The organism is Halomonas sp. A020 (genome assembly GCF_027943625.1).
GTDB lineage: Bacteria > Pseudomonadota > Gammaproteobacteria > Pseudomonadales > Halomonadaceae > Vreelandella > Vreelandella piezotolerans.
This window is the reverse complement of sequence record NZ_AP022850.1, coordinates 915,961-1,377,333: the sequence shown is the minus strand read 5'-3', so window position 1 is coordinate 1,377,333 and position 461,373 is coordinate 915,961. Positions and strand designations below refer to the sequence as shown.

The 461,373-nt window shown below is 58.7% G+C and carries 418 protein-coding genes, 1 tRNA gene, 3 rRNA genes, 1 other RNA gene, 4 pseudogenes and 2 other annotated features (1 of these 429 only partly in view); of the genes and pseudogenes, 251 read left to right on the top strand and 176 right to left on the bottom strand.

Annotated elements, in window-relative coordinates:
• Positions 1-83 precede the first annotated feature (83 nt).
• Positions 84-1,247, bottom strand: a complete 1,164-nt coding sequence (gene lldD / locus FRH_RS06320; protein WP_139528551.1) for an FMN-dependent L-lactate dehydrogenase LldD — start codon at positions 1,245-1,247, stop codon at positions 84-86.
• A gap of 322 nt (positions 1,248-1,569) precedes the next feature.
• On the opposite strand from lldD, the gene FRH_RS06315 reads away from it, so the two are divergent.
• Genes FRH_RS06315 through FRH_RS06305 form a run of 3 tightly spaced genes read left to right on the top strand, consistent with a single transcriptional unit; the run spans position 1,570 to position 5,625 of the window.
• Positions 1,570-2,340, top strand: a complete 771-nt coding sequence (locus FRH_RS06315; RefSeq protein WP_139528552.1) for a GntR family transcriptional regulator — start codon at positions 1,570-1,572, stop codon at positions 2,338-2,340.
• Complete coding sequence (locus tag FRH_RS06310; RefSeq protein WP_139528553.1) at positions 2,337-4,250, top strand: ATP-binding protein; 1,914 nt, start codon at positions 2,337-2,339, stop codon at positions 4,248-4,250. Before FRH_RS06315 ends, FRH_RS06310 begins: the two co-directional genes overlap by 4 nt.
• Positions 4,243-5,625 (top strand): sigma-54 dependent transcriptional regulator, encoded by a 1,383-nt coding sequence (locus tag FRH_RS06305; protein WP_139528554.1) that lies wholly within the window; start codon positions 4,243-4,245, stop codon positions 5,623-5,625. Before FRH_RS06310 ends, FRH_RS06305 begins: the two co-directional genes overlap by 8 nt.
• Here FRH_RS06305 and FRH_RS06300 read toward each other — a convergent pair.
• The 3 genes from FRH_RS06300 to FRH_RS06290 form a co-directional block, all read right to left on the bottom strand.
• Positions 5,601-6,272: a metal-dependent hydrolase gene (locus FRH_RS06300; RefSeq protein ID WP_139528555.1), complete on the bottom strand. Its 672-nt coding sequence runs from the start codon at positions 6,270-6,272 to the stop codon at positions 5,601-5,603. The genes FRH_RS06305 and FRH_RS06300 overlap by 25 nt on opposite strands.
• Before the next feature lie 90 nt (positions 6,273-6,362).
• The gene (locus FRH_RS06295) at positions 6,363-6,914 is read right to left on the bottom strand and encodes a gamma carbonic anhydrase family protein (RefSeq protein ID WP_139528556.1); all 552 of its coding nucleotides are present in this window, start codon (positions 6,912-6,914) and stop codon (positions 6,363-6,365) included.
• Positions 6,915-6,966: 52 nt separating this feature from the next.
• Positions 6,967-8,307 (bottom strand): sodium-dependent transporter, encoded by a 1,341-nt coding sequence (locus tag FRH_RS06290; RefSeq protein WP_139528557.1) that lies wholly within the window; start codon positions 8,305-8,307, stop codon positions 6,967-6,969.
• Positions 8,308-8,509: 202 nt separating this feature from the next.
• Between FRH_RS06290 and prlC the strand changes: the two genes are divergently transcribed.
• The 4 genes from prlC to FRH_RS06270 all read left to right on the top strand — a co-directional run bounded on the left by prlC (position 8,510) and on the right by FRH_RS06270 (position 14,435).
• Positions 8,510-10,558: an oligopeptidase A gene (gene prlC, locus FRH_RS06285; protein WP_281997978.1), complete on the top strand. Its 2,049-nt coding sequence runs from the start codon at positions 8,510-8,512 to the stop codon at positions 10,556-10,558.
• A 57-nt stretch (positions 10,559-10,615) separates the two neighbouring features.
• The gene (locus FRH_RS06280) at positions 10,616-10,864 is read left to right on the top strand and encodes a YheV family putative zinc ribbon protein (RefSeq protein WP_139528559.1); all 249 of its coding nucleotides are present in this window, start codon (positions 10,616-10,618) and stop codon (positions 10,862-10,864) included.
• Positions 10,865-11,153: 289 nt separating this feature from the next.
• A complete protein-coding gene (locus FRH_RS06275; protein WP_139528560.1) occupies positions 11,154-12,134 on the top strand; it encodes a TAXI family TRAP transporter solute-binding subunit in 981 nt (326 codons plus the stop codon).
• Positions 12,135-12,233: 99 nt separating this feature from the next.
• On the top strand, positions 12,234-14,435 hold the full coding sequence (locus FRH_RS06270; RefSeq protein WP_139528561.1) for a TRAP transporter fused permease subunit: 2,202 nt from the start codon (positions 12,234-12,236) through the stop codon (positions 14,433-14,435).
• A gap of 91 nt (positions 14,436-14,526) precedes the next feature.
• Here the strand turns inward: FRH_RS06270 and FRH_RS06265 are convergent, their stop codons facing one another.
• Positions 14,527-15,738, bottom strand: coding sequence for an SLC13 family permease (locus FRH_RS06265; protein ID WP_139528562.1), 1,212 nt, complete (start codon positions 15,736-15,738; stop codon positions 14,527-14,529).
• Positions 15,739-15,887: 149 nt separating this feature from the next.
• A complete protein-coding gene (gene metF / locus FRH_RS06260; RefSeq protein WP_139528563.1) occupies positions 15,888-16,727 on the bottom strand; it encodes a methylenetetrahydrofolate reductase [NAD(P)H] in 840 nt (279 codons plus the stop codon).
• A gap of 140 nt (positions 16,728-16,867) precedes the next feature.
• Between metF and FRH_RS06255 the strand changes: the two genes are divergently transcribed.
• Positions 16,868-17,803: an AEC family transporter gene (locus FRH_RS06255; RefSeq protein ID WP_139528564.1), complete on the top strand. Its 936-nt coding sequence runs from the start codon at positions 16,868-16,870 to the stop codon at positions 17,801-17,803.
• Here FRH_RS06255 and ligB read toward each other — a convergent pair.
• Together ligB and metK are read right to left on the bottom strand one after the other, a co-directional pair.
• Entirely contained in the window at positions 17,800-19,461 is a 1,662-nt protein-coding gene (gene ligB / locus FRH_RS06250) for an NAD-dependent DNA ligase LigB (RefSeq protein ID WP_281997977.1), read from the bottom strand. The genes FRH_RS06255 and ligB overlap by 4 nt on opposite strands.
• Before the next feature lie 211 nt (positions 19,462-19,672).
• Positions 19,673-20,893 (bottom strand): methionine adenosyltransferase, encoded by a 1,221-nt coding sequence (gene metK / locus FRH_RS06245; RefSeq protein WP_139528566.1) that lies wholly within the window; start codon positions 20,891-20,893, stop codon positions 19,673-19,675.
• Between the two features lie 246 nt (positions 20,894-21,139).
• On the opposite strand from metK, the gene tkt reads away from it, so the two are divergent.
• The 7 genes from tkt to FRH_RS06210 all read left to right on the top strand — a co-directional run bounded on the left by tkt (position 21,140) and on the right by FRH_RS06210 (position 28,136).
• Positions 21,140-23,131 carry a transketolase gene (gene tkt, locus FRH_RS06240; RefSeq protein WP_139528567.1) on the top strand — a complete coding sequence of 664 codons (1,992 nt, stop codon included), beginning with the start codon at positions 21,140-21,142 and terminating at the stop codon, positions 23,129-23,131.
• A 36-nt stretch (positions 23,132-23,167) separates the two neighbouring features.
• The gene (locus tag FRH_RS06235) at positions 23,168-23,521 is read left to right on the top strand and encodes a CidA/LrgA family protein (RefSeq protein ID WP_139528568.1); all 354 of its coding nucleotides are present in this window, start codon (positions 23,168-23,170) and stop codon (positions 23,519-23,521) included.
• The gene (locus tag FRH_RS06230) at positions 23,511-24,233 is read left to right on the top strand and encodes an LrgB family protein (RefSeq protein WP_139528569.1); all 723 of its coding nucleotides are present in this window, start codon (positions 23,511-23,513) and stop codon (positions 24,231-24,233) included. Before FRH_RS06235 ends, FRH_RS06230 begins: the two co-directional genes overlap by 11 nt.
• 59 nt (positions 24,234-24,292) lie before the next feature.
• Positions 24,293-25,321, top strand: a complete 1,029-nt coding sequence (locus FRH_RS06225) for a glyceraldehyde 3-phosphate dehydrogenase NAD-binding domain-containing protein (protein ID WP_139528570.1) — start codon at positions 24,293-24,295, stop codon at positions 25,319-25,321.
• Positions 25,322-25,379: 58 nt separating this feature from the next.
• Positions 25,380-26,549, top strand: coding sequence for a phosphoglycerate kinase (locus tag FRH_RS06220; RefSeq protein WP_139528571.1), 1,170 nt, complete (start codon positions 25,380-25,382; stop codon positions 26,547-26,549).
• 64 nt (positions 26,550-26,613) lie between these two features.
• On the top strand, positions 26,614-27,678 hold the full coding sequence (gene fba / locus FRH_RS06215) for a class II fructose-bisphosphate aldolase (RefSeq protein WP_139528572.1): 1,065 nt from the start codon (positions 26,614-26,616) through the stop codon (positions 27,676-27,678).
• A 116-nt stretch (positions 27,679-27,794) separates the two neighbouring features.
• On the top strand, positions 27,795-28,136 hold the full coding sequence (locus tag FRH_RS06210) for a hypothetical protein (RefSeq protein WP_139528573.1): 342 nt from the start codon (positions 27,795-27,797) through the stop codon (positions 28,134-28,136).
• A gap of 6 nt (positions 28,137-28,142) precedes the next feature.
• Here the strand turns inward: FRH_RS06210 and FRH_RS06205 are convergent, their stop codons facing one another.
• On the bottom strand, positions 28,143-28,475 hold the full coding sequence (locus FRH_RS06205) for a hypothetical protein (protein WP_139528574.1): 333 nt from the start codon (positions 28,473-28,475) through the stop codon (positions 28,143-28,145).
• A gap of 248 nt (positions 28,476-28,723) precedes the next feature.
• Here FRH_RS06205 and FRH_RS06200 point away from each other — a divergent pair, with 248 nt between their 5' ends.
• From FRH_RS06200 to FRH_RS06190, 3 genes are read left to right on the top strand one after another with little or no spacing between them, the layout of a single operon-like run.
• Positions 28,724-29,422, top strand: a complete 699-nt coding sequence (locus FRH_RS06200) for an HAD-IA family hydrolase (RefSeq protein WP_139528575.1) — start codon at positions 28,724-28,726, stop codon at positions 29,420-29,422.
• Position 29,423: 1 nt separating this feature from the next.
• Complete coding sequence (locus tag FRH_RS06195) at positions 29,424-29,798, top strand: translation initiation factor Sui1 (RefSeq protein WP_139528576.1); 375 nt, start codon at positions 29,424-29,426, stop codon at positions 29,796-29,798.
• Positions 29,799-29,847: 49 nt separating this feature from the next.
• Positions 29,848-30,756, top strand: coding sequence for a nuclease-related domain-containing protein (locus FRH_RS06190; protein ID WP_139528577.1), 909 nt, complete (start codon positions 29,848-29,850; stop codon positions 30,754-30,756).
• A gap of 9 nt (positions 30,757-30,765) precedes the next feature.
• On the opposite strand, the gene FRH_RS06185 is transcribed toward FRH_RS06190, so the two are convergent.
• From FRH_RS06185 to FRH_RS06170, 4 genes are all read right to left on the bottom strand, one after another.
• Complete coding sequence (locus FRH_RS06185) at positions 30,766-32,097, bottom strand: deoxyguanosinetriphosphate triphosphohydrolase (RefSeq protein WP_139528578.1); 1,332 nt, start codon at positions 32,095-32,097, stop codon at positions 30,766-30,768.
• A 222-nt stretch (positions 32,098-32,319) separates the two neighbouring features.
• Positions 32,320-32,435 (bottom strand): 5S ribosomal RNA (gene rrf, locus FRH_RS06180).
• Positions 32,436-32,590: 155 nt separating this feature from the next.
• A 23S ribosomal RNA gene (locus FRH_RS06175) occupies positions 32,591-35,481 on the bottom strand.
• Positions 35,482-35,774: 293 nt separating this feature from the next.
• Positions 35,775-37,307: ribosomal RNA gene (locus tag FRH_RS06170) — 16S ribosomal RNA — on the bottom strand.
• Together the 16S, 23S and 5S rRNA genes form the textbook arrangement of a ribosomal RNA operon.
• Before the next feature lie 595 nt (positions 37,308-37,902).
• Between FRH_RS06170 and pyrB the strand changes: the two genes are divergently transcribed.
• On the top strand, positions 37,903-38,928 hold the full coding sequence (gene pyrB, locus FRH_RS06165; protein ID WP_139526262.1) for an aspartate carbamoyltransferase: 1,026 nt from the start codon (positions 37,903-37,905) through the stop codon (positions 38,926-38,928).
• A gap of 5 nt (positions 38,929-38,933) precedes the next feature.
• On the opposite strand, the gene ruvX is transcribed toward pyrB, so the two are convergent.
• From ruvX to FRH_RS06130, 7 genes are all read right to left on the bottom strand, one after another.
• On the bottom strand, positions 38,934-39,389 hold the full coding sequence (gene ruvX / locus FRH_RS06160) for a Holliday junction resolvase RuvX (protein WP_139526211.1): 456 nt from the start codon (positions 39,387-39,389) through the stop codon (positions 38,934-38,936).
• 28 nt (positions 39,390-39,417) lie between these two features.
• On the bottom strand, positions 39,418-39,975 hold the full coding sequence (locus FRH_RS06155) for a YqgE/AlgH family protein (RefSeq protein ID WP_139526210.1): 558 nt from the start codon (positions 39,973-39,975) through the stop codon (positions 39,418-39,420).
• Between the two features lie 67 nt (positions 39,976-40,042).
• Positions 40,043-40,999: a glutathione synthase gene (gene gshB / locus FRH_RS06150; RefSeq protein ID WP_139526209.1), complete on the bottom strand. Its 957-nt coding sequence runs from the start codon at positions 40,997-40,999 to the stop codon at positions 40,043-40,045.
• A 69-nt stretch (positions 41,000-41,068) separates the two neighbouring features.
• Positions 41,069-41,773, bottom strand: coding sequence for a S1-like domain-containing RNA-binding protein (locus tag FRH_RS06145; RefSeq protein WP_139526208.1), 705 nt, complete (start codon positions 41,771-41,773; stop codon positions 41,069-41,071).
• A 137-nt stretch (positions 41,774-41,910) separates the two neighbouring features.
• Positions 41,911-42,678 (bottom strand): 16S rRNA (uracil(1498)-N(3))-methyltransferase, encoded by a 768-nt coding sequence (locus FRH_RS06140; RefSeq protein WP_139526207.1) that lies wholly within the window; start codon positions 42,676-42,678, stop codon positions 41,911-41,913.
• Between the two features lie 3 nt (positions 42,679-42,681).
• Positions 42,682-43,191, bottom strand: coding sequence for a protein-export chaperone SecB (gene secB, locus FRH_RS06135; RefSeq protein WP_139526206.1), 510 nt, complete (start codon positions 43,189-43,191; stop codon positions 42,682-42,684).
• Between the two features lie 63 nt (positions 43,192-43,254).
• Positions 43,255-43,677 carry a rhodanese-like domain-containing protein gene (locus FRH_RS06130; protein ID WP_139526205.1) on the bottom strand — a complete coding sequence of 141 codons (423 nt, stop codon included), beginning with the start codon at positions 43,675-43,677 and terminating at the stop codon, positions 43,255-43,257.
• A gap of 254 nt (positions 43,678-43,931) precedes the next feature.
• On the opposite strand from FRH_RS06130, the gene gpmI reads away from it, so the two are divergent.
• From gpmI to FRH_RS06115, 3 genes are all read left to right on the top strand, one after another.
• Positions 43,932-45,494: a 2,3-bisphosphoglycerate-independent phosphoglycerate mutase gene (gene gpmI, locus FRH_RS06125; protein ID WP_139526204.1), complete on the top strand. Its 1,563-nt coding sequence runs from the start codon at positions 43,932-43,934 to the stop codon at positions 45,492-45,494.
• Complete coding sequence (locus FRH_RS06120) at positions 45,494-46,636, top strand: peptidoglycan DD-metalloendopeptidase family protein (RefSeq protein WP_139526203.1); 1,143 nt, start codon at positions 45,494-45,496, stop codon at positions 46,634-46,636. Before gpmI ends, FRH_RS06120 begins: the two co-directional genes overlap by 1 nt.
• 117 nt (positions 46,637-46,753) lie before the next feature.
• Positions 46,754-48,055, top strand: coding sequence for a S41 family peptidase (locus FRH_RS06115; RefSeq protein WP_139526202.1), 1,302 nt, complete (start codon positions 46,754-46,756; stop codon positions 48,053-48,055).
• Here the strand turns inward: FRH_RS06115 and FRH_RS06110 are convergent.
• From FRH_RS06110 to FRH_RS06095, 4 genes are all read right to left on the bottom strand, one after another.
• A complete protein-coding gene (locus FRH_RS06110) occupies positions 48,052-49,308 on the bottom strand; it encodes a UbiH/UbiF/VisC/COQ6 family ubiquinone biosynthesis hydroxylase (RefSeq protein WP_139526201.1) in 1,257 nt (418 codons plus the stop codon). The two genes, FRH_RS06115 and FRH_RS06110, sit on opposite strands and share 4 nt — an antisense overlap.
• 63 nt (positions 49,309-49,371) lie before the next feature.
• Positions 49,372-50,610 (bottom strand): 2-octaprenyl-6-methoxyphenyl hydroxylase, encoded by a 1,239-nt coding sequence (ubiH, locus tag FRH_RS06105; RefSeq protein WP_281997976.1) that lies wholly within the window; start codon positions 50,608-50,610, stop codon positions 49,372-49,374.
• A 90-nt stretch (positions 50,611-50,700) separates the two neighbouring features.
• A complete protein-coding gene (pepP, locus tag FRH_RS06100; RefSeq protein ID WP_281997975.1) occupies positions 50,701-52,038 on the bottom strand; it encodes a Xaa-Pro aminopeptidase in 1,338 nt (445 codons plus the stop codon).
• Positions 52,039-52,061: 23 nt separating this feature from the next.
• Positions 52,062-52,640, bottom strand: coding sequence for a YecA family protein (locus FRH_RS06095; RefSeq protein WP_139526198.1), 579 nt, complete (start codon positions 52,638-52,640; stop codon positions 52,062-52,064).
• Positions 52,641-52,807: 167 nt separating this feature from the next.
• Here FRH_RS06095 and FRH_RS06090 point away from each other — a divergent pair, with 167 nt between their 5' ends.
• From FRH_RS06090 to FRH_RS06080, 3 genes are all read left to right on the top strand, one after another.
• A complete protein-coding gene (locus FRH_RS06090) occupies positions 52,808-53,113 on the top strand; it encodes a cell division protein ZapA (protein ID WP_139526197.1) in 306 nt (101 codons plus the stop codon).
• Positions 53,114-53,171: 58 nt separating this feature from the next.
• Positions 53,172-53,354, top strand: a non-coding RNA gene (ssrS, locus tag FRH_RS06085) — 6S RNA.
• A 6-nt stretch (positions 53,355-53,360) separates the two neighbouring features.
• Entirely contained in the window at positions 53,361-53,996 is a 636-nt protein-coding gene (locus FRH_RS06080; protein ID WP_231125627.1) for a 5-formyltetrahydrofolate cyclo-ligase, read from the top strand.
• Positions 53,997-54,406: 410 nt separating this feature from the next.
• Here FRH_RS06080 and ilvA read toward each other — a convergent pair whose 3' ends face one another.
• Complete coding sequence (gene ilvA, locus FRH_RS06075; RefSeq protein WP_139526195.1) at positions 54,407-55,921, bottom strand: threonine ammonia-lyase, biosynthetic; 1,515 nt, start codon at positions 55,919-55,921, stop codon at positions 54,407-54,409.
• 158 nt (positions 55,922-56,079) lie between these two features.
• On the opposite strand from ilvA, the gene rpiA reads away from it, so the two are divergent.
• The 9 genes from rpiA to pelG all read left to right on the top strand — a co-directional run bounded on the left by rpiA (position 56,080) and on the right by pelG (position 70,498).
• A complete protein-coding gene (gene rpiA / locus FRH_RS06070; protein ID WP_281997974.1) occupies positions 56,080-56,754 on the top strand; it encodes a ribose-5-phosphate isomerase RpiA in 675 nt (224 codons plus the stop codon).
• Between the two features lie 239 nt (positions 56,755-56,993).
• The gene (locus FRH_RS06065) at positions 56,994-57,965 is read left to right on the top strand and encodes an NAD-dependent epimerase/dehydratase family protein (protein WP_153843607.1); all 972 of its coding nucleotides are present in this window, start codon (positions 56,994-56,996) and stop codon (positions 57,963-57,965) included.
• Between the two features lie 39 nt (positions 57,966-58,004).
• On the top strand, positions 58,005-60,815 hold the full coding sequence (locus tag FRH_RS06060) for a bifunctional glycoside hydrolase 114/ polysaccharide deacetylase family protein (protein WP_281997973.1): 2,811 nt from the start codon (positions 58,005-58,007) through the stop codon (positions 60,813-60,815).
• Entirely contained in the window at positions 60,802-64,491 is a 3,690-nt protein-coding gene (locus tag FRH_RS06055; RefSeq protein ID WP_281997972.1) for a tetratricopeptide repeat protein, read from the top strand. Before FRH_RS06060 ends, FRH_RS06055 begins: the two co-directional genes overlap by 14 nt.
• Before the next feature lie 2 nt (positions 64,492-64,493).
• Positions 64,494-65,105, top strand: a complete 612-nt coding sequence (locus FRH_RS06050) for a hypothetical protein (protein WP_281997971.1) — start codon at positions 64,494-64,496, stop codon at positions 65,103-65,105.
• A gap of 11 nt (positions 65,106-65,116) precedes the next feature.
• Positions 65,117-66,478: a PelD GGDEF domain-containing protein gene (locus FRH_RS06045; RefSeq protein ID WP_153843609.1), complete on the top strand. Its 1,362-nt coding sequence runs from the start codon at positions 65,117-65,119 to the stop codon at positions 66,476-66,478.
• On the top strand, positions 66,465-67,520 hold the full coding sequence (locus FRH_RS06040) for a hypothetical protein (RefSeq protein WP_281997970.1): 1,056 nt from the start codon (positions 66,465-66,467) through the stop codon (positions 67,518-67,520). Before FRH_RS06045 ends, FRH_RS06040 begins: the two co-directional genes overlap by 14 nt.
• Positions 67,517-69,094 carry a GT4 family glycosyltransferase PelF gene (gene pelF / locus FRH_RS06035; protein ID WP_281997969.1) on the top strand — a complete coding sequence of 526 codons (1,578 nt, stop codon included), beginning with the start codon at positions 67,517-67,519 and terminating at the stop codon, positions 69,092-69,094. The genes FRH_RS06040 and pelF overlap by 4 nt, the downstream gene beginning before the upstream one ends.
• 21 nt (positions 69,095-69,115) lie before the next feature.
• Complete coding sequence (gene pelG / locus FRH_RS06030) at positions 69,116-70,498, top strand: exopolysaccharide Pel transporter PelG (protein WP_281997968.1); 1,383 nt, start codon at positions 69,116-69,118, stop codon at positions 70,496-70,498.
• A 34-nt stretch (positions 70,499-70,532) separates the two neighbouring features.
• On the opposite strand, the gene waaA is transcribed toward pelG, so the two are convergent.
• From waaA to FRH_RS06015, 3 genes are read right to left on the bottom strand one after another with little or no spacing between them, the layout of a single operon-like run.
• A complete protein-coding gene (gene waaA / locus FRH_RS06025) occupies positions 70,533-71,825 on the bottom strand; it encodes a lipid IV(A) 3-deoxy-D-manno-octulosonic acid transferase (RefSeq protein ID WP_281997967.1) in 1,293 nt (430 codons plus the stop codon).
• Positions 71,825-73,255: a bifunctional D-glycero-beta-D-manno-heptose-7-phosphate kinase/D-glycero-beta-D-manno-heptose 1-phosphate adenylyltransferase HldE gene (gene hldE / locus FRH_RS06020; protein WP_281997966.1), complete on the bottom strand. Its 1,431-nt coding sequence runs from the start codon at positions 73,253-73,255 to the stop codon at positions 71,825-71,827. The genes waaA and hldE overlap by 1 nt, the downstream gene beginning before the upstream one ends.
• Positions 73,245-74,342 carry a glycosyltransferase family 9 protein gene (locus FRH_RS06015; protein WP_153843614.1) on the bottom strand — a complete coding sequence of 366 codons (1,098 nt, stop codon included), beginning with the start codon at positions 74,340-74,342 and terminating at the stop codon, positions 73,245-73,247. The genes hldE and FRH_RS06015 overlap by 11 nt, the downstream gene beginning before the upstream one ends.
• Here FRH_RS06015 and FRH_RS06010 point away from each other — a divergent pair.
• Positions 74,341-75,084 (top strand): 3-deoxy-D-manno-octulosonic acid kinase, encoded by a 744-nt coding sequence (locus tag FRH_RS06010; protein ID WP_281997965.1) that lies wholly within the window; start codon positions 74,341-74,343, stop codon positions 75,082-75,084. The two genes, FRH_RS06015 and FRH_RS06010, sit on opposite strands and share 2 nt — an antisense overlap.
• Here the strand turns inward: FRH_RS06010 and FRH_RS06005 are convergent.
• A complete protein-coding gene (locus FRH_RS06005; protein WP_281997964.1) occupies positions 75,066-76,184 on the bottom strand; it encodes a glycosyltransferase family 4 protein in 1,119 nt (372 codons plus the stop codon). The two genes, FRH_RS06010 and FRH_RS06005, sit on opposite strands and share 19 nt — an antisense overlap.
• An 84-nt stretch (positions 76,185-76,268) precedes the next feature.
• Between FRH_RS06005 and FRH_RS06000 the strand changes: the two genes are divergently transcribed.
• Positions 76,269-77,363: a glycosyltransferase family 9 protein gene (locus tag FRH_RS06000; protein ID WP_153843617.1), complete on the top strand. Its 1,095-nt coding sequence runs from the start codon at positions 76,269-76,271 to the stop codon at positions 77,361-77,363.
• Here FRH_RS06000 and FRH_RS05995 read toward each other — a convergent pair.
• Complete coding sequence (locus FRH_RS05995) at positions 77,274-78,035, bottom strand: glycosyltransferase family 2 protein (RefSeq protein WP_139526181.1); 762 nt, start codon at positions 78,033-78,035, stop codon at positions 77,274-77,276. The genes FRH_RS06000 and FRH_RS05995 overlap by 90 nt on opposite strands.
• 142 nt (positions 78,036-78,177) lie before the next feature.
• Here FRH_RS05995 and FRH_RS05990 point away from each other — a divergent pair, with 142 nt between their 5' ends.
• Entirely contained in the window at positions 78,178-79,830 is a 1,653-nt protein-coding gene (locus tag FRH_RS05990) for a sulfatase-like hydrolase/transferase (protein WP_139526180.1), read from the top strand.
• On the opposite strand, the gene waaF is transcribed toward FRH_RS05990, so the two are convergent.
• Positions 79,827-80,837, bottom strand: coding sequence for a lipopolysaccharide heptosyltransferase II (gene waaF / locus FRH_RS05985; protein WP_139526179.1), 1,011 nt, complete (start codon positions 80,835-80,837; stop codon positions 79,827-79,829). The two genes, FRH_RS05990 and waaF, sit on opposite strands and share 4 nt — an antisense overlap.
• Entirely contained in the window at positions 80,830-81,786 is a 957-nt protein-coding gene (rfaD, locus tag FRH_RS05980) for an ADP-glyceromanno-heptose 6-epimerase (RefSeq protein WP_139526178.1), read from the bottom strand. The genes waaF and rfaD overlap by 8 nt, the downstream gene beginning before the upstream one ends.
• 109 nt (positions 81,787-81,895) lie before the next feature.
• On the opposite strand from rfaD, the gene glyQ reads away from it, so the two are divergent.
• The 3 genes from glyQ (at position 81,896) to gmhB (ending at position 85,660) form a co-directional block, all read left to right on the top strand.
• Positions 81,896-82,867 (top strand): glycine--tRNA ligase subunit alpha, encoded by a 972-nt coding sequence (gene glyQ, locus FRH_RS05975; RefSeq protein ID WP_139526177.1) that lies wholly within the window; start codon positions 81,896-81,898, stop codon positions 82,865-82,867.
• The gene (gene glyS, locus FRH_RS05970) at positions 82,867-84,933 is read left to right on the top strand and encodes a glycine--tRNA ligase subunit beta (RefSeq protein WP_281997963.1); all 2,067 of its coding nucleotides are present in this window, start codon (positions 82,867-82,869) and stop codon (positions 84,931-84,933) included. The genes glyQ and glyS overlap by 1 nt, the downstream gene beginning before the upstream one ends.
• Before the next feature lie 166 nt (positions 84,934-85,099).
• Entirely contained in the window at positions 85,100-85,660 is a 561-nt protein-coding gene (gmhB, locus tag FRH_RS05965) for a D-glycero-beta-D-manno-heptose 1,7-bisphosphate 7-phosphatase (RefSeq protein ID WP_139526175.1), read from the top strand.
• 114 nt (positions 85,661-85,774) lie between these two features.
• Here the strand turns inward: gmhB and gyrB are convergent, their stop codons facing one another.
• From gyrB to dnaA, 4 genes are all read right to left on the bottom strand, one after another.
• The gene (gyrB, locus tag FRH_RS05960; RefSeq protein WP_139526174.1) at positions 85,775-88,195 is read right to left on the bottom strand and encodes a DNA topoisomerase (ATP-hydrolyzing) subunit B; all 2,421 of its coding nucleotides are present in this window, start codon (positions 88,193-88,195) and stop codon (positions 85,775-85,777) included.
• Between the two features lie 39 nt (positions 88,196-88,234).
• Positions 88,235-89,338 carry a DNA replication/repair protein RecF gene (recF, locus tag FRH_RS05955; RefSeq protein WP_139526173.1) on the bottom strand — a complete coding sequence of 368 codons (1,104 nt, stop codon included), beginning with the start codon at positions 89,336-89,338 and terminating at the stop codon, positions 88,235-88,237.
• Between the two features lie 102 nt (positions 89,339-89,440).
• A complete protein-coding gene (dnaN, locus tag FRH_RS05950; RefSeq protein WP_139526172.1) occupies positions 89,441-90,544 on the bottom strand; it encodes a DNA polymerase III subunit beta in 1,104 nt (367 codons plus the stop codon).
• Between the two features lie 60 nt (positions 90,545-90,604).
• Positions 90,605-92,074, bottom strand: coding sequence for a chromosomal replication initiator protein DnaA (gene dnaA, locus FRH_RS05945; RefSeq protein WP_281997962.1), 1,470 nt, complete (start codon positions 92,072-92,074; stop codon positions 90,605-90,607).
• Between the two features lie 534 nt (positions 92,075-92,608).
• On the opposite strand from dnaA, the gene rpmH reads away from it, so the two are divergent.
• The 4 genes from rpmH (at position 92,609) to mnmE (ending at position 96,447) form a co-directional block, all read left to right on the top strand.
• Positions 92,609-92,743: a 50S ribosomal protein L34 gene (gene rpmH, locus FRH_RS05940; RefSeq protein WP_009723348.1), complete on the top strand. Its 135-nt coding sequence runs from the start codon at positions 92,609-92,611 to the stop codon at positions 92,741-92,743.
• A gap of 13 nt (positions 92,744-92,756) precedes the next feature.
• Positions 92,757-93,158, top strand: a complete 402-nt coding sequence (gene rnpA, locus FRH_RS05935; protein ID WP_176558221.1) for a ribonuclease P protein component — start codon at positions 92,757-92,759, stop codon at positions 93,156-93,158.
• Between the two features lie 115 nt (positions 93,159-93,273).
• Positions 93,274-94,956: a membrane protein insertase YidC gene (gene yidC / locus FRH_RS05930; protein ID WP_139526169.1), complete on the top strand. Its 1,683-nt coding sequence runs from the start codon at positions 93,274-93,276 to the stop codon at positions 94,954-94,956.
• 120 nt (positions 94,957-95,076) lie between these two features.
• On the top strand, positions 95,077-96,447 hold the full coding sequence (gene mnmE / locus FRH_RS05925; RefSeq protein WP_239296682.1) for a tRNA uridine-5-carboxymethylaminomethyl(34) synthesis GTPase MnmE: 1,371 nt from the start codon (positions 95,077-95,079) through the stop codon (positions 96,445-96,447).
• A 19-nt stretch (positions 96,448-96,466) separates the two neighbouring features.
• Here the strand turns inward: mnmE and rlmJ are convergent, their stop codons facing one another.
• The 4 genes from rlmJ to rdgB all read right to left on the bottom strand — a co-directional run bounded on the left by rlmJ (position 96,467) and on the right by rdgB (position 99,891).
• Positions 96,467-97,312: a 23S rRNA (adenine(2030)-N(6))-methyltransferase RlmJ gene (rlmJ, locus tag FRH_RS05920; RefSeq protein WP_281997961.1), complete on the bottom strand. Its 846-nt coding sequence runs from the start codon at positions 97,310-97,312 to the stop codon at positions 96,467-96,469.
• 83 nt (positions 97,313-97,395) lie between these two features.
• On the bottom strand, positions 97,396-98,067 hold the full coding sequence (locus FRH_RS05915; protein ID WP_139526167.1) for an OmpA family protein: 672 nt from the start codon (positions 98,065-98,067) through the stop codon (positions 97,396-97,398).
• Positions 98,068-98,114: 47 nt separating this feature from the next.
• The gene (gene hemW / locus FRH_RS05910) at positions 98,115-99,290 is read right to left on the bottom strand and encodes a radical SAM family heme chaperone HemW (RefSeq protein ID WP_281997960.1); all 1,176 of its coding nucleotides are present in this window, start codon (positions 99,288-99,290) and stop codon (positions 98,115-98,117) included.
• Entirely contained in the window at positions 99,283-99,891 is a 609-nt protein-coding gene (rdgB, locus tag FRH_RS05905; RefSeq protein ID WP_139526165.1) for an RdgB/HAM1 family non-canonical purine NTP pyrophosphatase, read from the bottom strand. The genes hemW and rdgB overlap by 8 nt, the downstream gene beginning before the upstream one ends.
• Positions 99,892-100,176: 285 nt before the next feature.
• Here rdgB and FRH_RS05900 point away from each other — a divergent pair, with 285 nt between their 5' ends.
• From FRH_RS05900 to FRH_RS05875, 6 genes are all read left to right on the top strand, one after another.
• Complete coding sequence (locus tag FRH_RS05900) at positions 100,177-100,869, top strand: LuxR C-terminal-related transcriptional regulator (protein WP_139526164.1); 693 nt, start codon at positions 100,177-100,179, stop codon at positions 100,867-100,869.
• Positions 100,870-100,888: 19 nt separating this feature from the next.
• Positions 100,889-101,398, top strand: coding sequence for a CsgE family curli-type amyloid fiber assembly protein (locus FRH_RS05895; protein WP_139526163.1), 510 nt, complete (start codon positions 100,889-100,891; stop codon positions 101,396-101,398).
• Positions 101,398-101,826 carry a curli assembly protein CsgF gene (locus tag FRH_RS05890; RefSeq protein ID WP_139526162.1) on the top strand — a complete coding sequence of 143 codons (429 nt, stop codon included), beginning with the start codon at positions 101,398-101,400 and terminating at the stop codon, positions 101,824-101,826. Before FRH_RS05895 ends, FRH_RS05890 begins: the two co-directional genes overlap by 1 nt.
• A gap of 79 nt (positions 101,827-101,905) precedes the next feature.
• Positions 101,906-102,736: a CsgG/HfaB family protein gene (locus FRH_RS05885; RefSeq protein ID WP_139526161.1), complete on the top strand. Its 831-nt coding sequence runs from the start codon at positions 101,906-101,908 to the stop codon at positions 102,734-102,736.
• Positions 102,737-102,973: 237 nt separating this feature from the next.
• The gene (locus FRH_RS05880; RefSeq protein WP_153843627.1) at positions 102,974-103,495 is read left to right on the top strand and encodes a hypothetical protein; all 522 of its coding nucleotides are present in this window, start codon (positions 102,974-102,976) and stop codon (positions 103,493-103,495) included.
• Positions 103,496-103,553: 58 nt separating this feature from the next.
• On the top strand, positions 103,554-104,336 hold the full coding sequence (locus FRH_RS05875) for a curlin subunit CsgB (RefSeq protein ID WP_153843628.1): 783 nt from the start codon (positions 103,554-103,556) through the stop codon (positions 104,334-104,336).
• A gap of 57 nt (positions 104,337-104,393) precedes the next feature.
• Here FRH_RS05875 and FRH_RS05870 read toward each other — a convergent pair whose 3' ends face one another.
• The 5 genes from FRH_RS05870 to FRH_RS05850 all read right to left on the bottom strand — a co-directional run bounded on the left by FRH_RS05870 (position 104,394) and on the right by FRH_RS05850 (position 109,243).
• Positions 104,394-104,663, bottom strand: a complete 270-nt coding sequence (locus tag FRH_RS05870; protein ID WP_231125630.1) for a hypothetical protein — start codon at positions 104,661-104,663, stop codon at positions 104,394-104,396.
• Positions 104,664-104,857: 194 nt separating this feature from the next.
• Complete coding sequence (hemL, locus tag FRH_RS05865) at positions 104,858-106,138, bottom strand: glutamate-1-semialdehyde 2,1-aminomutase (RefSeq protein ID WP_281997959.1); 1,281 nt, start codon at positions 106,136-106,138, stop codon at positions 104,858-104,860.
• Between the two features lie 36 nt (positions 106,139-106,174).
• On the bottom strand, positions 106,175-106,984 hold the full coding sequence (locus FRH_RS05860) for a hydroxymethylpyrimidine/phosphomethylpyrimidine kinase (RefSeq protein WP_139526157.1): 810 nt from the start codon (positions 106,982-106,984) through the stop codon (positions 106,175-106,177).
• Positions 106,984-107,415, bottom strand: coding sequence for a protoporphyrinogen oxidase HemJ (hemJ, locus tag FRH_RS05855; RefSeq protein WP_058577321.1), 432 nt, complete (start codon positions 107,413-107,415; stop codon positions 106,984-106,986). The genes FRH_RS05860 and hemJ overlap by 1 nt, the downstream gene beginning before the upstream one ends.
• Positions 107,416-107,443: 28 nt before the next feature.
• On the bottom strand, positions 107,444-109,243 hold the full coding sequence (locus FRH_RS05850; RefSeq protein ID WP_139526156.1) for a chloride channel protein: 1,800 nt from the start codon (positions 109,241-109,243) through the stop codon (positions 107,444-107,446).
• Between the two features lie 170 nt (positions 109,244-109,413).
• On the opposite strand from FRH_RS05850, the gene argC reads away from it, so the two are divergent.
• From argC to mgtE, 19 genes are all read left to right on the top strand, one after another.
• Entirely contained in the window at positions 109,414-110,448 is a 1,035-nt protein-coding gene (gene argC / locus FRH_RS05845) for an N-acetyl-gamma-glutamyl-phosphate reductase (protein WP_281997958.1), read from the top strand.
• A 215-nt stretch (positions 110,449-110,663) separates the two neighbouring features.
• Positions 110,664-111,017 (top strand): iron-sulfur cluster insertion protein ErpA, encoded by a 354-nt coding sequence (gene erpA, locus FRH_RS05840; protein ID WP_058577324.1) that lies wholly within the window; start codon positions 110,664-110,666, stop codon positions 111,015-111,017.
• Positions 111,018-111,165: 148 nt separating this feature from the next.
• Complete coding sequence (locus tag FRH_RS05835) at positions 111,166-111,933, top strand: transporter substrate-binding domain-containing protein (protein WP_281997957.1); 768 nt, start codon at positions 111,166-111,168, stop codon at positions 111,931-111,933.
• 106 nt (positions 111,934-112,039) lie between these two features.
• Positions 112,040-112,711 (top strand): amino acid ABC transporter permease, encoded by a 672-nt coding sequence (locus FRH_RS05830; protein WP_058577326.1) that lies wholly within the window; start codon positions 112,040-112,042, stop codon positions 112,709-112,711.
• 10 nt (positions 112,712-112,721) lie between these two features.
• Positions 112,722-113,480: an amino acid ABC transporter ATP-binding protein gene (locus tag FRH_RS05825; protein WP_281997956.1), complete on the top strand. Its 759-nt coding sequence runs from the start codon at positions 112,722-112,724 to the stop codon at positions 113,478-113,480.
• Positions 113,481-114,058: 578 nt separating this feature from the next.
• On the top strand, positions 114,059-115,963 hold the full coding sequence (gene mnmG, locus FRH_RS05820; protein WP_281997955.1) for a tRNA uridine-5-carboxymethylaminomethyl(34) synthesis enzyme MnmG: 1,905 nt from the start codon (positions 114,059-114,061) through the stop codon (positions 115,961-115,963).
• Positions 115,960-116,625, top strand: a complete 666-nt coding sequence (gene rsmG / locus FRH_RS05815) for a 16S rRNA (guanine(527)-N(7))-methyltransferase RsmG (protein WP_058577329.1) — start codon at positions 115,960-115,962, stop codon at positions 116,623-116,625. Before mnmG ends, rsmG begins: the two co-directional genes overlap by 4 nt.
• Positions 116,625-117,392 carry a ParA family protein gene (locus FRH_RS05810; RefSeq protein ID WP_058577330.1) on the top strand — a complete coding sequence of 256 codons (768 nt, stop codon included), beginning with the start codon at positions 116,625-116,627 and terminating at the stop codon, positions 117,390-117,392. The genes rsmG and FRH_RS05810 overlap by 1 nt, the downstream gene beginning before the upstream one ends.
• A 55-nt stretch (positions 117,393-117,447) precedes the next feature.
• Complete coding sequence (locus FRH_RS05805; protein ID WP_058577331.1) at positions 117,448-118,374, top strand: ParB/RepB/Spo0J family partition protein; 927 nt, start codon at positions 117,448-117,450, stop codon at positions 118,372-118,374.
• A gap of 218 nt (positions 118,375-118,592) precedes the next feature.
• The gene (locus FRH_RS05800) at positions 118,593-118,985 is read left to right on the top strand and encodes an ATP synthase subunit I (RefSeq protein WP_153843635.1); all 393 of its coding nucleotides are present in this window, start codon (positions 118,593-118,595) and stop codon (positions 118,983-118,985) included.
• A gap of 16 nt (positions 118,986-119,001) precedes the next feature.
• A complete protein-coding gene (gene atpB, locus FRH_RS05795) occupies positions 119,002-119,829 on the top strand; it encodes a F0F1 ATP synthase subunit A (protein ID WP_058577370.1) in 828 nt (275 codons plus the stop codon).
• Positions 119,830-119,894: 65 nt separating this feature from the next.
• A complete protein-coding gene (gene atpE / locus FRH_RS05790) occupies positions 119,895-120,122 on the top strand; it encodes a F0F1 ATP synthase subunit C (RefSeq protein WP_007112217.1) in 228 nt (75 codons plus the stop codon).
• A gap of 76 nt (positions 120,123-120,198) precedes the next feature.
• Entirely contained in the window at positions 120,199-120,669 is a 471-nt protein-coding gene (locus FRH_RS05785; protein ID WP_044628601.1) for a F0F1 ATP synthase subunit B, read from the top strand.
• 11 nt (positions 120,670-120,680) lie between these two features.
• A complete protein-coding gene (locus FRH_RS05780) occupies positions 120,681-121,214 on the top strand; it encodes a F0F1 ATP synthase subunit delta (protein ID WP_058577333.1) in 534 nt (177 codons plus the stop codon).
• A gap of 16 nt (positions 121,215-121,230) precedes the next feature.
• Complete coding sequence (gene atpA, locus FRH_RS05775; RefSeq protein ID WP_058577334.1) at positions 121,231-122,775, top strand: F0F1 ATP synthase subunit alpha; 1,545 nt, start codon at positions 121,231-121,233, stop codon at positions 122,773-122,775.
• Between the two features lie 65 nt (positions 122,776-122,840).
• Entirely contained in the window at positions 122,841-123,728 is an 888-nt protein-coding gene (gene atpG, locus FRH_RS05770) for a F0F1 ATP synthase subunit gamma (RefSeq protein WP_058577335.1), read from the top strand.
• Between the two features lie 76 nt (positions 123,729-123,804).
• Complete coding sequence (gene atpD, locus FRH_RS05765) at positions 123,805-125,184, top strand: F0F1 ATP synthase subunit beta (protein ID WP_058577336.1); 1,380 nt, start codon at positions 123,805-123,807, stop codon at positions 125,182-125,184.
• A 24-nt stretch (positions 125,185-125,208) separates the two neighbouring features.
• Positions 125,209-125,637: a F0F1 ATP synthase subunit epsilon gene (locus FRH_RS05760; protein WP_044628606.1), complete on the top strand. Its 429-nt coding sequence runs from the start codon at positions 125,209-125,211 to the stop codon at positions 125,635-125,637.
• A 120-nt stretch (positions 125,638-125,757) separates the two neighbouring features.
• On the top strand, positions 125,758-127,140 hold the full coding sequence (mgtE, locus tag FRH_RS05755) for a magnesium transporter (RefSeq protein ID WP_058577337.1): 1,383 nt from the start codon (positions 125,758-125,760) through the stop codon (positions 127,138-127,140).
• A 16-nt stretch (positions 127,141-127,156) separates the two neighbouring features.
• Here mgtE and FRH_RS05750 read toward each other — a convergent pair whose 3' ends face one another.
• Positions 127,157-128,350: a cation diffusion facilitator family transporter gene (locus FRH_RS05750; protein ID WP_058577338.1), complete on the bottom strand. Its 1,194-nt coding sequence runs from the start codon at positions 128,348-128,350 to the stop codon at positions 127,157-127,159.
• A 193-nt stretch (positions 128,351-128,543) separates the two neighbouring features.
• On the opposite strand from FRH_RS05750, the gene FRH_RS05745 reads away from it, so the two are divergent.
• The 5 genes from FRH_RS05745 (at position 128,544) to nhaD (ending at position 135,360) form a co-directional block, all read left to right on the top strand.
• The gene (locus tag FRH_RS05745; RefSeq protein WP_058577339.1) at positions 128,544-129,344 is read left to right on the top strand and encodes an undecaprenyl-diphosphate phosphatase; all 801 of its coding nucleotides are present in this window, start codon (positions 128,544-128,546) and stop codon (positions 129,342-129,344) included.
• Positions 129,345-129,370: 26 nt separating this feature from the next.
• Positions 129,371-130,489, top strand: coding sequence for an FAD:protein FMN transferase (locus tag FRH_RS05740; RefSeq protein ID WP_058577340.1), 1,119 nt, complete (start codon positions 129,371-129,373; stop codon positions 130,487-130,489).
• A 1-nt stretch (position 130,490) separates the two neighbouring features.
• Complete coding sequence (glmU, locus tag FRH_RS05735) at positions 130,491-131,858, top strand: bifunctional UDP-N-acetylglucosamine diphosphorylase/glucosamine-1-phosphate N-acetyltransferase GlmU (RefSeq protein WP_281997954.1); 1,368 nt, start codon at positions 130,491-130,493, stop codon at positions 131,856-131,858.
• A 53-nt stretch (positions 131,859-131,911) separates the two neighbouring features.
• Positions 131,912-133,738 (top strand): glutamine--fructose-6-phosphate transaminase (isomerizing), encoded by a 1,827-nt coding sequence (gene glmS, locus FRH_RS05730; RefSeq protein WP_058577342.1) that lies wholly within the window; start codon positions 131,912-131,914, stop codon positions 133,736-133,738.
• Positions 133,739-133,893: 155 nt separating this feature from the next.
• A complete protein-coding gene (gene nhaD / locus FRH_RS05725; RefSeq protein WP_058577343.1) occupies positions 133,894-135,360 on the top strand; it encodes a sodium:proton antiporter NhaD in 1,467 nt (488 codons plus the stop codon).
• A 137-nt stretch (positions 135,361-135,497) separates the two neighbouring features.
• Here nhaD and FRH_RS05720 read toward each other — a convergent pair whose 3' ends face one another.
• The 3 genes from FRH_RS05720 to FRH_RS05710 all read right to left on the bottom strand — a co-directional run bounded on the left by FRH_RS05720 (position 135,498) and on the right by FRH_RS05710 (position 138,307).
• On the bottom strand, positions 135,498-136,115 hold the full coding sequence (locus tag FRH_RS05720) for a CBS domain-containing protein (RefSeq protein WP_058577344.1): 618 nt from the start codon (positions 136,113-136,115) through the stop codon (positions 135,498-135,500).
• A gap of 120 nt (positions 136,116-136,235) precedes the next feature.
• Complete coding sequence (locus FRH_RS05715; protein ID WP_281997953.1) at positions 136,236-137,636, bottom strand: ATP-binding protein; 1,401 nt, start codon at positions 137,634-137,636, stop codon at positions 136,236-136,238.
• Positions 137,633-138,307 carry a response regulator transcription factor gene (locus tag FRH_RS05710; RefSeq protein WP_172515142.1) on the bottom strand — a complete coding sequence of 225 codons (675 nt, stop codon included), beginning with the start codon at positions 138,305-138,307 and terminating at the stop codon, positions 137,633-137,635. The genes FRH_RS05715 and FRH_RS05710 overlap by 4 nt, the downstream gene beginning before the upstream one ends.
• 59 nt (positions 138,308-138,366) lie before the next feature.
• Between FRH_RS05710 and FRH_RS05705 the strand changes: the two genes are divergently transcribed.
• On the top strand, positions 138,367-139,254 hold the full coding sequence (locus tag FRH_RS05705; RefSeq protein WP_281997952.1) for a GNAT family N-acetyltransferase: 888 nt from the start codon (positions 138,367-138,369) through the stop codon (positions 139,252-139,254).
• A 277-nt stretch (positions 139,255-139,531) separates the two neighbouring features.
• The gene (locus tag FRH_RS05700) at positions 139,532-140,356 is read left to right on the top strand and encodes a c-type cytochrome (RefSeq protein WP_281997951.1); all 825 of its coding nucleotides are present in this window, start codon (positions 139,532-139,534) and stop codon (positions 140,354-140,356) included.
• 114 nt (positions 140,357-140,470) lie between these two features.
• Here FRH_RS05700 and rep read toward each other — a convergent pair whose 3' ends face one another.
• Positions 140,471-142,540: a DNA helicase Rep gene (gene rep / locus FRH_RS05695; protein ID WP_281997950.1), complete on the bottom strand. Its 2,070-nt coding sequence runs from the start codon at positions 142,538-142,540 to the stop codon at positions 140,471-140,473.
• A 108-nt stretch (positions 142,541-142,648) separates the two neighbouring features.
• On the opposite strand from rep, the gene FRH_RS05690 reads away from it, so the two are divergent.
• Complete coding sequence (locus tag FRH_RS05690; RefSeq protein ID WP_153843646.1) at positions 142,649-143,119, top strand: tRNA (cytidine(34)-2'-O)-methyltransferase; 471 nt, start codon at positions 142,649-142,651, stop codon at positions 143,117-143,119.
• A 2-nt stretch (positions 143,120-143,121) separates the two neighbouring features.
• Here the strand turns inward: FRH_RS05690 and pyrE are convergent, their stop codons facing one another.
• Positions 143,122-143,787, bottom strand: coding sequence for an orotate phosphoribosyltransferase (pyrE, locus tag FRH_RS05685; protein ID WP_239296686.1), 666 nt, complete (start codon positions 143,785-143,787; stop codon positions 143,122-143,124).
• A gap of 151 nt (positions 143,788-143,938) precedes the next feature.
• On the opposite strand from pyrE, the gene FRH_RS05680 reads away from it, so the two are divergent.
• On the top strand, positions 143,939-144,706 hold the full coding sequence (locus tag FRH_RS05680; protein ID WP_139526142.1) for an exodeoxyribonuclease III: 768 nt from the start codon (positions 143,939-143,941) through the stop codon (positions 144,704-144,706).
• A 69-nt stretch (positions 144,707-144,775) separates the two neighbouring features.
• On the opposite strand, the gene rph is transcribed toward FRH_RS05680, so the two are convergent.
• The gene (rph, locus tag FRH_RS05675) at positions 144,776-145,513 is read right to left on the bottom strand and encodes a ribonuclease PH (protein WP_281997949.1); all 738 of its coding nucleotides are present in this window, start codon (positions 145,511-145,513) and stop codon (positions 144,776-144,778) included.
• Between the two features lie 116 nt (positions 145,514-145,629).
• Here rph and FRH_RS05670 point away from each other — a divergent pair, with 116 nt between their 5' ends.
• Positions 145,630-146,508, top strand: coding sequence for a YicC/YloC family endoribonuclease (locus FRH_RS05670; RefSeq protein ID WP_281997948.1), 879 nt, complete (start codon positions 145,630-145,632; stop codon positions 146,506-146,508).
• Positions 146,509-146,712: 204 nt separating this feature from the next.
• On the opposite strand, the gene FRH_RS05665 is transcribed toward FRH_RS05670, so the two are convergent.
• The 8 genes from FRH_RS05665 to FRH_RS05630 form a co-directional block, all read right to left on the bottom strand.
• Positions 146,713-150,258: an AAA domain-containing protein gene (locus FRH_RS05665; RefSeq protein WP_281997947.1), complete on the bottom strand. Its 3,546-nt coding sequence runs from the start codon at positions 150,256-150,258 to the stop codon at positions 146,713-146,715.
• A gap of 323 nt (positions 150,259-150,581) precedes the next feature.
• Complete coding sequence (locus FRH_RS05660; RefSeq protein WP_281997946.1) at positions 150,582-151,208, bottom strand: hypothetical protein; 627 nt, start codon at positions 151,206-151,208, stop codon at positions 150,582-150,584.
• Between the two features lie 79 nt (positions 151,209-151,287).
• Positions 151,288-154,689 (bottom strand): DEAD/DEAH box helicase family protein, encoded by a 3,402-nt coding sequence (locus tag FRH_RS05655; RefSeq protein WP_281997945.1) that lies wholly within the window; start codon positions 154,687-154,689, stop codon positions 151,288-151,290.
• A 3-nt stretch (positions 154,690-154,692) separates the two neighbouring features.
• A complete protein-coding gene (locus FRH_RS05650; RefSeq protein ID WP_281997944.1) occupies positions 154,693-155,886 on the bottom strand; it encodes a restriction endonuclease subunit S in 1,194 nt (397 codons plus the stop codon).
• Positions 155,883-157,367, bottom strand: coding sequence for a class I SAM-dependent DNA methyltransferase (locus tag FRH_RS05645; RefSeq protein WP_281997943.1), 1,485 nt, complete (start codon positions 157,365-157,367; stop codon positions 155,883-155,885). The genes FRH_RS05650 and FRH_RS05645 overlap by 4 nt, the downstream gene beginning before the upstream one ends.
• A 254-nt stretch (positions 157,368-157,621) precedes the next feature.
• The gene (locus tag FRH_RS05640) at positions 157,622-158,908 is read right to left on the bottom strand and encodes a type II toxin-antitoxin system HipA family toxin (protein WP_281997942.1); all 1,287 of its coding nucleotides are present in this window, start codon (positions 158,906-158,908) and stop codon (positions 157,622-157,624) included.
• Complete coding sequence (locus tag FRH_RS05635; protein WP_281997941.1) at positions 158,898-159,191, bottom strand: helix-turn-helix transcriptional regulator; 294 nt, start codon at positions 159,189-159,191, stop codon at positions 158,898-158,900. Before FRH_RS05635 ends, FRH_RS05640 begins: the two co-directional genes overlap by 11 nt.
• 130 nt (positions 159,192-159,321) lie before the next feature.
• Complete coding sequence (locus tag FRH_RS05630; RefSeq protein WP_281997940.1) at positions 159,322-159,801, bottom strand: Lrp/AsnC family transcriptional regulator; 480 nt, start codon at positions 159,799-159,801, stop codon at positions 159,322-159,324.
• 137 nt (positions 159,802-159,938) lie between these two features.
• Between FRH_RS05630 and FRH_RS05625 the strand changes: the two genes are divergently transcribed.
• The 7 genes and pseudogenes from FRH_RS05625 to FRH_RS18570 all read left to right on the top strand — a co-directional run bounded on the left by FRH_RS05625 (position 159,939) and on the right by FRH_RS18570 (position 166,623).
• The gene (locus FRH_RS05625; RefSeq protein ID WP_281997939.1) at positions 159,939-160,979 is read left to right on the top strand and encodes a zinc-dependent alcohol dehydrogenase family protein; all 1,041 of its coding nucleotides are present in this window, start codon (positions 159,939-159,941) and stop codon (positions 160,977-160,979) included.
• A 38-nt stretch (positions 160,980-161,017) separates the two neighbouring features.
• The gene (locus tag FRH_RS05620; protein ID WP_281997938.1) at positions 161,018-161,593 is read left to right on the top strand and encodes a histidine phosphatase family protein; all 576 of its coding nucleotides are present in this window, start codon (positions 161,018-161,020) and stop codon (positions 161,591-161,593) included.
• Positions 161,594-161,691: 98 nt separating this feature from the next.
• Complete coding sequence (locus tag FRH_RS05615; RefSeq protein WP_281997937.1) at positions 161,692-162,567, top strand: pirin family protein; 876 nt, start codon at positions 161,692-161,694, stop codon at positions 162,565-162,567.
• A 218-nt stretch (positions 162,568-162,785) separates the two neighbouring features.
• Positions 162,786-163,247 (top strand): (2Fe-2S)-binding protein, encoded by a 462-nt coding sequence (locus FRH_RS05610; RefSeq protein WP_281997936.1) that lies wholly within the window; start codon positions 162,786-162,788, stop codon positions 163,245-163,247.
• Positions 163,244-165,577 carry a molybdopterin cofactor-binding domain-containing protein gene (locus tag FRH_RS05605; protein ID WP_281997935.1) on the top strand — a complete coding sequence of 778 codons (2,334 nt, stop codon included), beginning with the start codon at positions 163,244-163,246 and terminating at the stop codon, positions 165,575-165,577. Before FRH_RS05610 ends, FRH_RS05605 begins: the two co-directional genes overlap by 4 nt.
• 2 nt (positions 165,578-165,579) lie before the next feature.
• Positions 165,580-165,726, top strand: a pseudogene (locus FRH_RS18575) (XdhC family protein); the annotation flags it as partial.
• Between the two features lie 360 nt (positions 165,727-166,086).
• Positions 166,087-166,623 carry an XdhC family protein gene (locus tag FRH_RS18570; RefSeq protein WP_348773463.1) on the top strand — a complete coding sequence of 179 codons (537 nt, stop codon included), beginning with the start codon at positions 166,087-166,089 and terminating at the stop codon, positions 166,621-166,623.
• A 9-nt stretch (positions 166,624-166,632) separates the two neighbouring features.
• Here FRH_RS18570 and FRH_RS05595 read toward each other — a convergent pair whose 3' ends face one another.
• The gene (locus FRH_RS05595) at positions 166,633-167,244 is read right to left on the bottom strand and encodes a DNA-3-methyladenine glycosylase 2 family protein (protein WP_281997933.1); all 612 of its coding nucleotides are present in this window, start codon (positions 167,242-167,244) and stop codon (positions 166,633-166,635) included.
• Between the two features lie 207 nt (positions 167,245-167,451).
• Here FRH_RS05595 and FRH_RS05590 point away from each other — a divergent pair, with 207 nt between their 5' ends.
• Complete coding sequence (locus FRH_RS05590) at positions 167,452-168,663, top strand: MFS transporter (RefSeq protein ID WP_239296343.1); 1,212 nt, start codon at positions 167,452-167,454, stop codon at positions 168,661-168,663.
• A 93-nt stretch (positions 168,664-168,756) separates the two neighbouring features.
• Positions 168,757-169,005, top strand: coding sequence for a hypothetical protein (locus tag FRH_RS05585; protein ID WP_139526129.1), 249 nt, complete (start codon positions 168,757-168,759; stop codon positions 169,003-169,005).
• A 9-nt stretch (positions 169,006-169,014) separates the two neighbouring features.
• On the opposite strand, the gene FRH_RS05580 is transcribed toward FRH_RS05585, so the two are convergent.
• A complete protein-coding gene (locus FRH_RS05580) occupies positions 169,015-169,710 on the bottom strand; it encodes an extensin family protein (protein ID WP_281997932.1) in 696 nt (231 codons plus the stop codon).
• 135 nt (positions 169,711-169,845) lie between these two features.
• Between FRH_RS05580 and gmk the strand changes: the two genes are divergently transcribed.
• The 4 genes from gmk (at position 169,846) to FRH_RS05560 (ending at position 173,469) form a co-directional block, all read left to right on the top strand.
• Positions 169,846-170,478: a guanylate kinase gene (gene gmk, locus FRH_RS05575; protein WP_281997931.1), complete on the top strand. Its 633-nt coding sequence runs from the start codon at positions 169,846-169,848 to the stop codon at positions 170,476-170,478.
• Positions 170,479-170,566: 88 nt separating this feature from the next.
• On the top strand, positions 170,567-170,827 hold the full coding sequence (gene rpoZ / locus FRH_RS05570) for a DNA-directed RNA polymerase subunit omega (protein WP_139526126.1): 261 nt from the start codon (positions 170,567-170,569) through the stop codon (positions 170,825-170,827).
• Positions 170,828-170,853: 26 nt separating this feature from the next.
• Positions 170,854-172,986, top strand: coding sequence for a RelA/SpoT family protein (locus tag FRH_RS05565; RefSeq protein ID WP_139526125.1), 2,133 nt, complete (start codon positions 170,854-170,856; stop codon positions 172,984-172,986).
• Positions 172,987-173,079: 93 nt separating this feature from the next.
• Positions 173,080-173,469: a RidA family protein gene (locus tag FRH_RS05560; protein ID WP_139526124.1), complete on the top strand. Its 390-nt coding sequence runs from the start codon at positions 173,080-173,082 to the stop codon at positions 173,467-173,469.
• Positions 173,470-173,560: 91 nt separating this feature from the next.
• Here FRH_RS05560 and FRH_RS05555 read toward each other — a convergent pair whose 3' ends face one another.
• A complete protein-coding gene (locus FRH_RS05555) occupies positions 173,561-174,442 on the bottom strand; it encodes an SDR family oxidoreductase (protein ID WP_139526123.1) in 882 nt (293 codons plus the stop codon).
• A 144-nt stretch (positions 174,443-174,586) separates the two neighbouring features.
• Here FRH_RS05555 and FRH_RS05550 point away from each other — a divergent pair, with 144 nt between their 5' ends.
• Both FRH_RS05550 and recG read left to right on the top strand, forming a co-directional pair.
• Positions 174,587-175,516: a hydrogen peroxide-inducible genes activator gene (locus FRH_RS05550; RefSeq protein ID WP_139526122.1), complete on the top strand. Its 930-nt coding sequence runs from the start codon at positions 174,587-174,589 to the stop codon at positions 175,514-175,516.
• Positions 175,513-177,591, top strand: a complete 2,079-nt coding sequence (recG, locus tag FRH_RS05545) for an ATP-dependent DNA helicase RecG (protein ID WP_281997930.1) — start codon at positions 175,513-175,515, stop codon at positions 177,589-177,591. Before FRH_RS05550 ends, recG begins: the two co-directional genes overlap by 4 nt.
• A gap of 39 nt (positions 177,592-177,630) precedes the next feature.
• Here recG and yccS read toward each other — a convergent pair whose 3' ends face one another.
• Positions 177,631-179,838 carry a YccS family putative transporter gene (gene yccS / locus FRH_RS05540; RefSeq protein ID WP_139526120.1) on the bottom strand — a complete coding sequence of 736 codons (2,208 nt, stop codon included), beginning with the start codon at positions 179,836-179,838 and terminating at the stop codon, positions 177,631-177,633.
• 198 nt (positions 179,839-180,036) lie between these two features.
• On the opposite strand from yccS, the gene FRH_RS05535 reads away from it, so the two are divergent.
• The 5 genes from FRH_RS05535 (at position 180,037) to FRH_RS05515 (ending at position 185,062) form a co-directional block, all read left to right on the top strand.
• Positions 180,037-180,855, top strand: a complete 819-nt coding sequence (locus tag FRH_RS05535; RefSeq protein WP_139526119.1) for a DUF3100 domain-containing protein — start codon at positions 180,037-180,039, stop codon at positions 180,853-180,855.
• The gene (locus FRH_RS05530) at positions 180,842-181,336 is read left to right on the top strand and encodes a hypothetical protein (protein WP_139526118.1); all 495 of its coding nucleotides are present in this window, start codon (positions 180,842-180,844) and stop codon (positions 181,334-181,336) included. Before FRH_RS05535 ends, FRH_RS05530 begins: the two co-directional genes overlap by 14 nt.
• A 12-nt stretch (positions 181,337-181,348) precedes the next feature.
• Positions 181,349-182,506, top strand: a complete 1,158-nt coding sequence (locus FRH_RS05525) for a M20 aminoacylase family protein (RefSeq protein WP_139526117.1) — start codon at positions 181,349-181,351, stop codon at positions 182,504-182,506.
• 103 nt (positions 182,507-182,609) lie between these two features.
• Complete coding sequence (locus FRH_RS05520; RefSeq protein ID WP_239296340.1) at positions 182,610-183,515, top strand: NAD(P)-dependent oxidoreductase; 906 nt, start codon at positions 182,610-182,612, stop codon at positions 183,513-183,515.
• On the top strand, positions 183,512-185,062 hold the full coding sequence (locus FRH_RS05515; RefSeq protein ID WP_281997929.1) for an aldehyde dehydrogenase family protein: 1,551 nt from the start codon (positions 183,512-183,514) through the stop codon (positions 185,060-185,062). The genes FRH_RS05520 and FRH_RS05515 overlap by 4 nt, the downstream gene beginning before the upstream one ends.
• Here the strand turns inward: FRH_RS05515 and FRH_RS05510 are convergent.
• From FRH_RS05510 to FRH_RS05495, 4 genes are all read right to left on the bottom strand, one after another.
• The gene (locus FRH_RS05510) at positions 185,041-185,979 is read right to left on the bottom strand and encodes a LysR family transcriptional regulator (RefSeq protein ID WP_153843574.1); all 939 of its coding nucleotides are present in this window, start codon (positions 185,977-185,979) and stop codon (positions 185,041-185,043) included. The genes FRH_RS05515 and FRH_RS05510 overlap by 22 nt on opposite strands.
• Positions 185,980-186,041: 62 nt before the next feature.
• Positions 186,042-186,398: a hypothetical protein gene (locus tag FRH_RS05505; RefSeq protein ID WP_044629301.1), complete on the bottom strand. Its 357-nt coding sequence runs from the start codon at positions 186,396-186,398 to the stop codon at positions 186,042-186,044.
• Positions 186,398-186,670 (bottom strand): HU family DNA-binding protein, encoded by a 273-nt coding sequence (locus FRH_RS05500; RefSeq protein WP_018918476.1) that lies wholly within the window; start codon positions 186,668-186,670, stop codon positions 186,398-186,400. Before FRH_RS05500 ends, FRH_RS05505 begins: the two co-directional genes overlap by 1 nt.
• A 102-nt stretch (positions 186,671-186,772) precedes the next feature.
• A complete protein-coding gene (locus tag FRH_RS05495; RefSeq protein ID WP_153843573.1) occupies positions 186,773-187,969 on the bottom strand; it encodes an FAD-dependent oxidoreductase in 1,197 nt (398 codons plus the stop codon).
• 86 nt (positions 187,970-188,055) lie between these two features.
• Here FRH_RS05495 and FRH_RS05490 point away from each other — a divergent pair, with 86 nt between their 5' ends.
• The 6 genes from FRH_RS05490 to FRH_RS05465 all read left to right on the top strand — a co-directional run bounded on the left by FRH_RS05490 (position 188,056) and on the right by FRH_RS05465 (position 193,195).
• Positions 188,056-188,613: a chorismate lyase gene (locus tag FRH_RS05490; RefSeq protein WP_231125625.1), complete on the top strand. Its 558-nt coding sequence runs from the start codon at positions 188,056-188,058 to the stop codon at positions 188,611-188,613.
• Between the two features lie 38 nt (positions 188,614-188,651).
• Positions 188,652-189,542 carry a 4-hydroxybenzoate octaprenyltransferase gene (gene ubiA / locus FRH_RS05485; protein WP_239296353.1) on the top strand — a complete coding sequence of 297 codons (891 nt, stop codon included), beginning with the start codon at positions 188,652-188,654 and terminating at the stop codon, positions 189,540-189,542.
• A 111-nt stretch (positions 189,543-189,653) separates the two neighbouring features.
• Positions 189,654-190,343 (top strand): phosphate regulon transcriptional regulator PhoB, encoded by a 690-nt coding sequence (phoB, locus tag FRH_RS05480; RefSeq protein WP_159343598.1) that lies wholly within the window; start codon positions 189,654-189,656, stop codon positions 190,341-190,343.
• Between the two features lie 2 nt (positions 190,344-190,345).
• Positions 190,346-191,638, top strand: a complete 1,293-nt coding sequence (gene phoR, locus FRH_RS05475) for a phosphate regulon sensor histidine kinase PhoR (protein ID WP_281997928.1) — start codon at positions 190,346-190,348, stop codon at positions 191,636-191,638.
• 357 nt (positions 191,639-191,995) lie between these two features.
• Positions 191,996-192,295: a hypothetical protein gene (locus FRH_RS05470; protein WP_348773459.1), complete on the top strand. Its 300-nt coding sequence runs from the start codon at positions 191,996-191,998 to the stop codon at positions 192,293-192,295.
• 579 nt (positions 192,296-192,874) lie between these two features.
• On the top strand, positions 192,875-193,195 hold the full coding sequence (locus tag FRH_RS05465; RefSeq protein ID WP_139526111.1) for a hypothetical protein: 321 nt from the start codon (positions 192,875-192,877) through the stop codon (positions 193,193-193,195).
• Positions 193,196-193,266: 71 nt separating this feature from the next.
• On the opposite strand, the gene cysZ is transcribed toward FRH_RS05465, so the two are convergent.
• The 6 genes from cysZ to FRH_RS05435 form a co-directional block, all read right to left on the bottom strand.
• Positions 193,267-193,998, bottom strand: a complete 732-nt coding sequence (gene cysZ / locus FRH_RS05460) for a sulfate transporter CysZ (RefSeq protein WP_281997927.1) — start codon at positions 193,996-193,998, stop codon at positions 193,267-193,269.
• Between the two features lie 66 nt (positions 193,999-194,064).
• Positions 194,065-194,790, bottom strand: coding sequence for a phosphate signaling complex protein PhoU (phoU, locus tag FRH_RS05455; protein ID WP_139526109.1), 726 nt, complete (start codon positions 194,788-194,790; stop codon positions 194,065-194,067).
• 30 nt (positions 194,791-194,820) lie between these two features.
• A complete protein-coding gene (gene pstB, locus FRH_RS05450; RefSeq protein ID WP_139526108.1) occupies positions 194,821-195,633 on the bottom strand; it encodes a phosphate ABC transporter ATP-binding protein PstB in 813 nt (270 codons plus the stop codon).
• Complete coding sequence (gene pstA, locus FRH_RS05445) at positions 195,627-197,039, bottom strand: phosphate ABC transporter permease PstA (protein WP_281997926.1); 1,413 nt, start codon at positions 197,037-197,039, stop codon at positions 195,627-195,629. The genes pstB and pstA overlap by 7 nt, the downstream gene beginning before the upstream one ends.
• Positions 197,039-198,157, bottom strand: coding sequence for an ABC transporter permease subunit (locus FRH_RS05440; protein ID WP_139526106.1), 1,119 nt, complete (start codon positions 198,155-198,157; stop codon positions 197,039-197,041). Before FRH_RS05440 ends, pstA begins: the two co-directional genes overlap by 1 nt.
• Positions 198,158-198,253: 96 nt before the next feature.
• Positions 198,254-199,150 carry a phosphate ABC transporter substrate-binding protein gene (locus FRH_RS05435; protein WP_281998152.1) on the bottom strand — a complete coding sequence of 299 codons (897 nt, stop codon included), beginning with the start codon at positions 199,148-199,150 and terminating at the stop codon, positions 198,254-198,256.
• Positions 199,151-199,353: 203 nt separating this feature from the next.
• On the opposite strand from FRH_RS05435, the gene FRH_RS05430 reads away from it, so the two are divergent.
• Positions 199,354-199,767 carry an acyl-CoA thioesterase gene (locus tag FRH_RS05430; protein WP_139526105.1) on the top strand — a complete coding sequence of 138 codons (414 nt, stop codon included), beginning with the start codon at positions 199,354-199,356 and terminating at the stop codon, positions 199,765-199,767.
• Between the two features lie 71 nt (positions 199,768-199,838).
• On the opposite strand, the gene FRH_RS05425 is transcribed toward FRH_RS05430, so the two are convergent.
• The 3 genes from FRH_RS05425 to hexR form a co-directional block, all read right to left on the bottom strand.
• Positions 199,839-200,927: a TRAP transporter substrate-binding protein gene (locus FRH_RS05425; RefSeq protein WP_139526104.1), complete on the bottom strand. Its 1,089-nt coding sequence runs from the start codon at positions 200,925-200,927 to the stop codon at positions 199,839-199,841.
• A 144-nt stretch (positions 200,928-201,071) separates the two neighbouring features.
• Positions 201,072-203,270 carry a DNA helicase II gene (uvrD, locus tag FRH_RS05420; protein ID WP_281997925.1) on the bottom strand — a complete coding sequence of 733 codons (2,199 nt, stop codon included), beginning with the start codon at positions 203,268-203,270 and terminating at the stop codon, positions 201,072-201,074.
• A 91-nt stretch (positions 203,271-203,361) separates the two neighbouring features.
• Positions 203,362-204,216, bottom strand: a complete 855-nt coding sequence (gene hexR / locus FRH_RS05415) for a transcriptional regulator HexR (protein ID WP_139526102.1) — start codon at positions 204,214-204,216, stop codon at positions 203,362-203,364.
• Between the two features lie 255 nt (positions 204,217-204,471).
• Between hexR and FRH_RS05410 the strand changes: the two genes are divergently transcribed.
• Entirely contained in the window at positions 204,472-204,690 is a 219-nt protein-coding gene (locus FRH_RS05410) for a hypothetical protein (protein WP_016915471.1), read from the top strand.
• A gap of 49 nt (positions 204,691-204,739) precedes the next feature.
• Here the strand turns inward: FRH_RS05410 and FRH_RS05405 are convergent, their stop codons facing one another.
• A complete protein-coding gene (locus FRH_RS05405; RefSeq protein ID WP_281997924.1) occupies positions 204,740-206,083 on the bottom strand; it encodes a sodium-dependent transporter in 1,344 nt (447 codons plus the stop codon).
• A gap of 155 nt (positions 206,084-206,238) precedes the next feature.
• Positions 206,239-207,108 (bottom strand): DUF72 domain-containing protein, encoded by an 870-nt coding sequence (locus FRH_RS05400; RefSeq protein ID WP_281997923.1) that lies wholly within the window; start codon positions 207,106-207,108, stop codon positions 206,239-206,241.
• Between the two features lie 196 nt (positions 207,109-207,304).
• On the opposite strand from FRH_RS05400, the gene FRH_RS05395 reads away from it, so the two are divergent.
• Together FRH_RS05395 and aroQ are read left to right on the top strand one after the other, a co-directional pair.
• Positions 207,305-208,675 carry a VOC family protein gene (locus FRH_RS05395; protein ID WP_281997922.1) on the top strand — a complete coding sequence of 457 codons (1,371 nt, stop codon included), beginning with the start codon at positions 207,305-207,307 and terminating at the stop codon, positions 208,673-208,675.
• A 54-nt stretch (positions 208,676-208,729) separates the two neighbouring features.
• Positions 208,730-209,167 carry a type II 3-dehydroquinate dehydratase gene (gene aroQ, locus FRH_RS05390; RefSeq protein WP_281997921.1) on the top strand — a complete coding sequence of 146 codons (438 nt, stop codon included), beginning with the start codon at positions 208,730-208,732 and terminating at the stop codon, positions 209,165-209,167.
• On the opposite strand, the gene FRH_RS05385 is transcribed toward aroQ, so the two are convergent.
• Positions 209,160-209,939, bottom strand: a complete 780-nt coding sequence (locus FRH_RS05385; protein WP_281997920.1) for an IclR family transcriptional regulator C-terminal domain-containing protein — start codon at positions 209,937-209,939, stop codon at positions 209,160-209,162. The genes aroQ and FRH_RS05385 overlap by 8 nt on opposite strands.
• A gap of 216 nt (positions 209,940-210,155) precedes the next feature.
• Here FRH_RS05385 and FRH_RS05380 point away from each other — a divergent pair, with 216 nt between their 5' ends.
• From FRH_RS05380 to FRH_RS05370, 3 genes are all read left to right on the top strand, one after another.
• A complete protein-coding gene (locus tag FRH_RS05380) occupies positions 210,156-211,142 on the top strand; it encodes a tripartite tricarboxylate transporter substrate binding protein (protein WP_239285770.1) in 987 nt (328 codons plus the stop codon).
• A 76-nt stretch (positions 211,143-211,218) separates the two neighbouring features.
• Entirely contained in the window at positions 211,219-211,719 is a 501-nt protein-coding gene (locus FRH_RS05375) for a tripartite tricarboxylate transporter TctB family protein (RefSeq protein ID WP_281997919.1), read from the top strand.
• A 26-nt stretch (positions 211,720-211,745) separates the two neighbouring features.
• Positions 211,746-213,242, top strand: coding sequence for a tripartite tricarboxylate transporter permease (locus FRH_RS05370; protein WP_281997918.1), 1,497 nt, complete (start codon positions 211,746-211,748; stop codon positions 213,240-213,242).
• 41 nt (positions 213,243-213,283) lie between these two features.
• On the opposite strand, the gene FRH_RS05365 is transcribed toward FRH_RS05370, so the two are convergent.
• From FRH_RS05365 to FRH_RS05335, 7 genes are all read right to left on the bottom strand, one after another.
• Positions 213,284-214,012: an SDR family oxidoreductase gene (locus FRH_RS05365; protein ID WP_281997917.1), complete on the bottom strand. Its 729-nt coding sequence runs from the start codon at positions 214,010-214,012 to the stop codon at positions 213,284-213,286.
• A gap of 33 nt (positions 214,013-214,045) precedes the next feature.
• Positions 214,046-214,996, bottom strand: coding sequence for an AEC family transporter (locus FRH_RS05360; RefSeq protein ID WP_281997916.1), 951 nt, complete (start codon positions 214,994-214,996; stop codon positions 214,046-214,048).
• A 71-nt stretch (positions 214,997-215,067) separates the two neighbouring features.
• Entirely contained in the window at positions 215,068-215,946 is an 879-nt protein-coding gene (locus FRH_RS05355) for a shikimate dehydrogenase (protein WP_153843555.1), read from the bottom strand.
• On the bottom strand, positions 215,943-217,820 hold the full coding sequence (locus FRH_RS05350; protein ID WP_281997915.1) for a sugar phosphate isomerase/epimerase and 4-hydroxyphenylpyruvate domain-containing protein: 1,878 nt from the start codon (positions 217,818-217,820) through the stop codon (positions 215,943-215,945). The genes FRH_RS05355 and FRH_RS05350 overlap by 4 nt, the downstream gene beginning before the upstream one ends.
• A 28-nt stretch (positions 217,821-217,848) precedes the next feature.
• Positions 217,849-219,114 (bottom strand): TRAP transporter large permease, encoded by a 1,266-nt coding sequence (locus tag FRH_RS05345; RefSeq protein ID WP_281997914.1) that lies wholly within the window; start codon positions 219,112-219,114, stop codon positions 217,849-217,851.
• A complete protein-coding gene (locus tag FRH_RS05340; RefSeq protein WP_153843552.1) occupies positions 219,111-219,608 on the bottom strand; it encodes a TRAP transporter small permease in 498 nt (165 codons plus the stop codon). The genes FRH_RS05345 and FRH_RS05340 overlap by 4 nt, the downstream gene beginning before the upstream one ends.
• 85 nt (positions 219,609-219,693) lie before the next feature.
• On the bottom strand, positions 219,694-220,740 hold the full coding sequence (locus FRH_RS05335) for a DctP family TRAP transporter solute-binding subunit (RefSeq protein ID WP_153843551.1): 1,047 nt from the start codon (positions 220,738-220,740) through the stop codon (positions 219,694-219,696).
• 165 nt (positions 220,741-220,905) lie between these two features.
• On the opposite strand from FRH_RS05335, the gene FRH_RS05330 reads away from it, so the two are divergent.
• From FRH_RS05330 to pcaG, 8 genes are all read left to right on the top strand, one after another.
• Positions 220,906-221,592 (top strand): TetR/AcrR family transcriptional regulator, encoded by a 687-nt coding sequence (locus tag FRH_RS05330; RefSeq protein WP_196781569.1) that lies wholly within the window; start codon positions 220,906-220,908, stop codon positions 221,590-221,592.
• A 172-nt stretch (positions 221,593-221,764) separates the two neighbouring features.
• Entirely contained in the window at positions 221,765-223,093 is a 1,329-nt protein-coding gene (locus FRH_RS05325) for an adenylosuccinate lyase family protein (RefSeq protein ID WP_281997913.1), read from the top strand.
• A 187-nt stretch (positions 223,094-223,280) separates the two neighbouring features.
• Entirely contained in the window at positions 223,281-224,099 is an 819-nt protein-coding gene (locus FRH_RS05320; RefSeq protein ID WP_219862274.1) for a CoA-transferase, read from the top strand.
• Positions 224,100-224,104: 5 nt separating this feature from the next.
• Positions 224,105-224,872 carry a CoA-transferase subunit beta gene (locus FRH_RS05315; protein ID WP_348773462.1) on the top strand — a complete coding sequence of 256 codons (768 nt, stop codon included), beginning with the start codon at positions 224,105-224,107 and terminating at the stop codon, positions 224,870-224,872.
• 10 nt (positions 224,873-224,882) lie between these two features.
• Complete coding sequence (pcaF, locus tag FRH_RS05310; RefSeq protein ID WP_281997911.1) at positions 224,883-226,085, top strand: 3-oxoadipyl-CoA thiolase; 1,203 nt, start codon at positions 224,883-224,885, stop codon at positions 226,083-226,085.
• 11 nt (positions 226,086-226,096) lie between these two features.
• Positions 226,097-227,266, top strand: coding sequence for an alpha/beta fold hydrolase (locus FRH_RS05305; protein WP_281997910.1), 1,170 nt, complete (start codon positions 226,097-226,099; stop codon positions 227,264-227,266).
• A gap of 32 nt (positions 227,267-227,298) precedes the next feature.
• Positions 227,299-228,030, top strand: coding sequence for a protocatechuate 3,4-dioxygenase subunit beta (gene pcaH, locus FRH_RS05300; RefSeq protein WP_239296323.1), 732 nt, complete (start codon positions 227,299-227,301; stop codon positions 228,028-228,030).
• Positions 228,031-228,045: 15 nt separating this feature from the next.
• Entirely contained in the window at positions 228,046-228,690 is a 645-nt protein-coding gene (gene pcaG, locus FRH_RS05295; RefSeq protein WP_281997909.1) for a protocatechuate 3,4-dioxygenase subunit alpha, read from the top strand.
• Between the two features lie 146 nt (positions 228,691-228,836).
• On the opposite strand, the gene FRH_RS05290 is transcribed toward pcaG, so the two are convergent.
• Positions 228,837-229,946, bottom strand: coding sequence for a 2-dehydropantoate 2-reductase (locus tag FRH_RS05290; protein ID WP_219862262.1), 1,110 nt, complete (start codon positions 229,944-229,946; stop codon positions 228,837-228,839).
• A 227-nt stretch (positions 229,947-230,173) separates the two neighbouring features.
• Complete coding sequence (locus tag FRH_RS05285; protein ID WP_219862261.1) at positions 230,174-231,073, bottom strand: LysR family transcriptional regulator; 900 nt, start codon at positions 231,071-231,073, stop codon at positions 230,174-230,176.
• A gap of 99 nt (positions 231,074-231,172) precedes the next feature.
• Between FRH_RS05285 and mdlC the strand changes: the two genes are divergently transcribed.
• The 6 genes from mdlC (at position 231,173) to FRH_RS05255 (ending at position 238,548) form a co-directional block, all read left to right on the top strand.
• Entirely contained in the window at positions 231,173-232,759 is a 1,587-nt protein-coding gene (gene mdlC, locus FRH_RS05280) for a benzoylformate decarboxylase (protein WP_219862259.1), read from the top strand.
• Positions 232,760-232,832: 73 nt separating this feature from the next.
• Positions 232,833-233,852, top strand: a complete 1,020-nt coding sequence (locus FRH_RS05275) for a TRAP transporter substrate-binding protein (RefSeq protein WP_219862257.1) — start codon at positions 232,833-232,835, stop codon at positions 233,850-233,852.
• Between the two features lie 51 nt (positions 233,853-233,903).
• The gene (locus FRH_RS05270; protein ID WP_219862255.1) at positions 233,904-235,355 is read left to right on the top strand and encodes an aldehyde dehydrogenase; all 1,452 of its coding nucleotides are present in this window, start codon (positions 233,904-233,906) and stop codon (positions 235,353-235,355) included.
• 348 nt (positions 235,356-235,703) lie between these two features.
• Positions 235,704-236,729, top strand: coding sequence for a TRAP transporter substrate-binding protein (locus FRH_RS05265; protein ID WP_139526065.1), 1,026 nt, complete (start codon positions 235,704-235,706; stop codon positions 236,727-236,729).
• A 12-nt stretch (positions 236,730-236,741) separates the two neighbouring features.
• On the top strand, positions 236,742-237,269 hold the full coding sequence (locus FRH_RS05260; RefSeq protein WP_219862253.1) for a TRAP transporter small permease subunit: 528 nt from the start codon (positions 236,742-236,744) through the stop codon (positions 237,267-237,269).
• The gene (locus FRH_RS05255) at positions 237,259-238,548 is read left to right on the top strand and encodes a TRAP transporter large permease (RefSeq protein ID WP_219862252.1); all 1,290 of its coding nucleotides are present in this window, start codon (positions 237,259-237,261) and stop codon (positions 238,546-238,548) included. The genes FRH_RS05260 and FRH_RS05255 overlap by 11 nt, the downstream gene beginning before the upstream one ends.
• Before the next feature lie 6 nt (positions 238,549-238,554).
• Here FRH_RS05255 and FRH_RS05250 read toward each other — a convergent pair whose 3' ends face one another.
• A complete protein-coding gene (locus FRH_RS05250; protein WP_219862250.1) occupies positions 238,555-239,457 on the bottom strand; it encodes a helix-turn-helix domain-containing protein in 903 nt (300 codons plus the stop codon).
• A 143-nt stretch (positions 239,458-239,600) separates the two neighbouring features.
• Here FRH_RS05250 and pobA point away from each other — a divergent pair, with 143 nt between their 5' ends.
• Both pobA and mscL read left to right on the top strand, forming a co-directional pair.
• Positions 239,601-240,785: a 4-hydroxybenzoate 3-monooxygenase gene (gene pobA, locus FRH_RS05245; RefSeq protein WP_153843543.1), complete on the top strand. Its 1,185-nt coding sequence runs from the start codon at positions 239,601-239,603 to the stop codon at positions 240,783-240,785.
• A gap of 154 nt (positions 240,786-240,939) precedes the next feature.
• Positions 240,940-241,431, top strand: coding sequence for a large conductance mechanosensitive channel protein MscL (gene mscL, locus FRH_RS05240; RefSeq protein ID WP_153843542.1), 492 nt, complete (start codon positions 240,940-240,942; stop codon positions 241,429-241,431).
• Between the two features lie 78 nt (positions 241,432-241,509).
• On the opposite strand, the gene FRH_RS05235 is transcribed toward mscL, so the two are convergent.
• From FRH_RS05235 to hemC, 4 genes are read right to left on the bottom strand one after another with little or no spacing between them, the layout of a single operon-like run.
• Positions 241,510-242,772 carry a heme biosynthesis HemY N-terminal domain-containing protein gene (locus FRH_RS05235; RefSeq protein WP_139526059.1) on the bottom strand — a complete coding sequence of 421 codons (1,263 nt, stop codon included), beginning with the start codon at positions 242,770-242,772 and terminating at the stop codon, positions 241,510-241,512.
• Positions 242,769-244,199 carry a uroporphyrinogen-III C-methyltransferase gene (locus FRH_RS05230; protein WP_239285778.1) on the bottom strand — a complete coding sequence of 477 codons (1,431 nt, stop codon included), beginning with the start codon at positions 244,197-244,199 and terminating at the stop codon, positions 242,769-242,771. Before FRH_RS05230 ends, FRH_RS05235 begins: the two co-directional genes overlap by 4 nt.
• Positions 244,200-244,242: 43 nt before the next feature.
• Entirely contained in the window at positions 244,243-244,995 is a 753-nt protein-coding gene (locus FRH_RS05225) for a uroporphyrinogen-III synthase (RefSeq protein ID WP_219862247.1), read from the bottom strand.
• Positions 244,992-245,936 (bottom strand): hydroxymethylbilane synthase, encoded by a 945-nt coding sequence (hemC, locus tag FRH_RS05220; protein WP_139526057.1) that lies wholly within the window; start codon positions 245,934-245,936, stop codon positions 244,992-244,994. Before hemC ends, FRH_RS05225 begins: the two co-directional genes overlap by 4 nt.
• A gap of 137 nt (positions 245,937-246,073) precedes the next feature.
• Between hemC and FRH_RS05215 the strand changes: the two genes are divergently transcribed.
• From FRH_RS05215 to FRH_RS05180, 8 genes are all read left to right on the top strand, one after another.
• Complete coding sequence (locus FRH_RS05215) at positions 246,074-248,521, top strand: EAL domain-containing protein (protein ID WP_219862244.1); 2,448 nt, start codon at positions 246,074-246,076, stop codon at positions 248,519-248,521.
• A gap of 97 nt (positions 248,522-248,618) precedes the next feature.
• Complete coding sequence (gene argH, locus FRH_RS05210) at positions 248,619-250,022, top strand: argininosuccinate lyase (protein ID WP_139526055.1); 1,404 nt, start codon at positions 248,619-248,621, stop codon at positions 250,020-250,022.
• Positions 250,019-250,147 (top strand): lipoprotein, encoded by a 129-nt coding sequence (locus FRH_RS05205; RefSeq protein ID WP_139526054.1) that lies wholly within the window; start codon positions 250,019-250,021, stop codon positions 250,145-250,147. The genes argH and FRH_RS05205 overlap by 4 nt, the downstream gene beginning before the upstream one ends.
• Entirely contained in the window at positions 250,147-251,418 is a 1,272-nt protein-coding gene (gene lysA / locus FRH_RS05200; RefSeq protein WP_153843538.1) for a diaminopimelate decarboxylase, read from the top strand. The genes FRH_RS05205 and lysA overlap by 1 nt, the downstream gene beginning before the upstream one ends.
• Positions 251,418-252,251: a diaminopimelate epimerase gene (gene dapF / locus FRH_RS05195; RefSeq protein ID WP_219862240.1), complete on the top strand. Its 834-nt coding sequence runs from the start codon at positions 251,418-251,420 to the stop codon at positions 252,249-252,251. Before lysA ends, dapF begins: the two co-directional genes overlap by 1 nt.
• A gap of 16 nt (positions 252,252-252,267) precedes the next feature.
• Positions 252,268-252,993, top strand: a complete 726-nt coding sequence (locus FRH_RS05190) for a DUF484 family protein (protein ID WP_139526051.1) — start codon at positions 252,268-252,270, stop codon at positions 252,991-252,993.
• The gene (locus tag FRH_RS05185) at positions 252,986-253,900 is read left to right on the top strand and encodes a tyrosine recombinase XerC (RefSeq protein WP_219862238.1); all 915 of its coding nucleotides are present in this window, start codon (positions 252,986-252,988) and stop codon (positions 253,898-253,900) included. The genes FRH_RS05190 and FRH_RS05185 overlap by 8 nt, the downstream gene beginning before the upstream one ends.
• Entirely contained in the window at positions 253,897-254,634 is a 738-nt protein-coding gene (locus tag FRH_RS05180; protein ID WP_139526049.1) for an HAD family hydrolase, read from the top strand. The genes FRH_RS05185 and FRH_RS05180 overlap by 4 nt, the downstream gene beginning before the upstream one ends.
• 5 nt (positions 254,635-254,639) lie before the next feature.
• On the opposite strand, the gene yihA is transcribed toward FRH_RS05180, so the two are convergent.
• On the bottom strand, positions 254,640-255,287 hold the full coding sequence (yihA, locus tag FRH_RS05175; RefSeq protein WP_281997908.1) for a ribosome biogenesis GTP-binding protein YihA/YsxC: 648 nt from the start codon (positions 255,285-255,287) through the stop codon (positions 254,640-254,642).
• A gap of 309 nt (positions 255,288-255,596) precedes the next feature.
• Between yihA and FRH_RS05170 the strand changes: the two genes are divergently transcribed.
• The 11 genes and pseudogenes from FRH_RS05170 (at position 255,597) to dtd (ending at position 264,357) form a co-directional block, all read left to right on the top strand.
• Positions 255,597-256,226, top strand: a complete 630-nt coding sequence (locus FRH_RS05170; RefSeq protein ID WP_219862236.1) for a c-type cytochrome — start codon at positions 255,597-255,599, stop codon at positions 256,224-256,226.
• A gap of 118 nt (positions 256,227-256,344) precedes the next feature.
• Positions 256,345-256,977, top strand: coding sequence for a thiol:disulfide interchange protein DsbA/DsbL (locus FRH_RS05165; protein WP_219862234.1), 633 nt, complete (start codon positions 256,345-256,347; stop codon positions 256,975-256,977).
• 2 nt (positions 256,978-256,979) lie between these two features.
• Complete coding sequence (locus FRH_RS05160; protein ID WP_139526045.1) at positions 256,980-257,828, top strand: endonuclease/exonuclease/phosphatase family protein; 849 nt, start codon at positions 256,980-256,982, stop codon at positions 257,826-257,828.
• A gap of 96 nt (positions 257,829-257,924) precedes the next feature.
• A complete protein-coding gene (locus tag FRH_RS05155) occupies positions 257,925-258,485 on the top strand; it encodes a TRAP transporter small permease subunit (RefSeq protein WP_219862232.1) in 561 nt (186 codons plus the stop codon).
• Positions 258,485-259,222 carry a TRAP transporter large permease subunit gene (locus FRH_RS05150; protein ID WP_281997907.1) on the top strand — a complete coding sequence of 246 codons (738 nt, stop codon included), beginning with the start codon at positions 258,485-258,487 and terminating at the stop codon, positions 259,220-259,222. Before FRH_RS05155 ends, FRH_RS05150 begins: the two co-directional genes overlap by 1 nt.
• The gene (locus FRH_RS05145; RefSeq protein ID WP_281997906.1) at positions 259,171-259,905 is read left to right on the top strand and encodes a TRAP transporter large permease subunit; all 735 of its coding nucleotides are present in this window, start codon (positions 259,171-259,173) and stop codon (positions 259,903-259,905) included. Before FRH_RS05150 ends, FRH_RS05145 begins: the two co-directional genes overlap by 52 nt.
• A 172-nt stretch (positions 259,906-260,077) precedes the next feature.
• The gene (locus tag FRH_RS05140; RefSeq protein WP_139526042.1) at positions 260,078-261,187 is read left to right on the top strand and encodes a TRAP transporter substrate-binding protein; all 1,110 of its coding nucleotides are present in this window, start codon (positions 260,078-260,080) and stop codon (positions 261,185-261,187) included.
• Positions 261,188-261,267: 80 nt separating this feature from the next.
• Positions 261,268-262,144 (top strand): annotated as a pseudogene (locus FRH_RS05135) (bifunctional hydroxymethylpyrimidine kinase/phosphomethylpyrimidine kinase).
• Positions 262,145-262,293: 149 nt separating this feature from the next.
• Positions 262,294-263,139, top strand: coding sequence for a universal stress protein (locus tag FRH_RS05130; RefSeq protein ID WP_239285781.1), 846 nt, complete (start codon positions 262,294-262,296; stop codon positions 263,137-263,139).
• Positions 263,140-263,243: 104 nt separating this feature from the next.
• Complete coding sequence (locus FRH_RS05125; RefSeq protein WP_219862226.1) at positions 263,244-263,825, top strand: chalcone isomerase family protein; 582 nt, start codon at positions 263,244-263,246, stop codon at positions 263,823-263,825.
• 94 nt (positions 263,826-263,919) lie between these two features.
• Positions 263,920-264,357: a D-aminoacyl-tRNA deacylase gene (gene dtd / locus FRH_RS05120; RefSeq protein WP_219862225.1), complete on the top strand. Its 438-nt coding sequence runs from the start codon at positions 263,920-263,922 to the stop codon at positions 264,355-264,357.
• 4 nt (positions 264,358-264,361) lie between these two features.
• On the opposite strand, the gene FRH_RS05115 is transcribed toward dtd, so the two are convergent.
• Positions 264,362-266,308: an ATP-binding cassette domain-containing protein gene (locus FRH_RS05115; RefSeq protein ID WP_153843530.1), complete on the bottom strand. Its 1,947-nt coding sequence runs from the start codon at positions 266,306-266,308 to the stop codon at positions 264,362-264,364.
• 29 nt (positions 266,309-266,337) lie between these two features.
• Here FRH_RS05115 and FRH_RS05110 point away from each other — a divergent pair, with 29 nt between their 5' ends.
• The 7 genes from FRH_RS05110 (at position 266,338) to FRH_RS05080 (ending at position 272,682) form a co-directional block, all read left to right on the top strand.
• A complete protein-coding gene (locus FRH_RS05110) occupies positions 266,338-266,910 on the top strand; it encodes a TIGR02444 family protein (protein ID WP_153843529.1) in 573 nt (190 codons plus the stop codon).
• Between the two features lie 196 nt (positions 266,911-267,106).
• Positions 267,107-268,156, top strand: a complete 1,050-nt coding sequence (dctP, locus tag FRH_RS05105) for a TRAP transporter substrate-binding protein DctP (RefSeq protein ID WP_153843528.1) — start codon at positions 267,107-267,109, stop codon at positions 268,154-268,156.
• A gap of 270 nt (positions 268,157-268,426) precedes the next feature.
• Positions 268,427-269,005 carry a TRAP transporter small permease gene (locus FRH_RS05100; RefSeq protein WP_139526035.1) on the top strand — a complete coding sequence of 193 codons (579 nt, stop codon included), beginning with the start codon at positions 268,427-268,429 and terminating at the stop codon, positions 269,003-269,005.
• 28 nt (positions 269,006-269,033) lie between these two features.
• Positions 269,034-270,317, top strand: a complete 1,284-nt coding sequence (locus tag FRH_RS05095) for a TRAP transporter large permease (protein ID WP_139526034.1) — start codon at positions 269,034-269,036, stop codon at positions 270,315-270,317.
• A 21-nt stretch (positions 270,318-270,338) separates the two neighbouring features.
• A complete protein-coding gene (locus FRH_RS05090) occupies positions 270,339-270,782 on the top strand; it encodes a universal stress protein (protein ID WP_139526033.1) in 444 nt (147 codons plus the stop codon).
• Between the two features lie 148 nt (positions 270,783-270,930).
• Entirely contained in the window at positions 270,931-271,611 is a 681-nt protein-coding gene (locus FRH_RS05085) for an FKBP-type peptidyl-prolyl cis-trans isomerase (RefSeq protein ID WP_139526032.1), read from the top strand.
• Positions 271,612-271,620: 9 nt separating this feature from the next.
• Positions 271,621-272,682, top strand: a complete 1,062-nt coding sequence (locus tag FRH_RS05080; protein ID WP_239285820.1) for a PHB depolymerase family esterase — start codon at positions 271,621-271,623, stop codon at positions 272,680-272,682.
• Positions 272,683-272,719: 37 nt separating this feature from the next.
• On the opposite strand, the gene FRH_RS05075 is transcribed toward FRH_RS05080, so the two are convergent.
• Together FRH_RS05075 and FRH_RS05070 are read right to left on the bottom strand one after the other, a co-directional pair.
• Positions 272,720-273,316, bottom strand: coding sequence for an SCO family protein (locus FRH_RS05075; protein WP_139526030.1), 597 nt, complete (start codon positions 273,314-273,316; stop codon positions 272,720-272,722).
• A 3-nt stretch (positions 273,317-273,319) separates the two neighbouring features.
• Positions 273,320-273,823 carry a hypothetical protein gene (locus tag FRH_RS05070; RefSeq protein WP_139526029.1) on the bottom strand — a complete coding sequence of 168 codons (504 nt, stop codon included), beginning with the start codon at positions 273,821-273,823 and terminating at the stop codon, positions 273,320-273,322.
• Positions 273,824-273,944: 121 nt separating this feature from the next.
• On the opposite strand from FRH_RS05070, the gene FRH_RS05065 reads away from it, so the two are divergent.
• On the top strand, positions 273,945-274,859 hold the full coding sequence (locus tag FRH_RS05065; protein WP_139526028.1) for an AEC family transporter: 915 nt from the start codon (positions 273,945-273,947) through the stop codon (positions 274,857-274,859).
• A 272-nt stretch (positions 274,860-275,131) separates the two neighbouring features.
• Here FRH_RS05065 and trmB read toward each other — a convergent pair whose 3' ends face one another.
• The 3 genes from trmB to thiS are packed head-to-tail and all read right to left on the bottom strand — an operon-like array spanning position 275,132 to position 276,937.
• Positions 275,132-275,881, bottom strand: coding sequence for a tRNA (guanosine(46)-N7)-methyltransferase TrmB (gene trmB, locus FRH_RS05060; RefSeq protein ID WP_139526027.1), 750 nt, complete (start codon positions 275,879-275,881; stop codon positions 275,132-275,134).
• Positions 275,882-275,893: 12 nt separating this feature from the next.
• A complete protein-coding gene (locus FRH_RS05055; protein WP_139526026.1) occupies positions 275,894-276,688 on the bottom strand; it encodes a thiazole synthase in 795 nt (264 codons plus the stop codon).
• 27 nt (positions 276,689-276,715) lie between these two features.
• Complete coding sequence (gene thiS, locus FRH_RS05050) at positions 276,716-276,937, bottom strand: sulfur carrier protein ThiS (RefSeq protein ID WP_139526025.1); 222 nt, start codon at positions 276,935-276,937, stop codon at positions 276,716-276,718.
• A gap of 142 nt (positions 276,938-277,079) precedes the next feature.
• Here thiS and FRH_RS05045 point away from each other — a divergent pair, with 142 nt between their 5' ends.
• Positions 277,080-277,460, top strand: a complete 381-nt coding sequence (locus FRH_RS05045; protein WP_219862220.1) for a DUF423 domain-containing protein — start codon at positions 277,080-277,082, stop codon at positions 277,458-277,460.
• Between the two features lie 6 nt (positions 277,461-277,466).
• On the opposite strand, the gene FRH_RS05040 is transcribed toward FRH_RS05045, so the two are convergent.
• Positions 277,467-278,222, bottom strand: a complete 756-nt coding sequence (locus FRH_RS05040) for a glutaredoxin (protein ID WP_219862217.1) — start codon at positions 278,220-278,222, stop codon at positions 277,467-277,469.
• A 161-nt stretch (positions 278,223-278,383) separates the two neighbouring features.
• Between FRH_RS05040 and FRH_RS05035 the strand changes: the two genes are divergently transcribed.
• On the top strand, positions 278,384-278,824 hold the full coding sequence (locus tag FRH_RS05035; protein WP_139526023.1) for a DUF411 domain-containing protein: 441 nt from the start codon (positions 278,384-278,386) through the stop codon (positions 278,822-278,824).
• Here the strand turns inward: FRH_RS05035 and FRH_RS05030 are convergent.
• Both FRH_RS05030 and FRH_RS05025 read right to left on the bottom strand, forming a co-directional pair.
• Positions 278,811-281,300, bottom strand: coding sequence for an EAL domain-containing protein (locus FRH_RS05030; RefSeq protein WP_219862215.1), 2,490 nt, complete (start codon positions 281,298-281,300; stop codon positions 278,811-278,813). The two genes, FRH_RS05035 and FRH_RS05030, sit on opposite strands and share 14 nt — an antisense overlap.
• A 135-nt stretch (positions 281,301-281,435) precedes the next feature.
• A complete protein-coding gene (locus tag FRH_RS05025; protein WP_239285783.1) occupies positions 281,436-282,077 on the bottom strand; it encodes a nucleotidyltransferase family protein in 642 nt (213 codons plus the stop codon).
• Between the two features lie 164 nt (positions 282,078-282,241).
• On the opposite strand from FRH_RS05025, the gene FRH_RS05020 reads away from it, so the two are divergent.
• From FRH_RS05020 to paoC, 3 genes are read left to right on the top strand one after another with little or no spacing between them, the layout of a single operon-like run.
• On the top strand, positions 282,242-282,808 hold the full coding sequence (locus tag FRH_RS05020; protein WP_219862212.1) for a 2Fe-2S iron-sulfur cluster-binding protein: 567 nt from the start codon (positions 282,242-282,244) through the stop codon (positions 282,806-282,808).
• Positions 282,805-283,755, top strand: a complete 951-nt coding sequence (locus FRH_RS05015) for a xanthine dehydrogenase family protein subunit M (protein ID WP_219862210.1) — start codon at positions 282,805-282,807, stop codon at positions 283,753-283,755. The genes FRH_RS05020 and FRH_RS05015 overlap by 4 nt, the downstream gene beginning before the upstream one ends.
• Positions 283,756-283,758: 3 nt before the next feature.
• On the top strand, positions 283,759-285,942 hold the full coding sequence (gene paoC, locus FRH_RS05010; protein WP_219862208.1) for an aldehyde oxidoreductase molybdenum-binding subunit PaoC: 2,184 nt from the start codon (positions 283,759-283,761) through the stop codon (positions 285,940-285,942).
• Between the two features lie 37 nt (positions 285,943-285,979).
• Here paoC and FRH_RS05005 read toward each other — a convergent pair whose 3' ends face one another.
• Complete coding sequence (locus FRH_RS05005; RefSeq protein ID WP_219862206.1) at positions 285,980-286,396, bottom strand: PaaI family thioesterase; 417 nt, start codon at positions 286,394-286,396, stop codon at positions 285,980-285,982.
• 244 nt (positions 286,397-286,640) lie between these two features.
• Complete coding sequence (locus FRH_RS05000; RefSeq protein ID WP_281997905.1) at positions 286,641-288,815, bottom strand: malate synthase G; 2,175 nt, start codon at positions 288,813-288,815, stop codon at positions 286,641-286,643.
• A gap of 219 nt (positions 288,816-289,034) precedes the next feature.
• On the opposite strand from FRH_RS05000, the gene FRH_RS04995 reads away from it, so the two are divergent.
• Together FRH_RS04995 and FRH_RS04990 are read left to right on the top strand one after the other, a co-directional pair.
• A complete protein-coding gene (locus FRH_RS04995; RefSeq protein WP_153843513.1) occupies positions 289,035-290,003 on the top strand; it encodes an alpha/beta hydrolase in 969 nt (322 codons plus the stop codon).
• Positions 290,004-290,022: 19 nt separating this feature from the next.
• Positions 290,023-290,610, top strand: coding sequence for an NAD(P)H-dependent oxidoreductase (locus FRH_RS04990; protein WP_139526015.1), 588 nt, complete (start codon positions 290,023-290,025; stop codon positions 290,608-290,610).
• A gap of 10 nt (positions 290,611-290,620) precedes the next feature.
• On the opposite strand, the pseudogene FRH_RS04985 reads toward FRH_RS04990, so the two are convergent.
• Positions 290,621-291,286: pseudogene (locus FRH_RS04985) on the bottom strand (ATP-binding protein); the annotation flags it as partial.
• A gap of 139 nt (positions 291,287-291,425) precedes the next feature.
• Here FRH_RS04985 and FRH_RS04980 point away from each other — a divergent pair.
• The 4 genes from FRH_RS04980 to FRH_RS04965 all read left to right on the top strand — a co-directional run bounded on the left by FRH_RS04980 (position 291,426) and on the right by FRH_RS04965 (position 297,411).
• Positions 291,426-292,106 carry a TnsA endonuclease N-terminal domain-containing protein gene (locus tag FRH_RS04980; RefSeq protein WP_281997904.1) on the top strand — a complete coding sequence of 227 codons (681 nt, stop codon included), beginning with the start codon at positions 291,426-291,428 and terminating at the stop codon, positions 292,104-292,106.
• On the top strand, positions 292,099-294,027 hold the full coding sequence (locus FRH_RS04975) for a Mu transposase C-terminal domain-containing protein (protein ID WP_281997903.1): 1,929 nt from the start codon (positions 292,099-292,101) through the stop codon (positions 294,025-294,027). Before FRH_RS04980 ends, FRH_RS04975 begins: the two co-directional genes overlap by 8 nt.
• Positions 294,024-294,908 carry a TniB family NTP-binding protein gene (locus FRH_RS04970; protein ID WP_281997902.1) on the top strand — a complete coding sequence of 295 codons (885 nt, stop codon included), beginning with the start codon at positions 294,024-294,026 and terminating at the stop codon, positions 294,906-294,908. The genes FRH_RS04975 and FRH_RS04970 overlap by 4 nt, the downstream gene beginning before the upstream one ends.
• Before the next feature lie 1,738 nt (positions 294,909-296,646).
• The gene (locus FRH_RS04965) at positions 296,647-297,411 is read left to right on the top strand and encodes a hypothetical protein (protein WP_281997901.1); all 765 of its coding nucleotides are present in this window, start codon (positions 296,647-296,649) and stop codon (positions 297,409-297,411) included.
• Positions 297,412-297,491: 80 nt separating this feature from the next.
• On the opposite strand, the gene FRH_RS04960 is transcribed toward FRH_RS04965, so the two are convergent.
• The gene (locus FRH_RS04960) at positions 297,492-298,925 is read right to left on the bottom strand and encodes an ATP-binding protein (protein WP_281997900.1); all 1,434 of its coding nucleotides are present in this window, start codon (positions 298,923-298,925) and stop codon (positions 297,492-297,494) included.
• Positions 298,922-299,584: a response regulator transcription factor gene (locus tag FRH_RS04955; protein WP_058579755.1), complete on the bottom strand. Its 663-nt coding sequence runs from the start codon at positions 299,582-299,584 to the stop codon at positions 298,922-298,924. The genes FRH_RS04960 and FRH_RS04955 overlap by 4 nt, the downstream gene beginning before the upstream one ends.
• Before the next feature lie 292 nt (positions 299,585-299,876).
• Between FRH_RS04955 and FRH_RS04950 the strand changes: the two genes are divergently transcribed.
• From FRH_RS04950 to FRH_RS04930, 5 genes are all read left to right on the top strand, one after another.
• Complete coding sequence (locus FRH_RS04950; protein ID WP_281997899.1) at positions 299,877-301,016, top strand: glycosyltransferase family 9 protein; 1,140 nt, start codon at positions 299,877-299,879, stop codon at positions 301,014-301,016.
• A 308-nt stretch (positions 301,017-301,324) separates the two neighbouring features.
• Positions 301,325-301,702 carry a diacylglycerol kinase gene (locus FRH_RS04945; protein WP_281997898.1) on the top strand — a complete coding sequence of 126 codons (378 nt, stop codon included), beginning with the start codon at positions 301,325-301,327 and terminating at the stop codon, positions 301,700-301,702.
• Entirely contained in the window at positions 301,684-302,370 is a 687-nt protein-coding gene (locus tag FRH_RS04940) for a phosphatase PAP2 family protein (RefSeq protein ID WP_281997897.1), read from the top strand. The genes FRH_RS04945 and FRH_RS04940 overlap by 19 nt, the downstream gene beginning before the upstream one ends.
• Before the next feature lie 22 nt (positions 302,371-302,392).
• Positions 302,393-304,066, top strand: coding sequence for a phosphoethanolamine--lipid A transferase (locus FRH_RS04935; protein WP_281997896.1), 1,674 nt, complete (start codon positions 302,393-302,395; stop codon positions 304,064-304,066).
• A 75-nt stretch (positions 304,067-304,141) separates the two neighbouring features.
• The gene (locus tag FRH_RS04930; protein WP_281997895.1) at positions 304,142-304,510 is read left to right on the top strand and encodes a hypothetical protein; all 369 of its coding nucleotides are present in this window, start codon (positions 304,142-304,144) and stop codon (positions 304,508-304,510) included.
• A gap of 156 nt (positions 304,511-304,666) precedes the next feature.
• On the opposite strand, the gene FRH_RS04925 is transcribed toward FRH_RS04930, so the two are convergent.
• From FRH_RS04925 to FRH_RS04915, 3 genes are all read right to left on the bottom strand, one after another.
• Positions 304,667-305,374: a hypothetical protein gene (locus FRH_RS04925; protein WP_281997894.1), complete on the bottom strand. Its 708-nt coding sequence runs from the start codon at positions 305,372-305,374 to the stop codon at positions 304,667-304,669.
• A 164-nt stretch (positions 305,375-305,538) separates the two neighbouring features.
• Complete coding sequence (locus FRH_RS04920) at positions 305,539-306,666, bottom strand: hypothetical protein (protein ID WP_281997893.1); 1,128 nt, start codon at positions 306,664-306,666, stop codon at positions 305,539-305,541.
• A 97-nt stretch (positions 306,667-306,763) separates the two neighbouring features.
• A protein-coding gene (locus FRH_RS04915; RefSeq protein WP_281997891.1) for an IS3 family transposase occupies positions 306,764-307,989 on the bottom strand; the annotation gives its coding sequence in 2 pieces (ribosomal slippage) (positions 306,764-307,704 and positions 307,704-307,989; 1,227 coding nt in all).
• Positions 307,595-307,711: a sequence feature (AL1L pseudoknot), on the bottom strand. Its footprint overlaps the gene before it by 117 nt.
• A 64-nt stretch (positions 307,990-308,053) precedes the next feature.
• Here FRH_RS04915 and FRH_RS04910 point away from each other — a divergent pair.
• On the top strand, positions 308,054-308,575 hold the full coding sequence (locus FRH_RS04910; protein WP_281997892.1) for a hypothetical protein: 522 nt from the start codon (positions 308,054-308,056) through the stop codon (positions 308,573-308,575).
• A 126-nt stretch (positions 308,576-308,701) separates the two neighbouring features.
• Here FRH_RS04910 and FRH_RS04905 read toward each other — a convergent pair whose 3' ends face one another.
• From FRH_RS04905 to FRH_RS04890, 4 genes are read right to left on the bottom strand one after another with little or no spacing between them, the layout of a single operon-like run.
• Positions 308,702-309,745 (bottom strand): L,D-transpeptidase family protein, encoded by a 1,044-nt coding sequence (locus FRH_RS04905; protein WP_035539261.1) that lies wholly within the window; start codon positions 309,743-309,745, stop codon positions 308,702-308,704.
• 53 nt (positions 309,746-309,798) lie between these two features.
• A complete protein-coding gene (lnt, locus tag FRH_RS04900; protein WP_027957957.1) occupies positions 309,799-311,331 on the bottom strand; it encodes an apolipoprotein N-acyltransferase in 1,533 nt (510 codons plus the stop codon).
• A 4-nt stretch (positions 311,332-311,335) separates the two neighbouring features.
• Positions 311,336-311,839 (bottom strand): signal peptidase II, encoded by a 504-nt coding sequence (gene lspA, locus FRH_RS04895; protein ID WP_027957956.1) that lies wholly within the window; start codon positions 311,837-311,839, stop codon positions 311,336-311,338.
• On the bottom strand, positions 311,836-314,022 hold the full coding sequence (locus FRH_RS04890; RefSeq protein ID WP_027957955.1) for a heavy metal translocating P-type ATPase: 2,187 nt from the start codon (positions 314,020-314,022) through the stop codon (positions 311,836-311,838). Before FRH_RS04890 ends, lspA begins: the two co-directional genes overlap by 4 nt.
• Positions 314,023-314,108: 86 nt before the next feature.
• Here FRH_RS04890 and FRH_RS04885 point away from each other — a divergent pair, with 86 nt between their 5' ends.
• Positions 314,109-314,567, top strand: a complete 459-nt coding sequence (locus FRH_RS04885; RefSeq protein WP_027957954.1) for a helix-turn-helix domain-containing protein — start codon at positions 314,109-314,111, stop codon at positions 314,565-314,567.
• Between the two features lie 28 nt (positions 314,568-314,595).
• Here the strand turns inward: FRH_RS04885 and FRH_RS04880 are convergent, their stop codons facing one another.
• From FRH_RS04880 to FRH_RS04865, 4 genes are all read right to left on the bottom strand, one after another.
• A complete protein-coding gene (locus FRH_RS04880; RefSeq protein ID WP_016916429.1) occupies positions 314,596-315,378 on the bottom strand; it encodes a ZIP family metal transporter in 783 nt (260 codons plus the stop codon).
• Positions 315,379-315,490: 112 nt separating this feature from the next.
• On the bottom strand, positions 315,491-316,480 hold the full coding sequence (locus tag FRH_RS04875) for a M23 family metallopeptidase (RefSeq protein ID WP_016916430.1): 990 nt from the start codon (positions 316,478-316,480) through the stop codon (positions 315,491-315,493).
• Positions 316,480-317,157: a thioredoxin domain-containing protein gene (locus FRH_RS04870; RefSeq protein WP_016916431.1), complete on the bottom strand. Its 678-nt coding sequence runs from the start codon at positions 317,155-317,157 to the stop codon at positions 316,480-316,482. The genes FRH_RS04875 and FRH_RS04870 overlap by 1 nt, the downstream gene beginning before the upstream one ends.
• A gap of 113 nt (positions 317,158-317,270) precedes the next feature.
• Positions 317,271-318,185: a cation diffusion facilitator family transporter gene (locus FRH_RS04865; RefSeq protein ID WP_016916432.1), complete on the bottom strand. Its 915-nt coding sequence runs from the start codon at positions 318,183-318,185 to the stop codon at positions 317,271-317,273.
• Between the two features lie 204 nt (positions 318,186-318,389).
• Here FRH_RS04865 and FRH_RS04860 point away from each other — a divergent pair, with 204 nt between their 5' ends.
• Positions 318,390-319,310 (top strand): bile acid:sodium symporter family protein, encoded by a 921-nt coding sequence (locus FRH_RS04860; protein ID WP_027957952.1) that lies wholly within the window; start codon positions 318,390-318,392, stop codon positions 319,308-319,310.
• A gap of 110 nt (positions 319,311-319,420) precedes the next feature.
• Here FRH_RS04860 and FRH_RS04855 read toward each other — a convergent pair whose 3' ends face one another.
• Positions 319,421-321,190 (bottom strand): hypothetical protein, encoded by a 1,770-nt coding sequence (locus FRH_RS04855; RefSeq protein ID WP_027957951.1) that lies wholly within the window; start codon positions 321,188-321,190, stop codon positions 319,421-319,423.
• A gap of 79 nt (positions 321,191-321,269) precedes the next feature.
• A pseudogene (locus FRH_RS04850) lies at positions 321,270-322,118 on the bottom strand (magnesium chelatase domain-containing protein); the annotation flags it as partial.
• A gap of 481 nt (positions 322,119-322,599) precedes the next feature.
• Between FRH_RS04850 and FRH_RS04845 the strand changes: the two are divergent.
• Positions 322,600-323,825, top strand: a protein-coding gene (locus tag FRH_RS04845) for an IS3 family transposase (protein ID WP_281997891.1) whose coding sequence is annotated in 2 segments (ribosomal slippage) — positions 322,600-322,885 and positions 322,885-323,825 — 1,227 coding nt in all. Because the reading frame shifts where the segments join, the coding sequence is not laid out codon by codon here.
• Positions 322,878-322,994 (top strand) — a sequence feature (AL1L pseudoknot). It overlaps the preceding gene by 117 nt.
• Before the next feature lie 36 nt (positions 323,826-323,861).
• Here FRH_RS04845 and FRH_RS04840 read toward each other — a convergent pair.
• From FRH_RS04840 to FRH_RS04815, 6 genes are all read right to left on the bottom strand, one after another.
• Positions 323,862-324,836, bottom strand: a complete 975-nt coding sequence (locus tag FRH_RS04840; RefSeq protein WP_281997890.1) for a hemolysin family protein — start codon at positions 324,834-324,836, stop codon at positions 323,862-323,864.
• The gene (locus tag FRH_RS04835; protein WP_281997889.1) at positions 324,833-326,209 is read right to left on the bottom strand and encodes a hemolysin family protein; all 1,377 of its coding nucleotides are present in this window, start codon (positions 326,207-326,209) and stop codon (positions 324,833-324,835) included. The genes FRH_RS04840 and FRH_RS04835 overlap by 4 nt, the downstream gene beginning before the upstream one ends.
• A gap of 491 nt (positions 326,210-326,700) precedes the next feature.
• On the bottom strand, positions 326,701-327,570 hold the full coding sequence (locus FRH_RS04830; RefSeq protein ID WP_281997888.1) for an ABC transporter substrate-binding protein: 870 nt from the start codon (positions 327,568-327,570) through the stop codon (positions 326,701-326,703).
• Between the two features lie 118 nt (positions 327,571-327,688).
• Positions 327,689-329,785 carry a TonB-dependent siderophore receptor gene (locus tag FRH_RS04825; RefSeq protein WP_281997887.1) on the bottom strand — a complete coding sequence of 699 codons (2,097 nt, stop codon included), beginning with the start codon at positions 329,783-329,785 and terminating at the stop codon, positions 327,689-327,691.
• Between the two features lie 137 nt (positions 329,786-329,922).
• Entirely contained in the window at positions 329,923-330,858 is a 936-nt protein-coding gene (locus tag FRH_RS04820) for an AraC family transcriptional regulator (RefSeq protein WP_281997886.1), read from the bottom strand.
• Between the two features lie 134 nt (positions 330,859-330,992).
• Positions 330,993-331,349, bottom strand: coding sequence for an accessory factor UbiK family protein (locus FRH_RS04815; protein WP_219862197.1), 357 nt, complete (start codon positions 331,347-331,349; stop codon positions 330,993-330,995).
• Between the two features lie 358 nt (positions 331,350-331,707).
• On the opposite strand from FRH_RS04815, the gene FRH_RS04810 reads away from it, so the two are divergent.
• The 3 genes from FRH_RS04810 to glnK all read left to right on the top strand — a co-directional run bounded on the left by FRH_RS04810 (position 331,708) and on the right by glnK (position 333,983).
• Complete coding sequence (locus tag FRH_RS04810; RefSeq protein WP_058579766.1) at positions 331,708-332,046, top strand: P-II family nitrogen regulator; 339 nt, start codon at positions 331,708-331,710, stop codon at positions 332,044-332,046.
• 87 nt (positions 332,047-332,133) lie between these two features.
• On the top strand, positions 332,134-333,381 hold the full coding sequence (locus FRH_RS04805) for an ammonium transporter (protein ID WP_139526009.1): 1,248 nt from the start codon (positions 332,134-332,136) through the stop codon (positions 333,379-333,381).
• 263 nt (positions 333,382-333,644) lie between these two features.
• Positions 333,645-333,983, top strand: a complete 339-nt coding sequence (gene glnK, locus FRH_RS04800; protein ID WP_009098335.1) for a P-II family nitrogen regulator — start codon at positions 333,645-333,647, stop codon at positions 333,981-333,983.
• Between the two features lie 171 nt (positions 333,984-334,154).
• Here the strand turns inward: glnK and FRH_RS04795 are convergent, their stop codons facing one another.
• The gene (locus FRH_RS04795; protein ID WP_139526007.1) at positions 334,155-334,931 is read right to left on the bottom strand and encodes a ferredoxin--NADP reductase; all 777 of its coding nucleotides are present in this window, start codon (positions 334,929-334,931) and stop codon (positions 334,155-334,157) included.
• Between the two features lie 192 nt (positions 334,932-335,123).
• Here FRH_RS04795 and FRH_RS04790 point away from each other — a divergent pair, with 192 nt between their 5' ends.
• Positions 335,124-336,050 carry a LysR family transcriptional regulator gene (locus FRH_RS04790; RefSeq protein WP_281997885.1) on the top strand — a complete coding sequence of 309 codons (927 nt, stop codon included), beginning with the start codon at positions 335,124-335,126 and terminating at the stop codon, positions 336,048-336,050.
• Between the two features lie 3 nt (positions 336,051-336,053).
• On the opposite strand, the gene FRH_RS04785 is transcribed toward FRH_RS04790, so the two are convergent.
• The 7 genes from FRH_RS04785 to phnD form a co-directional block, all read right to left on the bottom strand.
• Positions 336,054-338,159, bottom strand: a complete 2,106-nt coding sequence (locus tag FRH_RS04785; protein WP_239296270.1) for a methyl-accepting chemotaxis protein — start codon at positions 338,157-338,159, stop codon at positions 336,054-336,056.
• 144 nt (positions 338,160-338,303) lie between these two features.
• Positions 338,304-340,172, bottom strand: coding sequence for a methyl-accepting chemotaxis protein (locus tag FRH_RS04780; RefSeq protein WP_281997884.1), 1,869 nt, complete (start codon positions 340,170-340,172; stop codon positions 338,304-338,306).
• A gap of 102 nt (positions 340,173-340,274) precedes the next feature.
• A complete protein-coding gene (locus FRH_RS04775; RefSeq protein ID WP_139526245.1) occupies positions 340,275-340,706 on the bottom strand; it encodes a host attachment protein in 432 nt (143 codons plus the stop codon).
• Positions 340,707-340,797: 91 nt separating this feature from the next.
• The gene (phnE, locus tag FRH_RS04770) at positions 340,798-341,607 is read right to left on the bottom strand and encodes a phosphonate ABC transporter, permease protein PhnE (RefSeq protein WP_139526004.1); all 810 of its coding nucleotides are present in this window, start codon (positions 341,605-341,607) and stop codon (positions 340,798-340,800) included.
• The gene (gene phnE, locus FRH_RS04765) at positions 341,601-342,407 is read right to left on the bottom strand and encodes a phosphonate ABC transporter, permease protein PhnE (RefSeq protein WP_139526003.1); all 807 of its coding nucleotides are present in this window, start codon (positions 342,405-342,407) and stop codon (positions 341,601-341,603) included. The genes phnE (FRH_RS04770) and phnE (FRH_RS04765) overlap by 7 nt, the downstream gene beginning before the upstream one ends.
• On the bottom strand, positions 342,394-343,200 hold the full coding sequence (gene phnC / locus FRH_RS04760; RefSeq protein ID WP_139526002.1) for a phosphonate ABC transporter ATP-binding protein: 807 nt from the start codon (positions 343,198-343,200) through the stop codon (positions 342,394-342,396). Before phnC ends, phnE (FRH_RS04765) begins: the two co-directional genes overlap by 14 nt.
• Positions 343,201-343,257: 57 nt before the next feature.
• Positions 343,258-344,247 (bottom strand): phosphate/phosphite/phosphonate ABC transporter substrate-binding protein, encoded by a 990-nt coding sequence (gene phnD / locus FRH_RS04755; RefSeq protein WP_281997883.1) that lies wholly within the window; start codon positions 344,245-344,247, stop codon positions 343,258-343,260.
• A 158-nt stretch (positions 344,248-344,405) separates the two neighbouring features.
• On the opposite strand from phnD, the gene FRH_RS04750 reads away from it, so the two are divergent.
• Positions 344,406-344,999, top strand: a complete 594-nt coding sequence (locus FRH_RS04750; RefSeq protein WP_281997882.1) for a histidine phosphatase family protein — start codon at positions 344,406-344,408, stop codon at positions 344,997-344,999.
• Here FRH_RS04750 and FRH_RS04745 read toward each other — a convergent pair.
• From FRH_RS04745 to hemE, 8 genes are all read right to left on the bottom strand, one after another.
• Positions 344,996-345,388, bottom strand: coding sequence for a Rid family detoxifying hydrolase (locus tag FRH_RS04745; RefSeq protein ID WP_139525999.1), 393 nt, complete (start codon positions 345,386-345,388; stop codon positions 344,996-344,998). The genes FRH_RS04750 and FRH_RS04745 overlap by 4 nt on opposite strands.
• Before the next feature lie 97 nt (positions 345,389-345,485).
• The gene (locus FRH_RS04740) at positions 345,486-346,262 is read right to left on the bottom strand and encodes an amino acid ABC transporter ATP-binding protein (protein ID WP_269202181.1); all 777 of its coding nucleotides are present in this window, start codon (positions 346,260-346,262) and stop codon (positions 345,486-345,488) included.
• Between the two features lie 38 nt (positions 346,263-346,300).
• Positions 346,301-347,401 carry an amino acid ABC transporter permease gene (locus FRH_RS04735; RefSeq protein WP_281997881.1) on the bottom strand — a complete coding sequence of 367 codons (1,101 nt, stop codon included), beginning with the start codon at positions 347,399-347,401 and terminating at the stop codon, positions 346,301-346,303.
• Positions 347,402-347,421: 20 nt separating this feature from the next.
• Positions 347,422-348,612 (bottom strand): amino acid ABC transporter permease, encoded by a 1,191-nt coding sequence (locus FRH_RS04730; protein ID WP_139525997.1) that lies wholly within the window; start codon positions 348,610-348,612, stop codon positions 347,422-347,424.
• An 84-nt stretch (positions 348,613-348,696) separates the two neighbouring features.
• Positions 348,697-349,722 (bottom strand): amino acid ABC transporter substrate-binding protein, encoded by a 1,026-nt coding sequence (locus FRH_RS04725; protein WP_139525996.1) that lies wholly within the window; start codon positions 349,720-349,722, stop codon positions 348,697-348,699.
• A gap of 213 nt (positions 349,723-349,935) precedes the next feature.
• Positions 349,936-350,958: an amino acid ABC transporter substrate-binding protein gene (locus FRH_RS04720; protein WP_281997880.1), complete on the bottom strand. Its 1,023-nt coding sequence runs from the start codon at positions 350,956-350,958 to the stop codon at positions 349,936-349,938.
• 87 nt (positions 350,959-351,045) lie between these two features.
• Positions 351,046-351,906 (bottom strand): polyamine aminopropyltransferase, encoded by an 861-nt coding sequence (gene speE / locus FRH_RS04715; protein ID WP_139525994.1) that lies wholly within the window; start codon positions 351,904-351,906, stop codon positions 351,046-351,048.
• Entirely contained in the window at positions 351,906-353,018 is a 1,113-nt protein-coding gene (hemE, locus tag FRH_RS04710) for a uroporphyrinogen decarboxylase (RefSeq protein WP_139525993.1), read from the bottom strand. The genes speE and hemE overlap by 1 nt, the downstream gene beginning before the upstream one ends.
• Positions 353,019-353,239: 221 nt before the next feature.
• Here hemE and ribA point away from each other — a divergent pair, with 221 nt between their 5' ends.
• From ribA to FRH_RS04695, 3 genes are all read left to right on the top strand, one after another.
• Entirely contained in the window at positions 353,240-353,875 is a 636-nt protein-coding gene (gene ribA, locus FRH_RS04705) for a GTP cyclohydrolase II (protein WP_139525992.1), read from the top strand.
• A gap of 165 nt (positions 353,876-354,040) precedes the next feature.
• On the top strand, positions 354,041-355,210 hold the full coding sequence (locus tag FRH_RS04700) for a zinc-dependent alcohol dehydrogenase (RefSeq protein WP_139525991.1): 1,170 nt from the start codon (positions 354,041-354,043) through the stop codon (positions 355,208-355,210).
• Between the two features lie 20 nt (positions 355,211-355,230).
• Positions 355,231-355,767 carry a hypothetical protein gene (locus FRH_RS04695; RefSeq protein WP_231125645.1) on the top strand — a complete coding sequence of 179 codons (537 nt, stop codon included), beginning with the start codon at positions 355,231-355,233 and terminating at the stop codon, positions 355,765-355,767.
• Here the strand turns inward: FRH_RS04695 and FRH_RS04690 are convergent, their stop codons facing one another.
• The 5 genes from FRH_RS04690 to FRH_RS04670 all read right to left on the bottom strand — a co-directional run bounded on the left by FRH_RS04690 (position 355,768) and on the right by FRH_RS04670 (position 360,370).
• The gene (locus tag FRH_RS04690; protein ID WP_139525990.1) at positions 355,768-356,397 is read right to left on the bottom strand and encodes a glutathione S-transferase family protein; all 630 of its coding nucleotides are present in this window, start codon (positions 356,395-356,397) and stop codon (positions 355,768-355,770) included. It lies immediately after the preceding gene.
• A gap of 68 nt (positions 356,398-356,465) precedes the next feature.
• Entirely contained in the window at positions 356,466-357,227 is a 762-nt protein-coding gene (djlA, locus tag FRH_RS04685) for a co-chaperone DjlA (RefSeq protein ID WP_139525989.1), read from the bottom strand.
• A 43-nt stretch (positions 357,228-357,270) separates the two neighbouring features.
• Positions 357,271-359,205, bottom strand: coding sequence for a 1-deoxy-D-xylulose-5-phosphate synthase (gene dxs / locus FRH_RS04680; RefSeq protein ID WP_139525988.1), 1,935 nt, complete (start codon positions 359,203-359,205; stop codon positions 357,271-357,273).
• A 2-nt stretch (positions 359,206-359,207) separates the two neighbouring features.
• Positions 359,208-360,101 (bottom strand): (2E,6E)-farnesyl diphosphate synthase, encoded by an 894-nt coding sequence (gene ispA, locus FRH_RS04675; protein WP_139525987.1) that lies wholly within the window; start codon positions 360,099-360,101, stop codon positions 359,208-359,210.
• Positions 360,095-360,370: an exodeoxyribonuclease VII small subunit gene (locus FRH_RS04670; RefSeq protein WP_139525986.1), complete on the bottom strand. Its 276-nt coding sequence runs from the start codon at positions 360,368-360,370 to the stop codon at positions 360,095-360,097. The genes ispA and FRH_RS04670 overlap by 7 nt, the downstream gene beginning before the upstream one ends.
• A 275-nt stretch (positions 360,371-360,645) precedes the next feature.
• Here FRH_RS04670 and serA point away from each other — a divergent pair, with 275 nt between their 5' ends.
• Positions 360,646-361,890, top strand: a complete 1,245-nt coding sequence (serA, locus tag FRH_RS04665) for a phosphoglycerate dehydrogenase (protein WP_139525985.1) — start codon at positions 360,646-360,648, stop codon at positions 361,888-361,890.
• A 99-nt stretch (positions 361,891-361,989) separates the two neighbouring features.
• Here serA and FRH_RS04660 read toward each other — a convergent pair whose 3' ends face one another.
• Positions 361,990-362,679: a pirin family protein gene (locus FRH_RS04660; protein ID WP_139525984.1), complete on the bottom strand. Its 690-nt coding sequence runs from the start codon at positions 362,677-362,679 to the stop codon at positions 361,990-361,992.
• A 225-nt stretch (positions 362,680-362,904) separates the two neighbouring features.
• On the opposite strand from FRH_RS04660, the gene FRH_RS04655 reads away from it, so the two are divergent.
• From FRH_RS04655 to ybiO, 5 genes are all read left to right on the top strand, one after another.
• Positions 362,905-363,864 (top strand): rhodanese-related sulfurtransferase, encoded by a 960-nt coding sequence (locus FRH_RS04655; RefSeq protein WP_139525983.1) that lies wholly within the window; start codon positions 362,905-362,907, stop codon positions 363,862-363,864.
• Positions 363,865-363,971: 107 nt separating this feature from the next.
• The gene (locus FRH_RS04650; protein ID WP_139525982.1) at positions 363,972-364,772 is read left to right on the top strand and encodes an enoyl-CoA hydratase; all 801 of its coding nucleotides are present in this window, start codon (positions 363,972-363,974) and stop codon (positions 364,770-364,772) included.
• A 112-nt stretch (positions 364,773-364,884) separates the two neighbouring features.
• Complete coding sequence (locus tag FRH_RS04645; RefSeq protein WP_139525981.1) at positions 364,885-365,709, top strand: IclR family transcriptional regulator C-terminal domain-containing protein; 825 nt, start codon at positions 364,885-364,887, stop codon at positions 365,707-365,709.
• Positions 365,710-365,728: 19 nt separating this feature from the next.
• On the top strand, positions 365,729-366,160 hold the full coding sequence (locus FRH_RS04640) for a YqaA family protein (RefSeq protein WP_139525980.1): 432 nt from the start codon (positions 365,729-365,731) through the stop codon (positions 366,158-366,160).
• Between the two features lie 201 nt (positions 366,161-366,361).
• Positions 366,362-368,725 (top strand): mechanosensitive channel protein, encoded by a 2,364-nt coding sequence (gene ybiO, locus FRH_RS04635; RefSeq protein ID WP_139525979.1) that lies wholly within the window; start codon positions 366,362-366,364, stop codon positions 368,723-368,725.
• 55 nt (positions 368,726-368,780) lie between these two features.
• Here the strand turns inward: ybiO and FRH_RS04630 are convergent, their stop codons facing one another.
• Positions 368,781-369,563, bottom strand: a complete 783-nt coding sequence (locus FRH_RS04630) for an SDR family oxidoreductase (RefSeq protein ID WP_139525978.1) — start codon at positions 369,561-369,563, stop codon at positions 368,781-368,783.
• A gap of 233 nt (positions 369,564-369,796) precedes the next feature.
• Between FRH_RS04630 and folK the strand changes: the two genes are divergently transcribed.
• Both folK and FRH_RS04620 read left to right on the top strand, forming a co-directional pair.
• Positions 369,797-370,243 (top strand): 2-amino-4-hydroxy-6-hydroxymethyldihydropteridine diphosphokinase, encoded by a 447-nt coding sequence (gene folK / locus FRH_RS04625; RefSeq protein ID WP_168444476.1) that lies wholly within the window; start codon positions 369,797-369,799, stop codon positions 370,241-370,243.
• A gap of 114 nt (positions 370,244-370,357) precedes the next feature.
• Positions 370,358-371,179: a flagellin gene (locus FRH_RS04620; RefSeq protein WP_139526241.1), complete on the top strand. Its 822-nt coding sequence runs from the start codon at positions 370,358-370,360 to the stop codon at positions 371,177-371,179.
• A gap of 14 nt (positions 371,180-371,193) precedes the next feature.
• Here FRH_RS04620 and FRH_RS04615 read toward each other — a convergent pair whose 3' ends face one another.
• Positions 371,194-372,753 (bottom strand): BCCT family transporter, encoded by a 1,560-nt coding sequence (locus tag FRH_RS04615; protein ID WP_139525977.1) that lies wholly within the window; start codon positions 372,751-372,753, stop codon positions 371,194-371,196.
• A 411-nt stretch (positions 372,754-373,164) separates the two neighbouring features.
• Here FRH_RS04615 and FRH_RS04610 point away from each other — a divergent pair, with 411 nt between their 5' ends.
• Genes FRH_RS04610 through FRH_RS04600 form a run of 3 tightly spaced genes read left to right on the top strand, consistent with a single transcriptional unit; the run spans position 373,165 to position 375,796 of the window.
• Positions 373,165-374,232, top strand: coding sequence for an ABC transporter substrate-binding protein (locus FRH_RS04610; protein WP_139525976.1), 1,068 nt, complete (start codon positions 373,165-373,167; stop codon positions 374,230-374,232).
• Complete coding sequence (locus tag FRH_RS04605) at positions 374,232-375,014, top strand: ABC transporter ATP-binding protein (RefSeq protein ID WP_281997879.1); 783 nt, start codon at positions 374,232-374,234, stop codon at positions 375,012-375,014. Before FRH_RS04610 ends, FRH_RS04605 begins: the two co-directional genes overlap by 1 nt.
• Before the next feature lie 11 nt (positions 375,015-375,025).
• Positions 375,026-375,796, top strand: coding sequence for an ABC transporter permease (locus tag FRH_RS04600; RefSeq protein ID WP_139525974.1), 771 nt, complete (start codon positions 375,026-375,028; stop codon positions 375,794-375,796).
• A 13-nt stretch (positions 375,797-375,809) separates the two neighbouring features.
• Here the strand turns inward: FRH_RS04600 and FRH_RS04595 are convergent, their stop codons facing one another.
• Positions 375,810-376,532 carry a DUF481 domain-containing protein gene (locus tag FRH_RS04595; protein ID WP_139526240.1) on the bottom strand — a complete coding sequence of 241 codons (723 nt, stop codon included), beginning with the start codon at positions 376,530-376,532 and terminating at the stop codon, positions 375,810-375,812.
• Between the two features lie 153 nt (positions 376,533-376,685).
• Here FRH_RS04595 and FRH_RS04590 point away from each other — a divergent pair, with 153 nt between their 5' ends.
• From FRH_RS04590 to FRH_RS04535, 12 genes are all read left to right on the top strand, one after another.
• Positions 376,686-378,380 carry a sensor histidine kinase gene (locus FRH_RS04590; RefSeq protein ID WP_139525973.1) on the top strand — a complete coding sequence of 565 codons (1,695 nt, stop codon included), beginning with the start codon at positions 376,686-376,688 and terminating at the stop codon, positions 378,378-378,380.
• Between the two features lie 31 nt (positions 378,381-378,411).
• Complete coding sequence (locus FRH_RS04585; RefSeq protein WP_239296803.1) at positions 378,412-379,143, top strand: response regulator; 732 nt, start codon at positions 378,412-378,414, stop codon at positions 379,141-379,143.
• Positions 379,144-379,387: 244 nt separating this feature from the next.
• Positions 379,388-380,383 carry a tripartite tricarboxylate transporter substrate binding protein gene (locus tag FRH_RS04580; protein WP_139525971.1) on the top strand — a complete coding sequence of 332 codons (996 nt, stop codon included), beginning with the start codon at positions 379,388-379,390 and terminating at the stop codon, positions 380,381-380,383.
• A gap of 107 nt (positions 380,384-380,490) precedes the next feature.
• The gene (locus FRH_RS04575) at positions 380,491-380,973 is read left to right on the top strand and encodes a tripartite tricarboxylate transporter TctB family protein (RefSeq protein WP_239296804.1); all 483 of its coding nucleotides are present in this window, start codon (positions 380,491-380,493) and stop codon (positions 380,971-380,973) included.
• A gap of 48 nt (positions 380,974-381,021) precedes the next feature.
• Positions 381,022-382,521: a tripartite tricarboxylate transporter permease gene (locus FRH_RS04570; RefSeq protein ID WP_139525969.1), complete on the top strand. Its 1,500-nt coding sequence runs from the start codon at positions 381,022-381,024 to the stop codon at positions 382,519-382,521.
• 379 nt (positions 382,522-382,900) lie between these two features.
• Positions 382,901-384,253 carry an urea ABC transporter substrate-binding protein gene (urtA, locus tag FRH_RS04565; RefSeq protein ID WP_281997878.1) on the top strand — a complete coding sequence of 451 codons (1,353 nt, stop codon included), beginning with the start codon at positions 382,901-382,903 and terminating at the stop codon, positions 384,251-384,253.
• Positions 384,254-384,349: 96 nt separating this feature from the next.
• Positions 384,350-385,960, top strand: a complete 1,611-nt coding sequence (gene urtB, locus FRH_RS04560) for an urea ABC transporter permease subunit UrtB (protein WP_281997877.1) — start codon at positions 384,350-384,352, stop codon at positions 385,958-385,960.
• 3 nt (positions 385,961-385,963) lie between these two features.
• The gene (urtC, locus tag FRH_RS04555) at positions 385,964-387,109 is read left to right on the top strand and encodes an urea ABC transporter permease subunit UrtC (protein ID WP_139526239.1); all 1,146 of its coding nucleotides are present in this window, start codon (positions 385,964-385,966) and stop codon (positions 387,107-387,109) included.
• Positions 387,106-387,942 (top strand): urea ABC transporter ATP-binding protein UrtD, encoded by an 837-nt coding sequence (gene urtD, locus FRH_RS04550; protein WP_139525966.1) that lies wholly within the window; start codon positions 387,106-387,108, stop codon positions 387,940-387,942. Before urtC ends, urtD begins: the two co-directional genes overlap by 4 nt.
• Positions 387,942-388,649, top strand: coding sequence for an urea ABC transporter ATP-binding subunit UrtE (gene urtE, locus FRH_RS04545; protein WP_239296807.1), 708 nt, complete (start codon positions 387,942-387,944; stop codon positions 388,647-388,649). Before urtD ends, urtE begins: the two co-directional genes overlap by 1 nt.
• Before the next feature lie 175 nt (positions 388,650-388,824).
• Positions 388,825-390,198: a diguanylate cyclase gene (locus tag FRH_RS04540; protein ID WP_281997876.1), complete on the top strand. Its 1,374-nt coding sequence runs from the start codon at positions 388,825-388,827 to the stop codon at positions 390,196-390,198.
• A 45-nt stretch (positions 390,199-390,243) separates the two neighbouring features.
• Positions 390,244-390,777 (top strand): copper chaperone PCu(A)C, encoded by a 534-nt coding sequence (locus FRH_RS04535; protein WP_281997875.1) that lies wholly within the window; start codon positions 390,244-390,246, stop codon positions 390,775-390,777.
• A 29-nt stretch (positions 390,778-390,806) separates the two neighbouring features.
• On the opposite strand, the gene FRH_RS04530 is transcribed toward FRH_RS04535, so the two are convergent.
• Together FRH_RS04530 and FRH_RS04525 are read right to left on the bottom strand one after the other, a co-directional pair.
• The gene (locus FRH_RS04530; RefSeq protein ID WP_281997874.1) at positions 390,807-392,171 is read right to left on the bottom strand and encodes a PepSY domain-containing protein; all 1,365 of its coding nucleotides are present in this window, start codon (positions 392,169-392,171) and stop codon (positions 390,807-390,809) included.
• Between the two features lie 126 nt (positions 392,172-392,297).
• The gene (locus FRH_RS04525; RefSeq protein ID WP_281997873.1) at positions 392,298-392,669 is read right to left on the bottom strand and encodes a DUF2946 family protein; all 372 of its coding nucleotides are present in this window, start codon (positions 392,667-392,669) and stop codon (positions 392,298-392,300) included.
• Between the two features lie 340 nt (positions 392,670-393,009).
• Between FRH_RS04525 and FRH_RS04520 the strand changes: the two genes are divergently transcribed.
• From FRH_RS04520 to FRH_RS04485, 8 genes are all read left to right on the top strand, one after another.
• Complete coding sequence (locus tag FRH_RS04520) at positions 393,010-393,894, top strand: urease accessory protein UreD (RefSeq protein ID WP_281997872.1); 885 nt, start codon at positions 393,010-393,012, stop codon at positions 393,892-393,894.
• Between the two features lie 33 nt (positions 393,895-393,927).
• On the top strand, positions 393,928-394,230 hold the full coding sequence (gene ureA, locus FRH_RS04515) for an urease subunit gamma (RefSeq protein ID WP_239296813.1): 303 nt from the start codon (positions 393,928-393,930) through the stop codon (positions 394,228-394,230).
• A gap of 23 nt (positions 394,231-394,253) precedes the next feature.
• Positions 394,254-394,562, top strand: a complete 309-nt coding sequence (locus tag FRH_RS04510) for an urease subunit beta (protein WP_281997871.1) — start codon at positions 394,254-394,256, stop codon at positions 394,560-394,562.
• A gap of 111 nt (positions 394,563-394,673) precedes the next feature.
• Complete coding sequence (gene ureC / locus FRH_RS04505) at positions 394,674-396,389, top strand: urease subunit alpha (protein ID WP_281997870.1); 1,716 nt, start codon at positions 394,674-394,676, stop codon at positions 396,387-396,389.
• A 210-nt stretch (positions 396,390-396,599) separates the two neighbouring features.
• Positions 396,600-397,175 (top strand): urease accessory protein UreE, encoded by a 576-nt coding sequence (gene ureE, locus FRH_RS04500; RefSeq protein WP_281997869.1) that lies wholly within the window; start codon positions 396,600-396,602, stop codon positions 397,173-397,175.
• Entirely contained in the window at positions 397,165-397,860 is a 696-nt protein-coding gene (locus FRH_RS04495) for an urease accessory protein UreF (protein WP_281998151.1), read from the top strand. The genes ureE and FRH_RS04495 overlap by 11 nt, the downstream gene beginning before the upstream one ends.
• Positions 397,861-397,887: 27 nt before the next feature.
• The gene (gene ureG / locus FRH_RS04490; protein ID WP_239296821.1) at positions 397,888-398,520 is read left to right on the top strand and encodes an urease accessory protein UreG; all 633 of its coding nucleotides are present in this window, start codon (positions 397,888-397,890) and stop codon (positions 398,518-398,520) included.
• Positions 398,521-398,816: 296 nt separating this feature from the next.
• Positions 398,817-400,604: a methyl-accepting chemotaxis protein gene (locus FRH_RS04485; protein ID WP_139525954.1), complete on the top strand. Its 1,788-nt coding sequence runs from the start codon at positions 398,817-398,819 to the stop codon at positions 400,602-400,604.
• On the opposite strand, the gene FRH_RS04480 is transcribed toward FRH_RS04485, so the two are convergent.
• From FRH_RS04480 to FRH_RS04470, 3 genes are read right to left on the bottom strand one after another with little or no spacing between them, the layout of a single operon-like run.
• The gene (locus tag FRH_RS04480; protein WP_281997868.1) at positions 400,601-402,565 is read right to left on the bottom strand and encodes an aconitate hydratase; all 1,965 of its coding nucleotides are present in this window, start codon (positions 402,563-402,565) and stop codon (positions 400,601-400,603) included. The two genes, FRH_RS04485 and FRH_RS04480, sit on opposite strands and share 4 nt — an antisense overlap.
• Positions 402,566-402,625: 60 nt before the next feature.
• Positions 402,626-403,534, bottom strand: a complete 909-nt coding sequence (locus tag FRH_RS04475) for a hydroxymethylglutaryl-CoA lyase (protein WP_281997867.1) — start codon at positions 403,532-403,534, stop codon at positions 402,626-402,628.
• Between the two features lie 12 nt (positions 403,535-403,546).
• Complete coding sequence (locus FRH_RS04470) at positions 403,547-404,743, bottom strand: CoA transferase (protein ID WP_281997866.1); 1,197 nt, start codon at positions 404,741-404,743, stop codon at positions 403,547-403,549.
• A 182-nt stretch (positions 404,744-404,925) separates the two neighbouring features.
• On the opposite strand from FRH_RS04470, the gene FRH_RS04465 reads away from it, so the two are divergent.
• The 6 genes from FRH_RS04465 to FRH_RS04440 all read left to right on the top strand — a co-directional run bounded on the left by FRH_RS04465 (position 404,926) and on the right by FRH_RS04440 (position 411,648).
• Complete coding sequence (locus FRH_RS04465) at positions 404,926-405,837, top strand: LysR family transcriptional regulator (RefSeq protein WP_139525950.1); 912 nt, start codon at positions 404,926-404,928, stop codon at positions 405,835-405,837.
• Positions 405,834-406,559 carry a haloacid dehalogenase type II gene (locus FRH_RS04460; RefSeq protein ID WP_281997865.1) on the top strand — a complete coding sequence of 242 codons (726 nt, stop codon included), beginning with the start codon at positions 405,834-405,836 and terminating at the stop codon, positions 406,557-406,559. Before FRH_RS04465 ends, FRH_RS04460 begins: the two co-directional genes overlap by 4 nt.
• Positions 406,556-407,464, top strand: a complete 909-nt coding sequence (locus FRH_RS04455) for a LysR family transcriptional regulator (protein WP_219862188.1) — start codon at positions 406,556-406,558, stop codon at positions 407,462-407,464. Before FRH_RS04460 ends, FRH_RS04455 begins: the two co-directional genes overlap by 4 nt.
• Before the next feature lie 202 nt (positions 407,465-407,666).
• On the top strand, positions 407,667-408,644 hold the full coding sequence (locus tag FRH_RS04450; RefSeq protein WP_139525947.1) for a TAXI family TRAP transporter solute-binding subunit: 978 nt from the start codon (positions 407,667-407,669) through the stop codon (positions 408,642-408,644).
• A gap of 98 nt (positions 408,645-408,742) precedes the next feature.
• Positions 408,743-410,698 carry a TRAP transporter fused permease subunit gene (locus FRH_RS04445; RefSeq protein ID WP_281997864.1) on the top strand — a complete coding sequence of 652 codons (1,956 nt, stop codon included), beginning with the start codon at positions 408,743-408,745 and terminating at the stop codon, positions 410,696-410,698.
• The gene (locus FRH_RS04440; RefSeq protein ID WP_139525945.1) at positions 410,698-411,648 is read left to right on the top strand and encodes a D-2-hydroxyacid dehydrogenase family protein; all 951 of its coding nucleotides are present in this window, start codon (positions 410,698-410,700) and stop codon (positions 411,646-411,648) included. Before FRH_RS04445 ends, FRH_RS04440 begins: the two co-directional genes overlap by 1 nt.
• A gap of 73 nt (positions 411,649-411,721) precedes the next feature.
• Here the strand turns inward: FRH_RS04440 and FRH_RS04435 are convergent, their stop codons facing one another.
• From FRH_RS04435 to FRH_RS04415, 5 genes are read right to left on the bottom strand one after another with little or no spacing between them, the layout of a single operon-like run.
• The gene (locus FRH_RS04435) at positions 411,722-411,967 is read right to left on the bottom strand and encodes a formate dehydrogenase subunit delta (RefSeq protein ID WP_139525944.1); all 246 of its coding nucleotides are present in this window, start codon (positions 411,965-411,967) and stop codon (positions 411,722-411,724) included.
• An 11-nt stretch (positions 411,968-411,978) separates the two neighbouring features.
• Positions 411,979-412,899 carry a formate dehydrogenase accessory sulfurtransferase FdhD gene (gene fdhD, locus FRH_RS04430; RefSeq protein WP_231125646.1) on the bottom strand — a complete coding sequence of 307 codons (921 nt, stop codon included), beginning with the start codon at positions 412,897-412,899 and terminating at the stop codon, positions 411,979-411,981.
• A complete protein-coding gene (fdhF, locus tag FRH_RS04425) occupies positions 412,824-415,709 on the bottom strand; it encodes a formate dehydrogenase subunit alpha (RefSeq protein WP_139525943.1) in 2,886 nt (961 codons plus the stop codon). Before fdhF ends, fdhD begins: the two co-directional genes overlap by 76 nt.
• Entirely contained in the window at positions 415,706-417,262 is a 1,557-nt protein-coding gene (locus FRH_RS04420) for a formate dehydrogenase beta subunit (RefSeq protein WP_139525942.1), read from the bottom strand. The genes fdhF and FRH_RS04420 overlap by 4 nt, the downstream gene beginning before the upstream one ends.
• Positions 417,259-417,753, bottom strand: coding sequence for a formate dehydrogenase subunit gamma (locus FRH_RS04415; RefSeq protein WP_139526236.1), 495 nt, complete (start codon positions 417,751-417,753; stop codon positions 417,259-417,261). The genes FRH_RS04420 and FRH_RS04415 overlap by 4 nt, the downstream gene beginning before the upstream one ends.
• Positions 417,754-417,891: 138 nt before the next feature.
• On the opposite strand from FRH_RS04415, the gene FRH_RS04410 reads away from it, so the two are divergent.
• Positions 417,892-418,968: a substrate-binding domain-containing protein gene (locus tag FRH_RS04410; protein WP_139525941.1), complete on the top strand. Its 1,077-nt coding sequence runs from the start codon at positions 417,892-417,894 to the stop codon at positions 418,966-418,968.
• A gap of 85 nt (positions 418,969-419,053) precedes the next feature.
• Positions 419,054-420,067 (top strand): GlxA family transcriptional regulator, encoded by a 1,014-nt coding sequence (locus FRH_RS04405; RefSeq protein ID WP_231125647.1) that lies wholly within the window; start codon positions 419,054-419,056, stop codon positions 420,065-420,067.
• Between the two features lie 26 nt (positions 420,068-420,093).
• On the opposite strand, the gene FRH_RS04400 is transcribed toward FRH_RS04405, so the two are convergent.
• Genes FRH_RS04400 through FRH_RS04390 form a run of 3 tightly spaced genes read right to left on the bottom strand, consistent with a single transcriptional unit; the run spans position 420,094 to position 422,872 of the window.
• A complete protein-coding gene (locus FRH_RS04400) occupies positions 420,094-421,356 on the bottom strand; it encodes a TRAP transporter large permease (RefSeq protein WP_153843747.1) in 1,263 nt (420 codons plus the stop codon).
• Positions 421,353-421,874, bottom strand: a complete 522-nt coding sequence (locus FRH_RS04395) for a TRAP transporter small permease (RefSeq protein WP_139525938.1) — start codon at positions 421,872-421,874, stop codon at positions 421,353-421,355. The genes FRH_RS04400 and FRH_RS04395 overlap by 4 nt, the downstream gene beginning before the upstream one ends.
• A complete protein-coding gene (locus FRH_RS04390) occupies positions 421,874-422,872 on the bottom strand; it encodes a TRAP transporter substrate-binding protein (RefSeq protein WP_139525937.1) in 999 nt (332 codons plus the stop codon). The genes FRH_RS04395 and FRH_RS04390 overlap by 1 nt, the downstream gene beginning before the upstream one ends.
• 154 nt (positions 422,873-423,026) lie before the next feature.
• Here FRH_RS04390 and FRH_RS04385 point away from each other — a divergent pair.
• Positions 423,027-423,103, top strand: a tRNA-Arg gene (locus FRH_RS04385).
• Between the two features lie 158 nt (positions 423,104-423,261).
• Here FRH_RS04385 and FRH_RS04380 read toward each other — a convergent pair.
• Positions 423,262-423,534: an antitoxin gene (locus FRH_RS04380; RefSeq protein WP_044630232.1), complete on the bottom strand. Its 273-nt coding sequence runs from the start codon at positions 423,532-423,534 to the stop codon at positions 423,262-423,264.
• Positions 423,535-424,206: 672 nt separating this feature from the next.
• Here FRH_RS04380 and FRH_RS04375 point away from each other — a divergent pair.
• From FRH_RS04375 to FRH_RS04365, 3 genes are all read left to right on the top strand, one after another.
• On the top strand, positions 424,207-425,724 hold the full coding sequence (locus tag FRH_RS04375; protein ID WP_331272617.1) for a DASS family sodium-coupled anion symporter: 1,518 nt from the start codon (positions 424,207-424,209) through the stop codon (positions 425,722-425,724).
• 111 nt (positions 425,725-425,835) lie between these two features.
• Complete coding sequence (locus FRH_RS04370; protein WP_139525934.1) at positions 425,836-426,657, top strand: 3-keto-5-aminohexanoate cleavage protein; 822 nt, start codon at positions 425,836-425,838, stop codon at positions 426,655-426,657.
• A 38-nt stretch (positions 426,658-426,695) separates the two neighbouring features.
• On the top strand, positions 426,696-427,097 hold the full coding sequence (locus FRH_RS04365) for a nuclear transport factor 2 family protein (RefSeq protein ID WP_139525933.1): 402 nt from the start codon (positions 426,696-426,698) through the stop codon (positions 427,095-427,097).
• Positions 427,098-427,167: 70 nt separating this feature from the next.
• Here FRH_RS04365 and FRH_RS04360 read toward each other — a convergent pair whose 3' ends face one another.
• Genes FRH_RS04360 through FRH_RS04350 form a run of 3 tightly spaced genes read right to left on the bottom strand, consistent with a single transcriptional unit; the run spans position 427,168 to position 430,148 of the window.
• Positions 427,168-428,469: an amidohydrolase gene (locus FRH_RS04360; protein WP_139525932.1), complete on the bottom strand. Its 1,302-nt coding sequence runs from the start codon at positions 428,467-428,469 to the stop codon at positions 427,168-427,170.
• A gap of 19 nt (positions 428,470-428,488) precedes the next feature.
• Complete coding sequence (locus tag FRH_RS04355) at positions 428,489-429,943, bottom strand: sodium:solute symporter family protein (protein WP_139525931.1); 1,455 nt, start codon at positions 429,941-429,943, stop codon at positions 428,489-428,491.
• Entirely contained in the window at positions 429,936-430,148 is a 213-nt protein-coding gene (locus FRH_RS04350; protein ID WP_139525930.1) for a DUF3311 domain-containing protein, read from the bottom strand. Before FRH_RS04350 ends, FRH_RS04355 begins: the two co-directional genes overlap by 8 nt.
• Positions 430,149-430,315: 167 nt before the next feature.
• Here FRH_RS04350 and FRH_RS04345 point away from each other — a divergent pair, with 167 nt between their 5' ends.
• A complete protein-coding gene (locus FRH_RS04345) occupies positions 430,316-431,203 on the top strand; it encodes a LysR family transcriptional regulator (RefSeq protein ID WP_139525929.1) in 888 nt (295 codons plus the stop codon).
• Between the two features lie 40 nt (positions 431,204-431,243).
• On the opposite strand, the gene FRH_RS04340 is transcribed toward FRH_RS04345, so the two are convergent.
• Positions 431,244-432,149, bottom strand: coding sequence for a LysR family transcriptional regulator (locus FRH_RS04340; RefSeq protein ID WP_139525928.1), 906 nt, complete (start codon positions 432,147-432,149; stop codon positions 431,244-431,246).
• 203 nt (positions 432,150-432,352) lie between these two features.
• On the opposite strand from FRH_RS04340, the gene salA reads away from it, so the two are divergent.
• From salA to FRH_RS04245, 19 genes are all read left to right on the top strand, one after another.
• Positions 432,353-433,651 (top strand): salicylate 1-monooxygenase, encoded by a 1,299-nt coding sequence (gene salA / locus FRH_RS04335; RefSeq protein WP_139525927.1) that lies wholly within the window; start codon positions 432,353-432,355, stop codon positions 433,649-433,651.
• Positions 433,652-433,990: 339 nt separating this feature from the next.
• A complete protein-coding gene (locus FRH_RS04330; protein WP_139525926.1) occupies positions 433,991-435,106 on the top strand; it encodes a muconate/chloromuconate family cycloisomerase in 1,116 nt (371 codons plus the stop codon).
• 48 nt (positions 435,107-435,154) lie between these two features.
• Complete coding sequence (catC, locus tag FRH_RS04325) at positions 435,155-435,445, top strand: muconolactone Delta-isomerase (RefSeq protein WP_044630238.1); 291 nt, start codon at positions 435,155-435,157, stop codon at positions 435,443-435,445.
• 63 nt (positions 435,446-435,508) lie between these two features.
• Positions 435,509-436,483, top strand: coding sequence for a catechol 1,2-dioxygenase (catA, locus tag FRH_RS04320; RefSeq protein WP_139525923.1), 975 nt, complete (start codon positions 435,509-435,511; stop codon positions 436,481-436,483).
• Positions 436,484-436,565: 82 nt separating this feature from the next.
• Positions 436,566-437,933: a Rieske 2Fe-2S domain-containing protein gene (locus FRH_RS04315; RefSeq protein WP_139525922.1), complete on the top strand. Its 1,368-nt coding sequence runs from the start codon at positions 436,566-436,568 to the stop codon at positions 437,931-437,933.
• 32 nt (positions 437,934-437,965) lie between these two features.
• Positions 437,966-438,454, top strand: coding sequence for a benzoate 1,2-dioxygenase small subunit (benB, locus tag FRH_RS04310; protein ID WP_096921910.1), 489 nt, complete (start codon positions 437,966-437,968; stop codon positions 438,452-438,454).
• A gap of 24 nt (positions 438,455-438,478) precedes the next feature.
• Entirely contained in the window at positions 438,479-439,504 is a 1,026-nt protein-coding gene (gene benC, locus FRH_RS04305; protein ID WP_139525925.1) for a benzoate 1,2-dioxygenase electron transfer component BenC, read from the top strand.
• A complete protein-coding gene (benD, locus tag FRH_RS04300; protein ID WP_231125687.1) occupies positions 439,501-440,301 on the top strand; it encodes a benzoate diol dehydrogenase BenD in 801 nt (266 codons plus the stop codon). Before benC ends, benD begins: the two co-directional genes overlap by 4 nt.
• A 74-nt stretch (positions 440,302-440,375) precedes the next feature.
• Positions 440,376-441,623, top strand: coding sequence for a benzoate/H(+) symporter BenE family transporter (locus tag FRH_RS04295; protein WP_281997863.1), 1,248 nt, complete (start codon positions 440,376-440,378; stop codon positions 441,621-441,623).
• A gap of 503 nt (positions 441,624-442,126) precedes the next feature.
• Positions 442,127-443,101: a catechol 1,2-dioxygenase gene (gene catA / locus FRH_RS04290; RefSeq protein ID WP_281997862.1), complete on the top strand. Its 975-nt coding sequence runs from the start codon at positions 442,127-442,129 to the stop codon at positions 443,099-443,101.
• Between the two features lie 82 nt (positions 443,102-443,183).
• Positions 443,184-444,551, top strand: a complete 1,368-nt coding sequence (locus FRH_RS04285) for a Rieske 2Fe-2S domain-containing protein (protein ID WP_139525922.1) — start codon at positions 443,184-443,186, stop codon at positions 444,549-444,551.
• A 32-nt stretch (positions 444,552-444,583) separates the two neighbouring features.
• Complete coding sequence (gene benB, locus FRH_RS04280; protein WP_096921910.1) at positions 444,584-445,072, top strand: benzoate 1,2-dioxygenase small subunit; 489 nt, start codon at positions 444,584-444,586, stop codon at positions 445,070-445,072.
• 101 nt (positions 445,073-445,173) lie between these two features.
• Positions 445,174-446,346 (top strand): ABC transporter substrate-binding protein, encoded by a 1,173-nt coding sequence (locus FRH_RS04275; RefSeq protein WP_139526233.1) that lies wholly within the window; start codon positions 445,174-445,176, stop codon positions 446,344-446,346.
• Positions 446,347-446,410: 64 nt separating this feature from the next.
• The gene (locus FRH_RS04270) at positions 446,411-447,271 is read left to right on the top strand and encodes a branched-chain amino acid ABC transporter permease (RefSeq protein WP_281997861.1); all 861 of its coding nucleotides are present in this window, start codon (positions 446,411-446,413) and stop codon (positions 447,269-447,271) included.
• Between the two features lie 12 nt (positions 447,272-447,283).
• Positions 447,284-448,339 (top strand): branched-chain amino acid ABC transporter permease, encoded by a 1,056-nt coding sequence (locus FRH_RS04265; RefSeq protein WP_231125581.1) that lies wholly within the window; start codon positions 447,284-447,286, stop codon positions 448,337-448,339.
• Positions 448,340-448,341: 2 nt separating this feature from the next.
• Complete coding sequence (locus FRH_RS04260; protein WP_139525921.1) at positions 448,342-449,109, top strand: ABC transporter ATP-binding protein; 768 nt, start codon at positions 448,342-448,344, stop codon at positions 449,107-449,109.
• Positions 449,106-449,837: an ABC transporter ATP-binding protein gene (locus FRH_RS04255; RefSeq protein WP_139525920.1), complete on the top strand. Its 732-nt coding sequence runs from the start codon at positions 449,106-449,108 to the stop codon at positions 449,835-449,837. Before FRH_RS04260 ends, FRH_RS04255 begins: the two co-directional genes overlap by 4 nt.
• A gap of 78 nt (positions 449,838-449,915) precedes the next feature.
• The gene (locus tag FRH_RS04250) at positions 449,916-451,103 is read left to right on the top strand and encodes a benzoate/H(+) symporter BenE family transporter (protein WP_139525919.1); all 1,188 of its coding nucleotides are present in this window, start codon (positions 449,916-449,918) and stop codon (positions 451,101-451,103) included.
• Positions 451,104-451,137: 34 nt separating this feature from the next.
• Positions 451,138-451,944, top strand: a complete 807-nt coding sequence (locus FRH_RS04245) for a universal stress protein (protein WP_139525918.1) — start codon at positions 451,138-451,140, stop codon at positions 451,942-451,944.
• Between the two features lie 20 nt (positions 451,945-451,964).
• On the opposite strand, the gene FRH_RS04240 is transcribed toward FRH_RS04245, so the two are convergent.
• The gene (locus tag FRH_RS04240; protein ID WP_096921917.1) at positions 451,965-452,867 is read right to left on the bottom strand and encodes a LysR family transcriptional regulator; all 903 of its coding nucleotides are present in this window, start codon (positions 452,865-452,867) and stop codon (positions 451,965-451,967) included.
• A gap of 174 nt (positions 452,868-453,041) precedes the next feature.
• Here FRH_RS04240 and FRH_RS04235 point away from each other — a divergent pair, with 174 nt between their 5' ends.
• Complete coding sequence (locus FRH_RS04235) at positions 453,042-453,482, top strand: universal stress protein (protein ID WP_139525917.1); 441 nt, start codon at positions 453,042-453,044, stop codon at positions 453,480-453,482.
• A gap of 128 nt (positions 453,483-453,610) precedes the next feature.
• On the opposite strand, the gene FRH_RS04230 is transcribed toward FRH_RS04235, so the two are convergent.
• The 3 genes from FRH_RS04230 to FRH_RS04220 are packed head-to-tail and all read right to left on the bottom strand — an operon-like array spanning position 453,611 to position 456,728.
• Positions 453,611-454,654, bottom strand: a complete 1,044-nt coding sequence (locus FRH_RS04230; protein WP_281997860.1) for an ABC transporter substrate-binding protein — start codon at positions 454,652-454,654, stop codon at positions 453,611-453,613.
• Positions 454,654-456,063: a sensor histidine kinase gene (locus FRH_RS04225; RefSeq protein ID WP_281997859.1), complete on the bottom strand. Its 1,410-nt coding sequence runs from the start codon at positions 456,061-456,063 to the stop codon at positions 454,654-454,656. Before FRH_RS04225 ends, FRH_RS04230 begins: the two co-directional genes overlap by 1 nt.
• Positions 456,060-456,728, bottom strand: coding sequence for a response regulator (locus FRH_RS04220; protein WP_139525914.1), 669 nt, complete (start codon positions 456,726-456,728; stop codon positions 456,060-456,062). Before FRH_RS04220 ends, FRH_RS04225 begins: the two co-directional genes overlap by 4 nt.
• A 139-nt stretch (positions 456,729-456,867) precedes the next feature.
• On the opposite strand from FRH_RS04220, the gene FRH_RS04215 reads away from it, so the two are divergent.
• The 4 genes from FRH_RS04215 to FRH_RS04200 all read left to right on the top strand — a co-directional run bounded on the left by FRH_RS04215 (position 456,868) and on the right by FRH_RS04200 (position 460,944).
• A complete protein-coding gene (locus FRH_RS04215; RefSeq protein WP_044630600.1) occupies positions 456,868-457,860 on the top strand; it encodes a tripartite tricarboxylate transporter substrate binding protein in 993 nt (330 codons plus the stop codon).
• Positions 457,857-458,306, top strand: a complete 450-nt coding sequence (locus FRH_RS04210) for a tripartite tricarboxylate transporter TctB family protein (protein ID WP_281997858.1) — start codon at positions 457,857-457,859, stop codon at positions 458,304-458,306. Before FRH_RS04215 ends, FRH_RS04210 begins: the two co-directional genes overlap by 4 nt.
• 12 nt (positions 458,307-458,318) lie before the next feature.
• Positions 458,319-459,824 carry a tripartite tricarboxylate transporter permease gene (locus tag FRH_RS04205; RefSeq protein WP_239296874.1) on the top strand — a complete coding sequence of 502 codons (1,506 nt, stop codon included), beginning with the start codon at positions 458,319-458,321 and terminating at the stop codon, positions 459,822-459,824.
• 223 nt (positions 459,825-460,047) lie between these two features.
• Positions 460,048-460,944, top strand: a complete 897-nt coding sequence (locus FRH_RS04200; RefSeq protein ID WP_139525910.1) for a LysR family transcriptional regulator — start codon at positions 460,048-460,050, stop codon at positions 460,942-460,944.
• A gap of 2 nt (positions 460,945-460,946) precedes the next feature.
• Here FRH_RS04200 and FRH_RS04195 read toward each other — a convergent pair whose 3' ends face one another.
• On the bottom strand, positions 460,947-461,373 hold the 3' portion of the coding sequence (locus FRH_RS04195; protein ID WP_281997857.1) for an AbgT family transporter. The gene runs 1,079 nt beyond the window's last position; only the last 427 of its 1,506 coding nucleotides appear in the window; its start codon lies beyond the right edge, outside the window; it ends in the stop codon at positions 460,947-460,949.

Sequence of the window (461,373 nt, the reverse complement as noted above, 5' to 3'; positions counted from 1 at the left end):
TTTACGGATTCGATGCCGGGTTGGCAAGAGGGTTTTGTAAAAAAACTCCAACATCTTTCTGCCAAGCTGAAATGCTGTCCTCCTTAGGCTGGAGGAGTCATCGCGCCCATCGCCCCAGCTACTAGCGACTCAGAACTCAAATCGGCAATCGTACGAGCCCCTGTCAGGGTCATGGCTACCTTCATCTCTTTCTCGAACAGATCGAGCAGGTGAGCAACTCCGGCCTCGCCTGCCGTTGCCAGTGCATAGATGAAGGCACGACCAATGAGCGCAGTGTCCGCCCCCATGGCAATCATGCGCACGACATCGAGACCACTGCGCACGCCAGAATCGGCCAAAATCGCCAGATCACCTTTCACCGCATCCGCAATGGCAGGGAGCGCACGCGCGGTTGAAGGCACGCCATCTAACTGCCGGCCGCCGTGATTGGACACCACGATCCCATCGGCACCAAAGCGCACGGCATCCCGCGCATCTTCCGGATCCAGAATCCCCTTGATGATCATCGGACCGTCCCAAAACTCCCGAATCCACTCTAAGTCCTTCCAGGAAATCGCCGGATCGAAGTTATTCCCCAGCCAAGCGATATAATCCTCCAGCTCGGTGGGCTTACCCCGGTAGTCGGACACGTTGCCCAGATCATGGGGCCGACCTTTGACACCGACATCCCAAGCCCATAGAGGATGCAGCGCTGCTTGAAGTATACGTCGTGTCGGACCGTGCTTGCCGCTCATGCCGGAGTGCGCATCGCGGTAGCGCGCGCCGGGCACCGGCATATCGACGGTAAAAATCAGCGTTTTCACACCTGCCGCCTTGGCGCGCTCAAGAACATGTTTCATGAAGCCCCGGTCTTTTAGCACGTAGAGCTGGAACCAAATGGGGCGATCGACGGCAGCGGCCACTTCTGCGATGGGGCAAACCGATACGGTAGAGAGTGTAAAAGGAATCCCTTTCTTGGTCGCGGCACGCGCCGCCTGGACTTCTCCCCGTCGAGCATACATACCCGCCAACCCGACGGGCGCCAGCGCCAGCGGCATCGCTAGCTTCTCACCCAGCAGCTCGGTTTCCAGTGACAGCGACGACATGTCTTTGAGCACACGCTGGCGTAGCGCGACGTCACGCAGATCGTCGACATTTCGCCGCAATGTATGCTCGGCATACGACCCACCATCGGCATAGTGAAAGAGGAAGGGGGGAAGGCGGCGCTTGGCAGCCTGCCGATAGTCCGTAGAAGCAGAGATGATCATGACGGGCCCTATGCACGAAAGACGTTATTGTAAGTAGCCATTAAAAGTAGGCGCGAATTCGCTGATGATGGCGTTACACTCCGACCGACCGCAAACAGCGACACGCCTGTCATCAAGCCAATATTGGTAATACCAATTTACAAATAATGATCAATAACGTTAATGACAAGCTGGTGGTATGTCAAACGAAGATCCCTTCTGACGTGCAAACCAACTTTATACTTTAGTTTACTCGCAGTCGCTAACACGGTGGGTATTCGCTGCTTGAGTAGCGCTCTAAAACACCTTACTATTGGTCTTACCAATTAAGGGAGCCCCACCAATGACCTACCCTCCGCTCCGTCAACAGCGCCTTGCCGACGTGATAACGGAACGCCTGGAAGCCATGATCTTGGAAGGCAGCCTCAAGCCCGGCCAACGTTTACCGCCAGAAAGGGAGCTTGCCGAGCGTTTCGGCGTATCGCGCCCTTCGCTGCGCGAAGCCATTCAGAAGCTAGCGGCTCGCGGCCTGCTCATCAGCCGCCAGGGAGGCGGCACCTTCGTCAATGAAACGCTGAATAGTGGTTACACTGATCCGCTGCTGGAAATGCTCTCGCGCCATAACGAATTCCATTTGGACCTGCTGGAATTTCGTGACGCCATGGAGGGCATTTCCGCCTATTATGCGGCCCTTCGCTCCACGCCTGCCGACAAAGCCGTGCTCATTCAGCGCTTCGAGGAGCTGGACGGTGGCTTCGTCGGTGCCGATCCTGCGCAGGAAGCCAAACTAGACGCCGCGTTTCATCTTGCCATTGCGGAAGCAGCGCACAACGTGCTGCTGCTGCACACCATCCGCGGCATTTTCCACCTGCTCGAGCAGAGCATCGTGGATAATCTGGCCCATCTGTTTGCCAAGCCCGACTCGCGCACGCAACTCATGAAACAGCACCGTGCTTTACTGGACGCCATCTTAGAAGGCCGTGCCGAAGACGCCCGCGCCCGCGCCCATGAACACTTGGTGTACGTAGAGGAGGGCTTGCTGGAGATGGCCAGAGCCGAGACTCGCGCCCAGCGCGCGTTACGCCGTGCCCAGGGCACCAGCAGCCCGGCATGAACAGTCATGTCAGTCCTACCGCGCGGCGCTGGCGGCTGCTATGGCTGATCGTCATTCCCCTAGGGCTACTGCTATGTATGTGGCAAGCGTCCCAGCTCGCTCGTGAGCAGGCACTCTCGAATCTTCAAGATGATGCCGAAAACGAGCTGCGCCTTTCTGCAGCCAACTTGAACGGCTATCTGCTGCGCTACGACTACCTGCCACAAATGCTGGCCACGCGGGAAGGCATCCAACGCTTCTTGGACTCCCCCGAAAGCCAGGACCCCATGCCACTCAACCTGCTGCTGGATCGTTTTCGTTTCACTTCAGGCGTCTCGGACGTTTACCTGCTTGATCGCGATGCCGACACCATCGCGGCTAGCAACTGGCATCGCCCCAACACGTTCATTGGTCAGAACTACGCGTTTCGCAGCTACTACTCCGATGCCATCGCGGGTGGCCAGGGACGCTTTTTTGGGCTAGGGATCCAGTCGTTAGAGCGCGGCTACTACTTTTCCTCTCCGGTGTGGCTGGACGACACCTCTCCCGATGCCAAGCCCGATGGTGTGATCGTGGTAAAAGTGCTGCTCGATGACGTCGAGGAGAGTTGGGCCGAGCAGGACGCCGAACTGTTCGTCACCGATAGCGACAACATCATCTTCATGGCCAGCCACCCCGAACTGCGCATGAATGCCCTCTACCCATTGAGCGACGTCCAGCGCAACGCACTGCGCGCTACTCGCCGTTACGCCATGGAGCCGCTATCGCCCTCCGGCATTCAGCTGGATACTCCTTACGCGCCCGGCAGCTATTTGGTGAGCTTCGCGCATGGCCCACTGAGCGGGGGTCGCTATTTAAGCCTCACCCGGCCAATTCCTGAGTTTGGCTGGCAAATGCATATTCTCAAACCGCTGACGCCGGTCATCAATGCTCAGTGGATTGCCGCTTTTATGGCAGGGGGGCTCTATAGCGTTATCGCCCTGGCAGGCGGCATTGGCTGGCAGCGCCTAAGGTTACGTCGAGAGCGTGAAGCGTTTGCCGAGCGAGAGCGTCAAACGTTGGCCCGGGTGCGCGATGAGCTTGAAGTCAGCGTCGAGCGTCGCACCCGGGATCTGGTCGCCAGTAATCAGCGTCTTTCGGATGAAATCGAAGAGCGGCGGCGAGCAGAGGCCAACTTGCGTCAAACCCAGGATGAACTGATCCAAGCCGCCAAGCTCGCCGTGCTAGGTCAACTGGCGGCGGGCATCAACCATGAGCTCAACCAACCCCTCGCCGCCATTCGCGCCTACGCCGAAAACGCCCGGCGCTTTATCGAGCTGGCACGCATCGAGCGCGCTGACGCCAACTTGGCGCATATCGTCGAACTCACTGAACGCATGGCCGACATTAGCGCCCAACTGCGCCAATTCTCTCGCAAAAGCAGCGATCGTCAAGAAACGATTTCGGTTCAAGCATGCATCGAGTACGCCCTGCGCCTGTTTCATAGTCGCCTGCGCGATGACGCTATCCACGTGGTTCATCAGTGGCCCGAAGAGACCCTCTGGGTAGAGGGCGACTTAGTGCGCCTTGAGCAGGTACTCGTGAACCTGATTGGCAACGCGGTTCAGGCAATGAAGGAGGCCGAGGCACCTGTTCTGACGCTGAGTGCCCAAATAGACGACGCGCACATCGTCATCAGCGTGGCAGATAATGGCCCAGGCATTGCGACGGATCATCTAGGCCATATTTTCGAGCCCTTTTTTACCACCAAAGCGCCGGGCAGCGGACTAGGGCTAGGACTCTCGATCTCCTCGCGTATTATGGAGGACCTGGGAGGCAAGCTACAGGCCCGCAATCTTGTCGATGGCGGCGCCTGCTTTACGGTAACTCTGCCACGTTCGCCAGCGCCTTCCGCCTCCCGCCATGAAGAGGAGAACCCTTCCCATGCATGAGCCGTCGACACTGCCGGTCATGGTGATCGACGACGAGCCGCATCTTCGTATCACCGCCAGTCAAACCTTAGAACTCGCCGGTTATACGCCCCACTGCTTCGAGTCGGCCGAGCAGGCACTGGCCGCACTGCCAGCCAATTTCCCCGGCGTCATCGTCAGCGATATTCGAATGCCAGGCATGGACGGCATGTCCCTGTTGCATGAACTGCATAGCCGCGACGCCACGCTGCCGATCATTCTGATTACCGGCCACGGCGATATCTCCACCGCCGTGGAGGCAATGCGGGCAGGCGCTTGGGACTTCCTGGAAAAGCCTTTCGCAGGCGACCAGCTGCTGGATGTGGTGAGGCGTGGCATCGAAAAGCGCCAGCTCAGCCTCGAAAACCTGCGTTTGAAAGCCGAGCTAGAGGTGCAGCAAGCCGCACTAGGGCCACGTCTGGTCGGGAGAACGCCAGTGATCTCACGTCTCGCCGCGATGATTCAGCGCATCAGCCAAGTGGAGGCCGACGTGCTGTTGTTTGGCGAGACCGGCACCGGCAAAGACCTGGTTGCTCGGGCGATTCATGAGCGTAGCGCCCGGCGTAACAGCCCCTTTATGGCCATCAACTGCGGCGCGGTGCCAGAAAACACGATCGAATCCGAACTGTTTGGTCATGAGAAAGGGGCATTTACTGGCGCAGTGGAGCGGCGCATTGGCAAATTCGAGCATGCCAACGGTGGCACGGTCTTTTTGGATGAGATCGAATCGATGCCGCTGGCGCTGCAGGTGAAACTGCTGCGCGTATTGCAAGAGCGTAGCGTGGAGCGCCTCGGCGCCAACGAAGCAGTGCCGCTCGATATTCGTGTGATCGCTGCCACCAAAGTGGATCTAAAAATGGCCGCGGAGGAAGGGCGCTTTCGTGAAGACCTCTACTACCGACTCAACGTGGTCACGCTGCCCCTTCCCGCTCTGCGTGAGCGGCGCGAAGATATTCCCCTGCTGTTCCAGCACTTTGCCGTCGTCGCCGCCAACCGCAGCGGTTTGGAAGCGCCTACCCTGGATAGCCATGCGGTTGCGGCCCTGTTGGCCCACGATTGGCCTGGCAACGTTCGCGAGCTGCGCAATTTAGCAGAGCGTTACGTGCTGTTAGGCGCGGCGTTCGACTACCGTCTGGATGTCTTGCTCGAGGGGGTCACCGCAGATACGCAAGAACCCACGCTGCCACGCCAAGTAGAGTTGTTCGAAAAAAGTCTGATCAGCCAATCCCTGGCACGTCATCATGGCCGAGTGACCGATGTGTGTCGTCATTTAGGGATTCCGCGTAAAACGTTTTACGACAAGCTAAAGAAACATGGCCTCAGCGCCGATGACTATCGCCACAGCAGCGAGCCTTGATGAAATAACTCCAGCAGCACGCTCCAGGGGGGTACCCAAGGCATCAGCACCAACAGGGCGATCAGCATCAATAGGTTGGATAGCGGACGGCGGCTATCCCCCAGCTTCAGCGCTGTCCCGAACGAGCGCTTGAGCCGTGCACCTTCCAAATCGACACTAAACAGCTCGTCCAGGCCCAAGTGGATGATAAAACCCAACAACACCGCCGCTCCATGGGACCACGCCAGCCAGGCAGGCTGCGCCAATACGTGGTAACTGATAGCGGCGGCGGCCAGCGCACAGAGCCCTGCCGCCATCAGCGAGTGCCAGATACCACGATGCACGGTCAGGCGCGAAAATAGCACCGCCGCTAAATAGCGCACCGAAAAATAGATGCCCCCGCAGGCCACCAGCAGCAACCCAGGCGTCAGCCAGGGCTGGAGCAGCAGCACGCCCAACACCAGCGAAGGAACGGATAATAGATTGAAAATCAGTCGTATAGAGCGAGAGCGGTCGGCGTCGATGTCAGGCAGGATCCCGCCAAACGCCACCAGCGCAATGACCAGCAGTGCTTGAGGCGCTCCCCACCACTGGGCTTGCCAGCCAACGTAAGCCATTAGCGTGCCGCCCGCTGCTGCTACCGTAATATGCGTGCGAAAATTAGCCATGTCGCGGCACCCTAGAAAACTGGATAAATTACCAGATTTTTAGAGAGCGCAACATGGCTATTTTAGAAAAAAGAGTGGTTAGGCAAGCGCTTAGCGTCCGCTGTCGGTATCACTGAGAAACCGGTCTTTTAACTTGACATAATTACCCGCCGTGTAAGGAAAGAAGGCGCGCTCTTTCTCTTTCAGCGGGCGCAGCGCTTTTGCCGGGTTGCCTGCATAAACGAAGCCGCTCTCCAGCCGTTTCCCGGGTGTCACCACGGCGCCAGCGGCTATGATGACCTCATCTTCGACGACGGCCCCATCCATGACGATTGCCCCCATTCCCACCAGGATACGGTTACCCAGCGTGCAGCCATGCAGAATGGCTTTATGGCCGATGGTCACGTCGTCACCAATGGTCAGCGGAAAACCCTCCGGATTGAAGTCGCTCGCATGGGTGATGTGCAGCACGCTGCCATCCTGAACGCTGGTCCGCGCGCCAATGGTGATACGGTGCATATCGCCACGAATCACGGTCATCGGCCATACAGAACAGTCGTCGCCTAGCGTGACATTGCCGATCACCACGCTAGCGGGGTCGATATAGACACGCTCACCCAACTGCGGCGAGACGCCTTGATAGGTCCTTAAGGCACTGCTCATGGCACACTCCTCTGAAGCATTTCGCGTTTCGTAACGACACATGATGAGGGAACTATAACAACCCACCCAGTAGAACGATAAACGTCAGTGGAATCGATACCCAGCGGACGATAGTGCGCCACAGGACATAACCACCATCGCCCACGCCCAGCGCTTTCACGACCAGCGCTTGCGGCATCACCCAGGCGGCAAAGGTGGCAATCAGCAAACCGCCCAAGGGTAGAAAGATGTCAGGCGGAATACTGCTCACTAGCTCGAACACGTTACGGCCAAGCAGTGGCCGGAACTCGGCCAGCGTGGAAAATGAAAACGCCGACAGCAGGCCGAGAAGCCAAACGCTGATGGCCACCACGGCGGTGGAAACACTGCGTCGCCAACCCAGCCCTTGCAGCGTTGCCACCATTGGCTCGGCCAAGTTGATCGCCGAGGTCCACGTGGCGAGCAGCAGCAGTAAGAAAAAAACGCTGAGCCAGAGCGAGCCCCACGGCAGCTCGGAAAACGCGATCGGCAGCGTCACGAACATCAGTCCTGGGCCATCGGCAGGGTCCATGCTTTGCGCAAACACCACCGAGAAAATCGCGATGCCCGCCAACAGCGCCACACTGATATCCAGCACTGCCACAGCGAAAGCCGCTTTGGGCAGGCTCTGCTCATCGGGCATATAAGCACCGTATGCCATCAACGCGCAGGCCCCGACAGCCAGGGTAAAGAACGCGTGACCCATGGCGTGCAATACAACCGCGGGCGTCACGTCGGTAAAGGAGGGTAGAAAGAGCCAGGACAGCGCCGTGCCAAAACCTGTGGTGGTAGTGGCGTAAACGGCCAATAGCAGCAGCAAGCCGTAAAGCAGCGGCATCAGCAGGTTGTTGAGACGCTCGAGTCCCTTGGCGACGCCCGCGGCCACCACCGTCATGGTCATGAACAGAAACAGCGAGTGATTGAAGATCAGCAGCCCTGGATTCGCTAGAAAGGCTTCGAACCCCGCGCCGATCTCGGCAGCGCTGGCGCCGTGGAAATTGCCGTTCACCGAGGCGACCAGAAACTCGATCGACCAGCCGGACACCACCGAATAAAACGACAAAATACAGAACACGGTGAACGCACCAAACAGCCCCAGCCAACGCCAGTACCGTGACGCCCCGGCTTCGGATGCCAACACGCCGAGCGCCTGCATCGGCCCGCGCCGCCCGGCACGCCCGATGAGAATTTCCGCCATCATCACGGGAATCCCAAGTAGCAACACGAACGCCACATAAATCAGCAAAAAAGCAGCGCCGCCGTTCTCTCCCGCCACATAGGGGAAGCGCCAAATATTACCCAGCCCAACCGCAGCACCTGTTACCGCCAAGATAAAGGCCCGCTTCGACCCCCAGCGCTCTAGCGTTTCACTCATTACTTGCTCCTGCCATGGGTGGCATTGTTTGGTGACACTTGCAAATTAAGGATATGGAAAGGCGGCAAGACTAGCAGGCACCCGCCCCCAGGCCAAACGCTTGCAGCGGGCCGAGCATTGAAACAGCGCCCTACTGCCCGCACTGTGTCATCATCAGTGCATGCATTGTGTGCACCTTCACTTGATGACTGCCGAGGTACTTATGTCCCGCAACCCGTTGCTAGAGAGTCACGAGCTTCCCCCTTTCGCCGACATTCGTGCCAACCACGTAGTGCCCGCCGTAGAAACGCTGCTCGATGAAAGCCGCGAGGCGATTGATCGACTCGCCCAACAGGCCGCTACGACGCCACCCACATGGGAGAATTTTGCCGCCCCACTGGAAGGCGTGAATGACCGTCTTTCCCAAGCCTGGTCGCCGGTATCGCACCTCAACGGCACCATGAACACGCCAGAGCTGCGCGACGCGTACCAAGCCTGTCTGGAAAAACTCTCTGCGTTTGGCACCTGGGTTGGCCAGCACGAAGGGCTGTTCAAAGGCTGGCAGGCGCTAAAAGAGAGCGAGAGTTGGTCAACGCTGACGGCCGCCCAACAGCGTACGGTGGATAACGCCCTGCGCGATTTTCGCCTGGCCGGGGTCGATCTCCCTGCGGATAAGAAGGTTCGCTACGGCGAGATTCAATCCCGCCTCTCGACGCTGTCTAATCAGTTCTCCAACAACGTGCTGGATGCCACTCAGGCGTGGCACAAAGACATTCAGGATCGTGCGTCGTTGGCTGGCGTTCCTGAGAGCGCCCTGGAAACCCTCAAAGCCCTGGCAGATGCCAAAGGCGTGGAGGGCTACCGTATTACGCTGGATTTCCCGAGTTTCTTCCCCATCGTCAGCTACGCCGACAGCCGTGAACTGCGCGAGGAGGTGTATACCGCCTTCGTGACCCGAGCCTCCGACCAGGGTCCCAACGCGGGTAAGTTCGACAACGCGCCCATTTTGGAAGAGATTCTAGCCCTGCGTCAGGAGTTGGCGCAGCTGCTGGGCTTCGCGACCTACGCCGACTACTCGCTGACCACCAAAATGGCGGACTCCCCCACGCAGGTGTTGGACTTTCTGGAAGATCTCGCCCGTCGCGCCAAGCCTCAAGCGCAAGAGGAGTTTGCCGAGCTCAGCGCTTACGCCCGCGACGAGCTCGGCATCGAGACGCTCAAACCCTGGGATGTCGCCTACGTCAGTGAAAAGCTTCGCGAAGCGCGTTACGCTATCTCCCAAGAGCAGCTGCGTCCCTACTTCCCCGCGCCACGGGTCGTCGATGGCTTGTTCCAGGTCGTCGAGCGTCTTTATAACGTGCATATCGAAGCGGATGACAGCGCCCCGAGCTACCACGACGATGTCCGCTTTTACCGCATCAGCGAGCACGGCAAGTCGATTGCCGGTTTCTATCTAGATCTCTACGCCCGTGAAGGGAAACGTGGCGGCGCGTGGATGGCCGACTGCCGGGTACGCCGCAAAACCGATAACGGCGTGCAGCTCCCCGTGGCCTTTTTGACCTGCAACTTCACCGCGCCGGTGGGCGGCAAACCTGCGCTCCTCACCCATGACGAAGTGACCACGCTGTTCCACGAATTCGGCCATGGCCTGCATCACATGCTGACCAAGCAGGAGGTGGCCGACGTCTCAGGCATCAATGGCGTCGCCTGGGATGCGGTAGAACTGCCCAGCCAGTTCATGGAGAACTACTGCTGGGAGCGAGAAGGCCTCGACCTGCTAGCCAAACACGTAGACACCGGCGAACCGCTGCCAGACGTTCTGTTCGAGCGTCTGCAAGCGGCCAAAAACTTCCAGTCTGCCATGGGCATGGTGCGACAGATCGAGTTTTCACTGTTCGACCTGCGCCTCCACCATGAGCTGGAAGCACCTTCGGCTAGCGATGTACAAGCGCTGCTCGACGACGTGCGTCGCCAAACCTCCGTCGTACCGGTGGTCGACTTCAACCGCTTCCAAAATAGCTTCAGCCACATCTTTGCAGGCGGCTACGCCGCTGGCTACTACAGCTATAAGTGGGCGGAGGTCCTCTCTGCCGATGCCTGGAGTGCCTTTGAAGAGGCGGGTATCTTTGATCCCACCACTGGCCAGCGCTTCCGCGAGGAAATTCTTGAGCAAGGCGGCGCTCGGGATGCCGCCGAGCTATTCCGTGCTTTCCGGGGCCGTGAACCCAGCGTCGAGCCGCTGCTACGCCATAGCGGTATCCGCGCGGCCTAAACCGACCGTTTCGATACGGTGCGGCGGCTCAGCCGTCGCACCTTGGGAGCCAAACCGATGTCGAGTGTTAAACGTTTTATCGCGGGGGTGACTTGCCCACGCTGCGCCGCCATGGACCGTATTCGCGCTTGGGAGCAAAACGGTATTCGCTACCGGGAGTGCGTCAGCTGCGATTTTTTCGAACAGTTGCCCATTGAGGACGACGCAGCCCCTGAACTCACCACTCGTGTGAATCAAGTGCGCGATGAGCAAAAAGTCCAGGACGTGCAGCCTGTGCGTATTCTGGATCCTGGCAAAAAGAAGTAACGCCCTCGCCGACCCATCGACCAACCCCGGGTAGCGACTAAGGCGCTGCCCACTCAAGGTGTGCGGAATTCCGCACATCACCCCGCTTACCCCGTGCGAAAAGCCAGACACTTACCGCGTTTTGCATTTCAACCAAAGTTGAAGACCATTTTCTCAATCTATTGATTTAAAAATAAAAATACGTACATGGCACGAGTATCGCTCTGTATAAGCTGCTTAATGATGAAGCACTGGCGGTGTCCCACACGCGCCAGACGATAATCCCAATAACAGCTTAGGAAAACTCGCCATGCGCAATACGATGCCCAAAACGATTGCCCTGCTCGCTGGTGGCGCGCTACTCGCCGCCGGTACTGCCCACGCGGACCGCTCCGAGTGGCCAACCAACTTCACGGTGGGTACGGCCAGTCAAGGCGGCACCTACTTCGTTTACGGCTCTGGCTGGGCAAACTTCATCGCCGATGAGCTCGGTGTTTCAGGCGGCGGCGAAGTGACTGGTGGCCCTACCCAAAACCTGGCGCTAGTACATAGCGGCGATATGGCGTTCGGCCTAACCACCATGGGACCGGCTTCCGATGCCATGAAAGGCGAAAGCCCGCTGGCCCCAGGCCTAGTAATGGACAACGTGTGCGCGCTGTTCCCGATGTACGAGACTCCGTTCTCCATCGCAGCGCTCTCGAGCTCTGGCATTACTTCCATCTCTGAGATTCCTGACGGTGCGCGCATCGGCTTCGGCCCGGCGGCATCGACGTCTGACACCTACTTCCCAGCCATGCTGGAAACACTGGGCGTCAACTTCGAGCGCCGTAACGGCGGCTGGTCGGATCTGGGCGGTCAGCTTCAGGACGGCTTGCTGGACGTCGTCGCGTTTGCTGCAGGTATCCCGATTCCGGCGGTTAGCCAGTTAGAAGTACAAACCGACGTGAACATCATCGAATTTACCGAAGAAGAGCTGGCCACCGTGCTGGAAAACTATCCGGTTGCTGAATTCACCATTCCGGCCAGCACCTACACCACACTGGAAGAAGATGCGCGCGCCGTCTCCATGTGGAACTTCGCCATTGCCGGTTGTGACCTGCCGGAAGACTTCATCTACGAAGTCACCAAGGCGACCATGGAAAACAACGATCGGATGCGTGACGTACACCGCAGCGCTGAAACCAGCATCCCGGAGAACATCGTTCATAACAACGTACTGCCCTTCCACCCGGGTGCAGCACGCTGGTACGAAGAGAACGGTTACGACATCTCTGACGATATGATCAAGTAAGTACGCCGCACCATCGCGCTGCCCCGTCACCGACCCTGTCGGGCGGGGCAGCGTTCGCTACTGCCCCTTTCTCTGCTTTTGCTGTGAGGGTGACCTCTGATGAGTCACAATACCGACCAAGACCCCAACGGCCTCAAGGATGACGCCCTAGCTGGTTCATCAACGCCCGAATCGATTGCCGATGGCGTCGATGAGGAAGTCGTTGAGCCCAACCGCCGCCTATTCGTCGGCTGGCAGTTCCTACTATTTGCAGCACTGGCGATTGCCTACTCGGGTTTCCACCTGTTTTCACTCAACGTGTATCCCATGGAGACCTGGTCGTTTCGCATCGTTCACATCGCCGGTGCGTTGATTTTGGGTTACGGCCTGTTTGCCGGTGCCCGCTTTGCCGAAGATGCGCAGCAAGCGTCACCTGCTTGGTTGAAATGGGTGAGCTACGCGCTGCTGGTGCCTGCGGTTTACGCTCTGGTGCAGGTCTTCTTGATGCAGCAGACCATTAACGGCGGTGCCATGCGCATCGACCCGACCATCGAGACGCTGCACTTTGGCTACCCACTGATGGCGACTACCGCCGTCGCGATCGTACTCTCCTGGTTCTATCGTCAGGAGCGCCACCGCTTCAACGCCGCTGACCTCGTGCTCATGGTGTGTGCACTGGCCAGCGCAGGCTACCTGCTGATGGCGTTCAACACCACCATGCGGATGTCTACCGGCACCTCGTTTGCGCCTCCCGGCATTTCGTGGGCGGCCATTGCAGGTTCGCTACTGATTCTCGAACTGACCCGCCGCGTCGCTGGCTTGGCGCTGGTCGTCATTTCCGCCGTCTTCCTGACCTACGTGTTTGCTGGCCCCTATCTGCCGGGTTTCCTAGGCTACCCGGGGCTGTCGATTCAGCGTTTCTTTAGCCAGGTCTACACCGATGCGGGCATTCTCGGCCCGACCACGGCGGTCTCTTCTACCTATATCATTCTCTTCATCATTTTTGCCGCCTTCCTACAGGCCTCCAAAGTAGGTGATTACTTCGTCAACTTCGCCTTTGCCGCGGCAGGCCGTGCCCGCGGCGGCCCGGCGAAAGTCGCCATCTTTGCCTCTGGCTTGATGGGCATGATCAACGGCACGTCGGCCGGTAACGTGGTCTCCACGGGTTCTCTAACCATTCCGCTCATGAAAAAAGTGGGCTACCCCGCACGTAGTGCAGGGGCCATCGAGGCCGCCGCGTCTACCGGTGGTCAGATCATGCCGCCCATCATGGGCGCAGGTGCGTTCATCATGGCGGAAGTGACCGGTATCCCTTATACCGAAATCGCCATTGCCGCTGTCATCCCGGCCATTCTCTACTTTGCCTCGATCTACTTCATGGTGGATTTCGAAGCCGCCCGTAAAGGCATGCGCGGCATGCGCAAAGACGAGATTCCGCTGTTCTCCAAGCTGGTAAAACAGGTCTATCTGTTCGCGCCGATCATCATTTTGATCGTAGCGCTATTCATGGGCTACTCGGTGATTCGTGCAGGTACGCTGGCCACCGCCTCTGCGGCCGTGGTGAGCTGGATTTCGCCCAACAAGATGGGCCTGCGCGCCATTTTGAGAGCGCTGCAGCTAGCGGGCACCATGTCGATTCAGATCATTGCCGTGTGTGCCTGCGCGGGTTTGATCGTTGGCGTCATCTCGCTGACCGGTGTGGGTGCGCGCTTCTCTTCTCTGCTGCTGGGCTTGGCGGGCGTTAGCCAGCTGCTGGCGCTGTTCTTCGCCATGCTGATCAGCATTCTGCTAGGCATGGGCATGCCGACCACGGCGGCTTACGCGGTGGCGGCCTCGGTCGTGGCACCGGGGTTGATCAACATCGGCATCGAGCCGCTGATTGCTCACTTCTTCGTGTTCTACTTCGCCGTGGTCTCGGCCATTACGCCGCCGGTGGCGCTGGCCTCTTACGCGGCGGCGGGTATCTCTGGGGACAACCCCATGGGCACGTCGGTGGCGTCGTTCAAGATTGGCTTGGCCGCATTTATCGTGCCGTTCATGTTCTTCTACAGCCCGGCGATGCTGATGGAAGGCTCTGCCATGCAAATCCTGCGCGTTGGCCTCACCGCTACGCTGGGTATCGTGCTGCTCTCAGGCATGGTGCAGAAGTGGTTCTTCGGCCCGGTGAACGTCATCCAGCGTGTGGTCATGCTGGTGGGCGCACTTTTCTTGATCTACGGCGGTATCTATACCGATATTGCAGGCCTCGCCATTGGTACAGTGCTATTTGTCATGCAGCGCAAGCAGCACGGTGGCAAAGGCAAGATTGCCAACGCAACCTAAGCAATAACGACTCCTCCTCGAGCAACAGCCGGAACCCTTGGGTTCCGGCTGTTTTTTCTCCAGCGTAGCGTACCTCGCTGCGCAATGCCGGTCAGCGCAGCGTGAACCAAAGCGCCGCCGCCAGCATCGATAGCAACGTTACCGGCACGCCAACTTTAGTAAACGCCACGAATCCTAGATGAACCCCATGGCGTTTCGCGCCCTCTGCCACGATCAAGTTCACCACGCTGCCGATCAGCAGCAGGTTCCCCGCCAAGGTCGACATCACCGCCAACATGACGAGGGTGGACTCCGGCAACCCAGGAAACAGCCCCAACAGCAGCACTACAAAGGGCACGTTGCCAATCACGTTACTGGCCATCAACGCGATGCCCGTCATACTCCACGCACCGCTAGGCAGCCCGTCTTCGCCTAACAGACGATTCACCACCGCGCTGGCCTCGGGCAGCGATGCCACGCTCCCCGTAACGATGAAGAGGCCCACGAACAGCAGTAGCAGGTTCCAATCGACGGCTTGGGTATAACGGTGGCTGGCCACCCGGCGCGACATCATCAGCACCAGGGCCACGGCCAGCGCCGACCACTCGCGGGGGAGCGGCGTCGAGAACAGTACCAACAAGGCAACGGCAGCCAACAGCGGCTTATAGCGAAGGCTTTCTGTCATAGGCGCCGTTGCCAATGGCGCCGAAGCGGGGCCACTGAGCCACCAGCGCCGCCGCCAGACGAGCCAGATGACGCTGTAGGTAGCCATCAGCGCGACCAGCGCAGGGACGGCGGCTTGCAGGCTGTAATCCCAAAACGCTAAGTCGCCCGCCTGACCAATCAGAATATTTTGCGGGTTGCCAATTAGGCTCGCCGCCGAGCCTGCATTGCAGGACATCGCCAGGGCCAGCAGGAACGGCCGAGGGTCCAGCCCTCGAGCCAGCAGCGCCTGGCATAGCAGCGGCGTCAGCGCGAAGGCGACGATATCATTGACCAACAGCGCCGATAGCCCTCCGCCCAACAGCACCACCCCCAGGAGCAGCTTGGTCGGCTGGGCGGCATGCCGAGCCATCCACTCCGATAGCCGATGATACACTCCTGAAAAACCAAACTGCGCCGAGACCAACATCAATGCCATCAGCAGCACCAGCGCGCCAATATCGATATGGCTGGCAATCTCTTCCAACCGGACGGTGCCGGTTATCAGCAACACACATGCCGCCGCGAGGGCCATCCAAGAGCGGTCGACCTGCAGGCCGGGTAATCGGCCCACTGCCATGCCCAGGTAGGTAAATGCGAACACGGCAGTGATCAACCACATCGTGTGGTGCTCCTTCTCTATGCGCGAATCGAGCAGGCATCATACGGCGCTTGCCGATCGCCACAAAGCGCTAAAAATTTGTTAGAGACCCATAAAAAAAGCCGGCCTGCATCAAGGATGCAGACCGGCATGACTAACAGACGACAGTGTTAACTCAGGTTATCCATCACCTTCAATACCGGGGCTGCCTGGTTAAGCGTGTAGAAGTGTAGGCCTGGCGCACCGCCGTCAAGCAGGCGTTCGCACAGGCGCGTCACCACATCGGTGCCGAAGGCGGCAATCGCATCGCTGTCATCGCCATAGGCTTCCAACTGCTTACGGATCCAGCGAGGGATTTCGGCACCGCAAGCGTCGGAGAAGCGCGCCAACTTGGTGTAATTAGTAATCGGCATGATGCCGGGAATGATCGGCTGCTCGACGCCCAGCGCCCGCGCTTTATCGACGAAGTGGAAGTAAGCATCGGCGGTAAAGAAGTACTGGGTGATCGCCATATTGGCGCCCGCCTTCATTTTACGCGCGAAGTTTTCCACATCCTTGTCGAGGTTAGGCGCCTGTGGATGAGATTCCGGATAGGCTGCGACGGCGATATCGAAGTGATCCCCCGTTTCCTCACGAATGAATTCCACTAGCTCGTTGGCGTAGCGCAGCTCGCCGATACTGCCCATACCAGAGGGCATGTCACCGCGCAGCGCTACGAGACTATCGACCCCTTCTTCGCGGTACTTGGCAAGCAAATCACGAAGCTGGGCTTTCTCGCTGCCAATACAGGAAAGATGCGGAGCCGTGGTAATGCCGCTTTGGCTGACGGTCCGGACGATATCTCTAGTGCGCGCCTGGGTGGAGCCCCCTGCACCGTAGGTCACCGAGAAGAAACGCGGATGACGTGCGGCCAACTCATCGCGTACATGAATTAGCTTCTCCCGGCCAGCATCGGTGTTGGGCGGAAAGAATTCGAAGCTAATACCTAGCGGATGCTCTTGGCTGCTCATGGTTTATCCTCGCAGGACGGTAACGTGATCATTATTTGAGGTATTCTCGCTGCTTCACCGCGCAGCGGCTAATGAAAGATTCCACGGTCGACCTTCAATTCGGCTCATGTTAGCTCTACCGCGTCTATCAAGGAGGAGAAATGGACTTAGCACCCAGTGCTTTAATGGGCCCGTTGCTCATGCTGTTGGGGTATGTGGGACTAGGCTTTATTGCCGCTCAACGGTTGCAAATAGACCCGCGCCCCATCGCCACCCTATTGGTCTACTTGATTGCACCGCTCACGATATTTCGTGCACTCATGAACGGGGGCCCCACCGCTGAGTATTTGGTGCTGACCTTCGCGATGTTCCTGTTAGTCAGTAGTATGGCGCTGGCCGTACGCTGGGCAACACAGCACCGCTTTGGCCCCCAAGAGGGAGCGCTGCTGGCGTTCTCCTCCGGCACCGGCAACACCGGCTACTTCGGCCTGCCGGTGGCGCTGATCTTGCTGCCCCCCGAGGGTGTGACGCTGTACCTGTTTTGTATGCTAGGCATCAATTTATACGAGTTTACGGTGGGGTTTTACTTAAGTGCCCGCGGCCACTTCTCGGTGCGCCAGAGCCTCGCCAAAATTGCCCGCCTGCCGCTGGTGTATGCCTTTTTAACGGCACTGCTACTAAACGCGCTCAACGCCACCCTTCCGGCGTCGCTGATGAGTTCATTAGCGGTCTTTCCAGCCACTTATACGCTGCTGGGTATGATGATCATCGGTATGACGTTGAGCCAAGTCACGCTCGCCGCGTGGGATACGCGCTTTGTCGCCACCTGCGTGGGGCTGCGCTATGTACTCTGGCCGCTGGCGATGCTGGGGGCGGTGCTGATACTCCAGCAGTTCACGCCGCTCGCCCCGGAGCTGGCGATGGCGCTGCTGCTACTGGGCGTGGTGCCCATGGCCTCGAACGTTGTCGTGGTGGCCATGGAGTTGGGCATTCAGCCACAGAAAGGCGCGCTGGCAGTGCTCACCACCACACTGCTGGCACCGCTGCTGATCCCTCTCTATTTGGGCCTGATGCTGCGGCTCACTGGCCTGGGTTAGAACCCGTCGACGCCAGCCTGCTGTAGCTGGCGGGCCATGCGCGCTACGTCTGGATGGTGGAAGAAAGCGACGAGCGCTTCGCCGCGTACCGGGCCTACGCTGGGAACGGCTTGCCAATCCGCTCGAGAGTAACTCGCTAGGGTGTACCAATCACCCAGTCGTGCGTCGCCCCCAGGCGGCATGCCCAGCGCCGACAGCCAAGCAGCATAGGGCGCTTGTCGCGCTGCATCGAACTGTGCCGCCAGCGAGTCGGCGGTGGTCGCGCCAATACCGTGGGCCTGCTGCAGTTGCTCTGGCGTCAGCGCTAGCCAACCTAGTAATTCCGTGACCACCCCGGCATCCATTAGCGCCTGCCACGTGCCTTCGCCGACCCCTCGCATGCCCAGCTGTTCGCCAAGGTAGGTTAATCGCGCCAGCAGCTGGGCGCTGCATTCTGACGTTAGTGTAAAACAGCTCAATAGATGATAGCGCTCGGGCGGCGGAGCGCTAAGCGCGGCTCTTTCGCGCGTGTGCCACACCACGCTGGCTACCTGGGGAATCGTCAGACCTGCCAGCGTCACCGCCACCTGGTCGCCTGGGCGCACGTCCCACGCTTCCCAGCGTTCCAGCGAGCCCAACGACACGCGGCTGATGCGTCGTCCTTCCAAGGTAACCGGATAGAGCCACAACAGCGGCGTTACGCGCCCGGTGCGCCCCACGCGGAACTCGACCCCGCGGACCTGGGCCAGCACCTGCTGGGCAGGATACTTCCAGGCCACCGCCCACTCAGGGGGTGATGACGACCAGCGCCGCAGGCCGGGGCGCTCTGCTTGCTTCAACACCACGCCGTCGGTAGCAAACGGCAGCGGGCCGTTGAACCACCGCTCACGCCACTCGGCGGCCGCCTCTCGCCCGCTGATCGGATGGGTGTAGTCGGCCGTATCGAACCCCAGCGCCGTCAGTTGCGCCAGCCGTTCGGTCATCTGTGTCTGGCCATCCGGCCAGTCCCACACGAATAAACCAATGCGACTCAGCGTCTCTTGGCTCGGTTCGCGCTGTGCCATGGCGCCGGCCACGGCGCCACGAGCGCCTGAATCCGGCTGGCGCGCCTGTACGTGGTTATCCAACTGCCAATAGAGCTCGCCTTGCAGCACTGCAGAGACAGCGTCAGGAAGCGAGTCGGGCACACCGGGCAACTGCTGAACGCGCGTCGTCCAATCCTGCCCACGCTCGCCGTCTCCTCGACTGACGGCTTCTACTAGCTCCCCATTCCGATAACGCAGCGTCACCGCCACACCATCTACCTTGGGTTGAATCCACAGATCGTCACGGCGGCTGGTAAAGCGTCGAACGCCTTCGTCGTCGACTTTATTGAGCCCGGTTTGAACGGCCGGATGCATGCGGGTGCCATCGCTACGGGTCACTCGGGTAAGCGGCCGGTGGGGTGTCGTATCACCCTGGCAGGCTTGCCAACTTGCCAGGCGTGCTAGCGCCTGATCGTACAGCTCATCAGCAATCAGCGATTCGCCGCCATCATGGTAAGCGCGGTCCCAGACCTCGATGTGTTCGGCTAGCGCCTGGGTTTCCAGCGCCAGCCGCTCAGCAGGCCAGTCGGGGCAGCTATCCGCCTGTGCAGAAAAGGTGACACCCATACACCAAGCGGCCACTAAACCCGCCATTGTGATCGTTCGACAACCCGGCATACGCATCCTCTCGTGGTGAACGGAAGATCTTTCAATCCTTATTAAAGTTAACTTATAGGAAACAGATAGAGATGCAATGCGCATCTAGCCACTCGCACAGTGTTTCGATACATAAAAAAGCGCCCCCTGACATAAACCAGGAGGCGCTTTTGGCTAACCGGTGGCGCTCGTCGCGCTCTCGAAAAGCTTATAGACCGGCGGCCTGACGCAGCGCGTCCGCTTTATCGGTTTTTTCCCATGGAAACGCAGTGAAGGTCTCTTTATGCTCTTCGCCTTTGTCGTCCACCCAAGTGTAGCTGTGTTCGAACGGCGCGCGGCCGAAGTGGCCATACGCAGACGTGAGGCGATACATCGGATGCAGCAGGTCGAGCATGGTGGTGATCGCGTAGGGGCGCAGATCGAAATGCTCGCGCACCAACTCGACGATCTTGGCGTCGTCGATTTTGCCGGTACCGAAGGTGTCGATGGACACAGAGGTCGGCTCTGCCACGCCAATGGCATAGGAGACCTGAATCTCACACTTGTCTGCCAGGCCCGCGGCCACGACGTTTTTCGCCACATAACGGCCAGCGTATGCGGCGCTACGGTCTACTTTCGACGGATCCTTGCCCGAGAACGCGCCGCCACCGTGGCGCGCCATACCACCATAGGTATCGACGATGATCTTACGGCCGGTCAGGCCGCAGTCGCCCACCGGGCCACCAATCACGAACTTGCCGGTCGGGTTGATGTGATATTGGGTATCGGCGTCCAACCACTCCGCAGGAATCACTTGTTCGATGATCTCGCGCTTGACCATCTTACGCAGGTCTTCTTGATCGATCTCCGGATCGTGCTGAGTCGACAGCACTACCGCATCGACGCCACAAGGCTGCCCGTCTGCATTGTAGCGGAACGTCACCTGGCTCTTGGCATCCGGGCGCAACCACGGCAGCAGGCCGTTTTTACGCAGCTCCGCCTGACGCTCGACCAAGCGGTGCGAGTAGTGGATCGGGGCCGGCATGAACGAGTCGGTTTCGTTGGTGGCGTAGCCGAACATCAGGCCCTGGTCGCCCGCGCCTTGATCTTCCGGCTTGGTACGATCGACACCCTGCGCAATATCGACACTCTGCTTGCCAATCAGGTTGATGACGCCGCATGTGGCACCGTCGAAGCCCACCTGAGACGAGGTGTAGCCAATATCGGTAATCACATCACGCACCAGCGTCTCGAGATCCACCCACGCGGACGTGGTGATCTCACCGGCAATAATGGCTACACCGGTTTTCACCATCGTTTCACAGGCAACACGGGCCTGTTTATCCCGGGCGATAATGGCATCTAGCACCGCGTCTGAAATCTGGTCGGCAATCTTATCGGGATGGCCTTCGGAAACGGACTCGGAGGTAAACAGGGAATATTCGCTCATCGCGCACTCGACCCTCTGTATGACGGCTGCTTCGTTATGACCGCAGCATCAGCAGGAAATCATGGCAGGAGGTTCCCTGCCCGTATAAAGAAGCGGCACCGTGACGTTCACCACCACTTCGGGAGGCAGAGTCTACACGCTGTTGGGGGTTCTTCCCACAACGTACCCCTGAGAATTTGCCGCCGCCGGGGAAGTCAGCGACAATAGCGCCTTTATTCTTTCCGTTTTCAGGCGAGGAGCACCCCCATGCCGTCCCGTTTTGAGCTGGCCAATGCCATTCGCGCCCTTTCCATGGATGCCGTTCAGAAGGCCAAATCCGGCCACCCTGGCGCCCCCATGGGTATGGCTGATATTGCCGAGGTGCTGTGGAATGACTACCTCAAGCACAACCCCGAAGACCCCAAGTGGGCCGATCGCGACCGGTTCGTGCTGTCGAATGGCCACGGCTCCATGCTGCTCTACTCGCTGCTGCACTTGAGCGGCTACGAACTCAGCCTGGAACAGCTGCAAAACTTCCGCCAGCTGCACTCGCCCACCGCTGGCCACCCGGAGTTCGGCTACGCTCCTGGCATCGAAACCACCACTGGCCCGCTGGGCCAAGGCTTTGCCAACGCGGTCGGTTTCGCCATTGCCGAGAAAACGCTGGCCGCGCAGTTCAATCGCCCCGGCCACACCATCGTCGACCACCACACCTGGTGTTTCCTGGGTGATGGCTGCTTGATGGAGGGTATCTCCCACGAAGCGGCGTCTCTTGCGGGCACTCAGCAGCTAGGCAAGCTCATTGCGCTATACGACGACAACGGCATCTCCATCGATGGCGAAGTCGACGGCTGGTTCACCGACGATACTGCCAAGCGCTTCGAGTCCTACGGCTGGCACGTGGTGCCCAACGTCGATGGCCACAAGCCTGACGAGATCAAAGCAGCCATCGAACTGGCGAAGAGCCACGACGACAAGCCAACTCTGATCATCTGTAAAACCATCATTGGTTTTGGGGCGCCCAACAAGCAGGGCAAAGAAGAAGCTCACGGCGCACCGCTGGGTGATGACGAAGTAGCCCTGGCGCGCCAACAGCTGGGTTGGGAGCACGCGCCGTTCCATATCCCCGAGCCGATCTACTCTGCCTGGGATGCTCGCGACGCTGGCAAACAGCGTCAGCAAGAGTGGGACGCCCGCTTTGCTCGCTATGCGGACGCCTTCCCGACCGAGGCGCGAGAGTTCGAGCGCCGCATGAAGGCACAGCTGCCCGCCGAGCTCTCCTCGACGGCATTGATCGAGCAGGCGCAAGAAAAAGGGGACAGCATTGCCTCGCGTAAAGCATCGTTCGAAGCACTGAACGTGATTGGCCCGCAAATGCCGGAACTGCTCGGTGGCAGCGCTGACTTGGCGCCCTCCAACCTGACGTTCTGGAAGGGCGCCAAGGCGATCACTCCAGACGATGCCAGCGGCAACTATCTCCACTACGGCGTGCGTGAATTCGGCATGGGCGCAGTGATGAACGGTATCGCTCTACACGGCGGTTTCGTGCCTTATGGCGCAACCTTCTTGATTTTCATGGAGTACATGCGCAATGCCGTGCGCATGGCGGCATTGATGGGCCAGCAGGCTATCTACGTATTTACCCACGACTCCATCGGCCTGGGTGAAGATGGCCCGACCCACCAACCGATCGAGCAGCTCACCAGCCTGCGTACTACGCCGAATTTGAATACCTGGCGCCCCTGTGACGCAGTGGAAACCGCTGCCGCCTGGGATGCCGCAATCAAGCGCCACTCCGGCCCGACGGCGCTGGTGCTCTCACGTCAGAACCTACCGCATCAGGCGCGCACCAAGGCGCAGTTGGCGTCCATTCAGCGCGGTGCTTACGTACTCAAAGAGTGCAACGGCACGCCGGACCTCATCCTGATCGCGACCGGCTCCGAAGTCGCCTTGGCGATGGATGCCGCGGCCGAGCTGGAGCAGCAAGGTAAAGCCGTGCGCGTGGTCTCCATGCCGTCCGCTTACCGCTTCAACGGCCAAGATGCCGACTACCGTGAAAGCGTGTTGCCCAAAGCCGTGACCAAGCGTATCGCCATCGAAGCGGGCCACGCCGACTACTGGTACAAGTACGTGGGCCTCGACGGCCGCGTGATTGGCATGACCACCTACGGTGAGTCGGCACCCGCGGGCGAGCTGTTCAAGCACTTCGGCTTTACCGTTGAGAACATCGTCAAACAAGCCAATGAGCTGCTGGGTTAACTCCTCGCTCAAACGGCGCCTGGTGCGGGCATTACGATGCCCGCGCTAAACGGCCTTTTATGGCTAATTAGCTACTGGTTAATCGGAGAAGTCGTGATCCACTTCTCCGGTTTACCTATTTCTTCTGGAGTGGTGGGCATGCTATTGCTGTGCATCACTCTTGCCGTTATCGGTAGAGTACCTGCTAGCCTTGCCGCCGCCGCCCAACCGCTGATTGCACTTTTGGCCATGCTGATCATGCCAGGCGTGGTAGGTGTGTTCTTCATTCTCGATGAACTGGCCAGCCAGTGGCTGGCCATCGTGGCGGCCCTGCTGCTGGGGACGCTGCTGAGTGTGCTCACGACACTGTGGCTGCTCAAGCGATTGATGGGGCACCGCCATGCCGACTAGCTTGCTGCCCACCTTGACCGCCACGCCGTTATTGGCCGTTGGGCTTACCTTGGCCGCATACCTTGTGGGCAGCGCCCTTTTCACGCGCTTGGGTAAACCTTCCTGGCTCCCGGCGATTTTGATCGCTGCTCTGCTGCTGGCCGCGACGCTGGCCTTGTTGGGCTTGTCGTATGCCACCTATCAGCAAGGCGCAACCTGGCTGACGGTCCTGCTAGGTCCAGCCACCGTGGCCTTGGGCATGCCGCTTTACCAACAGCTACCGCGCATTCGTGCGCTGTGGCAGCCGTTGGCGGCTTGCCTGCCTATCGCTGCCACTCTGGCCGCTTGTTACGCTCTTGGCATTGCTTGGCTTCTCGGCGCGGGTCCGGAGATCTTGGCCTCGATCGCGGCCAAATCGGTGACGGCGCCCATCGCCATCGGCATCACGGAACAACTTGGCGGCAGCGTGGCACTCCTCATGGGCGCGCTTCTGGTGACGGGGGTGCTGACCATTCCTTTCGTGAGTCTATTGGCGAGGCTACTGCACATTCATGACGAACGTATCATCGGCTTTGCGCTGGGGCTCAATGGTCACGCCATCGGCACCGTGCGCGCGTTCGATATCAGTCCGACCGCCGGAGCGTTCGCCTCGCTCGGAATGAGCCTCACCGGGATTTTTACCGCTCTGCTGCTACCGCTTGCTTGGCAACTGGTGGGGCTAGGGGCGGGATAAGCAACCCCCGATGAAATGCGTTATCATCGGGCCACTTTGTTCAAGAGCTGCATCGCATCATGGCGAACGCTTCCGCTAAATATCGCATTGCCATCAATGGTTATGGGCGCATCGGCCAATGCGTGCTGAGAGCCTTGGTGGAGCGCCAGCACCCGGCGCTTGAAGTCGTCGCGATCAACGAGCTGTCCGACCTTGCCACCATCACCTATCTCACCCGTTACGACACGACTCATGGTCGTTTCCCGGGGGAGGTGGACAACGATGGTAGCGCCCTGTTCGTCAACGGCCAGCGCATCCAGGTATTGTGCGAACGCGACCCTCGCGCACTGCCCTGGGAAGCACTAGGGATCGACCTAGTGCTCGAGTGCTCGGGCAGCTTCAAGGACCGCGCTACCGCTGAGCAGCACTTGGCGGCAGGGGCCAAGCGACTGCTGTTCTCCCAGCCCGCGGAAAACGATGTGGATGCCACCATCGTATGGGGCATCAACGAGCATGAGCTCGCGCCCACGCAGCGCATCCTCTCTGCGGCGTCCTGCACCACTAATTGCTTGGTGCCGCTGCTCACCGTACTGGATGAAGCGCTCGGCTTGGAGCATGGTGTTACCACCACGATTCACTCGGCCATGAACGACCAGCCGGTGATCGATGCGTACCATCGCACCGATCTGCGCCTGACGCGCTCCGCCATGCAGTCGATCGTACCGGTGGATACCGGCTTGGCGGTCGGCATCAGTCGCCTGATGCCCAGCCTGACTGGACGTTTCGAGTGCCTGCACGTGCGGGTGCCTACCATCAACGTCTCGGCCATGGATGCCGCGTTGACCGTGCGACGCGATACCAGCGCCGCGCAAGTCAACGCGCTGCTGCAACGCGCTAGTCAGCAGCGCTTGCATGGCGTGCTAGGCTATACCGAAGCGCCCATGGCATCGATCGATTTCAATCATGATCCCCGCTCTGGCATCCTAGACGCCACCCAAACCCGCGTGGCCGGCACGCGTCTGATCAAACTGCTGTGCTGGTTCGATAACGAGTGGGGCTTTGCCAACCGCATGCTGGACATCAGCCAGCGCTTGGCAACGTTTCGCTAACGAATGGGTCCCCCCATTAGCGCACTGACATTCGCTTGAACACGAGGAAACCGCTCACATGAACGTGCAAAAAATGACCGACCTGCCCCTGGAAGGGCAGCGTGTGCTGATTCGTGAAGACCTGAACGTGCCAATCAAAAACGGCCGTGTTTCCAGCGATGCCCGCCTTCGCGCCGCGCTGCCGACCATTCAAGCAGCGGCCAGAGCCGGCGCCAAAGTGCTGCTCATGAGCCATCTCGGCCGCCCCACGGAAGGCGAACCCGCCGATGAGTTTTCGCTCGCCCCTGTGGCCGAGCATCTGAGCGAGCTGCTGGGCAGCCCCGTCAAACTGATCACCGACTACCTCGACACCGCCCCTACGCTCGACAACGGCGATGTCGTACTGCTCGAGAACGTACGCTTCAACAGCGGTGAAAAGAAAGACGACGAATCTCTCGCCAAGCAGTACGCCGCGCTCTGCGACATATTCGTGATGGATGCCTTCGGCACCGCCCACCGTGCGCAAGCCTCCACCCACGGCGTCGCCCGCTTTGCACCCACCGCCTGTGCAGGACCGCTACTGGCCCAAGAGCTGGACGCGCTGGAGAAAGCACTGGCAACCCCAGCACGCCCAATGGCGGCTATCGTGGGCGGCTCCAAGGTCTCCACCAAGCTCGACGTGCTGACCGCCCTCTCTGACAAGTGCGACCAGCTCATCGTCGGCGGCGGGATCGCCAACACCTTTATCGCAGCGGCGGGCTATAATGTGGGCAAATCGCTCTACGAAGCCGACCTGATCGGTCAAGCCAAAGCGCTGATGGAGAAAGTCTCCATTCCGCTGCCCACGGACGTCGTCGTGGCAACGGAGTTCTCGGAATCCGCCGATGCAGTGGTCAAGCCGGTGGACCAAGTGGCCGATAACGAGATGATTCTGGATATCGGCCCAGACACCGCCGCCCACTTGGCCAGCCTGCTGAAAGACGCCGGCACGATCTTGTGGAACGGCCCCGTGGGCGTTTTCGAAATCGATCAATTTGGCAAAGGCACCGAGGTGCTCTCGCATGCCATTGCCGAGAGCAGCGCGTTTTCGATTGCCGGCGGTGGCGACACCCTGGCCGCTATCGACAAGTACGCTATTGCCGAACGTGTTTCCTATATCTCCACCGGCGGCGGCGCGTTCCTAGAGTACGTCGAAGGCAAACAGCTACCGGCGGTAGCCGCATTAGAAGCCGCAGCAAAGCGCGGCTGAAGCGACACGATAACACTACACGCTCACTGCACCCGTTCACACCGACAACCGACAAGGTGACCCCATGGCTTTAATTAGCATGCGCCAGATGCTCGACCACGCCGCCGAATACGGCTACGGCATCCCTGCATTCAACGTCAACAACCTCGAACAGATGCGGGCGATCATGGAAGCCGCCGATGCCACCGACTCTCCGGTGATCGTGCAGGCTTCCGCTGGCGCACGCAAATATGCAGGTGCGCCTTTCCTGCGCCACCTGATTCTGGCGGCGGTGGAAGAGTTTCCGCACATCCCGGTGGTCATGCACCAGGATCACGGCACCAGCCCCGCTGTCTGCCAGCGCTCGATCCAGCTGGGCTTCTCCTCCGTGATGATGGACGGTTCGCTAGGCGAAGATGGCAAGACGCCGATGGATTACGACTACAACGTCGACGTTACCCGTCGCGCGGTCGAGATGGCCCACGCCTGTGGCGTATCGGTCGAGGGCGAGCTGGGCTGCTTGGGTAGCCTGGAAACCGGCATGGCCGGTGAAGAGGACGGCATTGGTGCCGAAGGTAAGCTGGACATGGAACAGCTACTGACCGACCCCGAAGAAGCCGCCGCCTTCGTCAAGGCGACTCAGGTCGACGCGCTGGCGATTGCCATTGGTACCAGCCACGGCGCTTACAAATTCACCAAGCCGCCGACCGGCGACACCCTCTCCATCCAGCGTATCAAAGAGATCCATGCGCGCATTCCGGATACCCACCTGGTCATGCATGGCTCCTCCTCCGTTCCGCAAGAGTGGCTGGAAGTGATCAACCGCTACGGCGGCCAGATCCCAGAAACTTACGGCGTCCCGGTCGAGGAAATCGTCGAAGGCATCAAGCACGGCGTTCGCAAGGTCAACATCGATACCGACCTGCGCTTAGCCTCCACCGGTGCCGTGCGTCGCTTCATGGCGGAGAATCCGTCGGAATTCGATCCGCGCAAATTCTTGAAAGAGACCGTCAGCGCCATGCGCGATCTTTGTATCGCCCGCTACGAAGCGTTTGGCACGGCGGGCAACGCAAGCAAAATCAAACCGATCAGCCTGGAAGCAATGTTCCAGCGCTACGAGCGCGGCGAGTTGGCACCCAAAATCAAATAAACGGTACACCCTTTATATAAAGGCGGCCTGCAGGCCGCCTTTTTTATTGCAATGCAGCAAAAATAGACTATGACTAAAGACAGTCAGCCATCATTTCTCATCAGATAGGTCTCACCATGAAGCACTCTCCACCCTCTTTTTACACTACGACAGCCCTATTCGACCTGTGGAAAGCCAGCATGATGGGGATGGAGCTGTGGAGCTCGTCATTGTCCACCATCGCCAGACGCCAACAGCTTTGGCAAACACAGCCCTTTTTTAGCCCTTCCATGATGCGAGAAAATCAGCGCATGGTGACTGAAAAAATGGAGGCCAGCATGGAAGCTGGCCTTGTGGTGCAAAAAGCGTTGCTCAACGCCATGAGCGGGCGCTATGCGCCCTGGTGGATTACCAGCCAGAAAGCCATGCAACCTTACCATCGACGCAGCAGCGCCAACTCACGACGCCTTTCTCGCTAAGCGCGGTCACTCGTTATCGTCGTTACTCTGCTCATCCTCGCCGTTCTCGATGGCATCCTCGGCGCTTCCGGTACCGCCGGTACCACCCTCGGTGTTGTCACGCTCTTCACTACCGTTGTCAGCAGTGTCTTCCGACTCTTCCGTTGCCGCCGTTTCGGTGGCTTCATCACGCTGAACGGCACCGGCCTTGATACCGTATTTCTCTTCCAGAGCCGCATCATCCAGCGCCTGGTGCTGCTCGCTACTGGCGTCGGTTTCCGGCTCTGCCAATACGCTGCCCGCAGAGGTCATGAGCACAGTGCCCACCACTAATGATAGGAACCAAGGGGTAAGTCGCATATATATCTCCATTTTATGGTTATTGCGGCGTCGCCTACCTACTATAGCCGGTCTCATAGCGATTCACATGGAGTGCCTGAAAACTGAAGCGTTGCCATCATATCCGTAGCGGGCAGCGCTTCCCTTGAGCAGACACACTGTAAAAAATTATAAAACAGTGTTCACAAAGCTCGAAAAATCTCGTTCAATAGTGGCCTAGTCGGCTTAAACTAACGTGAGTAGCGCTTGTCACGCTGCAAGGAACTCTCATGCCGCTTCCACTTCTGCTGTTTGATTGTGATGGCACTCTCGTCGATAGCGAACCCTTGTTGGCCGAAGAGATGGCTCGTGGCCTCAACACGGTGGGCCTGCCATTTGCCTCTTCCGATTATTTAGGGGAGTTTCGAGGTGCCCGCTTCCGACGCATCGTGGCAGAACTGCAAACGCGTCATGGCGAAGTCGATGGCGAACGCTTGGACCGCATGGAGCGAACCATGCGCGCCAACTTGGCTGAGCGTCTTGCCCGCGAACTCACCACCATACCCGGCGCCCGGGAGTCGCTCGACGCCTTGGCACATTACCCCAGTGCCGTCGTCTCCAACGGACCTGAAACCAAGATCCGCACTGCGTTGAACGCCACCGGCCTCAGCGCGTATTTCGGTCACAGGCTGTTTAGCGGCTACACCGCCAACTGTTGGAAGCCAGAGCCCTGTTTACATCTTCACGCAGCCAGTATCATGGGCTTTGCGGCACACGACTGCATTGCCATTGATGATGCGCTCGTTGGCGTACAGGCAGCCCTGCAGGCAGGTATGACCGTCATTCATCTGAATCGCTTTCCCGATGCCGAGGCAACGCCGGAAGGCGCTATTATGATTAGCAACATGTATCAGCTACCTGCGGTCGTTGAACAACTGACTCACGAGCGATGGCAGGCGGCAATGCCCCATCACTCAACAGAGAAATAGTATGGCCTCATTACGTGATCAGCTCGGTGGCCTCGTTTACTCCACTGAGCATGGCAAGACGTGTCCCGACTGCCGGGCCCCGATCGATGACTGTCGCTGTGAAGACACCAGCGAACAAGCGCGCCTGGCCGAACTGGACGGTATCGTGCGCATCCGCCGTGAAACCAGCGGCCGAAAAGGCAAGGGCGTCACGACCATCCGCGGCGTGCCTCTGACTCAGGCAGAACTCAAAGTACTCGCCAAAACCCTCAAGCAGCGCTGCGGTACCGGTGGAGCTGTCAAAGAGGGCGTCATAGAAATCCAGGGTGACCATCGCGAAACTCTGCGCGATGCCTTAACCTCAATGGGTTATCAAGTGAAATTGGCTGGCGGTTGACGCGTCCAACGCATACTCTCAGCTCCTGGCGAAAGGGCAAGGCACGACAATGGTTTGGTTGGAATACCTGCTACCGCTGATCTTTTTGTTTCCCATGGCAGCCATGGGCGGCATCGTATTAGCCCTGCGTAGCCTTCACGATGCCCGCGTTCACTCCCCTTTCGATGCACCGCTGCGCGAACCGGGCCAAGCGCTGCGTCACAGGCTCGATCAAGCCTTTTCCAGCTTGTTTCTTAACGGTACATTGGGGCCCTTGGTCAGCCTTGCACCGCTCGTCTATGGTATGGGACGGATGCTCTTCGTCGATAAACAGGACTGGGTCGAATGGGCGCTATATGGGCTGCTGAGCACGCTCTTGGTGCTGGCATTTTCACTGCTGCTGGTGCGTGACTATCAGCGCATTCGCCGCTTGAAGCTCGGTCTTGCCTGCGAACTTGCCGTGGGCCAAGAGCTGGAGCGTTTAGTACGTCCCGAGGCGCATCCCTATTACGTCTTTCACGACGTTCCCACGGATAGCTTTACCATCGACCATGTCGTGGTCACGCCCCATGGCGTGTTCGTCGTGGAAACTCGCGCAAGGGCACTGGCCATTGGCAGCGATGGCAAAGAGCTGAACTGCGTCGCAGTCGAGCGTGAGCGACTGCGCTTCCCCCATTGGCAGGAGCGGCGACCCCTACATAAAACGCGCCAGGGCGTTAGCTGGCTCAGCCAGTGGCTCGAACGGCGTTGCGGCGTGCCCGTACCGGTAAAAGGCGTTCTGGTGCTGCCGGGCTGGGAGATCGACACCAGCGAGGCCTCACCGGACATTCTGGTCGTTAGCGGAGAACAGCTGGCACGCCAGCTGACGGAGCTCACGCCTGGGCAAATGAGCGATGCCATTCATGACAAGGTTATCCATATTTTGCTAGAGCGGGCACGGCTGATGGAACTCAAACACCTTCGCCAGCCATCCGTGTGAGGGCCGGGCTCAATCGCCGCGCAGCCGCCCGCCCATCTCCTGAGCAAGATCGACTGCATAGTGGTCGGTCATCCCCCCAATGAAGTCCAGCATGCGACGGTAGCTGTCATAGAGCGTCCATGACGGCAGTGGCGTGTTCTCACCGATCAGTGCCAGTACCCGCTGGTGTTTGAAAGAGCTGTGGCCCGTGTGATGCAACTCATGAGCCGCGCCGATAAAGGCTTCCAACAAAATTCCCAGCGTGGTGTAGGCACCAATTTCCAGCTTTGCCTTACGCTCATTTTGAAATATCCGCTCACGAGCCAGCTGCTTGGCCGACTGCACCCCCCAGCCCAAATCCGGGTGACACAGCTCTAACAGATCTTCGCTGAGGGTACCGCTGAGTAGCGCCTGCTCATGCTGCACGAATACCGCACCTACATCATTCACGGCCCGCTCCATGGCAGCGCCCCTGAGCAAGGCAATACGGCGGCGTTGCGAGACATTTTTACGCTGCATCTCGGCATACTCCGGTGGGAACTCACCGGCAATTTGGCGCAAAATCTCGACCACTTCCTCGTAGCGCAAAATGCCCATCTCCAGACCGTCTTCCAGGTCTAGCAAGGCGTAGCAAATATCATCTGCCGCTTCGACAAGCCAAGCCAACGGGTGGCGACACCAGCGCTGCTCCCCTTGAGGAAGTAACCCAACCGCATCTGCTACCTCGGTTAACAGCGCCTGTTCGGACTGATAGCAGCCAAACTTACCCGCTCGCCCGCCATAGCGCACCGTCCATGGATACTTCAGCAGTGTGCCCAAGGTGGCGGCCGATAGGCGCATGCCACCGTTGAACTGGTTGTACTCGATCTGGGTAATCACCCGAAAGCCTTGCGCATTGCCTTCATAGGTCAACAGGTCTTCACGCTCGGCCTCGGACAGACCATCCAGAAGCCCGCTTCCTTGGGCGCGACGGAACCAGTCGCGGATAGCGTACTCACCGGCGTGACCAAAGGGCGGGTTACCAATGTCGTGCCCAAGGCACGCGGTTTGCACGATGACACCAAGATCGGCAGGCGTTATCCAATCGGGGAGACGGTCACGCAGTAGTTCACCGACGATCATCCCCAGCGAACGGCCAACGCAGCCAACTTCGAGGGAGTGAGTCAAACGCGTGTGGATATGATCATTTTCCGTCAGAGGATGAACCTGGGTTTTACGGCCCAAGCGTCGGAAAGAGCCGGAAAAAACAATGCGATCATGATCTTTATGAAAGGGGCTGCGCCCAATTTCTCGGGTGCTGTCTGTTCGTTTATCGTGAAGGCGTCGAGGGGAAAGTAATTGATCCCATTGCATTTGTGTCATAGCGCTCCTCCTTGGAGTGCACATTCTGACATAAAAAGGCTGACATAAAACGACGGGATCGATGGACAAACAAAAAACCCAGCCGGTTGGCTGGGTTCTTTGCGGTATAAGTGCCTGATTATGTTCGGGCCGGCCACCCGGCGGGCGGCGCTCCGCTACTCTTCAGGGGGAGACCCCTAAAAAGCAAAACCCCGACCAGATGGCCGGGGTTTCGTAATAAGTGCCTGACGATGACCTACTCTCGCATGGGGAGACCCCACACTACCATCGGCGCTAAGCGGTTTCACTTCTGAGTTCGGCATGGGATCAGGTGGTTCACGCGTGCTATGGTCGTCAGGCGTAACGGGTAATGCATATCATGCTGAGTGCGTCGTTGACGCGGTAAGTGATCGTCTCATGTCCGCCAGCGTCTTGGCGGGCGAATGCGTATCCGGTTTTCCGAGTGGCTGTCCACTCGATCGTTATCACGGCGACCAGACCCCTTGGGTGTTATAGGGTCAAGCCTCACGGGCCATTAGTACACGTTAGCTCAACGCCTTGCAGCGCTTCCACACCGTGCCTATCAACCAGCTGGTCTCGCTGGGCCCTTTAGGAGACTCTAGGTCTCAGGGATGTCTCATCTTGAAGGGGGCTTCCCGCTTAGATGCTTTCAGCGGTTATCCCGTCCGACCATAGCTACCCGGCAATGCCACTGGCGTGACAACCGGAACACCAGAGGGTCGTCCACTCCGGTCCTCTCGTACTAGGAGCAGCTCTTCTCAAACATCCAACGCCCACGGCAGATAGGGACCGAACTGTCTCACGACGTTCTAAACCCAGCTCGCGTACCACTTTAAATGGCGAACAGCCATACCCTTGGGACCGACTTCAGCCCCAGGATGTGATGAGCCGACATCGAGGTGCCAAACACCGCCGTCGATGTGAACTCTTGGGCGGTATCAGCCTGTTATCCCCGGAGTACCTTTTATCCGTTGAGCGATGGCCCTTCCATACAGAACCACCGGATCACTAGAACCTGCTTTCGCACCTGCTCGACGTGTCTGTCTCGCAGTCAAGCACCCTTATGCTCTTGCACTCATTGCACGATGTCCGACCGTGCTGAGGGTACCTTCGTGCTCCTCCGTTACGCTTTGGGAGGAGACCGCCCCAGTCAAACTACCCACCACACACTGTCCTCGATCCGGATCACGGACCTGAGTGAGAACGCCAATGATGCCAGGCTGGTATTTCAAGGTTGGCTCCACCCGAACTGGCGTCCGGGTTTCAAAGCCTCCCAGCTATCCTACACAGGCAACATCAGCGTCCAGTGTGAAGCTATAGTAAAGGTTCACGGGGTCTTTCCGTCTAGCCGCGGGTACACCGCATCTTCACGGCGATTTCAATTTCACTGAGTCTCGGGTGGAGACAGCGTGGCCATCATTACGCCATTCGTGCAGGTCGGAACTTACCCGACAAGGAATTTCGCTACCTTAGGACCGTTATAGTTACGGCCGCCGTTTACCGGGGCTTCGATCAAGAGCGTCGGCCGAGGCCTAACACCATCACTTAACCTTCCGGCACCGGGCAGGCGTCACACCCTATACGTCCGCTTGCGCGTTAGCAGAGTGCTGTGTTTTTACTAAACAGTTGCAGCCACCTGGTATCTTCGACCGGTTCGGGCTGAAGGAGCAAGTCCTCTCACCCTACGCCGGCGTGCCTTCTCCCGAAGTTACGGCACCATTTTGCCTAGTTCCTTCACCCGAGTTCTCTCAAGCGCCTTGGGATTCTCACCCTGACCACCTGTGTCGGTTTGGGGTACGGTCGCACATGATCTGAAGCTTAGAGGCTTTTCCTGGAAGCGTGGCATCAATGACTTCGACACCGTAGTGTCTTCGTTTCGTGTCTCGGCCTTGAGCACCCGGATTTACCTAAGCGCTCAGCCTACTCACTTTCACCAGGACAACCAACGCCTGGCTCACCTAGCCTTCTCCGTCCCCCCATCGCAATCATGTCCGGTACGGGAATATTGACCCGTTTCCCATCGACTACGCCTTTCGGCCTCGCCTTAGGGGCCGACTCACTCTGCTCCGATTAGCGTCGAACAGAAACCCTTGGTCTTCCGGCGAGGGAGTTTTTCACTCCCTTTATCGTTACTCATGTCAGCATTCGCACTCGTGATACCTCCAGCATGCTTCTCAACACACCTTCATCGGCTTACACGACGCTCCTCTACCGCTCACACATAGTGTGAACCCGTAGCTTCGGTACCTGGTTTAGCCCCGTTACATCTTCCGCGCAGGCCGACTCGACTAGTGAGCTATTACGCTTTCTTTAAAGGATGGCTGCTTCTAAGCCAACCTCCTAGCTGTCTGAGCCTTCCCACATCGTTTCCCACTTAACCAGGATTTGGGGACCTTAGCTGACGGTCTGGGTTGTTTCCCTTTTCACGACGGACGTTAGCACCCGCCGTGTGTCTCCCACGCTGGCACTCACCGGTATTCGGAGTTTGCCTCGGGTTGGTAAGTCGGGATGACCCCCTAGCCGAAACAGTGCTCTACCCCCGGCGGTGATACGTGAGGCGCTACCTAAATAGCTTTCGAGGAGAACCAGCTATCTCCGAGCTTGATTAGCCTTTCACTCCGATCCACAAGTCATCCAAATCTTTTTCAACAGATCCTGGTTCGGGCCTCCAGTTGATGTTACTCAACCTTCACCCTGCTCATGGATAGATCGCTCGGTTTCGGGTCTATATCCAGCGACTGTGTCGCCCAGTTAAGACTCGGTTTCCCTACGGCTCCCCTATACGGTTAACCTCGCCACTGAATATAAGTCGCTGACCCATTATACAAAAGGTACGCAGTCACGGAACAAGTCCGCTCCTACTGCTTGTACGCACACGGTTTCAGGATCTATTTCACTCCCCTCTCCGGGGTTCTTTTCGCCTTTCCCTCACGGTACTGGTTCACTATCGGTCAGCCAGGAGTATTTAGCCTTGGAGGATGGTCCCCCCGTCTTCAGTCAAGGTTTCTCGTGCCCCGACCTACTCGATTTCACGTGATCAGATTTTCGACTACGGGGCTATCACCCGCTATGGCCAGACTTCCCAGTCTGTTCGCCTAATCTTTCACACGCTTAAGGGCTGGTCCCCGTTCGCTCGCCGCTACTAGGGGAATCTCGGTTGATTTCTTTTCCTCAGGGTACTTAGATGTTTCAGTTCCCCTGGTTCGCCTCTTACGCCTATGGATTCAGCGCAAGATACTCATCTTGTGATGAGTGGGTTTCCCCATTCAGAGATGTCCGGGTCACAGGTCGTTTGCCACCTCACCGAACCTTATCGCAGGCTACCACGTCTTTCATCGCCTCTGGCTGCCTAGGCATCCACCGTGTGCGCTTCATTGCTTGACCCTATAACCCGAAGGGGTCTGGTGTCTCGCAATGATAACGATTGCCGGATACGCTTGAGACGTATCACTTAACAATTACGTATGAACGTTATAAAACGTTCATGTCAGCATGATATACATTGTTAAAGAGCGACTGCTATGCGCAGTGATAAGCGGATGCTTTTTTCACTTCAAAAGAAAAGGAAAGACCTTTTTTCTTTTTTTAATGTGAAGAAAACGCTTATCACTGCGTAACGACAGCATTCTGATCAGGTAATTCATTGTGAGCGCTTACCGCGAGGATGAGTCATCGGTTAAGGAGGTGATCCAGCCGCAGGTTCCCCTACGGCTACCTTGTTACGACTTCACCCCAGTCATGAACCACACCGTGGTGATCGCCCTCTTGCGTTAGGCTAACCACTTCTGGTGCAGTCCACTCCCATGGTGTGACGGGCGGTGTGTACAAGGCCCGGGAACGTATTCACCGTAGCATTCTGATCTACGATTACTAGCGATTCCGACTTCACGGAGTCGAGTTGCAGACTCCGATCCGGACTGAGATCGGCTTTTCGGGATTGGCTCACTCTCGCGAGTTGGCAACCCTTTGTACCGACCATTGTAGCACGTGTGTAGCCCTACTCGTAAGGGCCATGATGACTTGACGTCGTCCCCACCTTCCTCCGGTTTGTCACCGGCAGTCTCCTTAGAGTTCCCGCCATTACGCGCTGGCAAATAAGGACAAGGGTTGCGCTCGTTACGGGACTTAACCCAACATTTCACAACACGAGCTGACGACAGCCATGCAGCACCTGTCTCTGCGTTCCCGAAGGCACTAAGGTATCTCTACCAAATTCGCAGGATGTCAAGAGTAGGTAAGGTTCTTCGCGTTGCATCGAATTAAACCACATGCTCCACCGCTTGTGCGGGCCCCCGTCAATTCATTTGAGTTTTAACCTTGCGGCCGTACTCCCCAGGCGGTCGACTTATCGCGTTAACTTCGCCACAAAGTGCGCTAGGCACCCAACGGCTGGTCGACATCGTTTACGGCGTGGACTACCAGGGTATCTAATCCTGTTTGCTACCCACGCTTTCGCACCTCAGTGTCAGTGTCAGTCCAGAAGGCCGCCTTCGCCACTGGTATTCCTCCCGATCTCTACGCATTTCACCGCTACACCGGGAATTCTACCTTCCTCTCCTGCACTCTAGCTTGACAGTTCCGGATGCCGTTCCCAGGTTGAGCCCGGGGCTTTCACAACCGGCTTATCAAGCCACCTACGCGCGCTTTACGCCCAGTAATTCCGATTAACGCTTGCACCCTCCGTATTACCGCGGCTGCTGGCACGGAGTTAGCCGGTGCTTCTTCTGCGAGTGATGTCTTTCCTAGCGGGTATTAACCGCTAGGCGTTCTTCCTCGCTGAAAGTGCTTTACAACCCGAGGGCCTTCTTCACACACGCGGCATGGCTGGATCAGGGTTCCCCCCATTGTCCAATATTCCCCACTGCTGCCTCCCGTAGGAGTTCGGGCCGTGTCTCAGTCCCGATGTGGCTGATCATCCTCTCAGACCAGCTACGGATCGTGGCCTTGGTGAGCCGTTACCTCACCAACTAGCTAATCCGACATAGGCTCATCCGATAGCGGGAGCCGAAGCCCCCTTTCTCCCGTAGGACGTATGCGGTATTAGCCTGGGTTTCCCCAGGTTATCCCCCACTACCGGGCAGATTCCTATGCATTACTCACCCGTCCGCCGCTCGTCAGCATCCAGCAAGCTGGATCTGTTACCGCTCGACTTGCATGTGTTAGGCCTGCCGCCAGCGTTCAATCTGAGCCATGATCAAACTCTTCAGTTTAAGATCAATGCGGTTCTTACCTGTCACCGAAGCAACAGAAGCGAACCAAACTTGGCTCAAGGGTCAAACGAATTCATTCATTAGGCCGAAGCCTGTTTGACGAGTCGCTTGCCTTGATAATAGGTGATTTATCACCCTCATCGGCAAGCGCCCACATGAATTACCTGATCAAATTGTTAAAGAGCAACTTTCTTAATATCGCTGCGGCGGGCTCGATGACCTGACCCGTGTTGCCTCAGCGAGGAAGGCGTATTCTACGCATTCCGTGGTGTTTGTCAACCGCTGTTTTCAGCGGGCGAAGCGAGCGATCTGACCAACCTACCACAGAGCTCTAACTTCCTGACAAACAAGAGGTTTTTCAACCTCATCACCGCTGGTAACGCTGGGCGTCCCCGGCAGCGGATGCGTACTTTACGGGCTCAAAGCCGGGTTGGCAAGGGCTAATTATCTAATAGTCGAAAAAAGTCTCGGCCAGATCATCTGTTCTCTCATATCAGGGGGCGGAAACCGCTTCGGCACGTCTGGTTTGGCGGTTACACTTAGCGCTTTATACGGCGGCCACCTTCACCCACGCCCACTAATGATGAGGTCCATGATGAGCCAGCACCTATTAACTGTCGATTCATTAAACCGCGATAGCGTCGATCACCTATTGCGCGTAGCAGCTCGCATGGAGCCGATTGCGAGTCGCCGTCAGGTGACGCGGGTGCTGGAAGGAGCGGTTCTGGGCAATTTGTTTTTCGAGGCGAGCACCCGTACGCGGGTGAGCTTCAATGCCGCCTTCTGCCGACTGGGGGGAAGCGTATGCGACACCACGGGCTTTACCTTCTCGTCCATGGCGAAAGGCGAGTCGCTGTACGACACCAGCCGCGTCATGAGCGGTTACTGCGATGCCATCGTCATGCGTCACCCTGACCAAGGGTCGGTCGCCGAATTTGCTGCGGCAACTCACGTTCCGGTCATCAACGGTGGCGACGGCCCAGGCGAACATCCCAGTCAGGCACTGTTGGATCTCTATACGATCGATAAGGAGTTTCAGCGGTTGGGCAAGCGCTTGAGCGGGGCACACATTCTGTTGACCGGTGATTTGAAGTACGGGCGTACGGTGCATTCGCTCATCAAGCTGCTGTCGCTCTATGACCCGCTGCGCATAACGCTGGTGTCCCCACCGGGGTTGGAGATGCCCACCCATCTGATCGATCTAGTGACGTCGCGCGGTCACCGCGTCGAACAGCGGGACTCGCTGGCCAGCGATTTCAGCGACCTGGACGTGGTGTACACCACACGTATTCAGAAGGAGCGTTTTACCGATGAGATGAACGAGAGCTTCCAGGGGCTCTCCGATGACTTCATGGTCAATCGTGATTTTCTTGACCAGCGTTGCAGCCAAAGCACGATCGTGATGCACCCGTTGCCCCGTGATAGCCGCCCGGGCGCCAACGACTTGAACGTCGATTTGAACGGCGACCCTCGGCTGGCGATTTTCCGCCAAACCGATAACGGTATTCCCATGCGGATGGCGATCTTTGCCACGCTGCTAAAAGTAGACGAGTTGATTGAAAAGGATCTGCGGCCCGTGCGTTGGTTTGTGCCATCACAAACCGGCACGCTGGACCGCTAATCGCGTTAATGTGTCGTGCGCCCGCCGGGAAGGCCTTCCTGGTGGGCGAACCAGCCTTCCAAAATCAGCACCGCCGCAATGCCATCCACGCTCTCTTCTCGGTAATTCCCTCGGTGCCCCGCCCCGTGGGCAATTCGCTTGGCTTCTTGGGTGGAACCACGCTCATCGACCATTTCGCATGGTTTGCCGTAGCGACCATGCAAACGGTTGCCGAACTTGCGCGCCCGCGTGCTCATGAGCGACTCGCTGCCATCCATATTGAGCGGCAAGCCGACGACGAACAGATCGGGCTGCCACTCGTCGATGAGGCGCGTGACCACGTTCCAGTCGGGTATACCGTCACGCGCAGGCAGCGGCGCCAGCTCCCGCGCACTGTGAAGCAGCTCGTTGCCCACGGCCACGCCGATGCGCCGCGTTCCAAAATCAAATGCCAAGATCAGACGCTGCCCGTTACTTGCCATGCGTCTTACGCCTCATCCAGCCACACGCTCACGCGTGCCCTGCATTGCGTGTCATGAGGTTTAGGTCGACCCCAAGGATACCTGCAGCGGCCGCAAGACGTTCAGCCGGTGGCGTATCAAAAAGCACGTTGCTGTGGCCCTCTACGGTGAGCCAGGCGTTCTCTTTCAACTCATCCTCTAATTGACCCACATCCCAACCGGCACAGCCCAAGCATACTAAGAAGTGCTCAGGTCCGTTACCATCGGCAAGCGCTTGGAGGATATCCATGGAGGTCGTCAGGGCAATGCCGTCTTCCACCTGAACGCTGGAGTCCCACGCCTGACTGTCGCCAACATGGAGAATGAAGCCGCGATCTTTATGCATCGGGCCACCGTAGTAGACCGGCGCATTGCGGTAGGGGCTGTCGTCGCCTCCCAATGAAAGCTGCTCGAACAGCGCATCCAGGGTGATTTCCATCGGGCGATTGACGATCACGCCCATGCAGCCGTTGTGGTCGTGATCACATAGATAAATCAGGCTGCCCGCGAAGTTGGGGTCTTCCAAGTGGGGCATCGCCATCAAAAAGTGGTGTTTTAAACTTTGCATGCGTCTCCTGCGGCTTGCCAATCGCTCGGCAAGCCTTGCGTCATAGGGCGGGTTGAGCCGTCACCGGTTAAGCCAAGCGACGCTCGATCGCGTCCAGCAGCATTCCGGCAATGTCGGTGCCGCGCTGGTCGTCGATTTCACGAACACAGGTAGGGCTCGTCACGTTGATTTCGGTGATATAGTCGCCAATCACGTCCAAACCGACGAACATCAGTCCTTTCTCGCGAATCATCGGCTGCACCTGCTGAATCAACCAGTGGTCGCGTTCGGTCAGTTCGCGACTCACGCCGCGCCCGCCGGCAGCCAGGTTGCCGCGGGTTTCGCCCGCCGAGGGAATGCGCGCAAGGCCAAACGGCACCGGTTCCCCATCGACCAAGAGAATCCGCGTATCGCCATCCTTTATGGCCGGCAGATAGCGCTGGGCCATGATTTGACGCTGACCGCGCAGCGTCAGCTGCTCGATCACCGCGCCAATGTTGCGGCCCTCGGGGCCGATATGAAAAATTCCTGTACCCCCCATGCCATCGAGCGGCTTGAAGATCACATCGCCATGCTCGGCATGGAACGCGCGCAGCACGTCATCGCGGCTGGCGACGACCGTCGGCGCGCAGCACTGGGGAAACTGCTGGGCAAAGAGCTTCTCGTTACACTGTAGCAGGGCTGCCGTGGGATTGACGATCAACACGCCCTCACGCTCGGCAAAGCCCAGCAGATGCACCGCGTTGATGAATTCGGCATCCACCGGCGGGTCTTTCCGCATCAGCACTACGTCCAGTTCGGCCAGCGGGCGTTGAGTCGCCTCGCCTAGGTCGTACCAGTGTTCGGGGTTTCGGTGCACTGTGAGAGGGCGCATCCGCGCATAGGCCTGGCCCGCTTGCAAGAAAAGATCCTCCTGCTCCATATAGTGAAGCGTGTAGCCACGCTCTTGGGCAGCCCACAGCATGGCCAAGGTAGTGTCTTTCTTGTACGCGATGTCGCTGATGGGATCCATCACCACACCGAGGTGCAACGTTGATTGGCTCATCGAAATACAGTCCATGCAGGATCAATAAGTCATCAGTATGCCGCACTGCAGGCACGGCTCCAACCGCGGCTATTGATCCGACGTATCGGAGAGCGCACCGGGTACCAGGCGGATCGCATCCGGCGCCAGGGTGATCAACTGCTGTTTATAGAGTCGGCCAATCGCCTGTTTATACGCGCTTTTGCTCACGCCCAGTCGCGTTTTGATATCGTGCGCCGAACTTTTATCACCTAACGGTAAATAGCCGCCGCTTTCGCGCAGCGCCTTCAGCACTTTATCCCCCACGACGTCCAGGCGTGCCGCGCCGGGCGGTAGCAGCGAGATATCCACGCGACCATCCTCGCGGCGCTGTTTCACAAAGCCTTTTAGCGACTGCCCACGACGCAGCGGCTGGGTAATGTCGTCCTGATAGATCAAACCCCAATAGCGGTGATTGACCACCACTTTCATGCCTAGGTCCGTGCGGTCGGCCACTACCAAATCGACTTCGTCGCCCTTCTCTAACGCCCAGGCGTCATCCGTCAGAAAACGATCGAGGCGCATGGTAGCGACCGGGCGCCCCTGATCGTCACTGTACAGCATCACCAACACCCGCTTGCCAGGGTCGGGGCGAAAACGCTGTTCGCTGTAAGGCAGCAGCACGTCTTTGGGCTGCCCCCAGCGCAAAAAGGCTCCGGTACTATTCACCGCCGTCACGGTTAAATAGGCCACATCGCCCAGCTGGGCCGACGCATCGCTGACAGATCGAGGGGTGGCGTGTGATTCACGGACCATGGGTGCTGTCCTTACTGGAAGTAGAACGTCATTATGGTACCTTGCCAAAGCTAGGCAAAGCGGCGTCGGATGAAGAGAGCGCCAGGTACAAAAAACCGCTGCCGAAGCAAACACGGCAGCGGCTTGATAGTAAGCGCTTACATATCGCCGAAGTGATGCTGTAGAAGCGTTAGCGCAACGACAGGGGCCGTTTCCGTACGCAGCACACGCGGGCCCAGCGTCAGAGGCATAAAGTGGCTGGCGGTCGCGGCCTGAATATCTGCCTCGCTCAAGCCGCCCTCCGGGCCGATCAGCAGCGCGGCAGACGCCGGGCACTCTGACTGAGCAAAGCCATTACCCGTCGCTAGGTGCAGCATCAAGCGCAGGGGCTCCTGGCGCTCGGCCAGCCACTCGCCTAACGTCTGCGGGGGGTGCACGGGTGGCACTACCGCCCGGCCGCTCTGCTCGCAGGCGCTGGCCGCCACGGCCTGCCAATGCGCCAGCTTCTTTTCTTCACGGTCGCCTTTCAAACGTACATCGCCCCGCTCGGTATAGAGCGGGGTAATCGCCGCCACGCCGAGTTCGACGGCTTTTTGAATGGCGTAATCCATGCGATCGCCCTTGGAAATCGCTTGCCCAAGATGCACCGCCAGCGGTGACTCGCCGCTACCCGCCCATACCGCTTCCACGGTCACGGTCGTCTGCTTGCGGCTCACCTCGGCTAACCGCACGCCTGCTTCTTGGCCACGGCCGTCGAATACGATCAGCGGCGCGCCTTCGCCCATACGCAGCACGCGAGTCACGTGCTTGGCCGGGCCGTCGGGCAGCGCTAGCGTCGTGCCCGCCAACAGCTCGGCAGGCACATAGAGACGGGGCATTTTACCGTGTCGGGCCTGCCAATCGGCGGCGGTCAGCGTGTCCGACATGGCTTAGTGCGTGTTCTCAGCCGCTTGGCTAGCCTGCTGCGCTTCGCGCTGCTTGCGCTGGGCATACATGGCTTCGAAGTTGACCGGTGCCAGCATCAGCGGCGGGAAACCGCCACGGTTGACCAGGTTATCGACGCACTCACGGGCATACGGGAACAGCAGATTGGGGCAGAACGCACCCAATGTCTGATCGAGCTGCGCGCCTTCGATACCCGCAATACGGAACAGGCCCGCCTGCTCGACTTCCGCCAAGAACGAGGTCGTGCCGGTTTCGCTGTCGTTGACCTGCGCGGTCACTTTCACCACGACTTCGTACTGGTCGTCGGCCACTTTCTGGCTGGTGGTGTTGAGGTCCAGGTTGACCTTGGGCTTGAACGCTTGCTTGAACACGGAGGGAGAGTTCGGCGCTTCGAAAGAGATGTCTTTCACGTAGATACGCTGTAACGAGAATTTCAGCTGAGGTTTTTCGCCTTCTGCGGCGCCTGCCTGCGGGGTGTTGTTATCTTCCGCCATGGGATACTCCTAATCGTTCTTCCATTAAAAAAGGTGCGGCGTTACCGCGACGTATGCTCTCGTTTACTTCTTGACCACCGGGAGGCCATCCGCCTGCCACTGCGCCATGCCACCACGCAGCTTCATCGCCCGCTCGAATCCGGCTTTGGCGAGCTTCGCTTGGGCAGCGCCAGAGCTTTGGCCATGCTTGCACACCACGATGATTGGCTGGCTTTTCACTTTATCCAGCTCGCTCATGCGGCTGTCGAGGCTGCTTTGGGGAATATTGCGAGCGCCAGCGATATGCCCGGCTTTGAAGTCTTTGCTCTCACGAATGTCCAGCACTACCGCATCTTCACGGTTGATGAGCTGAGTGGCCTGCGTGGAGGACACCGCATTCGAAGCGGCGCTGCGCGTTTCATAAACGATCCACGCTATGAGCACCAGCAAAAATGCCCCCACGAGGAGGGGGTGGTTCATTACGAATTCGAACAGCTGATCGATCATCGCGAACACAATCTCTTGGTCTATGCAGAAAAAAGCGGCCTAGCCGCCCTCAGAAACACGACGAGTATACACGTCACAGGGCATACCGCGCAGGCCATGACGCCCGACGGCTGCCTGCGTTATGATGCCCCAAGCGCGCGCCTGTCGCGACCCCGATTATCAGGTGCTGTCTGAAAACTGGTAGAGCCGCCCTCGCCAGGCTTTCAAACCGTACCTCACGTCGCTTGGCTGACCCACAAAAGAGGGATTCTTTCATGGCATCATCTGCACCGCGCCCCGTGGCGCTGATCATCCTAGACGGCTACGGCCACAACCCCGATAGCGCTCATAACGCCGTGGCAGCGGCCAACACACCGGTGATGGACGCACTGTGGGCCAACCGTCCCCACGCCTTCGTGCATACCGATGGCCGCCATGTCGGGCTCCCCGACGGGCAGATGGGTAATTCCGAAGTCGGCCATATGAACTTGGGGGCCGGACGCATCGTTTACCAGGACTTCACCCGCATCACCAAAGCCATCGAAGAGGGCGACCTGGACACCAACGAGGTGCTCACCAAGCCGATCGACGACGCCGTTGCCAATGGCCGCGCCGTGCATCTGCTCGGCTTGCTCTCACCAGGCGGCGTGCACAGCCACGAAGATCACTTCATCGCCCTGGCCGAGCTGGCAGCGCGGCGCGGTGCCCAGCGCATCTACGTGCACGCCTTTCTAGACGGTCGCGACATGCCCCCACAGAGCGCGTTGGCGTCCATCGAGCGCGCCAACGCACGGTTATCCGAACTCGTCGGCGCCGATAACGGTTTTGTCGCCTCCATCATTGGACGCTTCTTCGCCATGGACCGCGACAACCGCTGGGAGCGCGTCGAGCAAGCCTACCGGTTGCTCACCGGCGGCCACGCGGAGTACACGGCCACCAGCGCGGAAAGCGGCTTGCGTGATGCTTACGAGCGCGGTGAAACCGACGAATTCGTGGCCGCAACCAGCGTGCCGGTCAACGGTCATGCCGTGACGTTACACGATGGCGACGCGGCGATCTTTATGAATTTTCGCTCCGACCGCGCCCGCGAACTCACGCGCGCCTTTACCGAATCGGGGTTTACCGGCTTCGAACGTCAGGCACGCCCAACGCTGGCAGGCGATGGTTTGGTGATGATGACCCAGTATGCCGCCGACATCGATGCGCCTGCCGCGTTTCCGCCCACCGATCTCACCGATACGCTGGGTGAGGTAGTGGCCAAGCGCGGCCTCACTCAGTTACGCATTGCGGAAACGGAGAAGTACCCCCACGTAACGTTCTTCTTCTCTGGCGGTAACGAGGCCGAGTACGAAGGGGAAGAGCGCATTTTGGTGCCCTCCCCTCGCGACGTCAAAACCTACGACGAAAAGCCCGAAATGAGTGCGTTCGAGATCACCGACAAGCTCGTTGAAGCGATCGATAGCGGCCGTTTCGATCTCATGGTGTGTAACTACGCCAACGGCGACATGGTCGGCCACACCGGGGATTTCGATGCCGCCGTGAAAGCGATCGAGACCGTCGACATTTGCGTTGGTCGCGTGGTGGAGGCCATCGAGCGCGCAGGCGGTGCCTGCCTGATTACCGCCGATCACGGCAATGCCGAACAGATGGTCCACCCGGACACCGGCGCCCCACAAACCGCACACACCACCTTCGTGGTGCCTCTGGTATACGTGGGTGAGCGGGCGGCAGAGCTCGACGACGGCCGCCTGTGCGACCTGGCCCCCACGCTGCTGACCATGATGGACCAGCCGCAGCCTGAGGCGATGACGGGCAAGCCGCTGCTGCGTTTTACCTAATGCCCATGTGGCGACCACTCGCCCTCGCCGCTCTGCTGCTGGCCTTGAGCCAGCAGCCCGCCTTGGCGCAGCAGAACGAACGCGCCGCCCGGGAGCAACTCGACGCGCTCGGGCAGGAGATCGACGCCATGGCCGAGCGGCTCAGCGCGACCGGTCAAGCCCGCGATAGCGCTCAACGCGAGCTGCAGGCCGTGGAAACCGAGCTCGCCGAGACGCACCAGCGGCTGGATCAACTTCAGGCCGAGCGGCGTCAACTCAACGATGAAACTACTCAATTACGCCAACATCGCGAACGCTTGCAGAGCGAACGGGAGTCTCAGTATCAGGCGCTCGGTCAGCAGCTCGCCGCGCTCTACCGGTTAGGGCCGACGCCCCAACTCAAGCTGCTGCTCAATCAAAGCGACCCTGCCGAACTGGACCGCATGCAGGCCTACTTGAATCGGCTGACGCAGGCGCGCCAGCAGCGTCTCACCGATATTGCGCGGCTGGACACGGCGCTTGCCGATACCGAACGGGCACTGGCGGAGCGCCAAGCGCGTTTGGATACGTTGGCGAACGAGCTGGAAACCCAAAGCGCTCTGCTCGCCGAGCGCACCGAAGCGCGCCGTGGCGTGGTGGAGACGCTGGATGACCGCTACGGGAGCGAGGCGGACCGACTGGCCGACCTGAACCAGAGTCGCGAACAGGCCGAGCAACAGCTCCGCGCGATTCAGGCCGAACTGGCCCGCATGGCAGAGCCCACGCCCACCACGCACATCACCCGCACGCAAGGGGATTTGCCTTGGCCCGTGCAAGGCAGCATCACCGCCAGCTTTCAGCGGCGGAACGGGGTTCACTACAACGGCATCGTGATTCAGGCCAGCGAAGGCACGGCGGTCACGGCGGTTCATTCGGGCCGTGTGGTGTTTGCCGACTGGATGCGAGGGTTCGGTAACTTATTGATCATCGACCACGGCGATCAGATCATGACGCTGTATGCGCACCTGCAACAGTTCAGCGCCCGTCCCGGTCAACAGGTGAGTCGTGGCGATGCCATAGGCCGAGTGGGCAATAGTGGAGGACAATCCCGACCCGCCCTCTATTTCGAAGTGCGACGAGGCGGAGAACCTATTAATCCGCAACGTTGGATTGCGCGCCGTTGACGGGATAAGCTGGTGCTACTCTCTTTATAGTCACGTTCTTTATTGTCGCTCTCTTTACCATGAACCTCACAACCCGTGCAGTGCCACTGGCACTGCCTTTCGCCTAGCGGAGTCCGCATGACGCTATCTGTTACCGAGGTATCGGCCCCTGCCAAGCGCTTATTGGCCACCCTGCTACCGCTCGCGCTGCTGGCGGCCCCGCTCCCTCTGGCAGCCCAGCCGTCGAACAGCGCCGCTGATGATCTGCCGTTGGAAGAGATTCAAACGTTCGCCGAGGTCTTCGAGCGTATCAAGCGCGGCTACGTCGAAGAGGTCGACGACCGTACGCTGCTGCGTAACGCCATGCGGGGCATGCTCAGCGAGCTCGACCCTCATTCGGCCTACTTGGATGAAGAGGAGTACCAAAGCCTGCGGGAGTCTACCCAAGGCGAGTTTGGCGGCATCGGTATCGAAGTCGGCACCCAAAATGGCCAACTGATGGTCGTCACGCCCATCGATGACACGCCCGCCTCCCGGGCAGGCCTGCTGTCTCAGGACATCATTGTGGCCATCGATGGCACCCCCACCGATAGCCTCTCACTGCAGGAAGCCGTCAATCTGATGCGCGGTGAGCCAGGCACCACGCTGCGCCTGACGATTTTGCGTTCTGGCGAAGAGGCACCACGGGAGTTTACCCTCACCCGTGAAGTGATCCGCAGTGAGAGCGTCAAACAGGAGACGCTGGAACCCGGCTACGGCTATTTACGCATTAGCCAATTCCAGTCCCGCACGCCCGAGCAGGCTCGCCGAGCCTTGGAGCGCATGGCGCGAGAGCAGCCTCTGGAAGGGTTGATTCTCGATTTGCGCAATAATCCTGGCGGCGTCTTGCAGGCAGCGGTCGGCGTGGCCGATCTGTTCCTCGATGACGGGCTCATCGTCTATACCGAAGGACGTCTTTCGGACACCGAGATGTCGTTTTCGGCGTCTCCCGACACCCCCGCCGGTGACGTGCCGCTCGTGGTCCTCATCAATAGCGGTAGCGCGTCGGCTGCGGAAATCGTCGCGGGCGCCCTGCAAGACCAGCGCCGGGGTGTCATCATGGGAACAGAAAGCTTCGGTAAAGGCTCCGTGCAGCAGATCATGCCGCTGGGCAATGGCGAAGGCTTAAAGCTGACAACCGCGCTGTACTACACCCCCAATGGCCGCTCGATCCAGGCGCAAGGTATCGAACCCGACGTAGAAGTGGTGCGTGGCCGCCTGGAAGTGGCGGAGGCGCGACGCGCCATTCGTGAGGCGGACTTGGACGGACACCTCGGTAGCCAAAGCGACATGCCTCCCGAGCGTGCCGCCATGTCTCAGCGGTTACGCGACGACTACCAGCTTAGCGAGGCGCTTAATTTGCTGAAAGCGCTGAACGTCGTGGATCGCCGCCGCGGCTAACGGCAGGAGATCGGCAGGCGACCCCGCTCTCCGGTCGCCTGCCGCATCACCAAGCGCTTAAGCGGTACGAACTTGTTCATGCCGCTCATCCCGACGTTGCGCGCCAGCGTCAGCACCGGCTGCTGGCTACCAAACAGCTGCTTGAAGCCTTTCATCAGCCCCAGCATGGTGGCGTTATCCAAACGCCTTCGACGCTCGAAACGGCTGAGTGTCGTTACGTTGCCCCAGGGCGCGCCGCGCCGCCACGCCCCAACGACTTCTTCCGCCAATACCGCAGCGTCCATCAAGCCCAAATTAACGCCCTGCCCGGCCAGCGGATGCAGACTGTGGGCGGCATCACCTACCAACGCGAAGTTGGGCTGCACATAATGCTGGGCGTGGCGCTGGACCAGCGGGAAACGGTAGGCACGATCCACAGGCACGACCTCCCCCAAACGATGCTCGAACGCCTCGCCGAGCGCCTTCCCCAGCGCTTCTGGCGAGTGCTCGGTCAGCCCTTGGGCATGCTCGGGCGTGGTGGACCAGACAATGGAACAGTAGCGGTCGTCTCCGTTCACGGTGAGCGGTAAGAACGCCAGCGGACGGCCGCCCAGGAAAGCTTGTCGTGCGGTACCGCCGTGGGGATGAGTACAGCGCACCGTGGTGACCACCGCCTCTTGCGCCATCGACTCCTCGGCCACCGGGATGCCCGCTAGCGCTCGTAGCGCAGAGCGCGCGCCATCGGCGGCGACGAGCAGCGGCGTCTGTAGCTGCCTGCCATCGTCGAGCACCAGCCAGCGGCCACGCGCCGTGGTTTGCAGCGCCTCCACCCGCACACCATCCAACCGCGTCAACGTCGGCTGCTTGGCCACTTGCTCGTTAAGCGCCGCCAGCGTCACCTCGTTCTCGACGATGTGCCCCAGCGTGGCGGTGCCTGCCTCGTCGGCCGAAAAACGAATACGACCGCTGCCCTCGGCATCCCACACCTCCATGTACCGGTAAGGTGTGACGCGCGCCGCCTCCATGGCGGGCCAAGCCCCCAAATGGGTGAGCAGCCGCTGTGACACCGGCGTCAGTGCGCTAACGCGTGGGGCGGGAACTCCGTCGGCCACATCCTGCAAGCGCAGCGGTGACGGCTTGGCTTCTACTAGCGCCACCTGCATACCCGCCTCGGCCAATAGCCCGGCCAGCGCCGTGCCCACCATGCCCGCTCCTACGATCACGGCATCGAAAGGGATGATGGAAGGCTTAGCCGCGTCTGCTGACGTAGTCATAACACTCCTTGGCTTGGGTAGATGAGAGCCATCGTTGAGGGATTCGTGCGCTGTCGCCGCGCATCAGCGTTCTAGCCCCATAGCTCGGCGTGCCAAACGGCGGCGCAGCGGGCCGATCAAATTGAGGCCTATCAGCCCTGCTCCCCGCGCGTGCGGTAGCAGCGGCAGCGAGTAGCCAAACAGGCGCACCAAGCCATCGCTAAAACGAATCACGTTGGCGCGGTCTTGAGCTCGGCGTCGCTCGAACGCCTGCAGCGTCGCCATATCTCCCAGGGCGCGCTGCTGCTCGGCACCTTGGGCAAGGGCTTCGACCAAATCCATCACCGAGCGCAGCGCCAGGTTGAAGCCTTGGCCTGCCACAGGATGCAGCGCATGGGCGGCATTGCCTAACACAGCCAAGCCGGGCCGCACGGGCTCCTCCGCGGTCACTAGCGAGAGCGGATAGCTAAACCGCTGGCCCACCTTGGTAAATCGGCCGACCCGGTCGCCGAACGCCCGCTGAAGCGCTCTCAAGAACGCCGCGTCAGACAGCGCCATTCGAGCGGTTTCGCTACCGCTGGCGTGCGTCCAGACCAGCTCCATGGCTTGACCTGGCAACGGCAGTAGTGCAATGGGTCCTTCCGAGGTAAAGCGCTCGTAGGCAATGCCCTGGTGGGGCTGACTGATGCCCACATGGGCAATCACGGCGGTTTGTTCATAAGAGTGGCGGCGACTGGCGATACCGAGCTGCTCTTTCAACCCAGAGCGGCCGCCATCGGCCAAAATGGTCAACGCCGCCGTCAGCTCACTGCCATCGGAAAGCCGTAAATGGTGGCCGCTGGCCGTGGGCGTTAACCGTGCCACCGTGGCCGGACAGTGCCACTCGATAGGCAGTTGCTGCAGCTTCTGATACAGCACTCGCCCCATCCAGGCATTGGGAATCACGTGCCCCAAGGCAGCAACGCCTAGCTCTTGCGCATTGAGGCGCGTCGCGCCCAACCGGCCCCGCTCGCTGATATGGATACGCTGAATCGGCGTGGCCTCGGCCTGCATCGCTTCCCACACCCCTAGCTGACGAAAGCGCTGGGCCGAGCCTTCGGCGATGGCACTCGCCCGGGCATCGAAGCTCGGTTGCCACGTCGCGCCTTCCGTACTTTGCGATAGCGCATTGGCTTCGATGATGGCGACCCGCCAGCCATAGCGCTCGATGAGCGGTGCCAATGCACAGCCCAAACTGGCCCCCACCAACCCACCGCCCACGATCACGACGTCATGGGTGGGCGACGGCGCTTGTGGACGTGATTCCTGCTCAGCCCTATACATTGGCCTCTCCTCCTTCATACAGCGCGACCACAGCGATTCGTAATTCCGTAATGTAGATTACATAAACTTCCAGGCGTCTAACGAAGCTGATTATTTATTAGCCATTAGTTTCTCGATATCTTCCACCTGCTTCGGTACGTCGGCGGTCAAAATGTCATGGCCCTGTTCGGTGACCACTACGTTATCCTCGATACGAATGCCGATACCGCGATAAGCTTCTGGAATATCGTCGTCGCAGGGAATGTAAAGACCGGGTTCGACGGTCAGCACCATGCCTGGCATCAGTGGCCGTGGTGTGGCCTCATCGAGGCGATAGGTACCTACGTCGTGCACATCCAGTCCTAACCAGTGAGACGTGGAGTGAAGGTAGAAGCGCCGGTAGCTCTCGTCATCGATACGCGCTTGCACGTCGCCCGTCAGCAGGCCTACCTCGATGAGGCCAGCGGTAAGGTCCTCCACAACGCCTTGGTGGATATCTGCTAGCGTAGCGCCTGGAGCAATGGCTTTCACCGCCCGCTCCTGTGCGCCTAACACCACGTGGTAGAGTTCCCGCTGGGCGTCGTTGAAGCGCCCACCGACCGGAAAGGTGCGTGTGATGTCGCCTGCGTAGAGATCGAATTCCGCCCCAGCATCGATCAGTACGAGCGTGTTCTCTTCCAGCACATCGCTGTTTTCAATATAGTGCAGCACGCAGGCATTGGCCCCGCCGCCCACGATAGTGCTGTAGGCTGGCCCGCTAGCCCCGTGCCAAACAAAGGTGTGTTCCAGCTCGGCCTGGAGCTGATACTCATACACTCCTGCCTGGCAGGTGCGCATGGCGCGAACATGGGCCTGAGCGGAAATCGCCGCCGCATGGCGCAAAAGCGCAATTTCGGCGGGGCTTTTGATCAGGCGCATTTCGTGAATCAGCGGGCGGCTATCCAACCAACCCTTCAACGGCGGTTTGCCCCGACGCATACCCGACTGAGCCTGAGCCAGCGCTTCTTTGGCAATGCCCAGCGCGTCGGGGTTATCCAGCGGCGCATAGAGCAGCTCACGACCTTCGAGCAGCGAGGGTAGCCGTGCGTCGCGCTCGGCATTTTCGAATGCCTGGTCGAGACCATGCTGGCTGACAACGCCCTGAGCCCCCAGCCGACGGCCGGTCCAAGCTTCCAGATGGGGGTCGCGATCTTGGCAGAACACCACGCTTTGCCCTTCGCCACGGCCCGGCAACAGCACCAGTAGCGCGTCCGGCTCCTGAAAGCCGGTCAAATAGTAAAAGTCGCTCTGCTGGCGGAACGGGTACTCGCTGTCGTGGGAGCGAGTCACCAAGGACGCCCCAGGCACCAGCAGCGCCGCATGGCTTGGCAGCTTGGCCAGCAGCGACTCTCGGCGCTGACGGTACTCTTCAGGCGAAATGGCAGCAGGGCGAGGCAATGGCGTGGGCATAACGGCTCCTATCGCGTGGTGGCTCAATGAACGGGGGCGTCGGTTTGCTCTACTTGGGGCTGACCGGGATGCTGTTCGGTGTAGAGCAACATGGCCGCCATTCGCGCGTGTTCCGTCAGCGCAAACAGGTCGTTCTCGTTCTCCGGGCTATCGTCGATGTCGGTCTCGATCTGGCCGAGGCCTTCCAGATCATCGATCGCTTCTTTCAAGGTCTGCGACCAGCGCTCCCGAAGCGCGTCGTCGACGACGTCCTCGATGACTTCCATGAAGCCCAACGTCCACTCTTTCAGCCCTTGCGCCTGCTCGGCAAGAGAGAACAGCTCGTCGGGCAGCAGCGGTGCGTAATTCATGTCGCTCGCGCTCAGCGCTTCCAGCGTCTGGCGGCGCCAGCCCAACAGGCGCTCGGCGCTAGCCTGATCACGGGGTTGCTCGACCCCCAGGCTTAGGCACACTTCTTCCAGCCATGCGTCGGCAGTGACATCCCGCAGTGCCAACAAGCCGCACAGCCGTCCGTCCAGAAAGGCAGGAGACTGCATGCTGCCGTGGAGTAAAAATACATCCGCTACGTCAGAAAAATCCTGCCGTTCGTCAATCAATGACATGATTCTTGCTCGCTTTACCAAAGATAAGGGTATGACCAAAGGGATAGGGCGGGAAGCCTTCGCGTTGACCCCGCACAAGCGGCTCTCTTATAGTGAACGCCGTCTATCCTTCCTATGTAGTGATGTTAACGCATCGGGACCCTTGCTGGCCCGTGCTGGAGTCTTTGATGAGTCACGCAAAGCGGCCAACGAAAGAGATTACCCTACTGGGTCGCAGCTATATGATTGCTTGCGACACCGGCGAAGAAGCCCAGCTCGAACGCGCTGCTCGCTATTTGGACCGCGCGATGCACGGCATACACGCCCAAAGCAGCGTCCTGGGAAGTGAGCGCATCGCCATCATGGCCGCGCTCAATATTACCCATGAATTGCTAGAAGCGCTGGATGAGCACCGGGCCGGTGAAGCCAATCTGAACCGTTTGAGCGAGCGGCTCGAGCGTGCTCTAGCGGGCACTCGGCGCAATGCGCCTTGAACCACGCCTTCTTGCAACCGAGACTTTGGCATTAGCTGCGGCTCTGTTAGGATAGTGGTGTTCTCTGGGATGTACGCCAGTCGTTATAGTCCCTCGAGCCTATGCGCAGTACCCAGGGGGCCAAATGCTAGCCAGACCCGTGTGCATGTCCGTGCGTCGGAAAGCCTGACGGTTTGGCTGCGGCCACCCACCTGAACCAGTAGGTTCAGGGCCAGAACGACAGCGGCATTCTGGGGAACACTTTGCCATGACGTCTTATGAGATGAGCCTTACCTCACCTAATGACAAGCCAGCCCTCCGGCGCGAGCTGAAACGTCGTCGTCGCGCGCTCTCCGCCGAACAGCAGCGGCAAGCCGCCTTGGCGCTATGCCAGCGCTTGAAGCAGCTCCCTGAAATCCGTCGCGCCAAGCGCATCAGCCTCTACCTGCCGGTCAATAGCGAGATTGACCCTACGCCACTCATTCCTTGGCTACGCAAACGGCGTGTGGCCATCTACTTGCCCGTGCTTCGCCCGTTTAGCGCCAACAGCCTTTGGTTCGTGGCGTACGACGCCAACACCCCTATGATCCACAATCGCTTCGGTATTGCCGAACCTTGTCCGCGATTTGCCGTTCAGCGCCGCCATCGACTGCCCGCCTGGGCACTGGACACGCTCATCGTGCCGCTAGTGGGTTTCGATCGTCAGGCGAATCGAATGGGCATGGGCGGTGGATTTTACGACCGCAGCTTGTCGTTCATGCGTCATCCCGGGCCAGCCCCTGCGCTGATTGGCGTGGCTCATGCCTGTCAGCAAGTAGCATCGCTGCCCGTTGAACCTTGGGATATTCCTCTCACTGCGGTCGCCAGCGATACCGGCGTGGTACGCCCAATAAAAACGGGCTGATCACAAGGATCAGCCCGTTTTTATTGTCTATTCACCCAGTAGGTGCAGCATGGTTGCCAAGGACGCTCACATTAACCGTTGGTTAACTTCCTGATAGCGCCTGTGCATATCCAGTGGCTAATACGCCGAGTAAAAACACCACTGTTAACGCCATCACCATATCAGGCTTTCTACGCCGCATGCCTCTTCTCCAACGTCTTTCGCAGTTGCCAAATACCCTTAAGTGCGCCACCAAACTTTTCATGTCGAGAAGATGACACACCTCATTAATTTCGTTCACGACTATAGGGCCATAAGGGGCTCGATGACAACTGCTAAAAGCACTATTTTAAGCCCTCAATTAAACGTTTCAGTCACTCTCACCTGCCTAGCAGCTCTAGCCCATACTGTTAGCGCTTACTTACATTAGGTTACGCCATAAAGAGTCGATAGGCGGGGTTATCGCTCTCTTGCCAATAGCGGTAGCCAATGGCATCCAAGTACTCAGTGACGTGCGTGCGATCCTCGCTCGGCACTTGCATACCCACTAATACACGCCCATAAGCAGCACCGTGATTACGATAGTGAAATAGAGAGATATTCCAATCGTGTGGCAGTTGAGTTAAAAAATTCATCAGTGCACCAGGACGCTCTGGAAACTCGAAGCGATAAAGCTCCTCTTCAAAACGCTCGCTGGGGCGTCCGCCACTTAAATGGCGAATATGCAGCTTTGCTAATTCATTATCGGTTAAATCTTCCACCTGATAACCACCTTCGCGCAATTTATCGATCACCGCCTGTCGATCCTCACCGCCCGGCTTGATTTGAACGCCCACGAAGATATGCGCGTCGCTATCATCGGCGTAGCGGTAGCTGAATTCGGTCACCATCCGTTTCCCCAGCGTGCGGCAGAACTTCTTGAAGCTGCCGGGTTTTTCGGCGATGGTGACGGCCAAGATGGCTTCGCGCTGCTCGCCTAGCTCGGTACGTTCGGCAATGTGCTGCAGTCGGTCGAAGTTGGTATTGGCCCCCGAATTGATACACAGCAGCGTCTCGCCTTCAGCCCCCGTCTGCTGAACGTACTTTTTGAGACCTGCCAACGAGAGTGCGCCAGAGGTTTCAGCAACGGCGCGAGTATCTTCGAAAATATCCTTTACCGCGGCACACATCTCATCGGTATTCACGGTAATCACGTCGTCGACGAGGTCGCGCACCAGCGAGAACGGCACTTCACCAATTTGCGCTACCGCAACGCCTTCGGCAAAGACACCGACCTGATCCAACACCACGCGCTCGCCGGCCTCCATAGCGGCTTTGAGACAGGCGCTATCCTCGGCTTCCACGCCGATGATTTTGATGTCTGGACGCAGGTACTTTACGTAGGCTGCCACGCCGGCAATCAGGCCACCGCCGCCGACGGGGATGAAAATCGCGTCCAAACGCCCCCCGTGCTGGCGCAGAATTTCGACACCAATGGTGCCTTGCCCGGCCACCACGTCGATGTCGTCAAACGGTGGAATATAGGTGTAACCGTGCTCGTTGATCAGTTCCTGAGCATGCTCGGCAGCCGCCGCGAAGGCATCGCCTTTGAGGACTACCTTGGCGCCACGAGCACGCACCGCTTGAACCTTGATATCCGGCGTGATACGCGGCATGACGATGACTGCTTTCACGCCCATCAGCTTGGCGGCCATAGCCAACCCCTGAGCGTGGTTGCCCGCCGACGCCGCGATGACCCCTTTGGCCTTCTGCTCATCGGTCAACTGGGCCATTTTGTTGTAGGCTCCACGAATTTTGAACGAAAAGACCGGCTGTAAATCCTCGCGTTTGATCAAAATCTGGTTATTGAAGCGACGCGACAAAAAGGGAGCGGGCGAAATGGGCGTCTCACAAGCGGCTTCATAAACGCGGGCTTGGAGGATCTTTTTGACGGTGGCTTCGAGCATGCTGACATCCCAGAAAAATGACGTGCCCCTGGCGGGCGCGAGAAAAGCCTTTATTGGTAGCAGATGACAATGGGCAACGTCCAGCGGCGTTTCCATCGGCACTGGACGCTTGGCCCGTTATACTAAGGGCGACTGCCTCTCCGACTATTGGACCCATCATGACACAAGATGAATTGAAAGCGGCGGTAGCCGACGCTGCTATCGACGAGATTACGCCTCACTTGGAAAAAGAGACCGTACTGGGTATTGGTACCGGCTCGACGGCCAACCTGTTTATCGACCGCCTAGGCCCCTTACGCGACCGTTTCAAAGGCGCCGTGGCCAGCTCAGAAGCCAGCGCCGATCGACTAAAAGGTCTCGGCATCGAGGTGTTCGAGCTCAATCATGTGGGCGACGTGCCTTTTTATATCGATGGCGCGGACGAAGTAAATGCACACTTACATATGATCAAAGGCGGTGGTGCAGCGCTCACGAGAGAAAAAATCGTCGCTGCCTGCGCCAAGCGTTTCATCTGTATTGCCGATGGTTCGAAATACGTGGCACAGCTAGGCCAGTTTCCGCTACCCGTGGAAGTCATTCCCATGGCGCGCTCCTGCGTCGCCCGTGAGCTGGTCAAGCTAGGGGCAGAGCCGGTGTATCGCCAAGGCGTGGTGACGGATAACGGTAACCATATTATTGACTGCTTCAACTTTATGATTGAGGACCCGGTGGCAATGGAAGCGCGTATCAACGCTATCGTCGGTGTCGTGACCAACGGTCTATTTGCCGCGCGTGGCGCCGATGTGCTGCTACTGGGTAAGACGGATGGCGTAGAGCGCAAGGCGTTACGCTAACCTTGAGTCACCCATCTCATTAAGGGGCCAGCCCAGTGCTGGCCCTTTCTTTTATTCAAAGGGGCTTGCCACTCATTCAATGAGACTTAGAAGAAGCCTCTTTTACTGAGGAGAAATATCAGCCTTTCTCTCCTTGTATCTCAATGTAAATCAATTAAACATTAAGATACATTCTGTTTCAAAGCACGAATCCTTAGTGTCACACTATCGGGTGTTTTGGGCCTCACGGGAGAAAGACCATGCTAACGTACCCACATCATGTATTGGTGACTGGCGGCGCAGGATTCATCGGCTCCCATACCGTCGAGCGACTGTTGCAAGACAACCATCGCGTCAGGGTATTAGATAACTTCTCCACAGGGCGTTTAAGCAACCTCCCTACACACCCTTTACTAGACGTCGTCGTCGGCGATATTCGCAGCGTAGAGGATGTTCAAACCGCCATGAAGGGGGTGACACATTGTTTGCATCTCGCTGCCCAAGTCTCCGTGGCAAGCTCCGTTGCCGATCCTGTGGGCTCTGCCACCCATAATATTTTAGGTGCCCTCAACGTCATGCATGCGGCATCTATGGCCCATGTGAGTAAACTCGTCTACGCCTCCTCGGCTGCGGTGTACGGTATTCCTGCACAACTGCCATTGCCAGAAGAGGCCGAACTGCAGCCCTTATCACCGTATGGACTAGAGAAGTGGGTCGATGAGCGCTATGCGGCCCTATTAGGTAGTCTGCATGGCCTACCCAGCCTAGGGCTTCGCTATTTCAATGTGTATGGTCCCCGCCAAGACCCTAACTCCCCGTATGCGGGCGTCATTGCACGCTTCCTCGACCGTCTTCTCAGCCATCAGCCCCCCCTAGTGTTCGGGGATGGCTTGCAATCGCGGGATTTTATTTATGTGGGCGATATTGCCCGGGCAAACGTGGCCGCCTTATTTAGCCCCCAGTGCGGCATCTGCAACGTAGCCACTGGTCAGCAGATTGATTTGCTTACGTTAATTGATCTGTTGGGACAACTGACCCACTGCCATTTGACCCCGCAGCACCTGCCCGCCAAAGCCGAGGATATTCGGGACTCGTGCGGCAACAACCGACGTTTATCCGAGTGGTTAATGATCGAGCCAACGTGGACCTTGACAGAAGGCTTAAGCGAGCTGATTAGTTATGTAAGCCCTGCGCACGGCTATCTTGATGAGCCCTCGCGCATAAACGCTTAGCCCCTTCTTCACCGACTTTTGACACGACAGGTGGCACCGATGGCGAAGCTTTTTATGCGCACGCTGACATGGCTGCTTCTCGGGCTTGTCGGCTCTGCTGTTTACGCAAACTCCCCCGTCCAACAGCCTAGCGTTGCGTTTTACTACGGTAACGAGCCCCCGGTTGAACTGCTCTCTCAGTTTGACTGGATCGTGGTGGAGGCCGCCAATGTCGACAGCGCCGAGCAGCGCCTGCTGGCCCAGCATGGAGGCCAGCCGTTTGCCTATGTCAGCATCGGTGAGCTCGACGCCTGGCGGGGGGCTGCCACCTCGCTGCCCGCTGATGCACTCGTCACCTCTAACACCGCCTGGAATAGCCAAGTGGCCGATCTCACCCACTCGGCGTGGCGTACTTACCTAATTGAGGAGCACATTCGTCCGCTCTGGGAGTCAGGCTATCGCGGCCTGTTTCTAGATACCTTAGACAGCTATCGCTTATTTGCACCTGATGGTCCGGCCGCCGAGCGTCAGCAAGCCGCACTGGTGGACATCATTCATTCCATCAAGCAGCAGTTTCCCGACATGCAGCTGCTCCTCAACCGTGGGTTTGAAGTGCTGAACCAGGTGCAAGGGCAGATCGTTGGCGTCGCGGCGGAGTCGCTTTATCGCGGCTGGAACCCGGCCACCCAAGTGTATGGTGCCGTCCCCGACAACGATCAAGCCTGGCTGTACACGCAGCTCGCCCGCGTGCGCGACCACTATGGCCTACCGGCCATTGCCATTGATTATGTTCCCGCCAATAACCGTACGCTTGCCCGAGAAACCGCCCAACGGATTCATGTTGAAGGGTTTATTCCCTGGGTCAGCGTGCCGCAGCTCAATCAAATGGGTGTGGGACTCATTGAGCCCATCCCACGCAGAGTGCTGATCTTTTTCGATAAGGCTAAAACGGAAGCTGGGGAGCTGGCCTACACCAACGCGCATCGCTACTTGGCGATGCCACTGGAATACCTGGGTTATGGAGCAGAGTATCTGGACGTCAATGGGCCACTACCCAGCGATCTGCTACATGGCCGTTACGCCGGTGTCGTGACTTGGTTCAACGAACCTATTGCGAACGCTCCCCGCTACAGCGCCTGGTTACAGCACCAGATGGAGCACGGCTTGCGAGCCGCGATAGTGGGTATACCGGGGATCCCGATTTCCGGTACGCTAGGCCGCTTGATGGGGCTGCGTGAGGTGTACGGCATCAACCCTCAAGGCCTCACCCTGGCCAGTCATGATGACGTCGCCAATTTCGAGGGCATGCCATTGCCGCCGCCCGTGCCACAAACCAGCTACGAAATTGTGGGCAGTGGGCTCACCGCCCACCTCACCATTCGCGACAGCACGGGCCGCCAATTTTCGCCCATTGTGACCGGCGCCTGGGGAGGCTTGGCCAGCCACCCATGGGTGGTTGAAGAGGCGAACGAGTATCAAAAACGCTGGAACATCGACCCGTTTGTCTTTTTGCAGCGCGCCCTGGCACTTCCCGATATGCCAGTGCCCGACGCCACCACAGAGAACGGCGCACGTTATTGGATGACCCAGATCGATGGCGACGCCTTTGTCAGCCGAGCCGATCTGCCGGGCACGCCCTTTACCGGCGAATTGATGCTGTCCGATATTCTGATGCGCTACCAAGTCCCTACGACGGTATCGATCATCGAGGGTGAAATAGGCCCAGACGGCCTGTACCCGCAGTACCGCTCGGTACTCGAGCCCTTGGCACGTCGTATCTTCGCGCTGCCTTGGGTAGAGGTGGCGACCCATACCTTCAGCCACCCCTTCGAATGGGAAAGCCTCAAAGAAAATGATTTAGCGGGTCAGGGAACCACCACCGCAGGCTTCAACTACAACCTGCCGATACCCAACTACCGGTTTTCATTACGTCGAGAAATTGAAGGTTCTGCCCGCTACATCAACCGCGCGCTAGCCCCCACTGACAAGCCGGTCAGCGTCGTGCTCTGGACAGGCAACGCGTTGCCGCCGGAAGAAGCCTTGGCCATTGCCGATGAGCTGGGGCTTCGCAATATCAATGGCGGCAACACCAGTGTTACCCATAGCAACCCCACTATGACCCGGGTGTCTCCGATGCTGCGCCCCGTGGGCCACTACCTGCAGGTCTACGCGCCGCAAATCAATGAAAACGTCTACACCAACAATATGCTTGGCCCGCTCTGGGGCTATCGGCGCGCCATTGAAACCTACCAGATCACCGATCAGCCTCGCCGCTTAAAGCCCATCGATATCTATTACCACTTTTATTCGGCCGCCAGTCCCGGCGCGCTACGGGCACTGCACCAAGTGTACGAGTACGTGCTCGCCCAAGAGACACTGCCAGTCTACACCAGCACCTGGAGCGATGTGGCCACCCAGTGGTACCACACGGGTGTTGCACGCCACCTGGACGGCGGCTGGGTGATTCAGGGTACCCAACACATGCGCACCCTGCGCCTGCCGACATCGCTTGGCTGGCCCGATCTGCAGCGCTCAACGAATGTGGCGGGTGTTCGCGAGATTGCGTCAGGTCGCTATGTGGCACTCTCAGGTACAAACGACGCCCAGCTGTATCTCACCCCTCATGCCCCGCAAACACCGCACTTGCGCTATGCCAACGGCCGTATTGATACATGGCAGCGCTTCTCTCCAGGCAACATCACCCTCTCCTTGGCAGCTGAGCAAGTGCCTCTGCAGGTGGAGCTTGCGGCCACCCAGGGCTGCCAGGTCTCAGCACCGAATGCGCGCCTAGAACAGCGTGGTACCAGTACCGTCTTACACTATGGCAGCGCTCGGGGTGAGCGTATCGAGGTGCGCTGTGCTGACCGATAAGCCTGCTACCACCGCGCGTAAGGGGGTGGCGCTACCCTCGCGGCGGCTCATTCGACCGCTCACGCTACGGCTCATTGCTGCCGTCGTGGCCTTGATACTGGTACTGCTTTTTCCGGCGCATCATCTGCTCACGCTGGAAAATAACGACAGTATGCCAAGCCGGATATCGATCCTTTACGCCCAGGCGCTGCTCAACGCTAACCCTGGCAATATCGAGCTGCGTATCAGCCTCGCCAACAAACTGTTTCAGGTGGGCGAGTTTGCGCTCGCAAACGCAACCTTAGAACCGCTGCATGACAGTCCTGATACAGCAGTGCAGTGGTTGCGACTCAGCATCGAGTGGCAGTTGTTGGCGGCTATTGCTCCCGACCATTCAGACCGGTTGAACGCCGTTCAGCACTTTCAGCACTTGCTGATGGCCTTTCAACGTCATGCGGTTCTGTCCTCGGATTATTTGGAAACCATGGCTACGTACTGGTTGGCCACGGAGCATCCAGCCCATGCAGCGGCCCTGTATGAGCGGCTAGGAGAACAGGACCGGGAACGTCAATACCACTGGCTTTCACTGGCAGGCCATTGGTGGCTGCGTGCGGGACACCCTGATCGTTCCGCTGCGGCTTGGCACCGCGCTTACCAAGTGGCGGAAACATCCGTGATGACACTCGGCTGGCTAGGCTGGCTGGTGAGCCCTGCCTACGCTCAAGCTGGCGAAGCATCGCCCGAGTCACTGAGACGGGCCGCGGCGCTTGAAGCGCTGCGCTCAGCACAGCAAAGCCAGGACGACGACGGCGTTGGTTACGCCCGCGAATACCTTAGTGTGTTTCCCAACGATCCTGAGCTGCTGGACCTGGGCATTCGTTTGGCCCTTGCCCACGGCCAGCCTCTACAGGCGCTAGCGTGGTCGCAGCGGCTCATCGACGTACGGCCCGGCACTGCAACGCTGGAGCGTCATGTCACCATCGCGCTGGGGCTTAACGAGCTCGCCGTTGCGCTTGAAGCGCTGACTTTTCTCCGCCAACGCCACCCAGAGCAGCCGCGCTATTTAGAGCAGTTTGCGCAAACGCAGCAGTGGGCGGGCGATGCGGCGGGGGCCATGCAGAGTGCCCAAACATTAGCGAGACTGACAGGTGAAGAGCGGCATGATCGATGGGTCGTGGCGCTGGCTCTCAGCGTGCGTGATCGCAACGCCGCCCTGCAGGCGCTCACCCGCCTGGAGAGCAATGGCACCATCACGCTAGAGGATCGCCGTCTCTGGGCAGACCTGCTGGAACAGCTGGGCGATCCAGATACCGCTATCGCCCGCATTCAATCCTGGCAAGCCGCCGGCATTCGCGACCAGGCGCTGGCCATCCGCGCCGCTACCTGGCTAGAGCAAACTGGACGCTTGGACGAAGCAGACGAGGCCTGGACCGCCATCACTGCGCAGTACGGCGCTCAGCCTGCGTTTGTTCAAGCACAGAGCAACGTATTGGCACAAAACTGGCGGCTGGATAGCGCATTCGACGTGCTTGCCAACGCGCCATCCACTCCCCAAGACGCCGCCACCGGCTACTGGCAACAGCGGGCCGCCTTGGCATGGCAGTTAGGTGACAGTGCGGCCAGCTTAGAAGCCTATACCGCCCTGTTTGAGCAAGGTGCCCTTGATGCAGACGGCACCTCACGCCTTATCCAGACCGCCGCCGATCAGCAACAGTTAGACCTCGCCATGCGCGTATCGGAACAGCGCTGGACACAAGCGAAAGATGGCGATGCCTTAATCCAAATGCTGTACCTCGCCCAGCGTGAGCGCCAGCCTGCGCTGACACAAACGCTATTGGCCATGGCCGATCAAGCCCCAGAACAGTTTGCGCAGTCGCCCGATTACTGGGGAGCCGTCGCGCAGCAAGCCTTTTTGCAGCGAGCTCCAGGCGAGGCCATGGCGGCTTATCAGCGCGCCTTGGAGCTCTCAACCGATAACCCAAGCCTACAAGCGGGCATGCTTTACGCCCTGGCCGCAGCAGGCGAGTCGGACGTGCTGCGCCAACGCCTCGTAGAGTGGCAGCCCACCGCTGCCAATACGCCCGCCATGATGAGCGCCATGGCGGAGGGCCATCGCTATTTAGGCAATTTGGACCACGCATTGACGTGGTACGCCATGGCCAGCGATGCCCGCGTGCTGGATGACTGGCAGCAGCTTTATTACGCCGACGCACTAGACCAAAGCGGCCAGCATCACGTTGCCTTTACCCGCCGTATCGCCGCCCTTAACCAACTCTCCCCTGGGCTGATGAAAGATCTCGACGCACCGCTGAGCAGTGAGCAACGCCGTGAACAGATACAAGTGATGGCACTGGTTGCCCAGCGCCAGGGGCCAGACAGCCTACACGGCTGGTATCGCCATATAGTGACCGACGCGTTTGCGACCACACCCGCCCAAGCCAATGATAGCGAGTGGCTCTTCGATGCCCAAATCGCCCTGCAGCGTCCGCTACATGCCCGCTATTTACTGCTGCGTGCCCAGGCACTGGGCTATCCCAGCCCACCATGGCAAGTGCTTGCGGTGGCGATGGAAAAAAATGATCGCGATACGCTAAAACAGCTGCTGGAGAGTGATCTAGGCCGCACGCTTTCTGCCACCGACCGGCTGGCCATCATGCGCCAGCTTGACCGCCGCCAGGATGCCCGTGCACTGGCAGAAACGCTGACCCAGGCAGGGGAAGACCATCGCCAAGACCTTGTGGAGCTCGCCCAGGACATGCCCCATCGGCTATCCAGCAGCGCTTCCTATCAACGCCTGGGAGAGCTGGAGATTGCCGAACAAGAAGCCGTTTACCAACTCAGCGGCGAACGCTTCTGGGGCCAGCTAACGCTGGTACAACGCCAGTTGGATGCTCCTTCTAATGACGTTGATAGCAGCGGTATCACCGATGAGCGCGGAGGCGAATTAACCCTGGGCTGGAATGGCCCCAGGCTCGATACCCAGCTCAACGTGGGCCAACTACAAACGGACCGGGTCAATCGCACCTATGGCAGCGCGACGCAGCGCTGGCAAGCTACGTCACGCCTTGCCGGTACGCTCTATGGCGAGATTAGCCAAACCTCAGAGATCAATGAGCGCCTACGGTTGCTGGCCATTGAGGATCGCGTGGGAGCCCAGCTGGAGTGGACACCCACCGCCCGCGATACCCTGACCCTCAACGCCAGTCATATCGACCTGCGTAGCCGGGAAACCCGCGCAAGCCTGGGAGAGGGTTACCGCGTCGATGCCGCCTGGCGACATGCGCTGATCAAAGGGGCAACGCGGCAGCTAGAGATCAGCCTGCTCGCTAACCACGCCGACTACCGTGTCAACGACGCTCTGCCTGACGATATTCAGCGGCGGCTCGCAGCAGACACCCAAGCCACCGATTTACTCACCGACACCAGCAGCTTTATGGGGGTGGGCGTCACACTGCGCCGCGGCAACCCGTACGCCACATCGCCAACGCTGGCCTCCCCCATGCTGGAAGTCGGGTTAGAGGCCGGCTACCGGCTGCCCGATAACGATATTGGGCTAAACGCTCGCCTGGCTGTCGGTAGTCGCCTATTTGGCAACGATGCGCTCAGCCTGCAGTTAGAAGCGGATCAAGGGTCTGGCAGCGAGGGTGACACTAGCCTGGGCGTGTCACTGACCTATCACTACTTTCTGGGGCACTAACCATGTCACAGGTAAACCAGCGGCCATGCCGTTACTCCACCCACTGCTTGCAGCGCCGCTCGAGCGCCCTCGGAGATACCGCTATGCATACCTACCTATCAAAGCCTCTTTTGTGGCTTGTGCTGCTGAGCCTTTGGTTGAGCGGCTGCGCTGTTACCGATGTGCATCGCTCTGACCCCGTCAGCCGACAAGCCAGCTGGGCCCTGCTGCCCCTCGCCAATCACTCTGAAACACCGCTTGCGGGACACAAAGCGGAAGCTAGCCTGATGACCCTGTTACAGCAACGCGGCATTCACTCGCTCCGCCAAGCGCCACGGCCAGACGCCATGGACTTACTCAGCCTGCCCAGCGACCAGGATTACCAGGCAGCGCTTGCCTGGGCGCAGCAGCATGGCGTGCGCTACGGCGTCACCGGCTCGGTGGATGAGTGGCAATACAAAGCAGGATTAGATGGCGAACCGGCGATTGGTATGAGCCTGCGAGTGGTGGATGTGAATAGCGGCGACATCGTGTGGAGCGCCAGCGGCGCGCGCACTGGCTGGGGGTTTAGTACCACTAGCGGCGTCGCGCAGAAACTCATGGCGGATCTCCTAGACACGCTGCCTTTGCAATAGAGGGGTCTGCCATGGCCACCCATATAGACGAACTGCAACCCGCGCTTGCTCCCCGCTGGCTGCGCTATCTGGAAACCCTCATCATCACCCTAGCGCTGCCAGTGATTGGCTGGATCATTAATCCAAACGATCCGCTGCTTTTGGGTAGTGGCCTGACGTGGCTGCTGGCCATTGCCCCCCTGCTCGTCGGGATGCGCTACGGTTTCGCCCTGGGCTTTGTCAGTGCCTTGCTCAGCGTCACCATCATGGGGTTGGAAGGTGTTTGGTATCACGGCGACTTGTTCGTCGAGCGTGCCCAGCGGCTGCCGATTGCCATCGCGCTCATTTTGGTGGGCATGGTGGCAGGTGAAATGGCGGATGTGTGGCGGCGGCGTCTTCAGCAAATGGCCATTCTGCACCGTGCGCAATCAACACGCCTGGAGGAGTTCGTGCGCCACTATCAGCTGCTGCGTGTCTCCCACGATCAGCTGGCAGAGCGACTGGCTGCCAACCCGTTTACCTTGCGTGATGCGCTGCGAGCACTGGAAGAGAAGTTCCTATCGCTTGCCTCACACCAGGATCCACTGGCTCAGCATGGTGATGAACTGCTGGGTTTTTTAGCGCTTCACGCGCGCATTCAGCAAGCCGTGCTGTTGCCCGTGGATCAGCAGCAACGGCTTATGCCTCAGGCCGCAATGTGGTTCGGAGGGGAAACAGCCCTGGATTGGCATGACCCCATGCTAATGGCCTGCCTTGAACAGCGCCGTATGATCTGCCTGAAAAGCGCCATGGCCCAGGGCATCAATATTGATAACGCTCCCCTGCTTGCCGTCGTACCGCTCATGGACGTTGAAGAGCAAATTCACGCCGTGGTGGCGGTGACGGCGATGCCGTTCATTGATTTTCATCGCGGTCATTTACATCTCCTGGCGGTATTAGGTGCCCAGCTAGGTGACATGCTTCGACACACCCAGCGCTCTAGCCAAGGCAGCGGGGGCCATCAGCGCTCGCTGGTGGCGCAGTGGGTGCGGCATGCCCGAGAGCATCAGCTCACCTCACTGCTCGTAGCCATCGATTTTGCGGAGTCATTAAGCGACGCCCAGCTGCACCAGGCCGTTGATAACGTCGCTCAGCAGCAGCGCGGTCTGGATCGCAGCTGGATGGTGTGTCAGGCAGGTCTCCCAAGGCGCCTGTATGTGCTGCTCCCCTTAACCCAGCCACGCGCATTTACCATATACGCAGAGCGCCTGCAGGAACGCTTGGCCTCTGAACCTGGTCTTGGCGAAGCCTGTCAGGCCATTCGCCTCAGCTACCAAGTGATTGACGGACGACTATCGGCCAAAAAACTCCTCTCGCGTCACGATCACGCCGAGGTGTCCCATGTACCGTCCTAATGCGCGCCCCCATATCGGTTGGCGCGTGCTGACAAGCCTGTGCTGGCTGTTAGCGGGCTTGGGGGTAGAAGGGTGGGTGGCCAATCGCTGGGTAATGGATAACGGGATAGTGGATAGCTGGGGCGCAAGCGTTGGGGCACCCTCACTAACGCATCTGGCCGGGTACGCGGCGGGAAGCGTGTTACTGGCCGAAGGCCTTCGGCGGGCGCTCCCCCTCAACTATCAGCAACCCGTACTGGGCGCTCTAGTGGTGCTGTTCTTGCTGCTGTTTCTGCTGCCTGGCATTGCCTTTATCGGCTTACTGCTAGCCGTCGTGCCCGCGCTCTATTTATCCGCCCCGGCACGCCCTAGCGCTTGGCAACCGCTAGATTTACCCTCCCTTCCCTATCGGCCGCTGACACCCCCGAATGCTGATTCGATGGCTATGCGCGAAGGGCTCACTAGCGTCCTGAACGTCTCCGATAGCCCGGTGGCACGCCAAGAAGCAATTCTAGCTTGCCGCCATTTACCACCCAGGCAGGCCGTTGGCCTACTGCGCTTAGGGCTGGCAGACCCAACCGATGATGTGCGTTTGCTGGCTTACTCCATGCTAAGCAACATTGAGCGCGATTTAGACGAGCGTATTCAGCGGCTGACGGCCACCCGTGACCAACACGGTGACCCTCACGGCCATCATGCCGAAGCGCTCGCCATGCTGAACTGGGAGTACGACTATCTGCATCTCGCCCAAGGCAGCACCGCACACTTTTATTTGACCCAAGCACTGAGTGAGATCGATACCGCCATTCGGCTTGCCAACTCCGCCCATCGCCAGCTGTTACGCGGTCGCTTGTGCTTGGCACTGAAAGCGTTCGATGACGCAGACGCCGCGTTTACACAGTGCGCATTGCTAGGCATGGAGGACGATGACCTAGCCGCTTACCGCGCGGAGCTGGCCTTCCAAACCCGGCGTTACCACGCCATGCAAGAGCAGCTTGCCCGGCTGAGCCCCAGCGCCGCGCAGCACCCTGTATTACACCCCGTGATGGAGTATTGGCGATGACATGGCCCACCCTGGGTAAACGCGATACACCGGCAGATGTCATTTTACTGCTCGAGGGCACCTACCCCATGGTACGAGGCGGCGTGAGCGCTTGGGTGGATCAGCTCATTCGAGGGCTGCCCCAACTGCGCTTTGCATTGGTTTTCTTGGGCGGTCGACCGGATCACTACCAGGGTATTTTGTTCGAGCGGCCCGCGAACGTGGTGCATCTGGAGTGCCACTATCTAATGGACGACCTGCCCTCGTTATCGGCCATCAAAGCGCGTCGAGGCAATCTCAGTACGTTCGACACCGTACATGCGCTGCACGAGCATCTGCGCCACCCTGAGCAGCAAGACCCGCTACGTGCCCTGTGTGATGTGGCGCGAATGATTGGCCAACGGGGCGGCTTGAGCCGCGAGGATTTTCTACATAGCCAGGCGGCTTGGCAGCAAATCGTTGACCACTACCTGACCCACGTCACCGAGCCCTCGTTCATCGACTACTTTTGGTCGGTGCGCAATATTCATGCCCCGCTCTTTTTGCTGGCCAGCATTGCGCAAAAACTGCCTAAAGGGCGCTGCCTACATGCCATCTCCACCGGTTATGCGGGATTTCTCGGCGCGCTGGCGCACCATATTCACCACCTCCCCTTCGCGATTACCGAACATGGCATTTATACCAAGGAGCGGCAGATTGACCTGTTAGAGGCAAAGTGGATCAAAACCTCCACCGATGCGCTATCCCACGGTTTTCAGATCGATACGGGCTACCTGCGCCAGATGTGGATTCGCTTTTTCCAGGGCCTTGGCCGAATGACCTATGCCAGCGCTTCGCACATTACCACGCTACACGAAGGCAACCGCCTACGGCAGATACAAGACGGTGCCGAGAAGGCGCGCACGCGGATTATTCCCAACGGGATTCAGATCGAGCGCTTCGCCCCGTTGCGCAGCGCGACCGCCCACAACCAGCAACCGATCGTGGCGCTGCTGGGCCGCGTGACCCCCATCAAAGATATCAAGACCTTCATTCGCGCGATGCGCCAGCTTATCAGCCAAGTCCCTGACGCTCAGGGCTGGATTGTCGGACCCGACAGTGAAGATCCTGTCTACGCCCAAGAGTGCCGCGATTTAGTCCAGCAGCTAGGCATCGAGAAGCAGGTGCGGTTTCTCGGCTTCCAACGTACCGAGGAGATACTGGCCCAGGTGCGCTTAGTGGTGCTGACCTCCATCAGCGAAGCCCAGCCGCTGGTGGTACTGGAAGCCATGGCGGCGGGTATACCGGTGGTGTGCAGCGATGTGGGCGCCTGCCGGGAGCTGGTCATCGGCGACCCTGCTCAACAGCAGGCAGCGGGCCATATTGTGCCTATCGCCAACCCGATGGCCACCGCCCATGCCATGGAGCAACTGCTAACGCAGCCCGCTAGATGGCTGGACGCTCGCGCAGCAGGCATCGCCCGCGTAGAGGCCGACTATACCGAGGCCTTAATGATGGCGCGCTATCAGCAGCTGTATGACGATGTTATTACCCCACCCGCCAACGCACCGATGACAGCGGCGTCTCGCTTATTCACCGCGCTCAGCAGGCACTAGCCACGTATCCGAGGAGGCTTTATGGCAGGCATTGGTTTTGAGCTTCGGCGGTTACTGCGCCAGGACAGCTACGTCAGCCTGCTGCGTGCCTATGGCTACGCAGGCTTGATCAGTTCCGGGCCCTGGGTGCTGTCGATACTGGCAGTCATGGCGCTTGGGGTGTTGTCCGCAGCGACCCGTCCCAGTGGCAGTGCCCATGTAACGGAGTTTTTGGTCTCGGTGACTTGGCTGGTTGCAAGCTCACTGCTGCTAACGTCACTGGTGCAGCTGCTGTTTACCCGCTTTGTGGCCGACCGCCTGTTTGAAAAGCGCGACAGCGCGATTCTGCCGAACCTGTTTGGTCTGCTCACGCTGGTGGTGCTCGTCGCGGCCAGCGTCGGCGTGAGCCTTCTATGGTTCACCTTTCAAGGCACGTCATGGCTTTATCAGCTTGAAATGCTGATGAGCTTTATCGTGCTGAGCATGATCTGGTGCGTCACGGTGTTCGTTGCCGGTGTTAAGGCCTATCGCCAAGTCCTGTGGGCCTTTGCGTTTGGCTATGGCGCCACCTTCGTGGGTGGCATGCTGCTGAGCAGCTACGGATTGATCGGGTTACTGGGGGGCTTTGTGCTGGGCCAGAGCCTGCTGCTCTTTACGCTGCTGGCGATGGTGATTCGCCACTACCCAAGCGATCGGCTATGGGCCTTTGACCTGCACCGCGCAGGGCAGTGTCAGCGGGCGCTGATGGCCATTGGCTTGTTTTATCAGCTCGGTATCTGGGCAGACAAGCTCGTCTTTTGGTTTCACCCTGGCACCTCGGAGACCATTATTGGCCCGCTGCGCGCCTCACCCATTTACGACCTGCCGATCTTCTTGGCGTACCTCTCCATCGTACCGGGCATGGCCGTATTCATCATGCGTATGGAGACGGATTTCGCAGAGCGCTGCCAAGCGTATTACGACGCCATACGCCAAGGCGATACGCTGCTGCATATTGAGGACCTGCGCGGTGAGATGATGGCCAGCGTGCGGCACGGCATTTATGACATCTTTAAAGTGCAGGGCATAACGGTCGTGGCCTTACTGCTCAGCGGACCGATGCTTTTTTCCTGGCTCGGTTTTTCCCACTGGTATCTGCCGCTATTTAATATCGACATCGTGGCAGTCGCCATACAAGTACTGTTTATGGCAATCCTCAACGTGCTGTTTTATCTCGACCGCCTAAAACCCGCGCTGTGGCTATGCCTGCTATTTTTCATCGCCAATGTGCTTCTCACCCTGCTCAGCCAGATGCTGGGGCCAGTGTTTTACGGCTATGGCTATGCGCTGTCACTGCTGTTTACGTCGCTGGTGGGGCTTGCGGTACTCGATTATGAGTTTGAGCAGCTGACGTTCCAAACGTTCATGCTGCAGCCCCATAAGTAGGCCGCCAGGGCAAGAAGGGAGTGAATGCTTACTATCAAGAAGGCATCGAGATCATCTGCTCAATACCCGTTAAGGTACGCGCGAGCGCCCCGCGCTGGGCTTTAATGACCGCCTTACCCGCTTGGCCCGCCTGCAGGGCGCGGGCCGGGTGGGTAAAGGCATCTACCAGCGCATTGGCGAGTGCATCGTGGGAAGCTACCACCGTCAGTGTCTTGGCCACCAACAGCGGCTCGGCAACATCACTGAAGTTCTCCAGCGACGGCCCGCACAGTACGGGCTTACCCAGTGCGGCAGGCTCCAATACGTTGTGCCCGCCCAGTGGCACCAAGCTTCCGCCTACGTAAGCCACGCTCCCCGCGCCGTATAGCATCGCCAACTCGCCCAGCGTGTCTCCCAGGTAGACCTGGGTGGTGGGCGTGACGGGCTGTTGCTGGCTTCGACGACTCACCTTGAACTCTTCACGCTCACACAGGGTCGCCACCTCGTCAAAGCGCTGAGGATGGCGAGGCACCAGCACCAGCAGTGCGTCTGGAAAGCGTTCAAGCAGTTGGCGGTGGGCCGTGAGCAGCAGCGCTTCTTCACCATCGCGTGTTGAGCCCGCGACCCAGACGGGACGCTGACCCCACGTATAAAGTAAGCGCTCACTCTCTTCCAGTGCCCTTTCGGGTAAGGCTTGCTCGAACTTCAGCGATCCCACCACGGAGATCGATTCAGCGGCACAGCCCAGCGCTTGAAAACGCTCGGCGTCTTCTGATGATTTAGCGGCCAGCCACGTCACGTTGGCTAAGGCGCTGTGCATCAGTGGGCGAAGACGCTGGTAGCGGCTAAACGCGCGGGGCGATAGCCGACCATTCACCACCGCGACGGGCACCGCCTGCCGGTGGCAGGCGTGAAGCAGATTCGGCCACAGCTCGGTTTCAAACAGAAGGGCAAGCTCCGGCTTCACGCGGGCCACAAAACGCCTGGCCGCGCCGGGGAAATCCAGCGGAAGAAAGCGGTGGGCAAGGCGCGTCTGGTCGGCAGTACCCTGCTCTGCTATCAACGCCTGTGCCTGTCTGGCGCCGGTAGCCGTCATGGTGGTCAGCAGCAGGCTGTGATGAGGAAAACGCGCAAGCAGCCCTTCGATCAGCGGGCGGGCAGCGCGTACCTCGCCTACCGAGGCACAGTGCAGCCAAAGGCGCGGTTCGGGTGGCAGTGGTTCAAGGCGCAGCCCCAACCGCTGGAGCCGTGAGTAAGTGGGCACTTGCTCACGCCAGATGCGCCAGCCAATCAGCGGCGCTAAGCCATACAGCGCCGCTGAGTAGGCCAGCCGTGGCCAGCGGGCCATTAGCTTTCGCGATCCAGGATCGAGCTGATCATTGCCGTGGTGGACACGCCATCTTCGAAGCCCAGCACCTTGACCTCGCCACCGTTGGCGATCACGGCGCTGCCGCCAGCAATGTCCTCGGGGCGGTAGTCACCGCCTTTGACCAGGATATCCGGCAGTACCTGCTCGATCAGGGCGGCAGGCGTATCGTCACTGAACGGCACCACCCAATCCACCGCGCCAAGCCCGGCCAGCACCTGCATTCGCCGGTTCAACGGGTTGATAGGGCGCTTCGGCCCTTTCAACCGGCCGATGGAGGCATCGTCGTTCACCGCGACGATCAGCCGGTCGCCCAGGCGTTTGGCCTGTTCCAAGTAGGCCACATGGCCAGCGTGGAGAATGTCGAAGCACCCGTTGGTCATCACCACCCGCTCGCCACGCAGCTGCGCAGCGCGAACGGCATCGACCAACGGCGCTGGTTCGATCACGCCGAACTCGGCCAGTTTGTCACCATGCAGCGCGGTGTAAAGCTCGGCAATCGAGAGCGTGGCGGTACCCGGCTTCGCCACCACTAGGCCCGCCCCCAGGTTCGCCAACATCATCGCTTCCGGCAGCGCATGGTGAGCGGCCAAGGCCAGGCCCATCAGACCAATCACGGTATCGCCTGCGCCGGTCACATCGAAGACCTCTTGAGCACGGGTGGGCAGATGCAGCGGCGCATGGCCTTCACGGATCAGCGTCATCCCTTTTTCGCTGCGGGTAATCAGCAGCGCTTCGAGTTCGAGTTCGGCACGCAGCGCTTCGCCATGCTCGGCAAGAATGGCGTCCGTGGCGCAAGGCCCCACCACGGCCTCGAATTCGGTGAGGTTGGGGGTAATCAGGCTAGCCCCTCGGTACTTGGTGAAATCCTGCCCCTTGGGATCGATCAGCACCCGCTTGCCGTGCTGACGCGCCATGTCGATTAAATGCTCCACTTGATTGAGCGTGCCCTTACCGTAATCGGACAGGATCACCACGTCGCATTCGGGCAGTGCCTGTTCAACTTGTGCCAGCAGGGCGCTGGTATCCACGCTGTCGAGACGCTGCTCGAAATCCAGGCGCAGCAGCTGCTGGTTACGGCTCATCACGCGTAGCTTGGTAATCGTGGGTATATCAGGGCTGCGTTGGAAGTAAGTGCTTACATTGGCTGCCGCCAAGCGCTTTGAGAGTAGCTCGGCATTGTCATCCTCGCCCACCAGACCCGCCAGCGCGGCGTGCCCGCCCAAGGACGCCACGTTGAGCGCCACGTTGGCGGCGCCGCCGGGCCGGTCATCGGCATCTTCCACGCGCACCACGGGCACCGGCGCTTCCGGGGAGATCCGCGAGGTGCCGCCGTGCCAGTAGCGGTCGAGCATGACATCCCCGACCACCAGTACGCGGGCATGTTCCAGGGCGGTTAGATCAACTTTCATCCGAGAGTCCTGTTGTAGTGTGCGCTGCGCTGTGCGCCAGCAGCGCGTCTAACTTGGCAATGACGTCGTCCGCTTTGATCAGGTCCATCGCATCGGCATGGCGCACCCGCTGTCCCCAGCTCACTTCGTCCACCGATTTATGCAGATAGGTGCGTACCGCATCGGGGTAGGCATCGACGGCAAAATCGCGCCACAGATAGGGCGCAGCCCGTTGAGGGTTAGTGGTGGCATAGAGGCCAAGCGTCGGCGTGCCCATGGCATTACCCATATGGGCAGGGCCGGTATCCGGAGCAATCACTGCGCGGGCGTTATCGATCAGCGCCAGGACACCTTTCAATGAGGTGCCGCCGATGGCGTTGATGACGCTACCCGACTGGCAGAGCGCTTCGATCTGGTCGCCCATTTCGCGCTCCAAGGGGCTGCCGCCCCCCGTGAGTACGCTCTTCAGACCGTGCTGTACCCAGGCGTGTTCAATCACGCTCGCATACCCTTCCACCGACCAGTTGCGAAAATTACGTAGCCGCGCATTACTACAGGGGTTGATCACCAAGTAAGGCGTGTCACCACTGATCCCTCTGGCTTCTTCGTAGGCGATGGCAGGCACCGCAAGATTCCACTCCAAGCGGTCGTCTTCGACGCCCAGCAGACGGGCAAAATCCATGAACGACTCCAACACATGGGCATTCGCATGGGGAGCCAACTGGTGCTGGGTGAACCAGTGCTGAGCGTCCTTGGCACGGGCCTTGTCATACCCTACCCGGACGTTGGCTTTGAGACCAAGCGAGAGCACGCTGGCGCGAATGGCCTGTTGCATATGCAGCAGTACGTCGAAGCGGGTATCGGCCAGCTCACGCCAGATGGCCCGCATGCCGGTAAGCCCGGTCGCTTTGTCGTACACGACGAACTCGACCCCGGAAAGCCCGGCCAGTAAACTGTGCTCCCCCTTGCCGATAATCCAGGTAATGCGCGCATGCGGCCACTGGCGCTGCAACGCTCGCACCGTTGGCACGAGATTGCACACGTCTCCCAACGCGGAGAGGCGCAAAATGGCAATATGGTTTGGTTGAACAGGCAGAGAGGGCTTCATGCGCTTAGCGGCACTCCGGCAGAAAAATGGGCTGATTCTACACGATGCAGACAGTTTAAGTGACGCCTGCGCAACACACCAACTCTCCTCCCCGGTTCACCCTCTAAGCGCGGCGCTGTTCGAGGCAGCGTACTGGCGAACGCGGGGTCTGGTGGTCGGCGAAGCGCCGGGCCGAGGTAGCAGCCTGTTCCTGAAGGCGCGCGACGACGAGCAGTGGGTGCTGCGCCCTTACCAGCGCGGCGGGCTCATCGCCAAGCTTAGCCAGCAGCGCTATGTGTGGCTGGGGGCCGAGCGAACCCGGGCGTTTCGTGAAATACGTTTGACCGCCGCACTGTATGAGCAAGGCCTGCCCGTCCCGCGTCCGGTGGCCTGCTGTGTCACCCGGTTTGGGCTGACTTATGAGGCGGCACTGCTGACCGTGCGCATCCCCGGCGCTCGGGCCCTCGCCTCACTCCTCACCAATGAAGAGGCTGACGAGGCGCTATTAAAGCGCGTTGGCGCAATGATCAAGCGATTTCATCAAGCGGGCTTGGACCATGTCGACCTCAACGCCCGCAACATTCTGGTGGATGAGGCTGGCAAGCCCTGGCTGATCGATCTCGACCGCTGCCGACTGCGCCCGCCTGGCAAGTGGCAGGCACGTAACCTACAGCGGCTGGAGCGCTCGGTGGCGAAGTTTGCCCCTGGCCAAGAGAAGCGTCTGATGGCGCCGCTTTACTCAGGCTATGCCGACGCCGAGTAGATCTCGATCAAGCGCTTTACGTGCTGCTTGTTGCTGAAGCGCTCTTCGACTCGTCGCCGAGCGGCCAGTCCCATGGCCTTACGTGTGTCGGCATCGCGAATCAACGTGGTCATGGCATCGCGCCAGGCGGGCACGTCAAACGGGCCTACCAACACCCCGGAATCAGCATCTACTAGCTCCGGCAACGACCCGGTATTCGAGCCTATGATCGGCATACCGCAGGCCATGGACTCGATGATCGTCAGACCGAACGCTTCGTTTTCCGAAGGAATACACACCACGTCCAGCACGGGTAGAATCTCCGTTAGGTCACTGCGATGCCCTAGAAAGGCGATCTTATCCGCCAGCGGCGTGCCCGCGATGGTGCGCTGCAACTCGGCATAAAATGTCTCCACCCCCCCCGAGGCATAGTCCGTACCACCGATCGAGAGCGCATAGAAATGGAGCGAGGGGTCTAATTCCTGCAGCGCCTGCACCCATATGTCCTGGCCTTTACCCGGCGTCACCCGGCCCGGTAGCCCGATAAGCACCGCATCCATCGGTACACCCAGTGCTTCGCGCTTAGCCGTGATGACTGCGGGGTCACGATTGGGCTGGTACTTATCGATATCGACGCCGTGGGGCAAACACACCACCCCCTCCTGGGGAAGCGGCAAATTACGGATATTGCGCTGGTATGTTGCCTGGCTGATAGACAGCACGCGGTCCACGCAGCCATAAGCCATTCGATGATAGGGGCTTTTTTTCGGCCGCTGCCCGCCCACGTGGTCCGTGTAGATGATCCTTAGTGTCGGCAGCAGTGCTTTCAACAAGGTGGTGAGGCGCAGATCACTCGATTTATGGCAGTGAATGACGGAAATGCCCTCCTCGATGAGCCAGCCGCGGATCGAGAATAGCTGGGACAGCGCCTGGCCGTTGCTCGAAAAGGCTTTATAGGGCACTTCGTTACGCTGCATATAGCTCTCTACCTTGGTATCTTTCAGGCAGATGCCTCTGACCTCCCAGCCTTCCGACACTAGGTCTTCAATCACCCGATCGACATACAGCTCCATTCCGCCTTTGCCATCAGAAAGACACAGTTGCAATACCTTCTTCGCCATCGCATGCCCTACCTAGCCGCGCACCGTTAAACAATCCTTACAATCTCTTGTAGTATACAGGCTGCTTTTAACGGGGCCTAAATCATGGCGCAGAAACTGCTTGTCGTCCGTAACGACAAAATCGGCGATTTTATGCTGGCGTGGCCAGCGCTAGCGTGCTTGAAACAGGCCTCGCCTATGCCCCACGTGACCGTGCTGGTGCCTGCCTATACGGCCCCCTTAGCCAAGGCGTGCCCATGGGTCGATGACGTCATCATCGACCCCGGTAGCCAGGCTGATAAAGCGACGCAGCAGGCGCTATTGTTTCACGTGAAACAATCGAAATTCGATGCACTGCTAACGCTGTTTTCGACACCGCGTATCGGTTGGCTAGGCATGAAAGCAGGCATTCCGCTGCGCGTTGCCCCTGCAACCAAGTGGGCACAGGTGTTTTATAACGTGCGAATACGCCAACGCCGCTCCCATTCCGCCAAACCCGAGTACCAGTACAACGTCGACTTGGCCTGTGAACTGTTGGCTCGACTGTCGTTAACGCTGACCACCCTGCCTTCGCCCCCGTTCTGGCCGATGGATGGCGCGCAGCGTCTTGTCCAACGCCAAACGTTGGCCAACGACACCTCAGAACGCGTGGTGGTGGTTCATCCTGGCAGCGGCGGCTCGGCGGTCAATCTATCGGTTGCGCAGTACGCCGAGCTGATCGCTCACGTTCACCGACAGTGCCAGCCTCTGCCACTACGCTGGCTCATCAGCGCTGGCCCCAGTGAACAGCCACAGGCACAAGACTTGAGGAAACAACTAGCCGAAAAAGGCGTCGAGGCAGACCACTTTCCAGCAACTCCCAGCGTGGATGCCTTTGCACTGCAGCTTGGCGGAGCGGATATGCTGATTGCCGGCTCGACCGGGCCGCTGCATATTGCAGGCTGTCTCGATATCGCCACGGCGGGTTTTTATCCAGCCAAACGCTCCGCTACGCCGCTGCGCTGGCAAACCTGCAACCGAGCGGAAAAGCGCCTAGCGTTTAGCCCCCCTGCTGATGCCGACCAACAGGATATGACCACGATCGACCTCGGCAACGCCGCCGAACGGATTTCAGCGCTGCTTGTCGGCAGTGCGGGTACGCACCCAGAGATCGGCGTACTTGGCGAAAGTGGAATGTGCGGAGAGCAGCGCCAGCAATAGCCCCTGCTTGCCATCTTTAAAGCCTGCTTTCAGCACGTACATCTTGAGGAAGCAAGCCAGTCCGTGACCCATGCCCTGCCCTAGCGTGGCCGTTTTCCCCTGGGCGGCGCGCTGCTCTGCCCAAGCCTGGGCGTAATGTGCCGATTTTTCAAGATAGTGGCGCAGGTCGCGATAGGTGTAGTGCAGCAAGTCACCGGATAGCGGCTTTTCGGCCAAGCCTTCGTTGAGTACTAGCTTTTCATGCACCAGCGCGGCGTTATAGCCCGCCTGACCTCTTGGGTAGAGACGCAGCACGCGGTCTGGGTACCAGCCCGAGTGGCGGATGAAGCGGCCGAAGCACCACGATAGGCGGCTCACGCTATAGGCAGCGGGAGGCTGCTGAATGGCCGCCTCAATGCTGTCACGCAATTCAGGCGTCACGCGCTCGTCGGCATCGACCATCAAAATCCACTCACCGTTTGCCAGGGCTTCTGCCCGCTGGCGCTGAATGCCAAACCCCTGCCAGTCGGCGTTGACGTTCACATTCTGGGTGAACTCTCGCGCAATCTCGCACGTGGCATCCTGGCTGCCCGCATCCAGCACGACGATTTCATCAGCCCACGTCAGCGTTTCCAGACACTCACGTAAGTGGTGCGCTTCGTTTTTGACAATCAACACAGCGGAAATAGACACGTCTCACCTTTACCCACTCAGTTTGAGGCATACACGGCTCGTCCGTGATCCTGCCCATTTTAGTGACATGCTAACACGGCCACGGGGCGCGACTTTTGATAAGCTGACGCTTCATTTAGCACGTTCTGAAAAGGGATACAGGATGTTCGCTTCACGGTCACTCAAACTCACCCCTTGGCTACCGCTCGTCGTCATGGGTCTTAGCCTTGGCTATGCCGTCACCGTACTCACGCGTCTGCCCTGGTGGACGCTCTTTTTGATAGCAGCGGCTTGGATTGGGGTGGGGCTCAAGCTGCGCTGGGGCGCGCCGATCAACGCACGCTACCGTCCAATGTGGCCATGGTCGCTGCTGCCACTTAGCCTATTCAGCGTCTATGTTTATTTGGCCGACAGCTTCGGAAACGTCGACCTCGGGGCGGTGTTTTTTCATTTACAGGCGGGCATGGCGGAGCATGGCGGGGCAGGTAAAATGCTGCTGGCACTGACCTACACGCTCACCGTGTTGGCGGTGCTGGTATCGGTGACGTGGTTGTCGCGCCACGATCAGCGCTGGCGTTTGACCGAGCGCTTCTTTGCCATCGCGCTATTGGCGGCCAACCCACTGCTCTACGGCATTGGTCAACGCAGCGCCGCGATAGTGACGGACGATGGCGCTTGGCTAGATCGGCGCTATGTTGCGCCACCCACCGGCGACCAACCCAATGCACCCAACCTACTGCTGATGTACCTGGAGAGCATGGAGCGCACCTATAGCAACGAGCTATTTGGCGACGCCTACGCAGATTTGGCGGCACTGGGCGAGCGCGGGTTGGTGTTCGAGGGCATTCAGCAGATGGAGAATACGGGCTGGACCATGGCTGGGATGATCGCCAGCCAGTGCGGCGTCCCCCTCATGCCCGCCGGCCTGCTGCACGATAGTCAGTTCGAACCGCTCAGCCAAGTCGTACCCGGCGTTGAGTGCCTGGGAGACGTGCTGGCCGGTCAGGGCTACCGGCTCAGTTTTTTGGGAGGCGCCAGCACGCAGTTTGCTGGTAAAGGGCTTTTCTATCGTGGTCACCAGTTCGATACCGTCAAAGGTAAAGAAGAACTGCTACCGGATCTCGAGGATCCTGAGTATGTGAACAGTTGGGGTCTTTATGACGATACACTATACGATGTGACCGTCGACGAAATACGTCGACTGAGCGAGGAGGATGACGGTCCTTGGGCCGTGGTGAACCTGAGCATTGCGGGCCATGCGCCCAGCGGTTTTCCCTCGCAAACCTGTCTGGACCGCCAGGGCGAATTCGATGGTCAGGATATTCTCTACTCGGTAGAGTGCTCTGCGCGCCAAGCCCGAGACCTCGTTGAACGGTTAGAGCAAGAAGGACTGCTGGAAAACACGCTAGTGGTGGTACTCAGTGATCATCTCACCATGCGCGTGTCGGTGTGGGATCAGCTCACCACCTTGGATCGCGACAATACGCTCATCATGCTGGGCGAGGATATCCGTCCGCAGCGAGTAAGGCGAGGCGCCACCATGCTAGACGTTTTCCCCACGATCCTCGACGCTATGGGCCTCACATTGAACGATCACCGCGCGGGCCTTGGCGCTTCACTACTTGGCAGCCAACCCACGCTGGTCGAGATTCATGGGCTGGAGGCGCTGAATGAACGTCTACGGGAGGAGACCGCGCTGCAGCATCGCCTTTGGGACGGGCTAACCCCTCAGCGGCGTGCGCCTGAAGAGAGCGCCACCGATCAGATCATCGAAACACCCGCCGATCAAGCTGACGAAATGGAGATCATGCGCTAGGTGCGCATGGCCTGATACACCCGTTCTACGCCTAGCTCGTTCAAGCAGTTCGTATGGCCTAACGGGCAGGTACGCTGAAAGCACGGCGAACAGGAGAGCCCAAGGTAGTGGATGTCCGCGTTATCCGTTAGCGGTGGCGTATAGGCGGGCGATGACGAGCCATATAGCGCTTGGATGCGTACCCCTACCGCCGCCGCGACGTGCATGAGCCCTGAATCGTTGGTAACGACCTGGCGACAGTCGGCCAAAAGGTCCACGGCATCGGCCAGCTGTGTTTTTCCGCATAAATTATGCGCATGCGGCAAGCCATTCACGATGCTCTGCCCTGCCGGGTGATCTTTCGCTCCGCCTAGCACGCGAATCTCGAAACCGTCGTCGATCAGTCTCGCAGCCAATTGATGAAAATATGCCAACGGCCACTGCTTGGCAGGACCATACTCCGCGCCGGGCATCATGCCGATGGCGGGACGAGAGGACAGCGTATGGCTCAGGCGCAAATTCACCAAGTTATCACGGTCAATGGTGAGCCGTGGCTTGGGAATCGAGAACTGCCCGCTTTGTGCCTCTTCCAATGGCAGCCCCAGCGAGACGAACCGTTTGACGGTTTGATCCAGCACCTGCTTGTCGAGCTTGCGACGCTCTTTTAGCAAGCCGTAGCGGTGCTCTCCCAAAAAACCCACGCGCTCAGGAATGCGGGCCATGAAGGGCACCAAGGCCGCCTTCCAAGAGCGCGGCAGAACGATGGCGCGATCGAAGCGACCGCGTAGCCGTGCCGCCAGCTCGCGACGGCTGGCAAGGCCAAACTCTCCGTGGCCTACCGCCAGCGGTAGCACTTCGTCCACTTGAGGCATGCGCTCTAAGATCGGCTGGGACCATCCCGGAGCGACCACACCTAGCGTGGCGCCTGGATAGCGCGCCTTCAACGTCATGAACAGACTCTGCGCCATGACCATATCGCCGACCCAGGAAGGACCGACGACCAGCAGCCGCTTGGCCGAGTTAGCCATTCAACCACTCCAAGTACGCCTTGACGCCCTGGGCGACGGTTTTGAATTCCACGTCACAACCTGCCGCACGCAGTTGGCTAATATCAGCACGCGTGTAGCTTTGGTAGCGCCCTTTCAACTCTTGGGGGAAGGGAATGTAATCGATCTCGCCCTGACCGTAAAAATCGATGACCGCTTCGCCAATCGCCTTGAACGGCTCGGCACGCCCGGTGCCCAAATTGAAGATGCCTGATGCGTGAGGGTTATCCAAAAACCAGAGATTCACATCAACCACATCGCCCACGTAGACGAAGTCGCGGCTCTGCATGCCCGCCTCATAGCCACCGTAAGCACCGAACAGCTTCAGCGTTTCGCCGTTACGGATCTGCAGATGGTTGTGATAGGCAACGCTGGCCATCTTGCCTTTGTGCTGCTCTCGCGGCCCGTAAACGTTGAAGTAGCGGAAACCTACCACTTGAGTCGTCAGCTCGTTCCAGCGCGAGCGCACGTGCTGATCGAACAGTAGCTTGGAGTAGCCGTAGACGTTGAGCGGCTTCTCATGCTCCGGCGCTTCCTTGAACACCTCGCTGCCACCGTAGGTCGCCGCCGACGATGCGTACAGAAAAGGGATGCCCAGTTTTTCACAGTAGTTGAGCAGCACTTTGGAGTACTCGAAGTTATTCTCCATCATATAGTGCCCGTCCCACTCGGTGGTGTCCGAACAGGCCCCTTCATGGAAAATCGCATCGATGGTGGGCAAGTCCACTGTTTCACCACGTAGCGCGGCTTTCACGCGGGCGATGAAATCGTCTTTATCCAAGTAGTCAGCCAGCGTGCAGTCCGCCAAATTGACGAATTTGGTGCCATCGCGCAGGTCGTCGACCACCATCACATCGTCACGGCCGCGAGCATTTAGCGCTTTGACAATATTGGCGCCGATGAACCCGGCCCCGCCTGTTACCACGATCATCTCGTTCTCCTTACCAAAAGCGGCTCTTTGGCTAACGTGCCTATAACCCATCTGCCTGTGATTGTATACTTGACGGCTTATGAATTCATGGCCAACGGTGCTTTCCGCGATGAGTGTTTCGACAAACCAATCGACACCCGATGTGTCGACCTTTCAAGGCTTGATCCTTGCTCTGCAACAGTATTGGGCAGAACAGGGCTGCGTCATCCTTCAGCCCCTCGATATGGAAGTCGGCGCGGGCACCTTCCACCCCGCCACGTTCCTGCGGGCGATTGGTCCAGAAACCTGGAATGCTGCCTACGTTCAGCCTTCCCGCCGCCCAACCGACGGCCGCTATGGCGAGAACCCCAATCGCCTGCAGCACTATTACCAGTTTCAGGTGGTAATGAAGCCTTCGCCCAGCAACTTGCAGGATCTGTATCTGGGTTCGCTGAAGCGTTTAGGACTTGACCCGCTGATTCACGACGTGCGCTTCGTAGAAGATAACTGGGAATCCCCGACGCTCGGCGCTTGGGGATTGGGCTGGGAAGTATGGCTCAACGGCATGGAAGTGACCCAGTTCACCTACTTCCAGCAGGCGGGCGGTATCGAGTGCTACCCCGTCACCGGCGAGTTGACCTACGGACTCGAGCGTATCGCCATGTACCTGCAAAACGTGGAGAGCGTTTACGACCTGGTATGGGCCATCGCGCCGGACGGCAGCAAAGTCAGCTACGGCGATGTCTACCTGCAAAACGAGCGCGAGCAGTCGGCGTATAACTTCGAGCACGCCGACGTCGAGCAGCTCTTTGCTGCCTTCGACCATCAGGAAAAAGAGTGCAGCAAGCTGCTGGCCGCGAGCCTCCCGCTGCCCGCCTACGAGCAGGTGCTCAAAGCGTCGCATACCTTCAACCTGCTGGATGCGCGCCACGCCATTTCCGTGACCGAGCGTCAGCGCTTCATTTTGCGCGTGCGCACCATGGCGCGTGATGTTGCCACTGCCTACTTCGAGTCTCGTAAAGCAGCAGGATTCCCCATGGCATCGGAGGAATTGCGCCGTGAACTGTTACAAGATGAGCTCGCCGAGCAGGGAGACGCATAATGGCCGTTGATACGCTTTTATTAGAACTGGGCGCAGAAGAGCTTCCGCCGACCGCGCTAGACACGCTCTCAGACGGCTTTGCCTCGGGCATCGAAAAAGGCTTACAGGACGCCGAGATTCCCTTCGAGGTGGTGACCGCCTACGCCACCCCGCGGCGCCTAGCCGTGAAGGTTACCGGACTCGCCGACAAACAGCCGGATCGCGAAGTAGAGCGTCGCGGACCCGCGCTAGCCGCCGCTTTCAAAGACGGCGTCCCCACAAAGGCGGCGGAAGGCTTTGCTCGCTCCTGCGGTGTCAGCGTGGAGGATCTGATCCATCTGGAAACCGATAAAGGCACCTGGCTTGGCTACCGCGAGCAGCAGCAAGGTGACAGCGTTCAAGCGCTGCTACCGGAGATGGTGCGCAAGACGCTACACTCGCTTCCAGTGCCCAAGAATATGCGCTGGGGCGCGTCCCGCGTCGAGTTCTCGCGCCCCGTGCACTGGCTCGTGGCCCTGTATGGCAAAGACGTCATTGCAGCAGAAGCGCTGGGGCTGGAAGCCAGCCGTACCACCTACGGCCACCGTTTCCACGCGCCGGATGCCATCCAGCTCGAGCACGCCGATGACTATCTAGCGGCACTCGAGAATGCCTACGTTCTGGCCGACCGCCAGCAGCGCCGCGAGCGTATTCGTGAGCAGGTGCTCGCCGAGGCCGAGGTTCAGGAAGCAAACGCCGTCATCGATGAAGACCTGCTGGTCGAGGTGAGCGGTTTGGTGGAGTGGCCCGTGGCGCTCACCGGCAGCTTCGACGAGCGCTTCCTGGAAGTACCTGCCGAGTGCCTGATTTCCTCGATGAAGGCCAATCAAAAATACTTCCACCTGCTGGATGATCAGGGCAAGTTGAAGCCGCTGTTCATCACCATCTCGAACATCGAGAGCCAGGATCCCGACCAGGTGATCTCCGGTAATGAAAAGGTCATTCGTCCGCGCTTGGCGGATGCCGCCTTCTTCTACGACACTGACCGTAAGCAAACGCTGGGCTCACGCATACCGCAACTGGAAAGCGTAGTCTTCCAGCAGCAGTTGGGCACGTTGGCGGACAAGGCCCGCCGCAGCACGGCCATCGCCACTTTCATCGCTGAGCGCATCCAGGGTGACGTGGCTCATGCGCAACGCGCCGTGGCCCTGGCCAAATGTGATCTCGTTACCGAAATGGTGCTCGAATTCCCCGAGCTGCAGGGCATTATGGGCTGCTACTACGCCGAGCAGGATGGCGAACCGGCGGAGGTTGCCCAGGCGCTGGAGGAGCAGTATCTACCTCGCTTTGCCAGCGATGCGATTCCGCAAAGTTTGACCGGCCAAGCGCTGGCTCTGGCCGACCGCCTTGATACGCTGGTAGGCATTTTCGGTATTGGTCAACGTCCCACCGGCGCCAAGGACCCCTTCGCCCTGCGCCGCGCGTCCATTGGCGTATTGAACATCCTGGTCAAAGGCGAGTTGAACCTCGACCTGCGCGAGCTGCTGCAGATCACTGCTGACCAGCACCAGAATCTCCCGAAAGCCGAGGGCCTCGTAGAAGACGTGTTGACCTACATGCTCGACCGCTTCCGCGCCTGGGGCCAGGAGGAGGGTATCTCTGCTGAGATGTATCTCGCCGTTCGTGCTCGCCCGGTGACCAAACCGCTGGATTTTGCGCGCCGCTTACGTGCCGTGAAAGCCTTCGCCCAGCGTGAAGAAGCCGCGGCATTGGCCGCTGCCAACAAGCGTGTTTCCAATATCTTGAGCAAGCAGGAGCACGACGGCAGCACCCAGGTAGACACCTCGATTCTTCAAGAAGCGGCGGAAAAAGACCTGTTCGAAGCGGTTACGGCTAGCCAACAGCAGGTGGCGCCGCTGTTTGCCGCAGGCAATTACCAGCAGGCGCTAGACGCGCTGGCCACCCTCCGCGAGCCTGTCGATGCTTTCTTCGATCAGGTCATGGTCATGGCGGACGACGATGCCATTCGCCGTAACCGCCTTGCCCTGCTGGCCAGCCTGCAAGCGCTGTTCCTGGAAGTAGCCGATATCTCTCAGCTACCCCAGTAAGACGGTGAAGGATTGAGCGCATCGACTGCTCTAGAGGTACAACCGACAGCCCGGCTTTTGACAAGCCGGGCTTTCTATTGAGTAATGGAGTGTTTCACGTGAAACACTCGTTCATTGCCTCGTCAGCGCTTACGCTAAGCAGAGACGTTTTCTTGAAGGGAGCCTTATGATCACCGCTCAGCAACTCGTGATACTGGACCGCGATGGCGTGATTAATCACGACTCGGATGCCTATATCAAATCCTTGGACGAGTGGATCCCCTACCCGTCTGCCATTCGCGCGATTGCGCGGTTAACCCAGGCAGGCTTTACCGTGGCAGTGGCCACCAATCAATCCGGCATCGCTCGTGGTTACTACGATGACGCCACGCTCAGTGCCATGCACGAGCGTTTGCATACTCTGGTGCAGGCGGAAGGTGGTCATATAGCGCATATCGCTTACTGCCCTCATGGGCCAGATGATCAGTGCGGCTGCCGTAAACCACTGCCCGGGCTGTTGACCGACATACGTGACAAGCTGACGCTTCCCAGCCTGACAGGCAGTTGGATGGTGGGTGACAGCCTTCGCGACCTGCAAGCGGGTGAAGTGATGGGCTGCCGTAGCGTTCTCGTGAAGACAGGTAAAGGCGAAAAGACCCTCGCAAATGGGAACGGGCTGGAGCACGCCTTGGTCTACGCTGACTTGGCTGCATTTGTTGACGACTTATTAGCAGAGGCCTTGGATTAATCTTTCGATACGGTTTTCACGCTGGCCTTGATACTACCCATAAAAAAACCGCAGGCACTTTGCCTGCGGTTTTTGCTTTTCAATGTTTCACGTGAAACACAGTGAAGAAGCCACTTAGATGTCGAGGTTAGCAACGAGCGCGTTGGTCTCGATAAAGTCGCGACGCGGCTCCACTTCGTCACCCATAAGGGTGTTGAACATCATATCTGCTGCTACCGCATCTTCGATGGTAACCCGCAACATACGACGGCTATCCGGGTCCATGGTGGTTTCCCATAGCTGGTCCGGGTTCATCTCACCTAGCCCTTTATAGCGCTGCACAGAGAGACCACGCTGGCCTTCCTGCATCAGCCACGTCAGCACTTCAGAGAAGTGTCCAACGGGCTTCTGGCGCTCACCACGGGCGATGTAGGCGCCTTCGTCCAGCAAGCCGTTGAGGGTGTCCCCTAACCCTGCCATGGCGCGGTAATCGGCGCTTTCGAAGAAGTCCAGGCCCCACACGTATTCCGTGGTGACGCCGTGGGCAATCAGCGATACCGCCGGTAGATGCAGGCCACGCTCGGTGTCTTCTTGCAGGTAGAACTGATAGCGCGGGCCGCCCTCATAAGCCACCCTGTCGTCCATGGCTTTTTGCAGCTCGGCGATCCAGTTCTCCATGGTGACGCGATCTTTCAAGCTGGTCTCACCCTGCAACGCTGTCGCATTGACGGCTTGCTTGAGCACTTCGATGGGGTACACCCGTGCCAAGCGATCGATACGTTTCATCACGTTGCGGTACTGATTGACCAGTGCTTCCAACTGCGACCCGGTAATGCCAGGCGCGTCTGCATTGACGTGCAGCCCTGCTCCATCCAGTGCGGTGGTGGTCAGGTAATCGATCATCGCCTGCTCATCTTTCAGATAGAGCTCTTGCTTACCGCGCTTGATTTTGTAAAGCGGCGGCTGCGCGATAAAAATGTGGCCACGTTCGATAAGCTCGGGCATCTGACGGAAGAAGAACGTCAGCAGCAGCGTGCGAATGTGGGAACCATCGACATCGGCGTCGGTCATGATGATGACCGAGTGGTAGCGCAGCTTGTCAGGGTTGAACTCTTCGCGTCCAATGCCGCACCCCAGCGCCGTAATCAGCGTCCCTACTTCAGCGGAAGAGAGCATCTTATCGAACCGCGCTTTTTCGACGTTCAGGATTTTACCTTTCAACGGCAGAATGGCCTGGGTACGACGATCACGCCCCTGTTTGGCACTCCCCCCCGCCGAGTCACCCTCCACCAGGTAAAGCTCCGACTGGCTCGGGTCTTTCTCCTGGCAATCGGCTAGTTTGCCCGGCAAACCCGCGATATCCAGAGCGCCTTTGCGGCGGGTCATGTCTCTAGCTTTTCGCGCCGCCTCGCGGGCACGTGCCGCGTCCAGCATCTTGTTGACGATGGCTTTGGCTTCGTTAGGTTTTTCGATCAGGTAGTCGGCAAACAAGCGACCCATCTCCTGCTCCACCGCCGTCTTCACCTCGGACGAGACGAGCTTGTCCTTGGTTTGCGATGAGAACTTCGGATCGGGCACTTTGACGGATATGATCGCCGTCAGGCCTTCACGGGCGTCGTCGCCCGACGTGTTCACTTTGGCTTTTTTCAGCAGGCCTTCCGCTTCGATATAGTGGTTTAGCGTACGCGTTAGCGCAGCGCGGAACCCTGCCAAGTGGGTACCGCCATCCCGCTGAGGAATGTTGTTGGTGTAACAGAAGATGTTCTCTGTGAAGGCATCGCTCCACTGCATGGCCACTTCGACTTCCACGCCATCATCACGCCCAGCGTTGAAGTGGAATACCGGGTTCAGAACGGTTTTGTTTTTGTTCAAGTGGTCAACGAAGGCTTTCAGACCACCTTCGTAATGGAACAGCTCCTCTTTGCCGCTACGCTCATCCATCAGGCGAATGGCTACACCCGAGTTGAGGAAGGAGAGCTCACGCAGGCGTTTCGCCAGAATATCGTAGTGGAATTCGATGTTGGCAAACGTCGCCGGAGACGGGCGAAAATGCACGCGGGTACCGCTTTTTTCCGTTTTGCCTACGACGCCTAGCGGCGCTTGCGGCACGCCATGGTGATAAATTTGCTCAAACACCTCCCCTTGGCGCCAAATCGTCAGGCGCAGCTCTTCGGAGAGTGCGTTCACCACCGATACACCCACACCGTGCAAGCCGCCCGATACTTTATAAGAGTTATCGTCGAACTTGCCACCCGCGTGGAGCACCGTCATGATGACTTCCGCCGCAGAGACACCCTCGCCCTCGTGTAGCTCGGTCGGAATCCCTCGACCATTATCGCTTACGGTTACCGATTCATCCGGGTGGATCACCACACGAATTTCGCTACAGTGGCCGGCCAGAGCTTCATCGATGGAGTTATCCACCAGCTCGAAAACCATGTGGTGCAGCCCGGTGCCGTCGTCGGTGTCACCGATATACATGCCTGGACGCTTACGTACTGCGTCTAGCCCTTTGAGCACCTTGATGCTTGATGAATCGTAAGCCTGCTCGCTCATTGACCACTCCGTCGTGAAGTCTGTCTCGTTCCGTGTCGTCTACCCATCTGGCTGACATTGGCTAAGCCCTTGCGTGGAGTGTTTCACGTGAAACAACTCCACGGCTGTAGAAGGCTGCCAGACGTCGCTCAGCGCGGTGGGTTCGACGCTGGTAATAAATGCTTGGCACTGCATCTCTTCGAGTAACGTACAGAACTGGCGGCGGTGATGCTCATCTAGCTCTGCCGGTAAATCGTCAATCAAATAAATACAGTGCCGCTGTGCGGTACTTTCCAGAAGCCTACCTTGAGCAAGCTTCAATGCACTCACCACGAGCTTCTGCTGGCCTCTGGAAAGCACCTCAATGGCAGGCTGTTTATTCAGCCGGATGCGCAAATCCGCACGCTGAGGGCCTTGCTGGGTAAAGCCCATCTGCTGGTCCGTGTTACGGCTATCGTGCAGCACTTCTGCCAACGAGCGCTGTCTATCCCAACCACGCGCATAGCGCAACGTTAATCCCGGTAGCGGCAATAGTGTCTTCAGGGTCTCGTTGAACACGGGAAGAAATTCGTTAAACCATGCTTGGCGGAGCGCATCCATTTGTTCGCCCCAGAGTGCTAACTCTTGCTCCCAAACCGCTATTTCATTGGGCACTATTCTACCACGCCTGAGAAGCGCATTCCGATGTTTCACCGCACGCCGGGTCCGACGCCAAGCATCCAGAAAGTGGTGTTTCACGTGAAACACTCCCCAATCCAAAAACTCGCGACGGCCGGCGGGTGAACCTTCCAGCAAACGAAACGCATCCGGGTTGATGAGCTGTAGCGGCATGGCTTCGACGAGCTCGGCTAACCTTACGCCTTTCTCTCCCCTCAGACGTAGCTCCAGCTCACGCTGAGCACGCATACGCCTGACACCAAGCGTCACCTCAGGATCCCCCGCTAAACGTCCATATAGCGTCATATAAGGGGCGTCCATTTGAATAGCATTCTTGAGCTGACGCGTGCGAAAAGAGCGTCCCATGCCGAGGATGTGAATCCCCTCTAGCAAGCTAGTCTTTCCGCTACCGTTCACGCCATGGATCACGTTGATACGCGATGAGGGATGAAGCGTGACTGGCGCTAAATTGCGCAGTCCCTGAAAAGTGAGTTGTGTCACGCTCATCCGTCAATGCACCTTGTAAGACCGTTCCAATCGCCAGACGTGCCCTATGCGAAAACGGCGCTTCTGCAACCAGAAGCGCCGTTCTTCATCCCATTCCTTGCGTTATAAGCGCATCGGCATCACGACGTAAAGCGCATCGCCGCCGCCCGGCTCTTCCAGCAGTGCGCTGCTATTGGGGTCGGCTAACGTCATCTGTACGCGGTCTTCATCCAATACGGAAAGCACGTCTACCAGATAACCCACGTTGAAACCGACCTCCATGGCGCTGCCATTGTATTCGACGGCGACATTCTCCTCGGCCTCTTCCTGTTCAGGGTTGTTCGCCATGACCTTGAGGTTGCCCTCCTCCAGATAGAGGCGCACCCCGCGATACTTTTCGTTGGAGAGAATGGCGGTACGTGACAGCACTTGACGAAGCTCGGCACGCTCGGCGATGAGCACTTTATCGCCGTTACGCGGCACCACGCGTTCGTAGTCCGGAAACTTGCCGTCGATCAGCTTCGACGTAAACGTGAAGTCACCCGTGTGGGCACGCACATGGGTCGAACCAAGCGTCAGGCTAACCGGCTCGTCGCTGTCATCCAGAAGACGGGACAGCTCCAAGATACCTTTGCGAGGCACGATGAGTTTTTGGGCTTGGCTCACCGCGACCTCGATAGGACGCGAGCACATCGCCAATCGGTGTCCGTCAGTAGCGACCGTGCGTAGCAGGTTGCTCTGAATCTCTAACAGCATACCGTTGAGGTAATAGCGTACGTCCTGCTGAGCCATGGCGAAGGAAGTGGATTCGATCAGATGCTTGAGCGTGCCACGGGGAACGCTAAGCTCCTGACTTCCATCGGCATCTTCGATATTAGGAAACTCTGCCACAGGAAGTGTAGAAAGTGTAAAGCGCGAACGACCACTACGTAATACGGCGCGTCCCTCTTCGACGGCTAATTGAATGTCGGACTGATCGGGCAGCGACTTACAAATATCCATCAGCTTTCTAGCCGGTACGGTTGCCGCCCCTGCTTGGTCCACTTGGCTGGCCACCGTGCGGCCTACCAGCTCGACTTCCAAGTCGGTGCCGGTCAGCGCGACCTGGTCACCTTCCACTTGAATCAAGACGTTAGAGAGCACAGGCAGCGTTTGGCGCCGTTCCACTACGCCCGCCACCAGAGTCAGCGGGCGAAGCAGCGCCTCTCGGGAAATGGTAAATTTCATCGAAACTCCGGTTTTCTATCCTGAAAGGCCTGCCGCTTGGCAGGCGTAAACGAAAAAAGGTTAACTTGTTAGCAGGCGAAGAAGATTTTTGTAATCCTCGCGAATATCCGCATTCTCTTCTTGCAGCGCTTTTACTTTTCGGCAGGCATGCAGCACGGTGGTGTGATCACGGCCACCAAACGCATCGCCAATTTCCGGCAAGCTATGATTGGTGAGCTCTTTTGCCAGTGCCATCGCCACCTGCCGGGGGCGCGCCACCGAGCGCGAGCGTCGCTTGGAGAGCAGATCCGCCACTTTGATTTTGTAATATTCAGCCACCGTGCGCTGAATATTATCCACCCCGACCTGCTTGTCCTGTAGCGCCAAAAGATCTTTCAACGATTCACGGATGAACTCTTGGGTGATGGTCTTGCCCATGAAATGTGAATCAGCAATGACTTTCTTCAGCGCACCTTCCAATTCACGCACATTAGAACGAATCTTTTGGGCGATAAAGAAAGCCGCATCGTGGGGCAGGTCCACCTTGGCCTGATCGGCTTTCTTCATCAGAATCGCCACGCGCGTCTCGAGCTCTGGCGGTTCGATGGCGACGGTGAGACCCCAGCCAAAGCGCGACTTCAGCCGCTCTTCGACACCACTGATCTCTTTTGGATAGCGATCAGAGGTCAAGATCATCTGCTGACCGCCCTCTAGCAAGGCATTGAACGTATGGAAGAACTCTTCTTGGGAGCGCTCTTTACCGGCAAAGAACTGAATGTCATCGATCAGGAGGGCATCGACACTGCGGTAGAAACGTTTGAAATCGTTGATCGCATTGAGCTGCAGCGCCTTCACCATGTCAGCCACGAAGCGCTCAGAGTGAAGATAAACCACGCGGGCATTTTCCCGACGACCTGCCAACGCATTGCCTACGGCATGCATCAAGTGGGTTTTACCCAAGCCCACGCCACCGTATAAGAACAGTGGATTATAGGCACCGCCAGGATTTTCAGACACTTGGCGAGACGCCGCACGTGCCAACTGGTTAGATTTACCTTCCACAAAGGTATCGAACGTGAAATTGGGGTTTAGGCCGCTATTGTGTTTCAAGCTGCCTTCTACCTGCACCTGACGCTCGTTGCCACGACGAGGAGAGGCACTCTCTTCACGCAGCTGATCGATTTCACGCTCGTCGGCAATATCACCCCGGGGCGGGGTATGTACGGCGGGCGACGTCGGCTGAGCCGGGGCGGCTGACACCGGATTACCCAGATCGCGAGGCTGGGGAGCTGGAGCAGCGGCCCGGCGGCTACCTACCGTCAAACTGACCTTAGGGGGCTTGGAGGGTGCAAGCTCGCGCATTAATTCACTAATACGCTTGGCGTACTTATCACTCACCCAGTCGCGCACAAAGCGATTCGGCGCCAACAAGCGCAGCTCATTGGTGTCTCCTTCTTCTGCCTGCAGCGGACGTATCCAGGTATTGAACTGCTGTGAATTCAGTTCGTCCTGCAGGTAGTCCAGGCACTGTTGCCAAAGCGCGAGTGACACTCATCTCACCATCGGTTGAAAACGGCCGATCATTGTAGCGCCCAACGACACGGTTATCCACACGAGCTAACGGCTCTTTTTCGCCTGTGGACAACTTTCCGTAAGGGCTTAGGAAAACCCGGTGACGCCATGGGTACAACCCTCCTTTCGAGCAAGTTGTCACCGCCTGACCACACCAAATTCACAGTTTATTCGCGCGTTATTCGATGCTTATTCACAGATTTTTTATTACTTCAAGTTGTTGATAAAAATGTCTTAAAATGACTTATCCACAAATAGTATCCCCACTATTAATAACAGCAGGTTTTAAATAACTTCATTAGTAATAGTAGTGCGATGCAAGAAAACGAGTGGTGAGCGCCAAGCCGCGCCGCCATTGCCTTTTTCGAGCTTTTTATGCAAGGAAAAATTGCACCCAGCGCGGGAAGTCTCTACAATTTCCGGTCTTGAATTGAAACTCCCCGGCTAGTTCCTCACTGGACCGGGTCTTTTGGAATTCACTTTCCGTCCTAAACCACGTGGGAATAACGAGTTATGAAACGCACTTTTCAACCCAGCGTTCTCAAGCGCAAGCGCGCGCATGGCTTCCGTGCTCGTATGGCAACCAAAAACGGCCGTGCCGTGATCGCACGCCGCCGTGCCAAAGGCCGCAAGCGTCTGAGCGCCTGATCTCGGATTGCGTGTGTCGCCTCAAGGGTTTCCCCGGTGCTTGCGGTTGCTAACTGCCGGGGATTTCAGTCACGTGTTTGAGCAGGCTGACCTCAAAGTCCATGGCAAAGGTATGATGGCGCTAGCGCGCATGACTACCCGGGGATACCCCCGCATCGGACTGGTCGTTAGCAAAAAAAATGTAAAGCTTGCTGTCGATCGTAACCGCTTCAAGCGACTCGTTCGCGAATCCGTTCGTCTGCGTCAAGATCACTTACCCTCTGTGGATATCGTGATATTGGCAAAGCGAGGCGTGCAGGATGTCGATAACGAAACGCTCAGCCGTCAACTATACGGCATGTGGAAACGGCTTCAGCGCGACGCACAGGCGGCATCAACACCTCTCCCGCCTCATGGCGTAACACGTGACGCTTGACGACACACCTCGCCGCTCGACCTCGGCCTGCCGCTTGGCAGGCTTTCGTGTGTCATGGGTCGAGTAAATGACACTGCGCCATTAGCATGTTCACCACCCATCGGGCAGAACCCTCATGGACGTAAAACGACTTTTATTACTGATTCCACTGGCCGTACTAGCCTACCTTCTGGTTGTACAGTGGAATCAGGATTACGGGCAGACCACCTACGATTCGACGCCAGAGATCACCCAAAGCAGCAATGGGGCTCCTGCGAACGAAAGCGGTAGCGACGATCTCTCCGTGCCCAGTACTTCGGCGCCTAACAACGCTATTAGCGAAGGCGTTGGCGATGAGCAAAGCGACACCGCCAGCCGTGATTTCATTGCGGTCACCACGGACGTTCTGGACGTACGCATCGACCCCTTCGGTGGCGATATCGTCTACGCAGCCTTGCCGCAGCACAAACTGACGCTGGATTCCGACCGTAATTACGTGCTGCTGTCAGATAACGCCACGCGCAGCTATGTTGCTCGCTCCGGCCTTCAACTGGATGGTCAGGCAAGCCGCATTGCTTTTACTCCCGAGCGTAACGAGTACCGCTTGGGCGATGACGAAGAGCAGATCAGCGTCGATTTGACAGCTGACGTGAATGGTGTCGACGTCATCAAGCGTCTGACATTCGATCGCGGTAGCTATGCGGTCAATGTGAGTTACTACCTGGCCAACAATACCGAAGCACCGGTTTCCGCTCGATTCATTGGACAGCTAGCCCGTGACAATAGCCCTGACCCCTCTAGCGGGGTGGCCATGGGGATGAATTCTTACCTAGGGGCTGCTTATTCCACGCCTGAAGCGCGCTACGAGAAGATCGATTTCGATACGATCCAAAAACGTAACTTCGAGAACCGCGAGGCCCAAGGCGGGTGGATAGCGATCATCCAGCACTACTTTGTGTCCGCCTGGGCACCGCCTCAAAACCAGCAGAATCTCTACTACGTCACGACCGATTCTCGAGATCGTAACGTAGTGGCCTTCGCTGGCCCCACCAGCAGCGTGGCTGCCGAGGGTGAAGCCACGCTAAGCGCAACGCTTTACATGGGCCCGAAGGTGCAAGACTACCTCGAGCAAGTCGCACCGAACCTCAAGCTCACCGTGGATTACGGTTGGTTGTGGTTCATTGCTAACCCGCTGTTCTGGCTGCTGGATAAGATCCACGACATCGTCGGTAACTGGGGCTGGTCGATCGTTCTGCTGACCGTGCTGGTAAAACTGGTGCTCTTCCCGCTGTCTGCCAAAGCCTACAAGTCCATGGCGCGTATGCGCAAACTGGGCCCAGAGATGCAGCGTCTCAAAGAGATGTATGGCGACGACCGCCAGAAAATGTCTCAAGAGATGATGAAGTTCTACCAGAAAGAGAAGATCAATCCGCTGGGTGGCTGTTTGCCGATTCTGGTACAGATGCCGGTATTTATCGCCCTGTACTGGATGTTGCTGGAATCTGTCGAGCTGCGCCACGCGCCGTTCATGTTCTGGATCCAGGATCTCTCGGTGAAAGACCCCTACTTCATCCTGCCGATTCTGATGGGTATTTCGATGTTCGTTCAGCAGATGCTGAACCCGACACCGCCAGACCCCATGCAGGCGAAGATCATGAAGATGCTGCCGATCATCTTCACCTTCTTCTTCCTGTGGTTCCCGGCAGGTCTGGTCATCTACTGGGTGGTCAACAACATCATCTCGGTGGCGCAGCAGTACTTCATTACGCGCAGCATCGAGAAGGATCCAAGCGTCGGCAAAGGGATGCGAACCAAGTAATCGCTCTCCTCTGCTACTCCCAGACCCCCGCCTTTGCGGGGGTCTGGCGTTTTAGGGCGAACGTGCTCATCATGAGCGCCATCGCGATACACTCTCCCTTTTTCGTCTTTAGGAAGCGTCATGGCCGACCGACTCTATACCCAAGACACCATTACCGCCTTGGCAACCCCACCTGGCCGTGGCGGTGTGGGCATCATTCGCGTATCAGGCCCCGCCTGCCGCTCGATAGCCGCTGAGATACTGGGTGATTGCCCTGCTCCCCGTTACGCCCACTACGGTCCGTTTCACGGCGCTGAGGGCATTATTGACGAGGGCATCGCGCTCCTGTTTAACGGCCCCCACTCCTTCACCGGTGAGGACGTGCTGGAGTTGCAGGGCCACGGCGGTCCCATCATCATGGATATGCTGCTAGAGCGCTGCCTGCAGCTCGGTGCTCGTCTGGCCCGGCCGGGGGAGTTCTCCGAACGGGCGTTCCTCAACGACAAGCTGGATTTGGCCCAGGCAGAAGCGATTGCCGATTTGATCGATGCCACTTCCCGATCCGCTGCTGAAAACGCCGTGCGCTCGTTACAGGGCGAATTCTCCCAGCGCGTATCGGCTCTGGTAGAACGGCTGATCGAACTGCGCGTTTACGTGGAAGCCGCCATCGATTTCCCAGAGGAAGAGATCGACTTTCTCGCCGATGGCCATGTCGCTACGCATTTGGAGAGCGTTCAGCAAGCACTCGTCGCCGTTCGCAAAGCCGCTGGGCAGGGCGCGCTACTACGCGAGGGCATGAGTGTAGTGATTGCAGGGCGTCCCAATGCCGGTAAATCGAGCCTGCTGAACGCGCTGACCGAGCAAGATACCGCCATCGTCACGGATATCGCGGGTACGACACGGGACGTCCTTCGGGAGTACATCCACCTAGACGGTATGCCGCTGCACATCATCGATACCGCTGGCCTGCGCGATACGCCCGATGCGGTAGAGAAAATCGGCGTTGCCCGGGCGTGGGAAGAAATCGAAAAGGCCGACCGGGTACTGCTCATGGTGGATGCTTCCACCACGGATGCCACCAACCCAATGAGCATCTGGCCAGAGTTCGTGGAGCGCCTTCCGGATCAACGGCGGCTAACGCTGGTGCGCAACAAGATCGACGCGAGTGCAGAAACGCCAGGCATTGACTTATCCACAGCCACACCGATCATCCGCCTATCGGCGAAAACCGGAGAGGGTGTGGATAGTTTGAGAACGCACCTAAAGGAGGTGATGGGCTTCTCTGCTACGACCGAAGGCCGCTTCTCTGCCCGCCGACGTCACCTGGATGCGCTTGACCGCGCCATGGCGGCGCTAGACACCGGGCGAGCCCAACTGGATGGCTACGGTGCTGGCGAGCTTCTTGCCGAAGATTTACGAGATGCGCAGCAAGCACTAGGAGAGATCACTGGTGAGTTCAGTGCCGATGACCTGCTGGGTGAAATCTTTGGCAGCTTCTGTATCGGTAAATAGTCCCCACCACTCACCGCCACTACTCACCTACGAGCCATTTAGCGCGGTAGTGGCTGTCACTCCCCAGCAGCGGTGCCACCTGAGCCATCGCTGCTGACAATTGCTCATCCAGTCCCCAGGGTGGATTGATCACCACCATGCCGCTTCCATACATGCCATGCGTGCCCTCCGCCGAGGCGCGTAACAGCAGCTCACTGTGCCAAATCTTGCGAATTCCGCTCGCTTCAAGGCCGCTGAGCAACGTGTAATGATGCCCGGCGGGCAGTAGCGGGTACCAGATCATCACCACGGCGTGGCGTGCTTTTTCGAGGTTGTAAGCCGCCGCGTCGACGACCTCTTTATACTCCACTTTGCGCTCGTAACTCGGATCTATCAACACGCACAGCCGTGGCGTTGCCACCGGCAACAGCTGCTTCAGGCCCAGCAACCCATCCCCATAAACGCGTCGGGCCTGTTTGGGCAACGCTTGCCCGCTCAAATGCTCGTGCTCACCAGGGTGCAGCTCAAATAGGCGCAGTGAGTCCTGCTCACGCAGTCTTTGAGCCAGCCACCAGGGTGAGCCAGGGTAGTGCGAAAGCACAGTCGATTGGGGCTGCGCGCTTTCCAACGACGCCATCCATTTACCAAGCAACGGATCACTCAACTGCTGCCGAACCTGCCAGAGCGGTGCGACGCCCTCTCGATACTCTTGAAGCCGCTGAGTCTCTTTCGTGGCGAGCGGGTAGAGCCCTCTGCCTGCATGGGTATCAATATATGTAATTGATGATTTTTTACGTAATAAATAATCTGTCACCGCGTAAAGCGTTAAATGCTTATGAACATCGGCAAAGTTACCGGCGTGGTAGGCGTGTTGATACGACAGCATGGCAGCTCGCTAGCAATTGAACAAAAAAAGCCCGCTATGTGAGCATAGCGGGCGTTGGACGGCAATGCCGGGATTAACGCATGTTACTGGCCGTTGCCGGTAGGCGTCAGGGTGATTTCTACGCGACGGTTCTGCGCGCGGCCCTGCTCGGTAGCATTGCTAGCCACCGGCTGATTAGCACCGTAGCCCATGGTATTCAACCGCATGGAAGAGACGCCATTTTGGCTCAGGTAGCTGCCGACCGATTGGGCACGACGCTCTGAGAGGCGCTGGTTGTAGCTGGCATCCCCAGTGCTATCCGTATGGCCAGCAATGTTTACGCGGGTATCGGTGTACTGAGTGAGGACATTCGCCACTTCGTTTAGAGCGCTGCGCGCATCCGAGGTGAGCTCGGCAGAATCGAATCCGAACGTAACGCTGCTGGGCATGTTGAGCACGATATCGTCACCGCGCCGATCGATCTCGATACGCGATCCTTGCAGGTTATTGCGAAGCTGCTGCTCTTGACGGTCCATATAGGCACCCACGCCTGCACCGGCGGCCGCACCCACAGCGGCACCAATTAGCGCACGGTCACGACGGCTCGTACTGCCATCACCGGATAAAGCGCCCGCCGCTGCACCAATCGCTGCACCAATGCCGGTGCCCATGGCGGTGCTCGAGCGCTGCGTTTGACCGCCGTAAGGATCGGACGTCGCGCAGCCAGCCAGTAATATCGCCGCTGCCAGTGGGGTCAGTAGTCGAGAAATACGCATCACTCTCTCCTTGTTTATGATTGAGGGTGTACCGAATCGATCGCTGGTCACTCTTCGCTGATCAAGGCCAGCAACTCGTTCAAGAATAATAGACCTTGGGGCGATGCACGCAGCTTTTCAGGCATTTCCATTAAAAGTCCTTTTTCTTGAGCACTGTGTAAACGCGCAAGTAACAGTGCCTCTGGCTGGCCAGTGTGAGCCGCCCAATCCGCCAATGGTACCCCTTCGGTCAGTCGGAGCGCGTTCATGGCAAACTCCAGTGGTAGTTCGCGGGGCTCGATGAGTTGCTGGCCTGCCAGGAAGCCACGCGGGTCATTGGCACGGCGCAAGTACGCATTAGGTTGGCGCGTCTTCCAACGCCGTTCGATCTGCCACTTCCCTTGGGAATCTATGGAGGAGAGCTTTGCATGAGCGCCTGCCCCAATTCCTAGGTAATCGCCAAATCGCCAGTAGTTTAGGTTATGGCGACTCTGACATCCCGGACGGGCGTAGGCCGATATCTCGTATCGACGCAGCCCGGCTCGCTCCAGGCGCTGGTGCCCCGCCTCCTGAATGTCCCACAACGCCTCCTCCTCTGGCAAAGGAGGAGGGTGAGAAAAAAACGCCGTATTGGGCTCCAGGGTGAGTTGGTACCACGAAAGATGCTCAGGATCGAGGGCAAGCGCCTGATCGATATCTTCCATGGCTTGCTCAGGTGTTTGTTGGGGCAAGCCGTGCATGAGATCGATGTTGAGGTTATCGAATCCCGCCGCTCTGGCTTCACCGATGGCAGTCACCGCTTCGTTGCCGGTATGAATTCGCCCCAACGCACTCAGTTGAGTGGGGCGGAAACTCTGCACCCCCAAAGACAATCGATTGATACCGGCTTCCCGATAACCAATGAACCGCTGCTGCTCGGTCGTGCCTGGATTGGCTTCCAGGGTGATTTCAATGCTAGGCGAAAAGGCGAGCCGCTCACGAATGCCATCGAATAACTGTCGATAAAACGTCGGCGATAGCAAGCTAGGCGTGCCGCCGCCAATAAAAATGGTTTGAAGAGTACGGCCAGACGCCAGCGCCAAATCGCCGTCCAAATCACTCAGCAAGGCGGCCAAATAGGCCGCTTCGGGTAGGTCATTGGCGCCAGATTCAGGTTCGTGAGAATTGAAATCGCAGTAAGGGCACTTGCGTACACACCAAGGTGTATGAATATAAAGCGAGAGCGGCGGCAATCGATTAGCCATGCGCCACCTTCAGAATGTCCACCAACGCGTGTAACGCACGTCCGCGATGGCTCAAGCGGTTCTTCGTTTCACTGGGCAGTTCTGCCACGCTCATCCCCTGATCGGGTAGCCAGAACAGCGGATCGTAGCCAAAACCGCCCTCTCCCCGGGGATGAGCCAATACTTCTCCTTCCCAACTTCGTTGAACGATCACAGGTACCGGGTCTGCTGCATGGCGTAAATAGACCAAGACACACCAATAACGGCCCGTGCGCTGGCCTTCCGCGCACTCACTGAGTGCTGCCAGCAGTTTCTCGTTGTTACGCTCGTCACTTTTCGGCTCACCGGCATAGCGAGCAGAGTAAATGCCAGGCGCTCCATGCAACGCATCGACCTCCAGACCTGAGTCGTCGGCGAGCGCCGGTAACCCGCTTACGCGACTCGCTTCACGGGCCTTTAACAGCGCATTTTCAACGAACGTCAGTCCTGTCTCTTCGACATCGTGCACACCAAACTCAGCCTGGGGGCGTACATCCAGTCCAAGGGGCGATAGCAACTGATTGAATTCTTTTAATTTTCCAGAATTTCCACTGGCTAAAACGAGCGTATTGGCTGCATTCATAGGGGCGACCTCTTCACATGATGGGGCCAGTTTACGCCTATCGAGAACACAGCTAAAGGCAACACAATGTTACTCAGTGTATCTTGTCACTCAGCGCAATCATTGACCATTATCCACTAGTAAATGTATATAAAAACAATAGCTTGAACTATATATTCCAAAAAGTAATAATAAAGTGCAAATTACTTTTATAATTATTTTGATAACAAATCTTTACGAAATGTAGCTTATAGGCAACACTCATTTAGTCACCTGCTCACGCTTTACGCTCATGAGGCCTCCCCAATGTCCCAAGAAAAAACGCACGGCTTGGTGTACATCATCACCGAAAAAAGCCCACAGGCGCAGCTTTTTGCCGATTACTTACACGAACACACAGGGTGTACGGTAAGCATTCACTCACCTAAAAGTTCACTACCCACGATCATTCCAAACAAGCTGTTAATACTCATCGATAGTGACCATATCGGCGTAGAAGAGCTACCCGAGTGGCAGGAAAATCTTCCTGATAACTTGGCCAAAACCTCGCTGGCCGCCTTCAATATTCGCGATATGGACCATGCACTGGAAGCGCTGTCATGCGCCCAGCTCAAAGGCGTCTTTTACCGTGACGAGAGTCTTGAAGTGATCTGTAAAGGGATTCACGCGTTACTCGAAGGTGAGCTTTGGATGTCACGCGATTTGATGGCCCGTTTGATCCTTTTTTACCGCAAATATCAAAGCAACGCGTTTCGACCTGCCTGCGGCTTGACCAATCGAGAAATGGAGATCATTTCGCTACTTAGTGCTGGCTCCTCCAATCAACAGATTGCCGACAAACTCTTTGTAAGTGAGCACACGGTTAAATCACACCTTTACAATATTTTTAGAAAAATCAATGTGCATAACCGTATACAAGCGCTGAACTGGATTCACCAAAACTTAGGCCCCATTTTACCCAATATCGAAACAGCGCGCAGTTTGCAGCGCCATCGTTAGCTAAATGAAGGTTGATGACATGTTAAAAACCCTCCTAAGTCATTCAGCCAACGTATTGGGATTACTTTTTTTTGTACTCCTAATGGGTAGTGCTAACGCTAGCGAGGAAGAGTCTGTTAGCGATACCCAAGCTGTTGATGACATTAACCAGCTATCAAGCCCTGATGGCCCAGAAATACAGAACCGTCTGCATGGCAGCAGTGAGCTGACCGGCATCATGGTGGATCGCACGATCACAATGGCAGGTAAGACCTTTTATCGTGCATTTAGTCAACTTGCCATGGACAACCGCATTATAGGGAACGCAACACTCACCATACAGGAACGCCCCGATGCACGCTGGGGTAGCCAACTATGGATAATGGAAGGCAATAAAATGTACTTCAGAACCCAGCTCTCTCCTCGTATTAGCGAGGCTGATCGCGTCGCAGGAGAAGCTGTACAAGTTGTCCAAGAAGCGCTTCTGCAACAGCAGCTCACGGCAGCGCTTACCTCAGACAAAGACCTAGGAAAAGAGGAGTTAAACTAATGAGTGCTAACCTTAAAAAAAGCACATTGAGTGCCTTGATAATATCTGGTTTGGCAGCGTCGCTCTCTCTTAAAAGCACCGCTGGAGAACTTATTTACGAGCCTCTCAACCCATCTTTTGGCGGTGACCCCTTCATGGGTAGCTATTTACTAGGAAAGGCACAATCACAGGACACCAATAGCGACCCTAATGCAAGAAGCATCGAACCTCTATCCTCTACTGAGCGGCTTATTCAAAGTCTTGAAAGCAGACTCATCTCGCAGCTCATTAGCGATGTAGGCGCCGGCGAAATTGGTGAAGGCTCTTTCGATAGTGGAGAATTCAGTGTCGTTGTACGCGATGAAGGTGGACAGCTTATTGTAAGAGTAGTTGATAAAGTAACAGGGGATGTCACCAACATTAGCGTGGGTGGATTATTTAATCCTTAACAACAAAACAGGCACTTAAGAAAATCAAAACGGTTTAACAACCGAACACTGACGCTATAAGTGTCGCCAGGGGATCAACATGAAAATCATCGCTTCAATTATAATGGTCAGTCTCCTAAGTGGGTGCGCGGGGATGGTGGCTACGTCCGAAAATCTAGAGGGTGCACAGGCAACCCTGACGCCCCGTGGAGCGACCTATCAAGATTTAGTCTCGTTACCTCCACCGGCAGGGAAAATCTTCGTCTCTGTGTATGATTTTCGAGACCAAACGGGTCAGTACCGCCCTGCTCCAGCCAGTACTTTTTCCACCGCCGTGACACAAGGTGCCGCAGCGATGTTGACAGGCGCATTAGCTGACTCTGGTTGGTTTATCCCTTTGGAGCGCGTGGGGCTGCAAAATCTGCTGACCGAGCGACGTATCATTCGTGCTGAATTTGAGCGCTTTAATCAACCCGATACTTTGCCCTCGTTAAGAGCAGCATCGGTCATGCTTGAAGGAGGCATCATTGCTTATGAGTCCAACGTCAGAACCGGTGGTGCGGGTGCAGAATATTTCGGCATTGGAGCATCAGGGCAGTATCAGGTGGATCAGGTAACGGTCAATTTACGAGCCGTCGAGATATCCACAGGCGAAATACTGGCTAACGTGACGACGACCAAAACCATTTACTCTAAAGAGCTTCGGGCAGGAGTGTATCGCTTTATTGATTTTAGGCGGCTCCTGGAAGCGGAAGCCGGCATTACGACCAATGAACCTGTCCAGCTTGCCGTCATGTCAGCCATAGAATCTGCCGTTATCCACTTAATTGCTCGAGGCGTAGAGAATAACCTATGGAATTTATCGAACGGGGCTAGCTTGCAAAACTCAGTATTGGCCGATTATTTAAATGCCCCCACGCCGCTTTTATAAGAATTACTGAACTTATCACCAAAGAAACGCAATATAAAACTATTGACGGCTTTGCCACCACGCAAAGCCGTTTTTATATGCCAATAAAAGTATGAGTTTTCTCATACTATTCTTTCTCGATTTAACTAAAAAAATCGCCTGCAACATACATTTTTTACTTATGGCGTCAAAATATAAATCAGCCAAACTCAACGCATGAAATACAAAAAGATACAAATTGTTGCAGAGGGAATAAAAATGAAACCTAACGATTCGAAGCAAAGCACTGCAACATTTCGCTTAGCGACACCTATTGCTGCTTGCTTGATTGCTTCTGCAGTTTCATTACCTACCTTTGCAGACTCTTTTAGCCATCGCATTGAGCAGTATTTCAACGATACCAATGCGCAGAGCTATCAAGGTAACTTCAGCATTATCCAACAGATTGGTAACAACAATCGTACGAACGTAACCCAGTCGTATTCTGCGAGTTATCAAACAGGTAACTTCTCTCGCATTAGCCAGCGAGGAGATTGGAATAACGCCAATATCGAACAAGTGGGTGGCAATAATGCAGGTGTCATTTTGCAAAAGGGCAATTATCACACCGCTAATGTCATCCAGTCAGGCAACGATCAACCGCTTGAAACCTACGTGACTCAGTTGGGCCAACGTAGCGATGTTCAAGTCTCTCAATCGGGGAGTGGCTATCGCAGCATTAGCGTCGAACAACGCGCCTACTCAGGCAATGCGCGCCCAGTCACCGTCGACACCTACTGAGCAGTCGATACGGCCTCAGTAATAACTAAAGTAAGAGCATCATAAAGGGGATGTAACCATGAAAACTCAAATGACCACTATCGCTGCTGCCGTTGCTCTGACCATGAGCGCTGCTGCAATGGCTCAAACTGCACCGAGCTGGCAGTTCAACGGCTCGCGTGCCGATATCGACAGCATGGGTGGTTCTCTCTACAACGGTAGCGCCGTGGGTAGTGACTCACAAATCGAGCAAAATGGTAATTTTAACAGTACATCCGTAACACAATGGGGTACACAAGACTCTCGCATCAAGCAAGAGGGTACTTCAAACAAAGCCAACGTCACTCAAGACGATGTTGTAGGTCAGGCCCTTACTTCACCAGGCAATAACTACTCCAGCATTGATCAAGACGGCTTTAAAAATACCGCCTATGTAACTCAAGAGGGCATTACCAACGATTCCATTGTTGTTCAAGAAGGTCGATTTAATATGGCTAATGTAATGCAAGAGGGCCGACTAAACGACTCTTGGGTACAACAGGAAGGTTGGTTCAACGAGTCGAATGTCGTCCAGGACGGCGAGCTAAACGATAGCTACGTGAAAGCTGACGGTAGCTTTAACCGGACATATACCACCCAAACAGGTGATGAGCTTGACAGCGACATCATCCTCGACGGCGACTTTAACTATGCAGCGGTGACCCAAACGGGTTACGGGCATGACTCCTTCATCAGTACCAATGGCAATGGCAACACCCATTTTGTAAACCAAAGTGGTGCGTTCGGGGGGGCTGGACAGCACTTCTCGCAAATCTTAACCACTGGTAGTGGCAACTATAACGTGGTCAGTCAAGGCAACTAACATTTGGCCTTGTCGTCAAAACCGCCCCTTCCGGGGGCGGTTTTTTTGTGCTGTCACCTAACGTACCACAACCGTCAGCGTCCCGCCTTTGCCTTGGGTAGAAGAGCGCGAACGGTTGCTGCCTTTGACGATATCGACTTCCAACCGCTCATCGTCGCTCAGGAGTTTAACGGTACCTTCTAGGGTATCTCCTTCGAAGGTGAACTCTGCGGGCACCGTGCCTCGAGTTTCAGGATGTTCGATGGTGTCGCCGTCCTGGGTAATGCGCCACTCGGCCGAAAACTCAGCGCCGGGAGAGCCGCTCATGGTGATGTGGATTTGGGTCATATCCTGCTCCTGTGCGGCTAGCCCTGGGAAAGACAAGCCAAGGGTAAGAACGGTGGTCAACCACGCACCGTATCGTCGTGACGAGTGCCAAGCCGATAATCGTTTCATGTTAGCTACCTCGGTAACCACAAGAGCCGCTCGATAAGAGCGGCTCTTGCAGTGTAGCAGGCACTTGGCCAGATAGTTACTTAACGTTACATAACGGCAAAGGCTTTCTCGGCCGCATCCAGCGTGAGCTGGATATCCTCGGGCGTGTGTGCGCTAGACATAAAGCCGGCTTCATAGGCAGAAGGCGCAAGGTACACGCCATGATCCAGCATCGCGCCAAAGAAGCGACGAAAAGCATCGGGGTTACACGCCGTGGCTTGAGCAAAGTTATCCACACGGGATTGTGAGGTGAAGAACACACCGAACATGCCGCCTGCGGATTGCGTCATCATCGGCACGCGAGCTGCATTGGCGCGCTCTTGTAGACCGTTACACAGCGTTTGTACGCGCTGGCTCAAGGCATCGTGGAAGCCCGGCACCTGCAGCTTGGTGAGTAGTGCCACCCCGGCGGCCATGGCCAGCGGGTTCCCCGACAGCGTGCCCGCTTGATACACCGGCCCCAGCGGCGAGATGTTCTGCATGATGTCGCGCTTGCCGCCAAACGCACCGACCGGCATACCACCGCCGACGATCTTACCCAAGCAGGTCAAATCCGGCGTGACACCGTAGTACGCCTGGGCTCCGCCCAACGCTACGCGGAAACCCGTCATCACCTCATCGAAAATCAGAATACTACCGTACTCGTTACAGACATGGCGCAAGGTTTCCAAGAAACCTGGCTGAGGGGGAATGCAGTTCATATTGCCCGCCACCGGCTCGACGATGATGCAGGCAATTTGCTCACCGATCTCGGCAAAGCACGCTTCCACCCCCTCCGGGTCGTTATAGGAGAGTGTAATGGTGTGTTCGGCCAACGACGCCGGAACGCCCGGTGAGCTGGGCTCGCCGTGGGTCAATGCACCGGAGCCCGCTTTCACCAGTAGGGAGTCCGAGTGGCCGTGGTAGTTACCCTCGAATTTGACGATCTTATCCCGTCCCGTGGTGCCCCGCGCCAGCCGAATCGCTGACATGGTGGCCTCGGTGCCCGAGCTGGTCATGCGCACCATTTCCATGGAGGGCATCATGTCGCAGATCAGGTCTGCCATGGTGGTTTCCACGGCCGTGGGGGTACCGAATGAGAGCCCATTATCCAACCGCGCACGTACGGCCGCCAATACGTCTTGATCGGCGTGACCGGTAATCATCGGTCCCCAGGAGCCGATGTAATCGACGTAGCGGTTGCCCTCGACATCGAAGAGGTAAGCGCCCTGCGCACGTTCCATGAAGACCGGCGGGCGGTGCAACCCTTTGAAGGCACGGACGGGAGAGTTCACGCCCCCAGGGATATGGCGACTCGCGAGGTCGAACAGTTCAGCAGATGTGGTCATGGCATCCTCTGTATAAATGACTTACTACCAATGAGATCAAAAGCGCACGGGACGTGGCAAGCGATTCGGCAAGCATTGGCCACTCGGGGGCTGGTAGCCGTGAGACAAGCTCTCCCAGGTAAAGTGCTGGGCCTGTTCACACGCTGTTGGTAAGCGCTCACCAACCGCTAATCGGGCTGCTAGGGCAGACGCGAGCGTACAGCCGGAACCATGAAAGACGTCCGGTAGGCGCGGCCATTGCCACTGGCGAGTGGTATCGGGCGAGTGCAGCGTATGCACCACCTGCTCGGCTGAACCGGGTAAGGGGTCATCCGTTGCCGTCACCAGCACCGCTTGGCAACCTTGTGACAGCAGTGACACCGCCCGGGCAGTGTCGTCATGGGACTCTAGAATTTCCGGTGTCAGCGCCGCCAACTCAAAGCGGTTCGGCGTCAAGATATCCACAAGCGGCAACAGCCGGTCTCGGTAAAGCGTCTGTAAAGCGGCTGTGGATAACACAGCGCCCCCTCCTGCTTTCAGCACCGGATCGGCCACCACCGGCACGCCAGGAAAACGGCGAATGATCTGCTCGGCAGCGCGCAGCGTGGCCTCGTCTGCCAGCAGCCCCAGCTTGATCGCCGCAATCTGCATGTCACTGACGGCTTCGGCCATTTGCCGCATGGACCCAGGGTCAGCGGGCATCACGCGGGACACGTTATGACAATTTTGTACAGTCAGCGCCGTGGGGATGGTGACGGCCCACCCGCCACAGGCAGCGACGGCTTCGCTATCGGCCATCAGCCCGGCACCGCCCGTTGGATCATGGCCTGCTAACACTAAGACGACAGGGGGAAGGGGACGACGCATCAAAAGGGCTTCACTACCGCCAGTAAAATAATCGCGACCAGTGCAATCACCGGGGCTTCATTGAACCAGCGAAAGAAGACATGGCTCTTGGTGCAGCGCGACTGATCGAACTGTTTTAAATAAATCAAGCAAACGTGGTGATAGGCAATCAGCAGCGCCACGAGCGTGAGCTTGGCATGCATCCAGCCTTGGCTAAACCATGCGGGCACCAAATAGAGCATCCAGCCCCCAAAAATCAGCACCAGGATCATCGATGGCGTCATGATGCCACGATAGAGTTTGCGCTCCATGGTCTTGAAGTAAGTGATCGCTTGCTCATCGCCTTTGTCGCGTGCCATGGCGTGGTACACGTACAGTCTTGGCAAATAGAACAGTGCGGCAAACCAGGTCACAACGGCCATCAAATGAATGGCCTTTACCCATTCGTACATGGTCTCTCCTTAGGCGGTGGGCTCTTTATTAGGGATCAGTATCACGGACATCCGGCTGTCGAGCGTCAGTGTAGTGGTAATAACGCTCGATCGCGCCACGAGTAATGATACCTGAAATTCGCTGCTGCTTTGGTCGATAGCCATGTACGACGTACAGTGCCCCAAGCGCGCTGTCTTGAAGCTTCAAAAACGCCTCGGATAGTGTGGCCTGTAGCCCAATCGGGGCCATTTCCAACCGTTGGCCGGGAATCTCCAAGAGATCCACCAACTCATCTTCCGGCGGTGCTTCGCCATTGAGCGCTTCGTCATGCTCCAAGAGCCAGCGAGCAAGCTCTGCCGCCTTCAGCGCCAGCACGGGCTTGTCATCACTGGAGCGCTCGATCACCAGCCACATGGGGTTGGTTTCCAGCAAGCGGCGGGCTTGGTCAGGTGTGATCATTCGTTCAGTGCGCACTAAGCGACGCTCCATGACCGCTGGGACCGAGACCCGGGAAAGCGCCTGCATCAGCGGCTGCTGAAGGGGGTGTAACCCGTAGCGTACCGAGCTAATGAAGAAACCTTCACAGCCCGTCAGCTGGCGCGACGTCAAGCAGGCCACCACCACGACCAGCATTCCCGGCAACATGATATTGGGGGTATGCGTCAGCTCTAGTAGCGCCATCAGCGCCGCGAGAGGCGCCTGTAGAACAGCCCCCATCATCGCTGCCATGCCGAGCATGGCGTAAATGCCCGGGTCAGCGGCTTTCTCGGGCCATAGCCAGCCGCCGAGCATGCCACCCAGGGCCCCAGTGGCTGCCCCCGCCACCAGTACCGGGCCAATAATACCAATCGGCACACCGCCTGCGACGGTTATCGCCGTGATCAACAGTTTGGCCACCATCAGCGCCAGCAGAACGTTGATAGCCAACTGATTATTCAGTGCCGCGGCGACACTGTCATAGCCAATTCCTTGAATCTCCGGAAACCACCACGCCAATACCCCGGTGCCGACACCCACGACGCCCAATCTCAACCACAGCGGCAGGGTTTGTAGGCGCTGACTTCGTGAAATATGGATGAAGAGCCCTGCCATCAAACCTATGACCAAGCCAATCACCACGATCCAAGGCAGATTCATCAGCGAGCCTAACGCCACCTCGGGAATGCGAAACGCAGGCTCGTTGCCATACATCACCTGCGCCACCAGCGCGCCCATGGTGGAGGCCAGGATCACCGGCATGAAGCTCATCAGGGTGTACTCCATCATCACCACTTCCATGGCAAAGATGACCCCCGCAATGGGCGTATTGAACGAAGCGGAAATACCCGCCGCCGTGCCGCAAGCCACCAACACCCGCAAGCTATTATTGGGCAGCCGCAGCTTAAGCCCTAACCCGCTGGACGCCGCCGCGCCCAAGTGGATCGCCGGGCCTTCGCGCCCGGCGGACAAACCACCAAGCACCGAAACCACACCCACCCACCATTGATTCAGCCAGTTGCGCAGCGGGAAGCGACCCTGATGATAGGTCAGTCGCTCGATCACATGGCTGACGCCGAGTTTGCGTGCGGTAGACCGCTGCCGATAGAGCAACAGACCAATCAACGTGACGGCCATGATCGGCAGAAGTGCTCTTAGCCAAGGCGTCAACCCTTCGAAGGCTTCCGGATCACCGTCCGGCATGTAGAGCGCCGCCCCCGCTTCCAGCAGCAGGCGAAACGCCACCATCACCGCCCCGGTAATCACCCCGGACACCAGCCCCAGCACACATAGCTGCGGCAACGCATCCACGTTCGCCAATTGGCGGCGAAAGCTCTCTAGGGTGAAGTCTGACCGAGAAAAACGTGCCACAACGTCCGTCCTTGCGTTTGTTGTTCGTTTCACTGTCTCGTGCTGTGCAGCGCTCTCAAGCGCTGCCTCTCTTGTGTATCATAGCTGGATACACTTCGACAGCCTGGTCACACTCATTAGGCTGTTAATTATTCAAGCGTCGATTGCGCGAAGCGCACAAGGAGTGGTTTGTGATAAACGTTGGCATCGTGGGCGGCACCGGTTATACCGGCGTCGAACTTCTCAGACTGCTGGCTCAGCACCCTCAGGTAAACGTCAAGGCCATTACCTCGCGCTCGGAGACGGGCGTAAAAGTGTGCGACATGTACCCTAATTTGCGCGGCTACTATGACACCTTGGCGTTTAGCGAACCCGACGCTCAGGCGCTGGGCGCGATGGATGCGGTCTTTTTCGCCACGCCCCATGGCGTTGCTCACGCGCTTGCCGGCGAGCTGCTGGCCAACGGCACTCGGGTGATCGATCTCTCCGCCGACTTCCGGCTGCGCGATGCCGACGAGTGGAGCCGTTGGTACGACCAACCCCACGGCGCGCCCGAACTGCTCGAAGAAGCCGTCTACGGCCTCCCTGAAATGCATCGCGAAAAGATCAAGACAGCGCGCCTGATCGCGGTGCCCGGCTGCTATCCCACGGCGGTTCAGCTTGGTTACTTACCGCTATTGGAGGCTGGCTTGATCGATCCGAGCCAGCTGATTGCCGACTGTAAATCCGGCGTAACCGGCGCTGGTCGCGGTGCCAAGGTCGGCTCGCTACTGGCCGAGGCCAGTGAATCCATGAAAGCCTACGGCGCGGGCGGCCACCGCCATCTGCCGGAGATCCGTCAAGGCTTGGGCGACATGCAGTCCCATCCAGTGGGGTTGACCTTCGTCCCCCATTTGACTCCCATGATCCGCGGCATTCACGCCACGCTCTATGGCACGCTTACCACAGAGCACGGCGACTTACAGGCACTGTTCGAGCAGCGTTACGCCAACGAGCCGTTCGTCGACGTGATGCCTGCCGGCAGCCATCCAGAAACCCGCAGTGTCAAAGGCAACAATACCTGCCGGATCGCCGTCCACCGCCCGAATGACGGCAATACGGTCGTGGTCCTGTCGGTCATCGATAACCTCGTGAAGGGTGCCTCGGGTCAAGCCATCCAAAACCTCAACCTGATGTTTGGCTTCGACGAACACATGGGCCTGAACGCTCCTGCGCTGATGCCTTAAACAACTCGCAAAACCAGCATGCAGAGGGCAGCTCAGAGAGGAGGTCATTTGCCAAGGAGGGCAAATGTAGCTTCCATGGAAGGATTCACAGCGCCTCCTCGGCGAGCTGCCCTCTGCTTGATATGCCGATGCAATAGTTGACCAATTTGCTGGGAATTACCCATAATCGTCCCTCATTGCGGATTATTCGTTTTTAAAGCTCGCGGGAGGTACCCATGAGCGGTGCAGAAGCTTTTGTTCCAACCCCCCTGTTACTGTCGGACAGCGCACGCAAACGTATCAAAGCGTTGATGGCCGAAGAGAGTAACCCGGCACTGAAACTGCGCGTCTACGTCACCGGTGGCGGCTGCTCGGGTTTTCAGTACGGTTTCGACTTCGCGGATAGCGTTGCCGACGACGACACGCTGATCGAGTTTGGCGACGCCACGCTGGTGGTCGACCCGCTCTCCTACCAGTACTTGGTCGGCTCCACGGTCGATTATGAAGAGGGCCTGGCGGGTGCGCGTTTTCGTGTCCAAAACCCCAATGCCACCACCACTTGCGGGTGTGGCGCCTCGTTTATGGTGTGACCAGCGTTGGTGACAACCGCTCCCCATGACTTGACGCCTTGGCGGTTTCTCGCCAAGGTTGAAAGGTCAATAACGGTTGCCTAGCCGATTTATAAGAAAAAAAATTCTATAAATTGCGTGGCTAACCACATAAAACATGGGGAAACTAATGAAACACCTATTCACTACCTCTGCGATCGCCACGGCCATTACACTGGGCTTGGGCAGTACCACTGCGTTTGCGCAAACGCCTACCGTCAACGTGGCCACTGACCCAAGCTTTGTGCCTTTCGAAATGCTCGACCCCGATACCGGTGAAATGATCGGCTTCGACATGGACATCATCAACGAAGTGGCCGAGCGCGCTGGCTTCGAAGTCAATCTCACCACCATGGAGTTCTCGGGCATCATTCCTGCGGTGCAAACCGGCAGTCAAGAAATCGCCATTGCGGGCACCACTATCACTGAAGAGCGCGCTCAAGTCGTCGACTTCTCCGATCCCTACTACGACTCCGGTCTGCAAATCATCGTACGCGCCGACAACGAAGAGGTCTCCTCCATCGAGGATCTCGAAGGGCTGTCAGTGGCCACCAAAATCGGCTCCACCAGCTACGACTTCCTACAACAAGAGCTAGGCAAGAACGCCGACATCACGCCCTATCCCGGCACCGCCGATATGTACATGGCACTGCTGGGCCGTAACGTCGATGCCGTACTTTACGATGCGCCCAACGTAGCTTACTTCTCACAAACCCGTGGTGAGGGACGTACTAAGGTCGTCGGCCCGCTATACGAAGGTCAGCAGTACGGCATCGTCTTCCACAAAGGCAGCGAGTGGGTAGAGCCGACCAATGAGGCACTAGCCGCTATGCGTGAAGATGGCACCTACGACGAGATCTACACCAAATGGTTCGGTGAAGCCCCTAGCGCTGACTAAATCGCGCAATAGCTCATCGCCAACGCTTGAAGCGATTCTCACCACAGGGCCGGGCGGCCATTTCCCCCGGCCCTGTGTCGTTGTTTTCTTTACCTGGAGATAACGCGTGGACGTTAACTTTCAGTTCGACTGGTCGGCTGCGTTTAGCTCGATCCCCTATTTATTACCCGGTATTCCCTGGACGCTACTGATCTCCTTTGGCGGTCTAGCGATTGGCTTTTTCATCGGTATTTTCTTCGGCCTGCTGCGCATTAGTCCCGTGCGCTGGTTGCGCTGGCCTGCCATCGTATACGTCGAGGTATTCCGCGGCACCCCCATCTTAGTCCAGGTGCTTTTCATCTTTTACGGCTTGCCGCAACTGCTGGGTGGGCCCATCAATGCCCTGGTCGCGGGTATTGCCGCCATTGCCGTCAACTCTGGGGCTTATATCTCCGAGATCGTTCGCGGCGGCGTGCAATCCATCGAACGCGGCCAGCGCGAAGCATCGCTTTCACTTGGCCTCTCTAGGGTACAAGCCTTCCGCTATGTCATCTGGCCTCAGGCACTGCGCCGCATGATTCCGCCGCTCGGCAATCAGGGCATCATCAGTATCAAAGACACCTCGCTCTTCTCCGTCATCGGGGTGAGTGAGCTAGTACGCCAAGGGCAAATCTATATCGCGACCACCTTCACCGCGTTGGAGGTCTACTTCATGGTGGCGCTGATGTATCTCGCCATTACCTGGACCCTTTCCCTGGTGCTGCGTCAACTAGAGCGCCGTGGCCTCGCCGGACAATAAGGAGCGCACGATGACTTCAACTCAAACGCCCATTGTGCGTATGCAAAAGCTCCACAAGCACTTTGGCAGTCTGCACGTTCTCAAGGATATCGACCTGGACATCGTCCCGGGTGAGGTCGTCGTGGTCATCGGAGCCAGTGGTTCCGGCAAGTCCACGTTGATCCGCTGTATCAACGGTCTGGAAGAGTTTCAGTCAGGTAGTTTAGAGGTCGACGGCAACACGCTGTTGCCCAACGGTAAAAGCAGCCAGGCGCTGCAAACCATCCGTACCGAAGTGGGCATGGTGTTCCAACAGTTCAACCTCTTTCCCCATCTGAGCGTGCTCGACAACATCACGCTGGCGCCGATGAAGGTGCGCGGCTGGAGCCGCCAAGACGCCGAAGAGACCGCCAAGCGGCTGCTGGAGCGCGTCGGCATTGCCGATCAGGCCAACAAGTATCCCAGCCAGCTCTCTGGCGGCCAGCAGCAGCGTGTGGCGCTGGCGCGTGCGTTGGCGATGGAGCCGCGCCTCATGCTGTTCGACGAGCCAACGTCGGCGCTCGATCCCGAGATGATTGGTGAAGTGCTGGATGCCATGCGGGAGCTCGCCAAAGAGGGCATGACCATGGTGATCGTGACCCACGAAATGGGCTTTGCCCGTGAGGTAGCCGACCGTATCATCTTTATCCATAAGGGCGAAATTGCCGAACAAGGCCCCCCCGAGCAGCTCTTTGATACGCCTCGACACGAGCGCACCCAATCGTTTTTGGCGCGCGTACTCAAGCACTGATGCGCCCTCGATCTTTGCTCCATTCGAGGTAAACAGAGCACAAAAAACGACCCACCCAATGGCCTGTCTTGCTGACAGGCCATTTTTTTTGCCTGTGGATACTATTTTTTACAAGCACACTCTTACATCGCCACAGCCCCCAGCATGGGTACCTCTTCAAGCGATACGGCCGTATCGACCGGCTTGTTCACAGGTACGGTAACAAGCACGGTATCCATAGGTGGATAACCCGTTGTCAGGCAGCGTTGTGGGTAAGTCGATGTTTCATCCACAGCTCCGCCACCGCTTCTACGCAGGCACTCCGCCCTTTAATCACGTAAAGGTCAACAATATAAGGTCATAAAAAATATAGAGAATATTGACTTATCAACAGATTTTGTCCACACCAATAGTTACAACATCAACAGAACTTCTCTTATATATTTTTATTTTGTTATTAATAACGGCACTGCGTTCCATACGGGGTGTGGAAAAACCTGACGGTTACCCACAGGAGGTTTATACTGGCGGGCTAATTTCATCAGCGGCGAATCGCTGACCACATCATCCGTGCCAATAGGCGCAAGACGAGGTGTCTCTTGAATTACCCCGACCGCTTTGACGTGATTGTCATCGGCGGTGGCCATGCGGGAACCGAAGCCGCACTGGCCTCTGCTCGTATGGGCTGTCAAACCCTATTGCTGACCCACAACATCGAGACGCTCGGCCAAATGTCGTGCAACCCGGCCATCGGTGGCATTGGCAAAAGTCATTTGGTCAAAGAAATCGATGCGCTCGGCGGTGCAATGGGGCTAGCCACGGATTTAGGCGGCATCCAGTTTCGCGTGCTCAATGCACGTAAAGGGCCCGCGGTACGCGCAACTCGTGCCCAGGCTGATCGCGTCCGCTACAAAGCCGCCATTCGCGGCATGTTGGAAAACCAACCCAACCTGACGATTTTTCAGCAGGCGGCTGGCGATCTCATTGTGGATAACGACACCGTGCGTGGCGTCGTGACCGAGACGGGCATTCGCTTCTACGCGGAATCCGTCGTGCTCTCGACCGGTACCTTCCTGGGTGGGGTTATTCACATTGGACTCGATCAAAGCCGCGGCGGCCGCGCCGGTGATCCGCCTTCCAACGCACTGGCTGAACGACTGCGGGCACTGCCATTTCACGTTGATCGGCTCAAAACCGGTACGCCGCCGCGTATCAACGCCAAAACCGTCGATTTTTCCCAATTGGAAGAGCAGCCAGGCGATACGCCAACGCCGGTGATGTCTTATCTCGGCTCGCGGGAAATGCACCCCCAGCAGGTGAGCTGCCATATTGCGCACACCAACGAGCGCACCCACGAGATCATCTTGGGTAACCTGGATCGCTCGCCGATGTACTCCGGCGTGATCGAGGGCATCGGGCCACGCTACTGTCCGTCGATCGAAGACAAAGTGCACCGCTTTGCCGACAAATCGAGCCATCAGGTATTCATCGAACCGGAAGGCTTGGATACCCACGAGCTCTACCCCAACGGCATCTCGACCTCGCTGCCTTTCGACGTGCAGTTGCAGGTGGTACGCTCGATCAAAGGACTCGAAAACGCGCACATCACGCGTCCTGGTTACGCCATCGAGTACGATTTCTTCGATCCACGGGATTTGAAACACTCGCTGGAAACGAAATTTATCCACAACCTGTTTTTTGCCGGACAGATCAACGGCACCACCGGTTACGAAGAAGCCGGCGCGCAAGGTCTGTTGGCGGGCTTGAACGCCGCTCGCCGCGCCAAGCAGCTCGAGGCGTGGTACCCGCGCCGTGATGAAGCTTACTTGGGCGTACTGGTAGACGACTTGATCACCATGGGCACCAAAGAGCCCTACCGTATGTTCACGTCCCGTGCGGAGTACCGTTTGCTGCTGCGTGAAGACAATGCCGATCTGCGCTTGACCGAGAAAGGCCGCAGTTTGGGTTTGGTCGACGATGCTCGTTGGGCAGCCTTTAGTCAAAAGCGTGACGCCATCGAGCGTGAAACGGCGCGTCTGGCCACTGCTTGGGTACAGCCCAACAGCCCGGCCGCTGCGAAAATTGCCGAAAAGACCGGTAAACCGCTGCCGCGTGAGTACAATCTGAGTGATCTACTGAAGCGGCCCGAGCTAACCTATGCCGATATCGCCGAGCTACCTGGCATGGAGAGCGGCGATATCGACGACGACGCGGTCGCCGAGCAGGTGCAGATTCAGGCCAAGTATCAGGGCTATATCGACCGTCAGCAGGATGAAATCGATAAGCTGAAGCGCCACGAAGCGACCCCGTTACCCGCCGAACTGGATTATCAGACGGTGGAAGGGCTCTCCCATGAGATCCGCCAAAAGCTCAGCGCTGCGCGCCCGGAAACCCTCGCGCAAGCCGCACGTATTTCCGGTGTGACGCCAGCGGCGGTATCGATTCTGTTGATTCACCTGAAAAAGCGCCGTTTGGTCAGTCATACCGAGGTCGCCAACGGATGAGCGCACTGCAGCCATTGATCGATCTGCTGCCCAGCGGCGTTGCGCCCAAGTTGGACCAGGGGCTGGCCGACCTGGGCGTATCCGTGACGACGACGCAACGAGAGCAACTGCTCGGATTACTAGCGCTGTTGCACAAGTGGAATCGGGCTTATAACCTCACTGCAGTGCGCGATGTCGAGGAGATGGTCTCCCGTCATGTGCTGGATAGCGCCGCCGTGGCGCCCTACGTTCATGGTCCTGAGCTTCTCGACGTAGGGGCGGGGCCAGGCCTGCCGGGCTTGGTACTGGCCATCATGAACCCGGAGCTTCGGGTAACGCTGTTGGATAGCAATGGCAAAAAAGTACGTTTCCAGCGTCAAGCAGTGATGGAGCTGTCACTGACGAACGTGACCCCGACCCAAGCCCGCGTCGAGCAGTTTACCGGGCAATCGTTCGATCAAGTGATTTCGCGGGCGTTTGCCAGTCTGGTCGACTTCGTGACGTTGACCCATTCACTGCCTGCCGCCGACGGTCAGTGGCTAGCGATGAAAGGTCCCGGTGCCGATGATGAGCTGCGCGAATTGCCCGACGGCATTGCACTGAGTGAACGCCACTTGTTGAATGTACCCTTCGAAACCGCCGAGCGGCAGCTGTTGATCCTGACCCCAAAAGGAGTTGCGTAGTGAGCCAGATCATTGCCCTGACCAACCAAAAAGGCGGCGTGGGCAAGACCACTTCAGCCGTTAACCTGGCCGCGAGCCTGGCGGCTCTGGATCGCCGCGTACTGTTGGTGGATCTCGATCCCCAGGGACACGCCAGCATGGGCAGCGGGATCGATAAATACGATCTTGAAAAAAGCGTACTCGACGTGCTGCTTGGCGAGGCCTCCGCTGGTGACGTCATCGTGCGCGGGCAAACGGTGCGCTACGATGTGCTCCCTGGTAACGGTGACCTGACGGCAGCAGAAGTGGAACTACTGGATAGCGACCAACGCCAAAGTCGCTTGTCACTAGCGCTCGCCAGCGTTGCAAACGACTATGACGTGGTGCTGATCGACTGCCCCCCGTCGCTGAACATGCTGACCGTGAATGCTCTGACGGCAGCCCACGGCGTGCTGATCCCGCTGCAGTGCGAGTTTTATGCGCTGGAAGGCCTCTCGGCATTGCTGGATACCGTGGAGCAGATCAAGCAAAGTGTGAACCCCGAGCTTGCCGTGTCGGGCATTCTGCGCACCATGTACGACAAGCGCACCAGCCTCACTCGGGAAGTGGATAAGCAACTGCGCGACTTTTTCGGTGATGCGCTGCTCAAAACGACCATTCCGCGCAACGTCAAAGTCGCTGAAGCGCCGAGCCATGGTGTTCCTGTGACCCAATATGCGCGTTTCTCGCGGGGTAGCCAAGCCTATCGCGTGCTGGCCAAAGAGATGATTCGGCGCCTATCGTTGTAACGGTGGCTACCGTAGCGTTAACAGTACGTAACATAAAAAGTACGAGGGAAAGCGAATGACGCGTAAACGCGCGCTAGGACGTGGCCTGGATGCCCTGATTGGTGCGGGCGCCCGTCGTCGTGACAGTTTGGATCTCACCGGCGAGACAACGCTGGACAACGCTGAGGCGTCCCTACCCGAGGGCATGTCGGATGACGCCCCCGAACGTTTGGAGCGCCTGCCGCTGGGTCAATTGACACGTGGCAAGTATCAACCTCGCCGCGACATTCAGCCCGAAGCGCTGGAAGAGCTTGCCGACTCCATTCGCGCCCAAGGGGTCATGCAACCCATTGTCGTTCGTCCCATTGGCCAAGAGCGTTACGAAATCATTGCCGGTGAGCGGCGCTGGCGAGCGGCGCAGTTGGCCGAGCTAGACGTCATTCCCGCCGTCATTCGCCACGTTAGCGATGAGGTAGCGCTGGCGCTGGCGCTGATCGAAAACATTCAGCGGGAAAATCTCAACGCGATCGAAGAGTCATTGGCCTTGAAGCGCCTGGGCGACGAATTCGAGCTAACGCAGCAGCAGATCGCCGATGCAGTAGGAAAATCCCGGACCCAAGTGGCCAATCTTCTGCGCCTGCTCGCCCTCGACCCGGAAGTGCAGACACTGCTGGAGCGGGGAGATCTCGATATGGGCCACGCCCGAGCGCTGCTATCGCTGTCCAGTGCCCAGCAGCGTCAGGTGGCCCACGAAGTGGTCAATAAAGATCTTACGGTGCGCGACACCGAGGCATTGGTAAAAAAAGTTCAGACTCAACAGGCGTCTACCTCATCTCCCAAGCAGGTCTCCAAAACACCGGACGTTGCTCGGCTCGAGACGCATTTAGGCGAACTGCTGGGTGCCCCGGTGTCGATCGACCATGGCCAAAAGGGCAAGGGGAAGGTCACCATTCGCTACACTAGCCTCGAAGAGTTGGACGGAATCCTGGCGCATATTAAATAGCAGGCTAATGGAAGATGCGGCCAGTTTTTCACCCTTTGGTCGCAAGTCGGCGCTGAAACGCGCGAAATCCGTGCAACTTCGGTTGAAGGTGTGATAGCGCTTCCCTATAATCGCGCAAGATTTGTGCAGGTTGCTTATAGGTATGCCAGAAGGCACCGTGAGCAACCCGCTTAACGCGCTGGGGAATCGTTGGCGAACAGGCACGATGTTGAAAGCATATGCAGCGAATTGAAACCCAGCGCAGGCGAGCCTATGTAGTCCGACTTATCTGCGCCCAGCTCGTTGTCATGCTAGTCGGCGCAATGCTTGTTTACCCCTTTGCTCAGATGCCAGGGGTCGTGTCGGTCATAACGGGAGCGTTGGTAGCACTGCTACCGCATGCTTTCTTCATACAGCGGTTAGGAATTTTTCGCAATACGCGCCGAATATCGGGCGCAATGGACCTGTTTCGTGCCGAGGCAGGCAAGTTTGGTTTGACGGTGGCGCTGTTTGCGCTGGTGTTCGTGGTAGTGCCCCCCTCAAACCCCGCTTTCTTTTTTAGTGCTTATGTTGCGGTTGTTCTGACGCATTGGCTTGCGCCTTGGCTAATGCCTGGGAAATCGCACAACTGATTGAGGTGACATGTCTATGGCCGCAGGAAACGAAGTCTCATCGACTTACTATATCCAGCACCACTTGCAGAACCTGACCTTTGGTAAACACCCAGAAAATGGCTGGTCGCTGGCGCACTCCGCCGAAGAAGCCCGTGAAATGGGCTTTTGGGCCATTCACTTGGACACCATGGGCTGGTCCATCGCCATGGGCCTTCTGTTCATCTGGATTTTCCGTAAAGCCGGTAAAGCGGCGACCACCGGCGTTCCCAGCGGCCTGCAAAATGCTGTTGAGATGGTTGTCGAGTTCATCGAAAACCTCACGCGGGCCACGTTCCATGGCCGCAACCCCATCATTGCGCCTCTAGCGCTCACGCTGTTCGTGTGGATTCTGCTCATGAACACGCTGAAGATCATCCCGGTCGACTATGGCCCCGAGCTCTTCAAGCGACTGGGCGTCGAGTACATGAAAATCGTACCGACCACGGACCCCAATGCCACGCTGGGTATGGCGCTAGGCGTGTTCTGTTTGATCATCTACTACAGCATCAAAGTCAAAGGTGCCGGTGGTTTCGCCAAAGAATTGTCACTAACGCCGTTCAATCACTGGGCGCTAATCCCCTTCAACCTGGTACTTGAAGTGATCGGCCTGCTGGTGAAGCCGCTGGGTCTCGGCCTGCGTCTGTTCGGTAACATGTTCGCCGGTGAAGTTATCTTTATCCTGATTGCGCTACTACCGTTCTGGGCAATCTGGCTGTTGGACGTGCCATGGGCCATCTTCCACATCCTCGTGGTAACGCTGCAGGCCTTTATTTTCACCACGCTGTCGGTGGTTTACCTCAGCGCGGCGCACGAACACCACTAAACCAAGCAACGACGTTTTCATTAACCCTCAACCCTTAACCAAAACTTAAACTCAGGAGCAACATCATGGAAATGGTTTATCTCTCAGCTGCTATCATCATCGGTCTGGGCGCACTGGCTACCGGCATTGGCTTCGCTCTTCTGGGCGGCAAACTGCTCGAGTCGACTGCACGTCAGCCGGAACTGGGTGACCAGCTGCAAACCAAAACCTTCATCATGGCTGGTCTGCTGGACGCCGTTCCGATGATCGGTGTTGGTATCGCGATGTACCTGATCTTCGTAGTCGCCGGTTAATGCAGCTTGACCGAGCGGTCATCCGCTCGGTTTTGTTTCACTCCGGTCGCCACGAACTTGTCAGAGGTACATCCCTGTGAATATCAACATGACGCTTATCGGGCAGACGATCGCCTTCGCGATCTTTGTCTGGTTTTGCATAAAGTATGTGTGGCCTCCGATCAGCAACGCGCTTCACGAGCGTCAGAAGAAAATTGCTGATGGCTTGGACGCAGCCAGCCGTGCGACGCGCGACCTTGAGCTTGCTCAAGAGCGTGCTGAGCAAACGCTGCGTGAAAGCAAGGAGCAGGCTTCTCAAATTCTCGAGCAAGCCAACAAGCGCTCTGCTCAAATGATCGAAGAAGCACGCGAACAGGCTCGCGCTGAAGGCGAACGCCTGATGGCAAGCGCTCGTTCCGAAATCGAGCAAGAAGTGAATCGTGCAAAAGACGAGCTTCGTGCCCAGGTTTCTCACCTCGCCATCCTAGGTGCCGAGCGTGTCCTTGAAGCTTCGGTCGACGAGAAAGCACATCGCAAGTTACTTGATGAGCTTGCTGCTGAACTGTAAGGAGGTGACCCATGGCGGAATTATTGACCGTCGCTCGTCCTTACGCTAAGGCGGCGTTTGAATACGCGCGTGATCATGAGGCGCTTGATAGCTGGTCCAAAGCGCTGGGTTTTTTAAGCGCAGCGGTTGCCAACAGCGATGTACGTCGCCTGCTGGGCAGTCCAAAGCTCGAGAACGACAAAAAGGTCGCTCTGCTCTCTGATATGTTGCCGGAGCAGAGCACCGACGTGTCGCGCTTTCTGGATACCCTGGCCGACCAAGGTCGTCTGTTGGCTCTGCCTTTCATCGCTGAACAGTTCGAGCACCTGCGTGCCGATCATGAGCAGCGAGTCGAGGTATTGGTCACGTCCGCCTACGAGTTGGACAGCCAACAGCAGACCAAGCTAGCAAACGCGCTCAAGAAACGTCTGAATCGCGAAATCTCCATTACTACTCAGGTGGACAAGGCGCTGATTGGCGGTGTCATCCTGCGTGCCGGCGATACCGTCATTGACGGTTCGGTGCGTGGTCGATTGAACCGACTTTCCGAAGCGCTGACCGCTTGAGTCTGAGGGACATGGCATGCAGCAACTGAATCCTTCCGAGATCAGCGACATCATCAAGCAGCGAATCGAGAAGCTTGACGTCGCATCCGAAGCCCGTAATCAGGGCACCATCGTCAGCGTTTCCGACGGTATCGTGAAAATTCACGGCCTCGAAGACGCGATGTTCGGTGAAATGATCGAATTCCCCAACAGCATCTTCGGCATGGTACTCAACCTGGAGCGTGACTCCGTGGGTGCCGTTGTCCTGGGTGACTACCTGCAGCTCGAAGAAGGCATGACCGCCCAGTGTACCGGTCGCATTCTGGAAGTGCCGGTAGGCCCCGAGCTGGTGGGTCGTGTGGTCGATGCGCTGGGTAACCCCATCGACGGCAAAGGCGACATCAACGCCAAACAGACTGACGCGGTCGAAAAAGTGGCGCCTGGCGTTATTACCCGTCAGTCCGTTGACGAGCCGATCCAAACCGGTCTGAAATCCATCGACGCCATGGTACCGATCGGTCGTGGTCAGCGTGAGCTGATCATCGGTGACCGTCAGATCGGTAAATCCGCCATTGCCATCGATGCGATCATCAACCAGAAAGGCAAAGGCGTGACCTGTGTCTACGTCGCCATCGGTCAGAAGCAGTCGACCATTGCCAACGTGGTGCGCAAGTTAGAAGAGCACGGCGCGATGGATCACACCATCGTCGTGGCCGCGGGCGCTGCCGACCCGGCACCGATGCAGTTCTTGGCCGCTTACTCTGGCTGCACCATGGGCGAGTACTTCCGTGACCGCGGTGAAGACGCACTGATCGTGTATGACGATCTTTCCAAGCAGGCCGTTGCCTACCGCCAGGTATCGCTGCTGCTGCGTCGTCCGCCGGGCCGTGAAGCTTACCCGGGTGACGTGTTCTATCTCCACTCGCGTCTGTTGGAGCGTGCCGCTCGCGTCAACGCCGACTACGTCGAGAAGTTCACCAACGGCGAAGTGAAGGGCAAAACCGGTTCCTTGACCGCACTGCCGATCATCGAAACACAAGGTGGTGACGTATCGGCGTTCGTTCCGACCAACGTTATCTCTATCACCGATGGTCAGATCTTCCTGGAAACCAACCTGTTCAACTCCGGTATTCGTCCCGCGATCAACGCAGGTCTCTCGGTTTCTCGTGTCGGTGGTGCTGCGCAGACCAAGATCATCAAGAAACTGGGGGGCGGTGTTCGTCTGGCCCTGGCTCAGTATCGTGAACTGGCGGCGTTCTCGCAGTTTGCCTCTGACCTTGATGAAGCGACGCGCAAGCAGCTCGAGCACGGCCAACGCGTGACCGAACTGATGAAGCAGAAGCAGTACTCGCCGATGTCAGTGGCGGAAATGGCGCTGTCTCTGTACGCCGCTAACGAAGGTCACCTGGACGATGTGAGCGTCGACAAGGTGCTGGACTTCGAACGTGCCCTGCACGACTACATGAAGTCCGAGCACAGCGAGCTGCTCGATAAGATCAACCAGACCGGCGACTACAACGGTGAGATTCAGGACGGCTTGAAGTCAGGTCTCGAGAAGTTCAAGGCGACTCAGAGCTGGTAATGTCCGGCCCGCCTACGGGCGGGCTTGCATGCTTTCTGAGAGCCACGAACGAAAGGTAGATCGCTATGGCAGCTGCAAAAGAGATACGCACCCAGATCGGGAGCATTAAAAATACGCAGAAGATTACCAGCGCCATGGAAATGGTGGCTGCATCGAAAATGCGTAAAGCGCAAGATCTGATGAAGGCTGGCCAGCCGTACGCCAAGCAGATTCGTAACGTGGTAGGCCACATTGCCGACGCGAACCCCGAGTACAAGCACGACTATATGGTCGAGCGTAACGAGGTAAAGCGTGTTGGTTACATTGTGGTCTCCACCGATCGTGGCCTGTGTGGCGGCTTGAACGTCAACCTGTTCAAGGCAGTGGTGAAAGACGCCGTTGCCTGGAAACAGCAAGGCGCTGAGCTGGACTTCTGTGCCCTCGGTTCGAAAGCCGGTGCTTTCTTCCGCAACTATGGCGGCAACTTGATTGCGGCCAAGAGCGGACTAGGGGAAGCACCGACCGTCGAGGGTCTGATCGGTAGTGTCAAGGTCATGCTCGAAGCGTATGACGAAGGACGCCTGGATCGTCTGTACGTGGTGTATAACGAGTTCGTCAACACCATGACCCAGCGGCCCGTCGTGCGTCAGCTTCTTCCGCTGTCGCCTGACATGGGCGCTGACGCTAAGCATGACGAAGAAAACGCCCGTCCCGGAAGCTGGGACTACCTGTATGAACCGGATGCCAAGGCGTTGCTAGACAGCCTGTTGGTTCGATTCATCGAATCGCAGGTGTATCAGGCGGTAGTCGAAAACGGTGCGTGCGAACAGGCCGCCCGAATGATCGCTATGAAGAGTGCCACTGATAACGCGGGCAACCTGATCGACGATCTGGAAATGGTGTACAACAAGGCCCGTCAGGCCGCCATCACCCAGGAAATTTCCGAGATCGTCGGCGGCGCTTCAGCCGTATAACGCCAAGGGAGCCTGCCATCGCTAAGGTGGCTCCCGGCAAACAGGTTTCATTTGCAGGTTTTTGAGAGGAACCAAGATGAGCGGACGTATCGTACAAATCATCGGCGCGGTGATTGACGTAGAGTTTCCGCGGGACTCTGTGCCCAAGGTCTACGACGCGCTGAAGGTCTCCAACGTTGAGACCATCCTCGAAGTCCAGCAGCAGCTGGGCGACGGCGTAGTACGCGCCATTGCCATGGGCTCCACCGAGGGCTTGAAACGTGGCTTGGACGTAACCAACACAGGTGCCGCGATTTCCGTACCGGTCGGTAAGGAAACGCTGGGTCGCATCATGAACGTACTCGGCGAGCCGATCGACGAAGCAGGTGAGATCGGTGAGCAAGAGCGTATGCCGATCCACCGCAAAGCGCCGAGCTATGCCGATCAGGCAGCGTCTAACGAGCTGCTCGAGACCGGTATCAAGGTCATCGATCTGGTCTGCCCTTTCGCGAAAGGCGGTAAGGTCGGTCTGTTCGGCGGTGCGGGTGTTGGTAAAACCGTTAACATGATGGAGCTTATCCGCAACATCGCCACCGAGCACAGCGGCTACTCTGTCTTCGCTGGTGTCGGTGAGCGTACGCGTGAGGGTAACGACTTCTATCACGAAATGACCGAATCCAACGTTATCGACAAGGTAGCGCTGGTCTACGGTCAGATGAACGAGCCGCCCGGTAACCGTCTTCGCGTGGCGCTGACCGGTTTGACCATTGCGGAAAAATTCCGTGATGAAGGCCGCGACGTTCTGCTGTTCGTCGACAACATCTACCGTTACACCCTGGCCGGTACCGAAGTATCCGCCCTGCTGGGTCGTATGCCGTCTGCGGTAGGTTATCAGCCGACGCTGGCCGAAGAGATGGGCGTTCTGCAGGAACGTATCACCTCGACCAAAACGGGCTCTATCACTTCCGTACAGGCCGTTTACGTCCCGGCGGATGACTTGACCGACCCCTCGCCAGCCACCACCTTCTCGCACCTGGATGCGACCGTGGTACTGGCGCGTTCCATCGCCGAGCTGGGTATCTACCCCGCGATCGACCCGCTGGACTCCACCTCGCGTCAGTTGGATCCGCTGGTCGTCGGTGAAGAGCACTACGACGTAGCGCGTGGCGTTCAGAACGTTCTGCAGCGTTACAAGGAACTGAAGGACATCATCGCGATTCTGGGTATGGACGAGCTGTCTGACGAAGACAAGCTGGCCGTTGCCCGTGCGCGTAAGATCCAGCGCTTCCTGTCGCAGCCGTTCTTCGTGGCCGAGGTCTTCACGGGCTCGCCCGGTAAGTACGTGTCGCTGAAAGACACCATTCGTGGCTTCCAGGGCATCCTCGCGGGTGACTACGACGATCTGCCGGAACAGGCCTTCTACATGGTCGGCTCCATCGACGAAGCTGTCGAAAAAGCCAACCAGATGAAGAAGTAATCCCGTCCATTAGGGGGATTCGCTATGGCGAATAGCTTCACTTGCAATATCGTCAGCGCAGAAGCATCCATCTTCTCAGGTAAGGTTGAGCAGGTGATTGCTTCCGGGATTATGGGTGACCTCGGCATTTTGCCGGGGCACGCCCCGCTGCTGACCGAGCTTCAGCCGGGCCCGATCCGCGTGATCCACGATGATGGCAAGGAAGAGAACTTCTTTGTCTCTGGCGGCTTCATGGAAGTCCAGCCAGATGTCGTGACGATCCTGGCAGACGCTGCGGCGCGTGCCAGCGACCTCGACGAGGCCGCTGCCGAGGAAGCGCGTCAGCAGGCGCTGAAAGCCTTTAACGAGAAGTCAGCGGAGCTGGATTATACCCGTGCTGCCGCTGAACTTGCCGAAGCCGTTGCTCAGCTGCGAACGATTCAGCAGCTGCGTAAAAAGGCGGGTAAAGGCTAGTTAGACGCTCTGCGTAATCAAACGCCCCTTAAACCCGATTCAGGGTTTAAGGGGCGTTTTTTTTTTGTCTGTTAATATGCGGGTGAGTTATCCCAGAGTTGAACGTCTCAGGAGCGAGCGATGGCGCTAAACGAAGAAGCCTTACAGGCGTTGAAGACCGAGCTGCTCGATGAGCTGGTCAAGGAAGATCCCAGTAAGTCGCAATTGGCGGAACGCCTCGCCGAAATCCGCTCGGCTGACATCGGCGAAGTGCTCGAAGAGCTGATCGAAGAGGATGAAGAGTTAAGCGCCGCTTTGACGGTGTTGGACATTCTCTCCACCGAACGAGCCGCCAATGTGTTGGGCTATCTACCCAAAGAGAGCCAGCTCGAGGTCGTAGGTGAACTGTCCGATACCCAGGTGCTCAAGCTGCTCGAAGAGATGGGCTCCGATGAGCGGGCGGATTTGTTCAACCGGCTTGGGGAAGACCGTCGCGAAGCGCTGTTGCGTCGTATGGCGCACCAGGAGCGCGAGGATCTCAAGCGCTTGGCGAGCTATGAAGAGGGCACTGCCGGCGCCATCATGACCTCTGACTATGTTGCCATAGCCAGTGGCATGACGGTGTCACAAGCAATGATGCGCGTGCGCCAAACCGCGCCCGATGCGGAAACGGTCTACCAGCTCTATGTGTTGGACAGCGACGGCCATCTGATCGGCACCATGTCGCTGCGTCAACTCATGGTCGCGCGTCCTGGGGCAGTGGTCGACGACATCATGATTAAAGACGTCATCAACACGCCCGTGGACAAAGCGCAGGAGGAGGTGGCGCGTATCGTGGCCCGCTACGATTTGCTGGCGCTGCCGGTGATCGATGCCGATGGGCGTATGGTAGGGATCGTGACCCACGACGATGCCATGGACGTCGCTGAGTCGGAAGCCACCGAAGATATCCACAAAGGGATGTCCATCGGTCAGCTAGAGGATGGCGTGAGCCGGGTACCGCTGTGGAGTCTTTACCGCAAACGCGTGTTTTGGCTGGTCTTACTGGTCTTTGCCAACCTTTTTTCGGGGGCTGGCATCGCTTATTTCGAGGAGACCATTGCTGCTCAGGTGGCGCTGGTATTTTTCTTACCGCTGCTGATCGGTAGTGGCGGTAATGCCGGAGCGCAGGCCGCCACGCTGATGGTGCGCGGCATGGCCACCGGCGATGTGGGCGTGAAGGATTGGAGCAAGATGCTTGGGCGTGAGCTGTTGGTGGCCGGTTCATTGGGTTTGACCATGGCCATTGCCGTCGCCCCCATTGGGATTTTTCGCGGCGGGGAAGCGGTGGCCATCATCGTGGCGCTCAGCATGGTGACCATCGTGCTGTTTGGCAGCTTGATCGGCATGTGCTTACCGTTCGTTTTGGAGCGCTTCAAAGTAGACCCCGCGACGGCCTCGGCTCCGCTGGTGACCACGCTGATCGATGCCACCGGCGTACTGATTTACTTCAGTATTGCAACGGCCATACTTGCCGGCGTCTGATCTGGGTTAGGGTAGCCTAGCGCATGGCGCTGCTGGCCGCCCGGGTGATGAACATGACCTCCACATGACCCAGCCACTCGATGTCGCTGGCGAGCGCCTTGAGCTGGCTCGCCAAACACTGAGGCGGCTGGTGAACGGCGTCGCCAATGATCAGCGACACCGAGACCTTATCGTCCAAGTAGTGAAGCTGTAGGTCATTCAGCGTGCGCCACACCGGATGGCGGTACCATCGCTCGTTCAGCGCCGCTTCCACTTCTGGACGCAGCGGCAGGCCGGGTAGGCGGCTCGGGTCGCCTTCACCAGCGTCATCTTCTGGGTCGACGTGGAAGATGACGTCGGTCAGCAGTGGGAATTCATGGCGCAGGCGACGGCTCACTTCGTTGCCGATTTCATGGGCTTCCGACACGGTGATCTTCGGCCCGACCACCACGTGCAGATCCACCATCACCCACCCGGCAGACTGGCGAGTGCGCAGGTCGTGGACACTATCCACCCCCGGCACGCTGCAGGCGACGTCGTGCATCTGCTGCTGAATATCTTCGGGCAGCGCGGTATCCACCAGCTCGCGTGCGGACTCCCACAATAAATCCCAACCCACCTTACCCACTAACAGCCCGACGATGATCGCGGCGATGGCGTCTAGCCAACCCAGGCCAAACTGAGCGCCTACCAGTGCCACCAGTACCACGGCAGTCGACAGGGCATCGCTGCGCGAGTGCCAAGCGTTGGCTTCCAGCAATTTGGATTTCACCCGCTTTGCTACTCGCATGGTGTAGCGGAAGATCCACTCTTTGCTAAGCAGGGCCAAAACGGTAATGGCAATGGCGATCAGGCCAGGGGCATTGACTTCCGTGCCGCTGAACAGGCGATCCAGGCTCGACCAGGCAATACCCCCGGCCACGAAAATCAGCACGCTACCGAGCAGCAGCGTGGTCAGGGTTTCGATCCGGCCATGGCCGTAGTGGTGGTCGTTATCGGGCTCTTGGCGGCCATAGTGAATGGCTGCCAGCACGAACCCATCGGTCACGAGGTCGGAGAGCGAATGGATACCATCGGCAATGAGGGCTGCCGAACCGACCAAAAAGCCCACAGCGACTTTAATGACGCTCAGGAAACCGTCTAGCCAAGCGCCGATATAGGTCACACGCTTGGCTTCTTGGCTATCTAGCTCGTGGTTGGGAACCACTGGCGTTTCTACGGTCTGAGTCATGAGGTACCTGCAGGGACGCACACTTCCATTAGATGCCCATTGTAGCTTACCGCCGGGCAAGCTCTATACCCTCTTGTGCATTCTCAGGCGTTACCGGTGCGGACAATGAAAGTTGGGATGTGTATCCTAAGCGCCGCTGCAGGTGAGACGACCTCATTTCATAACGCAACACAGAACATAGACAGGACGACCTATGGATTGGCTCCAAGTGGTAGTATTGGCGGTGGTGCAGGGGCTCACTGAATTTCTTCCGATTTCCAGCTCCGCTCATCTGATTTTGGTGCCGGTGCTCACCACCTGGGAAGACCAAGGTCTCGCGTTCGATGTGGCACTCCACTTGGGTAGCTTGAGCGCCGTCGTCCTCTATTTTCGCCAGGAAATTTGGCAAATGATCGCTAGCAGCCTCACGGCGGTAAGAGGCAAAGGCGTCAATGAGGATGCGCGTCTGGCGTTTTGGGTGGTCGTGGCCACCTTGCCGGTGTGCATCGTCGGCTTTCTTCTCCATGACCTGATCGCAGGCTACATGCGCTCGACGCTGATCATCGGCCTTAGCCTGATCGGGTTCGGCTTACTGCTAGGCTACGCCGACTGGAAAAAGCGTGGTATCCGCAGCGAGTATCAGTTGACGCTAAAAGACGTGCTGATCATCGGCGGCGCTCAGGTATTAGCGCTGATCCCCGGTACGTCGCGCTCGGGGATCACGATGACCGCGGCGCTGATGGTTGGCATGAATCGAGAAGGCGCCGCGCGCTTCTCGTTCTTGCTCTCGATTCCCGTCATCGTGCTTGCCGGTGGCCTCGAAGCGGTGAATCTCTTCAAAGCGCCTCACTCGATCGACGTACCCGCTATGCTAATAGGGGCGCTTTTATCGGGTATCAGCGCCTTCGTGTGTATTCACTACTTTCTCGTCGTAATCAAAAAGCTGGGGATGCAGCCGTTCGTGGTATACCGCGTGCTGTTTGGTGCCTGGCTACTCTGGTTTTTTCATTTTTAACCCGCGCGTTCAATGAAGGACATCGGATGAAGGGCTATCAAACCGCGTGTAGGCGACTGGGCGTCGTGGCACTGCTCGGCACGCTATTGGCAGGCTGTTCGGAAAGTGATCGGCCACTGGAGTCTCCGGTGCGCTTCGAGGGCGGTATTTTTGGTACGTATTATCAAATGACTCTGGTCGACCCACTCACCCAGGGCGACGCGAACGCATTGGAAGAGGGCATCCTAGCCGAGATGGAAGACGTGGACCACGCCATGTCGACCTACCGCGACGACTCCGAGCTGGTCGTTTTTAACGAAGCGCCGCTTGGCGAGTGGCAGCCGCTCTCCAACGAGCTGATCGAAGTGCTGGCGATTAGCCGTTCGGTGTCGGAAGCAAGCGAAGGGGCCTTCGATATCACCATTGGCGATGTGGTGAATCTATGGAGCTTTGGGCCCGAGGCACGTCCCGAAGAGGTGCCCAGCGATGCCGAACTCAGCGAGCGTATGGCCACCATTGGTTTCGATGCGGTGGAAGTCGATACCCAGCGCATGCAAGCACGTCGCCTGCGTGATGTCTTCGCCGATCTCTCCGGCGTCGCCAAAGGCCACGCCACCGACCGCGTGGCGGCGTATCTGGATCAGCAGGGCATCGATAATTATCTGGTCAATATCGGTGGCGGACTGATTGCCCGCGGTTACCGGGACATCGAAGATCAAACGCCTTGGCGTGTCGGCATTGAAGTACCGCAAAGCGGCGTGCCGGAAGCGCAGCACGTGTTGGCGCTGGAGGGGATGTCAGTGGCCACGTCGGGCGATTATCGCAACTACTTTGAAGTCGATGGCGAGCGCTTTTCTCATCTTCTGGATCCGCGAACCGGTCAGCCCATCAAGCATCAGCTAGCGTCGGTATCGGTGTTCCACCCCTCCAATGCCTGGGCCGATGCTTGGGCCACGGCGCTCACCGTCGTGGGGAGCGAGCAGGGTATGCAGCTGGCCGTCGAAAACAACCTCAATATTTTGATGTTAGTACGTGAGGGGGAGCGTTGGCGTAGCTTGGCGAGCCCCGCCTTCGTCAACTATTTCGGTGATGCGCTGATCGATGAACTGGGCATCGAGCCCTGGACGGCCTCCTCAGCGAATCGCCAAATGCAAACAGGTGAATGACATGCACGACCTCGATATCGTCATCTTAGCCGCAGGTAAAGGCACACGGATGCGCTCTCAGTTGCCCAAAGTACTGCACACGCTAGCGGGTAAGCCCATGGTAGAGCACGTACTGGCAACGGCCAGTGGCCTGAACCCGAGTCGTACCCACGTGGTGATTGGCCATGGTGCTGACCAACTTCGCGACGCGTTGGCGGAGTATGATGTCTCGTTTGCACTGCAGGAAGAGCAAAAAGGCACCGGACATGCGGTGGCTCAGGCGCAGCCTCAGTTGGGCAGCGGTATCGTGTTGGTACTATATGGCGACGTGCCGCTGATTCGTCGCGATACGTTGGCCGACTTGCTGGCCAAGGTGGATGAGCAGCACATGGGCCTGCTCACCGTCACGCTGGAAGACCCCAGTGGCTATGGGCGTATCGTGCGCGATGCCGAGGGCCACGCCGTGGCGATCGTCGAGCAGAAAGATGCCAACGAGGAGCAGCTGGCGATTAACGAGTGCAACACCGGCATCATGGCCATGACCAGCGCTCAACTGAAGCGTTGGCTGCCCCAACTCTCGGCAGAGAATGCCCAGGGAGAGTACTACCTGACCGACGTGATCGCCATGGCGGCCAGTGAGGGCATCAAGGTCGCCACCGCACAGCCACACGCTGCCACAGAGGTGGAAGGGGTCAATAATCGCGTGCAAATGGCCCGTCTAGAGCGTGCCTACCAGCAGCAAACGGCGGAGACGCTGATGGCTCAAGGCGTTGCCTTGGCCGACCCCGCACGCATCGACGTGCGCGGTAAGCTCACCTGCGGTCACGACGTCTTCATCGACGTAGGCTGCGTGTTCGAAGGGAACGTCGAACTTGGCGAAGGCGTGCGGGTCGGGCCCTACTGCGTCATCAAGGACAGCACCATTGGCGCGGAAAGCGAGATTCACAGCCACAGCGTGGTCGATACGACCGTGGCGGCAGGCCTTAACCAGGTGGGACCCTACGCGCGGCTGCGCCCCGGAACCCGCTTGGCAGTCAAAGCCAAGGTCGGTAATTTTGTCGAAACCAAAAACGCTGACGTGGGTGAAGGAAGCAAAATCAATCATTTGAGTTACGTGGGGGATGCTCGTCTGGGGCGCGATGTGAACGTGGGCGCGGGCACCATCACCTGCAATTACGACGGCGTGAACAAGCACCGCACCGAGATTGGCGATAATGCCTTCATCGGTTCCAATACCGCGCTGGTGGCACCCGTCACGGTGGGCAAAGGGGCCACCGTCGGCGCGGGATCCACGATTGCCAAAGACGTCGCCGAGCACGCGTTGGCCGTGACCCGCAGCCGACAGCTAGAGAAGCCCGACTGGCCGCGCCCGGTGAAAACGACTAAATAAGTGCATCGACACGTTGAATAATGCGGCGTGCAAACGCCCTAGGAGAAAGAGTTATGTGTGGCATCGTCGCAGCGGTTGCACAGCGCAATGTGCAGGGAATTTTGCTGGAAGGACTCAAACGTCTGGAGTATCGCGGTTATGACTCCTCTGGCATGACGGTGCTGAACGACGGTGCCTTAACGCGACACCGTGCCTTGGGTAAGGTCTCGGCACTGGCCGAACGATTGGATATTGCGGCGTTACCGGGCAGTAGCGGTATTGCGCACACTCGCTGGGCCACGCACGGTAAACCCTCCGAGGCCAATGCGCATCCGCATCACAGCAGCGATACCGTTGCCGTGGTTCATAACGGCATTATCGAAAACTACGAGCAGATCAAAGAGACGCTGCAAGGTAGCGGTTACACGTTCACTTCGGAAACCGATACCGAAGTGATCGCCCACTTGCTGGCGGAAACACTCGCTACGGGCAAAACGCTGTTCGAGGCGACGCAGGAGATCGTGCATGGTCTTGGCGGTGCTTACGCACTGGGCGTGATGAGCGTGACCGAACCCAATGTGGTGGTGGGCGCGCGCCAAGGAAGCCCGCTAGTCGTGGGTGTCGGGATCGACGAAGCCTTTTTAGCCTCTGACCCGCTGGCGCTTTTACAGGTGACCGATCGCTTTATCTATCTGGAAGAGGGCGATGTAGTCGAGCTGCGTGAGGGCGGTGCCCTTCGCATCGTCGATCGGCAGGGCGATACGGCTGAGCGCCCGGTGCATACCTTCGAGCATGGCGACGGCGCGGCCAGCAAGGGCGAGTATCGTCACTACATGCTCAAGGAAATTTTCGAGCAGCCCAAGGTTATCGAAGCCGCTCTGGAAGGTCGGCTGAGCGCCAGCAGCGTACTGGTCGAAAGTTTTGGGCCAGAGGCCCAGGCGTTGTTCCAGAAAGCCCGGCAGGTGCATATCATTGCCTGCGGCACCAGCTATCATGCAGGCTTGGTGGCGCGTTACTGGTTGGAGCGCTACGCCGGGGTGCCGGTACAGGTCGAAGTGGCCTCCGAGTATCGCTACCGTCACCCAGTCGTGCCGGAAGGGACACTGTTCGTCACGCTCTCCCAATCTGGAGAAACCGCCGATACGCTGGCGGCGCTGCGCTTTGCCAAGACGCTGAACTATGTCGGCTCGCTGGCGATCTGCAACGTGCCCGGAAGCTCCCTGGTGCGGGAGTCCGACATGTCGCTGATGACCCGCGCGGGCCCAGAAATTGGCGTCGCCTCGACCAAAGCGTTTACCACTCAGTTGATTGCGCTGATGCTGCTGACGCTATCGGTCAGTAAAGCAAAGGGCCAGCCAGCGCAGCCAGAGATCATTGGCGCCCTGCAGGCACTGCCCGCGCTCTGTCAGCAGGTGTTGGGTCTCGATCGGCAGATCGAAGTGCTTTCTCAGGCATTTGCAGAGAAGCATCACGCGCTCTTCCTGGGTCGTGGGGCGCACTACCCCATTGCTTTAGAAGGCGCGCTGAAGCTCAAGGAGATTTCCTATATCCACGCGGAAGCCTATCCGGCCGGCGAGCTCAAACACGGCCCGCTGGCGCTGGTGGATAGCGAGATGCCGGTCATCTCGGTAGCCCCCAACGATGACCTGCTGGAAAAGCTAAAATCCAATCTCCAAGAAGTACGCGCCCGTGGGGGACAGCTATTCGTATTTGCCGATCAAAAGGTAGGGATTAACTCCCAAGACGATATTCACGTTTTGGAGCTACCGAATGTTCACGAAGCGCTGGCACCGCTACTCTATACCTTGCCACTGCAGCTTCTGAGCTATCATGTGGCGGTCCTGAAAGGCACCGATGTGGATCAACCGCGTAACCTTGCCAAGAGCGTGACCGTTGAATGATCGAAGCGTCACAATTAATTGCAATCGAATGAATAAAGCGCTTTACAAGATGCGGCAAATGGCCGCATCTTATGCGCCATCGCTGCGTTGCAGCACATAGTTAGTGTGCTTATGATCGTGGCGGTACTCTCTAACCCTGCCAGGATCACGCTGCTATGAAACCACCTAACGTCCTTGCAACTCGGCATCCCGCTTGCCGCGTTGCTTGGTTGTTGACCGCACTCTGCCTCTTCGCTTTTCCTTCTCTTGCTTTTGCTGCTGCTGGCCCCCTCGATCTCACCACCTCGCTTGCCGGTATCGCCTCCGTGACCATTTTCATTCTGGCCTATGCCCTGGTCATGAGTGAAGAAATCATCCACATGCGTAAATCCAAACCGGTTCTGGTGGCCGCTGGCCTGATCTGGGCCATGGTCGCGTGGGTCTACGTACAAGCGGGTATGCCCCATGAGGCAGAGAGCGCCTTCAAAGAGACGCTGCTCGAGTATACCGAGCTGCTGCTGTTCCTCCTGGTGGCGATGACGTACATCAACGCCATGGAAGAGCGTCGTGTGTTCGATGCACTGCGTGCGTGGCTGGTGCGCAAGGGGTTTAGCTACCGGAGCCTATTCTGGATTACCGGCTGTTTGGCGTTCGGTATTTCGTCCATCGCCAACAACATGACGACTGCCATGCTGATGTGTGCGGTGGTGCTAAAGGTCGCCGAGGGGGATAACAAGTTTATCAGCCTCTGCTGTGTCAACGTGGTGGTGGCCTCCAACGCCGGTGGTGCGTTCAGCCCGTTTGGCGATATCACCACACTGATGGTGTGGCAAGCCGGTCAGGTGCCTTTCGAAGGCTTCTTTGCACTGTTGGTACCTGCCATCGTGAATTTCATGGTGCCTGCGGTGATCATGAACTTTTTCATCGTCAATCGTCAGCCCGCTGCGCTCACCGAAAACGTGTGGTTGAAGCGGGGCGCCCGGCGCATCATCGTACTGTTCTTGATCACCGTGGCGATCTCGGTGCTGTGCCACTCGATTCTGTACCTGCCGCCCGCTATGGGCATGATGTTTGGTCTAGGCCTGCTGCAATTCTTTGGCTATTACCTGCGTCGCAGTTTGCCCCGTTCGCTGGAGCGCAAACGTGAGCGTTACTCCCGCCGCGGAGATTGGAAAAAGCTGGAGCAGCTAGGCAGCGTGGTGCCGTTCGATATCTTCAGCCGTATCGCCCGTTCCGAGTGGGACACGCTGCTGTTCTTCTACGGGGTGGTGATGTGTGTGGGTGGCCTGGGGTTCATGGGCTATCTCAGCCTGCTTTCGGAAACGCTTTACGGCGGCTGGGACCCGGTGTGGGCCAACGTCGTGCTGGGGCTGATCTCAGCGGTGGTGGATAACATTCCAGTGATGTTCGCCGTGCTATCCATGGCGCCGGATATGTCGGAAGGCAACTGGCTGCTGATCACTCTGACGGCCGGTGTGGGGGGCAGCCTGCTCTCCATGGGATCGGCTGCCGGGGTAGCGCTGATGGGGCAAGCCCGTGGTATCTACACGTTTGCGGTGCATTTGCGCTGGGTGCCCGCTATTTTGTTAGGTTACGTAGCCAGTATCGTGGCACACCTGCTGATCAACGCCAGTCTTTTCTAAGGCGGTTGGCTATCCTGCCTAGCCGTTTGGTTAGGCAGGCCAATAAAAACGCCCCTTATCGCTGGATAAGGGGCGTTTCGTTAGGAGCCTATATGTCGACAGGCGGCGTGGCACTTAAGACCACGCGCCTTGGTGGCTTATAAGTCGTGGCCGGTAATGACTTGGCAGATATCGGCGAAGCTGCGCGCCATGGGAACCACCGTCGTGGGTGGTTGGGTATTCAAACGGCTGCCCATGGCCGACTGGATATCAGTGGCAGAAATGATGCCTCTTACGCTGAGCTCCTGGTTTGGCTTGCGCTCGGTAATCAACAGATGCTGCTCGGTAAAGCTTTCCATGGAGAGGACGAGGTCTTCGATGGTGAGCGACGCGAGCTGCTCCAGCGGCATGGCGCTGAGTTTCTCCCAGGGTGTCATGATCATGGCGGCGGTCACTTCGGAGCGCTCTAGGTTACGCTGCTGCATGGCCAGATTGATGCGCCGGGTACCGATGACCTCTTTGGCGGTGAGCACGCCCACGCAGTGGGACTGTTTGTCCATCACGAATAGTAAACGAATACCGCCATGGCGCATTTTCAGATGAGCGTCATCGATGGGCGTGTCGCCTGCGATCGATTGCGGCATGACATGAGTAAAGTCGGTGAGTACCGACATGGCCGGGCTATCGGGCGTCAACTGCTTGGGCGTCGGCGTCGTGAGCAACGGAGTCGCACCAAACTGAACGAGCGGCTTATGTGAGTGCATGAGTTGGTTCATCGAGGGGTACCTCCGTGGTTGTGAAGAAGCAGGTCATTCACCACGCGCCTGCTTTGTACCTTCACATTTGCACGGAATTCTTATCACAATCTTAAGACATCCCCCGTGTTACATTTTTTCTCATTCTTTTGCCTGGCGCTGCGTCAACGCATCTCTTGCCACGACCGCTCTCACCCGCAGGCCGCCGTTTGGAGCCTCTTCCAACCGCAACAAGCCTTCGTGGCGTTTGACCACACGCTCGACGATGGAAAGCCCAAGTCCCGCGCCTGCTCCCGGGCCTGCACGCTGGAAGCGTTCGATGACCCGACTGCGTGCTTGGACAGGGATGCCGGGACCTTGGTCATCGACCATGATCGTGATGCCCTGGGAAGCGGCTTCGAGCGTCACCGTCACGATGCTCTGAGCCGGGGAGTGTTGCATGGCATTGCCGACCAAATTCTGTATGAGTGTTTCGATGGCGCCAGGCTCCTCTTCCATCTGCCAGTCGGCATGCTGATCGACATTGAGCAGCAGCTGCTGTTGGCGTTCGGCGGCCAGTGGCGAGAGCTTTGCCAGGGTTTCCTGAGTTTCCTGCAGCACGTTGGCGAAGCGTATTTCTGGCAGCGGCTCCTCTTCGGGGTCGAGGCGCGCCAGGGTGAGTAACTGGGACACTAGACGCGTCGAGCGAGCGACACCGCTACGCAAGTAGTGCAGCGACGCTTCACGATCTTCGGCGTTATCGGCCGCTAGCGCATTCTGGGCGTGAAGATCCAGCACGGCCAAAGGGGTGCGCAGTTCGTGGGCGGCGTCGGCAATAAACCGTTTTTCGCGTATTCGCAGTTGACGCAGCCGCTCTAACAGCCTGTTCAGTGCGCCAGCGATGGTGCCCAACTCCTGTGGCATCGGATAGAGCGGTAATGGTTTGAGATTGTGCGGATCTCGACTACGAATCTGCTCTGCCAGGCGAGACAAAGGTGCCAATCCCCAGCCAATGGACCACCATAGCAGCAGCGTCAGGAAGGGCAGCCCGATGAGGTCGGGCAGCAGCGTGCGAAGCGCCACGGCGCTGATTAGCTCGCCGCGCACGTCCTCGCGCTCGCTGACCACCACGCGTTTGGGGCTGTTAGGAACATCCAGGACGTACACGCGCCACTCGTACTCGTCCACCGTGATCGTCGAGTAGCCAGCCGGTTGCTGAACCAGCGGCGTGCTCGGTCCGCTGGCAGAGCGTAGAAGCAGACGGTCCTCTTCCCACAATTGAAAGGCGAGTTCACGCAGGGTGTCAGCTGTCGCAGAGGTAACACGTTGGTGGGGGGCCGATAGGGCTTTTTCTAGGCTACTAATCAGCAATGACTGTTCGTATTCGGGCAAAGGGGCTTGAAGTAGTCCCTCTAGCAACACGGCATTTTGCGCCAAGCTCCTATCATGCAACGCCTCGATTTCGCGAGCGGCATAGCGATAGCTGATATAGCCAATGATCAGCATGCTAATGCCAAAGACGAGTAGGACGAGGCCTAACGTGCGACGGCGAATGGAGGTCATGGAGCTACCTGCTCGGGTTTATCCATGACATAACCAATCCCTCGTACCGTTCGCACCACATCGGGAAATAGCTTGCGCCTTAAATGATGGATATGAACTTCAATGGCGTTGCTCTCTACCTCCTCTTCCCACCCATAAATCAATCGAGTGAGCGTATCGCGGGTGAAAACACGTCCTGGATGACTCATAAACTCTTGAAGCAACGCGAGTTCACGACGTGACAGGGGAACCGTCTGGTGTTGATAGGTCACGATCAAGGATTGAGGATCCAAGCTAATGCCGCGAAATCTCAACACGTCATTCGTGTGGCCTTGGCTACGACGTAGCAGGGCGCGTAAACGTGCCTTGAGTTCATCCACCTCAAATGGCTTGGTGAGATAGTCATCGGCGCCTGAATCGAGTCCTTCAATGCGATGATCCACGGCATCACGGGCAGTGAGTACTAAAATGGGCACGTGATTGCCGTGACGTCTAATTGTCCGTAATACCTCTATACCATCCACGTTGGGTAAACCGAGATCCAGTATGACGGCATCAAAGGGTTCGCTTTGGAGTGCGTTGAGCGCACTCTCTCCATCGGTAAGATGATCCACCGTATAGTGTTCGGGTTTTAGGGCGATGCGAATTCCCGATGCTAAGCTGGGGTCGTCTTCTACTAATAACAGGCGCATAACGTAGGGGGACCCTCCTTGACTCATAGGGGCTATTTCATATTACCCGGTTATCTAACATGACACGTCGTTCGCCACTCAGCCACCTTGTCGTTCGACCCTGCTCCGACCACCGTCGGCGCGAGGCGCTGCTGCATTTGGCAGCCGTTCAAAACGCTACCCAGCAGGCGGATTTGCAGCACGCCCTGACCACGGCCAGCTCGGCCGATTGGCGAGGCCTATGGGTGGCCATGGCGGGCGAGCATATTCTCGCGGCTGCTTGGGTGCAGCCGCTGTCGAGCCAAACGGCGCAGCTATGGTTGCCCAGGCACGTCGATGCCGCGCTGCCCTTGTTAAACGCCCTACGAGAGTGGGTAAGGCGCGAGCCCATCGCGTTGTGCCACGTGGTACTACCCGCGCCGTGGGACGCATGGGAAAGAACGCTGGTTCATGGCGGAATGCGGGCTATGGCCACGCTGGAGCATCGGGTATGGACATGCCAAACTTCCGTTGCTCCCCAGCCATCGCTGGGGTTACGTCCGTTCACGATGTTTCCTCTGGCTGAGCAGCATGCGCTGTTGGCGCGGGTGGGGGAAGCGTCGTTGGATTGCCCAGCGCTGCGCGATGCACTGCCCGTGACGACTTTGCTGGCGGGGTTCCAGGCTCAGGCGGGGTCGTCTCAACCATCGCATTGGTTTGGGTTGACGTACCAGCAGCGAGAGGTGGGGGTATTGTTACTGGGCACCTCTTCCTCGCACTGGAGCCTGCAACTGATGGGGCTGGTGCCCGAATGGCGGGGCCAAGGGCTGGGGAGAGCCATCATCGGCCATGCGCAAACGTTGGCCGCCGAGGCTGGGGCGAAGAGCCTGAGCTTAACGGTCGATGCGCAAAACACACCCGCACGGCGTGTATATGACCACACAGGCTTCGAACTACAGGGGCGCGAGCGCCTGTTAGGGTGGTATTGAAGTCGTCTTCAGCGGTCGCAACGAATGAGTACCATTACCGTGGGTTGAATTGCCGCGCTTAGTAGCATTTTCTTACCCTTTATGTTCTCGGTATACTAACTCTATACGTATGTCTTGGCGTTTCGGTGTCCCGGTGGCAGAGTTCATCGACAGTGGCATGGCCGCACTTCGGCAAGAGCGGTGTCTCCAAGCGCTAGGTAGTCAGCATAAGCAAAAACGGACGCACTCGTTTTGAAACGCAACGCGTTTATTACATAAAACTCAAGAGGTGGTGAGAGTGAAATCTAAGCTGATCATGAGCGGGCTGGCGGCCCTCGGCGTCATGGCAGGCACATCCGGTGCTTATGCCCAAGATGCAGCGCGTGACGCAATCGCTGAGCGCCTAGCGCCGGTAGGACAACTCTGCCTTCAAGGCCAAGACTGTGGTACGGCCGCAGCACCGGCCGTGGCCAGCAGTGGCGGTGGTGGTGAAATTGACGGTGCCGGTATTTACAACAACGTCTGTATGGCGTGCCACGAAACGGGCGCAGCCGGTGCCCCGGTACGTGGCGATGAAGCGGCCTGGGCCGAGCGCACCGAGCAAGGCTTTGCCACCCTGCTAGACCACGCCATTAATGGTATTGGCGCAATGCCTGCCCGTGGCGGCAACCCCAACCTCTCTGACGAAGAGGTGGAAGCCGCCGTTGCTCACTTGGTCTCTCCCGTGATGGAAGTCCCGGAGCTGGGCGGCGGTGAAGAAGCGTCAGCAGAAGCCGCCGACGAAGGCGCGAGCGACGATATGGCGGCTAACGAAACAACCGCTGAAGCGCCCGCTGAGGATACCGCCGCCAGCGATGTCGAAGCATCCGGTGGTGACAGCGGTTTAGACGGTGAAGCCCTCTACGCCAGCATTGGCTGCGCAGCGTGTCACGCCGCTGGTGTGGCGGGTGCCCCCGCCATCGGTGATGCGGAAGCCTGGGGCCCGCGCATTGAGCAGGGTACCGACGCACTCTACCAAAGCGTCTTCAACGGTAAAGGCGTGATGCCGCCGCGCGGTGGCAGCAGCGCGTCCGATGAAGAGATCATGGCCGTCGTCGACTACATGGTCTCGCAAGTACAGTAAGTGGATACCTCACCCTAACCGTAGGGTGGGGGCATCATTCTTTATAAGATATCCACAGGTGGGCATTCAAAACCCCCTGTGGATATTTTTATGTGCGCCCTTTGCTTCGTACGCTCATCCCAGCAGCGAACGCAATCCGGCAATGGCATCTTTACCGCGTGCCTGCTTCTTCTCCGGGTCCTCTTTATCGGCGCGGCCCTCCCACTCCAAATCATCCGCGGGCAACTCATCCAAAAAGCGGCTGGGCTGGCAGTCCATCAGCTCGCCATAGGCCTTGCGCTGGCGGGCCAGCGTCAGCGTTAGCGTGCGTCGGGCGCGGGTAATGCCCACGTAGGCTAAACGCCGTTCTTCTTCTACGGTATCCATCTCGATGGCGTTGCGGTGGGGCAGTAGATCCTCTTCCAAACCCATCAAATACACGTGCGGAAACTCCAACCCTTTGGAGGCGTGCATGGTGAGGAGCTGCACGCGGTCCGAGTCATCCTCTTCTGCCTGCTGTTCGAGAATGTCGCGCAGCACCAGGCGGGAGATAGCCGCTTCCACGCCGTCGGTTTCTGTCTCGGTGGAAGCTGTGGCGTCTTCCGGGTCGCGGTCCAGCGATTTTTCCAGTTGGTCGATCAAGATCCACACGTTGGCCATGCGACGCTCGGCGATGGTGGGCGCGCTGGCGTTTTGATAGAGCCATGCTTCGTAATCCATCTCCCGCAGCATGTCGCGGATGGCGGCAATCGCATCGCCCTGGTCCATCCGTTTGCGCACGCCGTCGATGAAGTGGGTAAAGCGCGAGAGCCGCTCCACGGCGCGGGTGGGCAGCGTTTGCTCGAGCCCTAGTTCGTGGCAGGCGGCAAACAGCGAGATCGAGCGCTCGGTGGCATAGTTGGCGAGTTTCTCCAGCGTGCCGGGGCCAATTTCCCGGCGCGGCACGTTGACGATACGCAAGAAGGCGTTGTCATCGGCGGGGTTGATCAGCAGGCGCAGGTAGGCCATGGCGTCCTTGATCTCGTTACGCGAGAAAAACGACGTACCGCCGGAGAGCTTGTAGGGGATTTGATAGTGCTGCAGCTTCAGCTCCAGCAGACGCGCCTGAAAGTTGCCCCGGTAGAGCACCGCAAAATCCCGCCACTCGGCGTTCTCTTTGATGCGCCGGGTGAGCATTTCGCTAGCCACCCGCTCGGCTTCGGCCTCTTCATGGCGGTTCACCACCACGCGAATCGGCGCGCCGTCGCCCATGTCCGACCACAGGGTTTTATCGTAGACGTGGGGGTTGTTGGCAATCAGCGTGTTGGCGGCACGCAGTATCGTGCCGGTAGAGCGGTAGTTCTGCTCCAGCTTGATGACCTTCAAACGGGGAAAATCCTCCCCTAGCGTGACCAGATTCTCCGGCCGCGCGCCCCGCCAGGCGTAAATCGACTGGTCGTCGTCGCCCACCACGGTAAAGGTGGCCCGTTCCGCCATCAGCAGTTTCACCAGTAGGTACTGGGAGACGTTGGTGTCCTGGTACTCATCCACCAGCATGTAGTGGATTTTACGCCGCCAGCGGGCCAGCGCCTCGGGGTCGCGCTGTAGAAGCACCACCGGGAGCAGGATCAGGTCGTCGAAATCCACCGCGTTGTAGGCTTTCAGGTGGCGAACGTAGGCTTCGTACACCCGCGCGGCGAAGTGCTCGTCATCGTCCGCCGCGAACGAGAGCGCCTCCCCCGGCAGTACCAAGTCGTTCTTCCACTGGGAAATCTTGGCCTGCACGGCGTTGATCTGCTCGGCATCGACCTGAGCGTCTTTATTCATCAAGTCGCGCAGCAGCGCCTTGGCGTCTTCTGGGTCGAAGAGTGAAAAGCCCGGCTTGTAGCCCAGCGTCTTTAGCTCGCCGCGAATGATGTTGAGCCCCAGGTTGTGGAAGGTCGAGACCGTCAGCCCGTGGCCCTCTTTGCCTTTCAGCATTTGGCCCACCCGCTCTTTCATCTCTCGGGCGGCCTTGTTGGTAAAGGTCACCGCCGCGATTTTGCGGGCGCTCATGCCGCACTCTTGCACGAGGTAGGCAATCTTGGTGGTGATCACGCTGGTTTTGCCCGACCCCGCGCCCGCCAACACCAGGCAGGGGCCATCGATGTAGCGCACCGCCTCTTGCTGGCGTGGGTTGAGCCCTTTGATACGGCTAAGAATGCTCTTTGGCGGTTGGGGCGTCATGGCGAAGGGTGACCTCTACAAGTGTTTCGGAGCGATTTCCATTACAATCAGCGGCGCTGACGAAGGCGCAGCGGGCAAATACAGCAGGTAACTCATAGGCAGGTGGTGATGTTTGAAGTAGCGCTATTCGAGCCGCGGATGGCTCCCAATACGGGCAACATTATGCGCCTGGTGGCGAACAACGGCTGCCGACTCCATTTGATCGAGCCGCTAGGCTTCGATCTCGAAGAGAAAAAGCTGCGCCGCGCGGGATTAGACTACCGCGACCTCGCCAACGTAACCCGACACGCGGATTTTACGGCGTTTTACACCGCCATGCAGGGGCGCACCATCTGGGCGATCACCACCAAGGGCACCCGCGCCCACAGCGATGCCAACTTTGCACCGGGGGATGTGCTGCTATTTGGTTCGGAAACCGCCGGGCTTTCCCCTGAGGTGCACGCCATGCTGCCCGCCGAGCATAAACTGCGTATTCCCATGCAGCCCAATAACCGTAGTTTGAATCTCTCCAACGCGGTAGCGGTGGTGAGTTATGAGGCGTGGCGCCAGCAGAATTACGCTGGCGCCCTCGCGATCTAGCTTTACCCGGCAATACCGTACTGGTCGCGGTAAGCGCGTACCGCATCGGCGTAGGCGAGCATCTCGCCGCCTGCGTGCTCTTCCAAATACGTGAGCACTTGTTCGAGGGTGACGATGCTGACCACCGGCATGCCGTACTGCGCCTGCACTTCTTGAATGGCGCTCTGTTCCCCCTGGCCGCGCTCCTGTCGGTCGAGGGCGATGATCACCCCGCCTGCCCGCGCGCCGCTTTGCTCGATCAGACTCATCACTTCACGGATGGCGGTCCCTGCGGTGATCACGTCATCGATGATCAAGATATCACCGGCCAGCGGAGCCCCTACGATGTTGCCGCCTTCGCCGTGGGTCTTGGCCTCTTTGCGGTTGAACGCGTAGGGCATGTCGCGGTCATGGTGGTCGGCCAGGGCCGCCGCGGTGACCGCCGCTAGCGGAATGCCCTTGTAGGCCGGGCCAAACAGTACGTCCGTTCGTAAACCGCTATCGACGATCGCCTGGGCGTAAAAGCGGCCCAGCTTGGCCAGCGCGCGGCCCGTTTGGAACAGCCCGGCGTTGAAAAAGTAAGGGCTTACTCGCCCCGACTTCAGCGTGAACTCGCCAAACTTGAGCACGCCCTGCTCAATAGCGAAGGCAATGAAATCGCGTTGGTAGGGTTGTAGAGTGGTGGCCACGGCGGTGTTCTCTTGTCGGTAGGGGTGGTCGATAAGAATGTAAGTCAAACGCAACAATAAAACGGGGCTAAATAGCAAGATTTGGTTTGTCTATTTACCCAAACGTCTAAACGTCGGGTATCATACAGCAGCGACGCAAAAGGGACGATTTATGAAAATTGCCAGCATCAATGTCAATGGTATACGTGATGCCGTCGACCGTGGCTTCCTGGACTGGCTGGCTCAGCAGGATGCCGACGTGGTCTGCGTGCAGAACATCAAGGCGAAAAGTTTCGAACTGGGTGACCACATCCTCTATCCGGAAGGCTACGAAGGCTACTTCCTGGATGCCGAGGAGGATGGTTTCGCCGGCGTGGCACTCTATTGCCGCAAAATCCCCAAAGCCATCATGTACGGCCTGGGGTTCCCTCAGTGCGACCACGAAGGGCGCTTTCTGCAGGCGGACTACGACCGCTTCAGTATCGCCACCTTCCTGATGCCCGATGGCAGCGACCAAAAAGCCAAACAGGCGTTCATGGAGCAGTACCAAGAGTACCTGACGAAGATGTCGCGCAAACGCCGCGAATACATCATCTGCGGGACCTGGCACATCGCCCACAAGACCGTCGATTTGGCCAACTGGTCGGACAACCAGCTCACCTCCGGTTTCCGCCCGGAAGAGCGTGCCTGGATGGACCAGGTGCTTGGCCCCACCGGTTTTATCGACACCTTCCGCGAAATCAATCGCGACGCTGGCGAATACACCTGGTGGCCCAAGCTTGACCAAGACGTGCCCCGTGATCGCCAAGAGGGCTGGCGGATCGACTACCAGCTGGTCGGCCCCAACTTCCGTCGTCACGTGGTCGATGCGTGGATCGATTACGATGCGACCTTCTCCGAGTTCGCACCGCTGATCGTCGAGTACGATCTAGCGCTTTAAGCGTTAGCTACTTCCCGCGTCGCACCGCCAACAGGCCAGCTTACCGCTGGCCTGTTGCGTTTGGCTCGCTCAAGAGCGAATGCCCAGCGCTTCACGCTGCTTCTCGCGCAGCTCATTACCGGCTTTTTCAGCTAGGTCCAGCATGGCATTCAGCTCTTTACGGCTGAACGCGCCCGCTTCCGCCGTGCCTTGCACTTCGATCAGCTCAGCGTCTTCAGTCATCACCACGTTCAGGTCGGTGTCGGCCTTGCTGTCTTCGGGATAGTCCAGGTCCAGCACCGGCACGCCCTTGTAAATACCCACCGAGATCGCGCTGACCAGCTGCTTGAAGGGGTCGCCTTTGATCTTCTTCTCCCGCTGCAGATAGCGAATCGCGTCCACCAGCGCCACGCAGCCACCGGTAATCGCCGCCGTACGCGTGCCACCATCGGCTTGGATGACATCGCAATCCACGGTAATGGTGAATTCGCCCAGTTTCTTCAAATTCACCGCCGCGCGCAGGCTGCGGCCAATCAGCCGTTGAATCTCCAGCGTGCGGCCACCCTGTTTGCCGCGGGTCGCTTCGCGGCCGCTGCGGGAGTGGGTGGCGCGGGGTAGCATGCCGTACTCGGCGGTAATCCAGCCCTGATTCTTACCGCGCAGCCAGCGCGGCACGCCCGCTTCCACGCTCGCGTTGCACAGCACCTTGGTATCGCCAAACTCCACCAGCACGGAGCCTTCCGCATGGCGGGTGTAGTCACGGGTCAAGCGAATCTCACGGAGCTGGTCGGCCTCGCGACCGCTGGGGCGAACAACATCAGGACGCATAGCACCTCACATCATGTTAAAAGTGGAAAGCCCTCTATTGTACACGTCTGAGCGTGCGTGGATGGGCCTATCGGTTAGACTGTCCGGAATCACATTGATGGATAGGATGCTCACTTATGGCCGCTTCCCGCCACGTACATAGCATGACCGCTTTCGCCCGCACCGAGCAGGCCGCCCCGTTTGGCACCCTGCAGGTCGAGATTCGCTCGGTGAACCAGCGCTACCTAGAGCCGCACTTTCGCCTACACGAAAGCCTGCGGGATCTAGAGCCGGTGCTGCGCGAAGCGCTGCGCACGCGCCTGGCGCGTGGCAAGGTGGAGTGCAGCGTACGCTTTGAGAGCGCTGATACCGCCCAAGCACCGGCCGTGAACGCCCAGCGACTAAAAGAGATAGCCGATGCCCTGGTCGCCATTCAGCAGCAGGTGCCCGGCGCCGTGCCGCCCACCACGCTAGCACTGCTCAACCAGCCCGGCGTGATGGAAACCCAGCACCTCGACCAAGACGCCATCAAAGCCGCCGCCAACGCGCTGTTTGACCAAGCCCTGGACGAGCTGATCGACGCCCGCGCCCGCGAAGGCGACAAGCTCGCCGAGATGATCACCACCCGCCTGGAGGCGGTCAGCGAGCAAGTGGCCACCGTACGCAGCCTGCTGCCGCAGATTCTGGAGCGCCAACGCGCCCAACTGCTAGAGCGTTTAGACATCGCCAAAACCGAACTCGACCCCCAGCGTCTGGAAGCCGAGCTGGTACTGGTGGCCCAAAAAGCCGACGTGGACGAAGAGCTGGACCGCCTCACCGCGCATATCGAAGAAGTGCGCCACCAGCTCGCCCAAAAAGGCCCCAAAGGCCGCCGATTGGACTTCCTGATGCAGGAGCTCAACCGCGAAGCGAATACGCTCTCATCGAAATCCGTGGTGGCAGAGACCACCCGCTGCGCGGTGGAACTGAAGGTGTTGATCGAGCAGATGCGGGAGCAGATCCAGAATATTGAGTGAAAAGTAGGAGCCGAGCGACAGCTTGGAGTGCAAGGGTGGTAGAGGCAACCTTTGCTACCTACCAGCAGATGCTAGTAGCGGGTCTGAGTGGGCGTGAATGTATTGGGCCAGATGTTCGAGCCAAGCAGCGAACATCTGGCACTGGAGGCGTTTGGTTAAATCCATTCATTTGATTTTATGAAGATAAACCCCAACGCAGGTTTCTTATACAGTGTTTTCGGGATGCTGATTTCTGACGCGTTTCTCCAGAGCCGCGCGCTGAAGCTTCAATTCCTCTACCAGTTCGCCGCTGTAAAGTATCGATGTTTCCATGTTTCGGTACGGCCCGTGACGCGCAGCGCAGGCCCAGTTGTAGGAGCCCGCACACATAACGTAATCATCGACCATGACGAGTTTGCTGTGAACTTGGTTGACCACCTTCACTGTCACCTTGTCCTCGGCGAGTGCTTCACAGCACCTTTCGAAGCGAGCCGCTTTCTGGGTATCCGGCTGATCACCGTTAGCGGTATTGAAGCGATGGTCGGTATAGATCGTAATGGCAATGCCACGGGCAGTTGCCTTTTGAAGTGCTGTCAGTATTCCGGTTTCATCCAGGCGTCTGTAAGAGATCCAGGGCGAAACTATATCGAGGCGTGAGCTGGCGTGTTCAAGTAACTCTTTTATGCAGTCGTCATGCTCCTCGGCATCGTTGATCACTCGTGGCTTTCGACAAAGTTCGAGCAGGTCGGGGCGTGAAATGCTGGCAGTAAACAGTAGCTCGTTTTCTTCACGACTGAACAGGTACCGCCCCAGCAGGTGACGTGGCGTTCCCCGTGGGGCAGCATCAATAACGTCCATGTCGCCAAATACGAGAAAGCTGTCTTTCGCGCGTGATACCGCTACGTTCAAAATCGAAGGGTCATTGTCGATAAAACTGCCATCGTCGTGGCGCGAATAGACCGCAGAAAAAAGCACGACCGTGCGCTCCGCCCCTTGCAAAGCGTGTACTGTGCCCACCGTCATCGCCGCACTGCCCGCGCCGACCTTGATATCCCGCGCCTGGCACTCCTGCTCGATCAGCTTGGCCTGGGCCTTGAAGGGCGTGACGACGCCGACGATCTGTTCAAGCGGCTTGCCGTGCGTAGATTCCAGCTGCTCGCGCTGGGTGGCCAGCCACTCGGCCACCGTAATGGCTTCCAGCCGGTTGATGCGGCTTCCCGAAGGTGGCGTTTCCGCCCGGCCATCCACCTGCACGTAGCCAAAGGGCGGCAGTTCGGTATCGGTGGCTGGTTTGTCGCGCAGCGGCTGCAATACCCCCTGGTAGCAGAGGTCGTTGCAGTAGGCGATGATCTCGTTGAGGCAGCGCCGGTGCTCGCGCAGGAACATGCCCGGCTCGGCCTGCTCTAGGTAATGGTAGCGGCTGGCCTGCTGGGCAATGCGCATTACGCTGCCGTCCATCACCGAGCGGCCGCCCTCGCGCAGTTCTTCATACTCATCGACGGTGGTAAGCAGCCCCTGATGGGATAAATTGCCCACATCGACGGTCGGCGACTGGGTGGCCACCGGCTTGATCTGGTGCACATCGCCAATCGCCAGCACGCGTTTGGTCAACGCCATGGAAGCGCCTGCCACATCCGGCGCGACCTGGCCCGCTTCGTCGATGATCAAGAGATCGATTTCATTCACCAGATAATTAGGCCGGAACTGGCCTGGGCCTTCGAACACCTTGTGGATCATGTGCGACGGCAGCGAGTGCAGCGTCGAGACGATACAAGGGGTCAGCATCATGCGTCGACGCCAGCGCGGGCGCACTGAAGCAAGTCCCTGTTTCTCATTGCCCTTGGCCGTCTGCTCGGCCAGCTCGTCAGCGCGTTCGGCGCACGCTTGTAGCCAGCGCGCTTCCCAGTAGTGCACCGCCAGTTGAAAGAGGGTGAAGCGAAGCGTGGTATCCAGCGCCTGATCGAAGGCGTCGAACGTCGCCGGTAGTGGCTTGCCGATGTGTTCGCGAAAGGCCGCCTCCAGTGCTGCCGTGGCCTGCTCGATCGCCCGCATGGCTTGTTGGCATTTGGCAACGAAGACGTGCTTCTCGTCCAGCGCGGCGCGCTGCTGATCGCGCCGTGCCTTCAGCACCGCCTCGGGAGGCTCTGCCGACTGGTCGATCAGATGCTGCCCGTCACTGCTCAGGTGCTCGCTGATGAACAGATCACGCCGCATGCGCCGCCTTTTGGCCACCGGCGGCAGCACGGCCAGCAGGGAGAGCCACATGGGCTCGTCGGCGCAAAAGCGCTGCCAACGCTTGAGATCCGCCTCGAACGTATCGAACTCGCCTTGTAGCGCGGTGATCGCCGCTTGCTCGCGCTCAAGTGCTTGGTCGGGCGCCTCGCCCAGCTGCTCGGCAAGCTGTGCCTGAAGCGTTGCCCGCCCCGCCCAGCGCTGGTGAAAATCATCAAGCTGGGCCTGGTGCGCTTTTAACCGCTGATGAAGCCGCTGGCGAACGGCGTCTACGTCGGTGAGCGCGTCATCGTCGAACGCTTGGCGGGCATGTGCCAGAAACGCTATCTTGGCGCGCTCGAGATATGTCGGGGATTCGACCTCGCGATAAAACGACGGGGTCTGGTAGTGCTGCGATGCGTCGCCTTCCCGGCTGCGCGCGCAGTAGAAACCGCCGTAGCTGTCAATGCCCGGCAGCCAGCGTCCGCCGAAGGCGTCCTCGGTTTCCTCGAAATCCTTGGCAAAGGCCTCGAGCACGTTGGTTACGGCCTGGTTGTTGGTGGAGGCGGCCATGATCAGCGGCGGTTCGCGTTCACCGAGGGCAGCGTTCACCCACAGCGAGGCCACGGCCGAGAGCACGAAGGTGGTCTTGCCCGTGCCCGGCGGGCCGTTGACCGCCAGCACCTCGCCTTCCTCCATGGCCATGACCTGTGCCAGCGCATCGCGCTGGGCAATGGCCAGCGGGTACTGGCTAGTGGCATGGCCCAGCCGATGGGGCATGCCGGGCAGAGGCGCAACGCAGGGCTGGTACGTCTCGTTGCGTGAAAGCGCGTAGCTTTCCAGCAGCGGCAGCGCTGGCTTGTTTTCCGAGAGCCAGTCGTAGAGGCCGATGATCTTCTCAGCCGCGCCCAGCTGTTCATCGACCTTGGCAATGCGCGCCTCGTCGGCGCTGATGTATACCTCTTTCAACCGATCCGTCGGGCAAAGCGCTTCGAATAGTTTTTGCGACAGCGCGTAGTACGGCTTCCAATACTCGCTGTGCGCCTCGAATGTGGTGGCCTCGAGCAATGCCTGCGCTTCGCTTTCCGACCAGACCCGCGGCTCGGCCTTGCTAAGAAAACGATCCTGCTCGGCGACATCATTGAGTGTGAAGCGGTCGTCGGCCTGGGGCGCCAGCAGGTCGCGGGGAATCACCGGCGGCTCGGCGGGAATCAAGCGGCCGTCGCGGGCGACCCACAACCCGCAGATCAGCGGCGTGATGATCGCGGGGTAGAGCGCGAGTTTTTCCACGCCATGCTCCTGCAGCCCTTTGTACACCGCTGGGCGTAGCGCTATCCGCACCAGCTGAGTCGCTTCCTTTTCCCCCTCGAACAGCCGCTTGAGTACCGGGTGGTTGGAGGGCAGGTAGCCATCGCGATAAACCGTCCGCTCAAGGTACTCGGTCTGATCCAGCGCCTTTTGGGTCAGCGCGCCTTGCCCGCTTTCGGCATCCGCCAGCGAGTTGCGCCAGTAGCGAAGCCAGCGTTGGGCCGCGGGCTGGAGAGTCTCTGCCTGACTCATATCGTTGCCTTCTTTCGCGTTCGTTTTTTCGGTGCCTGGGCGGCGAGCTCGATCTGGATGCGCCCGAACAACGCCCGGTTTAAAGCACTCAACTCGGCCAGCTTGCTAATCATGGTTGGTCCCTGGTGTAAATAAGACGCTTCTCTGCGTATCTAGGGTAAGTGTGCTGCTGCTAGACGTTGACTTATTACCTTAGAGGTAACTCACTTCTTGTTAAATGGACTGGAAGAGCCCGGTCGGCGTCTAAACCTCGGTGAGTTTCATCAGGGTTTTTCGCTATATAGGAATCGGCTGTCGAGCTCAGAAATACTCTACGAGTATATTTATTCGAATGAGGGTGGCTCAAAGTCGCTAGGCATTGCCTCTCCCACTGTGAGCGGAACACCCATACTTGAAAGTTCCGAAGTGAATAGCGCCACGCTTTTCGTCAGAAGGATACATCCCGCGATAATCAGCTTAATTCGGTTACTGCTAGTCGCATATTCCAACTGCTGTGTGGCGGCCTCACCCGATGGCAATATGCCGCCAATCCCAAGGTGCAACTTCCTGACTTTCAAGTCATCGTTTTCCTTGATCCCCGTGACTATATTGTCCGTTAAAGCAGCCATCGACTCGACTTGAGCGTCGGATAGCTCTTCGGTTTTGGCATGCGCAATCTGATTTCTAACCTTGTTGATATGACCATAGGCTTTGGCAAGGTCTTGTGGCAATCCACTCCCTTCAGCCAGTGCCAATTTATGCGCAAAGCTGAACCTCCCGTGCGCCAGAATCTCAGGGTGCTGAGTGGCCTTGGAAACCCAGAGCTCGAGAATGTTTTCAATAACCAGGTGCAACCTGAGCACTGTAGCTATATCGTCGTTCACATTGACGAGCTTTAAAATTCTTTCGTACCTGAACGCTTTCTCGAAGTCACCTCCGATAGCCGTGTATCCTTGTCGCGCACTTTCCATATCGATGCTCCAGGATCAGCTTTAGTCCCATCCATAAAATTCGACTCAAAAAATGAGCATTCTGGACGAAAATAGTGACTTATCCTGCTTTCGTGGAAGTCACCGGCTTCGTTTTTTCCAATGCACCGAAGATGCCATCGATAACGTTCTCTCGTCCCGCGAATAGTCCATCCGGGCCGCCGGCGTGCAGGTGGCTGAATGGTGCCTCGTAAAGCGCATTCGCCTCCATGACGCCCCGCGAGGTTAGCTGATCGATAATCAGCTCGATGAATCGCATCTGAGCGGAGGTCAGCGTGCGATCAGAGAGAAACTCGGAAAACTCAGCCTGAGCGGCTTCGCGATCCATGCCCACCAAACTGCGAATGAAGTAGGCAAGCGAAGGCGCCTGACGCTGCTCCAGAAGATTCGCCAGCAGCGTTTCGCCATCCTCTTCGCCAATCTGTTTCAGCGTGGCCTCGAGGCTTTCCAGATCCGTGGGTGTCAGCGGCTGATTGGTGCGAAGTTTGTGCACGACGATGTTGTTCCAGTGGCTATTCAGGTAAGCCTCGACCTTCTTGGCGTACTGAACGCCGGTCATCTTTGGCATTTCAAAAACCGTCTCCTCGCGCACGTCCAGTATTTCGTCCTTGAAGTTCGTATAGACGATCTCGCGGCGCCCCTTGTCGATGAACGGCACCAGCCCCCGCAAACGCAAGCGCATCTCTTCGAGTATCGCAACGTCGATATCTTCCCAGAAGCCGGGCTCTTGCATGGCCTGAAGGTAGCCAAGCTGCTCCTTGACCAAGGGAATGGTGGTTTTCTCTTCCAACATGGCGGCGATATCCATTACCCGAGCGCGCAGCCTGTTAAAGCTCCCGGCATCGGCCTCGATCAACGCCAATTGCATGCGCAGCGCCGTGAGATCGAACATACGGGACTCGGTATCGTCGGTCGGCATTTCACTGGGAAGATCGGCAACCTCGTTGAGTAGCGTTTCCTGCGCGTGCAGATCCAACTGATCCCACCGCTTGCGATCCTGAAAGCGCTCCACGGCTTCCCGATGCAGCCGCACGATGAAATTGTCCGAATTCATGGCGGCGACCTCACCATGAAGCGTTGAGGCGAGCTCGGTCGTCACGGCGCTATCGGGGTCGAGAGCCGGAGTCGACTGCAGGTGGCTGAGAAGCTGGACGCGCGAGCGAAACAGCCGGGTGCCTAGCGCGGCATTACCGCTCGCCTCGATGCCGTCCGGGTTCTCGCGGAAGAAGTCGAAGTTGAAGCAGAAGTCGAAGACCCGAAAGTCTTTCTTGTCGTCTTCTTCACCCCCGGGGCCGAAGAGGCCCGGGCAGAGCCGCGTTCCGCGCCCGATCATCTGCCAGAACTTGATCTTCGAGAACACCGGTTTGAAAAACACCAGATTGGCGACTTCCGGCACGTCGATACCGGTATCCAGCATGTCGACCGAAATGGCGATATGCGGCGGTTTGTCGGGCTGGGAAAAGTCATCAATCAGGCTCTGGGGGTACTTGGCCTGGTTGTCGATGACTCGGGCGAAATGCCCGGCGAAGTGCGGGTAGTGATGATTGAAGCGTTCCTCGATGAACGCGGCATGCTTATGATTGCGCGCGAAGATAATGGTCTTGGCCAGACGGTCGCCGCCTTCCACGCGATAGCCGTTCTCCATCAGGTGCTTGAGCACCTTGTCAGCCGTATCGGTATTGAACAGCCAGTTATTGATGGCGGAGGCGTTCACCTCGACCGGCATCACCGCTTCGCCCGCTTCGTCTCCCCAATCGAGGCTCTCCCACTCGGCTTTCTCGTCGTCGCTGAGATCTTCATAGTCGATCCCTTCCCGCGGGAACTTCAGGTCCACCTGTTGCACCTTGGGCGGGACCAAAAAGCCATCCTTCACCGCGCGATCCAGCTCATAGGCGTCGGTTGGCACGCCCGGCTCCAACTCGAAGAGATCGTAGGTGTTCTTGTCCACCTGCTCTCGTGGGGTGGCGGTGAGACCGACGAGCAGCGAATCGAAGTAGCGAAAAATCGCCCCGTACTTCTGATACACCGAGCGGTGGGCCTCATCGATGACCACCAGATCGAAGTGACCCACGCCAAAGCGTGCTTCATCGCCCTGGGTGTCATCGATCAGCCCCATCATGGTCGGATAGGTGCAGACGTAAACGCGTCCTTCCTTGTGCTTCTCGGTCACCAGATTGACGGGGCTGGAGTCCGGTAGGTGCGCCTTGAAGGCATTGGCGGCCTGATTGACCAGCGAAACGCGATCGGCCAGAAACAGCGCCCGTTTCACCCAGCCAGCGCGCTGCAACACATCCACCAGTGCCACGGCGGTCCGCGTCTTGCCGGTGCCGGTGGCCATCACCAATAGCGCCTTACGCCGCGCCTGGGCGAACTGCTGGAAGATGCTGGCGATGGCACGCTTTTGGTAATAGCGCCCGGCGATCTCATCCTTTACCGCGTGGGCCGCCAGCACGCTGCGCTGATCGCGCCGACGAATCAGGCTCGCCAGTTCGCTGCGCTTGTAGAACCCGGCGACGCTGCGCGGGGTGTAAAAGGTGTCATCCCACAGCCAGGTTTGATAGCCGTTGGTATAGAAGATCAGCGGGCGCTGGCCGTGCATCACCTCCAGACAATCCGCATAGAGCTTGGCCTGCTGACGGCCGTTTTTGGCATCGGCCGTGGTCTTTTTCGCCTCCACCACCGCCAGCGGCTTGCCGTCCTCCCCCCACAGCACATAGTCGACGTAGCCCACGCCCTGCGCATTGGGCATACCGCTGACCTTATACTCCCGGTCCTCGATGTTATCCAACAGCCAACCGGCGCGGCGCAACTCGACATCAATCAGATAGTCCCGTGTCTCGGCTTCGGAGTAGTCGTGGGTATCCGGCGTTGCCTCCGCCGCCGCTTTCGCCTCGGCGATCTGCTCGCGTAGCTTTCGCACCTCGGCATCCAGCGCATCGCGCGCCTGCTGCTGCTTGAGCGCTGCCTTGTTCTGCTCGGCCAACTGCTGCTCCAGCGCCTCCAATTCCTGTCGTGGCACAACATCATCAGAGCTGACAGGCTGGGGAATTCGCGCATCCTGCCACGCAGCCCCGTCGCGGGGGGCCTGTGGCGTATAGGTACGCGTCAGCCAGTAGCCAATATGATGCAGCTCCTTCACCACCTGTCGCGCATCGCTCTCCTTGACCGGGCGCGCATCATGCACCGCCTGATTGCCCATCTTTTGAATCACCCGCGCCTTCTGGAATACCGCCTGCGGCAGCAGGTTCTGAAAACTCGGCTCGTGCAGCAGCGCGCCCAGGTTACGGTCGTAGGGCATGGTGAGCGCGGCGTCATGCCGGTAAAGCCAGTGCACCGCCGCCTCCAGCGCAAAGCGGGCGTGAAAGCAGGACGCCCGTGGATCACCCACGATATGGCCTTCCGCCCGAATAGCGGACTCGGCAACGGTGCTGAATTCACGTGGCAGGAAGGCGAAGTTGGTCATGGGCTACAGCTCCCCGTTAAAGGCGCGGTGTTGGAGTGAGGCGAATAGCGTATCCAGCTCGGCGAGGTGAACATTAAGCAGAGATTTTTGATGTTCGATAGAAGCGACGATCTCTTCAAAATGGGATTGGATATCTATAGGAGGTAAATTAATTACGATTTTACGCAGATGGGAAGGCCCAAAATTAGGCTGAGCAGACCCAGTAATCAGTCGACTAATCTGCCGCCTAAAAGCCTGTGACTCTACAAATGCACGAATGAACGCGTGTGTAATCCTGCCTCCCTGCGGACGCAGCCTGATCATACTTGTATTTAAACTCAATGGTAGATGTTGCTGCTTAACATAGGCGATTTTACCCCACGTTACACCCGAGCTTGACATCACAAGATCACCCGCATCAAGAAGGAAGTGTGAATATGTTCTGCTAACCTCATCAGGATCGAGATATTTTTCTGTATTGGTTAATACCAGCTCACCATCAACAATATTCCGAATATTGACAAGCTTTATCCCTTTATTTCGAAACTGCCATTTACGTATTCCAGGACCTTCCTGGAAATAGACGGCATCTTCAAAATTAACTACTGGCCACCCCTTCGGATTGGTAACCGGATCACCAAACATCTCGATAAAAGTCGACTGCAGAAAAACGTCGAGCTGGGCAATCGCCTCGCGGCGCTTGGCGCGCAACTCATCGGCCGCATCGAGAATCGCCGCGATGCGTTTTTGCTCGGCGAGGGGCGGGAGCGGAATAGTTAATCTAGTAAAAAAATCTACCGGTACACGCCGCTGGCCAGCAGCCCCTTTCATTTTCAGCTTGCCCGAGGCTCTAACAAAGGGCGAGCGAAGCAAATGAAAGAGGTACCTCGGAAAAATTCTCTTTCCGGGCCTAAAAACATGAAACTCAGTCGAACCAAACCCAAGCTCTCTTGGAAGATTTTCTACTAACGCCATTTTCCCATTTTCAAAGCATGGGGTTATCTTGGCAATAAGAACATCCCCGGTCTTGAATGGAGTAAACCCTTTCCTTACCTCATGGTATGGTCGATCAATAGTCTCAGTTATCGATAAGGTCTTTTCTGAAACCGAAGACATGGGTACAAAACTTACGAGCTCTTCTTCAGAAGGTTTGTCTCCCTTTTCAAACCTTGGGTTAGCTTCCAATAGATCGCCGAGTATAGCGGAAGGATATTTCATCCCAGCATCCCCTCCAGCGCCTTCTGCCCCTCAGCAATCTCAGCCTCCAGAGCCGCCAACCGCTGCAGAATCTCCTGCGGAGCTTCGTGCTCGACCGCTTCGTATTCGACTTCCTTGTAGCGGTTGATCGAGAGGTCGTAGTCGTGGCTGGCGATCTCCGACTTGGGCACCAGGAAGCTCTGTTCGGTGCGCTTGCGGCCCATCTCCCACCCGGGGTTTTGCCAGCGGGCGATGATGTCCGGCAGGTCGCTCTTGTCCGGCTGGGGGGTGCGCTTGTCGTCCAGCGAGAAGCCGTCGGCCTTCATGTCGTAGAACCAGACCCGATCTGTGCCGCCGGAGTTGGTCTTGGTGAAGAGCAGAATCGCGGTGGAGACACCGGCATAGGGTTTGAACACGCCGGAGGGCATCGAAATGATGGCGTCGAGCTTCTGCTCTTCTACCAGCATCTTGCGCAGCGATTTGTGCGCCTTACTGGAGCCGAACAACACGCCATCCGGCACAATGACCGCCGCGCGTCCGCCAGTCTTGAGCAGGCGCAGAAACAGCGTCAGAAACAGCAGTTCGGTCTTTTTGGTCTTGACGATCTGTAGCAGATCCTTCGCCGTCGATTCAAAATTAAGGCTGCCGGCAAACGGCGGGTTGGCGAGAATCAACGAGTATTTTTCCGCATCGCTTTCGTCCGCCTGGGCCAGCGAATCCTTGTAGCGAATATCCGGATTTTCCACGCCGTGCAGCAGCATGTTCATGCTGCCGATACGCAGCATAGTGGAGTCGAAGTCGTAGCCGTGGAAGGTCTCGTCGTTGAAGCGGCGGCGGGAGGCCTCGTCGCGGTAGATCTCGCCGCTGTGGTGGCGCTGCAAATACTCGGAGGCGGCGTTCAAGAAGCCCGCCGTGCCGCAGGCCGGGTCGCAGATCACGTCGCTCGGCGTCGGCGCGGTCATCTCCACCATCAGCTTGATGATATGGCGCGGGGTGCGGAACTGGCCGTTCTGACCGGCGCTGGCGATCTTGCCGAGCATATATTCGTAGAGATCGCCCTTGGTATCGGCGTCGTTCATGTCGATGCCATCAAGCTGGTCGACCACGTTGGAGAGCACCCGCGGCGTCGGCATTAAAAAGAGCGCGTCGCGCATGTGGTGGGTGTAGGTCGAGCCCTCTTCGCCCTCAGCGTCGCTTGTCTGACCGAGTGTCTTGATGAAAGGGAACACCTCGTCGCGCACGGTGGCGAACATCGGCTCCGGCGCCAGCTCGCTGAAGTGCGACCACCGCAGGTGTTCTTGATTCTCCGCAAAAATGGGGTCTTCGATAGACGTCTTCGTGCGCGTTGCCTTGCGCTCCTTGAGCGTATGCAGCTCATCCAGCCGCTTGATGAAAAGCAGATAGGTCAACTGTTCGATAACGGTCAACGGGTTGGAAATACCGCCCGACCACATCGTGTCCCAGATGCGATCGACTTTGGATTTCAGTTCGCCGGTAATCATGACTGTCCTTTCTATAAATTGAACCGCTGACTGCTTTTATGGGCCGGAGTGGCCAATACAGCTGGCATAATATGTTGGCCGTGGCCTGATGAACGCTGATAAACCCGTATTCTTCCACGATCCGATGATATGAGTCGATTGCGTACTCCTGTTATTTAAAACGGGATGCCTTTCACGCATTCAACCAATGGACCCGCGAGGTGTTGGCCCTGCTTGGCCGCTTCAGCCCGCTGCTCTACGGTTTAGCCGAGGTGCTAAGTTAGTAGGCCCTTGTTGTCTCGCCACGTCTGGTTCAACTGCCGAGTCATCAGCGCCACCGTACTGGCTTTGATACCCAACTCTTTTGCCTTGTCAGGGAACGTACTGAGCACGTCGACTATCTCCTGAACGTGCGGCTGCGCCTGTTTCCAGGTCGAGAAACCGGCATGCGTTGCCAATTGCTGAATCGCTTTAAGCGGCGGCTGCTTGCCGTGGCCCGCAAAGGCGGTGGCGTGTTCTGCAAAGGGGTGAGGGCTGAAGGTCACGTCATAGAAGGGCGCGGGTTGCCATTGGCCCTGGTCGTTTTGCAAGAACGCCCAGTTTTTGCTGTGATCATCCTGATTGCAGGCGAACAGATTGAATAGCGCGCGCCGGAACTGAAGCTGGCCGACAGCGGGGGATTGACACAGCTGGCGGCTGGCCTTGATCAGGTCGATGTAATCCAGGCTGGGTGTTCGAAAGTCGGCATCCAGCAGCCCGCAGGCGCTATGCATATGCACTCGCCCCGGCGTAGTGGCATGGCTGATCCAATCGAACCGCTTGATGCCAAGCCAGGCGCGCTCACCCTGCGGTGTCGCTGTGCGTATCAACTGCCACGTGGGTGGCGCCAAGCCTGCCTTTTTAGCCAATGCCAGATAGGCCGCCTCGCACAGCCCTTCTTCGTGGCCCAGGGGCAAATGCTGCGAGGTGAATTTGACCAGCCATGCGTCATCGCCGGGCCGGGCAGTGGTTCGACACTGGTTCGATTGGCCTGGGGGCATGAAAAGCTGTGCTTTGGGTCTCGCGCCTCCAGAGCTGCCCGCGGCCACTAACGCGCTCAGCACCTCGTCGGTCTGCCCATCAAAAACGGCTTGGGCCTGAAGTCCGAGTGTGGTCAGGTCTTCGTCACCGCCTGGTGTCGGTGCAGCCTGCGAGGCTGGCTCGAAGGCCAATGCACCCATGCCGCGCTGGCCCACAAAGGCCAGCCGATCCATCGCCGTCAGCTGCGTCGGCGCTATGCCGTGCTGGCGGAATACTCTGTCTTGCAGCAGTTGCCCCCAGCCATCGGGTAAACAGTCGCCAAACACGCCGTGAAGCCCCTGGTGCGGTGTTTTCGGGGCCGCGTGAAGCGCCTGACCGGGCTGCAACGTAAAGGGCGATAGGCTGCCATGGCGCTGCTCATAGCCTTGTGCGTATTGAAAAAAGACCCCTTGGCGGTTTTGCGCCAGGACGCCCACAGTGACCTGTTCACCGGTCGATAGCGTGCGCGTTACGTCGAGCCGCTGTATTGGCTTAAAAGCCATGTTTGAGTACCTCATCAATCGAGGAGGGCGGGCTTGCGCTATTCGTATCGTGTTGGGTCAGCGCATAGAGCCGTGCCAGGTCATCCAGGCTTTGCCAGAGCAACAGCAGCTGGCGAAAGGATATCTGGCCGGTCGTTTCGAATTTCTTGATGGTGGGGGCGGGCACGTTGCTGCGCTGCGCCAGCGCCGCACGGGATAGCCTGGCCTGCTCACGCAACCTGCGTAGGTGGGCAGCAAAGGCCTGCTGAACATCGGTATCGTCCAACAACAGAAAACGCGGCATAAGCTCGCCTCCTTTTTATGGATATTCCTATATCCATTTTAGGCTATTTTAGCTATTAATGGATATGGATGTATCCGTTTTATGGCTGCGAAGTACACCTTCATTTCAGCGCTCTTCTCCATTGCCTTGCTTACAGCCCCAACAACTTCTCCACCGGCAAATGACTGGTAGCCTTCATTTCCCTCAGCGAGAGGTTGGAGCGGATGCTCGACACGCCGGGCAGTTGGCGCAGCACCGTTTCGACGAAGTGGCTGTAGTCGTCCAGGTCTTTGGCGACTACCTGTAGCAGGAAGTCGGCCTCGCCGGTGGTGTTGTGGCAGCTCAGTACGCGTGAGCTGGCCTGGATGATGCGCTCGAACTCTGCCGTCGCGGCTTCGCTGTGCTGGGTGCAGGTGATCTGCACGAAGGCCAGCACGTTACCGCCAAGCTTTCGCCGGTTCAGCGTGGCTTGGTAGCCTTCGATCACGCCCAGCTCCTCCAGGCGTTTATGGCGCCGCCAACAGGTGGCTTCGCTCATTCCCAGTCGCTCGGCCAGCTTGGCGATGGATAGCCGTCCATCGGCTTGAAGGCTATCGATGATGTGGGCGTCTACGTTATCCAATGGGATCATTTGAAAATCTCTTTCATGTTTATGCGTATAAAAGAAAGAGTGATGCAAAATTGGCGTGTATGTCCATTGATTCGAAAAGTAATTTCAGGTGTGGTTGGTTATAGTTAAAAACGATCAATACCGCGCAGGAGTCACCCATGAAAGCCGTTGTGTTTGAGCAGTTTTCTGCCCCGCCCAGCATCCAGCAGGTGCCGGATCCGACTCCCGAGCCCCACGGCGTCGTGGTCAAAGTTATGGCCAACGGCGTATGCCGCAGCGATTGGCACGGTTGGATGGGCCACGACCCGGATATCCAGCTTCCCCATGTGCCGGGCCATGAGCTGTCCGGCGTGGTGGAAGCGGTAGGCAAGGACGTGACGAAGTGGCGGATCGGGGATCGGGTGACCGTGCCGTTCGTCGGCGGCTGCGGCACCTGTCTGGAGTGCAACGCGGGCCACCATCAGGTATGCGATCGCCAGTTCCAGCCTGGCTTTACCCACTGGGGCTCGTTTGCCGAGTATGTGAGTATTCACTACGCTGACGTAAACCTGGTCGCCCTGCCGGACACCCTGACGTTCGATACCGCCGCCAGCCTGGGCTGCCGGTTCGTGACCTCTTTTCGTGCGGTGATAGACCAGGGCCGCGTGTCGGCGGGGCAGTGGGTGGCCGTGCACGGCTGTGGTGGCGTGGGGCTGTCGGCGATCATGATTGCCAGCGCAGCCGGCGCCAACGTGGTGGCGGTGGATATCTCCGAGCAGGCGCTCGCCCTGGCGCGCCAGCTAGGGGCGGTGGCCACGGTGAATGCCAATCAGGTGGCCAACGTGGTGGAGGCGGTGGTCGAGATCACCCAAGGCGGCGCGCACGTCTCGCTGGACGCGCTGGGCCACCCCACCACCTGCTTCAACTCCATCAGCAATTTGCGCAAGCGCGGCAAGCATGTCCAGGTGGGACTGATGCTGGCGGACCACAGCACGCCCGCCGTACCGATGAGCAAAGTGATCGCCAACGAGCTGGAAATTCTCGGTAGCCACGGCATGCAGGCGCATCGTTACGGCGACATGCTGGCGATGATCCAGTCGGGCAAACTGGCGCCTGAAAAGCTGATTGGCCGCCGGATCACGCTGGAGGAATCCGTGCAGGCGTTGACCAATATGGATAAGTTCGAAGGCGTGGGAGTCACCGTCGTCACGAAATTTTGATAAAAGAGGGGAGTTCGTTCTCATCAGAGGGTTTGCCAATGTCCCCGCTACGCATTCTTATCCTGTACATGCTCTCGGGCCTGATTTGCCTTGTACCCCTCACTGCTCAGGCCAACACCGCCACCTGGCAAGCCCTCCAAGAGGGCGGTTTGGTCATTCTCATGCGCCATTCGCTGGCGCCCGGCATTGGCGACCCGCCGGGGTTCGTATTGGAGGCGTGCGAGACCCAGCGCAACCTATCCAGCGAAGGTCGCGCCCATGCCGTGGCAGCGGGGCAGGCGTTACGGGAGCAGGGCGTGGCGATCGATGCAGTGTACAGCTCTCAGTGGTGCCGAGCGCTGGACACCGCTGAGCTGATGGCGGTGGGGCCTGTCATGTCTGCGCCGTGGCTGAATTCGTTCTTTCGCGGGCGTGGGGATCAGGTGGCCATTACCCAAGCGGCTCGTGAACGTATGGCGGGGTGGCAGGGGCCGGGGAATCTGTTGCTGGTCACGCATCAGGTGAATATCACGGCGCTGACCGGCGGCGGCGTCAGCTCTGGAGAAATGGTGATCGTGCGCCCCCAAGAGGAGGGTTTTACGGTGGTGGGGCGGCTGAACGTTCCCAGCCGCTAGCGGTTTCTGTGCATTTCCTTCAATGAACCGGGGTAAATTATTCGCTCCCCATCGCGGCGCTGAGGTTTTAGGCTGGGCGTATCGATAAGGAGGACGTTATGTCATCAGCCAATACCCCATCCGTTCGCCGCGTGGTCGCTCAGCATCCGGCTCGACGAGACGACATCGGCGATTTGGTCACCCGTCGGCCGCTGCCGGGGCCGGGGCTGGATCAGCTCGATCCGTTTCTGTTTTTGAACCACCACGGCCCCCAGGTGTACCCACCCAACAACCAGGGGCTGCCGTTCGGGCCGCACCCGCACCGTGGGTTTGAAACGGTTACCTTCATTTTGGAAGGTTCGCTGGCCCACGCGGATAGCGCCAAGCACCAGAGCGTGATTCACGCAGGCGGCGTGCAGTGGATGACCGCTGGCAGCGGCATCGTGCATGCGGAAATTTCCCCAAAGGAATTTCTGCGCGACGGCGGACCGCTGGAAATCCTGCAGCTGTGGGTCAACTTGCCGTCACGGCTCAAGATGAGCGAGCCCCGCTACGTAGGCCTGCAGGAGGACGGCATCCCCGCCGTTCCACTGGCGGGCGGCGGTACGCTCAACCTGATCGCCGGGGAGTGGCAGGGGCAGTCAGGCCCTATCGAGTCGCTGACCGGCGTGTTCATGTCCACACTCGCCCTGCCTGCGGGTACGCGTGAGCAGCTTCCCGTCGCCCCTGGGCGGCAGGTGTTTCTATACGTGGTGAGTGGCGATGTCACGGTGGGCGGCGAGCCCGCCAGAGCGCATCATTTGATCGAGGTCGACCGCGACGGTGACCACCTCACCATCGAGGCCGCCAGCGACGCGCGCCTGCTGTTTGGCCATGGCGACGCGATTGATGAGCCGGTCTACTCCCACGGCCCCTTCGTGATGACCACCCGCGACGAGATCGTTCAGGCGGTGGAGGATTATCAGAACGGCCAGTTTGGCGGGCTAGACGCGTAAGTCGCCGCATGGCGGCATAGCGAGCGGTGCGCGGACACGACGTCGCGCACCGTTTTCATGCCTATTCGTCCGATTTATTTGATGATTCGTCGGAATCTTGGCGGTTCTCGTTCCCTATCATGGCGCGAAATGGTTAATTTTTGTTCACTGGCTAGACTCAAGGCAGTGACGCTGCATCGCCGTGAACGAATGACAATAACCGGGACTGGGAGAGACCAATGATCAACCTGACCATCAATGGACAGTCGCATTCACTCGATATCCCCGACACGATGCCCCTACTTTGGGCGATTCGCGATGTCGTGGGCATGAAGGGCACCAAGTTTGGTTGTGGCATTGCCCAGTGCGGTGCGTGCACCGTGCATATCGATGGAGTGGCGACCCGCTCCTGCGTGATGCCGGTCTCTGCCGTCACCGGTGAAGTCACCACCATCGAAGCCATGGCGGACGACCCCGTTGGCCAAAAAGTGCAGCAGGCGTGGCTGGATCTCGGGGTCGCGCAGTGCGGCTACTGCCAGGGTGGCCAGATCATGAACGCGACGGGGTTGCTCAAACACAACCCAGCGCCGCAGCCCCAGGAAATCATCGACGCCATGTCAGGCAACTTGTGCCGCTGTGGCACCTACAACCGCATTTTGGCGGCGGTGGAGCGCGCAGCCGGTGAGGAGGCCAACTCATGAGCGATTCTCGCAACGCATTGCTGCTGGCCAACGTCAGCCGTCGGGGCGTGCTGAAAGGCATCGCCGGTGTGTCGGCCCTGCTGTTGGCGGCTCGCTGGGACATGAGCATGGCCAATCAACAGGCGCAGTTTGGGGCGGGCGCCATGCCGGGTGGCTGGGTGGACGATCCCAACGTGTTCATCCAGATCGATACCGATGGCCGGGTGACGTTCATCAACAACCGTGCCGAGATGGGCCAGGGGATTCGCACCAGTCTCGCGATGGTGGCGGCCGATGAGCTGGGCGCGCAGTGGGAGCATGTGCGCGTGCAGCAAGCCCCCGCCGACCAGGAGAAGTACGGTAACCAAAATACCGACGGTTCCCGCAGCATGCGCCACTGGTACGACCCTATTCGCCGCGCTGCGGCCGCTGCCCGGTTGATGCTACAGCAGGCCGCTGCCCAGCGGTGGGAAGTGCCGGTCTGGGAAGTCCACGCCGACTTGCACAAGATGACCCATCCGGCCACCGGGCGGGAGCTGGGCTTTGGCGAACTCGCCGAGGCGGCGCGTGAATTGGATGTGCCGGGCAGAAATGATCTGGTGTTGAAGTCCGATAGTGAGCTGCGCTTCGTCGGCAAGGAGAGCGGCTGGGTCAACGGTGAGCTGACGTCGTCGTCGCCCAAGGCATCGGATGGCGAGGACATCGTCAGCGGTAAAGCAATCTTCGGCGCCGATGTGGCCCTGGACGACATGCTCTACGCCGTGGTGGCTCGCCCACCGGTGTACGGGGCGACCATCCAAAGCGTCGACGATAGCGAAACGCTCAAGGTGCCCGGTGTTCAACGAACGATGCGCATCGACACGGCGACTCAGCCCGCGGCATTCAATCCGCTGGGCGGCATTGCGGTGATCGCCTCGAATACCTGGGCGGCCATCGAGGGGCGCAAGGCGCTGAACATCGAGTGGGATACCGGCGCCGCGGGCGATAACGCCGACTATCGTTCGAAGGCGTATCGCAAGGCCCTGGAGCAAGCGGCACAGTCGTCGGGGAAGGTGATCCGTCAATCCGGCGATGTGGAGGCCGCGCTGAGTAACGCCGACCGGCGCGTCGCGGCGACGTATTACATGCCGCACATGGCACAGGCCCCCATGGAACCCCCGGTAGCCATCGTGCGTGTCCAAGACGGCAAAGCCGAAGCGTGGGCGCCGGTTCAGCATCCCAGAGCCGCCCGCGAGGGGGTGGCCAGCGTGTTGGGGCTTGAGCTAGAGAACGTGACCGTCCATCAAACGCTGCTGGGTGGTGGCTTTGGGCGTAAGTCCAAGCCGGACTTCGTGAGCGAAGCGGCTTGGGTGGCCAAGGCGTTCGAGGGCCGGCCGGTCAAACTGCAGTGGACTCGCGAAGACGATGTGCAGCACGCCTTTTTTCACGCGGTCTCCGTGGACCATCTGGAGGCGAGTCTCGACGCCGACGGTAACGCCACGGGCTGGCTCCACCGCACCCTGTCGCCCAGCATTGCCTCGCTGTTTGCCCCGGACCCTGAGCATAAGCAAGCGTTCGAGCTGGGGATGGGCCTGAATACGATGCCGTTCGACATTCCCTCCGTGCGCCTGGAAAACCCGCCTGCCCCCGCCCATGTGCGCATCGGCTGGTTTCGTGCCGTCTACAACCTGCCCCACGCCTGGGCGATCCAGAGCTTTGCCCATGAGATGGCCGTGGCCGCTGGCCGTGACCACAAAGAGTACGCGCTGGCGCTGCTCGGCCCCGACCGTAAAATCGATAACCTGACCCTGGGGGACGGCTGGAATTACGGTGAAAACCCTGACCTATATCCCATCGATACCGCTCGCCTGCGCCGGGTCATCGAGCGCGCCACCGAGCAAGCGGGCTGGGGCCGCGAGATGCCCGAGGGGCGTGGATTGGGGCTGGCGTTTCACCATAGCTTCGTGTCGTATACCGCGATCGTCTTCGATGTGGAAGTCGACAGCGAGGGCAGCGTGATCATCCATCAGGCGGACATCGCCTTCGATTGCGGCCCGCAGGCGAACCCCGAGCGGATCCGCTCGCAGCTCGAAGGAGCGTGCGTGATGGGAATCGGTATTGCGCTGAAGAGCGAAGTGACGTTTGAAGACGGGGTCGCCCAGCAGAGCAATTTCGACAAGTACCTCATACCCCGCATGCCGGATGCGCCCAAGGTCGTGAGGGTGCATCTCATCGACAATCCCGGTGATGCCATGGGAGGCGTCGGCGAGCCCGGCTTGCCGCCGGTCGCTCCTGCCTTGTGCAACGCGATCTATGCGGCGACGGGCAAGCGTATCCGGCGATTGCCCGTTGCTGGCCAGCTGAGTACTTGAGCATGCAGAGTCTGGATGCCCAAGTTGTCGCGCAGGCCCTTGAGTGGGCCAGGGGCGGCGACACGGTTTGGTACTGCACGGTCCTGTCGACCTTTGGCTCGTCCCCACGGGAGCCGGGCTCCATCATGGTGGCCAACGCCAGCGGTGACCACGTGGGGTCGCTCTCCGGCGGGTGTGTCGAGGAGGATTTCCTCGCACGGGTGATGGCCGGTGAGTACACGATGCCCGCCGTGATCGTGCGCTATGGCGCCCCCGGGAGTGGGGATGGCCATCCCCAGGTGCGCCTGCCCTGTGGCGGCATACTCGATGTGCTGGTCGAGAGACGCGAGGCGACGTCGGCGAACGTTCAGCATTTCGAGCAGCTCAGCGCGGCGCTGGCCGGTGAGCAGGAGTTGCTGCGACGCGTCAGCCTGGCCGATGGCGCCGCGTCGCTGGCGCCCGCGAGCGCTGGCGGGCAGCGTGTGTGCTACGAGGCGCATGGGGAGAGCGTGCTCCTGCGCGTGGGGCCCGTGGCCAAACTCATTCTCGCCGGATACTCCTCGGTGGCCGACGCGTGCGCGCATTTCGCCCTGCGGTTGGGGTATCAGGTCGTGCTATGCGATCCGCGGGAGGAGGTCACGGCCAGTGTCGAGTGGCCCGAGGGGATGACCTTCGTTCCCCAATTGCCGTCCCAGTACATTGCCCTGCCGGGGATGTGTACGTCGTCGACCGCTGTGGTGGCCGTGACCCACGATCCGCGAATCGACGACCTGGCCATGATGGAAGCGGTCAAAACCCCGGCGAGCTACATTGGCGTCATGGGCTCTCGACAAACCTCCCGGGCCAGGGCCGCGCGCCTGCGCCGAACCGGCGGGCTGAGCGAGGCAGAGATCGAGCGTATCCACATGCCCATCGGCCTCGATTTGGGCAGCAAAACCCCGGCGGAAATCGCCCTGGCGATCATGGCGGACGTTCTTCGCGTGCGACGAGGGCGCGTCTCGGTGGGTAGCCAAGGCTACGAGGAGGGCGCCGACGATGACGCCATACGCGCAGGCCCAAGTCGATAAGCGCTGCTTCTACACCGGCTCGCCGCGGTAGTAGTGCCATAAAAACAGCGACCCTACGCTGCGCCAGGGCGACCAGTGCGCTACCAACTGTCGGGCCTGCGTCGGCGTAGGTTTGTCTTCCAGGCCCTTCAACCGGCCCAGCGCGACACGTAACGCAAGATCGTCGGCGGGGAAAATGTCGGGGCGCTGGAGCGAGAACATCAGGTAGATCTCCGCGCTCCAGCGGCCAAACCCACGCAGTTGGGTAATCGCGGCAATGGCCTCGTCATCGCTGAGATGCGCCAAACCATCGGCGCTAAACGTACCCGCAAGCTCCGCCTCTGCCAGTCCTTTGGCGTACTCGATCTTACGCCACGATAGCCCTGCATCGCGCAGTGCTTGGCCTTCTACGTCCATCACCGCCTTGGCATGCAGTTCGGGCAGCAGCGTATTCACCCGGCCCATGATCGCCCGAGCGGCCTCGGTGGAGATCTGCTGGCTGACGATGGTCGAAAAGAAGGTGGCAAACCCCGGGTCGCGCTGGCGCGGGTTGGGCGCACCGACCAAGGGGTAAGCGCGAGCAATGTCGGGGTCGGCGCTGGCCAAGGCCTGCATGGCGCGCTCGAGGGTACAGGGAGTCATGGCCACCTCTCTTGATCAATAGAGCATCGTAACATCCTAGCAGTTGCTACTTTGATGATGACGCGAAAGTGCAGAGTGCCTTGCCCTTTGCATGCTAACTTTTTTAGCGTCGTATATTTCTACTTTCGTCTAATCCTGCCATCATTTGCGGTTAACCAGGATCGTTTCAGTGAACAGGCGCTTTACACAGCGCCTGGGGAGAGAGGTATGCAAGCATCATCAACGGAGCTGGCGCGGCATCCGCGATGGGCGGAGTTCGTGCTGGCGCTGGGCGGGTTCGGCATCGGCACCAGCGAATTCGTCATTATGGGGTTGATGAACCGCGTGGCGGAAGACCTAGCCGTGAGCGTGCCGCAAGTAGGCTACTCCATCAGCAGTTATGCGCTGGGGGTCGTGGTGGGGGCGCCGCTAATCTCGACACTGGCCGCGCGGGTGCCTAAACGAGCCCTGCTGATCGCACTGATGTTGGTATTTGCTTTGGGCAACATTGCCAGCGCCATGGCCCCGGGATTTTGGTCGTTCGTCGGGCTGCGCTTTTTAGCAGGGTTGCCCCATGGGGCGTATTTTGGTGTGGCGGCGCTAGTGGCCGCCGGCGCGGTGCCGGTCGATCAACGGGCGCGGGCCATTGCCCGCGTCATGATGGGGCTGACGGTGGCCATTCTAATCGGTGCGCCGTTGGGCACCTGGGCGGGTAACCTGTTGGGCTGGCAGATCGCCTTTGCGGCGGTCGGCGGCATTGCGCTGCTCACGGCGCTGTTGATTCGCCTGTTTGTGCCTGTGCAGCCTGTCGATGCTCACGCCAGCCCGTTGCGAGAGCTTTCCGCACTGGTCAAACAGCGCGTGCTGGTGACCATTGCGATTGCCTGTATCGGCTGCGGCGGTATGTTTTCGATCTTCAGTTATGTCATGCCGACGCTGACCCAGCAGGCGGGCATGAGCGAAGCGCTGGGACCTTTGGTGTTGGTCATCTTTGGCCTGGGCTCCATCGCCGGTAACTTGGTGGGCGGGCGCATGGCGGATAAAAACCTGATGCGGGCCATTCCTACCATTTTGGTGTGGTGCGCTGTGGTGCAGGGGCTGTTCTACTTTGCTGCCAACCAGGTGTGGTCGGGACTGCTGTTCGTGGGGTTGGTGGGCACCAGCATGGCGCTGGCCCCGTCGTTGCAAACGCGGCTGATGGACGTGGCCGAAGATGCCCAAACCATGGCGGCCTCCATGAACCACGCGGCATTCAACGGTGCCAATGCGCTGGGCGCGTGGCTGGCGGGCTTGGCGATTAGCGCTGGGTTTAGCTGGTCGAGCACGGGACTGGTCGGGTCGGGGCTTGCGCTGTGTGGCCTGGTGATTTTTGCTTGGGGGCGCTGGCTGGAGAAGCGCACGGGGTCAGCGCAACCAACGGTTGCTCATGGTTGTAAATAAGGTATGGCTAAATAAATGCTGATGTCATTTAAAGTGGCAAAAAGCGCGTATCGTTCCTAGGGTGTAAAGGTGCAATCCATAAGGAGGTGACCTATGCATACTTCAGTGAATACTTCGCGTCTTGTCACGTTGAGCGCCATTGCTGCACTGACCATCGGGCTGGCGGGCTGTGGTTCCACGACCGGTGAGCGGGCAACCAGCGGTGCCGGTGTCGGGGCGGCGGTTGGTGCAGGGGCCGCTGCCGTGACCGGTGGTAGCGTCACACAAGGGGCTGTCATTGGTGGTGGTGTGGGTGCCGCCACGGGGGCAGCCACCGATGAAGAGGATATCAACCTCGAATAACTCACCTGCCTAGCGGCATAGGCTAAAACCGCGCATGCCTAGATGAAAGTGGTCGGCATGCGCGGCGTTGTACTCAGGACCAAGTACATTGCCGAACGTCTCACACGCGCCATCCCGCGCGGCTCGCAAAAACGCTCCCGCGTTACCCGTATCGTCCCAGTCGCTAATGAGCGATATTCGCTGGCCGTTCTCGAACTGAAACCCCACCACATCCAGCGCTTCGGCGGTCGCGTGCTCGCTACGTCGCCCCGTCTCACGGCCATATACGTTGCGGCAGGCAAAACTACCCACATGGTTCACTTGGGCGACCCGGCTACCCATGATGGCCTGTGCGGCAGGCTGCAACGCATGGCGTTCATACATCACCCACGCCAGCGCTAGCGGGCAGGAGGCCACGAAACTCTGGTTGAAGCGCACGCTACTGCGTTGCATGCGTACGGTATTGCTGAGTGGGCAGCTGGCGGTAGGGGTGTAATCGGCCAGTGGCGTGTAGCGCAGTTCGCCTTCGGGCACGGTGTCGAGCGCTGCGAGGCAGGCGGTGCGGTCGTCGTTCAAGCGCTTGAGCTTCAGTTGGGTAATGGGCGTGATAGGGTCATCGACGTGTAACGGCGCCCAGGGAGCCCAGTGCCGGGGAATCTCGATCATCCCTTTTTGCAGCGCCACTCCCAGCGCAATCAAGCATAAAATGAACAATGTGCTGCGCATGCTGACCTCCTTGCGGCTGTTTGGAAACGCTACAGTCCCTGCCATGGGTGTGCGATACTGCGCACCCTATGACGTCGGCAGTGGCCAGCCTGCGTGATGACGAACGACCATTTTGACTAACTAGGGAAGCGCTTCATGTCCCAGGGTACGCTGTTTATTGTTTCTGCCCCGTCGGGCGCGGGTAAAACCAGCCTCGTTCGTGAGCTGATCGAAAGCCTGGACGGTATTCAGGTGTCGGTGTCGCATACCACGCGTGCCAAACGCGAAGGTGAGGTCAATGCCGTCAATTACCACTTTACCCAAGTGCCTGACTTCGAAGCGATGATCGACCGCGGCGACTTCTTCGAGTATGCCAAGGTCTTCGACAATTACTATGGCACGTCGCGTCAGTCGGTCCAAACCTTGCTAGACGCGGGGCAAGACGTCATCCTAGAGATCGATTGGCAGGGCGCGCAGCAGGTACGCGAGCAGATGCCTTCTGCCGTGTCGATCTTCATCCTACCGCCATCGCGTAGCGAGCTGGAGCGACGTCTCTCCAGCCGTGGCACCGACGAACACGCGGTGATTGCCCGACGCATGCGCGATGCAGTCAGTGAGATGTCCCACTACGACGAGTACGACTACCTGGTCATCAACGACGACTTCACCACGGCGCTTCAGGAACTCCAATCGCTGGTGATCAGCCGCCGCTTGACGCGCGCCACCATGCAGGAACGCCACGCGCCGCTGCTCGATGCACTCTTGTCACAGGCGCCTAGCGTCGAGTAATCTATCAGGTCCTATCACCACTCTTTTCGCTGGGTCGGCGACGTTGTTCAACAACGCCGGCCCGGCGTCGTCATTACAGGAAGGCCCCATGGCTCGCGTAACCGTTGAAGATTGTCTGGAAAATGTAGAAAACCGCTTCAAACTGGTGATGATTTCCACCCAGCGTGCTCGCCAGCTGGCACGCGGCTCCCGCGATGCTCAACTGCCCTGGGAAAACGATAAGCCCACCGTCATGGCGCTGCGCGAAATCGCCGCAGGCCTGGTGGATCACAGCGTTCTGGACGAGCCGGTCGAAGCGCCGGTGCGCGCGCGTCCCGCCATGACGCCTAGCACTCAAATCGACGATTAAGCAGGCAGCGATTAGAGGCGCGGTACATGTTCACCATCGATGACCTGGCCGATCGACTCGGCGGCTACTTACCCCCGGACGAGATCCAGCAGGTCAAGCGCGCCTTCTACTACGCCGAGCAGGCCCACGATGGCCAGCGCCGCCGCTCGGGTGAACCTTACGTCACCCATCCGCTGGCGGTCGCCAATATTCTCGCCAACATGCACATGGACCATCAAAGCCTGATGGCCGCCATGCTGCACGACGTGATCGAAGACACCGGCGTGTCCAAAAAAGCCCTGGCGGCCCAGTTCGGCAAGCCGGTAGCCGAGCTCGTCGACGGTGTTTCCAAGCTTACCCAGATCACCTTCGAAGACAAAGCCGTTGCTCAGGCGGAAAACTTCCAGAAGATGGTGCTGGCGATGTCGCGGGATATTCGCGTCATCATCGTCAAGCTGGCCGACCGACTGCACAACATGCGCACCTTGGGCGCGTTACGCCCTGACAAAAAGCGCCGCATCGCCCGGGAAACCCTGGAAATCTATGCGCGTATTGCGGGTCGGTTGGGTATCAATACCATTCGTGTCGAGCTGGAAGACCTCTCGTTCCAGGCGATTCACCCCATGCGCGCCGAGCGTATCAAGCGCGCCGTGGCCAGTGCGCGGGGCAATCGTCGCAGCGCCATGCGGGAAATTCAGTCATCGCTGCAGCAGAGCCTCGACGATGAAGGCCTGAAAGGCACGGTGATTGGTCGCCAAAAGCACCTGCTCTCGATCTACAAGAAGATGCGCGATCAGCGTAAGCCCTTCATCGAGATCATGGATGTCTTCGGTTTTCGGATCATCACCGAAGACGTGGCGAGCTGCTATCGAATCCTAGGCGTCGTGCACAACCTTTATAAGCCGGTGCCGGGGCGGTTCAAAGACTACATTGCGATTCCCAAAGCGAACGGCTATCAAAGCCTGCACACTACGCTGTTTGGCCAGCGGGGCATGCCCATCGAAGTGCAGATCCGCACCCGAGAGATGGAAGCCATGGCCAATAACGGGATCGCTGCCCACTGGCTCTATAAAGCCGGCCAGACCGCGCACCCGATTGCCGAAGGTAGCCACGCTCGCGCCCGCGCCTGGGTGAAGGGGCTTTTGGAGATGCAGCGCCACGCGGGGGATTCGCTGGAGTTCATCGAGCACGTCAAGAACGACCTGTTCCCCGACGATATCTACGTGTTCACCCCGAAAGGCGACATCATGGAGCTGCCCCAGGGCGCCACGGTGATCGACTTCGCCTACAGCGTACACACCGATATCGGCAATAACTGCATCGCCTGCCGGATCGACCGTCACCTCGCGCCGCTCTCCACGCGGCTGGAAAGCGGCCAGACGCTGGAGATCATTACTGCCCCCGGCGCGCGTCCCAATCTGGCGTGGCTGAATTTCGTCACCACGGCCAAGGCGCGCTCCGCCATTCGCCATGCGTTGAAGCATCAGCAGCAGGCGGAGGCGGTGATGCTGGGCCGTCGACTGCTCAACAAGGCGCTGGCACCGTTCGAAACGAGCCTGGAAGAGCTCGACGAGAGTATCTTCGAGCAGGCGCTCGAGCAGCTGGACGCACCGTCGCTGGATGCCTTGCTCGAGTCGTTGGGGTTAGGCAACCGCATGGCGCACGTGGTCGCGCGCCGCTTGGTGGATGTCGCCCATGGCGACAGCTTCGATAAGACACTGTCTGACAGCAACGACAAGGCCGTGGTCATCAGCGGCAGCGAAGGCATGGTGATCAACTTTGCCCGTTGCTGCCACCCCTTGCCCGGCGACCCGGTGGTAGGACATCTCTCGGTCGGTAAAGGGCTGGTGGTACACCGCAGCGAGTGTAAAAACCTCGCCGAGCGTAAAAACGATCCCGAAAAGCTGTTTGCGCTGGAGTGGTCGGAACACATCGACGAAGACTTCCCGGTGGCACTGCGTATCGAAATCGAAAGCCGCCGTGGCTTAGTGGCCGAGCTGGCGGGACTGGTGACCGATGCCGATGCCAATATCGAGCGCATTGGTATCGAAGAGCGCGACGCGCGCCTCTCCACCGTCAATCTCACGCTGTCGGTCAAAGGGCGTGTCCACCTCGCCCGCATCATTAAACGCATCCGTAACCTGCCCAACGTTGGCAAAATTACCCGTACCGCTAACTAAACACCCATGCGTCGACGGCTGGCGTTTCAAGCTGGCGGCGTCAGCCATGGCGATAATAAGCAACGTTTCATTTTTACAGGAGAAGGACACCCCATGAGCAACAAAGCGGTTATCAACACAGAAAAGGCCCCTGCCGCCATCGGCCCTTATTCCCAGGCCATCAAAGCAGGCAACACGGTGTATCTGTCGGGCCAGATTCCGCTCGACCCAGACACCATGGAAATCGTCTCGGACGATTTCGAAGCTCAGGCGCGTCAGGTCTTTACCAACCTGCAGGCCGTGTGTGAAGAAGCCGCTGGGTCGCTGGGCGATATCGTCAAGCTCAACCTCTATTTGGTCGATCTGGACAACTTTGCGATCGTCAACAAGGTGATGGAAGAGTTCTTTTCCACGCCGTTCCCGGCGCGTGCGGCGGTCGGCGTGAAGGCGCTGCCCAAAGGCAGCCAAGTAGAAGCCGAAGCCGTGATGGTGATCGGCGACTAAACGGCGTGACACCGACGCATACAAAAAGAGCGAGCCTATGAGGCTCGCTCTTTGCGTTTTCTAGCGTTCCAATCGACTCGCGGCTGGAGCGCTAGGCTTTTTGCAACTCTAAAAAACCGCCCTCTTTCAACACCTGGGCATAGCCCTCTTTGTAGGTCGGATAGCGGAAGGTGTAGCCAGTTTCGAGAATACGGCGGTTGTCGCAACGCTTGCTGGCACGACGGCGCAGCGGCGACTGCATGGTGTCGGTGGACTCCACCTTCAACTGTTTGGCCAACCACGCCATCACGTTGTGCATGGTCACCGGTTCGCAGTCGCTACCGAGATAAAGGTCGGCCAGCGGTGTGCCGCTCTCCTGGCAGCGGATCAGGTGCGCCAGAATGCCGGTGCAGTCGTCCCGATGGATGCGGTTGGAGTAGATCACCGGCGTGACGGCGGCCAGTCGGCCTTCGGCCACTTGGTGAATCAAACGATCACGCCCTGGGCCATAAATACCGGAGAAGCGCACCACGGTGCCGGGCAGCGGGTGATTGAGCAGCGCCTGTTCGGCCTCGCACATCAGGGTGCCGGAGAAACTAGTGGATTCCGTGGGGCTCTCCTCGTTGACCACCTCGCCCTCTTGCTGACCATAGACACTGGTAGAGGAGACGAAGAAGATGCGCCGTGGCGGTGTGTCGTGCTGCTCCAGTACGCTGAGCACACGCTTGAGACCGTCTGGATAGGCGCTTTGGTAAGCACTCTCTTCGAAGCGGTCTGCACTGACGGTGTAAATCACGTAGTCGGCTTGGGGCAGGGCGCTGGCGTCGGCTCCTTCCAGGTCGTTGAGATCGAGGGATAGCGGCTCGATGCCGGTATGCTCTAATGCGTTGGCTTGGCGGCGCACACCTATCACGCGATGCCCATCGTTTAGCAGCTCTTGTCCAAGCGTGACGCCGATGTCTCCACAGCCGATAATCAGTACCGTTAGTTTCACCTTGCTCACCCCTCTTGATAAATATTCCCTATCAGATACAAAGTCCCTATGAGATGTGCCATCTTCAATAGGGCTTGTCTGTCCTTTTCCGTCTCGCTAACACGATGACTCGAGCTGCAACGAGAGGATGCCACTGGCATTGCTATGACTTTAACAGAACTTCGCTACATCGTAACCCTTGCCCAAGAGCGCCATTTTGGCCGCGCCGCCGAGCGCTGCCATGTTTCCCAGCCGACGCTCTCGGTCGCCGTGAAAAAACTCGAAGACGAGCTGGACATTCCGCTGTTCGAACGCTCTAAATCCACCGTGCAAGTCACGCCCTTGGGCGAAAAGATCGTTGCCCAGGCCCAGCGCGTATTGGAACAGAGCGGTTTGATCTACGAGCTGGCCAGCGCGGGCAAAGACCAGCTCGCTAACCCGCTGCGCATCGGCGCGATTTATACCATTGGACCTTACCTGTTCCCCCATTTGGTGCCAGCACTGGCCAGCGCTGCCCCGCAAATGCCGCTGTATATCGAAGAGGGCATGACCGGCACGCTGCGCGCCAAGCTGCGTAGCGGCGAGCTGGACGTGATCATCGTGGCCCTACCGTTTACCGAAACCGACGTGGTCACCAAGCCGATCTACGACGAGCATTTCGAGGTGTTGATGCCTGCCAGCCACCCGTGGGTCGAGCGCGAGGCGATCCATAAAGAGGATCTATTAGAAGAGCGGCTGCTGCTGCTGGGCGAAGGCCACTGCTTCCGCGACCAAATCCTCGAAGCTTGCCCGGCGATTACGCAAAAGCTCAACAGTCCCAACAATACCCTGATTGCCGAAGGCGGTTCGCTCGAGACGATTCGCCATATGGTGGCGTCCAAACTCGGCATTACCGTGCTGCCGCAGTCGGCGCTCGGCACCGACCAGTACGAGAACGCCATGCTGGTCAGCCGCCCCTTCGTAGAACCAGCACCCTCGCGCACGGTGGCCATTGCCTGGCGAGCCAGTTTTCCGCGCCCGAAGGCCATCGATGCCTTGGCCAACGCGATCAGCCAGTGCCAGCAGCCGGTGCATAAGGTGAAGCAAGCCCCATGAGTGAGCTGTCCGCACCGGTGACGGCGCTCAAGGGCGTAGGCGAGGCGCTGGCCATCAAGCTGGCCCGCCTAGGTGTGGAGCGCGTGAGTGATCTGCTGTTTCACTTGCCGCTACGCTACCAGGATCGCACGCGACTTACCCCCATTGGCCTGCTGCGGGCAGGCCATGAAGCGGTGGTCGAGGGGGAAGTGACCGCCAGCGATATCGTCAAAGGGCGACGGCGCAGCCTGCTGATTCGTCTGCGCGACGATAGCGGCATTTTGAGTCTGCGCTTTTTCCACTTCTCGCCCGCGCAACAGCAGCAGCTTCTCCCCGGCGTGACCGTTCGAGCGTTTGGCGAAGCGCGGGCAGGTGCCACGGGGCTAGAGATCTATCATCCGGAATACCGTCTTAGCGGTGGCAGTGAAACGCCGGTGGAGGAGTACTACACGCCGATTTACCCCACCACCGAGGGGCTGCACCAAACCCGTCTGCGGGCGCTGACCCAGCAGGCGCTGCGCCTGTTGGAGCAAGCGCCCGAAGCGCTGCCCGATGTGATTCCCGATGCCCTGCGCCAGCGCTTCCAACTGCCGGGGCTGCACGCTAGCTTGCAGCTACTGCACCAGCCGCCGCCGGACGTGGATTTGGAGCAGCTGACCCATGGCCACCACCCCGCCACGCGGCGCCTGGCGTTGGAAGAGCTGCTGGCTCATCAACTGAGCCTGCGGGAAGTGCGCCTGCGTATCCAGGCCGACGGCGCGCCGGAGCTACCGTCGGGGCGCAGCCTGCAAACGCGCTTTCTGGCGCAGCTACCGTTTGCGCTCACCGGTGCCCAGCGTCGGGTGCTGGAAGAAATCGCCCTCGACCTGGCCCGCCCCGCGCCCATGCTGCGGCTGGTGCAGGGGGACGTTGGGTCGGGCAAGACGGTGGTGGCGGCCATGGCGGCGCTCTCGGCGCTGGCGGGCAACTGCCAAGCGGCGATGATGGCGCCCACGGAGATCCTCGCCGAACAGCACTACCGCGCCTTCAAAGCGTGGTTCGAGCCGCTGGGCATCGAAGTGGCGTGGTTGGCAGGCAAGCTAAAGGGCAAGGCGCGGCTGGATGCCAAAGCCGCCATTGCCGATGGTCGAGCGCGCATGGTGGTGGGCACCCACGCGCTATTTCAAGACGACGTGCATTTCCAGTGTCTGGGGCTGGCGATCATCGATGAGCAGCACCGTTTTGGCGTGCACCAGCGCCTTGCCCTGCGGGAAAAGGGCGAAGCCGGTGGACTGACGCCCCATCAGCTGATCATGACCGCCACGCCGATTCCCCGCACCCTGGCCATGAGTGCCTATGCGGACTTGGACGTCTCGGTGATCGACGAGCTGCCGCCGGGACGCACGCCGGTGAAAACCGTGGTGGTGTCGGACGAGCGCCGCCCCGAGGTGGTCGAGCGTATTCGCAACGCCTGCCGTGACGGTCGCCAAGCCTATTGGGTGTGTACGCTGATCGAAGAGTCGGAGGCGCTGCAGTGCCAGGCCGCTGAAGTGACCCGCGATGAACTCACCCAGGCGCTGCCCGAGTTGGCCATCGGGCTGATTCATGGGCGTATGAAGGCGGCCGAAAAAGCCGAGGTGATGGAGGCCTTCAAAGCCGGTGAGCTCGACCTGCTGGTGGCGACCACGGTGATCGAGGTGGGAGTCGACGTGCCCAACGCTAGCTTGATGATCATCGAAAACCCTGAGCGTTTGGGGCTTTCTCAGCTTCATCAGCTGCGCGGCCGTGTGGGACGCGGCAGCACCGAAAGCTTCTGCGTGCTGCTTTACCACCCGCCGCTCTCCAAAAGCTCTCGGGAACGGCTCGGCGTGATGCGGGAAACCACCGACGGCTTCCGTATTGCTGAAAAAGACTTGGAAATCCGCGGCCCTGGCGAGGTATTAGGGACTCGCCAAACCGGCCTCGCCCAGATGAAAATCGCCGATCTAGAGCGCGATGCCGACCAGCTAGAGCGGGTCACCGCCCTGGCTCAGGCGCTCCAGGGCAACACCGAGGTCACTACCGTGCTAGTGCGCCGCTGGCTGGGCGAGGCGGCGGGCCGCTACGGGCAGGTGTAATGGCGGTGTAGTGAGGTGGCATCGAGGCGTGGCCAAGGGTCACGTGGCCGTATCGAGCGCGTGCAGCGACTCTGCGTTCGAATCGGTCAAACGATGGGCGGCATCGCTCAAGGGGCCAAGCTGCTCGGCAATCAGGCGCAGCTGGCTTTGAATGGGTCGATAGAGCGTGATGGCCTTCTCTTCTCCGCTGCCGCCGTGCTCACCTAGCTGGCTCAGCAGCTCGTTGGCAGGCGCGGTCAGCGGCTCCACGGGTAGGCGTTTATCCAGCTGTTCCGCTAGCTGTTCCAGTAAGGCGCTGATCCGCTTGGCCTGCGGCACGAGGGTGGCATCGTCTTCATCCTCTGCCAGCCGGTGGCGGTGGGCACCTAGCGCGGAGAGGTGGCTGAGCAGCGTGTTGGAGAGCACCAAAAAGCGCAGCCCGTTGTCGGCATCCTGCTTCCGGTAGTGCCCTGGCTCGTGGAGCATGTTGGTGAGCAGGGTCGAGAGCGCCGCATCCGCGTTGTGCGCATTGCGCCGTGCCAAGCGGTAAGCTAGGTCGTCCTGCTTGCCCTCTTCGTACTGGTGGACGATTTCGTCCAAGTAGCGGCGGTGGTTGGTCAGCACCTTGGCGGCCTCACGGTAGAGGCGGCGGCCCTGCCAGTCCGGCAGAATGAAAAATACCGCCAGTCCCGCAATCAGCGAGCCGATCAACGTATCGAACAGCCGCGGCCAGATAAGGTCGAAGCCATCCCCCACCTGATTGAAACTGCACAGCACCAGCAGGGTGATCGAGGCCGTGGCGATCACGTAATGCTTTTCACGATTGGCAAAGAATGACACGCCCGCCGCCACGGCAATCATGCTCTGGATTAGCGGCTGGGGAAACAGGCTGATGGAGGCCCAGCCTGCCACCAGCCCGAGTACCGTGCCCACTATCCGCTGGGAGAGAAAGCGCCGCGTGGTGGCAAAGTTAGGTCGACATACGAACAGCGTGGTCAGCAAAATCCAGAACCCTTGCTGGGGGTCGAGCCACTGCAGCAGCCCATAGCCCGCCACTAGCGCGGTGGTTAGGCGCACCGCGTGGCGAAAGGTCGGCGAGCCTAGCGTGATATTGAGCCGCACCCGTTTCCAGGCCTCCTGCAGACTCGAGGGAGAGCGGTCGTAGAGCGCGCTATCCCGGCGTTCGTCGTCGGTATCCGGGTTGTGGGCGCTGGCAATCTGCGCCTCGAGCGTGGTGAGGTTGTCCGCTAAGGCATTCAACGGGCGCATCAGTGGCCGCCATTCGGGCTTGCCGCGCTCGCTCAGATTATCGATCGAGGCGCGCAGGTCGGCTAGCGCCTGCTCGCTCTGCTCGTGGCTGAAAGGGCGATTCAGCAGCAGCGATTTGGCCAGCTGGCGGCAGGCGCGGCCCTGCTGGTCGAGTAGCCGTTGGCAGCGAAACAGCACATCGTGGTGGAAAAAGGCGTCAGTAAGCGCGCTGTAGGGGTAGTGGGTGGAGCTGGCCCGTTCGTGGATATCCTGGGCGATAAAGTAAATTTGCAGGTAGCGGTTGAGCTTACGGTTACCGCGCTGGCCCTCTAGGCGGCGAAAAATCATCTCCTTGGCTTGGTTGAGCGCCTCCACCACTTGGCCGTTCTGCCGTGCTAATGCCACGCGGCGAGCTTCGACATCCACACCGCGTACCGGCTCGAACAGCGCCGACTTCAAGATCAAGAACTCCCCCAGGGCTTTGTAGACCCGCGCCATGCTCTGCTTGACCGGCTGGCGGGAGAACAGTGCACACCACACCACGGAAATCGCGCCGTACCAGGCCGCTCCGGCCAAAAGCAGCAGCTGGCGCGAGGCGACGTCTTCATCCACGCCACCGTGCTGCTCGATATTGATCATGGAGTAGATCGACAGAATCAGCGTGCCCGAGGCAATCGTCGCGTAGCGCTGGCCAATCGCCCCCAGCATGATCAGCGTGAAGGTAGAGAGCGCCAAGCCGACCGCAAATAGCCACGGCCACGGAAACAGCCACTGCACCACGAACGACGCCGATGCAAAGCAGAGCAGCGTCACTACCAGTGCCTGCAAACGCCCTTGCCAGCTATCGTCGGTCTCGGAGAGGGCACTGGCAATGATGCCCAAAAATAGCGGAATGACCAGTGCCACATCCCCCGCTAGCCCGCTCAACAGCAGCGCCCCGCTGAAGGCGATGAACACCCGCAGGCTGTAAGCGAACTTGTCCAGTGTCCAAAGGCGGCGCAGGGAATGGGTCAGGGGCATAGAGGCTCGTGTGACAAGTGATGTTAGACTTTAGTCTTGGTTAGTATAGAGGCATCGCAACGATGATGTCGCTCTTAACCTATCAACGCTAATGCTATCGCGGCCATGTGTTCTAAAAATTAGTGCACCAAAACGCTATGATTGAAACAGTAACCTTTCGATACTCGGAGTGACTCTAAAAAAAATAGGATCACTCCCATGGATCTAAAACTGCTGCTGGACTGGCGTCTACATCTGCTGGTGATACTGACATCGATGTTTTCCGAGTGGATCGGCATCATTCGGATTCCGCTTGGGCCGGGAACATTACTACTATTACCACTCCTCTACGCGTTTATCATTGGCGTACTCTTCAATCCTCATCTCTTTTCAGCAATGGGCAAGGCCATTCCCAAGCCGGTGAGTCATGCCGCAGGCCCCATCATTCTGATCGCTATTTTGCCGTTCATTGCCAAGTTTGGCTCCACCATTGGGCCAGCGATCGAGCAAATTATCGCGGCGGGTCCTGCGCTGATTCTTCAAGAGCTGGGGAATCTTGGCACCATGCTGATCGCGCTGCCCTTTGCGGTACTCGTGCTCAAAATGGGCCGGGAAGCGATTGGTGCGACCTACTCCATTGCCCGCGAACCCAACATTGCCATTATTTCAGACCGTTACGGGCTAAGAAGCCCTGAAGGCATCGGCATTATGGGCGTGTACGTGGTGGGTACTATGTTCGGTACGCTCTACTTTGCCCTGATGGCGGGCTACATCGCCTCGCTAGATATCCTCGATATCCGCGCGCTGGCCATGGCCTGCGGTGTCGGCAGTGGCAGCATGGTAGCGGCATGCTCGGCAGCGTTGGCAGAAGCCGTCCCTGCCGCCAAAGATGAGCTGCTTGCCTTTGCCGGCGCCAGCAATCTGCTCACCTACGCCACCGGATTGTATGTATCGCTCTTTATTGCGCTACCGGTCACCGAGTGGATGTTTACGCGTTTGAAGGGTACCCGTCAGGAGGTTCGCCATGAAAACTCATGAGAGCACCGTCGATCAGTTCGACGCTGAGGCATTAAAAGAGCTCCGCCCTGAACAGCAGCTAGGTAAAACAGCCCTTGTGCTGGCGGCTGTCTGTGTGGCGGCGTGGTTTAGCAACATCGTCAACGGCTCGCCTTTGTTGGATGCGCTGCCTGGCATGCTAATTTTGTATGTCATGGTCATCATCGGCTTAGTGGTCGGGCGGCTATGCCCTTTTTATCTGCCTAGTGTGGCGTGGGTCTCGCTGATTAGTATCATCGCGACGCTCCCCGTCTTTCCGGGTAACGGCTGGATCATTGGGCAGTTGGCAGAGGTGAATTTCTTGGCGGTGGTCACCCCCGTACTGGCGTATGCCGGACTAGCGCTGACCCACCGTGAATTCTCGATGTTCAAGCAGACCGGCTGGAAGCTGGTCATTGTGGCCCTTCTCGTCTTCACCGGCACCTTTATTGGGTCGGCGGTGGTGGCTCACGTGATGCTTTAAGGAATACAAAACATGGCGACGTCAATACCCTTGCCTGATAGTAAAGAACTCACCGCTTGGCGACACGATTTCCACCAGCATCCGGAAACGGCGTTCGAGGAGCAGCGCACGAGTGCACGTATCGCCGCGCTGCTCGGTGAGTGGGGCTTTGAAGTGACCACTGGAATCGCTGGAACGGGCGTGGTCGCCGCGTTGGACGGTCAGCAGGGTGAAGGTAAAACGATCGGCCTTCGGGCCGATATCGATGCCCTGGATATCCGTGAAGAGACCGGGCTTGCCTACGCCTCGCAGACGCCGGGCAAGATGCACGCCTGCGGTCACGACGGCCATACCACGATGTTGCTGGGGGCGGCCTGGGCGCTGAAGCAGCAGCCCGACTTCAAAGGGCGGGTGGTGTTCATCTTCCAACCCGCCGAAGAGAACGAAGGCGGTGGCCGTGCCATGGTGGAGGACGGCCTGTTCGAGCGCTTTCCGATGGACGCGGTGTACGGCCTGCACAACTGGCCTGGGCTGCCCGTTGGTGTGGCAGCGGTGCACGATACCGACGTCATGGCCGCGTTTGATATTTTCAGCCTGACATTGACCGGTAAAGGCTGCCATGCAGCGATGCCGCATCTAGGCATTGATACGGTGCTGGCGAGTTGCCAACTGATCAGCCAACTGCAAGGCCTGATAAGCCGTGAAACGCCACCGGATAAATCGGCGGTGCTGAGTGTGACCAGCATCAACGGGGGAGACACGTTCAATGTGATTCCCGAGCAGGTGGCGCTGCGCGGCACGCTACGCTGTTTCGATATGGCGCTGAAAGAACGCCTAGAAGCGCGTTTCAAACAGGCGATTGCTAGCTTGGCCGACTTCCATGGTTTAGCCGTTGAGCTGGATTACCAGCGTTGCTACCCCGCCACGATCAATACGCCAGCGCATGCCCAGCACTGCGCAACGGTATTAGCGGGCTTGCTAGGCCAAGAAAATGTGTTGCGTAACCCGCCACCTAGCATGGCGTCCGAAGATTTCTCGTTCCTGCTTGCCGAACGGCCCGGTGCTTACATCTGGATGGGCAACGGTGAGGACTCGGCGTCGTTGCATAACCCCCACTACGATTTTAACGATGCGCTATTGCCGCTAGGAACGCGCTACTGGGTGGAGTTGGTCAAAGCGCTCTTGGTCTAAATAGCCAAACGATTTAACTCGCGTTATTCGCTTCCTTATGCCCACTGGGTAGGGGAGCGTCTACCCAGCATTCAGCGTTTTCTGCACTGTAAGGAGTTTTGTGATGCCTCAAACCTCAAGGTCTTTATCGTTGACGGTGATTGGGTTGGGACAGATGGGCGGCAATATGGCGCTCACGCTTAAAGCAGCAGGGTTTGCTGTAACCGGCACGGATGTCTTTGACGCCGCGCGTACCAAGCTCGCATCACTTGGCTTGAATGTTGTGACGCCTGATGCCCTACCAGCCAGTGATGTCTACCTTCTATCGCTGCCGACCTCAGCCCATGTGCGTGAGGTGCTTGAAACCTCCCCTGGTTTACTCGCGCGGGCGCCTCGGGGCAGTGTGATTGTCGATACCTCTACCAGTGACCCTGCCGTGAGTCGTGAATTGGCTGAAAAAGTGATGGCCGCAGGGCTTCATTGGCTGGATGCCCCGGTCAGCGGCGGCCCCAAAGGGGCGGCCAGCGGCAAGCTAGGCATGCTGCTAGGCGGCGATGAAACCACCATTGAACGGGTCAGGCCGATGTTGGAGGCGATGTCCGCCAAATGCACCCATGTGGGTGGCCCAGGCAGCGGCCATGTGGTGAAACTGGCCAATAACTACCTGTGTGCGGCGCACCTGATCACGACCGCCGAGGCAGTTGCCATGGCCGCCCAAGCCGGTGTTGACCCCGCTGCTTGTCTGGCAGGCATCAATAGCGGCTCCGGGCGTAGCGCTATCAGTGAGGTGAATTTCCCCGAGTGGGTGCTGAGCGAGCGCTTCGACTCTGGCTTTACCACGGGATTGATGCGTAAAGACCTGCGCCTGGCGCGGGAGGCGGCTGAGCAGTTGGGCCTTCCTTTACCGCTGCTACAAATGGTTGTCGATGCTTGGCACGACAACACCGAACAGCCCACCGATAGCGATGACTTCAACCATATCACCACGCCGATTTTAGCCCGTGCCAGCCAAGCGGAGGGTAACCAATGAATTCACTTAGCCAACACGCCAGCGACCAGCTTGCCGCACTCCTAAACGGCTTTGGTTTAGCGGCAAAAACGCCGTTGAGCAACTGGATCGATGGTGATCTGGTGGCCGGAGAAGGTGAAGAGATCACGCTGATCAACCCGGCGACGGGGGATGCGCTGGTCAGCTACCGCGATGCGGGTGCGGGCTTGATTGAGCGGGCGACACAAGCGGCGCAGCGGGGGCAACGCGAATGGATGGCGCTGACCGCCAGCGAGCGTGGGCGGCGCATGAATGCTGCCATACGTGCGCTAGAAGGCCATGAAGAAGCGCTGGCGCAGTTAGAAAGCGTGGTGGCCGGTAAGCCCATTCGTGACTGCCGGGCCGAAGTAGGCAAAGTGCGCGAGATGTTCGAATACTACGCGGGCTGGTGCGACAAGCAGCACGGCGAGGTCATTCCAGTGCCTACCTCGCATCTTAACTATGTGCGCCACGTGCCCTATGGGGTGGTGGGGCAGATCACGCCCTGGAACGCGCCGATGTTCACCTGTGCCTGGCAGCTGGCACCGGCCATGGCGGCGGGCAACGGGGTGGTGCTGAAACCTTCCGAGCTGACCCCTTTCACCTCGGTCGTGATTGCCAAACAACTCGAACGTGGTGGGCTACCTAAGGGGTTGGTCAATATCGTCAATGGGCTGGGCAAAACGACCGGCGCGGCGCTGACCGACCATCCCGCCATAGGCAAATTGGTATTTGTCGGCTCGCCCCAAAGTGGACGGATGATTGCCGAGGCGGGGGCCCGCCGCCTGGTGCCCAGCGTATTAGAACTGGGCGGTAAATCCGCCAATATCGTGTTTGCCGATGCCAAGTTAGACGAAGCGGTAGCTGGCGCCCAGGCGGCCATCTTTGCGGCGGCGGGCCAAAGCTGTGTGGCAGGATCGCGCCTGTTGATCGAGCGTTCGGTATTTGAGCAAGTCACTACGCGTTTGGCTCGCGCGGCGGAGCAGATTCACGTGGGCCTGCCCAGCGATGAAGCCACCCGTATGGGGCCGCTGCAGAATCGCCGTCAATTCGAGCAGGTAACGCGCATGATCGAGGCCGCAGAAGCGCAAGGCGCGAGAGTGCTGACGGGTGGCAAACGTCCTGAAGGTTTGCCTGACGACGCCCAGGGCTATTTTATCGCGCCTACCGTGCTGGTGGATGTCACCCCTGATATGGAGATTGCCCAACAAGAGGTCTTTGGGCCAGTGCTCGTCGCGATGGCCTTTGACAATGAAGAGGAAGCCATTCGATTGGCGAACGACACCCGCTTTGGTTTGGCAGGGGCGGTATGGAGCCAGGACGTGGCGCGGGCACATCGTGTGGCCGGTCAGCTGCGTGCTGGCACGGTATGGATCAATAGCTACAAGGCCATCAGCGTGATGTCACCGTTCGGTGGCTTTGGTGACAGCGGTTTTGGTCGCTCCAGCGGGTTGGATGGCCTACGCGAATACACCGTGCCACAAAGCGTCTGGGTGGAAACCGCGCCAGAAGCCAGCGTGGCGTTTGGTTATGGCAGTGGCGTCGGCTGATCTAACGCCGGGTCGCGGAAGGCTTGCATCCAGCGCTGTAGATGGCGCAGTAGCAGGATGCTGGCCTTGGGCTGTTGGCGCCCTACACGGGTGACCATGTGGGCCTGAGAGCGCTGAAATAGCGGGTGATCGACGGGGCGTGCTACCAGCGTTCCCACTTCCAGGTCGTGGGCGACGGCAAACGCGGGCAGCAGGGTAATGCCCATGCCGCTGCGGACATATTGCGCCAGAATCACCATGGAGTTGGTGTTCATCGCCATGCGGGGGGCAATGCGAGCCTGCTGGAAAGCTTGATCGACCATTTGACGCACGCCATGGGTGGTATCCCACATGGCCATCGGCTGATCGCTAAGCTGAGTTAGCGTGAGCGGGGTGGCTTGGCAGGTCAAGGGATGACTGGGCGAGAGAATCGCCATCAGCGGCTGCGGGCTGGAGGCCCAGAAACGAAGTTGGGGATGAGTACGCTCATGGAACATCAAGCCAATGTGGCTGTGATCGCCCACCACCGCCTCGATGATGCCCGAGGTACCCGCCGTGTGGATGTCGAGCTGAATGCCCGCATAGCGTTGAGTGAACTCATGCAGAGGAGAAGCCACCAAGTCGCTGACAAACCCTTCGCCAACGGTCAGGGATATCTTGCCGGTCTCCATGCGCTGATAGGACTCCAGCGAGGCAATGAATCCTTCATCGAGGGCGCCACGACGTTCACAATACTCAAGCAGCATCTCACCTACGGGAGTAGGTGAGATGCCGTCGCGCTGGCGCTCCATGAGCGTCGCACCCAGGGCCTCTTCCAGCAGCGCAATTTGCCTGCTGACGGCCGAGGGAGCGATATCCAAGCGCGCTGCCGCTCGGCGCACAGAACCAGATTCCAGGGTAACGCGGAAGTACACTAAGCGTTGATGAGGTATGTCCATCGATAGCCGTTATACCTCTGCGGGATTGCCCCTTGACTGTTCGTTCCATGCCGCAAAGCTTGCTACAAATACTTCAACAATTTTTGCAGCTTGTTCATATCGGAGGAGTCGCCGACGAGGCGGACGTCTCCTGCCACCATGCCGTCCAGAAACGCCTGCTGGGTAGGCTTCTTGAGAATACGCAGCGCCGCGTCTTGATCGCGAAAGCGCAGCTCAAGATCTAGATCGACGGGCAACCCCTTGCCGGTGGTGATGCCGTTAGGCGCCATCCGGTAGTAGCGGGCGGTGCTTAAGTCTTCCGTAGCGACACCCCAGTCCAGGCCGCGCATGCGCTCGAGCTGCTCACGAAAGCGCGGCTTGCGGCGCAGGGCTCGCTTGAGCATAAAGCCCAGCAGCCACAGCGTCAGCGAAAGCTTCATTAGGAAACGGCGTCCTTGAGCGCTTTGCCTGGCTTGAATGCCACGTTTTTGCTGGCCGGAATCTGCAGCGGTGCGCCGGTTTGCGGGTTTTTACCGGTGCGGGCAGCGCGCTCGCGAACGGTAAAGGTGCCAAAACCGATCAAGGCGACGTCTTCGCCCTTGGCGACGCTGTTGGTGATTTCGTCCAGAATGACGTTGAGCACTTGTCCCGCTTTGTCTTTGGACAGGTCAGCACTTTCAGCAATCGCGGCAGCGAGTTCAGGTTTGCGCATAAAGGAATCTCCCTTGTGAAAAAACAGACATCAATGTTGTTGGTTGCTCGGCTTACCCCAGCAGGCGGAGCTTTTTTAGCCTAGTCGCGAACGCGGCGAAAATCAGCCTAGCAGGGTGGGGGCGGCTCTGGAAAGCTCCACTTTCCTTCTCACACAGCCGCCTGTCAACGCAAAACCAATCAAACGACCGTCTTTATCTTCGGCCAAGGCGGTGAAATCGTCACCGTCGCCTTCGATTCGCCAGCGTTTGGGTGGCTGCGTTGGGGGGTAGGCCACGATGGGCAGTAGCGGCGTTTTGACCACCACGGGCCATGCGCCAAAGCGAACCGCGGTAGGCGTGCCAGTGAGCGTCGCCGCCAACGCTTTAACGCTGGCTTGCAGCGGCTGGACATACATGGCGTTCACACCGTCGATACAGGCTGCATCACCCAGGGCATAAACGTTAGGCTGGCGAGTGCGGAGGTGGCGGTCGACGTGAATGCCGCTGGCACTTACGGTTAGGCCAGCGGCCTCTGCTAACGCCGTGCGTGGTATCAAGCCGGTGGCGAAGAGGACGAGATCTACCGCGTGCCGCTCGCCGTTATCCAAGTGCAAAGCTACGGCGTTGTCGGCCGCTTGGGAAAGCGTGTCCAAGCTGCGCCCTAGTGCGAGGCGAATGCCTGCCGCGTGAAACGCATTGGCCAGCGCATGACCCAGTGGTTCGGGCAGCAGCCGCGGCAGTGGGGCGCTCTCCGGCGCGATTACGGTGAGTTGGTGTCCGCCTGCGTGCAAGTCATTGGCGAATTCACAGCCAACGAGCCCGGCCCCAATGATCGCCACGCGGCTCGGCTGAGTGAGTGCTTCATGCAGGTGCCGGTAGTCGTCTAAGTCATTGACGGTAAAGCAGCGCTCCGCCAGTGCGCTGGGCACGCTGAATGGCCTGCGAGGGGCGGCACCGGTGGCCAGCACCACGTCATCGTAACGAAGCGTGGCGCCGCTGCTCAGGTGTAGCGTTTGGTTATCCACATCTAGATGCGTCACTTGGGTGTGGGTAATGACCTCGGCATTGAGTTCGTCTGCCAGTGCACTGGCATCGCGCTGGGCGAGCTTGTCAGGGCCGAGGCGTTTGGCAAAGCCGGTGGAAAGCAGGGGCTTGCTGTAGTCATCGCCGCTGTCTGCACTGATCAGCGTGATAGTGCGTGTATCTCCCTGGCGTCGCAGGGTACGCGCTAGCCCCACGCCTGCCATGCCGGTTCCGACGATCGCCAGAGCAGTTGAGTGAGGAGAGGGCGTGGAAGAGGTCGTGTGTGAGTTGGGCATACCGTCCCCTGACGTCGGTGGAACAAAAGCCTATAAACCACCATGTTACACTAGCTCACTCTCAATTGACTGCCCTGGAGGCCTAGGTGACCGCCCCCGAGTTTTCACTCTTTCCTCAGTGGCTGCCGGTGGCCGCTGCTCGGCCAGCCATGAGCGCGCCTTGGTGGCAGTGGGTCGCCTCCACGGATTCGTTGACCGCCCGCCTGATGGCCGCCGGTAAGCCGGGCGCATTTCGGGTGCGCGTGTTGCGCCAGACCATCGGCCTGCCCCAGCGCGATGAAGCCCTTGCCCTGGGCATTGCACACCGCCGCTATGCGTGGCTGCGTGAGGTGGCGCTGTGTATCGATGAAACGCCGTGGGTCGTGGCGCGTTCGGTGGCATCGCTTCACCACCTGCAGGGCAAAGGGTTGGGCAACTTAGGTGAGCGTTCGCTAGGCAGCTGGCTATTCCAGAAGCCTGATTTGGTGCGCGGGCCGCTGGAAGTAACGTCGGCCGCGCCGCCATTCAACCGGCTGACGCTGGGATCGTCGGCCAGTAGCCTTTGGGGGCGGCGCTCCGTCTTTGAGCACGGCGGGCTGTCGTTGCTGGTGCAGGAGTACTTTTTATCCACCATGACAGATGCACTGAGCCTGCCGTCGCGCTAGGCTAACGCAGCGACTTTTTCGACGAGGTAAGCATGAGCATGGACCGTTCTCTGTTGCGCCCAACCGGGTGGGCCCGCCTGACCGATTTCCTACAGCTAATGCGCTTGGACCGGCCGATAGGTACTTGGCTGTTGATGTGGCCAACGCTATGGGCGCTGTGGATCGCCTCGGACGGGGTGCCGGGCCGCGATGTACTGCTGATCTTCATTGCCGGGGTGTACGTAATGCGCGCGGCAGGCTGCGTGGTGAACGACTACGCCGACCGCCACTTCGATGGCCATGTAAAGCGCACCCGGCAGCGGCCGCTGGCCACCGGCCGTATTAGTGAAACCGAGGCGCAGCTGCTGTTCGTGGCGCTGGTGGCGGCGGCCTTCGTGTTGGTCCTGTTGACCAATTGGTTTACCGTGCTGCTCTCCTTCGGCGGTGTGCTGCTAGCGTTCATTTATCCTTTCATGAAGCGCTATACCCACTTTCCCCAAGTGGTCCTGGGGGCGGCGTTCTCCTGGGCGATTCCGATGGCGTTTGGCGCCGTGCTCGGCGAGGTGCCACTCGTGGCGTGGCTACTGTTCAGCGCTAACGTGCTATGGACAGTGGCCTACGATACCCAGTACGCCATGGTCGATCGCGATGACGACCTGAAGATCGGCATCAAATCCACGGCGGTGCTGTTTGGCAGTGCCGACCGTCTCATCATTGGCTTGCTGCAGCTTGCCACCCTAGCGTTGTTGATTTGGGTGGGGCTGATGGCGAGCCTGGGCGGTTTCTTCTGGCTCGGTGTGGTCGGAATGGCGGTAACCTTTGCCCATCAACAGCGTTTGATCGTTCACCGGGAGCGTGATCGCTGTTTCCAAGCGTTTTTGAATAATCACTGGTCGGGGCTCTTGGTCTTTGCCGGCATTGCTCTAAGCGAGTGGCCCGTGGCTGGCTAATATTGCTGGGTGTCATAGAATTGTCATTAAGTCATGGTGTTATCGTCACAGACATGTCATTGAACCGTTTTCGCATACATGAGCTTTCTTAGCACACCGTGAGGCCCTGGAATGACCGCCAAGACCGTACTGATCGTCGATGATGAGGCGCCCATTCGCGAGATGATCGCTGTGGCGCTGGAAATGGCTGACTATCGCGTGCTTGAAGCGGATAACGCCCAGGATGCCCACGCGATGGTCGTAGATCATCAGCCCGACCTGCTGCTGCTGGACTGGATGATGCCTGGCACCAGCGGCATCGAATTGGCACGCCGTCTCAAGCGCGAAGAGGCTACTGCGGAACTGCCGATCATCATGCTGACCGCCAAGGGCGAAGAGGATAATAAGATCCAAGGTCTGGAAGCGGGCGCCGACGATTACATCACCAAGCCGTTTTCGCCCCGTGAGCTGGTAGCGCGCCTGAAAGCCGTTCTGCGCCGGGCGACCCCGCGCGGCGTGGAAGATCCCATCGAAATCAATGGGCTGCTGTTAGACCCGGTGAGCCATCGTGTTAGCGCGTATGGAAAGGCGCTGGAGATGGGCCCTACCGAGTATCGATTACTGCAGTTTTTCATGACCCACCAAGAGCGTGCCTATACCCGTAGCCAGCTTCTCGATCAGGTGTGGGGCGGCAACGTGTACGTAGAGGAGCGCACGGTGGACGTGCACATTCGCCGGTTGCGTAAGGCGCTAGGGGAGGCGCACCAGAATTTGATTCAAACAGTGCGGGGCACTGGGTATCGTTTCTCTGCTCGGGTGTAGTCGTGCGCCTGTGGAGCCGTGAATGGTGGCGCATTACCTGGCTGGCGCTATTGGGCATGTGCCTGGGGTGGCTGGTGGGGTATCCCGGTGTGGGGCTCGCCGCTGGCCTCTTATTCTGTTTGATTTATCACTTGCGCCAATTAAAGGCGCTGTTCCAATGGCTGACGCTTCACCCTCACGATGAGCCGCCCGCGGCAACGGGGCTTTGGGGTGAGCTTTTCGATCGTCTCTACCGCTATCAAAAGAGCCAACGCATTACTCAAAGCCGCCTGCGGGCGACCCTTGCGCGTATTCAGGAATCCTCGGAAGCGATGCGTGATAGCGTCGTGATGCTGGATCGGCATGGTGATTTAGAGTGGTGGAATAGCGCGGCTACCGAGATGTTGGGCCTGCAAACCGCCCATGACCGCGGACAGCATATTACCAACTTGCTGCGCGACCCACGCTTCATTAGCTACTTCAATGCCCGGGAGTATGGCGAGCCGCTAACACTCACCTCACCCATCGATGAGCGGCGTATTCTGCAGTATCAAATCACGCTCTATGGTGATGACGAGCGCTTGGTCATGGCCCGGGACATTACGCGCTTGCATCGCCTCGAACAGATGCGCCGTGACTTCGTAGCCAACGTGTCTCACGAGCTGCGCACACCGCTGACCGTGCTGTCGGGTTACTTGGAAACCTATGGCGATTTGAAAGAGCTGCTGCCGCCCCGTTTGGGCAAAGGCATCGGTCAAATGGAGGAGCAGACCAAGCGCATGCAGAACTTGGTCAACGACCTGCTACTACTCTCTAGGCTCGAAATCGATCGAGGGGGAGAAGATCACCAGCCGCTTGCCGTCGGGCCGATGCTGGAGAGTATTCGCCGCGATGCGCTGGCGCTGTCTCACCAGCAACACAGCGTGCAGATCGTACTCGATTGCGAAGCGCGCCTAATCGGCAGTGAGCAGGAGCTGCGCAGTGCGATCTCCAACTTGGCATTCAACGCAGTGCGTTATACGCCGGAGGGAAGTCAAATCACGCTCCGCTGGGCGGCTCTGCCCAATGGCAGTGCCTGCATCGAAGTGGACGACGACGGTGAAGGGATCGATCCGGTCCATATCCCGCGTCTCACCGAACGCTTCTACCGCGTCGATAAGGGGCGCAGCACCGCCACCGGTGGCACTGGGCTGGGCCTGGCCATTGTAAAACACGTTCTCCTGCGCCACGATGCGCAGCTCCAAGTGGAGTCGTTGCCCGGTGAAGGGGCACTGTTCCGTTGCGTATTCCCGGCCACTAGGGTGGTCAACGAGTAAAAATGCCGCTCGGCCACTCGTTTCACCGGCCTCACCTCGTACACTCAATCCTTCCTCATTCGTCGATTTGCATAATCTATGTACAAGTGTGTCATATTGGCATGTAAGCATGGTCAAACACCGCGCATGTGCCATATGTAGCCAATTAACTCGCTATGAAATCGCGGCTGAAGCTATTTTGGCATGGCTTTATTTTTTTATAAACTATTGTATTTATATGTATTTTTCTATTTTTTTGAAATTTTGGCATGTCGGATGCAAAAATTCTGGTAAGGAAGATTACCGCAGGAACTGGTAAGACATGAAGTCGCTCTTCCTTACTAAAGCGGTATTTCACAGCGATCGAGGAGGCGGAATATGATGTCCAAGGAACTACTCAAGAAAGCTGGTATTTTAGGTGTAACGTTTGGTTTGGTAGCAAGCCCATTGGCTTTTGCCCAAGAGCCTGCTGACCCGGCCGACAATATTTCTCCAGACGAGCAGCCGGTGGAATCTCAGTCCAGCGATACTGCGATGCCATCTGATCATGGCAACCAAGATTTAACCCATGACGAAGGCGATAACGCCAGCGATATGGAGCCGAATTCCATGAGCGATGACTCGGATGCGACATACGACAGCACCGAAGAGCTTCCGGAAGAAAATAGCGGCATGTAAGTTGTAACATTTATTTGCAAAGCTGTTAAAAACTCTTACGCTTAGGAGTGAGCATTTAAGGGGCAAGGATGTCCTATAGCAAGGATGCTCAAAGATTCATGGAAAGAATCAGATAACGATCAATACGCTGGTCAGGGGATATACCAAGGTTGGCACCCCGCAAAAGGATAGGAAGCCAGACGTCAGTATCGTTGACAAGTAAGAGTGACCAAGACCCCGCCCTGCGGGGTCTAATTTTTTGTGCCTGCGGCATATGCAGAGGGTATGTAAGGTTTTCTTTAGAACGAGCCTGCATGAAAGTCTGCGGAATCTTTCTTAAGGTGAGTCATTCTGCGCCACGTACACGGCGCATGTGTCATTATTGCACAATATATTTGAGGTATTTTTGACGTTGCTGCATTATATTGCGCACAATGTAATTTGTATAAATACATGTTTATAAAATAATTTTTTATTTTCTATGTAATTTGGCATCTTGTGTGCAATAACTAGGTGTTAAGTTAGCCATTAGTCGTAGGCGCTCATGTGTTCTGGTTCTGGCCTACGCCGACTGGCTCCACGTTAAAGGAGTACGTAGCGATGTTATTTAACGAGTTAGCGAAAAAGACGGCTGTTCTAAGCGTTGCATTCGGTTTGGTTGCAAGTCCAATGGCCTTTGCCCACACGTCCATTGAATTGAATAAAGACCGTTCTGCAGGTCACGATATTATCGAGCCAAGCTCGCACAATACGTCAGGTCCGGCCCAGTATTCTACTAGTGACCTGATCCATGACGAAGGTGACACGCTGGATTACTCTACGTCTAGCAGCGCCAACGACTCAACCGATACAGCCACCCGCAAAACGGGCTATGACGCCAATGAGCTGAACCGCGACGAAGGTGACGGTATCCGTTGGTAAGCCCAGCGCTATATCCCCAAAACCCCGCCTAGGCGGGGTTTTTTGTGTCTATGCCTCCCACTGTCGCGTCGTCACGGGTTCACTACATCCTGTGTGCCGCGATAATGCCCGTCCCACATGAGCACTGCCCCTGCGACGGCGCCGGGTATCAAAAACAGATTGGCAAGGGGAATCCAGGTAACCAGCATGATCAACCCGCCGTAGGTAAGGCTGGGCCACCAGCGTCGCGAGAGGCGGCTGCGCATATCACGAAACGTGACTTTGTTATTATCCATTGGATAATCCAGATAGGTGATCGCCATCACCCAGGCGGAAAACAGCGCCCACAAAAGCGGCGCAAGTAGGTTGAGGCCGGGAATCCAGCTGAGAATGAACAGCGCCGCCATGCGCGGCAGAATATAGCCCAGCTTGACTAGCTCGCGCCCCAGTGCGTCGATGGCCGTTTTAGCCAGTCCGCGATCGTCCAGCGGTTCCCGCCCGGTGGCTTGTCGCTCGACTTTTGCGGCAAGAAAGCCGTAAAACGGTGCGGCAATGAGGTGAGTCACGAGGGTGAAGGTGAAAAAGATCACCACCAGCAGGCTAACGAAAAAGAGCGGCCAAATCAGCCAGGAGAGCCACTCCAGCCAACCGGGCACCATGGTCATGGCGCTATCCAACCAGCCTGAAAAGCCCTGGAATACGACGCTGAGCATACTGGCGTAGACGATGAGGTTGACCAGGATGGGGAGGAAAATGTAGCGCCGCAGCCCTTTTTGATACACCAAACGCGTGCCTTGGCTCAACGTCGTGATGGCATCCACCATGTTGTCTCCTTTAAAAACGCCCAGATGAGTCATCTGGGCGTATTGCAGGAGCAATGACCTGTCAGGTCAAGGCTTTTTCAGCATCTTCTGATCTAGGGTGTCGGGGTCGCTGTGGCGAATATCCAAGCCTTTCACCAGGTAGACCACGTACTCCGCCAGATTGTTGGCGTGGTCGCCCACGCGCTCCAATGCTCGGAGAACCCACATGATGCTCAACACGGAACTGATCGAGCGCGAGTCTTCCATCATGAACGTCATCAGCGAGCGCATGGCGCTGCCGTATTCGTCATCCACGGACTCGTCTTCGCGTACGACCTGCATGGCAAGCTCGGTATCGAAGCGGGCAAAGGCCGTCAGCGCATCGCGTAGCATCTTACGCACGTGTTCACTGATATGTCGCACTTCTACCAAACCACGAATACTGCTGCTGTTCTCACTCAGCAAAAGTGCGTTACGGGCGATTTTGCTGGCTTCGTCGCCTATCCGCTCGAGATCCGACGTGGCGCGAATGACCGCTAGTACCAAGCGCAGGTCAGAGGCGGCTGGCTGACGACGCGCTAGGACGCGGGTACATTCGTCATCGATCTGTAGCTGCAGGTCGTTGACCTGGCGGTCGTTGTCACGCACTTTTTCGGCGAGACGGCTGTCGCCTTCCAGCAGCGCGTGAACGGCATCTTGCACTTGTTTTTCCACCAGACCGCCCATGGCCATCAGGTGGGTTTTCAGCTCTTCCAGCTCCTGGTTGAACTGGCGAGAGATATGCTGGCTGTGGGTATCGCTCGTAATATCCATTGAGCACTCCTGACGTAACGTCGGTTGGGCCTAGGTCATGCGGCCGGTGATGTAATTTTCGGTGCGCTGTAAACGCGGGTTGGTGAACACTTGATCCGTTGGCCCGTATTCAACGAGTTCACCTTGCTGCAAAAAAGCCGTGTAGTCGGATACCCGTGCGGCTTGCTGCATATTGTGCGTCACTAATACCAGCGTGAGCTGGGATTTCAGGTTACGAATCAGCTCTTCGATTTTCAGCGTCGAGATCGGATCCAGCGCCGAGGCGGGCTCGTCGAGCAGCAGCACGTCGGGCTGTACGGCGAGCGTCCGGGCAATCACCAAACGCTGCTGCTGACCCCCGGATAGCTGCCACGCCGAGCGGTGCAGGCGATCTTTCACCTCGTCCCACAAGGCCGCGGACGTCAATGCCCACTCGATGATGTCGTCGCGTTTGCGCTTGGGCATGCGCCCTTGCAAACGCAGCCCAAAGGCGACGTTTTCATAAATGGACATTGGGAATGGGTTGGGCGTCTGAAACACCATGCCCACACGGCGACGCAGTTCGGTGACGTTCATCTGTGGGGCGTGAATGTCCTGACCCTCCAGCTGAATCTGACCTCGATGCGTCACCGACTCGTTAAGATCGTGCAGCCGATTGATAGCACGTAGTAACGTCGATTTTCCGCAGCCCGACGGGCCGATGAAAGCGGTGACTCGGTGGCGAGGCACATCGAGCGTTAGGTCACGCAACGCCGTTTTCCCCGCATAGGCGAGGTGAAACTGGTTGATGCTCAAACAGCAGGTCTCGGCAGTAAAGCGAGTCACCGATGCATGAGGCGGGTTGGCGGACGATAACGCTAGCATTCGTTTCCTCGTTGACGCCTTAAATAATGACGCAGAAATATGGCAGTTAGATTAAGCACGAGCACGATCAATACGAGCAGCAGCGCAGTAGCAAACACCAGGGGAATGGCGGCCTGGACATCTTCGCCGTGAAAAGCGGTATCAAATAAATGATAGCCAAGGTGCATGAATTTGCGCTCTAGGTGCAAGTAGGGAAACTCGCCATCCACAGGCATTTGGGGAGCCAGCTTGGCGACGCCCACCAGCATCAGCGGGGCGACTTCGCCAGCGGCTCGGGCCACGGCCAAAATCACGCCGGTGAGCATGGCCGGGGTCGCCATGGGCAGCACCACGCGGACCAGCATTTCCAGGCGGGTGGCGCCCAGTGCGACCGCACCTTCTCGCTGCGCATCGGGAATGCGTGCCAGGCCCTCTTCGGTGGCCACGATGACGACCGGCAGAGTGAGCAGCGCCAGGGTCAGCGATGCCCAGAGCAGGCCGCCCGTGCCAAACGTGGGGGAAGGCAGCGTATCGTCGAAAAACCAGCTGTCGATGGAGCCCCCGATCCCGTAAACGAAAACGCCCAAGCCAAACACTCCGTAAACGATCGACGGCACACCGGCAAGGTTGCGTACGCCGATACGCACCAAGCGGGTCAGGCGGTTTTGATGCGCGATTTCATTGAGATAAATGGCGGCCAGTACGCCAAACGGCGTCACGATGACCGACATCAGCATCACCATCATGACCGTACCGAAGATGGCGGGCCACACGCCGCCGCCGGTATTGGCCGAGCGGGGACCTTCGCTAAGAAATTGCCATATACGCTTGCACCAAACGGCGACTTTTTGGCCCCAGGACATGGCGTTTGGTGCTTGAAATCGAGTGACGCCCGCTAACGGTTGGCTCACGGTGTCGCCCTGGGCGGAAGTGAGCTGCAGCCGTGCGATCGGCCGTTGTCCGTCAGGCAATCTAAGCGCTTGTGCAACGAATGCCCAGGCAGCCTCACCCTCAAAACGCTGACCTGCGCTCTCGACGACGTCTAGGCGCCCGATGAAGTCCCCCCATGGGGCACGCTCCAAGCGGATGAGGTCGTTGGGCTCCGCAATGTCGGCGATATCGCCGAGGGCGACCCAGCGCCAGCTGTCGCCGTCAATATCCCGGTTGCCGGTAAAGTAGAGGCGTTCTGTCCCTGCTGCGTTGGGCAGCGGGGCTTCCCGCACCGGCTGACCGATCACCGTCTCCCCAGAGCGCAGAGTGACTTGTTCCAGCGTGGCAGGCCAAAAGTGGCCCAGGCCATGGGCGGCGAGCAACGTCAGAAGTGTTGCCAGCATCAGCAGCGACAGCGCAACGCTAGCGGCGCATAGCCAAGGCCACAACAGGCTGCCCACGGACGTAAGGCGGGGGGGCTTCCGGTGCCAGCGCATTAGCGACTCCCACCGATGCGCTGATAGCGCTGACGTAGGCGTTGGCGCACCATCTCAGCAAGGGTGTTAACCAAAAAAGTAAAGAGAAACAGCGTCAGAGCTGCAAAAATCAGCAGGTGATAGGTCATCCCACCGGGAGCGGCTTCTGGAAGCTCGATAGCAATCGATGCCGATAGCGAGCGCAACCCTTCGAAGGGACTTGCGCTGAGCAGCGCGGTATTGCCGCTGGCCATCAAGACGATCATGGTTTCGCCCACCGCGCGCCCGGCACCTATGATGACGGCCGAGAAGACCCCTGGGCCTGCGGTAGGCAGCGCGACTTTCCACAGCGCCTGCCAGCGGCTGGCACCCAGTGCTTGAGCGCCCTCCATCAAGCTGGCAGGCACATCGGCGAGCGCGTCCTCGGCCAGCGAGTAGATGCTAGGAATCACCGCAAACCCCATGGCGATCCCCACGATCAGCGCGTTACGGGTGGCGTAATCGAGGCCGTACTGCTGATCGAGCATGAGCCGTAGGTCGCCGCCGAACCAGAGCTGTTCCAAGAGCGGTGCCAACCACAGCGCCAAGGTGATCATGATGGCGAGCCAAGGCATCAGCCAGAGGCCCGCCCAAGAGAGCGGCAGCCACCGACGCACACGCGAACCGGCGAAATACCAGAGCGAGCCTGCCACTCCAGCGCTTAGCGGCAGCCATATAAACACCAGTAGCGTACTGGCGAGATGACGCTCTACCCAAGGGGCCAGCAGCAAACCGGCAATGAAGCCCACGACCACGCCGGGAATGGCTTCCATGAGCTCCAATAGCGGCTTGATACGGCTGCGTAGCCGTGCCGACATGAACAGCGCCGAGTACATGGCCGCGCCCAGCGCGATGGGGGTCGCGAACAGCATGGCAGCGAGGGCCGCTTTGAGCGTACCCCATGCCAGTGGCGATAACGTGCTGAGAGATAAGGTGTCGCCAAACGACAGCAGCGGTAGCGTTTCCCATATTAGAAACACGCCAATGGCAAGAATGGCCAATAGAACACCGATACCACCGGCGGTAATCAGGCCAGTGGCAATACGGTCATGAATGAGGCGCAGCGGCTGACGCGAAAGAGGTAGCCGTGGGGGAGTCATGTCGACATCATAAAGAAACGAGTAGCGTCGCAAAAAAGTACGTACATGGCAGAAGTTCTTCACCCTACGGCATGTTTATGACATTTAAATGACAATCTAAGGCGCCAGCAGCGGCGGCTGTCGCAGCGCTTGGGGCAGCGGTACGAAGCCCGCTGCTCGAACGATTTGCTGACCTTCGTCGGAGAAGATCAGTTCGATGAACGCCTGTTCGGCAGGCGGTAGCGTCTCCCCTGGCGGCAGATTCACGTAGAGGTAGAGGTTTCGCGATAACGGATAAGTGCCGTCCTGGATCGTCGAGACAGTTGGCCGGATAGCGCGGCCGGCCTCGTCGATCAGCGGCAGGGCACGAACCATCGCATTCACGTGGTTATAGCCTGCGTAGCCCATGGCATTGGGTGACTCGCCTACGGCGGCGATCACCGCCGACGAGCCAGGGTGTTCGCTGATATCGCGACGGAATTGGCCGTTGCATAGAGCCCGGTCCAGAAACAGCCCGTGGGTGCCAGAGGCCAAGTTACGGCCATGTAGCGCAATCTTGCCGTAGGGCCACTGCGCCACAGGCAGTAACTCTTCCCAGCGACGGATTGGCTGCTGCCCCCCACACGACAAGGTGGTGGAAAAAATCGCATCGGCCTGCTCGCGGGTGAGCGATGCCAGAGGGTTGTGGCGGTGAACCACCAGCAGTAGGGCATCTCGGGCAACGCTCAATTCACGGGGCGGGTAGCCGTAGCGCTCGATGAACTGTTGGCGCTCGGTATCGGTCATGGGGCGCGACATCGGGCCAAAGCGCGTCGTTCCTGCCACTAGCGCGGTCGGTGCACTGGCAGAGCCACCTGCTTGAAACTGCAGCGTAATATCCGGGTAGCGGTGGTTGAGTGCTTCCCCCCAGCGGAGCATCAGCCCCGCCATGGTGTCGGAGCCTACGGCACCCAAGGTGCCGCTCACCGGTGCAGGTTGCCCCCAGGCAACCGTGGAGCAGAGCAGCACGCCCATGGCCACCCAACGGCGACAACAGCGATGAATCCGCTCGCAATGGCACGCCCAACGATTGCCCTTCAAACATCACCCCTCTTATGATTAACTATCGCTACCCTGTTGCGATGCAGCAACGTGATGCACTTGCGTAGTGCCGGTTTTGAGTACCGGTTTTACTACAGCGTTTCACTACAACAATAACCTTACAAAGCGACCACCTTATGACACCGCTGGATACCGACTTGGACGACGTACCGGCCCCCAAAGGGCAGCTCACCTTAAAGTTACTGGCTTCTCGGCAAGATACCAATCTCTATGGCGATATTCCTGGCGGCTGGTTAGTGAATCATATGGACCAAGCGGCGGAGCTGGCTGCCGGGCGTGAAGCCGGTGGCCGCACCGCGACGGTCGCCATCGAAGCCATGGATTTTTTGAGCCCGGTGCGGGTCGGGTCCATGGTGAGTGTCTATACCCAAGTGCAGGATATTGGCCATAGCTCGATCAAAATCGATGTCGAGGTGTGGGTGCGCCCACCCCATGGCCGCCACATTGAAGAGCGCCAGAAAGTCACCGAAGCGCGTTTCGTCATGGTGGCGTTGGACGATAACGGTCGTATCCGTGCCGTCCATGGCTAGTCCGTCACATCGTAAGCGTGACCTTATAGCAAAAAAGGGCGCCGAAGCGCCCTTTCACATTGGCTAATACGTTAAGCACCGACATTGTCGCGGCTTTTCAGGTAGGCGTACTCCCCTACGTCACTAAACGGGCGCACCACTTCCTGGAAGGCCGAATAGGACTCGTAAACGCGGCGAGACTCTTCATCGCTCTCGACCTGACGCTGAATCGCCTGCTTGGAGGACTCGTACAGCGCGGCCATGACGTCTTCCGGGAACGTGCGTAGCTGCACGCCGTGCTCTTCCACCAGCGTTTCCAGGGCCTGAGCATTGCGGTAGGCAAACTCGCTGATCATCGCTAGGTTAGAAGCGCGCGCCGCTTCACGAATCACGTCCTGCAAGTCTTCCGGCAGCGCGTTCCAGGCATCCAGGTTGACGGTGCCTTCGAGAACGGCAGTGGGCTCGTTCCACACGGACGTGTAGTAGTAATCCGCCACTTGATGCAGGCCGAACGCTAGGTCGTTATAGGGGCCGACCCAGTCCGCCGCGTCGAGCGCACCGGTTTGCAGTGAGGTAAAGATTTCAGAACCGGCCATGTTGACGGTACTGACGCCGATGCCGTTCATGGCTTCCCCGGCGAGCCCCGGCAGGCGCAGCTTGAGGCCCTGCATGTCCTCGAGGGAGTTGATCTCTTTTTTGAACCAGCCCGCCATCTGCGTACCGGTGTTGCCCACGGCAAAGGGTTTCAGATTGTGGTTGGCGTAGATCTCATCCCACAGCTCTTGGCCACCGCCATGATATAGCCACGCGTTCATTTCGGTGGTAGTCATGCCAAAGGGCACGGCGGTGAAGAACTGAGAGGCAGCCACTTTGCCGCGCCAATAATAAGAGGCGGAGTGGCCCATTTCGGCGGTGCCTGCGGCGACGGCGTCAAATACTTCCAGTGCTGGCACGAGCTCGCCTGCACCATGAACGCGAATGCGCATACGGCCGTTCGAGAGCTGCTCCACTCGGCGGGCAAAGTCGTTGGCGCCAGTACCGAGGGCAGGGAAGTTCTTCGGCCAGGAGGTGACCATATCCCACGTGTAGGTTTCGTTAGCGCTGGCGGTAGAAACAAAGGGGGCAGCAGCGACACCGGCGGCGCCTAGGCCGGCGGTTTTCAAAAATTGGCGGCGTTGCATGGCGGGCATGACTCCGAAATTATAGGCTGTTTTTTTATAAGCGCAGTGAGCGCAGTGTCCGCCTGCCAGTATGCGCTAAGCCGCTTTTATAGGGCAAGTCCCTGTCTTCACTTGCCCTTTTACGAGGTGAAAACGGCGCTACGTTCAAAGCGGTGTCAGTTTGGCAAAACCGAGCACGAGCCACTTCACGCCTTCGCCATCGAAGCTCACCTGCACCCGCGCACGGGCGCCTTCTCCCTCGGCGTTGAGAATGATGCCCTCGCCGAAGACCGGGTGCTCGACTCGCTGGCCGACGTGCAGCGCAGGTAGCTCGCCGTCGCTCTCGATATTGGTTTGGGCAAAACTTTGCCGCGAGGCGGTCACCGGGCGAGATACATGGCCTCGCAGGCGGACCTCCTCCAGCAGATGAGGCGGCAGCTCACGCAAGAAGCGCGACGGGCGTGGAAACACTTCTTTACCGTGCAGTCGGCGGGTTTCCGCGTGGGTGAGGTAGAGCTTCTGCATGGCGCGTGTGACGCCCACGTAGCAAAGCCTGCGCTCCTCTTCGAGCCGCCCAGGCTCTTCCACGGACATCTTGTGGGGAAACAGCCCCTCTTCCACGCCCGCGATGAACACCACGGGAAACTCCAGGCCTTTGGCCGAGTGCAGCGTCATCAGTTGCACGCTGTCTTCGAACTCTTCGGCTTCGTGGTCCCCCGCGTTGAGGGCGGCTTCTGATAAGAAGGCTTCCAGTGCTGCCATGCCTTCGCCCGCTTCCGGGGTTTCGAAGGCGTCGCCATGGGTGAAGGCGCGGGCGGCGGTGACCAGCTCTTCCAGGTTTTCGACACGGGCCTGGCCCTTTTCACCACGCTCACTTTGATGGTGTTCGATCAACCCGGTATGGGCAGTGACATGGTCGATGATTTCATGTAGCGGTAGCCCGGCGGCGTCGTTATCGAGCTGCTCGATCAGGTTGGCGAAGGCTTGAACGGCGTTGCCCGCGCGGCCTTTCAAGGTGCCATCCTGAATCGCGTCGTGGAGCGCCTGCCAGAGCGAGACACTCTGCTCGCGGGCGCGGTGGCGAACGATTTCCACCGTGCGGGTGCCGATGCCTCGGGTGGGGACGTTGATGACGCGTTCGAGGGAGGCATCGTCGTCACGATTGAGCAGCAGGCGCAGGTAGGCCAGGGCGTTCTTGATCTCCAGCCGCTCGTAAAAGCGGTGGCCGCCGTAGATGCGGTAGGGCATCCCTTGGCGAATCAGCGTCTCTTCCAGCAGCCGTGACTGAGCGTTGGAGCGGTATAGAATGGCCACATCACGACGGTTGAAGCCCTCCTCGATTTTCTCTTTGATGGTGTCGACGATGTAGCGGGCTTCTTCCAGGTCGTTGAACCCGGCATACACCGAGATCGGTTCGCCCTCGATACCATCGGTCCAGAGGTTTTTGCCCAACCGCTCGCTGTTATGGCTGATCAGCGCGTTGGCAGCGTCCAAAATCGCGCTGGTCGAACGATAGTTCTGCTCCAGACGCACCGTGTGGGTATCGGGAAACTCCTCTTCGAAGCGGCGAATGTTTTCCACTTTGGCGCCCCGCCAGCCGTAAATCGACTGGTCATCATCGCCCACCGCCGTCATCGGCGTTTGCTGGCCGGTCAGCAGTTTCAGCCACGCGTACTGCAGGGTATTGGTGTCTTGGAACTCGTCCACCAGCACATGGCCGAAACGCTCGCGATAGTGGTTCAGCAGCGGCGGGTTGTCGCGCAAAAGCTCCAGGCTGCGCAGCAGCAGCTCGCCAAAATCCACCAGCCCGCCGCGTTCGCAGGTGAACTGGTAGCGCTCGTAGAGCTCGACCATTTGTGCCAAATAGCCATCACCGTTGACGTTGACTTGGTGGGGCCGCAGCCCTTCCTCTTTGCAGCCCGCAATGAACCCCTGCACCTGGCGGGGCGGGAAGCGCTCGTCGTCGATCGAGTAATCTTTGAGCAGTCGTTTGATCAGCCGGAGCTGATCATCGGAATCGATGATTTGGAAGTGTTGCGGCAGGCGGGCATCTTGCCAGTGGGTACGCAGCAGCCGGTGGGCAATGGAGTGGAAGGTGCCGACCCACACGTGGCGCATGGAAATACCCAGTAGCGCCTCTAAGCGCGTGCGCATTTCGCGCGCCGCTTTATTGGTAAACGTGACCGCCAGCAGCGCGTAAGGCGACAGCCCCTCGGCCTGCATCAGCCAAGCAATGCGGTGAACCAGCACGCGGGTTTTACCGGAGCCCGCGCCCGCCAGTACCAGTAGGTTGCCCTGGGGGGCACTGACGGCCTCTCGCTGGGCGGGGTTGAGCTGATCGAGTATCGCCGTGACGTCGTCCATATAAGCCGCTGCCGGTTCGAAAAATGGGCGGCCAGTTTAGCACAGCCCGCCCACTGGCTGGGTATACAGCGTACGTCGCGTTAGCCCGTGTTCATTGGTCGTCTGGATAACGCAGCGTGGTCAGGCTCTTTTTCACCGCTTTGAGCTGTTCGGCAAGCTTGGGGCCGCGGGTTTTGGCCACGCCAACGGCCAGCACGTCGATCAGCACTAGATGCGCGATGCGCGAGCTGAGCGGCGTGTAAATCTCGGTATCTTCGTGCACATCGATGAACAGCGGCAAGCTCACTTCGTGGGCCAGCGGAGACTCGCTGGGGCACAGGCCAATCACCGTGGCCCCCGCTTCGCGGGCCAAACGTACGCTGGCCACCAGCGCCTTGGTGCGCCCGGTTTGCGAAATCGCCACCACTACATCGCCCTCTTGCAGCGTCACCGCCGACATGTTCTGCATGTGCGGGTCGGCGTAGGCAGAGGTCGAGATCTGCAGGCGAAAGAACTTGTGCTGGGCATCGAATGCCACGGCACCGGAGGCGCCAAAGCCGTAAAACTCCACCCGGTTGGCCATGGCCAGCGCGTTCACGGCCCGCCCCAGCGATTCGTTGTCGAGCCGGTCGCGTACCGACAGCAGCGTGCCCACGGTGGAGTCGAAAATGCTGTGGGAAAACTCCGCCACCGAGTCGCTATCGTTCATGGAGAACTGGGCAAACTGGCTGCCACTGGCCAGCATCTGAGCGAGCTGGAGCTTGAAATCCTGAAACCCGTTGCAGCCAAGGGCGCGACAGAAGCGCACCACGGTGGGCTCGCTCACCTTCGCCTCGGTGGCCAGGTCCACGATCCGCATATGGATCACTTCATCGGGATTACGCAGCACGAACCGCGCTACCTTTTGCTCGGAGCGACGGAAATGCTCCATGCGGCGTCTCATTTCATCGAACAGGGCGCGGCTCACGTTCAGCTCCTTAAATTCTTGATCGTGCTTATGAGGCCTAGGTGGCCACAGTATGCCTGAGTGACGGGAAGAGGGTAGCGGTAATCATCCACCGGGGCTGCCGTTAAAAGGGCGTTAACCTATTTCTTCAAGATTCGTCATCATTTTGTCAAGTAGGTTATAGTAAGAAGTGACGTGCCGCACTGCATCATTCAAAAAATCAGTGGTCACGGATGCAGGTGGACGTAGGCAACTTCACCTGGAGGAGCGTCGATCATGAGAAACGTCGAACGAATGACCTCGGTAAAAAGCGAATTGCTCGACATATTCATGAGTATGGAGGTCGATGAGCATGCCCAACGTCGGCGCAGCGCCGCCCAGCGTAGCCTAAGAGCACGCAGAGGGATCGAGCTGCATCGGGAGTTTCAGAAATTGTCGCGGGATATCGCTCCCTTGCCAGACGATGACGACCCGCAAGAGAGCGAATTGCACTAACCACCGCGTGTGAGGATACTGCCCCGCCGGTCAGCGGGGCCGTGACGGCTTAGATCAAGCCGGCCACGAACACGGCGATGACACCTGCGGGCGCGACGAAGCGTGCGAGTATGTTCCACACGCCCACACCAGCGGCTGACAACCCAAGCTCAGTCTCGACACTCTTGCGCTCTAAACACCAGGCGGCGAACAGGATCGCGCCCAGGCCGGTCAGCGGCAGGAGAATCTTGCTGGTGAAGGTGTCGAGCAGGTCGAAGATATTCAAGCCAAAGAACAGCACTTCCGACCACACGTTGAACGAGAGCAGGGCAGCAACGCCTAACGCCCATACCGCAATACCGCTCGCAAACGTCGCTACCAAGCGCGACATCGAGGTACGCTCTTCCAGGGTTTCCACCACCGGCTCCAGCAGCGAGATGGCAGAGGTCAGCGCTGCAAACGTAAGCAGCAGGAAGAACATCAGGCCCAGAATCGTACCGCCGGTCATGTTGCCGAACGCCAGCGGTAGCGTCACGAAGATCAGGCCGGGGCCTTCGCCTGCGCTCAAGCCGTTGGCAAACACGATCGGGAAGATCGCCAAGCCGGCCAGCAGGGCAATGGCAGTATCCAGTATGATCACGGTGCGCGCGGTGCTGATCAGGTTGACGTCTTCGCCCAGGTAAGAGCCGTAGGCCATCATGATGCCCATGCCCAGCGAGAGGGTGAAGAACGCTTGGCCCATGGCCGCCAGCACCACGCCGCCATTCAGCGCAGACCAGTCCGGGCTGAACATGAAGCTCAGGGCTTCACCGAAGTAGCCGCTGGTCATGCCGTAGCCGACTAGGATCAGCATCAGTACCACCAGCGCAGGCATCATGGTGCGAGCCGCGCTTTCCAGGCCTTTGGTGACGCCGCGGGCCACGATGCCGATCACCAGCACCATGAAGGCGGTGTGCCACAGCAGCAGTGTCGTCGGGCTGCCTAGCATGCCGCTGAACAGCGCACCAATGCTGTCCGCATCTTGGCCGTTGAAGGTGCCAATCACCGAGCTCAGGGTGTAGTTCAACGACCAGCCGCCGATCACGCTATAAAACGACAAGATCAAGAAGGCGGCGAGAACACCGCTCACCCCGATCGTTGCCCAAGCGCGCGTCTTGCCGTGGCTAGCGGCCAAATCAGACATGGTGTTGATGGGATTTTTCTGGCCGCGACGGCCAATCATCCATTCGGCGACCAAAATGGGCAGGCCCACCAGCGCGACGCATGCCAAATACACCAGTACGAACGCCGCACCGCCGCTGTCGCCCACCATGTAAGAGAAGCGCCAGATATTGCCCAGGCCAACGGCGGAACCCGCAGCCGCCAGCACGAAGCCCATGCGTGACGACCACTGTGCATGTGCAAGTTTTGCCATAAATCACCTATGTGAAGTTCGATTGTAATGAGTCGTTGTCGGCGCACTGCACCGATTTTCGGAAATAGAGAGATTGCCAGCGTGCTTTTCCGAAAGAACGCGCAATTTATCCGATCATAGGGGGGCTTGCCAGTCAGCTCGTCTAAAAAGAGGCCTTAGAATAGCTGGCTCTGCTTTGCGTCAGCAAAGGGGGCGAGTGGCGGTAGTGAAATGCGCCGTTGGAGGGTGTGGTACAGATGGCGAGCCATCTCTGGCGACGCTCGGTTATCGGCTGTATGCACAAATAAGAAAGGGGTTTTCCCCTGACTTATCCACAGGGCGAGGCGGTCTACCCAAGGCTCGAAGTAGCGAGTATTGATGGCTTTGTCAATATGGCCAATGAAGCGAATGATCGGTTGCTCTGCCGTGGAAAGCACGTGTAGCGGGAGTTTCGGCTTTTCCTGCTGAGCGTGAGCGAGACCTGCATGGCCATTGGCAGGGGTCGAGAACACGGGGCGCACATCGAGCATCACACGGTTGGCGCCATAAGTTATCAACAATTGGTTGAAGGCTTTCTCCTCCTCACCCTTGTGGAAAAAAACAGGGTGGCGCACCTCCACGGCGCAGGGCAGATGCACTGGCCAGTGGGCAAGCAGCGCTTCTAGCTTAGGCAGCTCTGAAGGGCCAAAATCGCGCGGTAGCTGCACCATGGTCGGACCTAGCCGGTCATGAAGCGGCGTCAGTGCGGCGATGAACTCCCAGGCAGCGGCTAAATTGCCGAGGCGCTGGTCATGCGTCACGCTCGCGGGCAGTTTGAAGCAGAAGCGGAAATGCGCCGGGGCTTGGCGGGCCCAAGCAGCGATGGTGTCGGATTTGGGCGCACCGCTGTAAAACGTCGTATTACCCTCGACGCTGGAAAACACTGCTGCGTAGTCGCTCAGCAGGTCGGTTTTGGCCTGGCGCGGGTAGAGGCCACCCTGCCAATCCTGATTGGCCCACATGGGCAAGCCAAGATATAGCGGTAGGGGCGAGCATGAGGCGGTCATCGCAACGGTAGCCTTTGTCGACAGTAGCCAAAGTAACGTATAAAAAAGTTAGTGTAACCTTAACATCGCCCGCTGTGGCGGTGGTGCAAGGCGTGTTCATGAAGATAACGGCCACATTTATGAAACTCTCCCCGTCGCTACAGCGCTACTATGGCGATCATTACAACGCTCACAAGACAATCGACAGGAACGCCCCATGGATGCTGCTTATGTAAGCGCCGACGATATTCGCGATCACTTCTCCAAAGCGATGTCGGCGATGTATCAACAGGAAGTACCGCAATACGGCACGCTGCTCTCGCTGGTGGAGCGTGTGAATCGTGACGTGCTGGCAGACGATGCCGACCTCGCCCGCTCGCTCGAAGCGTCTGACGAGCTGGCGCGCCTGAGCGTCGAGCGTCATGGAGCGATCCGGGTCGGCCTGCCCGAAGAGCTGGCGCTGCTGCGGCGCATGTTTGCGGTCATGGGCATGTATCCGGTGGGTTACTACGACTTGGCGGCTGCCGGTGTGCCGGTGCACTCGACGGCCTTTCGTCCGGTGGACGACGACGCGTTGAGGCGTAATCCCTTTCGTGTCTTTACCTCGCTGTTGCGTCTAGAGCTCATCGAAAACGCAGCGCTTCGCGAGCAGGCGCGGGAAATTCTCTCCCACCGTGAAATCGTCACCCCCGAGGCGCAAGCGCTGATTGCCCGCTGCGAAGCGCAAGGGGGCTTGAACGCTGCCGATGCCGAAGCGTTCGTGCAGGCCGCGCTCGATACGTTCCGCTGGCATCACGATGCCACCGTCGACCGCGCCACCTACGACCGTTTGCATCAAGAGCATCGGTTGATTGCCGACGTGGTGAGTTTTTACGGCCCGCATATCAATCACTTGACGCCGCGCACCTTGGATATCGATGCGGTACAGCAGCAGATGCCGAGTGTCGGCATCGACCCTAAAGCGGTGATCGAAGGCCCGCCCCGTCGACGCTGCCCGATTCTGCTTCGCCAAACCAGCTTCAAAGCGCTGGAAGAGACGATTACCTTTGCCGATAGCGTGGCCGGTCATCACACCGCCCGCTTCGGTGAAATCGAGCAGCGCGGCGTTGCCTTGACGCAGAAAGGACGAGCGCTCTACGACCAGCTCTTGGCCCAGTCGCGGCAGTTACCCGCTGCTCAGGATAACGCCACCCACCAAGCGCAGCTGGCCGAGGTGTTTCAAGCGTTCCCTGATGATCTCGAGACGCTGCGTCGTGAAGGGCTCGCGTTCTTCCACTACTACGCCGCTCCAGACGTTAAGGTATCGCTGCCTGAACACATCGATGCGGAGACCCTGGAGGCTCTCGTCGACCAGGGGGCGTTGTTCTGCCAACCCATGATCTACGAAGATTTCCTGCCGGTCAGCGCGGCGGGTATCTTCCAGTCCAATCTGGGCGGCGAGGAGCGCGACGAATACGCCAGTCAGGCCAACCAAGCGCAGTTCGAGCACGACCTAGGGGCCGATGTGATCGATGAGATTGCGCTCTACGCAAGCCGCGAGCAGGCATCGCTGGACGCGGCGCTGGCAGTGCTCAAAGGAAGGTGTTAGAACGTGGCGACCAACGTTTGCCATGATTCGATCACATCACCTTAGGAGGGCACGATGCAGCAGGACAAAGTATTGGTGTTACATGGGCCTAATCTCAATCTACTGGGCACACGTCAGCCAGAGATTTATGGCTTCGACACCCTAGACGACGTGAATAACCTGCTGCGCGAAAAAGCGGTGATGGGCGGCTGGGAGATCAACTGCCTGCAGAGTAACCACGAAGGAGCGCTCATCGATGCCATCCACGCGGCGAGGGTGGACGGCACCCGGGCCATCATCATCAATCCGGCGGCCTATACGCATACCTCGGTGGCGATTCTCGATGCATTGAACGCCTTCGATGGCCGTGTCATCGAAGTGCATCTCTCCAACGTGCATAAGCGCGAGTCGTTTCGTCACCACTCCTACGTCTCGCTACGCGCCGATGGCGTGATTGCGGGACTCGGCGTGCAGGGCTATAAAGCGGCGCTCGAGGCGGTGATGGCTAGTTGATGGTCGCGCGTATGTGGGCGACTTTGCTCTGTATCACCGGTAAGTAAACGTTCACCAACGTGTCGAGGTCGACTCGAGCCGCGTTGGTGCTGATGTTGATGGCTCCCATCAAGTGCTGTTTAGCGTCGTACACCGGTACCGCGATGGAGCGTAGGCCCGAATCCAACTCCTGATCCGAAATGGCATACCCTTGCTGGCGTGCCTCGACGATGCGGTGGCGCAGTTCGTTGACATCGGTCACGGTTTTATCGGTGAAGGGCTCAAGCGTAATCGTCGCCAAAAAGCGATCGAGTGCTTCATCGCTGAGTTGAGCCAGCAGTATGCGCCCCATGGAGGTGTACGCGGCGGGCAGCCGTGTGCCTACCGATAGGGTGATGGCCATGAGGCGGTGTTTGGCAGCCGAGCGCGCGACATAGGTCACGTCGTGACCGTCTAGCACGCCCAGCGAGGACGACTCGCCTGTCTCAACGGTGATTTCTTCCAAGTATTGCTGAATGACGCCTTGGTAATTATTGGCGGACAAAAACGCATAGCCTAGCTGGAGCACGCGGGGCGCTAGCTCGAAGTAGCGCTGCTCCTTGCGTACGTAGCCCAAGGCATGCAGCGTCAGCAAAAAGCGTCGCGCTTTGGCCCTATTCATGCCGGTGCGCGAGGCGACTTCGCTCAACGTCATGCGCGGGTGCTCAGCGTCGAATGCTTGTATGACCTCCAAACCGCTGGCTAAGGCAGTGACAAAGTCGCGGCTCTCCGTACTAAGCATCTCTTCTTGCATGTTCGATATCCACTGTGTTCGAAAGCATTCGAAAAGGGTAACGTAAAAAAGTTCGTTATGCGAACTTATAGAGTTGTCCCGGTGCTTTGGGTCTTATTGGACGAAATGCTACTAAAGTTGTGTTTTTTAAACGCTTAGCAACAACGTAATCTCAATGCATATACTGCGAATATATGTACGTGATACGAACAATAATTAACGCACAGGATGATAATAATGAACAAGCTCCTCCGCACTGCCTGTCTCGCTGCCGTCGGTAGCACGCTCACCTTGGGCCTGACGGTATCGTCTGCCACGGCAAACGAGTGGCCCACCGATGACATCCGCTTGGTGGTCCCTTACGCGCCGGGCGGTACCACGGATGTACTTTCTCGGCGCGTCGCTGACCTTCTGCAACAAGAGCTCGATGCGAATGTCGTCGTCGAAAACCGCCCGGGTGCGGGGTCGACGGTAGGGACTGGGCGTCTTGCTCGCGGTGGCCGGGACGCCGATCACACCATTCTCATGGCGTCTCCAGGCCATACGATTGGGGCAGCCATTTATCCCGACCTGAGCTATGACCCGGTGAACGACTTCGTTTTCCTGCAAAACATGATCGACATTCCCAACGTCATGGTGGTGCCCGCCGACAGTCCCTATGAAAGCGTCATCGAGTTCGTGGAAGCCGCCAAAGAAGAGAACATGACGTTTAGCCACAGCGGCGTGGGCAGCTCCATCCATATGTCTGGCGAGCTGTTCAAAACGCTGACCGAGACCAACATGACGGCCGTACCGTTTGCGGGAAGTGGCGCCGCGCTGCCTGCGCTGCTGGGGGGGGACGTGGATGTCTCGTTCGAGAACATGCCCACCGTGCTCTCGCATATCCGCTCGGGTGATTTGCGCGCACTGGCCGTCACCTCCGCCGAGCGCTCTGAATTCTTGCCGGACGTGCCCACGCTGTCTGAAATTGGTGAGTATAACCTCGATCAGTTCATCACCACGGCGTGGTTTGGCTTGATTGCGCACAACTCCTTCCCCGAAGAAGCGCAGAGCGTCATGCAAGAGGCCCTGAACAAGGTCATGGAACGTGAAGAGTTTTTAGACTTCGTCGAACAGCTAGGCGCTGAACCGGGTCAGGTATCCGGCGAGGAGTTCAAGCAGTTCATCGTTGCGGAAGTAGAGCGCTGGGAAAACGTTGCCGAGCAGGCAGGTATTAGCCAGTAAGTCACACCACTTCACGTTGTGCACTGGGGCGAGAACCTGCGTTCTCGCCTTTCTTGTTTCCCTGGGGAATGCCGTCATGACACGCTCAGATGCTAAGCGAAGGATAAAAGACGTCAATGATGTGATAGCGGGGGGCATCCTGCTGTGCTTCTCATTGGCGCTGGTGTTCTATCTGGTGCCGAACTACATCAGTGAACCGCCGATTCTACAAAACCCCATGATGTCACCGCGCTGGCTACCGGGGATCGTGGGCTGGCTGATCGTGCTGTTTTCGGTTCTGCTGATTCTGCAAGGGTTTCTGCTCGACAGACGTCACGAAGACGACGAACGACAGATCGAGAAAGGTCCAACGCGGCGCTTCGTGCTGATGGTGGCGGCGCTATTGACCTATGTCGCGCTGTTCGAAGCGATGGGGGCGGTATTCACCGGTATCCTGGCGACACTCATCCTGTTCGTGGCGCATCCCGTGCGTACCTGGTGGGCCTATGGCTTGGCCTTTGTCTTTCCTATCGCAGTGACACTTCTCTTCGTCAACGTGATGAATGTACCGCTTCCACTATCGCCGATCGGTTTCTGATGGGCTGTCAACGTTTCGGGTGAGCTATGGAAAATTTTTCGGAAGTCGTCGCGCTGTTCTTTAGTTTGGACAACTTCGTCGCCATTGCGTTAGGGGTCGTGATCGGCGTGGTGGTGGGGTCGATTCCTGGGTTGACCGCCACCATGGCAGTCGCGCTCGCGCTGCCGTTCACCTTCTCCATGCAGCCGGTAGCGGCGATTTTGCTGCTCGTGGGTATCTACAAAGGGGGGATGTACGGCGGCTCCATTACGGCGATCTTGATCAGAACGCCCGGCTCTCCCGCCTCCGCCTGTACCTTGCTGGACGGCTACCCCATGGCACAACAGGGGCATGCCAAGAAGGCACTGAAAACGGCGCTCTACTCCTCCGTCATTGCCGATTTCATCTCGAACATTGCGCTGATCTTTTTTGCGGCCTACTTGGCGAAAATCGCCTTGAATTTTGGCGCACCGGAATTCTTCTGGCTCATCTGTTTTTCGCTCACCATCATCATCTCGTTGGCCAGCGGCTCGATGATCAAGGGGTTGATGGCGGCACTGCTGGGTATTCTGCTCTCGTTGGTAGGGCTGGACGACGTCTTCGGCTCTCAGCGGTTTACCTTTGGCAATTACAACTTGATGGACAGCATCTCGTTCATTCCGCTGCTGATCGGCCTATTTGCCATTCCAGAAATCATCGAGTTCTACCGCAGAAAAGCGCTACCGCATATCAAAGCGAAAGCGAGCGGGGCGGGTTTGGCCTTTGCTGAATTGAAACGCTGCATGACGACCATCGTGCGGGGGAGTTTGATCGGCGTGATCATTGGCGCCATTCCCGGTACGGGCGCCACGGCGGCGGCGTTCATTTCTTATAGCGACGCCCGCCGCCGCTCCCCTCGTAAGGCGAATTTCGGTAAGGGCGAAGTGGAAGGCGTCGCGGCGGCCGAGGCCGGTAACAATGGCGTCGCCGGTGCCACGATGATTCCTCTGCTATCGCTCGGTATCCCCGGCGACGTGATCACGGCCATCATCTTGGGCGCCTTCATGGTTCACGGCCTGACGCCCGGCCCGCTCATGTTCCAAGAGAATCTATCGCTGATCTACGCGCTCTTCATGGGCATCATGTTCAGCTCGGTGGTCCTGCTGGTGGTGGGCAACGTCGCCATCAAGTACTTTTCGCTCATTGCCGACATTCCCAAGTCGATCCTCTTTCCCATCGTCTTGATGTTCTGCGTTTACGGAGCGTATGCCGTGAACAACGACACCTTCGACGTATGGCTCATGCTGGCGTTCGGGGTGTTGGGGTATGTCTTCAATCGGGCGGCGATACCCGCAGCGCCCTTTTTGATCGGCTTCATTCTCGGCCCGATGTTCGAAGACAACCTGCGCCGCTCGCTGCTGATCGGCCACAACGACTTGTCCATCTTCGTGCGCGGGCCGATTACCTGGGCCTTCATTGCCCTGACGGTGGTGTCGATTGGCCTGGCACTTTACCGTTTCCTGTCCGCACGCCGCGCCGCACGAGCTGCCACCGACCCATCGTGAAACGAGGCCAGTGGCGTCACCGCTACACTGGGCGGCAGCGGTTACCCGACCGTGACGCCGCCGCACACATAGAGCGTCTGGCCGGTGATGAAGCCGCTGCGCTCGTCGCAAAAGAAGCTGACTGCCTGGGCCACGTCTTCCGGCTGGCCCATGCGCCGTAGCGGAATGTTGTCGATGATGCGTCGCGCACGCTCAGAGTCGGGCGGATTGTTTTGCCAAAAGGCACTGGTCGCAATGGGGCCTGGCGCAACGCAGTTGACGGTGATGCCGTGCTCGGCCAGCTCCAGCGCCCAGGTGCGGGCCATGGATTGCAGCGCCCCCTTGGTGGCGCTGTAAATGGAGCGCGCTTCTTTGCCGAGCACCACGCGGCTGGCGTTCACGACGATGCGTCCGCTACCTTGCGCCTTCATGGCGGGCAGCACCGCTTGGGTGCAGATCAGCGCCGAGCGGACGTTCAGCTGCATCAGCGTATCGAAATCCTCGAGGGTCGCCTCCTCTAGCAGGGCGGGCGCCACGATGCCGACATTGTTGATCAGCCGAGTGACGGGATAGCGCTTGGCGATATCCGTCATGAGGTGGCGGGTCGTTTCGGCGTCGGCAAGGTCGATCTGGTAAGCGTCTGTCTGTAGCGATTCCGCTTCCGGCTCGACGATATCCAATACGATGACGCGATAGCCATCCTGCTGAAGGCGCAGGGCAATGGCTTGGCCGATATTACGTGCTCCACCCGTGACGACGGCAACGTCGTGTTGGGAACGTTCGTGACTCATGCATGCTTCCTCGTGTGCGATGTGGCAAGGGGCTCAAAAGGCGACTAAGTCACTCAGTGTCATGAGCCAAATCAGCAGGCTAAGCGTAAAAAAGGAGGCGACCGTCGCGACGAGCATGGCGGCGGCGCTCACGTCTCCCAGGTGGTAACGCTGGCCCAATAGAGGATAGATGCTAATCATCGGTGCCGCGGCAAAGAGCAGCGCGCCTGCCATGTAGACGGGCTCGATACTCGGTACCAGGAGACACGCGACCAAAATGGCCAGCGGGTGAAGCAGTAGCTTGCCCACCACGATTTGGCCCACGTCCCTCATCATACCTTGTGCACGCAGACCAAATAGCGAGCCACCAATCACGAAGAGGGCGGCGGGCCCGGCGGCTTCGGCCAGCATGTGGACCGCTTTCTCGATGGGGAGAGGCATGTCGATACCCGTGCCTGCGATGACGACCCCGACGGTCAAGCCGATCAGCAAAGGATTTTTCGCCAGATTCCGTGCCGTCTGTCGCAGGGTCTGCCACACGTTCGAGCCCTGCTGGTTGCCCATCTCGGCAAGAATGAGCGCGGCGGGAATGATCAGCAGGTTTTCCACCAGCATATTGAGCGCTAAGAGCACCGCTGCCGGTGAGCCGATGACCATAGCGGCGACCGGGTAGCCGACGAACCCGCTATTGGAGGCGGTCATGCCGAGTGCCTGCATGGCGCTCGCGTTCAGCGGTTGGCGCTGCAGTGTCAAGCAGAGGACCAAGCCCGCGCCCAGCACGAAGAGCGATCCCAACCCGTAGGCCAGCAGGTAGCTCGGTTGAAAAATGTCGCTCAGCGGCTGCTGGGTCAGCGCGCGAATCACCAGGGCGGGCAAGGCGCAGTACAGCACGAAAACGCCCACGCCTTGCAGCTGTTCGCGTTGAATGATCCCGCCCCAGCGCGCCACATAGCCAATACCCATGAGCAAAAAAATAGGCGTGGTAATGGCTAGAATATCGAGCATGGTCGGCTCCCCGGTGCGGCGCGCAATGAGCGTTCGTTGAGCGAATTATTGTACGCTAATTTATGGGGGTGTCATGAAGCGCGCTGGGGTTTTTGTGCAACGAGTTGCTCGACGTAGTGAGTGCGCAGGGGGATCACATGCGGTGTGATCTGCTCTGGGTCGAGCTGCCCCTGAGTAAAAAACCGAAACGCATCCACTCCCTGAAAGACGAACAGGTCGACGCCGGAGAGCGTGTTGGCGTGGGCCTCGTGCGCCGCCTTCAAGAGCTCGGTATGGGCCGGAATGTACACCGCATCGAATACCCAGTGCTGGGCACCCAGGCCTGCGGTGTCGATGGGGCAGCCGGGATGGTTGATGTGGCCAATGGGGGTGCAGTTCACGACCCCTTGCCAGGTGGGCAGCTCGCGCGTTGCCTGTTCGGCTGACACGCACGTGGCGGCAATGCCCATGGCATTCAGATCCTGGCATAGGGTGTCGGCACGCTGAGCGTCGCGCTCCAAAATATGGATGCAGCGGGCCGACAGCTCGCCGAGCGCGCACGCCACGGCGCGTCCCACGCCACCGGCACCGATCAACAAGACATCGCCCGCCGGCTGGTTGCCAAACGAGTGACGGTAGGCGCTGATGAACCCGGTATAGTCGGTGTTTTCGGCACGCAATCCCTGTTCATCGAACAGGAGCGTATTGGCGGTGCCGACCCGCTGTACACCGGCTCCACAGATGTCGGCTAATTTGGCGGCTGTCTCTTTGAAGGGAAAGGTGACGTTGGTGCCTCGGTATCCTTCTGCGCGCAGCCGCTGAATGGCGCTGGCAAAGTCGAAATCAGCGATCCCCAGGCTGTCGACCAAGTCGTAGCGGACGGCTAGGCCCAGCGATGCGCCTAGGCGTTCGTGCAGGTCGGGAGATTGTGATTTGGCGATACCTTCGCCGACGAGTCCTAACGTGATCATGCGGGGCGCTCTCCCGTGTCGCTATTGATATCTGAGGCTATGCGAGCTGCTTCCAGGCGTTGCTGTGCCGTGACCCGCACGAAGGCATTCGGCGCGCCGAGCCCCTGGTAGCCTTCTCGCTGCACTAATTCGATGAAAAAGGCTTTGTGGTTGGGTTGCGTATAGAGCTGATGGAAGTCGCCGTGAGCGTCCTGGTCGAACAGGATGTGGTGCTCCTGCATCCAGGCATGGGTTTGCGCCGGTAGGTCGAAGCGCGCCGCCAGGTCGCGATAGTAGTTGCTGGGTATCGGCAGCACGGGGGTGTTTGCCTTATGTAACGCAGCACTGGCATCACGCAGGGACGTGGTGCTTAGAGCGATATGGTGAACGCCCGACCCGCCGTACTGGCGAACGAAGCGGTTACTGGCCGTGTCTGGTGAGGCGCTGGCATTGAGCGCTAAACGAAAACGACCATTGCCGTTTTGCAGTACTTGGCTTTGAATCAAACCGCGCGGGTCGGTGACGTCGAACGAGGGAGTCACCTCTAGTTGGAAGATGGCGCGGTACTGCAGCATCAGCGACAGGTAGTCATGGTAGGAGAGCGCCACGCTGATATGGTCGATATCCACCAGCGATCCTTGAGGCACCGGCTGGCGCTCCAGGGGAAACTCGTGATCCCACGTGCGGCTCAGCTGCGAGTCGTCGATGATATACGAGAGGCTGCCATCGACGTTGCGCAGCGCGCTCATGCGGTGACTCGCGCCTACGTCTTCAGGCTCGACGATCTCGTAACCGAGTTTATCGGCCCGCTTGAACGCTTCATAAGCGTTACCCACGCGAAGGCCAATCGCCGTGACGGCCGTAGCGTCACGGCCCGGTACGCGCCCGGTAAAGCTCGACTCGGTATTCAGCACCAGGTTGACGTCGCCCGCCGCCCAGCGCTCGGCGTCCAGCGTGTGGTGTCGACCGACGCAGGCCATGCCCAGGGCGCTCAGCAGCTCGCGCAGCGGCGTCAAGTCCTCGGGCTCGACGGCGATTTCGAGAAAGGCGACGGACTCGATGGGCTGCGGTGCGGGAATGCCGCTATCCCCCTGCATGCTGCGCAGTAAATGGTAGGAGCGCAGCCCATCGCGCGCGGTTTGGTCGCTGTGGCCCATGCGGAACACATCGTTAAAGATCTCATGGGAGAGCGGGCCGTCGTAGCGCGTCTCGTCCAGCATGGCCATGAATCGATCCATCTGTAGCTCGCCCTGTCCCGGGAAGCAGCGGTAGTGTCGGCTCCACGATAGGTGATCCATCGACAGGCGCGGCGCATCGGCGGTCTGGACCAAAAAGATACGGTCACCGGGAATGCGGCCCAGGGTGCCCAGCTCCGTCTGGCGCGAGAAGATATGGAAGGTATCCAGCACCAGGCCCACGTGCGGATGCGCCGCGCGGCGTACCACTTCCCAGCTATCGCGGTAGTCGTGGATGTGTCGGCCCCAGGCCAGGGCTTCGTAGGCCACGCGTAACTGCCGTTTTGCGGCGCGTTCGCCCAGCTCGAAAAAGTCATCGGCCGCGCGGCTAATGCCTGGCAGGGCATCCGGGTGAACGGTGCTGCAGGCCATTAGCAGGTCGGTGCCGAGCTCTTCCATTAGATCGAACTTATGCTCGGCGCGATCGAAGGCGCGCTCCCGCGCGCGGCCCTGCAGTCCTTCGAAGTCACGAAAAGGCTGGAGAGTGACCAGCTTCAGCCCACGGGAGCGGATGAGCTCGCCAGCTTCCCGTGGCGTGCCTGAGAAGGCCGTCAAGTCGTTTTCGAACAGCTCGAGCCCTTCGAAACCTGCCTGGGCAATCGCATCGACTTTCTCTTCCAGCGAGCCGCTGAGGCAAACGGTAGCAATCGATGAGTACATGGCATCATGCTCCTTGTAAGAGTGGCGATCAGTAGCCCGCCAAGCGCGGCAGGAACGTGACCAAGGACGGTACGAAGGTAATGAGCAGTAACACCAAGAACTGGACGGCGAGCATGGGCATGATGCGCCGGATAATGGGGCCCATGCCCACGCCCGACACGGAGTCCGCCACGAAGAGGCAGAGCCCCATGGGCGGTGTGATCAGGCCCATCATCAGGTTGAAGATCACCACGATGCCGAAGTGCAGCGGGTCGATGCCCAGCGCCATGGCAATCGGGTGAAGAATGGGAACGAGCACCAAGATAGCGGCAATCCCTTCCAAAAATAGCCCGACCACCAGCAGCAGCAGAATGACGGCAATGAGGAACGTCCACTGGGTATCGATGCTCATCAAGGCCCATTCCGTCAGCATGTTGGGCACGCGCTCGAACGTTAACACCCAGTTGGCGGCGGCAACGGCACCCATGATGACCATGATCACCGCGCTATCGCGCATGGCGCGGGCAAAAATGGCGGGTAGGTCGATCAGTTTGATGTTGCGATAGAGCACCACGCCGAGAATCAGCGCGTACACCACGGCAAACGCAGCGGCCTCGGTGGGGGTGACCATGCCCGCGAGAATGGCGCCCACCACGAATACCGGCATGAGTGCGGGAAGCAGGCCATGCAGTAACGCATGACGCCGTGACTGTTGCTTTACCGTCGCCGTGCTCAGGTCGCCTGCAAAGAAGTACACGTAAATCGACAGCCCAAGGGCGAGTAGGACACCAGGGACGATGCCGGCCAAAAAGAGCCCTGGCACGGAGACGCCCGAGACCGTCAATGCATAGATGATGACCGGAATGCTCGGCGGAATGATGGGACCAATCACGGACGACGCCGCGGTGAGGGCGGCGGCAAAGTCACGCGGGTAGCCCTCTTTTTCCATCGAGGGAATGAACACCCGGCCAAGCGCGGACGTATCCGCAATCGCAGAGCCGGACAGTCCGGCAAAAATCACCGATGCCCAGATATTGACGTGGGCAAGCCCGGCCTTGAGGCGGCCCACGATGGCGCTGGCGAGGTTGATGATGCGGTGGGTGATACCGGCTTCGTTCATCAGCTCGCCCGCTAGAATGAAGAGCGGAATGGCCAGCAGCGGAAACGACTCCATGCCACCAAAGAACTGCTGCGAGACGATGCGAATGTGGTAGGGCAAATCGCCGGCGCCCATCAGGACCGTGAGCGAACCGAGGATGGCAAAGGCAAACGGCACGCCCAGTAACACGAGGGCGATGAGCAGTATGAAAATCATGAGGATGCCTCCTCATGAATGGGCTGACTCAAGCGCAGCGCACCCATGACGAGTGCTGAAAGACTCAGTAACCCACCGCCCAGCAGCATGGACGCTTGGAACAGCCACATGGGCATGCCGGTACTCGACGACGTGCGCCCGCCTCGCGCCGAGATGAACTCGACCGCCGACACCATCAAGCCGATTCCCACGGCGAGTACCACGACGTCGACCGCCGCCGCCTGCCAACGCACCCAGTGGGCGGGCAGTAAACGGCGAATGAGATCGAAGCCGATGTGTTTGTCTTGTAAATAGGCCCAGGACATACCGAACATCAGGCCGTAAATCATCAGGTAAATAGCGGTGTCTTCTCCCCAGCTAATGGAGCCGCCGTAGGTGTAGCGGGCAAAGGCATTACCTGCGACCAGCAGGAAGATCAGCATCATGGCAAGCCCCGCCAGGCTGCCATTGAAAAGTATGAGGCCGCGATGTATTCGGCGGAGAAGAGCAGGCATAAGGGCACCTTCGATCGATGGTCAGGCACGCAAGGAGGCGAGTAGGCGCGGCGGCCTACTCGCAAGCACTTACATTGAACGGCGGTTAGAAGCGTGAGGAGGCGTCATCCACGGCGGCAGCGAGACGGTCGATCCACTCGGCTTCATCGCCCAGCTCGTTGCGCAGGTAGGCCTGAACCGGTGGCTGTGCGGCTTCGCGGAAGGCGTCCATCTGCTCGGCGGTGGGCTGAGTGATCTCCATGCCTTCTGCCTGCAGCTTGGTGATGCCCTCGGCGGAATTGAACTGCTGGATGGCGCGACCGGTGGTGCCTGCCACCACTGCCGCGCGCTTCACGGCGGCTTGCTCTTCTTCGGAGAGCGACTGGAAGATCTCATCGTTGATCAGGATGTGATCGACACCGTACACATGGCGATCGAGGGTCAGGTAGTCCTGGAACTCGTAGAAATTGTTGCCGTAGATCACCGAGATGGGGTTCTCTTGGCCATCGACCACGCCGGTCGCCAGCGCCGTCGGTACTTCACCCCAGGCAATTCCCTGCGGCACTCCGCCGAGTGCGCTGACCATTTCCAAGTAGAGAGGGATGGTTTGTACTCGGAACTTCAGCCCCTGCATGTCCTCGGGGGTATGAATGGGGCGCACGGAGTTGGTGAAATGACGGAAGCCGGTTTCGCCATAGGCCAGGGTGCGCAGGCCGGTTTGCTCGAGGCAGTGTTCGGCGAGTGCCGTACCGAATTCACCGTCCATGACTTCCCAGGCAACGGGCGCTGACGGGAAGGTGTACGGAATGTCCGTGACGGCGACGGCCGGGCAGAAGTTCGCATAGGCGCCGGACACCATCGCAATGCTAATGGTGCCATCCTGCGCGCCTTCGATGAGTTCGGTTTCCCCACCTAACGCACCCGCCGGATAGAGCTCGACCGTGAGGTCGGTTTCGGCTTCGACGAGGTTTTTGAAGACCTGACCGGCGGCCCCTTTTTTGGAGGTCGTCCAGTCGTCGGGGTCCACATGGGCAAAGCGCAGGGTTTGTGCCGAGGCATGTGCCGCCGTCAGCAGTGCTGCCGACGCAATCGCCACTGTCAGCGTGCGTTTCATGGATGTCGTTGGTAGTGAGAGCATGGGGCGTAGAGACATTATTGTTGTCCTCTTATCGAGCCATTGTCATGGGGTTTGAAAAGCCATGAAGGTGATGCACATGGCCATTTCACCGTGTCCAAAACAACAATGTACGAAATGGTACGTTCAGTCAATATATGGCATACTAGACCAAAGACGATCATGATAATAAAGGCCCTCTCGATGACCGCCACATCCAACGCTTCTTCGTCCTCTTCTCCGCGGCGCGGCCGTAAAAACGATCCCGAGTCTGTCCAGGCCGATATCCTGGCCGTCGCCACGCGCGAATTCTCGGAAAAAGGCTTGTCAGGGGCGCGCATAGACGAAATCGCCGAAAAGACGCGTGCCTCCAAGCGCATGATTTACTACTACTTCAAAGACAAAGAGACGCTCTACTTGCATACGCTGGAAGCGGCGTATCAAAAAGTGCGTTTACAAGAAACGGAGCTGCAGCTAAACCATTTGGCTCCGGTAGAGGCGCTGAGCCGATTGGTGCGGTTTACGTTCTGCCATCACGCCAACAATCCCGACTTCATTCGCCTGGTGATGATCGAGAACATCCATCATGGCCGCTATCTGGCGCAATCGAAACTGATCCAATCGCTGAACGCAGGCGTGATCGATGCGCTTACCAACGTCTACAGCCGCGGTGTCGAGGCGGGCTGTTTTCGTGAAGGGCTCGACCCCCGCGAGCTTCATTGGCTGATTAGCGCACTCTCATTTTTCAACGTCTCCAACCAGCACACGTTTTCGCGCATTTTCGACTGGCAACAAATGACGCCGGAGAATCAGCGCAAGCTGGAAGACCATGTCACGGACATGGTGATGCGATACGTGTTGCCGGATGACACCACGATGGCAATCCCCTAGCAACGTCATCGTGAGCAGCGTAGCGCCTATTGTTAAATTTTGGTTGCTTGATGGGTAGCGGTCTCTTTAGCCTATAGTTCGAAGAGCGAACATAAGTACAAATGCGTGCGCTCAGGACCCTTGCCTCTTGGCACGCAGTTGCCAAGGCGTTGCTAACGGAGACGTCGTTGCCATGCCCGCCATCTTTACCCAACACCCCTTCATGAGCCAGCCTGCCTTGGACGCCTGTGATGAGCAGGCCATGGTGAAGGCCATGCTGGCTTTCGAGCTCGCCCTGGCGGAAGTGCAGGAAGCCAGTGGAGCCGTACCTACCGGGGTGAGCCAGCAAATACGCGATCGGTTAGAAAAGGCCACCTTCAGCGTCGATGCCCTGGCAGAGGGCATTGCCAGTGGTGGCAATGTGGCGATTCCCTTCGTGAAGCAGGGGCGCTCCCTGCTTCCTGATGAGCTGAAACGCTACTGGCACCAAGGAGCGACCAGCCAGGATGTCGTCGATTCGGCGCTGATGCTGCTACTGACACCGCGCTTGGCCGCGCTGAACGACCTACTGCTGCGCTGTCGTGCGGCGGCACTGGCGCTGATGAGCGCGCATGGGGATACCGTGATGGTGGGGCGTACGCTGATGCAGCAGGCGCTGCCGATTACCTTCGGGGTAAAGGTGGCCCACTGGGCGATTGGCCTAGAGCAGAGTCGACGCCGCTTGATGGACGTGGCGCTGCCCGTACAGTTCGGCGGCGCAGTGGGCGTGCACTCGGGCTGGGGGCATTTGGGGCTCGACTGGATGGACGCGCTGGCCGAGCGGCTAGGGTTGGCGTCGCCGGTGCTCCCCTGGCATACCGACCGCTACCCGATCCATGCGCTCAGTACGGCATTGGATGCCGTCGCGGGCGCCGCTGAAAAAATCGCCCTGGATGTGTCGCTACTGACGCAAACCGAAGTGGGCGAAGTGGCGGAGCCCTCCGCGCCCGGCATGGGCGAGTCCTCGTCGATGCCGCATAAGCGTAACCCGGTACGTAGCGCACTGATCAAGGGAGCCGCGCGGCTCGTGCATGGCCATACCAGCGTCGTGATGAGCGCTGCGGCGCAACCTCTCGAGCGTGGACTGGGCGAATGGCATGCCGAGTGGGCGCCGTTGATCGAAAGCGCTCTACTGGTAGAAGGCGCCTTGGAGCAGGTCGCCGTGCTGCTGGAGGGGCTCGACGTGAACGCTGAAAACATGGCGCGCAATTTGACGGCCACGGGCGGGGGCATCATGGCCGAACCGGTCGCCCGATTGTTGGCTCCCACGTTAGGCACCGAGAAGGCCAAAGCCGTCAGTGCCGACGCGGCGGAGACCGCGCGTCGAGAAGCCCGCGCCTACGCAGACGTGCTCTCGAGCCATCCTGACGTGAAAGACGTCATCGACGCCGATGCGCTGCGAGATGCCTGCGACCCAGCTTTATACCTTGGTAGCAGCAGGGAGCAGGTGAAGCGTGCCCGTACCTGGCTGATGTCGGATTAAGTGTCTGTTTATCCATGTTTTTTTGATTCACTCGATTTGTCCGTGCCGTTCGCTCGCTGTCTGGGAAACGCCACCGCCATTTGACCCGATAGGTGTTCGGAAGTAACTTGTTCGTATTGAGAATCTGTGTTCGTCTGACGAACAAATACCAACAAGTATGGCAACGACCAGCTAAGAGGCACCCATCATGGCCGAGTTTCTCAGCTTGCATGACGCGGTAGCGCGCTTCGTCGAAGACGGCGCTACCGTGGCCATGGAAGGCTTTACCCACCTGATTCCTTTTGCGGCAGGTCACGAAGTGATCCGTCAGAAAAAGCGTGACCTGACGCTGATTCGCATGACCCCCGATATCATTTACGACCAAATGATCGGCGCGGGCTGTGCCAAAAAAGTCATCTTCTCCTGGGGCGGTAACCCTGGTGTCGGCTCGCTGCACCGCCTGCGTGATGCCGTCGAGAAAGGCTGGCCATGCAAGATCGAGATTCTGGAGCATAGTCACGCGGCGATGGCCTGCGCCTTCGAAGCGGGGGCGGCGGGGTTGCCGCTGGCGGTGTTCCGCGGCTACATCGGCAGCGAGCTGCCCAGCGTCAACGACCAAATCAAGTTCATCGACTGCCCGTTCACCGGCGAGCGGTTGGCCGCGGTTCCTGCGGTGCGACCGGATGTGTCGATCATTCACGCCCAGCGGGCGGATCGCCAGGGCAACGTGCTGGTCGAGGGTATCGTCGGGGTACAAAAAGAGGCGGTACTGGCCGCCAAGCACAGCATCGTCACGGTGGAAGAGATTGTCGATGACCTGGGGGCGACTCCCAACGCCTGCGTGATTCCCAGCTGGGCCATTAGCGCCATCGCCGTCGCCGAAAAAGGGGCCCTGCCTTCTTATACCCACGGCTACTACGGCCGCAGCAATCGCTTCTACAAAGAGTGGGATGCCATCGCACGCGACCGCGACACCTTTACCCAGTGGCTCGACGACAACGTCTTTAATGCAGGAGGCCAAGCCTGATGAGTCTGGAATATACCTCTTCTGAAATGATGTCGGTCACCGCGGCGCGGGCGCTCGAAAACGGCATGACCTGCTTCGTCGGCATCGGCCTGCCTTCTGAAGCCGCGAATTTGGCGCGTCTCACCCATGCACCGGACGTGGTGCTGATTTACGAATCCGGCACGCTGCAAACCAAGCCCGATACCCTGCCGCTCTCGATAGGCGATGGCGAGTTGTGCGAGTCGGCGCTGACCACCGTGGCGGTGCCGGAGATGTTCCGCTACTGGCTGCAGGGCGGCAAAATCGACGTGGGCTTTTTGGGCACCGCGCAAATCGACCGCTTTGCCAACCTGAATACCACGCTAATTGGTGATTACAAAGCGCCCAAGGTACGACTGCCGGGCGGCGGCGGCGCGCCGGAAATCGCCACCAACGCTGGCGAGGTGTTCATCACGCTGAAGCACTCCAAGCGCGCCTTTGTAAAAGACGTCGATTTCGTGACCACGCTAGGCTTTGGCCGCGACGGCAAAGGCCGCGACAACGTACCCAACATCGGCAAAGGCCCGACTCGGGTGATCACCGACCTGTGCGTGATGAAGCCTGACCCCGACACCAAGGAGCTGGTGGTCGTCTCGCTGCATCCTGGCGTTAGCCGCGAAGACGTCATCGATGCGACCGGCTGGGACATCCGTTTTGCCGAGCAGCTCGACAGCACTCCCGAGCCCAGTGCCCACGAGCTGACCATTTTGCGCGAGCTAAAAGCCCGCACCGAGCAAGCCCACGCGGGCGCATGAGGAGTTTGCCATGAGTGACGTTTATCTATGTCATCCCCGCCGCACCGCGATTGGCCGCTTTGGCGGCACGTTGGCGAGCGTGCGTCCGGATGATTTCGCCGCCACGATTTTTAAAGCGGTATTAGCGGAAGCGCCGAGTCTCGACCCCGCCGCCATCGAAGAAGTGTTCATGGGCTGTGCCAACCAGGCCGGCGAAGATAACCGCAACGTGGCGCGGATGTCGTCGCTGCTGGCGGGCATTCCCACCTCGGTGCCCGGCACCACGATGAACCGCCTGTGCGGTTCGGGCATGGATGCGGTGGGCACGGCGTTTCGCGCGGTCAAGGCCGGTGAGATGGCGCTGGCGCTGGCAGGCGGCGTGGAATCCATGTCTCGCGCGCCCTACGTGATGGGCAAGGCCGACAGCGCCTTTTCCCGCGGCCAGAAAATCGAAGACACCACCATCGGCTGGCGCTTGGTCAACCCGCTGATGAAGAAAACCTTTGGCATTGACTCTATGCCGGAAACGGCAGAAAACGTCGCCGAACAGTTCAATATCTCTAGGGAAGACCAGGATGCGTTTGCGCTGCGCTCCCAGCAGAAAGCCGCGGCGGCCCAAAAAGCTGGGCGTTTTGCCCAAGAGATTACCGCCATCGAGATTCCCCGCCGCAAGCAGGAGCCGCTGAGCTTCGATCAGGACGAGCACCTGCGGGAAACCACGTTGGAAAAACTAGCGGCGCTGCCGACGCCGTTCCGTGATGGTGGCAGCGTCACCGCTGGCAACGCCTCCGGTGTGAACGACGGCGCGGCAGCCATGCTGGTCGCCAGCGAGGCGGCGGTCAAGCAGCACGGTCTCAAGCCGATGGCGAAAATCATCGGCATGGCCACGGCGGGCGTCGAGCCGCGCATCATGGGCTACGGCCCGGTACCAGCGGTGCAGAAACTGCTCGAACGCACCGGTATCTCGATGGATGAGATCGATGTATTCGAGTTCAACGAAGCGTTCGCCGCCCAGGCGCTGGCCTGTATGCGCGACTTGGGCCTTGAAGACGACGACCCCCGTGTGAACCCCAACGGCGGCGCGATTGCGCTTGGCCACCCGCTGGGTATGTCCGGTGCGCGCTTGTTGATGACCGCGGCTCATGAGCTGCACAACAGCGGCAAGCGCTACGCGCTGTGCACCATGTGTGTAGGTGTTGGGCAGGGAATTGCTACCCTGATCGAACGCGTTTAACGGAGACCGTCATGGCGTTTCATACCATCAATGGCCGCAGCGTGGCTTACCGCCTGCTCGGCGCAGAAGGCAATCCGTTGGTCGTACTGGCGCACCCGTTGGGCATGAGCCAAGCGGTGTGGGATGACGTGATTCCCGCACTGCTGCCCCGCTATCGGGTGCTGACCTGGGATCTCCCCGGCCACGGTGCCAGCCAGGCGGTGAGTGGGGAGCACATTACCCCTGCTGATCTCGCGGCGGAGGCATTGGCGCTGGTAGACCTGGCGGGCGCGCAGCGCTTTCACTTTGCCGGTACCTCCATTGGAGGGGTAGTGGGCCAGCAGCTGATTGCCGAGCATGGCGACCGCCTGCTCTCCGCAGCGCTGACCAACACCGGCGCCGTGATTGGCAACCCGGATCTCTGGAACACGCGCGCCGGCCGCGTGCGCCAGGAAGGCCTAGCGGCGATGTCTGAAGAGATCGTGCCGCGCTGGTTTGCTCCAGCGGCGTTCGAGGCAAGCCCCGCGCTGAAAGCGGGCTGGTGTACCCAGATGGGCCGTGGCGACGATGAATCCTACGCCCAGCTGTGCGAAATGCTGGGTCGCGATACCTTTACTGGCAAGCTCTCAGGCAAGAGCACGAAAGTGCAGCTGTTTGGCGGCAGTGAAGATATGGCCACGCCCCCCGCGACGCTGGACGCCCTGGCGACAGAGCTCGATGGCGCACCGCTAGAGATTTTTGACGGCGTTGGCCATGTGCCTTCGGTGGAAGCCCCGGCGCTGTTTGCGGAGAAACTGCGCGCCGTACTAATGAGGGATTTAGGCGACGTGGCCAACCACGGCGTAGCTTATGCGACCGGCTTGGAGACGCGCAAGCAGGTATTGGGCGAGGAGCACGTCGCGCGCTCCACCGCCAACGCCAACAGCCTGGATGCGCCCTTCCAGCAGATGATTACCCGCTTGGCCTGGGGCGAGCTGTGGAGCAACGACGATCTCACCCGCCGTGAGCGCAGCATGATCACCACCGGCATTCTCGCCGCCCTGGGTCGCGAAGAGCTCACGCTGCACCTGAAAACCGCCAAGCGGATTGGACTGACCGACGCCGAGCTGCGCCAAGTGCTGATGCATGTGGCGATTTACGGCGGCGTTCCGGCGGCCAACCACGCCTTTGCCCTCGCCAAAGAGATGGGGTGGGGCGAGTAGCGAATCAACATCATGGATAAGAGGTAAGGGCGATGACCCACGACAACAAACGCTTTGTGGCACGCGACCGCAACTGGCATCCGCCCGCCTATGCGCCGGGCTACAAAACCTCCGTACCGCGCTCGCCGCAGCAGGCGCTGGTGAGTATGCAGCAACCCACGGCATCCGAGTTGACCGGCCCGGACTTTAGCCATCTGCGCATGGGACCCCACGATAACGACCTGCTGCTGAACTTCCGCCAGGATCCAGACCGGGGCGGACTTCCCCAGGGCGAGCGCATCATCATGTTTGGCCGCGTGGTCGACCAGTTTGGCAAGCCAGTACCGCACACCCTGGTAGAAATGTGGCAGGCCAACGCCGGTGGGCGCTACCGCCACAAAAACGATAAGTACCTGGCACCGCTGGACCCTAATTTCGGCGGTGTAGGGCGCTGTTTGACCGACGAGCAGGGCTTTTATCGTTTTCGCACCATCAAGCCCGGCCCCTACCCGTGGCCCAACGATATGAATAGCTGGCGGCCTGCGCATATTCACGTCTCGGTCACCGGGCCTGCGATTTCGACGCGGCTGATCACCCAGATGTACTTCGAGGGTGACCCGCTGATTCCCCTGTGCCCCATCGTGCACACACTCAGGGATCCCGACGCGGTGGACACCATGATCGGCCGACTCGACATGGCCCATAGCAAACCGATGGACTGTCTGGCCTATCGCTTTGACATCGTGGTGCGCGGTGAGCTGCAGACCTATTTCGAAAACCAGTAAGGCTAGGGGAACCTCATGAAACAGCCCGCTATTCAGCCCAATACCCAGCCGGCCAGCGATCTGATGCTGCGGGAAACCGCCTCGCAAACGGCCGGCCCCTACGTGCATATCGGCCTTGCCCTCGCCGCGGCGGGTAACCCCGTGCGCGACGAAGAAATCTGGAACGAGATGGCCAAGCCCGACGCCGAGGGCGAGCATATCGAAGTGGTAGGTACCGTGATCGACGGCAACGGCGATCTGGTACGCGATGCGTTTATTGAGGCATGGCAAGCCGATGCTAATGGTGATTACCAGGCCGATTATGACCTGAACAAGCCGTTCAATAGCTTTGGCCGCACCGCGACCACCTTCGATCACGGCAGCGAGTGGTCGCTGACCACCATCAAGCCCGGCGCGGTGAAACACCCCAGTGGGCAGTTGATGGCGCCACACATCAACCTGACGCTCTTTGCCCGTGGAGTGAACATCCACCTGCAAACGCGCCTCTACTTCGACGATGAGGCCGAAGCGAACGCTCAGTGCCCGGTGCTTTCGCGCATCGAGTCACCGACGCGCCGCCAAACGCTGATCGCCCAGCGCGAAGAGGTGGGTGGCAAGGTGCGTTACCGGCTGGATATCTGCTTACAGGGTGAGGGTGAGACGGTGTTTTTTGATTTTTGATTTTAAGCAGGCGGGTAGGCAAGCAATGATATGGGCAGCCAGTTGGCTGCCCATATCATTTGCCCTAGACTCGCACTAATGGCCCAATCAGCTATCCGCTACTCAACGTTAGCTTGAACGCTCATCGAGCAGATTTCTTGAGAATGTCATTGAGAATGATTAATCGATGTAGCCACTTCTAAGCGCCAGTCGATATGCCTAACAAGCTTCAGAATAGTGCGGGTAACAGGCACCGCGATGCGGTGTTCTTCCGCACGGCGTACGGCAGCGCCACAAATCGCTTCGATTTCGGTAGGCCTTTCTGCTAGCACGTCCTGAAGCATAGAGGGCTTATGGGAGGTGTGGCGTTCCAGAGCTTCGCTCACGGTTTTCTCGATACGCTCATTCTGAACCGCAAAGCCACACGCATGAGCGGTCGTACAAAGTTCATCGATAATTTGGAATGCAAGCTCCCTCGTATCCGCATTAGCCGCTATTTGGCCAACGGTCGAGCGAGTGATTGCGCAGAGGCCGTTCAAAGCGGCATTGAAGATGACTTTTTCCCAAATGGCGACTTCTACCTGGGGGGCAACGATGGTTCTTATCCCGCTATGCGTGAAGAGTTCAGGAATATCGTTAAGTATCGGTGGTGCAGCCGAGGTCGAGGCGGCAGCAAGCTTGACGATACCTTCACCGTGAGACTCCACACACCCTGTCTGCTTCGTGTCTGCAGGGTAAGTGGTAATGCCGATGATGATGTTCTTTTGATCGACGAACTCCATTAAAGAAAGCTTGTTATCGAGCCCATTTTGCAGGCTTAAGAGGACAGTATGAGAGTCTATGGCTGAACGTATGGCCGTTATTGCCGACTTGGTGTGCATTGTTTTAGTGAAAACTATAATAAGGTCATAGGTTTGACTTACTTCCCAAGGAAAAAGCACCGGGACAGGAATGAACCGTTCTCCTTTATCCGTCTTGAGCTTGAGCCCCTTCTGGCGCAAAGCGGCAACGTGCTCTGCATTGACATCAATCAGGGTAACGTCCGCGCCTCCTTCGGAAAGGCTTCCACCGATGAGTCCACCCATTGCTCCTGCGCCGAGGATAGCGATACGAGGTCTTTTTCTGTTTGGGTTATCCACTATTTGTCCTCTTGATAAATCTGTGCACATGTTTTTTGTTGGCTTTTTTGCAACGGAGTAAGCGTATTGGATGGTTGTTAACTGGGCTGATAGCCATCCATCAATGGCTTGTTGACTATCACTTGTATCGTGCCGCATGCTAATAAATCAAATAGATAGTTTGAGGAATATTTATAGATAGTGTTTATTCTGTTGGTTGGCAATGTCGCCGTTCATCGTTTCAAGCGTGACGGTTGGGGGCGGTATTTCATTGAGATGTTACGTTCTGTTTGCTTGGTGTTGAGTCGGTGCGTAAACGTATATGAAGAAGTGAAGGTGTTGCAAAAATAGCTGGGCTTGCGAAGGCGGCTTGTATTTGCCGAAACTTACTGTTTCTCAGTGATGGCGGTAATGATGCTTTCACAGAACCAACGTTGAGCGGGTGAACGCGACGTATGTGCCTGCCAGTAAAGTGTTACATCGAATGGGGGCACTTCGAACGGCAGCTCAAGTGCTTTCAAAGGAGCTTCATTTACGAAGTTGGACGCAATTTGCTGAGGTAGAATCACGACTAAGTCACTCTTTTGGAGCACTCTGGGTAAAATAGAGAAGTGGGGCACCACGAGGCTAACTTTGCGTTTTAACCCACGCTGTGCCAGCACATCTTCAGCCAGGCCATGCCCTGACGAAGCGGCAACCACAGCATGCTTGGCCTCCATGAATTGCTCCAGGCTGAGATGGTCACCAATCGTTGGGTGATGTTGATTCAGCAGGCAAACGTATCGCTCCTTGAGAATGACTTGGCGCGCTACGCCCGAGGCAGTCATCGGTCGACTACAGATCACCGCATTCACCTTCCCTGCCGCCAGCCACTCCTCAACCTTGTCGATTTCCAACGCAATGACTTCCAACTCCACGTTTGGCGCCTCGGTGTGCATGTGAGAGAGAATGCGGGGCAGTAGTGCCAGTTCACCGAGATCCGTCAGCGCTAGTCGAAAGCGGCGATGCGATGAGGACGGAACGAATTCGCGATTTTCCTCCAGCGTACTGTCGATCTGAGCGAGCGAGTCGCGCAGCGTTGGGTAGAGCTGAATCGCAGTGAAGGTTGGCTCCATGCCGTCGCGAGAACGTACAAAAAGACGGTCGTCAAATAGGTCGCGCAGTCTCGATAGCGCGTAGCTGACGGACGGCTGGGTCACGTTCAATCGATCCGCCGCGACCGTGACGCTACGGGCATCGAAGAGAGTGACGAAGACCCTGACCAGATTGAGATCGATAGCCGCCATAGAATAGACACCATTTATAATTTGTAGAACATATATTGATTTGATGGATTTTTAAAGGCCCATTAGTGTGAAACAAACGTCTTCACGCTAGGGCCACATATGCCAACCGTACACGCTATTACTTACCAGCTTCTGCGCCGACAGGGCCTCGACACCGTTTTCGGTAATCCGGGATCCAATGAACTGCCGTTCTTGAAGAGCTTCCCTGAAGACTTCCGTTACATTCTGGGCCTTCATGAAGGCGTGGTGGTGGGCATGGCCGACGGCTACTCCCTGGCCAGCGGGCAGCCGGTACTGGTCAACTTACATGCCGCCGCGGGAACCGGCAATGCGATGGGGGCGCTGACCAATGCCTGGTATTCCCATTCACCGTTGGTCATTACGGCAGGCCAGCAGGCGCGCTCTATGATCGGTGTTGAGGCGATGCTGGCGAATGTCGATGCCGCGTCACTTCCGCGCCCACTGGTTAAATGGAGTTACGAGCCTGCCTGTGCAGAGGATGTACCGAGGGCATTGAGCCAGGCGATTCACATGGCGAACCTGCCCGCCCGGGGCCCGGTCTATGTCTCGATTCCTTATGATGACTGGGACCACGAACTCGAAGGTGACGCAGATCAAGTCGTTCAGCACGATGTTCGCCATGCCGGTTTACCATCGGTCTCCCAGCTGGACGCCTTGGCTGAAACTCTCCAACAAGCGCATGACCCTGTGTTGGTACTGGGGCCGGAGGTGGATGCCGTTCGTGCCAATGCACTGGCCGTAGAGCTGAGCGAACGACTCTGTATGCCGGTGTGGGTGGCTCCCTCGGCGTCGCGCTGCCCCTTTCCCACGCGCCATGCCTGTTTCCGCGGTGTACTACCGGCGGCCATTTCGGGTATTTCAGACAAGCTGGAAGGCCATGACCTGATACTGGTGATTGGTGCGCCAGTGTTTCGCTATCATCAATATGCGCCGGGTCGTTATATACCTCAAGGTGCAACACTGTTGCATTTGACCGGCGACCTGCAAGAGGCGGCCCGCGCTCCGGTGGGACACGCTCTCGTTGGCGATATCCATGCCACGCTGGAAGCGCTGCTGCCGTTGTTACCACAACGTGACCGTGCGCTGCCCAGTCCTCTTCCTTTGCCATCACCTCAGGCGGTTTCCACTGGGCGCTTAGCGCCGGAGAGTGTCTTTGACGCACTTAACGCCCTCGCGCCAGAGGACGCGATCTACGTTAAAGAGTCGACGTCGACGGTGTCTGCTTTCTGGCAGCGCGTTGAGATGCGCCACCCTGGAAGCTACTTTTTTCCGGCGGCAGGCGGGCTCGGTTTTGGCTTGCCCGCTGCGGTGGGCGTCCAGCTCGCTCAGCCCCATCGGCAGGTGATCGCGGTCATCGGTGATGGGTCAGCGAATTATGCTATCAGCGCGTTGTGGAGCGCCGCCCAGTACAACGTCCCGGTGGTCTTTATCATTCTCAAGAACGATACCTATGGAGCGCTACGCTGGTTCTCACGGCTGCTGGATGCTGAAGACGCTCCAGGGCTCGATGTGCCTGGGCTGGATTTTTGCGAATTGGCTAGGGGGTATGGCGTTGAGGCGGTTCGTACAGAGACGCTCGAGACCTTCGAGGAGGCACTATGCCGAGCGCTGAAGGCTTCCCGCCCGATATTGCTGGAGGTGCCGACGACAACGATAGAGCCTTGATACGAAGCTATATCCAAGGGCGTTGTAATCACGCCAAACAATGAAGGTAATAACAATGACAGAGAGCACCCTCATGAAAAGAACCCTATCGCCACTGTTAGTCGGCCTATCGACAGCCGTTCTATGTACGTCGGCTAATGCTGATACGACACTCCGCATGGCCCACCTGTGGCCTGCCAGTTCGACGGTTAACCAGGAAATTTATCAAGCCTGGGCGCAACGAGTCGAGCAGGAGTCGAATGGCCAGTTGAAAGTAGAAATCTACCCTTCTCAAACGCTGAGCAAGGCTGACAAAGCTTACGAAGCAGCGGTGAATGGCATCGCTGACATTGCCATCACGGTACAAGGCTATACTTCCGGCCGCTTCCCTCTCTCCGAAATCGTGCAGCTTCCTGGCGTATCGACGAGCGCATCGCAAGGGGCCTGCATTTTACAGACACTCTATGATGAAGGGGATATAGCCGAGGAGTATGACGATGCCCATACGCTATTTCTATTCACCACTGGGCCAGCCTATTTGCATACACAAGATACCGCAGTCGAAACGCCCGCTGACTTGGCTGGCCTGAGGATGCGTCATCCCAGCGAGGTAGCAGGGGAAATGCTGACCAGTATGGGCGCGCACCCCGTGGGCATTCCTGCGCCGGATATTTATACGTCGCTGCAGCGTGGCGTGATAGACGGCTTGAGTTTCCCCTGGGAAGCCATGACGGTTTTCCGTATCAATGAGTTAGTGAATCATCATTTGGAGTTGCCCTACTATACGGGCACGTTCGTGGCCACTATGAATCAGGCGTCTTATGATCGCCTCTCCCCCGAACTAAAAGCAGTGATTGATAACAATAGTGGCATGGTATGGGCGAGTAAGGCGGGGCAAGTCTTTGATGATATTGACGAGGCTGGTCGTGCAGAGGCATTGGCGCAGGGCGATACCATCCATGTGGTTGAAGATCCACTCAATGATCCCGTCTGGGCTCCTCCACTCGAACAAGGCACTGAAAACTATCTAGCGCAACTCGAGCAGAGGGGCCTAGATAGTGCCCGCGCTGTTTACGAGAAAGCGTTAGCGTTACGCGATCAGTGTGAAGAATAAATCTTGGCGCAACGGTCATCCGTCTTACCATTTATATTCCAGGAGTACGCCATGAACACTCTCGATCTGCTAATCGGCGGCCATTCATGCTCAGCTCGCGCGTCTGCTACCTTCGAACACACCAACCCGCTGAGCGGAAAAACGGTCAGCTGCATAGCGGCCGCATCGGTTAGCGATGCCCAGGCCGCCGCTGAGGCGGCAGTCCGCGCCTTTCCGGCCTGGTCAGCGACCGGCCCCGGCGAAAAGCGCGCCAAGCTGCTCAAGGCGGCCGAGATCATGGAGGCGCGCCAGGCCGACTTCATCGAGCGCATGGTGGACGAAACCGGCGCTACGCCGGGTTGGGCGGGCTTCAATGTCATGGTCGCCGCCAACATCCTGCGCGAGGCGGCGTCGCTGACCACGCAAGTGAATGGCGAGGTCATCCCTTCCAACGTGCCCGACAACCTGGCGATGGGCGTGCGGGTTCCCTGCGGCGTGGTGGTCGGGATCGCTCCCTGGAACGCGCCGATCATTTTGGGTACCCGGGCCATCGCCACCCCGCTGGCGTGTGGCAACACGGTGATTCTCAAAGCCTCGGAACAGTGCCCCGCGACCCACCACCTGATTGGGGAGGTGCTGATCGAGGCGGGGTTGGGCGATGGCATCGTCAATGTGGTGACCAATGCGCCGCCAAAGGCCGCCGAAGTCGTCGAGGCGCTGATCGAGCATCAAGCCGTACGGCGTATCAACTTCACCGGCTCTACCCAGGTGGGGCGCATCATTGCCGAAAAAGCAGCGCGTCATCTCAAGCCGGTTCTGCTGGAGCTAGGCGGTAAAGCGCCGTTCGTGGTGCTTGACGATGCCGATCTGGACGCTGCCGTAGAGGCCGCCGCCTTTGGCGCCTTCTTCAACCAGGGGCAGATCTGTATGTCCACCGAACGGCTGATCGTGATGGATGCGGTCGCCGACGCCTTCGTCGACAAGCTGGCTCGCAAGGCGCAAACGCTGCGCGCGGGTGATCCACGTGGTGAAGGCAATGCGCTGGGTACGCTAATCAATCGCGAATCGGGCGAGAAGCTCAACGCCCTGCTGGACGACGCCCAGCAGCATGGCGCTCGTATCGCCTGCGGTGGTCAAGCCGAAGGCGTCATCATGCAGCCCACCGTGGTGGATGGGGTGACCAAGGCGATGCGCCTGTATGGCGAAGAGTCGTTTGGCCCGGTGGTCGCGCTGATGCGCGTTAAGGATGAAGAGGAAGCCCTACGCGTGGCCAACGATAGCGAATATGGCCTGTCGGCCGCCGTTTTCAGCCGCGACACCGCCCGGGCGATGCAGTTTGCCCAGCGCATCGAGTCGGGTATTTGCCACATCAACGCTCCCACCGTGCACGACGAGCCCCAGATGCCCTTTGGCGGCGTTAAGTCGAGCGGCTATGGACGCTTTGGCGGTAAGGCCGGGATCGAGGAGTTCACCAATCTGCGCTGGATGACCCTGCAGCTTGGCCCGCGCCACTATCCCATCTAGAAAAGCGCCTGGTACTTCTGCATTTGTCAGCAAGCCGCCGTTGCACGAGTGAAGGCGGCTTTTTTATGGATGTATCAGGAAATGGCAAATCGTGAGGTCATTCGACGATGGTCGTGAATCTATCTGGTAAAAGTCCAATTTTTTGATTCTATTTTGCTGTTAGCAAAGATCAGAGGGCTGGAACACGGCTTGATAGTGATGGCGCGGGTAGCAAGGCGTCCTATGCTGCTTGGACATAGACGAATGTCGATTAGCCTTACGCCTGATAGTGGACTAATGTGATCCCTTAAAGCGAACTAGTATTCGCTCTGCGAACTTACAATAATCCAAATAAGCCTGGAGTCCCCCATGAAAAATACCTTTGCTCGGTGCGTGCTGGCAGCCGCCATTGCAGGACTTTCCATTAGCGCTGCGCAGGCAGAAACCACTCTACGTATGGCCCACTTCTGGCCTGGCCCGTCGGGCGTCAACCAGGATGTGTTGCAGGCCTGGGCCGATACCATTGCCGAAGAGTCCAACGGCGAGCTGACCATTCAGATGTTTCCCGCCGGTACGTTAGCCAAACCGGACTCCATCTACGAAGCCGCCGCCAATGGGATTGCCGATATCGGCGCTACCGCCCAGGGCTATACGGCGGGCCGTTTCCCGCTGTCGCAAATCGTTGAGCTACCGGGCGTCGCCAGCACCGCGACCCAAGGGGCCTGTGTGCTGCAGACGCTCTACGACGACGGCCATTTGGACAGCGAATACGAAGATACTCGTCCGCTTTTCATGTTTACCACGGGCCCGGGTGGCATCCACACCATCGATACCGACGTGCAAACCCCCGCCGATCTGCAGGGTCTGCGCATTCGTCGCCCCACCGCAGTGGCGGGTGAGATGCTGGAAAATATGGGGGCGAGTCCGGTAGGCATGCCTGCACCCGACATTTATACCTCCATGCAGCGCGGCGTGATCGAGGGCCTGAGCTTTCCGTGGGAGGGTTTGAAAGGCTTCCGTATCAACGAACTCGTCAACTACCACACCGAGGTGCCGTTCTACACGCTGATTTTCGTGGCCACCATGAATCAGCGCAGCTACGACAGCCTGACCCCCGAGCAGCAGGCGGTGATCGACAATAACTCCGGTATGAAGTGGGCTGAAAACGCCGGTGCAGTGTTTGACCGACTCGACGTAGAAGGCAAGCAAGAGGCCGTCGAAGCGGGCCACACGATTCGCGAAATCGAAAACCCGCTGGAGCATCCCGACTGGCAGGCGCCGCTTCAAACAGGTATTGAAAACTACCTGACGCAGTTGGAAGAGCGTGGTCTCGATCAGGCGCGCGACGTCTATCAGGCGGCGTTGGCAGCCAGCGAGTCTTGCAGCGCCCAATAGGGGTAATGTGTCATGCAGTCTACTTTTTATCGGGCCAGCCATTGGCTGGCCCTCATTTGTCGCTTAGTGGCCGGGGTCGCTTTGATTGGCCTGCTGGGGGTCACCATGGCCGATGTCAGCACACGCTATCTTTCCCGGTTGACCGAGGGCGCGATTGCGCTGCGTGTCTCCGGAAGTGTGGAGCTGGTGAGCTACTTGATGCTGTTCGCACTACTGGCCGCGATGGCGGCCAATGTCGAAAAAAGCCAAGTAGTGGTGGAGGCGTTCTCTCACCGCTTGCCACAAGCCATCAAGAATCGTGTGCAAGGCGTCTTTTTGCTCGGTTTCATGGCGCTGGGGTTGGTCCTGTTCGTTGGGCTGCTGGATTCTGCTGCCGCCGCGACGCGTCACGGGGAGGTCACCCAAGACCTGCGATTGCCCATGGGGCCGATTTACCAATTGGCAGCGGTGCTGAGTTTGCTATTGGGATTGCGCAGCGCCATTCACGCCTTGCTAGGCATGATCTATGCGGCCGGTGAGGAGGCAGCTCATGGGGAGTGAAGCGATTGGTGCCATTGGGCTAGGGCTGTTATTGGTACTGATGATTCTGCGCGTCCCGGTCGCGTTGACCATGCTGATCGTCGGTGTGGTGGGGTTTGCTCAGATCATCAGTTGGGACGCCGCCGTTGCACAGTTGAAAACCGTACCGGTCGAGGTGCTCTCCAACTACAGCTTCAGCGCCGTACCCATGTTCATTTTAATGGGCGTACTCGCGGCTCACTCGGGGATGGCCGGTAAGCTGTTTGATTCGACTCGGATCATTTGCGGTGGCTGGAAAGGCGGCTTGGCCATTGCAGCGGTGGGCTCTTGCGGCATCTTTTCCGCCATCTCCGGTTCATCGCTGGCGACGGCGAGCACCATGACGCGAGTGGCACTGCCCGAAATGGAGCGCTACGGCTATAACCGTGGCTTGGCGACCGGTGCGCTGGCCGCTGGCGGCACACTGGGCATCATGATTCCGCCCAGTATCGCGCTGCTGATTTACGCCATTCTTACCGAACAGTCCGTGGGCGATATGTTCATGGCGGGGCTGATTCCCGGCCTGCTGGGACTGGTGATGTACTCGCTGACCATTACCGTGGTGATGTATCTGCGCCCCTCCCTGGCGGTAGCGGGTCAACCCACTGCCTGGAAAGAGAAGTTGCTCTCGCTGACCGGTTTGGTACCGTTCTTTGGCGTCTTCCTGGTGATGATTCTAGGGATCTATTTCGGTGCCTTTACGCCCACCGAGGGGGCCAGTGTCGGCGCCTTCGCCACGCTGCTCTACGCCTTGGCGAAGGGCATGCGCGGTGCCCAGCTATGGCACAGCGTACAGGAGACGCTGGCGCTTTCTGCGGTGGTGTTCTTCATGCTGGTCGGGGCGGAAACGCTGGGTTACTTCATCTCCGTATCGCGCATTTCGTTCTCCATCACGGATCTGCTCTACGGCATGGACCTCACGCCCATCGTCGTGGTGCTGTGCATCCTGGCGCTCTACTTCGTGCTGGGGATGTTCATGGACTCCATCGCCATGCTGGTGATCACCGTGCCGGTGGTCTACCCGATCATTCAGGCAATGGGCATCGACCCGGTGTGGTTCGGTATCTTGACCGTACTGACCGTTGAGCTGGGCCTCATGACCCCGCCGGTGGGGATGAACGTGTTCGTCATCAAAGCGATGGCACCGCATGTCGGGCTAGGGGAGATCTTCAAGGGCGTGACACCCTTTGTCGTGTCTGATTTGCTCCGCTTGACGCTGTTGATCCTCTTTCCGGTGCTGTCGACCTTCTTTTTGCTCTAAGGCGGGTTAACGCCCTTGCGATTGACGCGTTCTGAAATCGCGAGGTGACAGCGCCGTATTACGTTTGAAAAAGCGCGTGAAGTAGGCCGGTTCGGAGAAGCCCAAGCTGTCAGAAACTTGCCCAATGGTCATGTTGGTGTAGGTAAGCTGGCGCTTGGCCTCTAGCAGTAGCCGTTCGTGTAGCAACTGTAGGGCGCTGCGCCCGGCGAGTTGGCGGCAGAGCATGTTCAAATGTGCACTGCTCACCCCCACTTGCCCGGCCAGCCACTCGATGCTGGGCTGCTCACGGTAATGCGTTTCGATGAGCGTTTGAAACTGCTCGACATGTTGCTGCCCCTTGTCATTTTGGCGAGGGGTATAGCGCCTTTTAGGGCTACCGACCGCATGGCCAAGCCGCGAAAGCTCGACGACGAGTGCCTGGATCAGCGCTTCGAGTAGCAGGCTGCGTCCAGGCGCTGGCTGGCGATACTCGCGATCGATCTGGGTCACGAGCGTGGTAATGCGCGTTTGCTCATGAGCCAGCGATAGGCGAAAGAAATCGGCCTTTTTAAGGGCGCTGCTTTCGCCCAGCAGGGTATGCAAGTGTTCGGCCAGCGGCTTGGCTAGGGTAATGATGTGTCCTTGTACGTCGGGTGAAAAGTGAAACCCGTGAATCGCCATGGCGGGAACGACAATGGCGGCCACGCTTTGCAGCTCATGACGCGTACCCTCCAACTCCAGCGATACGCTCCCCTGATCAATCAATAAAATATGCACCAAGTCGGCATGGCGATGGGGGCGGATACGCCAGTCATGCAGGCGGCTGCGCTCGGGAATGGACTCACAGTGGAGCAAGTCGGGCGTCGGCCAGTGCTGCGTTTCGCCATAGAGCTTGAAGACGGGAACGGGAGCGTTCGACGAGGGCGTCATGGGGGCTCTCCTTTACGACTAAGGTTGAGTGATGCAATGTCGAATGTCCAATAATTGATCTAGATCATGCCTTATTAAGCGACGTGTTTCATTGAAAAATACAAGTTATCTGATTTTGACAATGACAACGACGAGGCATCCCTATGAAAACGAAGGTCGCCATTATTGGGGCCGGGCCGTCAGGCCTACTGCTGGGGCAACTGCTCCAGCGTCAAGGTATCGATAACGTGATTGTCGAGCGTCGCAGCGGTGAGTATGTGTTGAGCCGTATCCGCGCAGGTGTGCTCGAGCAGGGCATGGTCGATCTCCTGCGTGAAGCAGGTGTGGACCGGCGCATGGATGAAGAGGGCCTGCCCCACGACGGTTTCGAGCTCGTGTTCGATAACCGCCGCGTGCGCATTGCGCTGGACGAGCTGACCGGCGGCAGCAAGGTCATGGTCTATGGCCAAACCGAGGTCACGCGGGATCTGATGGAGGCCCGCGCCGCCGCTGGTGCGACTACGCTCTATGAGGCAGAAAACGTCCAGCCCCACGATCTGGAGAGCGATAGTCCGTACCTTACCTTCGAGCACCAAGGCAAAACCGTCAGGCTCGACTGCGACTACATCGCGGGCTGCGATGGCTACCACGGCGTCTCCCGCCAAGCGATTCCCCAGGGCCGCATCCAAGAGTTCGAAAAGGTGTATCCCTTCGGCTGGTTAGGGCTACTCTCGGATACGCCGCCGGTGTCCGATGAGCTGATCTACGCGCGCCATGCGCGTGGCTTTAGCCTATGCAGCATGCGCTCCGCCACTCGCAGCCGTTACTACCTGCAAGTACCGCTGGATGAAAAAGTAGAAGACTGGTCGGACGAGCGTTTTTGGGAGGAACTCAAGCGGCGCTTGCCGGACGATGTGGCGCAAAAGCTCGTGACAGGGCCCTCCATCGAGAAGAGTATCGCGCCGCTGCGTAGCTATGTGGTGGAACCGATGCAGTATGGGCGGCTATTCCTCGTGGGCGATGCCGCCCATATCGTGCCTCCCACGGGCGCCAAGGGACTCAATCTGGCCGCCAGCGATGTGAATACGCTCTATCGCTTACTGGTCAAGGTCTATCAGGAAGGCCGTACCGATCTGATAGAGCGCTATTCGCAAACCTGTTTGAAGCGTATCTGGAAAGCAGAGCGTTTTTCCTGGTGGATGACCTCCATGCTGCACAACTTCTCCGATGAGGAGGATTTCAATAGTCGCATGCAGCTGGCCGAACTGGACTACGTGACCAGCTCAGCGGCAGGGCTGACGACCATCGCAGAAAACTATGTGGGGCTGCCTTACGAATCGCTCGAATAAGCGACGCTGGCGCTCTTCCTCCTTGCCCAAACCCCACGGTTTGGGTTTTTTATCTGACCGCTGCCTCTTGTCGCTCTGTTGGCCTTGGCCCATTCTTCTTTCTGGGCAGTGTCGCCCTTGAGCGTTTCATTAGCTGGGTGAGGAGAGAGGGCGTATGGCTAAGTTTTTTCGGGAGTTCCGCGAGTTTGCCGTCAAGGGCAACGTCATCGACATGGCGGTGGGCATCATCATTGGCGGAGCGTTTACGCTGATCGTGCAAAGCCTTGTCAAAGACGTCATGAACCCCCTGATTGGTTTACTGGTGGGCGGTATCGATTTTTCGAACCTGTTTGTCGTGTTACGGGAGGGCGTGGCGGAGGCCCCTTATGCCACTTTGGCGGACGCCCAGGCGGCGGGAGCGGTGACGCTGAACGTGGGATTGTTCATTAACGCGGTGGTGAGCTTCTCCATCGTCGCGTTCGTGGTGTTCTTGCTGGTGCGCACCATCAACCGTTTGAAGCGTGAAGAGGCGGTGGCGCCCGCTGATCCGACTGAAAAACCGTGCCCCTACTGTTTGATGGTGGTACCGATCAAGGCCGTTCGCTGCGGGCATTGCACCTCTGAGCTACAGGTAGCGACGCCAGAGAAACCGATGGAATCCGTGTGATTCGCGGTCAGCTCTCCTGGCGAGTCGCCATCAAAAAGGGTGCCCAATGGGCACCCTTTTTGACGTTGAAGAGGGCCGTTAAGCCGTCTTTTTCGCCGCTTTCTTATCCGTTTGCTTACTATCACTGGCATCGCTCGGCTGTGGCAGCGACGGCAATGATTTCGCCAGCATATCGACGCTGTGGCGATAGTAGAGCTGGCTCTTGTTATGCTCGCCTAGGCTTGCGTAAAGGCGCGCAAGCTCGGCGCATACTTCGCCGTTGGGGCGCTGGCGCTGGCTGGCTTCGAAGTACTCCAGCGCTTTCTCCCACTGGCCCACACGCAGCGACAGGCGGCCACAGGCGAGCAGCAGTTCGGGGTCGTTGGGGCGCTCTTGCAGCCATTTCTCTGCCTTGGCGAGCTGACGTGCGGCGTCCACGTTGAGCAAACCGTAGCGTTTGACCAAGCGTGCATCCCAGTGATGATCCAGCGAGTGGTTCAGCAGGCGTTCGGCAATCGGCTCTTCGTTGGCGTGCAGCAGTGCTTCGGTGTAGAGCACGATCAGCTCGGTATTGCCGCGCAGGTAGTCAGGCATATCGGCCCACAGCCCGCGAACCCGTTCGATGTTGGTGGGGTTTTGCGCTTCGAAGATGATCAGCTCACGATACGCCTTGAACTCCAGCTGTTCACGCTCTTGTTGCGTAATCAGCTTTTGCGCCGCCAGGCGTGGAATCAAGCGGCGCAGGCCCTCCCAGTCGTTGACACTAAGGTGGACCTGTTTCAGCAGCTTCAGCACCTGGGGATGATTGGTGAGCTGCTTGTCCAAGCGGTTGAGGATGGCCAGCGCCTCTTCCGGCTGCTGACGGTCGATCATCAGCTGCGCCTGCATCAAGCCGATGGCGGTATCCGCGCCGTCGGTAGTCAACTGGGCCTGGTTCAGGTGCTCTTGGGACTTCTCATGATGGCCCTGGTAGTGCGCGGCCAACGCTGCCGAGAGGTAGTTAACGAGCGGCGTGCTAGAGTCGTCCGCGGCGCGAACCAAGGTTTTCTCCGCTTTCTTCCAGCGGCCCTCGGTAAGTGCCACCAAACCACGCACGGTACGTTTCATGGCGCGGCGGTTGCGAGCACGGCTATTCCAGGTACGGAAGCGGCCCACCGGACGAATGATGCCAGTGAGCAGGCGCAGCGCGAAGTGCAGGACGATAAAGGCACCCAGTAGCAGCACTAGCCCAAACCAGAACGAGGTTTGTACCGACGTGTCGCCCACTCGAATCAGCCAGTAACCGGGCACCGACATCATCAGATGCCCAAAGAGCGCGCCAACCGCAAGGCCCGCGACGATCAGCAGGATGAGTTTTCTCATGCATCACCTCCATCCTGACGACGCGACTCGAAACGGTTGTCGATGAAGCTGGCCAGCGCTTGCTGTGAGGCGCTGATATCCGGCAGCTCGGGCTTTACTTCGGCCTGCTTCAGCTCTTGAAGGCGGGCTATGACGCTCTGGGTCTCTTCACGTTCGGTGTCGTAGTAGCCGTTCAGCAGCTCCAGGGCTTTGTCGATGCTCGCTTCGTACAGCTCGGGCTCCTCTTTGAGCAGCGCCAGCTGAGACTGCTCGAGAATCAGGCGCAGGCTCTGGCGCAGGTAGGACTCCTGCTCCGGCGTGATCAGCGCTTCCAGGGCTTCATCATGCTGGCGAATGACCACGAGATCTTTTAGCTCTTCACCGAAGCGGGCGAGCTGGCGCTGGAAGGTGCCGGTAGGCGGCTGCTCAATGCTCGACGTCACGGCGCGCTCTTCGATCTCTTGAGATAGGCGCAGACCCGCTACGCGCTCTTGCTGGGCATTCAGAGCTAAGTAAATGCCTGTGCGGTCCACTTGAGGAACGGCGTCCAGCGCGGCGAGCTCGTTGGCAATTTCACGACGCACGGGCGTTAGCGCCGGGTTATCGGCATCGGCCAGACGGGCATCGGCGGTGCGCAGCAGAGCGGCGGCACCTTCCACATCACCCTCCAGCTGCAGGCGCTGATTCGCCAAACGCAGCAAGTAGGCCGCTTCGGCGTGAAGCCAATCGCGCTCGTCGGTGTCCTGCTCTTGTGAGAGCTGCGTCAGCACCTCGTCCAGCGTGCTGTTGACGTCGCTGCGATAGCTATCCAGCTCGCTGCGCAGTTCGCTCACGGTACTCTCCAGCGCTTGGCTTCGTTCGGCTTCGCCCTCTTCGATCCGTGACTCAAGCTCGCTGACCGCTTGCTGGGAAGCGCTGTTTTGCGCTTGCTGGGCCAATTCGTCCAGGCGCTGCTGCTGACTATCCAGGCGCTGCCAGCCTTGCCAAGTGATCAGGCCCAGGGCGAGTGCCAGGATAATCACCAACGCGATGGCAAGACCGCCGCCTTTGCTGCCGCCACTACCGGCTGTAGAGGCGGGCGGGATTGGCTTACCGGCACTGCCCGACGAAGCGGCTGGCTTGGTGTCGGCGGCGCTGTTCTTGGCGTCCTTAGTGTCCTTCGTTTCTTTCGTGTCCTTGGTGTTGCTAGCGGCGGACGTTTTGGCCGAGTCAGACGTCGGCCCGTTATGGCTCGCCGTGCCGGTTTGCGGTGCCGAAGAGGCACTGTTGCCACTCTTATGGCGGCGGCGCGAACGGCTATTTTTGGCCGCATAAGACGAGGAGGCGCTGCTAGCAGTCGACTCGCTTTTCGACGATGATGCCGCAGTATCGCTCGACGGCGTGTTCGCTTGGGATGTATCGGCAGACGTATTGTTGACGCCTTCCTGCTCGTTTGGTTGTTTGCTCATCTGTCGCTAGCCCTTATTAAGTTCCTTGATCGACATCGGCACCCTATGGGTTGCAGGACCGATCCAACGCGGCCACCAGCGCAGCCGGCGTTGCTCCCGACGCCACCTTGAGGTCACAAAAACCCAGTTTACCGGCCAGTGTAGCTAAACGGTGACTGGAAACGATTAGCGGTTGGTTCAACGCTGCTGGACCACACCATTTTGCCAGATATTCAAGCAGTTCGCCGCTGGTGACGATGAGCGCCCGGTAGTCACCACCGTGAAGGCGCTCGCGCAGGGCGGGGAGCGGCGGTTGATACACACGCCGATAGACTGCTAGACGCGTCACCTGGGCGCCGCGTGCTGTCAGCGTGTCGGCGATGAGCGTGCGACCGCCTTCACCGGCCACCAGCAGCACCCGCTGGTGCGCCAATTGGCGAAGCGACGCCAACGAGAGCAGCGCTTCACTGGTGTCTTCACCCCGATGGGGCGGGGGTATACGAACCTTAACCCCGAGCTGGTCGGACAGTATGCTGGCAGTGGCCCGCCCAACGCTATAGTAATCGATGCCAACGGGCAGCTGTGGCCAGTAGCGATCCAATGCCTCGCTCAAACAGTGTGCGGCAAAGGGGCTGACCACTACTATCTTATGGTACTGATCGATATCCAACCATATTTGGCGTTGGGCCGCCGCTTCGGGCAAAGCCTCCAAGCGCATGACGTCAAGGGACTCTACCCAGTCGTGGCGTTCGCGCAGGGCATCCGCCAGGGTTTGTCCACGCTCTCCTGGGCGGCAAATCAGAACCGGTTGGTTCATACGTGGCGACCGTAGACCTCTGCCAAGATATCGCCAGCGCCTTGATCTAGAAGCTCTTCGGCAATTCGGATGCCGAGCGCTTCCGGCTCGTGAATCGAGCCACGCCCCTCGGCTCGCAGCACTTCTGTGCCTTCTGGGTTGCCGACAAGCCCTCGAAGCCACAGCGTTTCGTTGCCTTTATCCAGAATGGCGTGTCCGGCTATCGGCACTTGGCAGCCGCCTTCCAGGCGCGTGTTCATGGCGCGCTCGGCGCGCACGCGGGTGGCGGTATCCTGATCGTCCAAGGGGGCCAGTAGCGCAATCAATTCGGGGTCGTGCAAGCGACATTCAATGCCTAGTGCGCCCTGGCCGCAGGCGGGCAGGCAGATTTCGGGGGGCAGTGCTTGGGCGATTCGCGCGTCGAGCCCCAGGCGCTGCAGGCCAGAGGTGGCCAGAATGATAGCGTCGAACTCGCCATCGTCGAGCTTACCAAGGCGAGTCTGGACGTTGCCGCGCAGGTTGAGGATTTGCAGGTCCGGACGGGCTTCACGCATTTGTAGGCCACGACGTAGGCTGGCGGTACCGATGCGCGCACCTTCGGGCAGCTCGTCGATGCTGTTATAGTGGTTAGACACGAACGCATCGGTGGGGTCTGCCCCCTCTAAAATCACCGATAGCCCCAAGCCTTCGGGGAAGTGCATGGGTACGTCTTTCATGGAGTGCACGGCAATATCGGCGCGACCATCCAGCATGGCGTCTTCGAGCTCCTTGACGAATAGCCCTTTGCCACCAATTTTGGAAAGGGGCGTATCGAGGATTTTGTCGCCTTTGGTGGAGAGGGGGACAAGCTCGACGTCCAGTCCGCTATGGGCCGCCATCAAGCGGTCGCGGACGTACTCGGCCTGCCACATGGCCAACTGACTTTTACGTGTGGCAATGCGCAATTTAGTGATGGATGACACCTGATTCTCCCTTTGCCGCTGACACGGCGCGTCGAACTGTGATAATTCTCATCATAAAGCACCCAGCCACACAGTAAAAATAACCGGCCATATTTAGGGCCAGCGCTGACCGCGTTTAACGCCTGCTAGGAAACGCCATGCCCTCTGTCGAACCGCAAGGCAAGCTAGACCAATTCTTCCTGTTATCGCAGGATTTGCTCTGCTGCATTGACTTTTCGGGCACGCTGCTGAGCGTCAATCCTACCTTCGAGTCGTTGCTCGGTTACCCGGCACATGCGCTATTGGGTAAGCCCTGTGGTGTCGTCGTCGAGCCACGCGATCATCCCGTGATCGAAGCGGCACTAGCGAGCTTGTGCCGTGGTGAGAAGGTAAATACCTTCGACGTATGCGCGCGGACGGTCGAGGGCCAGCGTATTTGGCTTGAGGTATCGGCCTCCAGCGGCGACCAAGTCATTTATGTCATCGCACGGGACGTTACGCGGCGAAAAGCGGTCGAAAAGCAGTTGAGGCGCAACCAGCGGTTGTTTCGCATTGCCGGTGAAACGGCCCATATCGGGGGCTGGTACATGGACCTGGCCGTAGGGCTACCCATATGGTCCGAAGAAGTGTGCCGTCTGCACGACATGCCGGTGGGGCACCAACCCACCCTCGACGAAGCGCTCGGCTTCTACACGCCTCGTGTGCAGCCGCGTATTCGTTCCGTCTTTACTGCTTGCTGCGAGCAGGGCGTGAGCTTTGACGAAGAGCTCGAAATCGTAACCCGAGACGGGCGGCGACGTTGGGTGCGCGTGATTGGCCGCGCGGTGCGTGACGAGCTGGGCCAGATCATTCAGGTGCAGGGCTCGACTCAAGACATCACCGAACGTAAAGACACCGAGCGGCAGCTCACCTTGCTGGAGCGCAGCGTCGAGTCCAGCACCAACGGCGTGGTGATCGTGGATGCCCAGCGCCCCGATTTGCCCATGGTCTACGTCAATGCCGCTTTCGAGCGCATTACCGGCTACTCGCGTGACGATGTGCTGGGCCGCAACTGCCGCTTCTTACAGGGCGTCGACACCGATCCCGCCACCCTGGCGCAGCTTCGCAAAGGCATCGAAGCGCAGCGCGATGTGCATGTGGTGATTCGCAACTACCGTCGCAGTGGCGAACCGTTCTGGAACGATCTTTATATTTCGCCAGTGCGCGACGAAGAGGGCGTGGTGACGCACTTCATTGGCGCGCAAAACGACATCACCGCCCAGCGTGAGTACCAGGCTCAACTCAGCCATAACGCCAATCACGACGCGCTGACGGGGCTGCCCAATCGGCTCATGCTCGATCAGCGCTTGGCCCAAGGGTGCCTGCTCGCCAGACGCTATCATCGCTATTTGGCCGTACTGTTCATCGATCTGGATGACTTCAAACCCATCAACGACACTCTTGGCCATGAGGTCGGTGACTTTATCCTGCGCGAAGTGGCCAAGCGCCTAGAAGAAGAGCTGCGGCCTTGGGACACCGTGGCGCGCTTTGGTGGCGACGAATTCATCGTCTTGCTCCCGGACTTGGCGCAAGAGGATGACGTGCTACAGGTCGTCGAGCGGCTGCTGACGCGGGTGTCTGCTCCCTACTGGTATCGCGGCAGCGAGCTGCGCATTACCGCCAGTATCGGTATCGCCACCGACGACGGCACGATTCGAGCGCCGCGCCAGCTGATCCAGCAGGCCGACCTGGCCATGTACAAGGCCAAGCGGCGAGGGCGTAACACCTTCCAGTGGTATACCGACGAGCTCAATCGCAAGGTCACCGAGCGGGTGAGCTTACGCCATGCGCTGCAGCAGGCCATCGAACAGCAGCAGTTCGAACTACACTATCAGCCGCAAATTCATCACAGCGGTCGAGTCGCCGGGGTCGAAGCGCTCATTCGTTGGCGCCACCCCGAGCGTGGCAACATCCCGCCGGGGCAGTTCATTTCGCTGGCCGAGGATACCGGTCAAATCATTCCAATCAGCGAGTGGGTGCTAGAGACGGCCTGTCGCGATGCGATGGTGCTCAATGCGCAGAGTGCGACGCCCATGACCATGGCGATCAACGTCTCGCCCATGCAGTTTCAGCGTCCCGGCTTTTTGGACTCGGTGAAGAACGTGTTGGCGCGCAGCGGTTTGCCACCGGCCTTGCTGGAGCTTGAACTGACCGAGGGCGTGCTCATGGATAGCGCCGAGCACACCATTCAAGCGCTCAAAGCACTGCGCCAGCTCGGTGTGCATATCGCCCTCGATGACTTCGGCACCGGCTTTTCCAGCCTGAGCTACCTGAAACGGTTGCCCATCAACAAATTGAAGGTCGACCGCTCGTTCGTACGCGACGTGGCGACCGACTCCCGTGATGCGGCCATCGTCGAGGGGGTCGTCACCATGGCCGACAAGTTGGGACTAGAAGTCCTCATCGAAGGTGTCGAAACGGCCGAGCAGTTTCATCATCTGCGCATGCTGCAGTGCGATCACTTCCAAGGCTACTACTTCGCTCGCCCAATGGCGTTGAGCGTGCTCAAGCACTTCTTGGACTCGCCATCCGCCGCCACGGCCAGCGCCGCTGATCCCATCTCCTGAGCGTGACGGCTGCAAAACGGCATGCCGTTCCAGGCGGTGACTCTGGTACACTTTCTTTTAACGACTCCATTAGATTTGTCAGCAGGATATCTCTCCGATGAGCCAAGCTACGAACCAGTCTTGGGGCGGTCGCTTCAGCGAGCCCACCGATGCCTTTGTTGCGCGTTTCACCGCGTCCGTGACGTTTGATCAGCGCCTAGCGCGCCAGGATATTCAGGGCTCGATCGCCCATGCCACCATGCTGGCGCGGGTAGGCGTGCTCACCGACGACGAGCGCGATGCGATCATCAACGGTTTGACCGAGATCCAGGGCGAGATCGAACGCGGCGAGTTCGACTGGTCGGTGCCGCTGGAAGACGTGCACATGAACATCGAAGCACGCCTGACCGACAAAATCGGCATTACCGGCAAGAAGCTGCACACCGGACGCTCGCGCAACGACCAGGTGGCCACCGACATTCGTCTGTTCATGCGCGATGAGATCGACGTGATCGAAGCGGAGCTGACACGCCTGCGCGACGGCATGATCGAACTGGCCGAGCGCGAAGCCGACACCATCATGCCAGGCTTCACCCACCTGCAAACCGCGCAGCCGGTCACCTTCGGCCATCATCTGCTGGCGTGGCAGGAAATGCTGGCCCGCGACCATGAGCGGCTTTTGGACTGTCGTAAGCGCGTAAACGTGATGCCGCTGGGCGCCGCGGCCCTGGCGGGCACGACTTACCCCATCGACCGCCACGTCACCGCGGACCTGCTCGGCTTCGACCGCCCGGCGGAAAACTCGCTGGATGCGGTGTCGGATCGCGATTTCGCCATCGAATTCACCAGTTTTGCCAGTATCTTGCTGATGCATCTCTCCCGCATGAGCGAAGAGCTGGTGCTGTGGACCAGCGCCCAGTTCGACTTCATCGACCTGCCCGACCGCTTCTGCACCGGTTCCTCCATCATGCCGCAGAAGAAGAATCCCGACGTGCCCGAGCTGGTGCGCGGTAAAACCGGGCGTGTCTATGGCCACCTGATGGCGCTGCTGACGCTAATGAAATCGCAGCCGTTGGCCTACAACAAGGACAACCAGGAAGACAAAGAGCCGCTGTTCGACGCCGTCGACACCGTGCGCGACTGTCTGAAAGCCTTTGCGGACATGGTGCCCGCCATCGAGCCCAAGAAAGAGAGCATGTACGAAGCGGCGCGTCGCGGCTTCTCCACCGCGACCGATCTGGCGGATTATCTGGTACGTAAAGGCGTCGCGTTCCGCGATGCTCACGAGATCGTGGGGCTGTCCGTCGCCTACGGTCTAAAAACCAAGAAAGACCTCTCAGAAATGAGCCTGGAAGAGCTTCAGCAGTTCTCCGATACCATCGAGCAGGACGTGTTCGAGGTGCTGACCCTGGAAGGTTCGGTGGCGGCCCGTAACCACATTGGTGGCACGGCCCCCGACCAAGTACGCGCGGCCGCAAGCCGTGCCCGTGAAGCGCTGGCGGCGCTCAAGGGGACGTCATGAAGCGCTATACGATCACACTCGGCGCGCTGCTGCTGGCCTCGCTGCTACTCGTCGGCTGTGGCCAGAAAGGGCCGCTCTATTTGCCTGACGACACATCCGATTCGGCCGCCGAGCAGGAGGGGTAATGGATCACTTTAACTACCGCGACGGCGTGCTCTACGCCGAAGACGTTCCGCTAACGCAACTGGCGGACAAGCTGGGCACGCCCTGCTACGTCTACTCCAAAGCGACGTTGGAGCGCCACTTTCGCGCTTACACCGAAGCGCTGGGCGGCCATCCGCACCTGATCTGCTACGCGGTGAAAGCCAACTCCAACCTAGCCGTGCTGGGCCTGCTGGCCCGCCTAGGCGCCGGTTTCGATATCGTCTCCGTGGGCGAGCTGGAACGGGTGCTAAAAGCCGGTGGTGACCCCAGCAAAGTCGTGTTTTCCGGGGTCGCCAAGCAGCCCCAGGAAATGGCGCGGGCGCTGGAGGTCGGCATCAAGTGCTTCAACGTCGAGTCGCGCCCCGAGCTCGAGCGCTTGAACGCCGTGGCAGGGGAGCTGGGCCAAGTCGCCTCGGTATCCCTGCGCGTCAATCCCGACGTGGACGCGGGCACCCACCCGTACATCTCCACCGGTTTGAAGGACAACAAGTTCGGCATTCCCGTCGACGACGCGTTGGAGGTGTACCAGTTGGCCGCTAGCCTGCCCAACCTGCGGGTGACGGGACTGGATTGCCACATCGGTTCACAGCTCACCGAAACTGCGCCGTTCCTGGATGCCCTGGAGCGCCTGCTGGTGCTCATGGAGCGCCTGCGCGAGCACGGCATCGAGATCGACCACCTCGATTTAGGCGGTGGCCTGGGCGTGCCCTACCGCGACGAGAAGCCACCCCAGCCGTTCGACTACGCCAGCCAGCTGTTGGCGCGCCTCTCCCGCTGGGAAGGCGGTGAAACGTTGACGCTGCTGTTCGAGCCGGGCCGCTCCATCGCCGCCAACGCTGGGCTGATGCTCACCCGCGTCGAGTTTTTGAAACCTGGCGAGACCAAGAACTTTGCCATCGTCGATGCGGCCATGAACGACTTGATTCGCCCAGCGCTGTACCAGGCGTGGCAGGCGATCGTGCCGGTGGACACCCGCCAAGCACGGGACACCGCCACCTACGACGTGGTAGGGCCGGTGTGCGAAACGGGCGACTTCCTGGGCAAGGAGCGCGAGCTGGCGATTGCCGAGGGCGATCTGTTGGCGGTGCGCTCCGCCGGTGCTTACGGCTTCGTCATGGCATCCAATTACAATAGCCGTCCCCGTCCCCCCGAAGTGATGGTGGATGGTGATACCTTTCACGTGGTGCGCGCTCGGGAAGCGCTGGAAAGCCTGTGGGCCGGCGAGGCGCTGCTGCCCGAAGGAGCGCGCTGATGCTGCTGCACTTCACTAAAATGCACGGCTTGGGCAACGACTTCATGGTGGTGGATCTGGTCACCCAGCGGGCGCGCCTGCGCGACGAGCAGATTCGCCAGCTGGCGGACCGACGCTTCGGCATTGGCTTCGACCAGCTGCTGATCGTCGAGCCGCCCCGCGATCCGGACATGGATTTTCGCTACCGTATCTACAACGCCGACGGTAGCGAAGTGGAGAACTGTGGCAACGGCGCGCGCTGCTTTGCCCGCTTCGTGCGCGACCAGCGCTTGACCCATAAGCATGACATCCACGTGGAAACCGCCGGAGGCCCGCTGGTGCTCCACGTACAGCACGACGGCATGGTACGCGTGGACATGGGCAGGCCGCGCTTCAACCCAACCGCGCTGCCTTTCGAGACGCCGGGTGACCAGCCGCTGCACGAGCTGGAAGCCGACGGTGAGACGCTGCAGATTGGTGTGGTGTCCATGGGCAACCCCCATGCGGTTCTCCAGGTCGAGAACGTCGATAGCGCGCCGGTGGAGCGCCTGGGGCCACTGTTGGAGGCGCACCCGCGCTTTCCCAACCGGGTCAACGTGGGCTTCATGCAGGTGGTCTCGCCCAGCGAAATTCGCCTGCGGGTATTCGAACGAGGCAGCGGTGAAACCCTGGCCTGCGGCACCGGTGCCTGTGCGGCGGTGGCCAGCGGTATTCGTCAGGGTCTTTTGAAGAGTCCGGTGAAAGTGCATTTGCCCGGCGGGCAACTCAGCATCGAGTGGCCGGACCCTGAGGCGTCGCTGGTCATGGTGGGCCCCGCCACGCGGGTGTTTGACGGTCGGGTATCACTCAACTAATGCGAGGAGAACGGCGATGTCTCAAGCTCCTGAGCCGCGTAAAACGCTCGATCCGGATCAAGTAGCGTTTTGGCTGGCCCGACACCCCGATTTTTTCATTGGTCGTGAAGGGCTGCTGCAGCAACTCAAAGTGCCGCATCCGCATATCGAAGGCGCCGTATCGCTATTAGAGCGTCTGGTGATCGACCTTCGCCAGCGCGCCGAAACGGCGGAAGGGCGGCTTGAGCATTTGTTGGAAACCGCGCGGCACAACGAGTCGCAGTACCGCCGACTGCGGGAGACGCTGCTCAGCTTGGTCGAAGCGGAAGACCGCGATGCCCTCGCTCAAGCGCTGGCGACGCAGTTGAGCGAGCGTTTTCAAACCCCCGCGATGGCGTTGTGGTGCCCCGCCTCGTTGAGCGATGCGGAACCGGCGCCGCCTCAGCCACCGCGCCACGTGCTGGATCAGCACGCCAGCGCCCGCTTGGCAGCGCTGCTGGATGGTCGAACCAGCCGCTGCGCCAAGCTAAGCGTCAGCGACTGGAAGTGTCTGCTGCCCCATACCAAAGCGCCCCGCAAGGCGGGCTCCTGTGCCATCACGCGACTCTCGGCCGGAGAGCAGCTAGGCTATTTGCTGCTTGCAAGCCCCGACCCCGACAGCTATCGCGCCAGCATGGATACGCTATTTACCGAGTACCTGGGCGATATCGTCGCGCGCCTGCTGCTGCGATTAGGCCCCCACGGCGTGGAGCAGCATGGCTAGCCAAGCGACGCTGACAAACGCCGTTGAAGAGTACCTAGCGCAACTGGCGACTCACGCCAGTCCCGCAACGGTGGCAGCCTACCGCCAGGATCTGGCGGCGTTTTGTCAGTTTGCTGACCAGCGCGGCGTGACTCAGGCCAGCGCGCTGGACACGACGCTGGCAAGAGCTTTCCTCGGTACCGAGCGTAGCCGGGGGCTGGCGCCCCGAACGCTGGCCCGCCGTCGCGCGGCACTGTCGCGTTTCGCCGATGCCTTGGTAGAACGCCATGTGCTGGTGGATAACCCGATTCAACTGTTGCGCACCCCCAAGCAGCCCAGCCACCTGCCCAAACCGTTGGACGTAGACGCGCTGTCGCGCTTTCTGGACACTCCTCACGACGGCTCGCCGCTCTCGCTTCGTGACCAGGCCATGTTGGAGCTTTTCTACTCCAGCGGTCTGCGTTTAGCAGAGCTCGCGGCGCTGGACGTGAATCACTTGGCGGCCAACCATGTGCGGGTGAGGGGTAAAGGCAGTAAGCCTCGCCAAGTGCCGGTGGGACGGCGTGCCCAGCAGGCGCTCACCGCGTGGCTCGCCTGCCGGGCCAGTTGGGTAGACAGTGCTGAAACGGCACTGTTCGTCGGGCAGCGCGGGCAGCGGTTGGGCCATCGGGCGATTCAGAAACGCTTGGCGCAACTGTCAGTGATGCGCGGCCTCCCCGAACACCTTCACCCCCACCGCCTGCGCCACTCTTTTGCCAGCCATCTGTTGGAGTCCAGCCAGGACTTGCGCGCTGTGCAGGAGCTGTTGGGCCACGCCAATCTATCGACGACCCAAGTGTACACGCGGCTGGATTGGCAGCATCTTGCCGAGAGCTACGATGCCGCGCATCCCCGCGCCAAACGCCGCCCCAGTGGGAGTGAATCATGATCACGTTAGACGCCATCACCTTTGATTTGGACGACACCCTGTGGGACAACCAGGGCGTGATGTTGAAAACCGAGGAAGGGCACTACCGCTGGTTGCTGGAAGCGCTCACCGCGTGGCGGTCGGCGCGTCAGGAGGCACCGCTACCACTCACCTACGAGGAGGGGGTAGAAGACTATTTAAAGCGTCGCCAGCAGTGGGCCCACCAGGTGCCCGAACGACGTGGCGACTTCACGTGGTTGCGTCTGCGAGCGCTGGAGGCCCAGTTGGAGGAGAGCGGCTTGGCACGTAGCGCCGCGCTACTATGGGCCGCTGCCGCCATGAACGAGTTCCACCGTCTGCGTGTGCAGGTCACCCCGCACCCTGAAGCGGCCGGGCTGCTCTCGGCGCTCGCCGAGCGCTATCGGCTCGCGGCGATTACTAACGGTAACATTCACCTCAAACGTCAGCCGCTGGCGGCGCACTTTCCAGTGGCGATTGCAGCGGGTGAGCTGCTGGCACCGAAGCCGGATCCCAAGCCGTTTCTCACCGCGTTGGAGCGCCTGAATACCGTGCCGAGACGGGCCATGCACGTGGGTGACTCCTGGCAAGAAGACGTACTTCCCGCTCAGCAGCTCGGTATGCACGCCGCTTGGGTGGCCGAGCGCGGCGACCAAGCGCTGCCCGAGCGGGTACATCGTATTGCCCACGTCAAAGAGTTACCCGAGCTGATCGCATGGCTGGAGCGACAAGCCTAGGCCCGTTACTCGTTGGCGTCTTCAGGGGTGTAGAGCCACTGGTCGAGCTTTTGGGAGAGCATGTCGACGCCGTCACGCTTCAGCGACGAGAAGAGCTGGACCGATACCAAATCTTCCCACTCCCTCAAGCGAGAGCGCACCTTTTGGAGGGCGGCGCTGGCCGGGCCGCGTTTCAGTTTGTCGGCCTTGGTTAGCAGGATGTGCACCGGCATGCCGCGCTGGTCGGCATAATCGAGCACCATTTGGTCGAATTCGGTCAGCGGATGGCGAACGTCCATGAGCAGTACGAGGCCGCGCAGGCTAAAACGGCCGCGCAGATAGTCGGACAAGTGCTGCTGCCACTCGAGCTTGACCGCTTCCGGTACTTTGGCGTAGCCGTAGCCGGGCAAGTCCACCAAGCGACGCGACGTATCGTTCATCACGGTGAAGAAGTTGATGAGCTGGGTGCGGCCGGGTGTTCGCGAGGTGCGCGCTAGCGCGTTTTGCCGGGTAAGCGCATTGATAGCGCTGGATTTACCGGCATTGGAGCGCCCGGCAAAGGCCACTTCTGCCCCCGTATCGTCTGGGCATAGCGCCAGGGTCGGCGCGCTGATCATAAAGCGCGCAGTGGGGTAGTTTAGCCGAGGGACTGGGCTATCATGAGGGGTAGACATGGAGTTCATCCTGAAAAACAAACGTATGACACGGCCTGCCCGAGCACTCTCGAGTGAGCGAGGGCGGTACCGCGACGAATTACCCCAAAAGCAGACCTGGACTTGCATTCCCGCCGCTAGGGTGATTCGTTATAATGCAAGCGGTTTATAACTGCGACCTGGGGCGCTAGTGTACCATCGCGCTCTAGCCAGCAGCGACCAACGCGATATGTTGTTCGTTTTGGCGGAGCTGACCCTGGTAATGTGCTGAACCTGGGCAGCGCCCAGGGTGCGTACCAGTCAATAATCAAACGGCATAGTGGAATAGCAATGAGAAAGTTACTGGCAAGCCTGGCAATTACCATGGGTGCCGTTGGCACCACCCACGCCCAAACGGACCTTCAAGCCGACGCTGATGCAGCGGCGGGTCGCGAACTTGCGCAAACCTGTGCCGCCTGTCATGGCCAGCAGGGCATTAGCGCAGTGGGTACCTTCCCCAACCTGGCAGGACAGCAGATGTCCTATCTGGCCAAACAGATCATGGACATTCGTGACGGCAACCGTGTCGTTGCTCAGATGGCCGGTTTGGTCGATGACTACTCAGACCAAGATGCTTGGGACGTCGCTGCCCACTTTGCAGGCCAAGAGGCTAACCTCGGTCAAACCAGCGATGAAGACGCTGAGTTGCTGGCCCGCGGTGAAGAGCTGTACCGCGCAGGCGATATGTCCAAAGGCATTCCCGCCTGTAGCGCCTGTCATACGCCCACGGGTGTCGGCATCGGCAGTGCGGTCTATCCGGCGCTGTCAGGCCAGCATGCGGAGTACACCGTCTCCACGCTGCAAGACTTTGCCTCCGGTGAGCGCGCCAATAGCCCGAACAACATCATGGGCGATATCGCTTCCAAGATGAGCGACCAAGACATGGAAGCCGTCGCCAACTACGTGCTGGGCTTGAACTAATTTCCCCTCCGCCGGTTTCCCTGTCCTGTGAAATATCCGCCGGATGGGGAACCTGCCTGACCCGCCAGGGGTCATAGCCACACTTTTTGTTGGCCTGCTTTTTTGGAGAGTTCTCGCTATGTTGAAAACGTTAATGGTCGCACTGGCCGGTCTGGGCTTGTCTGCAGCGGTAAGCGCTCAAGAACTGGTCGAAGGCCAACACTACACGCTGCTGGAGTCGCCGGTGGCGACCCAGGTAGACGATGATCAGATCGAAGTGACCGAAGCGTTCTGGTTTGGCTGCCCGCACTGCTACCGGCTGCAAACGTCCGTGAATGAGTGGTACGAAACGCTGGACGATGACGTAAGCATCGTGAAAATGCCTGCTACCATGGGCGGTGACTGGAATACCCATGCGACGGCTTTCTATGCTGCCCAGTCGTTAGGAATCGAAGAAGACCTGCACCAGGACTTCTTCGACGCCATTCACCAAGACGGTCGTTCGTTGACCGAAGCAGACGACATCGCCGACTTCTTCTCTGATTACGGCGTGAGCGAAGAAGAAGCCCAAAAAGCGTTGACCGCGTTCAGCGTGCGTAGCGAGGTCAACAAGGCCAACAGTCGTATGCGTGACATGCGTCTCATGGGTGTGCCAGCACTGATCGTGGATGGCCGCTACGTGGTATCGCCCCAGTCGGCTGGCAGCTTGGAAAACATGCCACAAATCGCCGATGCGCTGATCGACAAAGTTCGCAGCGAGCGTGCGCAATAACGGTGCTTGAGCACGGTCACACGGGCGGGCCAACTCGCTCGCCCGGAGCGCTTCCCTCCTCCGCGCTGTTGGAACGCGGCCATCTTCGGCTGCTGACCTTCAACTTACAGGTAGGTATTCAAACCTCTGCCTACCACCACTACCTCACGCGGAGTTGGCAGCATGTGCTGCCCAACCCCCAGCGTATCAAGCGGTTGGCGCTAGTGGGCAGCGTGTTGGAGCAGTTCGACGTGGTAGGGCTTCAGGAAGTCGATGGCGGCAGCTTTCGCTCCAGCCGGGTCAATCAGGTGGAGTACTTGGCAGCCCAGGCGAAGTTTCCGCACTACTTTCAACAACTCAACCGCAATTTGGGGCAGTTTGCCCAGCACAGCAACGGCCTGCTTTCTCGTTTGACCCCTAGCCACATCGAAGAGCATCGGCTGCCCGGCATGTTGCCCGGCCGCGGCGCGATTCACGTGCGTTACGGCGAAGGCCCAGATGCGCTGCATATCTTCGTCGCCCATTTGGCGCTTAGCCACCGAGGCCGAGTGCGCCAACTCGACTACCTTAGCGATATCATCGAACCGCTGCGACACGTGGTGGTCATGGGTGACTTGAACTGCACGCCCGATCAGCTTCATGCCCACGAGCGGTTTAGCACCTCACTACCGCTGCACCCTGTCAAACCGCTACTCAGCTACCCTTCCTGGCAACCGCGCCGCGCGTTGGATCATATTTTGCTGTCGCAAACGCTGGAAGCCGCCGAGGTGCGCGTACTGGATCATCTCTTTTCCGACCATCTGCCGATCGCGGTGGATCTGCCGCTGCCAGCGGCGTGTCTCTCGTCTATCAGCGCGAACGTTGAACAATAAGCCGTAAGAGCGTCTTTGGGGCGCTGCATTGTCTGCGTATATGCGCTATTGTCTGGGGCGCTGACTCCCCTTAGCCGTTTTACGCGAGACACTTCCATGTCGGACACAACACAACTACCTGCGTTTATCGGTGCGCTGGACCGCGCTTCGGAGTGGTTCGGGCGTACCCTTGCGTGGCTGATCATCATCATGATGTTGATTCAGTTCGCGATTGTTCTGCTTCGCTATATGTTCAGTATCAATAGTATCTTCATGCAAGAGCTGGTGATGTACATGCATGCTAGCGTCTTCATGCTCGCTGCTGCCTATACCTTTCGCCACGATGGCCATGTCCGCGTCGATATTTTCTATCGTGGGATGACCCCTCGCCGACAGGCGCTGGTGAATATAGTGGGTATTCTGTTGCTGATGATTCCGGTGATGCTGTTCGTCATCGCGTCCAGCTATGGTTATGTGGCGAACTCTTGGCGCATCATGGAAACCTCCTCGGATTACGGTGGCATACCCGCCGTATTTGCACTGAAGACGCTGATTCCGGTGTTTGCGTTCTTGATGATCCTTCAAGGGCTGATCGAAGTCGTGCGCAATGGCTATGTCTTCACCGGTCGAATGACGCCGCCAACTGCCGATGACAATCACCTCGAGGAGCGTGTTTGATGCTCGAATTTATGCCGCTTATTCTGTTTGCCGCCATCTGCGTCGTATTGATGTTCGGCTTTCCCGTGGCTCTGTCGCTGGCGGGCACTGCGCTGCTGTTTGCAGGCATGGGTCTGGGGCTGGAAGCCATTGGCATCGACGCCAACTTCGATAGCGGCTATCTAGCCGCGCTACCCAATCGTCTTTACGGCATCATGACCAATCAGACGCTCTTGGCGGTACCGCTATTCGTCTTGATGGGCGTGCTGCTGGAGAAGTCCAAAGTCGCCGAAACGCTGCTGGATGCCATGGCGCTGCTCTTCGGCTCCATGCGTGGCGGCCTGGGGATTTCGGTCACGCTGGTGGGCATGCTAATGGCCGCTTCTACCGGCATCGTAGGGGCAACCGTGGTCACCATGGGGTTGATGTCGCTGCCCACCATGCTCAAGCGTGGCTACAGTACGTCGCTGGCCACGGGCACCATTTGCGCTACCGGCACGCTGGGGCAGATCATTCCGCCCTCCATTGCCCTGGTACTGCTAGGCGATGTCTTGTCGTCTGCGTATCAGCAGGCCCAGCTCGACATGGGCATCTTCAGCCCGAAAACGGTGTCCGTGGGCGACCTGTTCATGGGGGCGCTCGTGCCAGGGTTGATTCTCGTCGTCATGTACATGATCTACGTGGGCTTGGTGGCGACGTGGGCTTGGTGGCGTTTTTCCGTCCCAGCATGGCGCCAGCGGCAGACCGCGAAGAGCTGATGGCCGAGCTTGGCCACACCTCGGGCTTGGGCATCCTGCTACTCAAAGGCCTGGTGCCGCCAGTGGTGCTGATCGTCGCCGTACTGGGTTCTATCCTGAGTGGTTTTGCAACGCCCACTGAGGCATCGGCGGTGGGTGCCTTTGGTGCCTTAGTGCTGGCATTGGCTTATCGTCAACTGGATTGGGCAACCCTCAAAGACGTGCTGCGTTCGACCACCCATGTCACCACGATGGTGTTCCTGATTCTGATCGGCGCGGCACTGTTTTCGCTGGTTTTCCGCGCCTATGGCGGTGAGCACATGGTCACCGAGCTGTTCGAGAGCATGCCAGGGGGCGTGATTGGAGCCACGATCATCGTCATGCTGGTGATCTTCCTGCTTGGCTTCATTCTCGACTTCATCGAAATCACCTTCGTGGTGGTGCCAATCGTCGGTCCGATCCTGCTGGCGATGGGACTCGACCCGATTTGGTTGGGCATCATGATCGCCATCAACCTGCAGACCTCCTTCCTGACGCCTCCGTTCGGTTTCGCGCTGTTTTATCTGCGCGGCGTGGCGCCACCGTCGGTGCCCACCTCGGCCATCTACCGTGGCGTGGTGCCGTTCATCCTGATGCAGTTAGGAATGCTGCTGTTGCTGACGTTCTTCCCGCAGTTGGCGACCTGGCTGCCGACACAGTTCTAAGACGCACTTAGTTGAAAAATAACGCTGCTATCAACGCAAGAGAGTGGCAACCTTCACTAAAAGCAGCCAAGCTGCAGACACACAATGGCTTGTAACAACCCGCTTGGTGGCACACGCCAAGCGGGGTATTCCCTACCCATAACAGCAATAAAACAAGCAAGAGGGTTAACGCATGAAAGCCAAAGCACTGCCTGTCGCCATTGCCATGACGACCGCTCTTTCTGCCAGTCTGCTGGTCGTATCCAGCTTCGATAACCAGGCCCAGGCACAAGAGAATTTTCGCTGGAAAATGGTCACTTCCTGGCCGAAAAACTTCCCCGGTGTGGGCCAAGGCCCTGAGCGGCTCTCCCAGCTCGTCGAGGAGATGTCCGATGGCCGGTTGACCATCGAAGTCTTCGGAGCAGGTCAGCTCGTGCCAGGCTTCGAGGTGTTCGATGCGGTGGCAGACGGCACCGCCGAGCTGGGCCACTCCGCCTCCTATTACTGGAAAGGCAAAGCGCCAGCGGCCCAGTTCTTTGCTGCCGTACCGTTTGGCATGAACGCTCAGGAAATGAATGCTTGGCTCAGCTACGGCGGTGGTATGGAGCTGTGGAACGAGCTTTATGATGATTTCGGCGTCGATGTGTTGGTCGCAGGGGCCTCCGGTGTTCAGATGGGCGGCTGGTACAACAAAGAGATCAACTCGGTAGACGACCTGGAAGGCTTGAAAATGCGCATGCCGGGTCTGGGGGGCGAAGTGATGAGCCGCATGGGCGTGGCCATCGTTAACATGCCCGGCGGTGAAATCTTCACGTCGCTACAGTCCGGTGCCATCGACGCCACCGAGTGGATCGGCCCCTACAACGATCTCGCCTTTGGTTTGCACCAAGCCGCTGATTACTACTATTACCCAGGCTGGCATGAGCCGACGGTGATGTTCGAAGCCATCGTGAATGAAGAGGCATGGGCGGAACTGCCCGCCGACCTTCAGGCGATTCTGCGCACTGCCATCAGCGACATCAACCAAAGCGTTCTGGATGAGTACACCGCCCGAAACAACGACGCCTTGGAAACCCTGGTCAACGAGCACGATGTCGAACTGCGCCGCATCCCTGACGACGTGCTGGCCCAGGCTCGCGAACACTCAGCCGACGTAGTGGGTGAGCTGGCTGCATCCAGCGAGCTGGCGACCCGCATCTATGACTCTTATCGCGAGTTCCAGGACAAGGTCGAGGATTACCACGCGATTTCCGAGCAGGCGTATTACAACGCCCGCAACCCGGACGGCGATACCACCCAGTAACGCCATGCCTCCACAAGGCCGCCCTCGGGCGGCCTTTTCGTGAGATTAAGGCAGCGTAAGTGCGGCGGCTTGAGTATCCTATGCAGATACTGTTCTGCTTGGTAAGGAGCCCCATGTCCACGCCCGCTATGCTCACGCCTTCACGACCTGCCGACGCTCGCTTGCGTAATGTATTGACCATCGCTGGCTCCGACCCCTCTGGAGGTGCCGGTCTGCAGGGCGATCTCAAGACATTTTCCTCCCTTGGCGTTTATGGCACGAACGTGATCACGGCGGTGATTGCCCAGAACACCTGTGGCGTCGCCTCGGTGTACCCTGTATCGCCCCAAGCGATCCGTGAGCAGCTCGAGCATCTGTTGAACGATGTGACTATCGATGCAGTGAAAATCGGCATGGTGGCAAGTCGTGACGTGGCGGAAGTCATTGCAGACGTACTACGCCAACGGCGTCCGCGCTGGATCGTGCTCGACCCGGTGATGGTAGCGAAGAGCGGCGATATCCTGGTCGATAACGCGGGAAGTGCTGGTGCCGCTCGCTGACGTGATTACCCCCAACCTACCGGAAGCGGCCGTGCTGCTGGACGCACCTGCGCCCACCAGTTTGGACGAAATGGAAGCGCTGCTGCCTAAGCTGGTGGCCCTTGGCGCGCCCTTTGTGGTGCTAAAGGGCGGCCATTTGCGTGGCGATACCTGCCCCGACTTGCTGGCCACTCCCAGCGGACAGCAGTGGCTACCGGCTTCCCGCATTGCTACTGAGAATCTTCATGGCACGGGCTGCGCGCTCTCTTCTGCCATTGCTGCCTGCCTGGCAAAGCTGCCTGACGCGGCTGAAGAGGATGCGCCAGAGCAGGCCATTACCGAGGCAAAGCAGTGGCTGCATAGCGCACTGGCGGCCAGCCACCGTTTAACCGTTGGCAAAGGGCGTGGTCCGGTACACCACTTCCATGCGTGGTGGTAGGCCGTTAGGCGAGCGCCACGCAGAATAAACGTCGGATCGAGGGGAAAGGCGGCGCAGAGTCTCCTTGCGAGATAGGGCAGCGGGCACCATGCTGAAGGGTGCCCGTTTGTTTGCCTATCAGGCTGAGCCATTCGGCCAAGGAGCTAGCCATGTCTCGCACGCTGCTATTTGCCACTGACCTGTCACAGGAAAATCGCGCGGCCTTTGCCCGTGCGCTGCGACTTGCCCATCAGCAGGGCGCGCAGTTGGACGTGCTCCACGTGCTCGACCCCTACCTTCCCCATCGGATGCTTCACGACCTGGAGCGCGCGGTCAGCGATGACATTAGCGCGACGCTCACCGATCTTCGTGAGGATTACGCGCTCGAACTCCCTTCGCTGATGATTCAAACGGTGGTGGGCGATGCCCATGTGGAGATCGTTCGCGAAGCCCATGAGCGTCATGCATCGCTAATCGTGCTTGGCATGCACCGTAAGCGGGGTGAGAAAGATTTACTCTTTGGCACGACCTTGATGCGTATTCTGCGCAGTACCCCTTGCCCCGTGGTGGTAGCGTCATACCGACCGACGCAGCCGTGGCAGCATATCGTGGTGCCGATCGACTTCTCTCTCACCGCTCGACAAACGCTAAAAGAGGCACTGATCCGCTTTCCCGACGCTCAGCTCACGCTGCTGCACGCGTGGAACCTGCCCGGTGAGCGAGAGCTGGGTAACCAGGCATTTTATGCCCATTGGCGTGATCATGAGGTCGCCCGCCTACGAGAAGCGCTGGACAACGAGGTCGAAAGCCTCATGCGCGAACTAGACGGCATACCCGATATCGAGCTGGTACTGGAACCGGGCCAGCCCTGCGACGTGCTGCACGACTATATCAAGCGCCACTCGCCAGACTTGGTCATGTTGGGTAGCCGCTGCCGACCGCATCAACCCAACCCGCTCACCGACATGTTGCTGAGCGAACCCCACTGCGACGTGATGGTGTGTCGACCTTGGTAGCCGGTAGTGCCGTTTCGAGCATGGCTGTACGGAACCTTTATTGTCCTGGTGGGTATGTATAGCTATACGTGAAGCCAGCCAAGCCAATACGGGAGGAGGACACCGTGCAACCACGCCTTGTGACAGCCCTACTGTCGACCTGTTTGCTCATAGGAACCACCGTGGCGGTCAATAGCGCCCAAGCCGAAAGCGTGACCGAGCGGGGCGAACGCTTCGACCGTGTGGTGGAAGAGAATGGCCAGCGCTATGTGCTGCTGGGAAGCGGCGTATTTCGTTACATGATATGGACCGCTTATGCGGGGGCGTATTATCAGTTGGAAGGGGAGCGCGAGCCTCAGCCGTTAAGCGATGTACCCCGCCGTTTGGAACTTGCCTACTTTCATGAGATTGCTGCCGACGACTTTGCCGAGGCGACAGAGAAAACGCTCGACGATTCGTTGACGCTTTACGAGTTCAATCAGGTGAAAGAGAACATGGCGCAGTTGAATCAACGGTACCGGGATGTGGTACCCGGTGATCGGTACCTGTTGAGCTGGGACGGTGAGCAGTTACGCCTTGCCCTCAACGGTGAGACGCTCTACGAGGATAGCAGCGCCGAGTTTGCCAGCGCGATGTTCGGCATTTGGCTGGGCGAGCGCCCGCTGGGTGAAGAGTTTCGCGACGCGCTACTGGGCGTGGACGGATAGCGGCTGACCACGCACCATCTCGCTTGGGCCAGCCCTCGCCTCAGTTTACACTCGCCCTCTTCGACAGCGCCAATGAACGGACAAAGGGGTAAGCGTGAAAGCACTGATTCAGCGGGTCAAACACGCCAGCGTCACGGTGGATGGCAGCACCATCGGTGCGATCGACCACGGGTTGCTGGCACTGATAGGTGTCGAGAAAGGCGACAGCGAGGCGGAGGCCGATAAACTGCTGCACAAGCTGCTGCATTACCGCGTGTTCAGCGACGACGCGGGCAAGATGAATCACAACTTGCAGCAGGCCCAAGGAGGCTTGCTGCTGGTGTCGCAGTTCACGCTTGCGGCCGACACGCACAAGGGGCTGCGCCCCAGTTTTTCCAGCGCCGCGCCGCCCGAGGAGGGGCAGCGGCTGTTTCATTACCTCGTCGATCGAGCGCGCGCTGCTTGGCCCCAGGTGGCGACTGGCCAGTTTGGCGCGGACATGCAGGTTGCGCTGACGAACGATGGCCCGGTCACGTTTCTGCTGGAGAGCTAGCGCTCTAGGCACTCTCACTGGCGAGCAATTCGGCTTCCATGGCTTCCAGTGCCTCTTCGGCGGCGAGCCACGCCTGCTCGGCGTCGTCTAGCTGCGCTTTGATCGTTGCCTGCTTGGCCAGCGCATCGGTCAGCTCCGCTTTGCGGGCGCCGTCAGTGTAGAGCTCAGGGTCGGCGAGTATGGCCTCGACCTCCTCTAGCGAGTGCTGCGCTCTTTCCATGGCCTTTTCCGCCTTGTCGCGCTCTTTTTTCAGAGGGCGCAGCTTTTCGCGCAGCTCGGCCGCTGCTTTGCGGGCGGCTTTACGGTCGCCGCTGGGCTGTTGGCTCTGGCGTTCGCTCTTTTCACTACGGGCGTCGCGGCGGTTCTCTTCCAACCGCGCCTTGAGCCAAGCCCGGTAATCCTCCAAGTCACCGTCGAAGGGCTCGACCCGGTGGTCGGCGACCCGCCAAAACTCATCGACCGTGGCGCGCAGTAGGTGACGGTCGTGGGAGACCAAAATGACCGTGCCCTCGAAGCCTGCCAGCGCTTCCGTGAGCGCCTCGCGCATTTCCAAATCCAGGTGGTTGGTCGGCTCGTCCAGCAGCAGCAGATTGGGTTTTTGCCAAGCGACCAGCGCCAGTGCCAGCCGCGCTTTCTCACCGCCCGAGAAGGTGGCGACTTCCCCGAAGGCGTCGTCGCCCTTGAAACCAAAGCCGCCTAGAAAATTGCGAATCTCTTGATCGCTGGCGGTGGGCGAGAGCCGCTGCACGTGGACGAACGGCGTCGTGGTCACGTCCAGCCCCTCCAGCTGATGCTGAGCAAAGTAGCCAATCGCTAGGTGCTCGCCGGGCACGCGCTTGCCGTCGAGCAGCGCCAGTTCGCCGGTGAGCGACTTGATCAGGGTGGATTTACCCGCGCCGTTGGGTCCCAGCAGGCCGATCCGGCTGCCGGGAAGCAGCGTAATGTTCACCTTGTCGAGCTGTGCGACGTCGCCCGCCTGGCTGCGGTAGCCTAGCGTGGCTTGATCCAGCACCAGCAGCGGGTGAGAGGTCTTATCTGCCGCGGGCAGGGTGAAGTGAAAGGGAGAGTCCACGTGGGCCATGGCGATATCTTCCATGCGCTCCAGCATCTTGACGCGGCTCTGCGCCTGACGCGCCTTAGTGGCCTTGGCCTTGAAGCGAGCGATAAAACGCTCGATCTCTTCGCGGCGCGCCTGCTGTTTGGCCGCTTCGGCCTGCTGCAGGGCGAGCTTCTCCGCCCGTGTGCGCTCGAATCGAGAGTAGTTGCCCCGATAGAGTTCCAGCGTTTGATGATGCATGTGGACGATGTGGTCGCACACGGCATCCAGAAAGTCCCGGTCGTGAGAGATCAGCAGCAGCGTGCCGGGGTAGCGGGTGAGCCACTGCTCTAGCCACAGCAGGGCGTCCAGATCCAGGTGATTGGTCGGCTCATCGAGCAGCAGCAAGTCGGAAGGCATGAACAGCGTACGGGCAAGATTGACCCGCATTCGCCAGCCGCCGGAAAAATCTGAAAGCGGGCGCATCAGGTCCGACTGGACGAAGCCCAGCCCCACCAGTAGCTGGGCCGCGCGGGATTCGGCGGTGTAGCCATCCAGCGTTTCGATCAGCCCGTGTAGCTCCGCTTCGCGATGGGCGTCGCCCGCTTCCCGAGCGGCGAGCAAATCGGCTTGCGCCTTGCGCAATGCGTGATCGCCATCCAGCACGTATTCCACGATGGGGCGGTCCAGCGCCTCCACTTCCTGGGCCATGTGGGCGATCCGCTGGCCACCGCTCATTTCGACGTCACCCTGATCAGGGCCCAGTTCACCTAACAGGAGTTTAAACAGACTCGACTTACCGGCACCGTTGGCTCCAATGATGCCGGCCTTGACCCCGTTATGGAGTGTTAGATCGGCGTTTTCTAGGAGCGTTTGCGTACCCCGTTGCAGGGCGACTTGGCGCAGTGCGATCATGTTTTCTCCCGAAAAAAGTGGGTAAATCAATGCGCGATTCTAACCGATTGCAGCGCTTGCAGCAGAGGCCGCTGTGGGATTTTGCTTTGGCGCTCTATGCCAGGCCCGGCGTCGAGCAGGCCTGCCTCACGTTGCAGGATGAGGCTGGTGTGGATGTGTGTGAGCTGCTGTTCCATTGCTGGCTCTATCAGCAGGGTCTGGCGGCCTCGCCAGGCCCGCTCGCTACCATACGCGCCGAGCGCATGGCTTGGCAGCAGCAGGTGACGGCGACGCTACGAACGCTTCGCCGCCGATTGAAACCCGAAGCCGCCCACAACGAGGCCGTCAAAGCGTTGCGTGCCACGCTGCAGAGTGCCGAGCTGCAGGCAGAGCGTGAAAACCTTCAACGTTGGCAGCAGTGGGCGCTCGGCTCATCAGACGCGGACGCGCGCTTAACAAAAAGCGACATAAGCCAGCATAATGTTGCACAGTGGCTGCAAGATACGCTGTTTTCGACACCGCTTGACAACGATTTGTGTCGCGCGCCACGCGGGCGCGAGAGGACGAGAGCGGCCCTTTTTGCCTTGGCAAGCCAGCTTGACCGCTGTGAATCACCACGCTAGCCTGAAATTAAGCTGTTTTTGAATAACCCGTGTTAGCTTCGCTGGCGATCGTCCGCTAACCCACAGCAATGAACGACGTTACTGCGTGTTAGCGGCTGAACAAACGCTGAATAAAAGTGGAGCGACTCGGGATATACAAACACTAAGATCCTTGCGCTCTCGTACGGCGCGCTTACCACTGCTAGGGGAACTCTGCATGAAGGCAAGCACATTAGTTTCGACTCGTTCCGTCACCACCAAGTTGCTCACCACGGCAAGCGTGGGTGCACTGCTGCTGGGTTTGAGCGCGACCGCTCAGGCAGATAACTGGCGTTACGCACACGAAGAGTACGAAGGCGACGTGCAGGATGTCTTCGCTTACGCATTCAAGGAGTACATCGAAGATAACTCCGACCATACCGTACAGGTTTACCGCTTTGGTGAACTGGGCGAGTCCGACGACATCATGGAGCAGACGCAAAACGGCATCCTCCAGTTCGTCAATCAGTCACCTGGCTTTACCGGTGCGCTGATCCCAGAAGCGCAAATCTTCTTCATTCCGTATCTGCTGCCGACCGACGAAGAGACCGTTCTAACGTTCTTCGACGAGAGTAAAGCCATCAATGAAATGTTCCCGGAGCTTTACGCCGAGCAGGGTCTCGAGCTTCTAAAAATGTACCCCGAGGGTGAAATGGTGGTCACCACCGACGAGCCGATTAGCTCGCCGGAAGACATGAATAACAAGAAAATCCGCACCATGACCAACCCGCTGCTGTCGGAAACCTACGACGCCTTTGGCGCGACGCCGACACCGCTGCCGTGGGGCGAAGTCTACGGTGGCCTGCAGACCGGCATCATCGATGGTCAGGAAAACCCGATCTTCTGGATCGAATCTGGCGGTCTGTACGAAGTGTCTCCGCACCTGACTTTCACTGGCCACGGTTGGTTCACCACCGCGATGATGGCCAACCAGGACTTCTACGAAGGCCTGTCCGATGAAGACAAAGAGCTGGTCCAGAACGCCTCGGACGCGGCCTACGACCACACTATCGAGCACATCAAAGGGCTAGCCGATGAAGCGCTGGCCAAAATCCAGGAAGCGTCTGACGAAGTCACCGTGACACGCTTGAACGAAGAGCAGATCCAAGCGTTCCGCGAGCGCGCACCGCAGGTCGAGGAAGCCTTCCTCGAAATGACGGGCGAGCGCGGTGCCGAGCTGCTGGAGCAGTTCAAAGCGGACCTCGAAGCCGTCGAAAGCGAGTCCTAATCGGTTAGCGCGCTTGCGTTAATCACATGACGTCGCCAAGGGGCAGCCAGCGCTGCCCCTTTTTTGTTGTCCACCCCTCTAGCGAAAAAACACATGCTCGCGGGGGCGAACACAGAAAAATCTACGTCCATCCAGCGTTGAAGCGAAAAGAGTCATTACCCATTACGCTACAAAATGAGCAAGGCCGAACCTGCTCCGTTCGGTGTCAGTGATGGGAAGGTCGCGTCGCCATCGAGCAAGCGACCACGCTGCGTTCAAAGGAGAACGGCCATGTCCGAAGAAGAGTCCGAAAAGAACTACCGCTCGGGTTTGCCCGGCGTACTAGGAGTGATCGACACTGCAATTAGCAAAATCGAGTCAGTCATACTGGCGATGGGGGTTTTGCTAATGGCGCTGAATACGGTCACCAACGTCGTTGCCCGCTTCGTGTTCGGCAATAGCATCATGTTCTCAGGCGAGCTGAACCGTATCCTGATCATCATGATCACCTTTGCGGGTATTGGCTACGCTGCCCGCCACGGTCGCCATATTCGCATGTCGGCGATTTACGATGCGCTGCCGGTGGGCGGTCGCAAAGTGCTAATGATCGGCATCGCGTTTTTCACCTCGCTGGTGATGTTCTTCCTGCTTTACTACTCCGTCGTGTACATCCTCGACCTGTATAGCAAAGGGCGCGTACTGCCGTCGCTGGGCTTACCGGTATGGATCATCTACGTCTGGGTGCCCATGGGCTTTTTGATCACCGGGATTCAGTACCTACTGACCGCGATCAAGAATCTCACCACCCGAGACGTCTACCTCTCTACCGGGGTGGTAGACGGCTATAAAGACACCGAAACAGAAGTGTAAAGCAGGGATTGCACCTTAGGGGAACGCTATGACGACGATAATGGTAGTCACCATGATTGCCCTGCTGCTGCTGGGCTTTCCAATGATGATCCCGCTGATCACTGCGGCAGTGATCGGCTTCTATATGATGTTCAACGGCTTCGGCCAAATGGATACGCTGATTCAGCAGATGATGGCGGGCATACGCCCGGCGTCGCTAATCGCCGTGCCGATGTTCATTCTGGCCGCCGACATCATGACCCGAGGGCAGTCTGCGAATCGCCTCATCGATATGGTGATGTCCTTCATTGGCCATATCAAAGGGGGGTTGGCGGTCAGCACGGCGGCTTCTTGTACGCTGTTCGGCGCCGTGTCGGGGTCGACCCAGGCCACTGTAGTGGCGGTAGGCTCGCCGCTGCGTCCGAAGATGCTCAAAGCGGGCTACTCCGATCCCTTTACGCTGGCGCTGATCATCAATGCCAGTGATATTGCCTTTTTGATTCCCCCCAGCATTGGCATGATCATTTACGGGGTCATTTCCGGCACCTCGATTGGCGAGCTGTTCATCGCCGGTATTGGTCCCGGCCTGCTTATCCTGTTCATGTTCTCCACGTACTGCATCATTTACGCCATCGTAAAAGACGTGCCTACCGAAGAGCGCTCAAGCTGGAAAGAGCGGGCCACGGCCGTTCAGAAAGCGCTCTGGCCGCTCGGCTTCCCAGTGATCATCGTGGGCGGCATTTACGGCGGGATCTTCAGTCCTACCGAAGCGGCGGCCGCCTGTGTCCTGTATGCGGTGCTGTTAGAGTTCGTCGTCTTTCGCTCGCTGAAAATGCGCGATATCTACACCATCGCCAAGTCTACTGGCCTGATCACCGCCGTGGTGTTCATTCTGGTGGCCGTGGGCAATGGCTTCTCTTGGATCATTTCGTTTGCGCAGATTCCCCAAGCGATCCTCGAAGCCGTGGGGGTCAACGAGGCCGGACCCACGGGGGTGTTGATCGCCATCTGTATTTCATTCTTCGTGGCGTGCATGTTCGTCGACCCCATCGTGGTGATTCTGGTATTGACGCCGATCTTTGCCCCGGCGATTGCAGCCACCGGGCTCGATCCCGTACTGGTCGGTATCCTGATTACGCTGCAGGTGGCGATTGGGTCGGCCACGCCACCCTTTGGCTGCGATATCTTTACCGCCATCGCGATCTTCAAACGCCCCTATTGGGAGGTGATCAAGGGCACGCCACCGTTCATCTTCATGCTGATTCTGGCGGCGGCGCTGTTGATCATGTTCCCGCAAATTGCGCTGTTCCTGCGTGATGTTGCCTTCCGTTAAGCAGTCACAAGGAGAACGCGGATGTTCAATCGCATCTTGATCCCTGTCGATGGCTCAAAGGGGGCCATCAAGGCGCTCGAAAAAGCCGTTGGTCTGCATCTGCTCACCGGGGCAGAGCTCTACCTACTGTGTGTGTTCAAACATCACAGCCTGCTGGAGGCGTCGCTTTCCATGGTGCGCCCCAACCGGTTGGATATCCCCGATGACGCGCTCAAGGAGTACGCAACGGAGATTGCCGTGCACGCCAAATCCCACGCCATCGAACTGGGCGCCGATAGCGTTCGCGTGCGAGCTTTTGTCAAAGGCGGACGTCCCTCCCGTACCATCGTGCGCTTTGCTCGTAAGCGGGAGTGCGACCTGATCGTAATTGGCGCACAGGGAACCAATGGGGAAAAGAATTTGCTGCTGGGCAGCGTTTCCCAACGCGTGGCCGGTGCCGCTCATTGCCCCACGCTGGTGGTCTAGTGTGAAGGCGACCGGCTAAACCTCTACGCAATCGTGTGGTCTGAGCAGCACCCGCCGTTTCAGGTAATGCAGCCTGAGGCGGCGGGTGTTAGTCTTTGAAGCACCCCAAAATATTTGGCGCGCTGCGCCGCTGGATAAGGTTTTTTCCATGAAAGCACTACTCTCTTCTACCGCGCTCACTGGCCTGCTGCTAGTCGCACCGTTTGCCGCCGCTGCCCCGGAAACCGACGAGCAGCGCTTGGCGTATAGCCTGGGCGTGACCCTGGGCGAAAGCATGCAGGCAGACATCGAAGATCTCGATCTGGATGCGTTCACCGACGGTATGCGCGATGTCTTTGATGGCAACGAGCTAGCGATGAACGAAGAGGAGATGATGGAAGCGCTGATGGCGTTCCAAGAGCGCTCGATGGAAGCGCGCGAGCAGCAAGCCGCTGAGTTGGCGCAGATGAACCTGGAAGAGGGCCAAGACTTCCTGGCCGAAAACGCCGAGCGTGACGAGGTCGAAGTGACCGAGTCTGGTCTGCAGTACGAAGTCATCGAGTCAGGAGATGGTGCAACGCCTGGCCCGGAAGATACCGTCGAAGTGAACTACGAAGGCATGCTGTTGGACGGCACCGTGTTCGATAGCTCCTTCGAGCGCGGTGAGCCGGTGAGTTTCCAGGTCAACCAAGTGATCGAGGGCTGGCAAGAAGCCCTGCAGCTGATGAGCGTGGGTGACAGCTGGATGCTCTACATCCCGGCGGATCTCGCCTACGGCGAACGCGGCCAGGGCCCGATTGGTCCGAATGAAATGCTCACTTTCCGCGTCGAACTGCTAGGTATCGAATAAGCCATGGGTATGGCCTCTCGTCAGCGCCGCTGGATGGCGGCGCTTATTGTGTTGGGCAGCGGCGCTGCCCAGGCCCAGGAAGCACCTATTGAGCTCCCAGCGCTGGCAGCGGCTAACGATCAAGCAAGCGTCGTGGGCGTCTCCGCGGGGGGCTACATGGCCACTCAGCTTGCGGTGGCCTGGCCCGAGCGCTTTAGCGGACTGGGCGTACTGGCAGCAGGTCCTTGGGGCTGCGCGCAGGGGGCTTTGAGTACGGCTCTCAATCAGTGCATGATGACCCGGCGCGGCCTGCCGTCGCTCGACGAGCTGGAGCAGCGTCGCCAGCGCTACGCAGAGATGGAGCAAGTCGGCAGCCAAGAGGCGCTGCGCTCGCTGCGTGCTTTTGTGTGGCATGGTACGTCGGACGAGACGGTCTCGCCTGCGCTGGGCGACCTGCTCGCGCAGCAGTGGCAGCGCTGGCTGGCGGACCCCGAGCAGCAGCTACGCTTCGTTCAACGGGAAAACACCGGGCACGGCTGGCCGGTGGCGATGCCCAAAGATGCGCCTATCGACCCGCAGTCGCTAGGTGACTGCCATAATGGAGGTGGTAGTCACGTGTTGGCCTGTGGCGACGACGTCGCGGGGGAGATGCTGGCGTGGCTCTACCCCGAGCGTGAGGCGAACGCTAGCGAAGGCGAGCTGCTGGCCTTCGATCAATCTGATTTCGCGGTGAAGGGGGTGGCCGATACAGGCTATCTGTTCGTGCCCGAGACGTGTGAGTTGGGGGGGTGTCCGGTCACCGTAGCGTTGCACGGTTGCCAGATGAACGCAGAGACCATCGGCGATACCTTCGTTCGCTACAGCGGCTTGAACCGTTGGGCGGCGACGCATGGCCAAGTGGTGCTGTATCCACAGGCCGAAAGCAGCATGGCCAATCCGCAAGCGTGCTGGGACTGGTGGGGTTTCGCGGAGAGCACGTGGCAGATCAACCCGCTACACGATACTCGAGACGGCACCCAAGTACAGGCGCTGATGGCCATGCTGGATCGGCTGCAAGCCGATCAGACGGAGGAGGCGACGACGGCCGAATAGCCGCCGTGTCGCTAACGCATCAAGCCGTTTTAGAGCGTTAACTGCCTAGTTCGCGCTCGAGCGCCGATACCAACCCATGGGGCGTTGGTGAGTAGAGCACCCGCTGCAGTATCTTCCCCTCGCGGTTGACCAAAAACAGCGAGGCGCTGTGGTCGATGGTATAGGCCATGGCCGACTCCGGCGCCTCGACCCGTCGCCAAATCACACCATAGCGCCCGGCCACCTCGTTGAGCTGCGCCTGGCTACCCACCAAACCAATGAACTCTTCGCCGAAAAACTGCATGTACTCGCGCATGCGGGGCAGCGTATCGCGTTCTGGATCGACGGTAATCATGACAGGCACCACTCGCTCACGCTGGGCATCGCTCAATTGTGCCAGCGCTTGGCGCTTGACCGCCTGATTCATGGGGCAGACATCGGGGCAGTAGGTATAGCCGAAAGAGACGATGGCAATCTCGTCGTTGCCGAGCTGATCCAGGGAGAAATCGCCTTGCGTCGACGGCATGGCAATGGGCCCGCCTGTTGGTTCGTCGGGATCCTCCCCTGCGCGTAGTTGGTACAGGCCAACGCTTGCCACGACCAGCAGAAGAGCCATGAGGGCGATACCTAGCCAAAGCGGCTTGCGAATTGCCATGCGCTAACTCCTTGTCACATCGAAATCGAACCAGCTGCCTAGCTTACCGTCCGGGGTTTCCAAGATCACTCGCGCCCGCCATGGCATCACGGCTTGCGTGCACACCCCCACTTGTCCCTGGCCGTGGAAGTGCCCCGGCGCGGTGGCGGTGAGGGCGAAGCGGTTGAGACCCATATCCATGTCGCGACCTACGAAATCGACCGTCACATGGCGAGGGCTAACGCCCTCTACCTCGACATCCAGCGGCAGCACTTCAAGTGCCTCGATACGCCCATCGGCATCGATGGTCAGTGTCAGTTCACCTTTATCGCCCAGCGTTGCCGAACAGGGCGCTCTATGCAAGTTGCATTCGCCATTGGGGGTGAACCACACGATATCGCGATCATCGCGCAGCCAGTTAGCAAAGACGTACCACGTGCACGCGGCCAGCGCGATGCCCGTCACTAGAATAAGCACTTTCAGCGCTGGAAAACCCGTCACCTCGACAGGTTTAAGCAAATTCTTCATGGCAGAATAGTCGCTACGCAGGCCATAAGGCGGGTCATTTGTGTCAGGGTATGCAAATCATGGTAACAGCTATCCTGCAGATGTCTCTGTGCTGGGATGTCGCACTTGATAAGGAATGACAATGGAGAGCATTACCGGGGCACTAGGGCCCCTGTTTTTACTGATTTTATTGGGGGCAGGCTTAGGGTATGCCCGCTGGCCTACTATGGATTTTTGGGCGCAGATGGAGCGGCTGATCTATTTCGTGCTGTTCCCCGCCATGCTGGTAGGCACGCTGGCCACGGCCGATGTGAGCCAAGTGCCCGTCGGCCGATTGGCGCTGGCGCTGCTGGGAGCGATGGCGCTGTTTGGCATGCTGTTGTGGCATGGACGTAGCTGGTTAAGGCTCGGCCCGGCGGCGTTTACCTCCGTGTTTCAAGGCGCCGTGCGTTTCAACACCTACGTAGGCGTGGCGGGAGCGGCCGCGCTGCATGGTTCGCTAGGCGCCACCACGGCAGCGGTAGCCGTGGCGCTAATGGTGCCCGTGGTAAACGTCATGTGCGTCGCCAGTTTCGTGGCGGCGGGCACTCTAGGCAGGGCAAGTCTGGGCAAGAGCGCACTGGCATTGGCGAAAAATCCGCTTATTTTGGCGTGTCTGGCCGGTATTGGGCTAAACCTTAGCGGTGTTGGTCTGCCAGGTTGGAGCGAAGCAACCGTCTCGTTGCTGGGCCGCGCAGCGCTGCCGCTGGGCCTAGTGGCAGTGGGGGTGGCACTTCGACCCATGGCGCTGCTGCGCCTCGACCGCGGTGTGATGGCGACCAATACGATCAAGCTGCTGCTCATGCCCGCTTTCGTGCTGTCGTTAGCCTGGCTGCTGGGGCTCGACCCCGTCAGCCGAGACGTCGCACTGCTGTTTGCCGCCCTGCCCACGGCAACCTCGGCGTATATTCTGGCCCGTCAACTTGGCGGCGATGCGGAATTGATGGCCGCCATCATTACCGGACAAACGCTGCTCGCTATGCTGACGTTGCCGTTGTGGCTCCAGCTCATCAGTTGATTTAAAAATAAATAAAAAGTATTCGCATTTGTGTTGACGGGGTAAATGAGAATGATTATATTGTGATGGTCAGCGTTTGATGAGACGCTGGCAACCACGACAGCTGCTTGGCCAAGATCAGCGCCAGTTTCCTGTCATGGTTTCTCCCTCTCATTGCTAGTCACGGTCTTTTGCCGCTCCTTTGGAGCGGCTTTCTTTTTTTGATGGGTAGGTCTTTTAGACGAGTTCGTCGCGGCGGCAGACGCAAGACCTGGTCTGCTGCCAATCGAACGTCAGGCTTCCCGGCGGTAGATCAAGTCCCACACGCCGTGGCCGAGCTTTTCGCCGCGCGCTTCGAACTTGGTGAGCGGGCGGAAGGCCGGACGCGGCACGTAAGGTGCGGTCTCGGGCGTTGCGGTGTTGACGTAGCCAGGGGCGGCGTCCATCACTTCCGCCATCCACTCGGCGTAGGCTTCCCAGTCGGTGGCCATGTGGAACGTGCCCCCGGGCTTGAGGCGCGTGCGAATCAGCTCCACGAAGGCGGGCTGGACGATGCGCCGTTTGTGATGCTTCTTCTTCGGCCACGGGTCGGGGAAGAAGAGCTGCAAGGTAGTCAACGAGCCTTCGGGTAGGCACTGCTCCAGCACGGCCAGGGCGTCTTCACGGTAAACCCGTAGGTTGGTCAGGCCGCGTTTGTCGGCTTCGTCGAGCAGTTTGCCAACGCCAGGGGCGTGCACTTCGATACCGATAAAGTCGGTATCCGGGTGGGTTTCGGCCTGCTCGATCAGCGAGTTACCCATGCCAAAGCCAATTTCCACCACGCGAGGGGCTTGGCGGCCGAAGAGGGCGTCTAACTCCTGGCGGCCATCGGCAATGGTCAGCCCAAGGCGCGGCCATACCTCTTCAAGTCCGCGGCTTTGGGCCTGGGTCATGCGTCCGGCGCGAATCACATAGCTTTTAATGCCGCGACGGTGCAGCGGTGCGTCGGCACTTTCGGGGCCAGTGGTGTTGCTCTCGGGCGCGGTATCGTTCGTATCAGTCATGGTGTCTCTGTATCAGCCGTTGATGCGGCCTGCAAAAGGCGAAGAGGGGTCGGCGCTTTGGCGGCGCGGCATGCGGCCCGCCAAAAACGCATCGCGGCCAGCCTCGACGGCGAGCTTCATGGCGTTGGCCATGCGCAGCGGGTCGCGTGCATGGGCGATGGCGCTGTTGAGCAGCACGCCGTCGCAGCCAAGCTCCATGGCCATGGCCGCATCGGACGCCGTGCCAATGCCGGCATCCACCAGCACCGGCACGCGGCTCTGCTCGACGATCAGGCGCACGTTATGTGGGTTTTGAATGCCATGGCCCGAGCCAATCAGTGAGCCCAGCGGCATGATGGCGCAGCAGCCCATGGCTTCCAGCTCGCGTGCAACGATCGGGTCATCACTGGTGTACACCATCACGTCGAAACCGTCGGCCAGCAGCGTTTCTGCCGCTTTGAGTGTCTCGACCACGTTGGGGTAGAGAGTATGATCATCGCCCAACACTTCCAGCTTCACCAGATTGTGGCCATCCAGCAGTTCGCGGGCCAGGCGGCAGGTACGCACGGCATCTTTGGCGTTGTAGCAGCCCGCGGTATTGGGCAGCAGGGTGTACTGCTTGGGCGAGATGACGTCCAGTAGGTTTGGGGCATCGGCATCTTGGCCAAGGTTGGTGCGGCGCACGGCAAAGGTGACGATCTCGGCACCGCTCTGGGCAATGGCAGCACCGGTTTCGGTAAAGTCTTTGTATTTGCCGGTGCCTACGAGCAGGCGAGAGCGAAAATCACGTCCGGCAATGGTGAACGGTGTATCGGTCAGTTGCGTCATAGCGATTCCTTGAAAAAGCATCGGCAGCTAGCCGCCGCCAATGGCGTGGACCACTTCGATCTGGTCGCCTGCGGCCAGCGGGGTCGCGGCCAGTTGGCTTTTGGGCACGATCTGTTCGTTGATTTCGACAGCGATCCGCCGCCCGCTCAGGCCCAGCTGCTCGACCAAATCGGCAGCGGTCAGGCCCGCAGTCATGGCGTAGGGTTCGCCGTTGAGCGTAAGCTGTATCGACTCATGGGGGGTAGACATAAACAATAAGCACCCTGGTGGATGAGGCAAAACGGCCTCTATTGTAGCGGTTTCACCCCGTGCAAGGTATGCAACGGGGTGAATATCTCGATGATTAACAGTGCGGCGTGTGGCCGCTAACATGCGTGAAAAGGAGCAGGGCGTGCAGCGAACCGACAAACTGTGGTGGTGTGTGGTGGCGCTATCGGGGGCCGTCATGGTGATGCTGGGGGCCTATGCCGCCCACGGTCTAGCGGCCCGCACCAGCGCCGCCATGGTGGATATCGTGGAAACCGGGGTGCGCTACCAAGCGTGGCACACGCTGGCCATGCTGGCGGTGCTTGCGTGGCGCAGCCACCGCCCGCTCCCTGGTCAGCAGGTCGTCCTCGCCTTATGGGCGTTAGGCGTACTGGCCTTTGCCGGTTCGCTCCACCTGATGGCGCTGGTCGGGTTGAGCGTGGGGATCGTGACACCCATCGGCGGGCTTCTACTGATGGCCGGTTGGTTGGCCCTGGGTGTCACGGCGCTCCTTAGCCGCACTTAATCGACGTTAGCCCAGCAGCATGCGCAGCGGCATCCACACGCCCATACCGATCATTACTAGGTTCTCGGTGAGTGACACAAAGCCAAGCGGAACGTTGCTGTTGCCACCCACACAGGCGCACTTGAGTTCGCGCTTGTCGATGTACACCGCTTTGAACACTGATACCGCGCCTACGGTGCCGACGAACAGCGCCAGCGGCGCGGCCACCCATATCAGCGTGCCTGCCAGCATCAATAGCCCGGCGGCGGTCTCGGCGTAAGGGTAAACGTAGCTATAGGGCACGTAGCGCTGGGCGAGCAGGTCGTAGTTGAGGAACATGGTGCTAAAACTCTCGATATCCTGCAGCTTTTGCAGGCCCAGCAGCACCATCGCAGTCGCCACGGCAAACTCCGGCATACGCGCCGTCAACAGCGTGCCCTGTATCGCCCAGCTCATCGCCACGCCTATCAATAGGGCGACGGCAAAAATGGCCAGGACCGGGCGGTAGGTAGTCTCTTTGGCGCTGGGAACGCTCATCCCCAGGTGGTCGCGCAGCTCTTCGTAGCCGCCGATCCGCTCCCCGTCGATATAGACCTGCGGCGTCGTATCGACGTGCTCCTGCTCCTTGAACGCGTCGATCTCCTCGCGGGACGTGAGCGTGTGATCGTCCACCGTGTAGCCTTTGCGTTTGAGTAAATCAACGGTTTTCAAACCAAACGGACACAGATGCTCGGCGGTTTTCATCCGATATACCTGAGCGTTGGGGTGGGTCGTTGCTGCCATGATCAGCCTCCTTGTCGTCTTGCGGTCAACGTCCAACTTCAAGCATAGAACCCGGTGCCGCCCATAGGTCAAATGGGAGAGGATGGCGGTTGCCTGGATCTTGACCTGCAGGTAGCACCTAGGTTGTAAGCTATACAAGCAGAGTGTCATAGGAGAGCCATATGAAAAGACATACCACGGCGCTGCTAGTATCCGGTGCTTTGATGTTCGGTGCAGCCACGGCCCATGCCGCGCTGCCCGATGAGGCGACGCTGTATAAGAACCCGCAATGCGGCTGTTGCGATGAGTATGCGCGTCATCTGGAAGCGTTGGGTATAGACGTCACCATTATCGATGACGTCGAGCTGGGTGAGATCAAGCAGCAGGCAGGCGTGCCTTACGGCATGGGCGCCTGTCATACCATCGAGATAGGTAACTACTGGATCGAAGGGCACGTGCCGTTGGAAGCGGTCGAAGCGCTGTTCGAACAGCAGCCCGAGGTGGATGGTATTGGTTTGGCCGGTATGCCGATAGGCACTCCGGGCATGCCTGGGCCGCAGAGTGAGCCTTACCACGTCTACACGTTTAGCGACCACAACGCCCAGCCGTTCATGACGCTGTAAACGAAGAGGCACCGTTGTGTTGGGTAAACGCCTGCGCGGGAGTGGGCTTGCCAAAGTAGTAGCCCTGATACACATGGCAGCCCAGGCGAGCCAGTACGGTGGCTTGGTCGACGGTTTCTACGCCTTCGGCCACGACATCCAGACCTAGGCTCTCGGCCAGCGCGATGATAGTGGCGGCAATCGGCGTTGCCTGCATATCCAGGGTCAAATCCCTGACGAAGGCAATGTCGATTTTGAGCGTGTTCAGCGGCAGCGATTTCAGATACGCCAGCGACGAATAGCCTGTTCCAAAGTCGTCCAGCGCGAAGCGAATTCCCAACTGCCGCAGGCGCAGCATTTTATCGATGGTGCCTTCTGGGTCGCTCATCAGCAGCGACTCCGTTAACTCTAGTGTCAAGCGTTCAGGCGGTGCGCCGGTCGACGTTAGAGTGCTCATGACCTGCTCGACAAAAGTGGGTTGCTGGAATTGACGCACGCTAACGTTGAGCGAGAGCTTCAAGCGGCTCAGACGTGGATCGTGCTGCCATTCGCCAAGCAGTCGGCAGCCCGCTTCGAGCACCCAAGCCCCTAAAGGAAGTATCAGCCCGGTTTGTTCGGCGATGGGAATGAAACGGGCGGGTGATATCATTCCCCGCTCCGGGTGTTGCCAGCGCAGGAGGGCTTCGGCGCCAATGACCTCATGCTCCCCATTCACCTGCGCCTGTAGATGAAGGTTGAGGGCGCCGCGCTCGATCGCTAGGCGCAATTCGCGCTCCAGGGTGATGTCCTCCTCCAGTTTTTGCTCCAGTGCGGAGCAGAAACGCTTGGGTTCGCCGTCTCGCTGGCGCTTGGCTTCCAGTAGTGCGAGCCCGGCGCGTTTGAACAACTGCCCAACGCTCTCGATCTCACGAGGGCAAAAGATCAGCGTGCCTGTGTTGATTTTGCATGGGTGGGTGTGACCGTGCAGTTGATAGTCAGCCGTCAACAATGCCAGTACTCGCTCGATGTATTGATGGGCGAGCCGTTCTGCAGCGGTGTGCTCGGTGGCTGCGAGGGATGCGAAAAGCGCAAACTCATTGCCGTCCAGCCGGGCTGCATAAATGTGATCGTCGGCTTGCTGTAAACGGCGGCCTAGCTGCCGCAAAAGCTCGTCGCCAATATCTTGTCCCATGCTGTCGTTCAACACCTTGAATCGGTTGAGATCCAGCAGTGCGAACACGGAGTAGCCCCCTTTCGTTAAGGGGCTTTTCAAATGAGTGGAGAGATGCTCTTGAAGGGCCAGCCGGTTCGGCAAACCGGTCAATATGTCGTGGTAGGCCAAGTAGCGGATACGCTGCTGCGCGTTCTGCTCGTCGGTGCGGTCACTGAACAGGGCCACGTAATCTCTGTCTTTGCTGTTGGCATAGTTCACTCGGCTGATGCTGATCCACGCAGGATATTCGTCGCCATTGGAGCGCAGTGCCGTCACCATGCCGCTCCACTCACCTTGTGACACCAGTGCGCGCTGTATGGTGGGCGTCAGTGCTTGGCTCTCTTTGGCGTAAGGCACCTGAGTGATATCCGCATCGATGAGCTGGGCTTGGGTCATCCCGGTTAATTGCTCAAAGGCGTTATTACACAGCCGGATGCGGGCGCCATCGTCAAACAGCACCACGCCATCTTGCAGTGCGGCGATCACCTCCAGCAGCCGCTGCTGGGTCATATAGCCGTGGCGCTCGCTGTCTTGTAGGCGGCGCTGAATTTTGATCGCCATCAACGTAAGCAATGCCGCAAAGACGGCAGTGCCGCTGATGACATAAATGAGCCAGTGCGAGGTCTCTATTGGGGCTTGGCCGATGGCGCCATCCGGCACGAACCAGGCGGCCTGCATGGCCACGTAGTGCATGCCGCTCACCGCAACCGAGATGCATAGGGCAGATACGAAAGCATACCGCTGATAGTGAGTTTTGCCGTTATCCAGGCGGCATAGGCGGTACGCGTAAGCGCTCAAGACGCCTAGCCCAATGGCTACCACCAGCGAGGCGAGGAATAGGTCCAGGGCGTAGAACAGCGTTGCCGGCATGCGCATAGCGGCCATGCCGCTATAGTGCATGACGCCGATGCCTAGCCCTAGGCTCGTGCCCGCTCTGATCAGCGTGTCGTGTGGGAGTCTCTCTCGGCAGAGCAGCGTCATGGCCACCAGACTGCCGACGATGGCTGGCAGAACGGAGAGGAGCGTCAATAAAGGGCTATGGCTGACGTGGAAATCCAAGCGATAAGCGTGCATGCCGACGAAATGCATGCTCCAAACGCCAGTGCCCATGACGCTAGCGCCAGCGATAAGCCACGTGCGTCGCCACAAAGTTGATGACGTACTGCCCACCAGGCGAATGATTTCCAGGCTAGCAAACGAGGCGGCCAAGGCGACTAACCACGATAAAACGACCAGCGGGATATCGTGTTTTCCCTGCAGAGCACTCAGCGCCTGCGGTTCCAATAACAGGTTGGGCAGTATCATGGGTTAGTCGCCGTGTGGCAGTGGCATGCATACAGTACTTTATAATGTTTATTAATGTCTTGCTCTTAAAATCGGGGGAGGTTTAAACGCCCTGCGGCCGGAAGGCTATCGATACTGTGAGAAAGATGCGTTGATCTACAGGGAGTCCTTGAGGCTGGCGAGTGCGTCTGGCGTATCAACATCGAATACCACCCCGGCATCGCCCACGTCATGGGTACGGTAGTGTGAAGCATGTTGCCGAATCAAAGACGCTGCCCCTGACTCGCCGTCGATGCCTGCCAGGGCTGGCCAAAAATCCCGCCCAAACAGTACCGGATGTCCAGGTTGGCCGCGGAAGCATGGCCGCCAGATGGTGTCTCGGGTGATGCACTGCTGCAGCGTTAGTAGCGTTCCGGGCTGAAAGCGAGGCATATCGCCTAGCAGCACCGCGACGGCCTGAGCGTCTTTTAGGCGGCAATCACGACTCAACGCCGCCACCGCTTCGGCAAGGCTCGCACCCAAACCCAGTGGCGCCCGATGCAGTCGAATCAGCGGCGTGCTCGGCGCCAAGCCGAGCTGAAGCGCGTCGTCTTCCTCTCGAATCGCAACCCTTACCTGGAGAAACGCCTGCTCAATGCGTGCCACCGTCGTGGCCAACAGCGTTCTGCCATCGGCAAGACGCGCTTGGCGCTTATCGGCGTCGCCATAGCGCCGTGAGTAACCTGCTGCCATCACGAGCGCGACGACGTGATGAGCGCTCGCCGCGCACTGCCCTTTTTGCCGAGTATGTTCAATCACCTGCCGATCCCGCCGTTGTATCCATGTCGTCTCCTGTCCTGAGTCGTCTTGCTAGCCTAGCGCGGGTCGCTGCGTTACGTTAGGTCGCCGCCGCTGATTTATGACTATGCTGAAGGGCGAGACCGTCGATAAGCAACAGCAATGATCAGGGAAGGCACCGAGTTATGAACGCTCAACCTAGCGCTGAACAGCGCCGCGATCAGGCATCGCAAAACGTACCGCGCTCGACCGTGACGCTGATGGTCAATGGCACCCGGCACACGCTGACGCTCGATAACCGCACCACACTGCTGGATACCCTGCGGGAGCACTTAGCGCTCACCGGCTCCAAAAAAGGCTGCGACCACGGCCAGTGTGGCGCCTGCACCGTGTCGGTGAATGGCGAACGCATCAACGCGTGTCTTACTTTGGCGGTGATGCACGAAGGTGACGAGATCACCACCATCGAAGGCGTGGGCACGGTAGAGCAGCTAGACCCCATGCAGCAGGCGTTTGTGGATAACGACGCCTTTCAATGCGGCTACTGTACGCCGGGGCAGATCTGTTCGGCCAACGCCGTACTGCAGGAGATCGCCGCCAATATTCCCAGCCATGTTACGGCGGATCTTACCGCACCCATCGAGATCACCGATGCCGAGATTCGCGAGCGGATGTCGGGCAATCTCTGCCGCTGTGGCGCTTACGCCAACATTCTCAAGGCCATTACCCAGGTTGCCAAGGAGCGCGCATGAGAGCCTTTTCCTACGAGCGTGCTGCCAGCCCTGCCGAAGCGGCGGCCCGTGCGGCTGAGGTGCCGGGCGCGACCTTCATTGCCGGGGGCACCAACCTGCTGGATTTAATGAAGCACGAGATCGAAACCCCGCTGCATCTCATCGATGTGCGCAGCACGGGGTTGGACGACATTACGGCCACGGAAGAGGGCGGCCTGCGGGTGGGGGCGATGGTCAGCAACAGCACGCTGGCGGCCGACCCCCGTGTGCGCGAAGCGTATGGCGTGTTGAGTCGGGCGCTGGTCGCGGGGGCGTCTGGCCAGCTGCGCAACAAAGCCACCACCGGCGGCAACCTGCTGCAGCGCACCCGCTGCCCCTACTTTTACGACACCGCCATGCCCTGCAACAAGCGCTCACCGGGCGCTGGCTGCGCGGCGCTGGGAAAAGGCGCGACCACCCGGCATCTGGGCGTGATTGGTACGTCCGATGCGTGCATTGCCACACACCCCTCCGATATGGCCGTGGCCCTACAAGCGCTGGATGCTCGCGTGGAAACCGTCACCCCCGAGGGCGAGACTCGCAGCCTGACGCTGGATGCGTTCTATCCGCTGCCTGGCGACACTCCCGAGGTGGAAAGCACACTGGCTAAAGGCGAGATGATTACCGGGGTGGTGCTGCCCGCGCCGATGGAAGGGCGCCATGCCTATTTCAAGGTGCGCGACCGCTCTTCGTACGCCTTTGCGCTGGTCTCGGTGGCACTGATTCACGCGCCGGACGGCACGGGGCGAGTGGCGCTAGGCGGTGTGGCCCCCCGGCCCTGGCGTTGCGATGCGGCAGACGCCGCGCTGCCCCAGGGCGCAGCAGCGGTGATGGCCAAACTGCTGGACGGTGCTCGCCCCACCGACGAGAACGCCTACAAGCTGACCCTGGCAGAGCGAACGCTCGCCGCGCTGCTGGCCGAGGAGTAACCGATGGATTTCAATCAATCGACCGACGATAACCTGTTCGATCACGCCCGTATCGTTGGTAAGCCCCATGCGCGCATCGATGGCGCGCTCAAAGTGACCGGCCAAGCGCCCTATGCCTACGAGCGCCATGACGTAGCGGCTCACCAGCTGGTGGGCTATCCGCTGTGCGCCACGATTGCCAAAGGGCGCATTACCCATATGGATGCCACGGCCGCCCGCGCCGCACCTGGGGTGGCAGCGGTGGTCACCACCCTAGATATAGCACCGCTGGCGCAAGCTAAAAGCAACGTGGCACGCCTGTTTGGTGGCGATACCGTTGCCCACTACCATCAAGCCATTGCCGTGGTGGTAGCCGACACCCTAGAGCAAGCGAGAAGTGCCGCCGCGCTGATCGAGGTGCGCTACCAAGACGAGCAAGGCGTGTTTGATTTAGACGCCGCCTGGGAGCAGCAAACACCCGACGAGCCGCTCTCTGATGTGGGCGATGTGGATGAGGCCTTTAAAAACGCCGCAGTAACGCTGGATGAAGTTTACCGCACGGCCTCCCAAAGCCACGCGATGATGGAGCCCCACGCCTCCATCGTGGATTGGTCGGATGGCGGCCAAATGACGGTTTGGACCTCCAACCAGATGATAGCCTGGACCCGCGAAGCGCTGGCCACCACCTTGGCGATCGACCCCGAGACCATTCGCCTAGAGAGCCCCTACGTGGGCGGTGGCTTCGGCGGCAAGCTCTGGCTGCGAGCAGATACCGTACTGGCCGCGCTGGGTTCGCGGGCGGCCGGGCGGCCGGTCAAGCTGGCGCTACCGCGCCCGCTGGTGTTCAACAACGCCACCCACCGCTCTGGCACTGTCCAGCGCCTGCGTATCGCTGCCGATACCGACGGCCGGATCACCGCCTTCGACCACTCGGCGTTCTCCCATACGCTGCCCGGCGGCAGCGGCGAGAACCCGGTCAACCAAACCCGCGCCTTTTACGCCGGTGCAAGCCGCCGCGTGGCCCACACGGCCATCGAGATGGACTTGCCTGAGTCGGCGGATATGCGCGCCCCCGGCGAAGCCTCTGGCCTTGCCGCGCTGGAAATCGCCATGGACGAAATGGCCGAGAAGCTGGGCATGGACCCGGTAGAATTTCGCATCCTCAACGATACTCAGGTCGACCCAGAAGACCCCAGTAAACCGTTTAGCGACCGCCACTACGTGGAGTGCCTGCAAAAAGGGGCCGAGGCGTTTGGCTGGGAGGCGCGCAACCGCACCCCAGGCGGCCAGCGGGAAGGGCAGTGGCTGATCGGCCACGGCATGGCCGGTGCTTATCGCGGCGCGCCCACCATGGATTCCGGCGCGCGGGTTCGCCTGCAGGCTGGGCGCCTGGTGGTAGAGACCGATATGACCGATATCGGCACCGGCTCGTACACCATCATCGCTCAAACCGCCGCGGAAGCCATGGGCTTGGCGCTAGAGGACGTAGAGGTACGGCTGGGCAACAGCGACTACCCAGTCTCGTCGGGTTCCGGCGGTCAGTTTGGTGCCGCCAGCGCGACCGCCGGTGTTTACGCGGCCTGCCTGCAGCTTCAAGAGGAGATTGCCCAGCGCCTTGGTATGAACTCGCCACGATTTGCGCAGGGCCGGGTGATCGCAGGCACCACCGGCGTGACGCTAGCCGAGGTAGCGAACGGCGAAGAGCTGGTGGCGGAAGACACCATTCACTTTGGCGACTTCAAGGACACGCTACAAATTGGCACCTTCGCGGCGCACTTTGTAGAAGTAGCGGTACACGCCCACACGGGCGAAACCCGTGTACGCCGCATGCTGGCGGTGTGTGACGCAGGGCGCATTCTCAACCCGGTTACGGCGCGCAGCCAGGTGATTGGAGGGATGACCATGGGGGTGGGCGCGGCCTTGATGGAGGGGCTCACCCCCGATGTGGAGCGCGGCTTTTTCGTCAATCACGACCTCGCCAGCTACGAGGTGGCGGTGCATGCGGACATTCCCGAGCAGGAGGTCATGTTTCTGGACACCACCGATGCCGCCTCGACCCCGCTCAAAGCCAAGGGCGTGGGGGAGCTAGGCATCTGTGGTGTGGCGGCGGCGGTGGCCAACGCGATCTATAACGCCACCGGCATTCGTGTGCGCGACTACCCGATGACGCTGGATCGGCTGATCGACCAGCTCCCCAAAGTGAGTTGAGTGCGTTGAGACGTGAACGGCCCCGCTGTTGGGCCACCTAGGTGTTATCCGGCAGCGCATAGCTGGCGGTGACATGCACCACGGGACGCGTGTCATCGCTGGCGGAGAAAATCTGCACCTCTCCCACCGCCAAGCGGCGGCCCAGCTTGATCAGCTTGGCGTGGGCGATGATGTCGTGATCGCCTGAGGCCGCGCGAAGAAAGTGGCAGTTCAGATCGCTGGTCACGGCCATCGCTTCGGGGCCGATTTGGGCCAGTATGGCCACGTAGAGCGCCACATCGGCAAAGCCCATCATGGTAGGGCCGGACACGCGGGGGCCGGGGCGCAGATGCTCATGGCCAATGCTTAGGCGCATGGTGGCGCACATCTCGCCTACGCTCTCTATTTTGCCCATTCGCTGGGGAAAGACCTCATCTAGAAAGTGCTCGATCTGCTCGACGGTCATCACGGTCATTGTTGTTATTCACTCTGACAGGCTGGGAGTCCGCTGCCAGTAGGCCGCCGAGAGGGCGCTGTGAACCCATCCCTGGGCGCTACTTATGCCATCCCTGGCATAAGACCCTCTCGGCAACATACTGCCAGCGCATCTAATTGTCGCGTAGCTTGCTGTGTGCTTCTTTTACGTCAACGTAAATCAGAATAAATAAAAAAGCCCCAAGGCGCGAGCCTTGGGGCTGGGGGCCATTGAGCGATGAGGCTTACTTAGCCTTATGTACCTGACGCCATTCGTGCAGGAGCGGTTCGGTGTAGCCAGACGGCTGCACGCGGCCTTTGAACACCAAGTCAGAAGCGGCTTTGAACGCGGTAGAGCCTTCAAAGTCGGCGCTCATGGCGGTGTAGGTGGGGTCGCCAGCATTCTGCTCATCGACCACTTTCGCCATGCGCTTGAGCGTTTCCTCGACACGGGGCGCATCGACGATGCCATGGTGCAACCAGTTGGCAATGTGCTGGCTGGAGATACGCAGCGTGGCACGGTCTTCCATCAGACCGACGTTGTGAATATCCGGTACCTTGGAGCAGCCGACACCGTGCTCTACCCAGCGAACCACGTATCCCAAAATGCCCTGGCAGTTGTTGTCCAGCTCTTGCTGAATTTCGTCATCGGACCAGTTGGCGTTTTCGGCCACCGGCACGGTGAGCAGGTCGTCCAAGAAGTCCGGCTCGCCCTGGGCTTCCAGCTCGCGCTGAACGTCGGCAACGCTGACTTGGTGATAGTGCAGCGCGTGCAGGGTCGCGGCGGTGGGGGAAGGGACCCACGCCGTATTGGCACCGGCTTTCGGATGGCCGATTTTCTGCTCCAGCATGCTGTGCATCAAATCGGGCATGGCCCACATGCCTTTACCAATTTGGGCGCGGCCGCGCAGGCCACAGGCCAACCCAACCTGCACGTTGTTCTTCTCGTAGGCGGTGATCCAGGCGGCGCTCTTCATGTCGCCCTTGCGAACCATCGGGCCTGCTTCCATGGCGGTGTGCATTTCGTCGCCAGTGCGGTCCAGGAAGCCCGTATTGATGAAGACCACGCGCGAGGTCGCTTCGGCGATACATGCCTTGAGGTTGACCGTAGTACGGCGTTCTTCATCCATGATGCCCATTTTCAGGGTGTCACGGCTCATGCCAAGAATGTCTTCCACGCGGCCAAACAGCTCGTTGGCAAAAGCGACTTCTTTTGGCCCGTGCATCTTCGGCTTGACAATGTATACCGACCCCGCGCGGGAGTTGCGCGGCTGGTCGGCGTCTTTCTTCAAGTCGTGCAGCGCCAGCAGCGAGGTCACCACTGCGTCCAGAATGCCTTCCGGCAGCTCGTTGCCGTTTTCGTCCAGAATCGCCGGGGTGGTCATCAGATGGCCCACGTTGCGCACGAACATCAGCGAACGGCCCGGCAGCGTGACGGTGTTGCCATCGGTGGTTTGCCAAGTGCGGTCGGCGTGCAGCTTACGGGTGAAGGTTTTACCACCCTTTTCGATGTTCTCTTCCAGGTCGCCCTTCATCAGGCCGAGCCAGTTGCTGTACACACCGACTTTATCTTCGGAATCCACCGCCGCGACGGAGTCTTCGCAGTCCATGATGGCGGTCAGCGCGGCTTCCACGACCACGTCTTTGACATGGGCCGGGTCGGTCTTGCCGATGGGGTGGTTGGCATCGACCTGAATCTCCAGGTGCAGGCCGTTATTGGCCAGCAGAATCGAGTCGGGCGCAGCGGCGTCGCCGTTAAAGCCAATCAGCTTGCCAGCGTCTTTCAGGCCGGTTTCACGACCGCCCTCCAGGCTGACGACCAAGTGGCCGTCGCGGATAGCGTACTTCACCGCATCCCGGTGCGAGCCAGTGGCCAGCGGAGCCGCGCGGTCCAGCACGCCGCGGGCGTAAGCGATGACTTTCTCGCCACGTTTCGGGTTGAAGCTGGTGCCTTTTTCCGCGCCGTCCTCTTCGGAGATGGCGTCGGTGCCATATAGGGCGTCGTACAGGCTGCCCCAGCGGGCGTTGGCCGCGTTCAGGGCGTAACGGGCATTGCTCACCGGTACCACCAACTGCGGGCCTGCTTGTGTGGCGACTTCGCGATCGACGTTGGCCGTGGTGGCTTTGACGCTGTTTGGTGCGTCTACCAAGTAGCCAGCCTCCTTGAGGAAGCGACGGTAGGCGGGCATGTCGCTGACCGGGCCGGGGTTTTCACGGTGCCAAGCGTCCAGCTTCTCTTGCAGCGTGTCGCGCTCTTCGAGCAGTTGGCGGTTTTTTGGGGTCAAATCGTGGAACAGGGCATCGACACCGGCCCAGAAGGCGCTTTCGTCGACGCCGGTGCCCGGCAGAGCCTGCTCGTTGATGAAACGATCTAGGTCGGCTGCCACCTGTAAACGGTGACGCGTGATACGCTCGCTCATGGGGTTCTCCTGTGAAGGTGCCCGTGGTGGGTTGAAGTGCCACGGTCAGGGTGAATGGTGATTTATGGAAAATACTTCCACACCTGCGTTGGCATGTAAACAGCGTAGACCCTAAAGCGGTAAAATGCTCGACCAAATGATAAGAGCGGGCGGCACCGCCGCTGTTATTTTGTGCTGTTACTCAGCCCATGGAAGTGTGGTGTTCACGGAGAGACGTCAATGCATAATTTCCAGCACTTGGAAGACCTGTTCCGGCAGGCGCAAGGGGAGTCGTCGCTCTCCCGCTTGACGCCAGGCGACGCGCTAACGGACGCTGTGCATGACTACTTTCGCCACTACGGTCTCGAGGCGCTGCTCAACGACACTAGCGAAGTGCATGCCGGATTTGTCGATACCGGACGGTTCGCGCTGTGGTGCCAAGTGTGGAGCCCACCCAAGCCCACCGGCACCGCGTTCGTGATTCATGGCTATTTCGATCATTTGGGCCTGTACCGCCACCTGCTCAGTTGCCTGCTGGCCAAAGGCTGGCGCGTGGTGCTGTGGGATTTACCCGGCCACGGCCTTTCCAGCGGCCCGAGAGCGGAAATCGAAGACTTCGATGATTACCAGCACTGCCTAGCGCACCTGCAAAAGACGCTGCAAACGCTCAACATGGCACCCACACCGTGGCTGGGCGTGGGGCAAAGCACCGGCGCGGCGATTTTAGCCACCGATGCGCTCACCCGCCGAGAAGCCGCCCATTGGGCCGGTATCGTGCTGTTGGCACCGCTGGTGCGCCCTTGGCGCTGGAGCCAAGCCAGCTGGCTGCATTTAATCGCCAGCCCCTTTGTCAAAGAGCTGCCGCGCAAGTATCGTCCCAACTCCACCGATGAAGCGTTCACCGCCTTTCTACGCGACCAGGACCCGCTACAGCCCGAGCGCTTGAGCGTGGCCTGGATCACGGCCATGCGCCGCTGGATGCCGCGCCTCTTGGCGCTCGAACCCAATCCGTTGCCTACCCTGATTCTGCAGGGCGAACAGGACCTCACCGTGGATTGGGAGTGGAACCTGACCATTTTGGCGGAGAAATTTCCCAATGCGGAGGTTCATCGTCATCCGGAAGCGCGCCACCATTTGGTGAACGAAGCAGAGCCGATTCGTCAACAGCTGTTTGAAGCGCTCGACCATTTCGTCGAGAACGTGCATTGACCCCAACGAAGGAGAGGCCATGACCGCCATTCAACCACCCAAAGTACTGGTTTTTGCTGGCAGCGCCCGTGAAGGCTCGCTCAATAAACAGCTCGCCAAGCTAGCTGCCCAGCGCATCGAGGCGTTAGGCGGCAAGGCCACGTTCATCGATTTGAAAGCGTACCCCTGCCCGCTGTTCGACGAAGATATCGAAGCCCAAGGGATGCCGGAGAACGTGCTGAAACTGCGCGAGATATTGGCGGACCACCAAGCGCTGTTGATCGCCTCGCCGGAGTACAACGGCTTTATCACGCCGCTACTGAAAAATACCTTGGACTGGCTATCGCGCCCCTACGGCGATACGCCTGGCCTGGGGCTGTTTGACGGTAAATGGGCAGCGCTGGTGGCCGCTTCCCCCGGTGGCCTGGGCGGTATTCGCGCTCTGCCGCTGGGCCAGCAGTTACTGGCCAACTTGAGCCTCACCGTACTGCCCCAGCCGCTCTCGCTGCCTAAAGCGGGCAGCGCCTTCAACGACAGCGGCGCGCTGCACGATGACGCCACGGGCCAAAAGCTGGATGCGCTGTGCCAGCGCTTGGTCGATGCCCTTGCAGCAACGCACGCCCAATGACGAAGGGGGCTTACGCCCCTTTCAACAGCCGATCCAACTGCCGGTAACCGATCGCTTCGATAAAGTGCGGCTGTGAGGGCTTGGGTTCGCCTTGCAGGTCGGCCAGGGTGAGCGCGACGCGCAGCACGCGGTGGTAGGCGCGGGCGGAGAGCTTGAGCTTTTCAAGCACGCCAGCGAGCCAGGCGCGCTCCTCTTCATTGAGGGCGCAGGCGGCTTCCAGCGCTTTACCGCTGAGCTGGCTGTTGAGTGCGCCCCGGGCCATTTGCCGCTCACGAGCCGCCATTACCCGCTCGCGCACCGCGCTGGAAGGCTCGCCTTGCGTTTGTGCGGTGAGCTGCTCGGGGGGCAGAGCGGGCACTTCCACTTGCAGGTCAATACGATCCAACAGCGGGCCAGAGAGGCGTGCCTGATACCGCTGAATTTGGCTGGCGCTGCACTGGCAGCGTTGGCGCGGGTCGCCCAGGTGGCCGCAGGGACAAGGGTTCATGGCGGCAACGAGCTGAAATTGGGCGGGGTAGCGACGTTCGTGGCTGGCGCGGGAGAGGTGGATTTCGCCCGTTTCCAGCGGTTGGCGTAATACTTCCAAGACGTTACGAGAAAATTCCGGCAGCTCGTCCAAAAACAGCACGCCGTGGTGCGCGAGCGATATTTCACCCGGTTTGGGTTTCGAGCCCCCTGTCATTTTCAGCAATTGATGCGACCCTCAGGGCGTAATATCGGGCTATTATGGTAGTCTGTACAGGATTGAGTGCGACAGAATTAATAGCAATTGATGCGACAGGCCTTGTTTTATTCAACATTTGGTGCGACTACCCATGCCACTGCCTACATCCGTTCGTAAAATCGGCCCTACCCGACGAAGTGTGTCTGGCTACTATGCCTTTCGCGGGGAGGAGTCTATTGCGTTCGAGTCGACGCTCGAACGTGATTTCCTCATCAAGGCTGACTTTGATGTGAGCGTCCTTGGTGTGATTTCCCAGCCGTGCGAGATCCCGTTTCATCATCCCGTGACCGGTAGGCGCTACACCTACACACCTGACTATTTGGTTTATTACCGTCTCGGTAACCGTCATTACAGGGATTACCCAAAACCTCTCCTGGTGGAGGTCAAACCACGGGAAAAGTGGCAAGCACATTGGCGTAAATGGTCGCCTAAATGGAAGGCGGCGATGCGGCATGCCAGCAACGAGGGTTGGTCGTTTAGCATTCATGACGAGAGCCGCATTCGTGATAAGACCCTGGACAACATCACCTTCTTGGCGCGCTACAAACGAATGGTGTTTCCCTCGGTTGAAAGCCAGGCAGTGCTCAACACGGTGAGGGCGATGGGAGTGGCGACCTTGGATTACCTGCTGTCTCGGCATTTCATGGGCGACATTTATCGGGCAGAGGGGATTTCACACTTATGGCACCTGCTGGCGACTCGGCAGCTAGATTGCGATATGGCTCAATCCTTTGGCCCTCTATCAGAGGTGTGGATACCCGATTATGAATAATCCTCGTGACAACACAGCTGAACCAAGTAACGGCGTCGCCCAAACACGCCAACACTTGCAGATCACGGTGGGTGAGCAGGTTCAGAAAGATGACACCGTTTACCGAATTTCTCAGGTGCTCGACTTTGAGACGGTCATTGGTATTGCCGTTGAGTCCGGGCGTAGTTGTCCGCTTCGCATCAGTGAATTAACGCCTTTCCATAGCGGGCCGGGCCCCCTTGAGCAGGATATGTCTGAGATTGGGGATGCCGATTGGCGGGAGGCTGAGCATCGCCTTTCCATCATTAAGCCCTTGGTGGATCGCCATACCGTAGGGCGAGATGCAGCGGAAGAGCGTGCTAAACAAACGGGCGTGGATACGGCCACGATCTACCGTTGGTTGAAGCGATACAAGGCGACGGGCTCGGTGCTTGCTTTGATTCCTCAAAAGCCAGGATGGAAGAAAGGTAAGTCGCGTATCCCTGCGCATGCCGAGGCGGTCATTCAGGAAGTCATCAAAGACGTGTACCTCACGCTGCAGCGTCCTTCCGCACAAAAAGCGGTACAGGAAGTGATGCGGCGTTGCCATGAACGGCGCATTGACCCGCCGAGCCCTGGTACCGTTCGTGCTCGTCTGCGGGATATTCCAGAGCGTGACCGGTTGCGTGGCCATGGCTTTAGAGACAAAGCCATTAACAAGTTCCAGCCAGCGGCCGGGAAGTTTCCCAATGCGGACTATCCGCTAGCGGTCATGCAGATTGACCACACGCCTGCCGATATTATTTTGGTGGATGACGTGCATCGCAAACCGATTGGTCGTCCATGGATAACGTTAGCCATGGACGTGTGCACTCGCGTAGTCACGGGCTATTACTTATCGTTCGACCCACCCTCTGAAACATCCGTCGGCATGTGTGTGGCTCAATCAATGCTGCCTAAAGATGAATGGTTGCTGCTGCATAACGTGGAGGCTGAGTGGCCGGTATGGGGCACTCCCGCCACGATTCATGTCGATAACGGCCCAGATTTTCGCTCAGAGACGTTTCGGCGCTCATGCCTAGCCTATGGGATCAACCTTGAATTTCGGCCTGTTAAGCAGCCTCGTTACGGTGGCCATATCGAGCGGTTGTTGGGCTCTCTTCTCAAGGAGATCCATAACCTGCCTGGGACGACCTTTTCCTCCATTAAAGAGAAAGAGGGGTACGATCCTGAGAAACATGCGGCCATGACGAAAAGCGAGTTTGAAGAGTGGCTGGTGACGTTGATTTGTAAGGTTTACCACCAGCGTCTTCATTCTGGTATTGGTATGTCACCGATGCGGAAATGGGAAATCGGTGTGTTTGGCAATGCTGACGTGCAGGGAGTGGGCTTAGCACCACGGCCTGCTGATAGACTTTCTGTGCTGCTCGATTTTTTGCCTTGCTTTCAGCGCACGATCCAGACTTTTGGTGTGACCATCGATGGCATGAACTATTACGATGAGGCGCTCAGGCCATGGATCAATGCCAAAGATCCAGACACGCCGAACAAGAAACGCACCTTTGTGTTTCGACGTGACCCTCGTGACATTAGCGTCATTTGGTTCAAAGACCCGGAGCTCGGGCAGTATTTTCGTGTGCCCTTTGCCAATCTCGCTCTCCCCTCAATGAGTGTTTGGGAGCATACCCAGGCCAAAGCGCGCCTTCGCCAGGAAGGCAGGAGTTCGGTCAATGAGTCTGAAATCCTACGCGCTATTAGTGAACTGCGAGCCCATGTGGAGGAGTCGCAAGCACGTACCAAGCGAAGTCGCCGTCAGGCCCAACGACGTAAAGAGCATGAGAAAAAGGTGACGCCTGCTGATCCCCTTTTACATGCGCCCTCAACCGCGGCCCCCAAAGAGTCACCCGCTCAGGCAGACGGTCTCTTATCGGGTGATATCGATGTGAACTGGGACATATCATGAGCACACACCTTCATCCTGATCTTCGTTATGTCTTGGGACTGTCCGCTAAAGAGCGAATGGAGTTTATGGATCAACCGCGATGGTTGGGGTATCCATTGGCCAATCGTGTCATCGAGGTCATGCGTGGGCTGATGGAGAAGCCGAGTCGCCCTCGTATGCCTAACCTTTTGCTCGTGGGTGACTCCAACAACGGAAAAACCACCATCGTTCAACGGTTTCGTAAGCAGTACGGTGAGGGCTACGTGAATGAAGACGTAGAACCGGTGAAACCCGTGATCGTCACTCAAGCACCACCGAGTGCCGATGAGAAAAGTCTGTATATCGCAGTGCTAGAGAGCTTTTGGGCTCCCTATCGGCCTTCAGACCCGGTACCCAAGCTGCGCTACCAGGTGATTCATCAACTGCGGGCTTGCCATACCCGCTTATTGATCATTGATGAGTTCCACTCATTGTTAACCGGTGGAGCCGTCAAGCAGCGGGAAACGATGAATGCTATTAAGCTCCTATGCAATGAGTTGATGATTCCCATCGTGGGTGTGGGTACGCAGGATGCTGTGCGTGTGCTGCATTCAGACCCGCAGCATGCGAGTCGCTTTGATGTTGTTGCATTGCCGAAGTGGGAGCTCAATCAGGAGTTTCAGAAGCTGCTTGCTGGCTTTGAGAAGATCTTACCGCTCCAACACCCTTCCCAACTGCATGAGCCACAATTGGCGACTCAGCTCCACGCGATTTCTGGCGGTAATCTGGGTGACTTGCACCGACTGCTGGTTGAGTGTGCGAATGCCGCTATTGTGTCTGGAGCTGAGCGCATCGATGAGAAAATTATTCAGAGTAAATCGTGGGTGCGACCTACCCGTGGCATTAGGGAAGTGATGTTGTAATGTCTTGGGCGCTGAGTGTGTCCCTGCTGCCTGGGGAGTCCCTTTCATCATGGCTCGTTCGGGCGGCATTGCGACAGGGGTGTGATCCTTTGTCGCTCACCGGCGCTATTTGGCCATCGTGGCGTGTATGGACGAGGGACATTGATCGGGAAATCCCCCTCGCAAGAATGCGCCCATTGGTGAATGCCTCGGGGAATGCTCCCGCCAAGTTTCAAAAGGCGGGGATGCGGGACGACTGTGAGAAAGTGGCCGGTTACTCATTACCGGAAACGCGGACTTGGCCCTGGTTGTTGGCTCTTGGTAGCCGAAATCGACTACGCCATGGAGGACAGCAGGTATGCACGTTATGCTTGGCAGAGGACTCCACCCCTTACTTACGCCGACACTGGCGATTCGCTTGGCACATTGGGTGCGGCTTTCATGAAGTGCAACTGATAGATGAGTGCCCGGTATGCAAGGCCCCTATAGAGCCTCATCGTCTGTCAGCGGAAGATCAACATTTAGCTCAATGCAGCCGGTGTCATGAGGATTTTAGAAAGGCAGTATGCACGTCGCCTTTACCTGAAGCGTTCCTTTTCCAAGTGCTGGCTGATCGTGTTTTACAAGGGGAGAGAGCAGCATTTGGGAACACCTCTATCGCACTCGCGGATTGGTTTTCAATGGCGAGCTTCTTGGTTGGCGTTATGCGGCGTGCAAGTCGACGGCCTACGTCATCCCTCGCGGAAGCGCTTCTGTCATTAGGTGTTCCCGTCGTGAATAGCCGAATGCCGATATCTGGATTGGCGTTTGAGCTGTTGCCTATCAGCGAGCGGAGTGCTTTATTGACGGCGGTTGAGCGCTTCATGGATATCGGTATTGAGGAGGCGTTCAGTGCGTTGGTCGCATTCAATGTGAAAACGAGCGCGCTCTTTGATCCTCGAAAGCTACCTCCCGTTGTCCTGTTACCGATGCTATCACGATTATCTCATCATCCTCATGGGCCACATCGCCGCCGCGTTCAACCCGATCATCGCCCAGCGTCGGAGCGAGCTGTTAGAGCCTCTTGGGCACGTTTGAAACGCAGAATGAAAGCGGAGTCATTCTTTTGAATCAACACCCAATGGTCGGCTGCGATGAGTGTGGCCGGGAGGTTCCCAAATTGTGGCGACGCCACAAAGGCCATGGTTACTGCTCAACCTGCTATGCCCGAGTGTTTAAGCGGCGGATGTGCCCACGGTGTGGTGAGTTTGCCCGTCTGCCTAAGCACGACCTAGAAGCCGTCTGTCGCCAATGTGAGGTCGACAAACCGTGTGCACGATGTGGCAAAGCCAGTTCAGACTACACCATCGGTAAGGTCACTCCCTACGGCCCTGTCTGTAACGCCTGCGCTCCCTATTTTAGAGAGCCGGAACCCTGTGAGGGGTGTGGGAAGGCGTCTCAACGTCTTACCCGAGTGACGCGTATGGGGCATGATCATCGCTTATGTCCAAGTTGTGCGACGGCAGACCACGGTACTTGCTCTGCGTGTCGTCGGCATCGTTTATTGGTGGTGGCACCCGACGGAAATGCACTGTGCAAGGCCTGTTGTGAGCAAGGGGAAATTGCTTGTCCATCGTGTGACCATCCTATGCCAGCAGGTCGAGGCGATGTCTGTGAGCCTTGCTACTGGACACGAACATGCCGCAAGCGGACCTCCATTGGTCAAGCCGGTCTCACCACCAAAGCGTTACGTGAGGCATTTGGGGAGTTTGGTGAATGGATGATTCGCACCACAGGTCCGCATAAAGCTGCCCTGAAGATCAACCACTTCTGGTCGTTCTTTCTTGAGCTCGACCAGACGTGGTCACGGATACCGAGCTATGTGGAGCTGCTCCATCACTTCGGGGCGGAGGGGTTGCGGCGTGTGAGGCTCCCTATGAGATGGTTGCATGAAGAAAAAGGGGTGAAGCCGGATCATCAAGCAAAACGAATCGACTCCGAGAAGCGGCGTATTCAGGAGTGCCTCAGGACTATGCCGCCCGCTTCTTTATCAGAAAAGGCGCTGCAGGCCTACTGGCAGCAATTGGAAGTCCGAAGAGCAGCAGGAAAAACGTCTCACACTTCAGTACGACTTGCTCTAAGGCCGGCAGCCGCATTGTTACTTCATACTGATCGAATGGGAAAGAGGCTACCCAATCAGGGAGATGTGGACAGTTACTTGAGCGCAGTGCCTGGACAGGCGGCCTCGGTAACAGGCTTTACCAATTTTCTGAATCGCCTTTATGCCACCACACTGACCCCTAGAGTGGATAAAAAAAGAGCAAGAAAACAGCGAAAAGAGCAGTTGGCTCGCACTATGACGAAAATGGCGAAGTGCACTGAACAAAGTGAGGAGTGGAGGGAGCGTTGGATTGTCACTGCGATGGAATATTTTCATGGTAAAAAAGTATCGAAAAGAACGCTACGTCAGCAGACAATAGAGCTTTCAGGAGATGGGGTGCGGTTACACATGGAAGGCGCAACTTATTGGCTACCTATTACATGAGTGCTGAAAGACATCACAAATACTGGTGACACTCTGAGTTTTCTGTACTGTTCCTGATCGTTAGATGCGCCATGACAAAACTACTCCGGCCTTTCGATCAGAGCAGTTTGGTGAGATTTGAGTGGCGTCCATCTCACGCTTACCTCTAGCCCACTAAACTCACGGTTGGCCAGAGTAAGAATGGCTCGTTGGCGTTGGACTAATTCCGAAACAATCGATAACCCCAATCCGCTGCCAGTGATGCCTTGGCCAGAAGCGCGCCTAAAGCGTTCAGTGACTTTATCTAACATATATTCGGGCAGCCCAGGGCCAGTGTCTCTCACGATCAGTTGAGGCGCTCCTTCCCAAAGTGCCAGCTCCACTTTTACATGCCCCCCTTGCGGCGTGTAGCGCAAGGCGTTATCCAGTAGGTTACGAAAGAGAATGCCTAATTCGACTTCATCGGCGCTAACATTAAGCCGGGTTAACCCTTTTAGCTTCAAGTGCTGACCTCTTTCTTCAGCGATTGGCCACATCTCGGCGACTAATTCAGCAATAATTGGATAAAGATCAATAGTCGTTGGCGGTGTTGCGGCAACCTGATCCAAGCGAGCCAAAATAAGCAATTGTTCCACCACACGCTGCAGCCGCTCCACCCCAACATAAGCCTTTTGTAGTGATTGCTGTTCGCCTGCCTGCGCGTTGTCAAGATGAATTCTCAGGGCTGCCAGAGGCGTGCGTAGCTCATGAGCCGCATCGGCTGTAAAGCGTCGCTCTCGTTCTAACGTTTCTTTTAGTCGGGCAATAAAGTCGTTGAGAGATTGACGTAAACCATTAAGCTCTTGAGGAACAGGATTATCGATTTTGCTTAGGTCGCGAGCGGAGCGGCCTTGTACCTGACTGGAAAGCGCTTGGATGGGCGCAACCCCTTTCCGGATAATACGGTTCATCAGCCAAAGAAGGAGTGGAAGCAAAAAAAGCATCGGCAATAAATTGTTCCAGGTGATACGTTCCACTACTTCATCATGAAAAGAACCTCTCAGCCCCATGCTAATCCAGGTATCGCTGGCAAAATCGAACATACTGAAAACCCGCCAACGATGACCATTGTAGCTTTCCCAGCGAAACCCCTCTTCCAAAGGCTTGGGAAAGGGCCCAGCATCATTCCATTTGCTTCCTAATAACTTAGGTGAGCCATCAGCATTCCAAAAGCCCAGTACTAATTTAAGTTCTTCTTCGTGGTAAAGCTTGGAACCTGAGTCAGAGCTGTTCACGGGCACAGCAATACCGTCGCGATACAGCTGTGCCGGATGCTGAGGCAGCCCCATGCGCGAAGCAAGGCGAGCATAGTCGTCAACCGTTGCACTTGGATCGAGTTGGCCAGCCACAATCCGGCTATGCAGACTTAACTGAGTATCGAGAATCTCTTCTAGCTCGTGATTTGTAATTAAGTAAGCTGCGGTCACCGCCATGCCGCCTGTAACAGTCAGGGCAATTGCTAGCGTGCGCAGTAGATAACGCCGTATTGATGTCATTGCACTGTGCTGTCCAATCGGTAGCCAATCCCGCGTACGTTAACGATCAAGTGCTTAGCAAGTTTTTTACGAAGATGATGGATATGAACCTCCAACGCATTTGAGTCTACTTCGCCATCCCAACCATATAGTAAATTTTCTAAACGGGGACGAGATAGCACCCGGTCGGGGTGTCTAGCTAGCTCTAAAAGTAGGGCATACTCGCGTCGGCCCAATTTAACGTCTTTGCCTCGCCAGCTCACGGCATGAAGTACCTCATCAATAGTCAGCGCCCCCAGTGCCAATATCTGCGAGGTACGTCCCTCAGAACGTCTCATTACGACACGCAAGCGGGCAAGTAGCTCCTGTAAATTGAAAGGCTTGAGCACATAGTCATCCGCCCCCGCATCTAAACCACCAATACGGTCTTCGACCGCATCGCGGGCCGTCAAAATCAGAATAGGCAAAGTGGATTGCCGGCGAAGTAACTTCAGTACCTGCATGCCGTCCATATCGGGCAGCCCGAGATCCAAGATAAGCACACTGAAGGTCTCGTTGCCGATAGCGCTGATTGCCTCGCGGCCCAGCATGAACCAATCGACTGTATACCCCTCGCGCTCTAGAGCCGTTTTAATGCCATCCCCAAGCAAGGGATCATCTTCTACTAGTAGTGCTCGCATACTGCTCCCTCAATCGACAAGCTGTCATTTTAGCCATCAAAAAATTAAGGTTTTCTTAAAAATAGCGATGTAATGACCATACAGAACGTGGATATGAATCCAGGCCGTCAGATAGCCATTCTGTTTTTTTGCAATTTTACTGAGCGATTTAATTCTTCTTTAAGTTTTTCAGGTTCAAGCTACACCCCCTGACCTTGTGCGAGGCCAAAGCATCGCTTTGAGTGGCTGACGGCTTGAGTCTGAACTGTCGTTGCCGAAGGCACATCATCGGCTATTAACTGAAGAGCGCCAAATGATGCACTTACTAACACGCATTAGAACAAATTATTATTTGAAAATAATGGCTCGATTTTTAGAAAAAAGAGCAAAGCGATATTTACTGGGAGGGGGGCTGTATCTTCTCAAAGCGCCTGTCCCAGAAACCATTGACAGCGTTGTAGGCATAGAAAAAATTCTCATCATTCGTCCTAATTTTCGTCTAGGCAACGCGCTCATTAGCACCCCTGTTATTGATGCTTTACGTGAACGTTTTCCTTGGGCAACGATAGACTATTTAGCAACTGATAAAACACTACCTCTATTGCAGCAACGCCCTGTAGATAATTTTTATCTATTATCGAGAACTGCCATTCTTCGTCCCTGGCAGTGTGTAACATTATGTCGACGCCTAAGAGCTCAACGCTACGACCTAGCGGTACAAGTCAGCGGGGGATCAACGAGCGGCTTTATTGTGACTCGGTTAATAGGGGCACGTTACAGCATGGGGTCTCGTAAAGATGATCAACGCTTGTACAACATTGAAGTTGATGCGAAGTCGTCCCACGCTTACGACTTCATCGTTAGTTTGACTCGCCCACTCGGTGTTGTCTGCCGGAATCGGCCATTGCTACAGCTAACTGTGCAGGAGCGCTATCAGGCAATGGAAAAGATTCAACAGTTAATTGGCCTTCATAGCAATCATCTATCCGATTCTGGCTTTATCGCGATCTTTGTGGGTGGACATCAAAAAAAGCGTTGGCCACTGGCCTTTTGGCTAACTCTCATCGATAACCTTGAGGCCCACAGAATACGCTATATCGTTTTTCTTGGGCCTGAAGAGTTTCGGCTTCTAGCACCCATTGAACAGCGTTTGATGTCATCGATGTATGGCTACTTATGTCCACCGCTTCCAATCCGACATTTTGCCGCCGTGTTAGAGCGAGCTCGACTACTTGTAACACCCGACTCAGGCCCTATGCACTTAGCGGCAGCACTCGATGTCGCCACCATTTCACTCATACGCCAGAAAAAATCACTCGCCTTTGTACCACGAGAAGCCTATGACACCACACTGTGGCGTCCAGAGGTCAGCACGGTTGTTGAAGCGATACTCGCTAATGTTGATAGACAGAACACAACAGTGCTTGAGCAAACGGCGGCGGTAATAGGCTAGCCTACACCGAGAGGGGCTTAAAACTTGATGTCAAAATGTATGTATCCGGGCACGCAACCCTGAAACAAAGAGTGTATTAGGCGTTGCAATAAGCCTGCTCTAACCAGTGTCATGGAGAATCAGGGGGACAAGCCTAAGCGAGGCAGCTTGTGGGCTCAGGTGTTCTCAGGTTGTACAAAGAGCATAACAGCAATGGCTTGTTTGATTGTTCCAGCTCGAATATTTAGCTACTGAATAAAATTGCATAATTTTTCGTTAAGTTTTGGTCTTTATAGTAGCTTTACTATCCTATCAAAGAGAGCTCCGACTTGCCTACGTCAACTGCATCAAAACCTAATGGAAAGGGTGTGATACGAATTTTTCGTGCTTCTATTAATGCCTTTTCTGGAGTAAAGGCTTGTTGGATAAACGAATCTGCTTTTAGACAGGAAGTGATACTTTGTCTAGTTTTATATCCTGTTATATTTTTTATTGATGCCACCTACTCTGAAAAGGCGTTACTATTTTTGTCACTGACGCTTGTCGCGATAGTGGAACTTATAAATTCCGCCATCGAGTGTGCTGTTGACCGTATCGGAACAGAGCATCACGAGCTTAGTGGGCGTGCAAAAGACATGGGCGCGGCAGCTGTTATGTTGACCATTCTTATGACAGTGAGCGTATGGCTATGCGTGATATTCAACTAAGATTCTTCATGTCCTTGGTATCCGCCTGGCTTTTATTTCTACTTACCATGTCAGTTTTTAGTGTTTTAAATGTAGATTTCACGCTAGCAGATTTTTTCTATCGTCTTCAAGGTAGTACCTGGGCATGGAAAGATACCTTCTTGGCTCAGGGTGTGATTCACAAAGGCGGTAAATGGCTAAGCCTGTTGATGGGTATAGCTACACTGATACTGTTGATACTAAGCTTTAGTTTTGATTGTCTTAAAGAGTACCGCATACCGCTTTTATATCTTTTTTCCTCAACGCTTATTTCGACGTTACTCGTTGCGACAATTAAGCACTTGGTGAGTATGGAGTGCCCTTGGGATTTAATTCGCTATGGAGGAGTTCGAGGATTTATTGGCCTGCTCGACATACGCCCACCCTCATTGCCAGCATCCGCCTGCTTTCCCGCTGGGCATGCCAGTGCAGGATATGCATGGATAGCACTTTACTTCTTTTGCGCCTCTGTACGACCCCGCTGGCGATGGGCAGGACTTGCGGTGGGGTTAGGGCTTGGCCTTGCATTTGGGTTTGCTCAACAGCTACGCGGAGCGCATTTTCTGTCTCACGATCTCTGGACGCTGATGCTTAGCTGGACAGTAAGCTTTTCACTGTCAAAAGTCTTATTAGTCAACCGTGTTTGTTAGCTTTTTTATAGAGAGCTTTTCGATGCCCCCAGAAAATATTGCTTATTCTAAAATGGTGAAAGCAGCTAACAAACTTTCCCATTATCGCCCTGTTTTAAACACAGAGCAGCTTGTCTTATGGATAGTAGTCATCTTGAGCGTTTTCTATAACATCCCTTTTTGGCAGCAAGCCTTAGAGGGGTATGACCTATTTGTCATTCATACATGGCTAACCTTTGCCAATATGCTCTTGGTAATGATCTGTCTTAATTTTTTAGTCTTTGCTAGCTTTTCTTTTCGCATAACAGTCAAGCCTTTGTTAACGCTACTTCTTCTGATTGCAGCCTTCGTTAGTTATTTCACTACTTACTATGGTACCTATTTTGACACCTCCATGTTGGATAATGTGCTTCAAACAGACACTAACGAAGCGAAAGAACTTCTCACTACCGGTTTGCTAATTCATTTGGCCTTCTTTTTTTTATTGCCGACCCTTGTGGTTTGGCGAGTCAGACTAATACCTTTGACATGGAAGAAGGCTATATTGCTTCGCTCGTCTTACTTAATTGCCAGCTTTGCTATATTATTGTTGGCCGTATTTTTATCTTACCAAGAAATATCGTCGCTCATGCGAAACAATAAGCAGCTTCGATATTTGGTAACTCCAGGTAATTATATTGTTTCTATGGTGCAGGCTCTTTCTAGCCAGCATATTAACGCAAATATGGTGCGCTCCCCAGTAGGAGAGGACGCCTACATCCCTTCATCAGAGGGTGACAAACCTATACTCCTCGTCATCGTGGTGGGTGAAACGGTACGAGCGGCGAATTGGGGCTTAAATGGTTATGAGCGCCAAACCACCCCCAAACTTGCCCAACGGCCTGACGTTATCAATTTTGCAGACGTTTCCTCATGCGGTACGAGCACGGCGGTCTCGTTACCCTGCATGTTTTCATTACCGGGCCGTGCTGAGTACTCTAAATCCTATGCTCAGCAGCATGAGTCCTTGCTAGACGTATTAGCGCACGCGGGGTTAGAGGTTACTTGGCTGGATAACCAATCAGGATGTAAAGGCGTCTGTGAGGGGGTGACGACAAAAGCGGTTTCACCAGAGGAGTATGCGTCTCTCTGTCAAGATGGGCGATGTCTCGACGAGGCATTGGTTCAAGCCTTATCAACGCAACTCAGTAGTACGCCTGCTGACCAGGTGGTTGTGCTACATCAGTTAGGCAACCACGGGCCCAGCTATTATCAACGTTATCCTACAGCCTACGAGCATTTTGTTCCTGCCTGTGAAAATGCTGATTTGGCGAAATGCACAAGAGAGGCCATCACCAATAGCTACGATAATGCCATTCTATATACCGATAACGTCCTGGATCAGGTGATTGACACGCTAGAGCGTGAGCATGATTACGCAACCGCCATGGTCTATCTCTCGGATCATGGCGAATCACTTGGTGAAAAAGGGCTCTATCTGCACGGGATTCCCTACGCTATTGCCCCCAACGAGCAAACGCATGTGCCTATGATTTGGTGGCTGTCCACCTCATTTTCACAGCAACAAAGGCTTGATACTGAGTGTTTACACCGTCGTGCCAACCAAGCCGCCTCACACGACAACTTATTCCACAGCGTGCTAGGTTTGCTGGGCGTAGTGACAGACGTTTATCAGCAGGAAGCAGATATTAGTCAAGCGTGCCGATTCGCCAAGTGATGAATGCTTAATTTTTTGTTAAGTATTCCATGACATACTTCTCCTAATTTTTGCCAACTATTTATGGTGCATGAAATGAATGTGTCGCCATTCTTGACTTCCCGTCAAAAAGGTTGGAAAGAGATTATACCTAAAAGCATGGCAATCCCGAAGGATTCGATAATGATTATTAATATACCTATTGGTTATGCCAAGTGCCTTTCCTTTAAAGTCAGCATCGTTTTGATTTCTTTACTGTCCATTCTGCTGTGGGTGGTTGGAGAACAATATATAGAAGTCACCATTGCTATATTAAGTGTTATGGCTAATGGCATGTCACAGTTTCTTAGATGCTGCTTTTCTGCTAGTGCATTGAAAGTTTTTGAAAATGATTTGATAGATATGCTCGATGCATTAGGTGCAGCCGGAGTTGGAACACTAATGGTTTTATATTTATTAGGTTAGCATGCTTTATGTCGAGCGGCATTCTTCTGTTTATGTAGTACGGGAAGTGCGTGTGTGGATTTTAAAGGGTATTCTGAGAGTGCGTGTAACCATGCCTAACTCGGTTCGTGGCAGATAAATTATGCTGCAGCGAGTGAGCAATGGCATGGCTTTTTTTCAGGTCGCGCTTTGACGCCAAAAGTGTGCGCTGAAATTATTCAGACTACGGTTATATGGGTCTGTAGTCACAGTGTAGCTTTTAGGAACATCGTGGCCATTTCCTCCGCCCCTAAAAAAATCCCTAAGGGAATGAAGGCTTAACAATTTAAGGTGTTCCCATTCACCCCGTAGTTTTTCTTGACGCTCCTGTGCCAGTTTCGCAGCACTGGGCTTTCGCTTAGGTAATGGAAAGCTGTAATCGGGGCTAAGATCAGGTGTATAGAGGAACGTGATGGTGCCATACGTCCAATCATCCGCCGTATTTTTACGCCATTGGTACCCAAGTCGCACTTCCAGACGATCACTGTAATGAAAGGGCTGGAAGATATGGTCATCGACTTGAAACAACAGGTTGTCTTTCTCTTCTTCTTCCATCCGCTGCTGCATCTGCTGAACCGCATATGTTAGATCATCAGCAGCTCGACGCATTGACTCAGCGGTTTCATCACGCTTTTTAGATGACTTGGCCCGACAATGTGCATCAACTGACTTTTGAAATTCTCTCAACTTGTTTGAAACATATAGGCCGCAGCTTTCTAAATTAAATCCGTAGAGCTGACTTGGCGTTACGCTGCGGACACACTCCCTGATGGCTAGGTCTAGCTCGTCGGAGTCGATGGTTTTTAAGGCTTCTTTTTCTGCCGAAGAGATATATAAGTCACCCATTATGATCGCCCTATTAGTTTGATGAATCGCCTAGCGCTGTGTCAGTCTGAGCTCTTCTGAATGCTAGTCGAAAAGCGTCGAGCACGGTAATGAGCAGCCTTCGCTTGCTCAGTCCGGTTGCCTTTGCTGTTATACTGGCTTTAATCATAACGTGCCTCACATAGCTAGTGCCCTGATAGGTCAGCTCGCATGATACCGACCTTGCTAAAGGCATTCAGCACGGAGGCTTCTCCTGGAACGTTCTCATTTTTGGCTTTCGGGTGCTTGAACGTATCGGCGAATCCTGGGCAGTGACGAACGAGCTTTTGAACGACACCTTCAACGTGCCGCACATTAGACAGCACTTGGCGCAACCAGTGTTCAAAGCTGTCTTGGTGATCCAACGTAAACACTAAACCTTTGTAGGACGGAGGTTTTGACCCTTCCTCCCTACCGCCATTTCTGGGTTTCGGAGGGCGTCGCTGGAGTTCCATGAGATAAAGCGCTTGACCTAACACATGCACCTTGATGACAAGTACCCCGCGAAGAACCTTGGTTTGAGTATCCATATAGACCCAATTGGCCACGGACGTTTCTACCTCATCGTCTGTGCCGAAGGGTTCGAGGCTAATTAATCGAGGATCAGGGGACGTGCTGAAGCCGTCTTCAAAGGTAAACCAGCTAATGCTATGAATCGCTGTAGGATAGGCTGATTTTAAATAGAGAAGCGCATTCCACATATCACGTAGAAAGCCCTGCGACTCCAGTGTAATGGGGGCATGAATAGATGCTTGTCCCACTCCCTTTCCTGACCCATAGGGCTCTCCGGTGGAGAAAATCGTTTCGTCACCAGGAACGGGGACGCCTCGTGTATCGGGCACGTTTTTTCGGGTATATCGCTTATCCAGGACAACGCGAGGCTTACCTAAAATAACGAATTCCTCCTCAGTAATATCCAGCCAAGAAGAGCCATGGTCGGGCTCTTCATCATCGGTCAGGTCAATGACATCGGGGATATCTTGAAGCTGATGATAGGGGAATTGAGTGGGAGCATCATCGCCATCGTTGGCGGGCGCTGTCCCTGACTCCTCTCTTTCACGATGGATCGTGGCACCATCGGGCTGTGTACAGCCTAATATCTGCAACCCTAGGAATGTGTTGCCACCATCAATCGGAACGCCAGAAACAGAGAGTTCCCCGCTTCCCTGGAACCAAGGCATGGCCTCAAAAAGTATCCTATCTTCGGGGAAACGGGATTCAAGCTGCGAATAAATTTTTCTGGCAGCCTGCTCCGCATAGGGATCGTACAGCATATGGGCGAGCAAAATGGCATCGTGTTTATGAACACGATATGTAAATTTGACAGGCCATTGAACCGTACCGGCTTTCTCGGAGACCCGTTAGTTTGAGTCAAGCAGCCTTATTTGCCTGACTCTGTTGCTCATAATACATGGCTTCTCGCTCTGCTGGTGGGATGTGGCCAATCGGCTCCAGTAACCGCCGGTGATTGAACCAGTCGACCCATACCAACGTTGCAAACTCAACCGCTTCTAGTTGCCGCCATGGTCCGCGTCGGCGAATCACTTCGGTCTTGAAAAGCCCTATCACGGTTTCAGCCATTGCGTTGTCGTACGAATCGCCCACGCTTCCGACAGAGGGCTCAATGCCGGCATCTGCTAAACGTTCCGTGTAGCGAATTGAGACGTATTGAACGCCTCGGTCGCTGTGGTGAATAAGATCACCTTTAGGTCGCTGAGGGCGCTCATGAAGCGCCTGTTCAAGCGCATCCAACACCATATCGGTTCGAGGTGTACTGGAAACTCGCCAGCCGATGATTCGGCGAGCAAACGCATCAATGACGAAGGCGACATAAACAAAGCCCTTCCATGTGGCAACGTAGGTAAAATCTGATACCCACAGTGCGTTCGGCTGAGCTGGCTGAAACTGCCGCTTGACCAAATCCGCCGGACAGGCCTTGTTAGGGTCAGATACAGTCGTACGCACCGGCTTACCACGTATCACACCGCGCAGCCCCATTTGGCGCATCAGGCGAGCGACGGTGCAGCGAGCCACCGGAGTGCCTTCTCGGTGTAGTTGACGCCAGACTTTGCGGATGCCGTAGACACCGAAGTTCTCTTCCCAGACACGCTGAATTTCGGCCCTCAGCCAGCGCTCACGTTTATTGCGGGGAGGCGCTCGGTTGGGCTCGCGTGCGCGGGCACGATGCTCATAGTACGTCGACGGGGCGATCGGCAGGACACGGCAGATCGGCTCGACCCCGTATAACGCTCGGTAATCTTCGATAAAGTTGATCATCACTTCCCGCGGCGGTCGAGCTCCGCCTGGGCAAAATATGCAGAGGCCTTTCGTAGGATCTCGTTGGCTTGCTTCAACTCTCGGTTTTCACGCTCTAGCGCTTTGATCTGTTCACGCTCGGAGGTCGTAGCGCTTTCCCGACGCCCTGTGTCACGCTCGGCCTGTCGGACCCAACTGCGCAGTGTTTCAGGCGTACAGCCGATTTTTGGGGCGATGGCACCGAGGGCTGCCCACTGGGAGGAATAATCGGCCTCGTGGTCGAAGACCATACGTACCGCCCGCTGGCGAACTTCAGGGGAATATCGATTTGATTTGCTCATGGCTCCATCCTCTCAAGGTTTGGAGCCTCCGGGAATCCCGGTACGGTTCACGTGTCTCAGGTCTATGCCGTCCGCTTCTTTATCAGAAAAAGCGCTGCATGCTTATTGGCAGCAATTGGAAACCCGTATAGAGGCGGGCAAAACGTCCCACACCTCCGCACGACTTGCACTAAGAGCGGCAGCCGCATTGCTACTCGCTACTGACCGGGAGGGGCAGCGACTGCCTCAACAGGGCGATGTGGACAACTATTTGCAGGCGGTGCCCGGACAAGCAGCCTCGGTCACGGGGTTTACTAATTTCTTAAATCGCCAACATGCCACCACGTTGGCTCCTCGGGTGGATGTAAAACGGGCAAGAAAGCGGCGAAAAGAAACACTAGCCCGCACCCTGATGACGATGGCCCGGTGTGCTGATCAAGGAGAGGCCTGGAGGGAGGCATGGATCGTTGCTGCCATGGAGTATTTCCATGACACAAAATTAACGCAGAAAATGCTTCGACAACAGACCGTAGAGCGGACGACAGACGGGATACAGGTGGTAGTGGGTGGCGTTACCTACTGGCTGCCTCTGGATATTGAGTGCTAAGACACTGATAGCGCGCAGTCACTTGGAGGGCCCCGCGACTCTGTAGGCGAATGTCGCCCCGCCGTTTGGACGGGGCTATGGCTCTCTACCTATATGCCAGGGCTCAACGGGGTGCCAAAAGGCGTGTCATGACCGTTGAGATGACGTCAAAACCAGGTCTTCATAAATGCCCTTGATAGCCTTCTCTTCTGGGCTGTGGCGCTGTGGCTCCTGTTCCTGCTTTGGATGTAGTGGGGTTATAAGCCCGTTAGAGAGTGACAGGACATCGCTGAGCTGCTCGTAATCGAGGTTTACGTTATCGACATTGTATTGGTTAAGGCGTGTCATGGTCTCTGTGAGTGCGGTCATACTGTGCTCTTCTTCTCCAAGCGGCGGAAAGGCTTGAATCAGCGGCTGACCGCCTTCCCAACCTATCTTGATCGGCTGATTGATGATGTTGACTTGGGTGCCGGGTGGAATGCGGTCAAATATAGATTCGATGTCTTTGGGTAACATGCGGATACAACCTCGGCTTGCGCGCATGCCAATGCCATCGGGCTGGTTGGTGCCGTGAATCAAATAGCCATCGAAGCCTAGGATGATGGCATGGTCTCCTAGCGGGTTATCGGGGCCGGGTGGCACAACGCTGGGCGCGGTTTCACCGCGTGCTTCCGCTTCGCGTTTTACCGACTCAGGCGGGTACCACGCGGGGTTTTTAATGTTCATGGTGGTCTCGGTCACGCCTAGAGGAGTATCAAACCCTTCGCGACCAATGCCAATAGGATAGGTCTCAACACGCGGTGTCTCACCGTTTTTGACATCTGGGTAGTAGTAAAGCCGCAGCTCGGCGATATTGATGACGATCCCAGTACGCTCCACATTCGGCAGAATAAAACGTCCCGGAATAGTCACTTCCGTGCCCACCCCTGGAACCCAGATGCTAACCTCTGGGTTTGCACGGATCATCTCCAAATAGCCAAGGTTGTGACGCCTGGCAATATCTATCAAGGTATCGTCGTAATCCTTTACGATAAAGGTGTCAGCCTCTCCGATAATATTACCTTCCTCTGGTAGCGGGTAATGCCCTTTGGGCCATTCCGTCTCCTGGGCAGTGGAAGGTTGTGCCGCCATGGCGACAGGGAGCCATGCCAGAAACGAAACCATCACACTCACGATGAAGCCGATCTGCATTGGCCATGGGAGGAATCTCTTAAGTATTGCTGCGTTCTTTGCCAAGAGCATCGCTAGGTTCCTTTTTCATCTAATGCGTCGTTTTTTGATCGAGATAAGTTCAGTTGTAACCCGAGCAGTGTCAGCACCGCAGCGAGTATCCAAGCGGGGCCACTACCGGTGCGTGTGAAAGGAGTTAGGCCCTGCATCGGGGTCACCTCGCCAGTTAAACTGGCCGGTTCAAACTGTGGGGCACGGGCTGTGACGTGGCCTTGTGAATCGATGATGGCCGTCACGCCATTACTGGTAGCTCGAAGTAGGTGACGACCATTTTCTAAGGCACGTAGACGCGCCATTTGAAGATGTTGGTGTGGGCCAATGGAGCGCCCAAACCACGTATCGTTGGAAACCGTTAATAGCAGCTCGGCATTACGCGCCTGTTGGGCGACATGGTCGGCAAAAATGATTTCGTAACAAATGGCATTGCCAATGGTGGCTCCAGCCACGTGTAACGGAGCCTGTTCGCCTGTCCCTGGGGTCAGGCGAGGTACTGGCAAGTCGAAAAAAGCAAGGGTGCCAGCGAGGAGACTTTGGAATGGCAAATACTCGCCAAAGGGCACCAAGTGCGCCTTCTGGTATTCGCCCTGCACATCATTTAGCCCTATGACGCTGTTATAAGAGCGCCCTTCACTGTCGCGTTGCAAAATGCCGGTCAACAAGGCGGTGTCAGGCCCCAGGTCGGACGCTACTTGCTCAAGTATTTGCTGTGCTTCCTGCTCAAGCATGGGAAGGGCTGCCTCGGGCCAAACGATGAGATCGATATCCCTTGCTTGCTCCCGTGTCATCGCCGTGTAGATACTGATCGCCTCGCGCTGCCCTTGGGCAGTCCACTTAATGCGCTGGTCAAGATTCCCTTGCAGCAATGCCACCCGGATGGGCTTGCCAGCCGGGGTTGTCCATTGGGCGGGCAATAGGAATGGAACGATCCACAAGGCGGCCATTGGGACAAGGAAACCCCAGCGGCGACGCAGTACCTCTACCCCTAACGTACCTGTCAGCGCGGTCATGAGTGACAGCAAGTACACACCACCAACGGGCGCCCATGGGGCTAGTGGAGAATCTACCTGAGAGGTGCCCAGCAATAACCAGGGAAAGCCGGTGAGCAACCAGGTGCGTAGCCATTCGCTCACCACCCACATACCGGCAAAGCTAAGACAGGCTAACCGTGGCCCCGTGATGCGCCGATAGAGCCCAAAGGGGATTGCAAAGAAGAGCGCCAGGGCGCTGACAAAAAGAGTGGTGAGGAGCATCGCCACCAAGGCCCCGGTGCCACTGAAATCGTGAATAGCAACGAAGACCCATGATGTGCCAGAACCGAACAGGCCTACCCCATAGCACCACCCACGCAGGGTGGCCATGGCGGGCGTTAGCGACTGTATCTTCCAATAGACCAGTGCCACGGCCACTGGGCCAAGCCACCATAGGGAAAAGGGGGCGGCACTCAAGGTGGTCATTACCCCAGCGGCGAGCGCTACAACGCAATCGACTATTGGTGAGGAGCGCCCAGCAAAAAGCGTATATTCTTTATCTTTATCGACCACATCCATAGCGTTACTCAGAGCGCTTAAAAGCAGGACTTTCACGCCATAACGCCACTGCGAACATCAATACACCTGCAAACAGAGCGATATCGGCCATGTTAAAGGCGGGCCAATGCCATTCGCCCCAGTAAATGTCCAGATAGTCGACGACGTACCCTCGCGCTAAGCGATCAACAGTATTACCGAGCGCGCCGCCAAGAATCAGGCTGTACGCACAGGCCTCCAAGCGCGACAGGGGTTTGCATAGCTGCACAACCAATACGACGACCACCACCAACGCTAAACCAAGAAAGAGGTAGCGCTGCCAACCCCCTGCTTCTGCGAGAAAGCTGAAAGCGGCTCCTGTGTTCCCGGTATAAACCCAGTTAAAAAACGGCGTTAGCGGAATGACTTGGCCAAACGACATCTGGGCGTGCACGATTTCTTTGACCAGTTGATCGGCTAGAGCCAATACGCAAGCAAATGTGAACCATGGCCAACGTCGTGAAGGGCTATCGTTTGGCGCTGTTCTCATGACGTTGTTTTTCCTTGTGACAGGCCTGTCATTGCGGTACTGGGCGAAAAGCGGTAACCCAGCAGTCGCATGGCGTTCAACGTCACCAGGACGGTAGCACCGGTATCGGCCATCACCGCAATCCACATGCCGGTAATACCCAGCGCCGTTGTAACTAGGAAAATGGCTTTTAAGCCAAGGGCGAGAACAACGTTGGTTTTCACATTGCGCAGTGTGGCACGAGAGAGGTCTATCAGCTCAGCGATGCCGGTAACGCGGTTCTTGAGCAAGGCTGCATCGGCGGTTTCCAACGCCACATCCGTGCCGCCCCCCATCGCGATACCCACATCGGCTGCCGCGAGTGCCGGTGCATCGTTGATGCCATCGCCTACTTTACCGATGGGGCCACGGCCAGCCGCTTGCCAGTCTCGAACATACGCTGCCTTGTCTTCAGGCATTAGTTCGCCGTACGCTTCAATGCCTAAGCGACCCCCCGTGGCAGCGACGGTGCGGGCATTATCACCGCTGAGCATGACCGCCTGTACGCCCAAACGGGATAGCGCCGCTAGGCCTTCAATGGCATCTTCGCGTGGCTCATCGCGAACCGCGATCAAGCCCAGTAAACGCTCGCCTTCGACGAGGAGAGCGAGGCTCTTACCGGCTTCTTCTAACGCGACAATCCGAGCACTGAGACTTTCCTCAAGGATGACTTTCTCGTGAAGGTGACGAGGCGTCATTAAGCTCAGCTCGCGACCCTCCACCTGGCCGGAAACACCGCGCCCCGCCAGAGCGCGGCCGCCGGTGACGGTGGGGAGGTTGATGCCCGACTGTCGGGCATGCTCAACGATAGCCGTGGCGATAGGGTGACTGGAATCCCGCTCTATTGCGGCGGCGAGCCGCAATACGCTGTTATCGTCTTCCTCAGCAATCCAAGACTCCACATCTGTGACTCTTGGGGTACCCGCAGTGAGGGTGCCCGTTTTATCTAATGCCACCAAGCGAAGCTTACCTAACTGTTCAAGAACGGCTCCCCCTTTGATCAGTAGTCCGCGCCGAGCTCCCGCCGAGAGACCGGCGGCGATGGCGGCTGGGGTGGAAATGACTAACGCGCAGGGGCATGCGATTAACAGCAATGCTAACGCACGGTAAATCGACTCCGACCATGCCATGGTCGATACCAGCGGTGGCACTATCGCCATCAGTAGGGCGAGTAAGACGACGGCGGGCATATAGTAATACGCAAAACGATCAATAAAGCGTGCTATCGGTGCCTTGGCGGCCTGTGCTTCTTCAACCAGACGAATAACGCGTGCGATCGTATTGTCATCAGCGCCTCGTGTTACCTCCACCTCCAGGGCGGCATCAAGATTCACTGTGCCAGCAAAAATGTCATCACCAGGCGCTCGCGAACGGGGTATGGACTCGCCGTTTACCGGCGACTCGTCAATGTCGGAGGTGCCCACCAGGATGCGTCCATCGCAGGGTACGCGATCACCGGGCCGCACCAGCACACGCTGCCCGGGTTTAAGTGACTCCGCCGAGACGTCACGCAGATGGCCATTGTCCATCAGCCTCGCCGTTGAGGGTGTTAAATTTGCCAAGGCTGAGATACTGCGGCGCGCTCGTGAAGCAGCTACCCCTTCGAGTAGCTCACCTACGGCGAACAAGAACACGACCATCGCAGCTTCAGCGGCAGCATTGATGGCCAATGCGCCAAGCGCAGCGATGCACATCAGCATCTCTATGGTAAAGGGATTGCGCATTTTGAGGGCGCCCCAGGCACTCTGCGCAATGGGTATTAAGCCGACTAGCGTGGCCAAAATGAAAGGCATATTACCCAGCGCAGGCCATGCTAAACGAAGCGCGAAGGCTACGATCAGCAAATTGCCTGTGATAATGACCAAGCGCCCTTTAGCGGTTTGCCACCAAGAGGATGAAGCACCAGGTGCGCGTGTTTGGCCATCATGGGAAGCCACTTGATAGCCTAGTTCGTTCAGGATGCCCTCAATGGTCTTTCGCGAGGGGGCCCCGTGATCGTGGTGGTGAATCTTCACTGATCCCGTGACCGAGCTTGCCGTGACTTCCTCAATGCCTTCCAGTCGCTCTAGCGCCGATACAACCTTGCGCTCACAACCGCCGCAGTCCATGCCTTCAACACGCAGCGTCAAGGTGGTAGGCGCTGTTGTCGGCGTTGATGTTTTCATGGTGCCTCTCCTGCCAATGGGCTATGGTTTTTAAGTGTAAACCTTGTAGCAACTACAGCTTCAAGCCCTGCCTAAGGAGTTTTACCATGTCGATGATCGGCCAAAGTATCAGCATTGGTGAGTTAGCACGACGAGCCGATTGCAAACCTGAAACGGTTCGCTATTACGAGCGTATTGGGCTGTTGCGCGATGCGACACGAACCGGTGGGGGGCAGCGCCGCTATGGAGACGACGCTGTGCGGCGCTTGACCTTTATTCGTCATGCCCGTGACTTTGGCTTTTCGGTGGAGTCAGTGCGAGAGCTTTTGGCCATGTCAGATCAACCTGATATGCCTTGCCAAGAAGTCGATGCCATCGCCACGCATCACCTAAAGAAAGTGGAGTCCCGCCTTCAACGACTGTCCATACTGCGTGAGGAGCTTCAACGGATGGTCACGCAGTGTGCCGGTGGTAAAGTGGAAAGCTGCCGAATCATTGAGGTCATCAGTGATCATCAACTCTGTATCACTGAAAAATCGCACGGAGGGGCTCTCGACTTGGGTTAGCACTAACGCTACGCCCCACGCCCAATGGTCAGCCCAGCGAAACATCCAAAAACAGCATGAGTACCAATCCGATGGAGAGGCCCAGCGTGGCCTTTTTTTGGTGCCCGCTTCGATGAGTTTCGGGAATAATCTCATGACTGATCACATACAACATCGCCCCCGCTGCAAAGGCCAACCCCCAGGGCAGTAGCGCTTGTGACATGCTGATGACTCCAGCGCCTAATAAGCCACCCAACGGCTCAACAAGCCCCGTAAGGGCGGCAATCGTCCATGACCGCCAACGTGAATAGCCCACGCCTAGCAGTGATACTGCTACGGCCAGTCCTTCTGGGGCATTCTGAAGTCCAATGCCAATCGCTAGTGGAATGCCTCCTTCGCTTCCCCCTGCGCCGAAGGCCACGCCAACGGCTAGCCCTTCTGGCAGGTTGTGTATCGTAATGGCAATAATAAACAACCAGATACGACGTAGTGAGGCAGCCTCTGGCCCTTCTCGCCCCTGTTCGAAGTGCTCATGAGGTAAGAGTTCGTTCAGTAGTGCGACCATTCCAATCCCTAGCAAGATGGCCGCACAGGCAATGGCAGCAGGTACCACGCTACCTCCGTAACGCAGCTCCGAGGCTTCTAAGGAGGGTATGATCAGTGAGAAGAAAGAGGCCGCTAGCATGACGCCAGCGGCGAACCCCAACGCTAAATCGCGAACACCACGATTCGGTCTTTTGGTAAACAAGATAGGAAGCGCCCCGACAGCCGTCATCAAGCCCGCGGCAAGGCTTCCCAATACCCCCATTGTGACGAGAGAAACCTCTTCCATACCGATTACCTGTCTTGTGGTAGATGAGTGATCACAGCGCTAGGGTTCCATAACGAGGCAAGCACACGTTCACGTTACTAACAATCCATGCAACGTTGCTAAGCACGGGTGGTTACGGCTCGTTAAACGAGATCAAGTCATAAATGGACGCCGTGCCGATAGCTTGTTCCAAGCGATCTCTTGCCTCGTAAAGTGACGCTTGATATTCACCTTGAGTCGGCTGCTCACCCAACATGATGCGTTGACCTTGACCAAGGGGATCAACAGGCTGGTTATTGACTCTCACTTCGTAATGCAGGTTGGGGCCCGTGGCGACCCCGGAGGAACCTACCTCTCCGAGCGACTCTCCCGCATTGACTAAATCCCCAACCACTAGCTGTGGGGAGAATCGGCTAAGGTGTGTGTAGCGACTAATGGCCCCTGTGTCGTGCTCCACCTCGATCACCTGCCCATATCCCCCTTGGCGACCCATAAAGAATACGCGCCCAGGTGCGGTGGCAATGACCGGCGTTCCTGTCGGCGCAGCCAAGTCAATTCCATTATGAGGACGCATCCCTCCATACACAGGATGTCGCCGATTCCCAAAGCGAGACGTTAAGCGGGCACTAAGCACGGGCAACCGCAACGTGCCTAGCAGGGTGTCGCTTTTGAAAAGAGCTACGTCCCCCTTTTGGGTGACCGGCCATATGACCTCCAAGGGCTCTGCCTGATCAGGCAGAGCGGCATAACTGAGGCGTGGTGGCCCAACACGGGCGCCGTCCTGGCGTCGATCTTCCTCCCACACTAATTGAATACGTTCACTGCCAGAAAACTCCAGCGGCGCTGCGATAAACTCGCTGAGCAGTGTTTCCAGTTTAGTGGCGAAACGCGTTGGGACACCTTCTGCTGCCAAGGCCTCGTAGAGGGTGGTATCAATGACGACATCACGCCCAAAGGTTAGGGTATCAACGCTATCGAGCGGTAATGTGCCTTCTTGCTCGCTAGCCGCCTGTAACTTGACAGGGCTAAGTTCAGACGGAGGCAATGACAGATGCGTTTGCCAATTGGCTTCGGCTAGCAAGGGGTAAAAGCCCACAAAGCCTAGTAACCACCAGCGCTGCATCACTGGCCATCCTCTTCCCCAGAGATCTCCGCTACTTCACTCTCAACGGCATCAATCAGCTCTTGCATACCAAAGGGGTCTAAAGGCTCGCCATTGACAAAAAAGGTAGGTGTTTGGCGAATCTGATTGGCTCTGACATCCGCCATGTCTTGGTCAATCACCGCCTGCACCTCAGCAGAAGTCAGTTGCTCTTCGGCAGCCGCTAAATCAAGGCCTCCTTGGCTCGCGATATCGAGGATAGCGGATTCATCAAAACTGCCATGTGAAGCCCATTGATCCTGGCGAGCCAGCAGCCTCTCCAGTACCGGTTCAAAGACGCCCTGACGACGAGCAACTTCTAATACCCGAATGGCCTTATCAGATACGTCGCCGTGGAAAGGAGTGTAGCGCACGATGAGCCGCACTTTTTCTGGGTAGGTTTCCAGAATACTTTTTGTCAGGGGATAGAAAGCACGGCAGGCTTCGCAAGCCGGATCGAAGAATTCCACAATCGTCACCGGCGCGTCTTCTCGTCCCAAGATGGGGGAGTGTGAGCGCACCAAGGAGTCCTCTGCCTGGACACTGCTCTCCTTTGCTGCCTGAGCTTGCATATCTAAGAGGGCAGGTTTCGATACGGCGACGATCGCAGCGGTCAGCATTAACGTACCGGCCAATATAAAAGACGCTTTTTTGAACATGTTTCTCTCTCTTTCTCAACGATGGGGTGGAAAAGTAGGGTTGAAAAATAAGCCAATCGCTATGGGAGTAAGCCGCTCGCTACCTACCTGAGCCGGGAGTCGGCCTCGGTCTATCACTCGTGCCCATATAGATTGGCATTTTGATGCGCGTGGTCACTATGCTCAAACTCTAGGCTGGAATGAGCAATACTGAAGCGCATTTTAAGCTGCTCCTTGATCTCTGCTTTGACGGATTCAAGCTGCTGCCAGCCGGTTTCTGTCAGAACCACGTGGCAGTCAAGGGCTGCCATGTTTTCCTGCATCTGCCATAGATGCACATGGTGAATATCCTGGACTCCCTCGATATCTCGTACGGTCTCAACGACTGCCTGCCCGTCAATGTCCGGGGGAGATCCCAGCATTAGCGTACGGATAGGGCCGCCAATTTCAGAGAAGGCTAGGTAAAGAATATATAGCGCAATCCCTATCGTGATCGCGGGGTCCACCCAGCGCATGTCGTACAGTAAAATAAGCGAACCACCGATAATCACGGCGATGGAGGCAAACGCATCCGATAAGTTATGCAGAAAAAGGGCGCGGATATTGACACTCTCTTTTTGCATTGACCACGTGAGCATGGCGGTAAGGGCATCGACGACGAGCGCGACGCCACCAATAATCACGATCGTCCATCCCTCTATCTCAGGGGGATCGACCATCCGCATAGCGCCTTCGTAAATCAGGTAGACACCGACAATAATGAGGGTGGTGTAATTGATGAGTGCTGCCACTATCTCGATGCGGCCATAGCCAAAGGTCATATGCGCATCGGCAGGCCGTCTGGCGATTTTACGAGCAGCAAAGGCAATGACTAATGCTGCCATGTCAGAAAAGTTATGTAACGCATCAGCGATCAGCGATAGGCTCCCCGCCATAATGCCACCGACGATTTGAGCGATGGTTAAGAGCCCATTGGCCCAAATGGAGATGCTGACGCGCCGGTCGCCAGAGGCAGGATCAATGTGGGGATGATCATGATGATGTCCCATCTGTTACCTTCTCTCGAATTATCTGTTCTTGGTACTATAAAACCTCTAGCAACTAAAGCTTCAACCCTTGAGCATTATCTATTTGCATCGCTGGATTGGGAAGCACGTCCCTAGCTACCAAGGAGCCTTTGTGTGCTGGGCCGAAGGTGATCATGTTTTAGGTGCGGGGCTCAATCCACTTCAACCGGTAACGTCCAATCCACCATGGGTAGATTCATTTATTTTGTCGAGGCGCACCTTGTCTGGTTTGTAATCGTCGTCGCGGGGGGAGGCTTACTCTTTCCGGCCACCGGAATAATGCTTAAGTTCGCGATTGGGCCATTACTGGCATTACTGATGTTGATTATCAGCCTCACATTCGATGCGCATGCAGTGCGCATCGTGTTCCGAAAGCCGTCACGGCAGTTGTTGGCATTGGGGCTGGTCTATGGGCCTATGTCGATTGCCGGGTGGCTAACGGGCCGTCTATTTTTTGGAAGCGGCCCGCTGGCTGCTGGCCAAACCTTGCTCGGCACGCTGCCGACAGATGTGTCTTCTCCTCTTTTGGTACTGATGGCGAAAGGCAATGTGGCGCTTGCCGCTGTTTTCAACGCAGTCAACACCGCGTTATGTCCGTTTATTGTTCCCTTCCTGTTTTTATGGCTCACCGGCCTTCAGTTAGACGTGCCGCTTGGATCAATTATTCTTGAATTAACACTAATCGTGCTTCTTCCTACCGTGATTGGGGTCAGCTTGCGTACAAGGTTCTCGGCTTTCTTTGCACGGCATGATTCAGCGTATGCAGGGATAGGGTCGATTCTGTATCTGCTGATCCTACTCGCCGTGGTCGGGCCGAATGCCACCACGATCATTGGCTATGGCTGGTATGCGTTTGTGATTGCGGGCGCGGCCCTGTGCCTCAATTTGATTGGGTACCTGGTAGGTATGTCCTCACGGTTACTCACCTCTGATCGCAAAGAGGTGATTACCTATCTTTTCACGGTCAGTAAAAAGGAATTCAGCATCGCTGCAGCGTTTGTCGCTGCTTCTGGCTTGCCATCAGAGATCGCAATTCCAGCCGCTTTTTTTGCCGTGATTCAAATGATCACTTCGCCCATCGCAGCGAAGATCCTCGCCCGCCACTGAAGGGATGGCCGTATCGGCTCTTCGTCAGAAGAGCAACCTGCACACGGGGTGTACAGGTTGCTCTTACCGACAAAACAGACACCGCTACTCATAAAGGTGGCAAATAGTACCTATGCTAAGTCACTGCGACCAATACTGACCTTGCTAAAAGCATTTAACACAGAGGCTTCGCAGGGTATCTGTTCCTTTTTGGATTTAGGGTGCTTGAACGTATCGGCGAATCCTGGGCAGTGACCAACTAGTTTTTGGACAACACCTTCTACGTGCCGCACGTTAGACAGCACTTGGCGTAACCACTGCTCGAAGCTGCCTTGGTGGCTCAGCGTGAAGACTAAACCTTTATAGGAAGGAGGCTTGGATGCCTCCTCGCTACCGCCAGCTCTGGGTTTTGGAGGGCGTCGTTGGATCTCCATGAGATAGAGCGTTTGATCTAACACATGCACCCGAACGACGAGCACCCCGCGAGGTACCTTGGTCTGAGTATCAATGTAAACCCAATTAGCGACTGACGTTTCCACCTCCTCGTCTATTTCGAAAGGTTCGAGGCTGATTAACCGAGGGTCAGGAGAAGTGCTGAATCCGTCTTCAAAGGTAAACCAGCTAACGCCACGAATCGTTGCGGGATAGGCCGATTGTAAATAGAGAAGCGCATTCCACATATCACGTAGAAAGCCCTGTGATTCCAGTGTAATAGGAGCATGAATAGACGCTTGTCCCACTCCCTTCCCTGACCCATGTGGCTCCCCAGTGGAGAAAATGGTTTCGTCACCCGGAACGGGGACGCCTCGTGTATCGGGCACGTTTTTTCGGGTATATCGTTTATCCAAGACGGCGCGAGGCTTACCTAAAATAACGAATTCGTCCTCAGTAAGGTCTAGCCAGGAAGAACCATGGTCGGGCTCGTCATCATCCGTCAGGTCAATGACATCGGGGATGTCTTGAAGCTGATGATAGGGGAACTGAGAGGGGGCATCGTCGCCATCGGTGGCTGGTACTGTCGTTGATTTCTCTCTTTCACGGTGGATCGTGGCACCATCGGGCTGCGTACAGCCTAATATCTGCAAGCCTAGGAATGTGTTGCCACCATCAATTGGAACGCCAGAAACAGAGATTTCCCCGCTGCCTTGAAACCATGGAGTGACTTTTAAAAGCATCTTATCTTGGGGGAAGCTGGCTTCAGTCTGCGCATAAATATCTCTGGCAGCTTGTTCGGCATAGGGGTCGTACAGCATGTGCGCGAGCAAAATCGCATCGTGCCTATGAACACGATATGTAAATCTGACAGGCCAGGTACCTGGCGATGGGGGCGCATTAAGCGGTCGATAAAGCCGTTCTTTGACCTCCTCCCAACAGTAAGTGGCGAGCACACGCTTGATTTCAGATGATCGACCGTAAACGCGTGCAAAAAATTCGGTGCAAGGGATGAGCAGATGTTTGCCATCTGGGAGGTCAAATTCAATCAGGTACGATTTGTGTTTTCTGTCCAGCGGTAAATAGCTTGCCTCATGAAAGGAGGTATAGAGGCTGCGCCCTGCTTTGTGCAAGTCGTCTAAGGAGACAATCCGCCAGCCGCCCGGAGAGAACGAAACAGGGAATGTTTTCTCCTCAAATGCGATGCGGGAGTTGCTCACGCCCTTTTCCCAGACGGAGCCGATTCTCAATAGTCCGACATGCGTTAAGACCGTCGTTCGCTTAATCACGTCTCCTAATTTGTTCTCCTGATCAATAGGTCTTAAAAATACATAAATTTTAGGGACGCTTTGTGAGCGGATATTTTTGAAGATAGGCCCGTACCACCAAACGACCAAGCGCTCAGTTTCGTCTTTAAGGGTGCCATCTTGAAAGCTAAAGGTTCTGGATTGTTTGAGAGAAACGGTCACAAGGGCGTGCTCTATGTAAACTCAACATAGAGATTGTCGCAGCAATTATTGTTTAGTCGCAACAATTGTTGAAAATGACACCCCCGCCGACCAGCGCGGCGGCGCTCGCGCTGTGGTGGGGTTGGCGAAAGGGCCGTTGGCCCCAGTCGGCTTCCAGCGGCAAGCCGCATACCGAGCGCACGGCTGCCACTTGAAGCGCATCATCTTCTGACAGCGGCGGCAGAATGCCGGGCAAGCGGCTGGCGAGCATGGTTTTGCCGGTGCCGGGTGGGCCTGCCAGCAATAAGTTGTGGCCCCCTGCCGCGGCTACTTCCAGCGCCCGGCGGGCCTGATGCTGGCCGCGCACGTCGGCTAAGTCCGCCACCGGGGCGGTGGATTTGACGGAGGCTGAGAGCTGGTGGGGCTGAATTTTCTCCTGGCCCAGCAAATGGGCGACCACTTGCCAAAGCGAGTCGGCGGGCAGCACTGACAAATCGCCTGCCAGGGCGGCCTCATCGGCGCAGGCGCGGGGGACGATCAACGCTTTATTGGCGCGGCGGGTCGCCAGGGCAAACGGCAGCACGCCGGGCACTGCCCGCAGCTTGCCATCCAGGGCCAGTTCGCCCGCGCACTCCATGCCTTCTAATGCATCTACCGGGATTTGGCCAGAGGCGGCGAGGATGCCCAGCGCAATCGGCAAATCAAAGCGGCCACCCTCTTTGGGTAGATCCGCCGGGGCGAGGTTGAGGGTAATGCGCTTGGTGTTGGGGAAATCGAAGCCCGCGTTGATCAAGGCGCTGCGCACCCGTTCGCGGCTCTCCTTTACGGCGGTTTCCGGCAAGCCTACCAGGGTCAACCCCGGCAAACCGTTAGCCAAATGAACCTCTACATGTACCGCCGGTGCTTCCAACCCCACGCCTGCCCGCGTGGCCACAATCGCTAGCGTCATGGCGCTCCCTCGCAACGTCATCCATCGACTCAGTCAGCTTAATGAGCCTGTTCGTTAGCTAAGCCTACTTTATTTTGGGCGCAGAGTGCTACCAAGTGTTGGAGAGGGCTGTATCAAGCACTTGATTGTAAAGTGCAGTAGAGTGACCTCTTACTCTAATCCCAGAGGCGACTGAGAATTGGCTAACCTCGGGTGGAGCTGACAACGTTCTGGGAGGATAACAAGTTGCCTTAACTCTGACCCAGCAGGCGAAAGGTAAGCTAGTTGGAAGCGCTATGCCTCTCGAGGCCTGGGCAACCGACCGTTAGAAGTCGATTGCCACTCGTATGTATCATCATGTCTTGTCGTGTTCTTAGCGTTTCCATGCACTACGCCAGGTCTTCAGTGCGAGGTTTCGAGAGAGGTAGGACACGCTTCAGAATATCGGCCAGTGAACCGTACCGGGATTCCCGGAGGCTCCAAACCTTGAGAGGATGGAGCCATGAGCAAATCAAATCGATATTCCCCTGAAGTTCGCCAGCGGGCGGTACGTATGGTCTTCGACCACGAGGCCGATTATTCCTCCCAGTGGGCAGCCCTCGGTGCCATCGCCCCAAAAATCGGCTGTACGCCTGAAACACTGCGCAGTTGGGTCCGACAGGCCGAGCGTGACACAGGGCGTCGGGAAAGCGCTACGACCTCCGAGCGTGAACAGATCAAAGCGCTAGAGCGTGAAAACCGAGAGTTGAAGCAAGCCAACGAGATCCTACGAAAGGCCTCTGCATATTTTGCCCAGGCGGAGCTCGACCGCCGCGGGAAGTGATGATCAACTTTATCGAAGATTACCGAGCGTTATACGGGGTCGAGCCGATCTGCCGTGTCCTGCCGATCGCCCCGTCGACGTACTATGAGCATCGTGCCCGCGCACGCGAGCCCAACCGAGCGCCTCCCCGCAATAAACGTGAGCGCTGGCTGAGGGCCGAAATTCAGCGTGTCTGGGAAGAGAACTTCGGTGTCTACGGCATCCGCAAAGTCTGGCGTCAACTACACCGAGAAGGCACTCCGGTGGCTCGCTGCACCGTCGCTCGCCTGATGCGCCAAATGGGGCTGCGCGGTGTGATACGTGGTAAGCCGGTGCGTACGACTGTATCTGACCCTAACAAGGCCTGTCCGGCGGATTTGGTCAAGCGGCAGTTTCAGCCAGCTCAGCCGAACGCACTGTGGGTATCAGATTTTACCTACGTTGCCACATGGAAGGGCTTTGTTTATGTCGCCTTCGTCATTGATGCGTTTGCTCGCCGAATCATCGGCTGGCGAGTTTCCAGTACACCTCGAACCGATATGGTGTTGGATGCGCTTGAACAGGCGCTTCATGAGCGCCCTCAGCGACCTAAAGGTGATCTTATTCACCACAGCGACCGAGGCGTTCAATACGTCTCAATTCGCTACACGGAACGTTTAGCAGATGCCGGCATTGAGCCCTCTGTCGGAAGCGTGGGCGATTCGTACGACAACGCAATGGCTGAAACCGTGATAGGGCTTTTCAAGACCGAAGTGATTCGCCGACGCGGACCATGGCGGCAACTAGAAGCGGTTGAGTTTGCAACGTTGGTATGGGTCGACTGGTTCAATCACCGGCGGTTACTGGAGCCGATTGGCCACATCCCACCAGCAGAGCGAGAAGCCATGTATTATGAGCAACAGAGTCAGGCAAATAAGGCTGCTTGACTCAAACTAACGGGTCTCCGAGAAAGCCGGTACGGTTCACAGTGTGACCACGCCCTGCAATCTTTCGGTAGTCATAACGACTGCTAGCTGTACGCTTGATTTGCGCATGCGAGCCAGTGCTTCATAAACAGGCGTTTCACCCTCCAGTACAAATGCTTGCCGGGCGATTTCATGGGCAGCTCGATCAGAGGGTTCCAGCAGCGTATCGCGTACGTGTACGACCGTTGGTGGACTATTCTCTTCACCCATCACGAGAATACGAAAATGACCAGATTTCATCGCTGCAGCACGCACCTCAGCGACTGAGGCCGCACGGGTAACGTGTACTGGCAAATCTCCTTCGGTGATCAATGAGGCGACTGGCAGCGTGCCCAAGTCCATCAACCCAGAGAGCTGTTGCTGCATCTCTGGTTGAAGGGTCCCTACTTGCGCAGAGTGCTCCACCAATTGTCGGATCGTTTCAATGTCTTGTCCCCCCACGGCGGCACTTTCGACAGGCTCAACACCCGACGCTTTAACTAAGCGATTGGCGAGACGATTCACCCAGCCTAGGAGCCCACGCAGCGGCCAAATATAGATGCGTGAGATGACGCCAATGGCCAAGGCAGACTTCTCGGGGTGGGCAATGGCCCAAGATTTCGGCGCCATTTCCCCAACGACTAAATGCAAGAACGTCACGACGAACAGGGCAAGGCCAAAAGCTGCACCACCCGCAGCCCAATCGGGCAGCCCCCAGGCGGTAAAAATTGGGCCTAGCCAAACATCGACAGCAGGCTTGGTAACTGCCCCGAGCGCAAACGTGCACAGAGTAATCCCTAGCTGCGCCCCGGCTAACATCAGCGTTAAATCATTCATACCGCGTAGCGCGGCACGCGCAGAGGAGCTGTTGGGAGCCAACTCTTCAAGGCGATGACGGCGAGCGCCAAGTAGGGCGAACTCGATAATGACAAATAAAGCACTCAAAGCAATGAGAGCGACCGTGGCGATTAAGACAAACATTGGATCGTTCATGCGTTTTCACCTGCCAGGGGTAGCTCTACTAATTGGACACGTAGCAACGCGGGAACATGGCGTTCAATTCGTAGCACATCAATGATGAGGCGCTGACGCATGGGTTCCTCTACCACGAGTTCAGCAGGATCGATAGGCAGGTCAATCGTCACTGTTTCCCCTTCCTTAGGTAATGCTCCCAGCTCTGCGATGAGCAAGCCTGCCATCGTCTCCACATCAGGATGTGGCAAGTCATGATCAATGACACGCCTTACCTCATCCAAGTGAACCTCGCCTTCCATCATCCAAGTGTTATTGTTTTCAGGGATAATCGCTTCATTAGTGAGCTCATCATGTTCATCGGTAATTTCACCCACGATCTCCATGGCGAGGTCTTCGATGGTCAGAACCCCCGTAAAACCCCCGTACTCATCAATGACACAAGCCAACTGATTAGTTGTTTGGACTAACTGATCGAGTGCATCGGGTAAACGCATCAGCGTAGGGAGTACTGCAGCCGTTCTCATCACTGAAGAAACCGAAAGTCCTCGTTGCCCTGCCTCGATACGCTCAAGCACGTCAGCAAGGTGAACGACACCAACCGGGGCATCATCGTCATCAATCACAGGGTAGCGAGTATGTGCACGTGCCATGAGGGCGATGAGTTCGTCGAGCGACGTATTAGGACTCACCCAGTCGACCTGTGATCTGGGTACCATGGCATGCTCGACATTGCGCTGTGGGAAATCGAGAATCCGGTCCATCATGAGCGATAGCTCTCGTGGCAAATCTCCACTCTCCCTTGAATCCGCAATAATGTGCGGAAGGTCGCTGGCGGATGCGCTAACGTCCAAGTCATGGACGGGCTCAATGCGTAATAGCTTCAAAAAAAGGTTAGCCGACTTGTCGAAAAAGCTAATGAGCCAACCAAAAACGGACATATACAGCAGTGTAGAGCGAGCCAGACCCAGCGAGAGGGGTTCCGGATTCGCGATAGCTAAGTTTTTAGGATAAAGCTCCCCTAAGATCATCTGAATCAACGTGGCGGCGATGAGCGTTAAGCCGGTGCCAACGGCGATACCCGTATCCAAGGACACGCCTGTGCCACCCAGCAATTCACCCAGTGATGCGCCCACGAGCGGCTCTGCGACATAACCGACAAGCAGGCCGGTGACGGTAATGCCGAGCTGCGCACCCGAGAGCATGAAGCTTGTGCGTTTTGTCACATCGAGGGCTCGACCCGCTGACGTATCGCCTCTCGCTGCTAACGCGGCAAGCCTAGTGCGATCAACGGCCATGTAGGCGAACTCTTGGGCTACGAAATAACCATTGGCTGCGATAATCGCCAGGATAATGACCATGCCGAAAAGAAGCGTGAGGATTGGTTCGATCATGTCAGTATCCAACCAAACACCGAAGAGGGGATAGAGCAGGGTAGTACCGAGGATATGTCCACAAAGGGTTCCATATGGAGAAGACTTCAAAACTATAGTGTTATTTAGCCTACACCGTCTAGCGTTAGATATTCTCGACCGTAGAGCCGTTTTTAACGATGTGCAGAGTTTGCAAACTTGAGCGCCCAAATGTCATGTTTCTATTGATAATTCATCTAACATACATTTGTTTTGCTCGATTGATACATGACTAAGTTCCTACATGTGTGTAGTGGTCTAATGTAAACAACCGCACTTTTGGGGAGTCCGCTGAGGTGAGTTCGAGGTTGGTGCATTTGGTGCCAGAGACATCACAGACTGCCTTGAACGAGACGCTGCGCCGTTGCGCAATGCTTGCGGCTCTCCGTTACGATAGTTTTTGGCAAACCGATGGCTAAGAATGCTTTTTTCAAGCATTGAGCGCTACCGAAGTGGAGAAGGTGAAGTAAGAACTATCCAGCAACGTCAGCATTCAGCGCGCTGGTGAGTTCACGGGCAAAGCGTTGTGCCGAAGGCAGCGCGCCAAAGCTCCACACCGGGGGCAGGCGCAGCAGGTTGCCGTTTTGAACACTCGGCAGGTGTTGCCAGAGGCCGCTCCCCTCCAACTGCTCTTCCACGCCTGCGGGGAGTGGGTCGACGACCACCAGCGTGGCATCGGGGTAGCGTGCCAGCGCTTCGATACCGGCCAGTGAGAATCCCCAGGCGTTGGTGGGCTGATCCCAGGCGTTGGGCAATTCGAGCTGTTCTAGCACGGCGTTGTAGAGGCTGTTCTCGCCAAACACGCGCACATGGCGGGCATCCATGAACTGCACCATCAGCAGTGGGGGCGAGTCGCTGCGCTGGCGACGCAGGTCGGCCATCAGCTGCTGGGTGTTCTCGATCAGCGCATCGGCCTCGGCGTTGCGGTCGGTCAGCTCGCCCAGTTGGCGAGTGAGGCTCTGCATCTCTTGCCACGTATCCGCACCCGGTGAGTAGAGGGCGAAGGTGCCCACTGGGGCGATTTTCTCCAGCCGGGGAATGAGCCCGGTAAACATGGGCGAGAGCAGCGTTTGCTCGGGGGGCGATTGGGCCAGCAGCTCGAAGTTGGGCTGGGTGCGCAGGCCAATATCCATCACGCCCTCGGGAATGCGCGGCTCGCCCACCCAGTCGTGGTAGGCCGGTTGCTGCGCAATGCCGCTCACGGGGGCATCAATGGCTAGCAGCGTTTCAGCAATGGTCCAGTCGATGGTGGCCCACTGGGCGTGGCTGGCGGTAGACAGCAGCAGGCTTGCCGCGAGAAGGCCGTGGCGAGCCAGGATAAGCAGTCGGGGAAAACGGCGCATGGCATTAGTACCTAGCAATAAGCGCCTTATTTAAACGAGTCTATTTATCAATTGCAAATAGAAACACCCAGGCACGCGCAGGGAGCGTGTGACTGGGTGTGGGCTTGGCGGGCGCTGCTCAGAAGCGGTAGTGAACGCTGGCAGTGATACCGCGTTCGGCACCGAAGTAGCAGTACTCCAGTGAGTTACACGATGCCACGTACGCTTTGTCCAACGCATTGTGCACATTCAGGCGGGTTTCGACGCCGTTCAAGCCTACTTGACGCCAGTCGTAGCCCAGCGTGGCGTCAACCAATGTGTAATCCGGCACCGTGGCGGTGTTGGCGCGGTCGGCGGCAATGTCTGCGTAGTGGCGCACGCCTATGCCAACATCCACACCACTCAGCCAGCCTTCCTGCACGGCATAGTGACCCCACAGCTGCACTTGGTGGCGGGGTGAGTAAATAGCGTGATTGCCCTGGTTGCCGTCGTCGCTTTTGGCGTAAGTAATGTCGGTAAAGCTGTAGCCCGCCTGAAGCGAGAGCGCCTCGGTGAGCTGTGTTTGGGCTTCCAGTTCGATACCTTGCGACTCGATCTCGCCTACAGCGCGGTAGGGGTCGGTGGGCTGCTCTTTGGTCGCCACGTTCTCCTGGCTGATGTGGAACAGCGCTGCGCTGTACTGCTGCTGTTCGTTGGGCTGGTATTTCACGCCGGTTTCCCACTGCGCGCCTTCCATGGGAGAAAGCAGGTCGCCGTTGGCATCCACAAAGCTGGTGGGGGTAAAGGCCGTCGAGTAGCTGGCATAAGGTGCGATGCCGTTATCGAACAGGTACACCACCCCGGCGCGGCCGCTAAACTGGGTGTCGCTGAGCGCGCTGGTAGCGCCGCTGTCGCGGTTGGTGTTGTCGATATTGACCCAGTCAAAACGCCCGCCCAGCGTCACGCGCCACTGGTCAATGGCGATCTGATCCTGCAGATAGACCCCGGTTTGCTCCAGCTCGTGGTTCTCCTGAACGGGCGCGTAGAACACCAGCGGCTCGCTACCGTAGACTGGGTTGAAGGCATCCAGCGAGGGGAACGCGCCGGAAGGCCAAGCAACCTCGTTCTCGCGTTGCTGGTAATCCGCGCCGAGCAGCAGGGTGTGCTCCATGAAGCCGTTGGTCAGTCGCGCTTCTAACTGATTATCCACCGTCAGGGCCTGAAGCGACTCCTCGCTGCCGGAGTAGTAGCGGGCCAGTTCGTTGGAGGTCGGCGATGCCCAGCCAAAGCCGTACACCTGATTCAGCGTCACGTCTGAATTGAGATAGCGCAGCAGTTGGCGGGCGGACACGCGGTCGTTAAAGCGATGTTCGAGGGTATAGCCAAGCATGCGCTGGGTGCGCTGATAGGCGTCGTAGTCGGCTTCGCCATCGAAGAAGTTATTGCTTATTTGGCGGCCATTGCGAGCGATCACCGCGCCTTCATAGGGTACGCCGGAGTGGTAGCCGCCTTCTGGTTCATCTTGCAGGTAGGCTTCTACGGTGAGGCTGGTAGCGTCGGTCATGTCCCAGGTCAGCCGTGGCGCAATGGCGTAGCGCTCCTCCTCGGCTGGGCCAAACTGGGTATCGGCGGCGCTGGCAATGCCGGTGAGCCGAAACGCGACGCGCTGCTCTGCCCCCAGCGGGCCCGTGAGATCGAACGCGGCACTGCGCTGGTTATTGTTGCCGACTCTGAAGCGCAGCTCGCCGCCCGGCTCGAACTCGGGGCGTTTACTGTTAAGAGCCACCACGCCGCCCGGTGAGGCACGGCCATACAGCACGGACGCCGGGCCGCGCACCACCTCGATGCTGTCTAGAAACCAGGGGTCGATGCGCATGCTGCTATGGGAGTTGGCGTCCCCCATCACCTTCAAACCATCTAAAAAGGTGTTGCTCAAGCTGCCATCGGAGAAGCCGCGCAGCACCAGGTAATCAAAACGGTTGGAAGCCCCTATTTGATTGCTGTACACGCCGGGCGTGTAGTCGGTAGCGCGTTGCACCGTGGTGACACCGCGCTGTGTCATCTGCGTATCGGTGATGGTTGAGACGCTCTGCGGCGTTTCAATAAAAGGCGTGGCGACTTTGGTGGCTGCTTGTTGAGCCGTCACGGTAACCGTGGCCAAGGGCGTGCTGGTTTGTGCCGCCACGGGTGACATCAGCACCATCAGCAGCGCGCTAGTGAGTGGAGCCAATAAGAACGGACGATGGAGGGAGGCCATAAGTGATCCTGAGAGGAAGTGGAATCAGTTTTATTGAGCAATGAGAATTATTACTTTTTATGGCATCGTAAAGGTATGCGTTATGCCAAGCCTGCTATGCGCGCTGTCATAAGTGATCGCATCAAGGGAACGATGACTTATGGCTTGTCCCGTTGAAGCTCGTGAGGGGAAACACCGAAGTGGCTCTTAAAGGCGCTCGAAAAATTGCTGGCATGGCGGTAACCGCAGCGGTGGGCCGTGTGTTGAACGCTGTGGCCTTGGCGCAACGATGCGTGCGCCTGCTCCAGGCGCGCTTGGCGAATGTAGTCGAACAGTGTGCAGCCGTAGTAGGCACGAAATTTCTGCCGCAGGCTGCTGGCGCTCATGGCGGCCTCTTTGGCTAGAGCCGCGAGGCTATAGGGCTCGGCGGGATGCTGAGTGATGCGCGCGTGCAGCGCTGCTAGGCGGCGTCTGTCTCGGGTGGAGAGGCCGTGATGCTTGGGGAGTGCGGGCGTCGTTTCCGGTAGTCCCAGGCCAATCAGTTGTATCGCGAGACCTTGCCACACGAGGGGCTGGCGCCAGGTGGTGGGTGGTTGCTCACTTATGGTGCAAAGGTGCTGGTGTAAGGCACTCGGCAGCCGCCAACGGTGCAAGGCCGGTTGGCTGCCGGGAGCGGGAAGCCCTAACGGTGCGGTCGTACGCACCGCAATATTCACGGTACTCAGGCGCGGCTGAGCCGGTTGGTGCACCGTTAGCGGGTGGTGGGCATCAAAGTGAGCGCACACTCCCTCCCCGGCACCTAGCTGCAGGTGCTGCTGGCCTATTTGTAGTTGAATCGTGCCTTCCAAAATAATGCTAAAGAACCAGGGGACGCTTTGGTAAGACGTGGAGGTATAGCCGCGCTCTACTTGCAGATTAGACAGCGTTAGGTGCAGCCCTTGGGGTAAGCCAACATCGTGCACATGGCCCAGCGCGACCGGCTGGTGTTGTAAAGGGGTGCCGTCCACGCGGTAGTGAATGCCAAATCGTTGGCCAAGCTGGACCAGCGAGCGGTGGGTGATTTCGGGCGTGATGAGGCGTTCCTGCGGGGGCATCTGAGCCGTCGCTATCGTGAATGAGGCAGCCAATCAACGCACGATAGCACTATCGCGACGGGAGTCAATGATAGTGATTCTTGTTCGCTAATTTGGGGCAGCTCAGCCTGCCCCATTCTGAGCACAACGGCGGCTTACTCAGTATCGCCAGTGGACGGTTTATCGGACGTTGGTTTCGTCGTCCCGGAGGGGTGCACAGGGGCGGGCGGCACTTCGGCTTCTACGGGCGTGGACGCGGTGTTGCTAGAGGCTTCTACGGCCGCTTCCAGGCTGGCCACTTGGCGCTCTAAGGCTTCAACCCGCGAGCGCGTGCGCTGCAGCACATCCATCAAAATATCGAAATCTTCCCGCGATACCAGCTCCAGGCGGTCAAAGGCGCCGCGTACCACCTGCTGGACACCTTTTTGAATATCTTCCGGGGCTTGCGACGCATTCTGCAGACGGTCGCCGATCTGCTGGGCTAAGCGGCTAATGCGATCTTGGGGCGCCATGGCTCTCTCCTTGAAAGGGCATGCATGAATATGAACTGCTTGTCAGTAAGGATACGCAACCCGACGCCGATTCGCATGCGCCGCGTGTGAATTAAGCGTGGTGAGCGGGAAGAATCAATGCATCGAAATGGAGCGGCTAGCTTTTATTAATGTTCATTAATGGTGCAAAGCCAGGGTGAGCCTCATTGGGTAGCACGTCTAAGCTACCGTGAATTGCTTATATAATTATTTTAAGTAATTGAAAGTTAATAATAAAAAAGCGGGTGGCACGGTATGCGCATTAGTAGGGCAAGCACTAAATTCGGGCGGCCATGCCGCTTTTCACCGAGTGGGACTGATCCAGCAGGGGAGATCCGGGATGAAACTCATCACCGCTATCATCAAGCCATTCAAGCTTGACGACGTTCGTGAAGCACTCGCCGACAACGGCGTTCAAGGGATTACGGTAACCGAAGTGAAAGGCTTTGGCCGCCAGAAAGGTCATACCGAACTCTACCGCGGCGCGGAATACGTGGTCGATTTTCTGCCAAAGGTGAAAGTGGAAGTCGCCGTGGACGATGCACGCCTGGAAAGCGTGCTGGACGCCATCTGTAACGCAGCGAATAGCGGCAAGATCGGCGACGGCAAAGTGTTCGTCACGCCGTTGGAAGATGTGATCCGTATTCGTACCGGTGAGCGCGGTGCAGATGCCGTGTAAGGGTAATGCTGGGCGGCTGATGATGTCGCCGCGCTGCCACGTACATCTTCCAAGTACCTCTTCTTAAGTACCAACGGGGAACACCTCATGAATGAGTTAGCTGATTTGAGCTATGCGCTCGATACGTTCTACTTCTTGATCTGCGGCGTGCTGGTCATGTGGATGGCCGCTGGCTTCGCGATGCTGGAAGCGGGCTTGGTTCGCTCCAAGAATACCGCCGAAATTCTGACCAAAAACATCGCGCTGTTTGCGATTGCTTGCACCATGTACCTGCTGGTGGGTTATTACATCATGTACTCCAGCAGCGCAGGCGGCTTCTTGCCGAACTTGGGCTTCTTGATCGGTACCGAGAACAGCGTCGATGCGGTGCTGGCCGGTGGCGACGATGCGCCTTACTACTCCATGCGTTCTGACTTCTTCTTCCAGGTGGTGTTCGTTGCCACCGCCATGTCGATTGTCTCGGGTGCGGTTGCTGAGCGTATGAAGCTGTGGGCCTTCCTGGCTTTCGCCGTGGTGATGACGGCGTTCATCTACCCGGTGTCGGGCTACTGGACCTGGGGCGGCGGCTGGCTGTCCGAAGTGGGTTACTCTGACTATGCCGGTTCTGGCATCGTCCACATGGCGGGTGCGGCCGCCGCGCTGGCAGGTGTACTCGTCCTGGGCCCGCGTAAAGGCAAGTACGGTAAAGACGGCTCTATCCATGCAATTCCCGGTGCCAACATGCCGCTGGCCACGTTGGGTACTTTCATCCTATGGATGGGCTGGTTCGGCTTCAACGGTGGTTCCGAGCTGAAAATGTCCGATATCGGCTCTGCCAACAACGTTGCGCAAGTATTCGTCAACACGAACGCTGCGGCAGCAGGCGGTGTGATTGCCGCTCTGGTGCTGGCCAAGCTATGGTTCCGTAAAGCGGATCTCACCATGGCGCTGAACGGTGCGCTGGCTGGCCTGGTCGCCATCACTGCGGATCCGCTCTCTCCCTCGGCGCTGGGCGCCGCCATCATCGGCGCAGTAGGTGGCCTGATCGTCGTCGCTGCGATCGTCACGCTGGACAAGCTGAAGCTGGACGATCCGGTGGGTGCGATCTCCGTGCACGGTGTGGTCGGTATCTGGGGCGTGCTGGCTGTGCCGCTCACCAATGGCGATGCCTCTTTCGGTGCGCAGTTAATCGGTATCGTGGGCATCTTTGGCTGGGTCTTCATCGCAAGCCTTGTGGTATGGCTGGTGCTGAAAGCGGTCATGGGCATTCGCGTGAGCGAAGAAGAAGAGTATGAAGGCGTCGATATCGCTGAATGCGGTCTGGAAGCCTACCCCGAGTTTAGCGTCAAGAAATAAGCTTGCGCTAATCATGTGAGCTGGCGTGCTCCTTGTGGCCTCCCCGAGTGGGAGGCCTTTTTGTCGTTGATGGATATGCGGTACGTCGAAGGTTATGAGCTAGTGACGTTCGGATTTTTTATTCTCCGCCCTTGGCGGTGTATGCTTAATCGACTGGGTAACGGGCTTGGCTACGTGAGCGCCCCGCTAACCTCGATGGTTATGACAATCGGTTAATAACGCTGTCTGCATGACAGCGGGCCACCAAGCTAGAGGATGTCGCAATGAAATTGATCTCAGCCATTATCAAGCCCTTCAAGCTTGATGACGTACGCGAATCGCTCTCGGATATCGGCGTGCAAGGCATTACGGTCACGGAAGTGAAAGGCTTTGGCCGCCAGAAGGGCCACACGGAGCTCTACCGTGGCGCAGAGTACGTGGTGGATTTCCTGCCCAAGGTGAAGCTGGAAGTCGCCGTCGACGACGATATGGCCGAGCAGGTGATCGACGCGATTACCCAGGTCGCCAATACCGGCAAAATCGGTGACGGTAAAATCTTCGTGATGCCGCTCGAGCAGGTCATCCGTATCCGGACCGGCGAAACCGGTAAAGACGCTGTCTAACCACGGTGAATGGTAAGGCGTGAACAGTGAGTCGCGCTGAATCGACAAAGCCCCTGTGGATAATATCCACAGGGGCTTTGTGCATAAGGCGACGATGACACGGGCTACGATTTCCTATTCACCCTTCACCCTTCACCCTTCACCCTTCACCCTTCACCCTTCGAACGGGGCTCACTTCTCAACGAAGGCGCGTTCGATGACGTAGTCGCCCGGCTCGCCCATACGCGGGGAGATGTTCAGGCCCAGCTCGTCGAGCAGGGCGCTGGTGTCGTCCAGCATCGCCGGGCTGCCGCAAATCATCGCGCGGTCTTGGCGCGGGTCGATGGGGGGTAGGCCGGTGTCTTCGAACAGCTTGCCGGTGCGAATATGGTCGGTCAGGCGACCCATGGTGTGAAACTCTTCGCGAGTCACCGTGGGGTAGTACACCAGCTTCTCGGCGATCTCTTCGCCCAGGTATTCGTGGGCGGGCAGCTCTTTGGTGATGAAGTCGGCGTAGGCCAGCTCGGAGACTTCGCGCACGCCGTGTACCAGCACGACTTTCTCGAAGCGCTCGTAGACTTCCGGGTCCTGAATCAGGCTCATGAACGGCGCCAAGCCGGTGCCGGTCGAGAGCATGTAGAGGTTACGGCCTGGCAGCAGGTCGTCGCACACCAGCGTGCCGGTCGGCTTGCGGCTGACCATGATCTGGTCGCCTACCTGCAGGTGCTGCAGGCGCGAGGTGAGCGGGCCATCCGGCACCTTGATGCTGAAGAACTCCAGGTGATCTTCGTAGTTGGGGCTGGCGATGGAGTACGCGCGCATCAGCGGTTTGCCGTCCACTTCCAAGCCGATCATGACGAACTGGCCGTTCTTGAAGCGCAGGCTGCGCTCGCGAGTGGTGCGGAAGCTGAACAGGGTATCGTTCCAGTGGTGAACGCTTAGCACTTCTTCCAGGGCAAACTTGCTCATGCTCACTCCTCCAGAGGCGGCGCAGCCTAAGCCTTGCTCGCCATATTCCAAAAAAGAATAAAAATTATCTCTATAGGTTGCTGCTAATTCTAAATAAAGGGTGGTATATCTGTTAAGCAAATTATCTTGATAACGCTTATCTTTAAAATCGATATAGCCCTTCGCCGCTCACTCGACAGAGAGGTTTTGGTCATGCATTACACCCTGCGGCAGCTAGAGGTCTTCGTGGCCGTTGCCCAGCACGAGAGCGTTTCCCACGCGGCGCGTGCGCTGGCCATGTCGCAATCGGCCACCAGTACGGCGCTGGCCGAGCTGGAGCGCCAGTTCGACTGCCAGCTGCTCGACCGCATTGGGAAACGGCTGAAACTCAACGCGCTCGGCTTTCAGCTACTGCCCAAGGCGGTGGCGCTGCTGGACCGCGCCGAGGAGGTCGAAGAGTTGCTGCGGGGCCAACAGGGCGTGGGAGCTTTGGACGTGGGGGCCACACTCACCATCGGCAACTATCTCGCCACGCTGCTGATCAGTGATTTCATGCAGCGCTATCCCGGCAGTCGAGTTCAGCTGGCGGTGCGCAACACGCGGCATATCATCGAAGGCGTGCGCCAGCACTCGTTAGATTTAGGGCTGATCGAGGGGCAGTGCGATGACGACATGATCATCAGCCAGCCCTGGGTCGAGGATGAGCTGTGCGTGTTCTGTTCGCCGCGTCACCCGCTGGCGGGACGCGAGCACTTGGAGCTGGATCAACTGCTGCGCGAAGACTGGATCATGCGTGAGGAGGGCTCGGGGACACGCATGACGCTGGAACATGCCGCCCGCCACCGCCGCAGCCGGTTCAATACCCTGCTGGAACTGGAACATACCGAGGGCATCAAGCGCGCGGTGGAGTCGGGGCTGGGCATTGGCTGCGTTTCGCGGCTGGCGCTGCGCGATGCCTTCCGGCGCGGTAGCCTGGTGCCGCTGCCCACGCCGGAGCTGGATTTAAAACGCCAGTTCACGTTCATCTGGCATCGTCACAAGTACCTGACCACCGGCGTGCGCGAGTTTTTACGTCTCTGTCGCGAAATGACCGCCGGGGCCAAGCGCAGCGACGATATCCCGCTGCCGCCGATTCCCTAGCGGCTAAACCTTGGCCTCGTCAGGGCTTGGCAGCGTCTGGGCCGGTTGCTGTGATGCTTCCAGCGTAAAGCCTCCCACCAGCGCGGCCAGCCTGTCCGCCTGGTCTTTGAGCTGCTCCGCTGCGGTGGTGGACTCTTGCACTAGAGCGGCGTTTTGCTGGGTCATTTGGTCCAGATCGCTCACCGCGATGCTGACTTGATTGATGCCGTCGTTTTGCTCACCGGCGGCGGTGCTGATATCGCCGAGCATGTGGGTGACGCGCGTCACGCTATCGGCCAACTCGTGCATGGCGGCCTCGGCATCGCGCACCAGTTGCGTGCCGCTTTCGACCTTGTCGGCAGACGCGTCGATACGCTGGCGGATGTCCTTGGCGGCGTCGCTGCTGCGCGAGGCCAACTTGCGCACTTCATCGGCCACTACGGCAAAGCCGCGCCCGTGCTCGCCAGCCCGCGCTGCTTCCACGGAGGCGTTGAGGGCCAGCAGGTTGGTTTGAAAGGCAATCCCGTCGATCACGCTGACGATGCTTTGAATCTCTGCCGAGGTCGCACGGATGTCATCCATGGTCGAGACTACCTCAACAAACGCTTTGTCGGTACGGGAAGCTAGCTGCGAGGCGGTGTTGGACAGCCCGCTGGCCCCTTGGGAAGCGTGGGTGGTGTGGCTGACGGTACTGCTGATCTCTTCCATCGCTGCCGACGTTTCTTGCAGGCTAGCAGCGGCTTGCTCGGTGCGCCGTGAGAGGTCATGGCCGCCCTGGGTGATCTCGCTGGCCGCGTGGTTCACGGCCTCACTACTGCGCCGCACGTCCAGAAGGATGGCCTGAATTTTTTCGGCAAAGGCGTTGAACTGCTCGGCCACGGCGGCGCTTTCATCGCGGCCATGCACGGGCAGGCGCTGAGTGAGATCGCCATTTCCAGAGGCGATCTCTTCCATTCTGTTCGCTAAGCGCTTGAGCGGTCGGGCAATGCGGCCACCAATCCACCACAGTGCGGCGATGCCGATGGCTGCCACTAGCAGCCCCACCAGCGTCATGCCCAGGGTGTTTTGCTGGCGCTGGTCGCTCAAAACGTTCTGTAGCGCGTTGAGTTCGGCGAGCACGACGGACTCGGGCAACTGTAGTACCAGCACCCATGGCTGTTCGGTATCGCCAATGGTCAGCGGCTGGTAGCGCTGAAACATGCCGTTGGCCATGCTGCTGTAGAGGCTGCCTTGTGTCGTGGCTTCGGCAATGCCGTCAAGCGCCGTGTCGCTCAGTGCGTTGCTGGCAGGCAGGCCCAGGGCCTCTTCACCGTGGGTGTCCGCCACCAAGCCGCCGCGCCCGGCAACCAGCGCCATCCGGCCTGCGCCGTCATACAGCGCGGCGTTAGCGTCGCTCAGCAGCGTTTGGATGAAGTTCAGCGAGAGGTCGACCCCAGCCACGCCGCGAAATTCGCCATTCACCAAAATCGGTGCGTTAAACGAGGTGACCAGCTGTGTCTCGCCGTCGTAATCGTAGGCGGCTGGGTCGATCACACAGGGGGCGAGCGTTTCGCGCGGGCAAAGGTAGTACTCTCCCTCTCGCACGCCGCTGGCTAGGCGGGTGTCGCTCTCCATGGTGTCACCCAGTGGCAAGACGTCGAGCGAGCCATCCCCGGTGCGGTACCACCAGGGCATGAAGCGGCCGCTGCCATCGTGGCCGTAGCGCTCGTCGCCAGCAAAGCGGGCATCGTCACCAAAGGCGTTGGGCTCCCAGCCGATGAAGGCATCCAATAGCGCCGGGTTGTCAGCCACCGTTTGCCGCACCAAATTGGAGAGCTGACGGCGGCTCAGGTAGAGCGCGCGCTGGCCTTCGGCATCTTCCACGCCCATGAGGGCGTTGGTGGTGGCGAGCTGGCTGGCCAACGTCATGGCCTTGTCCAGCTCGCGTTGAATCCGCTCCCCTTCTGCTTGGGCAATGGCATCGAGTCGCGCGTCCAGTGCGCTTTGCATGAGCGTTTGGGTGTGCTCTTCGACGGTTTGTTGGGTGCGGGCGGCCGCGATGAGGTTATAAACCACCAGCGCGGCAACAACGGCGAGCAGGCAAGGGCCTGCCAACGCCAAAACGAGAGAGCGAAGGGAGCGAAAGTGCATAGAAGCGCGGTCCTGTTTCAGCAAACGGCGAAAGAGCCTATCGGGTGCCATCTTCGAATCAGTAGAACAAAGATGCATGGCTAACGCGTGACATGGCCGCCTCCGCAGACGTGAGGGCGGAAGCGGCCGTGGAGTGACTGACGGTTAGAAACTCTCTGTAGTGCGCGGTAAGCGATCCTGCGGCGCTTGTAGCGTGGGTGATGCCGCTTTAGAAAGTTTGAAACTGCTAATCGTGCCGGTCAGGTGATCCGCTTGCTCTTTCAACTGCTCGGCGGCGGTGGTCGACTCTTCGACCATGGCGGCGTTCTCTTGGGTCATCCGGTCCAGTTCGGCGACCGCAATATTGACCTGTTTGATGCCGTCGCTCTGCTCGCTGGTGGCCGCGTTGATCTCTTCCAGTACGTCGGTGACGCGGGTGATATGTGCGACGATATCCTGCATGGTGCTGCCAGCATTACGCACCAAGGAGGTGCCGTTATTCACCTTGGCTTGGGAGTCCTCGATCAATTGCTGGATATCGCTGGCTGCATCGCTACTACGGCCCGCCAATTTGCGCACTTCATCCGCCACGACGGCAAAACCGCGACCGTGTTCGCCTGCGCGGGCGGCTTCGACCGAGGCGTTGAGGGCCAGCAGGTTGGTCTGGAAGGCGATGCTGTTCATCAGCGTGACGATCTCGCCAATCTTATGGGAGGCGTTGGAGATGTCTTCCATGGTGGCGACTACGTTCGACACGACCTGCCCACCCTCTTTGGCGACTTCGGTGGCCGCGTGGGAAAGCTTGTTGGCTTCCTGGGCCGAGGCCGCCGTATGCGCCACGGTGCTGGTGATCTCTTCGACTGACGCCGAGGTCTGCTGCAGGCTCGAAGCGGCGTTATCGGTGCGGCGGGAAAGATCTTGTCCACCCATGGCAATCTCGTTGGCGGCGTGGTGCACCGATTCGCTGCTGGTACGCACGTCGATCAAGACCGCTTCCATCTTGCCCACGAAGCGATTGAAAGCACTGGCGATTTGGGCGACTTCGTCGGTGCCTTCTTCCGGCAAGCGCTGAGTCAGATCCCCTTCACCCGAGGCGATGTTATCCATCGCATTTCGGACGCCTAGTAGACGACGCAGCAGCAGTGACAGCAGCATGCCAAACACGACGGCCGTGATGGCCGCAACGATCAGCAGCGTCACGATGGACGTTGTCGCAATGGCGCGTAGACCTGCCGTAGCTTCTGCGTCATCCAGCGCCACGACCAACTGCCAACCGCTGTTGCCACCTACACTGCTGCCCATCAGGAGTTTGTCGTTGCCTTGTAGGGTGAGCGGTTGCGGGGTGTCCGCTTGCACGATGCGTGTCAGGTCGGAAGGGGTGAGCGCATCGCTAAGCGCGCTTGCAGGCTCCAGCGTCAGTGACGCGTCGGGGTGGGCGACCAGAGTGCCGTCGCTCGTCGTTAGAAAGCCGAAACTGGATGGGGTCGGCGCGATACTAGCGACGATATCGATGACGTCGGCAATCGTGATGTCGGCGCCTACCACGGCGGTGAGGTCACCATTCTGATAGAAAGGCCGAGCGAAGGTCACGATCAAACCGCCTGTTTGCGCATCGACATAAGGGGCAGTAATGATGGTGTCCTGTGCGCTCACGGCACCTTGGTACCAAGGGCGCTGGCGCGGGTCATAATCGCTGGGAGGTTGCCAGCCGTCTGAGAAAATCCCCTCTGAGGTAGACGGGTACGCGATGTAGGCGGTCATAAAGTCGCCAGAGTCGGCTAGCTGCCGCAGCGCTTGTAGCGGTGCCTCGCTACCAACGGCATGCTCCATGCTGGCCAGCATCGTAAAGCGAGCGTTGAACCATTCGTTAATGGCCTGTGTGTTTCCATTCACAACAGCGCTGAGATTGCGGTTTACCTGTTCACTATTATGATGCTTAACGGTGGTGTAGCTGGCAATGCCATTGGCCGTCAAAGCCAACACGATAGCCATGAGGGCCGCCAGAAGGATGCGTGTACGTAGGGAGGAAAACATGGTCGCTCTCGGGATCATCAGGATTCATGATGGGTATCGGCGAGAGCGACGCTGTCTTTAGCAAAAAGCAGGAAAATAGTAAGTAAGTGCTAACTGCGTTGACTAACGCAAATCGCTGACCGCCTGTTGGATGTCGGCCAACGAGGCCTTGCTAAAATCTTTCGATAGCGTATGCGTGACCAGCTTTTGCGTGGGATTATCGAGTTTTTCTTTGAGCAGACCCAAGAACTTGGGAGGCGCGACCATGATCAGCTTCTCCATGCGGTTGTCTACCCGGGCAGCATAGAGTCGCTGGGCGACTTCTTTGGCAAATAGCTCGTTTTCATGTTGAGAGGCTGCGCCCTCTTCGCCAGAGGAGCGTGATGACGTCGACGTCGACTCGTGGACGTCGGCACCGCGACGGTCCGTGATCAAGTCGCCTTCATGCAGTCTGCCTGCGGCGTGTACCAAGCTCTCCTGCTCGGCGAGATGGAGCGCATCACGGGTGAAGATACGTGCGCGTGCGGCATCGGCTACCACGATATAGGTGGTCATTGTCATACGTCCTCCATGTCGTTGATTACCCTTTAACCATGGCAAGCGTTTAGGGTTTGGTCAAACGCCTGCCCATTTGCCCCAAGGCCCGTTAAAGTACCTTACTGCGCAGCAGGCTGGTCACCGCTTCGCCGAGCAGTACCAGCACGATAATGGCGATGAGAATGGTCGCCACGGTTGGCCAGGCAAAGGTATCGATCGCGCCTTGCAGAATGACCCCAATGCCCCCTGCGCCTACCAAGCCCAATACCGTGGATTCACGAATGTTGATATCCCAGCGCAGCACCACGATGGCAAAAAAGGCAGGCATCACCTGGGGCACGATGGCGTAGGCCACGACTTTCGCTTTCGATGCTCCCGTCGCCTCCATGGCTTCCACGGGGCGGCGGTCGATCTCTTCGATGGCTTCGCCCATGAGTTTGCCGATAAAACCAATGGAACGAAAGACGATGGCCAGAATGCCCGCCAGCACGCCGGGCCCAAAAATGGCCACGAACAGCAGGGCCCAGATGATCGTATTCACCGAGCGGCTAGAGACCAAAATGAAACGGCCTAACCACAGGCAAGCGCGGTTAGGTGTGGTGTTTTGGGCCGCCATGTAGGCAACAGGTAAGGCTAGAAAAATCGTCAGGAACGTCGCCAGCGTGGCGATATGCACGGTTTCCATGAGCGCATTGAGAATACCGCTGAGTCCGACCGCGCTTGGCGGCCACATGCGCGCCCCGAGGTTCGATATTTGGTTGGGAGCATCCCACACCCAGGGCCAAAAAATATCGATATCGCGCACGGCCCAAAACACCAGCATCAGCGTGGCGAGCAGGGCGGCGTAACGGATCAGCCGCTCTTTGCGGTCGTAACGCTGCCAAATACGGTCAGCGAGTAGCTGTTCGCGATCTACCATATTTTTTTCCTCACCCAGCCGCTGATCCCTTCGCTGAGCAGAATCACCGCGATAATGACCAGTAAGATGGCAAACGCAAAGTCGTAATCGTAGCGCCCAAAGGCATTCATCAAGGTGCCACCAATGCCGCCTGCACCGACGATGCCCACGACGGCAGAAGCACGCAGATTACTATCGAGCTGGTACATGGACAGACCGACTTGGCGTGGCAGAATTTGTGGGAACACCGCATAAAACAGCGTAACGAGATAGCCAGCCCCGGTCGAGCGCATGGCCTCTACTTGGCCCCAGTCGATCTCCTCTATCTCTTCAGCGAGCAGCTTACCGACAAAGCCAATGGAGTAGAGTGTCAGCGTGAGTATTCCCGCCAGCGGGCCAAATCCCACGGCGGCAACGAACAGGATGGCGACAATCACGGGGTGAAAGCTACGCGAAATAATGATGATGCTGCGCCCTAACAGGTAAACAGGCAGCGGCGCGATATTACGGGCAGCCATCACCGCAAATGGAATCGAGAGCAACACCCCTAATAGCGTGGCGAGAATGGCAATTTGAAAGCTCTCTTTAAACCCGGTGAGCAGTAGCTCATAGCGCTCTAGGTTCGGCGGAAAACCGCCGCTAAAAATGCGCGCCGCGCGGGGGAGGCCTTCCGAAATACGTTCCCAGTTAAAGGGCAGCGAGCCAAACGCCCACACCAGATACCCTACTGTCATCACGAGTAATCCGTAGCGCAGCAGTGGGTTGGCGATAAACGGTGGCTTTTTCCAGGCTCTAGGCGTGGGCGGGTTAGACGGCGTCATGGCGTGCCCCCTCCACGGCGGTGCCCGGCGTCTCGGTGATGGCATCGTCCGGTGCTTCGATGCCGCCATAAATGGCGTCCAACGCGTCTTTATTGAAATCCCCGGGCTGGCCGTCAAAAATCATCTTGCCGTGACGCAGGCCCACGATGCGCTCGGTATAGGTTTTGGCTTGGGCGACGTTATGGATGTTGATCAATACCGGCAGCGACAGCTCGTTCGCCAGGCTCTGTAGCAGCATCATGATTTGCTCGGAGGTGCGCGGGTCCAGCGAGGCGGTGGGTTCATCTGCCAGCAATACGTCCGGCTCTTGCATCAAAGCACGTACAACGCCCACCCGCTGGCGCTCGCCACCAGACAGCTCGTCTGCGCGCTTGTTAGCGTAGTGGGCAATGCCTACGCGTTCCATGAGCACAAACGCACGCTCGATATCGGCGGGTGGGTAGCGGCGTGAAATGGCTTGGTAAAAGCTGACGTAGCCTAGCCGCCCTGCCAGCACGTTCTCCATCACGGTTAACCGATCAAGTAAGTTGAATCCTTGAAACACCATGCCAATTTTACGGCGTGCCCGGCGCAGTTCGGCCCCTTTCAGGTTCACAAGTTCGGTGCCATTGAGTTTGATTGAGCCAGAGGTGGGCTCTACCAAGCGATTGATACAGCGCAACATGGTACTTTTACCGGCGCCGGAGGCACCTACGATAGACACCACGCTGTTGCCCTCCACCTTCAAATCGAGGCCTTTCAGCACGGCCTCGCTGTGGCCATATCGTTTGACCAAATTCGTGATTTCCAGCATGTGTCCGCATCCATCGAAAGACGAAGAACCGCGCCGCGACAAGCGGCGCAGCACGCGTTACTCCAGGTTGTCAGGCGTGTAGGTCACGCCATTGGCGGCCTGAATGGTGCGAATCACCTGCCAGTTGTCTTTGTAGGTGATGGGGATGAACTTCTCGACGCCTTCGAATTCGTCACCTAGCTCGGTGCCCACGAAATCGAAAGTAAAAAACGCTTCTTCGATTTTCTCTACTAGGTCAGGATGTAGGTTATAAGCGTAGTTATACGAGGTAGTGGGGAAGCGATCGGATTCGTAGATCAGTCGAACATCGTCGGTATCGTAAAGGCCACGCGCGGCCATGCGCTCGACGACTTCAGAGGCGACCGGAGCAGCATCGTAATCTCTGGCTACCACGCCCAGCATGGATTGATCGTGGCTACCGGAGTAAACCACCTCGTAATCCTCTTCCGGCGTGATGCCCAGCTCGGGCAGGAGCGCTCTCGGCGCTAAGTTGCCCGAGTTCGAAGTGGGCGAGGTATGCGCCACGCGTTTACCTTTCAAGTCTTCCAGCGTCTCGATGTCCGAGTCGACATGGGTAAACAGCTGCAAAGTATAACCGAACTGGCCATCGTCAGAGCCCATCAGCGCAAAGGGCACGGCACCGGCTAGGTTGACCGCAAACGGCGTTGGGCCAGTAGAGAAACCCGCGATATGCAGTCGACCGCTGCGCATGGCCTCTACCTGGGCGGCATTTGACTGCACCGCAAAGAAGCGCACATCGCGCCCGGTGACGTCCGATAAGTGGTCGATAAAGGGCTGCCAGATATCGGAATAAATGGCGGGGTCTTCCACTGGGGTATAAGCAAAAATCAGCGTGTCGGGGTTGGCCCATTCCGACTCATCGGCCGGGCGGTCGGCGACCATGTCGCCATTTTCGTCGCAGTAAAGGGTGTCCAAGTCGCCCCGCTCGCATTCGGCGTAGGCAGGGCTGGAGAGTAACGCAAGGGGAAGTAGCGAGATAGCCGTGAGCATGGCAAGCGGACGCTTGCGCAGATGTAGCGTTTTCATAGTCAGCCTCTTACGTGCATTATTGTTGTCGCGTATGCCCACTGCTGCGTCGCAAGTATGTGCTTCGATCAGCGTCTGTTTCGCAAATGGACATTTAAAAGCGCAGATGTTTATTTTTCGAAAACGAGCATCTTCAATCTAGGGTTTGTTACAAAGATATGTCAAACACTTTCCTGACCCCCTCCTACCATTGGCGGAACCGCTATCTGCTGATGCGCCATGGCCATAGCCAGGCCAACGCTCAGGGGAAAATCATCAGCTCTCCGGAGCAGGGCCTGGCGAACTACGGGTTATCAGAGCAGGGTGAACAGCAACTCGAGGAAGCGCTGGCGCAGTGGTCCTGGCCGGTGCCGACACAGATCGTGCATTCGGACTTTTTACGTACGACACACACCGCCGCCCGAGTGGCCGCCGCGTTTGGGGTGGGAATGCAGCAAGAGGCGGGCTTGAGGGAGCGCCACTTTGGCGAATTGGAGGGGCAGGCGGATAACCACTACCCAGACGTGTGGGCCTTCGATGCCAAGAGCGCCGAGCATGCCCAGTGGCAGGTGGAGCCGGTCAGCCGAGTAGCAGCACGGATGTGTGCCGTGCTGGAAGCGTTGGAGCAGCGCTTTACTAACGAAACGGTGCTGGTCGTCAGCCACGGCGATCCGCTACAAATTCTGCTCACGGCGCTGGCGGGCAAACCGCTGACACAGCATCGGGAGCAGCCTGCGCTGCTACCCGCCAGCATTACCCTCGTAGGTGGTTAAGCGCCCTCTTTGGGGGGAATCCAGGCGATCATATCCACCTCCACATCCGCGCCGCCCGCAAGCCCAGTCACGCCAATGCAGGTGCGGGTGGGCAGCGGCTTATCGAAATAGCTGGCGTAGACCCGGTTCACTTCATCGAAGTGACCCATATTGGTGATGAACACCCGCGACTGCACCACGTACTCAAAGCGGCTGCCCACCTCTTCCAGTACGATGGCCAGGTTCTGCATCACCCGGTGCGTTTGTTCGGTAAAGGTGCCTAGCAGCATCTCATTGGTTTCCGGCACCGTGGGCATCTGTCCGGTGATGAAGACTAGGTCGCCCACGCGACAGGCATGGGAAAAGGGCGCAATGGGTTGCGGTGCACGATCGATGAATAGCTTTTCCATGATGACTCGCTCGTTGTGGTGTTGTGGCGTAGAAAACCCATAAAAATGGGCCTCATAGGAGGCCCAAGTTCAGCACTGTGGGGCGCTGTAAGCTGAATTAATGTCCCAGAATCTGGCTCAAGAAGAGCTGGGTACGCTCGGATTGCGGGTTGTTGAAGAACGGCTCCGGCGCGTTCTCTTCGATGATTTGTCCTTGGTCCATGAAGATCACGCGGTCGGCCACGGTCTTGGCGAAGCCCATTTCATGGGTCACGCAGAGCATGGTCATGCCCTCTTCGGCCAGTTCGATCATCACGTCCAGTACTTCCTTGATCATCTCCGGGTCGAGGGCCGAGGTGGGCTCATCGAACAGCATCACGTCCGGATGCATGCACAGCGAGCGGGCAATCGCTACCCGCTGCTGCTGGCCGCCGGAGAGCTGGCCGGGATACTTCTTGGCCTGCTCGGCAATACGCACCCGCTCCAGATACTGCATGGCCATGGCTTCGGCCTCTTTGCGGGGCTTCTTCTGTACCCACATTGGCGCGATACAGCAGTTTTCCAGCACCGTGAGGTGAGGGAACAGGTTGAAATGCTGGAATACCATGCCGACGCTGCGGCGAATCTGCTCGATGCGTTTGACGTCTTGGGTCAGCGGCACGCCGCCGACCACGATCTCGCCTTTTTGGTGCTCTTCTAGGTGATTGATGCAGCGGATCATGGTGGATTTGCCCGAGCCAGAAGGCCCGCAAATAACGATCCGCTCGCCGCGTTTCACTTCCAGATAGATATCCCGCAGCACGTGGAAATCGCCGTACCACTTGTTCACGCCGCGCATTTCGACCATTAGGTCAGAGGGGCTGGTGCCAGGGGTGTTGGTCGCTGCTTGAGTCATGTCACTATCCTGCTAAAAAATCGTTGATAAAAGCGGCGTTAGCGCTTGTGGCCGGTATGCAGCTTGCGTTCTAGGTACTGGCTGTAGCGCGACATGCTGAAACAGAAGATCCAGAACATGAAGGCGGCAAACACGTAACCTTCCAACGAGAAGCCGAGCCAGCGTGAGTCGGCTAGAGCCGCTTGCACGATCCCCAAGAGGTCGAAGAGGCCGATGATCATGACCAGGGTGGTATCTTTGAACAGCGAAATGAACGTATTCACGATGCCTGGAATCATCATCTTCAACGCCTGGGGAAGGATGATCAGCCCCATGCGTTTCCAGTAGGTCATGCCGAGGGCCGCTGCCGCCTCTTCCTGGCCTTTAGGGATGGCCTGTAAGCCCCCGCGAATGACCTCCGCCATGTAGGCGCTTTGGAACAGCGTCAAGCCGATCAAAGCGCGCACCAGGCGGTCGACGCTCATATCCGAAGGAAGGAACAGCGGCAACATCACCGAGGCCATGAACAGCACGGTGATCAGCGGTACGCCGCGCCAGAACTCGATAAATACCACGCAAAAGCTTTTGACGATCGGCATGTCCGAGCGACGTCCCAACGCCAGTACGATACCGATCGGTAGCGCGCCTACCATGCCTACCGTGGCCAGCAGCAGCGTTAGCATCAGGCCGCCCCAGCGGTGCGTAGGCACCTGGGGAAGGTCGAAGTAGCCGCCGTAAAGCAGTACGAACGAGATGATGGGGAATGCCACCAGCGCAAAGATGGCCACCCAGCGCTTGAAAGGCAGCTTGGGAATCGCCAGCCAGCCAATCAGCGTAAAGAACATGGCGAACACGATATTGGCGCGCCAGATCTCTGAACTGGGATATAGGCCATAAATAAACTGCGTCAAACGTGCGTTGATGAAGACCCAGCAAGCGCCTTCCCGTGAGCAGTCGTCGCGTGTGGTGCCTACCCAATCGGCGTTGATGAACGCCCACTGCACGGTAGGCACGACGAGCAGATAGAGGATATAGAGGCCGATTAACGTGAAGATCGTATTGATCGGCCCGTTGAATAGGTTCGTTCGCAGCCAAGCAATCGCGCCAACGGAGTTGCTGGGCGCTGGCCGCTGTTCGATCATCGTTTGATTATGAATCATGTGTGGCTCCTCGCCTCAGCCTAGCGTTCAACCAGCGCCACGCGGGCGTTGAACCAGTTCATGAACATCGACACCAGCAGGCTGATCGTCAGATACACCGCCATGGTCATCGCGATGACCTCGATGGCCTGGCCCGTCTGATTCAGCGTGGTGCCCGCAAACACCGACACGAGGTCCGGATAGCCAATGGCCGTGGCCAGCGACGAGTTTTTGATCAAATTCAGGTATTGGCTGGTGAGCGGGGGGATGATGACCCGCAATGCCTGAGGAATGATGACGAGGCGCAGCACCAGGTTGCGCGGCAGACTCAGTGCCTGCGCCGCTTCGGTTTGGCCATGTGAAATGGCCTGAATACCGGAGCGCACGATCTCGGCAATGAACGACGCCGTGTAGATCGAGAGTGCGAACCACAGCGCCAGAAACTCAGGAATCACCGTGATGCCGCCGCGGAAGTTGAAGCCACGCAGCTCGGGCATTTCCCAAGTAATGGGTACGCCAGTGGCCAACATGACCAACAGGGGCAGCCCAAAGATCAGTACAAAGGAGATCCAGTAAGCGGGAATTCGCTGCCCCGTGGCTTCCTGACGGCGTTTTGCCCATATCACCAGCGCAATACTGGCCGCGATGGCGATCACGAAGGTGACAGGAATCAGTCCGAAGCCCGATTCGAACAGCGGCTCAGGTAGATAAAGCCCGCGTACGTTAAGAAACACGGCCTCGCCGAACGCGAGGCTTTCTCGAGCGCTGGGGAGCGCCCGCAGCACGGCAAAGTACCAAAAGAAAATCTGCAGCAGCAGCGGAATGTTACGAAAGGTTTCGATATACGCGGCGGCTAGCTTGGCGATCAGCCAGTTGGGCGATAGACGAGCGATACCGACGATAAAGCCAATGATAGTGGCGGCAATAACGCCCAACCCACCCACCAGCAGCGTATTCAGCAGGCCAACGAAGAAGGTGCGGCCATAGGTGCTTTGGGAAGAGTAGTCGATCAGACTCTGAACGATCCCAAAACCGGCGGTATTACTCAGGAAGCCAAAACCTGTGGTGATACCCCGTGAGGAGAGGTTGTCTTGCACGTTGCCGACGATATAGAACAGAAAAGCGATGACAGCGGCAATCAGCAGACATTGAAAGATGAGCGCACGTTTGGCGCGGTCTCGCCAGAACGGTGGCTTTTGGCCAACGGGGCGAGCGTTAGGTCTTACGGACATGGGTGGCGTCTCCGCGATACGGAAGGTCAATCAAATGGCCCGCCATGACCAAAAAGGGTGGCGGGCCGGGGTCAAGCGAGACGCTTAGCGAATCGGCGGTGCGTACTGGAAGCCGCCTTGGTTCCACAGGGCGTTGACACCGCGTTCGATTTCCAGCGGTGAACCCATACCTACGTTGCGCTCGAAGCTTTCACCGTAGTTACCCACTTGGCTCAGGATGTTATAGGCCCAGTCGGCGTCAAGACCCATGCCTTCACCATAGTTGCCGTCCTGGCCGAGTAGACGCGCTACGTCCGGGTTATCGGAGCTGAGCATCTCTTCTGCGTTCTCGCTGGTCACGCCGTACTCTTCACCGTTGATCATGGCAAACAGCGACCACTTCACGATGTTGAACCACAGATCGTCCCCCTGACGTACGACCGGGCCCAGCGGCTCTTTGGAAATGACGTCGGGCAGAATCATCGCGCCAGACGGGTCGTCGAGCTGAATGCGCAGGGCCGCCAGCTGAGAAGTGTCAGACGTCAGAACGTCACAGCGGCCAGCCTGGAAGCCACCTACGGTTTGCTCGGAGGTATCGAAAACGATGGGGTCGAACTCCATGCCGTTGGCACGGAAGTAATCAGCCAGGTTCAGCTCGGTAGTGGTGCCTGATTGAATACAAATCGCCGCGCCATCCAGCTCGGCCGCGCTGGTGATACCCAGGTCGCGAGAGACCATGAAGCCCTGGCCGTCGTAGAAGTTAACGCCGGTGAAGTTCAGACCCAGGGTAGTGTCACGGGTCGTGGTCCAGGTGGTGTTACGAGACAGAACGTCCACTTCGCCGGACTGCAGCGCGGTGAAACGCTCGACGGCGTTCAAAGAGATGTAGTTGACGGCATCGGCGTCGCCCAGTACCGCAGCGGCCACGGCACGGCATACGTCAACGTCGAGGCCCTGCCAGTTACCGTTATCGTCCGGGGCGGAAAAACCTGGCAGGCCGTCGCTGACGCCACACTGTACGGCACCACGTTCGCGGGTATCTTCCAGCGTATCGGCTTGGGCGGTCGCCACGCCCGCAAGAGAGATGGCGCCTGCGGAGGCCAGAAGTACCAGGTGTTTCTTATTGATCATGTTGTGTTCCCCTTCCTCGATTTAGTGTCGTTATGCATGGTGATGCATCACTAAAAGCTAGCAAGGAAGGTGCCAAAAAAGATATGTCGTCAAATTCAGCGCTTTTCAACGTAAAATCAGCGAATTTAACGAAGGTCTTGGTGCAAAAAAGTGCGCCAGCGGCTACGCACTGCGCCTTTTTGGTGCGCAGCCGCTGGCGAGTGACCGATCGCGCTAGCGAATGGGCGGCGCGTACTGAATCCCGCCATCCTTCCACAGGGCATTCAGACCACGGGCAATGTTGAAGTCGGAGTGGGTGCCCACGTTGCGTTCATAAATATCCGCATAGTTACCGACCTGTTTGACGATTTGGTAAGCCCAGTCCGCCGACAGGCCCATGGCCTCACCAAAATCACCGTCTTGCCCAAGCAGGCGCATCACATCGGGATTTTCTGAGCTTAGCTGCTCATCCACGTTGGCTTGGCTGACGCCCAGCTCTTCGGCATTCAACATGGCAAACAGTGACCACTTCACGATGTTGAACCACTGATCATCGCCTTGGCGTACGGCGGGGCCTAGCGGCTCTTTAGAGATGATTTCCGGTAGCACGACGGCCATGTCGGGGTCGGCCAGTTGAATGCGCTGGGCGTAGAGCTGCGAGGCATCCGAACTCAAGACGTCACAGCGGCCTGCTTCGAAGCCCGCAATCGACTGCTCGGGTGAATCGAACACCACCGCATCGTAGGTCATGTCGTTGATACGGAAGTAGTCGGAAAGATTGAGTTCGCTGGTAGTGCCCGACTGCGTACACACCGCCGCGCCATCCAGCTCTTGCGCGCTCTGTACGCCCAAGTCGCTGGCCACCATGAAGGCTTGGCCGTCGTAGTAGCTCACACCGGTAAAGTGCATGCCCAGTGTGGTGTCGCGGCTCGACGTCCAGGTGGTGGTGCGGGAAAGGACATCTACTTCACCTGATTGCAACGCGGCAAAACGCTCCACCGAATCCAACGGTACGAAGTTGACCTTGCTGGCATCACCCAGCGCGGCGGCCGCCACGGCACGGCACACATCGGTATCTAGACCGCGATACTCGTCGTTATCGTCTAAAGACGAAAAGCCGGGCTGAGCCGCGTTAACGCCGCAGCGCACGCTGTCGCGCTCTTGCACCGTTTGTAGCGTATCGGCCATGGCCGTGGGTACCCATAGGGCGGGCGCTAACAGGGTGACTCCCCATCCAAACCAACGCGTGGTGTTCATTTGTTATTCCTTAACGTGGCGCGCACGATGATTGGCGCATAAAAAAGCCGGGCAGAGCCCGGCCAGATACCTAGCGAAGCTGCCCGCTTATGCGAAGGCTTTACGCATAAAGGGCGGCAGCGCCAGGGCACCCCGGTGGGCATCCACTGTGTAGTACTGTAGCGGCATTTCGTGATCGGCGGCAGCCTCTTCGCGGAAGCTTTCAACGCTGGTCGCTTTACCGGCCAACGTCACGCTCCACCAACCCGAGGGATACACCGGTTGGGGGAAGGGTAGCGTGGCGACGCTATCGAAGCCTGCTTCGCGCATGTCGTTGCGCAGTTCGCGGATGATCGAACCGCTATGATAAAGCGGCGATTCGCTCTGCTGTACCATCACCCCGCCGCTTTTCAGAATACGGTGGCAGCGTTTCAAGAAGTCGGTCTTGAACAGGCCTTCGGCAGGGCCGACCGGATCGGTGGAGTCGATGATCAGCACGTCGATGCTCTCGTCGGCGGCGTCGTCGACCCACTTCACGCCGTCGGCAAACAGCAGCTCGGCGCGGGGGTCGCCGTTGGCTTCCACCAGCGACGGGAAAAAGCGCTCAGCCGCCTTGGTCACTTCTTCATCAATATCGATCTGGGTGACCTTCTCGACGCCCGGATGGCGCAACACTTCTTTCAAGGTGCCGCAGTCGCCGCCGCCAATGATCACCACCCGCTTGGGGTCTTGATGGGTGAACAGCGCCGGGTGGGCAATCATTTCGTGATACAGGAAATTATCGCGATCGGTCAGCATCACGCAGCCATCCAGCACCATCAGGTGGCCGTAGGTCTCCGTGGCGTAGACTTCCAGGTGTTGGTAGGGGCTCTGTACATCCAGCAGTTTTTCGGTGACTTTCAGCGAGAAAGCGCTGCCATGGCTATCGAAGACTTCGGTAAACCACTGGTCGTCGCGTAGGTCGCTCATTACTTGGCTCCTGGGCATTGATCGTTCGTTTGGGTCGGAATGCCCTGATGGTACTGCGGGCTTAGGTCGTGCAGCGCCTCCATGAAGGCGGTGACGTGATCGGGGTTGGTGAACTGGCTGATGCCGTGGCCCAAGTTGAATACATGACCCGGACCGTGGCCGTAACTTTCCAGCACGCGTGCCACTTCGGCGCGAATGGCCGAGGGGCGGGCAAACAGCACGTTGGGGTCCAGGTTGCCCTGCAGGGCGACTTTATGGCCCACGCGTGCACGAGCATCGGATAGCTCGGTCGACCAGTCGATGCCTAGGGCATCGGCACCGGCACAGGCGATATGCTCCAACCACTGTCCGCCGTTTTTGGTGAACAGGATCACCGGCACGTGGCGGCCGTCATGCTCGCGGATCAACCCGGAGACGATCTGCTCCATATAGCGCAGCGAGAACTCTAGATACGCCGGCGTGGAGAGCGCGCCACCCCAGGTGTCGAAAATCTGTACGGCCTGAGCGCCCGCACGAATCTGCGCATTCAGATAGTCGGTGACCGCCTGCGCCAGGGTATCCAGTAGCTGGTGCATGGTGTCCGGCGTGTCGTACAGCATGGTTTTCAGATGACGGAAATCCTTGCTGGAGCCGCCCTCGACCATATACGTCGCCAGCGTCCAAGGGCTGCCGGAGAAGCCGATCAGCGGCATGCGGCCATTCAGCTCGCGGCGGATAGTGGACACCGCGCGCATCACGTAGTCCAAATCGCGCTCGGCGTTCGGCACGGTCAGTGCCGCTACTTCTTCCGGCGTGCGCACGGTCTTCTTGAATTTGGGGCCTTCGCCGGTTTCGAAGTAGAGGCCCAGCCCCATGGCGTCGGGGATGGTCAAAATGTCCGAGAACAGAATCGCGGCGTCGAGCGGGTAGCGCTCCAGCGGCTGAAGGGTGACTTCGCAAGCCAGGTCATGATTGCGGCACAGGTCCATGAAACTACCCGCGTCGGCGCGGCTGGCGCGGTACTCCGGCAGGTAGCGTCCTGCTTGACGCATCATCCACACCGGAGTGCGGTCAACGGGCTGGCGAGCCAGCGCGCGAAGAAAACGGTCGTTTTGCAAAGGTGTGGTGGTCATAAACACTTGCTCTTGAGAAATTTGCCCGCATTGTAAGGGAGTCATTCTACCTGAAGATAGGAATTGTACGTGAAGATCGCCGGGGATGGCGGCGCAAACCGTGGCCAACATCGTCGTACCCTGCGAAGACCGTGAGGCCCGCGCGGCTTCCTGATAAACTGTCCGCCCACTTCGCCAACACTGGTGTGGTTAACTGGTTTGGTTAATCAGCGAGGAAACCTGTGACCATTCGCTTCATTGCTGCCTCTCGGCTGCCCACTCCCTGGGCCACATTCACTATGCATGGCTTCGAAGACGACGCCACGGGTAAGGACCACATCGCCTTGACGTTGGGCGATGTGAGCGGCGGCGAGCCGGTACTAGGGCGCGTACACTCCGAGTGCTTGACGGGCGATGCGCTGTTTTCCATGCGCTGCGACTGCGGCTACCAGCTGCAAGAAGCGCTGAAGCGCATCGCCGAAGAGGGGCGCGGCGTGCTGCTCTACTTGCGTCAGGAGGGGCGGGGTATTGGGCTGCTCAACAAAATCCGTGCCTATCATCTGCAAGACCAGGGGGCCGATACCGTAGAGGCCAATGAGCAACTCGGTTTCGGTGCCGACATGCGCCGCTACGACCTCTGCGTCCCGATGCTCGACCACTTGGGCATCACCGCGCTTAAGCTGATGACCAACAACCCTCGTAAGGTGGATGCGTTGAGTCGCGATGGGGTAAACGTCGTCGAGCGGCTGTCGATCACCACTGGCTTGAATCCCCACAACGAGCAGTATCTTTCCACCAAGGCGGGAAAGCTTGGCCATATGATGGCGCTGGACGACTTTACCCAAGCCAGCGATGTGGATATCGAGCGCAAAGGCTAAGTAGCTAACCTTTATTGATCGCGTTTTTAATCTAAGTTGCCCGTTAAAAGCGCGTTTTTCTTCGAACGTGCAATAACCTGCTTTTCTTAACTTTGGTTGTTGGGTGTCTGAGCTATGGTGATACGTAGCAGGACGCTATATGCACCTTAGTCAGGAGAAGCCGTCATGAAAGCATTGTGCTGGCACGGTAAGAACGATGTTCGTTACGACACCGTGCCCGACCCCGCAATCGAACATCCCCGCGACGCCATTATCAATGTGAGTAGCTGCGCCATCTGCGGCTCTGATTTGCACCTTTACGACCATTATATGCCCGGTATGTCCTGTGGCGATGTCCTCGGCCACGAGTTCATGGGCGAGGTGATGGAGGTGGGCAGCGAGACGAAAAACCTCAAGGTAGGCGACCGGGTGGTGGTGCCTTTCACCATTTTTTGTGGCGAATGCGAGCAGTGTCAGCGCGGTAACTACTCGGTTTGCGAACGCTCCAATCGTAACAAGTCTCTGGCAGATAAAGTCTTTGGCCATGGCGGTGCTGGACTATTTGGCTACTCTCAACTCACTGGCGGCTATGCAGGCGGCCAAGCCGAGTTTGTGCGGGTGCCCTTCGCCGATACCACCCACATTAAAGTGCCCGATACGCTCACCGATGAGCAGGTGCTGTTTCTAGGCGATATCTTTCCCACCGGCTGGCAGGCCGCCGTGCAGTGTGACATTCAGCCCACCGATACCGTCGTGATCTGGGGCGCAGGCCCGGTTGGTCAGTTCTGCGTTCGCAGTGCGGTACTGTTGGGCGCCAAGCAGGTCGTGGTCATTGATAACGTGCCCGAGCGACTCTCGATGGCTGCTGCCGGCGGTGCGATTCCGCTCAATTTTGCCCACGAGAGCGTACTCGGCCGATTGCAGGAGCTGACTCACGGTAAAGGGCCTGAAAAGTGCATCGACGCGGTGGGGCTAGAAGCCCACGCCACGCGCTCGCTGGACTCGGTCTACGACCGGGTAAAGCAGGCCATGTGGTTAGAAACCGACCGCGCTCACGTGTTACGTGAAATGATCTACGTCTGCCGTCCGGCCGGTATTCTATCCATTCCCGGGGTGTATGGCGGGTTGGTCGATAAAATTCCTATGGGGGCACTGATGAACAAAGGCCTCACCGTGCGCACCGGGCAAACCCACGTCAACCGCTGGACGGACGATCTGTTACGGCGTATCGACGAGGGACAAATCGATCCTTCGTTTGTGATTACCCACGCGGTGGATTTGGCCCAGGGGCCTGAAATGTATCAAACCTTTCGAGATAAACAGGATGGCTGCGTCAAAGTCATACTGAAACCGTGATGCTACCCAGGGAGGAGTGCATGAACACACCGATGAAACGCCATTCCCGCTCATCAACACGCTCGATGTCACCAGCGGACAAGCTGGCCAGAGGTTTGGGGTGGTTAAGCCTAGGGATGGGGTTGTATCAGTTAGTGGCGCCGCGTCGGCTAGGCCGAGCGCTGGGAATGCCGCAGCGGCACAATAAAATACGCGCGTGCGGTGCCCGCGGAGTCGTCAGCGGCATCGGCGCGCTGTCTGATAATCCGACCCGCGCGATATGGAGCCGCGTGGTGGGGGATGTGCTCGACTTTTCAGCGCTTACGTTTGCCTTGAAGCGTCACCCGTCGCATAAAGAGAACCTTTATTTGGCACTCACCGCCGTAGGCGTGCTGACGATAGTGGATTATGGCTGCGCCAAAGCGCTGAGCCAACGCCATGCCTATCAAGGCGGTATCACCCCAGATTATAGCCAGCGAAGTGGTTTTCCGGGGGGCTTGAAGAGTGCCTGGGGTGCCGCCCGCGCCGAAGAGGGTCAGGCGCAGTTGCCACCCCGGCTTCCTGCGCCTCATGCGTGATTATTGGTTCGCTTGCGCCGCTGCTTGCTCTTTTTCGGCGGCGCGGGCAAGCGCTGGGCGATTGGCGTGGCGGGCGCGATAGGCCACCAGCGGCTCCGGCAAGCGATGTTTCATGCTTGTGGCCCAAGTGAGCGTGTGCGTTAAGAACAGATCCGCCAACGTGAAGGTATCGCCCACCAGATTTTCCTGGCCACGATAGCGGCGCTCGAGCGCGAGCAGGGCTCGCTGGAATTCCCAAGCGGCGGTGGGTAGCACTGAAGGGACGCGCTTGTCTTGAGGCAGGGCGAATTTGTGCTTGGCTTGCAGCCACAGTGGCTGCTCGATCTCGGTAACGATGAAACTAAGCCACTGGTCGACCTGTGCGCGTTCGGTCTCGTGCTGTGGCAGCAGTTGCCCCTCGCCATATCGCTCGGCGAGGTAGCGGCAGATGGGGGCTGACTCGAATAGCGTTAGCTCCCCGTCTTCCAGTACCGGTACTTTGCCATCCGGATGGCGGGCGAGATGCTCGGTGCTTTGCCCTTCGCCTTTATCCAGCGCAACGTGGTGGCACTGGTATGGCAGACCCAGCTCTTCAAGCGTCCAGGCGGCTCGTAAAGAGCGGGAGTTGGGAAAGCTGTATAGCGAGATCATTCGTCGGCTCCAGGCAGTACCGTGAAGCTTTCAATGTAGCGACTCCCTTGCCGTCTGTCACGGACCGACTATTGGCCGCGGGCTGCGCGGATACGTTCGTAAGCGTTGCCGATTTCGCTAGTGCGTGCCTGGGCGACGTCGCGCATGCTCTCCGGCAGCCCTTTGCCGGCCAGTTTGTCCGGATGGTTTTGGCTCATCAGGCGACGATACGCTTTCTTGATCTCGGCGTCGCTGGCATCTTCCGATACCCCAAGCACGCGGTAGGCATCTTTCAACGCCTCCTCGCTGGCGCCTTGAGAATTGGCCGCCGCACCGTGCAGCATGGCTTCGATTTGCTGCACCTCGGCATCGCTACAGCCAACGCCGCGAGCCACACGCAGTATCATCTCGTGCTCGGCAGGGTGCAGCACGCCATCGGCGGCAATGGCGCTCAATTGAACCTGCAAAAAGACTTGACGAAGTACCGGCTGGCGCTGGGTCAGGCGGTTGACCTTGGCCAGCTCCGCTTCCAGATCGAAATCATCGGCGCGGCCACGCTCGAAGGCCGCGCGCGCTTTGGCGCGGTGTTCACCCTGCAAACGCATCTGATCGAAGAGCTTTTCGGTCACGCCGAGCTCGCCTTCGGTAACCTTGCCGTCCGCTTGGCACAGGCAGCCCATCACCGAAAAGATCGACTCCAAAAAGCCTTCTTGAAGCTGCATGCGAGCTGCGTGCAAGCGACGACTAATGCGCCGTCCCAGCCACCAACCTAGGCCCCCACCCACCAGGAGGCCAATGGGGCCCCCGATGGCGAGGCCAATCAAACCAAACACAATGATTAGAAATAACATAGAGATCTCGATAGTTTATATTCACGTGGGGTGCGCATGAACGTTACGGCAGCCGGGCACGAATGGCGCGCTCGATACCTTCCGCGTCCAGGCCACAGTCGCGCAGTAGCTCGGCGGGCGTGCCGTGCTCTACGAAGGCATCTGGCAGGCCTAGGTTAAGGACTTCCACTTGAACGCCTTCGGCGTTGAGCAGCTCGTTGACTGCGCTGCCTGCACCGCCCGCAACGACGTTCTCTTCCAAGGTGACCAGCAGCTCATGTTCGTCCGCCGCGTGAAGCACCGCGTCGCGGTCCAGCGGCTTTACGGAACGCATGTTGATATGGGTGGCATTGAGCTTCTCAGCCACGTCGGCGGCGGCACTGTTCACGCTGCCAAAGGCCAGCAGCGCGATGCGCACGCCGTCGCTGGTGCTCTCGCGACGCACCTGGGCCTCGCCAATCGCCAGCGGCTCTAGGTGCTCTGGAATGACGGCCCCAGGACCGGTGCCGCGGGGGTAGCGCACGGCGGCTGGTCCAGGATGGTAGTAGGCGGCGCTGAGCATGGCGCGGCATTCGGCTTCATCGGCAGGCGCCAGAATCACCATGCCCGGCACGCAGCGCAGAAACGAAAGATCCATGCTGCCGTGGTGGGTGGGGCCGTCTTCGCCCACGAGACCTGCACGGTCGATAGCGAACGTCACGTCCAGATGTTGCACCGCCACGTCATGAATCAGCTGGTCGTAACCGCGCTGCAGAAAGGTGGAATAGATCGCCACCACCGGTTTCATACCTTCACAGGCCATCCCTGCGGCGAGAGTCACCGCGTGCTGCTCGGCGATCGCCACGTCAAAGTAACGCTGGGGATACGTTTGCGAGAAGCGTATCAAGTCCGAGCCCTCACCCATGGCAGGTGTAATGCCCATCAGGCGTGGGTCGGCGGCGGCCATATCGCACAGCCAGTCGCCGAACACGTTGCAGTACTTTTTCTTGGGGGCGTTCTTCGGCGCGCTGGGGCTGGCCGGTTTGCTCACCAGCGGGGCGCTCACGGTTGCGCTGGTTTTTTCCAGCTTCGTGATCGCATGGTAGCCAATCTGGTCCGCTTCGGCGGGCAGGAAGCCTTTCCCTTTGACCGTTTTGATATGCAGAAACTGCGGCCCTTTCTGGTCGCGCAGGTTACGCAGCGTTTGGGTCAGCGCTTCCAAGTCGTGACCGTCGATGGGGCCGACATAGTGAAAGCCCATCTCTTCGAATAGCGTGGCGGGACTGACCATGCCTTTCATGTGCTCTTCGGTACGTTTGGCAAGCTCCAGCGCGCCGGGCAGGTGCGAGAGCACCTTTTTGCCCTCTTCGCGCATTTTGAGGTAGGGCTTGCTGGAGAGCACCCGAGCAAGGTAGGTGGCAATGCCGCCGACGTTTTCGGAAATCGACATTTCGTTGTCATTGAGCACGACCAACAGATTGGCATTGACGTGGCCTGCGTGAGCCAGCGCTTCGAACGCCATTCCCGCGGTCAGCGCGCCGTCGCCAATGATGGCGCATACCTTGCGCGGGTCTCGCTGCGCTTGGGCGGCCAGAGCCATGCCTAGCGCGGCAGAAATCGAGGTGCTGGAGTGGCCCACGCCAAAGGTGTCGTACTCGGACTCGGCTCGACGTGGAAATGCCGCCAAGCCGCCGTGCTGGCGAATGCTGAGCATGGCATCGCGCCGCCCAGTGAGGATTTTATGCGGGTAGGCCTGATGGCCCACGTCCCATACCAAGCGGTCTTTCGGTGTGTGAAAGGCGTGATGCAGCGCGACGCTGAGCTCGACAACGCCTAGCCCGGCACCAAAGTGGCCGCCGGTAACGCCGACACTGTAGAGCAAGTAGGCACGCAGCTCGTCGGCGAGCTGGGCGAGCTGCTTGGCGTTCATGGCCCGCAGCGCGGCGGGGTGGTCAAAGGAGTCGAGCAGTGGCGTCGCCGGGCGCTCGCGGGGTATCTCGTCGAACAGCTTCATAGGCATCGTTAGTGGTCGCGCTCGATCATATAGTGGGCAAGGTCGGCCAGGGGTGCGGCCTGCTCGCCTAGCGGGGCGAGGGCGGCAATGGCCTCGTCAATAAGCGTGTTCGCTTTACGCTGCGCCCCTTCCAGACCCAGCAAGCTGGGATAAGTAGGTTTGGCGCGGGCAGCGTCAGCGCCGGACATTTTGCCCAGCGTGGCGGTGTCACCCGTCACATCCAGGATGTCGTCATGAATCTGGAAGGCTAGCCCAATGGCGCGGGCGTAGCGAATCAGCGCCGCCAGGCGCGGATCGTGGTCATCCACGGCGACGAGCCCCCCTAGCCGGACGGCAGCGACGATCAGCGCGCCGGTTTTATGGGCATGCATGTGGGCCATGGCCTCGGCATCCGGGTGGCCGCCCACGGCGGCCAGATCCAGCGCTTGCCCCGCCACCATACCGTCACGGCCCGAGGCGACTGCCAGGGTAGTGACTAGTTGGCTCAGGCGAGGAGATGGGCGACTCGCGAGCACTTCGAATGCCAGCGCTTGCAGGGCATCGCCCGCCAAAATGGCGGTGGCCTCATCAAAGGCTTTGTGCACCGTGGGCTGACCGCGCCGCAAGTCGTCATCGTCCATGGCAGGCAGGTCGTCGTGAATCAGCGAGTAGGCGTGAATCAGTTCGATGGCGGCCGCTGGCGCGTCAAGGTCGTCGTCGCTCGCCCCGAGGGCTTGGCCCGCTAAATAGACCAGCAGTGGACGTAGGCGCTTACCACCGACCAGCAGGCCGTGGCGCATGGCGGCTTCCAGGCGCGCATCGACGGCGGGGCGAGCGTCGAACAGAGCGGCAAGCGTCGCGTCGACACGGCGGCTGCTGGCGTGGCGCAGCGTGGTAAGCCGGGAAGCTTGAGCCGTTACCATGGCGGCGTCTCCTCGCTGTCATCGCCTGCTTCCGAGGTGCTGGCAAAGGGAGCGACGTCGAGTTTGCCGTCGGCATCTTCGCTCAGCGCCCGGACCTTCAGCTCGGCGCTGTCGAGCCGCTGCTGGGCGTCGCGGGTGAGTCGTACGCCTTGCTCGAAGGCGGTCAGCGCATCTTCCAATGAGAGTTCGCCGGACTCCAGGCGTTCCACAATGGTCTCGAGTTGGGCCACCGTTGCGGCAAAATCGTGTGGGGGTGTCGTGTCGCTCATCGGGCAGTGCCTACCGTTTTCCGGGCGCCCTAGTGTCCGCCAGGGCGACGAGTGTGGCTGCGTGCTGTCAAATAAACGCACAGTATACACCGAGGCGAGGGGGCGGCGTCTGCCCTCACCATGGGTTGATTGATCGACTTGCGCTGCGTTCATCTTGAAAGCGCACACTTTTCATCACACCAGGCCGCCGAGAGCGCCAGCGGCTGTGCTACCATATGCGCCTCCCGTGAACCGATACACGGCGCATGCCGCCGACCATAGAGGTTGATTCAGCCATGGCCAAAACGTCCCTGGAAAAGAGCAAGATCAAGATCCTGCTACTCGAGGGCGTCCACCAAAGCGCGGTGGACAATTTTCACAACGCCGGTTACGAGAACATCGAGCTTCTGCCGACCTCGCTGGATGAAGAGGCGCTGATCGAGAAGATTCGCGATGTTCACTTCATCGGTATCCGCTCCCGCACGCAGTTGACTGAGCGCGTGTTCGAGGCGGCCGAGAAGCTGGTGAGTGTGGGCTGTTTCTGTATCGGTACCAACCAGGTCGACCTGGATGCGGCGCTCAAGCGCGGTATCGCGGTCTTCAACGCGCCGTACTCCAACACACGCTCGGTGGCTGAGCTGGTGCTGGCCGAAGCGATCATGCTGCTGCGCGGTATCCCCGAAAAGAATGCCCGTGCTCACCAGGGGGGCTGGTTGAAATCGGCGAAAAACTCCCACGAGGCGCGTGGCAAAACCCTCGGTATCGTGGGGTATGGCAGCATTGGCGCGCAGCTCTCCGTATTGGCCGAATCCTTGGGCTTCAACGTCATTTACTACGACGTGATTACCAAGTTGGGTATGGGGAACGCTAATCAGGTAGGCAGCCTGGAAGAGCTACTCGGCCGCGCTGACGTGGTCAGCTTGCACGTGCCGGACTTGGCCTCGACCCGCTGGATGATCGGTGCCAAAGAGATCGCGGCCATGAAGGACGGAGCGATTCTGATCAACGCCGCCCGCGGCAGCGTAGTTGAGATCGAGCCGCTTGCCGAGGCGATCAAAGCGGGAAAACTCAATGGCGCGGCCATCGATGTCTTCCCAGTCGAGCCGAAGGGCAACGACGAAGAGTTCCAAAGCCCGCTGCGTGGCCTGCACAACGTGATTCTGACGCCACACATCGGTGGTTCGACGTTGGAGGCTCAGGAGAATATCGGTATCGAAGTCTCCGAGAAGCTCATCACTTACTCGGACAACGGTACCACGGTCACCTCGGTCAACTTCCCCGAAGTGGCGTTGCCCGCCCATCCGGACAAGCACCGTCTGCTGCACATTCACGACAACGTGCCCGGCGTGCTTTCTCAGATCAACCGCGTGTTGTCGGAAAACGGCATCAATATTTCGGGCCAGTATCTGCAGACCAACGATAAGGTCGGCTACGTGGTCATCGATGTCGATAAAGCCTACGGCCCGCAGGCGCTGGAAGCGCTGAAGGAAGTGGAACACACGCTGAAGATTCGTGTGCTCTACTCGGCGCAAAATAGCTAAGCAAGCAAAATAGCTAAGTAAATAGTGAGTTAGCGCTTGTCACCAAAACGGCCCCGCAGGGGCCGTTTTGCGTTTCATCAATGACCTAACAAGACGTTATCAGGCTAGATCGAACAGCAGCACTTCGCTGGCGTCGCTGCTGGTGAGCTCGACGTGCTCATCCGGCGTAAACGCAGCGGCATCGCCGGTGGTGAGCCGTTCGCCGTTCACCTCGATGGTCCCTTTCACCACATGTAGCCATGCGTAGCGTGAGGGCGGTGTCGTGAGGTGGTCCCCGGCGCTTAGCAGGCTGGCGTAAAGGTTGACGTCTTGGTTCACGCTCACCGAGCCATCACGGCCATCGGGGGAGAGGACCAAACGCCACTGGCCCTGCCGCTCGGCGCTGGGGAAGTGCTTCTGTTCGTAGCTGGGCCGAATGCCACGCTGGGCGGTTTCGATCCAGATTTGCAAAAAGTGAAGGCCGTTTTCCTGGGAGTGGTTGAACTCGCTGTGCAGGACGCCGGTACCCGCCGACATGCGCTGCACGTCGCCAGGGCGCATGACTTCGCCATTGCCCATGTTGTCTTTGTGCTCCATCTCGCCTTCGAGCACGTAGGAAATGATCTCCATATCCCGGTGGGGGTGGGCACCAAAGCCGTGGCCGGGTGCGACGCGATCTTCGTTGATCACCCGCAGCGCACGGAAGCCCATATGGTTGGGATCCATATAGTTGGCGAAGGAGAAGGTGTGGTAGGAGCGCAGCCAGCCGTGGTCCGCGTAGCCCCGCTCGTTGGAACGACGAATCTTCATGAAAGCACCTCAATGACGGAGTCGAGTTGCCGTCTACTATACGACCGAGTGTGTGCGTCGTGGGATGAAGCTTTCTCAATGATGGCGTCGAAATAATCGACGATTGACACGTCTTTGATCTGGGTCAGCCTCGCCGAGATGCGCCGAAGGCGCACTTTTTGCTATCATACGCGCGTTCATTTAACCCGGTCCGCCCTTTGCGAGGGCGACTACCAGGAGCACGCCATGACGACCCCGACCCCAACGCCGCCCATCGTGGTGGCGGCGCTGTACAAATTTGTTACTCTGAACGATTTCGAAGCGCTGCGCGAGCCGCTGCGTCAAACGATGGTCGATAACGACGTAAAAGGCACGCTGCTGCTCGCCAAAGAGGGCATCAACGGCACCGTGGCTGGGAGCCGCGAGGGCATCGACGCCCTGCTGGCCTGGCTGACCGCCGACCCGCGCCTGGCCGATATCGACCACAAAGAGTCGTTTTGTGACGAGCCGCCGTTCTATCGCACCAAAGTAAAGCTCAAAAAAGAGATCGTGACGCTGGGCGTGCCGGGTATCGACCCGAACGACACCGTGGGCACCTATGTCGAGCCAGAGCACTGGAACGCTATTATTTCCGACCCGGACGTACTGGTCATCGATACGCGCAACGACTACGAAGTGTCGATTGGCAGCTTCGAGGGGGCGATCGACCCAAAAACCACCACCTTCCGCGAGTTCCCGGAGTATGTCCGCGAGCACTACAATCCGGAACAGCATAAAAAAGTCGCCATGTTCTGCACCGGCGGTATCCGCTGCGAAAAAGCCTCCAGCTTTATGCTGAAAGAGGGCTTCGAAGAGGTCTACCACCTGAAAGGCGGCGTGTTGAACTATCTGGAAAAAGTACCGGAAGAGCAGTCGCTGTGGCGGGGCGAGTGCTTCGTGTTCGATAACCGAGTCACCGTGCGTCACGATCTTAGCGAAGGCGAGCACGAGCAGTGCCACGCCTGCCGGATGCCGATCTCCCAGGAGGATATGCAGTCGTCGGCCTACGAGCCAGGCATCAGCTGTCCCCACTGCATCGACTCGCTGCCCGAGAAAACCCGCGCCGCCGCCCGCGAGCGTCAGCGTCAGATCGAGCTGGCCAAAGCGCGCGGCGAACCTCACCCGCTGGGTTACAACCCTCGCCAGGACGCCCGCGAGAAGGCGTAACCCAGAGGTGGCCTGCCGCCGACCGGGAGGCCACTTTGGTCGTAGCGCGCCCTCGGCGGCCCCAGCAAGCGCTAGACTGGGTAGCCACATCTGCCCAGGAGCCTGCCATGTCGCCCACTCATGCATCCCCATCCAACGACTGCCTAATGCGCACCGCGCAGGAGGGCGTCGTCACCCTCACGCTCAACCAGCCCGAGCGCTTCAATGCGCTCTCAGAGGCGATGCTGGACGCGCTGCAAACGGCGCTGGATGACATTGCCCAAGACGATCGGGTGCGCTGTGTGGTGCTAGCGGCCAACGGCAAGGCGTTTTGTGCAGGCCACGATCTGAAGCAGATGCGCGCGAACCCCGACGAAGCATACTACCAAGCGCTCTTCGCGCGCTGTGGCCAGGTGATGCAAAGCATTGTTCATTGTCCTGTCCCTGTGATTGCCAAAGTACAGGGCATCGCGACCGCCGCCGGCTGCCAGCTCGTCGCCAGCTGCGACTTGGCCGTGGCCGCCAGCAGCGCCCGCTTTGCCGTCTCCGGCATTAACGTGGGCCTGTTTTGCTCGACGCCCGCCGTAGCGCTCTCGCGTAATGTTCCCCGTAAACGCGCCATGGAGATGCTATTGACCGGTGACTTCATTAGCGCCGACACCGCCGCCGAGTGGGGGCTGATCAATCGTGTTGCCGAAGAGGGCGAGCTAGACAGTGCCGTGGCGTCGCTAACGGCCAGCATTGGTGGTAAAAGCGCGGTGGCGGTGCGTACCGGCAAAGCGATGTTTGCCCGCCAGCTCGCTATGCCGCTGGAAGAGGCCTATGCCTTTGCGGGCGACACCATGGCGTGCAACATGCTGGCCGAGGATGTGGCAGAAGGCATCGATGCGTTTATCGAAAAGCGCGCGCCTCGCTGGCAGCATCGCTAGTACACGCTGCTAGCCATTGGTGGAATTTGTTTCCGTAAACGCGACAGCGCCCCCTGCGGCGCGTTATCCTGCTGGCTTTTTACGTATTGAGCGCCGTCAGGAGAGTAGTCAGGTGAGTGAAGCCAAGCGCAGATCAGTCGGACGTCCGGCGGGAGCCACGAAAGCGAGCGGAGGGCATAGCCAATCGTTGGTGCGTGGCCTCACGCTGCTCGAATACCTATCCGCTAGCCCGCTGGGCCTTGCACTCTCGGAGCTGGCGGAGATGGCCGACTTGGCCCCTTCGACCACCCATCGCCTGCTGCAAGCGCTACAAGGCCAGGGCTTCGTGACCCAGGAGAGTGACCAGGGCCTGTGGCGTATCGATGTCAAAACCTTCCGTATTGGTAACAGTTTTCTAGAGGCCCGCGACGTGGTGGCTAAAAGTCGCCCCTTTTTACGCCGCCTCACCGCGGAGACCGGTGAGACGGCCAATCTAGGTATTCGCGACGGGGCCACGGCGGTCTTTCTTGCTCAAAACGAGTCTCCGCAGATGATGCGCATGATTACGCGCTTGGGCTCCCGCGCCCCACTGCACGCCTCCGGCGTGGGCAAGGCGCTGCTAGCGTGGACGAGCGAAGAGGAGCGTAGTGCACTGCTGGAAGGCGGCTATGAGCTGGCACGCGTCACGGAGAACACCCTCTACCGAACGGACTCGCTGCAGACAGAAATGGCCGACATTCGTGCCCAGGGCTTTGCCTGTGATCGAGAAGAGCACGCCATTGGCCTGCACTGTGTGGCGGCCTGCATCTTCGATGAGCACGCCACGCCGCTGGCCGCCATCTCTGTCTCGGGCCCCATGGCGCGTATCCCCGAAGAGCGCCTGCTCGTGCTCGGTGCGCTAGTGCGCCAGGTCGCGTCAGAGATCACGCAACAGCTGGGGGGGCAGTTGCCCCGCTGAGCGAGAGAGGACGCGTAACGTGTTCAGCCTGTTTTGGGTGGCGCTGGCGAGCGCCACGCTGCTACCCGGTGGCTCGGAAGTGTGGCTGGCGCGGCTATGGTGTGTGGGCGAGCCTGCGCTGGCGTTGTGGGCTGTGGCTACCGTGGGTAACACGCTGGGCAGTTTGATCAATGTGGCCCTGGGCCGCTACGCTCGTCAGTTTCAAGATCGCCGCTGGTTTCCGGCGTCGCCTGAGGGGCTGGCCCGCGCCGAGCGCTGGTATCACCGCTTTGGTGAGGCGAGCCTGCTGCTGTCTTGGTTACCCGTGATTGGCGATCCGCTCACCGTGCTGGCAGGGGTGATGCGCCTTGCTTGGTGGCGGGCGATGTTGTGGATCGTATTGGCCAAAGGGGCGCGTTACGCTCTGTTGATCACCATGGCTCAGCAGTGGTTAGCCCCTTACTGCCACTGAAGGTTACCTTGTCTTATATGGCGCGCAAAAAACAGTCGCGTTAACGTCTCTTTCTTCGAGTCATGTTACGCTAGTCACTTTGGATCGAGCGTTATACAAAGCTTGCATTTCCATTGGATGCACTATCCTGTGTTTAACATTCTTAGGTTGAATTTTAACGAGGGCAGGATGGCAAATACTCACCCAAAAGGAGGTTATGGTGTGACGTCACTACGTTTACTCCCCTGGCTCAGCGTCTGGATGCTGGCGCTGTTCGCCATGCTGGCCGGGCCAGCCATGGCGCAAACCACGTTAAGCGCCGAGAGCGATGCGTCCGTCGCTGAAGAGCAGCCCTCTTATGCGGCGCTGGCCGACCTGCTGGAAGACGAGCAGGCCCGCCAGGAGCTCATTGAACTGCTGCGTAATCAAGCGTCTGAGTTGCCTGCTGGCGTTGCGGCCGAGCTGTCGCCGGAAGCCGCTGCCGCGGGGGGCAACGTAGCGCCCGAGGACGTCTCACTACCCCGCCAGTTGGCAGAGTTGACCAGCCGTGTAGTAGGTGATGTGGGCGGTCAGATCGAGCAGGCTGCGGCGATCGTCGGCAATATGTTCACCGGCCAAGGCACGGGCAGCAGCTTCGATATGGCGGCCTTCATGAGCGCAGCCATCAACCTGGGCATCGTGATCGTGGCGACCTTCGCCATTTTTATGGTGTTCCGCCGGTTGGCAAAATCATTGTTCACCAAAATCAGCGGCTGGTCACAGCAGGGCACGGGACTGACGCCGGTGCTACGTTTAGTGCTGTGTGTCGCGGTCGCCGCGGTCGTCGATATTCTTTTGATCGCCCTGGCGTACGTTGGCGGTAACTTGGTGGCCACCTTTGCCGTGGGAGAGACCGGTGAACTCTCTACCCGCGCGTCGCTCTTTTTAAATGCCTTCTTGATCATCGAACTGCTCAAAGCCGGTGTACGAATGCTCTTCTCCTCGCGTTACGAGGGTCTTCGCTTATTACCGATTTCAGCTCAAGAAGCCTCGTATTGGAACCGCTGGCTGGCGCGCCTGATTGGCATGGTGGGGTACGGCCTGATGGTCGTCGTGCCGCTGGTCAACTTCTATGTGGCCGCCACCCTGGGACAAGCGGTCGGCACGCTGATCATGCTGCTGGCGTTTATCTATGCGGTGGGCGTGGTGCTCAAAAACCGCGTGCGCCTGCGCGATAATCTAAATCAAATGAGCGCGCGCTCGACGCTGACGGCGAGCCGTGTGTCGCTGCAGCTGTTTGCCCGGACGTGGCACCTGTTTGCATTGATCTACTTCCTGATGGTGTTCGTGCTGACCCTGACCCGTCCAGGCGATGCGCTGCCCTTCGTACTTTACGCGACACTAAAAACCTTGGGGGCCGTGGTCGTAGGCCTGCTGCTCTCTGCGTTTCTGACGCAAACCATTGGCCGTCGTATCCAGCTCTCCGACGATCTGCGCCGCAAACTGCCGCTTTTGGAAGTGCGTTTGAATAGCTACGTGCCCAACGCGCTGCGCGTGCTGCGCACGGTGATCGTCGTCGCGGTAATCATGGTCGTGCTGGACGCCTGGGGAGCCTTTAACCTCGCCGCTTGGTATGCTTCCGAGCGTGGCGCCAACCTAGTGGGTAACCTGATCAGCGTGGCCGTCATTCTGATCGTGGCTCTCGGTGTCTGGCTGGGGCTGGCGAGCCTGATCGAGCACAAGCTCAACCCGGAAACCGGACATGGTGAGCCGTCGGCTCGCGCCAAAACGCTGCTGAGTTTATTCCGTAACGCGCTGGCAATTGCCATGGTGACCATCACCGGCATGATCGTGCTGTCGGAAATCGGCATCAACATCGGGCCGCTGATTGCCGGTGCCGGTGTGCTGGGTCTGGCGATTGGTTTTGGTGCGCAGAAGCTGGTGCAGGATGTGATCACCGGGGTGTTCATTCAGGTAGAGAACGCCATGAACACCGGCGACGTGGTCACCGTGGGCGGCGTGACCGGCACGGCCGAGCGTTTGAGTATCCGCTCGGTGGGCATTCGTGACCTGTCCGGTACCTACCATATCGTACCGTTCTCCAGCGTCGATACCGTCTCCAACTACATGCGTGAGTACGGCAACCATGTGGGCGAGTACGGCATTGGTTACAACGAAAGTATCGACGAGGCGATCGAGCAGCTACAGCTAGCCTTCGAAGATCTTAAAGCCAGCGAAGAGCATGGTCATAAACTGTTGGCGGACATGACCGTGGCGGGTGTCACCGCGCTGGCCGACAGCTCGGTCAATATCCGTGTCGTGATCAAGACCACGCCAGGCGATCAGTGGGCCGTGGGCCGCGCTTACAATCGTTTGGTCAAGCTGCGCTTCGACGCCGCGGGCATCGAGATTCCGTTCCCGCATACCACGCTCTACTTTGGCGAAACCAAAGGGGGCAAGACGCCGCCCGCCAACGTGCGTATTTTGGAGGCGAAAGCCGAGAAAAAACGGACCGAAACGGCGCCCTTGTCAGAGCGCAGCGAAGACGCACTACAGCATAACCCGGAGCATCACAAGCCGGATCATGACGATGTCGATGAGACCTAAGCATTGATATCGTGACCTACGAGAGGCCGCCTCCGGGCGGCCTCTTTGCGTTGGGTCAGCGGTCGCCGGGTTGGTTTTTGGAGTGATGGTTTTTGGGATGATAGTTCTCGGAGTGGCGACCTTCGAGGTTGATCGACTCGCCGCCGTCCACGAACAGGATTTGTCCGGCGACGAAGGCGTTGTCCAGTAGATAGTGCAAGGCTTGTACAAGGTGGGCTGGATCGCCCTGGTGATCCACCGGAATCCCGTCGATGCGCCACTGGATATAGTCGCTGGTGCGTTGAGAGGCGGGTAACACCACTCCCGGCGCAATACCGTTGATGCGCAGGCGTGGAGCAAACTCCAGCGCGGCCATCCGCGTCATCTCGGCCAAACTCTTTTTGGAGAGCAAGTAGGCCGCATACGGGTACTGGTGATAGGCCACCTTGTTATCGATGATGTTGATCACCTGGCCCTGCGCTACCGCATCGGCAAAATGGCGTGTGAGAAGCAGCGGGGTGAACATATTGACCCGAAATTGGGTCTCCAGCATTGCCAGCTCGGTCTTTGCGATGGGCGCGGGCTCGTAGGCCGAGGCGCTATTGAGCAGCACGTTCAAGCCGGGGAAGCGTGTTACCGCCTGTTGTATCAGGCTCTCCAGCGAGTCGCTCAGAAAGTTACAGGGTAGTATCTCGCACTCCCTCCCTTTGCCGCGAATCACCGTGGCGACCTCTTCAGCCTCCCCGCGTGAGCTGTTCACGTGCAGAGCAATATCGAAACCTTTGTCGGCCAAGGCTTCTGCAAAGTGGCGACCAAGCCGTGTGGCGCCGCCGGTGACGAGTGCCGCAGGTGTCGGCATGACGAATCCCTCGCTGTCGATAGGAAGTGAATGGTGGTGGAGCAATAACGAAGACTCTCTGCGTGAGCGCAGCGTTTGTCAATAACTTGTACAGAGCTTGAACAAAATGACCCACGTTCTACTCTGTGAAAACGCAGCCTGCTTGCGTCTATCGGCCTTTGGATGAGTGCATGGCCGTGTGAAAGCGTTTTGACCTCGTTACACCATCATCGGCTTATCTATGGAATGTCGCTATGTCATCAACGTCGTCGCATGCAACAACCGGCAGCATGCACCATGAGTGCGTGATCTCAGTGGGGTCCAATATCGAACCCGAACACCACTTTTCTCAAGCGCTGGAGATTTTGAGCAGCGAGTGCGAGCTGGTGGCCCGCTCGTCCGCCGTCCGTACGTCGCCGGTGGGCTTTCAACATCAGCCCGATTTTCTCAATGCCGCGCTGGTGGTGCGCACTGCGCTGGATCGGGACGCCTTCAAAGCCTATCTGAAAGAGGTCGAGGATCGCTTGGGACGGGTGCGCGGGCCGATCAAATCCGGTCCTCGAACCATGGATCTAGACATCGTGGCGTGGGACGGTGAAATCGTCGACGACGGTTACTTCAAGCATCAGTACGTGCGTGGCCCGGTCGATGCGGTATTGAGCGCCAGCGGGCGCTCCATAAGCGCAGGCCCCGTCTCGTAGCCCTGCCATCGCCAGCATGTGAGGTGTCGTCGATGCTGCAGGCCTCATGTTTTTTGGCCATTGGCCGATAACGATGCTAACGGCGCCTTCGCGCTTACCGTCGAGGTCACTTATGTGATCAGCCTTGCGACCAATATCACGTCGCTACTGGTAATGAACCATTTGCGTACGAGCCAACAAGCGATGCAGACCTCCATGGAGCGTCTGTCGTCTGGGCTGCGTATCAATAGCGCCAAAGACGACCCTGCGGGTCAGGCCATCGCTAATCGCATGGGCGCGCAGATCCGCGGCATGAACCAGGCGATCCGTAATACCAATGACGGAATTTCCATGGTGCAAACTGCCGAAGGTTCGCTGAACCTGATCAACGACAGCCTGCAGCGTATTCGCGAGTTGAGCGTTCAGGCGCTCAATGGCACCAATTCGTCAGACGATCTTGCCTCTATTCAGTTGGAAATCGACCAGCGCCTGGAGGAGATCGATCGCGTCGCTGGGCAGAGTAATTTTAACGGCATCAGGCTGGTCGAGAGCGATAAAACCCTCAACATTCAGGTGGGCGCCAACGCCGGAGATGTGATTGGCGTGCGCTTTTCGGGAATGGGGCGCCAGGCCTTGGGCATGGACGGTTTCAGCGTATTGGACGATGGCTCGGCCACGCCCAACCCGATGGATGTCGTGGATGAGGCCATGAAGCAGGTCGATCGTCAGCGTAGTTATTTTGGCGCGGTACAGAACCGTTTCGAGAGCGTCATCGACGGCCTCAATACCAACATCATCACCACCTCCGCCGCCCAGTCGCGTATCCAAGACGCCGACTACGCGCAAGAAGTCTCCAATCTGATTCGTGCCCAACTGCTACAACAGGTGGGTATCGCCATGCTGACCCGGGTCAACCAGCAGCCACAGCTGATTCTGCGGCTGCTGGAGGGGCTATAACGACGAGCCGCCGATCAGCGTTCGTCGATGATGCCCTGTTCCCGTGCCATGGCATAAGCCGCCTGCGGCCCGTTCCATAACGAAGGCAGCAGTATCAGCGACACCGGGATCGCGGTGATCACGATGAACTGCTGCAGCGCGCTGATTTGCCCTGCGCCCATGTACAGCAGCACGGCCGCCATCAGCGCCATGGCAATGCCCCAGAAAGCGCGCATGTAGGGACTGGGGGCATCGTGTCCCGCACCGACGACGGCAATGGCATAGCTCATCGAATCGCCGGTAGTGGCCACGAAAATCGTCGTTAGCAGCAGAATCGCCAGCGCCATCCAGGTGCCGCCGGGCAGCGCCTGGGCCACCGTGAGCGTCGCCACGTCGAATTGGAAGTTGTTGAGCGCTTCGCTGAGGTCGATCACACCGGTGAGCTGGTAATAGATGCCCGAACCGCCCAGCAGCGTAAACCACACGGTGGTGGCAATCGGGGCGAGCACCGCCACGGCCACGATCATCTCGCGAATGCTGCGGCCCCGTGAAATGCGCGCCACGAAGATCGCCATCAGCGGCGCATAGCCAATGAACCAGGCAAAGAAGAACACCGTCCACCACTGCATCCACCACGCCGGGGCGGTTTCAGCGGTCATCGTCGCCATGGTGAAAAACTCGCTGATATAGGCCCCCATACTGGACAGATAGGTATTGACCAAAAACAGCGTGGGGCCGAATACGATGATGACGGCGCCGATGGCCAGCGCCAGCAGCACGTTGAAACGGCTCAACAGCTGAATGCCCTTGTGGACGCCGCTCATGGAAGAGAGCACATAGATAACGCCCAATACGCCTAGGATGATGAGCTGGCCCGTGTAGCCCTCCGGCAGACCAAACAACTCATGCAAGCCAAAGCTCACCTGCGTGGCCAAAAAGCCGATGGGGCCGACCGTGCCCGCCACCAGAGCAATCACACAGCAGGCATCCACGATGCTGCCCAGCGGGCCACGCATCAAGCGCTCGCCCAACACCGGGTAGAGCAGCGTGCGCGGCTGAAGCGGCTGGCCTTTTACGTAGTGCGCATGGGCCAGCACCACGGCGGTGAGCGAGCCCAGCACGGCCCAGGCCATGAAGCCCCAGTGCATGAACGATTGACCCAACGCACCGGCAACGGCGTTGGCGGTGCCCGGTTCGGTATCGAACGCAGGCGGTGTCACGACGAAGTGATACACCGGCTCGCCTGCGGCAAAAAACACGCCGCCACCGGCTAGCAGGGTACACAGAATGATCGAAAGCCACTTGAACGTGCTCATTTCGGGTGCATCGAGGTTACCGATCTTGGCTTTCGCCGCGGGCGTCAACGCCACGCCCATCGCAATGAAAAACGTCAGTAACAGCAGGAGTTGGAAATAGCTGCCCAGGACGAGGGCCGTCCAGGCGAAGCCTGCGCTAATCGAGCTGGCGACTCGTTCGATGTCATAAAACGAGAGCCCAAGAAACGCCACGATAAAGCCGATGCTGAGCAGCAGCACGATAGGATCGCCGAGGGAGAAACGCGAAGACCCCTCGGCGTGTCGAGGAGGTTGGTTCATGATGAACACCTATGGATGGGAGTGGCAGGGAGAAATGCGGAAGCAGAACCACGAGTTTAACAAACCGCTGCGTGAGCCGACTTAACGGCCCAGGAGCATTGGATGCGATACCCGTCGTCGCCGCCCGTTTTCAGGACAAATTTTCAGGACAAAAAAAAGCGCCATTCAATGAATGGCGCGAGGACAGGAAACTGAGCACAGTGTACCGATGAATTAGACCAAAGTCTAACGATTAGAGCGGAAATGTTTAAAAATGGTGCGTGCCGCAAAGTGATTGCACCATTTTGAACGTTTACGGAGCGCCTTCCGCTATCGGCAGCCCTATAACGCTATGAAAAAATAGTAAAAATCGAAAAATGGCAGTATTGCTGCAACGGGCAGGGCATCATTGTATACAAGGTGCCTCAAGCCATGACACAACGCCCTGGTTCTGCTTCACCCCGCTCAATCTCCAGCACGATCTCCAGCACGCTAGGCGGCTTAGCGCTATCGCTGCTGCCGATGGGCGCTCTGGCAGACATGACCCCTATCCGTTTCCAGCTCGACTGGCGATTCGAAGGCCCCGCTGCACCGTTCTTGATGGCGGCTGAAAAGGGCTATTTCGCCGAAGAAGGCCTGGACGTGCAGATCGATTCCGGCAGCGGCTCGGCAGGTGCGGTGAATCGGGTGGCGTCAGGCGCCTACGAAATGGGCTTTGGCGACCTGAACGCGTTGATCGAGTTCCTGGCCGAAAATCCCGAAGGCCCTGGCATCCAGGGGGTCTACATCGTCTATGACGGCACGCCAGCGGCGGTATTTGCCCGCAAAGAGAGCGGCATTGAAAGCCCCGCCGATCTTGCAGGCAAAACCATTGCCGCGCCCGCCTTCGATACCGGCTACCGCGCCTGGGGCATTTTCGCGGCTGCCAACGGGCTAGAAACCGATGCCGTGGAGTGGCAAAACGTCGACCCCACGCTACGGGAAACCCTGCTGACCCGTGGCGACGTAGATGCCATCACCGGGTTCTACTTCACCAGCCTGCTGAACCTGGAAGAGCGGGGAATGAGCGAAGAGGATCTGACCATCATGCCGTTCCCTGACTATGGCGTGCCGCTCTACGGCAACGCGATATTGGCTAGCGAAGCCTTTGCCCAAGACAATCCCGAGGCGGTTCAGGGATTTTTGCGTGCTTTTAACCGTGCGCTAGGAGAAACGCTGGCCGACCCAGACGCCGCCATCGAGTACGTGAAAAACCGCGATGGCTTGATCGATGTGGAGATGGAGACCCGCCGTTTGAAACTGGCGCTGGAGAGCGTGGTGGACACCCCGGATGCCCGCGAGTTTGGCGTAGGCGGCGTGGATGACGAGCGCTTGATGCAGGCGATTCAACTGGTCGCTGATGCCTATGATTTGCCGACGCTGCCGTCGCCCGATCAAGTGTTCGATTCCCGCTACCTGCCGCCGGTAGAAGAGCGCATGCTGCTATCGGAGACCGAGTGATGTCGGCAGCGTTTGTCCGTTTCGATGACGTAAGCCTGGCCTATGATGGCACCGGCAACGCCATCGAGGATATCAATCTCGCTATCCACGAAGGCGAGTTCGTCGCCTTCGTGGGGCCCTCCGGGTGCGGTAAATCCACCTTCATGAAGCTATGTACCGGGCTGCACGCGCCGACCCAGGGCAGCGTGCGCGTGGACGATGCACCCGTGACCGGACCGCTGAAGATCTCGGGCATGGCGTTTCAGAACGCCAATCTACTTCCCTGGCGTACTACCCTGGATAACGTGCTGCTGCCGCTGGAGATCGTCGAGCCGTATCGGCGGCAGTTTCGGCAGCGCCGCGAGGAGTTCAAAGGCTGGGCGCGGGCGTTGCTTGCCGCGGTTGGCTTGGCCGAGCACGAAGATAAGTATCCCTGGCAGCTCTCGGGGGGTATGCAGCAGCGGGCCTCCATTTGCCGCGCGCTGATTCATCGGCCGCGCCTGCTGATGTTGGACGAGCCCTTTGGCGCGCTAGACGCTTTTACCCGCGAAGAGCTGTGGTGCGTGCTGCGGGACTTATGGGAAGCCCAGCGCTTTACCGTCGTGCTGGTGACCCACGATCTCCGCGAAGCCGCGTTCCTGGCCGACACGGTCTACGTCATGAGCCGCCGCCCCGGCCGCGTCATCGAACGGCGCCGTATCGAACTGCCTCGCCCGCGAGCGCTGGAAACCACCTACGAAAAGCCCTTTATCGACCTAGTGCAGGACTTACGCGCCCAGATTGGCGACGTGCGCAGCACCTAACGGATATGAACATGACCCATAACAGCAAGCTGATTGAACGGCTCGCGCCCTGGATCGCTGTGGCCGTTCTCGTGGCCGTCTGGGAAGCCTCCGTACGGCTCTTCAACGTACCGAGCTTCATTTTTCCCAGTGCGCTGGACACCCTGCAGGCGCTGATGACGTATTCCGGGCCGATTGCCATGCACTCCTGGCAAACCTTTTGGACCACGCTGATTGGTTTTGGGTTGGGGGTCGTGGTGGGGCTGGTGCTGGGTTTCATCGTGGGATCGTCACGCTTTCTCTATAACGCCTGCTACCCGCTCTTGGTGGGTTTCAACGCCATCCCAAAAGTCGCGTTCGTGCCCATTCTGGTGGTTTGGTTTGGGATCGGTTCCGTGCCCGCCATCCTCACCGCGTTTTTGATCTGCTTCTTTCCCATCGTGGTGAACGTGGCGACGGGGCTGGCGACGCTGGAGCCGGAAATGGAGGACGTGTTGCGCGTATTGGGTGCGCGGCGTATCGACGTGCTGCTCAAGGTGGGCCTGCCGCGCTCGCTACCGTACTTTTTTGCTTCGCTAAAAATCGCCATCACCCTGGCGTTTGTGGGCACGGTGGTGTCGGAAACCGTGGCGTCTAACCAAGGCATTGGCTACTTGATGATGAGCGCTGGCTCACAGATGCGCATGGGCTTGGTGTTCGCCGGATTGCTGGTGATCAGCGCCATGGCGATGGTGATGTACGAGCTGTTCGCGCTGTTGGAAAAGCGCATGACCGGTTGGGCTCACCGAGGGCAGAACCGCTAGCAGCCACTGCTGTTTACCAGCTATATAGCAGCGAGGCGCTGGTGGTGGTATCGGTGCGCTCGCTGGCGTCTTCGGGCGGTTGAGAGTTGTGCTTCACTTCGTAAGAGAGTCGCAGCGACAGCTTGGCATTCAGCCGGGCAGTGAGAGAGGTCAGCGAGCGAGCGGTGGTGTTGGCTTCGGTGTACTCCACCGACATCTCCTGGGCGAGATCGGCGAATTCAGAGAATCGGTAGCGGTAATCCAGCGCGGTATAGGCGACGGCGAGCTGCTCGTTATCCGTATCTCGCAGGCGGTCGTTGCGATAGCCGGGCCCTGCTTCTAGCGATAGCGTATGGCGCTTACTCTCCAATAGCTGTCGCCCATAGCCGCCAATCACCGAGAGCTGCTGGTCGTAACCGGCAAAACGGTCCTTCTCCCAGCGGGCAAAGCCAAACAGGTAGTGCGGCCCGCTAAAGTCGTAGCGTTCACGCCCTGCGAGCAGATATTGCTCCGCGCTGGTTTCGCCATCCTTGCTGACGTTACGCACTTCCCCTCGCAGCGAATGGGTCAACTGACCGGTCAGCCAGGTCAGACGCGATTTGCCGATCAGTGTTTGGCTATCGGTGTTGCCCGACAGGTGGGTAAAGCCGAGCTCGGCGTCGCCGCTGAACACCGGCGAGTCCTCTTTGGGCGGTGGCGGAGCGTAGAACGGATAAGCTATGGCCCCGGTTGTCCACAGGAGCGTGGTGCCAAACATCAGGGAGCAAAATAGGTGTCGCACGACACTCCTCCTTGAGCGTAGAGTCGTTAAGAGGCTGCTATATAAGCACAGTGAGGCAGCAGCGCAACGACTAACGGCCATTAGGCGCTGCGTGCCATAATGACGCGGTCGCGCACCATGAGTTCCGTTATGACTGCTCCTCGCCCCCGAACACTGGCCGAATTACAGCGCTGGCGCCGCACTCGTGCCAAGCGCCGCTGGTACAAACGCAGTTTTCGCCTGCAAGTCATGATGCTGGTGGGGCTGCTGCTGGCGGGGATGTTGCTGGCCCAGGGCACGTATCTCAACCACCGCAAAGCCGAGATCATCACCCATCAAATGGGCGAGCGGGCGCTGGCGGTGGCCAAGACCGTGGCCGGGATGCCGCAGATCGTCAACGCGTTTGCGACGTCTGACCCCTCTGCCATCATTCAGCCGCTCGCCGAGCGCGTGCGCCATGAGACCGGCGCGCGCTATGTGGTGGTGGGCAATGCCCAGTCTATCCGCTACTCCCATCCCGTTCCCGAACGGATCGGCCAGCCCATGGTAGGCGGCGATAACGAGCAGGCGCTGATCTATGGCCAGTCCTATGTCTCGGAAGCGACCGGCACGCTCGGCACGGCCATGCGTGGCAAGACACCGGTATGGGACGAAGAGGGCAATATCATCGGCGTGGTATCGGTGGGCTTCATGCTCGAACGGGTCGATATGGACGTTGCCCGCTACACCAGTCTGGGCTGGGCCCTCGTGGCGCTCATGATCGTGTTGGGCTTCGCGGGTGCTTATTGGCTTTCACAGCATTTGAAGAAGATCATTTTAGGCTTGGAACCCTATGAAATCGCTCGCTTGGCCATGGAGAAAGAGGCCATTCTGCAGTCGATTCACGAAGGTATTCTTGCGGTGAATCGAGAGGGCCATATCACCCTGGTCAATCAGCAGGCACGGCGCTTTTTGGCGCTGCCCGACGAGCATGTGCTGTTAGGCCAGCCCATTCGGGAGGTGGTGCCCAACTCGCGGCTACTGGAAGTCTTGAAGCGCGGTGAGCAGGAGTTCGACCAGGAGATGTGGCTCGGCGATCATCCGGTGGTGGTCAACCGCGTGCCGATTGTGCATGAAGGCGAAATAGAGGGGGCCGTCGCTACCTTTCGCAGCCGTCGGGAGATCATCGACCTCTCTCAAGCGTTGACCCAGGCGAGCCGCGATGTGGACATGCTACGCGCCCAGGCCCATGAGTTTTCCAATAAGCTCTACACCATTTCGGGACTGCTGCAGCTTCAGCGCATCGAGGAGGCGCTGGCGCTAATTCACCAGGAAACCGAGCGTGCCCAGGCGCAAATGAGCTTTTTAATGCGCCACGTGGCGGATGCCGTACTGAGCGGTACACTGCTGGGCAAGCTCACCCGTGCCCGCGAGCTGGGCGTTGCGCTGGAGATCGACGAGCAGAGTTCGCTCTCCTGTCCGCTGACCCCAACGGGCCAGGAAGTGATGATGAGCGTGGTCGGCAATCTGCTGGATAACGCCTGCCACGCCGCCCTCAACGGGCCGCACGGTGACCAACCCCAGGTGCGGCTATTCTTTACCGATCTTGGCGAGCAGTTGCTCATCGAAGTGGAAGATAACGGACCCGGCGTGCCCGCCGAGCATGCCGAGTCGATCTTCGTCGACGGGTTCTCCACCAAGACCGGCAAACACCGGGGTATTGGCCTCGCCCTGGTGGCCAGGCTTTGCCGTCAGCATGGCGGTGCGGTGACGCTGGAGGAGAGCGAGCTGGGGGGGGCGTGCTTCATCGCCGTGCTGGATCGCGCGCTATGCGCAGACTCCGCCAACTCTTCCCTGACTTCATGACGAGCACACGACGATAATAAGAGGACACCGCATGTCTACGACGCAATACGGCATTTTGGTCGTCGAAGACGATTTTCGCATTGCCGATATCCATCGCGCCTTCATCGAGCAGAGCGAAGGGTTTTACGTGGTCGGCATGGCGCGTAACGGCAGCGAAGCCAAGGCGCTAATGGCACAGCACGCCGCCGATATTCAGCTCATTTTGCTCGATGCCTACTTGCCCGACGTGGAGGGGCTCGAACTACTCTGGGCCCTCCGACGGGATCATGTTCATGTGGACATCGTCATGGTCACCGCCGCCAAAGAAGTGGAAACCATCAGCGAAGCGCTGCGTGGCGGCGTGTTCGACTACCTGATCAAACCCATCGAAGCGACCCGCATGAACCAGATGCTGGCCCGCTTTCGCCGTGAGCGTGAGGCGCTGGCCAATCGCGCGGAAATGAGCCAGGACGAACTGGATCACGTGCTGTCCCGGATGACGCCCAGCGAGCCCACGCGCACGGCAAGCCGAACGCTGCCCAAAGGTATCGACCGTTTGACGCTGCGTCGGGTCGTGGACGCGCTGGCCTGCGAGTCCGATTCGCTCACGGCCATGCAGGTGGCGCGCACCATGGGGGCGAGCCGCTCGACGGCGCGTCGCTATTTGGAGTTTTTGGTCGCCGAGCAGGCCGTCAGTGCCGAGCTGGGCTATGGCGATGTAGGCCGTCCCGAGCGGCGCTATCGGCTATTGAGCGCCGCCAAAGGATGGCTGGAAACGCTATGAGCAGCACGGCGTGAACAAAATGAACAAAACGCACAAAAAGAACAGTTTGTCGTTAATGGCCATAAGCTTGTCGAGGAGGGTGGCACTCTTCTAACGTTCAGGGCGTAACCACACAAAGCTAATCATCGAGTGCCAAGCGCTGCTGGTTAGCCGTGCTTTTGGTTCGTTCGGCGCACACAACAAACCGCGCCCACCAAAACACCGTTTGAACAATAACGCCTGAACAAAAACGTGGAGAACGCCAATGACTACGCTTTCCTTGAAGCGCATCGCCGTGCTGGCCCTGCCGATGGCGGCCCTGGCCATGACGACCGCTGCCCAAGCGCAGGAGTGGACGCCGAGCAAGTCCATCGAATTCATCGCCCCCGCCAACCCCGGCGGCGGTTGGGATACGCTGGTACGCACCATGTCCCGCGTGATTCAGCAGGAGTCTCTGGCAGACGAAAGCTTCGCGGCCATCAACGTACCCGGCGGCGGCGGCGCAGTGGCGTGGGCCCAGGTCGCCCGTGATAGCGGCAACCCGCATAAATTGTTTGCCACCAGCCCGCCGATGATTCTGGTGCCGTTGGCAGGCGCTTCCCGCTATGACCACACCGATTTTACGCCGATCGCCCGAATCAATACCGATTACTCCATCATCCTGGTGGCAGCGGACTCCGAGTACCAAACCCTCGATGACCTGTTCGAAGCACTCAAAGCCAACCCCGGCCTGAGCGTAGGCGGCGGCAGTGCGCCTGGCTCCATGGATCACATTTCAATGGCGGGCCTAGCCTCGGCAGCGGGAATGGAAGCGTCTGCAGTGAACTACATTCCGTTCTCCGGCGGTGGCGATGCCATGACCAACCTGATGGGCGGCCACATCGAAGCGGTGATCGGCGGTGCCGGTGAAGCGGTGGGTCAGTTAGGCGAAGGCAGCCAGCTGCGTGCGCTGGGCGTCTCCTCCGAAGAGCGTCTGGGCGGCGGCTTGGCCGACGTGCCCACCTACCAAGAGCAGGGCTACGACTACACCTTCGACATTTGGCGCGGTGTGATGGGCGCGCCAGAAATGCCGGAAGAGGCGGTCGAATATTACGAAACGCTGTTTGCTGACATGCTCGAAACCGACGCATGGCGCGAAGCCAGCGACCAGCTGGGCTGGATCGATGCGTACCAGAATAGCGAAGAGTTCGGCGCCTTTCTGGATGAGCAGCAAGAGCAGTTCAGTAGCGTGCTGACCGACCTGGGCCTGCTGCGGCAATAAGCGCCAACACCCGTTAGCGATACGCCGGCGGCCAAGCGCCGCCGGATGCGTCTATCTGTTACCGCGAGAGCCAGCGCATCAGCGCTGGTGTCTTCGGAGAAATCCCAATGACTCGATTGAATATCAACCAGTGGCTAGCACTCGTGCTGGCGCTAGTGGCGGCTGTTTACTTGGCCATGGCCTGGCAAATTCCGACGTTCCCTCTGCCGCGCCCAGTGGATTCGGACCTCTTCCCCAAAGTGCTGGGTGTGTCGCTGCTGATTCTGGCTGCGCTGCTGTTTTTCGAGAAGCCAAGTGCCATCGCTGGGGCCGATGAGATCGACCATGAGGCCACCCGAGGTCCGCTCCTATTCACTCCCTGGGCACGCGTCATCGTGACGGCACTGGCCATTGCCGCCTATGCCTTCTTGCTGGTGCCGCTGGGTTTCGTGCTGGCCTCCACGCTGCTGAGCGTGGGGTTGACCGCCTATTACGGCTATCGACGCCATGGCGTCAACCTAGCGGCGTCGCTGGGCGTGGTACTGGCCCTTTACCTGACCATGACGCGGGTAATGGATGTTTATCTGCCCACCGGCGTACTGCCGTTCTAAGCAGGCGTGCAAGCGCACGCTTAGCAGGCTTTAACGAGAGACACTCCCATGGATGCCTTGAACAATCTGATGTACGGCTTTGGCATCGCGCTAGAGCCCATCAATATCGCCTACGTATTTGCCGGTGTGTTTGCCGGTACCATCATCGGCATGCTGCCCGGCCTAGGGCCGATCAGCGCGCTGGCCCTGATGATTCCGATTACCTTTGCCATGGAGCCCTCCTCCGGGTTGATTCTGATGGCCGGGGTCTACTACGGCGCCATCTTTGGCGGCTCGACCTCCTCCATCCTACTCAACGCCCCGGGCGTGGCGGGCACGGTGGCGACCTCCTTCGATGGCTACCCGATGGCCAAGCAGGGCATGGCGGGTAAGGCGCTGGCCATTGCCGCTTACGCCTCCTTCATCGGCGGCACGGTGTCGGTGATCTTTTTGATGCTGGTGGCCCCGCTGCTTTCCAAAGTGGCGGTGAGCTTTGGCCCGGCTGAGTACTTCGCCCTGATGGTGCTGGGCTTGACGGCGGTCGTATCACTGTCGGACAAGTCGCTGGTCAAAGGCCTGATTGCGGCGGTCGTCGGCGTGATGATTTCGATCGTCGGGATCGACACGCAAACCGGCACTGAGCGCTTTACCTTCGACTCGATCCAGCTGCTCGACGGTATCGACTTCCTGGTCGTGGCGCTGGGTATCTTCGCCCTGGCGGAAGTGTTCTACATGCTGCTACGCGGCGGCGGTGGTAAAGAAGTGCCACGCAACGTGATCGGCTCGCTGAAGCTGAGCCGTGGCGAAGTGAAGAAGATCGCTGGCCCCATCAGCCGCAGCTCCGTACTGGGCTTCTTTACCGGCGTATTGCCGGGGGCGGGCGCCACCATTGGCTCTTTCCTGGGCTATAGCATGGAGAAGCGCCTAGCGAAAGATGGCGACACCTTTGGCCAAGGCAACATCAAAGGCGTGGCCGCGCCGGAGGCGGCCAACAATGCCGCGTGTACCGGCTCGTTCGTACCGCTGCTGACGTTAGGCGTACCGGGCTCCGGCACGACGGCGGTGCTGTTGGGCGCGCTTCTGGTGATGGGCGTCACGCCTGGCCCAATGATGCTGGAGCAGCGCCCGGACGTGTTCTGGGGCGTGATTGCCAGTATGTATATCGGCAACATCTTCCTGCTGGTACTCAACCTGCCGCTGATTCCGCTGATCGCCAAAATCCTCGACCTGCCGCGTCCGCTGCTGCTGTCGATGATCCTGATCTTCTGCATGATCGGCGTTTACGGCATGAGCTTCAGCGTGTTCGATCTGCTGCTGCTACTGGGCTTTGGCCTGTTGGGCTTGGGTATGCGTCTGTTTGGCTTCCCCACCGCGCCGCTGATTCTGGCGCTGATCCTCGGCAACATCATGGAAGAGTCCATGCGCCGGGCGCTGCAGATCTCCGGCGGTGACTGGACCACCTTCATCGACAAGCCCATCTCGCTGGCGCTACTGGTGATTGCGGTGCTGTCGCTGGGTTTGCCGCTGCTCAAAAAGCGGCGCAACAAAGCGGCCACCGCTGCTAACTGACCCGCTATGGCGGAACCCTAAAGCGTCCTCGCGTCTGCGAGGACGCTTTTTTTTATGCTATATCACCGCCTGTGGTGCAAAGCATCTTGTTGGTGCATGACAACCGTGCATGCGCGCTACTGTATTGCGCTATTTTGGTGCTAAGTGGCCTGGAGCATGTTTTTTGTATACGGCTAAGTGGTTGATTGTGTTTTTAATCATGGTCTTTGTTCCACATTGGCGCACCCCTTGCAGTGTGTAGAGCGACGTGTGAAGAACGAGCAGCAACTCGCTACCCACGAGTGGACGCACCAAGTGCTCCGTCGCCTCGATAACGACAACGCTTGGCCGCGGTACCCCAAACACGAGCCCCAACCATAAGGGGCGCAAGGAGGTTCAAGTGACCACACTGCAGCGCAAGACACACCCTCGTACCCTTAGCCGTTTCGCTACTGCCTTGATCACCGCCGCCGTTATGGGCGCGAGCGCCCAAGCGGTCGCCCAAGATGACGACCCCATTAAAGTCGGTATTCTGCACTCGCTCTCTGGCACCATGGCCATCAGTGAATCCACCCTGAAAGACACCGTGGAAATGCTCATCGAGCAGCAGAACGAGGCCGGTGGCCTGTTGGGCCGTCAGCTAGAGGCCGTGGTGGTCGACCCTGCGTCCAATTGGCCGCTGTTTGCCGAACGCGCCCGTGAGCTGCTGGCCCAGGAAGAGGTGGATGTGATCTTCGGCAACTGGACCTCCGTCTCCCGTAAAGCGGTGCTGCCGGTGGTCGAAGAGCTCAACGGCCTGCTGTTCTACCCGGTGCAGTACGAGGGCGAAGAGTCGTCGGAAAACGTCTTCTACACCGGGGCTGCCCCTAATCAGCAGGCCATTCCTGCCGTGGAGTATTTGATCAACGAAGTGGGCATCGAGCGCTTCGCGCTGATCGGTACCGACTACGTCTACCCGCGCACCACCAACCGCATCTTAGAAGCCTTCCTGAAAGATGAGCACGGCGTGGCGGAAGAGGACATCATGGTCAACTACACGCCCTTCGGCCACTCGGATTGGCAGAACATCGTCTCCGAAATCCGCCGCTTTGGCGAAGAGGGTAAGCCCACCGCCGTGATCTCTACCATTAACGGCGACGCCAACGTGCCGTTCTACCGCGAGCTGGCTAACCAGGGTATCGACGCCGCCGACATTCCGGTCATCGCCTTCTCGGTGGGCGAGCAGGAACTGTCCGGTATCGATACCGCGCCGTTGGTGGGCCACCTGGCCGCCTGGAACTACTTCATGAGCGTGGATACCGACGCCAACTATGACTTCATCGATGCCTGGATCGAGCATACCGGTGACGAGATGTCGGTGACCAACGACCCCATGGAAGCGCACTACATCGGCTTCAACATGTGGACCGAAGCGGTGCGTAAAGCGGGTACCACCGACGTGGACGCGGTGAAAGACGCGATTATCGGCGTGACCGTGCCGAACCTCTCCGGCGGCTATGCGGCGATGATGCCCAACCACCACATCACCAAACCGGTGCTGATTGGCGAAGTTCAGGATAACGGGCAGTTCGATATCGTTTGGCAAACGCCCTCTACCGTGGCCGGTGATGCGTGGTCGGACTACCTACCGGGCTCCCGCGACCTGATCGCCGATTGGCGCAAGCCCATGGAGTGCGGCAACTTCAACGTTGTGAACGGCTCGTGCGGGGGTAGCACCGCCGCAGAAGAAGCCGAAGCAGCGCTCGCCGAGTAACGCTCGCCGGGTAATCCTTGCCCCTACTGTGCCTGTTTATCGGTGCAGTAGGGGAGCACGCTATCTCCCCCCTTCGATCACCAAAGGAAGAACCCCATGAGGCGTTTCCTTTCCTTGGGGCTACTGTGTCTGATGCTACTCGGCACCGCCGTGACGGCGCAGGCACAAAGCAGCTCCTCGAACCCCGATGACCAAGCAGCCCTTGCGCTACTCAGCGCGCTGGATGTGGACTCCTACCGCGATAAAGGCGACGCCATTACCGCCATTTTACAAAGCGACGACGAGCGCGCACGCGACTGGCTGCAGGCGCTGCTGGATGGCCGCCTGCAGCGCACCGACGATGGCCGCTTCGTGCTGGTGCTGGATAATCGCGGCCGCGACTGGCCGGTGGCCGATGCGCTGACCAACGAGCCGCTGGGCGACATGTCTCGCCGCGACTTGGACCGCATCGGCATCAACAATGCGCTGCGTAACCAGCTGCGTAGCGCCATTGCCGTGGTGGATCTCTACTCCCCCAACGTCGAGCGCCGCCGCACCTCCGCCGACCGTCTGCTGGGTGAAGTGGACGGCGAACTGGCCGAGACGTTGGCACCGGTGATTGCCGACGCAGAGGATGAGTACGTGCGCACACGCTTGGCGCAAGCGGTGGCGATATACCGCGCGGAACAGGGTGAGATGGCAGGCGTAGAAGCCCTCTCCGGCAGCCTACACCCGCGAGCTCGCGTGGCGCTGGGCCGTGCGGCGAACAGCGACGACGCTGTTGTTGCCGATGCAGCAACAGCGGCGCTGGCTGGCATTGAGCAGCAACTCAAGATCAACCGCGGCCTGGAGACGCTCTACTTCGGCTTGAGCCTGGGCTCGGTGCTGGTGCTGGCAGCCATTGGCCTGGCGATTACCTTTGGCGTTATGGGCGTGATCAACATGGCCCACGGCGAGCTGATGATGCTGGGCGCTTACACCACTTGGATGATGCAGCAGCTTCTGCCGGGCCAGCCGGGGCTGGCGCTGATTCTATCGATTCCGGCGGGCTTTATGGTGGCCGCCCTGGTAGGCATTGCCATCGAGCGGGGTGTGATTCAGTTCCTCAAAGGCCGCCCGCTGGAAACCTTGCTGGCCACCTTCGGTATCAGCTTGATTCTTCAGCAGCTAGTGCGCACGGTCATTTCACCGCTCAACCGCACCGTGGTGACGCCGGAGTGGATGAGCGGCTCGCTGGTGATCAACGACGCGCTCTCGCTGACCCTCAACCGTATGTACGTGCTGGGCTTTGCGCTGGTGGTGTTTGCCGCGCTGATGCTGATCATGCGCCGCACCCGACTAGGACTCGAAGTGCGTGCCGTCACCCAGAACCGCGCCATGGCACGCTCTATGGGCATTCGTGCCACTCGCGTGGACATCATGACGTTTGCGCTGGGCTCGGGCGTGGCGGGGTTGGCGGGCGTGGCGCTCTCCCAGCTCACCAACGTGGGACCCAACCTCGGCCAGAACTACATCATCGATTCGTTCATGGTGGTGGTATTCGGCGGCGTGGGTAACCTGTGGGGCACGCTGGTGGCGGGGCTCTCGCTGGGCGTGATCAATCAGGTGCTGGAGCCCTGGGCCGGTGCCGTGTTGGCCAAGATCATCGTGCTGGTGTTCATCATTCTATTCATTCAAAAACGCCCGCGTGGACTCTTCCCGCAGAAGGGCCGGGCTGCGGAGGGCTAAGTGATGACGATGCAATCGACGTCCAGTCAATTCTGGCTGACACGCCCGTTCGGTGAGCGGGCCACGCAACTTTTCCTCGGCGTGCTGCTGAGCGCCCTGGTGCTGGTCACCGTGCTGCATTTGGCGGTGCCCCAGGGGCATCCGCTGCATGTGAACGCTTACACCGTCAACCTGTTCGGTAAGTACCTGAGCTACGCGCTGCTCGCGGTGGCGGTGGATTTGGTGTGGGGCTATTTGGGCATATTGAGCCTGGGCCACGGGGCGTTTTTCGCCATTGGCGGCTACGCCATGGGCATGTACCTGATGCGCCAAATCGGTGATCGCGGCACCTACGGCCATCCGGTCCTACCGGACTTCATGGTGTTCCTCAACTGGGACAGCCTGCCCTGGTACTGGCACGGCTTCGACATGGCCTGGTTCGCCTTTGCCATGGTGCTACTGGCACCGGGGATGCTGGCGCTGGTGTTCGGCTTTTTGGCCTTCCGATCGCGGGTCACGGGGGTGTATCTCTCGATCATCACCCAGGCGCTCACCTTTGCCCTGATGCTGGCCTTCTTCCGCAACGAGATGGGCTTTGGCGGCAATAACGGCCTGACCGATTTCCGCGAGCTGCTGGGCTTCAACCTGCGTAGCGACGCCACCCGCTTGGGGCTATTCATTGCCACCGGCGTGGCGCTGGCGCTGGGCTATATCCTCTGCCGCGCCATCGTCACCAGCAAGCTGGGCCGGGTCTGTGTGGCGACGCGCGATGCCGAGGCGCGCACGCGTTTCATAGGCTATCGCGTCGAGCGCTTCCAGCTCTTCGTGTTCGTGGTCTCGGCCATGCTGGCAGGCCTTGCCGGGGCGCTTTATGTACCGCAGGTGGGTATCATCAACCCCAGCGAGTTCTCGCCGCTGTTCTCCATCGAAATCGTGCTGTGGGTGGCGTTGGGTGGCCGGGCCACGCTGTACGGCGCGGTGATCGGCGCGATTTTGGTCAACTACGCCAAAACCATTTTCACCGGCATCATGCCCGACGCCTGGCTGTTCGCGCTGGGCGCGCTGTTCGTGCTGGTGACGGTGCTGCTGCCCAAAGGCGTGGCGGGGCTGTTAGGCCACCTAAAGCGCCGTAAAGAGGAGGATCACCCACCCAAGGAGGCCACCGCATGAGCCTATTACAATCGCTAAAAGCGCGGGATAGGGTGTTCGATTTCATGGCGACCCAGTCCTCGCCGGTCGACGTGCGCCACGGCCCGATTCTGTATATGGAAGACGTCACCGTCAGCTTCGATGGCTTCAAGGCGATCAACAACTTGAACTTGACCATCGACGACGGCGAGCTGCGCTGCATCATCGGCCCCAACGGGGCCGGTAAAACCACCATGATGGATATCATCACCGGCAAGACGCGGCCTACCGAGGGCAGCGTGTGGTTCGGCAGCCGCCACAACCTGCTGCAAATGAACGAGCCAGACATTGCTAGCCTCGGCATTGGCCGTAAGTTCCAGAAGCCCACGGTGTTCGAAGCGCTCAGCGTGTTCGAGAACCTGGAGCTGGCGATGGCCGCTGACAAGCGCATCTTCCCCACGCTGACCGCCCGCATGACCGGCGAGATCAAAGACCGCATCGACGACGTGCTGGAAACCATCGGCCTGACCGAGCTGCGCTTTCAGCCCGCCGGGATCCTCTCCCACGGCCAAAAACAGTGGCTGGAGATCGGCATGCTGTTGATGCAGCGCCCGCGTCTGCTGTTGGTGGATGAGCCGGTGGCGGGCATGACCGAGCAGGAGATGGAGCGCACCGCCGAGCTGCTCACCGGCTTGGCGGGCAAGCAGTCGGTGGTGGTGGTAGAGCACGATATGGGCTTCGTGCGCTCGATTGCGCGTAAGGTGACCGTGCTGCACCAGGGCAGCGTGCTGGCCGAAGGCAGCATGGATCAGGTCTCCAATGACCCTAAAGTGGTCGAGGTGTATCTAGGGTCGGATGAAGAGGAGAGCGCCTGATGCTAGCCATTGAAAAGCTCAACCAGTTCTACGGCGAGAGCCACACCCTGTGGGACTTAGACCTAGACGTGCCCGCCGGGCAGTGCACCTGCGTGATGGGCCGCAACGGGGTGGGTAAAACCACCCTGATGAAAGCCATCATGGGCGAAGTCGCGGTGAAAAGTGGTCAGCTGCGCTACCAGGGCGACGGCAGCGAGATCGAACTCACCAAAAAAGCCGTGGAAGCGCGCTCGCGACTGGGCATCGGCTTCGTGCCCCAGGGGCGGCAGATCTTCCCGCTGCTCACGGTGGAGGAGAACCTGCGCACCGGCTTGGCCGCCCGAGGCGACGGGCTGAAGAAAATCCCCAAGCGCATCTACGAGCTGTTTCCGGTGCTCGAAGAGATGAAGCACCGCCGAGGCGGTGACCTATCCGGCGGGCAACAGCAGCAGCTTGCCATTGGCCGCGCGCTGGTGATCGAACCGAAGCTGCTGATTCTGGACGAGCCCGGCGAGGGCATTCAGCCCAATATCGTCGCCCAAATCGGCCAGGTGATTCGCCAACTGATCAAAGAGGACGGCCTGACGGTGCTGCTGGTCGAGCAAAAGCTGCCCTTTGCCCGCAAATACGCCGATCGCTTCGTCATCATGGACCGCGGCCGTCCGGTGGCCAAAGGCGAGATCAGCGAACTCTCCAACGAGCTGATCAAGCAGCATTTGACGGTTTGAGTTATCCACACCCCCTTTAACCTTTCTTTTCCTGTTTACTGAGCACACTCTAATAGCCCTCTCGTTTCATGTAGAAAAGAGGGGGCTTTTTGCTTAAAACCCTGCGCTGAGTAGGTTTTGGCGCTGCGTTTTATGTGTAACATGGCCAGTTTCAACAACAATCGTTGGGTGGGGTATGCGTTATAAAGACAAACATCAGCTCGCTGCCGAGTGGCAGGCACTCCTGGAGCGCACGCCGGTGGCGCTTCGCCAGGCGGTGGAGACGCTGGTGAAATCCCGCCGCGATATCTTTGCCGATCATTTTTATCAAGTGATGTTGGAAGACCCCCACGCGTCGCTGTTTCTCTCCAATGAGCAGGTAAAAAACCGGCTGCACCCCTCCATGCAGCGCTGGCTCAGTGCTATGTTTGCCGTCGAGCATGCGGATTTCGAATCGCTGGTCGAGCAGCAGGAAAAGGTTGGCCAAGTGCATGCGCGTATCGATATTCCCGTGAATTTAGTGCTCAACGGCGCGCGACAGTTGAAGCAGGCGCTGTATGCGCACATTCACGCTACCCTGGGGGCGGAACTCTCCTCCGGCGAGGCGGCGGTGTATGTGTCCGATCATATCGATATGGCGATGGAAATCATGAGCCACGCCTACTCCGTGGCCAACAATCGCAACACCCGCACCGAAGAAGCCTATAAGCTGTTTTCTTTGACCCAGAGCATCGGCGATGAGCGCGAGCGGCAGCGTTCGGCGCTGCTCGATTGGGAAAACGCACTGATGTTTGCCGTCGCTGCGCAGCAGGCAACGACGGCTTTACCCCGATTAGCCAGTTCCGAGTTTGGGCTTTGGTATCACCACAAGGCGTGTCACGCCTTTGAGGGCGCGCCGGAAATTACCACCATTTCACGGCATGTTCGTCGCGTGGACGAGGAGTGGCTCGTCCAGCTAGGCGACTCAGACAGCCAGCGTCGCCTGACCGCGTTGAGCAGCATTCGCGATGCGGCTCGCACGATCTTGATGCTGTTGGATGACGTTCTGGATCGCGCCTCGGGGCTCGAAGCAGGCCGCGATAGCCTGACGCGTTTGCTCAATCGCAAGTTCCTCTCGGTGGTGCTGAACCGTGAAATAGAGATCGCGCGCCACTCGGAAAAGTGTTTTGCGCTTCTCATGGTGGATATCGATCACTTCAAGGCGATCAACGATACCCACGGCCATGACGCGGGCGACCATGTGCTGCAGCAGGTGGCCAGCATTCTCGACCGCTCGACCCGGGGCGGTGACTACGTGTTCCGCATGGGCGGTGAAGAGTTTTTGATCGTGCTAGTGGATACGGACCAAGACGGTAGCCGCCTGTTTGCCGAGCGGCTGCGCCACGCCGTGGCCAAAGAGCCGATGTTGGCCGCTGCCGATACGCTGCTGAACGTCACGGTGAGTATCGGTGTCACGCTGCACGATGGTCACCCCGATTACCAGCGCTCGATGCAGCGTGCCGACCAGGCGCTATACCAAGCGAAACGCAGTGGGCGCGATCGGGTGGTGGTGGCCGCGGCCACTGAGTAATATCGCTGTCTGCCTTGTTTCGGTCATTTATCTACGGAGAACACCATGTCGATGCGCGCTACGCTACTTACAGCACTGTTGATGATGAGTACCCCGCTGTTGGCGGCCCACCACGGTGGCGATTCCTCTGAGGCGATGGCAGGGCACTCCGCTATTGAAGCGGAGCAACCCTGGACCCGTGCCACGCCGCCGGGAGCGGGGGCGGGCGGTGGCTTCGTCACCCTTACCAATCACGGCGATGGCGACGACATGCTGATAGGAGCGACCAGTCCGGTCACCGAGCGTGTCGAGATTCACATCATGGAGATGGACGGCGATGTGATGCGCATGGCCCCCCTGCCCGGTGGCATCGAGTTACCGGCGGGTGGGAGCGTGACGCTCGCGCCGGGCGGCTTGCACTTGATGTTGATGGAACTGGACTCACCCATCGTCGAGGGTGAGCCCGTCCCCGTGACGCTGGAGTTCCAACACGCCGAGCCGATGGAGATCGAGCTTCGGGTGCTGCCCGTAGGGGCGTCTCCAGAGGGTCACCACCATGAAAGTGGTCATAGTCATGGTCATAATCACGCGGCGCACTAAGCAGCCCGCCGCGTCAGTCTACCGCCCCGTTAGCCTTGGCGAGCGGGGCGGCGCTCTTGCAATGGCCGCACGATCAGCCAGTCGATGATCAGCATCACGAGCAGCGACGCCCCAACGAGCGGAAACAGCACGCCGCCTATCACTAACATGGCGATCAGCCCACGAAACACGCGTTTATCAGTGGGCAAGGGCGGCACGCCCATGCCCCCCGAAGGACGGCGTTTCCACCACATCACACCGGCCGCCACGCACATCACGATGATCGCGATACACACCGCCAGCAGCACGAGCTGATTGATCAGCCCAAACTCCTGCCCCAAATGTACATTAATTCCAAACTCCAGCCAGCGACCGAGCGGGCCGTAGTCGGCGTAGTGCATATCGATTAGCGGCTTGCCGCTGTACTGGTCGAGGTGGACCACGCGCTGCTGGGACAAGTCATCGGGATAAATCGAGCCGGTGTACACCCCGGCGGCCGTGGTAGGTAGGTTGACCGTGTAGCCCTGCTGCAAGCCCAGCGCTTCCAGCTGCGCCACGGCGTTGTTCAACCCAATGCGCGGGGTGGGCGCGGCGGGCGGTGTCGATTCCGGCACTTGCGCCTGCTCCAGCGACCAGCTCGTGCTGCCCTGGTCGCTCAGGTAGGCGTTGGACATCGGCACTTCAACACGCACGCCGGACGGGTAGCCAAAGTTATTGCCGTTGGCCCACTCATTCACCTGCGCGCCCCACACCCCCGACCACGGCATGCCGGTAATGGCCAGAAAGACGATAAACCCGCCGACAAAGAGCCCCAGCACCGCGTGCAGGTCGCGCCAGAATACGCGGCTTTTAGGCTTGCCGCGCACGCGCACCACGCCGCCGCTGCCTTTGCGCGGCCACCACAGATAGATACCCGTGACGACCAGCAAGATCGACCAGCCCGCGGCCATCTCGATCAGCTTGCGCGGCGTTTGCCCGAAAAATTTAAAGCTATGCAGGTAGCGCACGGTCCACATCACCGTGCCCCGGTCATCCAGCGAGCCCAGCACCTCGGCAGTGTACGGGTTCACATAGACGGCCAACCGTTCTCCGCTAAGGGTATTGACGGTAATTTCAGCCGAGTTTTCCGGCGTGGTGGGGGAGGTGTACTTCACCGCCGTGCCGGGGTGCGCCTGCAGCGCGGCGCTCACGAGCGTTGCGGGTGGCTGCACGTCCTGCTGTGCCTCCACGCGCTTGAGATCGTAGTGGATGAGGGCATCTAACTCGTCATCGAACAGGTAAAGCGCTCCGGTCAGCGACAGAGTAATCAAAAAAGGCAGGACTAACAGGCCTGCATAAAAGTGCCAGCGCCAAACGGCGCGATACAGATCGAGTGACGCTTTGCGCGCCACCTGGGAAGACGTCATCGTCGTCATACAACGCTCCAAGCGCCCGTGGCGCCGCGCCGGGCGTACCAGCGGCATCACAGGCAAAATAAGTGGTTAGCCACACCCGTTATGGGGTGGCCCGTCATGGGGTGGCAAAGGGGAAATATCGGTGCGTTAAATGAGGCGTGGCGACGGTGGGGCGCGGGAGTGAGCGTGGGGATAGTGACGTGACACCCCAGCGCGCGAAGCGAACACCGAGGGCAGGGGCGTACGCGATGGAAATGCCGTGCTGCCAATGGCGGGTAAGTGTTGAGGGGCGGTCGGCGTATGCTGCCATAAGCCGCAATAATCACAGGGGTGATACCAGCGGTGGAGCGGGTCATGGTCGTGCGGCGACGGGGCGGGCGACGTCGTAGAATGCGTGGCATGCTGGCCATGGGCATGCGCGGTAGCGTGGCCCTGCGCTTGAAACTGCGAGAGGAGCGGCCCGGCAAATACCAGAAAGAGCGCCGCGAACGCCAAGTAGAGCGCTATACGGTACCCCATGGAATTTGCCGAGCGGAAAGGTCGCATCTCACACTACGCTTTGTAAGCGGCTTAAAGAGAGAGAATTGTACAGCTTGACGCGTGAGCAGCGCACTCAGTGCCGTATATGAACGCTGTGGTGTATTGCCGCGAAGGACGATGACGGTGCTTGAGTCTATTTGGTGCAATGTTCGATGGAGATGCTCTTTTTTGGTGCTTTAAAGCAGCGTCGAGACCCATGGCAGCGGCTGTCAACCACTGTGTGAGCGGCCGAGACGCACCGCTGCCGCGCTTTCACCATTTTGGCGCACTCTTTGCATTGTAAGGCAATGATTTATCTACCAGGAAGCGACAGCGCCCCATGATGTTGAGCGAACCCGCCCCCGCCGCCGCTGGTTCTGGCCACCGCTTTGACGCCGAGCGTCGCTGGGCCGCCTCGCTGGCCCTACGCTTTGCCAACCGCGATGGCGTCACCCGGCTAGTGCAGGCACGCCACCAAGGGCCATTACGAGTACAACGCCCCTTCTACCCGGAAGGCAGCCAGGAAGCGTGCCACGTTTACGTATTGCACCCGCCTGGCGGGCTCGTCAGCGGCGATGCGCTGACCATTCGTGCCCATGTCGAGCGCGGCGCCCACGCGCTACTCACCACGCCCGCGGCCAACAAGCTCTACAAAGCCGACAGCCAAGACGTGGCCTGGACACAGCACACCGAGCTGGCGGTCGAAGAGGGCGGCTCCTTGGAGTGGCTGCCCCAGGAAACCATCGCGTTCGATGGGTCGAAAGGTAGCCAGCGTACGCACATTGCGCTCCAAGGCACCGCCCGCTGCCTGGGCTGGGAAGTGATGGCCCTTGGCCGCCCGGCCAGCGAGTTGCCCTATGTCTCCGGGCGCATCGAGCAGCACTTTCGCTTGACCCTGGATGGCAAACCGCTATGGCTTGAACGCCAGCCGCTAGACCCCGGGCACCCACGCTTTGCGGGCCGCTGGGGCCAAGGCGGTGCCACGGTGCAGGCCACGCTCTGGGCCGTGGGGCTCGACGATGCCGCTGCGGCCATCGACGCACTGCGTGAAGCGCTGCCGGATAACCCCCGCTGGGCGGTGACCGTTCGCCATGGCGTACTGCTATTGCGCTATTTAGGTGCATCCCGAAACGAAGCCTGGGCGCTGTGTGAGCAGGCCTGGCACCTACTGCGGCCCCGTTGGATCGAGCGCAAGGCGCACACGCCGCGTATTTGGCTAACCTAATGAGTAATACGCTCATAACGCTGGAGAGGCTCCATGGAACTAACCCCACGAGACAAAGACAAGCTGATGCTGTTTACCGCGGCTCAGCTTGCCGAACGCCGCAAAGCGCGCGGCCTGAAACTCAACTACCCCGAAGCCGTGGCGCTGATCAGCTTCGAGATCATGGAAGGCGCACGGGATGGCAAGAGCGTGGCCGATTTGATGAGTTACGGCCGCGAGATCCTGACCCGCGACGACGTGATGGAGGGCGTGGCGGAGATGGTCGATGAAGTGCAGGTGGAAGCCACTTTTCCCGATGGCACTAAGTTGGTCACCGTCCACACCCCTATCAATTAACCGTCCACCGCTAGGAGAGTGCCATGATTCCCGGTGAGTATCAGTTGTACGAAGAGGATATCGAGCTGTGCGCGGGCCGCGAACGCATCACCGTCGAGGTGGCCAATACCGGCGACCGCCCCATTCAGCTCGGCTCCCACTACCATTTTGCCGAAGCCAATCCGGCGCTGGTGTTCGACCGCGATAAAACCCGTGGCTACCGCCTGGACGTCGCCGCCGGCACCGCCATCCGCTTCGAGCCCGGTCAAACCCGCGACGTCACGCTGATACCGTTCGTCGGCAAGCGGGAAATCTACGGCTTCCGTGGCGATGTGATGGGGCCGCTCGATTAGCCAACGGATTAATAAAGAACAACCGTCGGTAGGGCGGGCATCGGCTGGGTGACTGTTCACACAGGCGATGCCCGCCCAGCACTGGACTCAACGCTTGAGGCAGAGGCAAATATGAAACCGGTAAACAAGATCAGTCGGCAAGCCTACGCCGATATGTATGGCCCCACGGTAGGCGACCGCGTGCGCCTGGGCGACACCGAACTCTGGATCCAAGTCGAAAAAGACGCCACCCACTACGGTGAAGAAGTGAAGTTTGGCGGCGGCAAGGTCATCCGCGATGGTATGGGTCAAAGCCAGCGCCAGGATGCCTCGGTGATGGACACCGTGATCACCAACGCGCTGATTCTGGACTGGTGGGGCATCGTCAAAGCCGATGTGGGGCTGCAAAACGGCCGCATCGCCGCCGTTGGCAAAGCCGGCAACCCCGACACCCAGCCCGATGTCGAGATCGTCATTGGCCCCGGCACCGAAGTGATTGCGGGCGAAGGCAAAATTCTCACTGCAGGCGGCATCGACGCGCATATCCACTTCATCTGCCCCCAGCAGGTGGAAGAAGCGCTGATGAGCGGCGTCACCACCATGCTCGGCGGCGGCACCGGCCCTGCCACCGGCTCCAACGCCACCACCTGCACCCCCGGTGAGTGGCACATTGGCAAGATGCTCCAGGCGGTGGACGATCTGCCCATGAACATCGGCCTGCTCGGCAAGGGCAACGCCAGCCTGCCGGAAGGGCTCGAAGCGCAGTTGGAAGCCGGTGCCATGGGCCTCAAACTCCACGAAGACTGGGGGACTACCCCGGCCTCTATCGATAACTGCCTGAGCGTGGCGGAAAAGTACGACGTGCAGATCGCCATCCACACCGACACGCTCAACGAGTCCGGCTTCGTGGAAGACACCCTGGCGGCCTTCAAAGAGCGCGGCATCCACACCTACCACACCGAAGGCGCAGGCGGCGGTCACGCCCCGGACATTCTCACCGCCTGCTCCAAGGAGTATGTGCTTCCGTCCTCCACCAACCCCACACGTCCCTACACGGTGAACACCATCGACGAGCACTTGGATATGCTCATGGTGTGCCACCACCTGGACCCCAATATTCCCGAAGACGTGGCCTTTGCCGATTCACGCATTCGCCGCGAAACCATCGCCGCCGAGGATATCCTCCACGACCTGGGCGTGATCTCGATGATCGCTTCCGACTCCCAGGCCATGGGCCGGGTGGGTGAAGTGGTCTGCCGCACTTGGCAAACGGCGCACAAAATGAAGGTGCAGCGCGGCCTGCTGCCGGAAGACGAGGCGATGGGGGCCGATAACCTGCGCGCCAAGCGTTACATTGCCAAGTACACCATCAACCCTGCGATTACCCACGGTATTGCCCACGAGGTCGGTTCGATCGAAGTCGGCAAGCTGGCGGATTTGGTGCTGTGGAAGCCCGCGTTCTTCGGCGTGAAGCCATCGCTGATTTTGAAAGGCGGCATGATTGCGGCTGCACCCATGGGCGACCCCAACGCCTCGATTCCTACACCGCAGCCGGTGCACTACCGCCCCATGTTCGGCACCTTTGGCCGCGCGGCCAGTCAGGTAAGGCTCAACTTCGTCAGCCAGGCCGCCATCGATGCGGGCATCCAGGAGCGGCTGGGCCTACAAAGCACGTTGTCCGCCTGCAAGAACGTGCGCGGCGTGCGCAAAAAGGACATGAAGCTCAACGACGCCTGCCCAGAGCTCACCGTCGACCCGCAAACCTACGAAGTGCGCTGCGACGGCGAACTGCTCACCTGCGAGCCCGCCACCGAGCTGCCGCTGGCGCAGCGGTATCACTTGTTTTGAACATAGAGAACACACTCCCATGACATGATAGCCGGGAGTAGCCCGTAGAGAGGGTCTTTTGCCATGGCCGGAAAATGTTCCCTACATTTCCGGCATTTCCTCCATCCATGGAGGTCAGATGGCAAAAGTAGCGTACAGGGAGGTATTCACAGCGCCCTCTCGTAGGGTTGCTCCCGGCGAGCCCCCCAAGGCTATAACAGGACGGTATCGATGTTGAAACTGATTGAACGCCTCGGCCCCGTAGAAGAGGACACCGCCAGCGACACGCTGACACTGCCCTTCGAGCTGCGCATTCGTGGCCGCTTGAAAGCCGAGAGCGATAGCGGCCAGCCGCTGGGCCTGTTTCTGGATCGCGGCCCGGTATTGCGCGATGGTGAAGGCCTGAAAGCCGACAATGGCGAGATCGTGCGCGTTTGTGCCGCCATCGAGCCCGTGGTGACCGCGCGAGTGAGTACTGGCTTACCCCTGGCACGGCTGGCGTACCACCTCGGCAATCGCCATGTGCAGCTGGCGCTGGGTGAAGACGAGCAGGGCGGCTGGGTGCGCTTCCCACCCGACCACGTTCTCGAAGAGCTGGCCGAGCTGCTGGGCGCCACACTCGAGCACCACAACGCCACCTTCGACCCCGAGCCGGGCGCCTATAACCAGGTGGGGGGTGGGCATTCGCACGGCCATGGTCATAGCCATGGCCACGGGCATTCCCATGCTCACGACCACGACCACGACCACGACCACGACCACGACCACGACCACGACCACGACCATGGACACAGCCATGCCCACTGAGCCGCCATCCGACCTCGCGCTGCTCGGGCTGATGCAGCTCGTTAGCCCCGCGCTGCCCATCGGTGCCTTTGCCTTCTCGCAAGGGCTGGAGAGCGCCTTTGAGCTGGGCTGGGTGAGTGACGAGCAGAGCCTAGCCGAGTGGCTCTCCGGCGTGCTGGACGATGGCTTGAGCCGCTGCGAGCTGCCCGTGATCGAGCGGCTACATCGCGCTTTCGAACAGCAGGATGGCACCGCCGTTGCCGCATGGGACGACTGGCTGGCCGCTACCCGTGAAACCGCCGAGCTCGCCGCCGAAGATAGCCGTCTGGGCGCCTCGCTCAAGCGGCTACTGGGCAGTCTCGACCTATTACCCCAACAAGACTCACTCACGCCCTTGCTGCCACCCCAGGCAGGCTATGTCACGCTATTTGCCTGGGCGGCTTATCAGCGCGGCATTCCCGTGCGCCAAGCATTGCTCGGTTTTGGCTGGGCATGGCTGGAAAACCAACTTGCGGTGGCCTGCAAAGCATTACCGCTGGGCCATACGGCGGCGCAGCGCATCATCGAACGGTTACGTAGTGAGCTGGTGACGGCGGTCGACCAAGCGCATCAACTCGACGATGACGAGCTTGGCCCCGCTCTGCCAGGCGTCGCTCTCGCCAGCGCTCTGCACGAAACCCAATACTCCCGCCTGTTTCGAAGTTAGCGGGCGTTATCCATTAGGAGAAACATCATGACTCACTGTTTACGCGTTGGCGTGGGTGGCCCGGTCGGCTCCGGCAAAACCGCCCTGCTCAAGCAACTCTGCTCGGCACTGCGCGACCACTACGATATCGCCGTGGTCACCAACGATATCTATACCCGTGAAGACGCCGATTTCCTGCTCAAGCACGATGCGCTGCCCGCCGACCGCATTCTCGGTGTCGAAACCGGCGGTTGCCCGCACACGGCGATTCGGGAAGATGCTTCCATGAACTTGGCAGCGATTGACGAGCTACACACCCGTCATCCCAAGCTGGAGCTGGTGCTGGTGGAATCCGGCGGCGATAACCTCTCTGCTACCTTTAGCCCCGAGCTTTCCGACCTGACGCTCTACGTCATCGATGTTTCCGCTGGCGATAAGATTCCCCGCAAAGGGGGGCCTGGCATCACCAAATCGGACCTGCTGATCATCAACAAGATCGACATCGCCGAGCAGGTACACGCCTCGCTGGAGGTGATGGAGCGCGACTCGAAGAAAATGCGCGGCGAGCGCCCCTTCGTGTTCACCAATCTCTACGATGGCGTGGGCCTCGAAGAGATCATTCGCTTCATTCTTGATAAAGGCATGCTGGAGGAGCGACGCCCGCAGGTGGCCACGGCCTAACTGCTCACGACGCTCGACGCATAAAAAAGCTGCCCAGCCCGGGAAACCCGGTGCTGGGCAGCGTTGTTTCGTGGCTGGCACCGCGCCAAAACGGGCCGTCCCTGGCCACCACTCCGTCACAGTGAACCGATAATCGATCGATAACCTTAACCCATGTTATGAAACGGCTGTTCATACGCTAATTTACTGTCCATAAACTAAAAAACGCATCCCAAGCTAAAGCTGATGGCAAGTAGGTCGATAATGAATTTACAAAAATTCAAATATCTGACCACGACTCCATTGGAAGAAACGTCATGACGAGTAATCCCCCCTCCACGCTGAAAAAGCGCCGTTCGAGTCTGCAAACCAAAGTACTGATGTTGGTGCTGCTTCCTTTGCTGCTGGTCACCGTTGCGCTGGTGTCGTTTGATGCGTATAGCCGCACGCAAGATACTCAGGAGATGTTGGCCGAACAGCGCAACATGTTGATCGAAGAGCGCCGAGCAGCCGTCCAAGACATTGTCCAAGTGGCCATGACGGCCATTGCCCCGATCTATGAGGCAGCAGGGCCTAACGATGAAGCGGCGAAACAAGAAGTGGCCAGTATCATCCGTGCTATGCGGTTTGAAGATAACAACTATCTCTTCATTTATGACTTCGACGGTAACAATATCGTCACGGCACCCGCTCCAGAGCGAGAGGGGACCAATATGATCGATGCGCAAACGCCCGATGGCACCTATTTGATTCGTGACATCATCGAGCTTGCTCGTAGCGGAGGTGGTTATTATAGCTACGTATGGGATCACCCCGGCACGCAAGCCATGGAAACGAAGCACTCGTTCGTGGGGCGCCTCGAAAAGTGGGATTGGCTGATCGGTGCGGGGGTCTACGTGGTGGATATGGAAAACGCCTTGGCCGAGATCGAAACACGGGCGATGAGCGATTTACGTGACTCTATCGGGATCACTGTCCTGATGGCGGCTGCCTTGTTCATCGCGATAGCCATGCTGACGTATGCTTTCGTTCGTCGTTTGGTAGGCCCGATCAAACGTGCTGCTGATGCCATGCTTGATATTGCCCAGGGTCGTGGTGACCTAACCCGTCGTCTTACCATAGAGAGCAACGATGAAGTGGGGAACCTCGCTGTCCAGTTCAACGCCTTTGCTGGCCGCATGCAGGATACCCTGCGCGACGTACGCCGCAGCACCGTAAGCGTCTACCACTCGGCGGGCGACATTTCCCACAGCTCGGAAGAACTGGCGACGCGCACCGAGCAGGCAGCGGCCAACTTGCAAGAAACCTCGGCTTCCATGGAAGAGATCACGTCCACCGTGAACCACAGCGCCGATAATGCCCAGCAGGCCAACAAGTTAGTGCAGTCCACCGCCGAAGTGGCGCACCAAGGCGAAGAGGCCATGGGGCAGGTCGAGCGCACCATGCGCGATATCAACGACTCCGCCTCGCGTATCAGTGACATCATCACGATGATCGACGCGATTGCCTTCCAGACCAATATTCTGGCGCTTAATGCCTCGGTCGAAGCCGCCCGCGCAGGGGAGCACGGTCGTGGGTTTGCGGTGGTGGCTCAGGAGGTTCGCACGCTAGCCAGTCGCTCCAGTAACGCGTCGAAAGAGATCCGCGAGCTGATCGATGCATCCGTACAGCACACCCACACCGGTGCGGAGCTGGTCCGCAGCGCAGGGGCCACCATGCGTGACATCGTCGAAAGCGTCTCGAAGGTCACTGACGTGATCGGTGAAATCAGCGCGGGGGCCAAAGAGCAGAGCAGTGGTATTGGTCAGATCAACACCGCCGTGGCGGAGATGGACACCATGACGCAGCAAAACGCCGCCATGGTGCAAGAGGCCACCACCGCCGCAGCGGACATGCGCCGCCACGCCGAGCACCTGAACGAACTGATCAACTCGTTCGTGCTAGGAGAAGACAGCGCCTCAGCGCCGTCACGCAGCGGGGCGCGCCAAGCGTTGCCCGCCAGCGGCGCCAACGGCACGGGGGCGGGCCAGGAGCTCAAGCGTCCAGCCCTGGCCGCCAAGCCGTCGTCTGCCGAGCATAGCGCAGACGACTGGGAAGAGTTCTAAGCGTGACGCTGGCGCAGGTGGTTGATCACGCCACCTTGCGCGATCAGCTCCCGCTGGCGGGGGCTGAGACCATGATGTAGCGTCAGCTCGCCTTTACCGGGGACATGCGCGGTCAGCGTGTCCCCGCACTCCAGTTGCCCATAGAGATCTTCGATCACCAAGCGGTCGCCCTCTGCGAGTAGGGCATTGTCTTGCTCGTGGGTAAACGTCAGTGGTAGAGCCCCGAAGCAGATCAGGTTTTGCCAGTGAATCCGCGCAAAACTCTTCGCGACCACCACCTGTAGCCCCAAATAGCGTGGCACCAGTGCGGCATTCTCGCGGCTGGAGCCTTGCCCGTAATTCGCCCCGCCAATAATTGCGTGCCCGCCCTGGGTGCGGGTGCTGTCTGCGCGCTCGGCGTAGGTCGGGTCGACCGCCTCGAACGTGAACGGCGCCGACGCATACACGCTGCTCCAATACGGCAGCACCCGCTGTCCGGCGGGCATGATGTCGTCGGTGGAGATATTGTCGCCCGTGACCAGCAGGACGGGAATGTCGAGACGATGGGGCAGCGGGCTGAGTTCTGGCAGCGCAGGGGTGTTGTCGGTTTTCTGCAGCGCTTTCAACCGGGCTTCTTCAAGGGGAAGTGGCGCCTTGAACATGTCACGGTCCACCTTGACCTGGACGGGCTCCTGGGGGCGGGGGTAAGGCATGTCGAGGGTTCGCGGGTCGGTGATGACACCCTGGATGGCCGAGGCCGCCGCCGTTTCAGGGCTGCACAAGAACACGCTGTCTTCCCGCGTGCCGGAGCGCCCGGGAAAATTGCGCGGCACGGTACGCAGACTGTTGAGCCCCACGGCGGGAGCTTGGCCCATCCCGATACAGCCATTACAGCCCGCCTGGTGCAGCCGAGCGCCGCTGGCGACCAGGTCGGCCAGGTAACCCTGCTCGATCAGTGTCGTCAGTACCTGACGGGAAGAGGGGTTGATATCGAGCGAGACACCGTCGGCGACGCGCTTGCCGCGAACGATCTCGGCCACCACGGCAAAATCTCGAAACCCCGGGTTGCCCGACGACCCGATGTAGGCCTGATGCAGCGGCTGGCCTGCTGCCTCGCGCACGGTGACGACGTTATCGGGGCTAGAAGGTAGCGCAATCATGGGCTCCAACTGGCTGAGGTCGAGCGTTTCGTGCAGGTCGTAGTGGCAGCCGGGTTCGGCGGCCAGCGCCACCCAGTCGGCTTCCCGGCCTCGGGAGGCTAAAAAGCGCCGGGTCTCTTCGTCACTGGGGAAGATCGTGGCCGTGGCGCCCATTTCGGTGCCCATGTTGGCCAATACATGGCGGTCCATGGCAGAAAGATGCGCAAGCCCCGGTCCGTAATACTCGATCATGGTGTTTTTGCCACCCGCCACGCCGTGGCGTCGCAGCAATTCCAGCACGATGTCCTTCGCCGAGACCCAATCGGGCAATTGACCTTCCAGTTTGATGCCCCAAATTTTCGGCATGGTGACATACAGCGGTTCGCCCGCCATCGCCATGGCCACTTCGATACCCCCCGCGCCAATCGCCAGCATCCCGAGCGCACCCGCCGCCGTGGTGTGGCTGTCGCAACCGACGATGGATTGGCCCGGCACGCCAAAGTTTTCCATATGCACCGGGTGGCTAATGCCGTTACCGGGGCCTGAATACCACACGCCAAAGCGCTCGCAGGCGCTTTTCAAAAACAAGTAAGTTTCGGCGTTCAGGTTATCGGCCTGCACCAAGCCGTGGTCGATGTACTGCACGCTGGGCTCGGTATGCACACGATCGAGCCCCATGGCTTCTAGTTCTAACATGACCAGCGTGCCTAACACGTCTTGCAGCAGGGCTTGGTCGATGCGAAGGGCAATTTCACTGCCCGGGGTTAGGTCACCGCTGACGAGATGGCGTTGGAGCAGTTGCTGGGCAAGGTTTAAAGGTTGAGCAGAGGAGGTTGAGGTCATGGTCAGTTATCCGATTGTCGTTGTTATCGAAAGCTCAGAGGAGGTAGGGGAAAAACGTATTCAAGGCAGGGCGTAACGACGATCTGCGCTGCCGGCTTTCACCACTTGTCCGGGCGTTTCATGGCCAATCAATGCCGGTAGCGTGGCGGATATGTCCAGCAAGGCAGGCAAATTCACGCCGGTGGCAACGTCCATTTGCTCGAACATATGCACGAGGTCTTCGGTGCACACATTGCCCGTGGCACCAGGGGCAAACGGGCAGCCGCCCAAGCCGCCCAGCGAGGCATCGAACCGGGTAATGCCCGCTTGCCACGCCGCTAAGGCGTTGGCCAGCCCCATGCCGCGGGTGTTGTGAAAATGCAGCGTAAACGGCACGCCGGGAAAGCGTTCCAGCACTTGGCGGCAGAGCGCCTCTACCTGGGCGGGGTTTGCCACGCCGGTGGTATCGCACAGCGTGATGCCTTCCACGCCCAGCGCTAGCTGCTGCTCGACGAGGGAGAACACGCGTGCCTCGGGCACTTGCCCCTCGAACGGGCAGCCAAAGGTGGTGGAGAGCGAAGCGTTGATGAAGACGCCGCTACCGCGCACCGCCTGAAGGATGGCGCCGAACTGTGTCAGCGACTCTTCCGGGGTCATGCGCAGGTTGGCGCGGCCGTGGGCGTTGCTGGCCGACATGACTAGGTTGATCTCGTCCACGCCACACGCCATTGCCTGCTCGGCCCCTTTGAGATTGGGCACCAGCACGGTCACGTCCACGCCCTCGCGGCGCTGGATGGCGCTCACCACGTCGGCGGCATCGCGCAGGTTGGGAATGGCTTTGGGCGAAACGAAAGACGTCGCTTCGATACGCGCAATGCCGGTGGCGGTGAGGGCATCGATCAGCGCAATTTTCTGCTCGGTAGGGATGAAGCGCTCTTCGCTCTGAAAGCCATCACGCGGGGCCACTTCGTTGATTTGTAACGTCGTCATGGGGGTCTCCACTTAGATGATGCCCGCTTGGCGTAGCTTGTCGCGGGTGGCGGCATCGATGCCCAGCTCGTCGAGTACGTCATCGGTATGCGCGCCGAGCGACGGCCCGCCTTGCCCCAGCCTGCCGGGCGTGGCACTTAATTTGGGCAACACGCCCGGTACCTTGAGCGGGCGGCCATCGGCGCGGGTGACGGTTTGAATCATCTCCCGGGCGAGGTAGTGGGGGTCGTTGGCGATATCGGCGGCGGTGTAGGGGAAGCCCGCCGGTACGCGGGCGTCGTCCAAGGCGCTGAGAATATCGTCGCGGCGGCGAGTCTGGGTCCAGGCTTCGATGGCCGCGTCGATCTCGTTGGCGTGCTGGCTGCGGCCATCGTTGTGGGCCATGGCAGGATGGTTGGCGAGGTCTTCACGGCCAATCACGCCCATCAAACGCTTGAAGATGCTGTCGCCATTACCGGCAATCAGCACATACTCGCCTTCGCAGGTACGGTAGGCGTTGGAGGGGGTAATGCCGGGCAGCGCGCTGCCGCTCGGTTCCCGCACCTGGCCGGTGGCATCGAACTCCGGCAGCAGGCTCTCCATCATGGCGAACACGGATTCGTACAGAGCGACATCGATCTCTTGCCCTAGGCCGCTGCGCTGGCGCTCTTGTAGGGCCAGCAGCGTGCCGATGACCGCGTAAAGTGCCGAGAGCGAATCGCCAATGCTCACGCCTACGCGTACCGACGGCTCACCCGCGTGGCCGGTTAAATAACGCAGCCCGCCCATGGCTTCACCAATGACCCCAAAGCCTGGCTTGTTGCGGTAGGGGCCGGTTTGGCCAAATCCGGATACGCGCACCATAATCAGTTTAGGATTGATCGTGGAGAGGGCCTCATACCCCAGCCCCCAACCCTCTAGCGTGCCCGGGCGAAAGTTTTCGACGATGACATCGGCCTCGGCGGCCAAGCGGCGCACCATCTCTTGCCCCTCTTCGCTGCGCAGATCCAGCGTGACCGAGCGCTTGGTACGGCTTTGCACATGCCACCACAGCGATGTGCCCTCTTCGAGAATACGCCATTTGCGAAGGGGATCGCCGGTGCCGGGCGGCTCGATTTTGATCACGTCGGCGCCAAATTCGCCCAACAGCTTGGTGGCGAACGGCCCGGCGATGAGCTGGCCAAGCTCTACGACTTTAAGGCCATCGAGAGGAAGCTGGCGGGTGGTCATAATGAACGCTCCTGGTAATGCTGAGCCGTCGCGTCAGCGTGTCTGTATGCCTTGTTGTTCCTCAAGCATCTGTGAGCCTGCTGAGCATCACAATTAGGCAATCAGGAACTAGACGTTCGCCAGCGACGAACCCTTTCGCAGGCGACCGGTACGGCCTACTCCATAACGACGTGGTAAACGTGATGCTGCGATTCGATTTTGTAACGTTGAGGCTGTTCGTCGCGATTGCCGACGAAGGGCGATTGACCGCCGCTGCCGAGCGCGAACACTTGGCGCTGGCGGCCGTGAGCAAGCGGGTGAGCGATTTAGAAACGCTGGTGGGCACCGAGCTTCTCTATCGCCGCCCCCGCGGCGTGGAGCTGACCCCGGCGGGGCGCGCGTTTTTACACCACGCCCGACGTATTTTGGAGGACGTGGCACGGCTACAGGCGGAGCTGAGCGAGTATGGGGAAGGGGTGCGGGGGCATGTGCGCATTCACTCCAATACCTCGGCCATCATTGCGTTTTTGCCACAAGACTTGAGCGCCTTTGCCATGGAGTACCCGCAAATCAAAATCGATTTGCAGGAGCGCACCAGCAGCGAGGCGATTACCGCCGTGCGCGATGGCGTGGCGGATATCGGCATCTTCGCCAGCCACGTCGCCGCCGACGAGCTGGAAGTGCGTCCTTACCGGCGCGATCAGCTGGTGCTGGTGACTCCCCACGACCATCCGCTGGCGGTGCATGACAAACTCTATTTACATCAGGCCGCTGAGTACGATTTTGTCGGTTTGCAGCAGGATGCCTCGCTGCAATCCCTGCTCCACGAGCAAGCGAGCCAAGCGGGGCGCACCCTGCGCATGCGTATACAGGTGCGCAGCTTCGATGCCATTTGCCGCATGATTCATTACGGGATGGGCATCGGCGTATTGCCGCAGCGCACGCTGTACCGCGATTTGAACGATCTCAAGCTGCGCATGATACCGCTGGCCGACGACTGGGCCACCCGCGAGCTGGTGATCGGTATGCGCCACTACGCAGCGCTGCCCGTAGTGGCTCGCCACTTGGTCGATCACTTGCTCACTTCTACAGGCGCCATCGGAGAGACTCCATGACAACAACAGGCATTGCCCACGAGATTAAAGCGCTCACTTTCGATGTGTTCGGTACGGTGGTGGATTGGCGCGGTAGCGTCATCCGCGAAGGCGAACGGTTGAACCAGGCCAAAGGGCTGACTATCGACTGGGCGCGGTTTGCCGACGAGTGGCGAGCTGGTTACGCCCCCGCGATGAACCGCGTCCGCCAAGGCGAGCTGCCCTGGACCAAATTGGATGACCTGCACCGCATGACCCTCGACCGACTGCTGGTCGCCTTTGATATTGCCGAGCAGTTGGATGACGCCGAAAAAGCGCATCTCAACCGCGTGTGGCACCGCTTGATGCCCTGGCCAGACAGCGTGGACGGTCTAACGCAGCTCAAACAGCGCTATATCTTGGCCACGCTCTCCAACGGTAATATCTCGCTGCTAGTGAACATGGCGCGCCATGCGGGGCTACCCTGGGACTGCGTGCTCTCCTCGGAGCTTGCCGGGCACTATAAACGCGACCCGGAGGTGTACCACATGGCGGCCCATCTCCTCGACCTGAAGCCGTCGCAAATATTGATGGTCGCCGCCCATCAAGACGATTTACAGGCCGCTCACCGGGAGGGTATGCGCACCGCCTTCGTGAAGCGCCCGTTAGAGTTTGGGCCCGATTCCACGCCGGACTTGAGCGTCGACCCCCGCTTCGATTTGGTCGCAGAAGACTTCCTCGACTTGGCGCGACAGCTCTCATGAAACTCGATCCCACCTCGCTCAAGCTGTTCGTGAAAGTGGCCGAGCTGGGCACCATCACTGGCGCGGCGGATGCATCGTTCATGGCGACCTCTGCGGTGAGTAAGCGCCTGAGCGAGCTGGAGGCGTACTTCAATACGCCGTTGCTCAAGCGCAATAACCGGGGCATCGAGCTAACGCCTGCGGGCAGCGCACTGCTCAATCTTTCCCGAGGCGTTCTGCACAACTTAGAAGACCTCGACCTGCAGATGCGCGATTACGCCAGCGGCCAGCGAGGCATCGTGCGGGTCTTCGCCAATATGTCGGCGATCACCCAATACCTGCCCCATGAAATGCGTGCCTTTTTCGAGCGGCATCCGGATATTGGCGTGCAGTTGGAAGAGAAGGTCAGCCCGATCATCACCCGTGAAGTGATGAACAACAACGCCGACATCGGGGTCTGTGCGCAGATGCTGCACGGCTATGACCTGATCGAGTTCCCCTACCATGTCGATGATTTGGTGCTGGTGGTGCCCCAGCATCACCCGCTGGCCACGCGGGAGAGGGTGTTTTTTCAAGAATGTTTGGACTACCCCCATGTGGGTCTACACACCGCCAGCGCAATTAACTTAGAGATCATGCGGGCGGCCAGCCTAGCCAACAAAACGCTACGTATTCGTATTCAGGTGACCAGCTACGATGCGCTCTGCCTGATGGTACAGGCGGGGCTAGGCGTCGGCGTGCTGCCTCGTGGGGCGATTCGTCAGTACGTGGATGGGCTCAACGTGACCGTGTTACCGATCGAGGACGACTGGGCACGGCGCAAGCTGAGTATTTATGTCAAAGATTTAGACCGACTTTCCATGGCGGCGCGAGTGCTGGTGGAGCATTTGACTCAGGCCGCCAACGGCGCTTCAACGACGCTTTGACGCCACGTTGGTGGCGCTGCTTTCGCGTTTGGAGAAGGCAGGTTCATCAATGACCAATGTACAGCTCTCTGGATTGGCGGTATCACTTTAGTCACCGTTAAGCGACTCCCCTTGCTGACTCGGTTCTCGGGAGAGGTGCAGTTCAGGCCTCCCACAGCACAAAACATCACAACATGCTTCCCGACGCTTTGAGGACATAACAATGATGACGCTAAAATTACGCCACGTACTTCCTGCTTCTCTGCTGGCCGTCAGCGCGCTGACCGCTGCGACTGCCCAAGCGCAAACGGCACTCAACATGGGTTCGGTGCCGACGGGCACGGGTTGGTTCTTTGGTATTTCTGAAGGCGCACGGGTGATCAGCGCCAACACGCCTTACGAAATTACCGTGCGGGAAACCGGCGGCACCCGCGAAAACGCCATTCGCCTCACCAACGGTGAACTGGACCTGGCCTTCACCGAGGCGTTAGTGGGCTACGAACAGTACAACGGAGAAGGCCGCTTTGCCGATATGCCCAACCCCGATGTGCGCTTGGTGTACTGGATTGCGCCTTCGACCATGCACTGGGCCGTTCGTCAGGACAGTGGCATCGAGACCTTCGAAGACCTCAACGGTGAGCGCTTCAACCCCAGCAGCATCGGCGGGGGTGGCGAGTACATCACCGAGCAGGTGTTCGGCATCCTAGGCATCGAGCCCGATTTCCAGCGCATGCGCGTCAACGATGCGGCGGAAGGGGTCACCGATGGTCGTTTAGTGGGCTTTAGCTATAACGGCGTACCGCCCATTCCGCTGTTCACCGAAGTGCACTCCTCGCGGCCGCTACAGCTGCTGTCACTCACCGATGAGCAAGTATCGACGGTGACCACTGAGCTGCCCTTCCTGTCGCCCGCCATCGTGCCGGCCGACACCTACACCGGCATGAGCGAAGCGCAGTCGCTGGGCATTTACATGGGCATTGCGGCCACCACCGACCTCGATGCCGACACCGTGTATGAACTCACCAAAGCCTACTGGGAAAATCACGACGAAGTGGCTGCTTCCTTCAAACCTGCGGGCAGCGTCGATCCTCAAACCGTGGTCGATACGGCCACCTTCCCGCTGCATGCTGGCGCGCTGCGCTACTACCAGGAATTAGGGCTGGAGATCCCCGCCGACATCATTCCGCCTGAAGCGCAGTAACCCGCCCATGCCCCCCGCTCCTCTACGGGCGGGGTGGTTTGCTACTAGCCTGACGCGCCGCCTAGCCTCCCCTTGATAGGCGGCGCGGGAGTTCCCCCATGGAAACCGCAAAAGAATCAGTCGTCGAAAAATACCAGGAGGATGCAGGCAAGCGGCAGCTTACCGGCGCCTGGTTTATGGTGGCCCGCACGGCGGCGGTGGCAATGGCCATTTTCCACCTCTATACCGCCGTCACTGGGCCGGTGAACACCCAAAATGCGGTGCATTTGCTGTTTGCGCTGCCGTTGATCTTTCTGGCGTACCACTGCCGCGTGCGGGATACCCAGCGCATTCCGTGGTTCGATGTCATTCCGATTTTATTGAGCGTGGTGATCAGCGCCTATTACGTTTATCACTTCGATCGCATCATCTATCAGCTGGGCTACTTAATGCCCACGACGCTGGATCTTGTCTTCGGCGTGAGCGCGATTCTACTGTTGCTGGAAGCCTGCCGTCGGGCGATTGGCCTCGCGTTCCCCATTTTGGTGTTGATTGCGTTGGCCTATGCCGCCTTTGGGCAACATCTGCCCGGCGTCTGGGGGCACGGTGGGTTCCGCTGGGATGACCTCGTTGCCACCTTCTATTTAGGGCCAACCGGCATTTTCGGCAGTCTGATGCGCACCTCATCCACCGTCATTGTCGTATTCATCATGTTTGGCGCGCTTTTGGTCACCACCGGTGGCGGTGACACCTTCATGCGTCTCTCCAATGCCGCGACGGGCGGTATGGCAGGTGGCCCTGCCAAAGCCGCTACGCTGTGTAGCGCGATGTTCGGCAGCATCAGCGGCAGTACCGCCGCCAACGTCGCCACTACCGGCGTATTCACCATTCCGCTGATGAAGAAAAACGGCTACAGCGCGCGCTTTGCGGCCGCCACGGAGGCCTCTGCCTCGACGGGTGGGCAAATCCTACCGCCGATCATGGGCGCCGCGGCGTTCGTGATGGCCGATGTCATCTCCACGAGCTATTTGGATATCATCAGCGCCGCGCTGATTCCTGCGCTGTTGTTCTACCTTGCCATTTGGATGAGCGTTCACTTCGAAGCCAAACGCCTGGGGTTGAACCCGATCCCGAAAGACCAGCGCCCGACGCTGCGGGAGGGGCTTTTCAATGTCGAAACCCTGCTGCTGCCGCTAGTGGTACTGATTACCATGCTGGTGCTGCGCTACACGCCCACTACCGCCGCCGTGGCGGCTTACTTCACCGCCATGGGGCTATACCTGGTGTCGCCGCGCAGCCAAGGCACGCTCTGGGAGCGGGTGAAATCGCTACCGGCCGCGTTGGAAGCTGGGGCAATGACCGCGGCGATGATTGCGGTCATCATCGGCAGCGTAGCGATCATTGCGGCGGTGATCAGCATCACCGGGCTAGGGTTGAAAGTCTCCTCGCTGATTTTGATGGTGAGCGGCGGTGACGTGCTGGTCACACTACTACTAGCGATGGTGGTGGCCATCATTCTCGGTATGGGCTTGCCCACCGTGGCCGCCTATATGCTGGCGGCGTCAGTGGTCGCCGCTGCGTTCGTCGAGGCGGGCTTGCCGAGCCTCTCTGCTCACCTCTTCATTCTCTACTTTGCAATTTTGTCGGGTGTGACGCCTCCGGTGGCGCTGGCGGCCTACATTGGCGGGGCGATTGCGGGATCCCACTGGTTCCGTACGGCACTGACAGCGACGAAAATTTCCTTGGGCGGTTTCCTGATTCCGTTTATGTTTATCTACCATCCACCGCTGCTCGGGCAGGGCTCCAAGCTGGACATCGCCATGGCGGTGGCCTCGGGAGTGCTGGGCATCATCGCCTTGGCGGCCTCGACGATCGGCTACTTTGCCCGCCCCTGCTCCTGGATAGAGCGCGGTTTGCTGCTGTTTGCCGCGCTGATGCTGATCAACGGTCAGGTCATGACGGACGTCGTAGGTATTGCCGTCATCGTCGGCATCTTCGCCTGGCAGCGGTTTTTCAGCCATTCCGCTAAAGGGGATCGCTCTTTAGCGCGTTCACCGAGCAAGGAGCCGCTTTGATGCACATCGTCATTCCCGATGATTACCAGGATTGCGTGCGTGAACTCGATGCCTTCGCCAAGCTGGCGGGGCACCGGGTCACCATTTACAACGACACCGTCAGCGAGGAAGACGCGCTGGTCGAGCGCTTTCAAGACGCCGACGCGCTAGTGCTGATTCGCGAGCGCACGCCGATCACCGCGTCGTTGCTGGCGCGGCTACCCAAGCTCAAGCTGATCAGCCAAACCGGCGGCGGCGCGGCCCATGTGGACATGGCCGCCTGCCGCGAGCACGGTGTGGTGGTACTGGCCGGTACCGGCTCGCCCTTTGCGGCGGCCGAGCTGACCTGGGGGCTGGTGCTCTCGGCCATGCGACGCATTCCCGAAGAGATGGCAAACCTCAAGGCAGGCCGCTGGCAGCGGACCCTGGGCACTGGCTTGAAAGGGCGCACGCTGGGCGTATTTGGCTACGGCAAAATTGGTCAGTTGGTCGCCCGCTACGGCCAGGCGTTCGAGATGAACGTGTTGGTATGGGGACGTGAAGGCACCCGCCAGCGGGCCGCTGCGGCGGGGCTTGAGGTCGCGGCCTCGCAAGAGGATTTCTTCCAGCGCAGCGATGTGCTCAGCCTGCACCTGCGCTTGAACCCGGAAACCCGCGGCATCGTCACGGCCGCGAATTTGGCCAGCATGAAGCCAACCGCCGTGCTGGTGAATACCAGCCGCGCGCCGTTAGTGGAGGCGGGCGCGTTGGAAGCAGCGCTGAAAGCGGGTCGCCCTGGCATGGCCGCCGTGGATGTGTTCGATGAAGAACCGGTGGTGGAACATACGCTGCTGGCGCTGCCCAACTTTCTGGCCACGCCTCACCTGGGCTATGTAGAGAAAGATAGCTACGAGCTCTATTTTGGCGATGCGTTCGATAACGTACTGGCGTTCGACGCAGGCCAGACCGGGCATAATTTGGCTGAGGCTTGATCTGTCCCATCATGACGATGCAAACGGGGGTGGTCGACTGGCCACCCCCGTTTGTATCTGCGCGCCCGATTTACTACCCCGCCTGGCGCTCGGCGAGCCGCTCACTGAGTAGAACGACGGCACGTTTCGCTAGTGGAGAGAGCTCGGTATCGTCGTGCTCCAGGGTGGCGACCAGGCGCTGCTTCATCGACCGTGCCCAGAAGGTTTCCAGGTGGCGGCAGGTGGCTGCGGCGGCGGCCTCTTCATCGCGACCGCCGCCTAGGTTAGCGGCGATTTGGTTGGTCATGCTGATTAGTTGCGTGGTGTGATTCGACGACATGATGTGGCTCCTTAGCCGTGGGCCACCGCCGCCGTGGCGGGGCGATGGTAGATCAGGTGGCGGCCGGGCCGTGCAAAGCCTGCCAGAAAGAGCCCTGCGGTTTGGGCCTGCTCAACGGCCAGCGACGTCGCCGCCGAGACGGCCACCAGGGCACCGATGCCCACGCTGGCGCATTTATGGACCATCTCGTAGCTGGCACGGCTGGTGACCAGTACGAAGCCGCTGGCCAAAGGCGCGTTCTCGCGCGCTAAAGTGCCAACCAGTTTGTCGAGGGCGTTATGGCGACCCACGTCCTCGCAGAGCCACTGGACGCGCCCCTGAAGATCGCACCAGGCCGCGCCGTGGCTGGCGCCCGTCACGGCCTGGAGCGGCTGGTGGGCGAACAGCTCCTGAAGCGCGCGCTGGATGGCGGCGTCGCTCAGCGACGGCGCGGTGACTGCTGGGATCGGGCGGATGGCCTGCTCCAGCGCTTCGGTGCCGCACAGCCCGCAGCCGGTCCGCCCCGTCAGGCTGCGCCGTCGCTGCTTGAGCTCGGCCATTCGCTGGCTGGCGATGGTGAGGTGAATGGCCAAACCGCCTGGAGCTTCGTGAACCTCTAGGTCGTAGCACTCGTCGGCGCTGTGCAGAATGCCTTCGGTCAGGCTGAACCCCAGCGCGAACGCCTCCAAATCCGTCGGGCTGGCCATCATCACCGCGTGCGAAATTCCGTTGTAGACCAGCGCGACCGGCTGCTCCAGGGCCAGGCCATCCTCGTGGGTGTCGGCATGCCAGCCGTTGCTGCCGCGGCGCTCCTCCACCGGCAGGCGCATGAGCGCGGCCTCGGCCGAAGCCGAGGCATGGCGGGTGTCCGCTGCGCTCATGGCGCCTCCTGGTGCGCCTTGGCCAAATGGTCGCGCTGGGCCTGATCGAAGGCGTTGAAACGCTGTTGCCAAGCCGATGGCTGGCTGACTTTTTCTACCTGCACGGCGGTCACTTTGTATTCGGGGCAGTTGGTGGCCCAGTCCGAGTTGTCCGTGGTGATCACGTTCGCCCCGCTACCTGGATGGTGGAAGGTCGTATAGACGACTCCGGGCTGCATACGTTCGCTGAGTCGGGCGCGCAGTACCGTCTGGCCTGAGCGGCTGGTAATACCCAGCCAGTCGCCGTCGCGCACGCCGCGTACCTCGGCGTCAGACGGGTGTAGCTCCAGCACATCCTCGTCGTGCCAGTACTGGTTGTCGGTGCGCCGGGTCTGGGCGCCCACGTTGTACTGGCTGAGAATGCGGCCAGTGGTGAGTAGCAGCGGGAAGCGGCGGTTGGTGCGCTCTTCCGTCGCCACGTACTCGGTGATCGCAAAGCGGCCCAGGCCAATGGGGAATTCATGCTCGTGCATGGTCGGCGTGCCCAGCGGGTAGTCGGCGTTACATGGCCACTGCAGGCTGCCGTGCTCCTCCAGCTTGGCGTAGCTAACGCCCGCGAAACTCGGGGTGAGCTGCGCGATCTCATCCATGATCTCGGAGGGGTGGGTATAGTGCATCGGGTCGCCCAGGGCGTTGGCCAGCGCCTGGGTGACTTGCCAATCTTCCATACCGGCTACGGCGGGCATCACTTTACGTACCCGGTTGATGCGCCGCTCGGCGTTGGTGAAGGTGCCGTTCTTCTCTAAAAAGCTCGATCCCGGCAGCAGTACGTGGGCGAACTTGGCCGTCTCGTTGAGGAAGATATCCTGCACGATCAGGCAGTCCAGCGACGAGAGCGCTGCCTCGACGTGCTGGGTGTTGGGATCGGACTGGGCAATGTCCTCGCCCTGTACGTAGAGCGCCTTGAAGCTCCCTTCGATGGCGGCATCGAACATGTTGGGAATGCGCAGGCCCGGTTCGTCGTCGAGCTTCACGCCCCACACGGCCTCGAAGCGGCCACGGGCGATGGGGTCGGCGACGTGCTGGTAGCCCGGCAACTCGTGGGGGAAAGAGCCCATGTCGCAGGAGCCCTGCACGTTGTTCTGGCCGCGCAGCGGATTCACGCCCACGCCTTCGCGGCCGATGTTGCCGGTGGCCATGGCGAGGTTGGCGATGCCCATCACCATGGTCGAGCCCTGGCTGTGCTCGGTGACGCCCAGGCCGTAGTAGATCGCGCCGTTGTCGGCGGTGGCGTAGGTGCGTGCCGCTTGGCGCACGGCCTCGGCGGGCACGCCGGTGATGCTTTCGCTGGCTTCCGGCGAGTGGCGCGGGTCTTCGATGAAGGCGCGCCAGCTCTGGTACGCCTCGCTATCGCAGCGACGGGCGACGAACGCCGTGTCTTCGAGGCCTTCGCTGATCACCACGTGGGCCAGCGCGTTGACCAGCGCTACGTTGGTGCCCGGGCGCAGCGGCAGGTGCTGGGCCTCGCCCATGTGCGGCGTTTTCAAGAGATCGATACGGCGCGGGTCAGCGACGATCAGCTTGGCGCCCTGGCGCAGGCGCTTGCGCATTTGCGAGGCGAACACCGGGTGGGCGTCGGTGGGGTTGGCGCCGATCACGATGATCGCGTCGGCCTTCATCACCGAGTCGAAGGTTTGCGTGCCGGCCGACTCGCCCAGCGTGGTCTTCAGGCCGTAGCCGGTGGGCGAGTGGCATACCCGCGCGCAGGTATCGGTATTGTTGTTGCCGAACGCCGCACGGATCAGCTTCTGAACCAAATAGGTCTCTTCGTTGGTGCAGCGGGAAGAGGTGATACCCCCGATGCTTTCACGACCGTAGCGCGCTTGGGTCTCCTGTAGGCGGCGGGCGGCGAAACCGATGGCCTCCTCCCAGGAGACGCTGCGCCAAGGCTGGTCGATGCTGTCACGGATCATGGGCTCGCGGATGCGATCCTTGTGCGTGGCGTAGCCGAAGGCGAAGCGCCCTTTGACGCAGGAGTGACCGTGATTGGCGTCGCCGCCTTTGTAGGGCACCATGCGGATCAGCTTGTCGCCCTTCATCTGCGCTTCGAAGGAGCAGCCCACGCCGCAGTAGGCGCAGGTGGTCACCACGCTTCTGTCCGGCACGCCCTGGTCGATTACGCTCTTCTCCATCAGCGTGGCGGTGGGACAGGCCTGCACGCAGGCGCCGCAGGAGACGCAGTCCGAGTCCATGAAGGCGTCGTTCTGGCCCGCCGACACCTTGGAGTCGAAGCCCCGGCCGTCGATGGTCAGCGCGAAGGTGCCCTGCACCTCGTCACAGGCGCGCACACAGCGCGAGCAGACGATGCACTTGCTCGGGTCGAAGGTGAAGTAGGGGTTGGACTCGTCCTTGACCGCTTCCAGGTGGTTCTCGCCGCTGAAGCCGTAGCGCACCTCGCGCAGGCCGACGCTACCCGCCATGTCCTGCAGTTCGCAGTCGCCATTGGCCGGGCAGGTCAAGCAGTCCAGCGGGTGGTCGGAGATGTAGAGCTCCATCACGTTACGGCGCAGCTTGGCGAGCCGCGCGTTTTGCGTCGTTACCTTCATGCCTTCCGCGACTGGCGTGGTGCAGGAGGCGGGCAGGCCGCGACGCCCTTCGATTTCGACGGCGCACAGGCGGCAAGAGCCAAACGCCTCGAGATTGTCGGTGGCGCAGAGCTTGGGGATGCTGATATCGGCAAGGGCGGCGGCGCGCAGTACGGAGGTGCCTTCCGGCACGCTGAGCGTGACACCGTCGATCTCGAGGTTGACGTTGGCCGCACCGGGGGCTGGCGCGGGGGTGCCGAAGTCGCGGCTGAAGTCGACGCTGTTGGCCTGACGGCGGGGATCGAAATGTTGGATCATGAGTACTCTCCATTCGCCGGGCGCTGGAAGTCGCCGGGGAAGTGTTTCAACGCGCTCTGTACCGGGAAGGGGGTCATGCCGCCCATGGCGCAGAGCGAGCCATCCACCATCGTGTCGCAAAGGTCACTGAGCAGCGCGAGGTTGGCCTCACGATCATCGTCCGCGCGAATGCGGTCGATCACCTCCACGCCACGGGTCGAGCCAATGCGGCACGGGGTGCACTTGCCGCAGGACTCCACCTTGCAGAACTCCATCGAGAAGCGCGCCTGCTCGGCCATGTCGACGCTGTCGTCGAACATCACCACGCCGCCATGACCAATGCCTGCGCCTACCTCGGCGAAGGTTTCATAATCCAGCGGCATGTCCCATTGGCTCTCGGGCAGATAGGCGCATAGCGGGCCGCCTACCTGGACGGCGCGCAACGGCTTACCGGTGAGCGTGCCGCCACCAAACTCCTCCATCAGCGTGCGCAAAGTGGTGCCAAAGGCCAGCTCCACCAGTCCGCCGCGCTTGACGTTACCCGCTAGCTGAAGCGCCAGCGTACCCTTCGAACGGCCCATGCCGTAGTTCGCATAGGCGTCGCCCCCTTCGGCCAGAATGAACGGCACCGCTGCTAAGGAGAGAACGTTATTGACTACGGTGGGGCGGCCGAAGAGCCCCTCGATGGCGGGCAGCGGTGGCTTGAAGCGTACCAGACCGCGCTTGCCCTCCAGGCTTTCGAGCAGCGAGGTTTCCTCGCCGCAGATATAGGCACCGGCCCCCAGGCGGACTTCCAGGTGGAAGGTGTGGCCGCTGTGGCGAATGTCGTCACCCAGGAAGCCCGCCCGTTCGGCGCGGGCGATGGCCTCGTCGAGCACTTTTTTCGCCAGCGGGTACTCGGAGCGCAGGTAGATATAGCCCTGTGTGGCGCCCACGGCGAGCCCGGCGATGGTCATGCCCTCGATGAGCATGTAGGGGTCGCACTCCATGGCCAGCCGGTCGGCGAACGTGCCGGAGTCGCCCTCGTCGGCGTTGCAGACGATGTACTTCTGGTCGGCGGGGGCATCCAGCACCGTCTGCCACTTGATGCCGGTGGGAAACGCCGCGCCGCCGCGCCCGCGTAGCCCGGAGGCCTTCACTTCATCGACGATGGCCTGGGGCGTCAGCGCCAAGGCGACCTCCAAACCGGCGAAACCGCGGTGGACTTGATAGTCGTCGATGGAGAGCGGGTCGGTGATACCGATACGGGCAAAGGTCAGGCGCTGCTGACGGGCGAGGTACTCGATCTCGTCGACCGGCCCCAGCGCTAGCGGGTGACTAATGCAGCCTTCCAGCATGCCGCTATCGAGCAGCTCGGGGACGTCGCTAGGCGTGACCGGCCCGTAGGCGAAGCGCCCTTTGGGGGTCTCCACCTCGATCATGGGTTCGAGCCAGAACAGCCCTCGCGAGCCGTTGCGTACCAGGGTGATGCCTTCGTGCCGGGCGGCGGCGTCGCGCTCCAGGCGTCGCGCGATGGTATCGGCACCTAATGACAGCGCGGTGGTTTCCCGGGGAACGAAGACGCGCACGCTCATGAGATCATCTCCAGGGGCTGCGTCTGTAGCTCGTCCATTAGGGTATCGAACGCCTCGGGCGTGATGCGGCCGCGTACCTCGTCGTTCACGCGGACCGACGGGCCGCAGGCGCAGTTGCCCAGGCAGTAAACGGCTTCCAGGGTGATCTCTCGATCCGGGGTAGTCTGGTGGTAATCGATCCCCAGGCGAGATTTAACGTGGACTTCGAGCGCCCGCCCACCCACCGCCTGGCAGGCTTCGGCGCGGCACACCTGTACTACGTGGCGGCCTGGCGGCGTGGTGCGAAAATGGTGATAAAAGGTAATGACGCCGTGCACCTCCGCGCGGGTCGTCTTCAGCGACTCGGCGATCAGGGGAATGGCGTCTGATGGCACGAAGCCGAAGCGATCCTGCAAGGCGTGGAGGATCGGTAGCAGCGCGCCTGGTAGGTGTTTGAGCGCATCGATCTCGGCTTGGATCGACGGCAGCGACCATTTTGGAGACCCGTTCATCATGTCTCTCCCCGGTGCAAATTGTTGATTATAAATATGCACGTTTTTGCCTATATTTGAATGGTCATTTCGCGTGCATCACGGTTAATTTCACGCTAGCATCAAGTTACGAGCTAAAAAATATGAAAGTTTGTGCCAATGAAAAAAATCTCCGTCATTCCTAGCTGGTGCTTTCGAGACGAGGCGGGACATCAGCTCGACGTACAGTTACTTCGCCTGCTGGGCGCGGTCTATCGACGGGGTAAGTTAACCAAAGCCGCCGCAGAGGTGGGTGTCTCATACCGGCATGCCTGGAACTTATTGCGTCAGGGCGACGATTTTTTTGGCGTGCCGCTCGTGGAACTCCAACGGGGACGCGGTGCCAAGCTATCGCTGCTCGGCGAAAAACTGCTGTGGGCCGAACAGCGCGCGATGGCTCGTCTAGGGCCACAGCTGGAGAGTCTCGGCTCGGAGCTCAACCTCACCATTCAGCAGCTTTGCCAGGGAGCCTCGTCGGTGCTGCGGCTGCACGCCAGCCACGGCTTTGCGGTGGAGCTGTTGCCCAAGCACCTGGAAGCGCTGCCGCTGGACCTGCAGTACTGCAGCCCCCATGAGTCGCTGGCCGCGCTCGAACGGGGGGCGTGCGACGTAGCAGGGTTTCATCTGCCGCGTGGGTCGGTCGGTGAGCGTGTGCGGGCCACGTATGACGGTCTACTCAAGCCTCAGCAGCATCGGGTGATCGGCTTCATTGCCCGCACCCAGGGACTGATGGTGGCCCCAGGAAACCCGCTGGGTATCGACGCGATCACCTCGCTGAACGCGAGCGGCATTCGCTTCGTGAATCGTCAACGCTCGTCAGGTACACGCTCGCTGCTAGACTGCCTATTGGAAGAGTCGCACGTGCCTAGTCATCAGATTCGCGGCTTTGATATCGAGGAGTACACCCACTCCGCCGTCGCCGCCTACGTGGCGGCCGGCATGGCCGACGTCGGTTTTGGGGTGGAGGCAGCCGCCCAAAAATTTGGGCTCGATTTCCTTCCGCTGGCCACCGAGGATTACCTGCTGGCCTGCCACCACCGCGCCTTGAAAGAGCCCCGCGTTCAGCTCTTTTTGAAGACGCTGCGCGGTACGCCTTTCCAGGAGGCCGTTAGCCAACTACCGGGGTACGCCCCCAGCCGGTGCGGTGAGGTGATGTCGGTAGACGAAGTGCTCGACGCGATCGACCCTCCTTCGTGAACGACGTTCGAGAAAAACCACGGCTGCCAATGAACACCGAGGGCACATGCGAGACCGGTTCTCTAGCACGTTAAAGAGCAAGAATTTGCCCTACATTACGCCTTCCGAGGAGCGTGATACGCCCCACGGCACGCGTCGCGTCGCATTCGTTCTGTTGGAGCACTTTTCGATGATGGCGTTTACCGGTGCGGTGGATGCGCTGGTGACCACCAACCTGATGAAAGCCGCCACGCTGTACGACGTGGTGGTGGTGGGCGGCGAGTCGGGCGCCACGATGTCCGACTTGGGCATCGAGGTGGCCACCGACCTATCGCTCGACGCGTTCGATAGCGCCTCGCCGCCGGTCGATGTGTTGATCGTCTGCGGGGGGCTGCGCGTGCAGCCCAAGTCGACGCCGCTGCTACGTAACCGGCTGAGAAGTGCTGATGCTCAGGGCATCGTGCTGGGTGGGCTGTGGAACGGTGCCTATTTTCTGGCGGAGGCGGGACTGCTGAGCGGTTATCAGTGCGCTTATCATCCGGATGGCCGGGCGATGATGGCCGAGCAGTTTTGGGATGTCGCCGTGACCAGCCGTAGCTTCATCGTGGACCGCAACCGGCTGAGCTGCGCCGGTGCCAGCAGTTCGCTGAGCATGATGCTCGAGGTGGTGCGCGCGGACTGCGGCAACGCCGTGGTCGCGGCGGTGGAGGAGATGTTGAGTTGCGACAAGGGGCTCGATTCGCCGGATATCTCGACGCTCAACGTCGACCAAAACCCGACCCTACCCGAAAAGCTCAAAGTCTCTTTGCAGCTCATGAAGAACAATATCGAAGAGCCGCTGACGATTGCCGAAATCGCCAACTGGGTCAACATTTCGCGACGTCAGTTAGAGCGTATGTTTTGCACGTACGTCGATGCCAGCCCCTCGCGCTACTACATGGAGCTTCGCTTGACCCGCGCGCGGCAGCTGCTGCAGCAAACCAACAAGCCCGTGGCCGAGGTGGCGGTGGCCACGGGCTTCGTCAGTATCTCCCATTTTCGCAGCTGTTTTTATCAACTGTTCGACGTCACGCCCGGCCAGTTTCGGAAGTCGTGCCAAGCCAGTGGCCAAGCGCAGTAAACCGCGCGTGAGCTCGGTGCTTGGCGTCAGCTTCCCGACCAGCCCAGCAGGATAGGCACGTAAACCACCAGCAGCAGCACGCCAATCAGCCCTAGCAGATAGGGGATGATGGCGCGGGTGATCCGCTCCAGCGGCAGTTGGGTCACGGACGACGCCACGTACAGGTTGATCGCCACGGGCGGGGTAATCATGCCAATCGATAGCCCCACCACGATGATCAGCCCGAAGTGGATCGGGTCGATGCCCAGCTGCAGCACCAGCGGCAGCAGTACCGGGGTGAGGATGATCAAAGCGCTGGCCGTTTCGATGAATACCCCAGTGAGCAGAATGATTCCCACGATCAGTAGCATGATCACGTAAGGGTTGGTGGAGAGCGACAGCACCGCTTGGGCAATCGCGCCGGGCACCTGCCAGCTAGAGAGCGTCCAGCTCAGCACCGCCGACATGGCGATCACCAGCATGATCACCGCCGTGGTCATCGCCGAGCGAATCAACAGCTTGTAAACCTGGGGCAGGGTCAAGTCGCGATACACGAAGAGCGACACCAGCAGGGCGTAGTTCACCGCCACCACGGCCGCTTCCGACGGCGTGAAAATCCCCGAAAAGATGCCCCCTAGAATGATCACCGGGGTCATCAAGCCCCAACTCGCGGCCTTGAACGTGCGCCACATGGTGGCCAGCGACAGCGGGGTCCCTTTCGGGTACTGGCGTTTGTACGCCTGGGTAATGGCGATGGCCATGAGGGCCACGCCCATCGCCAGCCCCGGCAAAAAGCCGTTCAAGAACAGTTCGGAAACCGACTGCTGGGCGATGACCGCGTAGATGATCATCGGCACCGACGGGGGAATCACCACACCAATGGTACCGCTGGCGGCAATCAGGCTGGCCGCCGAGGCGGGGTCGTAGCCTTTGCGCTTGAGCTCCGGCACCAGGCTTGAGCCCACCGCCGCCGTGGTGGCCGCGCCGGAGCCAGAAATGGCCGCGAAGAACATGCCCGCCATGACGGACACCACCGACAAGCCGCCGCGCATGAAGCCCACCAGCGAATCGGCAAAGCTCACCAGGCGCTCGCTAACCTTGCCCTGGGCCATTAAATCCCCGGCCAGAATGAACATCGGAATGGCCACCAGAGCAAAGGAGTTGATGCCCTGGAACATCTGCTGGGTGACCACCATCAGCGGCACGCCGGATTGATACAGCGCGTAGAGTGTACTGGCCCCAATCGCAAAGGCAATCGGCACGCCTAGCAGCATGAACAGAAAGAACAGCCCGAACAGCAGCAGGGTCATAACGACGCCTCCTGGGACGGGGGCATCTCGCCGTTCACCAGTAGCTCGACCATATCGACCAGCGCATACCACGCCATGATCGCCGCGCAGACGGGCATCACGGCGTAGACATAGGTCATCGAGAGCCGTAGCGAAGCGGATTTCTGGAAGCTCTGCACCTGCATATAGCGGTAGCCGATGACGATCAGCGTGATCATGAACGCCACCACAATCGCCAGCGCCGCCAGCCTGGCCAGCTTGCGCATCGGGAGGGGCAAGGCATCCACTGCGAAACTGACCGCGATATGTCGCCCGCGCTGAAACGCCAGCGTGCCCGCGAGAAAGGTGATCCACACCAGCAGAAACCGCGCGACCTCTTCGGTCCAACCCACGGCGCTGAACAGCACCCGCGAAACGATCTGTAGCGTGATCACACCGATCAACGCCGCCATGCCCGCAAACACCACGGGCTGGATGATGGCATCCAGCCCGCGTTCAATGCGTTGCAGCAGCGTCAACAGAGGCTGTGCAAACGACATCACTGTTGCAGCGCCTCCTGAATACGCGGCAGGTAGTCACCGAACTGCTCACCGTACTTCTCGTACACCGGCGCAACGGCGGATTGGAAGGCTTCCATGTCCGGGGTGTCGTTGATCTCCATGCCCGCGTCGCGCAGCGCCTGCAACTGCTCCGCTTCCATCTCTGCGTTCACCTGGCGCTCGTGCTCGGCAGCTTCCTGGGCGGCTTCTTCCAATACTGCTTGGGCAGCCTCGGGGAGCTGGTTCCAGGCGGGCATGCCCATCACGAAGATCGCCGGTGCGTAGGTGTGGCGCGAGAGCGTCATGTAGTTCTGGGTTTCATCCAGGTTGAACGAGTGGATCACGTTCACCGGGTTCTCCTGGCCGTCGATGGTGCCCTGCTGCATGGCGGTAAGCGCTTCGGTCCAGGCCATGGGGATCGCATTGGCCCCCAGCTCGCGGAAGGTGTCGGTGTAGACCGGGTTTTCCATCACGCGAATGCGCAGGCCATCCAGGTCTTCCGGCGAATTCACGGCGCGCTCGCTGTTGGTCAGGTTGCGGAAGCCACGCTCGGCGTAGGCCAGGCCTTTCAGGTTCACGTCGGCCAGCTTGTCCAGCAGCTCCTGACCGATGGGGCCATCCAGCACGCCATAGGCGGCTTCGGGAGTGGGGAACAGGAAGGGCAGTTCGAAGACCGCCATCTCTTCCACGAAGTTGGCCACCGGGCCGTTGGTGATCACGCCCATGTCCACGGTGCCGATCTGCATGCCTTCCAGCAGCGTGCGCTCATCGCCCAGCGAGGCGTTGGGGAAGATCTCGATATTCACCTTGCCATCGGTGCGCTCTTCCACCAGCTCTTCGAACTTGGTGGCCGCGATATGGAAGCCATCCTGCTCGTTGACCACGTGGGCCAGGCGCAGCGTGACCGGGTCCATATCCGCAAAATCGTTGGCGTTCGCGGCGCTGACCAGCGCCAGTGAGATGCCCAGTGCCAGCGTACTACGTGCAAATGTTTTCATTTATTATGTTCCCAATATGACCAAGGGGGTTAAGAGGTGCAAAAGTGCCCACAGAGCATGCACCACCGCAGGGAAAACGGTCAATCACAAGGCGGCCTAAAACCGCCCCGCCGCTAGACACGGCCCGCCCACACGGGTACGATACGCATCCAAAGCGCCCGTAGCTCAGTTGGATAGAGTGTCGGCCTCCGAAGCCGAAGGTCGCAGGTTCAATTCCTGCCGGGCGCGCCAAATTGAAAAAATGGCCTGCGATTTCTCGCAGGCCATTTTTGTTTGGCTGGCTTCGCTTATGAGCGATTATTTAGATAATCCCATGCAGCCCTTGTAGCATGTGCCCCATGTAATGAAACCTAAGGCGCTACGTCATAGGCGCCGCAACAGTGTATTAGCTACCGATCCTCATGTAAGCGACCTTCCACATACTTGTGAAGGATACTGGCAACCAGTGTTTGATAGGGAATACCTTCGGCCAGCGCCTTCTTCTGGAGCCCCCTGAGATCCTTGGAAGAAAGCCTGATGTTGATACGGGCATCTTTTTTGAACATAGCGTCGGCGTACTGTTGATGCCGCGCTTTCCTATCCTTTACATCTGGTGCGCGCTGCATTTCATCTGCTTCAAAAGCATCCAGGATTTCCAGCTCTTCTTTATCCAACCTGCTCATTTCGGACCTCCCAAATAGGTTTTGGTCGCCTTCCGGCTCGGGATGATCGTTTTCAGAAAAACCTCATCCTCTGACTCCACGAAGGGTACGAGGTATGCATACTCCTCTATCTCAATCACATGGATTTGTTGACCCGGATACCGCTCCTGATTCGGATGCTCAAACGTATCTAGGATACCTCCGATCGAGATGTGAAAAACCACATCCTCAAACGAGATATCTCTTTCCACTTGGAGAAGTTTGTTCTTCTCTGGGTTCCATGTGATCGTTTTCATAGGTAGAGCGTAGCACGTTGTGTGCTCTTTGTACTCAATTCCTGGCGCCTCGTTAGGACTTTTTACCACTCAGTTGGGCCTTTAATGCCTCAACCTGTACCAAAAGGGAGCGCGTTGATACGTCAATGGCCCTCGCTCGGCAATAAGGACTAATCGTAAAATCCATTAGTCGTAAGCCATACGTCGCACGGATGAGCACGGAGACGATGTGTTGGCAGTCTTCTCCCAAAAAGATGGGAAGTGGATAGCCCCTGGAAGCTCGATTCATCGTTTCTGTTGTGTAGGGAGGGTGTGTGCTTGGGCGGTGCGGTTTGTCCGGGTATGCACATCAACCTGAGAGGTATTGGCGGCATTGCGCGTCCGTCGTGACACTGATTTGCACGTTATTTCTATTCCGATGCAGGTCATTGCCATGTCGCACTCCACTGGGGCCGTTGAGCCAGCGCCCTCTACTGAAGCCTCGGCTTTCAAGCCGATGTCTCTTGTTCTGGGCGTTCTAGTAAGTTTGGGAGTTTTCTTCCTTTTGCCCGAAACGCTGACCTTCAATGCGCGTCTCGTCGCTGGCATTGCAATGCTGATGGCCACCTGGTGGATGACAGAGGCGATTCCCATTCCGGCGACATCGCTGCTTCCGCTCGTACTGTTCCCCTTTTTCGATATTGCGTCGGTCGGTGTGACCGCTGCGCCCTATGCCCATAGCATCGTCTTTCTCGTCTTGGGTGGCGTATTGCTGGGCTTGGCAACGCAGCGCTGGAATTTACATCGCCGCTTTGCGCTACTGACGGTGCTAACGGTGGGTACCAAGCCTGCGCAAATCGTTTTCGGTTTGATGTTCGCTAGCTGGTTTATCACCATGTGGGTGAGCAATACCGCCACCGCCGTCATTATGGTACCCATCGGCGGCTCGATCATCGCGCTGGTGGCATCACTGGGTAACGGTGATGACACGCCCAAGTTCTCCGCCGCTGTTTTACTGGGTATTGCCTACGCCATCACCATCGGCTCCATGGCCACCCTGATTGGTCAGCCGCCGATGGCGCTAATGCGCGCATACATGGCAGATACCCACGGGCTGAGTATCGGGTTTGGCCACTGGATGCTGGTGGGAGTGCCATTCTCATTCACCATGCTAGTGTTGGCTTGGTTCGTTCTGAACAAGCTGGTGTTCCGCTCGGAAGTCGAAAACATTCAGGGCGGTCGAGCGATGATCGCGTCGGAGCTCGAAAGGATGGGCCGCCTATCGCCTGAAGAGGCGCGCGTACTGATGGTGTTTGGCGGGGCCGTGTTCTGCTGGGTATGTTTACCCTTGATAGCGCGAATCTTGTCGGTGCAGAACGTCTTACCCTGGCTCTCCAATATCAACGACACCAGTGTGGCGATCCTCGCGGCGATTCTGATGTTCGTGATTCCCGCCTCTAAGGGAAAGGGGGCATTGCTGGATTGGTCGGCCACCCGCGATGTGCCCTGGGGAGTCCTGATTTTGTTTGGCGGTGGCCTAACACTCTCAGCCCAGTTCACTGCCACTGGCTTGAGTGCCTGGGTGGGCGAAAGCGTATCGGGATTATCGGGGCTACCGCCGATCCTGATTCTCGCCATCACGGCTTTCGTCATCATTCTATTGACCGAACTCACCAGTAACACGGCGACGGCGGCGGCCTTCTTCCCGATCATGGGATCGATTGCCGTGGGGCTGGGTATCGAGCCCTTCCTGATGACCATCGTGGTCACCTTTGCTGTGAGCTGTGCCTTCATGCTGCCGGTCGCAACGCCTTCCAATGCCGTGGCGTTCGCCACGGGAGATCTGCCTATCCAAAGCATGATTCGAGCAGGTGTCTGGCTCAATGTCATCGGCCTGCTGGTGATCATGGTGGCGCTCTACACCATCGTACCGCTGGTCTTCGATGTCTCTTTCTAAACCGTGATGCTCAATGTCGTTGGTCGCCCTGTTGATTTGACGATACCGGATAGACAGCCTAAAGTGTTCGTTATACAAATTAATGTTCGCAATAAGAACAAAGAGGCTCCCATGTCCCAGCCCTGCATTATCTGTGTCGCCATTACCGGCAGCCTGCCACGCAAAGAGAACAACCCAGCCGTACCGATTACGGTCGAGGAGCAGGTTGAGAGCACCCAGGCAGCGTTCGAAGCAGGGGCGACCATTGCCCACTGCCATGTGCGCAACGATGACCAAACCCCCTCATCTGACCCAGAAAAGTTTGGCCGCCTGATGGAAGGGCTTAAGAAGCACTGCCCGGGAATGATTATTCAGCTCTCCACCGGCGGGCGTTCCGGGGCAGGAGAAGCCCGGGGTGGGATGCTCCCGCTGAAGCCTGATATGGCCAGCCTCTCGGTGGGCTCCAATAATTTCCCCAATCGTGTCTACGAGAATCCGCCCCAACTGGTGGAGTGGTTGGCCGATGAGATGCTCAAGTACGGCGTCAAGCCTGAAATCGAAGCGTTCGACCTGTCGCATATCCATCAAGCCGTGAGTCTTTCCCAGCAAGGCAAGCTAAAGACGCCGCTCTATGTGCAGTTTGTCATGGGGGTGAAGAATGCGATGCCAGCGGACAAGCCCACCTTCGATTTCTACATCGAGACGCTCAAGCGGCTGGCGCCGGATGCGCAGTGGTGCGGTGCAGGCATTGGTGCCCATCAGTACCTACTCAACGAGTGGTCGATTGCGGCTGGCGGCCATACCCGTACGGGGCTCGAAGATAATGTGCGCTTGGATAGTGACACCTTGGCGCCCTCCAACGCGGTGTTGGTCGAGCGCACCGTAGCCCTTTGCGAAAAGTATCAGCGCCCGGTGGCTACTTGGCAGCAAGCGCGTGAGATGCTTGGGTTATAACGATAAGAAACAACCACTTGATAAGCAGGAGTGACGAGATGGTAGATACCACGATGGTCGGTGATGCACCTGACATCGACGAGATTAAACGAGTCGTGCAGCTATATGTCGATGGTTTTCGAGGCAGTAGGCAGAAGCTGGAGGAGGCGTTTCATCAAGAGGCGTGGATTTTTGCGCTGGACGCGGCGGGTGCCTTGGCAACCGATCTCATTAGCGACCGTTTTGAGCGATGGGCGAATAGCCAGCGGCAGGTCAAGAGCCGTTTCATTGCCATCACCCAGGCCGGAGAGGTCGCCAGCGTGCTATTAGGCTTCGATAATAGCGACAACCTTGAAGATTCTTGGGTCGATGTGATTGCGCTGATCAAAATCGATGGTAAATGGAAAATTACCAATAAGACGGCTGCGCACAGCAGCCGCGCATCCTGGGCCCAGCCGTAAACGCGCGGCAAAGGCATACCGACGGAATGAAACGGCAGGGCCTCGCACTGCCGTTTCGTTTTTAACGCTGCTACGTTAGATATGCCATTGCGCCTACGACCATGGCTTCGATACCTGTGCGCAGTGTTACGTCATTGCCTGGGAAGTAGTAGGGCGAATGAGGCATTTCTAGATGACGCATTTTCTGTGAGACGTTCGTTCCTGGGGTGTTTGCCCAGCGTTCTGCGGGGGTGGAGCCAATAAACCAGTACACGTATGGAATATCCTCGCCACCAAAACCGGCTGCTTTTGCATTCCCAAAAAACGGAAAATCCTCGCTGCCGTTAAGCCGTGGCATGTCATAAAGGTTGGCGTCACCGAAATGCTCTGCGTGGGCGCGACGTACATGCTCAACCGCTATCGCGTCGTTGTTCAAGGCGATGGTTTCATTGAGCACCTTTAAGGTCGGGGGCTTGGGCGCTCTTCCCGCATCGCACTCCGCACGAACGATACGCTCGATCGACTCAACCACTTGGCTGTGTAATGCGTCATCAAAGCTGCGGATATTGATCTCAAGCTCTGCCGAGTGCGGAATGATGTTGGCCTGGGTGCCAGCGTGAAGCTTGCCAACCGTGACCACCACGGTCTCCTCCGGCGGAACCTCGCGAGCAACGACGGTCTGCAGGCGGGTGACCACATGGGCGGCAATGACCACGGGATCCACCGTTTGGGCGGGCATGGAGCCGTGGCCCCCGTTGCCGTGTATGGTAACGGCCAAATTGGTACAAGCGGCCATAGCGCTACCCGGACGGTGTCCAACGGTGCCTGCAAGAGCGGGCATATTGTGCTGGCCAAGAATAATGTCTGGGCGAGGGAAGCGCGTATAGAGGCCGTCATCAAGCATTGCTTTTGCCCCGCCAAATATCTCCTCGGCGGGCTGACAAATCAGCATCAAGGTGCCGACCCATTGCTCCCTTAGTCCTGCCATGACGGCCGCGGTGCCGACGATGCAGCTGCTGTGTAGGTCATGTCCGCAGGCATGCATCAATGGCACTTCACTACCCGTTTCTGAGGTGGCCATTTCACAGCTGGCAAAATCTAGCCCCGTTTCTTCCTTGATGGGTAAGGCATCCATATCGCCGCGGAGCATGACGGCAGGGCCCTTGCCGTTGCGCAGCAATGCCACGACACCCGTACCGCCAACGTTGCGGCTCACCTCATAGCCAAAACTTTCCAAAGCGTCGGCGAGCCGTGCGCTGGTCTTATGTTCCTGAAAGGGCAGCTCGGGCGTTTGATGTAACTGGTGGTAGAGCGACTGAATATCGTCGAATGCTGCCTCTAGTTGAGAGGCGATGGCACTCTTTAAATCTAAGTGATCTGTCTGGATACTCATGCTGTTCTCCTGGCACTTCTTAAGTATGGGAAGGGGTGGGGTTGGTAACAGTGGGCTTGGTGAGCCACTGCCAAACCACCACGACAGCGACGTTGAGCAGCATCGCCCAGACGCCAGCGTGCCAGCCAAAAGGTGAGCTCCAGGCGAATTCCATCAACAGGTAGGCCACGCTGCCGAAAAGAGCACCCGCCATCACGCTGGCGCGGCGCAGCTGTGGCATGAACAGCGCGCCGATCACCATAGGGAATAGCTGGACAATCAACCCGTAAGCGCCGAGTAGCAGCAGTACCAGGGATGAGGGGTTAGCCAGTGCAAACAGGTAAGCAATCAGCGACAGGCCGAGTACGCTCCAACGTGTTGCGCTGACGACCGCCTTCTCGCTGGCGTCTTTCATCATGGTTGGGCCGACCACATCGCGGACTAATACCACCGCCGCGGTATGCGCTAAGTTGGCGCCGGTCGACATAGCGGCGGCCAGCGCGCCAGAGAGCATTAAGCCGATAACCCAGGGCGAGAAGTTGGCCACGTCCATCACCATGCGCAGTAGCACTGTGTCGGAGCGCTCTAACGGTGTGTCAGCAAACACTATGATGCCAGCAAAGCCAATAAACAGCAGCGGTACCAGTAGGTAGGCGTAGAGGGGGTAAAAGACGCTGACTTTGCGCAGCGTTTTGCCGCTATCAGCCGAGTAGAACTTCATAAACAGATGCGGCCACATGGCGCCGCCGAACGCGCTGACCAATACCGCCGTGCTGAAGTAGCCCCAGTTCATGCCCGTTGCGCCTGGCATGGTGAGGTACTCGGGCATCGTCAGTTGGATTTGGCTGAACATGTCGCCCACGCCGCCGTAGAGGCGTTCGGAGATGCTAAGACCCAGGAACCAAGCGATGGCTATCATCATGATGCCCTGAATGAGGTTGGTCCAACCGATGCCGTTTAGGCCACTACAGAAGACATAAGCAGCAACCACTAAGAAAGCCAGCAGCGCACCCAGCCAGAAGGGGATCACCCCATCCGTTGCTGCCTGAAACAGCAGGCCTGCACCGGCAATCTGGATGGTGAGGTAGGGCACCAGTGCTAACACGCCAATCACGCCCGCCAACATGCCCAGCGATTTGCTTTGGTAGTAATCGGCAATCATATCGCCTTGGGTGAGGTAACCTCGCTCGCGACCTAGCTTGGCTACACGCGGCCCCATGGCCCAGATGGTGATGGGAACCAGGGAGAGGTAGGCGAGAATATAGAAGGCTGGCGCGCCATGCTGATAGCTCCAGCCCGGAGCGCCCAGGAAGGCGAAAGCGGAGAAGATTTCAGCGCCAAGAATGAAGAACAGGATCACGACGCCCACGTGGCGACCGCCCGCGACATAACCTTCCAAGCTGGAGTTTTCCTGACCGCGAGCGCGAAGCCCCACCCATAGAATCAAGGCGAGATAGGTCAAAGTGATGCCGACAACAATGATCGAATCATTCATGGCGTCCACCTCCGTGGCGAACGGCAAAGGCGACCCACATGCCGATAAATAGGATCAGCATCCATAGGATGTACCAGAAAAATAGAAAGGGCAGTCCGAGCACGGTGGGTTCGATACGATTGGCGATCAGTGCGCCGGGCCAGATCATCGCCAGGGTGCACACCGCAAAATGCAACCCCGTTACAAGGTGGTACTTGTTGTTCATAGCAGAGTCCTGCTCGCCATGGCGAGTCTTGTTATGAGTTGTTGTGTCACTATGAAACAAGAATAGAGATACCAAAAATATAGATTTTAGATGCTAGCCATATCATATAGGTATGTTAAGTAGTAAGTTGAAGAAGAAAAGTGACTGATTGGGGGGAGATAACAACAATGGAATTTCGCCAGTTGGAGTACTTTATTGCCGTGGTAGAAACAGGCTCAATTTCCGCTGCTAGCCGGAAAGTGTATGTTGCGCAGCCAGCGCTGACTCGCCAGATGAGGTTGTTGGAAGAGGATGTAGGTACCCAGCTTCTATATCGCCATGCTCGGGGGATTCGGCCGACGGTTGCGGGGCAAGCACTTTATAGTGAAGCCACACGGATGCTAGACGAGCGCTCTGATATCAAAGCGCGACTACTGGCACTTGGTAGCGGTCAAACGGGCAAGCTCAGTCTAGGAGTCACCGTCACGCACTTATGGGTTCCCGGAGTAGCTAAGCTCATGGGCGGCTATCGTGGTCGCTTTCCTCATGTGGCGCTGGATGTCTTTCCGCTACTTTCCGGCCCACAGTTGGATAGGCTGCAACAGGGCACCCTTGATGTCGGTATTCTTTATCTTGATGATCATGCACAGTCAGATATCGAAGCACGTTTACTCCAGCACGACCACCTGATACTTGCCGTCCCCACTACCTCGACATGGGTGCAAGTGCCACCTAAAAAACTAGCAGAGCTTGCCGATGCTGAATTTGTCTGGGGGTACCGCAGCATTTCACCGGTCTATTACGATCGGGTGGTGGCGCACTTTTCGCGGTTCAACTTTGAGCCTCGTGTGGTGCAGTATGGCGCTGATAATATTACGATTCTTAGCATGGTGGCGGCTGGATTAGGGTTGGCAATCGTACCGGCCGCTAGCCGAAGTCACCCCATGCCCGGCATTCATTTTATTGAGCTGGATGAGCTAACCGCCTGCGATATGCCACTGTGGTTAGCGTGGCGAGCTGGTAATGTATTGCCGGTGCTCGATAATTTTATCCAAATGGCGACAGAGGGGTTTTAACAAGACCGTCCTCTTTAAGGCAGATGCCGCTCTAGGTGGCTTACTCGGAAAACATGCTAAATATAACCCCCCTTAGCCAGCGGTTGCCGGGGTCTTGATGGAAACGGCGATGCCAGAAAAGATTGATGGGAATGTCTGGAAAGGCCAGCGGGTGCTCGCGAACGGTGAGGCCAAATCGTTCGCAAGTCGCTTCGGCCAATTTATTCGTAACCGTCACGACGAGATCGCTGCTGCCCACGATGTAGGGAATGGCAGCGAAATGCGGCAGCGTCAATCTCACCGGGCGCTGAATGCCCGCGTTGGCGAGCTGCTCCTCTACCACGCCATGACCGGTACCGCTCGCGACGATGACGGCATGATGGGCTGAGCGAAACTCCTCGAGACCAAAATCGCCCTTGGCGAGTGGGTGGTTGTCACGCATCAGGCAAACATAGCGCTGCTCGAATAGCCGCTGTTGATAAAAGCCAGCGCCCAGCTGCGGTATCAGCCCAACGGCTAGATCGATCTGCCCCTCTTCCATCTCATACTTCAGCGCGTGATGGCTGCTGCGAGCGGTGTGGAGCGAGACGCTGGGAGCCACCTGGGATAAATGCTGCAGTAAACGGGGCAGGAAAACGATTTCCCCAATGTCGGTCATGTTGAGGTGAAAGGTACGGCTACTAAGGGCTGGGTTGAAATCGTTGTGTAGGTTCAGCGTGTCATTCACTTTCCCTAACGCGTCGGCAAACCCGGGATAAAGCTGGCTTGCGCGGGGCGTGGGCTGTAACCCTTGCGAGGTGCGTTCGAAGAGTTCGTCGTTCAATAGAAGACGTAAACGCTTCAAGGCATGGCTGACCGCAGGCTGGGTAATGCCCAGGCGTAGCGCGACACGCTGTGTGTTTTGCTCTTGGTAGAGCAGATCGAACACCACCAGCAAGTTGAGATCGATATCGGCAAGCTTGATCATCACAATGGCCTCTGACGGGCATGCGACGATTGTCTACTTCTGTCGCGGAGTGCTAGCTCAACTCTTTGTTTCATATCGTTATTAGCGCCGTTTATAGTTTACATGAAGAGGGCTGTGTGGTGACCGTTGCCTCCTCCTAATAGCGTTATCAGTAGAGCGTGAGGCTCGACATGATAACGATACACTGTGAAAGGGAGTGAAGCATGCACGTCAAACATACCCAGCCAAAACGTCTCTCCATTGGCATTGTGGGGGGCGGGATCGGTGGCGTCGCCTTTGCCGTTGCGCTGTCGCGAGATAGCGGCCTTGATGTCCAGCTATTCGAAGCCGCTCCCCAGTTCTCCGAAATCGGCGCTGGGGTCTCCTTTGGCCCCAATGCGGTACGAGCCATTCAGCTGTTGGGGTTGGAAGCGGCCTATCAACGTATTGCCGACGCCTCACCAGCCCCCTTCGAAGATGTGTGGTTCGAGTGGCGCCGAGGCAGTGATGATACCTACTTGACGGCCAGCCTAGCGCCGGGCGTTGGCCAATCCTCGGTACACCGTGCCGACTTCCTGGATGCGATCGTGGCCCATCTGCCGGAGGGCATCGCGCATTTCGGCAAACGCTGTGTCGCGGTGACGCAAGACGCCGCTAGCGCCACTGCCCACTTCGATGATGGCACGCACTTTACGGGGGATGTCATCATCGGCTTTGACGGCATCAAATCGGCGGTTCGCTCCCATGTATTACCGCCCGACCAGTTTGGCGATATTGCGCCCTTCTGGAGCGGTACTTACGCGTATCGTGGCATGATCCCCACCCACACCTTAGAGACAGCGCTCGAGGCTAATGGCAGCGAGAAACGTTTGGCATGGGTGCCGCAAATGTATCTCGGTAAAGATCGCCATATTTTGACGTTTCCGGTCAAACAGTCCCAGCTCGTCAACGTCGTAGCCTTCATCACGGACCGCTCGGTTCCTCACCCGCGGCTACCCGACGGGGAGGAGTGGGTTCAGGCCGTCAGCCAGCAGGAAATGTTACACGTCTTCCAAGGCTGGAGCCCGGCTTGCCAGGCCATTCTCGCATCCATCGCCGAACCAACGCGCTGGGCGCTGCATGAGCTACCCGAGCTTCCCTTCTATCGGCGCGAGCGCGTCATGGTTGTCGGCGACGCCGCCCATGCGCTCGTGCCCCACCAAGGGGCGGGGGCTGGACAGGCGCTCGAAGATGCCTACGTGCTGGCGACACTACTGACAGACGTCCGCTGCGATCACCGCCCCGTGAGCGATGTGTTGGCCGCTTTCGAGCACGTGCGCCATGCACGCACGTGTCGAGCGCAGCGTACTTCCCACGACGCCGGCGATGTCTATGAATATTCGGGAAAAGGCATTGGGGGCGATGAGAGCAAGCTCATCCACGATCTGGAAAATCGCTTCGACTGGCTGTGGAATCACGATCCACACGACGATGTCATTGCGGCTCGGCAGTATCTCGAAACCGTATCTCGAGACCGTCTCTAGAAACTCCGCTTGAGGCGAGTGCGCGTCGAGCAACACGCTTGGATCATTCTTTTGTCTTATGGCGCTCTGTATCACGGCGAAGTGATTGCGTGGCTCTTTAACACGCGGTTGCGTATCGATACGCGCTTTATCCGGCGCTGAGCGCCCCTGGCGAGGGCACGTCTCGTGCAGCGGCTCTCGCACTCGGGGTTATGGGGAAAAAGTGGCTGAATAGCCGAGCCTGTCATGCGCTTGTGATACCTCCTTGGTATGGACGCGCACTTAAACAATATTGGTTCCGGCTTGCACGGGCACGCAAACTGCTCGATAGCGAAACGATTGCCTGATGCCGGAGCCGCCATGTCAACTGTTATCCAACGAATAGAGACGCTTCTGGTCGATTTACCGACCATCCGTCCTCATAAACTATCGATGACCACCATGGCCTGCCAGACCATGGTGATCATCCGCATGCATCACTCAGACGGTATCGAGGGGTTGGGCGAAGGCACGACCATCGGCGGCCTAGCCTATGGCCCGGAAAGTCCCGAGAGCATCAAGCGCAACATCGATACGTACTTGGCACCTCTGCTGATTGGCCAGCCTTCCCAGAACATTCACCACGCCCGCGCGCTGCTCAATCGGCATGCGCGCGGCAACATGATCGCTAAATCCGCACTGGAAATGGCGCTGCTCGATGCCCAAGGCAAGCGCCTGGGGTTGAGCGTGGCCGAGCTGCTGGGAGGCGTGCGTCAGGATCATATCCCCGTGCTATGGACGCTCGCGAGTGGCGATACCGCGAAAGATATCGATGAAGCCATGCTGCGTTTAGAGCAGCGTCGGCACTGCGACTTCAAATTGAAAATTGGCGCCAATCCCGTGGGCCAGGACGTCCGCCACGTAGCGGCCATCAAGGAGGCCTTGGGAGACCGGGCGAGCGTGCGCGTCGATGTCAATCAAGCGTGGGACGAATCCACCGCCGTTCGCGGTATTCAGTCGTTACAAGAGGCGGGTATCGAGTTGATCGAGCAGCCCATCGGCGCGCGTGAGCATGCGGGGTTGGTGCGTTTGGCGAACCGCTTCAATGTGCCCATGCTCGCCGATGAGGCCGTCCAGGATGCGCGTGACGGCCTTGATTTGGTATGCGGCGGCTTCAGCGGAGCCTTTGCACTGAAACTCGCCAAGTCGGGCGGGATTTATGGCGCACTGGAGCTCGCGCATGTCGCCCAGGCGGCTGGCATCGGCCTGTATGGCGGCACCTTGCTGGAAGGCACGATCGGTACCGCCGCGTCGCTGCATACGTGGGCAACGCTACCGACCATGACCTGGGGAACGGAAATGTTCGGCCCGCTCTTGCTGCAAGACGATATCGTGGTGTCGCCTCTCGACTACAGCGAATTTGGGGTGGCCTTACCGCCTGGGCCAGGTCTGGGGATCACCTTGGATGAAGATAAGTTGGCGCACTACGCGCGCTAGCCAACGCGCCGCACGCAAAGACCGCAAACGAAAAGGAGAGCCATCGATATGCTGTTTCAAGTCGAGATGACCGTCAAATTGCCGACCGATATGCCCGCCGAGCAGGCCGCGAGTATCAAGGCAACCGAAAAAGCGTACTCCCAGGACCTACAGCGTCAAGGCAAATGGCGCCACCTGTGGCGGGTGGCCGGTAGCTACTCGAACGTCAGTATCTTTGACGTAGAGGACAATGCCGAGCTTCAAGAGCTGGTCAGTAACCTGCCGCTGTTCCCCTACATGGAGATCAGCGTCAAGCCGCTTTGCCGCCACCCCTCGTCCGTGCGTGACGACGACAGCTAATGCTCGGCGGAGCACGCCAAGGTACTGATCCATAACATCTATAATAATGTAGCGAGCTATCTCATGACCGTAAAAATCTTCGACACGCCCGAGGTTCAAGACTTTCTCAACGCCGTGGCCGGCCTGGATCAGGCAGGCGGCAATGACCGCGCCAAGCAGATCGTGCATCGGTTGGTAGGTGACCTGTTCAAACTGATCGACGACTTCGATGTCACCGAAGAAGAGTATTGGGCCGCCGTGAACCTGCTCAACGCGCTGGGTAGCCAGACCCAGTTCGGCCTGCTCTCGCCGGGGCTGGGGTTCGACCACTTCCTCGACATGCGCCACGACGCCATCGACGCCGAAGCCAAGCGCACCGGCGGCACCCCGCGCACCATTGAAGGCCCGCTCTACGTGGCCGGCGCCCCGGAAGCTGACGGCTTCGCCCGGATGGACGACGGCAGCGATCCCGACGGCGAGACCATGTGGCTGACCGGCCAAGTGCGCGACGTGAACGGCCAGCCGATCCCCGGCGCCAAGGTCGAGATCTGGCACTGCAACTCCAAAGGCGGCTACTCGTTCTTCGACCCTTCCCAGGACGAGTACAACATGCGCCGCACGATCTATGCCGACCGCGACGGCCGCTACACCGCCCGCAGCATCGTCCCGTCGGGCTACGGTGTGCCCGAAGGCGCCCCCACGGACGTCGTGCTCAAATCGCTGGGCCGCCACGGCCAGCGTCCGGCGCACATTCACTACTTCGTCTCGGCCCCCGGCCATCAACACCTGACGACTCAGATCAACCTCGCCGGTGACCCCTACACCTTCGATGACTTCGCCTTTGCCACGCGCGAAGAGCTGGTGGTGCCCGCCGAGCGCATCGACGATCCCACCGAGATCGCCCAACGCGACCTGGACGGCCCCTTCGCCCATGTGGTGTTCGATGTCGAGTTAGCGCCCACCGACGCCGCCGAGCTGCAGGTACGCCACGCCCGCCCCCGCGCCAAGGAAGACGAGCAGGATCTGGCCAGTCAACTGGCCGGAACGGCCAAGGTATAACCCCCCCTGTTCAAGAGGCGGACCTTCCCCTTGGCCCGCCTTGACGCCCTAACAGCGTGACATCCTAACGAGGAGAGCGATCATGACCACACAGCTTGATCAACTCGAAGCCCGCGTGCGCGGAGCGGTACAAGACGACCCGGATCACGGCATTTTCCGCTGCCACCGCAGCATGTTCACCGACCCCGCCTTTTTCGAACTGGAGATGAAGCACATCTTCGAAGGCAACTGGGTCTTTCTGGCCCACGAGAGCCAAGTGGCCGAGCCGGGCGACTACTTCACCACCACCGTTGGCCGTCAGCCGATCGTCATCACCCGCGACAAGCAGGGCGAACTGCACGGCCTGATCAACGCCTGCGCCCACCGCGGTGCCACCCTATGCCGCCGCAAGCGCGGCAACAAAGGCACCTTCACTTGCCCGTTCCACGGCTGGACCTTCAAAAACGACGGCCAGCTGCTCAAAGCCAAAAACGAAAAGACTGGCGCCTACCCCGACCAGTTCAAGCAAGACGGCTCCCACAACCTCAAGCGCCTACCGCGCTTCGAGAACTACAAAGGCTTCCTGTTCGGCAGCCTCAGCGACGACGTGCTGCCCCTCGAGCAGCACCTGGGCGAAACCACCAAGGTCATCGACAACATCGTCGACCAAGCCCCCGAGGGTCTGGAAGTGCTGCGTGGCACCTCCTCCTACACCTACACCGGCAACTGGAAACTGCAGGCCGAAAACGGCGCCGACGGCTATCACGTCAGCTCCGTGCACTGGAACTACGCCTCCACCATGGAGCGCCGCAATTACGACGCCGGTGGTACCAAGGCGGTGGACGCCGACGGCTGGTCGAAGAGTAAAGGCGGCTTCTACTCCTACGAAAACGGCCACATGATGCTCTGGACCCGGCTACTCAACCCCGAGGTGCGCCCGGTCTACCAAGAAAAAGAGTGGATCCAAGAGCAGCTAGGCGAGGCGCGTGCCGACGCCATCGTCAACCAGACGCGCAACCTCTGCCTCTACCCCAACGTCTACCTGATGGACCAGTTCTCCACACAGATCCGCGTGCTGCGCCCCATCGACGTCAACAGAACCGAAGTTACGATCTACTGCTTCGCCCCCAAAGGCGAGTCGGCCGAAAACCGTCGCGTACGTATCCGCCAATACGAAGACTTCTTCAACGTCTCCGGCATGGGCACGCCGGACGACCTCGAAGAGTTCCGCGCCTGCCAAGAAGGCTACAACGGCGCGTTGGCCGAATGGAACGACCTCTCCCGCGGCGCCCAACAATGGATCGAAGGGGCTGATGAGAACGCCCAGGCCATCGACATGAAACCGCTGCTCAGCGGCGCCTCCCCCGAAGACGAAGGGCTCTACGTGCTGCACCACCAACACTGGGTCAGCGAAATGCTGCGCGCCATCGACAAAGAGCGTCGCCAGTTCATCGCCACGGCGACCGCCTAAACGTCCGATGCCAGAAGAGAGGAGAGAACGCCATGAGCATCAGCTATCACGACATCCAAGCCTTTTTATACCGCGAAGCGCGCCTACTAGATGACCGCGAGTGGGACGAGTGGCTTGCGCTGTATCGTAAGGACGCCGAGTTCTGGATGCCCGCCTGGGACGACGATGATCAGCTCACCCGCGATCCGCACAGCGAGATCTCGTTGATCTACTACCCCAACCGCGAAGGGCTGGAAGATCGGGTCTACCGGATCAAGACCGAGCGCAGCGGGGCGAGCACGCCGGAGCCGCGCACCACGCACCAGGTGACCAACCTCGAAATCCTGTCGCAAGACGACCAGACGGCCGAGCTGCGGTTCAACTGGCACACGCTGAGCCACCGCTACAAGAAGACGGACAGCTTCTTCGGCACGAGCTTCTACACCCTGGACGTCTCGGGCGAGCGCCCGCTAATCACAAGAAAAGTCGTGCAGTTGAACAACGACTACATCCATCAAGTCATCGACGTGTATCACGTGTGACTCGATGGGAGAGGAGATTTCATCATGAGCTATACCATTGCCCTCAACTTCGAAGACGGCGTGACGCGTTTCATCGGCTGTAAAGAAGGGGAAACCGTTCTTGACGCGGCTTACCGCCAGAAAGTGAATCTTCCGATGGACTGTTCCGACGGCGTATGCGGCACCTGCAAAGGCCACTGCGAGCAGGGCGAGTTCGATATGGGCGACGAGTATCTGGAGGAGGCGCTCTCTGATGAGGAAGCGGCCGAAGGCCAAGTGCTGACCTGCCAGATGGTGCCCTCTTCAGACTGCGTTATCCAAGTGCCCGTCGCGTCTACGATGTGTAAAACCCAGGTGGGCAAGGTCGAGGGAACGGTCGCTGCCGTCGAGCAGCTCTCCGAAGACAGCATCGAGCTGGTAGTCGAACTGGAGGAGGGTCAGGAGCTTGCCTTTTTGCCTGGCCAGTACATCCATATCGACGTGCCTGGCACGGAGCTGCATCGCTCTTACTCTTTTAGCTCTCAGCCAGGCGATCAGCGGGCCACGTTCCTGATTCGCAATATCCCCAATGGGGTGATGAGTGGCTATCTGACCGACCGTGCCGCCGTGGGTGACAAGCTTACACTGACAGGCCCGTTAGGCAGCTTTTACCTACGTGAAGTCACGCGCCCGATACTGATGCTGGCAGGCGGTACGGGGCTGGCACCCTTTTTGTCCATGCTAGCGCAGCTGGTCGAGAAGGGCTGTGACGCGTCCATCCACATGATTTACGGTGTCAATAAAGACGATCATCTGGTAAAAATCGATGCCTTGGAGGCGATCGCGGAGAAGCTGCCCAGCTTTAGCTACGCCACCGTGGTGGTGGACGAGGCCAGCGAGCACCCGCGAAAAGGGTATGTGACCCACCATATGGATGCCGCCGTGATGCATGACGGGGATGTGGATGTGTACTTGTGTGGGCCGCCTCCGATGGTCGACGCAGTGCTCAAGCATTTCGACACGGAAGGCATCGAACCGCAAAGCTTCCACTATGAAAAGTTTACGCCTAACCAGGCGGGAGCGTCAGCATGAGCGATCAACGTTTGGATAGGGCTCGATTTCAGGACCGAGTAATGATCGTCACCGGGGCCGCTCAAGGGATTGGGCGGCGGGTGGCCGAACGTGCGGCGATGGAAGGCGCGCGCCTGGTGCTGGTAGACCGCTCTGACTATATCCACGAGGTCGTGGAAGACATCCGTCAGGGCAGTCGTGAGGTGGTGGCGGTACAAGCAGACCTGGAGACCTGGGCAGGTGCCGAGCAGGCGATGCAGTCGGCGGTCACCGCGTTTGGGCGTATCGATATTTTGATCAATAACGTGGGGGGCGCCATCAATTTCAAACCCTTCACGGAGTTTAGCGAAGCGCAAATTTCCGCAGAGATCACCCGCTCCCTGATGCCGACGCTATGGTGCTGCCGCGCGGCGCTGCCAACGATGGTGTCCCAGGGCGCGGGTGTGATCGTCAACGTCTCTTCCGTGGCGGCACGAGGGATTCATCGTATCCCTTACTCGGCGGCCAAGGGCGGTGTCAACGCACTCACTGAGTCGCTGGCTTTTGAGTACGCTGAGGCGGGCATTCGTGTCGTGGCGGCGGGCATTGGCGGCACCGAAGCGCCACCGCGCCGCATCTCTCGTGGAACGCCCGAGCCCAGTAATGACACCGAGCGCGCTTGGTTCCAAGCCCACATCGACCAGACCAAGCAAAGCTGCCTCATGAAGCGCTACGGTACGCTCGATGAGATGGCCGCCCCCATTCTGTTTCTGGCGTCCGATGAGGCGAGCTACATCACAGGGAGCGTTCTACCGGTCGGTGGGGGTGATCAAGGCTAATCGAACCGTTAGCCATCGTCGTAAACCCGTTGTCAAAATAACGCTAAATACTACAAAAACCCCTGGAGCACACCGTGAAACATATAGAAAAAGGCGTGAGCTTACTGCATGCGCCTCGCGATTTTCTACGTGACCTCAATGCTGAGAATGCCAGTACTGGGTTAGTCGCCGGCATCTTAGGTCTCAGCGTTGGCGTCGTCCATATCAGTGCGGGCACGTCAGCAGGTCTCGACCCCTCCTTCATCATGATCTGGGTCATCAGCTATTTGATGATCAACGGTTTGTTTGGGCTGTTCATGCCCGCTTACTACCGTCTACCGCTGCCGATGGCAAACTCCATTCCAGGTGCGCTGATGTTTGCCGCGGTCATTCCGGTGATCGGGCTAGAAGCGGCCTTGGGCGCTGGTCTTATCGCTGGCATCATTACGCTGATAGCGGGCGTGACCGGTGTCATGGGCATCGTGATGCGGTTGATACCGATGCCAATCGTGATGGGCATGGTCGGCGGTATGCTGCTTAGCTTTGGGCTCAACATGGTCAAGCCGCTGGAAAACGCGATGGTGCCAGCCGCGATCATGATGTTGGCTTTCTTTATCTCGGCGAGAGTCTTTCGCAAAATTCCCCCGCTCATCATCGCCATGGCGGCAGGGCTTGCTTACCTGACAGTCACCGGAGTGGATCTTTCGGGAATCCAAGCGACCATCCGGTTTCCGGAGTTCATTCTGCCGACGTTCACTCTGGAGGCGTTTCTCACCTATGGGTTGCCGCTCGCGATTATTCTGGTTGGGATGGAGACGCCGGCAGGCGTGGGCTTGGTCAAAGGAATGGGCTATAAGGACGCGCCCGCGAACGCGATCACGGCCGTGGGTGGCATCGGAACCATCGTGTCATCGTTCTTCAATCTACACAGTACTTGCATCGCGGCACCCATGACCGGGGTATGCGCCTCACCGGAGGCCGGTGCCCATGACAAACGCTGGGTCGCAGCGGTCATTGCCGGGGCTATTTTTATCGTGGCGGCGCCTTTCTATGGTTATGTGGTCAGCCTGCTGGAAGCCACGCCTCGCTACTTCATCACCATCATCGCTGGCTTGGCGCTGATGCGTGTCATCACGTCCTCCATGACCATTGCGTTTGCGGGCAAGAAACACGAAGTAGGAGCGCTGTTCGCCTTTTTAATTGCCGCTTCCGGTATTCAAATATTGGGAATCGGCGCAACGTTCTGGGCCCTGGTCCTTGGAGTGGTAGTATCGGCCATTTTTGAAACCAAAGATTTTGACGTCATGTTTACGCGTAGAGCGGCCCAGAAACATAGCGGATAGCAAGTTCTGCTTTGTTACTCTTTTGATGCGTTTGGCCCGTACATGCTTAGGCAGTGCGGGCTTTTTTCTATGGATGCCCGTTGAGACCTTTGTGCTTTGGTCGTATCCCACCCCGACTTTGGACAGAGTGTGTTGGCCGTTCCTAGCCCATCCTTACCTGCGCGACGGGATATACTCGATAATGCGTTGAGAGGTGGGTTTATTTGTTAGCTTGCTATCCTTGTGTTTGGTTTTTTATTAAATAAAAACAAAAGGTTGTGCTTTTCGTGTGATGTCCTGTGTGCGACCGCACAAAAAACGAACGCTGCTTGAGATACCTTCGAAGTATGGGTGAGAACTCAAACGATATTGGTCTGTTAATGGGTGTTTGTTCGATATTGTCGTGAAGAGTACAGAGACACAGTGTCCTCATGTCCTAAGTAGATACTCAATCACTTCATCGACAAACGTCCATTCGGTGATTGGGAGATAAATAACGATAAAACTAACAATAGGCTTTAACCATGACCGTAAAAATCTTCGACACGCCCGAGGTTCAAGACTTTCTCAACGCCGTGGCCGGCCTGGATCAGGCAGGCGGCAATGATCGCGCCAAGCAGATCGTGCATCGGTTGGTAGGTGACCTGTTCAAACTGATCGACGACTTCGATGTCACCGAAGAAGAGTATTGGGCCGCCGTGAACCTGCTCAACGCGCTGGGTAGCCAGACCCAGTTCGGCCTGCTCTCGCCGGGGCTGGGGTTCGACCACTTCCTCGACATGCGCCACGACGCCATCGACGCCGAAGCCAAGCGCACCGGCGGCACCCCGCGCACCATTGAAGGCCCGCTCTACGTGGCCGGCGCCCCGGAAGCTGACGGCTTCGCCCGGATGGACGACGGCAGCGATCCCGACGGCGAGACCATGTGGCTGACCGGCCAAGTGCGCGACGTGAACGGCCAGCCGATCCCCGGCGCCAAGGTCGAGATCTGGCACTGCAACTCCAAAGGCGGCTACTCGTTCTTCGACCCTTCCCAGGACGAGTACAACATGCGCCGCACGATCTATGCCGACCGCGACGGCCGCTACACCGCCCGCAGCATCGTCCCGTCGGGCTACGGTGTGCCCGAAGGCGCCCCCACGGACGTCGTGCTCAAATCGCTGGGCCGCCACGGCCAGCGTCCGGCGCACATTCACTACTTCGTCTCGGCCCCCGGCCATCAACACCTGACGACTCAGATCAACCTCGCCGGTGACCCCTACACCTTCGACGACTTCGCCTTTGCCACGCGCGAAGAGCTGGTGGTGCCCGCCGAGCGCATCGACGATCCCACCGAGATCGCCCAACGCGACCTGGAAGGCCCCTTCGCCCATGTGGTGTTCGATGTCGAGTTAGCGCCCACCGACGCCGCCGAGCTGCAGGTACGCCACGCCCGCCCCCGCGCCAAGGAAGACGAGCAGGATCTGGCCAGTCAACTGGCCGGAACGGCCAAGGTATAACCCCCCCTGTTCAAGAGGCGGACCTTCCCCTTGGCCCGCCTTGACGCCCTAACAGCGTGACATCCTAACGAGGAGAGCGATCATGACCACACAGCTTGATCAACTCGAAGCCCGCGTGCGCGGAGCGGTACAAGACGACCCGGATCACGGCATTTTCCGCTGCCACCGCAGCATGTTCACCGACCCCGCCTTTTTCGAACTGGAGATGAAGCACATCTTCGAAGGCAACTGGGTCTTTCTGGCCCACGAGAGCCAAGTGGCCGAGCCGGGCGACTACTTCACCACCACCGTTGGCCGTCAGCCGATCGTCATCACCCGCGACAAGCAGGGCGAACTGCACGGCCTGATCAACGCCTGCGCCCACCGCGGTGCCACCCTATGCCGCCGCAAGCGCGGCAACAAAGGCACCTTCACTTGCCCGTTCCACGGCTGGACCTTCAAAAACGACGGCCAGCTGCTCAAAGCCAAAAACGAAAAGACTGGCGCCTACCCCGACCAGTTCAAGCAAGACGGCTCCCACAACCTCAAGCGCCTACCGCGCTTCGAGAACTACAAAGGCTTCCTGTTCGGCAGCCTCAGCGACGACGTGCTGCCCCTCGAGCAGCACCTGGGCGAAACCACCAAGGTCATCGACAACATCGTCGACCAAGCCCCCGAGGGTCTGGAAGTGCTGCGTGGCACCTCCTCCTACACCTACACCGGCAACTGGAAACTGCAGGCCGAAAACGGCGCCGACGGCTATCACGTCAGCTCCGTGCACTGGAACTACGCCTCCACCATGGAGCGCCGCAATTACGACGCCGGTGGTACCAAGGCGGTGGACGCCGACGGCTGGTCGAAGAGTAAAGGCGGCTTCTACTCCTACGAAAACGGCCACATGATGCTCTGGACCCGGCTACTCAACCCCGAGGTGCGCCCGGTCTACCAAGAAAAAGAGTGGATCCAAGAGCAGCTAGGCGAGGCGCGTGCCGACGCCATCGTCAACCAGACGCGCAACCTCTGCCTCTACCCCAACGTCTACCTGATGGACCAGTTCTCCACACAGATCCGCGTGCTGCGCCCCATCGACGTCAACAGAACCGAAGTTACGATCTACTGCTTCGCCCCCAAAGGCGAGTCGGCCGAAAACCGTCGCGTACGTATCCGCCAATACGAAGACTTCTTCAACGTCTCCGGCATGGGCACGCCGGACGACCTCGAAGAGTTCCGCGCCTGCCAAGAAGGCTACAACGGCGCGTTGGCCGAATGGAACGACCTCTCCCGCGGCGCCCAACAATGGATCGAAGGGGCTGATGAGAACGCCCAGGCCATCGACATGAAACCGCTGCTCAGCGGCGCCTCCCCCGAAGACGAAGGGCTCTACGTGCTGCACCACCAACACTGGGTCAGCGAAATGCTGCGCGCCATCGACAAAGAGCGTCGCCAGTTCATCGCCACGGCGACCGCCTAAACGTCCGATGCCAGAAGAGAGGAGAGAACGCCATGAGCATCAGCTATCACGACATCCAAGCCTTTTTATACCGCGAAGCGCGCCTACTAGATGACCGCGAGTGGGACGAGTGGCTTGCGCTGTATCGTAAGGACGCCGAGTTCTGGATGCCCGCCTGGGACGACGATGATCAGCTCACCCGCGATCCGCACAGCGAGATCTCGTTGATCTACTACCCCAACCGCGAAGGGCTGGAAGATCGGGTCTACCGGATCAAGACCGAGCGCAGCGGGGCGAGCACGCCGGAGCCGCGGACCACGCACCAGGTGACCAACCTCGAAATCCTGTCGCAAGACGACCAGACGGCCGAGCTGCGGTTCAACTGGCACACGCTGAGCCACCGCTACAAGAAGACGGACAGCTTCTTCGGCACGAGCTTCTACACCCTGGACGTCTCGGGCGAGCGCCCGCTAATCACAAGAAAAGTCGTGCAGCTGAACAACGACTACATCCATCAAGTCATCGACGTGTATCACGTATAAGCCGCATCGATGAGACAGGGACGTCGCTGATCGTGTCTTCCATCAACGCGAAGCGCGATGGACATAACAATCTAAAACAACACAATCCTGGTGAATCCATAATGAAAAATGTCAAAAAGACCACTCTCGTTGCTGCTCTGGGTACCACTCTGACGCTGTCGGCCATGGGCCTTTCGGCGAATGAAGATCCCGTGAAACTGGGGCTGATGCTGCCTTATTCAGGCACCTATACAGCGCTGGGCGAAGCCATCACTAACGGCTTGAAGCTGGCCATCGAGCAGGAGGGGGGGCAGTTGGGCGGTCGCGACGTCGAGTACGTCGAGTTGGATTCCGAAGCCGATCCTTCCAAGGCTCCGCAAAACATGAGTCGTTTGGTCAACGGTGACAACGTGGACTTCGTGATAGGTCCGGTACACTCAGGCGTGGCGATGGGCATGCTGCGCGTGGCCAAACAAACCGGCGCCATTACGATCATTCCGAATGCAGGGCTTGGGGCGGCGACCAACGAACTGTGCATGCCGAACGTGTTTCGCACCTCCTTTAGTATGTGGCAAGACAGCTATCCCATGGGAAAAGTGGCCTACGAGCAAGGGCATAGAAACATCGTGACCATTACCTGGGACTATGCAGGGGGGAAAGAAGACCTGGAGGGCTTTGAAGAGGCCTTTACCGCCGAAGGCGGTGACATCGTCCAGCAAATTCTCGTGCCGTTTCCGAGCACCGAATTCCAGAGTTACCTGACGCAGATTGCCAGCCTTCAGCCGGATGCCGTGTACACCTTCTTCGCGGGGGGCGGTGGTGTCAGCTTCGTGAGGGATTACGCGGCGGCGGGGCTCAACGAGAGCATCCCGCTGCTGGGGTCCGGGTTCCTTACCGAAGGTAATCTAGCCGCCCTGGGCGATGCGGGTGAAGGCGTCATGACCACGCTTCATTACGCAGAGACGCTAGAAAACGACGCGAACCGCTCGTTCGTGGCCGCCTATGAAGACGCCTACGGAGAAGCGCCGGATACGTACGCGGTGCAAGGCTACGATACCGGCATGATGCTAGCCCAGGCGCTCAATGTACTCGGTGGAGACACGTCAGACCGCGATCGACTAATCGATGTCTTGGCAAATGTTCAGTTAGCTAGTCCGCGCGGTCCGATGAGCTTCTCGGATTCCCACCACCCCATCCAGAATGTCTACCTCCGCGAGATTCGTGACGGCAAGCACGAGGTCGTCAGCATTGCTGCCGAGAATCTAGAAGTGCCCGACGACGCCTGTCAGATGTAACGACACTTCGTACAGCTTGGGAGCGGGGCAATCCCGCTTCCCCTTTTATGCTCGGAGGGGTCTTATGGATCTCGCATTTTTTGGTGTCCAGCTGCTCAATGGGCTCCAGTATGGGTTGCTGCTGTTTTTGATAGCCAGTGGGTTAACGCTGATTTTTGGGATCATGGGCATCATCAATTTGGCCCATGGTGCCATGTACATGATCGGTGCCTATTTGGTGTATGACCTGACCATGCGTTTCGGCAACTTCTGGTTGGCCATCTTGGTTGCGGTCCCCATCGCTATCGCACTCGGCCTGGTCATCGAGCGGCTGTTTCTCGACACGCTCTACAAGCGCGACCATCTCTATCAAGTGCTGCTGACCTTTGGGTTGATTTTAGTGCTCAACGAAGCCCAGCGAATCATCTGGGGCGGCGACGTGCATCGCGTGCCGGTACCTGCGCCGTTCGACGCCAGTATCCAACTCACCGACAACCTGCAGTATTCGGTCTATCGGCTCTTCGTCATGGGCGTTTGTCTGGTGTTGGCCGGCGTCATCTATGGCGTCATTCGCCATACCCGTCTGGGCATCATCATCCGGGCCGGTGCCGTGAATCGCGATATGGTGGAGGGGCTCGGTATCAATGTCCGTACGCTCTTCACACTGATTTTTAGCGTGGGTGTGGCGCTCACCGCCTTTGCCGGCATGATTGCCGCGCCGCTCACGTCGATTGCCCCCGGCATGGGTGACAGTATTTTGATCACCTGCTTCGTGGTCGTGGTCATCGGGGGGATTGGCTCCATCAAGGGTGCCTTTTGGGGGGCCATCATCATCGGTATGGCCACGACCTTCGGCGCTGTGCTCATTCCCAGTCTCGCCAGCATGGTGATCTACCTGATCATGGCAGCGGTTCTTTTGGTGAAACCGCGCGGTCTTTTCGCGTGAGGAGAACAAGCAATGTTACATAGATATCCCAAGCGCGTTGCCTACCTCATGTTGGTACTGACGGCGCTAGTGGCAACCTTTCCGCTGTGGGGCGAGGCGGTCTTCGGCAATCAGGCCAATTTCATGCTGGAGAAGCTGACCTTGATGCTGATTCTCGCGCTGTTTGCCATGAGCCTCGATTTGCTCGTGGGCATCGTGGGTCTGGTGAGCCTGGGGCACGCGCTCTTTTTCGGGTTAGGCGCCTATACGCTTGCCCTCGCCAGCCCTGACTTTAGCCCAGCCTCCATGTGGTGGATGCTGCCTCTGGTGATCGGCGTGTCGGCCTGTGTTGGGCTCATCGTCGGCCTCTTGGTCATTCGCACCAAAGGTATCTTCTTCATCATGACGACGCTGGCGTTCGGTCAGATGCTTTACTACTTCATTAGCACGTCTCAGTTCGCGGGGGGCACCGATGGTGTCTTCATCATGTTCCGCCCCAGCTTGGCCGTGGGCGATACCCTGCTAGTCGATTTGGATGACCCTTACAGTTTCTTCTACTTCTGCCTGGCAACGCTGTTGGCGGGGTACCTCTTTCTGCGCTGGCTGACCCGCTCCTACTTCGGTCAGGTGCTGGACGGCATTCATGATAACGAGCACCGCATGCAGGCCCTGGGCTATGCCACCAGTGGTTACAAGCTGATCGCTTTCGTGATTGCCGGGGTGATGGCTTCGATTGCCGGCATGCTGGCGGCGATGCAGTACGGCTTCGCCAATCCAGCCCAGCTCGGCTGGCACACGTCCGGCGAGGTACTGATGATGCTGATTCTGGGCGGCATAGGCACCATCTTTGGCCCCATTCTAGGTGCCTTCGCGTATGAAATACTGCTGTTCGTCTATGAGCATGCCACGACACATTGGCCCATTTTGATGGGGCTGACCATCATCGTGGCAGTGTTGGTGCTGCCGCGCGGTGTGGCAGGCCTGATGATCGCGCCTCCCTGGGCACGCAAACGCCGCACGACAGCCAATGACGCGCCGGAAAAGGCGACCGTCTCCGCCCAGCCCGTGACACAGAGTAAGGTGGACTAGCCATGAGTGATGACATCGTATTAGCCACCCAGGGCTTGACGCGTCGTTTTGGTGGCCTCGTTGCCGTCAATGACGTGGACTTTGATGTGAAAGCCCACGAAATACATGCAATTTTGGGCCCCAACGGCGCCGGCAAAAGCACCTTGATCAATTTGCTCTCCGGTGAGATCCCCCCGTCGGAAGGCCAGGTGCTCTATCGACAAAAAGCGATTCAAGGCAAAAGTGCTCGCCAAATTGCACGCTTGGGCATTGGGCGCAGCCATCAGAAAACCAATATTTTTCCACGCCTTAGCTGCTTGCAGAATTGTGAGCTAGCGGCACGCATCCATATGGGCGGCGTGTTGGGCAGCTGGCGTTCCCGTCACACGGCGCAGCAGGTGAGCGAGCGCGCCCAAGAGGTGCTGGAAACCTGTCAGCTGAACCACCGGGCGCACACGACCGCCTCGGACATGAGTTACGGCGAGCAGCGCCAGCTTCAGATCGCCATGGTGCTGGCTACGGCACCCTCCTTGATGCTGCTGGACGAACCGATGGCCGGCATGGGGCGTGAAGAGACGGCGCAGGTCACGGAGCTGCTCGCCAGTTTGACCGACCGCTACACCCTGGTGTTGATCGAGCACGATATGGATTCGGTTTTCCGCTTGGCCAATCGCATCACGGTCATGGTCGATGGCTGTGTCCTAGAAAGCGGCCCGACGGAGCAGATACGTACCAGCGACAAGGTGCGCGATGTCTACTTGGGACGTCACGACGAAGGAGTAACCGCATGACCACAGACGCAACCGTGACTCCCCTCATCGAAGCCCGCGGGCTGCACGCCTACTATGGCGAAAGCCATGTGTTGCACGGCGTCGATGTGACCCTAATGCCCGGAGAGACGCTCAGTTTGTTAGGGCGTAACGGCATGGGAAAAACCACCACGTTGAAGTCGATCCTCGGTTTTGTGCCACCACGCCGTGGGGACGTTTATATCAAGGGCGTGTCGACCGCGAAACGACGCCCATGGCAGTTGATGCGTCAGGGAATCGGCTACGTACCCGAAGGGCGTGGCATCTTTCCTGGGATCAGCGTGCGTGAGCATCTCATTATGGCGGCGCGCCCCAATGAGCGGGGAGAGACCCCCTGGACCATGGAACGCGTGCTGGACACGTTTCCGCGCCTGGGGCAACGCATTAACCATGATGGCGCGCTGCTGTCGGGCGGGGAGCAGCAGATGCTCTCGATTGGTCGAGCGCTGACGACGAACCCCGATCTGATGATCCTCGATGAAGCCACCGAAGGCTTGGCGCCGCTGATACGCGATGAAATCTGGAACATCATTCGCACTATCAAGGCCACGGGCATCTCGACGATCATCGTCGATAAAAACATCGATAACCTGCTGGAAGTGGCTGAGAAGCACTTGCTGTTAGTGAAAGGGGAAGTGAAGTACAGCGGTGATTCACAGGGGCTCAGGAATAACCCAGGACTGTTGGAAACGCACCTGGGCGTTGCGTAATGGAAGGCCTGGCCGAGCTCTCTTTGCCAGGCCATTACACAGGGTAGTGACCCTTAATCGCGTTGGGATACTGTGGGTATGCAATTACACAAAGACTGGTCGGTGTCTGCGATCACCGCAGGCTTCGTGGCCGTGCTGGTCTCGTACTCTGGACCGCTGGCCATCTTTTTTCAGGCCGCTCAGAGTGCTGACATCTCGAGCACGATGATGACCTCCTGGGTCTGGGCCATCTCCATGGGGGCCGCCATCTCGGGGATTTTGCTGAGCATGTGGTTGAAGGTGCCGGTGGTGACCGCGTGGTCGGCGCCGGGAACCGCCCTGTTGGTGACGCTTTTTCCAGAGCTGTCGCTCAACGAAGCGGTGGGCGCTTACCTGACGGCCGCCATCCTGTTATTCGTGATCGGCATCACCGGATCGTTCGATCGTATCATCCAGCTGATTCCTCCCGGCATTGCCAGTGCCATGATGGCCGGCATCTTGTTCCAATTCGGCGTCGGCATCTTCGAGTCGTTGCGCAATGTGCCGACGTTGGTGATTGGAATGATGATCGCTTATCTGGTTTTCAAACGTCTGACGCCGCGCTACAGCTTGATTTGCCTATTGTTGGTCGGTGTCGTGTTGGCGGTTCTCTTGGAGGGAGCCAGCCTCGAGGGTGTCGGCGTTCAGTTGGCGCAGCCGCAGTTCATCCAGCCCGATTGGACATGGAAGGCGACCTTGAGCTTGGCGATACCGCTGGTACTCGTCAGCCTGACGGGCCAGTTCCTACCGGGCATGGCGATATTGCGTACCTCGGGCTACACGACGCCTGCCAAGCCCATTGTCACGGTGGCCAGCGTAACGTCGCTGCTGACAGCCTTTTTTGGCGGCATCACGACGGTGATCGCGGCCATTACCGCCGCAATCTGCACCAGCAAAGAAGCGCATGAAGATCCGGACAAGCGCTACGTTGCCGGCGTGGCCAACGGTGTGTTCTATCTCGTGGGCGGTCTGTTTGCAGGCACCATCGTGGCGCTATTTACTTCGCTGCCGAATGCCTTCGTGGCGGTACTGGCGGGACTGGCGTTGATGGGGGCGATAAGCAGCAACATCAGCGCGTTCGCCGCCGAGAAGAGCCACTTGGAAGCCTCGGTGTTGACCTTCGTCGCCACGGCATCCGGGGTGAGCTTTTTGGGGCTCGGGTCGGCTTTCTGGGGCGTGGTCGTTGGCGGACTGGCGTACAACCTACTGCACCGGCGCTTTGCGCCACTGAACAATGACACGCAATAACAACAAAGGCGGCTGACACCGTCACTGGAGAGGAATGATGAAGACGATCGTCGTGGCTATTGATGACAGTGAAGGAGCGGTGACCTCCATCGAATTTGGTCGACGCCTCGCGTCGCAGCTGGGCGTAGAGATGAAGGCCGTCTCCGTGGTGCTCGAACAAGCAGACGTCAGTTCACGTTCGGCGCTGCTAAAAGCACGCCTCAAGGCGCAACGTGTCGACGATATGGCGCTGGAAGTGATTGCTCATCACAGCGTCAAGGACTACCTGGGAGCGCTGGCCAATCGGGAGGAGGTGGGGGTATGCATGATGGCTCATGGACGTCGCCCGGTGCCGGAAATGCTGATCGGAAGCGTGACGGCTGGCGTGGTTCGGCGTTCTCGACGGCCCGTTTTTTTATGCGGACCACGTTATAGTGGTCGCGCTCACCAGCACGTCGATGTATTGGCGGTATGTGTCGATGGGTCTGCACTCTCTGAAAAAATGCTGCCCCATGCGGCCGAACTAGCCAAACGATTAGGCGCGCGCTTACAGCTGCTACAAGTACTCGATACCCCAACGTTCAACAAACCGACATCGTTGGCCCCCGCCGATGTCTCGGAGTCGGCGTATTTATCGGGGTTGGCGCGCCGCGTTGGAAAAGACCAAGCACTGGAGGTTGACTGGGAGGTGCTTCATGGCGACCCAGCGGCGTCTATCGTGAGCTACCTAGCAGATAGTCACCATACCATGCTGGCGATGACGACCCATGGCCGCAGCGGCCTTTCTCAGGTAGTGGCAGGCAGCGTCAGTCACGAGGTCGTTCATGAAGCGCCGTGCCCGGTCGTCGTGCTCCGTCCCTAGTGCGATCGATGCGTGTGAGGCTACGGATACCGTCCCGAGCGTCGGTTATCGACTAGCACATCCAAAATGGCATTGGCCGTTTGCATGACGTGAGATGGCTTTTCACCACGGCGACGGCTACAGATAACGGGGGAAGTGATACTGCTATCCGCTAAATAGACATAGGTGATGCCATCTCGCTGCACACGCTTGACTTGTTCCGGTACGAGCGTGATGCCAATGCCAGAAGCGACGAGGCTGAGTGCCGTTTGCACCTCGTTCGCTTCTTGAAAGACCTGAACCTTCAAGCCTCGCCTACGAAAAATGCCAAGTACCATGTCGGCTAAGCTCGGGCGTGGTTTGGCGGGAAAGAGAATGAGGGGGTAGCGGGCAAGCTCTTCACAGCTGGGGGTCGTTCCTTCGAGCGGGTGGCCGCTGGGTAACGCCGCGATAATGGGCTCCTCGAAAAGAATGTCCTGCTCCACATCGGGGTCGTCGATTCTGATACGGCCAAACCCCATATCGATCCGCCCGGCTTTCAAAGCCTGAATTTGCTGCACCGTCGTCAGCTCCGCTAACGATAGCTCGACATTGTCCATTTGTCTTAAATCACGCACGAGCGTGGGCAACTGCCCATAGAAAACCGAAGGCACAAAGCCAATCCCAAATAGCTGACGTTTATGGCGCGCCATATGGCGAGTAGCCTCCACCGTAACATCGACTTTTTCTAATATTTGTATGGCGTGTTGTTGAAAGAAAATGCCTGATGGGGTGAGCTGTAGGCCTCGTGAACTGCGCTCGAACAGTTCCGTGCCTACCTCTTGCTCCAACTGCTTGATCTGACGAGAAAGCGGAGGTTGCGACATATGGAGCCGCTCTGCGGCAGACGTGAAGTTTAGCTCTTCGGCAACCACGCAGAAGTATCTAAGATGGCGTAGCTCCATTATACCTCCTGGGTATGGCTTTCTGTCCGAAAGATATTGGAGAAATGCCAATGGAAATGGCATTTTCTAGCTATAATTAATCTTTCTGGCAGAGCGCTCAAAATACCTAAAAAGTATAAGCTATCAGTTTTGCTGAAGGATATTTCTCATACTTTAGTCAATGTCGGAGATGTTATGTATACCAAGATTTTGGTGCCTATCGATGGTTCTGTACACTCACAGCATGCGCTGTCCGTGGCGTGCAAATTGTCAGAGCAAAACAGTACGAAGGTTTACGTGCTGCATATTCCTGAGGTGGTTGGTAACACTACCAAGCTGATCTGGGGTGTCGGCGTGCTTGCAAGTGATGCAACGTCCGAACACTTGGCGTCAGCGGGCGAGGCACTGCTTGAAGAAGCCGAAACGTTTGCTAAAGCGAAAGGCATCCGCAATATCGAGACAATGATCGAACAAGGCAGGCCTGTCGATATCATATTGGAAGTATCAAGGCGCGAAGGCGTCGACGTGATCGTGATGGGTAGTCGCGGACTCAGTGATTTAGGCGGTATGGTCGCGGGAAGCGTATCGCATAAGGTAGGGCACTTGGCACAATGTGGCGTTATTACAGTTAGTTGAGTTGTCCGTCTGGCGCCCAACGAACCCATGGGCCGATGTCAGGTATTCAGAGAACTTTTTTATTTACCTCAAAATATGACCCGCCTTGAGTACCACCATAGCGGACGCTGGGCTTCCATTAGCAGTCATCACTGATCCCCCTCACGCCAAGAGCGGTCGAACTCACGCGCCCAGCGCGCCATGAACGCTTGGCGGCGTTGGGGGTCGACGAAAGCCAGCACCGAGGCGTTGAGTGGAATGGGGTAGAGGCGGTCGCCGACTTGGTCGCGAAGGCGCTGCGCCGTATAGGGTCCTATGATGTCGGGGCGGACGCTGAACAGCGGGGTTTGTGCTGCGAGCACCCGCTGGCCATCACGGCTGAGCAGAAAGTTCATGAAGGCTTGGGCGGCGCGAGGGTTGGGCGCATCACGGTGGATGAAGCCGGTGCGCATTACCACCAAGGCGTAATCCTGGGGAACCTGAACGATCACTTCGGGATGCTCTTGGGCCCACACCATGGCGTAGGAACCCAGCAGGTTATAGCCCAGCCAGTAGCGTCCTTCCGATAGCCCTTCGAGCATCTTTCGGGTATTGGGAGCGAGGTGCGCATCGTTTGCGCCAAGCGCGGTGACCAGGTCCCAAAATCGCTCGGTATAGCGCGCATCTTGCTGAAAGAGCGTGTAGCCGATCCCGCTCTCGGACGGCGAATAGGTGGTGACCCTGCCTTGCAACGTATCGCGCTGGGTCTCCAGTAGGCGCTGTAAATCCGCATGGGTGTGCGGCGGCAGCATATGGCGCGCTAGATCGAGCCGGTAGGCCATGACGATCGGCTCGAAGGTAAACCCAAACACCTCATTACGCCATTTCGCCCATTCGGGCCACTCGTTGGCCAGCTCGGAGTCCAGCCGTTGGGCGTAGCCTTGATTGATGCGGTTCATCTGCCAAGGCATGGCGGAGCTGATCACCACATCGGGCGGCGGGTCGGCCGCCACGACTAAGCGGTCCACTTCCAAGGTGCTCCTGTCACGGTAGCTCAGCTCGATGCCCGGGTGGGCCTGCTCGAAAGTGGCCAGCAGCGGTGCGACCACCTGCCGATCCAAGGCGGCTTCGACCACGAGTGGCGTGACGGCCAGGCTGGGCAAGGACGCGAGCGAGCCCCCTATCAGTAACGCCACTACCCATACACGCTGCATCACGCTAGCTCCTCTAACGGTTGAACTGACGGTTGAAAGTGCACCTCGATGCGTAGCCCTTGGGGGAGGCGCTCTTTGATCTCGAGCGTGGCCGCGTGGCGCTGTGCAATGTTATCCACAATGGCAAGGCCCAATCCCGAGCCGTGAGTATCCTGGCGTCCGCCGCGCTCGAAGGGTTGCCGCAGTCGATGGCGAACCTCGGCGTCCACCCCAGGGCCATTGTCGTCGATGTACAGCACGATCCCCTCGTCGTTGGCGTAAAGGCCTAGCGTGATTTCGCTGCCCGGCGGCGTATAGCGCAGCGCGTTATCGATGAGATTACCCAGCAGTTCGCGCAGCGCCCAGGCTTGCCCCTGCACGACCATCGGCTCACTAGGCAGCTCTGCGAGCCCAAGATCATGCTGAGCCGCCATGTCGCGCTGGGCCCACTCGAGCACGCTGTCGCGGAGCAGCGCCCCCAGGTCGAGCGGCTGACTCTCTTCTGCCTCCTCCATGTGACGAAGTCGCGCCAGGCTGAGCAGCTGTCCGGCTAGACGGCTGGTACGCTGGGCACCCTCGTGGACATCGACAAGCGCCTGATACCACACGTCGGGAGCATGACTCTGCAGCGCCAGTTCGCTGGTGCTTTGTAGGCCGGCCAGCGGCGTTTTGAGCTGATGGCTGGCGTCGGCCGTAAAGCGGAGTAAATTGTCGCGACTCTTGCGCTGTCGGCTGAACAGAGTATCCAATGCCTCGACCATCTCGCGCAGCTCTTCCGGAACCTGCATATCGAGGGGGCGCATGTCGTCGGCCTGACGTTGGCGCAGACGATGGCGTAGCTGGCGCATCGGGGTTAGCGCCACGCGCATCGCCAGCAGCATCAAGAGAGCGGCCAGCAGCACCATGGCGACGAAGCGGAGGATCGCGCGCTCGAAGAGTTCATGGGTCAAGACGCGTCGACCTTCGGTCGTATGACCGACCCATATCTGTACCGGGTCCTGAATGTCCCAGCCAGCCGAGTCGTATTCACGCCCATGCAGCCGCCACCGCGTGCCAGCCTGGGTCGTGTCCCGCCAAATCGGGGCGTCCGCTGCCGCGGCCTGATCGGCCTCGGGAATGACGATGTCGAGGTTATACGAAATGCGTCGCCCATCGTGATCGAGCACGGTGTAGAAAACCCGCTCCTGATGGGCGGTGGCGAGAATCTGCAGCGCAGCGAGGGGAATGCTGACGACAGGGTCGCGGCCTTCCCACTGAATCGCATCGGCCACCGTCAGCGCGGCGGCGGCCAGCTGGCTATCGAAAGCGCGTTCGGCGGCACGCTGAGAGGCGCCATAGGCCTCCATCAAGAGCAGTGCCCCTAGCCCCGAGACCATGACCAGCAGCCAAATCGCCAAACGCGCCTTCAACGAACCTACGACCTGGGTCACGTCGGCGCTTCCTCGAGCCGATAGCCGAGGCCACGAAACGTGCGGATGTGCAAACCGCTGCCCTGAAGGCGCTTACGTAACCGGCTAACGTACACCTCCAGTGCATTAGAGCCGACATCACCAAAGCTGAACACGCGACTTTCCAGCATCTCCCGTGGGGCAATACTGCCAGCGTGCAGCAAGAGCCCTTCGAGCAGGCGTCGCTCGCGGCGGGGCAGGGCAAGCGTGACCCCGTCGAGTGTGGCCGTGCCCGCCATTGGGTCGAGGCACAGCGGTCCTAGCATCAGACGATTATCGCTGCGCTGCTGGCTGCGGCGCAGCAGTGCGCGTACGCGCGCTTCGAGCTCCGCCAATGAAAACGGCTTGGCCAGGTAGTCGTCGGCGCCTAGATCAAGCCCCTTGACGCGATCTTCGATGCCGTCTCTGGCCGTCAGGATCAGTACGGGGGTTTTATCGCCACGCTCACGTAACTCGCTCAGCAGCTCCAGCCCGTTGCCATCGGGCAGGCCCAAATCAAGCAGCAGGAGATCGAAGCGGTCATGGCGGAGCGCCGCACGTGCATCCTTTAGCCGTGAGAAGGCGTCGACGCTATTGCCCAGCGGGGATAACGCGTGATCCAGCGAGCGGGCGATCATCGGATCGTCTTCGACGATGATTAGACGCATATGACTAAAGTCTCAGGAGGTGATCAAGTAAATGACAGGTTGATGAAAGGTTGCCTGCCTAACATGGCGCTGGTCATTCCAGTATGAACGGGTTCGGGCTTTCCTGCTCCCGCGTACCATAAAACAATAGGAGTTCGTCATGAAGCTCAACGCTACGCTACGCCACGCCTCTCGTCTCGCCCTGATGAGTAGTGCTCTGCTGATGGGCCAGGCACACGCTCAAGCCATCCCCGACGCGACCGAGTGTATCGCACCTGCCAAACCGGGCGGTGGCTACGATTTGACGTGTCGCTTGGCGGCGAACGGCCTGCAAGAGACGGCCTTGATCAGTCGTCCCATGATGGTGAGCTACATGCCCGGCGGCATCGGGGCGGTGGCGTATAACCATGTCAACGGCGTGCGCACGGATGACCCCGGTCTTATCGTGGCGGCCAGCACCGGTGCGGCGGTGAACCTGGCGCTGGGCAAGTTTGGCGAGTACGACGCCGATGAAGTGCGCTGGCTAGGGGCCTTGGGCGTTGATTACGGCGCGATCGTCGTCAGCGCCGATGCGCCCTGGCAGAACCTTGGCGACCTCATGGCGGACCTGAAAGAGAACCCGAACGAGATTGCTTTCGGTGCCGGTGGCACCGTGGGTAGCCAGGACTGGATGAAGGCAGCGCTGATTGCGAAATCCGGCGATATGTCGCCTAGAGACCTGCGCTACGTGGCCTTCGAGGGCGGTGGTGAGGCGCTGGCCGCCTTGTTAGGTAACCATATTCAGGTGTTCACCGGTGATCTGTCCGAACTGAGGTCACAGCTCGAGGGCGGCACCATCCGCGTGTTGGCGGCGCTCTCCGAAGAGCGTATGGAGGGGCCCTATGCAGAGATTCCGACCGCTGCCGAACAGGGCTATGACGTGGAGTGGCCCATCTGGCGGGGGTACTACATGGGGCCAGAGGTCAGTGATGAAGCGTACCAGGCGTGGGTGGAGCGCATGCAGCAACTGGCGGAAGACCCGGTCTTCGCCGAGCTGCGTGAGGCGCGAGGTTTGTTCCCCATGGCGCGGTTCGGTGACGACTTCGATCGCTACGTCCAAGAGCAGGTCGCGGAGTTCCAAGGTTTAGCTGCAGAAGTAGGTCTGACCCAATGAGAATCGCCGCCGACCGAATGCTGGGTATTGCGCTCATCGGTCTGGCGGCGTTCATCGCCGTCCAGGCCATGCAGCTAAAAACCACCTTTAGCTACGAACCCGTGGGTCCCAAGGCCTTTCCGATCGTGCTCGCCATCGTGTTGGCACTGCTCGCACTGGTCATGGTCTTTAGGCCGGGGCCGGATGGGGAATGGCCCCATAAAACGTTGGCCCTTCGGCTACTCCTGGTACTGGCGCTGCTGTTGGCCTATGCCGTGCTGTTCACGCAACTGGGATTCATCGTCTCATCGCTACTGGCGGTCACGGCGCTGGCAAGGCTATTCGGCGCCTCTTGGGTGAAAGCCCTGATGACCGGCGTCCTCATGCCGGTGGTCGGTTATTTTCTGTTCACTACGGCCCTCGGGATCAGCCTGCCCACCGGCTACTGGTTCGCCTCCTTTCTTTAACGGGTTGCTACGATGTTCGATTTCCTTATCGAGGGGTTTGGCGTTGCGCTAACCCCACTCAATCTAGGCTTGGCGTTGCTGGGTGCCCTGCTGGGCACGCTGTTTGGCGCCTTGCCAGGCATTGGCCCCATCAACGGCATTGCGATTCTCATGCCGCTGGCCTACACGCTAGGGTTACCCGCCGAGTCTTCATTGATCTTGCTGGCCGCGGTCTACACCGGCGCTGAATATGGCGGCCGCATGTCGAGTATTTTGCTCAACGTCCCGGGTGACGCCGGTGCGGTGATGACTACCTTGGATGGCTATCCGCTGGCGCAGCGAGGGCTGGCAGGGCCAGCGTTGGGGTTGTCCGCCGTGAGCTCCTTCATTGGCGCGACCATTGCCATTCTAGGGTTGACGCTCTTTGCGCCGCTGCTGGCTAAGGTGGCCGTACTGTTCGGCCCGGCAGAGTTTTTTGCCCTCATGGTCTTCGCGTTTTCGTCCATGTCGGTGATGATGGGCAAAGACCCCATCAAAACGGCGATTGGCGCCGTCCTCGGCATTCTGATTGGCACCGTCGGCATCGACTCAGGCAGCGGTGTTTTGCGTTACACCTTCGGTATGCCCGAGCTTTACGACGGGATCGATTTCGTCGTGATGATCATCGGCTTATTCGCCATTAGTGAAATTCTGCTGATGCTGGAGCACTCGCAGCGCAAGGGCGACGACGGCGAGCTGCCGGTGCTGGGGCGCGTTTTCGTCCGTCTCAAAGAGGTGCTGTGGTGTAAAGGAGCCATCATCCGCTCGGGATTGATCGGCTTCATCATCGGCGTACTGCCGGGCACCGGCGCGTCGGTGGCAGGGGCCGTCTCCTACACCACGGAAAAGCGCCTCTCCGATAAAGATAACACCTTCGGCACCGGCGACATGCGCGGGCTGGCAGCGCCGGAATCGGCCAACAATGCCGCGGCGGTAGGTTCGTTCGTGCCCATGCTGACCTTGGGCATCCCTGGCTCGGGTACGACGGCGGTCCTGCTCGGTGCGCTGATGCTCTACAACATCACGCCGGGCCCGATGATGTTTACCGAACGTCCTGAAGTGGCCGGAGGGCTGATCGCGTCTCTGTACATTGGCAACATCGTCTTGCTGATGCTCAACCTGCCGCTGGCCGGTGTCTTCGCTCGGGTGCTGACCATTCCGCGTTGGGTGCTCGTGCCCGCCATTGCCATTTTGGCGTTCGTTGGGGTGTATCAGCTTCACTCCGATCTCTTCGCCATCTATTTGATGCTGCTGATCGGCGTGTTTGGCTATCTGCTGCGTAAGCTGGGTTTCTCGTTGGCCCCCGTCATCCTGGGCTACGTGCTGGGCGGACTGATGGAGCAGAACCTGCGCCGTGCCCTCTCCATTAGCGGTGGCGACGTCGGAATCCTATGGCAATCGGGCATTTCCTTAGGGCTCTGGGTGGCCGCGGTGCTGCTACTGGTGCTGCCCTGGTGGATACCCAAACTGCTGGCCGCGCGTCAACCCAGCACCCGCTAACGCAGTGCTCGTTTGACAGCCTTTCTCGCCCTGGGCCGTGTCGCGGTGCCAGGGCGATCGTTATTGCACATGCATAGATTGGCTCGGCCAGCATGCTACGTGACGTGCCTAACCGTTTTTATTCCCCATGGCCTTCATCGAATTGACCGTTCGCGCGTAACCGCTAGGATGTTCGTCAATCGTTAGCACGCTTTGAGTGCACCACGCTCTGGATGAAGCCTCCATGACCCTACTCGACAAACGTGCCTTCTATCTCTTGGAGGTCAGCAGCTGCGGCGGTATTCGCGCGGCGGCGGAGCATTTGCATACCAACCCGTCGGTGGTGAGCCGGCAGATCCGCTCGTTGGAGCAGGCGCTGGGCATGGCACTGCTGGAGCGTCAGGGGCGGCATGTCATGCTCACGGAGGCGGGTCAGCTGGTGGTGGATGGCTTTTTGGCCCAGCGGCGGCTGAACTCTGAGCTGGGCGATACGCTGTCGCGGCTACGTAACTTGCAGGCCGGGAAAGTGGTGGTGTCGGTGGGCGATGGCTTTGTGGATAGCTTTATCAATCACGTAATGAAGCGGGTCTCTGAGCACTACCCAGATGTGCTCATCGAGATCAAAACCGGCATTTACTACCCTCGCGAACCCCATGAGATGGTGGCCAACGACGAGGTCGACATTGCCATCACCTATGGGCCGATCTCCGACCCGCGCTTGGTGGTGCACTCGTTTGAAAGGGGGCCGCTGTGTGCGCTCGTGGCACCTTCCCATGCGTTGGCCAACCATGAGCGGGTGAGCGTGGCGGAACTGCTGCAGCATAAGCTGATCTTTCTGCCCGACGTGTCGGGCTCGCAGCAGTTCGTGAATGCGCTATTGGGCGCGGCGGGGCAGCCTGCCACCCCCGCATACCGCTGTAATTTGCACTCCGTCTCGCGGCGTATGGCGAGCGCGGGCATTGGCGTGTCGTTCATGACGGCGGCCGCTGCACGCAGCGAGATCGAGGCGGGGCTGTTGAAGGCGATCCCGATCGATCACCCCATGGCGGCCAGCAGCCAGGGCAACTTGGTCAAGCGTGTCGGCAGAAGGCTCTCGCCCGCTGCCGACTATTTGTGGAAGCTGATGATGGCGATGCAGTAGCGTTAGCTCGCCATCATGTAAACACCCGGGCCAATCGGCCATCCCATCATCAGCCAGAACATCAGGAACGCCGACCACGCTAGCAAGAAGCCCATGGCAAGGGGCAGCATGGTGGCAATCAGCGTGCCCAGTCCCATGTCCGGTTTGTAGCGCTGCATGTACACCAGCGCCACGGAGAAGTAGGGGCTCATGGGCGAAATGATGTTGGTGCTGGAATCGCCAATCCGGAACATCGCCAGTACGAAGGCGGGGTCGAAGTCGATCATCATCAGCATGGGTACGAATACCGGGGCCATGAGAGCCCACTGCGCCGAGCCGCTGGTCATGAAGACGTTCAGCACCGCGCTCATGGCAATGAACGCGCCAACGAGGGGAAGCCCGGTAAAGCCCGTGCTTTGCAGCACGTTCGAACCTTCGATGGCAATGAAC

Excerpts from the sequence above, each read along its gene's own strand:
- FRH_RS05680 (WP_139526142.1), top strand. The coding sequence starts at position 143,939 with ATGAAAATTGCCAGCATCAATGTCAATGGTATACGTGATGCCGTCGAC.
- FRH_RS05870 (WP_231125630.1), bottom strand. The coding sequence starts at position 104,663 with ATGACCCAAATCCACATCACCATGAGCGGCTCTCCCGGCGCTGAGTTT.
- FRH_RS06010 (WP_281997965.1), top strand. The coding sequence starts at position 74,341 with ATGCGCTTAGCGGCACTCCGGCAGAAAAATGGGCTGATTCTACACGAT.
- FRH_RS05350 (WP_281997915.1), bottom strand. The coding sequence starts at position 217,820 with ATGTACTCATCGATTGCTACCGTTTGCCTCAGCGGCTCGCTGGAAGAG.
- FRH_RS04780 (WP_281997884.1), bottom strand. The coding sequence starts at position 340,172 with ATGTTTTCCTCCCTACGTACACGCATCCTTCTGGCGGCCCTCATGGCT.
- djlA (WP_139525989.1), bottom strand. The coding sequence starts at position 357,227 with ATGTTATTTCTAATCATTGTGTTTGGTTTGATTGGCCTCGCCATCGGG.
- FRH_RS04745 (WP_139525999.1), bottom strand. The coding sequence starts at position 345,388 with ATGGAAAAGCTATTCATCGATCGTGCACCGCAACCCATTGCGCCCTTT.
- FRH_RS04600 (WP_139525974.1), top strand. The coding sequence starts at position 375,026 with ATGACCCATAACAGCAAGCTGATTGAACGGCTCGCGCCCTGGATCGCT.
- FRH_RS06185 (WP_139528578.1), bottom strand. The coding sequence starts at position 32,097 with ATGACACAAATGCAATGGGATCAATTACTTTCCCCTCGACGCCTTCAC.
- hldE (WP_281997966.1), bottom strand. The coding sequence starts at position 73,255 with ATGAAAGTTGATCTAACCGCCCTGGAACATGCCCGCGTACTGGTGGTC.
- FRH_RS05525 (WP_139526117.1), top strand. The coding sequence starts at position 181,349 with ATGGCGACGTCAATACCCTTGCCTGATAGTAAAGAACTCACCGCTTGG.
- FRH_RS05655 (WP_281997945.1), bottom strand. The coding sequence starts at position 154,689 with ATGACCAACTTCGCCTTCCTGCCACGTGAATTCAGCACCGTTGCCGAG.
- FRH_RS05715 (WP_281997953.1), bottom strand. The coding sequence starts at position 137,636 with ATGACCTCCATTCGCCGTCGCACGTTAGGCCTCGTCCTACTCGTCTTT.
- rfaD (WP_139526178.1), bottom strand. The coding sequence starts at position 81,786 with ATGATCGTGGTAACAGGCGGGGCCGGGTTCATCGGCGCCAATATTGTC.
- FRH_RS04955 (WP_058579755.1), bottom strand. The coding sequence starts at position 299,584 with ATGCGAGCACTACTAGTAGAAGATGATCCCTTGCTTGGGGATGGCATT.
- FRH_RS05055 (WP_139526026.1), bottom strand. The coding sequence starts at position 276,688 with ATGACGCAACTGACCGATACACCGTTCACCATTGCCGGACGTGATTTT.
- FRH_RS04230 (WP_281997860.1), bottom strand. The coding sequence starts at position 454,654 with ATGCAGCGTGTATGGGTAGTGGCGTTACTGATAGGGGGCTCGCTCGCG.
- FRH_RS05075 (WP_139526030.1), bottom strand. The coding sequence starts at position 273,316 with ATGGCAATTCGCAAGCCGCTTTGGCTAGGTATCGCCCTCATGGCTCTT.
- FRH_RS05740 (WP_058577340.1), top strand. The coding sequence starts at position 129,371 with ATGAAGGGCTATCAAACCGCGTGTAGGCGACTGGGCGTCGTGGCACTG.
- FRH_RS05030 (WP_219862215.1), bottom strand. The coding sequence starts at position 281,300 with ATGATACTGCCCAACCTGTTATTGGAACCGCAGGCGCTGAGTGCTCTG.
- FRH_RS05375 (WP_281997919.1), top strand. The coding sequence starts at position 211,219 with ATGACACGCTCAGATGCTAAGCGAAGGATAAAAGACGTCAATGATGTG.
- FRH_RS04905 (WP_035539261.1), bottom strand. The coding sequence starts at position 309,745 with ATGCAGATCGGCTTCATCGTGAGTGTGATGGTTTCGTTTCTGGCATGG.
- erpA (WP_058577324.1), top strand. The coding sequence starts at position 110,664 with ATGAGCGGTGCAGAAGCTTTTGTTCCAACCCCCCTGTTACTGTCGGAC.
- FRH_RS04790 (WP_281997885.1), top strand. The coding sequence starts at position 335,124 with ATGCATTACACCCTGCGGCAGCTAGAGGTCTTCGTGGCCGTTGCCCAG.
- FRH_RS06050 (WP_281997971.1), top strand. The coding sequence starts at position 64,494 with ATGTCACAGGTAAACCAGCGGCCATGCCGTTACTCCACCCACTGCTTG.
- FRH_RS05345 (WP_281997914.1), bottom strand. The coding sequence starts at position 219,114 with ATGATTTTCATACTGCTCATCGCCCTCGTGTTACTGGGCGTGCCGTTT.
- FRH_RS04775 (WP_139526245.1), bottom strand. The coding sequence starts at position 340,706 with ATGACCACCTATATCGTGGTAGCCGATGCCGCACGCGCACGTATCTTC.
- FRH_RS04975 (WP_281997903.1), top strand. The coding sequence starts at position 292,099 with ATGAATAATCCTCGTGACAACACAGCTGAACCAAGTAACGGCGTCGCC.
- FRH_RS05565 (WP_139526125.1), top strand. The coding sequence starts at position 170,854 with ATGTTCACCATCGATGACCTGGCCGATCGACTCGGCGGCTACTTACCC.
- FRH_RS05190 (WP_139526051.1), top strand. The coding sequence starts at position 252,268 with ATGTCTCAAGCTCCTGAGCCGCGTAAAACGCTCGATCCGGATCAAGTA.
- FRH_RS06295 (WP_139528556.1), bottom strand. The coding sequence starts at position 6,914 with ATGAGCAGTGCCTTAAGGACCTATCAAGGCGTCTCGCCGCAGTTGGGT.
- metK (WP_139528566.1), bottom strand. The coding sequence starts at position 20,893 with ATGAGCGAATATTCCCTGTTTACCTCCGAGTCCGTTTCCGAAGGCCAT.
- FRH_RS05520 (WP_239296340.1), top strand. The coding sequence starts at position 182,610 with ATGCCTCAAACCTCAAGGTCTTTATCGTTGACGGTGATTGGGTTGGGA.
- benD (WP_231125687.1), top strand. The coding sequence starts at position 439,501 with ATGAGCGATCAACGTTTGGATAGGGCTCGATTTCAGGACCGAGTAATG.
- FRH_RS04890 (WP_027957955.1), bottom strand. The coding sequence starts at position 314,022 with ATGAAAACATCAACGCCGACAACAGCGCCTACCACCTTGACGCTGCGT.
- FRH_RS05090 (WP_139526033.1), top strand. The coding sequence starts at position 270,339 with ATGTTCAATCGCATCTTGATCCCTGTCGATGGCTCAAAGGGGGCCATC.
- FRH_RS04345 (WP_139525929.1), top strand. The coding sequence starts at position 430,316 with ATGGAATTTCGCCAGTTGGAGTACTTTATTGCCGTGGTAGAAACAGGC.
- pcaF (WP_281997911.1), top strand. The coding sequence starts at position 224,883 with ATGAGTGACGTTTATCTATGTCATCCCCGCCGCACCGCGATTGGCCGC.
- phnE (WP_139526004.1), bottom strand. The coding sequence starts at position 341,607 with ATGGTAGATCGCGAACAGCTACTCGCTGACCGTATTTGGCAGCGTTAC.
- FRH_RS05370 (WP_281997918.1), top strand. The coding sequence starts at position 211,746 with ATGGAAAATTTTTCGGAAGTCGTCGCGCTGTTCTTTAGTTTGGACAAC.
- FRH_RS05400 (WP_281997923.1), bottom strand. The coding sequence starts at position 207,108 with ATGACCGCCTCATGCTCGCCCCTACCGCTATATCTTGGCTTGCCCATG.
- FRH_RS06080 (WP_231125627.1), top strand. The coding sequence starts at position 53,361 with ATGACGTCTTATGAGATGAGCCTTACCTCACCTAATGACAAGCCAGCC.
- rlmJ (WP_281997961.1), bottom strand. The coding sequence starts at position 97,312 with ATGCTGTCGTATCAACACGCCTACCACGCCGGTAACTTTGCCGATGTT.
- FRH_RS05585 (WP_139526129.1), top strand. The coding sequence starts at position 168,757 with ATGCATACTTCAGTGAATACTTCGCGTCTTGTCACGTTGAGCGCCATT.
- FRH_RS04410 (WP_139525941.1), top strand. The coding sequence starts at position 417,892 with ATGAAAAAAATCTCCGTCATTCCTAGCTGGTGCTTTCGAGACGAGGCG.
- FRH_RS04260 (WP_139525921.1), top strand. The coding sequence starts at position 448,342 with ATGAGTGATGACATCGTATTAGCCACCCAGGGCTTGACGCGTCGTTTT.
- FRH_RS04450 (WP_139525947.1), top strand. The coding sequence starts at position 407,667 with ATGATGACGCTAAAATTACGCCACGTACTTCCTGCTTCTCTGCTGGCC.
- FRH_RS04920 (WP_281997893.1), bottom strand. The coding sequence starts at position 306,666 with ATGCTGTACGATCCCTATGCGGAGCAGGCTGCCAGAAAAATTTATTCG.
- rph (WP_281997949.1), bottom strand. The coding sequence starts at position 145,513 with ATGCGTCCTGATGTTGTTCGCCCCAGCGGTCGCGAGGCCGACCAGCTC.
- rsmG (WP_058577329.1), top strand. The coding sequence starts at position 115,960 with ATGAGCGCACTGCAGCCATTGATCGATCTGCTGCCCAGCGGCGTTGCG.
- FRH_RS05630 (WP_281997940.1), bottom strand. The coding sequence starts at position 159,801 with ATGATCCCATTGGATAACGTAGACGCCCACATCATCGATAGCCTTCAA.
- FRH_RS04215 (WP_044630600.1), top strand. The coding sequence starts at position 456,868 with ATGAAGCTCAACGCTACGCTACGCCACGCCTCTCGTCTCGCCCTGATG.
- FRH_RS04245 (WP_139525918.1), top strand. The coding sequence starts at position 451,138 with ATGATGAAGACGATCGTCGTGGCTATTGATGACAGTGAAGGAGCGGTG.
- FRH_RS05235 (WP_139526059.1), bottom strand. The coding sequence starts at position 242,772 with ATGAGAAAACTCATCCTGCTGATCGTCGCGGGCCTTGCGGTTGGCGCG.
- cysZ (WP_281997927.1), bottom strand. The coding sequence starts at position 193,998 with ATGGTGGATGCCATCACGACGTTGAGCCAAGGCACGCGTTTGGTGTAT.
- serA (WP_139525985.1), top strand. The coding sequence starts at position 360,646 with ATGGCCAAAACGTCCCTGGAAAAGAGCAAGATCAAGATCCTGCTACTC.
- FRH_RS06205 (WP_139528574.1), bottom strand. The coding sequence starts at position 28,475 with ATGCGACTTACCCCTTGGTTCCTATCATTAGTGGTGGGCACTGTGCTC.
- FRH_RS06000 (WP_153843617.1), top strand. The coding sequence starts at position 76,269 with ATGGCGCAGAAACTGCTTGTCGTCCGTAACGACAAAATCGGCGATTTT.
- FRH_RS04735 (WP_281997881.1), bottom strand. The coding sequence starts at position 347,401 with ATGATTCATAATCAAACGATGATCGAACAGCGGCCAGCGCCCAGCAAC.
- FRH_RS05895 (WP_139526163.1), top strand. The coding sequence starts at position 100,889 with ATGTTAAAAACCCTCCTAAGTCATTCAGCCAACGTATTGGGATTACTT.
- FRH_RS05720 (WP_058577344.1), bottom strand. The coding sequence starts at position 136,115 with ATGAACCAACTCATGCACTCACATAAGCCGCTCGTTCAGTTTGGTGCG.
- FRH_RS06115 (WP_139526202.1), top strand. The coding sequence starts at position 46,754 with ATGACGCTATCTGTTACCGAGGTATCGGCCCCTGCCAAGCGCTTATTG.
- FRH_RS04445 (WP_281997864.1), top strand. The coding sequence starts at position 408,743 with ATGGAAACCGCAAAAGAATCAGTCGTCGAAAAATACCAGGAGGATGCA.
- uvrD (WP_281997925.1), bottom strand. The coding sequence starts at position 203,270 with ATGGACGACGTCACGGCGATACTCGATCAGCTCAACCCCGCCCAGCGA.
- FRH_RS04390 (WP_139525937.1), bottom strand. The coding sequence starts at position 422,872 with ATGAAAACATTTGCACGTAGTACGCTGGCACTGGGCATCTCACTGGCG.
- lnt (WP_027957957.1), bottom strand. The coding sequence starts at position 311,331 with ATGGATGTGGTCGATAAAGATAAAGAATATACGCTTTTTGCTGGGCGC.
- FRH_RS04395 (WP_139525938.1), bottom strand. The coding sequence starts at position 421,874 with ATGTCGTTTGCACAGCCTCTGTTGACGCTGCTGCAACGCATTGAACGC.
- phoU (WP_139526109.1), bottom strand. The coding sequence starts at position 194,790 with ATGGATATTACGAGCGATACCCACAGCCAGCATATCTCTCGCCAGTTC.
- FRH_RS05610 (WP_281997936.1), top strand. The coding sequence starts at position 162,786 with ATGATCAACCTGACCATCAATGGACAGTCGCATTCACTCGATATCCCC.
- FRH_RS05385 (WP_281997920.1), bottom strand. The coding sequence starts at position 209,939 with ATGCAAGAAGAGATGCTTAGTACGGAGAGCCGCGACTTTGTCACTGCC.
- FRH_RS04580 (WP_139525971.1), top strand. The coding sequence starts at position 379,388 with ATGACTACGCTTTCCTTGAAGCGCATCGCCGTGCTGGCCCTGCCGATG.
- FRH_RS05885 (WP_139526161.1), top strand. The coding sequence starts at position 101,906 with ATGAAAATCATCGCTTCAATTATAATGGTCAGTCTCCTAAGTGGGTGC.
- rep (WP_281997950.1), bottom strand. The coding sequence starts at position 142,540 with ATGACGCCCCAACCGCCAAAGAGCATTCTTAGCCGTATCAAAGGGCTC.
- FRH_RS04910 (WP_281997892.1), top strand. The coding sequence starts at position 308,054 with ATGCCGTCCGCTTCTTTATCAGAAAAAGCGCTGCATGCTTATTGGCAG.
- urtD (WP_139525966.1), top strand. The coding sequence starts at position 387,106 with ATGAGCCTATTACAATCGCTAAAAGCGCGGGATAGGGTGTTCGATTTC.
- mnmE (WP_239296682.1), top strand. The coding sequence starts at position 95,077 with ATGGCCGACCGACTCTATACCCAAGACACCATTACCGCCTTGGCAACC.
- FRH_RS05155 (WP_219862232.1), top strand. The coding sequence starts at position 257,925 with ATGTCGGACACAACACAACTACCTGCGTTTATCGGTGCGCTGGACCGC.
- FRH_RS04330 (WP_139525926.1), top strand. The coding sequence starts at position 433,991 with ATGTCAACTGTTATCCAACGAATAGAGACGCTTCTGGTCGATTTACCG.
- benC (WP_139525925.1), top strand. The coding sequence starts at position 438,479 with ATGAGCTATACCATTGCCCTCAACTTCGAAGACGGCGTGACGCGTTTC.
- FRH_RS04585 (WP_239296803.1), top strand. The coding sequence starts at position 378,412 with ATGTCTACGACGCAATACGGCATTTTGGTCGTCGAAGACGATTTTCGC.
- rpiA (WP_281997974.1), top strand. The coding sequence starts at position 56,080 with ATGACACAAGATGAATTGAAAGCGGCGGTAGCCGACGCTGCTATCGAC.
- FRH_RS05085 (WP_139526032.1), top strand. The coding sequence starts at position 270,931 with ATGAAAGCACTACTCTCTTCTACCGCGCTCACTGGCCTGCTGCTAGTC.
- FRH_RS04970 (WP_281997902.1), top strand. The coding sequence starts at position 294,024 with ATGAGCACACACCTTCATCCTGATCTTCGTTATGTCTTGGGACTGTCC.
- FRH_RS04475 (WP_281997867.1), bottom strand. The coding sequence starts at position 403,534 with ATGACGACGTTACAAATCAACGAAGTGGCCCCGCGTGATGGCTTTCAG.
- atpD (WP_058577336.1), top strand. The coding sequence starts at position 123,805 with ATGAGCGGACGTATCGTACAAATCATCGGCGCGGTGATTGACGTAGAG.
- FRH_RS06095 (WP_139526198.1), bottom strand. The coding sequence starts at position 52,640 with ATGTCATTGATTGACGAACGGCAGGATTTTTCTGACGTAGCGGATGTA.
- fba (WP_139528572.1), top strand. The coding sequence starts at position 26,614 with ATGGCTTTAATTAGCATGCGCCAGATGCTCGACCACGCCGCCGAATAC.
- phnE (WP_139526003.1), bottom strand. The coding sequence starts at position 342,407 with ATGACGCCGTCTAACCCGCCCACGCCTAGAGCCTGGAAAAAGCCACCG.
- FRH_RS04655 (WP_139525983.1), top strand. The coding sequence starts at position 362,905 with ATGACGACCCCGACCCCAACGCCGCCCATCGTGGTGGCGGCGCTGTAC.
- FRH_RS06305 (WP_139528554.1), top strand. The coding sequence starts at position 4,243 with ATGCATGAGCCGTCGACACTGCCGGTCATGGTGATCGACGACGAGCCG.
- FRH_RS05005 (WP_219862206.1), bottom strand. The coding sequence starts at position 286,396 with ATGACCGTGATGACCGTCGAGCAGATCGAGCACTTTCTAGATGAGGTC.
- folK (WP_168444476.1), top strand. The coding sequence starts at position 369,797 with ATGTCATCAACGTCGTCGCATGCAACAACCGGCAGCATGCACCATGAG.
- FRH_RS05185 (WP_219862238.1), top strand. The coding sequence starts at position 252,986 with ATGGCTAGCCAAGCGACGCTGACAAACGCCGTTGAAGAGTACCTAGCG.
- FRH_RS04350 (WP_139525930.1), bottom strand. The coding sequence starts at position 430,148 with ATGAACAACAAGTACCACCTTGTAACGGGGTTGCATTTTGCGGTGTGC.
- ispA (WP_139525987.1), bottom strand. The coding sequence starts at position 360,101 with ATGGTAACGGCTCAAGCTTCCCGGCTTACCACGCTGCGCCACGCCAGC.
- FRH_RS06300 (WP_139528555.1), bottom strand. The coding sequence starts at position 6,272 with ATGGCTAATTTTCGCACGCATATTACGGTAGCAGCAGCGGGCGGCACG.
- FRH_RS04465 (WP_139525950.1), top strand. The coding sequence starts at position 404,926 with ATGCTGCGATTCGATTTTGTAACGTTGAGGCTGTTCGTCGCGATTGCC.
- FRH_RS04200 (WP_139525910.1), top strand. The coding sequence starts at position 460,048 with ATGACCCTACTCGACAAACGTGCCTTCTATCTCTTGGAGGTCAGCAGC.
- glyQ (WP_139526177.1), top strand. The coding sequence starts at position 81,896 with ATGAGTGTTTCGACAAACCAATCGACACCCGATGTGTCGACCTTTCAA.
- FRH_RS04700 (WP_139525991.1), top strand. The coding sequence starts at position 354,041 with ATGAAAGCATTGTGCTGGCACGGTAAGAACGATGTTCGTTACGACACC.
- tkt (WP_139528567.1), top strand. The coding sequence starts at position 21,140 with ATGCCGTCCCGTTTTGAGCTGGCCAATGCCATTCGCGCCCTTTCCATG.
- FRH_RS05800 (WP_153843635.1), top strand. The coding sequence starts at position 118,593 with ATGCAGCGAATTGAAACCCAGCGCAGGCGAGCCTATGTAGTCCGACTT.
- FRH_RS04470 (WP_281997866.1), bottom strand. The coding sequence starts at position 404,743 with ATGACCACCCGCCAGCTTCCTCTCGATGGCCTTAAAGTCGTAGAGCTT.
- rpmH (WP_009723348.1), top strand. The coding sequence starts at position 92,609 with ATGAAACGCACTTTTCAACCCAGCGTTCTCAAGCGCAAGCGCGCGCAT.
- FRH_RS05660 (WP_281997946.1), bottom strand. The coding sequence starts at position 151,208 with ATGGAAAGTGCGCGACAAGGATACACGGCTATCGGAGGTGACTTCGAG.
- FRH_RS05495 (WP_153843573.1), bottom strand. The coding sequence starts at position 187,969 with ATGCCCAACTCACACACGACCTCTTCCACGCCCTCTCCTCACTCAACT.
- FRH_RS04480 (WP_281997868.1), bottom strand. The coding sequence starts at position 402,565 with ATGACCTCAACCTCCTCTGCTCAACCTTTAAACCTTGCCCAGCAACTG.
- FRH_RS05635 (WP_281997941.1), bottom strand. The coding sequence starts at position 159,191 with ATGCCGCGTTTTCTGTTGTTGGACGATACCGATGTTCAGCAGGCCTTT.
- FRH_RS05550 (WP_139526122.1), top strand. The coding sequence starts at position 174,587 with ATGACTTTAACAGAACTTCGCTACATCGTAACCCTTGCCCAAGAGCGC.
- FRH_RS04865 (WP_016916432.1), bottom strand. The coding sequence starts at position 318,185 with ATGGGACATCATCATGATCATCCCCACATTGATCCTGCCTCTGGCGAC.
- pelF (WP_281997969.1), top strand. The coding sequence starts at position 67,517 with ATGACATGGCCCACCCTGGGTAAACGCGATACACCGGCAGATGTCATT.
- FRH_RS05230 (WP_239285778.1), bottom strand. The coding sequence starts at position 244,199 with ATGAGCAAACAACCAAACGAGCAGGAAGGCGTCAACAATACGTCTGCC.
- urtE (WP_239296807.1), top strand. The coding sequence starts at position 387,942 with ATGCTAGCCATTGAAAAGCTCAACCAGTTCTACGGCGAGAGCCACACC.
- mscL (WP_153843542.1), top strand. The coding sequence starts at position 240,940 with ATGGCTAAGTTTTTTCGGGAGTTCCGCGAGTTTGCCGTCAAGGGCAAC.
- FRH_RS06110 (WP_139526201.1), bottom strand. The coding sequence starts at position 49,308 with ATGACTACGTCAGCAGACGCGGCTAAGCCTTCCATCATCCCTTTCGAT.
- lldD (WP_139528551.1), bottom strand. The coding sequence starts at position 1,247 with ATGATCATCTCTGCTTCTACGGACTATCGGCAGGCTGCCAAGCGCCGC.
- yccS (WP_139526120.1), bottom strand. The coding sequence starts at position 179,838 with ATGCCCCTGACCCATTCCCTGCGCCGCCTTTGGACACTGGACAAGTTC.
- FRH_RS04420 (WP_139525942.1), bottom strand. The coding sequence starts at position 417,262 with ATGAGCGTGCGCGTCTTCGTTCCCCGGGAAACCACCGCGCTGTCATTA.
- hemE (WP_139525993.1), bottom strand. The coding sequence starts at position 353,018 with ATGACCACCACACCTTTGCAAAACGACCGTTTTCTTCGCGCGCTGGCT.
- mgtE (WP_058577337.1), top strand. The coding sequence starts at position 125,758 with ATGGCGCTAAACGAAGAAGCCTTACAGGCGTTGAAGACCGAGCTGCTC.
- FRH_RS04285 (WP_139525922.1), top strand. The coding sequence starts at position 443,184 with ATGACCACACAGCTTGATCAACTCGAAGCCCGCGTGCGCGGAGCGGTA.
- FRH_RS05670 (WP_281997948.1), top strand. The coding sequence starts at position 145,630 with ATGGCCGCTTCCCGCCACGTACATAGCATGACCGCTTTCGCCCGCACC.
- yidC (WP_139526169.1), top strand. The coding sequence starts at position 93,274 with ATGGACGTAAAACGACTTTTATTACTGATTCCACTGGCCGTACTAGCC.
- secB (WP_139526206.1), bottom strand. The coding sequence starts at position 43,191 with ATGGCGGAAGATAACAACACCCCGCAGGCAGGCGCCGCAGAAGGCGAA.
- FRH_RS05915 (WP_139526167.1), bottom strand. The coding sequence starts at position 98,067 with ATGCGTATTTCTCGACTACTGACCCCACTGGCAGCGGCGATATTACTG.
- FRH_RS05290 (WP_219862262.1), bottom strand. The coding sequence starts at position 229,946 with ATGCGGCACGATACAAGTGATAGTCAACAAGCCATTGATGGATGGCTA.
- rpoZ (WP_139526126.1), top strand. The coding sequence starts at position 170,567 with ATGGCTCGCGTAACCGTTGAAGATTGTCTGGAAAATGTAGAAAACCGC.
- FRH_RS05430 (WP_139526105.1), top strand. The coding sequence starts at position 199,354 with ATGACACCGCTGGATACCGACTTGGACGACGTACCGGCCCCCAAAGGG.
- FRH_RS05285 (WP_219862261.1), bottom strand. The coding sequence starts at position 231,073 with ATGGCGGCTATCGATCTCAATCTGGTCAGGGTCTTCGTCACTCTCTTC.
- fdhF (WP_139525943.1), bottom strand. The coding sequence starts at position 415,709 with ATGATCCAACATTTCGATCCCCGCCGTCAGGCCAACAGCGTCGACTTC.
- FRH_RS04605 (WP_281997879.1), top strand. The coding sequence starts at position 374,232 with ATGTCGGCAGCGTTTGTCCGTTTCGATGACGTAAGCCTGGCCTATGAT.
- FRH_RS05745 (WP_058577339.1), top strand. The coding sequence starts at position 128,544 with ATGGATTGGCTCCAAGTGGTAGTATTGGCGGTGGTGCAGGGGCTCACT.
- FRH_RS04815 (WP_219862197.1), bottom strand. The coding sequence starts at position 331,349 with ATGGCGCCCCAAGATCGCATTAGCCGCTTAGCCCAGCAGATCGGCGAC.
- catA (WP_281997862.1), top strand. The coding sequence starts at position 442,127 with ATGACCGTAAAAATCTTCGACACGCCCGAGGTTCAAGACTTTCTCAAC.
- dxs (WP_139525988.1), bottom strand. The coding sequence starts at position 359,205 with ATGCCTATGAAGCTGTTCGACGAGATACCCCGCGAGCGCCCGGCGACG.
- FRH_RS05705 (WP_281997952.1), top strand. The coding sequence starts at position 138,367 with ATGACACGTCGTTCGCCACTCAGCCACCTTGTCGTTCGACCCTGCTCC.
- nhaD (WP_058577343.1), top strand. The coding sequence starts at position 133,894 with ATGAAACCACCTAACGTCCTTGCAACTCGGCATCCCGCTTGCCGCGTT.
- FRH_RS04805 (WP_139526009.1), top strand. The coding sequence starts at position 332,134 with ATGAATGAGTTAGCTGATTTGAGCTATGCGCTCGATACGTTCTACTTC.
- FRH_RS05130 (WP_239285781.1), top strand. The coding sequence starts at position 262,294 with ATGTCTCGCACGCTGCTATTTGCCACTGACCTGTCACAGGAAAATCGC.
- FRH_RS05710 (WP_172515142.1), bottom strand. The coding sequence starts at position 138,307 with ATGCGCCTGTTATTAGTAGAAGACGACCCCAGCTTAGCATCGGGAATT.
- FRH_RS05690 (WP_153843646.1), top strand. The coding sequence starts at position 142,649 with ATGTTTGAAGTAGCGCTATTCGAGCCGCGGATGGCTCCCAATACGGGC.
- FRH_RS05750 (WP_058577338.1), bottom strand. The coding sequence starts at position 128,350 with ATGACTCAGACCGTAGAAACGCCAGTGGTTCCCAACCACGAGCTAGAT.
- FRH_RS04495 (WP_281998151.1), top strand. The coding sequence starts at position 397,165 with ATGCCCACTGAGCCGCCATCCGACCTCGCGCTGCTCGGGCTGATGCAG.
- FRH_RS04610 (WP_139525976.1), top strand. The coding sequence starts at position 373,165 with ATGACACAACGCCCTGGTTCTGCTTCACCCCGCTCAATCTCCAGCACG.
- FRH_RS04615 (WP_139525977.1), bottom strand. The coding sequence starts at position 372,753 with ATGAACCAACCTCCTCGACACGCCGAGGGGTCTTCGCGTTTCTCCCTC.
- ruvX (WP_139526211.1), bottom strand. The coding sequence starts at position 39,389 with ATGGCAAGTAACGGGCAGCGTCTGATCTTGGCATTTGATTTTGGAACG.
- rdgB (WP_139526165.1), bottom strand. The coding sequence starts at position 99,891 with ATGAATGCAGCCAATACGCTCGTTTTAGCCAGTGGAAATTCTGGAAAA.
- benB (WP_096921910.1), top strand. The coding sequence starts at position 437,966 with ATGAGCATCAGCTATCACGACATCCAAGCCTTTTTATACCGCGAAGCG.
- FRH_RS04930 (WP_281997895.1), top strand. The coding sequence starts at position 304,142 with ATGAATGTGTCGCCATTCTTGACTTCCCGTCAAAAAGGTTGGAAAGAG.
- FRH_RS05395 (WP_281997922.1), top strand. The coding sequence starts at position 207,305 with ATGGATGCTGCTTATGTAAGCGCCGACGATATTCGCGATCACTTCTCC.
- pcaH (WP_239296323.1), top strand. The coding sequence starts at position 227,299 with ATGACCCACGACAACAAACGCTTTGTGGCACGCGACCGCAACTGGCAT.
- FRH_RS05250 (WP_219862250.1), bottom strand. The coding sequence starts at position 239,457 with ATGACGCCCTCGTCGAACGCTCCCGTTCCCGTCTTCAAGCTCTATGGC.
- FRH_RS05270 (WP_219862255.1), top strand. The coding sequence starts at position 233,904 with ATGAACACTCTCGATCTGCTAATCGGCGGCCATTCATGCTCAGCTCGC.
- FRH_RS05215 (WP_219862244.1), top strand. The coding sequence starts at position 246,074 with ATGCCCTCTGTCGAACCGCAAGGCAAGCTAGACCAATTCTTCCTGTTA.
- FRH_RS06220 (WP_139528571.1), top strand. The coding sequence starts at position 25,380 with ATGAACGTGCAAAAAATGACCGACCTGCCCCTGGAAGGGCAGCGTGTG.
- benB (WP_096921910.1), top strand. The coding sequence starts at position 444,584 with ATGAGCATCAGCTATCACGACATCCAAGCCTTTTTATACCGCGAAGCG.
- FRH_RS05365 (WP_281997917.1), bottom strand. The coding sequence starts at position 214,012 with ATGAGTCACGAACGTTCCCAACACGACGTTGCCGTCGTCACGGGTGGA.
- FRH_RS06310 (WP_139528553.1), top strand. The coding sequence starts at position 2,337 with ATGAACAGTCATGTCAGTCCTACCGCGCGGCGCTGGCGGCTGCTATGG.
- FRH_RS06265 (WP_139528562.1), bottom strand. The coding sequence starts at position 15,738 with ATGTGGTTGATCACTGCCGTGTTCGCATTTACCTACCTGGGCATGGCA.
- FRH_RS06040 (WP_281997970.1), top strand. The coding sequence starts at position 66,465 with ATGTACCGTCCTAATGCGCGCCCCCATATCGGTTGGCGCGTGCTGACA.
- FRH_RS05265 (WP_139526065.1), top strand. The coding sequence starts at position 235,704 with ATGAAAAATACCTTTGCTCGGTGCGTGCTGGCAGCCGCCATTGCAGGA.
- FRH_RS05465 (WP_139526111.1), top strand. The coding sequence starts at position 192,875 with ATGTTATTTAACGAGTTAGCGAAAAAGACGGCTGTTCTAAGCGTTGCA.
- FRH_RS04740 (WP_269202181.1), bottom strand. The coding sequence starts at position 346,262 with ATGACTCAAGCAGCGACCAACACCCCTGGCACCAGCCCCTCTGACCTA.
- phnD (WP_281997883.1), bottom strand. The coding sequence starts at position 344,247 with ATGAAAACGCTACATCTGCGCAAGCGTCCGCTTGCCATGCTCACGGCT.
- recF (WP_139526173.1), bottom strand. The coding sequence starts at position 89,338 with ATGAGCGTGACACAACTCACTTTTCAGGGACTGCGCAATTTAGCGCCA.
- FRH_RS04240 (WP_096921917.1), bottom strand. The coding sequence starts at position 452,867 with ATGGAGCTACGCCATCTTAGATACTTCTGCGTGGTTGCCGAAGAGCTA.
- FRH_RS05440 (WP_139526106.1), bottom strand. The coding sequence starts at position 198,157 with ATGACTCCCCCACGGCTACCTCTTTCGCGTCAGCCGCTGCGCCTCATT.
- urtC (WP_139526239.1), top strand. The coding sequence starts at position 385,964 with ATGACGATGCAATCGACGTCCAGTCAATTCTGGCTGACACGCCCGTTC.
- FRH_RS04210 (WP_281997858.1), top strand. The coding sequence starts at position 457,857 with ATGAGAATCGCCGCCGACCGAATGCTGGGTATTGCGCTCATCGGTCTG.
- FRH_RS04830 (WP_281997888.1), bottom strand. The coding sequence starts at position 327,570 with ATGCGCCGTTTTCCCCGACTGCTTATCCTGGCTCGCCACGGCCTTCTC.
- FRH_RS05435 (WP_281998152.1), bottom strand. The coding sequence starts at position 199,150 with ATGGGCGTGCTGCTCTGCTCCACGGTTGCCTGGGGGCAACCTGCACCG.
- mdlC (WP_219862259.1), top strand. The coding sequence starts at position 231,173 with ATGCCAACCGTACACGCTATTACTTACCAGCTTCTGCGCCGACAGGGC.
- FRH_RS04935 (WP_281997896.1), top strand. The coding sequence starts at position 302,393 with ATGCCCCCAGAAAATATTGCTTATTCTAAAATGGTGAAAGCAGCTAAC.
- FRH_RS05835 (WP_281997957.1), top strand. The coding sequence starts at position 111,166 with ATGAAACACCTATTCACTACCTCTGCGATCGCCACGGCCATTACACTG.
- FRH_RS05640 (WP_281997942.1), bottom strand. The coding sequence starts at position 158,908 with ATGGCTTTTAAGCCAATACAGCGGCTCGACGTAACGCGCACGCTATCG.
- FRH_RS04695 (WP_231125645.1), top strand. The coding sequence starts at position 355,231 with ATGAACACACCGATGAAACGCCATTCCCGCTCATCAACACGCTCGATG.
- FRH_RS05035 (WP_139526023.1), top strand. The coding sequence starts at position 278,384 with ATGAAAAGACATACCACGGCGCTGCTAGTATCCGGTGCTTTGATGTTC.
- FRH_RS05000 (WP_281997905.1), bottom strand. The coding sequence starts at position 288,815 with ATGAGCGAGCGTATCACGCGTCACCGTTTACAGGTGGCAGCCGACCTA.
- FRH_RS04265 (WP_231125581.1), top strand. The coding sequence starts at position 447,284 with ATGTTACATAGATATCCCAAGCGCGTTGCCTACCTCATGTTGGTACTG.
- pelG (WP_281997968.1), top strand. The coding sequence starts at position 69,116 with ATGGCAGGCATTGGTTTTGAGCTTCGGCGGTTACTGCGCCAGGACAGC.
- FRH_RS04785 (WP_239296270.1), bottom strand. The coding sequence starts at position 338,159 with ATGCACTTTCGCTCCCTTCGCTCTCTCGTTTTGGCGTTGGCAGGCCCT.
- FRH_RS06290 (WP_139528557.1), bottom strand. The coding sequence starts at position 8,307 with ATGAGTGAAACGCTAGAGCGCTGGGGGTCGAAGCGGGCCTTTATCTTG.
- FRH_RS06210 (WP_139528573.1), top strand. The coding sequence starts at position 27,795 with ATGAAGCACTCTCCACCCTCTTTTTACACTACGACAGCCCTATTCGAC.
- FRH_RS05170 (WP_219862236.1), top strand. The coding sequence starts at position 255,597 with ATGAGAAAGTTACTGGCAAGCCTGGCAATTACCATGGGTGCCGTTGGC.
- lspA (WP_027957956.1), bottom strand. The coding sequence starts at position 311,839 with ATGAGAACAGCGCCAAACGATAGCCCTTCACGACGTTGGCCATGGTTC.
- gyrB (WP_139526174.1), bottom strand. The coding sequence starts at position 88,195 with ATGAGCGAGCAGGCTTACGATTCATCAAGCATCAAGGTGCTCAAAGGG.
- ubiH (WP_281997976.1), bottom strand. The coding sequence starts at position 50,610 with ATGTATAGGGCTGAGCAGGAATCACGTCCACAAGCGCCGTCGCCCACC.
- FRH_RS05115 (WP_153843530.1), bottom strand. The coding sequence starts at position 266,308 with ATGATCGCACTGCGCCAAGTCGCCCTGCAACGGGGTACGCAAACGCTC.
- FRH_RS04950 (WP_281997899.1), top strand. The coding sequence starts at position 299,877 with ATGATGCACTTACTAACACGCATTAGAACAAATTATTATTTGAAAATA.
- FRH_RS04630 (WP_139525978.1), bottom strand. The coding sequence starts at position 369,563 with ATGCCGACACCTGCGGCACTCGTCACCGGCGGCGCCACACGGCTTGGT.
- FRH_RS04540 (WP_281997876.1), top strand. The coding sequence starts at position 388,825 with ATGCGTTATAAAGACAAACATCAGCTCGCTGCCGAGTGGCAGGCACTC.
- FRH_RS04370 (WP_139525934.1), top strand. The coding sequence starts at position 425,836 with ATGTCCCAGCCCTGCATTATCTGTGTCGCCATTACCGGCAGCCTGCCA.
- ubiA (WP_239296353.1), top strand. The coding sequence starts at position 188,652 with ATGGACCGTTCTCTGTTGCGCCCAACCGGGTGGGCCCGCCTGACCGAT.
- FRH_RS04415 (WP_139526236.1), bottom strand. The coding sequence starts at position 417,753 with ATGAACGGGTCTCCAAAATGGTCGCTGCCGTCGATCCAAGCCGAGATC.
- hemW (WP_281997960.1), bottom strand. The coding sequence starts at position 99,290 with ATGGCTAATCGATTGCCGCCGCTCTCGCTTTATATTCATACACCTTGG.
- FRH_RS06155 (WP_139526210.1), bottom strand. The coding sequence starts at position 39,975 with ATGCAAAGTTTAAAACACCACTTTTTGATGGCGATGCCCCACTTGGAA.
- FRH_RS06235 (WP_139528568.1), top strand. The coding sequence starts at position 23,168 with ATGCCCGCGCTAAACGGCCTTTTATGGCTAATTAGCTACTGGTTAATC.
- FRH_RS05275 (WP_219862257.1), top strand. The coding sequence starts at position 232,833 with ATGAAAAGAACCCTATCGCCACTGTTAGTCGGCCTATCGACAGCCGTT.
- FRH_RS05225 (WP_219862247.1), bottom strand. The coding sequence starts at position 244,995 with ATGAACCAACCGGTTCTGATTTGCCGCCCAGGAGAGCGTGGACAAACC.
- FRH_RS05165 (WP_219862234.1), top strand. The coding sequence starts at position 256,345 with ATGTTGAAAACGTTAATGGTCGCACTGGCCGGTCTGGGCTTGTCTGCA.
- FRH_RS04720 (WP_281997880.1), bottom strand. The coding sequence starts at position 350,958 with ATGAACACCACGCGTTGGTTTGGATGGGGAGTCACCCTGTTAGCGCCC.
- FRH_RS05605 (WP_281997935.1), top strand. The coding sequence starts at position 163,244 with ATGAGCGATTCTCGCAACGCATTGCTGCTGGCCAACGTCAGCCGTCGG.
- FRH_RS05150 (WP_281997907.1), top strand. The coding sequence starts at position 258,485 with ATGCTCGAATTTATGCCGCTTATTCTGTTTGCCGCCATCTGCGTCGTA.
- trmB (WP_139526027.1), bottom strand. The coding sequence starts at position 275,881 with ATGACTGATACGAACGATACCGCGCCCGAGAGCAACACCACTGGCCCC.
- FRH_RS05095 (WP_139526034.1), top strand. The coding sequence starts at position 269,034 with ATGACGACGATAATGGTAGTCACCATGATTGCCCTGCTGCTGCTGGGC.
- FRH_RS06230 (WP_139528569.1), top strand. The coding sequence starts at position 23,511 with ATGCCGACTAGCTTGCTGCCCACCTTGACCGCCACGCCGTTATTGGCC.
- FRH_RS06130 (WP_139526205.1), bottom strand. The coding sequence starts at position 43,677 with ATGATCGATCAGCTGTTCGAATTCGTAATGAACCACCCCCTCCTCGTG.
- FRH_RS05510 (WP_153843574.1), bottom strand. The coding sequence starts at position 185,979 with ATGGACATACCTCATCAACGCTTAGTGTACTTCCGCGTTACCCTGGAA.
- FRH_RS05530 (WP_139526118.1), top strand. The coding sequence starts at position 180,842 with ATGAAAACTCATGAGAGCACCGTCGATCAGTTCGACGCTGAGGCATTA.
- FRH_RS05665 (WP_281997947.1), bottom strand. The coding sequence starts at position 150,258 with ATGAGTCAGGCAGAGACTCTCCAGCCCGCGGCCCAACGCTGGCTTCGC.
- FRH_RS05595 (WP_281997933.1), bottom strand. The coding sequence starts at position 167,244 with ATGACTCCCTGTACCCTCGAGCGCGCCATGCAGGCCTTGGCCAGCGCC.
- FRH_RS05990 (WP_139526180.1), top strand. The coding sequence starts at position 78,178 with ATGTTCGCTTCACGGTCACTCAAACTCACCCCTTGGCTACCGCTCGTC.
- recG (WP_281997930.1), top strand. The coding sequence starts at position 175,513 with ATGAGTGAGCTGTCCGCACCGGTGACGGCGCTCAAGGGCGTAGGCGAG.
- ilvA (WP_139526195.1), bottom strand. The coding sequence starts at position 55,921 with ATGCTCGAAGCCACCGTCAAAAAGATCCTCCAAGCCCGCGTTTATGAA.
- FRH_RS05110 (WP_153843529.1), top strand. The coding sequence starts at position 266,338 with ATGCGCGATTCTAACCGATTGCAGCGCTTGCAGCAGAGGCCGCTGTGG.
- glmS (WP_058577342.1), top strand. The coding sequence starts at position 131,912 with ATGTGTGGCATCGTCGCAGCGGTTGCACAGCGCAATGTGCAGGGAATT.
- FRH_RS04380 (WP_044630232.1), bottom strand. The coding sequence starts at position 423,534 with ATGAGCAGGTTGGATAAAGAAGAGCTGGAAATCCTGGATGCTTTTGAA.
- FRH_RS04990 (WP_139526015.1), top strand. The coding sequence starts at position 290,023 with ATGACCGCCATTCAACCACCCAAAGTACTGGTTTTTGCTGGCAGCGCC.
- FRH_RS05410 (WP_016915471.1), top strand. The coding sequence starts at position 204,472 with ATGAGAAACGTCGAACGAATGACCTCGGTAAAAAGCGAATTGCTCGAC.
- FRH_RS05380 (WP_239285770.1), top strand. The coding sequence starts at position 210,156 with ATGAACAAGCTCCTCCGCACTGCCTGTCTCGCTGCCGTCGGTAGCACG.
- FRH_RS04270 (WP_281997861.1), top strand. The coding sequence starts at position 446,411 with ATGGATCTCGCATTTTTTGGTGTCCAGCTGCTCAATGGGCTCCAGTAT.
- pstA (WP_281997926.1), bottom strand. The coding sequence starts at position 197,039 with ATGCGCTGGCACCGGAAGCCCCCCCGCCTTACGTCCGTGGGCAGCCTG.
- FRH_RS05645 (WP_281997943.1), bottom strand. The coding sequence starts at position 157,367 with ATGATTACCGGCGAACTGAAATCCAAAGTCGATCGCATCTGGGACACG.
- FRH_RS05320 (WP_219862274.1), top strand. The coding sequence starts at position 223,281 with ATGGCCGAGTTTCTCAGCTTGCATGACGCGGTAGCGCGCTTCGTCGAA.
- FRH_RS04435 (WP_139525944.1), bottom strand. The coding sequence starts at position 411,967 with ATGTCGTCGAATCACACCACGCAACTAATCAGCATGACCAACCAAATC.
- FRH_RS04875 (WP_016916430.1), bottom strand. The coding sequence starts at position 316,480 with ATGCAGCGCTGGTGGTTACTAGGCTTTGTGGGCTTTTACCCCTTGCTA.
- glmU (WP_281997954.1), top strand. The coding sequence starts at position 130,491 with ATGCACGACCTCGATATCGTCATCTTAGCCGCAGGTAAAGGCACACGG.
- FRH_RS04810 (WP_058579766.1), top strand. The coding sequence starts at position 331,708 with ATGAAACTCATCACCGCTATCATCAAGCCATTCAAGCTTGACGACGTT.
- FRH_RS04795 (WP_139526007.1), bottom strand. The coding sequence starts at position 334,931 with ATGAGCAAGTTTGCCCTGGAAGAAGTGCTAAGCGTTCACCACTGGAAC.
- FRH_RS04820 (WP_281997886.1), bottom strand. The coding sequence starts at position 330,858 with ATGCCCCCGCAGGAACGCCTCATCACGCCCGAAATCACCCACCGCTCG.
- yihA (WP_281997908.1), bottom strand. The coding sequence starts at position 255,287 with ATGTCTACCCCTCATGATAGCCCAGTCCCTCGGCTAAACTACCCCACT.
- FRH_RS05355 (WP_153843555.1), bottom strand. The coding sequence starts at position 215,946 with ATGATCACGTTAGGACTCGTCGGCGAAGGTATCGCCAAATCACAATCT.
- FRH_RS04690 (WP_139525990.1), bottom strand. The coding sequence starts at position 356,397 with ATGATCTCGCTATACAGCTTTCCCAACTCCCGCTCTTTACGAGCCGCC.
- FRH_RS04315 (WP_139525922.1), top strand. The coding sequence starts at position 436,566 with ATGACCACACAGCTTGATCAACTCGAAGCCCGCGTGCGCGGAGCGGTA.
- FRH_RS06280 (WP_139528559.1), top strand. The coding sequence starts at position 10,616 with ATGTCGAGTGTTAAACGTTTTATCGCGGGGGTGACTTGCCCACGCTGC.
- FRH_RS05875 (WP_153843628.1), top strand. The coding sequence starts at position 103,554 with ATGAAAACTCAAATGACCACTATCGCTGCTGCCGTTGCTCTGACCATG.
- FRH_RS05620 (WP_281997938.1), top strand. The coding sequence starts at position 161,018 with ATGTCCCCGCTACGCATTCTTATCCTGTACATGCTCTCGGGCCTGATT.
- FRH_RS06200 (WP_139528575.1), top strand. The coding sequence starts at position 28,724 with ATGCCGCTTCCACTTCTGCTGTTTGATTGTGATGGCACTCTCGTCGAT.
- FRH_RS05080 (WP_239285820.1), top strand. The coding sequence starts at position 271,621 with ATGGCCTCTCGTCAGCGCCGCTGGATGGCGGCGCTTATTGTGTTGGGC.
- FRH_RS04880 (WP_016916429.1), bottom strand. The coding sequence starts at position 315,378 with ATGGAAGAGGTTTCTCTCGTCACAATGGGGGTATTGGGAAGCCTTGCC.
- dnaN (WP_139526172.1), bottom strand. The coding sequence starts at position 90,544 with ATGAAATTTACCATTTCCCGAGAGGCGCTGCTTCGCCCGCTGACTCTG.
- FRH_RS04525 (WP_281997873.1), bottom strand. The coding sequence starts at position 392,669 with ATGGGGTACCGTATAGCGCTCTACTTGGCGTTCGCGGCGCTCTTTCTG.
- lysA (WP_153843538.1), top strand. The coding sequence starts at position 250,147 with ATGGATCACTTTAACTACCGCGACGGCGTGCTCTACGCCGAAGACGTT.
- FRH_RS04205 (WP_239296874.1), top strand. The coding sequence starts at position 458,319 with ATGTTCGATTTCCTTATCGAGGGGTTTGGCGTTGCGCTAACCCCACTC.
- FRH_RS04750 (WP_281997882.1), top strand. The coding sequence starts at position 344,406 with ATGTCAAACACTTTCCTGACCCCCTCCTACCATTGGCGGAACCGCTAT.
- FRH_RS04650 (WP_139525982.1), top strand. The coding sequence starts at position 363,972 with ATGTCGCCCACTCATGCATCCCCATCCAACGACTGCCTAATGCGCACC.
- ureG (WP_239296821.1), top strand. The coding sequence starts at position 397,888 with ATGACTCACTGTTTACGCGTTGGCGTGGGTGGCCCGGTCGGCTCCGGC.
- pyrB (WP_139526262.1), top strand. The coding sequence starts at position 37,903 with ATGAGCCAGCACCTATTAACTGTCGATTCATTAAACCGCGATAGCGTC.
- FRH_RS05470 (WP_348773459.1), top strand. The coding sequence starts at position 191,996 with ATGATGTCCAAGGAACTACTCAAGAAAGCTGGTATTTTAGGTGTAACG.
- gpmI (WP_139526204.1), top strand. The coding sequence starts at position 43,932 with ATGGCATCATCTGCACCGCGCCCCGTGGCGCTGATCATCCTAGACGGC.
- FRH_RS04530 (WP_281997874.1), bottom strand. The coding sequence starts at position 392,171 with ATGACGACGATGACGTCTTCCCAGGTGGCGCGCAAAGCGTCACTCGAT.
- FRH_RS04670 (WP_139525986.1), bottom strand. The coding sequence starts at position 360,370 with ATGAGCGACACGACACCCCCACACGATTTTGCCGCAACGGTGGCCCAA.
- FRH_RS05615 (WP_281997937.1), top strand. The coding sequence starts at position 161,692 with ATGTCATCAGCCAATACCCCATCCGTTCGCCGCGTGGTCGCTCAGCAT.
- FRH_RS04860 (WP_027957952.1), top strand. The coding sequence starts at position 318,390 with ATGGGTAGATTCATTTATTTTGTCGAGGCGCACCTTGTCTGGTTTGTA.
- FRH_RS06270 (WP_139528561.1), top strand. The coding sequence starts at position 12,234 with ATGAGTCACAATACCGACCAAGACCCCAACGGCCTCAAGGATGACGCC.
- FRH_RS05880 (WP_153843627.1), top strand. The coding sequence starts at position 102,974 with ATGAAACCTAACGATTCGAAGCAAAGCACTGCAACATTTCGCTTAGCG.
- FRH_RS04520 (WP_281997872.1), top strand. The coding sequence starts at position 393,010 with ATGATGTTGAGCGAACCCGCCCCCGCCGCCGCTGGTTCTGGCCACCGC.
- FRH_RS05065 (WP_139526028.1), top strand. The coding sequence starts at position 273,945 with ATGGAGAGCATTACCGGGGCACTAGGGCCCCTGTTTTTACTGATTTTA.
- FRH_RS05260 (WP_219862253.1), top strand. The coding sequence starts at position 236,742 with ATGCAGTCTACTTTTTATCGGGCCAGCCATTGGCTGGCCCTCATTTGT.
- gshB (WP_139526209.1), bottom strand. The coding sequence starts at position 40,999 with ATGAGCCAATCAACGTTGCACCTCGGTGTGGTGATGGATCCCATCAGC.
- argH (WP_139526055.1), top strand. The coding sequence starts at position 248,619 with ATGAGCCAAGCTACGAACCAGTCTTGGGGCGGTCGCTTCAGCGAGCCC.
- FRH_RS04885 (WP_027957954.1), top strand. The coding sequence starts at position 314,109 with ATGTCGATGATCGGCCAAAGTATCAGCATTGGTGAGTTAGCACGACGA.
- hemL (WP_281997959.1), bottom strand. The coding sequence starts at position 106,138 with ATGACCACATCTGCTGAACTGTTCGACCTCGCGAGTCGCCATATCCCT.
- pepP (WP_281997975.1), bottom strand. The coding sequence starts at position 52,038 with ATGCCCACGCCATTGCCTCGCCCTGCTGCCATTTCGCCTGAAGAGTAC.
- FRH_RS06065 (WP_153843607.1), top strand. The coding sequence starts at position 56,994 with ATGCTAACGTACCCACATCATGTATTGGTGACTGGCGGCGCAGGATTC.
- gmhB (WP_139526175.1), top strand. The coding sequence starts at position 85,100 with ATGATCACCGCTCAGCAACTCGTGATACTGGACCGCGATGGCGTGATT.
- FRH_RS04570 (WP_139525969.1), top strand. The coding sequence starts at position 381,022 with ATGGATGCCTTGAACAATCTGATGTACGGCTTTGGCATCGCGCTAGAG.
- FRH_RS05500 (WP_018918476.1), bottom strand. The coding sequence starts at position 186,670 with ATGCGCAAACCTGAACTCGCTGCCGCGATTGCTGAAAGTGCTGACCTG.
- glyS (WP_281997963.1), top strand. The coding sequence starts at position 82,867 with ATGGCCGTTGATACGCTTTTATTAGAACTGGGCGCAGAAGAGCTTCCG.
- FRH_RS04825 (WP_281997887.1), bottom strand. The coding sequence starts at position 329,785 with ATGGCCTCCCTCCATCGTCCGTTCTTATTGGCTCCACTCACTAGCGCG.
- waaF (WP_139526179.1), bottom strand. The coding sequence starts at position 80,837 with ATGGCTAACTCGGCCAAGCGGCTGCTGGTCGTCGGTCCTTCCTGGGTC.
- FRH_RS04725 (WP_139525996.1), bottom strand. The coding sequence starts at position 349,722 with ATGATCAATAAGAAACACCTGGTACTTCTGGCCTCCGCAGGCGCCATC.
- FRH_RS05360 (WP_281997916.1), bottom strand. The coding sequence starts at position 214,996 with ATGCTCGATATTCTAGCCATTACCACGCCTATTTTTTTGCTCATGGGT.
- ureE (WP_281997869.1), top strand. The coding sequence starts at position 396,600 with ATGTTGAAACTGATTGAACGCCTCGGCCCCGTAGAAGAGGACACCGCC.
- FRH_RS05590 (WP_239296343.1), top strand. The coding sequence starts at position 167,452 with ATGCAAGCATCATCAACGGAGCTGGCGCGGCATCCGCGATGGGCGGAG.
- pstB (WP_139526108.1), bottom strand. The coding sequence starts at position 195,633 with ATGCTAGCGTTATCGTCCGCCAACCCGCCTCATGCATCGGTGACTCGC.
- FRH_RS04460 (WP_281997865.1), top strand. The coding sequence starts at position 405,834 with ATGACAACAACAGGCATTGCCCACGAGATTAAAGCGCTCACTTTCGAT.
- aroQ (WP_281997921.1), top strand. The coding sequence starts at position 208,730 with ATGCAGCAGGACAAAGTATTGGTGTTACATGGGCCTAATCTCAATCTA.
- FRH_RS04595 (WP_139526240.1), bottom strand. The coding sequence starts at position 376,532 with ATGTTTGGCACCACGCTCCTGTGGACAACCGGGGCCATAGCTTATCCG.
- hemJ (WP_058577321.1), bottom strand. The coding sequence starts at position 107,415 with ATGTACGAATGGGTAAAGGCCATTCATTTGATGGCCGTTGTGACCTGG.
- waaA (WP_281997967.1), bottom strand. The coding sequence starts at position 71,825 with ATGGCCCGCTGGCCACGGCTGGCCTACTCAGCGGCGCTGTATGGCTTA.
- speE (WP_139525994.1), bottom strand. The coding sequence starts at position 351,906 with ATGAGCGACCTACGCGACGACCAGTGGTTTACCGAAGTCTTCGATAGC.
- FRH_RS05205 (WP_139526054.1), top strand. The coding sequence starts at position 250,019 with ATGAAGCGCTATACGATCACACTCGGCGCGCTGCTGCTGGCCTCGCTG.
- FRH_RS05325 (WP_281997913.1), top strand. The coding sequence starts at position 221,765 with ATGCCCGCCATCTTTACCCAACACCCCTTCATGAGCCAGCCTGCCTTG.
- FRH_RS05405 (WP_281997924.1), bottom strand. The coding sequence starts at position 206,083 with ATGGCAAAACTTGCACATGCACAGTGGTCGTCACGCATGGGCTTCGTG.
- FRH_RS04995 (WP_153843513.1), top strand. The coding sequence starts at position 289,035 with ATGCATAATTTCCAGCACTTGGAAGACCTGTTCCGGCAGGCGCAAGGG.
- atpB (WP_058577370.1), top strand. The coding sequence starts at position 119,002 with ATGGCCGCAGGAAACGAAGTCTCATCGACTTACTATATCCAGCACCAC.
- FRH_RS04660 (WP_139525984.1), bottom strand. The coding sequence starts at position 362,679 with ATGAAGATTCGTCGTTCCAACGAGCGGGGCTACGCGGACCACGGCTGG.
- FRH_RS05625 (WP_281997939.1), top strand. The coding sequence starts at position 159,939 with ATGAAAGCCGTTGTGTTTGAGCAGTTTTCTGCCCCGCCCAGCATCCAG.
- FRH_RS04925 (WP_281997894.1), bottom strand. The coding sequence starts at position 305,374 with ATGGGTGACTTATATATCTCTTCGGCAGAAAAAGAAGCCTTAAAAACC.
- FRH_RS05100 (WP_139526035.1), top strand. The coding sequence starts at position 268,427 with ATGTCCGAAGAAGAGTCCGAAAAGAACTACCGCTCGGGTTTGCCCGGC.
- FRH_RS05340 (WP_153843552.1), bottom strand. The coding sequence starts at position 219,608 with ATGCCTGCTCTTCTCCGCCGAATACATCGCGGCCTCATACTTTTCAAT.
- FRH_RS06225 (WP_139528570.1), top strand. The coding sequence starts at position 24,293 with ATGGCGAACGCTTCCGCTAAATATCGCATTGCCATCAATGGTTATGGG.
- FRH_RS05140 (WP_139526042.1), top strand. The coding sequence starts at position 260,078 with ATGAAAGCCAAAGCACTGCCTGTCGCCATTGCCATGACGACCGCTCTT.
- FRH_RS04980 (WP_281997904.1), top strand. The coding sequence starts at position 291,426 with ATGCCACTGCCTACATCCGTTCGTAAAATCGGCCCTACCCGACGAAGT.
- FRH_RS06195 (WP_139528576.1), top strand. The coding sequence starts at position 29,424 with ATGGCCTCATTACGTGATCAGCTCGGTGGCCTCGTTTACTCCACTGAG.
- FRH_RS04355 (WP_139525931.1), bottom strand. The coding sequence starts at position 429,943 with ATGAATGATTCGATCATTGTTGTCGGCATCACTTTGACCTATCTCGCC.
- FRH_RS04960 (WP_281997900.1), bottom strand. The coding sequence starts at position 298,925 with ATGACATCAATACGGCGTTATCTACTGCGCACGCTAGCAATTGCCCTG.
- glnK (WP_009098335.1), top strand. The coding sequence starts at position 333,645 with ATGAAATTGATCTCAGCCATTATCAAGCCCTTCAAGCTTGATGACGTA.
- catC (WP_044630238.1), top strand. The coding sequence starts at position 435,155 with ATGCTGTTTCAAGTCGAGATGACCGTCAAATTGCCGACCGATATGCCC.
- FRH_RS04455 (WP_219862188.1), top strand. The coding sequence starts at position 406,556 with ATGAAACTCGATCCCACCTCGCTCAAGCTGTTCGTGAAAGTGGCCGAG.
- phoB (WP_159343598.1), top strand. The coding sequence starts at position 189,654 with ATGACCGCCAAGACCGTACTGATCGTCGATGATGAGGCGCCCATTCGC.
- FRH_RS04360 (WP_139525932.1), bottom strand. The coding sequence starts at position 428,469 with ATGAGTATCCAGACAGATCACTTAGATTTAAAGAGTGCCATCGCCTCT.
- FRH_RS04730 (WP_139525997.1), bottom strand. The coding sequence starts at position 348,612 with ATGTCCGTAAGACCTAACGCTCGCCCCGTTGGCCAAAAGCCACCGTTC.
- FRH_RS05255 (WP_219862252.1), top strand. The coding sequence starts at position 237,259 with ATGGGGAGTGAAGCGATTGGTGCCATTGGGCTAGGGCTGTTATTGGTA.
- FRH_RS05780 (WP_058577333.1), top strand. The coding sequence starts at position 120,681 with ATGGCGGAATTATTGACCGTCGCTCGTCCTTACGCTAAGGCGGCGTTT.
- FRH_RS06015 (WP_153843614.1), bottom strand. The coding sequence starts at position 74,342 with ATGAAGCCCTCTCTGCCTGTTCAACCAAACCATATTGCCATTTTGCGC.
- FRH_RS05900 (WP_139526164.1), top strand. The coding sequence starts at position 100,177 with ATGTCCCAAGAAAAAACGCACGGCTTGGTGTACATCATCACCGAAAAA.
- FRH_RS04590 (WP_139525973.1), top strand. The coding sequence starts at position 376,686 with ATGACTGCTCCTCGCCCCCGAACACTGGCCGAATTACAGCGCTGGCGC.
- FRH_RS04835 (WP_281997889.1), bottom strand. The coding sequence starts at position 326,209 with ATGATCGAACCAATCCTCACGCTTCTTTTCGGCATGGTCATTATCCTG.
- pcaG (WP_281997909.1), top strand. The coding sequence starts at position 228,046 with ATGAAACAGCCCGCTATTCAGCCCAATACCCAGCCGGCCAGCGATCTG.
- FRH_RS06060 (WP_281997973.1), top strand. The coding sequence starts at position 58,005 with ATGGCGAAGCTTTTTATGCGCACGCTGACATGGCTGCTTCTCGGGCTT.
- FRH_RS04365 (WP_139525933.1), top strand. The coding sequence starts at position 426,696 with ATGGTAGATACCACGATGGTCGGTGATGCACCTGACATCGACGAGATT.
- FRH_RS05805 (WP_058577331.1), top strand. The coding sequence starts at position 117,448 with ATGACGCGTAAACGCGCGCTAGGACGTGGCCTGGATGCCCTGATTGGT.
- paoC (WP_219862208.1), top strand. The coding sequence starts at position 283,759 with ATGGATTTCAATCAATCGACCGACGATAACCTGTTCGATCACGCCCGT.
- ureC (WP_281997870.1), top strand. The coding sequence starts at position 394,674 with ATGAAACCGGTAAACAAGATCAGTCGGCAAGCCTACGCCGATATGTAT.
- pobA (WP_153843543.1), top strand. The coding sequence starts at position 239,601 with ATGAAAACGAAGGTCGCCATTATTGGGGCCGGGCCGTCAGGCCTACTG.
- FRH_RS06120 (WP_139526203.1), top strand. The coding sequence starts at position 45,494 with ATGCCCATGTGGCGACCACTCGCCCTCGCCGCTCTGCTGCTGGCCTTG.
- FRH_RS05515 (WP_281997929.1), top strand. The coding sequence starts at position 183,512 with ATGAATTCACTTAGCCAACACGCCAGCGACCAGCTTGCCGCACTCCTA.
- FRH_RS04575 (WP_239296804.1), top strand. The coding sequence starts at position 380,491 with ATGACTCGATTGAATATCAACCAGTGGCTAGCACTCGTGCTGGCGCTA.
- FRH_RS05650 (WP_281997944.1), bottom strand. The coding sequence starts at position 155,886 with ATGAAATATCCTTCCGCTATACTCGGCGATCTATTGGAAGCTAACCCA.
- gmk (WP_281997931.1), top strand. The coding sequence starts at position 169,846 with ATGTCCCAGGGTACGCTGTTTATTGTTTCTGCCCCGTCGGGCGCGGGT.
- catA (WP_139525923.1), top strand. The coding sequence starts at position 435,509 with ATGACCGTAAAAATCTTCGACACGCCCGAGGTTCAAGACTTTCTCAAC.
- FRH_RS04870 (WP_016916431.1), bottom strand. The coding sequence starts at position 317,157 with ATGTTCAAAAAAGCGTCTTTTATATTGGCCGGTACGTTAATGCTGACC.
- FRH_RS05330 (WP_196781569.1), top strand. The coding sequence starts at position 220,906 with ATGACCGCCACATCCAACGCTTCTTCGTCCTCTTCTCCGCGGCGCGGC.
- phnC (WP_139526002.1), bottom strand. The coding sequence starts at position 343,200 with ATGCTGGAAATCACGAATTTGGTCAAACGATATGGCCACAGCGAGGCC.
- FRH_RS04400 (WP_153843747.1), bottom strand. The coding sequence starts at position 421,356 with ATGACCCTGCTGCTGTTCGGGCTGTTCTTTCTGTTCATGCTGCTAGGC.
- FRH_RS05040 (WP_219862217.1), bottom strand. The coding sequence starts at position 278,222 with ATGGCAGCAACGACCCACCCCAACGCTCAGGTATATCGGATGAAAACC.
- FRH_RS04340 (WP_139525928.1), bottom strand. The coding sequence starts at position 432,149 with ATGATCAAGCTTGCCGATATCGATCTCAACTTGCTGGTGGTGTTCGAT.
- ureA (WP_239296813.1), top strand. The coding sequence starts at position 393,928 with ATGGAACTAACCCCACGAGACAAAGACAAGCTGATGCTGTTTACCGCG.
- FRH_RS04485 (WP_139525954.1), top strand. The coding sequence starts at position 398,817 with ATGACGAGTAATCCCCCCTCCACGCTGAAAAAGCGCCGTTCGAGTCTG.
- FRH_RS05560 (WP_139526124.1), top strand. The coding sequence starts at position 173,080 with ATGAGCAACAAAGCGGTTATCAACACAGAAAAGGCCCCTGCCGCCATC.
- salA (WP_139525927.1), top strand. The coding sequence starts at position 432,353 with ATGCACGTCAAACATACCCAGCCAAAACGTCTCTCCATTGGCATTGTG.
- FRH_RS05505 (WP_044629301.1), bottom strand. The coding sequence starts at position 186,398 with ATGAAGCTTTCGCTGACGCTGTGGCTGCTGGGCTTTATGCTCAAGCGA.
- FRH_RS06005 (WP_281997964.1), bottom strand. The coding sequence starts at position 76,184 with ATGGCGAAGAAGGTATTGCAACTGTGTCTTTCTGATGGCAAAGGCGGA.
- FRH_RS06090 (WP_139526197.1), top strand. The coding sequence starts at position 52,808 with ATGAGTCACGCAAAGCGGCCAACGAAAGAGATTACCCTACTGGGTCGC.
- FRH_RS05305 (WP_281997910.1), top strand. The coding sequence starts at position 226,097 with ATGGCGTTTCATACCATCAATGGCCGCAGCGTGGCTTACCGCCTGCTC.
- FRH_RS04235 (WP_139525917.1), top strand. The coding sequence starts at position 453,042 with ATGTATACCAAGATTTTGGTGCCTATCGATGGTTCTGTACACTCACAG.
- thiS (WP_139526025.1), bottom strand. The coding sequence starts at position 276,937 with ATGTCTACCCCCCATGAGTCGATACAGCTTACGCTCAACGGCGAACCC.
- FRH_RS05860 (WP_139526157.1), bottom strand. The coding sequence starts at position 106,984 with ATGCGTCGTCCCCTTCCCCCTGTCGTCTTAGTGTTAGCAGGCCATGAT.
- FRH_RS04255 (WP_139525920.1), top strand. The coding sequence starts at position 449,106 with ATGACCACAGACGCAACCGTGACTCCCCTCATCGAAGCCCGCGGGCTG.
- FRH_RS04510 (WP_281997871.1), top strand. The coding sequence starts at position 394,254 with ATGATTCCCGGTGAGTATCAGTTGTACGAAGAGGATATCGAGCTGTGC.
- FRH_RS05180 (WP_139526049.1), top strand. The coding sequence starts at position 253,897 with ATGATCACGTTAGACGCCATCACCTTTGATTTGGACGACACCCTGTGG.
- FRH_RS04965 (WP_281997901.1), top strand. The coding sequence starts at position 296,647 with ATGATTCGCACCACAGGTCCGCATAAAGCTGCCCTGAAGATCAACCAC.
- FRH_RS06145 (WP_139526208.1), bottom strand. The coding sequence starts at position 41,773 with ATGGTCCGTGAATCACACGCCACCCCTCGATCTGTCAGCGATGCGTCG.
- FRH_RS05070 (WP_139526029.1), bottom strand. The coding sequence starts at position 273,823 with ATGAAGAATTTGCTTAAACCTGTCGAGGTGACGGGTTTTCCAGCGCTG.
- FRH_RS06140 (WP_139526207.1), bottom strand. The coding sequence starts at position 42,678 with ATGTCGGACACGCTGACCGCCGCCGATTGGCAGGCCCGACACGGTAAA.
- FRH_RS06255 (WP_139528564.1), top strand. The coding sequence starts at position 16,868 with ATGGACTTAGCACCCAGTGCTTTAATGGGCCCGTTGCTCATGCTGTTG.
- FRH_RS05425 (WP_139526104.1), bottom strand. The coding sequence starts at position 200,927 with ATGCAACGCCGCCAATTTTTGAAAACCGCCGGCCTAGGCGCCGCCGGT.
- FRH_RS05825 (WP_281997956.1), top strand. The coding sequence starts at position 112,722 with ATGACTTCAACTCAAACGCCCATTGTGCGTATGCAAAAGCTCCACAAG.
- FRH_RS06315 (WP_139528552.1), top strand. The coding sequence starts at position 1,570 with ATGACCTACCCTCCGCTCCGTCAACAGCGCCTTGCCGACGTGATAACG.
- dctP (WP_153843528.1), top strand. The coding sequence starts at position 267,107 with ATGAAGGCAAGCACATTAGTTTCGACTCGTTCCGTCACCACCAAGTTG.
- FRH_RS05015 (WP_219862210.1), top strand. The coding sequence starts at position 282,805 with ATGAGAGCCTTTTCCTACGAGCGTGCTGCCAGCCCTGCCGAAGCGGCG.
- FRH_RS05760 (WP_044628606.1), top strand. The coding sequence starts at position 125,209 with ATGGCGAATAGCTTCACTTGCAATATCGTCAGCGCAGAAGCATCCATC.
- FRH_RS04440 (WP_139525945.1), top strand. The coding sequence starts at position 410,698 with ATGCACATCGTCATTCCCGATGATTACCAGGATTGCGTGCGTGAACTC.
- FRH_RS05020 (WP_219862212.1), top strand. The coding sequence starts at position 282,242 with ATGAACGCTCAACCTAGCGCTGAACAGCGCCGCGATCAGGCATCGCAA.
- prlC (WP_281997978.1), top strand. The coding sequence starts at position 8,510 with ATGTCCCGCAACCCGTTGCTAGAGAGTCACGAGCTTCCCCCTTTCGCC.
- FRH_RS04940 (WP_281997897.1), top strand. The coding sequence starts at position 301,684 with ATGCGTGATATTCAACTAAGATTCTTCATGTCCTTGGTATCCGCCTGG.
- metF (WP_139528563.1), bottom strand. The coding sequence starts at position 16,727 with ATGAGCAGCCAAGAGCATCCGCTAGGTATTAGCTTCGAATTCTTTCCG.
- urtB (WP_281997877.1), top strand. The coding sequence starts at position 384,350 with ATGAGGCGTTTCCTTTCCTTGGGGCTACTGTGTCTGATGCTACTCGGC.
- FRH_RS04220 (WP_139525914.1), bottom strand. The coding sequence starts at position 456,728 with ATGCGTCTAATCATCGTCGAAGACGATCCGATGATCGCCCGCTCGCTG.
- FRH_RS04375 (WP_331272617.1), top strand. The coding sequence starts at position 424,207 with ATGCAGGTCATTGCCATGTCGCACTCCACTGGGGCCGTTGAGCCAGCG.
- FRH_RS05890 (WP_139526162.1), top strand. The coding sequence starts at position 101,398 with ATGAGTGCTAACCTTAAAAAAAGCACATTGAGTGCCTTGATAATATCT.
- FRH_RS05580 (WP_281997932.1), bottom strand. The coding sequence starts at position 169,710 with ATGCGCAGCACATTGTTCATTTTATGCTTGATTGCGCTGGGAGTGGCG.
- ligB (WP_281997977.1), bottom strand. The coding sequence starts at position 19,461 with ATGGCGGGTTTAGTGGCCGCTTGGTGTATGGGTGTCACCTTTTCTGCA.
- FRH_RS05335 (WP_153843551.1), bottom strand. The coding sequence starts at position 220,740 with ATGTCTCTACGCCCCATGCTCTCACTACCAACGACATCCATGAAACGC.
- FRH_RS04250 (WP_139525919.1), top strand. The coding sequence starts at position 449,916 with ATGCAATTACACAAAGACTGGTCGGTGTCTGCGATCACCGCAGGCTTC.
- FRH_RS04535 (WP_281997875.1), top strand. The coding sequence starts at position 390,244 with ATGTCGATGCGCGCTACGCTACTTACAGCACTGTTGATGATGAGTACC.
- FRH_RS04840 (WP_281997890.1), bottom strand. The coding sequence starts at position 324,836 with ATGAACGATCCAATGTTTGTCTTAATCGCCACGGTCGCTCTCATTGCT.
- FRH_RS06190 (WP_139528577.1), top strand. The coding sequence starts at position 29,848 with ATGGTTTGGTTGGAATACCTGCTACCGCTGATCTTTTTGTTTCCCATG.
- FRH_RS04275 (WP_139526233.1), top strand. The coding sequence starts at position 445,174 with ATGAAAAATGTCAAAAAGACCACTCTCGTTGCTGCTCTGGGTACCACT.
- atpG (WP_058577335.1), top strand. The coding sequence starts at position 122,841 with ATGGCAGCTGCAAAAGAGATACGCACCCAGATCGGGAGCATTAAAAAT.
- FRH_RS06045 (WP_153843609.1), top strand. The coding sequence starts at position 65,117 with ATGGCCACCCATATAGACGAACTGCAACCCGCGCTTGCTCCCCGCTGG.
- FRH_RS05535 (WP_139526119.1), top strand. The coding sequence starts at position 180,037 with ATGGATCTAAAACTGCTGCTGGACTGGCGTCTACATCTGCTGGTGATA.
- dapF (WP_219862240.1), top strand. The coding sequence starts at position 251,418 with ATGCTGCTGCACTTCACTAAAATGCACGGCTTGGGCAACGACTTCATG.
- FRH_RS06275 (WP_139528560.1), top strand. The coding sequence starts at position 11,154 with ATGCGCAATACGATGCCCAAAACGATTGCCCTGCTCGCTGGTGGCGCG.
- atpE (WP_007112217.1), top strand. The coding sequence starts at position 119,895 with ATGGAAATGGTTTATCTCTCAGCTGCTATCATCATCGGTCTGGGCGCA.
- atpA (WP_058577334.1), top strand. The coding sequence starts at position 121,231 with ATGCAGCAACTGAATCCTTCCGAGATCAGCGACATCATCAAGCAGCGA.